We start from the raw sequence: 436,743 nt of genomic DNA on the forward strand, positions 1-436,743 counted from the left end.
GCAGGTCGTTGAGGCGAATATCTTGCAGCGGTATCCCATTGATCAGGATGCGACCCGAAGTTGGGTCATTAAGGCGATTGAAGAGCTTGATGAAAGTGCTTTTACCGACGCCCGAAGAACCGACCAGGGCAATGAGTCTGTTTTTTTGAAGGTGCAAATTGAGGTTCTTAAGAATGGGTTCACCTTGAGAGTACTTGAAGCCAACTTGCTCGAACTCGATGGCGGTTGTGGAGTGTTCCATTGAGTTCTGGGCTGTAGAAATCTCAAGAGTCCCATCAACCTCAGGGAAGTTCTTTTGTTCTTCAAAAAGTTCTTGAATGCGTTCAAGGCTGGCAGAGGCTTTTCCATAGCGGGAAATAAAGTTCGCGATTTCCCCCACAGGACGATTGAGGGCTTCAAGGTAGCTAACAAAGGCAAAGAGGGTGCCCAAGGTCAGGTTGCCTTCCAGAATGGCATAACCACCCAAGAGCAAAACCAAGGCACGTATAACGTGGCGGGATCCAGAAAATGTTCCGTTCAAAAGAGCGCCAAAGAATTTGCTTTTCAGAAACGATTTGTTGATCTCGTTTTGACCATGCTTGAGTCTGGAAATGGCGTCGCCTTCGCCGCGAAGGGATTTGATAAGCGACATCGCCGAAAGAGTTTGCATGGTCTCATGTTCAAATTTGTTGGTTTTCGATCGATAGTCTTTCTCGTGCAGTTTGATTCTATTCGAGATGATCGTGATGGAGATATAGAATGCTGGAATCAACAGCAACATCAACAATGCAAAGCGGGTGTTGATAATGAACATGGATGCCACAGCAAAGATCAAGCTTGGAAGTGAGCGGAAAAGAACTACGAAGCTGGATGAGACAAAGAGCTCTAAGTTTTGGGTGTCGCCAGATATTCTTCCTAGCAAGTCGACTTTGCGTTTTCCTTCGAGATAAGAAAACTGGCGAGTGACGAGCTCATTGAGTAAATTCAAACGAACGCTGGTGACCAAGCGGGAGACGCTGAAGTTGGTGAAGCGTTCATCTAGAAATTCCAAACCGGTCATGCCAATGCCGATGATGAGGCTGGCTAGAACGGCGAGGTTTAGGATGTTCGCCCGTGAGATTTCGAAGCTGAAGAATTTGATCAGTTCACTGGGATGTACATTCGCAGTCAGAGCATGATCTAGAGCAAAGCGAATCGGCAGTGGGAAGAGCACGAGAAACAGCGATTGAGCGAATAAAACAAGGCAGCAAAGGGCTATCAGCCCCTTTTGTCGTTCAAGCTCATTTCTTAAAAATCGGTATTGCGATCGCATCAGAAGAGGCACTATACTCTTCGCATAGGGAAGTGCCCAGCAAGGGGTGAGGCTTTGGGAAAAATTTCAGGAGTTTCCGTATGATCGACATTGTTCTCATTCGCCATGCTCCGACTGCTTGGAACGAACAAGGTCTCTATCAGGGGCGAACCGATATCCCGCTATCTGAAGCTGGAATTAAGCAATTTGAGGGCTTTGAACAGAGCGAAAAATGGAAAAATTACAGGATTTTTTCAAGCCCTTTGGTTCGTGCGACCCAGACAGCGAACCTATTGTTTCCTAAGGCTAATCTAGAAATTGATTCACGTCTTATCGAGATGGATTTCGGCTCTTTGGAGGGGACTTCGATAGAAGCTCGCAAGGAGAATGAAGACTATGCTCCTCCGTCCTACGGTTGGAGGGGGTGGGACTCGGGGCCTTCTTCTGCTGAAACCTATGCTCAAGTAGCGACTCGATTTCTGAGTTGGGTTGAGGAGGCGGCACTGCTCCAGAAAAACGTGGTAGCGATCACCCACAAAGGTGTGATTTTGGCGGCGATGGGGCTTGCTTATCAATGGGATATGAAATCCAAAAGACCGTTCAAGATTAAGAAAGATGCTTATCAGGTTCTGACTTACTCCAAAGAGTTTGGTTTGAAAGTTCGCCTGGAAAATCAGTCTCTGTCTTAAAGTTAGATTTCTTCTTTTTATTCAATTCAAATATATTTTTCTGAATGCGCGTGGCTCGCAGAAGTGTAGCTCGTTGTGATTTATTTTACATTGAGCCATATCTATTGGGACCACATTTTACAGAGTGAAAAAGTCACTTTTTGAAAAGTAAAAATGTATTCCTGCATTTTGAAAACTCTTTGGTAGAGCTTGGGTATTTGAAAAAATATGCTCGCCCCCCATGAGCAATATCGCTCAAAAAAAACACCAGGAGGATTTATGAAAATGTTTTTATCAGCCATCGTTTTGAGTTTGGCCTTCACCAGCACAATGGCCCACGCATTGGAAGGAAGCGCTGTCATTAATAGAGATGGAACAATTGGAATTATGCAGGTTGGTGGTGATTGTCCACCGCAACCAACAAGTGAAGATATGAAGACAATGAGTACCTGCAACCCTGGAACAAATGAATGTCCTGCGAACTATGAAGAACAGGCGAAATATTGCTGGGGCGGGTGGAGTCGTGGTTTCTACCACTGCGGAACTATTTGCAGAGCTCCCATCGAGCATGAAGGAAATGGTGGTAAGCGCGATGGGGGAGGTCATCGTGGTGGTCACGATGGACATGAAGATCACGGTCGTGATTAGGTCGTAAATGATATTTAAATAAATTGAAAATGACCTCTCCCAGTGAGAGGTCATTTTATTTTAACGAGTTCGCTTGCCTCTTCTGGATTTGCTGTCTTCAAACTCACTCGGACGTGCCTGACTGGGATTGCGGCGTGGAGATTCAAAATCCTCCTCTTCGTCAAAGAGGTCGTTTTCATGACTGACCAATTGGTCTTCTTTCTTTGAAATCTTTTTTCGACTTTTGCTGGGCGATGCTTTTCGGGTGCGCATTATTCACTCCTTCTTGGGCTGTCTTGAGTATGTGAACAAAAGGGGATGGGTTCAATTATCTATGAGTGGATTTGAGTAGAGACAGTCCTGGGTTTTGCGTGGCCGCATAAGTGAAGTCGATCGTGGTGGTGCTTAGGAGCTTCTGGGTGGATTTGTGACAAAATAATTTTAACAAAAGTAAATAAACCTGTTTTAATCCACGATTTTGTTAGATATGTTTCCCTCTCGATAAGCTTTTAAGGGGGGATTTATGCGTATTTTGTTAGCGCTATTTGTGACAGTGTTTGGTCTTTCAGCGGGTGCGGATGGGGGTTCTTCGAAGAGAGTTTTGTTGCAACCCCTCAGCCCGTCCACTTTGTCAGCGGGAAAATTGAGTTATTCGTTTCAGTTGTTCGATGATGAAAATAAAAAGAATATTCTCGAACAGGATTTGACAGAGTCGCACACTAAAAAGCTGCACTTCATTGTCTATGATGCCGCACTGAAAGAGTTCAGCCATGTTCACCCTGAATTTGATGGTCAAAAATGGAATACGGAGCTCGTTCTTCCTGTGAATGGGAACTACTTCTTGTGGGCTCAGGGGAAGTTGGAAGACGGAACTGACTTTTCGTCTTTAACGCAAGCTCAGGTTGTTGGCGGGGCTGAAGCCTGGCCGATTACATCTGTTGGGGATTTCCGGAAAGGCACGGATCGCGAGACAACCGTGGAGATTTCCAGCTCTAAGCTAAGAGCTGGAAAGATGGCTATGTTAAACTATAAAGTCACTCGCGAGGACGGACTTTCTCCTGTCATCACTCCTTATTTAGGTGCGAATGCTCACGTGATTGCGGTTTCTCCGGATGGTGATGAAATGGTGCATGTGCATCCGATGGATGGCAGCTCGCCTGACATGGGAATGTTACACACGACGTTCCCAGTTCCGGGTGATTACCGTATTTGGATTCAGTTAATTGATCGTAATGAGATCAAGACCATTCCTTTGTCGGTGACTGTTGTCAAATAGCCGAAGCTGACTTCTGAAGGCTTTGGCTGATTTTCTTGAGCTTCCCGCGAGTTGTGCTTTTAATATCTTTATGATCTTAAAATTTGCCTCAGCGACGATTCAGAAAATTGCATTTGGATTTGCTGGCTTCATTGCACTTTATGCTCTTCTTGGCTTTTTCGTTGTTCCCTATGTTGTGAAACAGGAAGCGGTAAAGACTGTCGAGTCCAAGTTCGGAGTGAAGCCCGAAATAAAAAAGATTTCATTCAATCCCTTTATCTTTGAGTTGACGGTAGAGGGATTTGAGATGCCTGCAGCGGTTGGAACAGACAGTTCGCAGAGTCGTCTTAAGTTCGATCTGTTTTCCCTCAATATGTCGATCTTTCCTTTGTTGAAAAAGGAAATTCATTTAAGTTCTGTGATTCTAAAAAATGCTCAATTGCAATTCATTATACTAAGCAACGGAACAACGAACTGGGTTGTTAAAGAAGATAAAAACAAAAAGCCCGAAGCACCTTTCGACTGGATTTTAAATTTTGAGCATATTCAAATTGAAAAAAGTGGTCTGGATTTTATTGATCGCACCCACGTGAGTCCTTTGGAGCTGCCATTGGGACCTATCAGTTTGCAGGCGTCTAATATCAGCACCTCACTTGGTGCCAACACGGACCTTAATAGTTTGCTTATCTCTGTAGGGGACAAGGGGCATGTAAAGATCAATGGATCCCTTCGCATGAAGCCCTTTTCAGCGGCCGTCCATCTGGATGTCGCTGAGTTTCCGTTGGACTTCGTCACTGCTTACCTTTCTGACAAAACTCTTTTGAGTCTAAAAAAGGGCAATATCGATATTTTGGGAAATGTGAAATATGAAAAAGGGAATGTTCTTTTTGAAGGCAGCTCGCAGGTTAACGATTTGAGCCTTGAGGAAAAAGGGTGATGAGCTTCCCGTGGTGAGCTGGGAGAAGATGCAAATTAAGGAAATTAAGTTTCAAACTGTTCCAATGAGCCTTCGGGTGCAGGAGGTGAATCTTCTCAAACCTCGCACTGAAATTGTTCTGCGAAAAGATGGAACTCTGAATTTTAAAGACTTCATGCGATCCTCAAGGGCCGCCTCCGGCTCACCTCCGTCTTCGGGGGGAGCGCCCAAGTCTGAAGAGGGGGCTTCTTCCTCTTTTGACTATCTTGTGAATAAAGTGACTATTTCAGATGGTTTATTGGACTATACGGATCAACAGATTAGGCCTCGGTTTTCATCTCATATTCACGGCCTGGAAGGGCAGATAGGACCTGTATCAGTCAACCTGATGGATAAGATGAACGTGACCCTGGCGGGCTTGGTTGAAGCCTATGGAAAGTTTGAAGGAAAGGGCTATTTCATTCCCGGAATCAAAACACCCAGTTTGAATCTTGATATGAGGTTTCATAATATCGAACTCACCACATTCACGCCCTATTCTGGCAAGTTTGCTGGTTATGAAATTAGTAAAGGAAAACTTTTTTTAGATATCAATTACACTTTGGTGAATAATCAAATCAAAGGGAAGAATCAGGTTTTGCTTGATCAATTTACTCTCGGGAACAAGATCGAGAGTGAAAATTCGACACACTGGCCGGTGAAGCTTGCGCTGGCGCTGATGAAAGATCGAAATGGACAAATTAAATTTAAATTGCCTGTTGAGGGAGATGTTCATTCGCCTTCATTCTCTTGGGGGAATCTTATTTGGACTGCGATAAAGAATATGGTCATTAATATTGTCGCAGCTCCGTTTGATTTTATCGCAAGTCTTGTAGGAGGAGGTCCCGAGTTGCAGACGTTATTGTTTGAACCAGGTACGAGTTCCCTGCAGCAGGGTGAAACGGAGAAGTTTCAGAAGATTGCGAGGATATTGGAAGAGCGTCCTGGATTGGCTATGGAGATCAAGGGCCAGTATCAAGATTTGGACGCTGAAGTTCTGCAGCATAACAACATCAATAGAAATCTTGAGCCATTTTTGAAAAAAAATAAAGGAGATCGTCCGGCCGCCTTGCGTGCGATGGCTCAATCAATTTTTAAGAAAGAGGACTTCAACAATCTTGTCACCACTTATCAGGCTGCTCATGGTGTGGATGAAATCGGTTTGGCGCAAGAGCTCGAGAATAAACTCGCAGCAACCGTTGTTGTTTCGGACGATGAGTTGAAGGCCTTGGCGCTCTCTCGAGGAAAAGTTGTCATGGCGGGTCTTTCAGTGCAGAAGGTTAATTTGGAGCGATTGTATTTGTTAGCAGGAACCCGTGCTGAAAAAGGCAAGCCCTCGCAAGTTTTGCTGAATCTGAAAGAAAGATAATGAAAAGTCGTGTTGTCCCTTTAAGGCCAGTTTGAATTGACACGAAGAGCGTTGAACTTCGGCAGGTTTGGCAGGTACTGATTGCAGCTGTTCAGTTTTAAGCTCACTCTTGCGAATAAGAAACCTTATAGTCTAAAGGAGTTTTCTTATGAAACTAAAAGCAATTCTTTCTGTGATTCTGGTGAGCGGTCTTTATTCTTCAGCTCAGGCGGCATGTGGCGATGAATCAAGCCGTTCTTTTATGGGCGATGAAGCCATCACCCTGACATATATTTTAAAAAACTCAACGATTGCTGTGAAATCAACCTCCGGAAATACCACAACCTGGTCTCTGGCGAAGCTTGTGTGCAGGCAGACCAACCGTGGTGTTATGCCTGACTTGATGCCCGTCTATAATTGTTCAACGCCTTCGGGGATCGGGCCCATCACGGCAAAGTCTTTGTTTGATGCGATGTCAGAGTTAGGTGTTATGCCTGATGGAAGTGCGGGCCACGTTAATGAGCAGGCTAAAACAATTAAATGCAAAGTGAATAAAGATGGTTCCGGAGGAACGGCGATCAATCCACGCTGTACTTTGATTGCCGCCTGGGGTGATGAGTGCGGTTAAAATCCTAGAGTGCCCGAGGGTCATGTGTGTTTGCAAAAGGGGTCCCTTTAGTCTCGAAAGTTGCATGGTTTGTGGTTTTGAAGTGGCCCTCGGTCCGTTTCTTAAGCTTGGAGAATTTGCTATGCTTGAGTGAGGAGGTGGTTATGTCTCGCCATCATAAAAATCGAGGATTTAGTCAGACGAGCAAGAAATACGACGGTGAATTAAAGGCACTCCATCAACAAGTTCGCAGCAAACAAATCGATCACTCTGCAGAGACCCATGGAAGTGAAGAAGAGGCCTCTGAAAACAAAGATGCAAAGCATTCAAGCTCCGGCTTTAAAAAAGGAAAATAGATTTCTATAATATTGTCGATGACACATTAAGGTGGTGATGGTCCAATACTGTGGCAAACCAGTTGCAATGCAATTTCAATCCAATTGCAAGGTGAGGAGCAGTATGCATAAAGGCCGTCTAGAAGCTTTTAGTGATGGTGTTTTGGCCATCATCATTACTATTATGGTGTTGGAATTGAAAGTCCCGCATACGGAAGATATCTCGGGTTTGGTTCCTCTAATCCCGGTATTTATTAGTTATCTCATTAGTTTTGTTTTTATCGGCATCTACTGGAATAACCACCATCATCTTTTACATTCAGTCCAGAAGGTCAATGGTTCAATACTTTGGGCAAATATGCATTTGCTCTTTTGGCTTTCTTTGATTCCATTTACTACGGCCTGGATGGGGGAGAATCATTTTCCCACATGGCCGGTGGCGCTTTATGGCGTGAACTTGATGTTCAGTGGGATTGCCTACTTTATTCTGACGAGATGTTTGATTGCTTATCACGGTCCCAAATCAGATCTGGCAATTGCCATCGAAGGGGATTTCAAGGGAAAGATTTCTGTCGTTCTTTATAGTATTGCTATTGGCATGGCTTTCGTAAATTCGTGGGTTTCCTATGCGATCTATTTTGCAGTCGCGATCATGTGGTTGGTGCCGGATCGTCGAATTGAAAGAGTTCTTGAAAACCACGAGAAATCTAAAGGCTAGGAAGAGACAATGAGAATCAGGCAGGTAGGGTTTTCTTCAAGATTGAAGGCCCATAGAAAAATACTAACGTTGGAAACTTTGAAGTTCATTGCGGAGTTTCGTAAAGACGGCGATGCGCGGCTTGCAGCTTTTCGTTCTGGGGTTCCTGAAAACTATGCTTCCAAACAAGGTCAATGGCTGAAGAAGCATCCCATTGTGCTGGCTTCTCATGAAGCGGAGCTGGATGAACGGGAGCTTTTAAAGCTTCACAAAGCTATTGCCGAGATTGACCGGCAAATGGAGATTTGCAAAGAACTGTTGGGGCTGGAAGATTTCTAGCTGGCTGTATCCTAGTAATGAGGCGGCTTTTCGCCTGCGGGTCCAATTTCTTCGCCCGTTACATTGCCTTCACGGATGCGTTTTACCAAAGATGACAGAATCGCTTCTAATTGGTCTATCTTTTTCTGCTGCTGATACATGACCTGATGAAGCTCTTCTAAAAGAACCTCTTGTTGAAGTATTTTCGTTTCAATATCAATAAAGCGTTTTTCCATATTTTCCGTTTTCCGCAGAAGATTTGTGAGGCAGCATTTATTCCCATTTTTGTCAGGAATTGTAAATACTAATTATAGTTATCTTTGCCTGAAGATAAGTTCTTCATTCATAATTTTAGTCAATTCCCCGGATGGAGGAGCTGATGTGGAAATTTGGCCTATTTCTTTTAGTGCTCGGTTTTTCATTCGCCACTCGGGCGAAAGCTGAAGGTGACCAGGCATTCACTAAGCCTCTCTTTTTTTTGGTAGATGATTCCCAGGTGCGAATTCAAAATCCTGTCGTGCAGTATGATCTGGAAACTGATCATGGCAACTCACTCATGCTGGGGCCTCTGCAGTTCACCAATGAGTCTCTAAAAGTGCAAATTGAGGAGGATATCTTAAGAGTCTCCTGGGACACCCGTTTCGTCGCAGAAGGCGAGTTGTCGATAGTAGACACCTCCGGGAAAGTGCTGTGGCGGGTGAGAGCTAACAGAAATAGTTCTGGCGAAGGTTTGTGGAAGTTCCAGGGCTGGAGAGGTGACCAGGGCCCACGTTGGAAGAGTGGTGATCATTTGCGGTTTTGTTTGAGGGCAGATTTTCCTAAGGGATTTTCATCGATATGCACTCAGGGCTATGGCGTTGAAGTTTCAGAGGCGAAGCTTCGTCCGGAATATCTCAAGGGCGCTGTCGTTCCCCGGGTGATAGTTTTGAACGAAGAAAAAATGAACCTGAAGGGAGCTGTCGAAGTCACCACAGAAAAGCCAATACATTTTTTGGCGACAATCAAATCCGGCGCAACCTATGAGTTTTTATCTGAAGTGCAAAGGTTGGATTTAAAGGATATTATCGAAAGTGAGAAGAAGGATTTTGTCTCTATAAAGGGGCGCGGGGCTATTCCTTTAGATAAGGAAGCCAAGGTCATTCCAGGCATTGAATACGGGGCGGTTACGAAGGCTCTGGGGTTTGAGCGTACTATTGCAGAGCCTAAACCATTATGGCAGGTGGATCTTCCGATTAGAGATGCGAGGCTGCCCGTGCCAGGCACGGCGGGGGGAGTGTTTGTTTATCCTTTGGAAATTCAATCTTATCCACGCTCTAAAGATCGTTTATTTATTCATCGCGACTCTTTAAGCGGGACTTATCGGGACAAGGATAAGATCTTGGTGAAGGTGTCCAAGGACATCCAAGTGCCAAATCTGAAGGCGGTTGATGTAACAAATCACTCAATCCTGAGGCAGTGGCAATTTTCAGCGGGCAACAGATTTGAAGAAAATTATCCAGAGCTGCTCGTTCAGGATGGTCAACAAAGTCATAAAGCCTATCTTGAAGTCTACCGTGGGGCTCCTGGTGAAATCAGTTTGCGATTGAGTGGAATTAACTCCTCAGAAGGCGAGAGTTCATTGGTGGGAGAGGCGCATTTGTCCTATTGGTTTAATGATCTATTGGATTGGCAGAACTATTGGTTTTCAAAGCAAAGATGGGGTGTTTCCGCCAAGTACTTTGTGGCTCTATCAAAGCTGGCCGTGGAGGTTGGAGGTGGTCCGACCCAGCAAGTTGATTTGACGTCCTTGCAGTTGGATATGCGCTATCGTTTTTCACCAGGGTTATGGGAGCGAGACGAAACTGTCGGTGCGATTTTGGCCTATGAGGGATTGATGCTCGGTGATGCCAAAGTTAAAAAAGCAGGGGCGGGGCTTTTTTGGGCTCGTTCAATGCCACGGGCGATTGATGGGTTGTTGAACAAAATTTCTTTTCTGAATCATCCGAAGTTTGTCGACATGGAGTACATTCAGTTTTTTAACGCTTTGGATTCGGGGACTTCGGTAGGTTCAGATTTTGTAGTGAATTTTCATGGCAAAGTTATGTGGGCACCCGAGTTGTTTGGTGAGGCTGGATTCGGAATTAAAAGTTACTCTTTCACCAATGCGAATGGATCGGGAGCCTCCCTGGATACTTTCTATTTAACTTTAGGTATGGGGTATAACTTCTAGTGAACTAACATTCTATTACAGCTTTCGGCGGTCTTGCGACAGATCTCTGCGCCTTCGACCATGATCGCGTCGTTTTTGGAGAGGGCATCGCAGTCCGCGGCACAGGCCGTACTAACTTCAGCAGAAAGACGGCAGAGGTCATGATAGAATTCTGAATCTAAAGTCATCAGTTTTGCGTTGGTTTCACAAATGATCGAACAGACGTGCAGAATATTGATATGCTCCGACGTGGCATGTTCCCCTCCAACATCCAGGCAGTGGGGAATTAATTGGAGACAGAGACGTGAGCATTCCGTGCAGTTGTCGATACAGTCCTGGAGAATCGAATTCGCTTGTTCTAACTGATTGTCGCCTTGCCCAGGGGATAGTTTATCTTCAGACATTACGCCCTCCCGATAAGATACCTTTTAAGGGTAAAAGGGCTGTTAATAAGTGCAAGCTTTCGGGTTTTGTTTTGTGGAGACTCATTAGAGGTGGACAATTGCGGTGGACAAAGGGAATCTTTGTGCATTAGGTATGTGTAAATCAGCATATAAAGGACTTCTATGAATCAGGAAGAAAATCAGCCGCCCGTAGAAATTCAAAAAGACAACTTAAGCGCTGAGGCTCTTGAAGGAATTATTGAGTCTTATATTTTGCGGGAAGGAACGGACTATGGCGTTCAAGAGGTTTCTTTCGATAAAAAGAAAGAACAGATTGCTCGTCAAATTGATAAAAAAGAAATCCGCATTGTCTTTGATTTTAATACCGAGTCAGTCACATTGATGACCAGCTATGAATGGTTGAAGTTAAATAAAAAATCCTAAAATGTCCGCATGAATTTCCGGGTCTGGGTTTGTTGGAAAAATTAGAAATCTGATAATCAACATGGTAGCTTCGAAGTACCAATATGCCTCTAAAAATAAATACAGTCCTTATTGATGAAACCGTTGTTCTGACTTTGCAGGGAAGTCTGAATGAATACTCTTCAGAACTCCAGGAAATTGAAGTTCACGCATCCTTTGATCTGAGTTTGGATTTAAGATATTTAACCGCCATCAACTCCATTGGAATCCGTAACTTTCAAAAATGGATTAATAAGATACAATCTAAAAGGATCATTTTCCTTCGTTGTCCCAGAAGCTTTGTTCATCAACTGAACCTGGTTCATGGCTTTTTACCCGAGAGATCTGAAATCAGAAGCTTTTATGTGACCTACTATTCCGAAGCCACTGGGGCGGAAGTTGAGAAGCTTTTCATTCGTGGTATCGACTATGATGTGATCGATGGGCAGTTTATGCTGAATGCAACTGAAGTACGTGATGCCTATGGGAATTTGATGGAGCTTGATGATATCAAGGGACAGTACTTCAAGTTTTTAAGTTATTATAAATAAGGGAGTCAGCGGACTCCCTTATTTAATATTTCACATTTCTAGCTGAGAAAAATGTCTGATTTCAACTGAGATAATATCTTGAACACAGTCGTAGCTGACCATATATCGAGAGGGATAGTACCCACTCTTGGCAACTTTATTTGGCATAGGAACATCGGCGTCAACTGAACCATGATTAAGCAGGAATTCCCTTGTGATCATGGGTTCTACGAAATTAACCTGTCCATTGTAGAAGCCATAAATGAAAGTTGAAGTGAACGGCTGTCCGTGAAATTCAGGGGAGCGAGTGTCAAACCAGTGCCATCCCATCATAGGAACGCCTGCCGGAGTTGGAGCGTAATATTGAGGTAGATAGTCAGGGGCTGGTTGTTTCATGCAAGGAGCCTCGTCGTCACCGGTACAAGTGATTTTCATGCGATCCTCATTCGACATCATATAGAAGTGAAAATCGAAATGAGGGGCGCCGTAAATTTCCTGAGGTTCGTGTCCATGGGGGTTCCAATTGAGTAGAACATGTTCGTAAGGAGGCAGTTTGTAAGCTTCGGGCAGTGAAAGAACATAGGCGTATTCGTGCTCTGTGTCTGGAAGTCCGTCAAGAGCCCCGCCGGTAAGAGAAACTCCCAAAGACACGGGTTTTTTGTCCCGATCGACTTCGATATAGGTGCGGAAAAGACCTTTGCCGACGGCAACGCCGCTTCCCCAGTACCGTGTGTTTGCGTAAGTAAGAGCGCTAAATAAACTGAGCCCAATAACAAGTGCGAAAAACTTCATGAATCTCTCCTTGTGTAAATATCTCCGTGGGGAGATATGCTGACGATTTCTTTTGATCACTAGAATCGCGTAAATAGACAAGGATGCAAAAATAATTGAGAGGATATTGGAAATTACAAATTCTTAGTTCTGAAACTTGTTGAAGGGCGATCGTTTAGCTGAGGATGCCGACCTGAACGAGGTGAGGTGATAGCAGTCTGACAATTTCTTGCGGGTTGATCTCGACAAGGAAGCCTCTTTTTCCCCCATTGATATAGATTTTTTGTAGATCTAAAATTGTTTTTTCCATGTAAACCGGCATCTTCTTTTTGGTTCCAAAAGGAGAAGTGCCGCCGACTTGATAGCCGGAGTGGCGATCTGCAACATCAGGTTTGCAGGGAGAAACGGTTTTTACTCCAATGTCTCTTGCCAGCTGCTTGGTGGAAACTTGCATATCTCCATGCATAAGTATGATCAAGGGCTCTTTGTTCTCATTCTCCATAATCAGAGTTTTCACGACGGCATGTTCTGGAACACCCAATTCACGCGACGAGACGGAAGTGCCACCTTTTTCTTCATACTTAAAAAGATGAGGCGTGAAGGTGACTTTTTGATCTAGCAATTGGCGGATAGCCAGTGTCATTGGGTACTTTTCATTGTCAGTCATGGAGTTCTTTTCCTGGTTCAATATATGTTTTTTCAGAGTCTTCCTTCAAGACCTGTGCAAGCTGTTGCATTCCTTGGCGAGAAACGTCGAGGAATACTTTCTGGTCGAAGCGAACTTTGAATTGCTCCTGAAGCATCAACTCGTCATGCAGTCGGAAGCGTTCAATCATTTTTTCCGCTCTTGCTTTGGGTATTCCAAGATCAATCAAAAGGTCTTGAGTCAGGCTTAAGCTGGAGTCTAAAGTCTCGCGACGAATGTGTTCAATTCCCAAGTCCATCAATTCAAAGACATGCTGACGGTTTCGGGCCCTGGCATAGACTTTCAGGTGAGGATACTCTTGGCGAACTGTTGTGGCGATTTGTGTCGCAACAGTCATGTCGTCCACCGCAATAATAAAATATTTTGCGCGGGCGGCTCCCGCTGATTGCAGCAGCTCTTTGCGGGAGGCATCTCCGTAATAGACCTGGTGACTAAAACGGCGCAGCAGTTCAATCTGCTCCGGGTCGTGGTCGATCGCTGTGAAGCCGATGTCTTGAGTTCTAAGAATACGTCCGAAGATTTGTCCAAAGCGACCAAATCCTGCAATGATAACAGGATTGTCGGCTTGGAAACGGTCATAGTTTTTCTCGCCAGGTGTGACCAAGCGACGTTGCTGGAAACGATCGTTAATCAAAATAATAAAAGGGCTGAGGATCATCGAAAGGGTGATGATCAAGGTCAGGATCTGCGTGCCCTCCAAAGAGAGGACTTTTGCGGTTTGCCCAACGCCAAGAATCACAAACGCGAATTCCCCGCCTTGAACCAGATAAACTGAAAGATTCTGTGAGGCATCTGCTTTCAGCTTCATGAAGCGCCCTACACCGTAGATGAGCAATCCCTTGATGCCCATGTAGAGAATCGTAAGGCAAACAATCAGGAGTGGCTTTTCCAGTATCAGTAAAAGATTGACCGACATGCCGACGGAAATAAAGAAGAGCCCCATAAGTAGTCCCTTGAAGGGTTCAAGGTCTGCTTCCAGTTCGTGGCGGTATTCTGATTCAGAAAGAAAGACTCCAGCTAAGAAGGCCCCGAGAGCCATCGACAGACCCGCTCTTTCCATGAGGTAAGCGACGCCAATGACAATGAGCAAGGTGACGCCAGTGAAAAGTTCCCGACTGCGCAGGGTAGCGACCTGTCTGAGGAAAGGCCCTAGGAGGGTTCGGCTAAAAATGGCAAAACCAGTGAAAGTAAAAAGAAAGGCGCCCCAATTCACATGCGGCATGCCGTCGATAATTTGCGGATTCAATGAAAGACTTGGGATGATCGCCAGAGCAGGGATGGCCGCCACGTCCTGCATGAGGAGTATGGCAAAGGAAGAACGACCGAATTCAGTGTTCAAAACTTTTCGTTCGCTCAAAGACTGCAAAGAAAAAGCCGTTGAAGAAAGGGAAAGTGCAAAACCCACAACCCAGCTGGCGGGCCAAGACAACCCGAAGAAATTCGCCAAAGCTGCAAAAGCCAAGGTACAGAAGATGATCTGTAGCCCGCCAAAGCCCAATAGTGTCTTCTTCAGGGCCCATATTTTTTTGGGCTGCAATTCAAGGCCGATAAGAAATAAAAGAAAGACGACGCCAAATTCAGATAGATTTTGAGTGTAAGTGTAGTCGGTGATGAGCCCGCTCAGTTGAGGGCCAATCAAAATTCCTGCTGTCAGATATCCTAAGATGCTTCCTAGGCCCATTCGTTGAAATGCCCAAACAAGAACAACGGAGGAACCTAGGAATAAAATAACGTGAAGCAGGTGAGTGTGAGCCATGACATAGCCTAGCAAGAGGGGTTATGAGTGGCAAAGCGTTTGTGTGAGGCAGATCAACCTACAGGCCGACTTCCTTGAATGAGTTATTGATGACCGAGCATTCCATTGGAGACAACTGGTGAAGACATTCTCCAATCACTTCCCGGGCGTAATCCTGGAACTGTGAGTTCTCAGTGAGTCTTTCTGTCATCACAACATAAAATATCGGTGATGCTTTTGCCCAACCCAATTGTTGAACTATCAAAGCCGTTGCGCGGTTAGGAATTCCTGAAAGAGCATGAACTCCGCAGTTGTCATTTTTCATTGTGGGTCTGCAATCCTGTCCCAGGTCCGCAGGAATCTGCGACATATGCGCAGGTTGTGAGCTGAGGCCTCTTTCTGGGTGAAGCATGTCTCTGAGGGCAACAACAGGGTAGCCGCGTTTATTGGAAGCCGCTGCTTTGAGGTCGTCGGAAATAATCGTCTCTCCAATAAGGAAGTCATCAGCCCCGCGCCCTGTTCTAACTTGAACCATTTGACCGAAGAAGTCCGCCAAATGCTCATTCAAAGCACCACTTTGTCCCTCGTATTTAAGTTTGGAAGAGAATTGAACCACGGCGTGAGTGTATTCATGAGCGATTACGTCCACTGCGCCCGTGAACTTTTTAAGTCCATCGCTTTCGCCGCCCCCGAACAGAAACTTCTTTCCATCCCAGGCTGCATTTTGCTTGAGACCAAAAAGGTCAATCAGGTTTCCACCCAAGCGAACCACGGCTTCAACATTGCTGCCGCGTCCGTCGAAGGAATCGCGACCGAAGGTGTTCTTATAGAAGTCACGAGTGAGGGTGATGTTTTCATTCGCACGTTTCGCTTCGTCGCTGATAAAAAGTCTTTTCCAGATGGCTCCAACTCTTTGCCCATTGGTAAGGACTCTGACGCCCTTGTTATCACCGATACCTGCGAGGGGGTTTAGTCCTGCATCGTAGATGATGACATCCCCAGCTTTGGCAGAGATTGAAACAAAAATGAGACCAGCAGCTAACAAACGTGAAAATTTCATGATCACCTCGAATGAAGACGGGTTCTAGCATAAATGTGAGAAAATCCACTAGTGAGGGGAACTAACATTGATCTTTTTACCAAAGTGTCTAGTTCGTGGCCAGAAGAGCATTAGAGAAGCTCTTGGGGAGTGACCTATTACTGATCGGGCCATGAAAGAATCTCCAGGCAGTCGAAAAGTTGTTTCGATTGGCGGTGGAAACACCTATGGTGGACGCGTTCGTGTTTATACAAATGACTAAGGAGAATCCATGAAAAGTCTAAAGTATTTGCTCTTGTCCTCATTGGTGCTGGCAGCATGTTCTGATAAGTCAGCGAACCAGGTTGGAGTTGTTGATACACAATCCAATTCAAGTATTATTGGTGGATCGGAAGTTAAAGCAGGCGACCGCGAAATGGTTTCTACTGTGGGGCTATACGATAAAGCTGGCAAATTCCTTTGCACAGGAACTCTGATCAGCGGAAATTTGGTTTTAACAGCCGCTCATTGCATCGGTGAAGATCCAACCCAAATGGTCGTAATCTTCAAAGATAAATTTAGCAATGCAAAACCTGAAGATATGCGCCCCGTTATCGCAGCGAAACGTCACGATAAGTATCAGCCAGAACAAAGACTTAATACCGCTGACATCGCAGTGGTACGTTTTAATCCGGGTGCAGGAATTCCTGCGGGATATAACACGGCAAAAGTACTTCGTGATTTCTCTTTGTTATCTCCTGGAGCAAAAATTATCGCTGTAGGTTATGGCTTGAACTGGTCATGGGTCATCACAAAAGGTGCCGGAACATTAAGAACAGTTGAATTGGAAGTTGAAAATCCAGCGTTCTCTGAAACTGAAATCTCTCTTCAACAATCGTTGAAAAAGGGAATTTGCAGTGGAGACTCTGGTGGCCCTGGTTATATAGATATTGGTGGGCAACTTTATGTTTGGGGAGTTGTTAGCAGAGGCGCTGCTTTGAACATTCCTTTGACTCCAAAGTGCGCAATGACGTCTATCTACACTAGAGTGGATGTTTATGCTCCGTTCATTATTGATGCCGCGAAAGCATTGAACGCTCTTAACTAATTATTGTCAGATCAGTCTTCAAAGCTCTGCTGTCTTTGGCACTTCTAAAGGCCAAATGATCTAAGCAGAGCTTTTTTTATTTCTTTGTCTTCCCGCAAGCTATTGCCTGTCTTCCATCACGTTTGTTCACGCCGATATCTTGATTCCTGCGAATCATTTACGATGATCGTACTATGCGCATCTCAGACGTCTCTATTAAAAATGCCGTCTTTTCATGGATGCTGTTTGCAGCATTTATAATCTTTGGATTTATCTCTTTTATGCGAATGGGTGTCAGTCAGTTGCCCGACGTGGACTTTCCGGTTGTGAATGTCAGTTTGACTTTGCAGGGGGCCGCTCCAGAAATTATGGAGACCAGCGTTGTCGACCCTGTTGAAGATGCATTGTCATCTGTCGAAGGGGTGGAGCGAATTACCTCAGTCAGTAAGACGGGAATTGCGAATATTACGATTGAGTTTGAGTTGAATCGGAATATTGATTCGGCATTGCAAGAGGTTCAGACCAAGGTGGCGCAAGCTCAGAAATTGATGCCGACGAACGTGGATCCACCGGTGATTACCAAGATCAATCCTGACGATCAGCCGATTATTTGGCTCGCGTTGACTTATGAAAAAAATGACCCGTACTTTATGATGAGCTATGCGAAAGACTACCTGAAGGATCGCTTCACGATAGTGCCAGGGGTGGGCGATATTGTTTTAGGTGGTTACACAGATCCAGCCATGCGCATTTGGCTCAATTCCAAAAAGCTTTTACGAAATAATATTTCTGTCACGGATGTTTTGAGTTCCATTAATTCTCAGCATGCAGAAATTCCCGGTGGATTTATTCAAAACCCCTTGAAGTCGTTCAATGTTCGCACTCTTGGGGAGTTTACCAGTAGTTCTGGTTTTGATGAATTGGTTATTAACAAACGCGCTGGACAGGTGATTCAGGATCCTTTCAATGTGGTGAAACTTAAAAATTTGGGCTACGCCAAAGAAGGATTGTCGGAAGTCTATCGGATTTCCCGATTTGATGGAGTTCAGGCTTTGGGATTGGGTATTAAAAAGCAACTGGGGTCTAATGCCGTGGCGGTCGCCACGGCTGTAAAAAATAAGATCGCAGAAATTCAAGGAGCTCTTCCCCCAGGCATGAAGCTTCATATTAACTTTGATTCCACTCGATATATTGAACAAGCGATTGAGGAAATGATTAAGCACCTAGCCTTGGCGGTGCTTTTGACTTCTTTGGTGTGTTGGGTGTTTTTGGGAAGTTGGACGGCGACGTTGAATGTGTTGCTGGCAATTCCAACGTCGATAATGGGGGCCTTTATTGGTCTCTACTTTGCGGGCTTTACATTAAATACCTTTACATTGTTGGGCTTAACCTTGGCGATCGGTATCGTTGTCGATGATGCCATCATGGTTTTAGAAAACATATTTAGGTACAATGAGCGGGGGCTTCGGCCCATTGACTCTGCCATTATTGGCGCTCGCGAAATCACCTTTGCCGCCCTCGCGGCCAGTGTCGCAATCATTGCGATCTTTTTACCCGTGGCCTTCATGAAAGGTGTGATTGGAAAGTTCTTTCTTCAATATGGCGTGACGATCTCGCTAGCGGTCTTGCTGTCACTCATTGAGTCGCTGACAATCACTCCCATGCGCTGTTCCAGTTTTGTTCATCAAGGTGCGCGAACCACGCGAATAGGCAAAGCCTTTGAAATGGGGATGGAAAAATGGCGGGAGTTTTATGCGAAATCCTTGGATTGGACGTTGACCCATCGTTGGACCGTCTTAGTGGGCTCTGTGATTTTTGTGGGTACTTCTTTTTTTTCAGTGGGCTTCCTAAATAAAGAAATGACCCCCGTTCAAGATCAAGGTCTTTTCATTCTGCGCCTTTCTGTCCCAGTCGGCTCCTCCTTAGCCTATACCGACACCAAAGCCAAAGAGATTGAAAAATGGCTGCGTACTCGTTCTGAACTGAGTCATCTCTATGTTGCGGTGGGAGGTCTTGGCTCGGGGGGAGGGAGTGATTCGAATACGGGGATGATGTTTGTAACTTTGAAAGATCGCGGATCTCGGGGCGTTGATCCCAAGCTTGGCCGAGAACTATCTCAGCAAGAGTTTATGGGGGTGGCTCGCAAAGAGCTTTCTAAGATTCCCGATGTGCAAGTCTATATGATGGATCTGTCAACGCGTGGATTTTCCACCGGGAAAGGTTATCCCATTGAATTCACCTTGCAAGGTCCTGAGTGGGACAAGCTCGCAGAGCTGAATAATAAAATGAAAGATGATATGGTTAAATCAGGATTGATGGTCGATGTCGACTCGGACTATCTGGAAGGGATGCCAGAGGTCCAAGTGGTGCCGGCCCGCGAGCAAGCGGCTTTGCGTGGAATCAGTGTGGATGCCATCGGTAATACCGTGCAAGCGATGATTGGAGGAGTAAAGAACGGCCAATATACGAAGAACGGGCATCGTTATGACATTTATGTTCAGTTAGAAAAGCGAGAGGATCCCAGAGAAGAGTTTAATGATCTCTTGGTGGCCAACGATCGTAATAATTTGATTCCCTTGCAAAAGGTGACTCAATTAAATACCAAACTCAGTCTTCAGCAAATTTCCCGTGTGAATCGGCAAAGAGCGATCACGATTTACGGCAATTTGGCGCCCGGAGCTTCTCAGCAAAAAGCGTTGGATTTTATTGCTGAAAAAGGCAAGTTGTTACCACCCACTTACTTTGTAGAGCAATCAGGAGCCGCCAAAACATTTAAAGAATCCTTCAACAGTCTGCTGTTCGCTTTGGCGATGGGTATTATTATTGCCTATATGGTTCTGGCCAGTCAGTTCAACTCGTTCTTGGATCCGCTGACTGTCCTAATGGCCCTGCCATTTAGTTTTAGCGGCGCATTTTTTGGTCTCATATTGATGGGACAGACGATCAATATGTACTCGATGATCGGTCTTTTATTGTTGATGGGGATTGTTAAAAAGAATTCAATCTTACTGATTGATTTCACCAATGCGGTTCGTGATCGTCGTGAGTCGGCGACCGCCATTGAAGCCTTGAAGGAAGCCTGTCCCGTTCGGTTGCGGCCGATTGTAATGACTTCGGTTGCGACCATCGCGGCGGCGATCCCCTCTGCCTTGGCTCGTGGTGCCGGATCTGAAACCTTTAAGCCCATGGCTATTACATTGATCGGCGGCGTCTTGGTTTCGACACTACTGACTCTGTATGCGGTTCCTGTCACTTATTCACTGGTCGATCGATTTAGAAAACGGGACGTGCGGAAGCATGATGTTGCGGAAGCCTTTGATCGAGTCGGTGATGCCACTTCGCTCACCTTTAATGAAGAGCCCGATGTTTCGCCATCGGAGCCTGTTTCTTCGGAAGTTGCCGCCGCCGAAAAAGAGTTTTTAAACGATGAAGTCCCTGAGCAGCGACATAAAAGAAAATTTTCTGATCTATTCCACTGAGGCATTTACCAGAAGAATGCGGTAAACGGAACAGTGGAGCTATGTCTTTCACCCACCTGGCTACCATGTCAGATCAAATCCCTTTAACACTGAAAATACGAAAACATTTTTAACAGTTTCTAAACAGGAGAAGATCATGAAAAGGATTTTAGTTGTTCTCGTTCTCACAATGACAGGTGTGTTTGCACAAGCAAATGACGACATGACGACTCAGGGTAAATTGAGTTGGACTTGTGGCCTGGCTTTCAAAGGTTCGTCCATGGGCGTAAAAGTGATTGTTGGTAAATTCACGACCGAATCTGTGGGGACATTGAAGTGTATAGACCTTGAAGGCAATCATTTCCAACGCGATGTCAAAGTGACAATGGATTCTCACTTTATTGGCCCGGTGGTGGGGTTGGGGTACTTTAAGTTCGCCGGTCTATCTTCAGAGATCAGTTTGTTTAATTGCAGCCCAGAAGTTTTGTTTGGCAACTACCTAGTGGCACAGGGACAGGGTGCGATTATTGGTGGCGCGGGAACCTTCGCAGCCGTGCGAGTAAAACCACCTGAAATTGCTGTGAATATCGCATTGAAGCTTGTTAAGGGTTTGGGCGTGCAGGTCGGTATTGAAAGAATGAAAATTTCTCCGCTTTAGAAGATGAAAAATCGCCGGCTATCAACGCTGCCAACGCTGTTGATAGCTGAGCGTCACTGTTTTGGATAGGCTCGAGTTTTCCGGGCTGCCAAAAAGTGTTTGATCGGAATACGAAGCGGTGAGTGTGGATTCCATACTCAGCATATAGTTGGCTACAAAAGACCAGGTCATATTTTTTTGTAAATAGCCAGTGGATGTCTGCGCTCCTTTAATTTCTATGGCGTCTTCATTCAGCATGGAGAGGCTATTTCCCAAACGCAAAGCACCCTTACTCCAGCCAAATCCCAATGTGGCGCTATGACCCCAGCCTGGTATCGCTTCAATATCGCCTCCGGCGGAAGCACTGGTAAACTGGCGAGCAAAGGATTTGTGAAGCTCTGCGCTGGCGTGTGCATCCCAGGCGTTGAATGTTTTTGTGAAGACCAGCCCGCTTCCAGCCGTGAAGAAACCGCGCCCCCGGGAATCGGTGGCGAAGTTGTTGCTGGCGTCATAAATGGACGGAGATGTGGGCAAAGTTAGCTGCAGGAAGCCCCAGCCTTTGGGTTTCCACTTGGAATAACCAAGCTCAGGCAAAAATTCGTAACCGAGTCCCGTGGAGATGTCGCCAAGCCCCGTGCTGCTTTCTGCTTCCACTTTGCGATAGATGACGGGAATTGAAAACCCAGCTTGCAATGAATCAGAAATCAAGGTGGCACCTTCAATTTTAAAGGTCTCACTTTGGTTCTGATCCTTTCGGCGCATCCATTTCCCATTTGGTAGAACGTCATCGGTGACTTGCCCATGGCTGAGCGAGGTGGTTACTTGGGCTTTGTCATCGCCTAGAATAAGTGCAGGGAAGGCGAAGCCTCCGCCACAGCAACTCGCAGCGAATGACGTCGATGTGACCAATAAAAGAAAACCGGATAGGAAGAAGTTGATCATAGAGTGAGCTTTACAGTGGCTTGGTCAAAAATCGTCGTTGTGTCTTTGATGTAGAATCGAATTTCCCAGTCTCCCGGCATAATAAAAAAGACTTTATTGATTCTAAAAACACCCTCTTCAATTTTTTCGATTTTGACCGGGGAAGAACCATGTCCCATGGAAGGCATCCACAAAACAGCGGAAAGTGTTTGAGAAGGATTTTTCAGGGGGAGTGAGAGCTTCACGATGAATTCTGATTCGGCAGGAGATTGAGGGCCTTTGGTCCATTCGAGTTGAGCACAATTTTGGCTATTGGCGAATATAAAATCACAGTTGCTGGATTGCTCTGGTGAGTCTTGCTTGGTATTTTGCTGCGGATCGAGATAGTCCGGGCGTGCGCAGGCGACAAGCAATAGGGTGATGGTGACGAAAAAGATTTTCATGAATTATTCCTCACGCTGGATAAAGCAACCCAAAGCTCGGCCTTCTTTGATTCTGGGAGTTTTGCCATTCTGAATGTCGTCCAAGACTTCTTTAAGAAACTGCCTTTTTGAGGAAGGGCCGACATGGCTGTCTGTGACTCCTCCTTGATAAAGAATTTCACCTTTCGAGTTCAAAACAAAGGCATGGGGTGTTTTGAGTGCACCTAAATGATTAGCCCAAGTGCTTTTGTTATCTTGAAGAATTGGAAAATTTAAATGCGCACTTTCAAAATGAACGGACGAGTCTTTGATGCTTTCGTCTGCATTGGAATGGATGCCAACAAAAGAAAATTCTTTAAATTCAGTGGATAGTTTATTTAACAGGTCTTCGTGACTGGCAGAGCAGGGGCATTTGGCTGATAGAAAAACCAAGACTGTGCCTTTATTGGAACTTGCGACATCTACTTTAAGGGACTTGTTATTTACCAGATCCAAGCCTTCAAGATGAGTAAGAGGTGGCGTAGCAAAACTAAAGCTTTGCAACAAAAGACAACTGACGAAAATAAATGCACTTTTCATAAGCATTTTACTAGCACGGCGAAGCATCTCTGCCCACGCCACAAATAGTTGCTCCTTGCGACGCGCAGCGCTTCATTCTGAGTGGATCCTGCATTGCCGCGAGGGCCAGGCTTCGCTAAAATTTCAGCATGTTTAGACAACTTAAAGATTATTTCATCCGTTTTAGACAATATAAGCGCAGTGGCCTGATTCACAGTGATTTGGATGTTCTTCTGAATTCTGCAGCAACGCAAAGAAGTTTGGAAGACAAGCTGCAATGGCTGGTGAAGCTTTTGCAGTGGGTTCGTTATGAAGGCAATATAGATGCTCATATTGAAAAAGAGGCGGGCAAAGTCCCTGCTGCGCGCCTGCGCTATCTTTTGATGATCTTGGATCGAAATCCAACTTGGAAAGTTGAGACCGCAAAAATACTGCGTGCTGTGATTAAGAATGTCGGCGGTATTGAACTCTATACAGAGACCGGTTTGCCTCGAGAAGTGGGAGTGATCGGCGAAGTGTGGGATCGTCTTATTATGAAGATGTTGCCGACGCCACCCTTGGATCATGAATTGGGTTACCTTTTCTGGGCTCTTTTCCCAGACGCGAAGGATCCACTTTGGTTGGCCTCTATTGATCATCAGACGTTTGATAAATTGGTGGATCTTTTTAACTATGAAGTTGCTGCAGTTGAGGGGGATTGGAATCGGCTGCATACCGATTTGGAAGATGCCTTGGCCTACTTGGTGATTCAAGTTCGCGCGATAGGTCTTTCGCCGGCCTTCAGACATCGCTTGGATAAAGCGAACTTTCGCGATTCAGCTTTCTTTGCCCTGGTGCGGGGACTCGAGGAATTTCATATTGCCTATCAGGAAAATGACCGCCAGGTTTTCTTGGAAAAAGCTTCCCGCTTTCGTTTGTTGATATGGGAATGCCGTCGTGAATTGGCGCAGGTTCATAAACATTTGGATGAGTTTGGTGTCAGCATCAATCTGGTATTTCAAATCGCTCGGATTCAGGCCTATTTGAAACGGGTCGACAGTCTTGTTGAAATTCTCATCACAGAGAAATTGGATGCGAAGAAGGTGACTCAGTTCCTTGCAACCTTGGTTGAGGAAAATCAGGAGCTTCGTAGCGTGAAGTCATTGATCTCTCAGAATGTCAGTTTGCTTGCCCGAAAGGTTGTTGAGCGGGCGGCGGAGACTGGGGAGCACTATATCACTCGCACTCGCGAAGAATATCGCAAGATGGTGAGTGCCGCCGCTGGCGGTGGTGCGATTACGGCGATCACAGTTTATTTAAAGACCGGCATTCTGGCTTTGGGGCTTTCTGGTTTTATGGAAGGTGTTTTTTCTTCAGTGAATTATGCTTTGAGTTTCTGCGTGATTCATTTGGCGGGTTTTACTTTGGGAACCAAGCAGCCCGCAATGACGGCACCTGCTTTGGCGGCAAAGATGCAGGATGTGGGAACTCCCGAAGGGATGGAAAGTCTTGTTGATGAAATTGCTCATTTAATCCGGTCGCAAGTCGCGGCAATATCGGGCAACGTATTGATGGTTGTTCCTGTGACTTTATTTATTGATGCTGCTTTCTTTTTTACCCTTGGAAAACACGTTATGTCCTTCGAAACAGCTCACCATGCCTTTGAGGCTGTCGACGTCCTGGGGCCGGCGGCGCTTTATGCGGCTTTCACGGGGATTCTATTATGGCTTTCAAGCTTGGCTGCGGGATGGGGAGATAATTGGTTTGCTCTTTATTCCCTGCGAAAGACATTGGCGCGCAGTCCAACTTTAAGAACAGTATTTGGAAAAATGAATGCCCGCCGTATCGCGGTCTTTTTCGAGAAGAACATATCAGGTCTTTTAGGGAATATCGTTTTGGGTGTGATGCTGGGGATGACTCCACAGATCTTGCGCTTTGTTGGAATTTCCTTGGATGTACGTCACGTCACATTGTCATCGGGTTCCATGGGGGCCGCGATCTCAGTGATGGGTGTGCAGTATATGAAGACGGCAGAGTTCTGGCGAGCCATGATTGGAATCCTTAGTGTGGGGGTTCTGAACGTCTCAGTCAGTTTTGGGATGGCCTTGTGGGTGGCTATTCGTGCTCGTGGCATTAAGACGCCTCAACGTCGTGCCATTCGAAAAGCTGTCTTTAAAAGATTGATTCAACATCCTTTGAGCTTCTTGCTTCCGGTAGGAACGACAGTGGCAAAATCTTCTACTGAGGGGCACGGTCACTAATGAAAGAACTATCTGTTGTGATCCCGGCGTATAATGAAGAGAGTCGACTTCCTCAGACTTTGGAAGTCTTACGCAAGCTTTGCAATGAGCAGGCTTTACAATGGCAGCTTCGTGAAGTTCTGGTGAGTGACGATGGTTCTTTGGATGGCACAGCGGCCTTCGTAAATAATTTTGCCAAGAGTTGGCCTTTGTTGAAGCTTGTGAATCTTCCGCAAAATCAAGGCAAAGGGGCTGCAGTTCGCTTGGGAATGCAGCAGGCACAGTCTGAGTGGATTTTGATTGCTGATGCAGACATGGCCACGCCTTGGGAGGAGATGAATAAGTTTGCGCAGATTTGTGAAGGTTTTGATTTGGTTATGGGATCTCGCGCGCTGGCCCAAAGTGAAATCACCGTGCGCCAACACTGGATTCGTCAAAGCATGGGAAAGACTTTTAATAAGATATTAAAGAGTTTGGTGAATCTTCCTTATCAAGACACTCAATGCGGTTTTAAACTCGTGCGCAATGATGCAAGTTTCAGAAAAGATATTCTGACGAAGTTGAGTGTGGATCGCTTCGCATGGGACGTGGAATTGATTCTACAAATGCAGAAAAACAAAAAACGCATCTTAGAATCTCCCATTCGTTGGAGTCATCAAGAAGCCTCTCGCGTGCGTATGTTTAGAGATAGCTTAGAGATGTTTTTCACCGTGGTGAAATTGCGCCTCCGTCTGAAATAGTCATTTCAGTATTCCTCGGTCGCTGTGAAATTTTAATTAAGATCCCTTAGAGTTGGGTTAATTGCGTTCGCAATGCGTTATTTGCAATGAATTAATTTTAAGCAGATGTATTGGGTCAAAAGCATAGCATCTATAAGCATATGTTATAGTAAGCCCTGAACTGGTTCTATTTTTGAACTGGGGTTCCAAATTGGAACCGAGATTAAATGTCAGACTTTTTAAGATTTTTTTGGGAAAAATTATTTTTAGGTGGTTCCAAAAGAGTACTTGATAAAAGATTCAAGGTGAAATGAACTCCCTCTTCATAAGGACTCCTATAGGCTGGAGTCCACGGAATTAGGGGGGACCTAATAATGAAACTTAATGTGTTTTCACTTATCCTGTCAGTGTTGCTTGCTACGTCGGCTCAAGCTAGCCAACGTGTGATCGTGATCATGAAAGATCAACAATCCTTTAAAGCTGCTCATATGGCATTTAGAACAAACGGTGCATATGCTTTGAAGGGCTCTGGCATCAAATCTTCTTTGGCTACTGTTGATGGTCAAGTTGAAGCGTCTTTAGAAAACCTCAACACATTGATCGTTAACGCGAAAAATGATTCTGAGATTTCTAAATTGCAAGCTGATCCGTCAGTTGCATACGTAGAAAAAGAAGTTTTCCACGAAGCTCCACGTCCAGTTGCTGGATGGTTGGCAGCTCCGGCTCCTACAACTCCAAAACAAGTTCCAGGAGCTAAAACTCCATGGGGTATCTTGGCTGTTAAAGCTCCACAAGCGTGGGCAGTTTCTAAGCAAGGTGCTGGCGCACGTGTACTAGTTCTAGACACTGGTATCGATGCAAACCATCCTTCTTTGAAAGCTAACTACGAGCAAGGTAAAGACTTCACAGGCGCAAGCTCTGGTGCTGATGTAACTGACCTTGTTGGTCACGGTTCACACTGCTCTGGTACTATCGCTGGTGTGATGGATTCTTCAGGCTTCACAGGTGTTGCTCCAAAAGCAAAAATCTTGATGGGTCGTGTTTGTGCTGAAAACGGTTGCTCAAACGTAGCTATCGCTTCTGGTATCAACTGGGGTATTTCTCAAAAAGTTGATGTGATCTCTATGTCTTTGGGTGGCGCTTGGTCGACTCCTGCAGAAAGAGATGCAGTTGCTAAAGCTGATAAAGCGGGTGTGACTGTAGTTGCTGCTTCTGGTAACGACGGTTCAAATAAAGTTTCTTACCCTGCAGCTCTTCCATCTGTTATCGCAGTGGGTGCAGTTGACAACAACTTGAAAAAAGCTGACTTCTCTCAATACGGTAAAGAGCTTGCAATCGTAGCTCCTGGTGTTGATGTTATCTCGACTGTTCCACAAGGTACTGGTCGTGAGTCTTCTGTAACTTTGTTTGTTGGTCAAAAATCTGCAAAGGTTAACTCTGCAACTTTCCAAGGCGCTCGCGAAGTTTTGAATGGCGAAACGAACGTATTGGTTGATTGCGGTCTTGGTAAACCTGAAGACTTCACTGGTAAAGATGTTAAAGGCAAATATGCTTTGATCTCTCGCGGTGAAATCGCATTCGGAGACAAAATCAAGAATGCTATTGCAGCAGGTGCAACTGGCGCTGTGATCTACAACAATGCTCCTGGTTTGCTTCAAGGTTCTTTGACTGCTGATGGTTCAACTCTTCCAGCTGCAGTGTTCATGATCGAGCAAACTGTTGGTCAACAATTGGTTGCTGCTTTGAAGGCTAAAACACCTGTTAAAGCAACTGTACAAACTGTTGCAACTGACTACGCTTCTTTCCAAGGTACTTCTATGGCGACTCCGCACGTAGCTGGTGTTGTGGCTTTGATCAAAGCAACAAACAAAACACTAACTGGCGCGCAAGTTAAAGAAATCTTGAAAAAGACTGCAACTGCTTTGGGTCCAAACTCTAACAATGAGTACGGCGCAGGTATGGTTAATGCTGAAGCTGCAGTAAATGCTGCTGCTCAAGTAAAATAATCATAAGCAAAATTAGATATGATTTTTAAAAAGGCTCCCATTCGGGGGCCTTTTTTCGTTTAAAGGCATTGTTTGCTTTCTTAACATCTCCTAGTCGTAACTTGAAAATCAATCTCTCCTGAAATGAACTTTTGGTTCGAGGATCTCAACGGTTGAGATCTTTTTGAACTGCCACGGAATTGGGGAGATACAAATGAAACTAACCATGTTTTCGGTATTTTTGTCCGTAATACTTTCATCAGCGGCCTTTGCTGAGCAGAGAGTGATTGTAGTGATGAAAGACGCAAAGTCCTTTCACGCAGCGAATCTGGCTTACAAAAACAAAGATCTCACTCTTTGGAAAAGTGTGAGAATGGATGAAGAAGCTCTTAAAGGCGTCGAGCACAGTCTGGAAAATCTAAAAACCTTTATTGTGATGGCCAAGGACCAAGCAGAGATCGCAAGATTGAAAGCCAATCCGGCAGTCGCGATTGTCGAAGAAGAGGTGTTTCATCCTTTGCCGCAGCCGATGCAAGGTTTCTTAGGACGTCCAATGCCTTCAGTAACATTGCCGGGGGCCAAAACTCCGTGGGGTATAATGGCGGTGAAGGCGCCAGCGGCTTGGGATAAATCCAAGTCTGGGGAGGGTGCCCGGGTCTTGGTTCTAGATACAGGGATTGATAAGGATCATCCGGCAATCAAGGCGAACTTTGAGCGTGGACAGGATTTTACAGGTCGTAGCACGGGGAGTGATTTCTCAGATGTTGTGGGACATGGAACTCATGTGTCGGGAACTGTTGCAGGGGTTCTTAATGAAGAGACTGGTTTCACAGGCGTGGCCCCGAAAGCAAAACTTCTGATGGGCCGAGTGTGCTCTAATCTTGGCTGCTCGAGTTCTGCCATCGTTCAAGGGATCAACTGGGGTATTTCACAAAAAGTGGATGTGATCTCAATGTCTCTGGGTGGCGCGTGGTCGACACCTGCGGAAAGAGACGCTGTGAACAAAGCAGATGGTGCTGGTTTGAGTATTGTTGCGGCTTCGGGTAACGATGGCTCAGGAAAAGTTTCCTTCCCTGCGGCTTTGTCTACGGTTGTAGCCGTCGGAGCAGTTAGCGAAGATCTTGTAAGAGCGGACTTCTCGCAATATGGTCCAGAGCTTGCGGTTGTTGCTCCAGGAGTTGAGGTTCTTTCATCAGTTCCGCGTGGTACGGGTCGTGATGCCGAAACTTCCATAGATACGGGTGCTAGCAATGACAAGGTAAAGTCGACGTCTTTCCAGGGAGCTCGTGAAGTTTTCACGCCAGAGACGAAAGAGTTGGTGGCGGCAGGTCTTGGGAAGCCAGAAGATTTCAAAAACATCGACGTTAAAGGAAAGTACGCTTTGGTCTCTCGCGGGGAGATTTTCTTTGCCGATAAAGCCAAGAACGCGGCGGCCGCGGGAGCCTTGGGAATCATTATTTACAATAATGCTCCAGGTTTAATTCAAGGTGCATTGACGGCAGACGGCTCGACCTTGCCGGTAGTGGCATTTATGATTGAGCAAACTGTCGGGCAAAATGTGCTGTCTATGCTAGGGGCTGGTAAGGTTGTTAAAGCAACCGTACGCACAATTGCAACAGACTATACGGAATTCCAAGGAACTTCGATGGCGACTCCGCACGTAGCTGGTGTTGTGGCTTTAATGAAAGCAGCAAATCCAAGACTTAAGGGCGCTCAAGTCAAAGCGATTCTTAAGCAATCAGCGACTCCAATGGCACCGAATGATAAAAACCAATATGGTGCAGGATTGGTGAATGCAGAAGCAGCTGTAAACGCAGCCATGCAGGCACGCTAGTACTAATTCAGGGCCTCGGTGTTGATGCATCGGGGACCTTGATCCGTGACGAGGCACAAGGATTTTGGAAGGTGCACTCCAAAGGGGTGCACCAATTCAAAGCCATTGTCATCAGGATGGCGAAGATACCAGCAGGTTGGAACCAGCGCCATCGCTGCATTAAGGCTGCGATGTTTGAGGTTTGATAGATCTTCTGACGGGCCATTTTTTCTATTGGTGTTTGACGAGACCAACTCGAGTCCATGAGATTTTAATCGGTAGACTGAAACCTGGGTCTCTACCTGGGATTCCTCTCCAGATAAGATCGTCTGGATTGTTTTTTGGTGTTGAGCCACATCTAAAATATATGAAATTTGAAGGTCGCTGTTGGATTGCAGGTGATGGGACTTCAAATGGGTTGCGATGAGCTTTATGTCGCGATCTGAGAGGTTTTGTGATTCGCCTGTTATCTTAACGTTGCAGTACTCTTGCTTCTCATATTTTACCAAGGCCTCAATTTCGTCCTTCTTTTTTAGGATATCCTCAATTTCGTTCGCAACCGCGGCCACGCTGATCAGGGAGCTGGCAAATGTTATGAGTAAAGCTTTTAAGAGGTTGCGATTTTTCATTGGGGACCTTTTAAAGAAAGTGGCCTGATAATCCTTCAAATAGCCTCATTGCAAATCGGAGACTCGCTGATGTTTCATTTAATTGCATATAAGGAAGCTGGAGTGTCTAAAAAAACAACGCCGGAGCGCAGAATGGCGAGAGTGCGAGGGTCGCTTTTTGTTTGCTCCTGAGGCTGGTTATTAACATACTTTTTATATGCAACATCTTCCTACGGCTATTACAGATCTCGCGCTCATTTTAGGTACTGCAGGCTTCGTCACCCTTTTGTTTAAAAAACTGAAGCAGCCCATTGTTTTGGGCTATCTTGTGGCCGGCTTTTTGGTGGGGCCTAAGACTTCTATGTTCCCGTCGATCTCGGGTTCTGAGGGTGTGCAGCTTTGGGCTGATATCGGTGTGATCTTTCTTCTTTTCGCTTTGGGCTTGGAGTTCAGTTTTAAGAAACTTCTTCGGGTTGGTGGTGCCTCCAGTATTGCGGCCTTATTTGAAGTGACCTGCATGATCTTGTTTGGGTTTTTCACGGGAAAACTTCTGGGCTGGAGTTTCATGGACAGTTTGTTTTTGGGAGGGATTCTTAGTATCTCTTCCACCTCGATTGTCGTGCGAACTTTGGAGGAGTTAGGTTTCAAGAATCGTCGCTTTGTCGGCGTACTTTTCGGGATCCTGGTCATTGAAGATTTGGTGGCGGTTTTGTTGTTGGTTCTATTAACCACTGTCGCTGTGACTCGCAATTTCGCGGGCATGGAAATGCTGTATTCCAGTTTGAAGTTGGCCTTCTTCCTGAGTCTGTGGTTCGTGACGGGAATCTTTTTGTTGCCGAGTTTTCTTAAAAGAGTCCAAAAACTTCTAAATGAAGAAACTATTTTGGTTGTGGCGGTGGGGCTTTGTCTATTGATGGTGGTCTTTGCCAACAACGTCGGATTTTCATCGGCATTGGGGGCCTTCATCACAGGATCGGTTTTGGCGGAAACAATTGAAGGTGAGCGTATTCACCATCTGATTACGCCACTGAAGAATCTATTTTCAGCCGTATTTTTTATTTCGGTAGGCATGTTGATTGATCCGGTGGTTTTGCAAGAGCACTGGCAATTGATTTTGCTTCTGTCAGCCGTCGTGATCATTGGCAAGACTTTTGCCGTGACAGCAGGGGCCGTGTTGTCAGGTCAGACTTTGAAGTCGTCGTTACAAACCGGAATGAGTATTGCGCAAATCGGTGAGTTTTCTTTTATTATTGCTACCGTGGGGATGAGTTTGAAGGTCGTGAGTGCTCAGCTTTATCCTTTAGCTGTTGCGGTGTGTGTGGTGACGGCTTTTACCACGCCATATATGATTCAGGCTTCAGGCATGGTCTATCGAATGCTTGAAAAGATTTTGCCAGCTCCTGTTATTGCCACTTTAGATCGCTACAGTGTAATTTCTTTTTCTCTTGCTTCGAATAAAGAATATCGAGAGCAAGTGAGAGCTTATGTTTTGAAAATCTTCCTGAACTCCGTGATTGTTATTGCCGTATTTCTATTAATGTCCCGAGTGGTTTTGCCATTCATGCTGGAAAGACAAATGGAAGAGGGATCTGCGAAATTCCTCACCTTGTCTTTGACCTTGATAGCGAGTGCCCCGTTCTTGTGGGCCTTGGCCTTTGGTAGGACCAAACATTTCGATGCTCTGTTGGCAGAACAAGGTAAAGGCAATCACAATTATGTTTTTTTGATCTCGCGGATTATGATCGCAGTCGGCTTGATAGCGGCGATGGTTGCGCAGTTTGTACCTGGCTTGTGGGCCTTGGGAATTACAATTTGGATGGTCGTTGTTGTTGGCTATGTTTTCGCGACGAAACTTAAGGAAATCTATCAGTGGTTTGAGAATCGCTTTCTTTCTAATCTGACGGATGACGTTCAGAAGGTTCACGCCAAAAAGCACAGCCATACACTGGCACCGTGGGATGGTCATATCACGGAGTTTGCAATTCCTTCAGAGGCTCCTTATGTTGGTCAGCCCCTGCATGAACTGGGCGTGCGTGAAAAATTTGGGGTCACAATCGCTTTGATTGAGCGGGGACGAAAGCGTATTGCAGCACCAAAGGGACGTGAAAGCCTGATGCCTCATGATAAGGTTTTTGTAATCGGAACCGATGAGCAGCTTATGCGCTTTAAAGCCTTTGTAGATTCGGAAGAAGTGGTCAGCAGCTTACAGGTTCAGGAGACTCCGGAATATAGTTTGGAGCAATATTTGGTGCGTGAGAACTCGGTCTTTGTTGAGAAGTCGATCCGGGAGTGTGGTTTGCGTGAAAAAACCCAAGGACTTGTGGTTGGACTGGAGCGCGAAGGTCGGCGTATTTTAAATCCCGATGCGGTGGAAGTTCTAAAAACCGGTGATTTGTTGTGGATTGTCGGCGATCGAAATAAAATCTTAGAATTGAAATAACTAGAGTTGAGAATGCTCAACTCTAGAGCTTCCAGCGAATCATATTTTTAATGATTTCCAGCTTTTGCGACGTGTAGGGCGGGTAGATCATTCCCAATAGCTTTGCGCCCCAACTTTGTCGCAATATTCCTTTCGCGTGCGAAAAAGTGCGGAACCCATGAATTCCATGACAGTTGCCCATGCCGCTGTCGCCGACTCCGCCAAAAGGTAGATAGCCATTCGCCAGATGAATAACAGAGTCATTAATAACCAAACCTCCGGATGAAGTTTCTCGGGTCAGTTGTTCGATGTTCATTTCACTGTGAGAGTAGATGTAGAGCGCGAGTGGCTTGGGGCGTTCATTGATAAAGTGAATAACTTCAGAAAAATCTTTGTATTTCATAATTGGTAAGATAGGACCGAAGATCTCTTCTTGCATCAGGCGGCTGTGCACATCGACGTTATCGATCACAGTCGGTGCGAGGAAATTTGCAGTGACATCAATATCGCCGCCATAAAGAATTTGGCCCTCATTAGCCAGGGAGTCTTCGAGCATCTCTTTCAGGCGCGTGGTGTGCTTGTTGGAAATGATTCGAGCGAAGTCTTTGTTGGCTTTTCGCGCCTCAGGAGTTTTTCCGTAAATTCGGTTTAAATTTTCTCTGAGTGCGGCAATGAACTGGCTATACACTGATTCTTGGACAAAAAGATAATCAGGTGCCACGCAGGTTTGTCCTGCGTTTAGGAATTTCGCCCAAATGATTTTTGTCGCAGCAAGATTCAGATCGGCAGTGATGTCGACAATGGTCGGAGACTTTCCACCGAGTTCCAGGGTGACGCTGCTCAGATTTTTAGCGGCAGCCTCCATGACAATTTTTCCCACGGTCGTGCTGCCAGTAAAGAAGATATGATCAAAAGGCAGTTTCAAAAGTGCCTGTGTGTTTTCCACGCCGCCTTCGACGACGGTGATATGTTCTTCGGCGAAAGTCGCTTTGATTAAGCGAGCTAAAAGAGCACTCGTGTGGGAGGCTAATTCAGAGGGTTTTAGAACCACCGTGTTGCCAGCGGCAATAGCAGAGATCATTGGCCCCAAGGTTAAGAACAACGGGTAGTTCCAAGGTGCGATAATCAAGCAAACGCCGCGTGGTTCATAGTGAATAAAGTTTTGTGTGCCTTTTAAAAAAAGCGGTGCGGAGACTTTTTCAGCCGTCATCCACTGACGAAGTTGCTTTTGCGCATGTCGAATTTCAATCAACAACGGATAGATTTCACTCGTTAAAGTTTCCATCTCAGGTTTGGCGAAATCGTTCTTAAGAGCTTCGACAAAGTCCTTTTGGTGTGCATCAATCATCAGCTCTAAATTCTTAAGATGTTCCAAGCGAATTTCCACAGGATCTTTGCGAAGCTGCAGACTGAAATGTTTTTGATGAAGATAGAGCTGTTCAAACATAGCTCTATGTTAGAGGAGGCATTAGTTGAAGCAATAGATTTTTTAATTGCTGTAAGGCAAAGGGGACATTATCCGCGTTTTCGCTGGGCCAGGGCTCTAAGAAGTATTTCGGCCCCCAAGTCGTTGTTCATAAGTTCTGGGTGGAATTGAAGCAACAAACCACGGCCGTTTTTGAATTCAGTGGCTTCGGTGACACCATCTGGTGCGCGGGCGGCGATTTCTAAAAGGCCTCCCTCACGGTAAACGACAGACTGATGATGGATGGAGTTAACAATCAATTGCCCGTCAGCAGGGGTGATGGATTTTAGAATATTGTGTTGCGTGTTTTGAATCTCAATAGGGTGCCAGTCGTTAGCATGAGCTACGGTGTTACCAACCTGATGTGGAAGGTCTTGGATTAATTCATACCCTAAAGCCACAGAAGCGATCTGTGATCCGCGGCAAATACCCAACAGAAATCCATTCTCTTGCTCGACGTAGGAGCGAATCAAAGAGGCTTCAAATTGATCTCTGCCGGGAATGACTTTGCGGCAATGCTCATTGATCTGCTTGTACAGCGAAGGATCGACGTCATCTCCTCCCATGGCAACCATGAAGGGAAAGTGCTTTGAAATCAGAGCGAAGAGTTCTTTGGTTTCCTCGCAAGTCAGGCCCAGATTGACATTGATGGGAAGAATAAAGCTGCGCTCTTTGGCTACGGAGAACACTTTTTGAAATCCCAAAACTCGCGGTGAGTGCAGGGAGTAATCGTAGGGAAGGTTGGCGATCATGAGAACGCGTGGTTCCCATGAAGCTTCTTCCAGAAGGCTAAAACCACGCAGAGGAAGTTGCGGCAATTTGTTTTCAAATAAATTCATCATGCAGGCATTTTTCGACAGTTCAGTCAGGTAGCGGAAAGCAGCCTGTTCCGGAGTCTCGTCATGGCGAACGGGAAGCACCATCGGAGCCAGCGTGGCTCCAGAATCCCATTCGTAAAGTCGAAGAGTCTGCGTAGTAGACATAGTTGATGAACTTATCGGAAATCCGTAGTGATTCATAATGGCATTCAATTGTGGCAGAAGTGGAAACTGGAGGGAGGTCTAGAAGCATCGCGGCAGATGGCTTCGGGGCGGTTTTTGGACAAAAAAATGGGGGAGCTCATCGCTCCCCCGGATCGTATAGAGGGGAACCACCAAACCCTCTTGCGACCACCAAAAATATATTTAAAAGCTACTTTTTGTTTCGAATCGCCACTCTTGTGGGCTGGCGACCTACCGTCATCCACAAGGAGTACAGTACGACTCCAGAGTAAAAGAGGCAGAACATTGCTACATCATGTAATTCAATCATACGCGTCCTCCAATCTTGGCAATCTCGTTTTGTTCTCCTTAAGTCGGCCTTCCTTGGCCTCGAAAACTTGAAGTGCCATCCTAGCGTCCTCTTGTTTTCGTCTTAAGAGCATCCATGCTCTTATTGGTATGACTGGGAAGGTGTCCGCAGGGGTTAAAAATATTTTGCTAAATTTGTGGGCAGATATGGTCTAGGTTTGAAAACAGTGCTGCATTGCAACCTATTGACTCTAAGGGGCTAAAATGATTAATTAGTTCTTCCCTCTATCAGAATTTCTTATAGGTGCGCGCGAGTGGTGGAATGGTAGACACGTACGTTTGAGGGGCGTATGCGCAAGCGTGGGGGTTCAAGTCCCCCCTCGCGCACCAAATTAGAAATATAAAAAGCTGACCTTGGAGTCGGCTTTTTTTATGTCCGAAATCTGCAGTCACTGAACGTCGCAACTGATCGACAAACTCAAATTATAATGGGATGCGGGTCTTCTATTTTCCCGAATTGAGACACTCATTTTTATGGTTCAGTGTTTGCAATCATACAACTTGAAAAGAAAATTAGGAAAAAAGGAAGGTCAAAATGAGGACTACGAGTGCGACTGTAAAACAAATATTGGCACTTCTTATTAGCTCACTCCCAATTGCCGGTTTTGCGCAATTTACTTCCACAGAGCTTCCAGATTCAATGCGATCCATGGTGATTCCTTCCTTGCCACTTCTTTGCTCGCTAGATCATTTAAATCCTTCCGCGTATCAAAATGAGTTGGCCAAAATTGCTTCAACTCCAGGCGTTGCAAGTAAACCACAATGCAATGGTGATGAGTGGAAAACGGTATGCTCCCTGACCTTCACTAATAAAACTGCAGTAAAACTTGTTTTCGCGACGGATGAAAATCGTGGCGATAGTTACCGCGCAATCAAAATTATGGATCAAGCAAGAAGTGAAATATTCAGCGCTATAAATGCTTATCACTTCATATACGAAGGTTACTTTTCAACAGACTGTAAGAAATTAACACGTTCGAAATATTTCACTTTAGATCGGTTGGGGAATCGCGAAAAGATTCGAAGCTATGAAAATGGGGCGGTCAGCGATTTTCCCATTAATGTGCCTGTTAAAAAGTTGGAAGAAATATATAGTCCAAACACGCTATTGAGACTGCAGCAACAGTACAAGAATTCAACTCGTCCTGTCTATGTGGGAGTTATGGGTGGTGGCGTAGATTACAATCACCCGGCTGTCGCTTTCAACATTGATCGCAATCCTGAGATTGGATGGGATGTTATTTTCTCGAATAATCTTCCCTTTGAAGTAGGCTTTGAGGTGATGCATGGATTCTTCAGAGATCCCCACGAAACGACGGTCTCCGCAATTATTGCGCAAGACAATCCTCAATTAAGAATTATTCCATTGAAAACATCCGGAGACCTCTCTGGAAACGGAAATATTCGTCTTATTGATTACGCTCAAAAACGTGGAGTCAAAGTGGTGAACATGAGTTTTGTTTATCAGCTTGAGCTATGGGATAAGGGTGACCTGAAGCCTGCAATCGATTCCCACAAAAATATACTCTTTGTTACCGGCGCTGGGAATATGGGCAAAGATTTAAGCGCACTTGATACTAGAAATTTTCCGGCAGCATACAAAGCAGACAATGTCTTGACTGTTGGAGCCATCGATAAAGCTGGAGATGTCGCAGACTACTCCAACTACGGTTCATTGGTAGATGTCTTAGCCCCTGGTGATGCAATAAATATCTCGTCGGAGGAAGAGCATAAAAATAAACCGGTCCAGGGAACCTCCTACGCTGCGCCGAGAGTTGCCAAGTTAGCGGCGAAAATATTCTCGATACGCCCGGATCTAAGCCCGCTTCAGGTACGTGAAATAATTTGTTCAACTGCAGAGATGAAGAGCTATCTGCGAGACAAAGTGCGGTTCGGAGTAATTAATGAGCAAAGGGCTCTGCAGATGGCGGCGCAGCATTAATCACGCTTGGACGTGTGTCGCATCGTAGCGAAAACTGCAATAGATCTTTGAGAGCATAAATGCTCTCAAAGTTTTGTCTTTACTCTCAATTATGTTTGCGCGGTAATAATTTGGATGAGCACTAACACTCCAAAGAAACCACAGCTTAAAGATTATCTCGATGTTTCTCACTATCTTAAAGATCTTTATGGTTATCGCAAAGCCACTGAAGATGGATTTTCTTATGAGTCTTGGGCCCAAGAGGTGGGCTTTCAGCATCGTTCGTTCTTACGTCAGGTAGTGATCGGCCGGCGTGCCTTGACTGATGCCACCGCCAAGCAACTGGGTGAGCGTCTTTTCTTCACCAAGCCCGAGCAGGAACATTTCCAAACTCTGGCACGCTATTCAAAGTGTCGTACCAAACAAGAGCGCGATGTTTACGGGCAGCGCTTGATGCAGATTTTGAAGGACAACTACTATCAAACAGAGGTGGAAGTCTCAGAAGATTTCCTGGGATCTCCGATGGTTCCGCGGTTGCAGGTTCTGCTTAGCCTGGGTGATAAATCCCGCTCTATTAAAGACCTTTCTCAAGCCCTTCAGGCAGACCCTCTGGAAATTGAAAAGGGCTTGCTGGTTTTGCTTCGTCTGAATTTAGTGGAGCTTGATGGTGACAACTATAAGGCCACAGTGAATAGCTTTAAGGTTCCTGCGGAGTTGGGCAGTGAAGTTCTTTTGGATTATCATAAAAAGATTCTGCAAGATGCGATCGCAGCACGAAACCTGCCCCACGATCAACGCAGGTATAAAAGCTTATTGATGGCTATGTCCCCCGAAGAGTTTGAACAATTCTTGAATAACATGAATGCGTTCGCCAAAGAACAACTGCAGAAATTCGACAATCCCAGCGTTGAGGGGCGTCGCCTTTTCCAAGTGAACTTGAACCTATTTTCAGTCAGCACTGAACTCACTTAACTTAAGTGCATCTTGAGAGCAGGCCTGCTCTCAAGATGTTGAAAAGTCTCCTTTTTTTACTCTTTGCCCAATTTTTCGTCAGTCATCTATCCATTCGAATTTGTTAAGTAGCTGGAATCACGAGAAGCGCGTGGCTGGCATTGCCCTTGCTTTGGTACTCAATCAAATTATTAAAAACTTGAGGCCTCCGCTTCGGCGCGCTCCGCAAGTTCACATATACCAAGAGGTAAATATGAAAAAGCTTTTCGTTGGACTCCTTGCATTCGCGATGTTGTCATCTGCTCACGCTGCAAAAACTTCCGGCACGGGCCAGATCGGTTCTGGCAACGTAAACATTAGTAAAGAAGACTTCCTTGATAGCTATATCGTGGGCAAACTTGCTATTGAAGGACCATATTATGCGGTTGAATTCAAAGTGAATGCCGCTGGCGATCGTATCGTTTTCAGAAATGGCAATATGGATGAAGTTAGCCCAAATGAAGACTGCGTAGGTAATGGTATTTCTATCAAGAAAAACATCATGAGCCTTGCCGTTGCGTGCAAAAGCATGGGTGGCGCAACACTGAACTTTGATATTAATGTTGAAGGCCTGACAAAAGAAGCTTTAGCAAAAGGCGCGAAAGTAATGGTTCGCAGTGAAGCAACTCAAGGCCAATGGGTTCCATTCAATATCATCCAAAGAAAGAAATCTTTCTTTTAATAAAACAAAAAGAAATACTCTCGAGAAAAGCCTGAGCCTCCAAGCTCAGGCTTTTTTATTTATTGTTCAACAGATTCTGAAGATCTTCAGGGATGGGCATTGGTTGGAATAAGCCTGCGTTAGATAAGCCGGTATTGCCCTTCGGTGCTTTCCTTAAAATTGAACCTGGTGCTGCAAGTAAAAGGCGTGGGATTTGGCCGATCATTTCTTTTGCGTTTAAGGTCTTAATGCCGAAGATAAACATCCAGGTGTGAACACGCAGATGTGGGCCTGCGTAAAACTGACCCAACACGTGCGCACGCGCTAAATGATGCCAAGTAAGGGTCGGATCAGAATCGCTCATTGCGTCTTTCGCCTTTTGAAGTTCAAACTCAAAGCTATTTCGAAGTTTAGGTGACATGCTTAAAGTGTTTCAATTTTCTTGAACGGTGTAAAGAGATACCTAATGCTGGCAAGGAGTCTACTTAATCCGAAGAGCTCGGAGGACGCCCTCTTTGTCGGCAAGAATCCACAGGTCTTTAAAAAAGACCACGTTAGAAAAAGTTCCTTTCCAAGGGGCATTTTCTTTAGTTGTGGGTTTCCAAGTAAAAAGCAGATTTTGATTTTGCCGTGAGTAGATGTAAAGGCCCTCTATTCCTGGAAGAATCAAACGATCTTGAGAATCTAAGACCACAGAAGCATAGCTTTCATTTCGAGTTGGAACAGAGATGGTCCAGTCTAAAGATTTGGTGTGCAAGTTGAACTGATAGATCTTTCCATAAAGATCAGAAACTATCAGGTGGTCTCCTGTTACAGTCGGCTGGCTGATTAGCGCACCAGTGGTGTTGAAGGCAAAGTATTCCTGGCCGGTTTGGCGGTCATAGCAAGTTAACTGCCCATAATGAGTGTTCTTGTAGACATCGCCAACACCGAAGCAGATTTTGTCTTTCCAAAATGCAGGAATGCCCCATGAAGATGTTGGTAAATATTTTTCCCATACAATCGCGCCGGTTTGAATATTCAGGGAAAAAACTTTGGTGGCGGTTTCGGCATAACCCATCTCGAGTCCCGTTCCGACATAAACTCTTTCAGAGTCTGCAAGAGGATGAGAATCCACATGACCTACAGGGGCTTGCCATATCTTTTCCATGGTCACGGGATCAATCGCATAAAGGCCGTCTTTCCCGGCCGGAGCCAAAAGAACGGCGCGATCTGCAATGTGTGCAACAACTGCGGATCTTTCGATATGTCCTTGAGTTTGAAATGCTTTAAGAAAGGCTCCACTTTTTAGATCGAAAGAGTACAGGCGAGCATGGTGGGTGTCGTGTACGCCCTCTCCGGCATAGATCTTCTGTTGCCAGAATGTCGGAGAGGTCATGACAGGTTTGCCAATTTCGAATTTTCTTATAACTTTTCCATTTTCCAAATCAACTTCTATCAGGCGACCATTTTGAGTGCCTGCAAAAAGAGAATTCCCTGTGACTTGTGGAGATGCAAAAATCAATTCTTTTAGATTATTTTCCCAAACAAGATCCACAGACGAAATTGTCGCGCTAGCAACTTTTGGTGAAGTCTCTGTTAATGAATTGGTTGGGGTAAGCGTGTTTTCATATTGAAGATTTGTAGTCCGAGCCGGCGAGTTCTGAAAATGAACCCACCACAACGGATAAGGTCCCGCCAGGACATATTTCCCTGCGCTGATTGCGCCATAGACCAGAAGATTACTCAGGAGCGCCAGCAGTAGTACTTTTGGTTTCATCAGAACTTCAAAGATTCTTTTAGGTCCTTCGGCTTTAAGTTGTATACCAAACAAGGCCGCAACCCAGGTTGCAACACTTGTCAGGATCATCCCGACCACGGTTAATGGTAAAACCACCGTTGGGATGATCGCCAGCTTAATGGGCTCGTTTAATGAGGCCGTGATTTCCATCAACCCAAACACGTTCACCTTCTTTAAAAATAGAATTTAAGGCGCGAACTTCGCCCACTGCGGGAAGACCCATTTCGCGAGCGACAATAGCACAATGAGATAGCACGCCACCGCGTGAAACAACAACAGCTTTCGCTCTTGCGAACAGTGGAGTCCATCCAGGATCTGTTGCTTCTGCAATCAAGACATAATTGTCAGGCCAGCTATCTAAGTCTTCGCCTTCGGGATTGTCGACAAAGTGAACGATGCCACTGCTGACTCCTGGAGACAAAGAAACTCCTGTTATAACAGAATTGTCTTTCTTTGGCGGAGTTTGGTTGAGTACCTCTTGGAGCTCTTGCAAAGAGAACATCATCGGCAGGTCTACGGACTTCATGACCTGTGCTTCTTCTTTTCTTTTCTGAATGATCGAATGAAAAGATTTTTTATCTTGCTGTCGCTCTAAAGACAACAGTTCGTCCAGACTAAGCCAGAAGACTTCGTCATTGCTGAATCCTGTTTCATTTCCAATAGAAGAAGCCAGCCAGCGAATTTGTGCATAGGGCTTCATCAGCGCCATCTTGATCTCTTCGCGAATCTGCATCAACTTTTGGAGTTCCTGCCATTCATGCAGAAAAACGGGTCGACGCAATGTGGAGATTTCTCCAAGGATTTCCTTTTGAAGATCTTCGGCTGAAGTTTTAGAGTGGCTTGCCTGCTGTTTGCTTGTGTGCTTAGGACGACTTGTTTCCAGCCAGCGAGGATTGGCAAGATCAAGTTCACCGGGGCCTCGATGGCCATATTGAGATAGAAACATTTGCCATTGGCTTTCATTGTTTTGAATCGCAGACAGGTCATTGTGCATTTTGTTGGCGATAGTTTCCAGCCCACGGCCTGTCAGCAAGTAGATTGTTTCAGCAGCTTTTTCTTTACCCAAATCTTTGGTCAATAGAGCCAGAAGGCCTTGGGTAGTCGATTCGATCAAAAGCGTAAGTAGGAATGTGCTTTGTAAGTAGTTTTGAGAAAAGGCCTGAGTCAACTTTCGCAATTCACGTTTTTTGCCTTCAAGATCAATACTCTGACATTGTTTAAAAAGAAAAACAGGGTCGATATTATAACTCGGGATATTTTTTGCGGCAGCCAAACCCCTCTTGGCAAGCTCGCTGCGATTCGTCTGAATGGTCCAGGCAACCCGAATCATTTGCGCAATTCCCAAAGGTGCTCGCAACAAAACGGCAGGGGTGAGTTTTCTCCAACAGAATTCCAGGTGAGGACGGGGAAAGAACATCAGCTTATAAGGCGAGGTTCCAAAGTAGATGGGCTCCAGTGATTTAAGATTTAGATAAAGGCGACCATAGACTTTTTCGAGAAGGCTGAAGTGCGATTCATTTTTACCAAAGCCCTCGTAGCCCAAGGATTTGAGAGCCAGATCGAAAGAGTGATCTTTCTCAAAGGCACTGCGCCAGATGTCGTAGGAGAGTTCGCTGGGGATGCCGGTCCACTCTGCAAAGGTATGGCCGTCCCAGGCGCTGTCGGCAGGATAGCTTTTAGTGACTTTTTGCCATTCATTGCTGAGAACTTCTTTTCGCGATGTCGAAGTCCCCTTGGCCGTGATCGGACGAGATTGTAAAATCCAAAATTGTCCCTCTTGATCGATGGCCCATTCAATATCAGCTAAATAGCCAAAGGCCTTTTCAATTTCTTGTCCCCAATGCACGACAGTCTCGAGGTATTCTTTTTTCCAATTGTGGGGAGTGTCAGGAGTCATCTCTTGAGAGAATCGATAAGGGGTCACTTGACCTGAAACTAACTGCTCGCCTTGTCCCTCGACCATCTCAACCAGCCAGGATGAATTCTCAGATCGCGGATCTTGAGAAAAATAGACTCCAGAGAACTGCGAGTTGATCATGCGCTGAATAAGAACATGCATGGGAATCTGAGGTTGCTGAAAGTGTTCGGCGTAGGATTGGCTGGGAACTCTGTGGACAGCTTCGAAGCAGGTACTGACGGCGTTAGAAAGATCTTCCGGAGTCTTCACGTTGAGGATCGTAATGAATTGTCCCGCATAACTGACTTCGGTGCCATCCTCACCCGAAGCGGAGCTGCGCACAGCAACGGGAAAAGAACCTTGATCTTTCCACCAGTTGAATAATTCAGACATGTCTTTGAGATCAGTGGGTTGTTGAAAAAGAACCGCTCCTGGGGGAACAGGAAAGTTCTTCTGTGCAAGTATAGCCAGCGCCGAGGCTTTTCCTCCCATAAGAGCTAGCTCTTGGGGGAGGGCTTTTTTCAGTTCTTGAAATAATGGAGCTGCCTCGGTGACTGTCATAAAATCAAATACCTGCTTGCGCTGCTAAGTCGATGGATCTTTGCAAAACTGGATTTACCAGAAACTCACTTAGGATCCATTTTGCAGAGTGGTCATCTTTTAAAAGTTGGGACAAAAGAAGTAGCATATCTTCGCTGGTCACGATTCCCGCCACTTCGCTCTTGTCTGTAATCAAAAAGGCAGAGAGTTTATTGTCAATCATTGACTTAACTACCGTGCGCACTGGGGTGCTGATGTCAAAACAGCGCACAGGGGAACTCATGAGTGAATAAATGGGCGTCGTGGAGTGGGGAGCTTTTAAAAGATCACGGTCGGAAATAATGCCGACGATATAATCCGTGGTATCTTCTATGACTGGCAGATGGCGAATCCATTCTGAGTTCATAACACTGTAGGCTTCTGCCGCAGTGGCGTTTTTACTGATAGTAATTAAGCTATGGGTCATGTTGTTTTTGAGTTCAGGTTTCATGGTGTCTCCTGGTTATTAGATTTGGTCCAAACATAAGTCAGCTCTTCTTCTCCCAGTGGTAGATCCATATAAAGAGCTTCATTGCTGATTCGAACAGGTGTTGTGGATACTTGTCCTAAAAGCATGTCTGAGTCCTGGGAGCAGCTTGGAGAGTTCTCTGGATTCACCCAGACAACAGTTTGTTTGAGAATTTTTCCGTCATATTCATACTGAGCTTTGCGCTCGCAGAAACCGGATTCATGCTTACGTGAATAGTGAAGGGTGTTGATCTGTGGGCTTTCAAAATGAAGAGTCATCACCAGATCGGGGTTGGGTTTGGGCATTGGGGATCCATTGTAAATTAAGCTGCTGAAAAACCAGAGTCCTATGATCAGCGAGTTCATTGTGGGAATCCTCGTTTGTTAAGAATGGCTTGGGCGCGAGTCAGTTCTTCGGATGTAAGATATTCTTGAAGTGCATTTCGGCATTCTGTATTGAAGTCGGTAAATTGGCTGACGGGATTGAGATGGCTGAGGGTTTTAAGAGCGACCATGCGTATTTTTACTTCGCCGATGTTTTGGCTCAGCTCCCAAAGAAGTCCGCTGAAGATCAAGCTGTCTCCATAAAGTAAGCCGCTTTGCTCAGACCACTTCTTGGTATTTTCAACAGAACGTTTAAAGGGACCTTGAAGGTAAGATGATTCACCCAAGTAAGGGCGGCCGAGCAGCTGCGCCGTAAAGAAATCCGCGAAGGCTTCATTCAGTGAGCCGCCTTGTCCCTCGTGGGGAAGATGCGCCAAAGTGTCAACCACGGCGTGGAACACTTCATGGGAGACAATGCTGGGATCCTGGGGAATTCTGCCATAGACCACATCATCACCAGCACCCAGACGAATTTTTCCGTCATAGTAAAAAGCGGCATTGGTTTTTTGAGGTGCACCGACATGGATCTGAATATCAAGAGGTATAGAAATTTCTATTTTTAGTACGTCACGAATCCAATCCAAGGTTTTGCCGACATAGTAATAGACTTGAATTTGATCAAACCGAGGGTCTTCAGGATTGAAGCGCAGAGTTTTTTCGTTTTCAGCAAAGGGTGTAGAGATGAGTGATGTGATCAAATACAAAGGATTTGAAAGAGCTGGCTTGAAGCTCAGATTTTTTATGGAGACTTCTTTCAGTTCGCTGAATTTTGGTCCGCGGGGGAAAATAACCGCAGCTCCATCGAAAAGATTTGTGCCGGCAGTTTTAACGGATAAGACTTTCAGGTCTTTGTCAAATTTAAGAATATAAGGCGTTCCATCTTGTGCAAAGAATAGAAGACGCCACATGATTTGATTGTGCTCGTCAATGACCGGCTCCAAAGTCTTGAGGTCAGCCTTGGTGACATTGATAAATTGATTGAGAATCTTTTTATGAAGAGCTTCGCTGACTTTATAGTCTTGATGGTTCAAATGGTTAAGTTTTTCCGCCTTACTATTGTAGTTGGAATGCACGGACTGAAGTTGTCCGTCGACGGAACTGATTTTTTTGACAAAGGTGTTTTCCATCCTGATGCCTGAGTGCACCTGAGGGCTGAACTCAATGCGTTCATTCAAGACGGATATGCTTTTTGGGATAGGGGTGTCGATCTCGTTGAGGAAACGTAATTGACGAATATCATCTCCGGCATGCCATGAAATGCTTTCATGATGCTGATTATCTGAACAAGAAATCAATGCTAATGCAAAAAGACAGAGACTGATAGATTTCATAAGTAGACCTGTCGAAGGAAAAAAAGGAAAGGGGCGCACGGAAGAGGTGCACCCCTTTGGGGAAAAGACTATTCAACATCCATCAATTTTTCGATGTAAGTTCCATCGCCATTCAAGAAACGCAAAGTGTGTTTGCCGGCGCTGAATTTTCCAAGTTGAACTTCTTTCTGGAAGGGAATGAGAACCATGATGCACATGCCTTGGTTGACCGCAGCGATGGATTTGATTTCATGAGTGAAGGCGTCTTTATTAGTGACGTCTGCGCGACTCCATTTGTAGCAGCCATTTGGGAAGATGCCATTGACGACTACAAAGACATCAGAGCCTGAGTCGAAGCCGCCGGGAACATAAACATTGTTGATACCGATTTGAACTTCTTTGCTAGAGCCTGGAGCTTGTTCCGCGAAAACTGGAAGTGCGAAAAGAAGTGCTGCAATAGTTGAAACTACAAATGCTTTCATGAGATCTCTCCTTAATTAACTGCATCCATCGATGGCTGCAGGGTGGTGTTGCAATTAGGGAGAGCAAGGACGGTGCCAACTGTTTTTAGAGGAAAAATTGAATTTTAAATAAAGATTCGAGACAATCTGTCTCGAATCTTTGCGCAAACCGAGTCGTTTTGTCCTCGACGCTTCAAGTTATGATTCTTGTTCTTCAGACTCTGACGGACTCTTTTCCCATCCGTATTCAATTTCTTTTCTGTAAAGAGTGCGTCTATTTATTCCTAGAATATGGGCCGCCTTTTCTTTTTTGCCGCCCACCTTATTAAGGATGAAGTGAATATAGCGTTTTTCGAAATCTTCCAGGGTAGGCAGATGTTCAGACGCTTGAGCAAAAAGGCTTTCGCTGGAATTAGCTTCTCCGTCTGGCAGGTCACTCTTGTCAATGACTGTGTCTTTACAAAGGACGACCGCGCGTTCGATGACATTTTCTAGTTCGCGAATATTTCCATCCCAGTTCAGATTCAACAGTTGTGCAATAGCAGCGGGGGTGAATCCTGAAATATGCCGTCCATTCTGTGCATTATATTTATCCAGAAAGAAGTTAGCTAAAAGCGGGATGTCTTCACGGCGATGACGAAGTGGTGGCAGGGTGAGCGGAATGACGCTGAGTCTGTAATAGAGGTCTTCACGGAAGCGACCGTCGCGAATGGCCGTCTTCAAATCTTTATGGGTTGCGACCACAATGCGCACGTCCACCGGCTTGTCGACATTATCTCCAACGGCGCGCACGCGGCGCTCTTGAATGACGCGCAGTAATTTTGATTGTAGGGATAGATCCATGTCACCAATTTCATCCAGAAAGATGGTGCCCCCTTCGGCCTCTTCAAAAAGACCTTTTTTGCGCTGATGAGCGCCGGTGAAAGATCCTTTGGCATGTCCAAAAAGTTCAGACTCCAGAAGTGAGTCGGGAATGGCGGTGCAGTTGATGGCAATAAACGCCTTGTCAGCGCGGGAGCTCAGTTTGTGTAGGGCTCTGGCCACGAGTTCTTTCCCGGTTCCACTGTCGCCGTGTATGAAGACGTTGGCATTTGAGGGGGCTATGCGCTGGATGAGATCAAAGATGTTCTGCATCGCTGAACTTTTGCCAATAATTCCAGCAAAAGAATGCTGGGTTCTTAGTTCATTCTTAAGAACGAGATTATGGCGTTGAATATTTCTAAAGTGCAGGGCCTTTTCAACATAAACCAACAGCTCATTGAGCTTCAAAGGTTTCGTTAGAAAATGGAAGGCTCCTTTGCGGGTTGCTTCAATAGCGGTTTCGATAGATCCAAAGGCTGTTACTAAAATAATGGGCAGGGTTGGGTGAAGTTTGAGGGCCTCTTGAATAAAGGTCATCCCATCCATTTGTGGCATTTTAAGGTCAGTGATGACCAGGGAGATTTCTTCGGAGAGATTTTGCAGGGCCTCCACCGGGGATGCATAAACAACGGATTCGTAGTTCTGAGCCTTCAGAAAATCCGAAAGCATGGCCCCCATAGCGGGTTCATCGTCGATGATCATTATTTTATTCATACGTCCTCACTATAATCTTGCATTCGGTCCCTGTGCGAATAACAAATAAACCGCATGAATGCAATGCAAGATGCCGATTCTTATCTTCTGAAAATTCGCCACGCACTGGACGCAAGTGCCATTGTTGCAATTACCGATCCTCAGGGAAATATTATTGAGGTCAATGATAAGTTTTGTGAGATCTCTAAATATGCCCGAGAAGATCTGCTGGGTCAAAATCACCGCATCATCAACTCTGCCACGCATCCCAAAGAGTTCTTTCGCAATATGTGGAAAACAATTCTGGCCGGCAATAAGTGGGAGGGCGAGATCTGCAATAGAGCCAAAGATGGCAGCAGTTATTGGGTTCATACCCACATTATTCCATTTAAAGATGATAAAGGCTTGATCAAGGAATTTGTTTCGATCCGTTACGACATTACCAGCAGAAAAAGAGCTGAGCAAAACTTGAGCTCTTTGCTGGATTCGCACCTCGATGGTCTGTTGATTTATGATCTGAGTGGGAATATCTGCTGGAATAACAGTACTGCGCAACAAATGTTCCCTGATGTTGGTGAATTTGTTGGTCTGTCTGTTGAGTCGTTGTTGGGGCCTGAATTTGGTATCTTTCAAGTCGGAGAAGGTCGCATCACGAAGGGGTATGGGGACAATGCAAAAAGCTTCGAGCTGATTGCAAAAAACTACAACTTTCAATCTCGGGCCGCCTACCTGGTTAGCCTGCGCGATGTGACTGAAAAAACTCGTTCAGAGGCGCGAATGATTCAGCAGGAGCGATTGGCCAGCATTGGTGTGATGGCCTCGGGCCTGGCTCATGAAATTGGAACCCCACTGGGGGTCATTCGGGGGCGCGCGGAAATAATCTCTTTAACCCCCGGGGTTGTGGATTCAGCCAAAGTGGGCGCTGAAATTATCATGCAACAAATTGATCGGGTTTCTTATTTGGTGAAGAGTCTTTTAAAATTGGCTCGCGGCGAAGAGAGCACGGCTCTTCAAGATGTGCATCTGGTTTCGTTGTTTTCGGAGATCAATGATTTCATCCACCATGAATTGGAAAAACAAAATATTCTGATGGATTTGAATGTCGAAGAATCTTATGAAATTAAGGCGGTTTATACGTCCTTGTTTCAAGTGTTCTTAAATCTTTTAGTGAATGCCACTCACGCCATTCAAGAGAAGAGGAAAAGACTGCAGAGTCCCTCCATCCCTGGTTTAATCACGGTGACGGCAATAAAGAACGATAGTTTTTTGGTTGTGCGGATTTCTGACAACGGCTGTGGCATGAATGATGATCAAATGAAGAAACTCTTTACGCCTTTCTTTACGACAAAAGAGATTGGTCAGGGAACAGGTTTGGGGTTGGCGACCTCGTATAAGCTTTTGCAGTCCTGGGGTGGATTCCTGAGTGTGTCTTCATCTGAAGAGACAGGATCTAACTTCGAAGTTCATCTGCCTCTGGGGTAGCGGCTACGGACTTTGTGACATTTTGTCACGGCAGGGGGACGGTTCGTCCCGAAAAAGTGCTCGAAATTCCAAAAACCGTTGGCACTGGAGTTGCTGTGTCTTTTGTAACGCTGTCGCTGAGTCGACACCGCATTTATAAAAAATGGAGACAATATGAAATCCGTTCCAACTATCGAAAAATATATGACAACTGCACCTCATACAATTGGCTCTGAGCAAAGTCTGGCTAAAGCTGAGAAAATGATGGCGGATCTGCGTATTAGACATTTACCAGTTTTGAATGCAGGCAAATTGGTGGGAATTCTTTCAGATCGTGATGTGAAACTTGTTGAAAGCTTTAAGGATGTAAATCCAGAAGAAGTGAAGATTTCTGAAGCTTTCACTCCCGATGTTTATATGGTTTCACCAAAAGCCCCTTTGGGGGAAGTTTGTGCTGAAATGGCCTTGCATAAATATGGATCCGTCTTGGTGGTGGATAATCACAAGCTGGTCGGGATCTTCACTTGGGTCGATGCGCTTGAGGCCTTCAATGAGCTCTTGGATACGCGTCTAAAGCAATAATCATGTAGTTCATTTCGCGAGCCCCTCTCCAGAAGCCCTAAAACCCCAATGATGCATGGCGCATTGGGTCTGGATGGGGGGTTGAAATAGGTGCATCTTAGGCTAAAACCTGATAGTTTTTAGCCACCTATGACAAACGCAAACAACTCTCGCCCAACAACTAATACACCACCTTATTCAGCCGTAAAACCTGACGTCCAACTTGCGAAACAAGAAGAGACGATTCTTGAGTTTTGGGATAAAGAAAAGATTTTCCAACAGTCTTTGGATCCAAAAGGGAAAAAGACTTACAGCTTCTACGACGGACCTCCGTTCGCAACAGGCTTGCCACACTATGGGCACTTGCTTGCTGGTGTTTTGAAAGACGTCGTTCCTCGTTATTGGACGATGAAGGGCTACACAGTGCCTCGTCGCTTCGGTTGGGACTGTCATGGTCTTCCAGTTGAGTACGAAATCAACAAAGCCAATAAAATCGAAAGTCGTAAAGACATTCTGAAAATGGGCGTGGCAAATTACAACAACGCCTGCCGTTCCATCGTAAAACGTTATTCTGAAGAGTGGAAGATCACAGTCCGCAGAGTGGGTCGTTGGGTGGATATGGAAAATCCATATTTCACTATGGACGTCAGCTTCATGCAAAGCGTGTGGTGGGTGTTCCAAGAGATGTTTAAAAAAGGTTTGATCTATGAGGGTTATAAAGTTGTTCCTTACTCTGTAGGGATCTCAACGCCGCTTTCAAACTTTGAAGCCAATTTGAATTATAAAATGGTGCAGGACCCTGCTTTGACAGTGATGTTCAAAGTGGCTAACCAGGCTGACACCTACTTGCTTGCTTGGACGACGACTCCTTGGACTCTTCCTTCAAATCTTGCCTTGGCGGTAGGACTTGAAATTGACTACGTGAAGGTCAAAGAGAAATCATCAGGTCGTACTTTGATTCTTGCACAGGCTTTGCTCGCGGGAACTTTCAAAGATCCGGATAATGAAGTTGAAGTTCTGGGTATGATGAAAGGGAAAGAGCTGGTCGATTTGACTTATGCTCCGCTTTTCCCTTACTTCGGGGATCGCGCTGAAAAAGGGGCTTTCCGTGTGATCGCTTCAGATCACGTCACGACGGACAGCGGTACTGGTATCGTTCATATGGCTCCGGCATTCGGGGAAGAAGACTACTATGCCTGTGCGAAGGCGGGAATTCCTATTGTGAATCCTGTCGACGACGACGGGATGTTCACCGCTGAGGTGCCGGACTATCAAGGCAAGCGCGTGAAGGAAGCGGATAAGGACATCATTGCGGATCTTAAGAAGCGCGGTCATATCTTGAAACAAGATACGATCCAGCATAGCTATCCGTTCTGCTATCGTTCAGACACGCCTCTCATCTACCGTGCGGTTTCAAGCTGGTTCGTGGCAGTTGAAAAAATCAAAGAAAACTTGATCGCTAATAATAAAACGACGGCGTGGGTGCCAGACCACTTGCGTGACGGCCGCTTCGGAAACTGGCTGGAAAATGCCAGAGACTGGGCGATCTCCCGCAATCGTTTCTGGGGAACTCCATTGCCAATCTGGAGAAACGCGGAAGGCGAAGTCATCTGCGTGGGTTCACGCGATGAGCTTGAAAAGCTTTCGGGTCAGAAGATCGACGATCTTCATATTGAATTCGTCGACAATGTGACGATTCCGTCGCCAACTGGTAAATCAGATTTGAAACGCGTTGAGGGAGTTCTTGATTGCTGGTTTGAATCAGGATCTATGCCTTATGCTCAGTGGGGCTATCCCAACACGAATGTTGAAGATTTCAAAAAAGCTTTCCCTGCAGACTTCATCGCTGAAGGTTTGGATCAAACTCGTGGTTGGTTCTATACTTTGTCCGTCATCGGAACGGCTTTGTTTAATCAAGCTCCATTCAAGAACGTCGTTGTGAATGGTCTTGTGTTGGCTGAAGACGGTCGTAAGATGTCTAAGAGCTTGCGCAACTATCCAGATCCTATGGAAGTATTGAATCAGCATGGTGCAGATGCATTGCGCTTGTACTTGATTGACTCTCCGGTTGTGAAAGCTCAGGAATTGAAATTCTCTGAAAAAGGCGTTTACGATATCGTTCGTAAGATCCTTCTTCGTTGGTGGAATTCTTATTCCTTCTTTGCGAACTATGCGAACATCGATGGCTTCGTGCCTAAGGGTGATGCCAAGAAGTCTCCAAACATCCTGGATCAATGGGTGCTTTCTCGTTTGAATGGTTTGATTGCAAATACGCACAAAGAGATGGACGCTTACCGTTTGTACAACGTGGTTCCGCATCTTTTGCAGTTTATTGAAGATCTAACAAACACCTACATCCGTTTCAACCGCAGTCATTTCTGGCAAGAGGGCATGCCTGAAGAGAAACGTTATGCTTATGAAACTCTTCACGAGGTTCTGACGACGCTTTCTCGTTTGATGGCGCCGTTTGCTCCGTTCATGTCGGAAGTGACTTACAAAAATCTTTCGCAAGTCTTGCCAAATAAGAAAGACAGCGTTCACTTGGAAAGCTTCCCTGAAGCTGATCTGACAATGCTTCGTCCTGATTTGGAAGAAGCTGTGAAGGCGATGGATGCTCTAGTGACCTTGGGACGTAATCACCGTGAGAAGATTTCTGTGAAAGCGAAGATCCCTCTTCGCGAGATCAAAATCATTCACAGAAGTCCTCAAGTGCTTGAGACCCTCAAGAAGTTTGAACCTTACTTTATTGATGAATTGAACTTCCGCACAGTGAAATACGATGCCAATGAAGACCAGTACGTGCAAATCACGGCCAAGGCGAACTTCCCTGTCTTGGGTAAACGCCTTGGACCTAAGATGAAGGCGGTTGGCGCTGGTATCCAAAAATTGTCTTTGGAAAGCTTGTTGAAGCTTGAAAAGGGCGAAACAGTTTTGGTGGAAGGTGAAGAGATTCAACTTTCAGACGTTGAAATCCGTCGTGGTCCAAAAGGTGACAATGCGAACATTTCGACTCATCAAATTGTTTCGATCGAAGTGGATCCAACTGTGACTCCAGAGCAAGAGCGTGAAGGTCTGGCTCGTGAGATCATGCGTAAGATTCAAGTGGCTCGTAAAACAGCGGACTTCCAAATGGATGATAAGATCACTTTGGAAATCGCCTGCGACGGGGCGCTTCTTGAAGCTTTGAATGCTCACAAAGAGATGATCGTTTCTGAAACTTTGACGAAGAATTTGAATGTTTTAGCTTTGTCGGCTGAGCCAACAGGTAAGCACACAGAGATTTCGGATATCGACGGCAATGTGATCAAAATCGGTGTTGTGGCACTTCCTCGCGTCTAATGATGGAAAAACGCGCCCAGAAGGCCCACAAGGCCCCAAAGAATAGCGACGTTTTTGAATTTGAAGCCATCGGGCATGTGAGATCTCCGTTCAAAGATAAGTTCGGAATCCCACGTCAGCCCGGTCTGGTTTCCCAGGCCAAGGGAGTGATTAAAATTCACTCCGACCCTGATTTGAAAACCGCCCTGCGCAGTCTTGAAGAGTTCAGTCATCTGTGGATTGTTTTTGTTTTTCACGAGCACGGCGGCCGAAATTGGAAACCGAGCATTCGGCCTCCACGTTTAGGGGGTGCTCGCAAAGTCGGTGTTCTGGCTTCGCGCTCTCCACATCGTCCCAATCCTATTGGTTTGTCGGCGGTCACTCTTGAAAAAGTGGATTTTGATGCTGTCGGGGGCCCTGAGATTCACGTCGGTGGTCTGGATCTTCTCGATGGCACTCCAGTCTTGGACATTAAGCCTTATATTCCCTATGCTGACTCGATTCCGGAGGCGAACGCAGGTTGGGCTTCAGAGCCAATCGCACGCACTCCCGTGAAGTTTAGCGAAGAGGCAGAAGCGGAAATTCTGAAGCGGGATCCTTCTGGCGAAAAAAATCTTCGTGCATTGATTATTGAGGTTCTTGAGCTTGATCCCAGACCCGCATTTAAAAAACGCCAGGCTCCAACGACGGATCCTTCTACATGGGGCACTCGCTATGGATTCGATCTTCTTGGCAGCGATGTGAAATACGAAATCCGTGAAGGCCATTTCTTGGTCTACACACTTCTCTAGAAAATCTGTGATCCTGCATCTTGTTGTGGGTTATCATTTCAAAGTTATTAAAACCAAGTCATAAAGCGGCCCATTCTTCCCGAAACAATGTGACTGCCTTCGCCTGCAGAGTAACTTAAAGGAAGTTGCATCGAGGGAGGGGATTATGAATGGGATTGTCGGATTCATACTTCTGCTGTTTTCAAGTTCTGCCATTGCCGCGGCAACATCTTCAGATTGGCGAGTCACAAAGCTTACTTGGACAGAACAAGATGAAATAAAATTCGGAGAATTCGTTGCAAGCATTGGCCAGGCCATTGAAAAACGCAAATGTGGCCGTGTCGATAAGTGTCTGGCATCGACGGCGAATCCCTATCGAGCGTCCGATCCTCCTGAATTAAAACCCACTGCGGACTGCGCTGATTTTCCTTATTATTTAAGATCCTATTTCGCCTGGAAAAATGGTTTGCCCATGTCTTACGAAAGTATGGTCACGGCAAGACCTGTTCCAGGCAATAAAGGCGATTTGCGTTACACCACGTATGGAAATATGGTTATCGCAAGATTCGATTTGCTGGCCAGTTTGAGCTCTATATCGGAAGAGTGGCTGGCTTCAAGTTATCCCAATGCAGTGAATTTTCTAAATGACAATTTGAAAAAGCTAACTTGGTCCGCGAATTTCCGGATGATTGGAACTGAAGATGGAAATCTTTTTACGGATTTTTATCCGGTGAAAATCAGTCGCGAAAGTATTCGCCCTGGGACCGTCATGTATGACCCGAATGGGCACGTAACTATCATCTATAAAATCGGGGATGACGGTCGCGTTTACTATATTGATGGCCACCCTGATAACACAGTCAGCGCGGGAATGTTCAATTCGAAATTTATGCGCAGTATTCCGGAGCAGGGTGCAGGCTTTAAAAATTTTCGACCTCTTTCTCTCGTGGGTGCAACTAAGGACTCGGAAGGGGTCTATGTTGGTGGACAAATAGTAGGTGCAAAGAATGCTTCACTTCCACTCTTTGGAACCGAACAGTTTTATGGAACGCAGCCGGATCCCGGTGGCAATTGGAGCAAGGGGAAGTTTATCTTCCGCGGAAAATCCGTTTCCTACTATGACTATGTCCGCTTAAGAATGGCGAAGGGAGAGCTGCGTTTGGATCCGATTCTGGATATGCAGCAAGATGTCGCCGATATTTGTGAAAGCCTTAAGGACCGTGTGATCGCCGTCGATACCGCGATTCAGGTTGGTGTCCAGAATAAAGAACATCCCGAGCGCCTGCCTGAAAATATTTATGGAACCATGGGAGAGTGGGAGGACTACTCCAGTCCAGCGCGGGATGCTCGCCTGAAAGTGACATTTATGGAGTTGTTAAATCAATCTAAGAACTACATTGCCCGTCACAAAGCAGGTGATTCAACGATTGTGTATAAGGGGAAAAACCTTCCCAAAGATTTGCTAGCAGCCTATGAGCGTGGCGCGAAATCCTGCGAGTTATCTTACACCACGACGAATGGTCTGATTGTAAAAATGAATTTGGAAGACGTTCGGCGTAGACTGTTTGATTTAAGCTTTGATCCCTATCACTGTGTCGAACTTCGCTGGGGAGCAACAGATGAGAAGGAACTCTCCTCTTGTCATGATGATCAGACAAAACGTGAATGGTATACCCGGGAAAAGTGGATTCGCTATCAGTGGGAGCGTCAGTTTGAGCTTCGAATGGACTATTCTTTGGAAGAGCTAACGGGGCCCTTGCCGGGGACAGGTATTGCCGCGCCCCCGGATGTGGATCTTGAAAGATTCCTAAGATCGCAAATGTGATACTTAGTGATTCAGATCCAAAGTTCCGTGCTCACTTTTTTTCGATACGTGGCTCTTCGTGAGGTGAGCGAATTCAAGAATTCGCGAAAAAGGGGAAGTGTGCTCGTCCCAGTATTCGGCTTTCTCAACGTTGATTTTTAAGAGTTGAATGTTTGGATCCAGGGGGCCCTGCGGGAACCAATCTTGATAAGAGCGGCTCCAAATTTCGTTGACCTTGTCTTTATCATCTACAAGCTCTGCGAACCCAGTGACGGAAATATATTTTCCGGTCGAAGAGGCATACGAAACATTGGTGCGATTTTCTTGCGCAATGTCTGTGATCTTTTGCGACTGTTTGGAAATCAAAAACCAAAGGTCGCCATCAAAGTCCACCTCTTGAGTGAGTAGTGGAGAGCTGTGCAGTTTTTTATCGCTACCGATGGTCGTCAGCATAGCTATCTTTACATGTTTAATAAGTTCACCGAGTTTTTGCACGTTCGGATCTGAGCTATGTTGAGATTTGATTTCCATGCGGACTCCCTTTTTTAAAGAAATCGTTACCGGTCTGCTTTAAGAGGGCAACTTGTCCTTTGGCAGCCCCATGTCCTGGGCTGACTCTTAACAAGGGATCAGCGTTTTCTTTGAAGATAAGAATATTTTCTTTAAAAATTATTTTTCGTTCCATCGCCTAGGATACATCTGAGAAAGCATCGTCGGAGTTCATCATGAAATTGTATATTCCATTCTTTGTCCTTTTGGTCTTTGTCGCAATCTACAGCAATTTCTATTAGGTGCGAACTTACCCTGAGGGGGTTCCTCCTGTTGAAATGCATCAAAAGGGTTGCGCGTAGCCCCGCAATTGGACTAAAAGCTCCCTTATGAAAGTTTCAGATTTGGATTTCCAATATCCCGAAGAATTGATTGCGACCTCTCCTCAAAGGCCCTCACGCGTGATGTGGGTGAAAGAAAATGGCGAACCCGAAGAGATTACGCTCAAAGGTCTCATGGATAAGATTCCGGCGGGTGATATTTTAGTTGTTAACAATACCCAGGTTTTAAAACGCCGAGTTTTCGCGGGCGATGTGGAAATCCTCTTTTTGAAACAGATCAATGCGACGGATTGGGAAGTTCTGTTTCCCTCAAAAAAATATAAACTGGGTGAGGATTTGCAGCTTCCTTTGGGCGTTAAAATGACTCTCATTCAGAAAGGACGTCCTCAGACAGTTCGCTTGAGTGAATCTGTTCAAGAAGATTACTTTCAAAAAGTCGCTGAGCTGCCTTTGCCTCCCTATATCCAAAAGGCTCGGAATGCCCGTCACACTGTAGAAGCCGATGAATCTTGGTATCAAACGGCCTGGGCCAAAACACCGGGAAGTTTTGCGGCACCCACGGCCAGTTTGCATTTTTCACACGCAGATATGGCAGCACTTAAAGAAAAGGGTGTTGATATTTGTGAGGTCACTTTACATGTCGGCCTGGGCACTTTCCTGCCAATCACGGCAGATGATTTGAATGACCATGATATGCACGAAGAGTATGTTGAGATCTCCTCAGAAACCTGGCAGAAAATTCTCAAAGCGAAGAGTGAGGGCCGAAATATTTGGTCCCTGGGAACGACCTCCACACGCTCTTTGGAGAGTGCGGCCGGGGGGCTGTTGTCGGGTTCCGCGACGGAGGGGTTCCGAGGTTTTACCAAGCTTTTAATTCAGCCTGGATATCGCTTTAAAATCGTCAATCGCCTCTTAACAAACTTCCATCAGCCTCAGTCGACTTTATTGGCTTTGGTGGCTGCATTTTCTTCTCTGGAAACAGTAAAAGCTTGCTACTTATGGGCGATTGAGAGAAAGTTCCGGCTCTTTTCTTACGGAGACCTGACGTGCTGGACGGAAAACACCAAATGACATCTGATGCTAAATCTGAAACCCAATCTGACATGTCAGTCGGAACGACTGCCAATATGAAACTGGGTGAGTTTAAGGTTCATAAAACTGAAGGCAATGCGCGTCGCGCGACTTTGATGACCGCTCACGGACCTGTTCAAACCCCGGTATTTATGGCGGTGGGAACGAAAGCTACAGTAAAGGCCATGACTCCTGAAGAACTAAAGGATTGCGGCACTCAAGTTGTTTTGGGTAACACCTATCATTTGCATCTTCGTCCTGGCGAAAAAACCATCAAAAAGATGGGTGGACTTCACAAGTTCATGAATTGGCATGGCCCGATCCTGACGGATTCTGGTGGTTTCCAAGTATTCTCTTTATCGAACCTTCGTAAGATGAGTGAAGAGGGTGTTGAGTTCCGTTCCCACCTTGATGGCGCGAAATATTTTATCTCTCCAGAAAAGAGCATGGAGATCCAAATGGATCTTGGCTCTGACATCATCATGGCGTTCGATGAGTGTTTGCAGTACCCAGCCACAGACGCTGAAATTGAAAAGTCGATGGCTCTGACTTACCGTTGGTTGCTTCGATCTAAGGCGGCCATGACTCGCAAGGAAAGCTTGCTGTTTGGTATCGTTCAAGGTGGTTTGAGTCTTGAGCATCGCTTGAAAAGTCTGGAACAGGTCACTTCGGTGGATCTTCCTGGGTACGCTTTAGGCGGCTTCAGCGTAGGTGAGCCTATTCACTTGATGCATGAGTTGCTTCCAAATGTAGCACCTAAAATGCCAGCACATAAGCCGCGCTATTTGATGGGTGTGGGAACTCCGACAGATTTAATTATCGCAATAGATGCAGGCATTGATATGTTTGACTGCGTCATTCCTACGCGTGTGGCCCGCAACGGGACGATCTATACTTGGCAGGGCAAAGTGAGCATCAAGCGTACAGAGTACCGTGAAGACGACTCTGCGCTCGATCCAGAATGTGATTGCTATACATGTAAGAACTATTCTAAGGCTTATCTGCGCCATCTCTTCTTGAGTGGTGAAATTTTAGGCTCTCGTTTGAACACGATTCACAACATTCATTTTTATATGAAGTTGATGGAAAAAGCCCGTGAGGCGATCGCAGAAGGTCGTTGGGCGCAGTTCCGTGACGACTGTTTAACGCGTTTCGTAAAGAAGTCGAAGTAGACTAAACTATTGATTCTTCCCGATAATAATGCTGAATTTTAGCGTTATCTTGTTCGGCTATGCCGGCAAAGCATTCCACGGAGGACTCAATGTTATTAGGACTACTTGTATCGACAGCACACGCACAAACCGCAGCTCCGGCTGGTGGACAACCATCAGCTTTTGAGATGTTTGTTCCATTCATCTTTATCTTCGTTATTTTCTATTTCCTTATCATTCGCCCACAATCAAAAAGACAAAAAGAACACCAAAAGTTCTTGGCGGAAATCAAACGTGGCGACGAAGTGATCACGACTTCAGGTATTTTGGGTCGTATTGAAGGCATCACGGATCAATTCGTGACTGTTGAGATCGCTGATGGTGTTAAAGTTAAAATGCTTCGTACTCAAATCGCTACAACTCAGAAATCAGCAACAGAGGAAAAGAAATAATGGACGGACTTCGTTGGAGAACAATTGGCGCGGCCGCAGGTATTGTGTTGGCCCTTGTATGGGTTATGCCAAATATCGTGAGTTTTTCAGAAAATTCATGGTGGCCTTCTAAGCAAAAACTGAACTACGGACTAGATATCCAAGGTGGCTTGCACCTGGTTATGGGCGTTGACGTAGACGGCGTTGTTAAAGAAAGCACAACACGCATGGTGGCTTCTATCAAAGCTGACCTGGCAAAAGATCAAGTTGAAGGCGCTGATGTAAAAACAGACAAGCCTGAAGCTGGTGAAGTGATCATCACTGTTGCTAATGCGGAAGCGAAAAAGAAAGCAGAAAAAGTTTTGTCAGAGAAATACCCAACGACTCTTCAAGTTGTAGGTTCTACTGATAATTCAGTAACGGCTCGTTACTTCGACGCTTATTTGACTGAATACAAAAATCGCGTCATTCAGCAAGCGATCGAAACAATCCGTAACCGTATCGATGAGTTCGGTGTTGCGGAACCTTCTATCTCTCAGCAGGGTTCAAACCGTATCCTTGTTCAATTGCCGGGTATGGCTGACGCTGAAAAAGCGAAACAGTTGATCAATACCACTGCAAAATTGGACTTTATGATCGTTTCAACTGAAAAAACTCAACAAGAGTTGCAAGCTTTGATCGCTGATGCGGAAAAAGCAGGTAACTACAAAATGGCCGGAATGAAATATTCTGACTATGTAAATAAGTTGAATGCTGACCTTAAAGGAAAGCTTCCGGAAAAAACTGTTTTGTATTTTGAGAAAGCTCCGAACGCAGCTTCTATGGAGGCGGGCGCAATTCCTTTCTTGCTAAGAACTGATACAGATTTGACGGGTGGAGCTTTGGATGACGCCTTTGTTGGTTACGACCAATACGGTGGTCCTCAGGTTTCTTTGCACTTCAATACTGCAGGCGCTACCAAATTTGCGGATCTTACGGGTAACAACGTAGGTAAGCAGATGGCGATCGTTCTGGATAAAATCGTAAAATCAGCTCCAAGCGTGCGTGATCGTATTGCTGGTGGACAAGCCGTGATCACATTGGGTGGCGGTCGTGACCGTAACGGCATGATGGATGAGGCTAAAATGATTTCAACGGCTCTTCGTGCGGGTGCATTGCCTGCAACATTGGAGCAGTTGGAAGAAAGACGTGTGGGACCAACTTTGGGTGCTGACTCTATCGCGAAAGCGAAAATGGGTGCCTATATTGGTGCGGCGTTGATCATCCTTTTCATGTTGATCTACTACAAAGGTATGGGCGCTATCGCGAACGTTTCATTGATCATCAATATCACGGGTGTTTTTGCTTTGTTGACTTCATTTGGTGCAACTTTGACCTTGCCTGGTATCGCGGCGATCGCTTTGACGGTTGGTTTTGCGGTCGATGCGAACGTTCTGATCAATGAACGTATCAAGGAAGAGCTGGCAATGGGACATAGCTTGAAAGTGGCAATCAAAGAAGGATACCACAGAGCGATGTCAGCGATTATCGATGGTAACGTAACGACAGCGGCAACAGCTGTGGTTCTTTTGTACTTCGGTACGGGCCCAGTGCGTGGTTTCGCGGTGAACTTGTTGATCGGTATCGCAACAACATTGTTTGCGAACGTGTTCGTATCAAAAGTTATCGTAGACCAATTGATGGTTAAATTTAACGTTAAGAAGTTGTCTATTTAATATGGGTGCACAAATGACTAACAAAAAAACTGTGACAGAATCATCTGGTAAATACGACTTCGTAGGTAAAGTAGGCATCTTCGCAGGGATCTCTATTCTTCTTGTCGTGGCCTCTTTGGCGTTCCTTGCGGTTCGCGGTATCAGCTACGGTATCGACTTCAAGGGTGGTACTGAATTCCAAGTAAGATTCGATAAAGGTGTTTCAATTGATCAAGTTCGTAGTTCTGTTGATGAATTGAAATTGGGTGAAGTGGGCGTTCAATCTTTCGGTGAAGGCGCCAACGAATTCATCATTCGTTTCCAGGGTAAGCAGGGTGCTACTGATAAAGAAACGAACGACATCTTGAATACGGATATCTCAAAAATTAAAGACGTTATCACGACTCAATTTGCTTCTCACAATCCTGAGATCCGCAGAGTTGATACCGTGGGACCTCAAGTTGGTGCGGAGTTGAAGCGTAATGGATTGTTGGCAGTGTTCTATTGCTTGCTTGTGATCTTGATCTACGTGGCAATTCGTTTCGACTTTAAATACGCTCCAGGCGCTGTTTTCTGTTTGTTCCATGATGCGGTGATCACTTTGGCGATCTTCGTCTTGGTAGGCAAAGAAGTGAATGTTCCTATTTTGGCGGCGATTCTGACTTTGATCGGTTACTCTCTGAACGATACCATCGTTGTGTTTGACCGTATTCGTGAGACAGACTCTCATTACCATGACAAGGGCTACGGATTCATTATCAACAAAGCGATCAATGATATGCTTCACCGTACTTTGATTACTTCTGGTACAGTGTTCACATCAGCTTTGTGCTTGTTCTTGTTCTCTGGTGGTACTGTTGCGGATATCGCTTTTGCGATTTGTATCGGTATCGTATTCGGAACTTACTCGTCAATTTACGTAGCGGCGCCGATCGTGCTTCTGATGGATAAATTGACTTCAAAAAAAGTGGCTGCTTAAGCTGCTTTTAAACATTGATTCCCCACTTGGGGGAATGTACCGGAGTATTCGTGAATCCATTATGGAAACTGCGTGAAGCAGAAGCAGTAAGTATGGTTGGGGTGGCAACACCTCCACCAGTTGAGGGGCAGCAATGGCCCCCGCTTATTGGTAAGCTTCTCGCAGCTCGTGGATTCACTGAATCTCAGCAAGTCGATAAGCTTCTTTTTCCAAAGCTCGCTGATTTGAAAGATCCTCTTGAACTCAAGGGGATGTCTCAAGCTCTTGAGCGCCTGGGCCAAGCCTATCTCAATAAAGAAAAAATCTGCATCTATGCTGACTTTGACCTTGATGGAACTTCGGGTCTAGCGCTGTTGAAAACAGGAATGCTGGCTTTGGGTTTTCCGGAAGTTCAGCATTATCAGCCGAAGCGTTTGTCTGAAGGTTACGGCTTTCATGCGGCAGTGGTTGAAGAATTAAAAGCTCAAGGCGTTAGTGTTATTATCACGGTCGATGTGGGTATCACGGCTCATGCTGCTGTCGACAAGGCTCGTGAGTTGGGTATTGATGTGATCTTAACGGATCATCATTTGCCTGCTGAATCTATTCCCAATGCTTATGTCGTTGTAAATCCCAATCAAGGAACTTGCGAATCTGCTTTAGGTTATTTATGCGGAGCCGGTGTTGCCTTCTATTTGCTTCGTGGGCTTAAAAGATACTTTCAGGATCATCCACAACTACCTAAAAACAATTGGGATTTAAAAGAGGTTCTGGATTACTTCACGATTGGCACTTTGACCGATATGGTGCCTTTGGTTGATGACAACCGAGTGTTAGTTAAGCATGGCTTGGTGAAGTTGGCAGAGACCAAAAGAGCCGGACTTCGAGCTTTACTTGAAGAGTTAGATCTGACTGGTCGACCTCTAACAAGCCAAGATGTGGCGATTCGATTCGCTCCTAAATTGAATGCCTTGTCTCGTATGGAGTCGGGTATTCTTCCTGTTGATATTTTCCTTTTAGATGATCCAGCCTTGGCTCGCGATATGGTTCGCACTGTGATGAAGAACAATTCAACACGTGTGCAGCTTCAAGGCGATGCTGAAATAGAAGCTCAAGAAAAACTTAAAGACTGGCCTCATAAGGACTTTGTTTTTGTAGCGTCCAAGAGTTTCCACCGTGGTGTGGTTGGTTTGATTGCAACTAAGTTGACCCAAGTTTTCAACAAGCCGGCCTTTGTGGGTTCGTTGGGAGATGACGGAATGATCGTGGGAAGTGCCAGACTTCCACAAGGCCAGGAAGCTTGTCTGGTTCAGGCGATGGGATCTGCGGCTGAGCTTATGAGTCGCTTTGGTGGTCACTCGGCGGCAGCTGGTTTTGAAATTGCTGAAACCAAAGTTCCGATGTTTATCGATAAGTTAGCGGAACATTTTGAAGAGCTTCGTGAAAAACCGAAGCCTTTGGAAGTGTACTACGATATTGAAGCAAAACTTCCTGAAGTGAGCTCTGGACTAATGAAGTGGTATGACTTTGTCGGTCCTTTCGGGGCGGGCTTTACAGTTCCGCTTCTTCATTTTAGCAATATCGAAATTCTTTCTAAGCGTGAGCTCAAAGGTGGTCATCTTCGTTTGAAGCTGGCGGATCCCGAAACTCATGTGTCGATGGAAGCATTGTTATTTACTCCGACTCCTCGGCAGATTGAAACTCTTCAAGCGGTGCCGGGATTCTATAATATCTTGGGTGAGCTTCAGTGGAATTACTTTGCTGGGCAAAAAACCATTCAAATTCTTATTCGTGATCTGAAGGCTGCGACATGAGAAAATCAAAAAAAGTAGTGGCTCTTCTATCTTCGGGTCTGGACTCGACGGTCAACGTATTTGAAGCGATCAAACATCACCATGAAGTGGTCTTGGCTTTGACTTTCAATTATGGCCAAAGAGCGGCAGTAAAAGAAATCGAACACTCGGCTAAAATTGCTAAGCATCTGGGGATTCCCCACAAGGTCATGGACGTGACCTGGTTTAAGGATTTCAATAAGTCTTCTTTGATTGTCGAAGATCAAGCGGTGCCGACAGGCAAAGATGTGGAAATCGATAATCTTCAAAAATCCGGAGAAACTGCAAAATCGGTCTGGGTTCCTAATCGAAATGGTATTTTTATTAATATCGCCGCGGCCTATGCTGAGGCTTTGGGAGCGGATGCTGTTATCCCTGGATTTAACGCTGAAGAGGCGGCCACCTTTCCGGATAACTCCCGGGAGTTCTTGGAGCAAGCGACAAAGTCTCTTTGGTATTCAACTGCAAATCATGTGACTGTGGGCTGTTATACGGCTCACTTAAATAAGCCTGACATTGTTCGTTTGGGGCAGGGCCTGAAGGTTCCTTGGGAATTGATTTGGCCATGTTATTTCTCTGGCGAAAAATGGTGCGGGGAGTGTGAGTCTTGTCAAAGAGCGAAGCGCGCGTTTGCTTCGGCAAGCATTAATGTTGGCCATCTCTTTAAGGGGTAATCGTGGAATCACTTTTTATTGAAAAGAAATTTGCCTATGACGGCAGTCAGCTTCGCTCTTTGTTTGCCTATCTTGAGCATGGCGTTCTGGGCCCTTCGATCATCTCTTGGCAGGGTGCTTGTGATATTCCGTTTACGCATATGGTGGACGGTGAAGACCTGTTGGCGAAAGCGGTGATTGAAAGCGATGAGATGCTTCATTTTATCATTGAAATTTTCGATCGTGATCTTTTCGCAGGGGTTGCTTTGCAAAGAATGTTTGCTTCGATTGCGCGCGATTATTTGCAAAAACATGCCGCGGCCGTTTTAAATGGTCAGTCCTTGATGCGTGAAGGTGATGATATTTATTGGAATGATCGCAAGCTCAGTATCAGTATTGCGACCAAGTCCCCAGTCTCTGTGATGGTTCATTTTGCCATGAACGTGACCAATGAGGGCACTCCGGTAAAAACGCTCAGTTTATCAGACCTAAAGCTAAATCCTGCAAAAGTGGCCGAAGACCTCATGCATCTATTCAAAACAGAATACCAAGACATCCTCATTGCCACCCAAAAAGTCCGCCCCGTAAACTAGTACCCCGATCCCTCGGAGGTACGCCGAACCCACCAAAGGTGGGTTTGGGTACGCCGTACCTTTTTGAGGCTCGGCGTGTCGATTCCATTTTAGTGATGAGCGCTGTGATCTACAGGTTCTTCATCTGAGTTTTTCTCAAAGGGCTTTAGTGGAATGTTGTATACGGCCTCGTTGCCCACCGCTTTTTCGCGGATAGCCTTAATGACCAGTTGTCCTTTTGAAGGAAGCTTTTTGCTAGGGGCGCAGTGGAAGTGGTCTCTGCCCATGACTGAGCATTGATAGGGGATTTGTTCTTTCTTTGTTTTAAATACAGCACTGATCGAAGAGTCCTTGATCGTGGGATTCTTAAATTGCATATCTAGCAAAAAGATATGAGCACCTTGATTTGAATCTATTTCCAATTCGGTATGGAAGGCTCCTGGCATTTTGATATGGCCGCCATGAGGTCCCGGCTTTTCCTCGCCATGTGCAACAGCTTTTACGGATGTCAGAAGTAAAAGAACAGATAAAAGATGTCTTAGTTTCATAGGCACTCCTGGGCGATACGCTTGTTCAATATTAGGAAAGCTCTATTGGGTTTGTGACAAATAAAGAAAAAATATACTTCTTGGGGGGAGATTATTTTTTGGAGTATATCCATAAATGAGGTGTTGTATGGAGAATGTCTTGGTAGTGCAAAGTGAAGCGCAAAATACGGATCTTCAGCTTATTGGAATGTCTTGTGTGAATTGTGCAGCTAAAATTGAGAAGACCTTAAATGCACTGCCGGATGTGAAGGCCCGTGTGAACTTTGCGACGGAACAAGCGCATGTTGAGTTTCCATCAACTTACACCCCGGAAGGGCTGGTCAAGATCATTCAGGATCTGGGCTATCAGGCTTTTGAGATCAATTCTGAAGTCGACACCCAGGCTGTTAAAGAAAAAGCTCAGGAAGAATATCGCAAAGACCTTCGTCATTTTATCATTTCCGTACTCTTGACAGCTCCATTTATGGTGGAAATGATCGCGATGTTTACAAGCAGTCATCACGAGATCATGCCGCGTTGGTTGCAGTTGATGCTAGCAACTCCTGTTCAGTTCTGGATTGGATGGCGTTTCTATCGTGGTTCTTATTTTGCCTTGCGTGCAAAAAGCGCCAACATGGACGTTCTTATCGCGTTGGGAACCAGCATGGCTTATCTGCTAAGCGCGGTTGTAACTTTGATGAATTGGCATGATCAACACGTTTACTTTGAGGCCAGCACCGCGGTTATTACCTTGATTCTGCTGGGCAAGCTGATGGAGTCGCGAGCAAAGGGAAAGACCTCTGAGGCTGTAGAAAGTTTGATTAAGCTTCAGCCGAAAAAAGCCTTTGTTGAAAGAGATAATCAAATTATCGAAGTTCAAATCGAAGATCTGCAGCTGGGTGATGTTGTCATTGTTAAAAACGGAGAGGTCATTCCTGTTGATGGAAAAGTCGTCGCCGGCTCGTCGACAGTCGATGAGTCCATGCTGACGGGCGAGAGTTTGCCAGTTGCTAAGCGTGAAGATGATCATGTTTATGCGGCCACCTTGAATCAAGATGGTTCGTTAAAAGTTAAAGCCACTAGCGTAGGGAGTCGTACTCAACTCGCACAAATCATTAAAATAGTCACTGCGGCTCAAGGTTCGAAAGCGCCGATTCAAAGATTGGCGGATCGCATTTCGGGAATCTTTGTGCCAGTGGTGTTGGGTATTAGTTTGCTGACCTTCTTCTTGACCTGGTTCTTGACCGGAGACCTGCAAGCGTCATTTGTGTCTGCGGTCTCTGTTTTGGTAATCGCATGTCCTTGTGCTTTGGGTTTGGCAACTCCAACGGCTGTGGTCGTGGGGATTGGTAAGGGCGCTCAAGCGGGTATTCTGTTTCGCGATGCCAAGGCTTTGGAGTTGGCAGAAAAGATTGATGTCTTGGTCTTGGATAAGACAGGCACCATCACCGAGGGTAAGCCTGTTGTAACCAGCATTCACGCAAGCCAAGGACACTCGCAGGAAGAGATCCTGCAAATCGCGGCGAGCCTTGAAGATGGCTCTTCTCATCCCCTGGCACATGCCATAGTCGAGGAAGCGAAAAAACGCAGTTTGCGTTCATTGGCAGTTCAAGATTTTAAATCCGTGATGGGGTTGGGTGTTGAAGGCCTGGTGAATTCAATTCACTATAAAATTGGCAAAGGTGATTGGAGTGCCAGTGGTGCTTTCCTTGAGAAAGACCTTCTTGCTAAGCTTGAAAGCAGTGGCAATAGCGTGATGGTATTGGCCAGTGCTGAACGTGTGCTGGGGTATATTGCTGTTGCAGACCGCATTCGTGAGAGTTCTAAAAAGGCCATTTCTGATATTCAAAGCAAGGGCATTAAAGTCATGATGCTGACCGGAGACAATGAGGGAACCGCCCGTGAAATAGCCAAACAAGCCGGAATTCAGGAGTTTAAACACGGAGTAAAGCCCGTCGACAAGGCGAATATCATTGTGACGTTGAAGCGTAAGAAGCAAAGGGTTGCGATGGTGGGCGACGGCATCAACGACGCTCCGGCATTGGCAATGGCCGACGTGAGCTTTTCGATGTCATCAGGAACTGATATCGCTATTGAAACTGCAGACGTTACTTTAATGAAGAATGATTTGCAGTCAGTGGCTCATGCCATTTCACTGTCGCAAATAACTTTAAAGAAGATTCGCCAAAATCTTTTCTTCGCATTTATTTATAACATTTTGGGGATCCCATTGGCCGCTTTCGGTCTTTTGAATCCAGTTATCGCCGGAGCCGCAATGGCTATGAGCTCCGTCTCCGTCGTCAGCAATTCCCTTTTGTTGAAACGAAAGAAAGTGGATTAAGCGGGTGCCCAGGTCCCACCGAAGGTGATGACGCAGGTACGGCGTACCTTTTTGAGGCTCACGGCGTCGGGAATTACTCTTTTTCCTTTTGTTTAATGAAGGCTTCTCGCAGCCAGAGTCGGATGTGTTTGAGGTAGTGGTCTTTCATGCCAAAGAAGATGAAGTGGTTGTAGAAGAATTCTTGGCCGCCTGTATCTTCTTCGTGGAAATTAACTGTGCCGATGATTTCCGGGATTTCATTTTCCTCGGGGCGCCACAAGATGAATTCGCGGAAGGCCCCTGTGCTGATGGCGCGATAGTATTTCATAACCAAGCCGGCTTCAGAAATCTGGGTGATTTCGACAGGATTGGCAACTTTAAGGATTGCATTTTCCTTGAGGGACGCGATCGTAACTGGGGCTTTGTTTGCCAAGCCACTATGTTCGTTGACGAGTTTCTTTGTGATATAACCCTTATCCAAAGGCGTGAAAAAGATGTCTTTGGTCCAAGTCGAAAGTTCGCGAACTTCCTCAAGAGGAACTTTCTTTTTAGAAATTAAAAACAGCGGTGGCAGCTTGAAAGTTTGATTTGCCCGTTTTGTGCGATCTTCCAAGCCTTTGCAAATTTGTTCCCAGCGCTTTTGTTTCTCGATTTCAAAGATCTCGTAATTGGCGAAAACAAAGTCAAAGCTTGTCGGTAAGTGTTGGCGATGCTGGGTGTCTTTGTCGTCCAAATCGGAAGCTAACTGGGCAAAGCTATTATAGACGAACACTTCGCTGTTGGAAAATCGATCACTCAAGTAAATCTTAAGGTCCAAGGCGATAGAGGTCTCTTCGTCTAGAATGAGGATACGTGCTGGGGCGCTGTGAGTATTTTGGAAGCCTTCGTTTTTGTGCTCCGTCGCCTGCAGGATATGTTTTCGCACTTGGCTGATTTGTTGGTTGTCGGCCGCAAAGAAATGGAAATCACAAAGATACTCTTTTTCAGAGAGTTGCTTGCAAGATTTACAAAAGGCATGAACTGATTTTTTGTTTTCAGTTTTAAATGCCTCGGCGTAATACTTGGTTAAAGCACCAATTTCGATTTCATGATTATTGATTGTGGTGAAGCCAACTTCTGTCAGTGAGTTTGTGGAAACTTCTTTCAGCATTTCGATTGTCGAATTGATCTTGATCGAAGTTACAGTTGCTGAACTGCCAATGGCCTGGTGTCCAAGCAACGCAAACTCGAGATCCTGTTTAAGAATCAATTTGTCAAAAGGCTTGAAGATAACATTGTTAATGATGCGGTCTTCGGCAAGCTTGATATCAAAATTAGGGCTGTCGAAGGCAGTTAAAATCAATGCGGTGGGCTCTTGCTCTGAGCACATTTTCTTCCGTAAGAAGAAGTCGCGGGCCCGACGAATAAGCCCCATATTTTGGGTGCCAAGAAACTCATTTTTAGCGATGACCAGCTTCAGTTCATGAGTATTCGTGGGTTCAATAGGATCTAAATTGTCTAAGGAGTGTCTTTGTCCGCCATCGGCTAAAGACTTGGGGCCCTCATGGACCGCGATCTTTAGCCATTCGTGAAAATCAGAAAGGTTGGTGAAAAAGCGAATATGAAGCTTCGGATCTATCATTTTGAGGGTCTCAAAAAGATCCTTCTGGATACGCACGTCATCTTCGAGGACGTAAATGAACTTCATGTAACCATTCTATCTTGAATTGAGACCTAAAGGAAAGGGAAGATATCTTTAAGGTGTTCTAAAGATGAAATAAACCGCGCCGACCAGGCACAATCCTGCCCAAAGGAAATCTAGCTTCAAGGATTGTTTCATATAGAGAACCGAAAACCCCGCGAAGACCACCATCGTGATGACTTCTTGGATGATTTTAAGCTGAGGAAGGGTGTATTGGCCGTAGCCGATGCGGTTTGCGGGAACCTGTAGAGCGTACTCAAAGAAAGCAATCCCCCAACTTATAAGGACAGCCACCCACAGCGCTGACTCGCGCAAGCTTTTAAGATGACCATACCATGCAAAGGTCATGAAGATATTAGAAAGAAAAAGCAAAGCAATGGGCGTCCAGGACGCGTTCATCATACGGAGCTCCTTTGATTGTAAGCGTGATTCACCAGCAAGCTCGCGATACGGCGATATTCACTTAAAAGATCCAAGTGGATAGAGCTGGTGTTGATGGAGGTCGCTAGGCCGCGATTAAGACGACTGATGTGATTCTCACGCAAAGAGATTTCTAGTTTTGCCAGGTCGCGCTTCAATTGAATAGCAGCGTCGCACAGCTCACGATTCTGGTAAGAATTGACTGCCATGGCGGCCACTTTCACCACTTGTTCGTGCATAGAGCGGATCTCTGACCAGCCCTCATCAGAAAACTCCAGCTTCAGCGCATTCTTTTTGATCGCCAAAGCCAGGATGTTGATATCAATCGCGTCAGCAGCTCGCTCGAGATCGCTTAGAAACATAATCATATTCATCACATTTTGATGAACCACTGTGGTGGATTTGTTCGCATGATCCAGAAGGAACATTTTGGTTTCACGGTAAAGGAAGTCGACTTTGTTATCGCGGTCTTTGATGGAATCAAAATCTTTAGGGTCGTTGGTTTCAAATAAACGGATGGAGTCTTTGATCATGCCAATAACGATGTCGGCAGTGCGCATGATTTCACGATTGGCATACGATACTGCCAATGCGGAGCTTTGATAGTTATCCATATTCACAAATTCAGTGCCAAACTCTTCAGAGGCGGCTTTCGGGAACATCTTCTCAATCAAGGCGGCGCCTTTGTTGATAAATGGATAGAATATGATCGCAGAGAGAATGTTGAAAATTAAATGCGCGTTCGCAATGGAACGGGCTGTTGTTGTATCAAAACTCATGAGGAAGTCGATAAACAGCTGTGTGAACGGATAGAAGATCACGACACTGATGGTTTTATAGAAGAAATGGGCCCAGGCAACCTGACGGCCGATGTAGTTTCCGCCGGCGGCAGCAATGAGCGCCACCGAAGTTGTTCCAATGTTGGCGCCGTAAACCCAGATCATGGCATCATAGAATGAGATCGCTTTAACCGCAGCCAAGCTCATGGCAAGACCAATCGTGATAGCGCTGCTTTGTACGATGGCGCAGAAGACGATGGAAATTAAGAGTGAATAGCCGGGATTGTCGCGGACGCTTTGGAAGAACTCCGTCAGCATCGGATTCTCTGCAAAGTGATTGGAGGCCACAGAGACAAACTTTAAGCCCAAGAAGAGCAAGGCAAAGCCCATGAAGGCGACAGAGATATTTTTGAAGATCGTTTTCTTTGCTTTAAAGTAGAAAGCGAAGGCAATGGCAAACACTGGCAGTGCATACTGCGCAAGATCGAAAGAAATCAATTGAACAGTGAGGGTTGTACCGATCGCTGTACCGATGATAACGCCCATTACTTGGCGGAGATTGACAACGCGGGCTGATCCAAGACCTACAAGCATCGACGTCACCGCGCCAGAGCTTTGCATTAAGGTCGTCAAAACCACACCCGTAAGGATGGCTAGAAATTTACTTTGGGAAAGGCGATTTAAAAGATTCGTGATCTTTCCGGCCATGATTTTTTCTAATGATGAGCTGGCAAGTCCCATACCATAGAGGAAAAGTGCAACCCCACTGATGAGGATTATGAAAAACGAATTCTGTGTATCTATCATGACGTCATGTCCTTGGTGCCTGGCTCTTTAATCAAGAGCGAATCAAAGAAGAATCATAACAATTCTGAATTCGATATCAAGTCTAAATGAATCATGCGCGAGGGCGAATCCATGAAAACAATCCTTTTAAAAGAGCAGAAAGCGCTGTGTAATATGAGCCTTACAGGAGTTTCAAATGAAGCAATCCTCAGAGCCCGTCTTAGTCGTGGCTGCTCTGATTCAAAGAGATTTTGATCCCGAAAAGAAAATTCTTATTGTGCGCAGGGGCCCCGGACAGAGCGGCGCTGGTTTTTGGGAATTTCCTGGAGGAAAAGTTGAAATAGGTGAAGATCCTAAATTGGCTTTGGTGCGCGAGATTGATGAGGAGTTGGGATTAAAAATTCGCGTGGGAGACCTTTTGGGGGAGCAGGATTTTGCCTATCCCTCAAAGGTCATTCGACTTAGAGTCTATTGGGTCTTGAGCTCTCATGATGACTTGGAGCTGCGCGAGCATGATGCCTTGAAATGGTGTTCCCCTCACGAAATTGTTGTGGAAGAACTGTCCGCAGCAGATCGCCCCTTTGTCGAATTAATCAAATTAAGGTAATAGGTAGCTGCGTTCCTCAGAAGTGGGAAGACGACAGAAATCTCTTTGGCCAAACCAGCTATAGCGATTTTTTGCGACAACTTTATAAAGAATATCACGAAGGGGGCCTGGAATAATCCACGCTATAGCGGCCAACTTGTAGGCACCACCTAGGCCCGTAAGAATTTTCAGAATAGCGGCAGAGCGATAATAGAGCTTTCCAGACTCATAATAGATCACGGTATCTAAGTTCGTTCGATCTTGAAGAGGAAGCACTTCCTCGGCTGTAGAGCCTTGAAGGGGGGCGAAGAGATAGGAATGGTTTGTGTCTCGCGTGATAATGGCGTCCACAAACCCGTTACAAAGGTGACAGATACCATCAAAAAAGACTACATTTCTCATTTTTACGTCTACCTTTTCCATAGCTATCTCAGCTTACAATCTTTATAATAGAGTATCAAGGTGAGGAGTCCAGCAGTATGGAAGTCTTTCTTTTTCCTCTAGTTAACGTGACCTTATTCCCCAGGACTATAAAGCCCTTGAATATCTTTGAGCCTCGCTATCTTGCGATGATGAAAGAGGCTGCTGCGACCAAAACTCCCATAGCTCTTGGCTATATCGAAGATCCTTCCAAAGTCACTCCAGTGAATGCCGGGGAACCAGTATCCTTCGTCAGAGAGATTGCAGGCTACGGTTATGTGCAAATCATTGAAGAGCGGGTTAACGGAACTCTTTTGGTCTTTTTGCAGGGGCAAGGCAAGTTACGACTGGGCAAAGTTATCGACAGTGGGACGCCTTATATAGTTTGCGAGTCGTCCATTATTCCAGAGAAAACGATCTTAGAAGCCCCACAAAAATCAAAATTAAATTCTTTGCAGAAAATTTTGACCAGATGGATTCATACACATATTTCAGATCCACAGCAGCAGGACACTTTTATGCGAAACCTTGTTCATCCCGAAGAGGTTGTGGGGGCGTTCGCATCTTATCTCGTTCGTGATTACGATCTCCAGCAGATGGTGCTGGAGTTTAATGATATTAATGAGAAAGTTCTATTCTTGCACAGACTAATGGAGTCTAACGAGCTGACAGTTTAGAAGCTCTGACAAAGAAAACCCATTGAAGTAAAATCACCCAAATAGTGTGTGCCAGCGTAAGATGCCCGATTTTCATCCAAGTTGGGGCATGTAAAAGCAGGGTCGCCATTCCGAAAAGAATTCCTACAATCAAAAGTAAACTCATCTGTAGTGACTTCTTTTGCAGTAGGGCGTTGTCGGATATTTGCGCCTTCATCCAGAAGAAGAATGCCAAAGAGCCAGCACCGATAACTGCTAACAAAGGATGGAGTCCTCGCAGGCGCACAAGGAAGTGTGATTGGGTTGAGAAGTCCGCCAAAAAGCCATCATATAGATTTTCAGTCGGGAACAGCGAATTAGACAAGGAAGCCCAGGCCCCGGTGATTCCTAATAGAACAATCACCCATGGAAGATATTTATATTTTCTATCTTGGCTGGACGGAGCGGGGAGGTCTGCATGCAGAGTTGCCCCCGCATAAGTCAAAGCCACTGCTCCAGTGAGCATAAATGAATTCATCTGGTGCAGAGCCATGACGAAGGCACGATAAGGCGTGTCGTTGGTGGTGACCAGTTTAAATAGAACCAGCTTTGCGCCGAGCAAGGCTTCAGTGATCATAAAAATCAAAGTGGCAAGTGCAGCTTTGCGTGCGAAGTGACCGACAGGGTAAAGCTTTCGTGCCGCCCACCAAAAGTAGATAACCACAAATCCGTAAATGCCCGACATGAGGCGATGTGCATACTCAACCCAAGTTTTTCCTCTCTGTGCTTCGGGGATGAGTTGTCCATGGCATAGTGGCCAGGTGTCGCCGCAGCCATCGCCAGAGTGTGAAATGCGAACCCACGCCCCCCAAAGAATCACGAGAAGGGTGTAAATTAGAAGGCTAAATGCAAATTTCTTGTATCCAGATTTTGTCATAGCACTTATCGGGTTATCATGGGCCCTAAAATGGGTCAATCAGGGGTGCCAGTTATTGACAGAAAAGCCTTAGCAATGTCTTACTGAGTTATGTCTGAAAAACACGCAAATCACCACCATTCGCATAGTCATTCCCATTCTCACAGCCATCATCATTCCCATGGTGCTGTCATTGGGCGGATGAGATTCGCATTTGTTCTCAATCTAAGTTTTGCGATCATTGAGTTGGTTGGCGGAATTATGACCAATAGCGTGGCTATTTTGAGTGACGCACTTCATGATTTTGGAGATGCCTTGGCCATGGTGATTGCGATCACCATGGAGAAACTATCACATCGAAGCAGTGATCAGCATTTCTCTTACGGCTATCGTCGATTCTCCACGCTCGGAGCGATCATCACTGGTGTGATCTTGATTTTGGGCTCAGTTTTTATTTTGATCGAAGCGGCACCGCGCCTGATTCATCCGCAGCAACCCCAGGCGGATGGGATGTTGGCATTGGCTTTTCTTGGAGTTGCTGTGAATGGTTATGCGGCATTTCGAGTTTCCAAGGGGACTTCTTTGAATGAAAGAATGCTGATGTGGCATATGATTGAAGACGTCGCAGGCTGGGTGCTAGTGTTGATCGGCGCCATTGTGATGAAGTTCTTCGATGTTCCCCAGGTCGATGCAGGGTTGGCCATCGCTCTCTCTTTGTGGATTTTGTACAATGTTTTTAGAAACCTGAAGGACGCGATGAGAGTGTTCTTGATGGCGACACCGGCTGGGGCTTCTGTGGATGAAGTGAGTGCCGAGATTAAGAAGTTAGATCAGGTAGAAGATGTTCATCATGCTCACTTGTGGTCTTTGGATGGCGAAAATCATGTATTGAGTGCACATGTTGTGCTGAATAGTGAGGCTCGCATCGAAGACATGCAAAATGTGAAATTAAAGATTAAGGATCTTGTTAAAAAGTACGGAATTATCGAGGCCACAATTGAAACCGAAATCACGGGAACAAGTTGTCTCGATCCGGAACATAAATAGAATATCGATGTCCCTCTTTGAGAGGGCTCTCGTCTCTCTCTGAGAAAGAGAACTAAAATAAGTTAATTCATCATTTTAACCCAGTAAAAACACTCGGTTTTCCGAAAGTTTTTGTCTAATTCTGCCGATATATTCTGCATTAGGAGACGAGGCATTTATGAGAACCACTTCTGTACGTATGGGTAGTAATCGCGGAAACGTGATGCTGCAAGTATTGGCGGCTACAGCTGCCATGAGTATCTCGTTTTACTTCTTAACGAATTATGTAATTGGCCAGAAGAAGCAAATTTCGAAAACTGTGAATGCTGTGAATTTGCGTTTCGCACTCAACAGTACAATGGACTATGTAATTTTCGGTGTTCGGCAAAAGTATTGTTTTTCTGATGACGGCCTGTTGATGGACGATAAAGCAAAGTGTGATCTGACCAATACCGGAAGCGTTGAACGTTTGATTATGTCGCCAAGCCAGGCGAATTATATCCGTATGATGAAATCACAAAACAATATCGATTTCGGTGTTGGTGTAGATTACAACAATCTTCCTTTAAATGAAATCACCCGCAAGTTAGAGGTTAATAAACTTTCAGCAGCCCATCCATTGATTGGGGTCATGCAGAAGTTGGCAACAGTTAAAGACGAGATCACTGGTGAGGTCATTCCGGTCGGCGGTGTTAAAGTTGTTTTGACTAGAGATAACAGCCCTTATCTTCCTGTTGCTGGTCGCGAAGTTTACATCAAAATTTCCTTGGCCTTGGTAGACAAGAGTGGTCAGGTTATTAAGTTAGCTGATAGACCATTGGTTTTGAATTCATCATTATCTATTTATCCAAGGGAAGTGGGATCGTTTGCTTTATTGGTAGCAAATGATTTGCATCTCAACTTGGACGGTGATTCGGCGCCCACACTTGCTGGTGATGTGAATTTACATCAATTTGCCAATCGCAAAGAGGTGCAAGGGCCAGGATTGGTATTTTTAAGCCCCGTCTTCGTTAATCGCGATATTTATTTGCCAGCGTTGACAGAAGATAAAACGGCAACGGCAGATAGCTCAAAATACGCTGCGGTTACTTTCGCTGACCGTGTGGTTATGGGTAATGGTTGGTTGCGCACAACCGGTGATAAAATGTATGCGCCAAGAACCTCAGGTAATTTACAGGACAGATACTGGGCTGATTCAACTAGCTTTGGTGGTTTCCTTAAAGGAATTGAGAATGATGGTGGTCTAGATAAAGGCCTTATGGTATTTGCTCATGTCGCTGGCGCTGCTGGGCTGAGTCCTGCGGATACTGAGAAAGCCAAAGAGTGTGCGAAGATGGCAACTCTAGATTCCGATATCACTCAAACTCTAGAGACGCAGCTCGGGGCGAGTCTTCGTGGTGGCTACGACCCAACTCAGCCGGATGAAATTCCCTATAAGTTGTACTTTTCGAGTTGGAATACATTCAATGCCCAAAATATTGCTCAAGGGCCCTCTGATACAAGCAGTTGGGATAATGGATATGTTAGCTATAATGGAAGTGATTCCGGTCCAGTTATGAAGGTTTCATTTACGCTTGGCAACAGATCCATTGAGTTGGATATGCCATTTGGCTCTGAAGTGACCTTGCGCCCTAAGATTGGATCTTCAGCGACCGAAAGTTCTTTGTTGTCAGCAAAGAAATCTGCGGCCAACACTCTGAGTACAGCACAAACTGCCTATGATGATGTAACCGCTCAAGAAGCGAGTCTTAAAAAGAAGTTGGCTGACAAACAGCTAGCTTTAGCAGATGAGATGGCGAAGCCATTGGCATCATCACCATCGCCATCGCCATCACCATCACCGTCACCGTCACCGTCACCATCACCATCACCATCACCATCACCATCACCAGAACCAACGCCAACGCCAACGCCAACGCCAACGCCGTCACCGAGTCCTGTTGAATATCGCGATGAAGCATTGGTAACTCAGCTTCAGAAAGACATCACTTCATTGAATTCTCAGTTGACAGCCTTGGGAGTTACCGCGAAGAAAACTACTTTGGATAGTGCTCAAGCGGCATACGACGTAGCAAATGGAAAATACACTGATTATATGAATGCAGTCAGTGTTAGACCTGAGATGACTATTTCTGTTGATTCTTCCCGTCGTAATAAGGCGCAAATTAATTTTTCAGTAAAAAATGCAGATCACTTTGTTAACGAATTGGGAAAACCGTCCGCTCCAGTAGTGGGTGTTTTAGCATATGACTATAGCTATTATAAAGGGCAGCCAATTTACTCAACTCCAAATGCGAATCTTCAGGGGTATTTAAATTTTACAATGAGTGCTGACAAAAAATCATTGGTGCCTCCAACAAGTATGTCGGCGACGGCAGCAAATACCTCTACGACAAGTTTGAAAGAGGATGATCCAAATGGCGCTGCAGATACCCTTTTGGATGATTGTGAAAAGTATCGTAGTGCGGCGACAAGCCAGTCTTTTGGTGGAGCAAGTTGGAATGTAGACTATTCGGCGACAACTCGTTATTCATGGAACTTTGCTGCAGACGGCGCGACAATTGGTAGTGATCCTGCCATTAATTCAACGATTGTCCTAGATGGTACGAATTCTCCGGCCCCTTATTCTGCGCCGAATTGGCCAAAGTTTAATGTTTATTCGATTGCGAAGGCATGTCAAATCACGGCAACAGCTAAAATTGTGACGGGATTTTTTGCATGCGATACTTTAACAATTGATGCGCGATCTACACCTTTGCGAATTATTGGTACTTTTATCGTCGGAAAACTTTTCATCGCTAAAGAAGCCTATAAGGCCGGAATCACTTGGAGCACTATTTACTATCCGCAGGCGACAAAAGAACTTCGAGATATTGGGATATTGCATCCTTCTCCGGGATCAAGTTGTGATATCAAATCAACAACTTCTCCGGTTTGGCATCCGATTCCCTCCGTGCAAGAGTTATCAAACCGCATGACGTGCAATGCAATTAGCTTGCGTGCAAAAGCCGATCCGTTTCAGTGGACATCGGTGGATCCTGACTGCGGCTTGCCAGCTGTCTCTGGCACAACTCCACAAACAAACACAACTTGTAAACGAAGGTTAGTACGTTTTTATGTTGTCGAGCAGGGCAGAGAGGGAGGCTTATGAGAACCTTTATGAAGATAAGCCAGAATCAAAAAGGGCAAACCATCATCGAGAGTCTCGTGGGGCTGGGTTTGATCGCGATTGTTGGTTTTGCATTTACGGGTGGTATGGTGGCATTACGCAATACCACTAAAAGCGCTGTGAATTTATCCGCCACAGAAAGGCAGATAAATGATATCGCCGAGAATATTAAATCGGGAGTTGAAAACTATCAAGTAAACTATAATTACGATCAAATGGGTTCCATGAAAAATGCCAATGAGGCCCTTCAAGTCGAGAGTCTTCCGATGGCCTGGGATAATGATAAAGTTTTGCCACGTGAACAGTGTCCAAATTGTGCCGGAAGTTATGGATATATTATTCAGCCGCTAGAAATATATCGTGGTCTTTATCAAGTGACTTTGCGTATGACCCATAAAGATTGGATCTCAAAGGGTGAACCTTTTAGAGATTACACATTCGTTGTGAGTACAAAATGAAAAATCTTAATATGATCGTAAAGGTAAATAATAGAGGTTTCACGGCCATAGAAGTTATGGTGGGCATTGGCTTAATGGCCCTTGTCACCGCTGCTATTGTTTCAACTCAGGTTGTGGTTTCCAAAGATCAAAATGATCTAAGAGTTAAATTAGATCAGGAAATAGATCAGTCACTTGCTGAGAGAATAATATTTTCTGATTTCAACGGGATCGAGCCATCATATAATAATATCCGCATCAAAGATGATAATGGTCTTAGTTTTTTTGACTACTATCCAGATGTTCCGGCAAATATGATAAATGGAAGTTTGCAAAGAACTGTGACTGTCAAAGGGAACACTCCGGTTTTAGAAGTATCAGTCGTTTCTCAAGATCTTTCTTTGGGATCGACTATGAATTATGATCCAACAGCAGCGTATGACATTGGACCAGCTCCCACGGATTTTAATATTGCTGCAAGTCTGAATTTTAAATCTTTAAATAAAAACAATTGGATCACGTCACCTCAACTTGGGAATCGTCCGGGCTTTTGGAGTGACGGTGTGACACTAATGTTGGACACGCCCGCAAAGCTTCGTCCTGTAGTTAATGGAAAAATGGATATGTCCATTCCACCCCGAAGTCCGATTTTTGTGGGGTATGTTCAGGGAAGCGCTTTGGTCTCTTTGGGGGGGACTGATGTGGGAAGTATGTTTAATCTTACTAATCCAGAGACCTTGGCTCCTATTGGATCCGCAGATGAGTTTTTACGGAATGCGCCGTCGATAGGTGGAGGGCAAACACTCATTCGTCTCAAAGCAATTAAGGTTATTAAATACTATCTTGAGCCGCAAAAGAGTGTTGAGGCGGATTGTCAAGAGGCGGGTTCGAGTAATAAGTACTATCATTCAAATCTTTATAAAATTGTCTATCGCAACGGAAAGTACTCAGGCTCTCAGATGTTGGCTGATAAAGTTTGTAGCTTCGTGATGCATCGGGATTCGATTTTGAAGCGTTTGATTTATTTTAAAATTAATAAAGTTAAAGATACTTTGAAAGAAAATACAGCGGGGCTGTAGGGAATTGAACAGGGGGAATTATGGGGCGTCTTTTTTATCATGGACCCAGTGTGCTGGCTGTCTGGCTGTCTAGCAGTTTAGTATTTGCGCAAGTGAAGAACTATCCAATGTCCGTCAACTCTGCAGTGGCAGGAGAAGGGGCGACTGCGGCACCGGCTTCGGGTATGGTAACGCGTTCTGGCAGCAATAAAATTTCTTTAAAGATCAATAACTCATGCTTCCCAACGAATCTTCGTGGGGTGGCAAATCCAATTGCACCAAGCTCCATTGTCACAGCGAACTTGGTGGTTCATATCGGTAATTCAGATTATATATTTAAAGCAAGTTATCCAGCAGACTTGGTGACAAAAACAGGTATGGCTGATGGTAACATCGCCCCTCTTCCTGCGGATAAATTTTCCGTATCTCCAGGGGGCGGTAGCGCAGCGATTTATGGAAATTCGGTGATTGTGAATAGCGGTATTCCTGCGACTATGAGTGTGGACTCGTCCGGTAGCGTTAATGTGTCGGCGCCTGGGGATATATATCTCAAAACAGTGTCTTTCGAGCAGACAGTGACGACTTGTGGCGGTCCACCAGTATATGGTGCTTATGGCCATTCAGCTCATACCGCGACTTATGATTGTGGAAGTTTTATGGGTAAGAACGGGACCTTGACCGCTTCTATCGGTGGGCTTTCTGTTTCTTCAGATAAAACAAACTTAGAAATCAATGTTTCGTTCCCCGGTCAAACTGGATTCTGTGGCGGCTATTGGTCACCATTGATGGTGTTTTTTGATGATACAAGACCAACGTTTACAAACGTCAGTGATTTCCCGATGTATCCAGGAGCAAAGACAAGTTGGCCCGAGGCGAACTCTCCTGGATGGTTTTTGGCTATTGACGATGGATCGGGTAAGATCACCAAGAAAGAGCAACTCTTTGGAGACAAAGAAGGTGGTCCTGCGAATGGATTCGAAGCTTTGAAGGAATTAGATTCTAACAAAGACGGTGTTATAGATAAAAAAGATAAGGAATTTAAGAAGCTGGTGTTATGGAGAGATGCAAATGGTGATGGCGTATCTCAGAAGGAAGAAATTGTGAAGATGTCTTCAAAGATAATTAAGATATCTTTGAAATATAACAATGACATTCTAAGACCTCTTGGATCTTATGCTCAAGAGCGCCAGCGTTCAAAGTTTTGGTATAAAGATGCCAAAGGTAAAACTAAAAAAGGTGATATCATTGATATTTGGCTGTCACCGGCGCAGCCGTTGACCGTCACGCAGAAGTAGTCTACTTCTGCGCCTTTAAAAGATCCTGAATTCCCTTTTCTAAAACCTGTGGTTTCTTATCGTCAAACCCACGATACAGAATCACAGGTTTTAACTTTTTATCGAAGACAAACAACGTGGGCAGTGCCACCACTTGAAAGTCCTTGGCCATTTGTTTTTCCTTATCGAAGAATACCGGGAATGAGATGGGATGAGCCTTTAAAAAAGCATCTCGCTCTTTCAAATCATCGTCCTCGTTAATTCCGATAAAAACCACACCTTGGTTTTTATATTTTTCATAAAGCTTGTTGTAGTGAGGCAGGGCCTCTTTGCAGGGCTCGCACCAAGAGGCCCAGAAGTCCACGATCACAACTTTTCCTTTAAGGTCAACAAAGGTCAGGCTGTTTTTCGAAAGAGGTTCTGCTGTGATGGCCTTGAATTCAACTTTCGGAGGATTCGAGGCCGCAAAAGAAGTAGATGAACAAAGTAACAGGCAAAAAACAAAACGTAACATAAGGCCTCTAGATTCTTTCTAAGTACTTCAGCAAGACATCGCGACCGCGAATCTTCGCTTTAAGAACTGAAAGGAAGATAAACACACCGCCAGTTTTGCGATCCAGAAAGAGCATTTCACGGGGCGGAGTGCGCCATTGAAATTGTCGAATCATCTGAAAGACTTTGCGCGAAAGTCTTTGTGGCAGGTCGGTATTTTTCCAGTCGTAATTTCCGTTGGAGTCTATCTGCTGATAGATATTGCGTGCATCATTGGCTTCAATGAAGGGCTCAACGCTTTCAAAACAGAAGTCCTCAAAGAGTTTGCGAAGCTCGTCGTTGTCCTGATTTTCGATAAACTTCAAATCCATTGCCGCCCGGGTGAATTGTTCGCGATCATTGTAAAGGGCACCCTTGATCATGCGGCGATAGGGATTGAGGAAAACTTCGGGATAAGTGCGAGTTGCGCCAAAATCAAAAAGGACCAATTGATCATGTCCCTGGGGATCGATGCGAATGCGATAGTTTCCGCTGTGCGGGTCTGTTTGCACAACACCCCATTCGAAAACTTCCTTGAAGTAAAGATCCAGGAAGTTCAGCGCAAGTTTATTGCGTCGTTCTGCTGCCAGACTTTGAATAAGCGGGTCATCCACGCGCAATCCGCGTTCAAAAGAGGTCGCAAGAATTTTAGGACCTGAGAATTCACGGTAAACTTTAGGAACTATAAAGCGCGAATCTCCGTGAAGGCGATTGTAGTAGTCTTCGGTCAGATTGGCTTCGAGTTCGTAATCGGTCTCCTGAACGAGCATTTCGCGAACTTCCTCAAACACCGGATCCATATTCAAATCCTTAGGAAGAAGCTTCATCGTGCTCAACAGTGTGCGAATGGCCTTCAAATCGCTATCAATCGCTTTGTCGACATTGGGATATTGTATTTTTAAGACGATGCTTTCGCCGGTTGCCTTAATGCGCGCGCGGTGAACTTGTCCCATGGAAGCACAGGCCAGGGCTTCCTTCTCAATCTCTAAAAGATCGAGTTTTTCCTGGGAGAGATTCTTTTTTAAAGTCGGCTCAATAGCGGCCCAGGTCAGGGGAGGCGAGTCGGATTGCAGGGACTTTAACAGTTCATTGGCTTCTCGTGGCAAAAAATGTTCGCCATACATAGACAGCATTTGGCCAGCCTTCATCAGACTGCCTTTCAGTTCGCCCAATTCAGAACTGATTAAGGACGCCTGATTGAGGAGAAGCTGTTTCCAGGTGGCCTCTTTGTCTTCTTTGCTTTTAAGTACGGAAGTGACCCCGTGCTGAGCGACAGAGGCGCCTGTTTGTATTGTCAGCTTCGCAATCGAAAGACTGCGTGAGAATACCGAAGACTTGATCCTATCGAGACTTTTAGGAGGGCTTTGTTTTTTAACAGACTTTTTGTCGTCCATAAGAGATAAGTTACCTTAAGTTTAGGCAATGTTATAATACTAAGGTACTCGCCCTTGGGGCGTTCTGCAACTGGACTTCGAAGATGACAAAGTTAACTCTGTTTTGGTTTCGCCGTGATTTGCGTCTTGAGGATAACGCAGGGCTTTTTCATGCCTTGAAAGAGAACTCAAACGTTCTGCCGTTATTTATATTTGATACAGATATTTTGAATAAGTTAGAAGATCGTTCTGACGCACGTGTGACCTTCATCTATGAAACCGTTTCAGACCTCAAGAATCAGCTGCAAAAGAGGAAATCGGACCTGCTGGTGCGGCACGGTCAGCCTTTGGAGATCTTTAAAGATCTGTTTCAGAAATTTGATATTGATGCCATTTACACCAATCATGACTATGAGCCCTCGGCGCGATCTCGAGACGAGAAAATCGCTAAATTTGCAAAGACCCAAGGGGCACAGTTTAAAAGTTTCAAAGATCAGACTCTTTTTGAAAAAGAAGAAATTCTAACGGGGATGCGCAAGCCTTACACGGTTTACACGCCTTATAAGAATAAGGTGCTGGAAAATCTTTCGCCATTTTATTTGAAGTCCTATCCCAATGATCTCTATGAGGGATCTTACGCAAAGGTTGCGAAACCGGAAAAAATGATCAGCCTCAAAGAGTTGGGATTTGAGAAGTCAGTTCTTGAGTTTCCGTCTTTGAATCTTTCGACCAAAATGCTGAAGAGTTATGAAGAGACCAGGAACTTTCCAGCGCTTGAGGGGGGAACTTCGCATCTGGGATTGCATCTTCGCTTCGGCACGGTCAGTGTGCGTGAATTGGCGAGGGAAGGGCAGAAGTATTCCGATGTGTGGCTGAGTGAGTTGATTTGGCGAGATTTCTTTATGCAGATCCTGTGGCATTTTCCTCAGGTTGAAAACACCAGTTTCCGTCCTGAGTATGATAAAATCGCATGGCGAAATTCCACTAAAGATTTTGAGCGGTGGGCAAACGGCATGACCGGCTATCCTATTGTTGATGCGGGGATGCGAGAACTCAATGCGACGGGTTATATGCATAATCGGGTTCGCATGGTGGTTGCGAGCTTTTTATGTAAGCATTTGTTGATTCACTGGTATGAGGGCGAGCGGTACTTTGCCAAGAAATTATTAGATTTTGATTTGTCCGCAAATAATGGGAATTGGCAATGGGCTGCTGGATCTGGTTGTGATGCGGCTCCTTACTTCCGAATTTTCAATCCCACGACTCAGGCTGAAAAATTTGATCCTGAAAACAAGTATATCGATAAATGGGTGCCAGAGCTTCATACCAGCAAATATCCTCAACCCATGATTGATCATGCTGAGGCCCGCGGAAGATGTTTGCAGGCCTTCACAAAAGTTTTAAAAAAGTAATTTAAATACCGCTGGAATAGTTGAGATAAAACAATTGAGGAGATTGCTATGAATATCCTAATCACGGGTGCGACAGGACTTATTGGTAAAGAACTTGGTAAGGCTTTGGCTGAGAAAGGTCATAAGATTTTCGCGGTGACCAGGGATGAAAGGAAAGCGCGCAGTCTCCTTCCATTTCCCTGCGAAATCATTCCAGGTGACTTGATGAAAGGCGCTTTCAAAGATGATCGAATGCAGTCGATAGAGGCTGTGATCAATCTTATGGGTGAGCCGGTCGTGGGTTTGCGCTGGTCCTCAGATTTAAAAAAGAAAATTTACGACTCTCGCGTCTTGGGCACTAAGCATCTTGTTGAGTCACTTCCTCGCACCGTGAAGACCTTTGTCGCAGGTTCAGCCATTGGTATCTACGGAGATTGTGGAGACGAGATTTGCGAAGAAGGTCGTGGATCAGGCAAGGATTTTCTGGCGGCCCTCACGGTGGATTGGGAGAAAGAGGCTGCGAAGGCTCCGGGCAGGATAACCTTCATTCGCACTGGTGTAGTGCTGTCAAGTCATGGCGGTGCGATGGAACAAATGCTCTTCCCATTTAAAGCTGGTGTCGGCGGGATCTTGGGTGATGGCAAGCAATGGATGAGTTGGATACATATCAATGACATCGTTGGACTGTTTCTGTTTGCTTTGGAGAATTCTCAAGTTCACGGGCCTATCAATGGTGTTGCGCCGAATCCAGTCACCAATAAGGAGTTCTCAAAAACATTGGCGGAAAGCTTAGGAAGACCACTTGGGCTTCCAGTGCCAAAGGTCGCAATTAAAGCCATGTACGGAGAGGCGGCAGACACCATCGTCTGCTCTATTCGTGGCAGCGCGAAGAAGTCAGAAAGTTTGGGATATCAGTTTCAATACAAGGAGCTGAAGCACGCTTTGGATGAGATCTGCGCGCCATTCAAGGCCGGGGAAGAAATCTTCTACGCCGAACAATTTGTCTCTATTCCGCCAGAGGAGTTATTTACCTTTTTTAGAGAACCGCAAAATCTTGAGCAAATCACTCCTCCAAGCTTGAAGTTCGAGATTCAAGCCGTGTCAACGCCGCAGATTCAAGAGGGAACTTTGATTGACTATAATTTGAAAATTCACGGCGTTCCTGCAAAGTGGAAAACGGAAATTAATGAGTGGCATCCCCCTTATAAGTTTGTCGACAATCAGCTGAAGGGGCCATATAGCCTGTGGCACCATACTCATGAATTTCGCCCATTCTGTGGTGGTACCTTGATGGTGGATCGCGTGCGCTATCGTTTGCCCATGGGATATCTGGGTTGGCTTGTCGCGGGTGCTTTTGTTAAAAAGGACGTCACGCAGATCTTTAAATTTCGCAAAGAGTTCATTGCGAAAATGAACCTACATGAGAAAGAGATTCAGAGTTAATCACTGCTTATTGCGCAGTTCTCGCAAATAGGTGAACTGCTCAAGGGAGTGAGCCAGTAAGAATGGATTGACCTTGGTCTCGATGGCCAGTTTCAACGGGACAGAGGGCATGTTGATGCCGCGAAGATTGAGAAGTTGATTTTCATACATTTCAAGATCTTCGTCGTCCCCGGTGATGGGTGAGTCGTCGAGGCTGCTGAGCATTTTACAGAATTGCAGATTCATTTCTGTGTATTCATGAGTGCAGTAGATCAAAGTTTCGGGTGGAAGATTTTTAATGCGTTGAAGGCTGTTATACATTTGTTCATAAGTTCCTTCGAACAATCGACCGCAACCCAGGCCAAAAAGAACGTCGCCGGAAAAGAGCCATTTTAAATCATCATTCCAAAAAGCCACATGACCCAGGGTGTGCCCAGGCAGCTCCATCACTGAAAAATGCATAGAGCCCAGATCTATTTCGTCTCCCTCTTGCACCCAAAATTGACCATCAGGAATTTGCGATTTGTTTTTCATGGGGGCGAAGACGGGTGCTGGGTATTTTTCAATCAAGGGGCGAACCCCCGCGATATGATCCTTATGGTGGTGAGTGATCAAAACCCCCTTCAGAGTGAGGCCGTGCTCATTCAGGTAGGTCATAACTTTGCTGGCCTCGCCGGGATCAATAACCACCGCCTCCTGAGTATCGTCATCAATCAGAAGGAAGACATAGTTATCTTCGAAGATAGGTAGAAGTTCTACCCGAGGCCGAGTGGTGTTCATGCATTTCCTCTATATGTTCAATGATAGCACGAGCGACATTGACTGGAGTGTATTTTTCTATTCCTTCAAGACCCGGACAGGGGTTTGCTTCCAGGATCAAACTGCCTTTGTGTGTTCGCAATAGATCAACGCCGGCGATATCCATCTTTAAGGCGGCCGTCGTTTTTAAAACCAATTCTTCTTCGGTGGGCGAGAGGGTGCACACTTCACCCACAGCGCCTAAAGATAAATTGCTGCGAAAGTCGTGAGTCGATTTTCTTTTCATGGATGCAACAATCTTATCTCCCACGACGAAAGCGCGGATGTCTTCACCAAAAGATTCAGGAAAGGCCTCCTGAATCAGAAATTCCTCATTCATCGAGTTCACAAGCTGCTCAAGCTCTTCAGGAGTTTGAGCCAAAAACACGCCTTCGCCTTTGCTGGCTTCCAGTTTTTTTAGAATGCAGGGATAGCCTTTTTTCCAAAGAGCCCAAAGAGATTTGTCTCGTTCTGAGACAAATTCCGAGTATGGAGTTGGGATTTGATTTTCAAGAAACTCAACATAGGAGCGCCATTTGTTGCGAGCTTTCCTGTAGGCCTCCAAATCATTGATAATCACCCCTCCACGCGACGAGAGGCTTTCCAGGGTGAGGCAAGCTTCAGGAAACTGAAAGCTGCCCAAACGCGGAATAAGAACGTCAAAGTCTGCGAAGCATTTCGAAGCAGGCCAGGCCGGATCCCAGAGTAAACACGTATGTCCGCGAGATTGAATCTCCTCGACCAAGCGACGGGTGCTGTAGATCTCAAATTTTCGACTCAAAATGAGTACGTTCATCGCAGTTTATTTCTCGTCTTCTTTCTGGTCTTGGTAGTAAAGGGAATGTGATTTAGAATTCTAGCCTATATGGTGATTAAAGTCGAACTTGAGGGACGGGATTTTTTGCAGGTGGAGTGTGAAGGTGAGAATCTTCAAACTCCAGGTCGCGTGTTAAAAGTGGATATGAAGGGCTGTACCGAATTTATGGAAATGATGCAAAAAATGAAACGCCATTTTGGCGCGGACCTGTCTAAATGGCCCCTACCAGAGTCGAACGATCACTCCAGCATGCTTTTGCGTGAAATGATTTTGAAATTGCGTGGTGAGTGGAAGTTTCCTTATGAAGAGGCTGAAGTTTGTCATTGTCGGACTGTTGCAACTCACACTGTGGATCAAGCTGTGATTGCAGGGGCTCATACTCCTGAGGTTGTGACACGCCAAACTTCCGCAAGCACGGCTTGTGGAACCTGTCGTCCTGAGGTGCAGAAAATTATCGATTATCGTCTTGGTAAGACCCCGGGCAAAGTATCAGCCTGATTTTTTATCGCTGTCTTTAGGTCCTGCTTTTCCAGTTAAATCTTCAGTGAGTTTTTCTGGGAAGCGGCCGGTCTGGAGATAGTGATCTAGTAAGGGGCCAAGTTTTCGCCGGCAAGTGCCGCCACAAGGACCCACACCCGCAGAAGTTATATCAAAAATCTCATTCAAGGTGCGGGCGCCGTCTAAGATGGCTTTTTCAATGGTCTCCCGAGAGACATTGTTACAACGGCATACAATTTCGGACTTCTTCTTTTGGCCCATGAATTGATGTTACGCCGTACCTTTTTGGAGTGCAATGCGTCGAGTGATGACGCAGAGCGATTAGTCCAGGACCCTTCGCAAGTTGATAAAGCGGGGGGAATCCGGTAAAAGAATTGTCCTTCTAACAGTGGAGTTAAACATGGCCGGTCAAAATGATATCCTTCCTATGACAGTTCGCGGAAAAGCGCTGCTTGATGCAGAGCTTAAGAAGCTTTTGTTGGAGGATAGACCGTCTGTTATTTTAGCGATCGAAGAAGCTCGCGCACACGGTGATATCTCTGAGAATGCTGAGTATGAAGCCGCTAAAGAGCGTCAAGGCATGATTGAAGGTCGTATTGCTGAGATTCAAGGCAAATTGGCTGGAGCTGAGGTTATCGACGTGGCCGCAATTAAAGCGGACCGTGTTGTCTTTGGTGCACATGTTACAGCTGTGGATACAGATACTGAAGAGAAAGTGACCTATCAAATTGTTGGCGTTGATGAAGCTGACGTGAAAAAAGGTATGATCTCTATTCTTTCTCCTTTGGCTCGCGCTATGATCGGTAAAAAGGTCGGCGACACAGTTACTGTGATGAGTCCTAAAGGCGACAAAGAGTTCGAAATCCTAGCATTCGAATATAAGTAAACTTCCCTGGGAAATTATAAATAATTTTCCTTCCGGTCCATAGCTTTCACAGTCACAATAAGCTATGGATCGTCGACGAAACTCTGATAAAAATCTAGTCACTGAACAACCCGGTATGCGAGTTCTTGTTATCGGGTTGGCTGTTTCATTTTTCCTGGGCTATATCGCCAAATCAATGTTGTCGCCAGCGCGAGTCGCTGCGCGAATTGAAAAAGCCGCCAGTCATATTCATAAAGACGTCAAAGTTACTTTCGATAGCGCACAAGTCAGTTTGAGCAATGGCATCTTGCCGCGCTTTTCGGTGGTAATCACCAAGGTTCAACTCGAATCCACCGAAGCCTGCTGGATGTCGCCTCTGCTTGAGATCGATGAATTGCGTTTACCGATTTCTTTCTGGGGAGTGCTCACAGGAACCTCGCTGATTAAGAAAGTTGAAACTGACAATGTCGTTCTGACTTTGCGTGGAAATCTAAAAGATTGTGAAAAGAAAACAGAAGTTGCCAAACAGGAAGTGGCGACGACCACTTCGCCGTTGGTAAGTCTTTCGCCGAATGAACAGGCGCAAAAGTATAAAAATGCAGTGAGCGAGCTCACGATTCAGAATTTCAAGATACTTCTCAATGAGTATCCGCAATATCCATCGGAGTTTTTGGATTTTGCCATTAAAGTAAAATCGTTTGAACCCAAAGTGATTGAAGTCACCGCGAAAACACATTTATTACGTGATGAGCAGTATGGCGACTATCTTTCTCATGCGAATCTTTTCATCGAGTATAAAGAATCACCGGAGCCGCAAGTACAAGCGCATTTCTTTGGGAACTGGCGTGAAGGGCACTACAGTATGATTGGCAATTACACGATTGCCGATCATTTGTTGAACGTAGAGACAGATTTAAAGCATATCCCGCTCAGTCAGGTTTTGTCTTTGATGCAAACCTACAATCTGGCGTCCAAAGAGCTGAATGGAAAACAAGTTTGGATCTCAGCAAATGGTCGCATGACGGCGGATGTTCGAAAAATCAAGGAAGCTCCTGTTGAAGTGAAGAACTTCCGCGTGGAAGGTGATCTGGGGGAAATGTCTTCAGAGCAAATCACGTTTACCAGTCTGGAGCCCCTTCGCTACAAGCCTATCGGCATTGATGTCAAACGCATGCACGTAGGAAGATTGTTGAATTTCCTCAATCGACAACAAAGTCATAAAATTCTTGGCGATCTGGGAAGTTTTTCTGGACGTGCGGAAATTCGCTCAGAGAAATCCATTCGCCTGACGGGTGAACATACAGGGCTGGAGTTTATTTTCTCGAATAAGGGGCAAAGAGAACTGCAGGTGATTGATCGCATGTTGGGGGATATCAATCTCGAGGGAGATTATTGGACTTTCCAAGTTAAGCGGGTGGAGCCACGTGGTGGGAACTTCTTGGGAGCTGTAACTCTGAAGGCTGATCGTGATTTCAAAGAAGTCGACCTTAAGGCTCATATTGATGAAATGACTCTCGCTCCTCAGGTTCAAAAACTAATGACTAACGGCGGAGAAATTGGGATTGCGAGCTTGAATGCCGATGCCAAAATTTCTGATGGAAACTTAGCTTATTTGAAAGGCCTTTTGCGCATTGAAAAGATGAGTGTTGAAGGCATGGATTTCGGCAAGACTCGTGGGGAGTTCGACTTCCTTCATAATCAAATCACCTTGGCAACCAAGATTCAGTCTTTAAGCGTGCACTTGGAATCACCGGGAGCTGATTTGTTTCAGCAAATCACACAACCCGAATGGTGGAATGATCAAAAACTGGAGATGCAGGAGTTGAGTGGTCAGTTTCAGTTCAAAGATCTGAAGCGTCTACAATGGAAGAACTTCCAGGCGAAGCTGGGTAAAGACAGGCATTTGTCTGTGGATGGTTCCTGGGACGAGCAAGGTCAGCTAAAAGGGGCACTGCAAGTTCGAGATGGAAAACTCGCCAAAAAGTTTTTGCTTGAAGGAACTCGTGAAGAGCCCGTATTTACATCGGAAACACTGCCCGCCAAGCGCATGAGGAAATAATGATCATTCTTCTTGGTGTTGTTGCCTCTATCTTATTTTTTGCCGTCTATCGCCACTTCACATGGCGCGCGCAAGTATGGCCGACAGGAGCCATGGCTCCCGTAAAATATCAAGGTCACCGTGGTTACTGGAAGGCTGGAGTCCAAGAAAATACTCTGGCCTCTTTCAAGGCGGCGAAAGAGCGTGGCTTGGAGATGGTTGAAATGGATGTGCGCTTGTCCAAAGATCAGGTGGTGGTGGTATTCCATGACGATGATCTCAAGCGTTTGGCTCATCAACAAAAGGCCGTGTCGGAAATGACAGCCGATGAGTTGGCCCGTGCCGCTCAGGTGTGCACTCTTGAAGATGTTCTTATCAGTAAAGAGATCCCTCAGTTATTGAATATCGAATTGAAAACAAACCGCGTGCGTGACGGAGTTTTGGAAGAAGCGGTCGCAAAAGTTGTTCGTAAGCACCAAGCTGAAAAGCGCATTCTCTTCTCAAGTTTCAATCCTCTTTGCATTTACAGGCTGGGGAGGATTTTGCCAGAGGTGCCGCGTGCACTTTTAGCCAGTAAAGAAAATGATCCGACTAATAAGTTTTATCTGAAGCACATGTGGTTTGCGCCCTATATCGGCGCAAATCTTCTGCATTTGGATTATAAGTATGTTTCTTTGTCGGATTTGGCAAAATGGAAGAAACGGGGAGTGCCCGTCGCTTTTTGGACTGTGAATGATGCGCAAAAAGCCCGAGAGCTTTTAGATCATGGTGCGGTTAGTATTATCACCGACACACTTATTGGATAAAAAAAAGCCTTCATAAGTAGTCACTCATGAAGGCTTTGAAATTTAAAAGCAATTTTCAGTCCGCTCAAAAAAATCAGCTAAGCTGATTTTTGATTAAGAGTTGTGCGTCTCAGTGTGTTTTTGAGTCGTAGTTTGTTGCTGTTGTTGTTGTTGATGAGACACTTGCTGACGGTCGTCCTTAATGTCTTTTGCATCAACGTCAATTTCGTTCAAACCTTGTTTGAAGCCACGAATAGCTTTACCCAAAGATTGGCCTAATTGAGGCAAACGGCTTGGTCCGAAGAAGATCAAGAAGATCAAAGCAAGAAGTAGAAGATGCGTTACGCTAAACTCACCCATGGGTTCCTCCCAGTAAAAATCAGTAACTTAAACAGTTTACACGTTTTAAGCCGGTCTGAGAGGAAAATCAACGCTTGTCTGGCTGTTTCCTACTTATTCTGTTGGCATATCAATAATTTCGACCTGATCTGCGTCAGAAGCCTCTTTTTCGAGGGAATCTGCACTTTTACCCATACCTTGATCGGATCCTACTGCAACCACAGCAGCTCCTTCTGAGACAGTTTGTACCGGGGTTGCGTCAATATGGTGGGTTGTTTTAGCGGGCAATTGCTTCGCAAGACCTCGTACAGGCTGAGTGCTTTGGGCCTCTGCAATCGTGGGAGCTTTAGAAGCTTTTTTAGAAGAGGCTTGTCCGCCACCCATTTTTTTAAGCTCCTTGTCATACTTAGATTTTAAAGCAGACAATTCCTTTTGGTAGTTAGAGCGGATCTCTTCAACATGTGCGCTGCGAGCTTCTGTGACGCAAGAAGAGTAGGTTGATGCAGCGATTTCCTTGGCCTTAGCACGGCAAGTGAGTTCATACGAAGTCTGCGGGAATGCATTCGCCGTAAAGAAAATCATCGCAAAAAATGAGAATACTGTTTTCATAAAACACCCCATTGGTCTGTTTCAACTGACCTTCTATTAACAATATTTATGCCGGGTGATCTCCATTATACGAGGGGGTGAGGGGGGCGAGACTTTCTTTTTTTCATGGGCGTACAGGCAATTGTCAGCAAACACCGAGGATTCTCTTAGACGGAAAACACAGGCAAAGAACATAGGTTTCTTCTCAAATGTGAGTGCTAATATAAGGGCTATGACGGGGAACCATTGGAGATACTTTATGCGATTGTTGCCTCTGTGGATATTTGCCATTTCAGTTCTCATTTTGACTTCCTCAGTGGAAGTGACTGCAAAAGCACTGTCCGTAATGGTGGCGGAGCATGCGAATGTGGAGGCAGGTGTCGCTGAACCGGCACAAATTTTATGGGCGGTCCCCAATTGGCCACCGTTCTTCACAAGAGATAGGAAAGCTCCGGGTGTTTCCAATCAAATGCTGCAACTTCTGCAAAGTCAAATGATCGACTATCACCATGAGAATCTTGAGATCAATACGCCGAAATTGGTGGAGCTTTGGCAGCAGGGAAGAAATATATGCAGCAGCAATATTCTTTTTAATGGGGAGCGCGAGAAGTATGGCTATTTTTCGCCGTTGTGGGTCTATCCTCCTTTGCATGTAATTGTCAGAGAGGAGAGTCTGGCCTCATTCACCAAAGGTGCAAAGGCCATTAACGTTTTTGAATTGATTAAGAACTCTCACTTCAAAGGTATTCTGATCAAGGGGCGATCTTATGGTCCTCCGGTGGATGAAATCATCCCAAAGTTGTCTGAAAATGCATTCATCAATTTGATTTCACCTCTGGGAAACTGGAATGACTATTTAAATATGATATCGAACAATAGAGCCGACTATACGATTGATTATCCAAAAGTGGTGAAGTTGTTTAACGAAACGCATGCGGGTAATAAGCGGTTGGCGGCGATTCCGATCAGTGGTTATGAGAAGCCGTTTATCGTGCATGTTGCCTGTACGAAGAATCCTTGGGGAAGAGCAGTCATAAAAGAGCTGGATAGAAAGATTCAAACACTCGCCAAAGAAAAATCTTATCGGGATTTGCAGGAAAAACTTTTTGCCAATGAGCCTTCAGTTGTTCAGCAAAAAGATATAGATCAATTCATTTTGAAGCGAGCCAAGGGCCCCTGGTTCTGGGGCCCGATGGATTAAAAAACCAAGCGAGCTTCGACTCCGGTCAAGAAGTAATTGTACTTGGAAAAATCGTCTTTTTTCAAAATTGTCGTATAAGCCAATACGGGAACTATTTCAAAGCCTGGAGTCATTTCATAGCGCAAGCTGAAGGTGCCTCTGATAAGTTCATTGCCAGTTAATGTTGTGCCCACCATTCCAGAATCAGAAGTGAAAGTGGATGTGAAAGATCTCGCATAATCCAATGATACATTGGGATGATAGATATTTTGAATTTCTCCGTATGCTGAAAATTGATACGAACTGCCACCAGTTATCTTTCCAGAGTAAGTCTTTCCAGATGAAGTGACTTCGCCATCTCCATTTTGGTTCGCGGAGTAAAGGCCAAGAAAGCCGACGTTAAAAGTTGAAAAGGCGGATGTCATGCCAAGACTTCCGATGAAAGCCATTTGTCCTGTAGAGGTGTTGGACTCATTGTTGTCCCAATTTCGACGTGATTTCTCAGGGGGAATTTTAAGTCCTCCTCGAATAAAAAGAGTGGGTGTGCCGACTTCAAAATTTCCTTTGTATCCGAAGAACACATCCTCCATGCCATAGCTCTTTGCGTTTAGAGATGTCGTTGAATCTTTATAGTCTTGATTTAAGGAAGAATAAGATATTTCACCACCGAGCGAGTGGTTTTCGGTAAGACCGTAATAGTAAGTGACAGGAATTGAAGGTCCGGTGGCATCGGTTTTGCCTCCTGATTTGGTCTCCGCGTTGACACTTCGGTAGCCAACCCCAAGTCTGAAGTCGCTTTGTCCTTCATGCGGTGTCAGTGTTTGGTAGGTTGTTGTCATAGTAAAACCATAAACGGGGGCCAATACTAATAGTGTAATCACAAGTTTCATATGATGAAAACTCCTTCGTGTTTACATCTATTGTTGGCAAAAGATGTTCTGAATGGAAGTGAAAATACAGATGCAAAAAATAAAAAAACCGCAGACTTTAGCTGCGGTTTTTTACTGGTTTTTGATTTTGCTGAAAATTGAAACTGATTAACGGCGCATTGATTTCGGATCAATCGCGTCTTGAAGACCGTCACCCAAATAATTGAAGCTGACAGTCGTGATAAGAATCATAATACCTGGTAAGATCGCAAGGAACGGAGCTTGATAAATCAGCTCTTGCGCGTTGTTAAGCATATTTCCCCAGCTTGGAGTTGGTGGCATAATACCCAGGCCCAAGAAGCTCAATGCGGCTTCGAACAAAATAGATTCACCCACGCCTAAAGTAATAGACACCAACATCGGTGCAATCACGTTCGGGAACATATGGCGAACAATGATAGTTCTGTCTTTGGCACCCAAAGTGCGAGCGGCCAATACGAATTCACGCTCACGCAAAGACAAGATACTGCCACGGACCAACAAAGCGACGGTCATCCATGAGAACAAGCAGAGGATGATGACCATTTTAACAATACTTTCATTGGAGGTACTGACCAGGGCTTTAAGCCAAGGGATCTTTGATAGATCAATCGCCGCAATGACGATCAATACAGGAATCATCGGCAATGAAAGAAGACCATCGGTCACGCGCATTAAGAGGGCGTCGATAAAGCCGCCATAGAAACCCGCGATACTTCCGATCAATAGACCAACCAAAGCAGACGCAATCGCGACCAGGATACCAACACCCATTGATACGCGAGTTCCATAAACCAGGCGGATGAAAACATCGCGGCCCAATTCGTCTGTGCCGAAGAGGTGATAGGTATCAAAGCTCTTAAATAAAGATCCCAGTTCTTTGGCCTCTGGCGTGTCCAGGGCTTTTAATCCCGCAATAGCCTCAGGGATGTCTTTGTTTGCAAGGTCAAAGAGCGCATCCGTTGGATTTGCAGATTGAACAATGCCTTTTTCGATCAGCAGAGTTTGCAACTTCGCCGCAGAATCTGGGTGAGCTGCAATGAAGCGTTCCACTTCAGTTTCGCGCACGTCCGGACCGGCTTGCGCATGAGTCATCGGAGCCAAATAGCGATTTGCCACGTTCTGTGCATCGGGATCCAGGGCGGTAATGCTTTGGATCTGATTTGCAAAGATCGAAACCAGTAAAAGGAAAGAGATCACGAAGGCACTGACCACTGCGGGTTTATGATCCAGAAATTGATTCAGGACCATCTTCCACATGGGTTGGGCTTTTTCGAGATCAGCTCTGTCTTTATCAGACAATTGATGAGGCAATGTAATATCAGTCATAGTCATTTCGTTTCCTGACACGAGCACACCTATTTGTAAGCGATTCGAGGGTCGGCGAAGCCATATGAAATATCTGCGATCAAGTTCATAAGAAGAACCATCGCCACAGAGATCACAAATGAAATCATCGCTACGTTATAGTCATTACCAATAATAGAGTCGTAAACAAGTTTGCCCACACCTTGATAAGCAAAAACCGTCTCGGTCAATAAAGCACCAGAGAACAAGCTTGAAATGCTCACAGCAAGAATGGTGATCAATGGTATCAAAGCATTTCTAAAGCCATGCTGCCAGATCACAGTGTGGTTTGAGAGTCCTTTGGCGCGAGCAGTACGAATGAAATCATTGCGCATAGCTTCGGCCATGGAAGAACGAGTAAAACGAGAGAATCGACCGATCTGTTGGATCGACAAAGAAAGAACTGGCAAAACCAGATATTTCGAACGATCCAGAATATCAGCCCAGAAGCCCATTTCGCCTGCGCCTATAGTTTGTGTTCCACCTGCAGGGAAAAGAGGAATCTTAACTGCAAAAGCGATAATCAAAACGATAGCGAGCCAGAAGGAGGGAATAGAAATCCCACCAAAGGAGAGAAGGCTGACAAAGGTATCGAGTCGACTTCCTGGTTTGAGTGCAGAAAGAACGCCCAAAGGAACGGCGATAAGAATAGAAAGAGCCAAAGAGATAAATGAGAGCAGGAACGTATTCCATAGACGTGGGCCCATGAGTTCTTCCACGGGCACACGGTAAGTTCTGCTGTAACCAAGGTCACCAGTCAGAATGGAGCCCATCCAGCTGCCATAACGTTTGTAGATCGGTTGATCTAGTCCGTATAGTGCTTTCAGACGAGCCACGTCTTCTGCAGTGATCTTAGGGTTTGAGGCCACCATCATGTCTACCGGATCACCCGGCATTAAGCTCATTAAATAGAAGACCACGAAGGATAGTACAACTATCACAGCGAGGGTTTGTAAAATACGACGAGCAATAAATGTAGTCACAGGTAGGGTCCTCCGGTCGGCTGTTGAAAAAGGCTCATCTGACTGCGTTGTCGGGAGTTGTCCTCGCTCCGACGTACTGGAAGTACGCCTGCGCTGCGGGAACTCCCTCCGCCTTGCATATGAACCTTTTTGAACAGCCTTGGGTCTATGGTTCTTTTTTCTGGCTGGTTGGCTTTCGCCAACTCCGCCGTTTCTCCGGCTGCGCCGGAGTTTACAAACTAGTTTAGGTTCCAGTCTTCTACGTTGTTTGTTTCGTAGAATTGGTGACCAGTCATTTTGTAGTTTTTCAAGTTTTTCGGAGTCACTGAAATATCTGAACGATAGTAAAGTGGCAATACCGGAACTTCGTCAGTGTAGTATTTCAAAGTTGTTCCAACCAATTCAGCACGCTTCTTTGGATTGAATTCCAAATCCAAAGCATCAAGTGCCTTGTCTACGTTTGGATTGCTCCAGCCCATGAAGTTTTGGCCAGACCAGCTGTTTTTTGCAGTCGGAATTGCTTTAGATGAAATTGTTGAGCGTGGGCTGTTTTCCGGAGAAGAAACCCAAGCAAACAAGGCCAAACCACCGAATTTACGGTGAGTCATTGTGTCGCCGAAGAATACACGTGCTGGCTCATTCTTGATAAGAACTTCAATACCCGCTTGTTTCCATTGGTTTTGCAAATAAACCTGAACAAGCTCACGAGTTTTGTTTCCCGCAGTTGTTTGGAACACCAAAGACAAACGTTTGCCATCTTTAGAACGGTAGCCATCAGCTCCCAATTTCCAACCAGCTTCGTCCAACAGTTTTCCAGCATTACGTTTAGAGTAAGGATAGAACGTTACGAATTTTGGATCTTTTGTGAACCAAGCATCTTTAGGGGAAACGTTATGGATAGCGACTTCTTGCTTGCCTTCGAAAAGAGCTTTTACAAGGTCTTCGCGATTGATTGAAAGAACCAAAGCTTTACGAACGCGAACGTCTTTCAAGATTGGGTTGTCCAAGTTCAAATCGATATGTTCGTAAGTCACAGATGGAACGAAGAACACATTGTATGGCAAGTTTTCAGCTTTTGCTTTTTTGTCAAATGCTAGGGCTTGGTCGAAATCCAAACCTAGAACGGAAATCATGTCGATTGTTCCAGAACGAAGATTCGCTTCCATTGTTCCTGTATTAGGAATCAACTTAACGATGATCTTTTGGATGTTAGGCTGTTTGCCATAGAAGTACTTGTTCGGAGTGAAGGCAACGTGTGAACCCAATTTCACTTCTGAAATAACATAAGGTCCGTTGTAAAGACCTGGGTTTGTAGCATTGCGAACATAGTTTGAATTCTTCTCGTAGCCTTCTTTTTGGCTGCCGTATTTATCAAAAATTGGCTTTTCCAAATGAGTCGGAAGAGGGAAGAATTGAGCTAGTTGGTAGAAGTCCCATTTTGCTTTGTCATAAGTGAAAACACATTTTTTAGGATTTTTAGGGTCGATTTCGATCTTTTCAACCTGAGTCCATTGCTCTTTTTCGCCAACAGTGACAGTTGGAGAAGTCGCTATATCACGAGATGTGATGAAGTCTTGGCAGACAACTGGCTTGCCGTCGCCCCATTTTGCGGCGTCGATGATTTCCCAGTTAGCTACGATGTGCTTTTTGCCGCCGATATCGACGATTTTTGCAGTGCCCTTTTCAAGAGAAGGGATTTCTTTAGCCAATTGCGGAACCCATTTTCCTTCAGCAGTCATAACGACCAAAGAACGACCTACCAAGCGATACATGTATGCTGAAGCAGACATAGACATGATCAATGGGTTCATCGTTTCGAACTCTTGAGAGATACCGATTTTTAGTTCGGCGTTTGTCGGTGCAGCAACAGCCTGAGTACCGAAACCCAGAGCAGTGACAGCGAGCAAACCTTTCGCAAAATTTTTCAACATCATATTCTCCTTAGGTCTACACTCCGGATCTCCGGAGTCTGGTCTACACTCCGGCTTGGCCGGAGTATTTTAAAAGTTAAAATTATTCAGCCTTGCCTGCTCGCACTCCAGCTTCGCTGGAGTATGTTGGAGCTGCGGTTAGCCAGCAAGCCTTCTGGTGTGAAGCCGTTCCCTCAAGCACCGGAGTCTTCTGTACGCAGATGTCCATTTTGTATGGGCAACGAGTATGGAAAGAGCAGCCTGATGGAGGATTGATCGGGCTTGGCACTTCGCCGCCCAATGATTTCTTCATTTTCTTTTTGCCGTGGCCCACGCGAGGAATCGCTTGGATCAATGCCTGCGTGTAGGGATGCTGAGGATTTGCAAACAGTTCATCACGGCTGGCAATCTCAACAATTTTACCCAAGTACATGACTGCAACACGGTCGCAAACGTGTTCAATCACTGAAAGATCATGGGATATAAAAACATATGTTAATTTGAGCTTCTGTTGAAGGTCTTCCAGAAGATTCAGGATTTGCGCCTGAATAGATACGTCCAAGGCACTGACAGGCTCGTCGCAAATAATCAGTTCAGGGTTTAAAGCGATTGCACGGGCAATACTGATACGTTGACGTTGTCCACCCGAAAATTCATGCGGGTAGCGATTGACGGCAGATTTGCGAAGTCCCACGAGTTCGATCAACTCCAAAACGCGTTGAGTGCGCTCTTCCGGGGTGCCCACATTATGGATGTCCATCGGTTGACCGATGACTTGACCTACGGTCATACGTGGATCGAGGGAAGCATAAGGATCTTGGAAGATCATCTGCATGTTTTTTCTTTTTTTGCGAAGAGCTTCGCCTTTAAGTTTTAAAAAGTTCTGCCCTTCAAATGTGATTTCGCCAGAGGTCGGCTCATAGAGGCGAATCAAAGTTCTGCCCAATGTCGATTTTCCGCAGCCGGATTCTCCGACCAGACCCAAAGTTTCACCTTTGCGGACGGTTAAAGTGACATCATCAACAGCTTTAACACTGGCAACTTCGCGCAAGAAAAGACCTTTCTTGATCGGGAAGTGTTTCTTAATATTTTTTGCTTCAAGAATGATTTCGCTCATCTCATTTAACTCGCTTATAAAGGATTGAAGCAAGCCACTTTGTGGCCAGGTTTAACTTCAAGAAGTTGAGGTTTAATAGCAGGACATTCACTCACAGCGCGTGGGCAGCGGTTTACAAACGGGCAGCCTTTCGGCAGTTCGTGGGGAGCGGGAACGCTTCCTTCAATTGTGGTCAGGCGTTGTGTGCGCTCACCAAATTTAGGACGAGATGCGATCAATGCAGCTGTGTAAGGATGATGAGGGTTCAAGAAAAGCTCTTGAGTCTCCGCCTGCTCGCAAGTCTGGCCGCCGTACATCACCATGACATTGTCAGAGATTTCTGAGATCACACCCAAGTCATGGGTAATGAACTGAACAGTCATATTGAATTTTTCTTGCAGGCCTTGAATCAATTCCAAAATTTGCGCCTGGATTGTAACGTCCAAAGCTGTTGTCGGTTCGTCAGCGATCAAAAATGTGGGATCGCAAGAAAGGGCCATGGCGATCATTGCTCTTTGTCTCATACCACCCGAAAGTTGGTGCGGATAAGACGAGTAGCGTTCTTCAGGGGAAGGAATGCCCACCAGGCGAAGCATTTCAATGGCGCGATCTTTTGATTCTTTTTGCGAGCATTTTTTATGCTTCATGATCTGCTCATCCATCTGAAAACCGATGGTCAAAACAGGGTTCAAAGCCGTCATGGGCTCTTGAAAGATCATTGCCATTTCGCCGCCGCGAACTTCTTCCATTTGGTCTTCTGACAATTTTAAGATGTCGCGACCATTGAGAAGTACCTGTCCACCGGTCACTTGTCCCGGAGATTGAATCAAGCGCATGAGTGAATAAGAGGTTACGGATTTGCCACAACCTGATTCGCCCACGATACCCAAAGTTTTACCCTTAGGGATTTCGAAGCTGATATTGTTAACCGCTTTGAACGGTCCTGCCTTCGTAGTGAAGGTCGTTTCAAGATTTTTTACTTCAACGAGATTTTGTGCCACTTAATTAATCCCTGCTATCTTGCTTTGTCTGTCTGCACTCTGGCTACGCCAGGGTAGTTTCTGCACTCCAGCTCTGCCGGAGTAAGTTCTTCACTCCAACAACGTTGGAGTGTTGTTAAAGAAAACGACGAGTTTCGAGTTCTTCAACGATGGAAAGAGCCCCTTTTTTTACGGCTTTTCCGATGATTCCACTTAATTTGTCGCCAAAGCTTTCGTGTTGTTCAAATTTCACTTTGATAATTTGGTGTTTATCGGCAAGAGCCATCAGGTAATCGTCGCTGGTGCGAATCTCATCAACCAGGCCTTTTGTGATTGCCTGCTCACCATACCAGTATTCTCCAGTGGCTACTTCCTGAAGATTCATCTGAGGACGAAATTTCTGAACGAAAGACTTGAAGAGAATATGAGTCTCTTCTAATTGTTGTTGGAATTTCTCTTCACCTTTGCTGGTGATTTCACCCAACAAGCTGACCGTGCGCTTGAATTCGCCCGCCGTGTACTCTTTTACGTCTACATCGTGCTTTTTCAAAATTCTATGGAAGTTAGGAACTTGTGCAACAACACCAATGGAGCCGACGATGGCGAAAGGGGCAGAAAGGATTTTGTTTGCAGTCACAGACATCAAATAACCACCACTGGCTGCCACTTTATCCACGCAAACTGTTAAAGGAATGCCTTTGTCGCGAATACGCAAGAGTTGAGAAGCCGCCAATCCGTAGCCATGAACCACGCCACCCGGGCTTTCAATGCGCACAACAACTTCATCTTCAGGTTTCGCAGATGTTAAGACGGCCGTGACTTCTTCGCGCAAGTTTTCAACTGCTGAAGCTTTAACGTCACCTTCAAAGTCGATCACGAAGATTTTCTTTTCGTGAGTGCGGGACTTGTCAGCGCTCTCTTTCTTCTCTTGTTTGAGTTGTTTTTTAAGATCTTTGCGCTCGGTTTTGCTCATAGTATGAGCTTTAAGAAGATTCTGGAAGTTCTTGTATTTCTTATGCAAGAGCTCCACTTCAATTTCATTTTTATGGCCAGCAGCCTTGGCAGCAACCATTGCGATCACCAGAATCACGGCGATGATGGCAAAAAGGATGAGGAAGGTTTGTGCTGCGAAAACTCCGATGCTCTGCAATGCGTCCATGGTACTCCTTGGGGAAACAAAGAATTAAGCTATTAAGGAATTGGCCAAAGGTCGAGCATCTTTTTTGTTTGTTCAAAAAAAATCGGCGAGCCTGTTAGACTGGTCGTCAGATGCATCTTTCTAGAAAACTCATCTTTCTTTTATTGCTCTCGACATTCTCCCGCGAAGGCTTCGCGGCTGGAGCGGAAGAGACGCGCCTGCTTGGTTTCGCTGAGCATCAAAACAACGGAAAGCAGTTTGATAAAGCAAGGGCTCAAGGGGAGCGTGGCTACCTTGAGGAGTCTGAGCAATGGGAAAACCAACGCCAGCGTGAATTGGCAGACTATAAAAAGTCGAAAAAATCTAAAGAGATGGATGATGATGGGCCCGAATTTAAAGCCGATGCCCTCGCCAAAAAGCAGTTTGACGTTGAATATCAGCAGACCCGCAAAGAATTTATAGAAAAGAAATCCCAGGAAGAAAAGTTGTCGCGTGCTGACAAAAAACTTCCCACGGAAGCTCAGGAGTTAGGTTTGGATATGGAGCGGCCACGCTACGAGTATCGCAAGCGTGCTGCCTTTGGTGGGAAACCTAAATTTGGAAGTGCTGCAGCAGCAGCCGGTGGGTCTTCTTATGGAGGAGGTTCTGGAGGTAGTAGTTTCCCGCCGCCACCAACATTTGACGACTTCAGCGGAGGAGGCGGAGGTTATGTTCCTGCGCCTAATTTGCCAGAAGATTTCGGAGATGTTCCGCCGCCGCCACCACCACCACCGCCAGGATTTGGTGAGGACACATTTGGGGGAGGCTATGGAACTGATTTTGCGCCACCACCACCGCCGCCACCACCATTTGGTGAAGATAGCGGTGATTTCTAGCTAGTCCCTACGTTTTCATAAGATCGTCAGTGGAGAGGCCGGAGTATTGTTTTACTCCGCGCATCAGATACCAGAAGATTCCCATAAGAAAAATCATCGAAGGAACCATGATGATGGCCATCGACCAAGTGGTCATTTTTGCGATCTGCTCATTCAAAATGACGGATTGAGCTTCGGTGGTCAGGTTTGAATCAATGTTCAGGAAAATCTTCCGAGCTAAAACAAAATTGCAAACGGCACTGAATACGAATGACAAAGAAAGCCACATCGTCGCCTTTCTTAGGTGATCGTGGAACTCTTGTTGTTTTCCATTTTCTTTTAGCTTCTCTTCTAAAAGATCTACTTTCATCACTCCCGGATTTAGGAAAATCGCTTCAATGAAGGGTTTCTTTGTGAAGGCAGAGCCTAGAACGAACAATCCCACCAAAGTTGGGAAGGCCGCTTCTTTGACTGCAAACCAAAATCCATGAATGCCCATAAGGGCCAAGCCGCCAGTCAGTGCGACGTTCAGAAGACCTAGAGCGGAAAGCGCATTGACCTTTTTTCGTTTCGCCAAATCATAGGCGCCATAAGCCAATGGAAACGCCAACGCCAAGAGGAGGGCGGCCAAAGGGCCGATGAATTTTGTGAGCTTATTAAGGATAAGAACCGGCAAGATGATATTAAAGATGAGATTGAGCCAGCTATTTTCGGGTTTGGTTTCTTGTTTAGTAGACATGCCTAGCATCCTTGTTGGCTTCCTGATAAAATGCAACTCTTTAGGAGTGAATATGCCTGAATTACCCGAAGTGGAAGTGGTGCGACAGGGGCTTGAAAAGATATTAGAGCATCATCCCAAGCTCGAAAAAGTTGAGCTGAAAAGATCTGATTTGCGCGGCCCCATTCCTGCTAAGAAATTAAGCACTCTTGTTGGCCAAAAGGTTTTGTCCGTGGAAAGGCGGGCAAAGTACTTATTAATATGGACGCCCAAAGGAGCGATGCTGTCGCATTTAGGTATGACCGGCACCTGGCGTGTGGCGCCTCCTGGTGATGAGCGTCTTCACGATCATATATATTTGCATTTTTCTGGCAGCTTGAGGTTGGCTTATCGGGATCCTCGGCGATTTGGTTGTTTTGATTTCGTCAGTGATCCTGCATCGCATCCAAAACTTGTTGAGCTCGGTCCGGAGCCTTTAGGGTCTGACTTTACGGGGGAGTCTCTTTGGCAGAGTTTGCGTGGCAAAAGTGTCGCCTTAAAAGTTGCGATCATGGATCAGAAAGTGGTTGTCGGAGTTGGCAATATCTACGCGAGTGAAGCGTTGTTTGCGGCGGGGATTAAGCCCTCATTGCCAGCCTCAAAACTTTCACGTGATAGAGCGGACATTCTGGTTAGAGAGATTCGAAGAATTCTCAAAGAGTCGATTGAAAAAGGTGGATCTTCTATCAGCGATTTCGCTCAAGCTTCGGGGGAAAGTGGCTACTTTCAGAATACTTTTAAAGTTTACGATCGGGACGGCGAAGCCTGTGTGTCTTGCGGGACACACCTTCGCGCGAAAGTGATGGGTGGTCGGAACACCTTCTGGTGTAGCCATTGTCAAAAATAATTTTTTAAAAATTATTTGCTAAGATTGCAAAAATTTGTGTAACTTAGCCATTAGTCGAGTTTAAAAACAAAAAATGTGCATTCGGAATTACTTCGAGTGTGCAAATTAATTATACGAAGGGACAACAACAATGAAAGCTATCGTAATCGCAGCTTTGCTAGCACTTTCTTTCACAACTGGTTTCACTTGCTCTAAAAACCAACCTGCTGAAACTACTCCAGCAGCTACTGAAGCTACTCCAGCAGCAACTGCTGAAGCAACTCCAGCAATGACTCCTGCAGAAGGTACTGCAGCTCCAGCTCCAACTGAAGCAGCTCCTGCAGCTACTCCAGCAGCTCCAGCTGGCGAAACTAAGTAATTTCTTAAAGGCGCCCACTAGATAGATGTCTAGGCGGACGTCTAAGAAGTAACTTTGGTTACCAAAAGCCCTCTTCGGAGGGCTTTTTTTTTGTCCAAAATTCACCGCAAAGTCTATAACCAATCCTTGCTCTCCAATTGAAGTCCTATTTGCTAGCTTTGTTTGCAGCCAATCAAGTTTCATTCTGAACAAAAGTATTGAAATTGATGAAAGTTCTCCTCACATAATTCGAATTTCATTGGGGCCCTTAAGCTCCCGTATTTCCTAGGCTTCTTGATAAGGCCGCTTGCGCATCCTCATATTAAAAGGTCTAATTATTGTGCTATCAATAAAAGGAGAAACATCGTGGACTCTATCAGCTCGTTATACGGGTATTTTTTAGAGAGTTGTACGTGGGCATGGGTTCTTGCCTCCGTGGTGCTCTTGTTGTTTGTCGGCTTCTTCGGAAGTCCTCTTATCGTTTGGACGATTGCACTTGCTGTGATCATGGCGGGCTTTGGTGCTCCGGTATGGTTGTGGGCTGTGTTCGCGGTCCTTGCGGTCATCTTCAACATTGCTCCGATTCGCGCGGCGCTCGTGACTTCTGGAGTCTTCGGGATTTTCAAAAAATTTGAATTTCTTCCGAAAATTTCGGACACCGAGAAAGCGGCTCTGGACGCGGGTGTGGTGTGGGTAGAGAAAGATTTATTCTCTGGAAAACCCAACTTCGCAAACTTGATGAAAGAGTCTTACCCAGATTTGACAGCAGAAGAAAAAGCTTTCATGAACGGCCCGGTCAACACACTGTGTGCGATGATCGATCACTGGGAAATCTACAAAACAAAAGAAATTCCTCCTGCGATTTGGGACTACATCAAGAAAGAAAAATTCTTGGGTATGATCGTTCCTAAAGAGTACGGTGGTCTTGGATTCTCTGCTCTTTGCCACTCTGAAGTGATTATGAAAATCTCTTCTCGCTCGTTGGCAGTAGCAATCCAGGTGATGGTTCCAAATTCATTGGGTCCTGCAGAATTGCTGGCTCACTACGGAACAGACGCACAGAAGAAGCATTGGTTGCCTCGTTTGGCTGATGGCTTGGAAATTCCATGCTTCGGTTTGACAGAGCCAAATGCGGGTTCTGATGCGGGTGCGATCACATCTACGGGTGTTTTGTTCAAAGGCCCAGATGGAAAAATTCAAATTAAATTGAACTGGAATAAACGTTGGATCACTCTTGCAGCGATCTCTTCTGTTATCGGTTTGGCGTTCCGCTTGCGTGACCCAGAAAATCTTTTGGGTAAAGGTGAGGATCTTGGTATCACTTGCGGTTTGATCCCTTCAAATACTCCGGGTGTTGTTTTGGGTCGTCGTCATGATCCTTTGAATACTCCGTTCTACAACTGTCCGACTCAAGGTAAAGACGTTATCGTCAATGCTGAAGATGCTATCGTTGGCGGTCTCGCTGGCGCTGGTAAGGGCTGGATGATGTTGATGGAATGTCTGGCTGCGGGTCGCGGTATTTCATTGCCGGCACAAGCAACAGGCGGAACTAAATTGGCAATGCGTGTAACTTCTGCGCATTCCGTTGTTCGTCGTCAATTCGGTGTTTCAATCGGTAAGTTTGAAGGTGTTGAAGAGCCTCTGGCTCGTATCGGTGCTTCGACTTATGCTTTGGAAGCGATGAGAAAATACTGCTTGGGAGCTTTGGATAAAGGCATCAAACCAGGCGTTATCACGGCGATGCAAAAATACTATACGACTGAAATGGGTCGTAAAGTGATTATCGATGCTATGGATATCATGGGCGGCGCGGGCATCTCATTGGGTCCCCGTAACGTGCTTGCTGAAATCTATATTGCAACTCCAATTGGTATCACAGTTGAAGGTGCGAACATCATGACTCGTACTTTGATCATCTTTGGTCAAGGTGCTCTTCGTGCGCATCCATTTGCTTACTCTGAAGTTAAAGCATATGAAGCGAATGATTTGAAGGCCTTCGATAGAGCGTTCTTCGGTCATATCGGGCATATCGTACGCAATACTTGCCGCGCGATCTTGTTGTCTTGCTCTCGTGGTTACTTGGCAGCGACTCCAGACTGTCATCCGCAAATGAAAGTTTACTTCCGTCGTATGTCTTGGACTTCTGCGACTTTCGCATTGTTGTCTGACGTGGCGATGGGCGTTCTTGGTGGCTCTTTGAAAATGAAAGAGAAAATCACAGGACGTTTCGCAGATATCTTGGCTCACATGTATATCGCAACAGCGATCCTTCGTCGTTTCGAAGCGGAAGGCCGTAAGGAAGAAGATCTTCCATTCGTGCACTACAACTTGAAGCTTTGCATGGCTGAAATCCAAAAAGGTTTCGACGGCATCTTTGATAACTTGAAGATCCCTGGTCTTCGTTGGTTCTTCAAAGGATGGATCGGCGCTTGGTCACGTATCAACTCTATTGGCTCACAAGCTTCTGATGGTTGGACTCATGCGATCGCATCAGCAATGATGAAAGATGGCGAGTTACGCAATCGTTTGACTGATGGCATTTACTTGCCAACAGATCGCACGCAAGCGGTAGGTCGTTTGGATTACGCATTCTCTGTGGTTTTGAAAGCTGAAGCTGCAGAAAAGAAAATCAAAAAAGCCATCCGCGACGGCGCTCTTCCGAAGAAGAAAACAAACTTGTTGTTTGACGATGCTCGCAGCAAAAACATCATCACTGAAGAGGAATTCAAGCTCCTCCAAGAAGCCGATGCTGTCCGCTACGACGCCATCCTGGTAGACGACTTCAACGAAGAACAATACCACGCCAACAAAGTAATCAAATAACTACACACACACACACACACACTCCGGCTTCGCCGAAGTACGAATCACAAAAAACCCCGGCACCCCCGGGGTTTTTTCTTAAAGGGTGCCTGCCGTTTTCTCGGAAAAGGTGCCTGCCATCTTTTTGGGTCTACACTGCGTTAAAAGAAGGGGAATCTTCTATCTGTTGAGAAGTTTTTCAGGCTTGTGAAATCGTGTTTTAAGAATAAGAAATCGTTATTGATTCAATCACCTACGGGCGGCGACGAGATTTGCTCGCGAGTAGTTTTTTAACATAGCCATCATCGTCCTCGTCGAAAACATCACCTATGATTTCCTCGAAAATGTTCTCCATGGTGAGAAGTCCAACGATCTGCGCGCGGTCATAAATCACTGCCAGATGCGATTTCTCTTCCTGCATTTTTAGAAGAATTCGAAATAGAGGTTCGAAAGATTTGAACTTCAAGCAGGGACGGATGAGGGATTGCCATTCGTTGTCTTTATACTTGCGTGCGACAAAGAACTCTTTGCTGTTAATAAGACCGATGACATTTTCATCCTCAAGGACTGGAATGCGGGTGTGGCCTGAATTCACAATTATCGTTTCAACGTCCTCTATGAGATCCGTTTTGCGAACAAAGATGACCTCGCTCCAGGGTAACATAACATCTCGAGCGAGCATTTTATCGGCGCTGACCAGGTTGATCAGGTATTGCTTGGTCTGATGGGGGAGGTCTTCGATTTCAAGATCATGTTCGTGTCGTTGCTCGGTTGTGTTTGTCAGGCTGAATATTTTTAAAATCAAATTCGTCGACTTTTCCAAAATCCAAACGGCTGGGGATAAGAGCTTTTCTCCCAGAAAAAGTGCGCGTGCCGACCAAAGGGAAATGGCCAAAGAGTTTCTCAAGGCCAATGTTTTAGGAACAAGCTCGCCAACCACAACGCTTAAATAAGAGATCGGAAGCACAACCAAGGCGATAGATAAGGCTTCAGCCGTTTGTTCCTTAAGCGCGAATTGATTCATGAGAGTTGGTGTTAGAGCTTCCTCGGCTCCAGCGCCACCTACTGCGGCCGCAATGGCGCCGACCAGTGTGATGCCGATTTGTATGACGCTCAAAGTGCGTTCAGGATTTTCTTTAAGTAACAGAAGAATCTTCGCGCGTTTGTCTTTGGATGAAATAGTTTTTAGCTGCATTTTTCGTACAGTCACAAAGGCCATCTCAGCACCTGATAAAAGCATGTTGATGAAAAGGCAAAGTATGACAATCAGTAGCTCGGTCACGAGAGCTCCTTCGGGGAGTTTTTAATCTGAAAATGAATAAAGAGGTGAGTTAAGAAGCAAGTTAAGAAAATTAGGTAAGGGTCGGGATCCATTGGGCTTACCATATCAATTCATGTGGGGATATTCAAAGACTCCTCAATATTTTTATGGAGTTTTGCTTTTGTCTACTAAGTGCTCTTAACTTTAGTTAGGTAAAGACGCTAAGGGGATAAAACATTTGGATTTTGCTAAGTTTGAAATTCGGGCTTCGGATTGTGGATGAGAGATTCGAATTGACGCGCTGTAGACCCAAAAAAGAAGCAGGCACCTTTGGAGTTGGGGGTCTTTGCTGGTGCCAAAGACCCCTCAAGCTTAGCGTTCCTAGTTGCCTAGATTGAACGCAAAATAAAATTAAATGAACGCATCATGGAGCTGAAAGCTTGGCGCTTGTTGATGAAGCCCAAGTATGAAAAGTTGCGCACAAGGGGCAGATCCAATTCTTCTTCACTGTGTCCTGTGTAGATCACCACTGGGATTGGTTTGCGAAGTTTGTGGACTTTGCGCTCGGTAAGAAGTCTGTCCATAAGTAATAAAGTATCGCGACCACCCATTTGTGGCATTTGCCAATCCAACACCACCAAGTCGTACTGCTTGTTTACTAGTAAAGGAATGGCGTCTTGACCATCGAAAGCCATCGTCACATCGCATTTGTAGTGATCAAGAATGTGCGACATTAGTTTTACTGAGTCCAAGCTATCATCGATCACTAGAACACGCGGTGTGTGCTGCTTTTCGAGAGATGTCTGAGACGAAGTTTCAAGTACCATATCGATTCTCCTATCAATTCACTTCCTAATTTGAACCGATGTAGTTGTGAGAATCTTCTAAAAGAGCTTGTATGAGGGGATTTTAATAAAAGGTCTGTGGGAACACAGAAAGAACTCGCGTATTACGCGAGTTCTTTGCGAGTTTGTTCAGTAACAATCGTTTCGCGCACGACAACGACCTTAATTTGTCCTGGGTAGTTGCACTCTTCTTCGATGCGCGCCGCAATTTTCTTAGAAAGATCCAGAGCGTGAGTGTCATCGATCTTTTTGCCATTCACAAGAACGCGGCATTCGCGTCCACCGCTAAGAACAAAGCAATCTGTCACACCTTGGAAGCTGCGAGCGATATCTTGAAGTTCAGAAACTTTCTGATTGTAGGACTCAATTGTCGAGCGACGTGCACCAGGGCGAGCCCCAGAAATTGCATCGGCCGCAATGACGATGAAAGCATGATCCGTTGATGGTTGTTCATCAAAGTGATGGGCTTTCACGGCGTGAACCACGTCAGGTGCTTCACCGCGTGCCGCGATAAAATCAGCTCCGATAACAGCATGGCCGCCTTCCATAACATGGTCCATGGATTTACCAATGTCGTGGAGCATGCCCACGCGACGAGCCTTCTTAATGTCAATACCAAGCTCCGAAGCCAGAAGTCCGGCCAACCAGCCAACCTCGCCACAGTGGAAATATTGATTTTGCGTGAAGGAATAACGATAGCGCAAAGAACCCATCATCTGACGAATTTCCGCATTCAAGCCTTCAAGCTTCAACTCTTTTGCTAAAGAGTCGCCATCATGCTTGATGTTTTTCGTTAATTCTTTTCTCTGATTTTCAGCGATCTTCTTGATGAAGTCTGGCGTGATGCTTTTCTTCTCTTTAAAGATTCGCTCCAAAGTACGGCGAGTGAGTTCGCGGCGAACAGGGTCAAATCCGGCAACGCCAACCATATCCAAACCCTCTTCGACAATAATGTCACATCCGCAGGCTTCTTGAAGTGCCTTGATATTGTTTCCAGCAGGATCGCAGAATAACTTGCGCGCATGACTGTCTGGGAAGTTCACGGCACCAATGCCGCGTTCTGCACAATAAGGGCGTGCGAAGCGATCGATGATCAAGCCAAGAATTTTCTTGGCGCGAGTTTCGGCGTGCTCCTTGGCGTCTTCCTCGTGCTCTTGCGCAAGGCGGGCAGCACGGCGCTGAGCTTCGTCTTCCATCATGGCTTTGAGTTCGGATTTAAAATCTTCAGCTGAAGTGTTTAACTTCGCGGTGAGTTTTTCGATGAACTCTTTGTTCAATGCTTTTTGGGCATCTTTTACTTTGTTCAGTTCGGTTTCTTGGCCTTTTAAGGCTTGCTCTTGAGTTTTAACATCGGCTTCGCGTTCTTGAAGTTTCTTTTTCTCTTCCTGAACAATTTGATCAGCCTTGGCTTTGTTCTCGTTGGCAACCTCTTGCAAGTCTTCAATGCGACCTTCGGTTTTCAGCATTTCTGGTTCAACCTTGGTCCACATTTCCATTTCAATTTCTTGAATGCGCTCTTTCTCTTCAAGTAACTTGAGCTCGATAGCCTCTTTGGCTTCTCCAACAATTTCTTGAGCTTCTTCACGAGCAAGGCGAAGAGTGCGCGCATTTTGCAACTTGTGTAAGGCCAAGCCCAATCCACCACCGGCGATAATTCCAACTAGGGCTATAGCAATCACTACTAACATAAATACTCCTAACCCTTAAAGTTTACCCGGGCTTGGCCTGCAACGCAAATTTTCCGACTGTTTACTTCCGGCGTTATCAGAGGTATTCTTGCTTCCGAGGTATTGGTAACGCACAGGGAGGAATCTATGGCTCAAAAAACGAGTCACATCACATGTCAGACGAAATGGGCTGGAGGAATGGCTTTTGAGGCTCACTTTGGCGATCATAAGTTCACCATGGATTCCAAGTCTGATTTTGGTGGTAAAGACCTAGGTCCCTCTCCAAAGGAAGTGCTCCTCAGTAGCATTTGCGCCTGCTCGGGGATGGATGTTGCGTCCATATTGCAGAAAATGCGAGTCGATTTGCAGTCCTGCGACATTAATGCGCAGACTGAGACGACAGAAGGATACCCTTCAATTTTTAAACAGGTTCGAGTTCAGTATCACGTCGCAAGTTCTAATGCGAAAGAGGAACAAGTGATGAAGGCCGTTGTGCTTTCTATGACCAAGTATTGTGGGGTCACCGCGATGGTCGCGCCGACCTCTCCCGTGGTTTATGAAGTGTTTCTTAATGCTGAGAAAATTGGTGAAGGGATTGCAGACTTTACTGCTGCAAAACAAGACTAAATGGAAGTGATAATTCCTTTTCATGAATTGAATTTCTCTTACGCGAGATCACGAGGTCCCGGCGGGCAGAATGTGAACAAGACAAATTCTGCGGCGATTTTGCGCTGGAATTTGCAAACCACTCAGGCCTTTTCTGAAGACGTGAAACAACGCCTTTTGCATAAGCTCGCGGCGCAGTTGACCGCGGAAGGTGATATTTTGATTCGCAGTGAGGAAGAACGCGATCAGGATCAAAATCGCTCAAATTGCATTCGTAAGTTACAGGCCTTGTTAAAAAAGGCCCTCTTTGTTCCGAAAAGGCGGGTGGCAACCAAGCCTACACGCAGCTCGGTTCGTAAACGTCTGGATTCAAAAAAACAAGCTTCAGAGATCAAAAGCAATCGCAGAAAAATCAACTACGACTAGCAAGAAGAAGCCGCTTCCCTAGTGCGAGAGATCGGGAACAGGAGCGTCCCTGTCCACGGCTTCAATTTTTCGAGAAAGAAAAATCGCCAGGATCGTGAACGCGATCGCAATATAGCCCACGTATTCAAAGTTTTCTAATCTTCCACCTACTTTTTGACTCACGATAATTCCAGCAATATAGCTGGCAAGAGCAGAAGAGAGTTGTTGAGCACAGCTGACGATGCTCATGAAGGCTCCACGACTTTGTGAGTGAGCTGTACCTGAAACCAAAGCTGTCGCGGGAATCATTCTTCCGCCTGAAACCACAAAGAAAACAGAAGTGATTGTCAGGGCAATCCAGAGCGGGCTGAGGCCTAAATGGGTGATAAGAAAGATGGGAATGATAGTGATCCCGGCGCCCCACTTAAACACGACATGTTTTCCGTGGCGATCGGCCAAGCGACCGATGAGGGGAGATGTGAAGATCGTGAAGAGTCCGCCGATCATATAAATAAGCGGCAGTTGTGCCTCAGTCATACCGGCATTGGCGACCATAGAGGGCGAAAGAAAGGGAATTATTGCAAAGTGACCGAAAATTACGGCAGACATAAAAACCAAAGCTCTGCGTTGATTGGGATTTCGCAGAATTTCCACCAGCGAGTGATAAATTGGCATTTTGGTTTTTGAGTGGTCAAGATGCTCTCGCATTGAAGGCATAAAGAACCAAATCATCGCGCAAACCAACAGTGAAGCGATCCCTAAAAACATAAAGGGAGCATGCCAGGTGTATTGATTGGCAAGGAAAAGGCTGAAAGGAACTCCGAAGATAGAGGCCATTGAAAACGCGGTCATGATAATGCCCATCGCGCTGCCGCGTCGCTCATATGAAATCGCGTCACTCACGATCGACAAAACTAAAGAACTTAATACACCACCGAACACTCCCGTCAGACCTCGAGAGAGTAAAAGGAGTTCGTAAGTGGGAGAAAGGGCGCAAGCGACGGTGCCCAGACCGAATCCTGTGAAAAAGAAAAGAAGGTTTAACTTGCGATCAAACTTATCGACAAAAAATGAAGCTAAAAAACCACTGATGCCCGCGCAAAAAGTGTACGATGACACGAGGAGTCCGAACTGGTGGGTGCTGATATGGAAGAGTCTCATCAATTGGGGGCCGAGCGGCATCATAATCATGAAGTCCACAATGGAACTAAACTGAATGGCGGCGAGCATCGCAAGAAGGAGTTTCTCTTTTTTCGAAAACATGGCGGGTCCTTTTAGTTGACGAGACTTTAAAAGCTAACCCATAATTCCCATATATGGCAGCAATAACAAAATTTCTTAAAATTCTGGTAGTCTTCGTCATTCTCGGTGTCATTGCCTGGGCCGTGATTGAAAATTACAGTGTTATTTTCTCAAAATCGATCAAAGGTGAAATTACGGCGGTTGAGCGTGTGGAGCTTCCGGTGGCATTGATCGCTCGTGCAGGAGGCGACATAAACGAGAAAGTCTTCTCTTTTGCGATCGGTATTAAAGATCTAAAAACGGGGGAGATCTACACAGCTTCTTCTGAAGATCGTCAATGGGCGGTTGCGCAAAAGGGGCAGTGCGCGGAAGCTGTTTTTCTGCCATACCCACCATGGAAGTTTACAAAAAGAGACACTTTCTTTGGAGCTCGTTTAGTTCGCCTGTTTGAATGCCCTCCTAAGTAAAATCTCGCAGGCTAGATAAGGTATCGCAAAATGTACGAATTGCTGTTATTGGCAACGGCCGTGGGGGCTGGGTTTCTTGGCTCCCTTTTAGGTTTGGGCGGCGGAATCATAGTCGTTCCAGTTCTGACTTTAGTTTTTCACGTCGATATTCGGTATGCCATTGCTGCAAGTCTGATTTCGATCGTAGCAACTTCTTCTGGTGCAGCGGCAAGTTATCTTAAAGATTCTCTTACAAACCTTCGACTGGCTGTCTTTCTTGAAATTGGCACGGTTTCCGGGGCGATTGTTGGTTTTCTTATTGCCTCGTATATCAAGGCTCAATTCCTCTATCTTCTGTTTGGCTTTCTTCTTTTGTTTTCGGCGCTCATGATGTTGCGAAAGCGCGAAGAGCACATGTCACATCATAATCATCCTTGGGCAGAGAAGATGAAGCTCGATGGTTCCTATCCGGATGGCAAAGGAGGATGGATTGACTACAAAGTCGAGAATGTTCCTTTGGGTTTATTTGCCATGTTTGGTGCTGGTGTCCTTTCGGCTTTGCTAGGTATTGGCAGTGGTATCTTTAAAGTGTTGGCGATGGACGGCGCGATGAAGCTGCCTATCAAAGTTTCTTCTGCGACTTCAAACTTTATGATCGGCGTGACGGCTTCCGCAAGTGCGGGTGCTTATTTGCTAAAAGGTGATGTTCGCCCAGAAATTGCCGCACCGGTGGCCGTTGGAATTATCATTGGTTCCTTCATTGGTGCGAAGGTGATGGTTAGAATGCCGGCATCACGTATCCGTCAGATCTTTGTCCTCGTTCTTTCTATCGTTTCAATTCAAATGATTATGAAAGGACTCAAGTAATGAGAACAGATCCTGCTCAAGAAGCCCTTCATAAGTTAGAACTCACGATCAGTCATCTTTTGCGAATCGGAGTTCTGTTGGCGGGAATGTTTCTGCTTATTGGCTGGTTGTGGCTTTGGTTTGCTAACGGAAGTTTGCTTGGCAGCTTCACGGTTTACGAATCGAAATCTTTGTTCGAGACGATTCATTGGGCTCTTTTGACGAATGACCGTCCGATGGTCATTTCTATTTTGGGATTGATCTTGTTAGTGTGTCTTCCCGTTGTCAGGGTGTTTCTGACGGGTGTTCTTTTTGTGAAACAGAAAGACTTCAGATTGGCGATTATGGCCTTTCTGGTATTCGTGGCTCTGGTGGCTAGTTTTGTCTTAGGAATTGATCTGTAGGCGCCAATTCGGAAAAAAAGAAGGCAGGCGCCGTGAAAAAGAGGGAATTCGGAGACTGAGAACATCTCGAGGGATTTTTCACGAGCGACCTGTCTATAAGAATATTAAACACCTCTCGGTGCAAATTGTCAAAATGGGCTGGGCTGAGTGAAAAATGCTAGTCCTTCTCTAGGCGAGGGTCCTAAGATATTCCTATGAACATGAAAAATCTCAAATTCACAGCCTTTATTAATTTGTACGGTCTCGTAAAAATACCTCTGGTTCTTTTCTGCTCTCCGCGAGTGGTGGAGATGACTGACAAGAAATTCATTTTGAAGATTCCATTGAGCTTCCGCACCAAGAATCATCTGAACTCGATGTACTTTGGAGCTTTGGGTATTGGTGCTGAATTGTCGTTGGTCGCACCAGCGGTGGCCGCGATAGCTGAAAGCAAACAGAAGATCGACTTTGTATTTAAAGATTTTCAGGCAAGTTTTTTAAAGCGCGCTGATGGTGATGTACATTTTATCTGTGAAGAGATCGAGCATGTCTTGGCAGTTATCAATGAAGCCAAGACAAATCCAGATCGCGTTGAAAGAAAAATGAAAGGCTATGCTGTTGTGCCTTCAAAGAATCCAACAGAGCCCGTAATGACTTACGAGCTCACTTTGTCGGTAAGAAATCGGTCACTCAAGCCCAAGGCCTGAGAGATGTTTCACGCTTTCATCGTATTCTGAAATAAGTTTCTTATAAATTTCCTGGACAGTCAGAATCTCTTCAACCAGACCCACTGACTGTCCCGCAGTCCACACTGTTTTCCACGTCGGCTTCATGGCCGCCTCTTCCAAAGACTTCATGCCCATCAGATGAATCAACGGTACCATGTATTTTTTGGTGAGTTTATTTTCTTTCAACACTTTGAAGGCCCAAGGTAAATCGGTTCCCAATTTTTGCACATAAGGTGTGTTGATCACCGCGGCCGGCGTTCCTGAAACTCTCGTCGTCATAACGATATCCTCAGGTGTCGAGCTGATGATTGCATTCTTATAGGCTTCATCGACTTGTGCCTCTTTGCTGGCGATAAAGCGTGTGCCTATGCTAACGCCGGAAGCTCCTAAGGCAAGGCAGGCAGCGATCATTGAACCATGCGAAATACCTCCCGCAGCAATGATGGGAATTTGCATTCGAGTTTTAAGCCAAGGAATTAAAACCAAGGGGGAGATTGGGCCTGCGTGTCCGCCAGCTCCAGCGCCTACGGCAATAACGCCGTCAGCTCCCAGATCTTGAACTTTCAAAGCATGATCTAGATTCGTTACATCGCAAAAAACTTTCGCACCATTTTTATGCGCTTCTTTAATCACGTCTTTCGGACTGCCCAGAGAAGTGATGAATAGATCAACTCCATGATCCAAGGCAACTTTGAGATCGTCATTCTGGCGGGTATTGCTTTTGTTGACGATGATATTTACACCAATGGGCTTCTTAGTTTGGCTTTTGATTTTTTTTAAGGCTTCAGCATACTTTTCAATAGGGCGATAGTTCAGCGCTGGGAAAGTGCCGATTCCGCCGGCTTCGCTTGCTTGTGAGACAAGTTCCTCGTTGCTCACCAAAAACATCGGGGCAGCAATGATTGGAAAATCTATATTCATCATTTCCGTAAAGGGAGTATTAATTTTTTTCAACATACTTTCGTACCTCAATCCTTTGAGAGTGATAAATTCCAGAATGACCCGAGCATAAATAACTCATAACACAAGCTAGTGCCGCATAGATTCCTGGAGTTGTGCCAAAAAGCTCAAGGGCCATAATTGTACAAGCAAGGGGTGTATTTGCGGCCCCGGCAAAGACCGCAACAAATCCCATTCCAGCCAGCAGGGTGAACGGCAGGGGTAGCAACCAAGCTAAGGCATTGCCTAAAGTGGCGCCAATAAAAAACAAAGGTGTGACCTCTCCACCTTTGAAGCCAGCGCTCAAAGTAATAACGGTGAAGATAAGTTTGAGAATAAAGTCATAAGGAGGAAGAGGTTGTTGGAAGGACTCCAGAAGCACGGGGATCCCAAGACCCAGATAGCGATTAGTTTGCAGAATGCTCGCGAGGACGATGACTAAAATGCCTCCCATGAAAGCCTGCAGATAGGGGGAGCTTAGGATGTTGTTCCAAATTTTTGTCGCCCGATGACTGCTCCAGGAAAAAAGAAAAGCGCAAAGTCCAAACAAAATGCCAGCAACAAGGGCCCAGAGGATATTTACTGCGGTTAGTGGCGGCACCTGCGATATGGAATAGTGAGTGTGTGAAATTCCCCAGGCTAAGCAAATGCGATCTGCAACAATGGCGGCGACAAAGCACGGAAGCAGTGCTGAGTAGCGCATTCTTCCTATTGCTAAAACTTCTAAGCCAAATATGGCGCCAGCCAAAGGGGTGCCAAATACGGAAGAGAATCCAGCGGAGATTCCCGCCATGAGTAGGAGTTTGCGATCTTCAGAATCTAATTTAAATACTTTCGTAAGCTGATCCGCAAGGCTTCCGCCCATTTGCACGGCAGTTCCTTCACGCCCTGCAGAACCTCCGAATAGATGAGTGGCCAAGGTGCCGAGCAAAACCAGTGGTACCATTCTTAGTGGAACAACAGATTTGGGATTGTGAATCTCATCGATCAGTAAGTTACTTCCCGCAGAGGTATTCTTTCCGAATTTGGTGTAAAGAAAGACAATGGCCATTCCGGCGACGGGCAAAAGAAATAAAAGCCAAGAGTGTTCTAGGCGAAAATGAGTAACGAAATCCAAAGCCCAAAGAAATCCCGCCGAAGCTGAGCCAGCCAAAACGCCAACGACGCTAGCGATAAGCAGCCACTTTAAGATCTCAGGAAAAATACGAATTTGTTCGGGGGTTCGTTTTACTAATGCAGAAAAAATAAAACCCTCCATCGCATCTCAAGGTTTTGTTGATTCCCTTAAGGATACGAGGAGGGTTGGAGGAGGCAAGTAGTTTTTTACGGTTGCAGGTAGCGACTGATTAAAGTGTAGACTTCTTTTTTAACTGCATTTTCTCTTTCAGGAGTTTGTGGTCCCAAAAGGCTCAATTGCAGGATGTTGTTAAAAGAGCTCACGATAAACAAAGCAACCATGTCGCGATCACGCGTTGGAAGCTGTGGCATATGGGCGAGTACGGCCTTTTGATAGTGTTCGAAGAACACTCGGCGTGTTTCCCAGTAGTCCAGCATGCCTTGGACGCCTTGAAGAGCGGTTCTTAAAGGACGATTGTCATGGAATCTTGAGAATCCAATGTCAATGAAGGCGTGAACTTTCGAGTCAAGATCCGTTGCTTGAAGCTTTCCTAGTTGTTCTTCAATGTAAACCAGGTCTTTTTGCAAAAGATCATCAATCACTGCAGCGACGATGGCTTCTTTGTTTGCAAAGAACTGATAGAGAGAGCCGATGCTCACTCCAGCCATTTCAGCAATCTTATCAGTCGTGATTGCATGGTAAGGTTCTTGAACCAATAAACGTGCACAAGACTCAACAATACTTGCCACTGTCTCTTTCGATCTCTTTTGGACCGGAATTTTTAGCATGTATTTCTTTTCAGGATTTGTGTGAGTAGCGGGAGCTGCGCCCATAGGGTCCTCCTTTTTGAGGTTTCAGTAAGTTAGCTCGTGTTCATATTCTCTCCATGAGGATTAATATTCAATACTGGATGGTAAAGTACTAAAATACGATACCAATAGTGGCCCCTGGTGCGAGTTTTCAAATTATTTTAACAACCCACATGAACTATAGTCTTATTCCGAAACATAATTACGTTTTTAGTCTAGTATTGCAGGATTGAAATCAAAGAGTGGTTTATTTGCTGAAAAAGGAAGCATAAATGCTGGTATTTTTCCGTTTATAGCAAAATTTTGAAGAACTACTCTTGAGCTTTTCTCTCGAGATTTTTTCGAAAAACCACTTCCAGCGGGCTTTTTAACGAGATCCTTACCATCCAAAGTTGTTGCGTGCATTGCGATGCGCAAGGTGAAAAGAGGCTGTGCTACTCACATTTTAAAATATGCGAAAAAGATGAACTTTATGATCTGGATCATCGTAGTTTGCGATGTTTCTTTATAGAGTGTTTAAAGGAGGTCACCGTGGCCATGGAAGAATTAAGCAAAGTTGGAGTCTGTATTAAGGATCAGGAACAAAGAGTTCTTTATCAAAATAATCTTTCTTTGCAGATCTGTGGCGAGCAGTCTGGGCAAATTTGTGGCAAAGTCTGCAAGAAGCTCTATGGTGAGATGAAAGAGTGCTCGGCAATATCTCAGGGTATGAAGCTTTTTAAGAGCACTGAGATCGATGGTTCGAAAGTGGATGCTGTGATCGTCAACGATGGCGAACGTATTTCAACTTTCTTCTATCCCCTCAATGAAGAGCAGGATCAGGCACTCAAGCAAGAAGCTTATTTTGCAGAGCGAGGACTTACGAAGAGCGAAATTCGCATCATGCAAATGGTGATGCAGGGAATGATTAATTCTGAGATTGCTGAAAAGTTATTTATTTCAAAGGCGACTCTGAAAACGCATTTGAATAACGCCTATAAGAAACTTCCGCCTTCCATGCGACCTTCCCAGTTGAGATCTTTGGAAGCGGGCTCTAAGACTTCCGTGCGCTAGATCTAATTAAGGTGCTGGAGAATCGGCGAACCGATCTTCTTGATGATCATAAAAATGTCTCGTGAGAACATACACGGGACAGTGAGCGGCGCGAACGATGTTGCGAGTGTAGCTGCCTAAAATCGCGGCGCTCATAGGGCCACTCTGCGCTTCCATAATTATGAGGTCGATACCGTCGCGGTCGACACTCTCCAAAATCAACTTATCAATTGCTTGAAAACTGGTATCTACTCTGAAGCTGGCCGGCACTCCTTCTTTGAGCGCCCAATCCATCCAGCGATGGGCTCTTTGTGTTTGATGTTCAACTTGATGCTCTAAAATTTGATCCAAAGTGAGCATTTTGCCTTTGTAGTTATAAACTTTTGGACGTGTATCAAGATCAAACAGACTTTCGATGGGACGGGCGACGGCATGGAAGAGAGTGATTTCAGCTTGAAACATTTTTGCGAATTCTAAAACGTGTCGAAAATTATCCTTTGAATGATCGCCAAATTCCGTCGGAAATAAAATGTTCTTAATGGCTGTAGTGTGAGTGCATTGGGCGCCCACGACATAAACAGGGACTTCGGATTGCAATAGGAGACTTTCTGCGAAGCTCCCTAGGATAAAGCGTTGGAACCCCTGGCGCCCGTGGCTGCCGACAACAATCATGTCAGCTTTGGTGCGTAAAGCATAATCAGAGAGCACCTCGGCGGCGCCAGAGTGCGATTGTGAGGCGTGGGGGATTACATGGGGTTCTTGTAGAAAGGGCAGGTTGTAGTCCTCCAGAACCTCTCTAAAGAGCGATTCCGCCGTGCGGGAGTGATCTGTGACCCAGGTTGGTACTTCATAGGTGGGAAGGACAATTTCATTTTCCCTAAGAAGATAGAGAGGCTCAATTTCTGCGCGAGTTCTTTCGAAAAGATTGGACAGGGTCTCTGCCATCTTCTGATTTAGCTCCTTATTGTCTTCAAAGGCATCCATCGCCCAAATGATTCTCATAAGTCCTCCCGCAATCTTATTTCGCCTGAGGCTTTGAATACGAGCAAGTGGTGTCGAAGAGGCCTGTGAGGATACAGAAGCTCAGATCTAGTTCGTTACTAGATGGTCAATCAAAATCGAGGCTGATGTAGATTGGCAGGAAAGAATTGGAATAGAGGTTCTTCGGCGGCAGAAATCACCGCCGAAGAATATCAAAAAGGGCAAACTAAGTTGCGGGGTCTGCGAGAGGAGCTGATTGAGCGTTGCCTTGTTTTTTGGCTTCCTCTTGCTCCATTTTCAAGATGTACTTCTTGGTCGCTTCAGGAAGTTCATTCCACATTCTCAATGAAAGAATAAGTCCCGCGATCGCGAACGGAATCAAGAAGATTGGCCAGTACTGCCAGCTTTTAGCTGAAAGATAACCAATGGCCAAAGATTGAATGCCGCTTCCCAAGTAAACGCATCCATCAACGATACCAGATGCAGTTGCCGTCATCTTTTTACCGCCGAAGTCAGCAGCTGCTGTTCCAGACATCAAAGAATGCACGCCGATTACCGCCAGAGTCATAAGAACGGCAACAGATCCAACAATCGTTGGGTTTCTCAAAAGGAAGAAGGACATCACTAAAAGAAGAATAACCATAACCATATTGTTAATGGCTGCAGGAGGTCCACGACGAGATTGGAAGACGCGGTCAGAGATCATGCCGGCCAAGAAACCACCAAGAATGCCCGTCAAGCAAAGCAAAAGGCCCCAGTTCTTTGTGAAGAACTCAGTTCCCGCATAGTAAACAGGATCTTTGTCTTTCATCTCATGTGCAAATACTAGATACCATTGCATGATGCCGTTACGAAGAACGCCGGAAGTAAAGTCAACCAAGGCGATCGTGTACATGATCGGGCTTGAGAAAACTTTCTTAAGAACCAACTTCATTGTGATTTTAACGTTTTCATCATCACCTGAAGAGGCGTCAGCAGTATCGAAGTCGCCGAAATTGGCCTCTTTAGGAGAGTCCTTTAGAAGAACCATGTCGATCAATGCCCAGCAGATCAGTAGGAAAGAAGGAATAAAGAAAACCAACCATGTCGCATTCGTTGTCAAAGTGTCGATTGCGAAAAGATGTTGGATTGTTCTTGTGAACCAAGAAGTGTCAGTAGGGTGAAGCTTGGAGGCCTCGACAATCGCCTGTCCCCAGTCAAAAGCAAAGTAGACCCCAAAAGAGATCAACGTTCCGAAGATAGCTCCGAAGACCCCGCGTTCACGAACGTGGAACCAGTAAGCCTTGACCTTGATGATTGATACCGCTCCGTAGCTCTGGAAGAACATGTTCAGGGCGAAAAGAATAGAGAAGAGCACAACCATGTTCGTTTTTAAACGACCCATTAGGTAGAGATAGGTTGCCCCACCCATACAAAGATTCATGATCGCGGCCCCTAAGGTCGCGATGATGATGCCCTTTTTTCCGCCAATCTTGTCGACGATAGGGCCATTAAGAAGGAAAGAAAGACCGTAAGTGATGGTTCCGGCAGCGAAGATCAAACCAAATTGTTCCTTGGTCATCATATCGCCCATGGCATTTTTGGCTACGTTGAGATTGTAGCGACCCATATAGAGGAAGGCGTAACTCATGCCTAGGGGGAACCAGTTAACAAAGCGGCGAATCATAAACTTGCGTGAGTGATTCAAAGGATTGTTAACGAAGTACAAGATAATTACTGCGACGAGACATAGGCTCACTAGGAACATTGCCATGGGGGGGCGCCTCCGTATTCACTTCGATTTTGCCGAAGTAAAGTTTGCACTCGATTTTGTCGAGTTTTGGAAATTTAAAATTTCGCCGTGAACGTAAAGGATAAATAAAGAATTTGCAATGCGGGAAGCGGCGAAAACCTTCAATTACCTTTAGGATTTCGTCAAGATCCTCGAGGAAAGGGTATAAATTCGGCGCATCACGATATTCATAAAGCACCTATTATTCACAACTGATAAAGGGGGCATAATTTACACAAGCTGCCATAAGCAAAACTTATGGAAACTACAATTATTATCTGTTTGTGCTTATAGGTCCAGGGCGATATGTTTTGTATCAGAAGGAGACATGAAGTTGTTTCCTCAGTAACTAAAACGTTACAGCCCTCGGTACCGCTCCTTGACCACCTCTCATTTTGAGAGTGCCCGGTCCCCAAAAATGCCGTGATCACGGCTCACAAAGCCCCACCTTAACGCCCACCTAAAAAGCCGCACCGAGGCTTGCGCGCCTGCGACGCTTCTTTTAATGTTGTGGGATGTCATTTAAATATTCTCCACTCTACGAAAAGCAAAAAGATACAACTCAATACAAAAAAATCTCATCCGATTATGTGCGCGTTGAGAAAATGGGCGATAAAGAAGTTCTGATTGTCGAACCAGAAGCTTTGGAGCTTTTGGCGCAAGAGGCACTGAGCGATGTTTCGCATTTATTGCGTCCGGCTCACTTGGAAAAATTGGAAAGAATTCTTCAGGATCCTGAAGCCTCGCCGAATGATCGGTTTGTCGCCCTGGACTTAATTAAGAATGCCATTATTGCCGCCCAAATGGAGTTTCCTTCGTGTCAGGATACGGGGACCGCAATTGTTGTCGGCAAAAAAGGTGAACGCGTATTCACCGGCGCGGATGATAAAGAGTTTCTTTCCAAGGGTATCTTTAATACCTACCTAAAAAGAAATTTGCGCTTCTCGCAAATGGCACCAGTGTCTTTCTTTGAAGAGAAAAATACTGGAACAAATCTACCAGCCCAAATCGATTTATACTCAGAACAAGGTGATGAATATCATTTCTTGTTTCTAGCTAAGGGCGGCGGCAGTGCCAATAAGTCTTATCTGCATCAGAAAACCAAAGCGGTTTTGAATCCTGAGGGCTTTGAAAAATTCGTTCGCGAAACTTTGAATTCCTTGGGAACTGCGGCGTGTCCTCCTTATCATCTGGCTCTTTGCGTGGGTGGCACTTCGGCGGAGGAGACTTTAAAAATCGTCAAGTATGCCTCCGCAGGATATCTGGATGGATTGCCGACTTCAGGCAGCGATGCGGGACGCGCTTATCGTGATTTGGAAATGGAAAAGAAAGTCGAGCAATGGGCTCGTGAAACAGGCATCGGCGCGCAGTTCGGTGGTAAGTACTTTGTGCATGATGTGCGCGTGATTCGTTTGCCTCGCCATGGCGCAAGTTGTCCAATTGGAGTGGGTGTAAGCTGTTCTGCGGATCGCAATATCAAAGGGAAAATCACACGCGATGGTATTCTCCTGGAGCAATTAGAACTTCACCCTGAACAATATCTTCCAAACCATTTAAAGGATGCCTCGGCAGAAGCTATTTCAATCGATTTAAATAAACCGATCCAGGAAAATTTAAAAATCCTGTCTGAACAAAAGGTGGCAACAAGAGTCATGTTAAACGGTCCAATGATCGTTGCGCGCGATATTGCTCATGCCAAGCTGAAAGAAAAAGTCGATCGTGGTGAAGGTGTGCCGGAGTATTTTAAAAACTATGCCGTCTATTATGCGGGACCGGCAAAAACTCCAAAAGGTTATGCCTCTGGATCATTTGGTCCGACAACCAGTGAACGTATGGATCCCTATGTTGGCACATTCCAATCCTTGGGTGGTTCGATGATCATGTTGGGTAAAGGAAACCGCTCCCCACAAGTGACTGAAGCTTGTAAGCAGTATGGAGGTTTCTACCTGGGTTCTATCGGTGGACCTGCTGCGCGTTTGGGTAAAGAGTGCATCACGAAGGTGGAGGTGCTTGATTTCCCCGAACTTGGAATGGAATCAGTCTGGAAAATTGAGGTGAAAGACTTCCCGGCCTTCATCATTGTAGACGATAAGGGCAATGACTTCTTTAAGTCAGTCATTCGCAAGCTGTAGTTACAAAATCAAAAAATGATAGTGAAAAAAAAAGGCAGGATTTAAATCCTGCCTTTTCTATTTAAAGTGTCTGGAATTTATTAATCTTTTACTTCACATTGCATTCTGCAGCTTGAGCGGCATGTTACATAAGCACTTGTGTTTGGTGGAATATATGAAGGCGTACAGTATGTGTTGCAACTTGCAGTATACGTTAGTGGTGAACCCGAGTTGAGGTAGCATCTGTTTTGCGCTTCTTGAGTGGCGTTGCGCTCGGCACGGTCTTTCAGTGTTCTTGGGCAGAAATAGTCGTCCGAACGGCAGTAGCCAGAATCAGTTCCGCTGCTATCGACATAGACAATGCGCATGGCTTCCATATCGTCTTGGGCAAATGATTGTAAACTTAGAAAAATCAAACTAAGAGACAGTAACAAAATCCTTTTCATAGTGAACTCCTTTTTATTTTTGTTTCAATTCAGAAAGTAATAACGGTGTCATTCGCGCAAAAACATTCATGATGACAGGGCCGATCAGAAGTCCTGGTAGTCCCATCATGATGATAGCGCCCACGACGCAGGTAAAACCAATCACTGGTGAGATATCCAGATCTTTGCCACCCACCATGATCGGTTTCAAAACGTTGTCGATCGTTCCGCCAACAATTGAGAAGGCAACCATACCGATTCCGGAGCCAGTTCGGCCACCAATAAAAGCAAGTATTGCCAAAACAAAGCCCACAGGGGCTGCGCCAATAACAGGGATGAAAGACAATACAAAGGTTATGGGAGTGACAATCCAGAAATCTCCTTCATTAAAAATAAGACTGCCAAGTCCAATGATGGTCGCCTGGATAACACCTATTACGAAAGTTGAAAACAGAGTCGTGGAGCAGCTGACCTTCAGGACGGCAATAAATTTTTTAGTGAGAGGCTCGTCGATGGGGCTGTACTTGATGACGAATTCCTTAAGCTTTCCTGCTTGAGAAAGCAAAACGACCACGAATAGCAAAAACACAAAGGTATTAAAGATCACAGAAGGGGCGGAGCTGAGGAAGTTGCTCGAAGCCTCAAAAACAAAAACACCAATTTTATGAAGTAAGTTGTCAAGAGTGTCGCGAACAGGGGAGGCCATGTCGACACCGGTAAAATCAGAGAATTTTTGTACCAAACCTACCGCGAAGTTCTTCAATGCGGTCACTTGTTCTGAGACATGTCCAGAACTAAGGTGATCCGGCACTTTGACCACATTCACAATGCGGTAGGTTGCCAGGCAAATCGGGATCCAGAAGGTTGCAAGGCCAGTGAGCATCACGAGTGTGATTATCGCCCAGCGAGGCAATTTTCTTTTTGCGGCCTGACGGTTGATGAAATCATTCAAGGCGAGGGCGAAAATTCCAGCCAGTATAAAGGGAAGCAGGAAGGGGAAATTGATATAAAAGAAAACGGCAAAGAGTGCGAACAGCACAATGCCGATAACCCAATGTGATTTATTTCTTAGTGCTTCTACCATGATCTAAATGAACGCATGTTTTTTGTGGTGAAGCAAGTGTGAACGCAGCTTGATTTCTTTCTGAAAAGAAGATTTTCTAATCCTGTTTATATTTTTCTTTTTTTGGGGGGATGTTTGATGTCTAACTACACTCTAATTACCGGTGCCAGCAGCGGTATAGGTTATGAATTTGCAAAAATCTTCGCCAAGAATGGGTGCAATCTGGTGCTGTCAGCGCGTTCCAAGCTCATCTTGGAAGATTTGGCCGCAGAGCTTGTTAAGCTTCATGGTGTGAAAGTTCATGTTTTAGAGGCGGATCTTAGCAATCCAGAAGAATGTAGAAGACTTGAAGCCTTTTGTCAGAACAATGAAATTTTTGTTGAGAATTTAATTAACAATGCGGGTGTCGGTGACAACGAGGCTTTTGTGGATTCCGATTGGAAAAAACAAGAACACATGATTCGTTTGAATATTGAGTCTCTGGTCAAACTCACTCATATGTTTCTTCCAAAAATGGTTGAAAGAAAATCAGGCGGAATTTTAAATGTGGCTTCGACGGCAGCATTTCAGCCTGGTCCCTTTATGGCGGTCTATTATGCCACGAAGGCATTTGTATTGAGTTTTTCAGAAGCTTTGAATGAAGAATTGAAGGACACGGGTGTTCATGTCACAAGTCTTTGTCCCGGACCTACGCGTTCTGGGTTTCAGGAGGCCGCTAAAATGGACAAGGCTGTTCTTTTTAAGTTGCTTAATATTCCTGATGCAAAGGTCGTTGCGGAATATGGGTATCATGCCTTTAAAAATAAAAAAGCGGTGGCCATCCATGGCTTCATGAATAAGATCATGGTGCAGTCATTGCGCATTTCACCGCGAATCTTGATTCTTAAGATTGTTCGCTTTCTGCAAAAGAAATAAATTCCGCGCCGACTTTTTCTGTTGTTTTAATATTTTGTCGGCGCAGAATTTCCACTCGTGTTAAGCGCGTATTTTAGACAGTCTTTCTTTAATTTGATGAGACGAAATGAAGCCCCAGTTCTTGGGTTTGTTCTTCCTTATTCCATTTGGACCAGCGAACTTGGCCCTGAATGGTGATGAATTCTCCTTCTTTGTTTTGATATGAAAGGTTTACGAAATCCTTCGGTTCGTAGTACTTGGCTGCTATTTTTACGCAGGAGCCATGTTGGGACAGGTTTTCGAAGTTACCAGGAAGCATGGGCTTGAATCCTTTCGATATGCTGTTCATTCCACCACTTGGAAGTGTTGAAGGACTTAAGAGGCCTTTGACATCGTGGGGTTCTCGTCGGTCTTGGCGCAATTTGATGCGTTTCCCTTCAAGGGCGCGGTGGATATTTTCGATCAGGCTATTTTCTTCGGTTTTCCAAAGCACGATGAAATCCTCATTGTGCTTGAGCTTCAGTTTCATATTTCCTGAAAGTTCATTGACGACAAAAATTATTTGCATATGTGGATGTGTTTTTTGGAAGTGTGTATACAGATCATAGTGGCGCATTTCTATGAACGGCAGATAAGCGACGACCACCATGACTTCTTTATTTTGGTTTGCGAGCTCGCGGATGTTGTAAGCATTTTCGATGATTTGCACATCGAGGTCTTTTTCCTTTTTGAAAGTTTTTGGAACAATAGAAATACCCGTTAGAATGACTTGCGTCTTCATCATGAATCCCCCTGTTTGAATGTCGTTGTGTGATTTAAGGTAAAAGCAAAGAGAGGGCCAATTCCAGATTGATTCAGATCGACGCAAAGTCATTCCGAGTTGAAATACCTAGACAGCTGTCTAATGAAAATTAACAGCTGGTTATTTCTAACATCTAAATTTGAGACAGGCTAAAATCTTGAAAAGAGAGGCTAATCTACAACTCTTTGGCCTTGACCCCAAAAAGCGGCGGATTCGACCAATCCCCCAAGAACAGAATGGAAGTGAGATTGAGTTTGTAGGCGTTCTTTGCCAAAGCGCTTTTCCAACTCACCTTGAATAAAGGGAACCTTCGCAGTTCCGCCAGTGAGGCAGACTAAATCCACTTGCTCAGGAGTGATATTGGCTGATTCAAGGCAGCGGTCCAATGCTTCAAAGATTTTACTGCGTGTGTCTTCGGCCCATTGAATAAATTGTGAGCTCGTGAAGTCTTCTTTGGTTTCAATATCTGGATAGTCAAAATGGAAGGTGGCCGTTTCGTTGGCGGAAAGGGCTCGTTTGGTTTTTTCAATGCTTTCGAAAAATGGAAAGATCTGTTGATCTTCCAAAAGAATAAACAGTCGATCTATAGAATCTTTGTCTTTACCGGTTAAAGAGCATTTGCGCACTTCGCGAATAAACTCATAGGTGTCTCGTTCTTTGAGATGCACAATATGAGCTGGATGATTGAGTTTTTGGGTGATCGCTGGCGGCATCGTTAATACATTGCTACTCATTGGGAGGCGGTAGCGTGACTTAGCTCCGAAGTGTTCATTCAACTTGTGACTCATGAAAACACTGTCCAAAGCGTCCCCAGCAAGTGGGCAGCCATCAATTGCCAGGACATCTTTTTTATCAAAGCCGTCGGGACGAAGTTTAATTAAAGTAAAGTCGGAGGTTCCTCCGCCAAAGTCGCCGATAAGGACAATTTTTTCTTTTTCAATTTGTCGACGATAGTCGAAAGCCGCCGCCAAGGGTTCTGGGACGAATTGCACTTCTTTGAAGCCGGCCCATTGTGCGGCTTTTTCCATGCGGTGTAGTGCAAAGCCGTCCGCGACTGGATCCATGGAGTATCTTGCCGGTCGGCCGATCACGGCGCGATCGACAGTGGTGCCTAAGCATTTTTCAGCCCGCTTTTTGAGTTCCAGAAGAAAAATGCCCACCAGATTCTCTAAAGTCAGAATGCGATTGTCTAAAATGGTGCCCAGATAGTTTTGATTGGGTAGATGCGACTTGAAGGATCGGAAGAGACGTCCTTCCATATCTTGCTCAATGTATTGATCAATCGCTTCAGCTCCGTAATAGCAAAGATCTGCATGGGGAAAGTAAAGCAAGGTTCTCATCATTGAAGGATCTGCGGCTTTGGGATCCAAAGGTAAAGCCGGTAAAGCTTTACCTTGATGAAAGGCGCCCACAAGTGAGTTGCTGGTTCCGAAGTCGATGGCAAGAATTGAGTCTGACATAGAACTCAATGCTGTCACAGAACAGGAAGGATAGCAATCGGACTCTAGGTTCATGTTGTCCCTGAGTTCTATTTGCAGTATCATGCCTGATCTAACATGTCTGATGGTGGGGGTACTTTCGTGGACAAGCAGAAACTCATTAATCACATTCGACAGCAACTTATGAATGACTTGGCGATTCTGAAGGAAGCGGCTCGTGTGACAGCAGAAGCTGCTACCCATGAGGAAAGTAAGCCTGAAAACGAGTATGACACTCGCGGACTGGAAGCTTCTTATCTGGCAGGGGCTCAGTCAAAACGAATTGTTGATACTGAGGAACTCTTGGTTCTTTATAAGCATCTTGAACCTAAAAGCTTCGGTCCGCAGGATCCGATTTCAGCAACGGCGTTGGTCGAGGTGGATCTCAATGATAAGGTGTTCTTTCTGTTCATATTACCCAAGGGGGGTGGTTTGAATATTGAGTTCGAAGGTCAGCGATTGCAGACTATTACGCCAAATAGTCCTTTGGGAGAGGCTCTGTTGGGTTTGAAAGCAGGGCAGGTTGCTTTGGTCGAAAGAGGCAATCAGGTTCTCGAGTATGAGATTCTCTCTGTTCAGTAAATTCAAAAGAGCTGACTATCTAAGTCAGCTCTTTTTTTATCCGATCAGCCGATTACTATATTTCTATCTATTGGCATTTGTAGCTTAAAGTATATTTTCCCGCCGGAAGACTGTTTTGGAAAACAATCTTCAATCCTTGAATTTCATAAGCGTCTGTATAGTTCGAACCATCTTTTAAAACCAGAACAGCTGATTGGGTGCTGCCAATAGGTGCGCATTCCAAATCCAAAGTCTTCGTCATCTGTTGAACGCTTTGGCCGATACCAGAAAGCTGTGCTCCGTAATCACTGGCGCAAACGCTACCGATGATAGAGCCACCCACTGTTCCAAAACCCAAAAGACGTGAGAGCGCATCATAAGTCGGACCATAGGCTTCTCGACCCGCACTCAAGCAGGCAGAATCATTGGGTCTGACAATGATGGAGTTGAAATTAAATCTCTTATTTGGCCAGTTGGATTTTACAAAGTCGATCAAGTTCTGGGGCTTGTTTTTGGCTCCAGTTGCAGATTCATTGGCGTCACTAATAAGAATCACAGAGAAAGCAGCATCAGGTCTGAACAAGGCCTTTTGATTTACTTCTCCGGCAAGGGCTCTTTCGATAACACGGTAAGTGGCGTAAATACCTTGCTCGCTGGCTGAACCAACTTCAGGGCGTTGTACCGTATTGCTCAGAGCTGTCTGTGCATTCGCAAGCCCCATGGCTGGAGTGATCACATATTGATTTGTAAAGCCAGTCAGTGGAAGTAAGCGACCGTCGCCGACGGTTTTGCTTGAGGGATCTGTGGTCGTGACGGCAATACGGTAATCAAGATTTTTTACCTGGTCCATCAATGAGCTCACGCGTTTTGCCATATTTTTTTGAACGTCTTGCATGGACGGAGAGTTGTCGACCACAACCAAGATGTCCACTTTGTTATCTGCGGTGACTGATTTGTTCTGGGTGATTTCACGGTAAGGGCTTGAGATCGTAAAGCTCAAGTTCGCTGAAGCAGATTGATTGAGATTGTCAGTCGCAGTGACGACAACTTTGTGAGTGCCGGATGAAAGATTGGAAGTCGCAATAGAGCCTGAATTGCCTGCGCAACTAACAGCTTGTCCATCAAGGCTGCATGAAACGGCTTTAACTCCTGAACCAGCATCTGTCGCGGCATAGTTGAAGATATTGTTGGTGGCAGTGAGGTAAGTGTTGCCAGCTGCCGCGACCAAAGAAATCTGTGGTGGCAGGTTGTCGTGTTTGATGCTTGCAGAGGCGCAAATAGTTAAGCTGCCATCGTAGTCACGAAACTGAACACTGACGGCATTGACGCCGTTAGCTTTTCCAAGTGTCCAATTTTTGGTCGCAGCAACGGGTTCCCATGTACCGCAAGAACAATCCGGAGTGTTGCTGATCTTCATGGATCTCACGAACTGGCGATCTAAAGAAAGGTTCACCTGCATGCTATTAGTTAACACACCACCATTGTTGATCGAGATTGTTCCCGCATCCAATATTCCTGCTACCGCTGTTCCGCAGTTGACATCAGGGGACCCCGTTGAGTCTCCAGATGTTGGAGGAGGTGTTGGAGAAGGAGTTGGTGATGGTGTTGGGCTCGGTGTCGGACTTGGAGTCGGCACCGGACTTGGTGTGGGAGATGGTGAAGGTGATGGTTGAACAGTGCCACCGCCTTGTGAAGTATTGCTTCCACCATCTGTAGTGCCTGAGGAAGATCCAGAGTCTGGAGTCAATTTGCATGCAACGATGCTTTGTGAGATCACCAGAGCAATTATAAATTTTGAAAGTAATTGGTTGGTCATAACCTTCCTCTTCGGTTTGTGGCCTTTGAATGATCCTATCTTGTTGGCTGGACAAATCACAATACAGGGACAGGTCCATATTTTTGGATGAACAGAATTTAGACAGTTTGGCTCGAGGAGGTTTTTGAAATGTGCAAAGATATTTTTCAGATTGAATCTTGAAGAGCTTTTAATTCGCTAATGGGAAAAGCCCTGGACTAAAAATAAATTCTCAAAATTAGTCAGCAGGACGTCTAGGCTGAAAAAAAAGCTGCCCTTGCAGTCAGGGCAGGACTTTTAAATCAACTAGTTTTTAAATCCGTCAGTCAGGGCGATGTCGCGGGTAATTCCGCCAAAGGGGCCACAGTAAACAGAATCCTCGAGCCAGGAAATTTCCGCAGGCACATCATCTTTGAAAATAGTTTTTGCCCAGAAACGATTGACGCTGTCCCAATTGTAACCGCGCCCCTTAAGATGATCTTTTGCATCAAACGGAGCAGCCGTTGCCACTACTTGAGTCATCAATCTCTTTGCATTATTTGCTAGTTCGAAGAAATAAGGTTTGTTAGTAGCGGGATCCGTTTGGCTCAAAAGGTAAAGCAAGGCATCCGCATCATTCAGTGCACGGTGTGAATCAGTGAAGAAGCCGTGATAGATATTCAAGAGTTCCAGCTTAGAACTAAAATATCCTTTCACATTCCAATCAATTTGTTTCAACGAACAGGCCCAGATTTTCTCGGTAGAAGGTTTTGATTTTTTATCAATAAATGGTCGGTCAAAGCGAGCATTGTGAGCGATGACAACGGCACTCTCGTGAATCAATGAATTGACCATTTCCCAATCAATCTTTTGGCCAGCCACCATTTCATCGGTGATGCCGGTTAAAGCGACGATCTCTTTTGGCAACTCTCGTTCTGGATCCTGGAAAGAGGAATAGGACTTGCCCAGCTTTAGAATCTCGCCTGTGTTTTTATTGAAAAGAAACTGACGAAGCCCCAACTCAATGATGACATCTTCGTTCTGATTGAGGCCTGTGGTTTCGACATCCAGGACGGCACCAACGCGAATAATATCAACGTTGCTTTTAATCCATTCAGAAGTGGCATACGGAGGAAACGGCATTTGACAATCTTCAAGGCGACGCAAAGTCACAGTTTTGCCGTCTTCTGATTTTCCAATCCAACGAAATGCCATATTAAGAGCTCCTTCTGTCTGTACGCCCAATTTATGACTACTTTGGAAGTTTCTCCAGAAAATTTGATTTCGAATGAAGTGTGTCAAAATCAGTACCTTTCAGAAATTTCGAGGAGTAGTCTGAGTTCATGGGTAAAATGAGTGGTTTTTGGGCTCAGCTAGGGCGATTTGAGAAAAATAAAATGGAACCTTGGTTGGGGTTTCGTGCGGCCCTCGGGATGGCTTTGTCTGTTGGTATTGGTTTCTTGGTTGGTTCACCTAAAATTGGGCTTTCGATCGCGATTGGCGCCCTGAATGTTTGTTTTTCTGATCGTTCGGATGCGTATTTAGATCGCGCCAAAAGAATGCTAACGGCTTCTGTACTGTCGGCGGTGGCGGTTTTTATTTCGGTTCTATCCGCCCATGATTCCACATTGATGTTTATCTTCCTCACTGTCGGGGCTTTTTTTGCCGGAATGTTAGTGGTAGTTGATGCGATCGCTGCCGACTTGGGCGTGATGGGGTTGGCCACGTTCTTGATTTTTTCAGTACAGCCTTTGAGTCCTGAAGCCGCTTTGTATTTAAGTCTTTATGCATTCCTTGGAGGCATCTTGCAGTCCATTGTCAGCGTGGGATTGTGGCCTCTTCGAAGATACAAACCCGAATGTCGGGCCTTGAGTAATCTATTTCAGGATTTGGCATTTCTTACGGTTTCAACGGGGCAGGCGAAGGACACTCCGATGGGAAGCTTACAGACTATTGAAACTCAGAATGCCTTGGTTGCCTTGGCCGGTGATGATCGAACAGAAGCGCGTCGCTATCGTTCTTTGTTAAGCCAAGCCGAGCGTCTGCGCATTACAATCCTGTCTTTAATTCGTCTTAAAAAGCGTTTACAGCGTGAAAATCCCCAGCACTTGAGCATTGAATCTGTGGCCAGAATTCTTGAAACGACAGCGCAGATCCTGCGAGCGGTCTCAGAGGTTGTCGTGAGTGGGCAGCCCTTAGGCGTTGGACCGAAGCTATTGGCTCAGGTTGATGATTCTTCTCAAGCAGTGAAGCTGCAAAGACTGGATTCCGAAACTCCTTTTATGACGGCCGTCTTGAATGATTTGGTCTATCAGTTGGAAGGCCTGGGAGGTCAGCTTCGTGCCACAGTCGATTTGTCATTGAAGACCACACAAGTGGGTATTGAAAAGGCGGAACGTCTTGAAGCCTCACGGCCTTTAAAGATGCGCTTTCGAGGAACATTGGCAACTTTGCGCGCGAATATGACCTTTCAATCGCCGGGCTTTCGCCATGCCATTCGTCTTACGGTGTGCATCGTCATCGGGGAGCTTGTCAGTCACAGTTTGCATTTGAGTCGAGCTTATTGGGTGCCAATGACGATCGCCATCGTGCTGAAACCAGACTATGCCTCCACCTTCAGTCGTGGGTTGCTAAGGATGGCTGGCACTCTGGTTGGTTTGGTCCTGGCAACTGTGTTGTTTCATATTCTACCAGATAATCCCTGGGTGAGTGTTTCGTTGATTGTGTTTTTTTCTTTTTTGATTCGCTGGATTGGTCCGACAAATTATGGAATTTTTGCGATGAGCATGGCCGCCCTTGTTGTCCTCTTAATCGCTCTGACTGGTGTTGCCCCCAAAGATGTCATCTGGGCTCGTGGGATTAATACTTTCTTAGGAGGAGTTATTGCCCTGGTCGTGTATTGGCTCTGGCCAACTTCAGAAAAACTTCAATTGAGTGAAGTGGTGGCGCGCATGTTGGAAACTTATCATGAATATTTTAAAGCCATTGCATCCTCGGTGCGAAAGAAGTCAGTTCGGTCGGATGCAGAGATGGATAGTCTCAGGCAAAAGGCGCGAGTGGCGCGATTCAACTTTCAGGCGGCCTCGGGGCGCATCTCTTTAGAAAGAGGTGTCACTTTTGAAGATTTAAAAATCATCAGCGCCGTTACCGTAGCCTCAAATAGATTTGCCCATGCTATGATGGCCGTGGAGGCAGGATCATCCCTGCAATTCTCTGAAGACCAACTCAGAGCCTTCGATGTCTTCGCGGAAAGTGTTGAAGAGAGTTTAACTCTTCTCTGTGAGGCTTTGCGCGGGCGTGAGGTCCTGCGCAATCAGTTTCCTGATGTGCGTGGTGCCTATGTTCAGTTCGCAGAAACTCAGAAAAAAGCCAGTGAGCAATATGCCATACTCTTTGAAGAGACGGATCGTATGACAAACAGTCTTGTGACTCTCACTGAGCAGGTTTTAAAAAGACTTTTCAATAAAAGATTTCAAAGTTCCAACGAAGTGAAAACGGTCGAGCCCTAAAAGACTGAAAAAATTGTCGTCAGATTTAGAGTGACGCCCGACCAGGTTAAATGCTGCGGATAAAATGTCAAAAAGGGATTGATGTAGATATCTCGTTGGTAGGCATAGCCCAGGCCTAATTTTTGGTTGATGGATTTATTTAATAAGGCAAATTGGTCGCTGCGGCCCCGTGGATTCCAAAGTGAAATATTGGATGAGAACACAAAGCTCAGTTTGTCTGAAAAATTGTATTTCAAATTAGGGTTGAATTCAAAACTATAGCGAGCTGCTTTCCCATCCGCAGTTTGGTATTCGCGGTTGTAGAGGAAGTAACCCACGGCCATATCAGTGCCAATGGAAAATCCGCTCGGGCCCAGGTCATAGACCAGCGAGTGATTGTCTAAAAGCATTCCGTATTGTCCCACTTTGGTGAAATCAGGGACGGTTCTAAGTACAAACCCCGGGGAGTTCTTCATTTGAATTCCGGCGATGCGACTTGAGTAGTCGTAGGTTAGCGACGGATTGCTCAAGTCAGTTCTTTCTGCTCCATGAAAAGGATGAATTGATTTAAGCCCGGTGGAAATGCCCACTGTGCTTTTTGAGTTGATGCGATAGCGGGCGCCTATGGAACCCCCTAAAGAAGTTTGAAAACTTCCAATGCTGCCATCTGGATTTGGCTGATCTTTTTCAGAAAGATCGGTCAATGTCGGTCCATTGTAGGTGAAGTTGAATTTCAGACTGTATCGGGATAGGGAGCCTGCATCTGCTTTTAGTTTTGCGTCTGTAATCTCTGTATTTTCTTGGAAGGTCTTGTTCTTGATTTCGTCACTCAGAACGGATCTATTGGCTATGTTCTCAGTTCCAGAAACATGGGACGAAGATGTCTGCGCTTGGGCGCAAACCGAGAAAATCAACGAAGAGCAAAGTAAAAATTTATTCATACATTAAACCTTCGTCCTTTAAGAGCAATACCTTGGATGCAAATCGTTTTGTTTGATCCCGATTGTGCGTAATCATAACGAGGCTATGATTTTTTTGTTGTGTCCATTCGTCTAAAAAAGCTTCCAGCAGCTCCGTCTTCTGTGAATCCAGGGAGGAGCTAGGTTCATCGAGGAAAAGTACCTGAGGGTCGAACTGCAGACTGCGGATCAGGTGAATCAATTGACCTTCACCGCCTGAAAGTGTTGTCGCATTTTTTTGAAGGATATCTGGTGGAAGCCCCAGCTTTTTCAAAAATTTCTGAATTCTATCAGCTTTATAGATTTTCTCGCTGTTGTTCTTAAAACTGAAAGGCCAGCGCAGGTTTTCTTCAACGGTTCCCGGAATAAAGAAAGCTCTTTGATGAAGATATTGAGTTTTTAATGAGCTGCTTTCAAGAAGTTTGACTGAAGATTTGTTTTGCAGTGTTGCGCGCACGGATTCCAAATCTAAAAGTCTCATGGACTTTAGCAGACGACTCTTTCCGGTTCCAGAAGGTCCGCTGAGTACGAGTTTTTCATGCTGCTCTAAGGGGAAGCTCCAAGGTTGTTCCTGGGAGGTTAACCACGAAGGCATAAAGAAAAAATGGTTCAGGCCAAGGGCCACCAAAGTTCCAACCATCGCGGTCAGTAAGATTAGAAACATAACCAGGATTTGAAAGCGGGCCGCAGTGACGGGATCGACGCCGCCGATTAGCTGACCGGCCATCACACCCGGCAAACTCACGATTCCTACGATGGTCATTCCATTCAGATTGGGAGTAAGGGCGTTACGCAAAAGATCACGGTAAAGACGCTGACAAGCTTCAAAGGAATTTGCACCCAGAGCTTTGAAAGTTTCAATTTCTAAAATATTCTCGGCACGCACTCTTTCTAGTCCGACGAAGGCCAATGAAATGGCAGACAGGGCATTGCCCATGAGTACGCCCATAAAGGGTATAAAGAAAATCGACTGTTGCAGAGCTTGCGCGCGGAAGAACACCTCCAAGGCAATAAAACCTAAAGGCCAAACACTGGCAAGAAGTGCAACAAGTGCTGCAACATAATATTTCAAGTTCTTTTGTTTTAAACGAGAAGTGACTGCCTGTGCTGCGACCAGGGTCATAACTAAAAGAATGAGTAGATTGACGACAAGGGATTCGCTTTTAAAAACCCACCTTAGGATATAGCCAACTCCGATGAGTTGTAGAGTGGTGCGCAGCGACGCTATGAAGAAGTCTTTTTTCAGATCAAGCTTAAGAAGTTTTGAGATGGCCATGGCAACAAGAACCAAAACGAAAGCCATGGCGATCTGTAGATTTCCAAAGTCCTGAGCGTACAAAGAGTTGGCGGAATTCATGAGTCACCAAAAATAGTTTGCAACTGAATAGATTTGGAACCTTTAAAATAAATCAGATCAAATTCAAGGCGTTGATTTTGAATCCTACGAGCATCCGCAGCTGATTGAAAATGTTGTAGCTGGTCTGAAGAAAACCCCAAGCTTTTCAATTCCTGATGAATCCAATTAGCTTCAGTTCCAACAGTTGCTACGGCAACACGCGCAGATAAGCCAAAGAGATCTTTAATTTGATGAGCAACTTTACGATGCTCTGCTTCGGCAGATTCTCCCAGCTCAAGCATCGATCCTAAAACCAACAGCAGGCGCTTTTCGTTTGAAAGTTTCTTCAGCCGTTGAAGGCCTTCGGCATAACTTTCAGGGCTGGCGTTGAAAGCGTCATCAATGGCCGTCACTCGGTCCCACTGGAAGAGCTGAAAACGGCGAGGAACTCCGTCAAATTTTTGCAGACCATCTTGTATTGCAGATAAAGGCGCGCCCATGGATTTGGCGACAGCGACAGATGCTGCAACATTGAGTGCTTTTGCTGCCCCCTGAAAAGGGCAGTCAAGTTTCACGGTGTCGTCCATGATCCGCAACGTAATTTGCTCAGTGGTCTCGTCTAAAATCCGGATTGAGCTTTGTTTGGAGTAACCAAAGGAAAGAACATTCTTTCCAGTTTGCATGGCATATTCAAGAATTAAAAGGTTGTCAGAAGGAACGACCAAGGATTTAGCGGATTCAGAATTGAGGCAGGAGATTTTTTCGTTCCAAAGATTTTCTTTGCAGCCAAACTCTCCAACATGTGCGCTTCCGATATTTAACAACGCAACCACGGAAGGTTGTAAATAACTGAGCGGAATGGCGAAGTCGTTCACGCGCCGTGCACCCATTTCGAAACTGGCGCATTGGCAATCAGAAGGCAGACGTAAAATCTGCGTTGCTAAGGCAATTTTAGTATTTTGATTGTCCGGGCTGATAAAATATTTTTGAGGATGCCAGGATTTTAAAATCGCACCCACAAGTTCTTTCACGCTGGTCTTGCCAGCGCTTCCCGCAATGACTGCAATCTGAGGATTGATTTGGGCTCGCTTTTCACGAGCCAAAGAAAACAGATAATCACGAAGATTGGGAACCGCAAAGTTCGAAGTTTTCAGTAAGGATGAATCAAAAGAGTCGCGCTGACCTTGTTCGTAGGTAAAGCCCACCGCTCCTCGAGAGAGTGCCTCTGCAATCAAAGCGTGCTGATTTATCTCTTTGATGGTCATCGGAAGAAACCAATCTCCCGATTTCACCTTTGATAGGTCAGTTTGAATTGAAGAGCAAGGAGGCTTGTTCATTATTAAACTCGGAACTGACTGCGAGACTTCAGAACGTCTTTCAATGACTTGGTCTGTTGAAACATTTCAATCATATCGTCCGCCGGAGTCTTTCCAGTCAAAACACGCTTTTTGAAAACCTCAAGTGCTTTGGCATCATAGCCCCATTCTTTAAGAACAGCGGGGGCCCGCTCAAGCAATTCAGTTGCGCGCGCAGACATATCTTCAGCTTGCAAGCCATGACGAGCCACTTGGCCTAGATCATAGATGCGAGTCTGCTTGGTGGCGCGCCCTTGAAGTCCTTCATCCAAGACCAAGGCAAGGAAAGATAGAAATTGCGCTTCAATTTCTTCAACAGAATTCGGCATATCGAACACTTTGAATTCATAGCGATTTTTTTCAGTTGGGTGAAACTCAATCGGAGGTGCGATATAGCTGCGTTTGTGCATGCGGAAGCTTTTTCCAAAACCTTCACGCAATTCCCAAGGGGCGCCATCACAGAATGGAGATGCCACGCTCAGGGCTGACAACGCTGGTCCATAGTAGTTGATCTTAGCTTCAAGTTCTTCTTCGTTGACCATCGCCGCGAGAGTTTCTGGCAGGCTCACGTTAATATCCGGACCAAAGGTCGTCATAACTTCCATAGACCACTGCCAGTAATCATGGCGACGTTTGTTTTGGGGGCCGGAAAATTTTGAATGTATAGGGTGATGTGAAAGACAGACCAGATCGTATCCGTGTTCATTCATTGCTGTCTTGAGGCGATGAAACAATGTGGTGTGAACTTGCAAGACATGTTCAAGGCTGTCACAGACCGGAGTCCGAATCTCAACTCCCTTTGGTAAAATTTCTTTTGCTCCCACATCCATATCTGGAAGATGGTAACCTTCGACCACGAAAGGCATTAATTTTGTTTGCGGAGGCTCGAGGTCCAATCCATCGCACGAAGGAATTCCATCCAAAGGAACGGTCTCGAAGATGTCGTTCAAAAGTTCAAAAGTCAGATCATGATGCCACAATGGAGTGAAGTCGTCTTTTTTTACGACGAGATATTCTGATTCAAGACCAAAGCGAAATCCCTTGGCAAAATTCTTTTTTTCTTCACTAGAGAATTGAGTAAAGTTCATGGGGTTGATCCTTGGCTAAGTTTCTTTTTTCTTTTATTAAAATATGGTTGAGTAAATATTGCGATTCCTGACGCCAACAGGAAGAAGACGCCAAGAGCGCTAGGCAGAAAGACACCATATCTTACGAAGGGACCAAAATAAGCTCCCTCATGGAGTGAAGTAAGAAAAGAGGCCCTGCGTATTCCCGTTCCCGTTACCTGGCCGGTGGCTCCGTCGATTTGAATTTCCCATTGGGTGTTCTTCGCGCGCAGGCGGATATTTCCAGTAGCAGGTCGGATATCTATTTGTGAAACATCCTTCCAGCTTTTAATTTTGGCTTCAGGGATACTTTGAGCAGCGGTTAGAATTTGTTCAAAAGAAACACTCAAGCCTGTTTTGATGGGCGCGTACTCGGGCTGAACCCAAGAATTAAAGCCACGAGTCGCCAGCAAAATACCCGTCGTGAGTGTGATCACGAAGGGAAGAGCTATTGCGACAGATATCCAGCGGTGCCATTTGCGAAAAGATCGAATCATAGGGCGACAGATATACTCGATTGGGTTCTTTTCTAAAAGAGAACCCTGTCTAATGAGAAATAATGAAAATCAAGTGAATGCGAGAGGCTCTAAATCTGTTTCTTTGCATCTGAGGTCGATTGGAGGGGAGTGCGTCGATAAAACTTTGTTCATTTAACCGGGCGGGCATGATTGAATAAAAGTCGGAGGAACGGTGTCGAGAGCAGTGAAGAGAGTTTTTCAGAAATTAGTTCAATTTATCTGCACAAAAGATAAGTCGCCTGTTTTTGAAATCTATACTGACGGAAGCTGGAAAGCCGGTCGAGGTGCTTGGGCTTATGTTCAAGTTAAGAATGGTCAAATAACCAAAGAGGATTCGGGCCCAGCAAGAAAGACCAATTGCACGCGGATGGAGTTTCAAGCGGCCATAGAGGCTCTGCGTTCTTTGCCGTTAGGAACCAAGGCCACTCTTTATTCAGACTCACGTATCTTGGTTGATACCATGACTCTGTGGTTGTCGGATTGGAAGCAAAACGGGTGGCTTAAGAAAACCGGTCAAGAGATCCCAAGCGTTGATCAAATCAAAATACTGGATTCTTTAAACGAACAGCACTCTATTTCTTGGCGGTGGGTGCGCGCGCACGCGGGCGTTGTCTTTAACGAGCGATGTGATCAGCTCTGTATTCAGGCTAGAACTCAGGCTAAGCAATCACCTTGACGTTTGCGTTCGCGACTCAATGGATCCTTGCCCGAGCGTGCATAGGAATCTTTCACGTAGTCCAGTTGTCGTTCGACCATCTTATCAAAGACTTGAAGTAAATTATCATGGCAGCGAGAAGCAGTGTTAAAGCCGCTGACTGAACCGAGTAATTCGATGCTCTGGTGTATTGCTTCAATAGTTGAGAAACAATGTGTATTGGGCTGTCTGCGCACGCGAAAGTTTGAAGGTTTTGCAGGGGAAAAGCAAATTTTAGGCAAGGCTTTGATATTCGCACTTTTGCGGACCATCTTTTTTGCCGTGGCCCAGGTACCATCAATGACGAAGATGCGCAGTTTTCTTCCGACGGGAAAAAGCTCGGCTTTTTCTGTTTCGGTCATTGGGGTCAAATCCTTTGAATCCGCTCCTGGATAAAGAATCACAGAATGAAAATCAGGGTCCGCAATCAATGCATTCACTTGCGCATTGTTGGAGTAATCTTCGCCCGAAATCATGTGAGAATTTTCCAAACACAAAGAGGACATTCTTCCAGTGGCAATGCGGCGGCGAACTTCGATGGGGTGAATCAGAATTACAAACTCCATCCCGGGATCAAATCTCTGGATGGAGGGGCAATAGCAACCCACGTCTGGCTGCAGGCAATGGGCACACATCACTCTGGTGGTGCTTTGTTTGGCCGCGAGGCTCAGACGTGCTTGTAGGTAAGTTTGCAGATTCACGAGGCTCCTGAGGGGTTAATTACGCAAGAGCTTTTTCAATGGCCTTAGTCAGGATTTCATCATGGGGATTCATGTCTGGCGCAAAACGGCCCACCACTTTTCCATCGCGACCAATCAAGAATTTTTCAAAGTTCCAAAGAACATCGGATGGATTTGTGCGGAACTCACCATATTCGTTCAATGTCTTTTCGAAATGACTGTCTGGATTTTTAGTCGTGTGAGGAATTGTTTGGGTTAGATAGTTGTACAGCGGATGCTGTCCTTCGCCCTTCACGACAACTTTGGAAAACATCGGGAATTTGATGCCGAAATTCATCGTGCAAAAGTCTTTGATCTCGTCGTTAGAACCGGGTTCTTGCCCGGCGAATTCATTTGCTGGAAAGCCAAGAATTTCAAGACCGTTGTTTTTATATTTCTCGTAGAGACTTGCAAGATCAGTGTATTGAGGAGTGAGTCCGCATTTTGAAGCAGTATTCACAATAAGAAGGACTTTGCCTTTGTATTGCTCAAGTTGAACGGGCTTGCCGCTGATATCTGCTACTTTGAAATCGTGAACATTGCCTGACATAGGAACCTCTCTAGGGTGGTTAGGATTTATACCCTAGAGCATAGCGATATTGCGACGAGTAATGGAAGTCTAATCGTCTTCAATGATCTTTCTGTTTTTTCTTTTCATGAATCACCGAGGAGCGCCCGGCACCAATGTCTGTGAGGGCTCCGGTCGGTGAGCCCTCAATATCTTCTTTGGTCATGGAAACGGCACGACCTTTTCTGTCAGAGTACCCCGACATCTTTGCATCGTGCAGGCTGGTTTCACCGTAGTCGATCTGCTCGTCGCGAGGGTCAAAGTCAGGCGGATGTTTGTGTGTGGAGGAGCGTTGCGGTTGTGCTGTGATTTCGCCTGCGGGTTTGATCTTGCTGCTAGGTTTCCCTATCTGTTCTTTCTTCATAGAGGCCTCCTAAAAATGAGAACCAGAACCGCTGCTATCAGTTTAACCCAAGGGTGAATGGGAGCGCATGTTGTATCTGCTCACAGCATCAAGACAAGAGTCTGGCTGTTGAAAGTTATTATTCATTTTGCGCATATTCGAATTCTATTTATGCGTCTTTTAGAGGGAGGGTGGATTTGCTATTATGAGTCTATCGAAGCAATAACAAATTAAGGAGGCTTCTATGATGCAGTTTTTCTCTTCTCTTAAAGTAAGAATTTTCCACAACACAACAGTTCAAAGAGATTCGGAACAGAACTCAGCGCTACTGGCTTGCTTAGCAAATATAAACTAAATAGCTTTATCTAACAAATGTACAGTACGCTCCAGAATTGGTTCTTAAAAAACCGAATCAGATTTTAGAATGCTTGTTCCCGCAATAACTTCCTGTTAGTTTTATAAATCTTCGGGAGTAACAGCATGGGCGAAAAGTTAAGTAAGCTAGCAAGTTTTCTAAAAGAAGGCCGCCTTAAAGCGGGTCTCTCTCAAAAAGAAGTTTCTGAATATCTTAAATACGACACACCACAATTTGTATCTAACTGGGAGCGCGGAATTGCCGCTCCACCCATTTCTATTCTTAAAAAGCTAGCGGATCTATATAAGATCTCTTCAGAGAAATTGTTCGAAGTGGTTTTGGCCGAAGAGATCCGTCTTACTGAAGAAAATCTTCGCAAAAAATTTAAAATGTCCAAGGCTTAGTCTGCTGAGTTAAGAGGGAGCTGCTCCCTCTTACAGTTTTTTCGTCATTTCGACCTGTTGAGGTTTGAATCCCATCTTAATATTAAATTCGATCATGTCCTGGTTGCTATAGAAGACTCCCGTGATCATCATCACAGCGCCATTCTTCTTCGCCCATTGTTCGCCCAAACGCTTGAGCTCCTTGCCTATGCCTTGTTCGCGGTGGTCGCCAGAAACCCACAGGGAATGAATATGTGCGACTTTCTCGCCCTGTCTGTCGGAAAGAGCCACCCAGTGCATTCCGATGATTTCACCTTCAGCGGTTTTAGCAAAGAGCATTAAGAGATCCTTGTTCTCGGCAGAGTTTCGAAGGAACTTACACCAGTTTTGAATTCTTTCTTCTGTGACCCGATAAGTGGGATCCCAGTTCAGGGGTGCACTTTCGTGAATTTGTGCGGCTCGATATATTTCACTGGGTTTCTGAAAGTTTAAAGTGCTGTAAGTGATGTTTTGCATGGGCGCACTTTACAAGAGCCACTGCTGATAGCAACGGAAAAGGCACTTTGACTCTATCAGGGGCGGGCAGTTAGGATGCGATTGTGAAAATTGCATACACTAAAGACGAAATTAAAGTTACCGGCCGCGCGATGAAGAGTCTTATTCCAGATCTTCTGTTTAGTTTGATTTTTATTACTATGGGAGGTCTGGCGATCGACGTCGTTCCTGAGTATAAGATCTTAGCTGGCTTTCTGATGATATTTTTCTTTTTCGCCTTTGCGCGAAGTTTGTTTCATCACTTCTCATCTTCGATCACGATCACCTCAAGCACCTTTGAGCTTCGTCACTTTGGAAGAGTCTTTAAGGCGCAAGGGGAGCCTGTCAGAGTCATTTTCCCTTATATCCGACCGAAAGATTATGATTTTGGCGTGAGCGCATGTTTTGTGATCGGGGAGAATCGTGGGTGGACCTCTTTTGCGAACGTAGATGATTTCGTTAAGTTCATCCAGCAAGCTCAAGACTTGTATGAAAACATAGAGATCGAAGACGCCACAGCGAATATGTAAGATTGCTGCCACTATATGAGGCAAGTTGCTGATCTTGCTTGTAAAGCTCGCATGATACAAGGTGGCATAAAAAGAGAATCCGAAAATAAACAGAAGGAAAGGTTGACCCCACCCCCTTACTTCTATACAACTGAATCCTCTGAACAAACTCTGTCGCGGGGTGGAGCAGTCTGGTAGCTCGTCGGGCTCATAACCCGAAGGTCGTAGGTTCAAATCCTGCCCCCGCAACCAATTTTCTCGACGGATTTGTTAAAGAATATCAAAGGGTTATCGCTGAAAGGCAATAACCCTTTTTTCATTCTAAAACCATCAAAATTCGGAAAAGGGTCCACAAAGGGTCCACCAACTATCGAACAAATACGAGCTCAAACGAAATGAAAAAGATTATCTTGCACAAGAGATGTCATGATCTTCAGGGTTAACTACTAACTTGAGATCAGCATATTTTTCTGCAGGAATAATCTGAAATTCCTTTGATACTTTTTCGACCGCATCGCTGAGCAGGTGTGAGTAGTTCATTGTTGTTTGAATATTTGCATGCCCGGCAATTTCTTTAACTGTTTTGATATCAACTTTTTTAGAAATCAAAAGAGTGATCGCCGTATGGCGCAGGTCATGGAAGCGAATTGTCTTTCCGCCCCAGGCCCTGATATCTTGTTTAAATCTTCGGGCGATGAAATTTTCATGACAAATGGGGAGCCCAGTTTCGGTAGAAAAAACTAAGTCATCCATGGCAATCGTATTACTCATACACCAAACCTTCAGTTCTTCGCGAAGGTGATCGTTGCAGGGGACATCTCGACCTTTGCCACTTTTAGTTTGTGCGAGCTCCTGAGAAACTCGATTAAACTGACGGCAAACTGAGATAATTCCACGGGTCGAATTAATATCGCAGCGCTTTAAGCCCCATATTTCACCAGCACGCATGCCGGTATTGATGGCGAGTAGGTAGACGATAAAGATCCAGCGATCCTTTGTGTGTCGAGGGTACTTTTGGTCGATATGCCGAAGAAAGTGCCTGGCTTCACCTTCAGTTAAAAACTTCATTTCAAGAAAAGTTTTCTTCATTTTGGTAAAGCCTTGAGCTGGATGAAAGGGAATTCTTCTGTGTTTCACGGAATGATTCAAAACTGCCATTAAGATTTCTGTCTTCCTATTGCAGGTTGAGGGAGCCAGGCCCTTTTTGAATTCAGCTTGTTGGTACTTAGAGAGAAACTCCGGAGTCATCTTTTCGATCGGCAAATTTGGAAAAACTTTGATAAAGGATGAAACAACTTCTTTCGCCTTAACTTTGTGGCCGGGGGAGAACTTTGAATCTGCATCCTCGAGCCAGTAAGTGGATTCACTATTAAATGTGCGATCTTTAAAGGTGATGCTTGGGAAGGGGTTCTCAGCTAATTCTTGTTTCTTTTTCTCAAATTCCAATAGAAACTTTTCGGCGTCGATTTTTCGATCAAAAATCTTTTTTAGTCGCTTGGATCCGCGTCCGTTTTCATAGACACGAACTTCCCAGCGAACTTCGCCGTTTTTAGTTGTAATTCTTTTTGCTGACATGAAGTCTCCTTAATTCGCTACGGGCAATAAATTCCGTTTTGCGAAAAAATCCACTTTCTTAAAATGTCAGTTCGGATAAATAGTCTTCGATTTAACTTCACAAAGAGTTCGCGCGGAACGCCTCGGAGTGCGCCTCTATATTTCCAATCATAAATGGTTTTAATAGAGATGCCGAGAAGTTCGCAAACTTCATTGGGAGTTAATAGTGCTTTTAGGTTTTCAAAGAGCGAAAAGCGTTCGGATTCAGCTCCAGGAGCTGGGTTCATGGTCATGGTAATACCTCTGTATTTTTAAGCAAATAGTTTGTAATTAAGGGTGGAAATCGACGGAGTGCGCGATTTCACTATCGTAAAAGGGTTTCTCCGCGAAGAAGTTTGCCGATGAATTGATCTAGGGTGATCTTTCCATTTAGCTTTTGATAATCTTCGTGGGCAATATTCAGTCGGTCTTTTTCGGACAGCGACCTTTCTTGAAGGGCTGTTAAGTGTTCAGGCAGAATGAGTGAGAGCCCAAGGGAGATGATCTCATGATCCCGAATTTTCTTGCCATGGGTTTTCTTGTTGGCCCGATCACTTAATTGTTGAAGTAGTTTCCCAGTTTCCGGATCGAGTTTCTTCAAAAGGGATTTCTTCTTCGCTGGGGCAGTCTTTTTGGTTTCTTTGAGCTCTTTCGAGTCTTTAATTGCAGAATTGTCGGCCGGTATGGTTTCAGCATTTTTCACGTATCCTCCTAGTGGTTGTGAATAATTTCTGCTGAACCTTTAAGCAATGCGTTGGCCAATTTAAAATCAGTCTAAATCGATGAACACCGAAAGTGCGGACGAAAGAGCGGCCAATGCACGGATGTAAGATACCGTTCGTAATTGTCCGATGTATCCGAAAAAGCCAACTCAGAAGCGCCAGCCGGTGAATCCGTCCAGGCACCCGGTTTGCGGGTGTACTATTTCCGGACCCACTCCCAAGTTCCTAAGTAAATCCAAACCTCTGGCTCCCGTCCGGTCTGCTGGCTGCTGTAAACCACCCACTCCCTACGAGATTGGGTGGTTTACAGCAGCCAGCAGACCAGACGGTATCGCAGTAGGGGAACAATATAAACTTGGGAGTGGGTCCGAAATTTCATTTTCTATTTTTATTCAGAAATGGGGAGGGTTGGGTGGGGATGCAATTAGAAATAAAGGATTTACTTTCAGTAAATCCAAAAACAACAAAATCTCGAGCAGTTATTTTATCTGATCGAGATTTAACAATATTAGAATTTCTCTTAGATATGAAATTCGCATCGCTCAAAGATATCTTTGAGCGATTTTTTTCAGTCACCCTTCAGGGTGAGCCCGCGAGAAGCAACGAGTGGGCAATTAGACGCCTTCAGCAGTTGGAGAAGGCACAGTTAGTTAAGTCTGTTCATTCCTTTTCAGAAAGAAGGCGTTATTTTATAGCGACTTTAAAGGCATATAGGGCTGTTACGGACCGTAAGCCTATGGGTTTTGTTTCGAAACCTTTGCAGACGATTGATTTGAAAACCTTCTTGCATGACAAGATGGTTTTAGAGTCGAGAATTATACTTGAGAATCAGAGAGCGGCGACTTGCTGGGTCTCTGATAGGAAGCTTCGAAGCAGTGCAGAGTTGGCTGGAGGGCTTTCGAAGAAGTATATTCCTGATGGTATTTATACCGAAGACAATATCAAAACCGCGATTGAGATTGAAATCGCGGTTAAATCCAAAGTGAGATATCAAGACAAGATCAAAAAGTACGTGCAATTAATGCGTTCACAGGATGTGAAACATAAGACTTTTGATCGTGTGCTTTTCGTCTGCGCAAAAGACAATATCTTCGAATTTCTTTCGAAGGAGACAAAGATTTACGGGGATCTTTTTGAAGTAAATCATTTTAATGACTTCTTCAAAATAGATTATCCGTAGTCCGCATCATTCGGCCACGGTCGAATATTCATCCCTTTCTATTTGGTTTCTAAGAGTGCTCTGTACCTTGCATCTTAAGGCAGTCAACTAAAACCAAAAACACACTCTTTCAGAGTGAGAAAAGGACAATTTAAGTGACAAAAACATATGCATTTCCAAAGCGTGAACCACAACTGCCGCTAGAGAAGTTGTTATCAATGAACGAATTGGAAATCACAAAGTACGTTTTGGAAATGCGCTATCTGACGCTCGGACAAATCATCACAAGGTTTTATGATGAGGGAAGAGTGGAGGAGAGTGTTCGTAAGCTTTTGAATTTGCAAATTCTAAAGTGTAAGGACGAAACATTGAATGAGCAGTCCTTGTTTTTAGCTACTCTGAAAGGATTTGAATTGGTACAGGCGGAGTGGAAGGATAAGAAAATTCCGCAGGTCACTAAGTCAGTAATGCCAGGTAGACTGAATCATGATTTGCTGCTCAATGATCTACGTATCCGATTTGAACAGTTGAATTACTTAAAGCAATGGGCTTCAGAGCAATCATTAAAAGAGGTGCCTTTGTTTTTGAGAGAGTTTCAAAACATGCCGGATGCTTGTTGTAAGAAGAAAAACGATAAGAGTTATTTCTTAGAGTTAGAAGTAGCAATGAAGAATGCAAAGGCATACCGAGATCGTATCGAGACATACCTGAAAGTCTTGCAGCATCCAGATATGAAGGGCGCAGGGATTGAAGGAGTCATTTTCTTTTGTACTGATGACAAAGTTGTAGAAGTCATCAAAAAGCAAATCCCTAAGGAAGCTAAAGGGATTTCAGTGATGCCTTATTATAAGTACTTTGCAAATAAGGACGAAGAACCAAGATCGGTTACGGTGCATTAATATGTTAAATTTAGAAATTCTAAAGCGAGACCTTAGTTCCCTCCTAGGGTTTAGCCCTAAAGAGCCCAATATTCAAATTGGTAGGATAGCGGGCTCTTTCTTTCAAAATGAAAAACTCACTGACAGTGAACTCAATCACCATGTCCATATTGTGGGGGCTAGCGGTTTTGGTAAGACCGTTTTGCTTACAAAAATCATGAAAAGCAGACTTACCCGCGGGCAGGGGTTGCTTTGGATAGATCTAAAAGGCGATGTCGACACGATTCAGGAGATGATCAAAACGGTAAAGGAAAGTGGCCGAGGGAAGGATCTTAAGATCTTTTCAATTTCTCATCCAGAGCTTACGGGGTCATATAACTTACTGCAAAATGGGGATGCGACGGAATTAAGAGATAAACTTATGGGGAGCTTTGAGTGGAGTAATGAGTTTTATAAGGATCAGGCAGCAAGCTATTTGCTAAAACTGTTCATGGGACTTACTTGGCTCAGAGAACATCAGCAATACAGGTTTGATTTAGCTACAGTTCTAGAATCCATTACGAACCCAGAATTTGTGGAGGAATTGTGCTTAAAGATTCCAGAAAGCGCGCTGCAAATTAAAAGACTGATGGAGGATTTGTATTCCTACATCAATAACAAAACAAGCTATGAGAACCTTTCGGGGTTACGGGCGCATTTAGAAAGTTTAGTGCTTTCAAATTTCGGTAAGTTCCTGAAGGAATCTCCAGACGGGATTAACCTATTTCAAGCCGTAAAAAACCAACAGGTGGCTTTTATCTTTTTGGATTCAAGAAGGTATAAGGCAACAGCTAAGGCGATTGGTAGACTTATCGTTCAAGATATCATTGCGACTTCAGCGAGGATTGATGCGGAGATTCCAAAATCTAAGCGGAAACCCTTTGTTTGTTTTATTGACGAGTTTGCAGATTTAGCGACGCCGGATTTTATTAGCTTCCCCGATAGGGCTAGAAGTTCAAAAATGTCCTTGGTTCTATCGCACCAGGAAATTGCCGATCTTAAAGCGGTGGATGAGAACTTTGCTACAAGGCTTACTGCGAATATGGCAACGCTGTACGCCTTTTTGCAATCAAACCCAGATAGTGCGGAGGCGATTGCAAGTAGAGGAGGGACGAAGTCGGTGTTGAGGGCGACGGAAAAGACCAAGAGGATGTTATTTTGGGATGTGCCGACGGGGGAAAAGTCTTTACGACAGACGGAAGAATTTAACATTCATCCAAACACCATCAAGTCGCTCGGGGTGGGGGAGTGTGTGGTTATTAAGAAATATCCTAGAGCCGTGGCCTATAAAGTCCGCGTCAACCCCGAGGTTTAGGTCGGTGAAAAGGGGTCATCTGACTGCGTTGGCGAGAACCTTCCTTCACTGCGACATACTGACCAGTATGCCTCGCTTCGAAAGAACCTCTTCGCCTTGCATCTGGTCCCTTTTGACCAACCTTGGATGTGGATGCCTAAAAATTAAAAGTTAACCTATCGAAAAAAAAGTAATCCTGTCTGAAATGACGGGGTTGAATGTCATTGAACCCGATCTACATATGGTCATGCTCAAGGCCTTGAGTATGATCATATCGCCAACAACCTTTTGTATTGGAAGTCTGAGATTAAATAAACGGGTTCTGGCTTTTAAGCATTTGGTTTTATTCAAACTAAGCAATATGTTTTTCCAGGAAACCTAAATGTTGAAGGGTGCCTTTTTTGCATTCCGGACCTTTGTCAATGAACAGTCTAGAATTCTTTAGCCAAGAGTACGCATTATTCTGTGAGAATGTATAATTTTAATTGATGGCATTACTTCCAGCATATCGACCCCTAGTTTTATTTATTTTATTGTTTTCTTTCAGCGGTACTGCTTTCTGTATCACAGAAAGTGATTGCGCGCCTGTACGTTTGGATCAGAATGGCGGCCCTTTCCAAACACTTCCGATTTACAATCAAACTGATAATGTGGGAACAGATACAGGTATGTGTTATGCAATCTCTGCCTCACAGCTTATTGATGCGAAAAGAATGAAACTGGGCAAGTTCGATGGCAAACTTACATCTCCAGCTTCCTTAGCATTGAATTGGGTCAACCATTTTCTGTCTCCAGAAGAATTAGCAAATAATAGGCAAAATAGAGAAACCTTTAGAAAACCAATTAAAGAAAATCTTATTGAAGGTAAAGGTATCGCAAGCACACTCTATGGAAATTTTGGAAAATTGACTCCGGCTATTGAAGCAAGCCGTAATAAGCATGTATGCGACGAAACGTGGCTTAAAAAGCAATCAATTATCTCAAGCGAAAATCATGACAAAATGTTTTCTCAAATATTTTCGCTCATCGACGAACAGTTCGAAGCTGAATCTAATATAGATCGTGTATACAAAAAGATTTTATCGATAAACTCTCAAGCCAACTCAACGGGATGCGCCGATTCGAAAGGCAACTTAAACCAAATCCAAGATATTCTTGAAGCGATAAAAAAGGCTACTGAACATATTAAGCCTGAACGACAAGCCAAGGCTTTCATTGATCGAATTTGTAAAGATCATTCAGTCTATGTTGATGTTCCAGAACCAAAAGAGCTAATCTGTTTTCAGAAAAAGTGTAAAGATGAACAAGAAAGATCTCTTAACGATCTAATTAGCTCTCCTGATTTTGCCGGAGTGGGAATGCACTATGATCCAAATATTTTGTTTAAAGAGAATGGTCCGATTGGTGGATCTCATGTGTCTGTGATTATTGGTCGCAGATATGACAACGAAGCCGGGAGATGTATGGTTTTAATTCGAGATACTTATGGTTCTGACTGCAAAGCTCCTAGACTAAATATGAAATACAAAAATTGCGAAAATGGCCAACACTGGATACCCATTGAAGATGTCGTTAACTCAAGTGTATCGTTAACGTATTTTGAATAATACCCCTGGTCTTGTGATCAAAGCCTGCGCGGAAATGTGCAGGCTTTTTAATTTTTAAAAGACTCTTCGCATCTGAACCTTTCTTATCCCCCATGGGAGTCAATCAAAACAGTTTTAACATATATCGTAAAAAGAAATCCTGTCTGAAATGACGGGGTTGAGTGTCGGCTCACCCGCACTACACCGGCATAGCATGGATGCTATCTCCGGCGCGCAAGCCCGCAGGGTTGAGGACAGGAGTCCGAGACATCTAAAGCACGGTAGCTGGTTCAACTGTCGCACTGATTCAGGCTCCTGCCTTCATCCCTGCGGGCTATGCTCCGGGGTAGCATCCTGCTACGCCGGTCCTCAGCTACCGCTGCTATCGCCAACAACTTTTTCATAGTCCTAGCTGGTTCAGCTGCTGCACTCCGCAGGCGGGGCCGCATTGTATTAGAAGTCTGGGGTCAAATATATGCGTTCTGAGTTAAAAACATTCCATTGATGAACTGAAGCGATACTGTGGTACCATCCAGCAATGAGTAAAAAAATCCAAATACAAGACGAACTGGCCAGGCTTTTCGCTGACTCCCATTTTAAGTATCGAAAAATAAATCCGACGCCTCGTTTGCGTAAAAGTTTAGAGCAAGGTTTTGTAAATGGTCATTTCGCCCCTTTTACCGCTAAGGGCGGAGGACTTTTTTTGCGAAGAAGTAAAAAGCAGCAGCTTGTGGCGGCCGTTCTAATAACCACAGTGCCTGTAGAGTTTCAGTCAAAAATTTTCGAGCGAAAATTCATGATTCTTTCAATGCCAGGAGACAGCAGCTCCCTAAAATGGGCTAAATCTGTCTTAGAAGAAAATGAAAGTCTTTTGGGAAAACGATGTTCTGGAAAACTTGAGTACTGGCAAAAAGATCTAATTCCTTGGTTCGAAAGTAAAGGAATCGGAATACGCTCAGTTCTGCTTCACGGTGATATTGATAAATCATTGAGGCTTTTACGAGCACACTACGGAAAAACTTTGCGGGAATCTTTCGAAAAGGCGGGTTTACATATCTTACCTGCCCGCTCGATCAAAGATATCGATAGCTACATTCGGTTGATCAAATCAGAATTCACCAAGAATCCGCAATTTGGCGCAACAGTAAAGAATCCAAAATTTCTAAAATTTGTAAAAATGGATCAAAGAAATAATATGAAGAATGGCAATCCGCCATTGCTCGTTTATCGAGGTAAAACACTTTGCGGCGGATTGGATCTGATCGAAGTCCCAGCCGGATTAGATGGAAAGAAACGGGCTGCTTTCGGTATAAATCTCAATTCGAAAATGCAAGGCAAAGGCCTTTCTCGAGCTCTTTATGAAAGAATTCTATTAGAACTTCAAAAAAGAGGATTCAAAACATACTATGGGAACACCGGACAACCTGGAGTCATGCGCATGGGAAAAATCATGGGCCGCTGGGTTGGTGGCTACACTCTTGATCGTGGCGTCGCTAGGCCGTTTCCTAAAGATCATTTTAAATTATGGCTTTAAATCCCTAGTAATATAATCTAAGCCTGCGCAGAAATGTGCAGGATTTTTAGTTTGGGATGAATTCCAGTCCTCAACATATCTTCCACACTTCAAACTCCACACACACACTTGCGGGATTCGGACAAGCTTACTTCGTAAGCTTGTCTATTTGTTGGAATCCAATTGGCATGCCTTGCAGAAAAGCCAGTCCGAAGGCGTTTAGCTGGTTCAGCTCGCGCACTCCTCAGCTACTGCTGGGTTTAGCTGGTTCAGCTACAGCACTCCTCAGTTACTGCTGGTTTTAGCTGGTTCAGCTTGCGCACTCCGCGGGCGGGGCCGCAGGTTCAGCTTGCGCACTACACGGTCAAGCCGCAGGTTCAACTTCGTCCCGTTGGGACTGCGTTCTCCCGGCTTCCCGCCGTTGAAATACATATTTTAAAGGGGTTTTCAGTGCAAATCCATAACTTGACAGACTTAACCAAATTGGTTAATAATGAGGAGTCCCAGTGATCAAGGTTGTCCGTCTTAGTAAGAAGGCGCAGCGAAACTTACTTCAAGTTCCGAATTACATTAAGAATAATGTATTGTTGTGGATTCAATCGATCGAAGAGCTTGGGTTGGAAGAAGTTCGTAAAATCCCAGGGTTTCATGACGAGCCATTAAAGGGAAATCGATTGGGACAGAGATCCATTCGTCTTAATCGTTCTTATAGAGCAATTTATATTGTCCAGAGCAACGGTGATGTTGAACTTGTTGAAGTCATAGAGGTGAATAAACATGCGTACTAAGAAAAAAAGCGATGCAGTTAAATTTTTAGAGAGCATTTCAGATGGTCCTCTAACATTGGGATCGGTTTTGAATTCACTTCGTCTGGCTGAAGATATGACTCAAGCGCAAATGGCAAAAAAGCTGAGAATCTCAACTGCTCATCTTTCGCAAATCGAAAAGGGGCATAAATTTTTGAGTCCGGAAAGAGCGCAAGCGTTTGCAAAGAAACTAGGGCATTCGCCAGTTATGTTTGTGAAATACAGCCTTCAGGATCAATTAACGAGAGCGAAGCTTCCATATAAAATTGTTTTGGAAGCTTCTTAGCCTCCTCGTGGGAGGTTGATGAAAAACGGCCATCTCCTTTGTTGTCAGTCATTCGACTGTCCTCGACGTATTATAAATACGCCTGTGGGAATCGAATGCCTTTCGCCGCGGAGCTAACCATTTTTGATCAACCAATTGCAATGGAAAAAAAAAAGGGGGGGCGGGAACCCCGATGTCCTTCGGACATGAAAGACGGGGATTCGTCTGCGAAGTTCTTTGGTGAATTTAGAGGTGAAGTCTTTTATGAGTCGAGAAGGTGGGTTGGTGAATGAGATTTATTTTGATGGTATGGATTTTAAGGCACAAATATTTTCAACTGATTTACTTACCAGTGGCAGAGCTTTCTCATAACCGTCGATATCGCTCTGTGGAATATTGGCATTTATATAGAGAAGATTGAGGTTTTCTATTATATAAGTGTCGTCATGCTTGCGTGTGACGACCACATTGGCACCATTGTAGCGTCCGTTCTGACGTACTTTGTAGTAGGTGTGAAAATATTCTTTTGGACAGTCTGGCCAGCAGCGAAAGGTTTTTCTTTCCTGACCAATGTATTCAACTTCAGGGACAGCTTGAACTGCGCGCTTGATGCACTCTTGATTAGTCATTAGAGACTCGAAAGGAATTTCGCTGCGAATGATTCGAGCGCGATCGCAGCCGGACGCTATTAAAAGTAAAAAGATAAGAGCATTATTTAATCTCAACATCTTGTAATTAGAAAACAGAATAATGTTTGTGTATAGCTAATATTTAGTTAAAGTAAGGTCGTGATTGGATGGTAAATGACCTCAAAAACTAACAAACAAATTGCAACTACAATCGGTGTCTTCGGCCTTGCCATTTTTATAGCAATTCTATGGTGGAATCTGTATGGCGTTAAATACGTCGAGAAGGCAAAAGAGTCCGAACTTCGCACGATTATGGCATCTGTGGTGACCGCTGAGCGAGCCTATTTCGAAGAATACAAGAAATTCTCTTCGGATCTAAAAGCCATTGGTTATTCTGCAGAAGGAAATCTAAGATCGACAATTTATCTAAAGCCAGAAGATATTCCTGTAGGTTTGAGGGAAGAGCTATCAGAATCGGACATTCCATTCGTTCGCGATGATGATTATCAGATACTGGGAGTCTTAAAAGATAATCACAGAATTTCCTTCTGGACTCAGCGAAAGGGTGATGAGCCCAAAAAGGTAAAAAGTGTTCAACCTCATTAAACCCATAGAAGTGCGCTGTAGGAATTGCCAACATGTTGGCGTTTCAAAAATTAACAACAGCTATCGAACTGTTTGTGTTTTACTATTGGTAGTAGCGATTCTTGGAATGACATTACCCCAGTTGAATTTCGGATTAACAGTGAGCAGGAAAGTCTGGGTATTGGAAACAATTTGGTTTCTGCCATTAGTGGCTACTTTTGCCGCATTTTTTTCTCCAAATGCGCATAGTTGCGAAAAATGCGGGTCCACTTTTTTAAGGGAAGTGTAGTGTTGGTTGAGAGGATATATGATTAAGGTAAAAGATTTCTTTATCCGGTTTTCGTATTTGATTTTCGCTGTGATTATTCTCTGCGTGGGATTTTCCTATGGCGCCTTTCGGAAGCATTATATAGAGACTGCCAGTCGAGCCACAGGGCTGATCGTGGAAGTGAATCATCCCGGACGGAGTTGCTACCAAACTTATGAGTTTGCATATGGTGATAAGAAATATGTCGGGACAAGTAAGTGTGGTGCGTTTGCCAAGGTAGGCGATTCGGTAGAGATACTTTATCGGTTAAATGGCGACGAGATACAAGACTATCAGGTTAAGGAAGATTCAAACCCTTGGGATGTATTTTATCTGAGTCTTGTCGTCGCCGTTGTTGTAATTCTTTTTCAATGGATGGTCTTGATAAAGAAGAAAACTGGCGGTTAGTGGTTTTTTTGAGTTACTTCAGCTCCACACTGTGGGCGTGGCCCAACTTCAGTTTCGCACTTGCTTCACTCTGTAAGCGTAGCGGAGTTGCTTCAGCTTTTCGACCCCAGGTCTGTCAGCTCTGCGAGTTACTTCAGTTTCGCACTGATAGTGCTTCACTCTGTAAGCGTAGCTTTCACAGTATAAATATTCCTGGCGGCCATTACGGTTTCTGTTGAGGTAATGGGCCTGATATCTTCAAGCTCCCAAGAATAATAGCCCGGAACCCATTTGGTCGCACAAGCTGCCAACATATCGCCCGCCATGAATGGTCTAACGTTTTTGATTTTAACGAGCGCTACGGGCTTGCCGTGAGGATCTGTGATGCCGTCTTCACGTAAGTAGTGATAATTCTCAACGATCAAGAGGTCGCCTTTAAAGCCTTCTGGAGGTTTCCAGGAACGGACTTCGATGGTTTTGGAGCCGTCTGCGATGCGGGTGCCATTTGGGTAAACTATAGACAAAGCATTGTAGGTAGTAGAAGTGGCCATGGCATCGTCCTTAACATAGAAAAGCCCATCCGAAACCGGATGAGCATGCCTCCAGGCACTTCTAGAATCTATGATTTCTAGAAGTTGAAATCAAGATTCGACTGCTGAAAAGGCCGCATCTGACTGCGTTGGAGTGAACCTTTCTTCGCTGCGACATACCGGTAAGTATGCCTCACTTTAAAAGAACCCCTCCGCCTTGCATCTGCAGCCTTTTGATCAGTCCCAAAATCGATATGAATCAAAGAAATTTAACCCATCGTAAACAATCCTGAAGGTTTGAGCCGATGGGGTTGAGTGTCGGCTCACCCGAACTACATATGCTCATCCTCAAGGCCTTGAGGATGAGTATATCGCCAAACGGGTTTGTCCTCTTTCTTAATGAGCGGTAGTTGGTTCAACTGTCGTTCTCCGCGGGCGCGGCCGCAGGTTCAACTGTCGTTCCCACTTGGCGGGCTTGTAATAAACAGGAAATATTTACTTTTGGGATAGATTCCTCTGCCGCCCTCAGGCTCCTGGGTATAAAAGAAAAAATAAATTATAGTTTACTTCAAATTAGGGTGTTTGTGATGGATCTGAAGTTCGGTCGCCTATTGGTTTTAATTGGTGTGTCTCTCACTGCAAGTTTTTCTTATGCTGATTTTACGGCAATTGGGGTGCTTGATGAGGCTCGAGCACAGCAGGCTAAGAGCGAGCAATGTAGTGACCCTGCAAATGTGTGCCGAACAATTCCAAAGCTGGTACAAACAGGTAGTAGTGCAAGTTGTGTTGTGGCTGGCGTTGACAATATTAAAGAAACATCGAGTGACTTCCCGGGCCAACAGTCATTTATGTTTGAATACTCCAATTCTTGCTCATCATCTGTTGAGGCTAAGATTCGTTTTGGAGGCTCTTGGAGTCCTTCGGTTATTTTGCCTAAAGGACAGCATGTGTGGATAGGGATCGAATTCGATTCCTATGCCGATATGCCAATCGAAGTCAGTCTAAGCGGCAGTGGGGCTCAAACTCCATCTCCTCAGCCAAATCCAACGCCAGCTCCAACTCCGAATAAGCCGGGATCTATCCCTGTAACCTCCGACCGTCCTGGCCAGTGCAAGCCTGGGGTTGGGAGTTCAAATATTCCTGGTCACTCGGTCATCAACCTGGAAAGGCAATCCGTTTCAGAATCAATTCCAGTAGTGGGAGCAAGTTTTTATCTCAATTACTCAAGTGATAGATTCAAGAAGGGTAGTAACTTTAACTCAAAATTTGGATCCATCGGGGGCTGGAGTTTGTCCATTCAACACTATCTCGATGTTAAGAATAAAGTTATCTACTTCGGAGACGGTAGGATAAGGAAGTTGTTTGGTGATGAGTTATACTATTTTGAAAAAGAGAACCTTTATGCGGTCGATAATTTAAGATTTTATCCAGATGGAAGGATCGCGAAAATCTGGCAATTGAAGCCCGATCGAATGGTTTGGTTTTTTCAATATGAGAGAGACTATCTTGCAAAAGTCACAACTGATACTAAGCAAGTTTATACCTTTTCGAAATTTGGTATAGTGACTCCGTTTGGGCAAAAAACAACTTTTGAATTTGATCAGAAGGGGAGCCTAAGTAAAGTCACCAACCCAAATAATGAGTCTTATTTGCTGGCCTCCGACTCAATCGGTCGATTGGTAAGTTTTCAAAAGCCTAGCGGATTAAAGACCTTAGTTACCTATGATGAAGAGGGGAATCTACAAAAAGATCAGGGGCCGATAAACACATTGGTTTTAAGTTCCCATATCGATGCGGAAAAGAATGCAATTTATATTGCGGCCTCAAGTAGTAGTAACAAGCTTCTAGGTGGAGTGAGAATCGAAAACAATGAGCAGCTATCTACCGTAGTTCATAAGAACGATTTTGGATCGTTCTCCTCATCTTTTTATTCTGGCGTTTCCAGTGATTCTACTGTTTCTGGCTATGTGGATATTTACAATGGAACCTATACGTCAAAGTATGAACATTTAAGACAGAAAGCGTTCAGTGATCGGACAAAAGTACAATTTGAGGTTAAGGGAACTAATTTTAAATCAACGTCGGAAACTTATATCAAAGAAGAGTTTGATAAAAGATTTACCAAAACAACACTTACTTATCTGCAGAATAATGACAAGCAACCATATAAGCTAGTTGAAGAAGAATCACCTACAACAGTGACACTTACATCTCCACTTCTTCGTACTATGAAAACCAATGGTAGTTCGATGGAAAAGAACCTAACCATACAGATTGGTGATCTGTTGCCGACTGGCTTTTCATATGATTCTCTTGCTCGTGTCACTGCAATCAAACAAGGTGATCGTCAGCAAACTTTTGCATATGACAGTTTTGGAAACCTAGCTTCTGTTTTAGATCCCTTAGGAAGAAAAACCTCTTTCGAGTATGACAAAGCGAATCGCCCGGTAAAGCAGATTCTTGCCGGCGGAAATGCAATTGAATTCGCATACGATCTTGATGGAAACCTAAAAAGCATCAAACCTCCTGGAAAACCAAATCATAGTTTTGTGACGGGTCTGACGGGATTGGTCGAAGGCTATCTACCTCCAAGCATTCAGTCAAAAGTGACGGGTTCAACTGTTTATTCGTATGACCAAGATAAAAAGCTAACAAAGATCAGTCGTCCAGATGGTAAGAATGTTGAATTTGTTTATGCTGCGGATAGTTTCTTAGTGAATGCTGTCACTACGCCTGATGGTAATTATCAAATTAAATATGCTCCGATTAAAGATGGAAAATCTGATTTACCTGGAGAGTTAACGGCTCCTGACGGTACCAAGATGTCTTTTAACTATGTTTGGATGCTTCCAACTTCCATCAATACAACCGGAGATGTAAATAGCACAGTTGGATATTCCTATAATACTGATTTGAGTTTGGGGACTATTTCTGTAGCAGGTGCTGATGGGAAAGCCGTAGTTTCAAATGCAGTCGCCTATGATTTAGATGGTCTACTCACTGGCGTTGGCGGTTTGGCAATGACCCGCAATAACGTTGGAGCGGTGTCAGCGACGACATTGGGTAAGATTGTCGAGGGAATTGGGTTTAATACTTACGGTGAACAGATCTCCTCAGGCTTTACGATTGATAAGAAGCCAATTTTTGGGATGAGCTATAACCGCGATAAAGTTGGCCGTATCGCAGCTTCGCAAGATGTTACAGGTACAACGAAGATTGTTTCAACTTATGAGTATGACGCTCAAGGAAGACTATCTAAAGTTACTAAAGGTTCTGATGCTCGTACTTATACTTACGATGCCAATGGAAACCGTTTAAGTTTCACGAGTGGTTCTAAGTCATATACAGGTATTTATGACGAGCAGGATCGCTTGTTGTCATATGGGGACTCAAAGTTTGAGTATAATGACAATGGTGATCTTCAGACTCGTACGGATGTGAATCCGGAGACAAAAGAGACGAAGATGACTTCATATACATACGACGTTTTCGGAAATCTCCGTAAGGTCGTTCTGCCAGATGGAAGACTGATTGAGTACGTAATCGACGGACAGAATCGCCGTATTGGGAAAAAGATTAACGGGAAAGTCGTTCAAGCTTTCATCTATCAGTCACAATATCAAATTGCGGCTGAGATGGATGGCTCAGGGAAAATTGTAAAGTCGTTTGTCTATGCGTCTAAAGTGAATGTGCCGGACTATGTAAACTATAATGGAAAACAATTCCGAGTCATTTCCGACCAAGTAGGTACTCCAAAAATGATTGTGGATAGTGCAAATGGTCAGGTAGTTGAAAGCTTCAACTACGATGAATTTGGTGTTTCTCTAGACGGTAAAACGAGCGCGATTATTCCGTTTGGGTTTGCTGGCGGTCTCTACGATGGTGATACCGGACTTGTGCGCTTCGGAGTCAGAGATTATAGCCCGGTTGTTGGTAGATGGACTAACAAGGATCCAATTGGCTTTAATGGTGGACAAGGTAATTTATATGTCTATAGCGAAAACGATCCAGTAAATCTAATAGATCCATCAGGAAAGTTTTGGACAGTTGCTATCGGTGCGGTTATCGGCGGTATCTCTGGATATTATACGACTGGTGGAAGTGCTAGTGGTATTGCAATAGGTGTTATCTCAGGAGCATTGTCGGGGACTGGAATTGGAAGTGGGTCTTTAGCAAGTGCTGGCATTTCAGCGGTTGCTAATATCGCAACTCAGGTTGCGGGCGGAACTTCGATTTGGGATATAAATAAAGAATCTGTTTTGATGTCAGCAGCTTCTGGTTTTGCGGGTGCTTTAATAGGCAATACGGTTAATTTAGCGTTGCCTGGAAGTAAGTTTACTGAGAAAATTTTGGCACCGGCGATTGGTGGTGCGTTTGGTGCCGGAGCAGATGCTGCTTTGACCAATGATTTTGCTTTAGGAAAAACTTGTCCATAGGGAATTTAAATGAATGATGGTGTTTCATCGGGCTTGATGTTTTTGGCTGCTGGCTTATTTCTTTGCTGGTGGTTTTTCAGAGTACTAAAGCGAGATTTTAAAAAAAAAGAATTAGCCGGGCGAAATGTGATGATGGGATTAGCATTTCTTAGCGGAGTGATTTTATCTGCTATTGGTATCGCTTATATCGTACATTTCTCTTAAAAATTCTTTTGATTTGGTCCTCATTACTGGAGGACCAATACTTATTACTACTTCAGTTCCACGCCTTCAGCGTTCCACTCTGTGGGCTTCCGCCCGGATTATGTAAATTACAACGGTAAGCAATTTAGAATCATTTCAGATCAAGTTGGTACGCCAAAAATGATCGTGGATAGTTCAAACGGTCAGGTAGTTGAAAGTTTCAATTACGATGAGTTTGGTGTCTCGTTAGATGGTAAAACGAGCGCAATTATTCCTTTCGGGTTTGCCGGGGGGCTTAGTGATTCCGACACAGGGCTAGTGCGCTTTGGGGCAAGAGATTATAGTCCAATTGTAGGAAGATGGACTAACAAAGATCCAAGTGGTTTCAGCGGAAGGATGTCTAATTTGTATGGATATGCCAGTTTCGACCCAGTAAATTTCATTGACTACAATGGGAGAGATCCACTTGAGGCTGTTGTTGCTGGAGCAATTGCCGGAGTAATTATCGGTGGTATTTCGTCTGGAGTTACGACCTGGATGCAAAATGGTAGTTTTGGGGAGATAATGAAATCGGCAGCGAACGGAGCTGTGGGTGGTGCAGTTGGTGGTGCAATGTTCGCACTAGCTGCGGAAGGTAATGTACTGGCAGGAATTGGCTCGGTCATGGCTGGGGTTACATCTTCTTTATTATATGGTGTAGGCGATTTAGGTAATGCTTCCAAAGATTTTTTTAAAGGGTTAGTATATGTAAACAACTCAAAAAATCGCGAGCAACAGCTTTTAGACTGTGCCGATGGAAAGCAATAATGAATTTTGAAAATAAGACGAATCCATTTTTAAGAATCGTTGCGCCTCTTGGATTTATTCTTGGGATCTTGGGATTACTTTTTTTCGGTGTTTTGTCTTTTCAAGCATATTCTCGAGGAGAATTTGTATTGAACAAAGATGTGATTATTGTCTTCGGTTTTTTTAGTATTGGAACAGTCTTTTTAGTTTTTTTTTGTAAGCGCGAACTAAATTGGTTTCGCAAAAAATAAATATTAGATTGGATTGACTCGGGCTCCTGCCCTCGTCCCTTCGGGCTTCGCGCCGGGATAGCTTCCTGCTACGCCGGTTGCAGGCGGTTTGTACGACGCGGATATAGGACTTCTTCGTTTTGGAGCGAGAGACTATAGCCCGATTGTGGGGCGTTGGACGAACAAGGATCCGATTGGGTTTAATGGTGGTCGGGGAAATCTGTATGCCTATGCATATGGTGACCCGGTCAATTTTATTGATCCAACAGGACACTTTGGTATTTTCGGTGCCATAGTTGGTGCTGGACTTGGCGCCGCGGGTGGAGCTATTGGTGCCGCACTTGTTCCAGGGGCAACCCGAGCCGATATTATCTCTGGGGCAGTTACAAACGGAATGACAGGCGCCGCAATTGGCTCAGGTGCGAGTTTGGGTGCTATATTTCTGACCAATGTGATGACCCAACTTACATTTACTGGGAAGATTGACCTCGGACAGAGTTTGCTTAGCATTGCAACCGCCGCATATTCTAGGGCGGCAGTCGGACAGTTGGGGCAAATGTTCGGTGGTGCGATTCAAAAAATAGAACAGGCAATTGACGGCGCTGTTGGTACTTCGTTAGTTCCTCTTGACGCAGCAACGGGTTACGTTCAAGGATGTGGTAATGGTAGTGCAGCGGGGAATCGTTGAGTAAGATTAAATTTAATAGTGATCTATATAGAAAATTAAGTATCGCAGGTGGAATTTTACTATTTCTTATCTGGGTAGGAATAACTGTTTACGTGCTATCTATTCCACCGTCAAAACCAGTGCTCCCACATGAGGATCTTCGTGTGGGGCTTTTTCTAGGCGTCGTCTTCGGTATTCCAACTTTAGGAATGGTTTTCTATAGTCTATATCTCAACTTTGAAATTGAAATAGGGCAAGAATTGAAGATTAAAAATACAGGTCTATTTGGTAAAATAGATCGAAGTATTTTATTTTCAGATGTATCGGAGCTATCTCTCAATGCCATTGATAGTTTAAAAATCGGCTTAAAATCTGGTGAGCTAATAACGATTCCAAAGTATATTGTCATTCAAAAGCAATCTTTGAGTGCAGATCAATTATCAGCGTATGAGAAGTTGGATTCAAAAAACAACATGCGTAATATTGTTTTTCTCAAGGTCTTAATTTCCAATAGGATGAAGATTAATTCTTAATGTTTAAATCAAAACGCGGTTGGGTCGGCATTTAGTTTGGCTCCGCAAAACTGGAATTGGGCAGGTATCAACACTGACTTCGGTCAAGCGTGTGACTAAAAGTGGAAAATGACTAAAATCGAAATCATCGGAAGCGTAGTTTTTATTTTAATTGGGATCATTGGTTTGAAACCGATGATCTATAATTTCAAACAGGCTTATAACAATCAAATTCCAAGTATCTCAGAAGCAAGAAGAATTGCCTTGATGTTTTATTTCGGCTTGGGGATCGTTTTATGTCCGCTCATTTGTGGGTTGCTTCTTTATTTAATGTATATCCGCCTCATTTAAATCCAAGGGAGATTGATGAAAAGTCGTCATTTGCTTTGTTGTAAGTCGACTTCCTTCTCTGCGACCTACTGACCAGTAGGCCTCGCTTCGAAAGTCACCTTCCGTCGCGCAACTGACGGCTTTTGATCATTCCTTGAGTAAATACCAAATCAAATAAATCCTTCTATCGTAAACATTCCTCGTCCGATTGGGCAACGAAGTCAGTCCATGAGCCCGATCTACATATCTCCTAGCTCAGGAAGTGAGATAGGGGATATCGGCAACCATTTTCCTTGCATGTCTTTGCCTGTTAACTACAATTGGTTTATGAGTGAAAATAATAGACCATTTGGTGACAGATGGATGTTTTTGATTCCAATTGGCCTCAGCTTTCCGCTTTACGACTATTTCACGAAGGGGTGTTTTAGGATACCTCGAACGACTGAAATTTGTGGAGATCAGGCAACTTTGGCAATTGTTGTAGTATGCGCTTTTTGGCTTTCATTTCCAGCATTGTACTTATACCGACGATTTAAAGGTAAATCTAGAACATGAAAAGAATCGTCGAAACTCCTGAAGAATTTAAAACTGAAGGCCTAGATCTAAAGAGTACGATTTTCTACCTACTATTTAGTGTGGTGATTTTTGGGGTTGGCATCGCTCTCTGGAATATCAAGAAACAAAATCTAAATTTCTACGTTTCAAAGGGGCTCTGCGTCTTGCTGTTTGTGGTAGGCATTGGTTTCTTCGGAGAAGTTCTCTCAAAGTACTTGTTTCTCCGGTTTCATATGGATTCCCGTGATATTGAAATCAAATGCCTGCTTTGGACTTGGAGGTCTAATGGAGAGCCCGTTCGTATTAGTATTACCAAGAATCCTTTCTTTGGATCGCTTGTGAAAATCTATTTTAGTAAAGGTTCTTTTGAAATCCCTATCTATTTTGATAGGGATGTAGAGAGTTTTGTGGGAGCTATTAAAGCCAGATATAAAGGTGGGATTAGCCTAGAAAAGAGAACCATGAGGAGAGGTATTTTTACAACTGAGTCTATCGAAGAAATTCCACGGTTAGATTCATGACCAGAGCCATCAGTGAACACTTAAAAGCCTCGATCACAGCTACCATTGTTGCCTTATCAATTTTTATTGCTGGCTGTTCTACAGCGCCTTTAACAAAAACGGCTCGCTATCCTGATGCCTGTAGGATTGGAATCAACGAGGCTAGTATTCAAGGCGGAGCTTATTGGCTTTTCGGGACACTTTCCCAGCAAGGACTTTGTGCTCCATTGCCTGAGCTTAGCGTTGAACTTGGATTTTACTATTGGACTAAAAAAGATACTATTGCCTTTGATCTCGATGTTGATCATGGACTGAATGGATCGCCTGCAGGCCTATTGTATAATCTTGCACTGGTTTCTGGTTGCCGTGAAGAAGGTGTGGATTTATTTATCGTTCGACTTCATGAAAATAAGATTGGGATATTTGGGCCGGAAAAAGAGAACTGGCCGAGGACGGTGATGTTGAAGATTGAGGATATGATTGAGAGTGACCCAGAACTCGTTAAACTCTGTCGGTAGGAGGGGAGTGATGAAAAGCCGCCATCTGCTTTGTTGTTAGTCGACTTCCTTCGTTGCGACCTACTGACCAGTAGGCCTCACTTCAAAAGCAACCCTCTGTCGCGCATCTGACGACTTTTGATCTCTCCGGGAAAGCGATTCAAATTTCCAAAAAAAAAGCCATCGTAAACCTGCGAAACAGGTCTGAGTGCGCCACGAAGTGTGTGCTCGAACCCGAACTACATATGGTCTAACTCAAGGCATTGAGTTAGACCATATCGTCAACCATTTATAACTTGATTTTACTTAACATTTCCATTCTTTGCTTCTGAAATTCAATTTCGCGCGCATTTGCGGCTTTCTGGTTCGCTATTTCCTGTTTCCTTAAAGACTCAATATGTGCTTTATAAATTCCGTTTGTGCTTTCAATATATCTTTTTAAATCAGGAAGAATCCGTTCTACTTGGGTTATCTCGCAGGGAAAATTGCAAATGTTCGCTCTGAATGCGGCTGCTTGGGGCGGATGATTTAATACATATGAATAGCTACCTTGACCAAACAATCGCTCCCATAAGTTGGACGGCGTCTGGTTTAGTGTGCAGACCAAACTTCTACCGTTATGATCAATGGTTACTATTTTTATTGGATTTGCAATAAGTGGATCATCTGAGACGTCTGATTCAGCAACCACTTCTTTAGAAAGAACATTTAACTTTTGTTGTATTAGCGAAGCTTTACCGAGTGCCTCGATTTCTTGTTTAATTAAAGAGATATTCTGATATCTGAAATTCGGATCCTGGTGAATCATTTTTTCGACGATTTTATCGAGGTATTTTAGTTCTGGAACAATACCACCTATACTTTTAAATCCAGTGCCATGTGGAACTTCACCAGTGAAGATCTCATTGGTAATCAGCCCTAAGGCATAAATATCAGCCCTGTGGTCGACGATCCCACCTTTGTATCTTTGTTCCGGTGCCGCATATTGGAAATTTGCTAAGCGATCCTGTTGTTGTGTTTCAACGGCGGTAAGGAGATCTTGTTCTTCAAAATGCGCAATTCCGAAGTCGGTGACAACTAGTTTTTGCTGAATTCTATCGACGAGAATATTTTCAGGTTTAAGATCTCTATGAAAGCAACCGGTTAAGTGTGCAGCTTCAACGGCATCAAGCATCTGGGTGATGAATCTAAATCCCTCAGTTCCTCTAAGAGTTTTCATGTACTCGCGGAACGTCTTTGGATAAAGAGGCATGACATAGAAGAGAGACTTTATTCCATCTGTGGTATGCACACCATGATCAAGAATTTGGATAATTCCAGGGTGTAGATTCTTTTGACAAAAACCGATCTCATTTTTGAAGCGCTTCGATTTAATTGTGCTTTGATTTGGTTTTAAAACTTTAACGGCTACTTTTTGTCCATCGCTGGATTGTGCTGAAAATACTGTTCCAGAGCCACCATTTCCAATTACTTTGTCGAGAGTGTATTCATCAAAAGTGGTTGATAAAACAGAGCCTTTGCCGGGAGTTTTAATTGGTGATGGTATTTTGTTTTCTGTTTTCATTATTTCTCTATTTCGAGATTCCTCGGCGTACATTTGAATTTGCTTTAATGATTGAAGAACTTTTGTGAGTTTGGTCTTGTCGCTAACCGATACGCTAGAGACTAATATTTCATCTGCAAGTAGACGTTTTGCTTCATATTGTAAGCCAGAGTCTTCGATTGAATTGACGAATGTTTCAAGTTTCCTAAACCAAGCAAGTGTATTGGTAGATCGGGAAATAGGATCTTGTAGGGTGCGAATTTCTTCGCCGTTATCAATAAGGATTAAAAGTTCAGAAAACATTTTATTTTTTCACAATCTTTGCGGGTTTCATTTTGGTGAAACAATCAAAACTCTTCCAGTCTTTGATCGGCACAATAGGATATTTAGAAAAATTAGTTTTCTCAGTATCATTGATTTGGGGGAGGACTTCTTTTTTAAGTTCTGTGAGTTTGATCTCGCGCTCTGCCATCACATCGCCCTTGTCGGTTTGATTGTAAATGAATGCCAGCATCTTCTTTGGCGGAGTCTCATCTAAGACGATCTTAAAGAATTGATTTGGAATCGGTAGGCCGCTCTTAAGAGTTTTCAGGTTTTTCCCTAGAATTGGTCCTGTGATGACTTTCACTTCTTCCTCACCGCAAGCCCATTTTCTCACCTGATCTTCCAGTTTGAGCCATGCATCGCGGTTCAGATTTGGTTTCTGCGGCGCCATATTCGACATCACAAAGGTCTCATCCTGCGCCTCTTGGTTAAAGCCAAAGTCTTTCGAATTCGCCAAATGTCCTTGATCGTAGCCGGTCTTTAGATATTCGCTGGGCTTAACTATTAGCTCTTTGTAGTCGGCAAGCAGAGGGTCTGCTTTGAACTTGTTAGAGCGAGTGGCATTCGCGGAGTTTTTTAGTTGGGTGGCAGTGAGGGAGTAGGTGACGTGGCGGGCGAGGCGGGTGGGGCGGTCGTAGGTTACCACGAAGTACTTATGATCGAGGATTAGCACAGAAGGAGGAGATTTCGCCAGAGGGGCGAGGCCAACCGTATCTGAAGGGAGAGAGAGCTCTTGCTTGGGAGGAGAAGTTTGGCAAGAGATGATCAGCGTCGACAGGGCAACTAACAAAATGTACTTCATGGTGTCTCCTTGATGGGGTTGATGAAAAGAAGCAATCTGCTTCGTTGTCGGCACTTCGACTGTCCTCGACGTATTCTTAAATACGCCTGTGGGAATCAAAGTGCCTCCGCCTCGCATCTCACTTCTTTTGAACAACCCTGGATGGGTGGGGCTTTGTAAATTCCTAAATGAAAAACTCCAAAACCTATCGTAAACCGTATCTGTCTGAGCTGGCCTAGTTCACGTCAGCGAACCCGTCCTACATATGCCATAGCTCTAGCGAGCTATGGCATATCGTCGACCATTTGGTAAATCATTGCTATTATAATGTTGTTTCCGCAGTGGCAGGTTCTGGTTTCACAGCAATTGTTGTTGCAGTGTGCGGAGTCAACTTGTCAGGCTCCCAGCTATCTAGTGCAAGACGTTTAAATCCAGAGACTCCTTCTTGATAGATGCGTGCTGCATGAACTTTGTCAGTAATCAACTTTTCTGGATTCAAGAATACAAAGTTTCGGTTCGTATAGAATTGGTTAGGTACGGCTTCGATTAGCACCTCACCTGATTGAATCCTAATATAAGTTGATTCCTTCAATAGACCTTCTGCAATTTTAGGCATTGGATAGTAACCAATAGGTGAGGAGACAATGATAGGTACAGTGAACCTTGTACTGCTTGTCGTCACCATCATTTCCACAGTACCACCTGTGTGAATGTCGCCAGTTAGAATTGTATAGTTGGTACCTTTAGCCGCCTTGGTGGACATAGCGGTCAAGAGTTCGGTGAAGAACGGCAGGCCACTATCTGATGTCAAACCATCCTCGAGATCATCTTCGCTTTCGGCGATAAAGGAGATCAGCTCCCCAAGTTTCGGGTGAATCTTAGAAAACCAATTTTGAACGCTTTTAAGTTTGCAGAGCTTTGCAAGTCCCGTAAGTGCACCTTCCAATTCCCTAGAGCTGCGTGCAGGAACAACAGGAATTAAAAGCATGACATTCTTGTGTGGAAGCGCCTGAATGGCTTCAAAAACTGCAGCCTTATGATCGTTCTCCATGAGTTTCTTTTTCATGGAATTCTTTTCGGTTCGTAAGTCCAGAACGACGAGTGCCGAGTTTCCGAGATCGAGGATACAGCTGTATCCGGATCCCGATTTCTTGATAAGCGGACTTGGATTTCTTGATGCCTGAAATGCTTCAAACACTTCAATCAAAATCGGTGCATAGTTTAAGTACTTTTTCTCAAACTCATTGCCTACAAAAAGTCTACCACCTGCGCCGTCGGTAATATCATGGTCGTCAAGCATTGCAATAGACGGAATTTGCGCCATGAGTTTTCTGTATGATAGGTCGGACGTCTGTTCGAATGCGCGTTTGATAGCTGCCATCTTTACTTGAAGTCGGAGTTCTGGAGTAACTTCGCCCTTAAGTTTATCAATGAATTCTTTTTCAGTCGCATCTTGATAGTACTGGTCGCCACCAAGGATTAAAAGTTTTGGCTTTTCTGTAGCTGTAATAGCAGTATTATGGAGTCTGCGCCACATCTCCCATTTAAGGGTAGGTTTCTTAAATTCATCAACTCCATTGCAACTCACGAGGACAACTTCAGAAGATGAAGACAGAGTCTTCCAATACGTGAATTTCAAATCGTCATTGGCAAGGCCGCCACCAAGATCAAGAATCTGATTGTTGGCTTCGAAGTTGTAAGTGTATTCTACATCAACAAGTAGGTTTTCAAATTCAAAGATGAAGTTGCGAACCTCTTTGTCCTTAAATCCTGTAGTTTTCGAAGCGACCTTAATTCCATTTTGAAAGAGGTTGCAAGTCGCGGTGGCGAAGTTGGTGTGATAGGGCGCTAGAAGTACGATCTTCTGCGTTCCATTTTCTCCGCGTCCTAAAAACGCGTGGATAAAATTGATGGTCTTGCCGTCCTGGGTCATGTGTGCTCCTTGGCAAAAAAATCCTTTTGCCTTTTTAGAGCTGCCTCCAGTACGCTTTCTTTTACAACAAAGAAAAAGCAACTAAGAGTAAACAGCTCAAGTTAATTTTTTTGGCTCTCGTGTCTGTTAGCGCAGTCGCGAGAGCGTCTTCGACTCTGTATCATAACAAATCAGAGTATTTTTCAGTATCAATTTGTCAGAAATCTTCAGATTTTTTTATTTCTGTGGATATGTCTTGCCGTGTTATCTGCGCATGTCTTTATTTTTCTGGCTGAATTCAAATGAGTGCTTCACAGAAGGTTGTATTGCCGCAGTTTGTCGAGTTTTATTGAATGCTTAACATTTGGGCGAAGCATTTATGGGATTCTCTATGGATCAATTTTTTATGCAAATAGTGAGTCGAAGGGGAGGGGATTTTTGGAGTTGAAGTCGTCATAGATTTTAACGTGAGAATGTTGCTTAAGAGTTATGTAAGGAACTTCAAAAAAACTTCCTCTACTATCTTAACTTCCTGAGTCCCCGAATAAGATTCCATTTTTGGTCGTGTCTTTTGAATCCTGAAATTGGCATCAAACTTTTTATATGTCCGTGATTTGTGGATATACGAGATACAGTCTTCGAATAGGCAAGACCATCCTTTATACTTCCATTTTTGGGTTCTTGCGACTTGCTTTAGGCTGCGAATTTTTGGAAAAAAGTGAACGTGATGCGTTCCCTTGACGGAAGAAATGACATTGATAATTAGATTGTTAACATCCTTTGTATTTCTGATTGTTGGGTGGGCCCACAAATAAAGCCACAAATAGTTGTTATTTGAAGATTTCAGAAGAACGACTTTAAAGAGATTCTTTCTGTAAATTACATAATATCGTTTCATAGTTATTTTTTAATCCATCGAGCTTTGCCAACCAGCGGATTTGTCGGTGAAGTTAATGGATCCATATAAAGATAAGAACCCTCAATTGTAGTTCCATGGCCATCTATCACCATAAAAAATGAAGCAAATCGCCTTCGAAGGGGATTTTTAGACTCAACATAAGTTCCAATAAGATATGCTTCTTTAACGAGACTGCCGGTACCATCAATCGTACAATCTCCTGTATGATTAGTTAGTTTGAACTCAAATTTTTGCAAGAAGGGGTGAAACTTAATTTCTAATCTGCCCCAAGTTATATATTTCTGCTGAGTTTGATCATAGTCAAAAGCCTCATATGTTCCTGCGGCCATTATTTTGAATCTAAACTTATATATGGTGACTAGAGCTACTACAGTTAGGACTGCCCATACTGCGCTACTAACTAAGTTGATCACAATTGCCAAAAGATTGGAATCTATTGGGCCTAGGGATTTTGGGTCATAGTGAAGAACCGTAAAACAAAACGAAGCTAAACGGAAAAAGAAGTATCCCGAAAGGGCCATAAAAAATATTGTTTGCCATGTCCAATACAATTTTTTAAACATCAATTTCTCCCGGTTTCTCTTCGGCATCTCTGAATATGTTTTAACTAATAGTGTGTTTATAATTGAGACTTGTTACATAAGTGTTGGTGAAATTATTTTGATTAAACTTAAGTCTGTGTATGGCCGTATGCTTAAGTTCTTCGGAGTGAGGTTTGTGATGTCTGATACGGTGGTTTGGGGTTTAGCAGGTATAATAATTTCGATCCTTCTAGCTTTTCTCGGTGCTAAAAGGTTAACGATTGGTGGAAAGAAAATTGTTAATAAAGGCAAAGTTGATGGCGATATTTTTATCGGAATAAAGAATAAAGAAGAGTAGGAATTCAATGTTTGATAAGAAGAGTATTGAGATCGCATCAAATGCCCAGATCTTGGGTGATGTTTTTATTGGTGAAAAAAGAACAGAAATTTCTATAACAGTTAATGCTGTAGAATCGTTGGATCAGCTTATCGATGTGTTAAAGAATACTGATGGTATTGATGGAGTTACTTCAGTTTTCGATAAAGTTCTGAAAGACCCTGAGTTGAGGAAAGTTCTTCATTCTTCATTAGCCAGAGAGTTTGGGAAAGATCTAAAGGCAAGTATTGATCTACTCGTAACTGATCTAAATTCGTTTGGTCTAGATGGGTTAGACCTAACGAAATTAAATTCTCTCCTTGCTGAAGCGCGTGATAGGAACGATTTAGAAAGTACAATTTATATTTTAATGTATGTTCTTCAGTTCGTTCAAAACACACCGGGTATAGAAAGTTTGTATAAGGATTATGCTGAGGAAATTATTGGGTCATCTTCTAAGACTGCAAATGGTTTGGCGGCTAAGGCTGTGGCATATTCCTTTCGAGCAAAACAAAAATTTTATGCATTTAACTCTCATAGAAACATCAACTATATTTCATTCAAAGGGATTAAAGATTGTTCTGGCGAGTATTCAGTAGGGGCTTTGAAAGTTATTACTAGTGAGTTATTGGAGCTAAGACTTTCATATTATGAAGATATTCTTACTGCTGTAGCAATGTCAGTTGCATCTGGCTCCAGAGAAGCGTTTTTGCTAGTTTTCAATACATTTCTTTTTACCTTCGAGATGGACGCGACTTTTTTAAAAGTTACAGGGGAAGTCAGTTTTAAGGCAATTAAGGAAGATATTGAGAAGATTTACGATGATTTTGAATCTATGTTGAATGATTGGAATCTTTTAGGGGTAGAACTAGCAGATTTAAATAATAATAAAGCAACCTTTTATCTTTTGATTGAGGAATTTGAAGCCGGTAAAAAATTTGCCAGCGTTGCTATGGACCTGTATCTGGAAAACGGTAGAGCGTTTTCTGCCAAGATGGCGAAGCAAACTCTCGATGAAGCTGGTAAGAAAAAATCGTTTGAAGTTGAATTGGAAGAATCACCAATTGAAGCAAGTATTGAGGAATTTGTTAAATTTGCTGAAGATAATGCGAGGCGAATGTTGAGGATGAAAGGCATTGATTTAGATTCCGACATTAAGTTAAAAAAAGATTTTGAAAGGGCATTAAAAAATATGCAGCCTTCAATTGCGTATAAACACTGCGAATACATTATTGTCAGTGCAGTCAATACGCCGAAGATTGGGGAGGAGCTTGGTTTGGTATCCATGGGTGAGATGTTGGTTACATGTCGAAAAAAAGATGTCCAAACACGTGCAGCTGACATTGAAGATGCTTTTAACCAAATGAGATGTTTTTGTTGTTTGGGATGCCGAGATCATCGGCCACGGGCTAAAGACTGGGTATATACGCCTCAATTTGAGATAGAGCTATTTAGCGGCCTGGATGCAAAATCTAAGAAATGACTTACATATAATTTACATATCTGTTGACAGCGCCTTTTTTTGGCCCTATTTTTGTTTTTAAGGGGCGCGGATGCGCACAGAGTGGAAGGCCGCAGGGCCTGGGAACTGAAGTAACTCCCGAAGTGAGCTGGTGAGTCCTGCAGGGAATCGCTGGTCGCGAATTTCGGGTGAATTAAACAAGTGGACACAAATTTACAGTGCTTTGACTGTGGCGTTTTGCCGTGGAGGGATTTCTATGTCTTTAACTAAAGAGTTTTTTGATCATGACGTTTATCTGCCGGAAGAACCAACTAACCAATTAGAGTTGGTTGGGTTGCTTGACGTCCTGGCAGGCCCGCTGTTGAGTTCTACTGATGCTGGTGATGTTAGCGAGAAGGCGACGCCTATCAGTCCGTTAAAGGCTGATTCCGTTGTTCGGTTTTTCCCACTAACTTAGTTTCGAGTTCTAACATGCATTATTTTATTTTTGTGGAGAATCTCCCGGCGGAGTTTCGCGGGCAGGTTTTGCGCGTGCTCATTCCCGATACTTTGAAGCATCTTAAGCTTCATCTGGCCGACATTGCTTCTAATGAAGAGGATGTCGTGATGAAACTAATTAGCTGTATTCAAAGGTATCGTAATACTACCTTGTCGGTATGGAATGAGCTTGGCGAATGTCTTGATGATAGGTTTTTCTAGGGATTGATTATGATTAAAATCGGAGTGGCTCAAATTGCAAATACGACAAGTGTTGAACGGAATTTCACTGCGGTTAAGCGCATGCTTGCGCGGTTTGAGAATAAAGAGGTTGATGTTGTTCTTTTTCCTGAATGTGCGCTTTCTGGCTTTTCGGCTCGCATGAAGGAGTGCACCGAGAGTGTTGTTAGGCCTTATCTGGAGGAGATCCATAATTGGAGCTTTCAAACGGGTATTCACGTGGTTTTGCCCACGGCGATTGTCCAAGAAGGCCAGGTATTCAATTCGGGTTTTTGGATTTCGCCGAGGAATAAGACTCAGTTCTATAAGTTGGGACTTACTGATTCTGAAAAGAAGTTCTTTTCCGTTCCGGAGGAATCAACGCCTAAAGTATTCTCTGTCAAAGGCTATTCATTCGGAGTTCTTATTTGCATGGAAGCACAGCTTCAGCCTTGGAGTTATTTTGCCAGGGAAGAAGTGGATGCGATTTTATGGCCTGGATATTGGGGTTGGACAGCCACGTGCCAGTGGGCGGCGAATAATGAGGAGAAAGAAAACCTTGTTCATCGGAATGTGAAAGAGTGGCAGAAGCCCTTGATTCAATCGAATTTTGCATTCAATGATCTTGAAGGACATTCCGGTGCGGGTCCCGAGGGTTTGAGCTTTGTGGTAAATTCTAAGAATGAGCTGATCCATAGAGGCCGTCATCTGTTAGAAGAAGGTTTTATTGTTCAGCTCAGTAAACTGAATGGTCAAACTGAAATAGTCAGTTGTTCTGAATCTGTATTTAGTTAGTTTTGTTATTTGTATCTATTTATCCTGGAGCAGGATTTGCTCTTGAAATGAGTTTGCCAGTGGAACCGTTCCGCTGCTTTGAACTTCTCATCGAACATGCGAAGAAGACGGAAATGCCTGCGGCTTTCCGTTTAGAAGTCATTCGACAACTTGAATACTTTAAAGCGCAATCGCTTTGTGATCTGGATCGAAGAGATCCGCCACTTACCTTGCGTGAAAACTGGCGCATCGTAAAAGGGCAGACTAGGGGCTTGAAATTTCTAGAGAGCTATAAAGCCGATGAGCATTTCTGGCGAATCGTGCAGGCCTTTGTTTATGAGGTTGAACCTTGTTCGGTCATTATTCCTCGCCCTGAGAAGCCGCCGAGACCTGCTTCTAAGTGCGATAACTGGAAGCCTTTTGATTTCTTTAATCATCTGATCAATCAGCTGGATTCTAGAGTGCAGTTCTCGGAAGAGGAAAAGTATATGATTCTTCATGGGTTGTATTTTCTTCGAGCGGAATCGGAGAGGGCGCCGGGATTGCGAGATGAGGTGAGGATGCGGCAGGTTTGGGCGCGCGTTCACAGATACTTGGAGCGCGTGGGGTTGATGGCGGAATTTAAGGAAGAGGAGAAGCTTAAATCTGCCATCAGATACTTCATTGACCGCGCTCTTTAGGTGGGGTGATGAAAAGCAGCCATCTGCTGCGTTGAAGAACCTTCTCCTTCACTTTGACGTACTACTTGTACGCCTGCGATCAGTCGAAGAACCTCCGCCTTGCATCTGTCTACTTTTGATCATCCTCGATAATTTGGAAAATGGAAAAGTTCAGAGAATTGGTGCGAGTGAAAAATTAGTCGCACCGACCAGTGAAAATTCTTGGTTTCTCTTCGCAAACTAAATCATTGCTGGTGGTATTTAATTTTTTAGTGCAGTCGTCGTAGCTGTACAGTTTTCTATATCGTTCGCAGGTTTGAATCGTTGAAAATCTAGCGTCTAGCACGCATCCATTTCCATCGGCCTCGCACACATAAAATTTGTATTTCGGCTGATATAGAAAATAGACAATGAAAGATAGGCCGAGAGCAATAGTTGCTAATAGTAGAGTCTTATATTTCATAATAACTAATTAGAGGAATGCATCGATTATCTGTCAAGAACAATGCGCCTGCAGGATGTAGAGTTTGAAGTGAAGTGCCGTGTCTTCAGCACTTCTTTGACCGAAGTTTGATTGTGTAACAATAAACAGATCTAAATTGAGATTTTTGAATGTGTATATACGATATCGTTTAGAACAATAGCAGAATTCCGATTAGAGGTTTGGTGGAGGTATCCCTTGAATCTTCTTTCTAAGTTTTTTGCATTTTGCGGAGTCATAATCTTCGGAATGGGCTCTCTCGTCTCTTTTGTCTGGATGTTTAAGGAAGGTTTCGTCGGTGGACTCATCTGGTTGATTATCTGTTTAGGTTTTACTGGATACTGCCTAAATGTATTAAAAGCCAAAGTGCAGAATGTGTCCCCAAATGTTCCGTATGAGCCGCTTGGTTTTAAAAATGAAAATGACAAAAAGTTTGAGAAACTGGCCGACTACTATATTAAAGACTCAATGAGATATATTCTGTCTAACGTGACTGCGAACAACTTCGCAACGTCAGTTTCTAAGATAGAAAAAGTATATGAAAATTGTGAAAAGTGCGGTGTAAGTTATCCGACAAGCCATATGAAGGAGAATGTTTCTGAAATCAAAGAAAGATTCGCTGCTGAAGTCAAAAAGGCTGAATTGAAAGAGCAACAAGCTCGTATTAAGGAGCAAATCCGTGAAGAGCAGCGGGCTGAGAAGGAAAAAGAGGTTGTTCTCAAACGACTTGAAAATGAACAAAAGTCTATTGAAAGAGCTTTGGAGATTGCTTTAAAAAACACCAATGATGCTCACTCAGCTGAGATCGAAAAGCTCAAAGCTGAGTTGGTGGAAGCTCAGGCGAAAACAGAGCGTACAAAATCTCAAGCTCAGCTTACTAAGTCGGGAAATGTCTATGTGATCTCCAATATTGGTTCATTCGGTGAGCATATCTATAAGGTTGGTATGACCAGAAGGCTTGAGCCTTATGATCGGGTAGATGAGCTTGGTGATGCTTCTGTTCCATTCCCTTTTGACGTTCATATGATGATTCCTTGTGACGATGCTCCAGCTCTAGAGTCAGTGCTGCATGATGCATTAGAGTCTCATCGATTAAATAAAGTAAATTTAAGAAAGGAATTCTTCAAAGTTGAACTTTCTAAAATTAGCGAACTGGTAGAAAAGCATCACGCGAAGGTTGAGTGCTTGGAAATTCCGGATGCAATTGAATACAGAGAAACCGTTCTCGTTTCTAAAAAAGATGGTAGTGCTGCTTAGATAATGATTTTGCTTTAGAGGAATATTGTGGAAGTAAAGCTTAGTAAAGGTGTCGATGATTTAATGCCCGAGGCTCTTAAGAACCGCTTTGGTGACCCCATTCTTGGGACATATAGTGTTTCTTTCATTATATATAACTGGAGAATATTCGTTCTACTTTTGTCCGATAAAAATGTTGATCAGAAAATTGGTGATATTGGGCGTCTGTTGCACCCATCATTTGCATGGGGGAGTCCGGTATATGAGTTCATTTTTCCGAATATATGGACTTTTATTTGTCATCCTTTTGTAACGCCATTGATTTTTGCGGCATGGATTTTATTTGGAATGCCATACTATTTTAGACGCTTGTATCAATGGCTTTTAAAAAGAAAGGTTTTGGCAACTAATGATCGGTATTCTGAGGAAACGAAACTTAGCCCAATTGCGAAAAAGATTTCTGATCTTGAGGAAAGGCTTAATAAAGAATTGCAACGGAATGGCGAGTATATTGTTTCTACAAATAACCAACAAGATCTGCTTGATAGATTGAAGCAACAGGTAGCTTCCTTAGAAAAACAAAAATCAGAGTATGATCAGACTGTAGCTGCTTTGAGAAGTGAGCTATCAGAGAACTTGAAATTCAACAAAGAATTAATTAAAGACCTAAAGTCAATAGGTGATGGTGAGGCAGATGAAGGTGAAAAAGATCCAGTTTCGAAAATCGTTGATTTGTTTCGTAAGCAGCCAGATCTGGCAGAGTCTTTTGTTGAGATAACTGATCAAATAATTAGTAGTAATATTCGTACTTCTTCTGCGTTTGCATCTTCCCGAGCTAAGAGTATCGCGAGCTCTGCAAAATTAGGACTTATAGAGAAGAATGAACGGTTTAGTAGGTGGGAAATAACCAAACTCGGTAACGAAGTTCTAAAGGTATTAAGTTTTGCAAATTCAAAATAGCGAGGCAGTCGGTTGATCAAAAGTAGGGAAGATTAAGGCGGAGGTTCGAGGTCACGACTGAGGCGTATGTGTCTATACGTCGTGGGAGTGGACTCGTGCTGACAACGAAGAGGTTACCTGCTTTTCATCAACCGAAAAAGGGGACTGGTTAAAGGAGAATAAAACCAGCCCCCTCCGGTAGAAAACACGTGAATGATTTAATTTACTAGTCCCCGCAAACCTCCCATCAATCTTTATTTCATTTTTTATCTTGAGAATCCCAACTATCAAATCGAGCAAAAGGGCGAGTATACGAGGCGAAGGCTTTGAGGCTGTGACCAAGGCGTACGAGTCAGTACGTTGCGGGATCAGATCAAAGTCTTTTACGAAGTAGGTTCGCCCTTTTCATCGATTACCGAAGGCTTGTGATTCGCTTGGTTCTAGCCTTCGGATGAATTTTCAATTCGTTTGTGTAGTCGACCTTTGGTCTCACCAAAGCCCTCTCTGCATAAACTTCGCGCTCGTTGCCTTTTTGTTCGTCTTGGCCTTCAGAGCTTTCAACCTTCGTCATTACGTCATACTGTTTAACTGCGTAGCTGATGATGACCTCGCCGTTTCTGATGGCGTCTACTCTAAAAACCAAAACACCTCTTGCTACTGTTGTGTTTAAAATCACCGAGTAGGTGTGATTCACTTGAAGAAGTACAGCTTTGCTGAAGTTGTGAGTTCTACCTGTGATCAGGTCCGGAACAATGGCGTTCTTAAGAGTGATATTCTCCAGATTTGTGTCGCCGATATCTGCTAAGAACGAAAGATTTGGTCCTTGATATCCAGACTGCATCACCACGAAGTCAGTTTTATTTGTCGTAAGAACCAACTCCGGATCGTTTCCCTTATAAGCGTAGCTAGACAAATACAAACGGAAGTTCTTTGTCTGATCTTCGTCTCTTGATCCTGAAAGGGCGACGGTCTTGATTGTGTTGAGGGTGGGTAGGTTTTCGGCGGCCTTTACGGAAATAGTCAATAAAGAGGCCATTAAAAAAGAGATTGTGATTGGGAGTTTCATATAGAGGTCCTTGTCTGTGGGATGTGGTCGTCCCGGTTAAAGTTCGTGACGGACCCATAGAGCAGGAGTGGTGCCGGGCTGGAGGGCGGTTATATTGGAGATGGGGGTGTTTGGGCGGGGAATTTATCGGATTTAGGACTTTATTCTCAGACCAGAGACCGCCCGGCACAAGGATGGTGAAAAGGGCTCATTTGCTTCGTTGTCGGCTCGAGTCCTCTCCCGCAACGTACTACTCGTACGCCTTGGTCGTGAACTCAAAACTCCGCCTCGCACCTGAATCCTTTTGATCATCCTGGGGAATGTGCAGTGATAAATACAGCTCATCGTAAACTCCGAAAAGGTTTGAGGGCACGGCCAAGCCTGTGTGGTCGAACCCGCTCTACATAAGAACATATTCAAGGCATTGAGTATGATCTTATCGCCAAACATGATTTCCCCGTTCTGTAGTCCGAGGTAGACAATCCTTTATTTACAACACAATATAATCTTAAATGAGTTTCGCCAAAGGATTTTGAGCTAGTCACGGGATTTCTGAATGATTAAAGTATCGCCGAAAATATTGGCCTCTTCTTACTTAGTATACCTGTTTCGGCGGTTTCGATATTGTGGTGGCTGGTCGGCAATTACATGGCTAAAGGCATATAGCGTAACCATCGCGTTGGCTTTTTTAACTGCGAAGGTTAGTCCATCGAGTATTGGGGTGGGACTTTCTCAAGTTGTACTTAATGCTCTTCTTTTTGGTTCGTTGTTTTTTGTGACCATATTTTTAGTGGGTGGAATTACGCTTTATCTTTTTCTCTGGAATACTTCTTGGCAATATGGCGATAAAGCGGTTCTAGTGAAAAGCATTTTTGGTTCAAAGGAATATCAATATTCTCAAATTAAGAAGACTACATTAGAGTCTCGTTATATGGCCATTTTAACAATTGAACTGCCGGATGCTACGTTTCACCGCACAACACACTGGTTTGGACGAGATCGTACTGATTGGAATGAGTTTGTGAATTTCTTGTCTCGGCAAAATGGAGAGGTTCGAGAAAATATTTTTGTTTCCTACTTCAGAGGATTTAAACAGTTTGAAAAAAAGCTTTCAGCAGATGAAGCCTATTCGTTCTTTGAGGATGGCTTTCCAAAGATTGGGTTTTAGTCGTCGGATGCACGATACCGCCTTGGCGATCCCCATTTTGTATTCAAGAAATTGATTGATTGTGGACACACTTTGCTGGTTCAATATCTTTACTGGGTTTTGATGTTTTGCTTTTGAGAGGTGTTCTTTGGCTTCCAAGAAAATGTTTCGGGATTATATTCGTGATGCGCGCATCTCCTCTGGTCTCTCTCAAGGCGATGTTGCTTCTAAACTTGGCTATTCCACTCCGCAGTTCATTAGTAATTGGGAGCGTGGGGTTAGTATGCCGCCGATTGATAGTTTGAAGACGATTGCGAAGATGTACCAAATTTCCCCCGAAGAACTATTCGAAACGATGGAAGCTGAGATCGTTAAAGATCTTAAACTAAGCCTACACAAAAAGTTTAAAACGGCTTAGTCAGCGGGAGCTGATAAAGCTCCATCTGCTTCGTTGTCGAGAACCTTCCTTCACTGCGACCTACTGACCAGTAGGCCTCGCTTCGAAAGAACCTCTCCGCCTCTCATCTGAAGCTTTCTTAGCCCCCTTGGTGTGTAGTCGCTAATCAAATTCAATATCGTAAACAATCCTAAAAGTCTGAACGGATGCCGCAGGCTTATCCGTACACCCGATCTACATATGATCTAGCTCAAAGCCTTGAGGTAGATCATATCGCCAACCGTTTGTTCTCTTTTTCTTGGCTATAGACAATCCTTTATTTACCCCTCAATATTATCTCATGAGGTGGATTAAGTTAAGGGGTTCAGGTCATAGCCACTCCTGGAGGGTCAATTCAAATGAACAATGGTGGAAGAGTTATAAAGGGATTAATATGTCCTCTATGAGTAAATTTGCGATTATTTTATGTGCTATGATCAGCCTTGCCTATCCGGATGTTTTTGCCACGAAATGCCTTAAGGCTCAGACGATGGAAGAGTTAAAGAACGATTTTCCAGTTGTTATTCGCGGAAAAGTATCAAAGAGAGTAAAGATTAATGAAAGCTCATTTGCTCTGAAGATAACAGTACAAAAGCTCCTTAAAGGTATATTGAAACAGAAAGAGGTAAATGCTGTTGAGGTTCATTACGGAAGGGGTTTTTGGAGAACTTATGAAGTTGGCAATGAATATACTTTCCCGATTGATACAGAAGGTAAAAGCGGTACTTATGAAGTAGTTGTGCCTGGCGATGGATGTCCTGCCTTGCCTGCAAATTAAGTTTTAAAAAACTTGGTAAAGTTTCCATCAAAAGAAACAAATTGAGACTTCTGCTAAACAGGCCCGGTGGGCCTGTTTTTTTATTTGAGCGCGAACTGCTCAATCCTGGGATATCGCTTCATAATCTTCGAATCCTCCATTTGGCGGAGGTCCAGTCTCTTTAAGTAACTTGTTCTGTGGGAATACATAGAATAGTGTTTATATTGATGATTGCGAATATCTTCTTTGTCATTCTTGGAATCTTCAGCGCTTCTCATGCTGAGCCCAACTTCAACCGTGAGCCGCTAATGCTCAACATTGGGGATTCTTTCTGTCGGGGTGACTTTGAGCAATTTGATCGGTACATTAAAGACGTTCCTCCTGACAATCCTTTCTATTTGCAATATCAGCTCGCGGGCTTAAATACTCCAAATGGTCTTGCTCTAGTCACTCGGCGGATGCAAGAGTCCCCAAAAGATCTCAGTCAAATTTCAAATCTGGATCGATTGCTCTTTGGGGTGGCGATGACACAATTTGAAAATCCAGATAAATCGAGGATAAGGCAGTTTTTGGATTTTAAATCAAATAACCGCATCCTAGAGATTTATCGCCAAGAGATCCTGGGCCTCATTGATTCTGATGCTGGGAAGAGTTTGGCGATCTCAATTGATGCTTTCGCGGCACTGCCATATCTGGACAGTGGCATTCTTAAAAGTATCTATAATCTAGGAATTAGATATAAAGACCGAGAGAGAATCTTAGGTCAGTTTTCACAGTTCGTCGATAAATTCCCTGACAACTCCTCTGAGAAATATGTTCTTATGGCTTACCGTGAGCTTGTTCCATTAAATCAGAAAGACAAATTAGCTTACTATGAATACTCAAAGAAAGCTTTTGAGCTTTGTAAGTATGATTCAGAAATAGCAATCTTACATATTGGAAGTCTCATATCCCAAAACAAGTTGGGTGAAGCTGAAATGGTGCTCAGAGAGCAAATAAAGATTCGTCCAAATTATAGCGCTTATTTTGACTATTACCTAGGAAAGATTCTTTTAGAGAAAGGTTCCAAGGCAGAAGCTTTGAGTTTTCTTAATGAAGCCAATCGCAAACGGGGAATGCTGGCCAGCGACTATCAATCTAAACTTGATGATCTCATCTCAAAGGCAAATGGTTTTAACTGGTTCTATCCAGCAATTGCTCTGGTTCTTATTGTGGCAGGTGGGGTCGTGATTAGTCTCCGAAGAAGGAAGATCGAATGACCAGAATCCTACTTAAATTTGCTAGTGCCTATCAGTGGTTGGCTTTATGATGTTGGCTTTGACTCCAGACTTACCGACTGGGGGGCTGTTTGAGGGCTTAACTTTTAAGGAATCTTTTGCCGTTACTTCTTCAGTAAGCGCGATTGTAAAAGGGTCTGCGAAGGACGGAAGCTTTTTGAACAACTTCTATGATTTTTATATCAATGATTACGGGATGAGTTTAGGATTTGCCGCAGCTGGAACAGTGCTTCCAAATGCGATACCAGAGGTGTATGATTATGTGAAATATCCAATATATGCAATTGGAGCTGCGAGTTGGTATAGTGGTTATCAGAACGTAAACTGTGACCCTAAAACTGGTGGTGATCCTAGGAGTGCTGAGTGCAGAAAATAGTAGCGATTGTTATGATGATTGTTGTAGGTGGTTGTGTATCGATTCCAAAAGAGTCTGTATTAAAGCCGACTAGCAATCCCACGAAATATTGTGTCGCCGTAGATTTTGATCGGCTTCGCGAGGGGCCTGTGTCTAGGGAAATTGAACCGCTGCCAATGGATCCGACTTTGGTGGCGATGTATCGCAAAGGCTTGCGAAAATTTGGAATTGAAACTGAATGCTCAAATCCTTCAGACTCTTTTAGGTTCACCTACATAGTTAAAGGCGGTGCTAAGATACCGTCTTTTGAAATGGTGATGTACATGGTTTCAATTGTCACCCTTGGGATAGTGCCAGCGAAAGCAGACATGATTGTGGATATGACATACCACCACGAACGAGCCGGTAGAAATGTTGGTTCCGTGAACTACCTGGTTCCAGTTACGCAGTGGATGTCAATTTTTACGATCCCAAAAGAGATTTCGCAAAACAAGGAAGCCAGAGAAGTTTATGATATAAGCAACTACTGGGATAGTATCATCGTCGCCAAGACAGCGAGTGCTATTCTTGGTGAGTTGGAGATTGAATCAACGCAGAGTCGGCGTGATGCGCATTAAGGAAGTGGAAGAATTTCTTTGATATTCTTTCATTCACGCATCCTGAACTCGGACCCGATCGCTTCGTGATCTTCGAATCTTCCGCATGGCGGAGGTCCAGTCTCTTTAAGTAACTTGTTCTGTGGGAATACATAGAATAGTGTTTATATATGAAGGAAAGCGTAAAACCTGGAGAGGTCATTTTAAGTGTTACGTTTGTTGTGATCGCTTGCTGGCAGATTATTGAATACGCCACGACAGATTGTTTTACTGCCTTCGCTGAGCTTCCAATGGTTTGTGTTCAAAATAGACCATACGTTTTGGTTCTACTTATTGCCGTTGAGCTCCTATATCCAATTCTAATTTTGCGGAAGAAGTTTCAATGACCAGAATCCTACTTAAGTTTGCTAGTGCCTATCAGTGGTTGGCTTTGGTGGTGTTGGTCTTGTCACACCTAACTTTCAATGTGATGAAGATAAGCTTTGGGGCAACAATATTCTTCTCAGACGTTGCTGTAGGCGTTTTAAACTTTGTTATGAATCTGGCTCTCGCTCAGTTCTATTGGAAAGCTCAGATGAGCTTGGCAGGGCTTCAAGGTGCTAACTCACAGAACCGTAAGTTAAAATTCTGGGGGTTGCTGTCGATTTTCTCTGTGGGGCTAAATCAGTTCGGAGAAGTTGTTATGAAGGTCAAGAAAAGACCTTCAATTGAATCAATGAATACTGGTGCCCTAGATGTACTGTCTCAAGTGCTTTTATTTGCAAATAGTTTGAAGCCGATTTTATACAAAATCATCTACATTTCCGGTTCGACAGCGAACTTGTTTTTTATATTACTGCTGTACTCTGTGTTCGTCGTTAAGAATCAAGATGGAGTCGTTGTCGATGAAAATTAAGAAAATGGTATTCTTACTAGTGCTTTCTTCTGTTGTTCCGGCAGCGTACCTTTTTGATTATTACACTCAAGGATGTGTCTATAGCTTTGGTTCGGGGAGCGTTCGGACCTGTGGGGCTGAAGCTAAGAGCTTGGTGCTTTCGAGCTTTGCTGTATTTGGTTTGTTGGTGTTGGGCTTTCTGGTTGTTCTGTTTTTTGGTAAACGGAGAGTAAAGTGAAGAAACTTAAGCAAACCGTTTTTCTTAGTTTTATCGTGTGGCTAATTACATTCATTGATTATTTGGATGATGGATGTATTGATTGGCCGGGTGCCGCCAATGTGTGTGGTGGTCAGGCGAGTTTGGTTTTTTATTTGGTATCAGGTGTTTTTATCGGCATTCCTTTTTGTTTGATGTTGGTGAAATACTTAAGGTGATGATTGTTTTTAGTAAATAGCAATATCTGCACGGGATGTAGGTTTTGAAGAACAAAAAAACTCTTTTTAGTTGAAAACTTGAAGATAGAGCCTGACGAAGTGCATGTGTCTATTTTTTCCAACAGAGGTCGATAGTGGAAAATGAGAGTGCTCGCGGATATGCGCCAATTGGAACTAAAGGTGGCTTATATATTTATAAGTTTAACTTTGTGAAATGGGATCAAATTCAAAGTGCAAAGAAGCTCTCATTTTTTGGCCTTCCGTATTTGATTTTGCGACTTAGTGTTCGACGCCCACCGTTTTGGATAAAAACCTGGTGGGTGCCGATGTGCCTAGGTGATCTTTCCTCATCGGTTATCAAGTACTGTCCGAATGGCAATCCACTTCGCGGTCAATTTGAAGGCGAGGGTACTCGAGTATCTTTTATTGAAGGAGTTTGGCTATACCTGCAAGCAACTCTTATCATAGGAATTATGCTGTACTTAATTTCCATTATCTAAGTTTTATATGAATTTATGGACTCGTGAGGAGTCTTTGTTAAGTTATAAATAGTAATATATTTGATGGAGTTTGAACGTTGTTAAACTTTCTTATGGCTCTAGTGGCACTCTTAGTAGGCTATTTGTCTTTACGGACTTATAATATTTATGAGTGTTTGGAATATAAGCATATGGTGGTTTGTGGACCTCCAGCTAAAGTAGCCCTTGGAGTCGTCTTAGTTGCTTCTTTCGCAATAGCAATTCTTCTTATTCTTACTCAGCTTAAAATTATTAAGTTTCCAGAGGGCCCAGACGTAACCGACTTTCAGAAGAAAATAGAAGAGCGAGTAAATAACCTAACAAAGAAACATAATCTTTCTATCGACGATAGGTGGCGTAAGTACAGATATCATTTTTTATTCCTTAAATTGGATGGCTGCTCGATCTGGATATTTGATAACGGAAACATAGATTTTGAATGTGATTCGGAAAAGCAAAAAATTATAGCTGAAAAGTTTGAGTCTGAGCAAGCGTTAGCAGATTACTTTCAAACAGTCTTGGAAAACTATCTTAATAGGAAAGCAAAGGAATCATAATGCATATTGTCCCTGGAAGTAGTTTTGAAAGGCGCGATGAAAGAAATTAACAAGGTTGAAAAATCGGGGCTTGAAGAGGCGGTCTATGGGCCGATTCTGTTTGGGTGTTTTTGGTAGGCTGTATTGGCTATTGCATCAGTCAGTCCGATGATAACTGCATGGTTTATTTCGGGAGAGGTTTTAAGACCGTTTGCGGATCTGAGCGCAATGATGCCTATCCTTCGCTTGCGATTGTGGGTGTTATGGCTGGTGGATTTTTAATCATTGGTCTTCGAAATCTTAAGAAGAAGCTAAAAGCGGAAGCAGATGAGAAGTAGCAAATACCTCGAGGGTAAATGAATGAAAAAAAATCTAATTATAATTTTGATTTTAACTGTAGGTACTGTTGCGGTGATTCGCATTTACGTTAACAAACAGAAAAACGACCAACTTATGGCTGAGGCACACCAGGCTTTGGAAAATGGTCGATATGTCGATGCATTTGAGATGTACAATGAGATAAGTAAGAAGGGCGTAGATGCTGCTCACTATTGGTTGGCATATATGTATGTTTTAGGACTTGGCACTAGTGAAAATAGAAATTTGGCAATGGAAGAACTAAAACAAATTAAACATTTACCCACTGATCGATCTTGTTTGGTGGGAAATAACTTAATTGCATTGAATATTGCTGGATTAGTGAGGGATATTGCTCGTGTCGCTAGTACAGAGACTGTGGATTGGTGGAAGCAGGAGGCGAGAAGGAACGGATTCGATGATCAAAAATGTTCAAAATATTACGAAGATTAGTGTATTTTTTCAGATCATAAATAAGTAGATACCGACCCATCTGAATCGTTCGTTATAGTTCAGATAGTTAAAGTTCAATTGAATTAATCATTGCGTTTATTCGGTTTAGCTGAAGAATATCCGATTTTCGAATATTTTAGGTAAGAAACTTTGGTAGGATGAATGCCTGTTTTTTGCTTCTCCCGGTTTTAGGGAGGAGCGATGGCTCTTAAAGTTTTTATTCTTGTTATTTCTATTTTGTTTGTGGCTTGTTCGGAGGAGCTTAGTAAAAGGGCTGAAGAGGCTAAGGCTCTGGAGAGTTTGCCGCCTAAGGTGACTATTCAGAGTTCGGCTTTGGCTGAGGCTGTGAAGGTGGTGATCACGGGGGCTGATCCGGAAAAGTATACGGTGCAGTTTTCTTGGCCTCATCTTGAGAAGGATAAAATACTTCGTATTCGCCTTGGAACCGTCCTACAGGAAATTCTTTCAAGCCAAACATTCTTTACTCATACGGTGGGGCACAATCAGATTCTCAATTATTCCTTCGATATTTTAGATTCCAATCGGAAGCCGGAAATGACATTCCGAAAGACGGTCATTATTCCTTATGACTTTGTTGTTCGCGAGGGTACTGGCGTACTTTTATATAATACAAAGATTGAAGCTAATCGCGTCTTCTTAAGCGATAAAATTCCACTCACCACCAACGGCACAACCTTAGATATTGCCGCCAATGAACTTCATGCTGCCAATGGCAGCATCCAAACTTTCCCTGAAAGTATTAAAATCAAAAACTCTCAAGGGTTTGAAGAGGAACTTCCTCCAACAGCGCCTGATGGGGTGAATGGAAGATCTGGCGGGGCTATTTCAATTAGTGCAAAGAAACTCTACGGCAGATTGCATGTCTACATGCGCGGAGAAAAGGGCGGACGAGGACTTAAAGGTGATCCCAAGCCGCAGGCCTCGGCTGGCGTTCCAGCAGAAAGTGCGAAGCCTGAGTGTTTGAAGGACTCGCCCGTTAGATTTTCACTCTCTCAATGCTCTTGCCCAAGTGATCTAAGACCCGGAGGTCAGGGCGCTGACGGTGAAAAAGGGAATCCCGGAAGGCAAGGAATGAGTGGCGGAGATTCCGGAAGTGTCCGAATCATGATCCAAGAGTACATCCCGAGCGAGGGGATTGACTCGATTTTACCGACAGATGGCGTTGGCATTGTCGATGTTGTTCAATTGCCGGGCGTGGGTGGAGATGGTGGTTTCGGTGGTGATGGGCAGGCCGGCGGCGCAGGAGGGCCTGGCCGTAACATCGCCGGGAGGTTGGAGTGTAGGGGGGATGGGGGAATGTCAGGCAAGGATGGACCTGTGGGCGATGCTGGAGGGGCGGGTCACCCGGGGGTGCTCGGCATGAAATGCGTCTATATTGGTTCAGAGAACCAAAACGACTGCTCGCAGGGTGACGGGCGATGAAAAGGATCCATCTTCTTCGTTGGCAGAACCTGTCTTTCTCTCCAACGTACTATTCGTACGCCTTCGTGGCAGACAGAACCCGCCGCCTTGAATCTGAATCCTTTTGATCACCCATGATTTTTGAAACTAGCAGAAAGAAACAGTATTGAACCCATTTTATCAAGCCAGGACTCGGGTAGTGAAGGTCGAATCTCTTAAGATTTTGATCAACCCCGGGCACGGGCAGAGTGAAACTCAAGTAAATCCTCAAACATCGGAAAACTCCTCGTTTGAGTGGATCGTAGTGCATCCACGAACCCGTGCTTCATATGCGCTTTCTCGCGGAGTGAGGAAGAGTATATCGCCAACCGCTTTTCCCAAGTGTTGGGTCTAAGAGTATTTGGGTGCAGTTTTGGGTGTTAAGGGTATTTCCTTGGTGACCGAGCCTTGTTCGAAATTTATATTTGAGAAATGGAACTTGAAGATCCGCTCTCGTGGCTTGCTCCGTTACCACTTCGAATTGCCTTTGGACTTTGTGTATTGTCTCTGTACGCATATATAGATTGGCGAAAAAACGGGAAGAACGCGACACGTTTCAAAGAATATTCATTTGTCATTCTTGTTTCAATGCTTACGGTCTTATTCGCGATCCTGCATGATTTCATAACCGTGACAATTTCCAAAGACTATTTCGTTATCGGCAAAGGGCTTGATGAATCGCGCCTTTATTCGCAAACAGCTTGGCTAGCAATTCGTGCTGCCTATGGGCCTGGTCTACTAATAGGTGCGGTCTATGTTTTTCTAAATAATCCTTCAAGAAATCTTCCGCAACTTAGCTATCGGCAATTGCTTTCAAATTTGCGATGGCCACTTTACTTCGCAATAGGGATGGCAATTGTTTTCGGCATTCTTGGCTATTTGGACGTCTTAATTAGAAAATCAGATTTTCAAAATGTGGTTTCAAATCCCGATCTATTTTTAGCAGTCTGGGGAATACATTGGGGAACTTATGTAGGTGGAGGCATTGGGTTTGTCTTTGGCGGCTTCCGCATTCGCTCTGCCAGACGGCGAAATGTTTAATCAAAGGTGCGGAAGATAAATCACTAGGTTTTAATTTGAAGGAACATCATGAAGGCACTGAATAAAAGTTCAGTGCCTTTTTCCTTTTGTGTGAAACTTAGTTGGTTTGACGGAGCAATACGGAGAGAAATTTCGATTGAGTGTGGTCAGATGATCAGTGCGATCTTGATTGAATTGTTAATTGAAAACATTTGGCTTTGGACATTGAGAAATATCTGTGCTGAACTTCCTTGATCGAGGTGATCATGAAGACCATTGGAATCATAGTTATATTTTTCTTCAACATCAGTTTAGCCGCTGCAGCCATAACTGGAGAATTCACTGTGCAACAAATGCCAGGCTGCACGCACCAATTGAATGCGTCAGCTCCAATGGCCGAAGACTTCACCTATACGGGCGTCTCCATTCAAACAAATGTTCCAAATAGTATCCACATCACTCTGAACCCAAACTCAAGCCCTTTTAAGCCACAAATATATATTTGCGATTCGCAAGAACATAAGGGCGATGGTGTTAATACTGGTGATACCTATTTAGCAAGCTGTAGCGATGATTCAATCCATATTCGTAGAGTATTTCACCAGCTCAAATATTCGTTGATTGCAAATTATAGACAGACTTCTCTCGGATTAACCTACACTGAAACATTCGATGGCGACCAATTCACTCGCACATGCGAGTTTATATCTGTTCATTAATCCCTAGGTTTTAAGCAAGATACGAATCATAAAGGCGCTGAATAAAAGTTCAGTGCCTTTTTCTTTTTGTGCGAAGCTTTGTTGGTTTGACGGAGCAATGCGGAGAGAAATTTCGATTGAGTGTGGTCAGATGATCAGTGCGATCTTGATTGAATTGTTAATCGATAATATTTCTTTCCTTTAAAAAAAATGAAAGTCTTATCGAATACGTGGAAATATACGGGAGATACGCCATGAAGAAGACAATTTTTCTATCGCTTCTATGTTTATTATCGAGTAGTGCATTCGCTAACGAACAACCAGTCATCGCACAACTACACCCAGCTGTGGTTGATGGTGCACCTATGTTTAGTACATTCTGGAGTGAAAAAAACAAGGTAGGATTCATTCAAATGGGCCTAGCTTGGAGTGTTTTCGATCCTACCGTACATGGCCATGGTTTTAAATTTGCCAATGAGATTGTAACTTCAGTTAACCCGGTCCTGTCCGTTGGTTGCCAAATTAAGAATGTTAAAGGTACTTTCAATTATATTGGGGGAGCTAACGGACCCAACAATCCTCTCGTCATTAATTTGGCTGGAAATTGTGCTGGCGATATCGCAGAATTTGAAAATAATCAAATTCACTTGAGCTTCAAAAATGTATCATCACTTGATGGATTAATGTATGCGCCTGAACTTGATGTGGTAATTAGTCACTAGAAGCCTCAGGTTTTTTGATCTTCAAACACTAGGTTATGTTTATAAATTACTTTGAATGGAGAATTTTATGAGAATTTTGGGAGTTATCTTAGTTTTGGTTTCATCATACGCAAATGCTGGAACTGATGTAGTAGGAGTTTGGTCTTCTCAAACTGGCACTCTTTGTGAATCTTCTGGTGAAACTATTGAGCGTTGGGAGTCTTTAAGTTTCAAAAGCGAAACTGAATATACACAAACCTTCTCCTTTGGATTCACAGGTAGTATATGCCAAAGTTCATTCAGCGGACAATATACCTATACTCAAAACGAGATTACATTTGGAGCATCTGCTGGTTACACAGGATGTAACGGAAAAACTGAAAGTATGAATGTTAGCCAGCGTAAAGCTGTGTTTTCATTAGCCGGTGACAGTTTAATTATTACGATCCCAAGTGAGAATTGTGGCAACTTGAAAACTACTTACAAGAAAGTTCAATAGCCGTTTAGAATTAAAAATAAGATCATCAAACCAGGATTTAAGTTGAATGCAAATCATAAAGGCGCTGAATAGATTGTTCAGTGCCTTTTTCTTTTTGTGGGTCCGATGCAATGATGGATTTTCCGGACGTCTTTCTCTTTCAATTCTTATCTGTCGCTGGAATACAATTCGCTACTCCCAATTTTATGGAAAGTTTTAAAATTGGCTTATATCCCTCATTAGTTATCCCAAGGTTGATAAAAAGAGCACGGACGGCTGGCGGAGTTACTTCAGCTTTCAAGCCTCCGGCTTTGCAGCACTGTTCGCGATTTACGGTAGTTACTTCAGTTTTCGCACGAGGAACCGCTGCTGCAACACTGTGCCTTGCGGCCGGTTGTGCGACGACGACTTCTGGCAAGGTCTATCAGAATATGGTGCTCGGGGGGGCGGCTGGAGTTGCTTATGGGTCGTCGCAGTCTGACTATAAAGGAACACAAGCTGCTTTGTATGGATCGCTAGGGGCGGCTATTGCGGCGGCTACTACGATCTATTTTGAAGATCCCGATAAGACTGAAATCAAACTCCGAAATGAAGTGAATACTCTGAAAGCTAAGCTTGATCACATTAGTGAGCCGAAGCTTGTGGGATCAGTGCCGGCCACCTTCGGCGCGAGAATTCCGGTAAAGTATCGTCAGCTTGTTCAACCCGGAGAGTGGAAAGTCTATGAAACAGATACTTGGGTAGAGGAGTCCGAAAACAGACTTATTCATCAAGATAAAATTATGGAACTAATACCCCCGGTTTTGATACCAGGAGGAACGTAATTAGGCCTACGATGCTGTTGAGTTCTATGCAGATTCTGGCTCAAAAAGCTTGTCGAGGTCTATGAAGCCTTGTCTTCCAAGTTGTCCATATCTAATTGTTGAAAGTTCTTCTTCCAGCTCATTTGATTTATCAATGAGACATTCCGCAGTTACTGCGGGTGGTTCAGTGGTGATTGATTGAAAGTCAACTCCAACTCTAGTTACACGATTTATTAATGGTGGGTGTGAATCAAAGGGATGCATTTGATCTTCATCATTCACTAATATTCTAACGTCTTCCGAATTCACAGTGCTAAATAGATTTCTTAATGCCAAGGGAATATTAGAGAGAACTCGTTTTTCTTCAGCAAGACTCTTGATCTTGTCATGGATTGGTGACCAGAATGCTCCAATAGCGACGCTTTTAATTAGTGCGCTGGCAAAAATTCGATTGCTAGTTAAGTTAACCGCTAAGTCATCAGCAGACTCTTCTCTAGTTCTATTGTGGTGAGCGTGTGAAGATCTAAAGCAAAGGTTGAAAAATGAAACCATGATCGTGGTGGGCAAAGCCGCAATATACCCAACGTTGTTGTTGATGTTCTGGCCGGCCGATTCCAAAAGGCTTTGTGTATTTTCAAGGCGCTTGAAAATAGGACTGTAGTGGATAGAAAACAGAGTATCCAGGCCTTTAAAATGGCCAAATTCATGGAGTAATATAGATTTAAATTCGTCCAAGGATAGGGATTTGACTATTGATGCTGAAATGAAGAGGCTTCTTCCTTTGCATAAACCATCCAAAGTATTCACGCTGCATTCAGTGACGAAGAAGTTTGGCTCAAGGCCGATTAGAATGTTATTAGGAGGTTGGACTCCAGCTTCAATAGCTATTTTGCGTACCTCCTCCCATAGTTTTGGCTGCTCTGAAGGAAACATCCTTTTTGCCACTACAGTTAGGGTTGAGCTTCGGATTAAACCCAATGAGTTTTTGCAAATTTGAAAAACCAAATATGCGGCACCGAGTGCGAGAATTCCTGTGAGTTTAGGTAGATAGTATCCAATAAAATATGATGGGATAAAGTATGAAGCAGAGACTAAAATTGCAGCATTTGCAATTACGGATCCGCAAACTAGGAATGTAAAAGCGAATATTCCGAACTTAAAACTTAGTAGATGCAGCATTCGGCTAAACTTTGTAGCCCAGCCCATGACTGCAAATAACAAGAGGGTAATGAACAAGGTTCCAGAAACTATAATGCACGCGATTTCGAAATTTTCCAAGTCATTGTCAAGAGTGCAAACTTGCTGTAGAGCCTGTCCAAGTTCAGAATTGTTTAAAGTCGAAACTTTGGGGCAGAGACTAGTTAACTCTAAGTCGTAATCATTAAGTTCAGATTGGGTTACGCCTGACTTTTCAAGAAGCGTTGTTAAGCTTTTTTTTGTCTTCGTCGCACTGTATGACTTCATTGCTGCTGAACCCATGAGTCCCAAGATAGGGATGGTGCTGCAAATAAGAAAGGTAACAATAAATCTTTTAAACAAGTATTTGGTCATAAAACATATATCGGTTTATCCATATTTTTCTTTAAGAGATCATGTCTTTAAACTGGGATGCTTTTCGAAACTCGGACATGGATTTGCTTTTAGTTGATTTATAAGTGCGCATGTATTTGGTACAGAAGTCACTGGAGTGAGGTCATTTATATATGAAGCTATCCTTGTGTCTTATAATAGGAATTATTTGTTTGATCTTTGTTGAACCTGTGCTTGCTCGGGATCTTGTGGATGCGGCGGCTTCGGCGCAGGCGTCGTTTACGCGCATTGGGATTGCGGCGATTAGTATCGGCATCACTATCGGAGGAATTTTATTCGCCATAGGAATGGGGATGTGGGGACGCCTTGTTTTGGTGAGTGGGTTTATTGGGGCATTGGCTATATTAGGTGGGCCAGCAGCGATTTCACTAGTAGCAAGATTCTTCGGCGTCGGCTTGTGAGGTCGATGAAAAGCGGTCGTCTCCTTTGTTGTCAGCACTCCGACTGTCCTCGACGGGCCGGACGGCCACAGAGTGGAAAGCCGGAGGCTTGCAACTGAAGTAGCTGGTTCAACTACGTTCTCCTCGGCTCCCGCCGCAATACGCCTGCGGGAATCGGAGCGCCTCCGCCGCGGATACAACCGCTTTTGATCAACCTGCGTAAATAAGGGCAGGAGAAAATAAAGGGCTTTTGATCATCCTCGGGTATTTGTGGGAAAGAATAAAATAAACCTATAGTAAAAAATCCGGAAAGGTCTGAGGACGCGTCGAAGACTGTGGACGAACCCGAGTTTCATGTCCTTTTATTCGCGGAGTGAGGAAGAGGGCATCGCCAACAGTTTTGTCCTCGTTGTCATGTTGTCAGTACGTTTATGAGCATTTAGGGTTCTAAAAGCATTACTTTGTTGCTCGCGCGAAAGAATTTTGTGAAACTTAAATGATGAGCGATATACATACAGGTTCGTGCCAATGTAAAAATGTTTATTACGAAATCAATGGTAGCTTCGAGTCCTTCTATCTATGCCACTGCTCGTATTGCCAGAAAGATTCGGGTTCTGCTCATTCGGCCAATTTATTTTCGACAGCAGCTGCGCTTAAGTGGATAACCGGGCAAGATAAAGTTAAAACTTTTAATATCCCCTCTACTAGACATGTAAAAAGTTTTTGCGTTGAATGCGGATCTGCTTTGCCGAACCTACAGATGGAGGGAAAACTCTTAGTGGTTCCGGCAGGAAGCCTTGATTCAAAAATTTCTTTAAAACCCAATGCACATATCTTTTGCGCTAGCCGTGCTAACTGGGACGTTGATTTAGAAACCGTGAAGAAATTTGAAAATTTTCCGTCGTAGTTTCTGATATAAAATACTGGATTTCGTTGCAGCAAATTGTTTAAATAGCTCTGACTTAAAAGCAGCGTTTCCTTAACAGTATCGCCAACAGTTTTTCCTCGGAATCAGGTAGTAAGTGCATTTATTGACGTTTTGGAGTCTAAAAGTATTAGACTTCTGACTTATTTTCGGTATTTTCCATCTTGGAGTTTGATCAGCCCACCGCTGGTCATCTCAGTAATAAGCAGTCCTGGATCTGGATAAATTTCTGCGAGCAAGTCCTTCAGCTCCAACTGAGTGTAAGACTTGTTCGTGGCAAGACTTTCAGAGACGCGAGTGAGAACCCATTCGCGTTTCATTTTTTGTGAAGGAATTTTGATCAGTTTTCCGTACTTGAAGAAAGACTTTAGAACTTTATCTTTATATTGCTCTTCGACCTTGTCTTGCTCTTTGAGTTTTACCCCAGCTTCAAGTACCAACTCTTTGAGTGTCATTTCTGCAAAGTCAGAGACCGCAGAATAAATCGTATAGTATTGATCTTTCTTAGATGAAACCAGTCCCGCTTCCACCAACTTTTTTAAGTGAAACGATACAGTGGAAGGGGCGAGTTTTAGGCGCTCAGAGATTACTTCAATATAGGCATCTCTTTCCAACAAAAGTCGAAAGATATTGATGCGTGATTCATCCGAGAGCGCTTTGAGAATATTGAGACTTTGCATTAGTGAGTGCGAGCTCCATGAAGACTACGACGAACGTGATCTAAAAAGGCAATTTGAATTTTGCCAATTTCAACTTCATTCGTGACATCATGTTTAAAGCTAGTCACAAGTTTTTGAGTAAAGTCCAATTCCATTTTCTCAAGCAAGTTCTTCAAGGCAAAATACGCGCGATCCTCTTGGGGATGATCTTCAACTTCGGCAAGAGCGGGGAAGTTGACGCCACTTCTTACAGCATCAGCGTACTTGTCAGCCATTGTAAGATAGATATTTGAAAGCGAATCGATAATTTTTCCTTCCACCGTGGAATCCAATTTTCCGCGAGAGAAAGACTTCATGTCAGTCTGAACCTTTTTGATGCGTTCTTTAAAAACATCCTTATTAAACATAACAACCTCTTTGTGTGATTCGATAAGTATCGAAATAAAGATTGGTTGTCAATGGGTATAATTCGACACTTATCGAATTAGTTTTACAGCCCCTTGAAAAGAAATTGGCTCCCTATGGCATGCGGCGAGGTATATATTTGTCCTCAATCCGAGCACAAATATATACCTCTTAGCTCTTATTCGAGTTCACGGTTTCTGAAATTGAGATCAACTGAAAAGCGCCTCTTTTGTACTTGTTTTTAAACTAGCAAATGCTCAGAAACACGGTGACTAATAATCACCGCGTTTTTTTTATGATTGGAGCTGCTTCAGTTTCCGCAATGTTCCGCATGGCGGGTGTCTGGTGGTCAGTGCGTTTATGGTCAATTTAGAGCCTAAAAACATTGGGTTATTGACAACATAGCAAGCTGGTGCAAGCATCCCGCAAAATTATGAAAGGGAATCAAAGTGAAGTCATTATTAGTACTGAGCTTATTATTTTTCGCAGTTTCCGCGAATGCATCACCCACAAACAACTTCTTCGCAAAGTGCTCCTTAAATTTACGTCTAAAAAACACCGATGCACTTGAGCTTCGCTATAACGGCCTTAATCACATCAAGGTGAATATGATTAAGATCGATGATTTCAGATATGAATTAAATTTTGAAGTTCCTCTTGATGCTGATGAGACCGGAGTGAGCTTTCGTATCATCCAAAATCAGAAGGCGGTCTTATGGATGAGCTCCAAGCCAGCACCTTATCTTGATGCTCCTGTATTCAATAACGGCACAGAGAATGTTTGGACAATATATTCAGAAATTTCATCAATCGAGGGAGACACTTTTTATACTTACTCTCCTGTAACAACTGCAGATATCGCAAATTCGTTACCAGCTGCATTTAAGTTACCTAGTGCAGGTGTAAATTATGCTACATTGGCTTGCTATCACGATTAAAAGCACTTGTTTTTAAACCAATAAACATTCAGAAGCGCGGTGACTAATAATCACCGCGTTTTTTTATGATTCGATCTGCTTCAGTTTCCGCAATGTTCCGCATGGCGGGTATCTGGTGGTCAGTGCGTTTATGGTCAATTTGGAGTCTAAAAGCATTGGATTTAGAGTCGAGCAGGTCTTGGGTACGACTATTGCACAAGGAAATAGTATGTTGAAAAGAAACCTTCAATCTCAGAAATACATCGCTGGGGTGTCAATAGTATTGGCACTTATATGCCCATCTTGGGCCTATGCTATTAATGAGATTTCTGCAAGGGACATACTCTCAAAAGAATTTCTCACTGAGACCGACACGCGTACTGTTGGCGAAGGCCTTGCAAACTATATTTTTAATGCAAATGATAAAGGAAGTACAGCTGGCGAGGTTGAGTATGATTTCCTCAAAAAATCAGAACTCTTGATTATTTTCAGATCTGAACACCTTGAGCCTATTCTTCGGGAAGGTTTTCTTAATATCCATGATACCCAAGTTTCAAGTTTAGGTTATCCATTATTTCTTGAAGAACTTCCAAGACAGAGAGCCAAACATGAAGATGCTTTGCTTGGATTGAAGATTGAACGAAGTTATAAGTTAAAACCTGGAAATCCCATTAATAAAATCAGGCCTAAGTATGCATTACTTCAGCTTACAGATTCCGTAGAACTTGGAAAATGGCAAACTTCGGGTTCGATGTATGGGGATATAATAGCAGTGCTAAAACCAGAGACGAAACGTCGGGCAACTTGGACTTATGCCGATACTCTCGCCAATAAAAAGCTGCGACCAAGTTCATTTAATCGAAAATCTATTCAACCGCAAACATCTGGTAGCAATCAGTGCTACTTGGAAGCCCAAATTTGGGGAGAATTGGACATTAAAGATGTTTCTCATTTTCTAGTGGATGCCGCCACTATGAGTAACCAAACGCTCGAGCTTCTAAAGTCGACAGGACTTCCAATCTATCAACGAACTCGTGTGGTAGAGTACAATAGAACGATGTTTAAAAAAGACCGTTTATTACACCCTGGTGACGCGACTAAAATTGCATCGTTGCAAAACCAACTCAGAGAATCTTGGAAGGGTTTGAAAAATAGATTGAATCTACGATGCGAAAAGGTTTTCAACTAGCTGAACAAAACCACTTGTTTGTGAAATATTAAAAAACCTAAATAGCGCTGACTAATAATCAGTGCTATTTTTTTTGTCCGAATTCTGAAGGTGCAAAACTTAATATCTTCTTTATGGCCTTGCATGAAATTCGCTAAAGCCTCTGTTTGGAGGTTTTATGAAAGTACATAGTGCAAGGTTCTTAACGATCGGCGTAGCAGGATGCTACCCCGAAGTGACAACCCGAAGGGGAGAGGGCAGGAGCCCGATCCAGCTAAAGCGAGTTGAGGTGGCGTATGAAGGTGCATAGTGCACGCCTCCTCAACGAGCGAACCGGCTGGTTCGGCCTTTCAGTTTTGGATTTAGCGATTGTAGGTTATTCGCTCATTTTTTCCGATTCGATTCTTCGACCATTTGGTTTTGAGCTTGGGGCCTTTCTGATTGCGGGGGGCGTCTTTCTAGTTCTGTTGAATATTCGTCTTCGAAGTCGTCCGAAAACTATTAGGGACTTTCTGCGATTTAAGTTTTCTCCTTCACTTCTAAATCCCCAGATTGATCAAAAGGTGGCGGGTGCGCGGCGCAGGGCTTTTTCCGAAACGGAGTCGTATGTACAAATACGTCAAAGTGAAGGAGAAAGCCCTGCAACAAAGCAGACGCCATCTTTTCATCACACGAGCACTCGATGATTCCAATTCTATCGGAGATAAAAACTTATAAAGAGCTCATCATTTGGAAAACAACTGATGGAATCATCGGGTGCGGCTTCGATCTGGTCAGTTGTGATCCCGAGTTGGATGATGTTGCTTCATTTCAAAAGAGGTTGAATCAGGCGCTAAGGCAGCTCGATCCAAGTATCGTTTGTCGATTGGAGCTGTCGTCGGAGGAGTCCTATGATTTGGATAAAGCTTATCCGAGGGCGCTGGCTTTGAATGAGTTGGGTTTTGTTCGAAATCGATTGCGCCTTTATTTGGATGTGGTTCCTGGGTTTCGGCTTTTTAGGAAAAGCCGGGGGATGGACCCGTTTGAGGTTTTGCATGCGGCCTATTTGAATCTCAAAGGCTTTGGTATCGAGGCGGTAGGCCTCAGCAAGAATGAAATCGTTACGCTGTTTGATCGCGGGTCCAGTGATTGGGTGCTGTCCGGTCGGTCTATCGAAACGGGAACGGAAAGTATCGGCGTGGTCCGGCTAAAGAAACAGCCGGATTCTGAATTCGATTGGGCCGATTTCATGGAAGTCGTTGAAGAGTTGCCAAGGCCTTTTAGCTTAAGCACTTCGTTTGCTAGACTGTCGGAGGCGTCAGCCAAGATCTTGCTTGAGAAGAAGCTCAAGCAGCTTGAGGGGGCGAAAGATGTGGGTTCAAGCGTTCAGCGCGAAAGCGCTTTGCTTGCGTTGAAGGAAAACTTTAAGTCTGGGGTGCAGTTCTTTGAAATGGAAGTCCTAGTTACTTTAAAAAGACCTAGCCCTGAAACTTTAAGTGCTTCTTTAAGAGAAGCTCAATCAACATTGTCGCTCTTCTCCGAAGCTCAGATTGAAACTTTCGGGGTTCTGCCGAGCTTTGTAGCTTCGCTTCCCGGGAGTCGGCAACACGTAGTTCTCGTGGAGAATGAGGCAGCACTTCTCAATCAGTTGCCGATGTATTCATGTTCTACTTTAAGTTCAGTAAACCCAGCGAGATCGCTTAGTTTGCTTCGGTCGAACAACTCACTCTTCCATTTTGATCTATTTGATCCTCAGTTCAATGCATTTAATTCAATTATCGTTGGACCTAGTGGTCGGGGGAAGTCGGTCTTGGCGGGGATGCTTTCGACGGCTTTACTTAACGACAATAATGTCCATGTCATCAAAATCGACGTGGGTGGTTCGCACTCAAAAGAGTGCGAACTTCTCGGAGGACAAGAGTTTTCATTGAGTTTAGATAAGAGCTCCGGATTGAACCCTCTCTCGGTGATCGCGTTACATAATCGCGCGTCAGCGAGCAGTGTTGGAGGGGCGGTAGTCACGGAAACTGAAGCAGCATCCGACAACGACAAGTTGGCCATCGTATCCAAATTCCTCATGGTCTTGATTCAAGAGCAGGGGGAGGTCACTTTAAGTAAAGACCTTCGATCTCAAGTTGAGGAGTGCGTAAGGGCTTATATTGATTTAAAACCCGAAGCTCCGTGTCTTCAGGATTTCTACGACAAGATATCTAATTTCCCGCGCCGAAATCTTTTAAGGCGCTGGGTACGTGGTGGACTCTATGAGAGGGCGTTCGCCGCGGATGCGGGGAGAATGAACGACCACCGGGAGGGAATTGAACCAGCGGAGTTGCTTCAGTTTCGCGCCGACGGCGCTTCGCTCTGCTCCCATCCGGGCCTTCAGCTTCCGACCTCTGGAACTCCACACTGCGCGCGTTTGCGGTATTTTAACTTCTCTCAAGTATTTCAGGCAAGTGACCCGGAGTTCGCGGTCGCGGGCTTTGCCGCACTTTTAGCGGAACTCAATTCTCAAGTCTTGATTCAAGACGAAAGAAGAATAGTTCTAATGCTCGATGAAGTTCCATTCTTTATTAAGTATTGCTTTGAGCTGATTAAGTTTACGGCGGCTAATATGCGGAAATATGGCCATGCGGTGGTTTGTATCTCGCAATTGCTGGGGGATCTTATCGTAAATGGAGATAGAGGGATTATTGAAAACAGCCCACAGCGTTTTCTATTCGCCGTAGATGGCGACACGAAGGAGTTTCAGGAGGCAACCGGGTTGCAGGAGCACCACATGGATGTGGTGAACGGACTTCAGAGTATTCCTGGCGTTAAATCCGAAGTATTTTTCAAGACTGATGCGGGAGGAGTGAAGTTGGTGAGCAAGATCACTCGACAGGAGTATTGGGAAAAAACCTCATCGAAAACCGATAAGGAGAAAATGGCACAGCTTTTAAGGGCGGTGCCGGGGTTGACGATGAGGGAGGCGATCTACTGTCTTTCTATAGAAAAGTAAGCGTCATTTATCAAGCGGTATCAACCGGAAGGCCAGAGCTGATTATCCAATAAATACAGGGGTGTAAATATTTTGGGCACTGGACGATCTCTCACATAGGGCTTAAGTGAATAGGCATCGTTTTTTATAAGGTACGAATCTTGTAAAGTAGATCGCGCATAACAAATGGTCTAATTATTTTGGAGCTTCTATGACGGTCTCATTTAAATTGTTTGCATTGTTTCTATCAACTTCGATTATCGCCGGTTGTAATGTGGCGAAGGTTCCAGACGTTAAGGTTCCTGATGTTAAACTAGACGCCGACACCGAGAAACTTCTTAGTTCTATGTATACATGTGATAAGAAAGATTCAGAACTGGATCTTTCGAGATTTGATCAAAGAGATGCTTTGATTGTTAGAGATAAAATTGAAAGCAAACAGCTTGTGTTTGTTGATTGCAAAGGTAATAAAACTGCATTTGGCATGGCGCCTACTCGCAAGTTAAATCAGTTCATTACAGTTGAAGCTCCTTCTGAATTGAAGGAAAAAGTTAACTTCGTTCAAATCGAGAATTCAAGAACTTGTTCGGTTCAAAAAGTCGATGCAAAGGATGATAGTCTTCTTGAAGAACAAATCATTGAAGTTTCTGGTCAAGATCCAATTAAATTGCCAGGTCCAACCTCTACAGCTTTGGGTATCTCTGGAAAAATGAAGATTCTCTTATCTGACGATACGATGAAGTTTGCTTCATTGTATCTAAATGTTCATGACAATAATAATACACTTAAGATTAGTTACTATGGCAAATGTCTAAAATACAGAGACGTGAAGAACGAAAAGCTGGGTGAATCATACAACTGCTTAGAAGCTGATCTTCTTGGTGAAACGCAAATGTTGGTTTCAGTTAAAATTGAACGTCCCGAGGTTGCTGGGACTGTAGAACGAAACACCTGCACTAAGTAAATTTCTCGGACGGTGTTGTAGAACAAGGTTCGGACATCAATTAAGAACAAATCAAATTTAAAGTTAGAATGGAAAGTGCTTCCGATGAAAGTCGGAGGCATTTTTTATTTTGAGCACACTCAAGGCTGAAAGTTGTTTAGATATTAGGACATATTTATGTCTATTTCCCAGCCGCTGGTGGCGGCTCTGCATTTGTTCGACCGCGAGTCTAACCATTTCATTGTCGGGATCAAAGGGTCTTGCCTTTGACCCAACTACTTTGGCGAGCGGTCTCACTGGTGCCTTCGGCACCATAGACGAAACTATTGGGGTAGGCTTCGCCTTGTCTGACTTACTGGGGGAGTTGGATGTATCTCCGGAGAGTGAGGAGGAGGTGCGGAAGGCGGTTGGAGAGTTGGAGAAACTTAATTCGCGGGTGGGGGAGGTGAATGCCAACTCGCGCGAGGTGCATCAACTGCTTCAAGCTGACCTTTCCCGCGCTAAATCCCTACAGGAAAAACTTCGTGCTATTAAGACTATGATTGCGGCCTCTAAACGGATTGCCGAAGTCATGGGCTTTCGGCCCAAGGCGGGGTCGTACGCGGCACAGGTGCAGCAACTAAAAATCAACTCCATGATCCTCGATGAACTCCAAGCCATCCGCCGCCAGATGTTTCTCTCTTCGCTCGAAGAGCGTCAGAACAAAGCCCGAAGGTCTATTCTGCTTGAAAGCATTGTTGAGCAAGAGAGAGAGAAAAGCTTAACGCCTTCGGGCTTGCGTGGGGTGCTGTGAGCCCAATGGACAATCTACTCCTTGAGGAGAGCCTTAAACTGTTCACGCAGACTTCTGTGATTGTGTCTTCCTTTGTGGGAGTTGTCTTTATAATGCGAACAGTGTTTTTGTCTGCGACCATTTCAGGGGCGCATGAATATTCAGCTCTGTTTAAAGATGTCATAACTTTCTTTGGTTTGATCGCGCTTTTTCCTATGCTGATCAAACTTCTGCTTGGATCAGTGGCAATTCTATCCGCTAAGATCTCCTACACTCAAATCGATGGCGTGCAAAGTACACTTGAGAAGTTTCTAAAAGAGCTTAACGGCGATTCGGTGATCTTTGAAGTTCTAGGAAAGATCGGCGACATCGCCATTCAAATCTTCGTGCAAAGCATTTACTCAGTGCTGATTGCAGTATTGCTGGCCGTTGCGCCAGTGTTTATATTTACGAGCACTATCTTAAAACTCTCAAACGGCATTCAAGCCTACTTTCAAAGTCTACTCGCTATGGCTCTCTGGCCGGTCTTGTGGAATCTCCTAGGAGTTTTGGGAAAGGCTCTATGGCCCCATTTCCAGGAGTCCCCAATTCGGACGGTGATATTCTGGGGAGTGATTCAACTGTTACAACTCCTGTCACCCATCTTTTGCATAGTATTGTTCCGCAGTATGAGCTCGACCGGCGTAATTAGCGCCGCCGTTAAAGCCGTAGGAATGGGATTATGATCAAGTTACTCTATAAATCCAAACTCTTAAGAGAAAGCATTCTCTATTGGCTGTCTTTCATTGCATTGTTGTTGTGGGCCGTAACGGCAACTGCATGGGCAGTGCTCAAGAGTGACAAAACAGTTCTCATTGGTATTGATGAGGCTGGGACGAGAATAATCACTACTAGTAGTGACCGCTTAGTTCAATCAGAACTGAAGGCATTTCTTAAATACTTCTTTGAAATGTACTATAGCTACAATGAGCTCAACTTCAACGAGCGTATGAGTCTTTCCACTGATCTATTTAGTAATGACCTGTGGGCATTACAGCGGGATAAAATTGCTCAGCTAGGAGTAAATCTAAAGAAAACACCGCTCTCTCAAAGTGCTGAGATTCAGTCCATAGATAGAATAGACAATTCTAAAATCGAAGCAATCTTGCTGTTAACGATTCGCTCGAGAATGAGTGAGCAGAAAGTAAGGCTAAAGGTCATTCTTTCTTATAGGAGATCAGAAAGAACTGAGAAAAACCCTTGGGGTTATGAAGTGGATGAACTGTCAGATGCGACTCTCTAGCGCTTATAAAATGACTGGGGCTTTTGTTGCTCGGTCGAGCCGCTTGTGCGAAATACTCTTAGTATTCCTCCGCGCAACTCTCCCTCGCGTCGCGGCCTCAGCCATTTTCTTGCTCGCTATGGGATTGGGGAATGATTCAAGCGCAGGACAAAAAGAAATCAAAAGAATTTCATCTATCAGCAAGGATTTAAGTCAGGTGAAGAAGATCTATCTTCATGCAGGTTTGGTGAGCACGGTGGAGTTTAAGCAAGCGGTCATTGGAGTGAAGGTGGGGAATACTGATAGCATTAAGGCAGAAATATCACCAAGTAATCCTAAAGAAGTGACGTTGAGGCTTAAACATCAGAATGCAGAGCCGACCAATATGATCGTAAGAGTCGATAGACACGTCTATGTGTTCGACTTAATTCCGAGTAAAACGAGCCACCAGGACTACGTCCTGATCAGGGGTAGTTTTGGATTTCCACAATCCGAAACTGCCAAGGAACGTTCCAAGATAAGCGCGGGACTGAATGCCAGCGAAGCGCACGACAGAGGAGTTATAATTCAGTCCCGCGCTCCGAAATCAAAATTAATAGAATCAGTAAAATTAGGAGACGAATAATGGGTATCATAATTTTTCTGATTTCAATTTCCTTTGCTCGAGAGAGTTTATTTCGCGCTACACCGCGCACAGAGGTGAGTGTGCCATCAGCACGCGGAAATGAAGTAGCTCAAAAGCCAGTACCGAAGCAGCCACCGCGAAAGGCAGTATCTACTTCGGTGAGAGGTAATTTAGATAAGGAGATCCTTGTGATCTCCAAATATAAAGTAGAAGACTCTGCCGAAATCACCCCCAAAGAGCGAGTAGGCCTGAAATTTAAGGGCCTAAGAGTAGGCGAGGTGCTAAGCGCTGAGATCACGGAAGAAGTGACAGTCTATCCAGACAGCAAGACGCCCGTCAGAGCTACGGTTTCGAGTGGCAAACTCAAAGGCGCCATCCTAGTAGGCGAAGCGACCTTGGAGAAAAACTCTAAAAAAGTTCTTATCAACTTTAAACAAATCCGCCAAAACAAGGGCGAAGACCTCTATCAACTCGCCGGGTATTCGCTCATAGAAGGCGAATATCACAGCAATGAAAAGAAATTCTTCATAGCAGAATTCTTAAGTGCGGCAGCTGCAGGTATCGCCGATGCCAGTATCAACAGGTCGCAAAATGTCTTGGGCAATTATGTGGAAGAGCCGAGCTTAGATACCACAGGGAAGAAGGCGTTGGGGGCGGCACTTAATAAGAGTGCCGAACGGTTGGCGGAGAAGCAACGAAGTGCGCCGGAGTTTACGGTGGTTGGTGAGGTGACGGGGATCTCAATCCTAATCACCGACCAACCAAGCACTCTTTGAGGTCGATGAAAATGGGTCATCTGCTTTGTTGTCGGCGCTTCGGCTATCCTCGACGTATTATCAAATACGCCTCTGGGAACCAAAGCACCTCCGCCGCGCACCTAACCTATTTTGATCAACCGGGACTACAGTTATCTCAAATTGAGACGTCGATAGTTTGATCCCGGGAAGCAATATTCGTCACAGTACTAAACATTTGAAGCTAAATCTAAATCTAGTTTAGTTGGAGTGGTGTGCGCTTTGCAGTTGATATAAAAGTGCAGACCAAGGAGCTGATAATGTATCAAATTCCATTTTACCTGCTGATGCTAGCGATAAGATTTCCCTATATATCTCTACCAGTCTGCGGAATTTTATTGGGAGCATCTTACTTTTTTAAGTTGAATACAATTGAACTGGTATTTGTAGGGGGAATTTCCCTTGGAGTGTATGTTGGAGCATTTGTATTTTTCGGATCTATAGTTAGATATTGCAATCGACGATTTTCTAAGATTTCGGGATTTTGTGTGGTGTTTGGAGCATTCGTGGGTTCCTTATTTTTCTCTTCACTTTTTATTGATAAATGGAGGAGCGAGCTATCACCTGAAGCGCGTCAAACTGCGGCAGAAGACCTGTATCTGCAAAAATATATTCCATCAGCAAAAATAAAACGCATTGTTGAATCGACTGGTATGACTGAATACTCAAAAAGGGTGTTCTTTCTTGCGGATCCAATGCTTGTTAAGGATCGCATTCAACTGAATGCGTTTTGCGGCAGTGATACCCAAGGGCAAATGACATTGGGTTGTTATGATAAGCGTTCTGGGCGAATATTTATATTAGATGTTAACGATGAGCGGTTGTTTGGGTTAACTGAGTCTGTTGCTGCTCATGAGCTTTTACATGCTGTGTACTCAAAATATAAAACGGAAGAAATATTAGAAATAAAGCACCTGCTTGATCAGGTTGCGAGAGGAGGTGCATCTGAAGAGGTTAGTCGACGCATTAGTTTGTATGGCGACCAGAGTGTGCGCGATCGAACCAGTGAATTGCATTCTATCATTGGAACTGAAATTTCATCATTGCCAATAGAACTTGAAGAATATTATTCGAAATACTTTGTAATGAGAAAGCAGATTGTTCAATTGTCTCGGCATTCTGAAGAAGAATTTGAATGGAGAAAGAAATTTATTAGATCTTATAGTGATAAAATGAAAAAAGTCAAAGTTGAGATTGTACGAACGCAGGCGGAAATTGAAAATTGCACCGACACGATTTCAAGTTTGAATAAGCAGATGCTTAAGCTTAAGGCCAACGGAGAAATAGAGGAATATAATCGCCTAGTACCAACTATTAATACCAAAATTGGTAAACTTGCTGGACTTCAGAAGGCTATGAAAAAGCTAGTGCAGAAATATAATATCTTTGTAAATGATAGCAATATCATTGTAGGCGAAACTCAAGAGATGAATGAAGCTATCGATTCTGGTGGTCAATCTGCATCTTTGTGATTCGAGTATCTTTCAATGGTAAGAGAAGAGGAAGTCGGTGTGGTTGGTGAGGTTATCAGTATACATGATGTAGCCGCCGCGGTTGTAGCGGCTGACTTGGAAGATGAGTTCTGAATTCCCATCATTGTCATAGTCGCCAGCGTCTACTAGGGTCATACCTGAATCTAAGTATTCAATATTCCCATTTCGTTTAATCAAATACCAGGCTCTTGAATATGCTACTTCAGGTGGGCCATCACAGTTGTAAGGGCCAAGATCCAAACCTACGACTTTTAGATCGTTGGTATTCTTATAAGCCTTAACGATCTTTAGATCTTTATCTGTGTATTTCCAGTCCTTGTAAGGGCTGCTAGGATCTTCGCAATTCTTTACGTCTGGGAAGTTCTTTCGAAACTGCTTTCGAACGTCTACCTCTAACTCTTTCGTGAGCTTCGCTGGTTTCCATTTCTCAGGATCATTATTGAATTTGCCAGTCGTAAGAACAAGTGGAAGATAGACCCTTTGGTCTGTCCAGGTACTAAATTCGTCTGAGAGCTTTCCAATTGAAGGAGTTTTATCAACGGGGCTTGTGATCTTTTGTAAACCAATTCGCGAAATTGAAGTGGCAGTCTTATCATCATTATCAGTTGTGACTTCACCGATGTTCTTCCCATCAAAGGTTACAGTCCAAGTGGTCTTTTTAAAAGCCTGATTGTCAGTAGTCCATTTTCCATTTTTTTTATAAAAGACCGCTCTCACGGTTCTAATCTCTTTAGACTCCTCCCCAGGTGAAGCTGGAGTTTTGGAATACTCAAGAATTCCAATTTTTGCGCTATTTTCAGCAAGAGCAGAAATTACAAATAGAATTGAGAAAGTAAAAAGAGACAAAGCCAAATTAGTCATACCTTAATGTTAGACAAGGTAATTTGACATGACAAGATATTGTTTATAGGTGAGCATTTTGGGATGCGGAATGATGGGAATGAACCGAAGGAATCTAGATTAACTTATGCTGCGATTGTGGTCTTAGTGGCTTTGCTTTTGCCGTTAGGGCAGTGGCTAAAGTCGGAAATATGGTCTTCGGAAGTCGCTTCAAAATTGGATCAAGACAAGGAACTTAGAAAAGCCAAGGTCACAGCGAATTTCAAAGAAGGTGACTTAGTATCTGTGGCAGATCTTCTGGTATTCCATAAAGAGCTGGTTGGGAAGAGAGTCAGAGTTAGAGGGGATCTACAAAAGGTGGATCTGACTCAAACATATCTGTCAGATCTGCCATGTGGTCGAAAATTTACAAATGACATTCACGTGATAGAACAATCCGGAACTCCCGGATTTGGATTAAAAGGCCTCGTTGAGATCGAAGGCAACCTAGAAGGCCTCTCAGTACTTGTTCCCAAATCAATAAAGCAAATCAATAAACTCGACCCCAAAGACTGCGAATAGAATGAAGATTTCTTTATTGGAGAAAATCAGCAGATAAACGAATCAGGACTGAGTAAGTAATGTCTTTTAGATTTCAAATATTTACTTTCGGAGCTTTAACTCTAATTGGCCTCGGTTCAATTGCTATTGGTGTATTTAGAACGAGAAAGTCTGCTCAAGGAGCTAAGGTATATTTGACTATAGGTGTATTTGCACTTTTGGGTGGAGCTTATTTTTTCGTAAATCCTCCGGGAATCCACGAAGGACCCGGTCCAATGGAGCGCTGTATTTCAGAATTCAGTAAAGCTGTGGCGAATTCAAAACTTTTCGCTGGCGATTTAAAAGAAAAAACGGCTTGTTTAAATGACTCGGTCAGTGAATTTAAGAACGAAGATCTTTTAGTTGATAATATTATCGACGTGGCGGTGGCTAATCAAAGTAAAGTCGATGAAGACTTCCAATACCTGGTGGGCACCGTATTTATCTCCTCAACAGAAAGCTTTGCTAAGAAACTCAAAGTACAAAAGCCAGCTGACCAAAAGTACCTTTGTAATATAGTAACCAATACAATCCCTGATCATCCAATTCCTGGTGACGACCCTAGGGTTTTAATTCTCGAGTCTCTTTGCAAATTAAGTGATGAGTAATAGGTAGTAGGGGCACTGTTCACTACCATGCCGGTGAGATTTGTTACATAGTTCTTTGGGCATAGGATTCCTGTTTGATATGTTTCCCGTGTGGGCTACTTCAGCTTGCAAGCCTTTGGCTCTTTAGGACTGTCGCCGCGGGCGTTTCTGCAGGTGCGGTTGGAGTAGTCCCAGCAGCCGCCGTTGTCTTGGCAGCGGTCGATGAGATAGTAGTCGCGGCTAAATCCGTGGCTTGCGAAAATAAATAACTCATGACCAACTAGCGGTACTGATACTAAAGTAATAATCCCAGCAATACCGATAAATATCTTGTTTCTCATCTAAGTAGTATCGGGAAAGTGATCCCACCTCTCAATGCCAAACCGATCTGTAAAATTAAATTGTCAGCTCGTGACGACAAGTGTTTTCAAAATATAAAAAACAATCTCCACCCTCCGGCGAAGTTGCTATTTCAGTTTTAAATTGAAGTGCAATCTAATCTTTTTGATGTAGTTGGCTCTAGGTTTCTTGGAACTAAATTTATTGTGGGAGGTATAATGACAGTCGGGCATTTTTAGGCAAAAAATCAATTTTCAAAAGTTGCAGATGGCAAATTCAAGGCTAACTTTTGAAATTTAAAAAATAGATATTTGCGCTTTTTCATAGCGTTTGACGCTATTTAGGAAGTTAGCTTTTGAAAGGGTTAGGCAATTTGAAATGTGAGGAAGTAGGGGCGACGAGGGTCCACGGAGGGTCCACGAGCTCTCGAAAAGCACCGAAATTGATCGAAAAATTCCGAACTGAAATTTCAAGTAAGTGTACGTTATTGTTGGTAAATACTAATAAAACTAAGATGTTACAAATTTGCCTGTTGCGTGCTCATAACCCGAAGGTCGTAGGTTCAAATCCTGCCCCCGCAACCAATTTTCTTAAAATTTTCTAAAACAGAAAAGTTCGAATTAAAAGGCCAACTCAAACAAGTTGGCCTTTTTTATTTTTAACTTCACTTGCGGCGCCGGTGGCGCATTGCATTTCAGACTCACAGTTGTCTAATGTAAACAATGACTGCCCCCGTTAGTGATTTAGAGCCGGTTCAAAGCGCATTCCTGATCTCACGAGGTCGTATTCCTACTAAAAATGAAGTTCATCCGTTTTTGCGCGAAATTTCAAGTATTGGTAACGTTACGACTTCCTAAATAAGCTTCGAGCTTATCAAACATTTCGGTCCATCCTTGAATGCAGTCTTTTTTCATTTCAGCCGGAATTCCTTCTTGAGTAAACAGGATACGACTCTTCTTTTCGTCTACTGAATCAAATTCGAAAGTGATATAACCAAGTTCCGGCCAGTCTCCGGGCATCTGTGCTTCTTGAGCTGAAATAGCTCGCCCATTTTTATCGGCGAACTGATCTGTCAAGACGATACGTTCATTTTCAATGATTTCTTCAAACAGACCAGTCATTCCATCTCCGCCACCCTGATTAGAGCCCTTCATATTAATGAAGTATTTCCCGCCCTTACGAAAATCTATATCGACTCGGTCAGCATAAAGCCCTTTGGGCCACCACCAAGCTTTAAGAGCATCAGAAGTTTTGAATGCCTTAAAAAGTTGATCGACGGGCACATTGAAAGAGTGTTCCATTTCAATCAAGGGAGATTGAGATGTAGAATTTTTGTGAACTGTTGAATGAGTGCTTTTTTCCGTCGATGTTTGCATGGAAACTCCTTCTGTAAAATTAGGATGGTAGTACAAAATATCAGACTGTAAATGATCGAGTTAGTGTATATATACAACTACGAAGGGGCTAAGGTAGGAACCTGAGATAGCCCGCGCTACATATACCCTACCTCATGGAATGGGGAAGGGGATATCGGCACCAGTTTTTTCCCTGGTGTTAAGTTTGCCAGCACGTTTGTAGACGTTGTTGGGATTAAAAGCATTAGAATTGTGGACTAACTGCCTGTCGTGATATAGTAGCTCTTCATGGAACACACTGATTCAGTAAAAAAAATGTGGCTGAAGTATCACGAGGCACTTGGAGTTCCAGCTCCATTCGAAATCGTAGCCGACTTTTTTTCGGATAACGACAAGGAAGCGACCGAACTTTCTATCCTCGTAGATCAAGGTATCAAACGTGCCACGGCATCCGCTCTTTGGGCTTTTGAAAAAACTGGAACTCAAATTCCCGTAGTTGGCGGAATTTTTTTAGTCGTTGATGGACGGGGTGAAGCGGTTTGCATCGTGAAAACGACAAAGGTGTCTATTATCTCCTTCAATGAAATTAGCGAAGAAAATGCCTTTAGAGAAGGAGAGGGTGATCGCACTCTCGAATATTGGCGTCGAGTTCACGTCGAGTATTATAAAAGACAGTTTGCGCCATTGAATCTCAACTTCGAAGAATCGATGCCTATAGTATTCGAGGAATTCGAAAAGATTTTTCCCTAAGCGATCAAAAACTAAGACAATCTATTCGTGATTTTCTAGCGAAGAACTAAAAGGCCCGCTTTTTTGACCATTCAGAACTTTCTTCGTTACTTCATAGGCGTCGTCACCCTCTGACACTTTTATTTCTGGTTTAAGACCAATTCTTTCTATGAAACGATGGTCATAATATTCGCTATACTGGGTCGGAATACTAACTTTGATTTTACTATTGGGTAAAACCACCATTCCTGCATTTGAAAAATGAAAGGTTCCATTGGTGTTTTCACCAACTTTTGTTACATATTTGTTCCATTCAAAAGCTGCGATCGTAAATTCACAACTTGAGCTACAGGCGCGATCCATTAGAATGTAAATCGGCTTTTTGAAACCGGTAACAGGATCCGATCTTTTTCCGCCGCCCTTATCGGTGCGAATATACTCTGGTGGTAGCTGACCACTTAAAGCCAAGTTGTATTGCTCTTTAGTATTATCGAGGCCATTCTCAAGATATGGTGGGATTTGCAATTTTTGTATTTTCTTATTGATTATTTGAACCTTATTTTTAGTGACAGCTAAAGCCAAGGTTTCTGCGGTTTGACTACGATACTGCTTAGAAATCGGATGCTCAAAGGGATGACCAAATAATAATTGTGCTAGCTCCATCCCCTTGGTGTCGTCGCCCCCGATATTACCTCTAAGATCTATGACAATCGCATCTGCATTCTTTTTCAATGCAGATGCTGAAGGAATAAATCCCGTCCATTCTTCGCTTTGTCTGTCAGGAAATTCGGTAATCGAAATGTATAGGACTTTTTTCTTGCCGACGCGGTCAATTCTAGTTTCCCAGAATTTATTAGGATCTTTAATGTTATTTGCGCCAACATGCCCAACATCTAATTGCTTTTGCTCGCTACGCTTCTTGCTGACGTTACCCATGTAATAGGCCGCCATATGATTGTCAGGAATTATAAAAAGAGATTCATCAATGCGGTCATGAAATTCAGCCATCGTCGCCTGTTTAGAAATATCTTTCAAAGCCGTGATCGCTTTAGAAAAAGAATCGCCAGGGACGTACTTGCGACCGCCATATCCATTTGAGAGAGCAAAAATAAGAAAATCAATATCTTCAGCAGCTTGATTTGCAGATAATTTTTCAGCGAAATTCAATGATACCTGATCTGAAATAATAAGATCATCAGAAGTCCATTTTTTCGGTTTCGTCTGGCATGAGCAAAGAACAAAAATGGTGATCAAAACGAATTTGAATTTTAAACAATTACTCGACATGGAACTAGCTTCACATCATGAAATTCGCTGGTCATCATTTTAGGCTTTCTATAGACTTAAGACTTACTCCGCGCATCGAAACCAAATGGTTTGCGGCCTAGCCTCGTTCCTCCATGAAGGCTTCAAAATCTTTAAAGAGATCTTTTGAAGACTCAACCTGCATAATTACTAAATCAACGTTTTGCGCTAGCTTTCGGATCAGCGAGTCAGGTGGCAAGGAACGCTGATCGGTGATCAAGAAAAAGCGGTAACCAAAGATACAAGATTCAATGGCATTGAGATTTTTGATGCGAACTCGTTGCGGAGCTGACAAGGTAGCCACATATTCGGGTTGATAGGCAGCCCAAAATTGATAGTCGTTTTCTTCAAGAAAGCGGCCGTTGTAATCCTGGGCTAGGCGCTCAAAACTGCCGCCCAATAAGTCCTCATCCTGTGAGGCCAAGATCAAATGCTGCTTAAGTGCTAAACCCACCATGAAATATAACAATGCCGCGCGGGCAATCTTGTGATGGTGTTCAGCGCCATAGAAAGTTTCGTAGTAATCAGGTTCAGTGGTTTTCTTCAAAAATTTTCGATCTTTAAAAAACTCGATGGTGAAGGCTGCGTTGCGTTCAAAGCGCTTTTGACAAACTTCACAAAGCATTAGCGTCGGATTTTGGGGTGCTGCCATCCAAACGGGAAATAAATGTTCAGAATGAAGTGACGCTTTTTTAGAACAAAGAGGGCAGGTTTGCATTTTTAAAAAAATAGCACAGGGCTTTAGCGCTGCCAAGCAAGTGATGGCTCTGCTTCTACCAGCCCCGCCAGGCCTATGGCTTTGTAGCCACCATTGGGGCCACACTATCTTCACGTGCACCGCTTAATGCTACCAGTTTCGTACGTATATAGTTCTTCGCAGACCTCATTCTTCATGGTAGTTTTCCAACCTCCAAACCACACTTTATTCTAAGTGGTTTGACAAAAATTGAGGTCCTATGAAAATGAATTTAGCTGCATTTGTTTCGATTTTCTTTGTTCTTATCACAACAGCCAAAGCGGATTATCCAACGGCACTTCGGCAAGCTAAGATCACCGTTTTAATCAAAAAATCTATTTTTAAACCGACCGAAAGTGGGATTCCCGCATTTGACGTCAGTGACGTTTGTACAAAGGAAAGCCTGATTAATGTCTATCAAGATGTTTTGTCGATCACCCCAGAGGATCTTTCGTTGGTAAGATGCGATGGCGAGCTACAAGGTCAAAAGGTATCGGTTGTAGCCGGCGGAGCCGTGCTCCTTTATCAAGACACAAGCTTAGACCGGACGTTGAAATCTGTCACTTTGGCTTTAAGCTGGGGTCCAGCTTATTATGAAACTCCAATGCTCACACACTCTGCATCCTCAGATCCTTGGCTGAGTTACCAAGCTGTGCTCTCTCCGGTCTCTGTAGGAAAAATAGTCGACAATGTTCCACAGCCACCAGAACCCTCTGAATACTTTTCTGCCATAGTGATGATTCAAGATCAGAGTCGATAGATTTAAAGAGGCGAGGCGGTGAAGGTGTTTAATTCATAAAAATGAGCCTGCCTCCAGGCAATTCTCAACGCTATGATTTTCAATAAATGAAATCAGGCGTGGAGTGGTGAAAAGCGGCAAACTGCGTCTTTGGCAGGTCTCTCCTTGCTCTGGCGCAGGCTCATGCCTCTGTCCCTTAAGGCTGTCGCTCAAAAATACCGTCATGGCATTTTCTCTAACGTAGCCTATGCATACGCCTCCGTGGCAGGAAAGACCCTTCTTCTCGATAATTTAGGTCCATTGTTTTCTAATTAATATAATCTAAAGCCGCGTTGAGTACTATCAGCGCGGCTTTTTTCTTTCCGAAGGATGTTTTCGGAAAATGCTATTTGTGATTCTTGTAGAACACGCACCGTTTCTGACGGTGGCGTAAGTTTTCGGGTTCAATTTTGTTTTGGAGAGAGTTGAAACAGGTAATAAAATATTAGCAGCAGGGCGAAGATAAATTGAACTGAATTTCCGCATTACGAATGCTTGAAATCTTTATTAAAACAGAAAACTAACAATACAAAGAAGAGTGAGTTGATTTAGAAGAGTCCAACCAAAAACGGCAATCGCCAGAAGGAGATACTATGAAAACTTTAGTGTTCATTTCCCTTGTCGCATTCTCAAACATGTCTTTCGCTGCTGAGTTAAATTTAAGCGAGACCCAAGTAAATGCTTTGGAAAACATCGTGAAAGCAAACTTGGGTGAAGAGAGAGCTATGGAGGGGGCTGGCTATTGTGAAGAAATTGAAAACAATCAAGTCCAATGCTCTTGGTACATCGAAGGTACAGGAAGAACACCTGATACCATGAATGGTGTTTTCGAAGTGATTGATGGAGAGTTTAAGCTAGTAGAGGCCTTCGAAGAGTACGGTTGCTAGTCCGATCTTATTTTAAAATTCTTTAATAATTAGTGAGAAGCCAGAAGTCGTAAAGCTTCTGGCTGTTTAATTATCGTTCCGGGAATCATTTTCTAAGGTCCCGGGCCAGAGATGTAATGTTGGTATTCTTTATTCTTGGATGCGCAACCACTGACGGTTTTTAGAGTTGCGCGCTTCATTTATGATTTGATAGAGATTTGCGTCAACTTTAGATCGAGATGCTTTAACTTTCCCAGCTCTGATTCGTTCAATTTCGGCGATAAGATTCTTATAAAGTAGATTGGAAAAAATGTTTTACTGAACCTGGGCCGTAAGTTCTATTTCGAGGTCAGACTAATATTTGGGCCTCGCCATTCGAGATGATTCTTTGTCAGCTTGAGTGGCTTGGTCCCCAGGGCTTTCGTGAGTTTTTCGTTGGTCCGAATTACAAACACCCTGAGGCGATCAAAGTGACTTAGTGAATAGGACTCTTCATAAAAAGCGATGCAGAATTGTTCAACTTCAAATTGAGGGTTTGAAGTTAGAAGCTCTAACATTTTATAAATATTTGTTTTGATCTCTACTTCCTGTCCAGCATAGAAAAGCTTTGTGCGTGATAGACTTAAAGAGTTGATTTCTTGATTGGTCTGTAAAAATCTATTGTGGATCAATGTCCGGTCTTCCTGAGGAAGAGATAGCGCCTTAAAAGAAATAATTCTTTGAGCTTCTGTTTTTATTTTCGGATCAGGGGAGATGTGTGCAATTAAATCCAGTAGTCTAATTTGATTAAATAAATAGATCTTATTTTGCATGAAATGAAATAGTTCGAAAATATTTTCAGACGATGGGTCTGCGTGTTGATGTTTTGTAGCCATTTCGAAAATGAATCTTTCAAAATGATCTGCTTCCTCAAGGTTTTCTTGGCCCTTATTTACCAAGGACTGCTCGATGGGTAGATTGAATCTGAGGCACTCTGCAAGATAGTCTGCAACGATGAGTCTCTCATCGGATACATTCTGTTTGTTTTCGAGGGCTCGAAGCATTCTATGCTTTGCGAAGTTGTGTCCAAAGAGCGACAGCTCTGCCAACATTAGGGAATGTTGCAGTTCTGTGATGAGATTTTCATTTTCTGTTTTTGCATGAACTAAAGTTTCATAAACTAACGACAAAGTTTCGTCAGGTGCTATATAGGATTTCAACCTGAGGATCTGGCAAAGGGATCTGATTTTAGTGTCACGATCGATGCCTGGCAGTTCGCTTGCTTTTTGGTAGTAAAATAGGCTTTTGCTCAAATAGGCTTTCTCTTCATACATTTTGCCCAGAAAGATCAGTGTACAGGCTTTGGATCTTTCGGAAAGTGAAGATTCTGCTTTGCTATACTCTTGTTCAAGTCGTTTGAGGGTGAAATCTGCATCATCGATTCGTCCCATGAGATAGTAAGTTGCTACCATATCTGAAAGCAAGCCGACATGAGGTCCATAGTTTTCAATGGCCTCGACAAAAACATCCAGGCCATCTAGGTATTGCCCCTTTTCCACGAGCGTCCAGGCCTGGCTGTGCATTTCCATTCGCTTTGCGGCATTACTCATGGATGAACCTCAGTTCTCTCGAATGATGGTTTTAAGTTATTTAGGGTTGCTTCTTTAATATCGTTTTTGGGAATCTTAATGTTTGGCTTTGGTTGCATTAAGGGAGCTTGATCCAAGTTCCACTGGGCTGGTAAATTTCTGTCGTTGATCAGGATTGAAGACTGTTGTTCTTTCGCCCAACCACCGCCAATGCGAGGTCTTGGGCCGGATGTAAAGAATTGGCCATGAGGTCCGAGTGCTGGTTTTGAGAGCAATTCGAGAAGTGAATACCTGCGGGAAGAAACGTTGAAAGAGGCCCCAGAGGTTTCCATACGTTTAACAAGTTGATGAGCTTCCTGTTCGTTTAGATATAAGGATGAGAACAACGACATTCGTTCATCATATTTTTCGATAAGATAATTAAACGGTAAAATAAACGATTGAAGTGGAAGCAATGAATCTGAAACAAGCAAAGCGGCCTTAGCGTATTCATTTTGCTGGAGAAGGGTGATCAAAGGATAGCTTTCTAGTTTCATCGTGGCCTGTAGCCCAAAGATCTCAGAAACAACCTGCGCTTCAAATTGCACGCCTCGGATGGAAGCAAAAGTCATTCTCAAAAGCGGATACCCCAAAGCATCTATTGCTGTGGAGTAGCTTTCTTTTGAAGAGGATTTGATTTTAAAAAAGTCAAAAATATCGGCAGTGTTGTTTCCGCCCAGGAATAGAAATGAATCATAAGAAATATAGAGTTCGTGAAAAATTCGGGCGTAAAACTCTTCTCGACTTGTTTTCCCATCGACAAAGATGATTGAGTTGTTGAAAGTTCCCGTCCAACTTTGAAAAGGCGTGGGATTTTCGGAGACGGCAATATGCCAGGTTTTTGAGGCTTTATGTGGCCTTTCTAAATTTCCAAGACGGGGATTTTCCTGACGACAGTTTTCAGAGATCTGTTTGGAAATGTCTGCCGAAACTCCAAATGAGATTTTGACTAATTCGGCTGTTGATCCACCAAGGCTGCAAAGTGAATTCTTATAGCTGCTCGTAAACATTTGGAGCACGGCCTCGTCTATAAGGCGTTGCGAACGACTGTTTTCCGCTACCTTGTAAACCATGGTGCTGGGTCCAAAGATATTATCAATGAGAAGAAATCGTTCATCCGTGATCGGAGTGATAGTGGAGGCGTCGATCCCATTCAGATCTCCGAAGACTCGGTCCCAATGAAGATCCTCAGCTAATGCCCAGGGCGATCCTAATATTAAATATATCAGTACAGATAAAAACAACTTCATAAGCCTTCTTTCATCAAGAGCTATGCCGCTTGGAGTCTGCTACTTTTATTCTGAAAAGGCTGTTTTGGGGGCAGAGCTTAATTTGCTAGACGGCTGTCAAACTTTTAGACAGCTTTTGTTCTTCCTTGTTCGTGGATTCTAAAAATGGCCTCTGATAGTTTGCGTTCAGGAAACAATAATTCAAATTAGGAGAATAGGTTTATGAAAAAATTAATTCTTGGTTTAGCTCTGCTCTTGGTGACGACCTCTGCTTCGGCTTCGGTCATGATGATCATTCAGTATACTGATAGCTTTAAGCTGACCTTTGAGCGCGGTGATGACGGTGATTTCTATTTAAAAGAAGGTGTTATCAAAAGATCAGGCACGGTAATTTTGAACAACATTGGAAGTCGTGATCTGTCTCAAGAATTTCATGTTGGTTATAATGATTATAAAATGAGTATATCCTTGGCAAATAATGAGCTTGTGTATGAACAAGACAATAGCGTCAGTGTGTCTAGTCTAAATCCAACGAATCAAAAAGGTGTTTTTGTTGTAAAAGCGCAGGATTTCACTGGTTACAAAAAAGGCGTTGGCGAATCTACCTATGGCAACGCGGATGCAAGAATTTCGCATTCTGATCTGAAATGCACGGTCTTGAAGAATCGTATTTTGTGCTTCGGATCGAGAGAAGCGTACTCTCAAGCTGATTAGGAGCTGTGCCTTCACACATCAAGTATTAGAAGGTTGAAGTCGAGGTGCATATATTCGAGGATTTTGTTCAGGAGGATGTATGCATTTTTTAACTAAGATTTCCATACCCAATGAGGCCGGCAATAAGTTTATAAGTAGCAAAGATTTTAACCAGAAGATGGACGGTTTAATCTCGAACCTTAAACCGGAGGCGACATATTTCTGCGTGGAAAACGGAGTCAGGACGATCTTTGCCTTCGTCAATATTGAAAACAGTTATGAAATACCAGCAAAGGCAGAACCTTTTTGGTTGGCTATGAGCGCGAATGTTGAATTCATTCCAGCTATGAATGCCCAGGATTTTTCAAAGGCCGCTGCTGGTATTAAACAAAGCGTAGAAAAATACGCCCATCCTTAGTCTGTAAGATCGAGTCACTGTTAGTTGACTCTGGATATTCCGCCATTCAGTAATGGCGGATATTCTTAACTACAGCGGAGGAAGATTTTATGAAAAATCAAAGACGCTATAAAAGAAGCGAATCAAAGAAAGCTGCTCAACGGGGGCTCGTGAGTGGCCGTAAACCTAAAAAAGCCAGTTTAAAACTCGGGGCGCATCATTTTCATGAAACTAAGAAATCAAGCAAAGTGAAACACTAGAGATAATATAAATATGTATTTAACCAGTTGATTGCCTAATCGGTTTTCCAGAGGGTAGATCGTCGTCTTTCTGAAATCCAAAAATTAATAGAAACATGAGAAATGATGTTCGGAAAATTCGTGGGGGCAATGGACTGCTCCCACAGATTTGTCGAACGCAGTAAATTGATAATTGTACGTCAGGTTTTTCAACATGTATGAAAAACTGAACGTGAAAAAGCCGTGGGTTCTTTTTGAGCTGGTGCCTGGTTTGCAGTAAAGACCTCATAGACTCAGGGAGGTTGTTATGAACTGCACAAGAGATTTCAAAAAATCCATACTAGTCTGTCTAGGTATTCTTTTTTTGAACACGCATACCGTGGCCGCGCCCTCGGCGCCTTATGCGCTTGGTGAGCAAAAAACAATTGTTCTGATGGTCAACTTTCAGGACAACGCAAGTCAGCCCATGTCCCTCGCTCAAGCCAATGATGTTGTATTTGTAAATGCGAACAACTTTTTTAAAGAAAATTCTTTTGGAAAAACGTGGCTGACCGGCAGTGTTTTTGGCTGGTACACGTTGCCCTTGTCACAGGTGAATTGCAGTGTGAATAATATTGCCGCGTACGCGCAGCAGGCGGCGACCGCAGCGGGTGTGGATCTTTCTCAATACAATCGCTATGTCTATATCGTACCTTACAGTGACACCTGTCATCCCGCGGTTGGAGCTACAGGAGGCCAGAAGTCCAGCCTGTGGCTGAGCACTAGCACCTTAAATCTTGGATATTTTACTCATGAAATGGGTCATAATCTGGGCTTGTTGCATTCATACAACCTTGATTGTGGAGCGACGATCTTAGGTAGCAACTGTACTCGCAACGCCTACGGAGACTATTTCGATACAATGGGTGGCCCTAATGCTCGTCACTACAATGCCTATCAAAAAGAGCGGCTTGGTTGGCTGAACTACAACAATACTCCGCCCATTATGACAATCACAAGCTCAGGCACCTATACAATTGAAGCTTACGAAACCAACACCATGGGTAACAAAGCCTTAAAAATCTTAAAAAGTGTTGATCCTGTCTCTGGTGGAAAAACCTACTATTATGTGGAGCTTCGTCAGGGGATTGGTTTTGATGCAAGCATTGCGACTTATGCACCAGCCATTGTAAATGGGGTTTTAATCCATATGGGGAAAGAAGATAATCCGGACAGTAGTGATCTTTTAGATATGACTCCTGGGTCTGCCGCGGATTTTAATGATTGGCAAGATGCGGCTCTCGCAGTGGGTAGGACCTATACCGACTCAGCGGCCGGAATTTCAATCAACCTGGTGTCTTTGCAAAATGGTATTGCGACAGTGGATGTTTCTATTGGAAGCACAATTCCTTGTATTCGCGCCAATCCGACAGTCATCATGTCGCCATCCACAAGTGCTGCGGTGAAGCCGGGTACTTTGGTAGCATACACTGTGAGTGTTAAGAATAACGACAGCACCGGTTGTGCCGCTTCGATTTTAAATTTGGAGGGAAGTGTGCCGAGTGGTTGGATTTCAAATCTTTCAAGTGCGTCTTTAAATCTTAGCCCTGGAACCACAGCGTCTAGCATTCTGAGTGTAACATCGAGTTCGACGGCGGCGGCAGGACTTTACAATGTGTCTGCTAAGGCTGTGAATAGTGGAGCGAACTTATATAGTGCGATGGCCTCAGCCAGTTATTCTGTGGCTTCGGTGAGTATACTCAGTGCGGCGGTGAAGACCGATAAGTCGGTCTATCTTAAGAGCAGTACAGTGATTGTGACTTCTACGGTGATGTCAGGAGGAGTTTCGGTTGCTGGTGCCTTGGTTAGTGTGTCAATCACGAAGCCCAATGGAAGCATCTCTTCATTATCGGCTGTGACGGATTCTCAAGGGCAGGCGATCGTGACATTGCAGATTCCCAAAAACAAAATGGCAGTTGGATCTTACCGGGTGAACATAAGCGCCGTGAGTGGGGCTCAATCCGCAAGTGCTTCGACTAGCTTCATAGCGCAATGAGATTGGATTATAGTATGAAGAAAAAAACCGCTGGGAGAATTCTCTTAGCGGTTTTTTGGAATATGAAGATCTTCATATTCCCATTCAGATTCCCTGCCTTTCGCCAAGTTTCTTGGCGATCAAAGGAACTTCGACAAAATAAAAAAGTCTAGACAGCGTGAAATCCGCTAGGGATAGCACGTTCATTGCTATACTCCTTTTCAATATCGAGCTTTTAAGCTGAAAGAGTCATTCAATGAAATTAACAAAATTATTTTTCGTTGCTGGATCCCTCGCACTTTTAACTTCCTGTTCGCAAGGTCTATTTAATTCCAGCTGGGAGAGCAGTCTGCCTGGAACTTCTTCCGCAACAGATACCAACTCATCACAGAGTCTGACGAATCCTTATGCTGACCAAGCCTTAGGCATTTTGCAGACAAATTGTTCCTCCTGTCATGGTTCCACGGGTGGATCTGGGAATGTTTATGGTTTAACGGATATTTCGCATATGGTTTCTGCGGGACTGATTGTGCCGGGAAGCCCAAGTCAGTCATTGATTTACAATGAGATTGTCAGTAATTCGATGCCACCGGGAAGTCCGTTGACTAGCTCTGAAAAGCAGGTGATTCAGCAATGGATCGCAAGTGGAAGTGTAAGCACTCCAACACCATCACCGAATCCGACTCCTGCGCCGGCGCCTTCTCCAACGCCTACGCCACGTCCATCACCGGTCCCAACGCCAGCGCCAACTCCGGTTCCAACCCCTGCGCCTTCGCCAACACCAACTCCCGTTCCCACACCAGCTCCAACGCCAGTACCCGCTCCGGCACCGTCCAACCCCAATGCGACCTATTCGTATATCAGTAAAAACATCCTGCAGGTTCATTGCACAAGTTGCCACAGCAGCAGCTTCAAAACTTACAGCGGTACGATGGGATATGTTTCAGCGGGAAAACCAGGATCGAGTTCATTGTACACCGCCACCAATTCAGGCAGCATGCCTCGCGGTTCAAGCAAGTTAAGCAGTGCTTCCATTCAGGCGATCAAGGATTGGATTACGGCTGGGGCGAAAAATAATTAAAAAAAAGGGAGGCTGTGAAAAGCCTCCCGATTCACTTTAACGTTTGCTGATAGTTTCAGCTTCGCCTTTGGCATTGATCTGAACGACTTTAGTTTTAGTCACTTGAATCGTTGGCAGCTTTTCCGGCTGCACGCCTTGGGCCTTCAGTTTTTCAACTTCAAAGGGCACAATCTGCTTCGCGCCTTTTTTGCCGGGGTGAAGTTTCCATTGGTGAGCGCAGTTTTTAGAGCAAGTATCTTGCTTGAATTCAAGTTTCGCACAATCCACGCAGATCAATTCTTCAGAGTCGCAGCGTTTACAGTCGATTTTGATTTCAGAAGGCTGACCGCAGTGTGGGCACAGTCCATATTTCGTCGATGGCTGAAGGTTTTGATCCAAAGCCACGCGATGATCGAATACGAAGCATTCTCCTTCGTACTGATCGTTCGGATACTCATTGAGATAATTGATGATGCCGCCATCCAATTGATAAACATTGTCATAGCCTTGCTTTTGCAATTCCAGAATTCCTTTTTCACAACGAATTCCGCCCGTGCAGAAGATGAGCATTTTCTTATCTTTGGAAATCCCTTGAGACTCGATGTATTGAGGGAAATCGGTGAACTTTTCGATATTAGGATTCAAAGCGCCCTTAAAGGTTCCCACTTTATACTCGTACCAGTTGCGAGTATCGATCATCACATAGTCCTTTTCTTCCTTCATGACGCGATTCCATTCAGAAGGTGAGAGGTGATGATTGATGCCTTCCGGTGGAGTCATTTCAGGAACGCCCGCGGTAACAATCTCTTCACGGATTTTTACTTTAAAGCGTCTGAAAGGAGCTTTTTCAGAATAAGAGTCTTTAAAAAATTGTTGAGGCTGATTGAAATGATCGCGAATGAACTGTTTCCAGGCCTCGAAAGAAGCTTCGGATTCAGCGGACACTGTGGCGTTAAAGCCTTCATGACCGATAATTATGAGACCTTTGACGTTGAGCTCTTCAGCTTTATTTTCGAGATCTTTTTGGGTTTGCTCTGGGTTTGGGAGAGTCAAAAACTTATAGAAAGTTGTAACATAATGCTTCGTCGCATTTGTATTGGCCATATCAGCACCTCAGTTGTCCCAGAGCTGCGTTTTACGAAACAACAGCTCGCATCCGGCTCCAAACCAGTGGGAGTTGAAATTATATTTAACCCCAGCAGGGCCAGGGTGAAAATTGCATATGACTCTGGAATAGCCAGAGATCAGTGAGGCTCGTTATAAGGGGCCTCGTTAAAAACCGCAACAAAGAAAGCGACAGTCAGCGTTAAATCCACCCTGAAAGGGTAAAAACTTGCAGGTCCCGCGCTGGGCGGATTAAATACGGTTTTTACAGTCAATCTAAGGACTTATCATGCTGGCAACTCCGCAAATTCAAAAAGAAATCCAAAGACGTCGCACCTTCGCGATCATCTCGCATCCCGATGCTGGTAAAACCACGCTGACCGAAAAACTTCTTTATCATGGCGGTGTGATCCACGAAACGGGTGAGGTTAAAGGAAAGTCTGGAACCAAAGCCGTCACTTCGGACTGGATGGAGCTTGAAAGACAAAAAGGGATCTCTATCACGTCTTCTGTGATGACCTTTGATTACGATGGTCTTCGCGTTAACTTGCTGGATACTCCGGGCCATAAAGACTTCTCAGAGGATACTTACCGTGTCTTGATGGCGGTGGACTCTGCGGCGATGCTGATCGACGTAGCGAAGGGCGTGGAAGAGCGTACCAAAAAACTTTATGAAGTTTGCCGCCTTCGTAAAATTCCTATTTTCACCTTCGTCAATAAGCTCGATAGAGAAGGTAAAGACCCGCTGACTTTGATTGATGAAGTTGAAAAAACTTTGAACATGCAATGTTACCCGGTGACTTGGCCTTTGGGTATTGGTCAGCGTTTCCGCGGTATTTACAATCGTTTGACAAAGGAAATCTGGATCTACGATCAGCGTCGTGAGGAAGTGGAAGACTATAAAATCATTCCTTTCGAAAAAGGCAAAGACGACGCGATCTTGTATGACTACCTTGATAAAGAATCCGCCGACCAAGTCATCGAAGAGCTGGATTTGATCGAAGGCGCCTTGCCGCCATTTGATGTGAATGAATTCTTGAATGGTCAAATTTCACCAGTGACTTTTGGTTCTGCGAAGCAAAATTTCGGGGTGGACACTTTCCTTCAATTCTTTACAAAGTATGCTCCGGGCCCTCAGCCTCGCCATACCAAGGATGACAAAGAGATTGATCCTTTGGATGCTAAATTCACGGGTTTTGTTTTTAAAATCCAGGCGAATATGGATCGTCGCCACCGTGACCGTATTGCCTTTATTCGCATTTGTTCTGGAAAGTTTGAGCGCGGTATGAAGGTGCAGCATTCACGTTTGGAACGTGAGCTTCGTCTGTCTTACTCATCTCAATTCGTCGCGGCCGATAAGGAAACCGTCGATGAAGCCTACGCTGGGGATATCGTCGGCGTTGGTGACACTGGAAACTTCGCTATCGGGGACTGCGTTTCGACATCGGGTAAAGTTCAGTTCGAAGATATTCCTAAATTTGCGCCGGAGCTTTTCGGCAGACTTTCTGTGCGCGATGCTTTGAAACGTCAAAAGATGCAAGAGGCTTTGCAACATTTGTCTGAGGAAGGCGCAATTCAATTGTTTATTGAACCCCATGTTGGCGCGCAAGATCCTATCATCGGTGCGGTCGGTGAACTTCAATTCGAAGTTTTGATGCATCGTTTGAAGGATGAATACAATCTTGAAGTGAAACTCAACCGCTTGCCTTACAGTGTGGCTCGTTGGCCACGCACAGCCGATGGTAAGCCTGTGACTGAGCTTAAAGGTGGCGCGAATATGTTCCGCGACTTGATCGATAATCCTGTGGTTTTGGTGAATCAAGAGTGGGATTTGAACTGGTTGAAGCGTGAAAATCCAGATGTGGAATTCCAAACAAGTATTTCAAGAGCGAGATAATGTCAGACCTTCTCAGTCCACTGAAAATTAATAGTCTTCGCAAGACCTATAAAGGCGGCCAACAGGCCGTCAAAGGGGTTTCTTTCGACGTTAAGCCTGGAGAAATCTTTGGACTTCTCGGGCCAAATGGCGCAGGCAAGACGACGATTATCTCAACGATTACAACTCTCGAGCAGCCGTCTAGCGGAACTGTTGAGGTGTTTGGGAAAGATGTTTCACAACATCCAAACTTCACCAAAAAGCAATTGGGAGTGGTTCATCAAGAAGTTATTAATTCCGGCTTCTTTGATGTGGAAGAGATTTTGAATTTCCAATCTGGATATTACGGAATTCGCAAAAACAAAGAGCGCATAGACTTTCTGTTACATAAGCTTTCCTTGTATGAGCATCGCCGTAAAAAGGTAAAACAGCTTTCCGGCGGGATGAAAAGACGCTTGATGATTGCAAAAGCTTTGGTGCATACACCGAAGCTGCTTTTGCTCGATGAACCGACGGCAGGTGTGGATATTGGATTACGTGAAACTCTGTGGCAGTTCGTCCGTGAATTGCGTGCAGAAGGCATGTCGATCTTGCTCACAACTCATTATTTGCAGGAAGCGGAAGAGCTTTGTGATCGTATTGCGATTATCAATCTGGGTAATTTGGAAACTGTGGGTGAGACAAAGGCTTTGGTTCAGCAGTACACGCAAAAGAAGATTCGTCTGACTTTGACTGAGAAATTCCCGATCAAAACTTCCTATGTCTTTTTCCAGGAAGGTTCTGACTATTCTTTCTTGGTTCCACCGGGAAAACCTATGGGCGAGTTCCTCAATGAACTACAGATTCCATTAAGCCTTATTGCCGATGTCAAAATTGAAGAGGGAAATCTGGAAGAGGCCTTTATGAAGGTGCTCCGAGCTCCCAATCAGTCTTCGGCGGTAAGTGGAGGAGCTAAGTAATGTTTGCCTTCTGGACTCTTTTTAGACGTGAGATCGCTCGTTTTCTGAAGGTGATCGTTCAAACTGTAATTACACCCTTTATTTCGTCATTCCTTTACCTTTTGATTTTCGGGGTGTCGTTGGGAAGAAAAATGCCAAGTCATCAAGGTGTTGAGTACCTGGCTTTCTTAATTCCGGGTTTGATGATGATGGGCTTAATGAATAATGCCTTTCAAAATTCTTCATCTTCTATCGTGTCATCGAAGTTTTCAGGAGACTTGGAAGACCTGCGAGTAGCACCGCTTTCCAATCAGCAAATCATTTGGGCGATGGGCCTGGGTGCATTGGTTCGCGGCTCCTTGGTGTCAGTCATCACTTTTACGGTGGGCTCGCTATTCTGTTACTATCAATCGGGCTCCATTCTGCAGATTTCCCATCCTTTGTTTGTATTTTATTTTATCGTCATGGGTGGGTTGATTTTCGGTCTGCTTGGAATTTCTGTTGCCTTCTGGGCGACCAGCTTCGATCAGCTCTCCGCTTTTTCGGCTTTCATTCTTTTGCCTTTGACCTACCTGGGTGGTGTGTTTCTTTCTATCGAGAACCTTCATCCCATTTGGCAGATGATTTCGAAAATGAATCCACTCTTATATTTGATCAACGGCTTAAGATACGGCGTGGTGGGGGTTAGCGATGTTCCTATGGAGCTGGCAATTCCGGTGTCTCTGGTTGGATTTGTCTTCTTCTATGGGCTGGCATTTTTCAGTTTGAAAAAGGGCTCTTTCCAACGTTGGTAAAAGGTTGTTTCATGCGTTTGATCGCTATCTTGATGGCAAGTTTTGTGTTGAATGGCTGTGCTTTCTTTAAAGAACGCTACGCTCAAAAGCCAGATGTCTCTTTGCAAGAGGTTCACTTTCAAGATCCGCAGTTTTTATCAGCGACGCTGGTTTTCGTTCTGCTTGTGAAGAACCCCAATAAAATCGATCTTAATGTCAGTGAGATCACCTATGAGATTCAACTTGATGGCCAGTCCTTCGCCAAAGCCAAGATTGATAAAAAGATAACGATTGCCGCTGAAAGTTCTAACAAAGTGGCTATTCCATTGCGTGTGGAATATCTAAAGGTTTTTCATGGCATGAAAGAGATTCTGTCAGGAAAAGACCTCAGCTACCTCATTGTGGGGGAGGCGAAAGTTTCGGGTTTCTCAGTTCCCTTCAAAGAGGAGGGGCGGGTGAGTTTAAAGGATTTTGAAAAGTAGTTTTTAGTTTTTCAGCAAACAGTTACCTCATTTGGAGTGACTGTTGGCATTTCTGACTGTCTCAAATACCATTCAAACCTCTCGGCCCTTACTCTCGATCAAAGGGGGCTGTGGAGTGAAATCACATTTCTCAAGACGATCCTTTCTTAAATCCAGTTTTGGAGTCGGAATACTAGGACTTCTTCGTTCGCAAAGGTCTCAAGCCGAACCAAAGACCCGCAGGGTTGATCTGCAGATGGATTACTCCCCTCTCGCCAACTCATTTGTAGAATTAAAAAGCTCCTATGAGGTTTTGATTATTGGCTCAGGCTATGGAGGTGCCGTAATGGGTGCACGCCTCAGTCGCAATCGTGAAGTTGCAATTTTAGAGCGAGGGCGCGAGTGGACTCCCGGTGAATATCCTGAAACTTTGCAGGAAATGAAAGAGCATATTTATTGTGAAAGTCATCCTCTGGGGCTTTTTGCTTATCACACTCACAGGGAAATAGATGTTCTGAGTGGCAGTGGGCTTGGAGGAACGTCCCTCATAAACGCAGGGGTTGTCATTCCTCCTGATCGGGATCTGTTTCAAAAGACCGGTTGGCCGGAAGAAATTTCGCGTGAAGCGTCGAGGGGAGATTTCGAGAAATACTATCAAAAAGTCGGGAAGATGCTTAATGCTCAAGCCTACAATCCTCGCACGATGAATATCGCAAAAGCTGAAAATCTGCGCCAAAGCGCCGAGGCTCTTAAGAGTCGTTTTAGCTGGGCAAAGATCGCTGTGAATCTTCACGGTCCCCATGTGAATCCAGCGGGCGATAAGCAACCCCGCTGTCATATGTGCGGCAATTGCGTCACTGGCTGTAATACGGGCGCTAAAAATACTTTGAATATGAACTATTTGCCTTTAGCAAAACGAAACGGCGCCAAGATCTTTACTCAAATGGCCGTCAGTCATGTTGAGAGGCTTTCCAATGGGAACTATCTTGTCCGAGGAACTTATATTTCTGAATCTGGTAAGAAAGAGTTTCGGATCGAGGCGCGCAATGTGATTGTTTCCGCCGGAACGATGGGGTCGACGCAGATTTTACTTCGCTCTCAAAAACTTGGTAATTTAAAATTCTCTTCTCAACTGGGTAAACATTTTTCTGGAAACGGGGATCTGCTGGGTGTGGGGTTTAATGGAGTGACCCCAACAAATATGGTCGGTAATAGCTCCGCAAAGATCTATCGCCCTGAAATGTTGGCGGGGCCCACAATACTGGGTATCGCCGATTATCGTGCGAGTAAAAATATTTTTGAAAGATTCTTGATTGAGGAAGGTGATATTCCCGGTGCTTTGGTGAATCTGCTTCGTCGTCTGACATCTCTGATCCCATTTCAAAAAACACCAACGAAAATCTATCGGGCATGGTTAGATTTTATCGATAGCAAAGATATCGAGAAGGGGGCCTTGAATTATTCCATGATCTATTTCGGAATGGGACATGACAAAGCCAATGGAAAAATTGTTTTGGATAGTCAAAACAGAGCCGTGGTCAGTTGGCCAGGTGTGATGGCTGATCCTATTTTTTCCCGCGTGACTCAAAAGATTAAACAACATGTCGCATGGAATGGCAGTACTTACGTAAAAAACCCACGCTCGACTTTGTTGATGGGGGATAATCTCATCACGGTCCACCCCCTCGGTGGTTGCGCCATGGGGTCCTCGGTTGATAGCGGAGTGGTGAATCATCTGGGACAGGTGTATGGGATCGGCGGCGCTCTGCAGGAGGGGTTGTTTGTGATGGACGGCTCCGTGATCCCGACGGCTATTGGTGTAAATCCTCTTCTGACTATTTCCACTTTGGCAGAGAGATCCGCAGAGAGAATTTCTTTGCGTTAATATTAAAACAAAAGGAGTTTTACAATGTCAGGTTTCAGCAAGGTATTTGTATTGGCAATAGGCATGGTCTGTTCGTCATCTTTTGCATCGATCAAGTCGAACAGTTCCACCGAAAAATACTGCGGAAAACTGCGTAGTGATTTTAAATACATTTATGATGAAAGTTCCGAGGATGCACAAAAATCCAGAGTCGAACTCTGTCTTGATATTGTCGACCATGGAGTACAATGTGGTGTTTCTTCAGATCCCTTATTGATGTCCTCGTTGAACGTCCTTCTTTCTCAAAAAGTTTCTGAAATCTGCATGAAATTTGATGATTCAACAAATCCCAGAACCATAGTGGGAGTCGAGGGTCGTTAAACTCTGGCCTGAAAAGTCATTATTGAGGTGAGTAAATTGCTAAAAAACTTAGATGGACTGTGGTCTGTTAATCTTTTGTGGAGGCGCGTGCTTTTGACGCTCCTCGACGCCACGAGTTAAGTCCCAATCTTTGTCATTCTCTCAGGGATAGGTTAATAAATCCTGTCTATACTCCGGCGAAGTCGGAGCAGCTCGGGAGTTTCACAATGTTTGAAAACTTATCAGATAAAATCATGACAAGCCTCAAGAAGGTTCGTGGTCAAAGTAAGATCAGCGAAGCCAATATTGAAGAGGTTATCAAAGAGATTCGCTTAAGCTTGCTTGAAGCGGACGTGAACTTCAAAGTCGTCAAAAACTTCATCGACAAAGTAAAAGCGAAAGCTCTGGGAGCGGAAGTTCTTGCGAACATCAATCCCGGCCAGCAATTCGTTAAAATTGTGCATGACGAACTCGTACAAACTTTGGGCGGTGGTGCCGTTGATATCAATGTGCGCGAAAATCCCAGCGTGTTGTTCTTGGTGGGCTTGCAAGGGGCGGGTAAGACGACTTCCGCGGCAAAATTAGCTCTGTATATCCGTCAGAAGCTTGGTAAAAAACCAGGACTTGTTCCTGCGGATATCTATCGTCCGGCAGCGATTGATCAACTTCAAGTTCTTGGAAAGCAAAACAATATTCCGACATTCCCAACTCCATTGGGAATGAAGCCTGAAGAAATTTTGGAAAAATCAAAACAATGGGCCCGCGACAATATGGTCGACGTGGTTATTGTGGATACAGCGGGTCGTTTGCAAATCGATGACGAACTGATGGGGGAGCTTGGACGTCTGAAAGAGATCTGGACTCCGCAGGAAATTCTTCTTGTTGCCGATGCGATGCTCGGTCAGCAATCCGTCAATGTGGCTGAGGGCTTCCATAAGCGTTTATCGCTGACGGGCTTGGTTCTGACGAAGGTGGACGGTGATGCTCGTGGCGGTGCTGCGCTCTCAATCCGCGAAGTCACAGGCATTCCTATTAAGTTCTTGGGTGTGGGTGAAAAAGTAACGGCTCTTGAGGTTTTCCATCCAGACCGTTTGGCTGGACGTATCCTCGATATGGGTGACGTCTTGTCTTTGGTTGAGAAGGCTCAGGAAGTGATCGATGAAAAATCGGCTCGTGACTCTGCAAAGAAGCTCATGAAGAACGAATTCACTCTGGAAGACTTCTTGACGCAAATCCAGCAGCTTAAGAAAATGGGCGGGTTTGAATCTATCTTGAAGTTTTTACCTGGTATGGGAGAGATCTCCAAGCAGCTCAAAAACATGACCCCTCCGGATGCGGAAATGAAGAAGATTGAAGCGATCATTCACTCTATGACGATCCAAGAACGTCAGAATCATAAGATTTTGAACGCCTCGCGTCGTCAAAGAATTGCAAAAGGTAGCGGCACTCAAGTTCAGGACGTTAACAAGCTTATTAAGCAGTTTGAAGACGCAAAGAAGATGATGGGCGGCCTTATGAAGATGGGAATGGGTCGAGGTGGGATGAAGCTCCCATTTTAAGACACGATATTTAGCTTGATATTTAATTGAGACCACAGTACACACTTGGTCTTACTGTTTTGAACAAGAGGTTTAGAAATGGCAGTTGTAATTCGTTTGGCTCGTATGGGCGCTAAGCATGAACCTAAATACCGCATCACTGTTGCGGATTCTCGTCGTTATGTGACTGGTAAATTCCTTGATATTCTTGGAACTTACATTCCATCTCCAAAAGGCAACGACAAGAAAGTTGAAATTGATCTAGCTAAAGTTGAAGAGTGGATCAAAAAAGGTGCTCAACCTACTGATCGTGTAAAACACGTTATCAAGTTGGCCCAGGCCAAATAATCGGCTAAATAAATAGATTGGCATCCGGGCTATATTCGATAGAATATAGTTTATAGCGAGTTTGTCTCACTATAATTCGAAAAGATGCCTTTTTATGGGGGTAATATGGATAGCTTGAAAGACCTCGTTGAATTCATGGCAAAGTCACTTGTCGACAAGCCTGAAAAAGTTGAAGTGGATGAAATTCCAGGTCAACAAACCACTTTGCTTGCGCTTAAGGTTGATAAAGAAGACCTAGGCAAGGTAATTGGTAAACAAGGTAAAACTGCAGCAGCAATGAGAACAATCATTCGTGCGGCAGGAACAAAACTCAATAAACGTTATCACCTAGATATCGTTGAGTAGGCTTATACTGGCTTAGTCAGTGTTCGTTTATCGAGTAAGTAATACTTAAAGCAAAATTTAGATTCTCATAAAAGGGGTTGTGTAATAACAACCCCTTTTACTTTTATGCCAACACTGTTGGCGAGCTGCAGCTGCTGACTCCGTCAGAGCGCACGTTACTCCGGCCTTGCCGGAGTGTAGACCAGCTACTCCGGCGAAGCCGGAGGGCAGACAGTACTCTAGCAAAGCTAGAGTGTAGACAGGATAGTTATGAAAATGATCGGTAAAGTTAGAGAAGCTCACGGACTTAAAGGTGACCTTTATGTTCTTATTTTTTCCGGAGACATCTCTTGGGCAAAACGCCTTAAAAAATTCTCTCTTCAACTTAAAGGCTCTGATGAGTCTCAAGAGTTTACTGTAGAGCGCGTAAAGCCTTTTAAAAAAGGTATTATCGTTAAAGCGGCTGAAGTGGCAGATCGTACAGCGGCTGAAGCTTTAGAGCATTTTGAGTTTTCTATTGAAGAAGATCTTTTGACCTCTAAACCAGGCGAAACGATCTATCTTTCTGAAATCAAAAACTTCAAATTAAAAGATCCAGAACAAAATATTCTTGGTGAAATCGTGGATTTCTCAAGCAATGGCGCTCAAGACCTTTTGGTTGTTGATATCAAAGGTAAAAAAGTTGAAGTGCCGTTCGTTGATGCTTTCATCAAAAAAATCGATTTCAAACATCAATCTGTAGTTATGGATCTTCCTGAAGGCTTGCTCGATATCGAGAACGCTTAATGCTACAAATTGATGTGATCACGCTTTTTCCTGAGATGATAGAGAACGCCGCCAGTTTCGGCGTTCTTGGTCAGGCCTTAAAAAGTGATCTCCTCAAAGTTTTCTCGCACACTCCTCGTGAATTTGCACAAGATCGCCATCGCACCGTCGATGATCGTCCTTTCGGAGGCGGCGACGGCATGATCATGCTCGCAGAGCCCCTCGAAAAAACCATTCAAAAAGTGCAACATAAGAATTCAAAGGTCATCTACATGTCTCCGCAGGGCGAAGTGTTGAGTGATATGAAAGCCCGGGCTTTGGCAAAAGAAGAGCATCTGGTGATTATCTGCGGCCGCTACGGCGGTATTGATCAGCGAATCATCAACAACTATGTCGATGAAGAGATCTCTATCGGCGACTATGTTTTGTCAGGTGGGGAGCTAGGGGCTTTGGTGGTGATTGACGCAGTTTCTCGTATGGTGCCAGGAGTGCTGGGGCATAGTGAAAGCGCAAATCAAGACAGCTTCTCTGAGGGGCTTTTGGAGCAACCGAATTTCACAAGGCCTCGTCAGTATTTAGGGGCGGAAGTTCCGGAAGTTCTTTTGGGCGGAAATCATAAGCTGATGGCGGACTGGAAGAAAAAGGTTTCGGCTTTGGTGACCCTGGTGAAGCGCCCTGATTTATTTCAAGCATACCTTGAAGAAGAAAACCTAAAATATCGTTCCCTGAAAAAGAAAAAAACAGAAGCCCCACTTAAGGAGCTTCAAAAATTTTGGAATAATTTATCTCTTCAAGATCGTAAAGTGTTGGGTCTGGAAGAGCTTAGCGAGGAAGATTTCAATGGCTGAAGAGGCAATCTATGTCCCGCGTTTAGCGATAGGCCTAGTTCATTACCCGGTCCGCGACCGTCAAAACAAGACAGTGGCAACCAATGTCACTAATTTCGACATTCATGATATTGCGAGAGCCGCTCAAGTGTACGGGGTGGAAAGATATTACATCATCCATCCCATGCAGGATCAGTTGATGTTCGTGGAAAGGGTCTTAGATCACTGGAGAACCGGGCAAGGGGCGAAGTACAATCCTAAGAGAAAAACCGCGCTAGGGCCCGTACACACCTCTGAGAGCGTTGAAAAGGCCATAGCGGATTGGAATGTCCCTGGCGCCCTGATTATTTCGACTTCAGCAAAGGACGAGGGCTTAAAAAAGTATACTTTTGCTGAGCTGCGCCATGAAATGCATGTAGAAAAAAGACCAGTATTTATGCTATTTGGTACTGGCAACGGAATGACAGAGGACCTCTTAAAATCCTGTTCAGGGACTTTGGAGAGTATTCGGGGAGCACCACCTCAGGATTACCGCCATCTTTCAGTGAGATCGGCAGTAAGTATCTGTCTTGACCGCGTGATGGGTCCATGGTAGACCCTTGTTTTACTTTTGGTGAAAATTCGATTGGCATAAGGGACTAAGCAATGGCTAAAGCTGCAAAAAAAACTACGACTGTTAAAAAAGAAGTTAAAGAAACTAATCTTGTTCGTCGCGTGAGCATTAAACCTGCTAACACAAACATTCAATCTTTCGACTCTGGCGATACAGTAAACGTATTCGTTAAAGTAAAAGAAGGCGAAAAAGAACGCGTTCAGCTTTACAAAGGTATCGTAACTAAGATCCAAGGATCTGGCGCAGCGAAATCTTTCACAGTTCGCAAAATGTCTGCAGGTGTAGGCGTTGAAAGAACTTTCCCGTTCAACTCACCAGCTCTTGATAAAGTTGAACTAGTAAACGTAGGTAAAGTACGTCGTTCTAAACTTTATTTCTTGCGTAAACTTTCTGGTAAAGCTGCTAAAATCGAATCTGAATTGGTAGCTCAAACTAAAGCTTAGTTCTCTAAATTCATAATATGAATTTCCAAAGACCTGGTTCTTGCGAATCAGGTCTTTTTGTTTTTGTGCGACGTGTGAAGCAAAGGTGTCTGATGTTTTTATGGCGCCTTTTGTAAAATCAGAATAAGATTCCGCTTCAACTTGAGGCGAAAATACGAATGGCATCTACAAAAAATCCGGCAAAAACATCTCAGAAGAAAATTTCCGTAAAGACCGCTACTAAAAGCGCTAAGTCAGCTTCAAGCAAGGCTGCGAAGGTTCCGAAAAAGAAAGCAGCACTGGAGCTTCCTAAAATTATGTGGCGTGAGTTTTCTCCCTCCCCAATTATTGGAGTTGATGAAGTCGGACGCGGTTGTCTTGCGGGGCCGGTCTATGCGGCGGCTGTTATTTTTAAATCAGATGAGCTGATTGATCTGGTCACGGACTCTAAGCTGATATCCGAAGAACGTCGTGAGGAATTGGCGGAACTAATTTGTAAAGCGCACCACGTGGGTATCGGTCATGCAACAGTTGAGGAAATTGATGAACTCAATATTCTTCAAGCTTCCTTGCTCGCTATGAAGCGAGCGATCGAAGCCTTGGGAGTAAAGGGTGGCCATGTTCTTGTTGATGGAAATCAAAAGATTCCAAATCTTCAAGGTTATGAGCAAACCACAATCATCAAAGGGGATTTGCGAGCAGCACCTATTTCAGCGGCATCTATTGTTGCTAAGGTGACCCGTGATCGCTTGATGAAAGAGTTGGGAGTGCAATATCCTGTCTATGGTTTCGAAGCGCACAAAGGGTACTCAACGCCCATCCATAAGAACTCCATCGCAGAACACGGTCCCTGCATCGTGCATCGCAAGTCCTTCGCCGGAGTTAAAGAACACCTCGGCTAAAATGTATTGGGCCCACTTTCGTGGGCTCGAATCTGAAAAAGCAGTCATTCACTTCTATTCCAAGAAAAAATTTAAACTACTAAAGCAAAGGTTGAAAACGCCTTTTGCGGAAATTGATTTGTTGTTTCGCTCCCCTGAAGGACATCTTTTGATGGTGGAGGTGAAATCAGCCAATCAATCTTGTTTCTATTCTGCACGGATTTCAAAACGACAAATGCAGCGCCTGGGTCGAGCGGCAAGCTTTCTTGCGGCTCGTTTTAACTGTTTGGTTGAGTATCACTGGGCTTTTGTTGATCAGAACTACAGTGTGACAGTAGTCGAAGATGTTTCTCTTTGACGGGAAGCTAGAATCCGAATTGATCCAAGGCTTCAGGTTGAAGCGGTGGTTTTGGATTTCCATCGAAGGTGAATTCAAAATTCAATCGAGTGTTCGTCTCACCACCGGTCACTTGATCTTGAATGAGCGTCACGAGCCAGCAGTCTCCAGGTGGTTTGAATTGTGCGATATAGGCCCATGACTTAACGGGCTTACCGAATTTGGCAGCTTGCCAGTTGGAATCATACACAATCTGTCCCATTAGGTTGATATAAGGGGAAACGAAACCTGCTGCGAAAGTATAGTCTTCGGTGCGGCTTGACTGGACAACGGATTGGCCTGGAGTGATCTTATACTGCTGAGTTAAGCCAACCTGTCCAAATTGCCCCATGTCATTCATGACTCGAACACGAGAAGAAATATTCGTCACGCCCTGGTAGGGGAAGTAATCGAAAATAGAATACGTCTGGAAGTTCTTGAGTCGTACATCAAGAATGGTCATAAGGTCTGACCAAGGCTCACGTGTGCTATTGCTGCGATCTTGTTGAGAGACGTCGTAGGATTGTAGCAACTTTAAAGAGGCAATTTGTTGATACTCGGGACGATCTCCCACCCATTCTTTTCGGGTGATTTTATTGGTGAGTCCGAAGGTGACAAGATTGCGATCGTAGATTCTATCTTGATAGTCGAATTGCAATCCATAGGGACTTGTTAAGTCCCCGTCACTGATGCCATCTCGAGAGGAGTAAGGGGCTTCATTTAATGGACCTGTACCGAAGAAGGGGTGATCCTTCTGCTGAATCCAAGGTGTGTTTGTATAGACAACCTCAGGAATCACCTCATGCTTGTAGCGAGTGGATTTTGGAGTAATGAGGTCACCATAAATGCCACTGAAAATCATTCGAGATGTGATAGAGGTGCGCAAATAACGACGAACGTAGCTTTGTTCCTCGCCGACATTGAAATTATAATGTGTCTCACGGTAATTTAAAATGGGGACGATGTCGAAGCCGTCGCTGATTTGGAATGGGTAATAAAGCGCAGGTCGGAAATCAAGGCGTTGGCCTGTACGAATTAAGTCAATACTTGAATCATAAGAGCCGTCATAGGTGCGATGGCACGAAGGATTGTCGGACCAGTTCGGAAGATTACAGTCATTTTTTACGTACTTCGTCTTTCCATCGGCGGTGTAGGCCATGTCATCATAGGAATTTCCAGCTCTTGAGAAATTCACATAATTCAAATCCCAAAAATAGATGAAATTTGTTTCGCCGATATTTTTCTGTGTCGATGAATAACGAAGTTCAGGGGCGCGATGAACGGCGTCGTCATTGTTGGCCCGAGGATCTGATTGGAGCATGTTTACATAATAAGAAGCATCGATGCTGGCGTGGGTGTCTTTGGTGTTCTTAGTGACGGAAATTCGATTTTCCATCGCAGAGTCACCATAGTTATCCGTTTCGAAGGGGAAGTCCTTCGGGTATTGGAGATCGCTGGCAAGATTGACTTGCGCGCGGGCCACAACATCATCAGGCATCGCATAGTAGTGTTGATAACGGACGAACCATCGTTCCAAAGGAGCGCCGACAGCGCTTCCGGATCTAAAGGCATTGAGGCGTGGGTCTTCGCCAAAGGCTTTGTCGTTTAAGACAGCAGTATTTAAAGTTCCGCTGCTTTCATCGTTGAGCATATAGCGATACTCGAGCATTCCCTTGAGACCCCTGCGCTCATAGTTCTTTGCGGTGATGGTCGCATCGCTGCTTCTTGAGATGGCCCAGAAGTAAGGTTGCATGAGGGTGAATCCCCCAGTGTCAGATTGCTCAAAGCCTGGAGTTAAAAGTCCTGATTGTCGATCGCTCTTGAGGGGGACCACTAAGTAGGGGAACCAGAAAACGGGGACATCGCTAATTCTTAAAATTGCGTTTTTGATATAAGCGTAACCGCCCATCTCAGCGCGCACACTGGTTCCGGAAAAACTCCAGGTCGAGGGGCAGTTGGTGCAGGCCGTGTAGTCAGCGGAGGACACCAGAAATTCAGAATCTCCGATTTTTTCCAGACGATCGCCACTGAAACGGACCAAGCCAGATTGAACGAAACCATTGTAGATAATTCCTGTATTGGTCTCGTAGTCTAAGAATATCTGATCACCCTTGATCGAGGTTTTAGTATCGACGATTTCGACATTGCCGAAAAGTTCTGCGCGTTTTGTGCGCAGAAGCACACGGGCTTTGTCGGCCTTAATGTGTTGACCTTGATAGACGATTTGGATGTTGCCGCTCATCTCAATGGTCTCATTGACCGAGTCGCGGAACATTTCGTCAGCATTCATCAGGATGCCTTGAATTTTGGCCGCAGGCTGTTGTTCCTGCGCATAGGTTAACGATGTCGCGAGCGACAGCAATGAGAATAAGAATAGAACCTTGATGAACCAGCGTTGAAGCACCGAGATAGTCTAGGGACGCACAAGTCGTTTGTCGAGGTGGAAATAGCCTTTTTTTAACGACAATTCTGGCCTCCGAAATCGACGGGTTTTAGCCGTTAAGATATGGCACGTCATTTTTATCTTAAGAAGAGGTCTTTCATGGAAGTTAGAATCTTGCTCGACGGCGATGTCGCTGTTGTATCTTTGAGCGGTCGCATTGAAATTGAAAAAGCGCAATCCTTCAAAACAGCCTGCCTACAGAACTTCAAAAACAAAAAAATTGTCTTTTGCATGAAGAACCTCAATTTTGTAGGCTCGTCAGGCATTCAGTCTTTCTTTGGAATTCTCAATGACCTTAATGCTGCAAATAAAATGAACGCGAAAATCGCGGGTTTGAACCCGGATTTCCAGCGTCTTTTCAGTTTTACAGAATGTTCTAATTTGGAAGTCCACGAAAGCGTGGAAGGGGCCTTGCAGAGTTTTGTCTAAGAGCGGTGCGAAAAAAAAAGCTCCAGTGATGCTGGAGCTTGACGCAAGTTAGCTGTCTTTACGTAATTCATTTAATTTCTGACTTAACTCAAGGTTTAGTCTCTCTAAAGCAGAGATGGCGACCTTGAGTTTTTCATTTTCCTCGTTCTTCGCTGTCCACATATAACGAAGGCTCTCGAGCTGCTCAATATATTGGCGATTGTCCCGCTCAAGCTTTTGAATAGTCTCTTGATCTTCGACCACGCGAATTTGCAGATCAGCATGTTCAACGCCTAGTTTTTGATTCTGGCGAGTGAGTTCACTTTGACGTTCCTGCAGGCGCTGGATGTCTTTGTCCAGAGCTTGCTTCATGTCCTCTTTTCTTCTTCTTAAAGTCACCAATTCGTTTTCAAGTGCATCTTGGCGTTCAAGTGATGCATTAAGTTTCATAGTCTTCACTTCAAGCTCTTCCTGGGCTTGATGAAGTACTTGAAGTTCTTTGCTCATGCTTTGAATTTGTTCTTCATAGAAGGAAATCATCTCTTGAGCCTTCTTTTCGGAGGCTTCAATTTGATAACGGGAGTTTTTCGTCACTTCGATGATTTGATGGCGGATGTCGCGCAGCAGTGCTTCTTTGTGAGCGTGGCTGCTTTCAAGTTCCTGAAGTTTCAAATCTTGCGTGCGAGAGTACTCTTTGAGTTGCGTGATATAAGGTTTGACCTGAGTTTTGATGCGCTCATGGTATTTTTCATGGCGTACCAGATCGGCGGTCATATTTTGCACTTTTTCCTGAAGCGCGCGCAATTTTTCCGCTTGGATTTCTTTTTCTCGTTCGATTTGGTCGAACTTTTGTTTCCAAAGGTTGTCTTTTTCTTTCCAAACCAGGATTTGATCCGTGATTGACGACTGAGCAAGGCGAGTCTTGTTGGTCTCTTCGCTCATTCTTTGGTTTTCAGTTTCTAATAGGGATAGACGGCGCAATGAAACTTTCAATCGAGCCATAAGATCTTCGTTCTGTGAAATAAGATTTTCCACAGTTGAAGATTTCAAGATTTCCTTTGGCAAATGACTGAGGTCGGCTCTTTTTGGGAGCTCGTCTGGCAATGGGATATTGCCCACAGGCTGATGAGCCTGAGTCAGATGTTCTTTTTCAAAATCAAGATGTCCTAATTTCGCGCTTTGGAATGATTCGGTGTCCATAGCCCTCCTCCATGAAGTCTAGGTCGCCAGCCAGATCTAAGCATCTCAGGACGAGACGTTGGTCGTCAAACCTTCGCCTTGAAAGCTAGACTTTGGGCTTATGGTTTTCTGGCAAATATACGATATTTAACTAAAACCAGGCTTTTGCCGACAAGTCCTGGGTATGGCATTACCAGCTTTAAAAGACGTCGTTGCGGTGACAGAAGAAAATAAAAAGAAGGAAGAGTCTGCATTCTTTGATGTTGGAGTGGATCGTTCTGACATGGGAAGGCCGGAATCTTTACGTTATAATATTCTGACCTGGGTTCTGAGTGAACGCTATGACAAGGCCATTGAGGAGCTGAAAGACTTTCTGGAGAAGCCTTCTGAATATCCAAATTTCCAGGATAAAGTGACACGATATATTCATCACTCAATTGATTTGATTTATGCGATCAAGGCAAAGAGAAGTTTCCCCGGCATCAACTCTTTAACTCGCGCCAAACAACAGGAGCTGCGTGAGAAGTTTAAAGAGCACTATAAAGAACTGCAGTATATCCTTAAGGTTGTTGAGAAAATTCAGGGCGATCTAAGGGTGCAGGATGTCCGCTCAACTATATATGTAGTCAGGGCTCTGTGGTTGGCGACTTTAGGAGTGATTGTCCTGGCGTTCTGGCTGGATATTGTGAATGGCCTGATGAAGACGAGTGTCATTGTTTTTGATGATGGCTATGGGAAGCTTGCTAATTGGCTTGCGGAGAAGATCGGTCTCTAGGTATTGAATTTTAGATGTAAAGAATAAAAAAAAGGCATTCCGACTTGGAATGCCTTTTTTGTTTTTACGGATCTGCGATCTTGCAGGAGAGCTGTTACTTCTTCAAAGACTTGTAAGCAGCATCAAGGACAGGCAAAAGTTGTCCGCCATTGAGCACTCGGCCGTTAACAAAGACAGTGGGTGTTCCTTGGATTTGAGCAGCGGCACCCTCGTTGGCCATTTTAATAACCATGGCTTTCACCTCAGGTCCTTCAACGCACTTTTTCAGGTCCTCTTTAGTGATTCCAATAACCGGAGAAACAGCTTCAAGATTTTTCTCTAAGTTTTGCGCTTGAATGATGTCCATTTGGTTGTCGAAGAAATAGTTGTGAGCTTTCCATCCAGATTTATTGATTTGCTCCGCGCACATCACTGCGATAGCCAGGCCGCAAGAAATCCCGTCGCCGCCACCTTTGATGGCGTCATTGCAGGTTCCATCAAGAGGGAATGGCTTGAAGATCAATTTAACATCGGGGTGGCTGTTTGTGAAAGCATGCAGGCTGGGAACCGCATGTTTACAGTGCGGGCATCTGAAGTCAGCGAATTCAACGATTGTCATGATTGGTTCGCTGTTGCCGGCTTGCAAAGAAAGTCCTGTTGTTAGGTCGAAATTTTGCTGAGGCGATGATTGCCAGTAGATGACTTTGTCATTAGCGATTTTTTCAATATCACTCAAACCGTGGCTTTCGAGATACATAAGATTTGCCAAAAAGGCAATGACAGGGACAGCGATGAAGTAGCCAAGGGCCCAGCGGTCCGTTACGAAAAGATCCTTGATGTCGTCACTGATATTTCTGAGGTTGACCTTCTCCGCCCCAAGCCAGGTTGTTACGAAGCCAACGATAGAAAGGAAGTAAGCTGTAATACAGAAGATGCAGAGGTTCTTCATCGCTGTTAGGGAGATAGTCCCCATAACCACGGAGGCAATAACCGTCAATGCAGATAAGATGAATGCGTAACGAGATGTCTTCGCGCGATCTTGGGTGAGATTGTAGCGAGTGAGACCCAGGAAGCAAAGAAGGATCAGGTTCGTTGCTACGCCCCAAAGAGCGATGGGAAGCCCCAGGAAAGATGAAAATCGGCTGGCTGTGACAGCGTCGCAGTTTAGAACTTCATTGATATTGCAGACAGAGCCACCTTCGCCGAGGCCAAATTTCACTTGGTAAAAGTGCTGTGTAAGATAGATGTGGATGCCGATGGCGACAAGAGTGGATAGAAGAGCGAGAAGTAGAAATTTGTTTTTGTTGCCTGTGTTTGTCATGCCCTCCATTCAAACTTAGTTTGTCGCTTGAAATCAATATAATTTATGTGAAAATAAATCGACCTCAGCTTGATGCGAGCCCCAAGGGGCCAGGCAAGACTGCTGGGATCTCGGCGGAGTCGAGAGTTGGATAGCCAAGGATGACAGTTTGACTGATTTAGAAAAGTGGATTCGGATTCGCAAAGATCTGTACTTGCAAATGCAAAAGCAGGTTCATCATCGCCTCGGAGAGAATACTCCTGAGTTGATGCGTTATCATAAGGTCTATGACCAAGAGTTTTCTAAAAAATGGCAGGCTGCAACCAAGGAAGACCTGTGGGCGCAGGCGGCTCAGTCTCAGGTTGTGTTGATGGGGGATTTCCATGCCCTTCATCAGTCACAAAAAGCCCAAGCGCGGGTCCTGCGAGGGCTTCCAAAGGGACGAAAAATCATTTTGGCGGTTGAGTTTTTTGAGGCTGCAGATCAAGAGCGAATCGATAAGTATCTGTCGGGCAAGATCACTGAAAAAGAGTTTCTAAAAGGGGTTCAGTGGCAAAGTCGTTGGGGCTTCCCGTGGGAACACTATCGACCGCTTTTGCGTTGGGCTCAGAAAAATAAAATCGCAGTTCATGGAATTAACAAGAGTTATAAAAAGCGCAATGCAACCACTTTAAAATCCCGGGATGTTTTCGCCGGGAAAAAAATATCGGAGTTGGTGCGCGCCAATCCAGAGGCTCTTGTTTTTGTGATCTATGGTGATCTGCATCTAGCCAGCTCCCATATTCCCGAGGAAATAATCAAATGCTTGGGACGGCCTTTTGCGAAAAAGATTTTACGCATTTTCCAAAATGCTGAAAAAATCTATTTTCAGCTCCTAAAACAGGAATTGGAAGCCACGACAGACGTGGTTCGTTTGTCGCAGAACACCTTTTGTCTGATGAGTGTTCCTCCCTGGGTGAAGTGGCAGAACTACCTCATGTACTTGGAACAGACATATGACCAGGGCCTTTACTTTGATGAGGATGATGACGACGACGATGATCAGTTGGATTACACAGACCATGTGGGGCGTTATGTCCAGATCATCTCTGAGGAGTTGGGGCAGCCTGTTTCGGTGGCTGGATTGTCGGTCTACACGGCGAGGGATTCAGCTTTCTGGGTGCAGGTTCGCGAGAAGTGTGATGCAAAAACAGTAAAATGGGTTGAAGCCATGATTGCCGACGAGGTCTCGTTTTATTTGCCAGAGATCCAAGGGGCTTATTTGGCGCGGGCTTCGGTGAATCACGCCGCTTCGCTGGCAATGCAGTTTGTGCATGCGCAGCTCAGTGGATATAAGGGAATGTTCACCGAGCTGCCGAAGGACTTTTTAAGGTTGATTTGGATTGAAGCAGTTTCTTACTTCGGGTCAAAGATTATCAATCATAAGAGAAAGACGGACACCATCGCGGATATCAAATCAAGTTTGAGCGCAAAAGGGCCATCTGATTTAGGTAAGGAATCTTTGCAGTTGTCTCTTGCGCAAAAGATGCATGAATTGATGGTTATTACAGGGGTGCCGCGGCATCGTTTGCAAGCGCAGCCACGCAAAAAATGGAGCTATGTTATGGCCTCACGTCTTTTAGGCGGGATGATGGGGGAGAGGCTTTATGCGGGCTATCATGAAAATCTGGTGAGCACGAAAAACATTTTAAGCTTCTTGAAAAAACCTTTGAGTAATGAAAACTTTGAAGTGGCCTACTATGGAATCTTGGAAGTGATTGAATCTCTTCCAGCTCCGTTTTTGAGTAAGAAAGAAAAGCTATGAATAACAAATGGTATTGTCATGTGAACTTAAAACCACAAGGTCCATTCTCTTTGGAGGAAGTTCGTGCCAAGGTTCATAAGGGTGAGGTTGGTCCGCAGGATTTAATTTGTGATGAGACAAGCACATGGAAACCGGCTATGGAGTGGGGGATTTTTGAGTTTCAACTTTTCCCTGCGTCTCAAGGTTTTATTCAAGGGACTGAAATTGCAGATAATGTGCGCGAATGGGTGCTGTTGGTGGAACAGGCTGTGGGAGTTAAACCTTTACAGGAGGGGCCATTCACGGTGAGTGAGTTGCGTGAATCGTTGATAAATGGAAATGTTTCTCCATATCAATATGTTTGGAAAACAGGATTGAGTGGATGGTGTCAACTCAAGGATCGGCCTGAGTTTTCGATGGTGATTAGTTCAGAGCGTCTTTCAGATCCTTCCCTGGCTTAAAGCGAGGGATATGGGCGCTGGGGATCTTTACTGTTTCGCCGGTTTTAGGGTTGCGGCCCTGGCGAGATTTTCTAGTGGTTTTTGAGAATGTGCCAAAACCCACAAGTTTAACTTCATCGCCCTTTTTTAGTGCTTCTTGAATGGTTTTGAGTGTCGCATCCAAAATCTGTTCAGACTGAGATTTTGTGGACTTTGTTTTTTCAGCGACAATTTCAATCAGTTGAGCTTTGTTCATTCAGAGAGTCCTTCAAGGGTCATATGCTTCAGCGAGGCTGAAGAAATTGCCGGAAAATGAAATTAAAATTTGCCCTAAAAATGGTCAAGTTAAATAAGATGAAATAGTCTGTTAGTCTTGGAAAATGATGGGAGCGGTCATGATGAATTTAATTTGGGCACTTATGTTTTCTTTGTCTTTTGCGCAGGAAAAATCTTCTGCTGTGCTCTATGACTTGAAATCCAATCAATCTAAAAAACTCTATACACTGAGTATTGAAGCGACATCCATCGACGGTGGAACGCGTTTGCAGACAACTTACCGGGATCTTGAGGGAAAAATTATCGCGCAAGAAAAGGGATTTTCAATCGGAGATGATCTTAAAGAATACACCGTTGAGCGACCACAAACGAACGAAAAAGGTCACATTGAAGTTCGCGATGGACGGGTTTATTTTGAGTATGAAGGGCCAGGCGGTAAAACGAAAAAAGACGACGAAAAGGTGAAGGGCAAAGTCTTATGTGTTGCCAACTTTACCGCTTTTGTTCGGCAAAACTGGGACTCTTTGGTGGCGGGAAAGGCCATCCCTGTGCGCTATGCAGTTTGGGATCGTCGTGAAACAGTTGGATTCACTTTGGAGAAGATGGGCGAGTCAGATCATAGTGGTAAAAAATGGCTGGAGATTCGAATGAAGCCGACAAGTTTTGTTATTGCGGCCATCGTGGATCCGATCCATCTTTGGTATTCGGTGGAAGGTAAAAACTTGATGCTGATGAAGGGGCGCGTGCTGCCTAAGATCCAGGGATCGAGTCATTCAGATCAGTGGAAAGACCTCGACGCAGAAACTGTCTACACTAAAGACTAGTTCAAATTCTCAGAATAAGACAGTCTCAATATTTATCGATTTTATCCGATAAGTGAGGCATGAAAAACCAAAATTCATTATTTGTTGTTTTCTGCCTCTGTCTGACTGTGGGTCTGTTGGGTGTCTACAGTGTTTTTATTGGCTATTTCAATGGTCATCAAGAATATGAAATGCGCCTCTCTGCGCTTCGTAAGCAAGTCGACAGTGAGAAATTCAACAATTCACTTTTAAGCTATCAGCTGAAGGATTTTCAGCAAACGGTGGCTCAGGTTTTACCTGACAATAAAAAACTTCAAGCGAAGTATGAACTCAAGAATTTAGCTTCGTCAGTACGCGCTCCTGCCAGTGATGAGTCTATTGATCTCTCTCCAGTTCTATTTGAAAAAGGTAAGAAATACTTTAACTCCCAAAGCTACGACAAAGCGATTCGCTCATTTTCCGATTTAGTGGAAAAATACCCGCTTTCGAATCACCACGTTGAGGCTCGCTTTTTTATCGCCGAAAGTTACTTCTTAAAGAAGGACTTTAAGAGCTGTCTGCAAGAGATCGACACTATGGTGTCACAGTATCCTGATAATGATCTGACGGGTTTCATTCTTTTACGAATGGGGCAAATCAGTGAAATTAACAATCAGACTGAAGAGGCCTCAGAGGTTTATCAGGCAGTCCAGAAGAACTTCAAGAATGACAAGTTAAAGCAACAAGCCCGCAAACTTGCGCAAAGTGTTGAGTTCAAATGAAGAAGTGGCTTAAGTTTTTAACCTTTTTGCTGGCATTTCAAATGGAGGTTCGAGTTCGAGCTTCCGGAGATGTTTTGCAGCAGCCTTCCGCGTGTATGAAGTCCAAAGAGACTTGTGCAATACATGTAACCGGCCCAGCCTTTCATATGATGAAGGATGACTTTGGAATTCATGCCAGAGAAAATTCAACTTTGATGCGATTATCAGCCGGCCAATGGCGCTTGTTGAAGGGGATTTTGTGGGTTGAAAAATCCACGGGGGTTGAGTTTGAAACTCCCTATGCCAATGTGAAAGCTTCGCAAGGGCAGTATTGGTTGATTGAAAAAGGTTCCCAAGTAGTGATTCGAAATATTGATGCGGATCTTCAGGTGGTTCTGCGTGATGGAAAGAAACTTGAGGTGCCTGCTGGCTTTGAATTCTGGGTTTCTGGGATCAATTCGAAGGGACAGTCTGAGTACGGAATGATTCGTCCTATTGATATGAAAGAGCATTTGCCGTTGTGGAATGCATTGTATTCTGGAAGCAAAGATAATTTTGTTAAAGAAGTGCAGAAACTAAAAGAGAATTGGGGCGATCTGACTGAAAAGAGCGCCTTCATTTACCAGGCAGCAACGGAACGCAAATTGGCTTCTGTCGCTGAATCGAAGCGTCAAGAAGAGGAAAAAAGCCGCCAACAGGCCGCTGAACGTCAAAAGTTGAAGAGTATCTATTTCCAAAGAACCTTTGAGCGCTAGATTTAAGTCCTGATTTTTGCAAATCAACAGAGGAAGTCCGAGGTTCAATCCAGAGCTCATGTTAACCTGAGGTCTGGGAGGATAGGATGTCTTCTATTTCATCATCAGATCGTACACGTCAGGACGACAAAGTTCGTCAAACTCGCGAAGAGTATGAAAATCGCGAAGCAGAAAATGCCAAACGTCGCAATGCGGAAGTAAAGCGTTTGGAGGGGCGTCATCACGAAGAAATCAAGAATATCACTGATGAGTATGAAAATCGTATTGCGGAGCTTAAAGATCGCAATCGGGAGACATTGACGGATCGAGATTTCAATAACAATCGCAAGATTGATGAAGTTCGTCAGACCTATCGTGAGTCTCTGCGCAATAAAATGGAAGAAGCTTATAATGATCGTGAACAGCAAAAAGCTTCTTATGAAGGCACATTAGCCAAGCAAAAACAAATTGGTGAGTCGCAGAAAGAAAATCTTGTTGGTCAAATGACTGAGGAGTCGGCCAAGAGCAGTGAAAAATTCTCAAATGCGATCTCCGAAAATCGCGCCAAAGCCCAAGAGACTATCAAAGACAATGCGCGCAGATTGAATGATGCTCATGAGAAAGAAAAAACGGCGATTCGACAGGGGAATGAAGATGTCATGGCGTCGAAGCAACGTTCTGCAAATGAAATGCGTAAGTCTTACGAATCCCGTTTGAAGAATAGTGAGAGACAGCGCGAGGCCGATAACTCTCGTTGGTCGCAAAAGTTGGCAGATACAGTCGTTAATGACCGCGAAGAATATTCTGACAATTTGAATATGAAGCAGATGATGATGGATGAAGAGCGTGGCGCGATTCGTGACAAGTTCGATAATGCGCTTGCCAAGAAAACTGCTGCGATTGATGAGCAAAACGAATCATTCCGCGACTCAGTCAATGGGCGTCTGAACAGTCAGGTTCGTTCCCGTGATAGTCAAATTCAGAGATTGAATAGTAAATTGAATAATGAAATGACCAAAAATGAACGGCTTCGTGGCATTGAAAAGAAGAACTTGGTCAATGCCTATGAAAAACGCCTTGATTTGGTCGAAGATCAGCGTGAAGACGCCATTGTCCGCATGAAGGAACTAAATGACGGCCGTGTTGATGCGATCAATGAAAAGACTCAGAAGCTTCTTCAATCCGCCGATCGTGAAAATAAGTCCAATGCGAATTTGACGAATGCGCGCAATCATCAGGAGCGTGAGTTGTTAAATCAGCGACATTCGGACCAGGTGGCGCAAATTTCCAACACCGCTGAAAGTCGCGTACAAAAGATTGTGGATTTGACGAATAAAAATGAGAAAAATCTTGGAAAGTACTATGCGGATTCATTAGAGCAAATGGCTGATAACTATTCGGAGCGAATGGATGGTCAGCGCGAGCGAGCAACGAATGATCAGGTTGCTTTGAATAAAGTTATGACAGAACGCTTCCGTGGTATGGAGGCTTCATTTAATACGAAGCTCGAGAATACAGTTAAAAACTATGAAAATAAAATCAACCAGCTTAAGGAAAATCAAGAGCGGGAGTTGAAGCGTATTGAGGGCATGTATGCCCAGCGTTTGGATGAACGGGATAAATCGGGTAAAATGGAAAAACAATCCGTTGAGATGAAATATGAAGCCAAGATGGCTCAGCTCAACGAGTCGCATCAAGATCAGCTTGATAGAATGAATAGACGTCACCAGGAGGATATGCAAAACTTATCTACAAAGATGAGTTCATACTCTAGGAAGGCGTAGTTCAAATGTTAGCAGATCGAAGAGCGAAAATTGTGGCCACGATTGGGCCAGCTACTCGTGATGAGAAAAACCTAGAAAAAGCAATTAAGGCGGGCATGAACGTGGCTCGCCTTAACTTTTCCCACGGGAGTCATGAGGACCACTTGAAAGTGGTTCACTCTCTCAGAAAATTATCTAAAGAGCTCAGAGCTCCGGTTGCGATCCTTCAGGATCTTCAGGGACCGAAAATTCGTGTTGGAAAATTTGAAAATGGCTCTATTGAGATCAAGCCTGGGGAAAAGTTGGTTGTTACAACTGCCGCAGTGCTTGGTAAGCCTGGATTGGTGCCCTCAGACTTTAAGGAATTACCGCTGGCTTGTGTGCCAGGGACTAAAATTCTTTTAGATGATGGTTTGATGGAACTTAAGGTTCTAGCTGTCCGTGGCGAAGAACTTGATGTGGAAGTTATTTATGGTGGAATTCTAAAAGACCGTAAAGGTATGAATCTTCCTGGGGTTAATCTTCCCGTGGAATGCATGACTGAAAAAGATCTTACAGATTTGGAATTCGGGATCGTGAACAAAGTGGATTATATCGCTTTGAGCTTTGTGCGACATGCACGTGATATTCGCAAGCTTCGCGAAATTATAGAGTCCCGCGGTTCCTCAGCTAAAATTATTGCGAAGATTGAAATGATCGAGGCTATCGAGAACCTTGAAGAAATCTGCCGCCTCAGTGATGCGGTCATGGTGGCGCGTGGAGATTTGGCTGTTGAAGTTGGACAAAGCCGATTGCCGGGCTTCCAGAAACGTATTATCTCAGTTTGCAATCAACTGGGGCGTCCGGTTATTACGGCGACTCAAATGCTGGATAGTATGGTTGAGAATCCTCGCCCAACCCGTGCAGAAATTACTGACGTGGCAAATGCCGTGTTGGATGGAACTGATGCCTTGATGCTCTCTGCGGAGTCTGCGAGCGGAAAATATCCATTTAAATGTATTCGCACGATGCATGAGATTATTTGCGAAGTCGAAACCAATGAAGAGAAATACTATAAATTGTCATTGGAAAATGAGTTCTTGAGTGCGCCAGCGGCTATTGCGGCGAGTGCCTCTTTGAGTGCTTTGAAGCTGAACGCAACCGCAATCATCTGTCTGACAACTTCAGGCAAAACGGCGAATATCATTTCAGGCTTCCGTCCGAAAGCTCGAGTTATCTCGGTGACTCAGCATATGGATGTTTTGAATGCGATGGAATTGAACTGGGGTGTGCAAACACATGTCATCAAGCCTTATAAGTCTATGGAAGACATCTTGGTGCAAGTTGACCAACTTCTTGTGACTCATGGTTTGGCGAAAACAGGGGATCGTGTGATTCTTACCTTGGGGCAGCCTATTGCTCAGGGTGCGAAGACCAATTCAATCTATGTACATACGGTGGGTGGAGAATCCTATTCGAAACTTCCTGATGATCAGTTGCCGTTGCGTTGCCAGCAAGATCCAGAGATATACTAGTTAATATATTTAAATGAAGCCCGGTTTAACACCGGGTTTTTTTATAGGGGAATCCCATATTTCTGGGTGATCCGGAGTTTAATATTGTGGTAGCTAACAGGCTTTGTGAAATATCCTGTCGCTCCGAGAGTCATGGATTTTTTAATATAATCCATGTTGTCGTAGGCACTCATCATAAAAACTTCTACATTGGGATGAGTTTTCTTTATTTTTTCAAGCAGATCAAAGCCGGAAATTTCCGGCATGTTGATGTCGGTAATAACCAGATATTGTCCCTTTTCAGGCGACTCATCCAAGTAAGTTAAACATTTCTGAGCATTTTCAAAGAAATGAAAGTCAATGGAGCCGTCGCGAATTGCAGTCTGGAAATTCAATTCGCTAATGAGTCCAACGTCTTGTTCATCATCCACAATGATAAGTTTGAGGTTGGGGGTTACTGTCATGGTTGTTCCTCTAAGCCTGGCACCAAAGGGAGGGTGATGTTTACCTCTGTAAAAATCCCCTCGCGACTGCTAATACTGATGTCGCCAAAATTTTTTGTGAGTGTGGATTTGGCAATTGATAGCCCCAGGCCGGTTCCTTCGCCAGGTGGTTTGGTTGTATAAAACTCACGAAATAAATTGAGAAGATGTTTTTCTGAGATACCAGTGCCGTTGTCTCGGATGACAGCGTCGATGGACTGGTCTGATGTTGTTAAGTTCACCGAAAGCTCCGGTTTAAAGGAATCCTTGGGGGAATGATTCAGTTTTTTTCGAAGAGCGTAAAGAGAGTTATCGAAAATATTTATAAAAGCTCGTTCGATGCTCGATGGGTTGATCACCCTCACTTTAATATGAGGGAGGATGTTTTTCTGAAGGGTCAGCTTTGACTTGAAATTCAAGTCACTGAGAGATCTGATGCACATATCGAGCGAATGGTTGATGAGCTCAGAGAGATCAATAATTTCGGGTTCAGATTCAGTGTCTTGCCGAGCTTGTTTGAGCATGGAAGTTATGATGGAGTTGGCGCGTTCGCCATGCTCATGGATCATATGAGACAGTTCTCGAAGGTGGTTGGGGTTTAGTTCGTTTTCTTCAAGTTCTTCAAGGATTTCAGCCGAGTTTATAATGACGTTGAGTGGATTTTTTAGTTCGTGAGCGATTCCAAATGTAATTCGCCCGATGGTGGCTAATTTTTCTTGAGAGATCATTTGTTGTTGTGTTCGTTGTAGGTTTTTAAAAGCCATTCTGAGCTCATTGGTCCGCTCTTGAACTTGTTGCTCGAGTTTTTCATTGATTCTTTGTAGGGAGTCTTCGAAGGCGATTCGGCGATATTCGGTGCCGATTCGAGCCGCAAAGAATTCAGTGACAGCGGTCATGGTTTCAGTGTTTTCAATTTCACGATCATCCATGATCACGAGCAAACCAATCAGGCTGCCGTCGGTATGTAAGAAAGGTGCGCCAATATAGGATTCAATTTTCAGATCTGTGAGCATTTGGTCTTTGGGAAAGATCTTTGCGACATCTTTGACGTAGCAGCTAGCTCTGGTTCCACAGATAACGTTGACGCAGGGGGTGCCGTTAAGCTCGTATATGACATTGTCTGTGAAGTGGTCTTCCGCCCACATGAAATCTGTTTGAATTTTTGTGCGCTCTGGTTCAATGGCATGGCCGACCATGACGTATTTAACATTAAGTTCTTGAGCAATATGTTGAACCAGCTCACGAATGTAGTCTTCACCGTACAGGAGCTGATCGACCTTACTAAGATTGCGCAGGGCTTTGACAATATGATAGCTCTCTCTGTCCATGAGGACTCCTTTGTGCTTATCATAACATTTGCTGGCGGGTTGCAGTGAAGTTGAGCCGTAATCCTGTCAAAGTACAAAAAGAAAAGCGCCCTTCGGGCGCTTTAGAGGAAGTTCAATTTCTATCTTAATTTCTTCTTTAAATTATTTACGAGGGACCAGTTGCGCGCCAGTGGCTCTACGTAGGGGAGTTCCACCAGGATATAGACGCCTTGTTCGTCCATAATCTTCTCAGTGAGATATTTTTTCTCAACTAAGGGATTGACGTCATCGACCTTGATTAAGTTTCCCGTTTCCTTCATGGAGTCGTTTTGAACGTCGTTAAGATTTACTTTATATAGGCCTTTTCTGTCTGGTTCGGCCTTCTTCGCAAATTGCAAAATGCCGCTAAGGATTTTTACCTCAGAATCGCTCATTTCAGGCAAGCGGTCTTTTTCCTGCTTGAAAAGCCAATCATTATACCAGTCCACAAAACTGAAGAGTTCCTGCGGCTTGAGATTGGTAATTTTTTGTGAGCCATCGCCACGATCTTCTTGCTCTAAATAACCCAATTCAGTCAGAACATTCACCATGCTCTGCATTTTGTTGGTCGCTTCCTGGAAGATTTGAATGGTGTAGTTGCGCAGTAATACGGAAGAAATGCTGACCGCGTTGTTATCTTCAGTTTTTCCATACTTGTTGCAAACGAGATTGAGAATGGAGAGGTATTTGTTTGTGATATGAGGTGGAAATCTTTCTTCGTTTGGATTGGAGTTTTCAAGAATTTTAATTTTCTTGTTAGCTTCGCGAAGATTCTCATTGAGGTTCTTCATGATCGCGCGAACCCAAACAGGCAGCTCATTCATTTGTTTGTTTAAAGAATCATAGGGGAGTGAGATGACTTCAGTCTCTTTCAGCGCTTTGACATTTGCGCTGCGAGGTTTTTTATCAAACAAGGCCATTTCTCCAACCATGGAGCCGGCTTGTATTTCGGCGAGAACGACTTCGGAATTCCCTTTGGTTTTAGTGACAGCAAGGGTGCCCGATTTCACGATATACATCGCATCTGGCGCATCACCTTCGCGGAATAAGTAACTGTCTTTTGCGATTTTTTTTGCTTCTGCCACAAGGATCCTCTCATTAACTGATCCTTGATTATCCTCGGAAAGAAAGAGAGGTGCAATGCGACTTGATGGGGGTTCTGGACTTTTGAATAGCCCCAGCAGCTAATTGCTCCTGGGGCTGATGAGGTGTCTTAAAATTAGAAAGTCATGGCTTTGCAGTCAGGGGCAATTTTCATTTTGCCTTCTGTGGCTGCGAGAACCTTTTCCGGAGTCAGATCTGGGGCGTATTCTTTAAGAACGAAGCCTTCAGGAGTGATCTCAATCACCCCAAAATCACTGACGATCTTTTTGATACATTTGATTCCAGTTAATGGCAGCGTGCACTTTGTGCGAAGTTTGGAATTTCCCTCTTTATCGGTATGTTGCATCGCCACGATAACATTGCGAGCCCCAGCGACAAGATCCATGGCTCCGCCCATGCCTTTGACCATTTTGCCGGGAACCATCCAGTTTGCGATAGAGCCTTGCTCGTCAACTTCCATAGCGCCCAAAACAGTCAAATCAACATGACCGCCGCGAATCATCGCAAAGCTGTCTGCGCTTGAAAAGAAGCTGGCGCCAGGAGCTGCCGTGACAGTTTGTTTTCCGGCGTTGATCAAATCAGGATCAACAGCGGATTCTTTTGGGAAGGGTCCCATGCCCAAAAGTCCGTTTTCACTCTGTAACATAACCGTCTTATTGCTCGGAATGTAGTTTGCTACCAAGGTTGGAATGCCAATGCCGAGGTTTACGCAGTAACCATCTTCAACTTCTTGGGCAATTCTTTGCGCAATTTGTTCTCTAGTTAATGGCATAAGTTACCCCTTGCTCACGGTACGTTGTTCGATGCGTTTTTGATAGTTGGTGCCTTGGAAAATGCGTTGTACGTACACTCCCGGCGTATGGATTTGATCCGGATCCAATTCCCCAATTTCAACCAATTCTTCAACTTCAACCACAGTGATTTTGCCAGCAGTTGCGGCCATCGGATTGAAATTACGAGCTGTTTTTCTAAAAATGAGGTTCCCGAATTTGTCGCCTTTCCAGGCTTTGACCAAAGCAAAGTCACCGACGATGCCGCGTTCAAGAACATAGTCGCGACCATCGAAGTTTTTGATTTCTTTTCCTTCAGCAACCAAAGTTCCCACGCCTGTTGGTGTGTAGAATCCGGCGATCCCCGCGCCACCAGCGCGAATGCGCTCAGCGAGAGTTCCTTGTGGGCAGAATTCCAATTGCAACTCGCCGCTCATGTAGAGCTTTTCAAAAAGAGCATTTTCGCCGACATAAGAAGAAACCATCTTTTTGATCTGACGCTTTTGGAGAAGCAATCCCAAGCCAAAATCATCAACGCCGGCGTTATTTGAAACGCAGGTCAGATCTTTTACGCCCATTTCATGCAAGGCTGCGATGGAGTTTTCAGGGATGCCACAAAGTCCAAATCCGCCAACGATCAAAGTCATTCCGTCTTTAACGTCGGTCAGAGCAGACATCGCGTCTTTAAATACTTTCTTACTCATTTTAACTACCTCAACACACCTTGGGGCGCGAGCACCCAAGGTTGCAAAAAAAGAAAATACCTGGAGAAATTTGAACTACGCTTTTTCTATAATTAATGCGACAGCTTCGCCGCCACCAATACACAAAGTCGCTAGACCATAGCGCTTGTTGTGAGTGTGGAGGGCGTGAACCAAAGTTGTAAGAATACGTGCACCAGAGGCTCCAATCGGATGTCCGATAGCAATCGCGCCACCGTGAACGTTGACTTTAGCTGCTGGGATTTCCAGCTCTTTCATCGCCACTTGAGTCACGACTGCGAAAGCTTCATTGATCTCCCAAAGATCAATATCACCAATTTTCAAGTTGGCTTTAGCCAAAGCTTTTTTGATCGCGCCCACAGGGGCTGTCGTGAAGTATTTAGGTTCGTGTGCGAAAGTTCCATGTGCTACGATTTTCGCAAGCGGTTTCAATCCACGCTTTGTTGCTTCGCTTTCAGACATCAAGACGTGAGCCGCGCCACCATCATTGATTTTTGATGCGTTCGCAGCAGTGATGGTTCCAGCTTTATCAAAAGCAGGCTTCAAGCCAGGGATTTTGTCGAAGTTCGTATTGAACGGCTCTTCGTCTTTATCCACAGTCACTGCGCCTTTGCGGCCTTCAACCACAACAGGAACGATTTCGTTTTTGAATACGCCATCAGCCCACGCTTTTTGCGCTTTTTTGTATGAATCAACGGCAAAAGCATCTTGTGATTCTCTTGTGAAATTGTGCTCTTTTACGCAGATCTCTGCAGCATTTCCCATATGGAAATTGTTGTACGGATCCCAAAGACCGTCTTTGATCATTGAGTCTGTCATTTGCGTTGGTCCCATACGGTAGCCAGAACGAGAGTTCTCAAGTAAATGCGGCGCCAGAGTCATGTTCTCTTGTCCGCCAGCCACTGCAACTTTGGTGTTACCAAGGGCGATGTTGTCGGCTGCAAGCATCACAGCTTTAAGGCCTGATCCGCAAACTTTATTGATAGTTAAACAAGGAGTGTTGTTGCCGAGTCCGGCGAAAAGAGCTGCTTGACGAGCGGGAGCTTGTCCAACACCTGCAGTCAGGACCTCGCCCATGATCACTTCATCAACTTCATTCGGAGAAACATTGGCGCGGTTCAAAGCTTCCTTGATCGCTGCCGCACCGAGCTTTGGTGCAGGTACAGATCCAAATCCACCTTGGAAAGAAGCCACTGGGGTTCTAACGCTGCTGACAATTACTACATTTTCCATCTATTCACCTCTTATGTTGAAAATCGTAAAAAGATTTACTTAAATAGAGTCTGAGTCAAGTCGCCGCGTGAAAAATGCGGCATACCTACTCCGGCAGTGCTGGAGTGAATCAGGAGACAACGCATGCCAGCGATCAGCCTTGTTTTAGTAAAGCTTTTACTTCAGCCTCTTTTCGCGGCGTCATTTGCTGTGCCGGTGCAGGAGGGGGATCGTTTGATCCTCAAAGGACTTGAAGCGCAGGTGCAGTTGGTCGTTATTCCTGGCAGCAATGCATTGAAGGTGTCGGGCGTCGAAGAAACATCTGGAGAGGGCGCTTATGTCGTTTCCAAGAAAGACAATATCATTGAAGTGCGTATGAATGAATACGATGGCAAGAAGGCCTGGATGAATATCCTGCCGAAAGCGAACTCGCAAATGAGAAAAATTGAAATTTCAGGCGCGGCGGTTCCCACAGAGATTCAGTTACGAGGAGGCTCCGTTGTTGCTCAAAAATGGAGCAAAGATCTGAAGGTGAGTATCACTCAAGGGCGTGTTTCATCACTCAATGGGGTTGGCTCTTTGCAGATCTATGTGCAAAAGGGGGATGTGAATGTTCAGGACCACACGGGAAGAGTCAATGCAGATGCCTATGCTGGCAGCATGACGCTTAAAAACATTCAAGGCGACGTCGATGCTTCGTTATTTACAGGTCCTCTTTTGGTTGAAAAAGTGCGCGGCTTCAGCTCGTTGGCCAGTCAGATTGGACCCGCAAAAGTTGTTCAAGGAACAGGCACATTGCAGTTTGAAAATGGCAAAGGTGGCTTGAATATCCAGGGCTTTCAGGGGCGCGTGGATGGACAAAACCAAGAAGGCAGTGTGACTGTACAGATGACCTTGGATTCGGAAATTGACATCAAATCCAAAGCAGGTCGCGTGCAAGTTCAAGCGCCAGCGGCTTCGGGAGCAAGCGTCAATCTCTTCACTGTAGAGGGGGATATTTTCGTTCCCAATGAGCTGCGCGTAAATAAATTGAGCTCCGAAAAAAGTGTTCGGGGGCGTTTGCGCGGTGAGGGTCAGCGCGGAAGTATTTTTGTGCGCAGTCAAGATGGCGCAATAATCGTGAAATGAGTTGACACATTTTCTTAAATGCTTCAGAGCTTGTAGATTACTTCTGAAAGTAACTAGGTAGTATTATGGCAAAAATCGTAAAAAAGAAGACGGCGTCAAAACCAGCAGCGAAAGCTGCGGCCAGTAAACCTGTAAAAAAAGCTCCAGCAAAAGCGGCTGTTAAGCCAGCTCCTGCTAAGAAAGCGGCACCTAAAACTGTCGTGAAGAAAAAGGTTGAAAAGGCACCTGTAAAGGCTGCTCCTAAAAAACCGGAGTTGAAAAAGAAGGTTGAACCTAAAGTTGAAGCGAAAGCCAAAGTTGCTGCTAAGGTTGAGCCGAAAGCTTTGCCAAAGGCGGAAGCAAAGGCGTCTGCGAAAGCGGCCCCTGCAAAACCTGCAAAAGAAGTAAAAGCAGAAGCTCCTAAAGAGACTGCTAAAAAAGTTGAGAAGAAAGCTATTCCTACTCCAGTTGTTGTGGAAAAAGCGGCGTCTAAAAAAGATGTGAAAGCACCTAAAAAGGGCAAAGGTCCAAAAGGCAAAGAGAAGGACGAGACGGATCTTGACGATGATTTTATCGCCGATGATGACATGATGGGTGATGAAATTGGTGAGTACGAAGACGAACTCAAAGCTGTCGAAGAGTCCGAAGAGGAAATCGAAGTTATTGAGGAGTGGACAGGCGAAGAAAAAGCCAAAGTCGACGAAGAAGTCTTCCTGACTGATGCTGAAGGCAACCGTTACTGCCGCGCTCGTGATTGCGATCAGATCGCTGCTGTTGATGTTTACTGCCGTTATCACTATTTGATGTTCTGGAAGAAAATCCAAGTACGTAAGAAGATCCTTATCGATGGCAAGCTTGAGCGCTACATCGAGGAGCTGACTTCTCGCTATCCTGATAAGTTCCTGGAGATGATCCGTCGCGATTTGCGCACGGAAAAAGACTTCTTGGCTGCAATTCAAGAGTTGGAGTTGGACGAATCCACTAACGAGAACGAGTTTGAAGAGGATAACAGTGCCTTTATCGAAGAAGTTCGCGGTATGGGCGAAGGCAGCGGCAACGGTGTTGAGGATGACGAATACTAGGGAAAAACCTAGGAAATACGTGGGTTTACAATTGTTAACCCACGAAAATCATATAAATATCGAGTATTTAAGGCCTGCGTCAAAGATTCAGGCCTTTTTTATTTTTATTGCAACGAAGAAATTAGGCTGTTAGCACTAACCGCACGAACGCAAATATATGTCGGAGATACGGTCCGACGTTTCTACCCGTCGCCTTAAATGACGGTCTATTTGGAGATAGAATGAAGCAATTAATTGCTCTTGTCCTGATTACTCTGGTTTCTCTTTCGTCTCACGCTGGTGGCAACTTTCCGCAAGGACCAGATGCTACTCTGACTCCTGGCGCACTTTGCGACCGCCCAAGTTCACACCGTTATCCAGAAGGTATCAACTACTGCGAACGCAATGTTGATTCTTCAACTAAAAAAGACATCTTCGTTCAGTACGATCAAATTGGATACCGCACGCGTTCAATGAACCGTATGGATTTCAAAATCGATCATTACATCCCATTGTGCATGGGTGGTGCTAACGCTGAAGAGAACTTGTGGCCACAACACAAAAGCATCTACGCAATCACGGATCCTTTGGAGCCACTTCTTTGCAATAAAATGGCTGAAGGTAAGCTTCTTCAAAAAGACGCTATCCGTTTGATCAAGCAAGGTAAGGCTCACTTGGATCAAATCCCTGCAATCATGCAGCAAGTAGAAGCTCTTTAATCTACAGAAAATGCCAGGCAAGTTCCTCCGTATAAGGAATTTGCAATCAGCAGCTTAGATTCTCATCCGCGCATTACTTCCTTAAATAAAATAAAGAATAATCTCGTGAGGGGTAAAGCCCACGTCTGATAAAGGCGTGGGTTTTTTATTTGCACCTGTTAATAAAACGCAGCGTGTGAAGCAAAAGGTGCCAGGCACCTTTTGCTTTGTGCGAAGAGTTGTCCTGTACATTGATTGCATAAAAAAACGCTCCGAGAGTTCTTCCCAGAGGGAGTTCGTCGGAGCGTTCTGTGAAAACTTCAAATCGAAAAAACGAGAACTAGAAAGTTTGAGTTTGAACTTGAACTGGGACTTGTTGTTGAGATTGCGCTGTTGGATTAACAACGCTGAAGTTAGTCGCTTCGATACGTTGCATGCGAGTGCGTTCTTCCTGAAGACGAGATTCTTCAAGTTTTTCAAGAATCTTTAATTCAGTTTCTTTTTCCAATTGAACGCGTTCATTTCTGATGTAGTCAGCTTGGGCGTGAGTTCTAAGAGTTTGAGTCTGAGGTTGTCCCAATGATTGAGCTTGAGCAGAAACTGCAGCCAATAAAACAAGTGCGAAAGAAAAAACGATATTTTTCATAGTTGGTGCCCCTTTTAAGTCAGCTCTGACAAGACGGAGCTGTGTGCGGACATAGCTACTGCAGAAAGAGGCAGAGAGTATACAAGAATGCTGTGCGTCGAAACGAAAAAGTGCCCGTAAAAGATACAGGCACTTTAAGGACCTAATGAAGCTTCTTTTTGGATTTTCCACCGAACATGCGAGGACCTGTATCCTCGTCTTCATCTTCCTCGGCGTCTTCCGGAAGCTCCAAGGGTTCATCTTCGTCAGAACGAGGGGGTGAAAGCTCTTCCTTGATTTCGGCGACGGCCAAGGCATCTTCGCTGTCCTCGTCCTCTAGAACCATGGAGTCTTCCGTGATTCCCAGAAGCTTGTTGGCTTCAGCTTCTAAAGAGGAATTCTCTGTCGAGTACTTCAAGTAGAGTTTCTTTCCTTGAAATGGAAACTCTGTCCAAGTGTAAGGGAAATCCACGATGCCTTCGTTGTCGAAATATTCCAACATCATGCTGGCTGCCGCATCTACGCAGTTATGAATGCGCGTAAGGACATCCTGTTCGTTCTGAGAATAGTTCATAGAAACTTCGAAGTTAGCTTGGGCTAAGCGGCCACTTTGATGGTAGCCAACGCGCAGCGCAATCTCTTCTGAATAGATTCTGCCTTCGATAACTAGCTCAGCATCATCTAGAAATTGGGCAAAGTTCTCTTTGAACACCGCTTCAATTTGATCTGAGTATTCCTTCGGGAAATTTGTCCACTTTTTCGAGCTTTTGAGTCTTGGATTCATAGGTGGGTTCCTCCCGCGAACTTTGACATTTTTAAGACCGTTGTCTATAACTCACGATCTTTGAAGACACAAGAGGTAAGACCGTGCCCCAGACACCAGACAATTCCGAAACAACGACATCGCCCGTTCTAAATCATGATTTAGGGCAAGGTCGTGGTGTATGGATCTCCACTTACGGTTGCCAAATGAACGTTAACGACACGGAACGTATGTATTCCTTGTTGGAGATGCAAAACTTTGTTCCTGTCGACGAGCCTGAAAAAGCGGACTTGATCATCATCAACTCTTGCAGTGTGCGTGAAAAAGCCGTGCATAAAACAATGTCTGAGGTTGGAACCTTTAGAAAGTTAAAGGATAAAAATCCAGAACTTCGTATCGGCGTTGGCGGCTGCGTAGGGCAGCAGGAAAAAGAAAATCTCATCAAGTCGCAGCCAATGATTGATTTCGTATTCGGAACTGATCAGATCGACAATTTGCCGAGCCTGGTGGCGCAGACCTATGAAAAGCGCGGCAAGCATGTCAGTGCAAAATTTGAACATCGTGCCCCTTATCATATCGAAACGATGGTGCGTAATCCGGGTGTTTCTACATTCGTGAATATCACCAAGGGCTGCGATAATTTCTGTACCTTCTGTGTGGTTCCTTACACTCGTGGCCGTGAAAAATCTCGACCGGTCCAGCACATTATCACGGACATTCGTCACTTGGTAAAACGAGGGGTCAAAGAAGTCACTTTGGTTGGCCAGAATGTAAATTCTTATGCCGATGAAAATGTTGATTTTTCTGATTTGATGGCGAAAGTTGCAAAAGAAACAGATATCGAAAGAATCCGTTTTACGACATCTCATCCGAAGGACTTTGATCAAAAGTTGGCGGACACGATTGCTCAGCACAGCGATAAGATCATGGAATACATTCATTTGCCATTCCAGAGTGGCAATACTCGCATTCTGGATCGCATGAATCGTATTTATACGCGTGAAGAGTATTTCGCAAAAATTGAAATGCTCAAGAAGACCATTCCTAATGTGGTGTTTTCAACAGACATCATCGTCGGATTCCCAGGGGAAACCGAGGAAGAGTTTTTGGATACGGTGAGCATGGTTGAGCAAGTGCGTTTTGAGAACATCTTCGCGTTTGTGTACTCGCCTCGTCCGTTTACAAAAGCGGCGAAGTACGAAGATCAAGTTCCTGAAGAGATTAAGAGCGAGCGTTTGAATCGTCTTTTCGATATTCACGAAAAAATGGCATTTGAAATTGTTAAACGTTACGAGGGGCAAACTCTCAAAGTCTTGGTCGAGCACGCAGATCGCGAGCAAGGAAAAGCAAAGGGACGTAGCACTGCAAACAAGCTGGTGCATTTCTTGGGATCTGAGGATCTTGTCGGTAAAACCGTCGATGTTCGAATTACCAAGGCATTTCCGTCAGCCCTTAGAGGGGAATTGGTTCAATAATGAAAGATCTTTTGGATTTCGATAATTTTAAAGCTCAGATCATTTTTGCAAATGAATCCCAAGATGAAGAAATGTTTCATCAGGACGATCTTGTTCGTTTGTTTCCTTATGGTCTTTCAGTCACGACGGATGCGGCTCGTCCGATGTTGCTTCTAAAAGATGAAGGTCACCAACACACTCTGCCGGTTGCACTGAGTCCTATCGAAGCAGGGGTGGCGTTGTCGCAATCCAACAAGACAACGGTCCCTTCGACGCCGCATAAGTTTAGCGAGATCCTGATGCGGTCTTTGAATATTGAAATTAAACAAGCTGTGTTCGTAGAGATTCGTGGTGCAAATCAATACATCCGTCTTTATCTGAGCGGTCATGCTGGAATGGATTCTGTTAAGCTTCGCGCTGACGAAGCGATGTCTTTGTGTCTGCATTTGAATGTTCCGATTTATGCGACTAAAAACTATATCGGTCGTTCTCGCGTGATGAGTGCCGAAGTGGAAGGCAATGGACAGCGCTTGCAGCATATGAGTTTCATGGCTGAGAAGACGGGCTATCTTAACTGATCTGCTGGCACTCCGACTTCGTCGGAGTAGGTGAAGCGACATTATCAAGTGTTAACTGCCAAATGCGGGCTAAGGTAAAAAACTCTTTAAATATGCCGTGATGCAAATTGAATTCGGGAATCATGCTTGAAACAATAAAGCATGATTCATTTGCCATCTCTCATCTCTGATCTTGGTTTTATTCTACTTATTGGTGCCTTGGTGACTCTTCTGTTTAAGAAGCTTAAGCAGCCATTGGTTCTTGGTTACTTGATTGCAGGTTTCTTGGTAAGTCCGCATGTGCCCTGGTTGCCGACCGTGCAGGACAAAGAAAGCATCAGTGTTTGGTCCGAGATCGGCGTCATCTTTCTTCTTTTCAGTTTGGGTTTGGAGTTCAGTTTTAAAAAGCTTGTAAAGGTCGGCGGTTCTGCGGGCTTTACGGCTGTATTTGAAGTCCTCTTCATGGTGGGGTTGGGTTATCTTGTGGGCCGTTTGATCGGCTGGAACTCAATCGACAGTCTATTTATGGGTGGCATACTTTCCGTGTCATCGACGACGATCATCGTGCGTGCATTTCAAGAGCTGGGGATGAAAGGCAGTAAATTCGTTGAGTTGGTTTTTGGAATTCTGGTGGTCGAAGATGTTGTGGCGGTCCTGTTGTTGGTCCTGCTGCCATCCCTGGTTTCCAGTGAGGGTTTTTCGGTGACCTCGCTGTTGGGAGTGACCACAAGAATGGTCTTCCTGATTTTGCTTTGGTTTATTTTGGGAATCTTTCTTTTGCCTGCATTTTTGCGAAAGATTCGTGATTTGCTGGACGAAGAAACAACCTTGGTCGTTGCCATTGGCCTTTGTCTTGTCATGGTGATTATTGCAACTTCGGCGGGATTCTCGCCGGCACTTGGAGCTTTCGTTATGGGTTCCTTACTGGCGGAAACACCGGAAGGTCATCATATAGAAAAGCTCTTTAATCCCATTAAGAATCTTTTTGCGGCAATTTTCTTCGTTTCTGTTGGCATGATGATTGATCCCAAGGTGATTGTCGATCACTGGGGCTTGGTGGCACTTTTCACTGCGGTCACTATTTTTGGGAAATTCATTAGCACTTATTTGGGAGCTTTGATTTCGGGGCAGTCGCGCAAAACTTCGGTGCAGGCCGGAATGAGTTTGGCGCAAATTGGTGAGTTCTCTTTCATTATTGCTTCATTGGGTGTCACACTCAAAGTGACCAGTGACTTCCTTTATCCTTTGGCGGTAGCCGCTTCTGCTGTAACAACTTTTACAACACCTTACATGATTAAGTCTTCAGATGTGGTGTATCGTTGGTCTGAAAAATACGTTCCCGAGCGCATCCGGATGGTGCTGGATAGCTATAATAGCTCGGTGAAAAAGCAAAGTGGACAGGGTGTTGGTGGCCTGGTTCTGTCGCATTACGGAGTGAAGATCCTGCTCAATGCGGTCATTATCGTGGCGGTGATTTTCTCGGTGAAGAAATTTGTATTAGTGAAAATGGAAGATCACTTCTCCTCCAGTCCTTATGCGGGGGCTGTGGCTTTTTTAGTCTGTTTGCTGCTGTCGATTCCATTCTTTTGGGGACTGGTGCAAGGGCGGCCTGATAATGCTCGCCCGGAAGAGCTTCATCGCCTGAAGGGACTTTTGCCCGGAATTACTTTGGGGCGTGTGATTCTGGCGGTCTTGCTGTTGTCGGTGATGGTGGGACAGTTTATCTCGCTTCCAATTGCTTCGGGTGTTTTGGCGTTTATGGTGGTGGTCGCGGTTTTATTAACCGTCCGATATGGCGAAGCTCTGTATGCATTTTTTGAAAAAAGATTCTTAAGCAATCTGACTGAAAAAGAAAAAGCGGAACTGAAACCTCAAGATTTTGATCCGCAGCTTTTGCCATGGAATGCATCGGTTGAAATTTTTGATCTGGGTGTTGAGACGGAAGGTTTGATCGGAAAAAGTTTGCGTGAACTTTCATTTAAGGAAAATTGGGGTGTAACAATTGCTTCCGTGATTCGCGGTGATCGTCAGACGTTTGCTCCGGGCGGCGATTTTGTTTTGTGGCCCTATGATCGCATCGTTTGTTTTGGCAGCGAGGAAGAACTTAAGGAGCTGCATAAAAAGATCGTCAAGGATCAGCAGGAAAATCGTTGGACTCGGGGAGTTCCTGGGAAATACAGTTTGAGCTCCTTTGAAGTTTTTCCTGAACACTTGTTTGATGGAAAATCCATAGCTGAAAGTCGATTGCGCGAAGAACGCAATGTCCTGGTGGTCGGCGTGGAGCGGGGAGCTGAGAAGATACTAGGGCCTTCTTCGTCCTTTGTGCTTCGCAGAGGGGATTTAGTCTGGGTGGTTTCGGAATAGCCAAAGCTGGATTAAGATCCAGCGAGGGTGCTTTGATTTTTGCTGTCGGAAAAATCTCTAAATGTTAGTCTTGGTTGAATGTTTTTAATTTGAAGGAAGATTTCATGAGTGTTTTTGTAAAAGCCCGCGGTGTGACCCCAGTCGTAAATGAAAAGACTTTTATTGCGGATAATGCGCGCATCATTGGAGATGTTGAAATCGGCGAGGGTTCATCCGTTTGGTACAACGTCACTATTCGAGGTGACGTTATGCCTATTCGCATTGGTAAAGAAGTGAATGTTCAAGATGGCACCGTGATTCATGGAACTTATCAGAAATTCGGCACAACTCTGCATGATCGTGTGACTATTGGGCATCTTGTGATGCTTCATGGGTGCGAAGTCGGCAAAGCAACTTTGGTTGGAATGGGTTCTATCCTTATGGATGGAGTCAAGGTCGGGGAGCATTGTCTGATTGGTGCGGGTTCTTTGTTGGTTGAAGGCACTGTTATTCCTCCTCGTAGCTTGGTCGTGGGGCGTCCAGCTCAAGTGAAGCGCGCCTTAACCGATGCGGAAGTTGAATTGCTGGAGAAATCCGCAGACAACTATCTTCTCTATCAAACTTGGTATTAACTACCTTGCAAACTTGGTATTAAGTAACTGGTCTAAACCAATTTCTGACAGACTTGTGGTTGATCTCTGAGGGGATTCCCCTCAGAATTATACAAAACCACATAGATCTGGCAGGAGTTGGCAGTATGGAACAAAACTCTAAATCGGGCATTCCTTTCGCCCTGACCTTTGACGATATTCTTCTTCTTCCGCAATATTCTGAAATCACGCCCACCGAAGTGGCACCGCGATCTTTGTTTGCACGAAATAAGTTTTTATACACGCCGATTATCTCTGCGGCGATGGATACGGTGACGGAGAATCGCATTGCCCGGGTGATGGCGCAATTTGGTGGTCTGGGAATCATTCATAAAAATCTTGATATCGAAAAACAGGCTCTCGAAGTAGAGAAAGTTAAAAAATATGAAAGTGGGATGATCATGGATCCGCTCACTTTAAGTCCTCAGCACATGGTGCAGGATGCAGTTGATTTGATGGAAAGGTTTTCGATCAGCGGTGTGCCTATCACAGTGGATGGAACTTTGGTGGGAATTTTGACCAATCGTGATTTGCGTTTTGAGGAAAATTTCGATCAACCCATCAGCAATTTGATGACCAAAGAAAGTTTGGTCACTGCGAAAATGGGAACAACTTTAGATGAAGCAAAAAAGATTTTGCAGAAACATCGCATCGAAAAACTTCCGGTGGTTGATGATAAGGGCAAACTCAAAGGCTTGATCACGATCAAGGATATCGAGAAAGCAAAGAATTATCCTCATGCGACCAAAGATGAGCACGGTCGCTTGTTTGTGGGTGCGGCTTTGGGAGTTGGGGCGGACGGTAAGGACCGCGCTGAAGCTTTAATTTCAGCGAAAGTCGACGTGCTTTGTATCGATACCGCTCATGGTCATTCGAAAAACGTCATCGATATGGTTAAGTACATTTCCCAAAAATATCAGGATGTGATGATTGTGGCGGGGAATGTGGTCACCGCTGATGGTGCAACAGCTTTGTTTGATGCCGGCGCTGATGTTGTGAAAGTTGGTGTCGGGCCAGGAAGTATTTGTACCACTCGAGTGGTCGCAGGTGTTGGTATGCCGCAGATTTCTGCGGTGATGGAGTGTGCAAAAGTTGCCAAAGCTCGAGGTAAAACAATTATTGCCGATGGCGGAATTAAGTTCTCGGGTGATATTACGAAAGCTTTGGCGTTGGGTGCTAACTCCGTGATGATCGGAAATTTGTTGGCGGGCGCTGAAGAAGCTCCCGGAGAAACAATTCTTTTCCAGGGGCGCAGTTACAAAGTTTATCGCGGCATGGGGAGCATGGGTGCCATGTCTCGTGGTTCAAAAGATCGTTATGGTCAAATGGATGTTGAAGATAACGATAAACTTGTTCCAGAAGGTATTGAGGGCAAGGTCGCTTACAAGGGACCTGCTTCCGGGATCATTCATCAGCTTATTGGCGGCTTAAAGTCCGGCATGGGTTATTTGGGTGCAAAAAATATTGATGAGCTTCAAGTGAAAGCTAAGTTTGTACAGATCAGCGCTCAAGGTTTGCGTGAATCCCATGTGCATGACGTGAGTATCACCAAAGAAGCTCCGAACTACCGAATTGAGAGTTAAGATGCGCGGGTTTATTATTTTAGATTTTGGTTCACAGTTCACACAACTTATTGCTCGTCGCTTGCGTGAGTTGGGTTTTTATTCAGAAATTCATTCTTATAAATATTCTGCTGAAGAGATTCGTAAAAAGAATCCTTACGGAATTATTTTGAGCGGCGGTCCCAATTCAGTCTACGAAGAAGGTTCCCCGCAAAGAGACATCAAAGAGCTGCGTAACATAAGTCCTCTTTTGGGCGTTTGTTATGGCATGCAGTTACTCAGTCATCAATTGGGTGGCAAAGTCACCAAAGCTCAGCATCGTGAATACGGCCTTAATTATGTAACATGGACTTCGGTCTTAAAGGATGTTCCGAAAAAGCAAAAGGTTTGGATGAGTCATGGAGATGTTGTTGAAACTGCTCCAGAGGGCTTTGAGATCATCGCAAATTCAGATGGGAATCATCCCGCAGCAATGCGCTCTGAAAATGTGTTGGCGGTGCAATTTCATCCCGAGGTGGCGCATACTGAACATGGTTTGGATTTACTCAGGTATTTTGCGCAAGAGATGTGTCATGCTCCGGCGGATTGGGATGCTCCTCATATCAAAGATCATTTGATGGAGGAAGTTCGCAAGCAGGTCGGTGAAACAGATCATGTCTTGGTGGGCTTAAGCGGCGGTGTCGATTCGACAGTTGTGGCCACCCTGCTTACGAAAGCTCTGGGCGCAGAGCGTGTGCATTGTGTGTTTGTAGACAATGGACTTCTGCGCAAGAATGAATTTGAGAATGTTCTTGAAAGCTATAAAGGGCTTGGCCTTAACGTCAAGGGTGTTGATGCTTCCAGGGAGTTCCTTTCGGAGCTGAAGGGAAAAACTGATCCTGAGGAAAAAAGAAAAACTATTGGTCGCGTTTTTATCGAAGTCTTTGATAAAAGTTATGACAAGAAATTACCTATAAAATGGTTGGCACAAGGAACCTTGTATCCCGATGTGATTGAGAGTGTCTCATCGATCGGTGGTAGTGTTACCATAAAGTCCCATCATAATGTCGGCGGATTGCCGGAAAAAATGCATTTGGGCCTTGTTGAGCCGGTTCGTGAACTTTTTAAAGATGAAGTTCGTGCTTTGGGGGCGCAACTGGGATTACCCCATGCGATGTTGTGGCGTCACCCGTTCCCGGGGCCAGGCTTGGCAATTCGTGTACTTGGTGAAGTGACTGAGGAAAGGCTGCGTATTCTGAAGGACTGTGATGATGTGTATATATCCGAACTTCGCAGGCATGGTCTGTATGAGAAAATCTGGCAAGCTTTCTGTGTTTTGTTGCCGGTCAAAACCGTGGGCGTGCAAGGTGATTCGCGAACTTATGATCACGTGCTGGCTTTGCGTGCCGTGACTTCCAGTGATGGGATGACAGCGGATTGGTATCCATTCGAGTTTCAGTTTTTACGCGATGTTTCGAATTTGATTACCAATAAAGTCAAAGGCGTGAACCGTGTGGTTTATGACGTGACTAGTAAGCCTCCTGGAACCATTGAGTGGGAATAGCTGATTTTTTCAGCTATTCACCCCACAACACGCCTCATCATTTTACAATAAGTGATCAACAAAAAAACACTCATGAATTATAACTTTTGTGAGGGGGTTTTGTGTCTGATGAAGTAAAAAAGCTAGTCGACGGTTTTCATAAATTTAGAACTAAGTACTTTGTTAAAGATACTGAACTTTATGAGCACCTGAATACCGAAGGTCAGTCTCCTAAAACTCTCGTTGTCGGTTGCAGCGATTCACGTGTGGATCCCGCTCTTTTGATGCAGGCGAAGCCCGGCGATATCTTTGTGATCAGAAATGTGGCCAACCTCGTGCCTCCTTATGAAAAAGGCGGCGGATTTCACGGGGTCAGTTCTGCTATTGAGTTTGCAGTCAATGGCCTGAAGGTTGAAAGCATTATTGTTCTCGGGCACGAGCAATGCGGCGGTATTAATGCTCTATTGACCGGAGATTACAATAATCATTCAGACAGCTTCATTTCGTCATGGATGAAAATTGCGATTGAAGCAAAGTATGAAGTTCTTCGTGAGATGCCCAGTGCTCCCCTGAAAGACCAACTGAATTCCTGCGCAAAGAAATCTGTTTTGATTTCCATGGAAAATCTAATGAGCTTCCCTTTTATTCAAGCCAGAATGAAAGATCAAACCTTGAAAATCTATGGTTGGTTTTTTGAGCTTGATGGTGGACGCATGCTGGAGTTCGATTACGAACAAAGAAAGTTCGTAGAAATCTAAATCATCTTATAAACATGTAATTTGTTTTTCGTCGCTCAGGATATCTTCGCGTGATTTTCTCAACTATACCAGAGGAAATCACGAAGGAGATATCTGTGTCATTTAATCATAAAACCCTTCTAGTGGGTGCTCTGTTATTGTCTTTGACGGCGGTCGCTGCCGAGACGATTTATTATCAAACTTCAGGTCTATCTAACTTCAAATATTATACGAATTCAGATGGACAGAAGATCGCTGAAAAGACCATACAGAATTACGATGTTGTGCACAGTTATGGTGATCCGGGCCAACTTTATTTGGTTGATTCACAACTCAATCGCCAAGAGTACATCAATGTTGATGGAGTCAGCGGAAGTTTAAAATGGAAAGTTCGTTCCGGGGCTGATTTTGGCAATGTTTTGTATGAAAAGTCTGAAGTGGCAACAGATTATGGATTCAGTGATTTGGGGCCTTTAATGCTCACAGCCTTGGATGGATGTTGTGCTTCGGTTTCGGGATATCGACTTTACGATGTGCCAACAGGTAAGTTGATTATTTCATTTAACGATTTTACGGATTCTGAAGTGGTTCGTCATCCGTTCACTTTGGATATTCCAAACTCCAAATTAGGCTATCGCTTTATTGGTGTGATCAGTGGCGACAGTACAAGGGATCTTGATTTCGTACCACCGGAGTCTGGTTATACCAATACGCTGTTGCTGAAGTACGCGTCTCGCGCAGCCTTCCTCCAAAGAATACAGGTTGATATGCAAGTGGCAGATGGTTATGCCCCCAGCATTTTGGAGGCGAAACTCGAGGCAGACCCCACAGTCGTAAATAGTGATAAAATTGAATTTCGGGATGGTATAGCCTCTATGTGGAATATTGATGGCGCCGCAAGTCCAAGTGCCATTGAGGGAGTCCAACTTCGTATTGTTGTCAATGGTGGAGAGGACGACAAAGTGATCATTATTCCAGTCGTAAATGACCGTTTAAATTTAGAGAAGGCTCAGATTCCGTCGGGAGTGAAAATTCACACTCTTTAAGTGTAGTTTTGTAGACAACGCAGGGCTTCCAAATTGAATAAAGCGGATGGCTAAGATATGAATTTGTCATGTCTTTTGTACATCTTCACGTTCACTCAGAATACTCTCTTTTGGAAGCGGCTTGCCGTGTAAAGGCCATTGCAAAAAAAGCGGCGGCGATGCAGATGCCCGCAGTCGCTTTGACTGACAATGGCAACATGTTTGGTGCTGTTGAATTTTACTTTGCCTGTAAAGATGCGGGCGTAAAGCCTCTCATCGGTCTTGATGCCTACATGGCGCCAGGGTCCCGCCATGAAAAAAAACAGGACCGCGATCAGGTCGCAGCGGGGCCTCGTCGTTTGGTGTTACTGGCGCAGAACACGACCGGATATCAAAATCTTTGCAAGTTATCGACTATCGGTTACCAAGAGGGCTTCTATTGGAAGCCTCGTATCGACTATGAGGTTCTTAAAGAATACAGTTCAGATTTGATCTGTCTGACCGGTGGTTTGCGTGGTGAAGTCGCAGATGCCTTTTTGCGTGAAGGTCCCGAAGCTGCATTAAATAAAATACGTCAGCTGAAAGAAATTTTTGGCGATCGTTTGTATTTGGAAATTTGCCGTACCGGTGTGCCGGAGTGGGATCGTATTAATCCCTTCTTGTTGGAAGCTTCCAAGTCCTTGGATGTTCCTGTTGTCGCAAGTAATGACGTTCATTACATGACTCAAGATGATCAGATTGCGCAGGAAGTTCTAATCTGTATCGGCACGAATAAAACTTTGAGTGATGAATCCCGCTTTAGATTGGGAACTGATGAGTTCTATTTTAAGAAGCCGGAGCAAATGATCGAGTTGTTTGCGGATATCCCTGAGGCGATTGCAAACACTCTGGTCATTGCGGATCGTTGTGATGTTAAATTTAAAATCAAAGATGATAAAGGAAAGCCAATTTATCATTTGCCAACATTCCCGACGGAAAATGGTGAGACGCTGACAGATGCGATCGCCAGAAAAGCCAAAGAAGGCTTGTTGGTGCGTTTTGAAGAAGCGCAATTGCGCGGCGAAACCGTTCCGGAAGAAAAGAAGCCAGAGTACTTTGATCGATTGAGTTTCGAATTGGGTATTATTGATCGCATGGGCTTTAACGGTTATTTTTTGATCGTCCAAGACTTCATTGGATGGGCTAAGGATAATGATATTCCTGTGGGTCCGGGGCGGGGATCTGGTGCCGGTTCTTTGGTTGCCTACTCTTTAAGAATTACGGATCTGGATCCGATTCCAAACTTCCTGCTGTTTGAGCGTTTCTTGAATCCAGAACGTATCTCCATGCCCGACTTCGATATCGACTTCTGTCAAGATCGTCGTCAGGAAGTGATTCGCTATGTAACGCAAAAGTACGGGCAGGAATCAGTTTCGCAAATCATCACTTACGGTAAGCTTCAAACCCGGGCCGCGTTGAAAGACGTGGGGCGCGTTCTTGGTATGTTGTTTGCGGAAGTCGACGCCGTAACAAAACTCATTCCGGACAAGTTGGGCGTGTCTCTAAAAGAATCTTTGGAGATGGAACCCCGACTGACTGAAATGATGGAGATGAACCCCACTGTCGCAACATTGATCGACCTTGCACAAAGAGTGGAAGGTATGGTTCGAAATGCGGGTATCCATGCTGCCGGCGTTATTATCGGTGATGGTCAACTCGTGAAGCATGCGCCTTTGTATAAAGGTGCGGACGGCGAGCAAGTCGTTCAATATGATATGAAGCATGCCGAGAAAATCGGTTTGATTAAGTTCGACTTCCTGGGGTTGAAGACGCTGACTCATATCAATATCGCGTTGAAATTGATTAAGAAAAATCGCGGTAAAGTCATTACGACCAAAATGATTCCCATGAACGATGTGGCCACCTTTGAGATGATGTCTCGTGGGGATACGGCCGGAGTGTTCCAGTTCGAGGGTGAGGGCATCACCGATGCCACTCGTAAAATTCGTCCTTCCAGTTTCGCCGATATCACTGCGATCACCTCTTTGTATCGTCCGGGTCCGATGGCGAATATTCCAGAGTTTACGGATCGTAAGCATGGGAAGTCTCCGGTGGAGTATCTTTTGGAAGATACCAAGGAAGTGTTGTCAGAGACTTACGGGATCATGGTTTACCAAGAGCAGGTTATGGGTATTGCATCTCGCATTGCCGGATACTCTCTGGGTGAAGCCGACATGCTTCGTCGTGCGATGGGTAAGAAAATTAAAGAGGAGATGGATCAACACCGTGAACGCTTCATGAAGGGAGCGGTGGAAAAAGGTCATGACAAAGCCAAATCTTCGGATTTGTTTGATCTCATGTATAAGTTTGCCGACTACGGTTTCAATAAATCCCATGCCGCCGCTTATTCTGTCGTCACCTTGCAGACCGCTTGGTTAAAGTGTCATTACCCTGCTGAATTCTTTGCCGCCTTGCTCAGCACCGAGTTGTCGGATACCGAGAAAATCGTTAAGTACTCGAAAGATGCGGGTGCAAAGCGTGGTCTGACTGTTAAACCGCCGCATGTGAATTTTTCGGACTATCTGTTTGATGCTCATGGCGACGAGATTTACTTTGGTTTGGGCGGTATTAAAGGTGTGGGTCAGAATGCCGTTGAGGCCATTGTTGAGGCTCGCAATAGTTTGCCTGACAAAAAGTTCTCTTCATTGGATGAGTTCTTTAACACCATCGATCTTCGTCGTGTGAATAAGAAAGTGATCGAGTGTTTGATTAAAGCCGGTGCCTTTGAGGGCTTTGGTGCGCATCGTGCTCAGATCATGGGGGGCTATCAAAAGTTCCTGGATCGGGCGCAAGGATTGCAAAAAGATCGCGAGTTGGGACAGTCGTCATTGTTTGACCTTGGACCTTCTGCTGAAACGATTGTGAAGCTGGAAGACTGTAAGCCATGGACTCGTACGGCTGCCTTGGCTTATGAAAAAGAAGTTTTGGGTTTCTATCTAAGTGACCATCCCTTAAAGGGCTTTGATACTTTATCTGAGATCTGGACAACCTGTAAGGTGATTGATCTTCCAAAACAAATGCCTCCTCCGGGCTCCCCAGAGGCTGAAGCCATGAAGGCTGCCAAAAAGGATTGGAAGAACCGTGACGCTGCAAAGAAGCGCGTTTTGGTTGCGGGATTGATCACGGATTTACGTGAGCTGATTACGAAAAAGGGAACCCGCATGGCCTTTGGTAAGATCGAGGATCTCACGGGGGCGGTGGAGTTGGTTATCTTCCCGGATGCTTTCTCCAAGAATGAGATGCAGCTTCGTGATGAACGACCGGTTTTGATCGGTGGTGGCCTCGAGGTTGAAGAAGGTGTTGCGAAAATCATGGTCGATTCCGTGGCGCCGATGGAAGATATTCTTAAGAAAACCAAGCGCATGGTCTTTAGGCTGGATAAGGTGCCTCATGAAGACTATCATCGTCTTCAGGCTCTCATGAAGGATCATCCCGGTCCCACGGCTGTCAGTATAGAAATTGATGTGCCAGAAGTGAGTCGTCGTGTGATGATGGATATTGTTGAGGGTTCAGGCGTGAGCGTGAATAATGAATTCTTTGAAGGGGTTCATTCTCTCTTTGGGCGTACGGACTTTATTGAATTGAGGAGTTAAAAGAATGCGTTGGACATCTAGAGTGGCAGCATTGGTTTTACAGCTATTTTTGATTTTGATTGCAGGAACGACGGCCCTGGCTCAGCAAGCAGAACTCTTGGAGAGAACATTTTCAGGAGTTTCCAAAGAAGTCACTCCTCAAGCCGCGAAGACGGATATTCAAAATCAAGCGTCTCAAAAAATCTCTGAAGAAGTGATTCGCGAGCTCATAGGTGAAGAGCGCTTCACTAAAAATAAAACGTTGATTCAAAATAAAGTGATTAAAAATTCCGCTCGCTATATTCCATTTTCCAAGCCCTCAAGTCTGACTCAAGAGGGTGAGGAATTTAAAATGGCTGTGGCCATGAAGGTTTCATTGAGGGATTTGAAGCAGATGCTTCAAGAAAACTCCCTTCTGAATGAAAATGACACAGTGCCAGTGGTGTTGCCGGTGATCAGTCTGGTGGACCGAGTGCAGGGCCGCAGCTATCGCTGGTGGCAGCCCTTGGATAAAAATCCTCAAGGATTCTTGTTTAAAGAAGGTCGTGCCGTTGAAGAGGCACTTCGTAATTCTTTCCAGCTTAAAAATTTCTATGTGATTAAGCCTTTGGAGTCTGGCTTGGGTGCCAGTGTTCCAAGCAACTTTCAAAACGAAAAGATCACCGGTGAAGATGCGCAGTTCTTTGCTCATTACTTCAATGCTCCAGTGATCATTGACGGTCAGGTCCTGATGAGTAAGGAAGAAAAAGGCAGCAATTACAGCATTGAGATTCGCCTGACGGCCACTCAAGTTAGCAATGCTCGCCCGATTGCCGATGTATCTCGTCGTTTCACAACAGAGGCAGGACCCTTCGAAACTTCGGTGGATAAAAAGCTGCGTGAAGTATTGGAAAGCACCTCTAACGACCTTGCATCTCAGGTTTTTGAGGCTTGGCAACGTGGTTCCTTGGGGACTTCTGTGATTCGTGTCACGATTCAAGGAAATCATGCACTTCCAGTTATGGAAGGCTTGAAAGAAAAAATTCGTTCGCAAATTACGCAAGTGAAGAATATTCGCGAGCGTGTCGTCAGCTCTGAGAGCACTAGCTATGAAGTGGACACGTCAGTGACTGCGGCGGAGCTGGTACAAAAGATGGAAGCATTGGATTTTAACGGCAAGAAGCTGTCTAAGGTTTCCGAAGAGCGCGACGAAGTTGTTTTGAAATTGGGACAATAGGGAGGTTGTTGTGAAGGCAGTTGTTAATTATCTGGTGACCATCGCATTCGCAGGTATGGTGTCTGGTGGCTTGCTTGGCTGTGTGACAACGGATCGCTCAGGTCCCTCCATGCGTCGTGAAATTAAAGATGAAAATCAAGTTGCCCGTAAAGATGACTCTGCTCCTCGCAAGCGCCTGATGGTTCTGCCTTTTCTGGATACTTCGGACAAGCGTCCTCAAGAGTTTCGTGATAGAGCCCGTACCGCTTTCATTCAAGACCTGAATCGCTCAGGTGATGTTATTGCTATCGACAGCCGTGAGCTGAATTTGGATCTGACCAAGATGATGGAAGGTGGGCAATACAAACTTTCTGAGGTTTCCAAAGCCGCCAAAGCTTTGGGTGTGAATGCGGTTCTGGAAGGTAAGATCAACGACATTCGCATTAAGAGAAAGTCTGACAATGTGGGTGTGGTTCGTCATTTGACTTCTGTTTTTGAAGTTGTGGCGCAGGTTCGCGTCGTGACAGCTAGAACGGGAAATGAAGTTTTCAACACTGTGAAAACAGTCACTTTGGAAGAGCAAGGTGTGCGTGTCGCAGAACGTGTTGAGACTGATAAATATCTGCAAAACAATCCAGAGATGGTCGAAGTTTTGGTGAAGGATGCCTTCTTGGATTTTACTCCCCAGGTTTTGGGCTCTTTAGAGAAGATCTCTTGGGAGGGGCGTATTGCCGCGATTAACGGCGATCGTCTTTACTTGAATGTTGGAAAGATTTCGGGCCTTCAGATGGGCGATCTTTTGAAAGTCATGGAAGACGGTGATGACGTTTATGATCCAGAAAGTGGATCTCATATCGGTCGCGTTCCGGGACGCCTCAAAGGGACATTGGAAGTGATTAGTTATTTCGGCAATGATGGATCAATTGCGATCATTCACTCAGGTTCTGGATTTAAAGAGAATGACAGGATTGAACTCTATTAGTTATTGCTGCGGAGCAAAACAAAAAATGATTTATAAACATTAACATCTAGAAAGCTCAACAAACCAATTTGCTTACCAGGACTAAATCGATAGACTTAACAAGTGATTCGATCACTGATTATCTCTATTTTATTTTTAAGCAGTGCTGCTGAGGCGAAGACCTGGAAAGTTGCTGTTCTTTATTGGAGCATGCGAATCGAAGGCCAGGTCTTGATGCGCAAAGGCCTTGAAGAAGAGGCCCATAAATTCAATTCCACCAGCAGCATTAATAACGGCGACCAGGTTGAGCTGATTCCCTTTGTCGCTGGCGAAGGCCGTGAAGGAATCATCAAGCAGATTGAGCAATTCACCCAAGCCAATAAAAAAAATCCGGATGCAATTATAATTCAGCCCACAGACAATGCAGCTCTTGCAGAGGGCCTGCAGGCTGCAAATCGGTTGAAAATTCCAGTAGTGGCTTACGACCAGTATATTGTCGGAGGCAATCTTGCGGCCTTCGTTACCAGCAATAACTACGGGGGTGGGGTTGATGGGGCAAATTACATCGACTCTATATTTCCCAAAAAGAAAAGTCTTCGCATCGTGGTTTTTGAATACCCTCAGGTATCGTCGACCACCGAACGCGTAGATGGGTTCTTTGATGGTCTGCGAGCGAAGCAGCGGCCCTTTGTGGTTTTAGAGCGCTATCAGGCTGTGGAGCCTGTGTCTGGAAAAAACGCCGCTCTAAAGTTTCTTAAAGATTATCCCAAAAAAGGCAGCGTGGATGTGGTCTTCACTGTGAATGATGGTGGTGGTCTGTCTGTGGTGAAGGAAATTTTAGCCAAGAAACGCAATGAGATTAAACATGCCACTTTTGATGGAGATCCTTTATCCGTTGAAAATATTCGCGAAGGCAAACTGACGGTCATTGATTCGGCTCAGTATTGTGCTGAATTAGGTCGTCGGGCCTTCCGCGAGATGATCAAAGTCGTCAAGGGTGGCAGTGCGGGAATTAAAGTGCGCGTGCCAACCTTTCCGGTCACCCCAGAGAGCATTAAAAACTATACGGGATGGATGGGTGTACCCGTCGATGAGCCCAAGGCAATAGTGCGGTCTGAAAAAAGCAAGAACACCGGGAATTTGATTTTTAGAGTGGGAGCGACACCTCTGTGCCCTTATGTCTGTGAAAAATCACCAGGAGTTTGGACGGGATACCTCTTTGAGATTCTGGGTGAGATCGCAAAGAAACAAGGTCTGGATTTGCGCTTGGAGAGTATTCCTAATTCGCGTCTAGTGACAGCTTTGCAAACACATAAAGTCGACTATATTATCGCCCCTCAATATCTGGTTCGATATATTTCGGATATAAAAATTGTCGGACCAGAGTTAGGCGTTAATTTTACTGGAGCCATACTTCCTAAAGAGTCTCAGATAGGTCTCATTGATACCGTGTCGTTGAAAAAGCTTAAGGTGGTATATTCTGACTTCGGATATCAAGGTGATCGTACGGCGCTGGGAACTATTTTAGAGCGGGCCAATCGTTTGACCGGTGTTGATGTGGCTGACCGAATGAAAAAGATGATGATGGATGGAAGAGCTGAAATTGCTTTAGGAGATTTCAATGTCATCCGCAATTCTTTTGATAGCAACAAGGAGACCAAGCTAAAGCTTGTTCCTACATCACTGACGGGTTTTAGTTTTTTCGTTATGGCAGGCTCACCCAAAAGTCCTCAAGTGGATTTTTTAGGAAATCGATTGAGCGAATGGTTTGAGGCTTCTCGAACAAACGGTCATTTGAGTGAAGTCTTGAATAAGTACAATCTGTCTGACTGGCAGATTCTGGATCGCAATTAATATTGTCGTGGATTTAAATATGTATCAGGAAAATTGGTGGTCTGTACAAGACTCGAACTTGTGACCTCTCCCATGTCAAGGGAACGCGCTACCAACTGCGCTAACAGACCAATCTGAAGGAATAATCTAACCGAGCCTGTGAGTCTGTGCAAGCGACAGTGATTGTCTCGATGACGCAATGTTTCACTCTAGAGTTTAAGGTTTTTAAAATCCCACAATTCTTGATCCATCATTTGGCTCGGCTTGACGTTGGACATGGCAGTTTGAATAGAGGCGTAAATGTTAGGGATCTCTTTTTCGAGATCGCGGACTAACTTCTTTACGCGGACACGCTTTAAGCCGTCTTGGGAACCGCAAAGATTGCAAGGAATGATTGGGAATCCCCACTCTGCAGCCAAATCTTCAATGTCTCTCTCTGAAACATAAGTCAGAGGTCTGACGACGATATTTCGCCCATCATCTGATTTTAGTTTTGGAGGCATGGTCGCCGTGGTACCGACATAGAAAAGATTGAGTAAAGCCGTATGCACAACGTCGTCACGGTGATGTCCTAGCATCATTTTGTTGAATCCATTGGCGTGTGCGAAATCGTAAAGAATAGCGCGACGAAGGCGAGAGCAGAGAGAACAATAAGTGGCTCCCTCTGGCACTTTTTCCTTCACAATTGAATAAGTGTCTTTTTCCAAAACATTGAGTTTTACGCCCAGGCTTTCAATCCAGTTTTTGAAAGCCGTCGCATCAAAGCCGGGTTGCTTTTGATCAAGAATCGCTGCCTCTAAGGTAAACTTTCGTTCTGAACGCTTTTGAATTTCCGTTAGAAGAGCCAATAGAACACTGGAGTCTTTGCCTCCTGAAACGCAGACCATTAGCTTGTCGCCGTCCTCAATCATATTGAAGTCGTTCAAGGCTTGGACGATTTGCTTACGAATTTTGATCGCTAAAGGACTCTCAAAGTTTACTGCTGTCATGGCCGTGGGTTTTATCCGAAAGCTCAATGACTTGTCGAGCTAATTTAATTCCCGCAGCACGTAAAGACTCAATGCCTCTGACATAAACTTTGTCGCCAATAGAGAACTGCGATCCGAAGTGGTCGATAAAATAAAGAATCTTCAATTCAACCCAATTTTCCGTCGAATCGCTCACGTAGGCCCAAGGAGTGGGAATGCCGCGAATCTCGCCAATACCGGCAACAGTTTGCTCGAGGATTTGCTTGGCCAGCTCAATGTTTTCTCCATAGGCAAGGCGAAAGATCTGTCGACGTAAAATAGGGTGATCCGGTGGCGAGTAATTTGAGATTTGCGCATTCGCCATGAAGCGATTCGGCAAAGTAATGATCTCATCTGAGAAGCCCACCAGGGTTACAGATCGCCAAGTCATCTCACGGACCTGTCCTGTGGTTTTTTGAATGCCGCTCACGATTTCAAGCCAGTCGCCCATTTCAAAATTTCGATCCACCTGCAATGAGATTCCCGCAAACAGATTTCCCAAAGTGTCTTGCAGCGCCAAACCCAGAATGACCGAGGCCGCTGCCGATGTCGCTAAGAGAGGGCCAATTTCTAATCCAAAGATATGAGAAATTCCCCAGAACAGCAAAACGATGGATAGCAATAAAGAGAAGATATTCACAAGAAGCAAAGGCACGCCGTGCTTCATGGAGCCCAGGAAAAGATATTGTAAGACAATCAGGCGTGAGGTTTTAACAAAGACAATATTTCCCCAGATAAAGGTGAAAATTGCAATGTAAGGGGTGAAGCGGGTGACTCTGCCAATTTGCGCTTCAGAACTTTGCAGGAAGATAAATAAAACAAAAAGAAAACTTAAAATCACAAAGTGACGAAGCAAAACACTGAAGTGATTGCGGATGCTTTTGTGACGCTCTTCGCTGACTTCCTTCAGGAAAAACTTGTAAAAAACCCAGGCAATCAAAATTAAACATCCTAGCAGGATGTAAGGTTCTATTTCCAGGAGCCCGTAGAGTGCTTGAATTTTGATGAACTTATCCGCCATGATCGTTTTCCCTCTAGAGTCCCTAGTATAATGACTAAGTTTTGGTCTAGTCGAGTATAAAAAATTGCGAGGCCTATAATTTGCTCTCTGAAACCTGCCGATAGAAGAGGCATGAGAAAGCAATATATCTATCTAAGCATTTTTGGAATGATGACAGCCTGTGCACCGCAATTCAATCCCGCCGTTGAAGAGATTGCTTCGAATACCGCGCAGGATATCGCGTGTAAAAACCAAAATCTCGAAACCAAGCTCTGGGATGGTTTGAAATCCTATTTGATCGAACAAAAGCAAATTCCAACGGCCAGCGAAATGAAAAGCGCGATGCATGGTCAGATTGAGAAACTAGCAGCTGACAATGCTCAATTGAGTTCTGCCGACGTAGCGAAGTTAAATGGCGATTTAGATGCCCTGGTTGACTCTTTGTTGACGGAAGCCCCACAAGGTGAACGAGTCGAGTCTCCAGAACAGCTTTTGGGTCTGCTTTCAGCAATTGACGTTGGTGATCGCTCGACTGTATTTAGATCTTATATGCAAGATCGGGTGCGTGGTAATTTCACGGCTCTTTCCAAAACAATTCAATCTTATGATTTGAACTGCAATACAAGTGCTGGAACTGGATCGGGCGCGGACTCAAATATTGCAACGAGTACTCCGTCAGGATCGGGTTCGCTCGATGCGGTGGCGCCTCAGGCGCCCAATGAGGTAATGCCGCAAGCGCCTAACTATGACTATGAATACCAAAAACAACAGGCTTTGGCAGCGGGTGTCTCTTTGGCGGCCTTTGGCGGTCGTTGGGCTATTGCAACAGCTTATCAGAGCTGTCAAAGCATGGAGATGAGCCCCTTGAATGCTCAGACTCCAGAAATACAAGGTATCAAAATTATCGGTAAACATTCTGATGGAGTGGGAAATAAGCGAACAATCGCAAGTTTACCGAGCGTACAGGCGACCCATCCTTATTTGAAGGGGGTCAGTTCGTATGGTCAATCCTGTGTCAACGTCCGTCAGAATCCTTTGATTTACGATTATGGCGGTAAGCCTTATGCAACCACAGCCGCAACTTCGCCGATCGATCTTCATAAAAACAACGGTGATGGAACCAGCGTTCTTGGTATCGACTGTTCAGGTTTTGTTTTCACGGCCATGGCAACTGCTGGTTTGAAAATGAAGTCAGGTCGTGCTTTAAAAGCTTCAGATTCTTGGGCTTGGGGCTCAACCTCCTACGTTGAACCGCAAAATAATGGTCTGACTTGTTTGTCTAAGATCTCCGTATCTCCGACTTCAACCATGAAAGCCGGAGATATTGTGGCCGTCCAGGGGCATGTGATCTTGATTGATAAAGTGGGTGCAGATCCATTTGGTATTGCAGGGGCAAAAACAGAAAAAGATTGTGCTGCTTTGACGGCAAAAGGTTTTGATTTCATCGTCGCGCAAAGTTCACCCAGTGCGGGAGCCGTGGGTATCAACCGCTATGAGGCCAGAGACTATCTTCCAACCTCTGCGAAAATGAATGCCGGCTTGCAAAAATACGCTTACTACACTTGCTTGGCGAAAGTGAACAACAAGACCTACACTCCAAATCTTGGAACTCTTTCTGTGGTTCGCCACAAGGGAACTGCGGATTGCATCGCACCTCGCGTGACCTTGGCTCACGAAAGCTGCATCCAGGGCTGTTCTTCAGGGACTTTTTCGAACTAGAAATGTCATGAGCTTACATCTGTCATGGATGTGGGCTCCAAAAACCTCTGTCGAACAATCAGACAGAGTGCCGGAAAGAGTCTTCGCTAAAGCCACAAGCTATTTGTATTTTCGAATACACGGCTAATCAGCATTCCAAAAAAACATCCAAAAAATATAATCGCTAGATCCTCGAGAAAAAGAGGGGAGTGTGCTATAACTCCCCCTATGAAAAAGCTCATTTCTTTGCTCATTCCATTCGTGTTGTCGGGCCTTGCCTCTTCAGTCTCTTTTGCTGCGGAAACTCGTTACTGTGATGATATGGCTCGAGTGAATAACTTTCCCCACTTGAGCTCGGATCAGTTTGCAAGACATCTTGAAGCCAAAGGCTCTGTGGATCGCATTCTGGTTTCCAAAGCTCGCAGAGAATTATATTTGTTAAAAGACGATGTGGTTTTAAAAACCTATCATGTCGCTTTTGGAATGGACCCACTGGGTGGACATAAGCAATTTGAAGGTGACAGTAAAACACCAGAAGGTATTTATACCATTGATGGAAAGAATCCCAACAGTGCTTACTATTTGAGTTTACATGTTTCTTATCCGAATGCAGCGGATGTGGCCTTTGCAAAATCCCGGGGGCGATCGCCAGGTGGCAATATCATGATACATGGCTTTCCGGTGATCCCAGCTAAGCACATCCAGGTTCAACAAATTCATCCGCTTGATTGGACCGCCGGTTGTATTGCGGTGACAGATAAAGAGATCAATGAGATTTACTCGTTGGTAAAAGAAAAAACGACCATTGAAATCTGCAAGTATCGCGACAATTAATGAATTCTGCGAAGGACCTAAACAAACCTCGCTAACTAAAGTCCAGAAGTCTTTAAGTATGATCGTCAGAAGGCCCCCTTTCATTTAGCATGATTTGGGGGTCTCATGCAGAAAACAGAGCTTAAAAAGCCGACCGGCGTGTATGTATTAGCCGTGTTATTTCTTATCGCCCCAATTGGCAATCTTCTTCTAAGTTTCGCCGGCAGTGGGATTAAAAACTTCAGTCAGCCTTCTTTGATCTACGCCTTTCTTCAAGGGGTTTCTCCGCTCGATTGGTTTTGGCTCAGTCTTCTGGTTGTGACCGGAATTCTTCTGCTGCGCCCTCATAAGACTTCGTGGACGATGGCGATTGTCACTTTGCTATTGGTCCTTGGAATCAATATTTACAGAGCGGTGACCGGAGGCTTGGGGGAAGTTCAATATGCCCACTGGCAGATTCTTTTTTCCAGTATGGCGACATGTGCGGTTCTCATCATGTCTTTCTATTTTAGATTTCCCTATTTGGACCGCCGTACGCGTTGGTTTATTCCAGCAGCCCAACGTTATGATGTAAGAACACCCATCGAGGTGGTTGCTCAGGATATCTTTAGTGGTGTGACGGAATCGGTTTCAATCTCAGGGGCGCGAGTGCGCCTGCAAAGGGACATGGGGCCGATCATTAAACAGATTCGCTATGTCGATGTGATCTTCCCGGAAATCAAGAATGTGAAGATCAAGACTCAAGTCGTGGAATACGACGACAATATCCTTCGTTTGAAATTTAAAGAGCTTAGAGGCAAAGAATTGAACTATTTGAGGGATTGGCTCAGGTCTCAAGATGAGACAAATGCCGATAATCCCGGTTAAGTCTGGGTTTCTCTTAAGTATTTCTATACTGTACCGAAAAGACTCAAAAGTATGAGGTCGTTATTATGAGATGGAAGTTTAAACCAGTTCCTGCCATTAAAACTCTTGCTGCCACATTGTCTATGTGGACGATGTGTATTGCACCGGTCGCACAAGGCGCGGAAGCTGCACGCAACAAGCAACTCATCAATCAATATCTCAAGGAATCAGGATTGACGACGCAGAAGATGACCATCGGTCAATTCTGGGGAAAAGTACGTCATATCTATCCTTCTGTATTGCAAAAGCAATTGGATCCTTGGATGTCGATTCATAAAAATGAACCGATGCCATCCATTGAGGCGAGCAGCTTCAAAGATGCTGACAACAACGAGCAAGTTCGTATCGTGTTGAAGGCGGGAGCTGAAACAGGAACTTTGACTTTCACCGGTGATGACGAAAAACCATTGAAGGTTAACGGGGTGACTTTAAGCCGTGCGGAACTTGCTGATTACAACAAGTTTGAGCAACTGGCAGCTAAGATTGGCAATCAGGATCCAATGCTTAAGAAGTCACTCAAAGAGGGTGCAAAGAATTCATCTGCAAAATCTTCTAAATCTGTTGTGACTGAAAAGCGTTTCCTAAAAGGTAAAGACATTGCCAAGCTTCCTTTGCGTCAGCAAATGGATTACTTCCTTAAAATGAGAACAGCAGTTCAAGCTGCGGATCGCGTTTTGGAAGTTAACAAAGGCAGTAAAGGTGCTTCATTTGATTACAGCACTTCAGACTCCGCAGTGGCTTCTTTGTGGCAAATTCTTTTGGGTGCCAATGCGGTAGCCAAAGTTGAGCAAGCTTGTATCGCCTCTGGTTGGGTTGCAAGTTATTATCAAGGTTCATGTGCTCGCCCTGAACAAGGTCAAGCAAGTTTGTTGCGTCAGGTGGAAGAACTTCCATTTAGCGCGACGGTAAAATCCAAAGTAACAAGTTGTGCAAAAGGTGGCGGTCTTCCATGTAATCCGCTGCTCTTTGGTTTCAGCGACAATTCTGGAAGCCCGATTTGTATTACTTCAAATTTAGCTTCAGCTACAAAGCAATGTAACGAAAAAGTTCCACTTCCTCAGGATAGAGAAAGAATTATTCAATCTATCGTAGCGGCTCGTGGTAACGATGGAAGTCTTTGTAAAGTAAAAGATGACAACACGGTATCTCAGGTTTGTGCTGATAAATTGGAAAAGTACACAGATAATCTTCAAGCCCATTACTTGAATGCAGCTCAGTTCTGTACAAAAGGTGGCGTTTCTAGTATCGAATCACGCGCTGAGTGGGAACGCAAAGCACGTACGGATATTAAGAAAGACCAAAAAGAAGCTTGTGATAATTTGAAAGACAGATTCTTCGATTTGAAAGTTGAAGTTTCAGGTCCAGCAACACCAGCGCAACCATGTTCTGTCAGAATTCCTGGTTCGCATGAAGGTGATGGTGGCACATGTCTTTGTGAAGACGGCAAACCGCCACGTCCACCAGCTCCAAAACCAACTTCAGGTGGTAAAGCTGGCAAGGCACTTCCTCCGCCTCCAGTTCCTGGTGAATCAGGCGCAGTGGCAGCTCCTCAGGAAAGTGATGGACAGTTGGTTTGTGAACCTGTCGTAATTGGCGATAGCGGTGATGTGACAAATACAGATCTGCCTCCTGGTAAAACTGTGAAAGAAGACACTTGTGGTTTCCTATGTAAATACAAAGGTATCTTGATCGCAGTGGGTGTTGGCTTGGTTGGTTTGGGATTGTTCTGGTGGTTGACTAAAAAGAAAACCAAAAAGAGCACTCCTGTATACACACCACCAGCTCCACCACCATTGCCAGATCCTACGGTGTCACCAACAACAGTTCCGACTGTGGACCCGGTTCCTCAGAACCCATGTCCTGCACCTAACACAGTGATTAATGGTGTCTGTACGGCTCCGATCTTTGTTCCGCCAGATCCTCCAGTAGTGACACCTCCATCCACTGAAGGTGGCACAGGAACAGGGCCTACAGGCGGAGCGATTCGCTAGGTTGTAAATAAAGAATGTTTGAAATTAATAAAGACAAACAAAAGATCATACCGCAGAGGGCTCCCCATAACAGGGAAGCCCCTCTGCCTTTAAAGAACCCGGTGGTTCGTCGTCGTAAACCGACCCGTCAACCCACAGATTCCAAGCTCAATGAAATTTTTAAAAACAATAAAATGCAGTTCGATCAGAACACCGGCTTTCATGGGGGCCCCTCTGCGCGTCGCAAAGGTTACCGTTTGGCTTTGTGGTCCTGGTTGGCTTCGACTATTGATGCTTTGATTTTAGTTGCTGCCAGCTGTGTATTTCTTTTGGTTTTCTCGCTGATTGTTAAAAGTTCGATGGGTGGAATTCTTGCGGGTATCACTCAAGGGCAGCATCGATTGTTGTTGTTTGCGGAAGTCTATGCGATGTCATCTTGGATCTATATGATCTCGATTCGCAGTCTGATGGGGTCGTCGATTGGTGAGTGGGCTTGTGACTTGCGCTTGGGTCAACCTCATGAACGCTTGCAGGCCAATTACGTGTTGCGCGTGTTTTTACGCAGCACTTTGATTGTTCTTACAGGTGTGATCACCATGCCAATTTTATCTTTGGTGTTCGGCAAAGATATAGCGGGCGTATGCTCAGGGCTGCGTCTTTTTTCTCTCAAGTAAAGTCAGAACTTCATAGTGCGTGCTTTGTGGAAATTGATCCAGAATCACGCATTCTTTCATTTCATAACCATAGTTTTTCAACTTCACCAAATCCACCGCCATGGATTCTGGAAAGCAGGACATGTAAATAAAAAACGAAGGTCTTTGTTCGGGTTTAAGTTCCTCCAGAGGATTCAGGAAGCTCATCAGGCCTGAGCGAGGTGGGTTGGCTAAAATGCCATCAAACTCAGAGAAGTCTTTCAAAATCTTTTTTTGAAAATCTCCCCGATGGATTGTTAGTTTCTGCGCATGTGCTTTTAAAGAGCCCGGCAGCATTGCCACGGATTTCTCCAAACCTTCCAAAGATAAGGCATCAATTTCACAAGCTACTAATGACGAAGCGGAAGCCAGCGCAGGTAAGGTTAAGTTACCAATCCCTGAACCAAATTCAATCACCCGAGCCTTCGGGTATCGCCCCACCCACGAGGAAATCGTTTGGCCAATAAGCTCATTCGCCTTGTGACTGGGTTGTGTAAAGCTGGCGACATGACAGTAAAGTGAAACGGCATCTCCGTTCATCCACGTGTTAAACCAAACATTCAATTCGGGATCTTTAAGTTTAAACTCAGAACCATTCCAGAAAGGCACTTTGCGGCGCTGGCCGATCTCAACGAAGGCTGTTTTTTGCAGTCGTTGCAGAAGGGATTTTTCATCAAGAATTTTTTTAATATCCACGTTCGCAAAATCCAACCACACGCCGCGCTCGCCGTGGGGGCCGACTCTTAAGCGGACGGAGCCCTTTTCCACGGGCCAGTTGTAAGTTCTGAATTCTGCGAGCCATTCCTGCAGGGCCGGCGATAGTTGGGCGCAAATATCAATATCAACAATATCGTGGGCGTCCTTGGCGTAAAGTCCCAAGCGGCCCCCTTGTAAGCTGAAATCCAGGCGATCTCGCAAATAAGCCGGTCCCGCTGTTAAAACTTCGACTCCCGGAGTAGAAAGGTTTTTCCTGCTGAGAAGGTCTGAAAGTTCGTTTTTTTTAAGATCTAACTGTTCCGAATAGGTTAGGTGCAGGTATTGGCAACCATTACAGCTATTCTGGTAGGGACAGGGGATCTTAATGGATGGATTAAATGATCGGCTTTGCATAAAAATAAGGCTTTTGAGTCTTGCTCCAGAAGGTCGGCTGTTATATCACCTTCATATTAGCAGGAGTTTGAAACAATGATGAGAGTTTTATTGCTTACTTTGGTTATCGGTCTTTCCTCTGGTACGGCTATGGCCCTGAATAATAACCCATGGATGAGAACCTGCCGCATTGATCAGGGCATCTTTTGGATCCTGAAAGGCGCTCAACAACAAGAGTATGTAATGTGCTTCTTTGATAATGCCACCATCGGGGCTGAGGAATTCTTTAAATTCAAATCAAACTATGGAGAGTCTTTGGCTATCCAGGCATACAAATACCGAGGCTTCTCTTCTGGTGCAGCGAATATTTGTGAAAATGCCGGAGCTAAGCATGTTCAAGGATCTGGCTATAACGGCAAAACTTTTGATATTTGCAAATTTAACGATGGATCGATGATTGATGCCACCAGTTTGTGGGCAGGGCCTGGGTCCCCAGAAACTGCGAAGCTGGACTCCGCTCTTTCTTCAACCTACTAGCTTCTTATTTCTTCTTGGCGTGCTCGCCCTCCTGCAGGGTGAGTATGCAGGAGCTGGCGTCCTTCGTGACGCCGTCTTCAAAGTGTAAATCACGCTTCGTGTATCCCAAAGTCACATGGGGAAAGAATGACTCTGCGTTAAAATCCTGAGCTTTCCCCCCGCGGGAAACATAGAGCTCTTGAATAGCCTTTCTGATTTCAAAAAGTCGATCCGAATGGATCACGACAAAATAAGTCTTCTGTTCAGCCCCATCAATTTTGCTGCTTCCTTTGCCTACACAGACTTTTTGATAAGGACTGTCTTGGATATTCATTTTCTCAGCAAGTGCGTGGATTTCTCTGATGGAAACCTTTTTGCTTAGAACCTTATCGTACTCGGGAGGCGTCACTACTGTGATATGGGCCTCGCCGCGATTGATCAGTTTGAGGTGCTCTTTGGTTTCAAGGCTTTCGCGAATCTTTTCAAACTCTGGATAAGGCAGATTCATGGCAAGATAGGACTTAAAGGCTCCTTTTTCCTCATGCTTCACAAAAGGGACTTGATCAGTATTGGCAATTCCACGTCTCTGGGAGGCTGGGATCTCAAGAGCAGTCAGGCCGGTTTGTTTTTGAGTGGCGCAGGAAGTCAGTAAACTCATTGATAGAGTGGTAAAGAAAACCACTTGAAACGCTCTCATTCAAAACCCCCGTTTTGTTGACATAGGTCCGTCCTCCTTTTAGCGTACACAGACTATGAAAAAAGTGAAAGTCCTTCTTACAGTTCCAGTTCTTTTGGTAGCTCTTTCGGGAGCCGTGTTCTCTTTAAGCTCATGCAAATCCAAAGACGCAAAATCGACTTCTTTGGCTCCGGCAGCAGCTCCAGAGGCAGCATCTCAGTTTGGGAATGAACCGAACACTTTAATTTCTGCAGCCCACCAGATTACATTTGTGGGGCAAAAATCAGGAGAAGGCTACTTCAGTCCTGATGGAAAGAACATGATCTTTCAAAGCGAAAGAGAGCCCGGCAATCCCTTTTACCAAATGTTCGTAATGAACCTCACCAGTGGCGAGACGACCCGGGTTTCGCCTGGTCACGGCAAGACAACTTGCGGCTGGATTCATCCTTCCATGAAAAAAGTGATGTATTCATCGACTCACTTGGATCCGGAAACAAAAAAGAAAACTGAAGCAGAGTTTGAAAATCGCAAGAAGGCGGTCAAGGCTCGTTACTCTTGGAGTTTCGACGACAGCTATGACATCTTTGAGTCTGATCTTAAAGGTGGCCATATCAAGCGTCTGACGAAAGAAAAAGGCTACGATGCAGAGGGTTCTTACTCTCCGGATGGTCAGTGGATTGCCTTTGCCTCAAACCGTGCGGGTTATACTGAAAAACTCGAGGGTGAGGATAAGAAGTACTTCGATCAAGATCCTTCTTATATGATGGATATCTATATCATGAAGGCTGATGGGACCCAGGTAAAGCGCCTGACGGATTCCAAAGGCTATGATGGAGGTCCCTTCTTCAGTGCTGATGGGAAAAAAATCACTTGGCGTCGTTTTGCTCCCAACGGGGCAACGGCTGAAATCTATACGATGAATGTCGATGGTTCGAACCAAAAGCCGGTGACTCATTTAAAATCAATGTCTTGGGCGCCGTTCTTTCATCCTTCGGGAGATTACATTATCTTTGGGTCCAGTGTTTTGGGCTATTCCAACTTTGAACTGTTCATTGTGGATAGTGAAGGCAAGCATGCACCTGTGCGCGTGACCTTTATGGATGATTTTGATGGTCTTCCTGTATTCACGCCGGATGGCAATCACTTGTCCTGGACTCATCGAAATACCAAGGGTGATTCGCAAATCATGATGTCTAATTGGGATGATGTTCAGGCTCGCAAGCTGTTGGGGTTGCCAGCAGCTGACCCCATGGGGAATGGAGCTCTTTCTGCGAATATCACGGTCGATGATGCTAAAAAGTGGGTTTACTATTTAGCGTCGGAAGAATTGGGCGGTCGTGCCACAGGCAGTGCTCAAGAAAAGATTTATACTGAAAAGTTCGCGCAGGCCTTTAAGTCTTGGGGTCTTGTTGGCGGTGCTCAGGATGGCAGCTTCTTTGAGACCTTCGAATTCACTTCAGGTGTGAACCTGGGAGTTAAGAATTCACTTGAAGTTGTGGGCTCTTTTAAAAAGAAGTACACGGTTTCTAAGGATTTCGAACCTCTGTCATTCTCTCGTGTAGGTAATTTTAGAGAAGCGCCGATTGTTTTTGCAGGATATGGAATCAAGGCTCCGGCCAGCGATAAAGAAGCCGCTTATGATTCTTATAAAGGTCTGGATGTAAAAGGCAAATGGGTCATGGTCCTGACCGATCTCCCAGCAGAGATTTCTACGCAAAGACGCCAGTACTTGAATCTTTACTCCCGATTGCAACATAAGTTAACGGTCGCAAAAAATGAAGGCGCGATTGGCTTGGTCTTGGTTAATGGCCCATTAAGCGGTCTTCCTGAAAAGTTTGGCAAAGTGAAGTACGAAGGCTCTTTGTCAGATGGAAGTCTTGCAGTTGTGCGTCTGTCGACAAATGCGGCGATGGAAATGATCAAATACGCATGGAAAGATCTGTCGGTGATCCAGCGCAATTTGGATAAGGGTGAGATGGTGGAGGGATTTACGATTCCTTCTACTTATATGACTGCCAATATTGATCTTCAATTCGAGAAAGCAAAGGGTGTCAATGTTGTCGCCAAGTTGCCTGTTCGCGGTGCGAAGTCTTCCATTTTGGTAGGGGCACATGGGGATCATTTGGGGCATGGTGAGTTTGGCAATACTTTGGCCAAAGGAGCTGAGCTTGGAAAATCTCATGTCGGTGCTGATGATAATGCTTCCGGCGTTGCAGGAGTTATGGAGACAGCCCAATACTATGCAAACCTCAATAAGACTTCCCCTGAAAAGTTAAAGAAGAACCTTTACTTTGCTATTTGGTCTGGTGAGGAGCTCGGCGATCTGGGATCAAGCAATTTTGCGAAATCTCTAAAAAAGAATCACACGATGGAAGCTTACTTTAACATGGATATGATCGGTCGCCTCAGGGATCGTCTGTTTGTGCAAGGTCTAGGTTCAGGGGATAAATGGGCGGGGATTGCGGAAAAAATTTCTGTGAAAGTAAATACTCCGCTGGTTGTTCAAGAGGACCCTTATCTGCCAACAGACTCAATGGCCTTGTACCTGGTGAACATTCCAACCGTGAATCTATTCACGGGTTCGCATGTGGATTATCACACCCCAAGAGACACTGCTGAATTGATCAATTATGAAGGTATTGTGAAAACCTTAGAAGTTCTGCAGGGTTTTATCGACACACTTCAAGTTGCGCCTGCGAACTTCGTGAAATATCAAAAGGTCGGAAGCTCTCAAAACAAACTCGAAGGCCGCACCTTCCGCGTCTACTTGGGGACAATCCCAGACTACTCCCAAGAAGGAGTGAAGGGTGTTAAGATCTCAGGTGTTTCAAAGGACAGCCCTTCTGAAAAAGCAGGTCTTAAAGAAAACGATATCATCACGGAATTCGATAACACCAAGATCGAAAACCTTTATGATTACGTTTATACACTGCAAAGTGTGAAACCAAACAAAGAGACCACAATCAAGGTCCTAAGAAACGGATCTCCGATCGAACTTAAGATCACTCCGAAGCTTAAAGAGTAGGACAAGGTTCGCCTCATTAGACCACTCCCCTTCTGAATATTTGAAGCGGGGAGTGCTCGATGGATAAGAAGAGTGCTTGGAAGTGGTCTATTAAAAAGAAAAAGCCAGGAGGTGATCCTGGCTTTTTTAGTTTTAGAGCATGAAGAGATTCGACAGTCTTTAAATTAAAGAGCTGGGAATTTCAGTTTAGGGCATTTCGTTTTCAAGAAAGCCATTAGACCTTTGTCAGAATATCTGAAGGCAACGTCACCGTCAGCGCTATACTTAAAGAGATCACCGTTTTTAACCTTACAAGTAAGTCCCGCTTCATCTGTGAAAGTTGAAGAACCCGCAGCGCTTTGAGTTGGGGCTCTACCAAGAGTAAAGCCGGCATCAAGCATAAGGCCTTTAAACTTAGAAATATCTACGCCACCTTTGTTTGTGTTGATAACTTCATGGGCTACTTTAACTGTTGCTTTGTCGATGCCTGTAATTTGTGCATCTTCATAATCAAAGAAGAACTTGCTGCCGCTGACGTCCGTCACTTCCAAACGACGAGTTTCATCGTTCCAATTAAATGAAGGCTGTGTTGCCGGACGTGGGAAGAAGAAGAATTCACGTGCGCCAGTAAATTCACTTTCAGGACCCTTGCCGAATGAATTGAAGACCATGAAGTTACCATCGCTGGCAAAAAGATAATCGCGATAGATCAATCCGCCTTCTTTGAAGTTATGAACTGAAACAAAACAGTTCGCGTTATTGCTGGAAGCGATCTGTTGTACCTGGATGCTGCCGCGTCTTTCAACTCTATCGGGACATTGTTGCTGTTCGGCGAAAGAAGACATCGGGACTGACACTGAAAGGGACAATAATAAAAAGGACCAAATAAGTTTCATAAGTACCTCGTGAGCACTAGCAGAAATCAATTAGAAACATAAGTACAGCGGGGGAGCAGGGCGGCACGAAAAATAACCAAATCTGGACTCGATAGTCCCTAACCTTTCGTGATTGTATATGAGTCTCAATCTGTAGTGAGGGACTCAAAGCATGTCCTCTTTTGCCGAAGAATTCAAAAAATATCAAAAACAAGAACGACTGCTGACCGGCGGAATCGTATTGGTTTCCGTTTTAGCGCCGGTCTCATTCACGTGGCTCTTGGATCATAAGGTCAGCTGGGCCATTTCAGGTTTGGCAGCATTAGCCTGTCTTGCTACAGCCTCATGGCTTCATTATGTTCGCACTCAGGTCGCACAAAAGCTTCTTGGCAAATATGAAAAGTTGGATGTTGGAGCGGTGTTGGCTAAAAAGATCTCGCCAATCATGCCACATCGCTTTGTGATCACCAATCGTGGCTACAATCACTATTATCTAAAATGCCTGAAAACGGGTGAGCAAGTTCTTGTGTCTAAGGACAGAGTTCGCGAAGATTTCGATATTGCAAATTGATTTTCACTGAACCTCGCGGGAGCCTTGATCAACAGGAGGTTCCCGATGAAACATATCACGTCAGTGATCGCACTTCTTTTGGTGTTGGTTTCATCTGCGGTTTTTGCGGAAGCCAATCGGGATCTCTCTCAGCAAACAGAACATAATAATTCAGGCTATCAATCGGACTACTACTGCGGAACTGAAACTCAATTGGGCATCAGTTTTAATTACTGCATCCGCAATGTGGATCGGACCAAAAATAAAGACATAGTCTACTTTTTTCACGGACTGATGGGTGACGAACAGAGCTGGTTCACGCAAAAGTTTGGCACAGGTATGGTCGAAAGAAAGTGGCATTTTCGAGGCTACGATCCTACGGTAATAACGATCTCCTTTGGTGAAGTTTGGCTCTTAGTTAATAATCATCGGTTTCCACTTTTACCCTATTTTAAAGACATCATTGTTCCTTTATTAGAGAAGAAAGTCGGTGGGCTAGGTAAGGGGAGGAGAATGTTGATTGGTCAATCCATGGGGGGATTGAACGCGCTTGAAGCCGCTCTTCAGCTTCCTAACCTCTTTTCTAAAGTGGCCCTGTTATGTCCTGCCATCACAACTGTTGGCCCCTTTGCCTCTCAAGACGAAATCGATGCTTATATTCAAAGAACTGGTGCCAACCCTAAAAATGTGAAGTTGATGCTCAGTATTTCAAAAAAGGTTTTCATAAACCAAAATGACTGGGACAAGCACGATCCTTTGAAGCTGGTATCAAGATATCATGGTCGCAAGCCAGAGTTTTATAACTCTATAGGCATGCAGGATGACTTTGGATTCCAAGAAGGTGCTGAAAAGTTTAGTAAGCTTGCTGCAAAATATGGTTTTAAATCCCAATGGGTCCCACTGCAAGGGGGTCATTGTAACTTCGATCGCAGAACGACCGCGAATTTCATCATGGAGGGCTATAAAAATGACTGATATCGAGCCACTGAAACCCTATAATCCTGAACTCAAGCCAAAAGGTTCTGATGTCGATCAAGATGCCTATCGTGAGGAAATCCGAGTCCTCATTGAAAAGGTCATTCGCTTCCTGGTAGATGAAGCTGACAGTGTCACAGTGACAACTTATGTTGGCCCGAAGACAACGGTTTATCGCGTGAATTGCGCTAAAGACAACCTGGGTCAGGTGATCGGCGCACAAGGAAAGACAATCATGGGGCTTCGCGCGGTTGTGCATGCAATGACAGCGCGTAATGGAATTCGCTCGATTGTCGAGATCCCAGTTTAATAAATTTATAAAAAAGGCATCTAAATGCTGCGGCCGGATCATGTTGAATTCTCATGACTGGCCCATTTCTTTGGTGTCTGCTAACAGACATGAGCGATAAGTTTAAGATCCTGGCGATTTCAGGCAGCACCAGAAAAAGCTCCTCCAATTTGAATCTCATCAAAGCAATTGCTGAGCTCAGTTCTGAGTTATTTGCGGTCAACCTTTTCGACGGACTGACAGATCTTCCTCATTTCAATCCGGATTTAGACGGCGAAAATGCTCCGGAGCAAATCATCAAATTTCGTCAACTCCTTAAAGATGCCGATGGTGTCTTAATCTGCACTCCTGAATATGCGATTGGTGTTCCTGGAACTTTGAAAAATGCCATCGATTGGACGGTTTCATCCATGGAGTTTTCGCAGAAACCTGTGGCTCTTATAACGGCATCAACTTCTGGAGAAAAAGCGCATGCTTCGCTGCTGGGAACCCTTTTGATTATTGAGTCGAAAATGACCGAAGAAAGTCAGCTGGTTATTTCGGGGATTAAGTCGAAGGTGAGCGATAGCGGTCAGATCACTGACCAAGAAACTCTGGCGCAAGTTCAGAGGCTCATTGATGCTCTAGGAAAAATGGTGCGGGGAGAAGCAGTTAAGATGCTTCCTCCTCCATCATTGAAATGCTAATGGCTTAGGTTCACAGGTTCCAGCATAAATTGTTTTTGAACACTGGATGTTCTAAATTCCTCAGTTGTGGGTAGCATTCATATTGATTGCGCTGCGAACTGAGAGACCCTCTAAATATCTGATTATTGAATTTCAAGTTGATACAACTTTAGTCATGGTCTCGCATAATGCGATCTTTTTTAAATAAAATTTAATCGAATCTGCAATACTCATTAAGTCCATAGAAGGAGAGCTTATGAAGAGTTCTATATCAGCAATGCTGATCTCCGCCATTATAGGTGGGACTTTAAGCACGGTCGCTTATGCTCAAGATAAAACAGATTCTCAACTTCCAGATGTGATAATCACGGATGAGCAAGCCCGCAATATCGCCGCTATCGATGGACACGAATTGCCAAACACTTCGACCTTTTCCTCAGGTGCTTCCAAGAATTGGAAAGTCCAAGTTCTCAATGAAATCTATATGAATGAGGGGGAGTATCGAGATCGATCTTCCAATTCAAAAGTAACATCCTACACGGAACCAAAATTTTCCTACAAGGTGACTCCGAATTCATATTTGGAAGTCGCTGTTCCTTTTGATGTGAACTCAATTCCTGACAAAACTGAACGTGCCGACAATGTTCAGCAAGAAGTTAAAAATGGCAAAGCCTTCAACGGAACGAGACTTTCTAATTTGTGGTTTGGAGCAACTCATACCGGAGGAAAAATATTTGCCTCGGATGATATCGTTACTTGGCTTCGTTATTATCTCCCAACTTCGGAAGTTGCCCAGGAATTAAAACAAGATGGCATGCTTCGCCTTGATGTCCAGGTTCCTTGGACGGTAGGGAAGTGGAATTTTCTCTACCTTTTAAATCCACGTCTTTATTTGAGTCATGATGAAACAACGAATCGCCAAGCTAGATTGAGTTTTAGACAATATGGACTGGTGACTTATGGATTTACGAATGCTTTTTCCATGTATACGTCTTATGGACATAAGCTGAATTCAAACTCAGATAACTTTCTGTACAACCAACAAGTGATTCATGCGTTTGAATCCGGTGCCTCTTATGTTTTCAATCCCAATGTTAATGTCACTTTTTACGTAACAGACGAGTTTGTTGAAGGATCTGAAACTATCCAATTATTTACGCCGAATAAAAACAATATGACTTTAGCGACGGTCTTGAGTTTTTAAGATCATCAAGCGCTATCGATCAAATTAATGAAAATCTACACGCGGAAAGCGGGATATAAAATCTTCTGATAAGTTATATTATGTAACAGATAGTGTGGGGTTCTTTTAGAGTGGGCTCAATTATATAGGCTTTAAAGCATATATGAACCCATTGAGATCGTCTTGAGGGTTTAAACTCCGCCAACCAAAGTCTTTCGAAGCATCTGAATCACACTTTTACATGTGAAATGAACTCCGTCGTTCCAATAGCTTGGAGATCCATTATCTTCAGGAATTCCGTTAAAGTAATTCTTAACTTCGATCCCTGGACCTTGAAGTTTCTGAATGTTTTGAATCCATTTGATATGAGCCTCGTAAATACCTGGATATTCCGTTTCAAGTCGCTTCATAAACACCGGATGATATGGCGGAATCACAATTAAAACCGCGATATTTCGTGCCTGAAGATCCTTAATGGTAGCTTCGAAGCGTTTTAAGGCCTCAGTATTTTGTGGTGGCTTGATCGAACCATTCACATAGGCCTGATAAAGCAGGTCGATTTCATTCTTTAAGGATTCCGGGGTTTCTTTGCCTTTAAAATCAGGCTGATCGCAGGCCGAATAATCCACCTGACTGCCCTCACCTTGACCTAGACTTGAGGCGGGTGAGTGTTTGAGGGCGGCAAAAGAAGCCTCTGTGGTATTGTGATCAATCAACTTCTGAATCTCTTGAAGTTTTACCGCAAAACCTTCGTTGGCTATCATATCGGCTGCATATTTTCTTAAGACTTGGGTGTTCTTAATTTTAGCGTCCGCATTTGAAGTGATAAGTTCAAAATAATCCGCGTACCAAATAACCTTTTTAAGCTTGGTTTTTTCCAGTGCCAAATTTAGGAAGGCTTTTTTAGTGATAACTTCAGCGCCGGAGGCTGATAAATTCAAGGTTTTTAGACCGCTTACGGATTGAATCCATAGAGGCGAAGTTGTTTCACCACGAGATGATCCTAAAAGAACTTGTTCCGCATCGGGATTCTTTACGATCATTTGCGCCACCTGATAATAGCGATTTACCGAGGATTTATTAACGTCGATTTCTTTGCAGTAATAACAAAGAGGGTCCACAGAGTAATTAAATCCAGCAATCAATCCCACAAACACGATGATGGCTGAAGCTCCCAAAAGGAGTGTTTTTTTTGAATTCATAATCAACACCTCCTAAAATTGGAAATACAAAAACGGCGATTCTTCGCCCATATAAGTTAAGCAAATCACAAACAGGAAAGCCAAAATAAGTGCATTTCGGAAGCTGGGTTTAAACTTAAATTCCCAAGTATTCTTCGCCAGGAAACCAGCTAAAATAGCGACTCCCAAAGCTACAAAGAATCTATCCTTATGTTTCAGAGCGATATGATACAAAGTCCAAGTGCGATCTGAATTCAGCATGAAAGCTTTTTGCAGCCAAATCGATGCAATATGAAAATTAGGCGATCTGAAGAAAACCCAGCCAATGTTGATTAAAACAAAAGTCCAAATCCAGCTCAGGTATTTGCCACGAACAACACTCCAGCCGCGATCCTTAAAAAAGCGTTCGATCGCCAGCGCAAATCCATGGAAAAGACCCCAAACAACGTAAGTCCAATTCGCTCCATGCCATAAGCCCCCGACCGCCATTGTGATCAAAAGGTTCTTATAAGTGTTAAGCTTCCCCGTCTTGTTTCCGCCCAAAGAAATATACAGATAATCTCTCAGCCAAGCGGACAAACTGATGTGCCAACGTTGCCAGAACTCTGTGATAGAGAGAGATTTATATGGGGAATTAAAGTTTTGTGGGAATTGAATATTCATCATCAAACCCAGGCCCACAGCCATATCTGAATATCCGCTAAAATCGAAATACAATTGGAAGGTGTATCCCAGCATAGCCAAAAGAGCTTCCAGGTTTGAAGCTGCCGGCATATTGTGAATCAATGGATCCACGGCTGCCGCAATAAGATCCGCAATCATCATTTTCTTGGCCAGGCCGAAGATAAAGAAATAACAACCGCGCCAGAAGTTATCAGGTTGAAACACATAAGTTGATTCTGATTCCAACTGCGGAACGATCTTATTATGACGAACCAAGGGGCCAGAAATTTGATGCGGGAACAACGTCACATAGCCGGCAAAAGACAAAAGATTTGCGTGGGCATCTGATGTCCTACGATAAACGTCGATCACATAACACATGGATTGGAAGGTGTAGAACGAGATACCAATCGGAAGAATCAAATTCAAAGAGGGAAGTGCTGCGTCCCCTACTCCCAACAAACGAACTAGACCGTTCGCGGAATCGACGAAGAAATTATAGTATTTGAAGAAACCCAAAATAGAAAGATTGGCGATCACTGAAGTCAGCAAAAGACCTTTTCGTTGCGCTTGAGTTTTCGAGTTATATATAGCCTTGGCGATATAGAAATCTAGAATCACCGTGAAAAACAAAAGAAACACATAGGTCGTGCTCCAGTAGCAATAGAACGCGACGCTCGAAAAGAACAAGAACCACTGCTGCAGAAGCTTTTTCTTGAGAAAATAATATCCCAACAACGTAATTGGTAAAAATACGAATAGAAAAATATAAGAGTTAAATAGCATGCCTAAGAAATATATTAGGACACCAAGGGAGTCTACAATTTAGCCTTCGGCCATAGACAATGACACGGCCAGCAAGCCAGCATTTATTTCGGCAGATTTTGATCAAGACTTCCCATCATTTCAATCACACCTTTGCAGGTAAAATGAACGCCATCCACCCAGAATTTGGATGATTGATCATCATGGGGAATTCCCTCAAAAAAGTTAACCACTCGTACTCCGGGACCCTTTATTTGCCCCAGCCAACTGATCCATTCCATATGATTGGTATAGATATCCGGATGCTCCACTTTTAGGCGCGCAATGAATTGAGGATGGTATGGCAAAATAACGATCTCAAGCTCAACGTGTTGATTTTGTAGTTTCGCCACCAGATTTTTGAAAGCTTCTTTTGCTTCATTAGCAGGAGGCTTGTTAATAATCCCTCGAACATAACGATCATATAGGATGTCTATTTCATTGCTCAAGCCCCGCCGACTTACTTGGGAAGTAAAACCTGGCTTTGCACAGTCAGTGTAATCCAGCTCGGAGCCCTCTCCCAAATCAGAAGAAGGAGGTAAATGATATCTAGATGCACGGAACGAGGCCCTGATTGTATCCCAGTCGATCAAAGATTTTAATATTTCAGAGCTTTGGTCAAAAGTTGAGCTTGAAAAGATATCCTGAATATAAGGACGTAGAGCTTTTGTTTTGTAAACATCCCCGTCAACAAAGGTCTTTGTTAGCTCAAAGTAATCTGCATACCAAATTACCTTTTTGATCTGTGCATGCTTGAGGGCGAAATCAATGAAGGATGTCTTAGTCACAATTCCAGCTGCAGGATAGGAAAGATTTAAAGTTTTAAGACCGCTCACTTGTTGGAGCCAATGTGGCGACGTGGATTCACCACGCGAAGAACCTAAGATTATTTGTTCAGCATCAGGATTTCTTAAAATAATTTGCGCAATTTGATAACGCCTATTTCGAGTTTTCTGATTTGCATCAATCTCTTTGCATAGAAAGCAATAGGGATCTACCGCCAAATTAAGTCCGACGATGGCGGCTAAAAAGAGAGCAATCAGGGAGCTTAAAATAAGAAGTGATTTTTTTGAACTCATGAGATTCTGGTAAAATAGCTTGCGTCCATTTCAGATGTCTATCAATAAGGAAAGCTAGGCTGTGTCATTGACAACCTAGCTTATAAAAAGACTAGAAAATTTTAGAGCAGAATGGCGCATTCACAGATTGCTGAGAAAGCTCTCTAAAGAAAGTCAGACCATCTTTTTTAAATCTTTCTTTGAATGGAGCAGAACTTTCAAAAACGCCCCAGCCACTAAAATCTGTACCGGTCTTTGCGCTGATTTGAGCGATGAACTCTTTCACGCGAGTGCTTCCATCTTTACCCTCTTTGAAGTTGTTGAAGTCACCCTCATGATAAGCCACAACCTCATCCGGGAAGATTATCAAAGGAGCCAATAGTTCAATCTCATTAGCATACATCGACACGACATTAGGTACCATTCGGCGAGAATCCACGCGAACAGCCAACAAACCACCATTTGGAACGGTCACTTGTTCACCTTTAATCGTCTTAGTGACATCACTCCCTAGGAAGCGCATTGCCACAAATGGATTATAAGTAAATGACAAGAAGCTGGAAGCTTTCGGGTCGCGAGCATGAGCCGTCATTTGGTCAGTGATTTTAATAGCCATAGCCTTGTCACCAAAAACTTTTTGACCTTCATCTCCATTCTTTTCACGATTTGTCGTTAAAGAACGCAGGCGACGAGTGTAACTGCCTTGATTTTTAGTCAAGACCGTCGACATAAAGGCGAATTTCTCTTCCCCGCCTTTGATTGTTTCCATTCTTTGGATCTTATCTGTTTTATAGTCAAGACCACGGAAAGCAACCGTGGTTTTAGAAAGATCTGGATGCTCAATCGCTTCTAACCAAGTTTTCCAGGCTTTGTATTCTGTAGGCTCCATGATTTGCCAAGGCAAGTAAGCCTCAAGCATATCGCGAACACCTTTGCGATCGTTCTTCAACATCAAATCATTAAGCTTCAACTCCATAGCTTCAAGCTTGTCCAAGGAGCCCGTTTCAGATCTCCATTTATCCAAGGCCTTTTGTTGTTGGCGAGCGAATTTTTCCGCTTTTTGATTGAGTTCTGTCACTTGTTTTTCAATATTCACGATATCTGCAGAAATTTGTCCTTCCCCATTAGGAAGAGCCGTCGGCGAACCATTTCTTAATGTTTGAAGAGCCTGTTGAGGGACATTCGACTGCATGATGGCCATCTCGATATTCTTCATGCGCGCCTGAGAAACAAGACTCCCCTCAGTCGCATTGAAATAACCTTCAGTCCATGAGTGCGGAGAATCGAACAATTTACCTAGAGCAGAAGATTTGGCGTAGTCACCAGGGATCGAATTCATAGAGACTTGAGCAAGATGAGTTAATGTCATCAATACAGAAATATCTTTAACAAGAAGCTCTGGATTCTTTAAAGCCGTATCATCAACCTGCACGGTAAGAACCAAATCTTTATCCGTATACTGCGGAATAATACGACTGTGGTGTTCGTTATTCACATTGGTGACTTTAACAATTTTTACCTGTGCAGCTCCGCGAAGCTTGCCGATATCATCTGTAGCAGAATTGGCGTTTACATAGTAATTGTTAATAGTATCCTGAATTTTCATAAGAGACTTCCAAGTCGTCTCTTCAACGGACTCAACGACTCCGGCATCGACCTGAACGGCCGCTGCGGCGTTCGCAGTAGCGGTCTGAGCAGTATGAGTTGCAGCTTGAGCGTTAGACTTCGACGTTGATGTCGTCTGCTGAGTTGGCGCAGCACTCTTTTTGAGAATCGCTGAAACCATCGCTTTGGCTGCATCTAAGATGCCGGCATGAGCCATATTGCCTTGCATAGTCACAGCAAGAACAACTGCCAAACATGGAATAGTTCTTTTTACAACATTACGGCTTCGCATCTCATACCTCCAGTAGTCTCAGTAATTTCACGGAAGCGTACGCCGCCGTTTTTGTCGATCTCTTTAGTTAGGCCCAATTTCTTTAGAATCTTGTTTTCATAGTGCGCAGCCAACACGCGTTTACTGCCGGCATTGAAGCGAAGAGCTCCGCGAGACTTTTCAGCATCAAAGTCTACAACTTCAATCTGTAAGTCCTTGCCCATCGTTTGCTTAATTTGCGCAAGCTCTTTGGCATACACAGATTCAGCATCCGCAGCCGTCATAGTGCCGATCATCAATTTAAGCGATAAAGCTTTCTTCGCATTCCAGGTGCCATTCATGAACTCGTCAGAGCCGACAATGGCAAAGTTAACTTGCTTGATCTTCTGAGCTAACAAATCCGTGGCGCCAGAGAACTTTTCAAGCTTATCCATCAAAAGCTGGCGATCAAAAGCTGGCTCCGCTTTAATCAAGGCTTCCAATTCCGCATCCGTTGACAAGCCTTTGCGCAAAGCCAATTGAGTCAATTGAGCTTTCGAAGTGATATCGCGAGAAGGCCTTAGAACGTCGATTTTATAATACATTCTTTGCACTGCCAACTCAGCCGAGATCATGTCCATATTGCCTACCGGAGCTTTGATTCCGCTTTGCATGAACAAGCTCTCAAGAAGCTTCATTTGACCATTTTTTCTTTTTCCAGAATCACTTGCAGCAACTGCCAGGGATTCATGTTCAGAGCCGACCACATCAGACACCAATAAATAAGGCTGGAAGCTTACACGTGGGCCAAGATTTTCTTTGAGGTAACCAGTTTCAAGCTCCACAAGATCAATCTTGTTGCTCCATTTGTTGAACCAAGTTTTTGTCTCATCAAATGGCGAGGTCACTTGTCCCAAAGTCATACCGGTTTTTACAAAGTCTTTTCCGTAAGTCGGTGCTTCAAGATCAAACAATTTGCCAGCTTGAGTATAAGTTTTAGAAGGAGAAACCACATCCCCGACTTTCAAACCTTTACCTACTAGACCACCCGCTGTTCCGATATAAACGACTTTTTCATGTCCAGAGTTGCGAAGAGCGCGCGCGACTGGCACCACTTCATCTCCCCACATATTTGAGATAAATCTCCAGCGAACGATTTTGCCGTCTTTGGTTTCTAGTAGGACATCGGAAATGTCATGGCTCGGTTGTTCCGAAGTATAGACTTCATAGTTTCCAGCCAGTGGATTCGTTACTTTTTCGAACTCAGACTTCACAACAGAAGCCTTGGTTGTCACAGAGAAGTAAGAACCTGATTCTTTAACTGTCTGAGCCAGTTTTGAGATCTGTGTTTTGTCGGCAACAACTTCAGATCTAAGATCTGGCTGCATTTGTGCCATCATTCCAGCCATTGTAATAACATTCGAGATGGCAGACTTCTGTCCGATCACGACGACATCGGCTTTAGGTACTGTTTTAAATAGCTCTAAAAGACGCGCCTCTTGATCGCGATGAACTTGATTGGCATTACCATAGACGCGAACGAAATCGTTCTTTAAAGGCACCTTAGAGTCGTATTTCAGGATTCTAAGCTGTGCGATCAAGTGTTTTACGCGGTCATCACCTGAAATGCGGGTGATAGCATAAGAATACTCATTCGTACGTGGGTCATGAACGAGGTACATTTTATTGTAATTGGCAGCACGGGTTTTGATTTCCGCGATCACTTCACGGTCTTCTTGAGAAATTCTTTGGCGGAAATCACGCTCAGTTCCCATATGGAACTCAATGGATTTACCGGAAACGGCCGCATCCCAGAACAACGCACGAGTCGTTTTTTCTGAAATATATCTTTCAGAGTCCAGTAAGATCGCTTTACCATCAACATTGGGAATAGAACGTTTCGCAAAAGAAACCTTATGAGAACTGATATCTGAAATCGAAGCCTCTTTTTTCAAAGCAATTTCATCAGCCTTAAAGCCTTCCATTAGTTTTTTTCGGAAGAAGTTGTAGTTCCACTCAATATCTTTAAGCGTGAGATTTTTAAATTCAGGGAATTTCTTATGTAACATGGAGAGAATAAGCTCATTCCACTTGTCAGTGTTATTGAGATCTTGCATAACATAGTTCTGAGCCGCGTACTCTTCAGGGCGAATTTGACGAATAGCTTCCGCCGCTTTTGCTTGATTGTGCTCCATCAAATAGTCAGCCAGACCATCAGAATAGAAGTCCAAACGATCTACAGAAAGCATATAGTTCAACTTCGTCAGTTGATCCTTATGTGCTGCAGTTAGTTCAGCATGAGCGTAGGGAACTCCTCCCCCGCCGGTGGTAATCAGGAACGCAATAAGTAGAGTATAGATCTTACGCATAGCAAACACCTCACGTGCTTACCATGCAAATTTAAGGACCAAGTCTAAGTATCTAGAAAGACGGACTTTCTCATTCTGGGAAAGCCCTTTATGCGTGATTTGTTACCCTGGTGTTAACCAAGGCGACGTCTCAGAAAGAGACGTGATCTGGACTCGTTATTCTGCGGTCCATTCTTTAAAGCCAAGTTTCAAAGCAGCTTCCAGATCTTTGCGATCAATCTCATAGACATTGCTATTACCTGTCGGAGTTCCGCAAAGCTGAATGCGCATCATTCCATCGTTTTTGTTTTCGCTAGAATAGACTTTGATAGATTTGAGACCTTTTTGCATTTCAGCGAGGTCGATCTTTTTGCCCTGGCCACACTGAAGAGAACCGTCAGCTTTATAGACCTTCACTTTGTCTGTAGAAGAGCTTTTTTCCACCATAACTCCACCCGCGGCAGCTTTATTTTCCGGTTTCTGCGCCCCACAATTAGCATGAGAGCAAGCACCCAAAACAAAACCCATTGAAAGCATCAAAAGAACAAACTTCATCATCTACTCCTGAAAGTAATCTTTTTTCACCCAAGCAGCATCAATTGCGTAAAGATTTGCCTCGCCTGAAATGAAATACACACGATTGTTTTTCTCATCAACCTGAGGAGCAGACAGAATCCCACGTCCAGGTTCCATCTCACCCAAGACTTTTCCAGTATTTAGATCTAAAAACTGAAGCCGTCCCTGAGACTCCCCAAAGGCAATAATGCCTTTAAAGATTTTCACCTGCGTCGGAATGCCGTCTTTCACTTTGTAAGACCACAGCTTTTCGCCATTCGCCTTTTGCAAAGCCAGAACTTCACCGCCAGTTGTCGGATAGAAAAGTTTGTCGCCTGAAATGCTGACGCCGCTGTATCCACCGCCATCAACTCTCCAAACAACCTCGCCTTTTTCCGCAGAAACACAGTAAAGCTTGTCGTCATAACCAGCGATATAGATCTGATCACCATCAATAACCGGAGTGGCATCGATATCACGGAAGCGCTTATTACGATTCAACTGAAGCTCCCAGACCACATTGCCGCTTTTCGCATTCAATGCAACCAGTGACCCATCTGAGAAACCTACATAAAGAATCCCATTACGAAGTGCCGCTTTGCTGCCACCACGAATGGAGAATTGTGAAGTGTCCTGGCGTGAATACAACCAAAGTTGCTTTCCAGTTGCCGCATCCAAAGCATAGAAAACATTGCTTCCGGACAGGAAATAAACCACGCCTTCATCAAGCAATGGCTCAGAAAGATTCTCGATCTTAGTTGGGAAGGTCCATTGCACACGACCTGTGCTGGCCTCTATAGAGTAGAAGTTTCCATCACTCGCACCAAAGAACAAACGATCACGAATAAGAGCAGCACTTGGTTCAACACCATTTACAACTGGAAGACGCCACTTTAGATCACCCGTCTCGCGTTCATAAGCCGCTATACCGTCAACGCCATTACCTTGGATCACTAAATTGCCTACAAGAATTGGCGTCATGCGATTGATTTTGCGGAACCCCAGATTGTCTTTTTCAGTCGTCGAACGCACCCAAGCCGTCTTAACTTCAAAAGTTCTTTTGTTATTGCGAGAACTCCACGACTCTCCAAGATTGCTCATGGTCGAGTTTAAAGTGGAGCACCCCATCAACATCAAAGACATAATAACCGCAGAGGAGTAAAGACTTTGAATTTTCATCCGTTCCTTCTTCTTGGAATCACAACTAAAACACACCAGAACCGCGAGAGGACTTCTCTACTCCTGCGCAGCAGGAGCGTAAACCGGCCTAAAGGCTTTTCTTCGCCTTCAAAAGACGTAGATACTTAGAGGCTTCACGAACTGCAGCGACATCAGTAGGTTGTTCCGCGTTCTCTTTTTTAGCTACTTCTGTGTAAAGCTGTTCAGCTTTTGCAGCGTCATTCAAAGACTCATAGCAAAGACCCATACGAAGTTTCGCTTCATCATGAGCAAATTGGAAATTCTTTGCAGCAGTGATTTTTTGCCAAGTATCAACGGCAGATTTGCAGTCATTTTTATCAGCAAAGGCATTACCCATTTGCATGTAAACCAAAGCGCTGGTCGCCTCTGATTTATTCAAAGCTTTTTCAACTTTTTGCAAAGTCGCAAGAGCTTCATCAGTTTTTTTGTATTCCATATAGATATTGCTCAAGTTCAAAGCGGCCATTCTTGCTGCTGTCGTGCTTGGCGCTTCATTGATCAAGGCTTCAAAACCAGGAATCACAGTTCCATAGTCTTTTTGCAAGTCGCCAGAAGCTTTCTTTGCGGGATCAAAAGCCGGAGCTGTTTTTTTGTCCTTAGCTTGACCTGCCATCACTTCCGCACGAGCTGCTTCTTCAAAGCCACGACGTTTTTCGTTATAAACTTTTTCAACCGCGAAGTACTTCTCTTGAGTTGCTGTTTCTTTTTTATCAGAAAGATATCCAGCGATAGAAATCCCTGTACCCACTACGATAAAAGCAGCAACCACAGTAATAACAATTTTAGAGTGTGTCGTAGTCCAGACAAAACCTTCACGCAAAGTTTTGGTAACTTGATCTGGTGACTTCAAAGCGTCTTTAGAGATTTTCGTGCTCAAGATAATTCCTCGCTGTTAATAAATACTTAGAAGGAATAATTGTTCTGCAGTTTAAGGACCTTAGTCAAGCAAAGCCACCCCCAATAACAGATCGTTACGCGGCGAGTGAAGCAAAAGGTGCCTGGCACCTTTTGCGGTAAAAAAAGGCTCGTTCTGCGTTAGCAGCTACGAGCCTTTTGATATTTAACTCACGGGGGAGCTAAATTGCGAACTAGCGGTTATAGACTTCTCTCAAAGTTGTGAATGAACGAGAAGATTTACCTGGGTGACGTTGTTTGAGGCGACCAATAGTTTTGATACGCTCTTCAGCCAGACGATCCGCCGCAGTGTGGGTTCCGATATTGTCACGTTTTGCAATTTCGTAAACCTTTAAGATATTGTCATAAACACGCTTCGTTTTCTCAAACGCGCGGTCTGGAGAGTAACCTTCAAGCTCAACGAATACGTTCATCAAACCACCGGCATTGATAACGTAGTCTGGAGCGTACAAGATGCCCAATTCGCGCAATTGATCGCCATGACGAGCCTCTGCAAGAACGTTATTCGCGCCACCAGCGATGACTTTGGTTTTGAACTTCGTGATAGTTTGATCGTTAACAATCGCACCCAAAGCGCACGGAGCCAAGATATCGCAATCTGTGAAAAGGATTTCTTCAGAGCTTACTGCTTTCGCGCCATAAGTTTCTGCCACTTTTTTAGTGCGAGCCATGTCGATATCAGCAACTGTCATCTCAGCGCCTTCAGCTTGAAGGTATTTCGCCAAATTTGAACCCACGTTACCAAGACCTTGAATAGCGATTCTCATGCCTTTCAAAGAATCCGTACCGAATTTCTCTTTGGCAGAAGCTTTAATACCCATCAAAACGCCATGCGCCGTGTATGGAGATGGATCGCCTGAACCACCGAAATCCTTAGGGATACCAGTCACCCAAGGAGTCTCCATGTAGATATGCTCCATGTCTTGAACGTTCGTTCCAACGTCTTCAGCAGTGATGTATTTACCATTCAAAGAGTTTACGAACTGACCAAAAGCTCTGAATAGACCTTCTGATTTTTGAGTTTTTGGGTCACCGATGATAACCGCTTTACCGCCACCCAAGTTCAAACCTGAAGCCGCAGCTTTATAAGTCATACCTTTAGAAAGACGAAGAACGTCCACCAAAGCTTCATCTTCATTTTTGTAGTTCCACATGCGTGTTCCACCAAGAGCTGGACCTAGCGCCGTGTTGTGGATTGCGATGATAGCTTTTAAACCAACATTCGGATCATTACAGAATACAACTTGTTCATGATCACCATGCTTAGAGATGACTTCAAAAGTTCCCAAAGTAGACTCCTTCATAGATGGGGTCAGAATAGAAGGCCCCATCTTGATTATTGAAACTGATTTACGTTTGCGAAGGCGATCATGGGATGATTTGAGTAAAAAGACTAGCACTTACGCCTAGCGGTAATGCTGCACTCCGACGACGGGTCGGAGTGCTTAAAAAATAACTACATTTTATCAGGAGCAGGCATTCCTAATACAGACATACCTTGTTTTAGGGTAGCGCCGACCGCAGCAGCCAACGCCAGACGCGCCTCTCGAGTGGCTTCATCTTTTTCCATTCCGATAGGACACTCATGATAGAAAACGTTAAACTTCTTCGCCAACTCATAGAGATAAGTGCAGATTGCGGCAGGTTTAAAGTTTTCAGAGGCTTGTGCTACTGACGTATTGAAGCCAAACATCGCCTGCATCAATTGTCTTTCACTTGCATGCGACAACTGACTCCAATCAACTTTATCAGTGGTGCGCGGGAACTTTCTGCCAAGACTTGCAATACGTGCGTGAGAGTATTGAATGAATGGACCCGACTCGCCGTCTAGTTTCAGCCATTCATTCATATCAAAGACGATCTTCTTGTTCGTATCCATACGAAGCATGCCATAGAAAATAGCACCTTTGGCAACCTGCCCCGCAACTGTCTCAATTTCCTCTTTAGACCATTCGTTTTCATAACGACTTAAATAAGTCGCTTTTACATGGCCTTCCATACTGTGTACGAGTGAACTCAAAGGAATGATATTTCCCTTACGAGAGCTCATCGCGCCATCAGGCAATTCGACATAATTATATTGAAGATGGAAGCAATTTTTAGCCTGCTCGAAACCAAGAATTTCCAGAACACGGAAAACTTGCTTGAAATGCAACGCCTGGCGCATGTCGACAACATAAACTGATTTCTCAATTTTTCTGTCTTCGAATTTATGCTTCGCTAAAAGCAAATCTTTAGTCGCATAAAGTCCGGTTCCATCGCTTTTCAAAAGCATACAGAAACCCAGATTCTCAGACTCCAAATTCATACCGATAGCGCCATTGGATTTTTCAAGCTTACCCTGAGCATAAAGGTCTTTCACCCAAGATGCAGAAGGTGTATCCATGTCCGACTCAAAATACCACTCGTCGAATTCAACGTTGGCCCATTTATAAACACTCTTCATCAAAGCGATGGACCACTCACGAGTCTCTTTCCAAAGGTCATAGTAAGGACCATTGCCAGACTCGAGCTGCTTTAGAATCTCGGTCAATTCGGCGCGATTGATCTCTTCCTGCGGGGTCCCGTTTTGGTCCTCGAGAAGAAGATTGGCTTTTGAATACATACGCCCCAACCACTCACCCTTTTCCTTTGCAGGAACCGGCTCGTGGTTGTGTTTTTTCATATACCAAAGGCACTTCGCGACGTGAGTCCCCATATCGCCAGGAAAGGTAGAAGAGATAATTTCGCGGCCCGAATAGCGAAGCATGCGCACGAGGGCATCACCCAGACAAAGGTTTCGCATATGCCCCACATGCAACTCTTTATGAGTGTTGGGTTGCGAATACTCGATCATTGTTTTTGGAGACTTCTCAAGAATTTGTTTCTTAAAGAATGAACCATCCAGAATCGGCGCCACAACTTTTTCACCCAAAGCCTGTGGAGAGAACGTCAGGTTTAGATAAGGACCTGCAGCTTGAGCCTTTACCAATTCAGAATCGGTCACAATATTTTGCGCAATTTCAGCGGAAATTTGTGGAGGGCCTTTTTTAAGGGCTTTTGCGAGCGTAAAACACCCAAATGCCAGATCACCCATTTCAGAGTTCGGTGGTTCAACCAAGGCTTTATAGATTTCGTCTTCCGTTAAAGACTGGCCCATTTTAGTGATGGCAGCAGCGATTTTTTGAGTGGCTAAAAGCCTTACGACGTCGTGTTTAATCATGCAAATTTCCAAACCATGAGCACAGCGGCCCAGACAATACTTAAAGAAAGGATGACTATACTCATCTTCTTATGAAAATTCAGGTCTTTTTTGAGCTTAAAGATCTCCTGCTGAAGTGAGTTCTGCAGCTCAGCCCGATCCGCAGAGATAAGATCCAATTTTTCCTGCAAATTTCGATGTTCCTGCTGTCTTTCCGACCGCTCCTGATCCAACTCCTGCAAAGCTTTTTGATGCAGCACCTGAGGGCTTTGATTAATGAAATAATGGGGAGTTAAACCCGGGATTTTTTCCTGCAAAGCCGAAAACCACTGCAAAGCACGCCAAATATGGGGTGGAGCTTCATCTCCTTGCTTCACCCAGCGGGTCCAAGCTGAGGGATCGACCATTAAAAGTTGGGCCATTTTTCTTTGTGAAAGCCCCAAACCAAGGCGAACAGACTCCAAATCCCCCGTTTGACGGCGGATAACTGCAACTTGAGCTTCATAATGCATCCTTAAAGAGGTCTTTGAACGGGGAGACTCCTCCCCTTCTTGAAAGCTCTCGTTTGATGGGCCTATTTCAGCAACCTCTTCAAACCCCTGATCCATACCCTGGACTTCCATTTCCATCATCAACCCCCTCTAGACCATTGCATTTCACAATATTAGTATTGTTTTACACATTGTTTTGCGTTGTGAAATACAGATATACTTTAAAAGGTGCAGATCAAGAGTCAAGCTAAGTCATTGAAACCACGGAAGAATCCTTCCTGGGATACCCCGGATACCCCTTTTTCAAATTTACCTAAAGCTTATAGTTATAAGCTTTAGTATTAAGTTATTGGTATTATTGATGTTTTTATATGTGGTGTTTGCGGTATATCCATGTAGCGCAACGCATCATAAATAGACGCAGAGCGTATAACAATATCTTGTTTATATATCAACACTTTGGATGCAGTGAGTCACGCAATACCCCTTGTCAAACCCACCCAGACTTTTGAATGATGAATTATGGCTACGGCATCTCGATACTCACTGAATAAAAACAAATATCTTCTCGCACCCGAAACAGAACGTTTGCGAAAAATTCTCACAGATTTCCAGGATAAGGATCCACGCAATTGTTTGATGTTTTGGGTGGCTTTAAGAACCGGCGCCCGGGCTCAGGAAATTCTCAATATTCAAAGGTCGGATTTGAACCCCTACGATGAAAGTGTTTTTATCCGGGGAATAAAGGGCTCGAACGATCGGGAAATTCCTCTTCATTCTGATATCTTCAATCGGCTTCATCGATTTGCCGAAAAAGAAGGGGGAACCAAGGTTTTCCCCATCTCTTACAATAGACTCTATCAAGTTTGGGAAATGTATCGCCCCGTTCCAAAGAAGTTCCACTCCTTAAGGCATACATTTGCGATTGAATTGTATCAAAAGACGAAGGATTTAAGATTGGTCCAGGTGGCGTTGGGACATCGAAATATCACCAACACCATGGTTTATGCGGATTACGTTTATTCGCAGCAGGAACTTCGCAAACTTATACTTTAAAACTATTCATCAGAAAGATGGATTTCGTTCGCCAAACGATCGAATTGCTTCTTTTGTGATGGAGCGAAGTTTTGCTTCTCTTTGCTGAATGCTAAGAGTTCTTTTTTAGTAGGGGCATTATAAGAGCCACCTTTATTTTCAACGATAACGATGCGCTCACGAGCTTTTTCGCGAGCTTCGCCAACAGTGGTTTTTACCGTGGAATGAAGCTGACCTTGTTCTTTCATATTGTCAGAGATCATCGAGTTGAAATCGGCAACTTTTGCGAAACCCATTGCTGGAATCATTGCGATCACTGTTACTAAAAGTTGCTTTTTCATAATTCACTCCTTGGTAATACCTAGATACAAAGCAAGGGGAGTGCCAAGAGAAATCCAGCCTCTCCCCTTTTTAAATGCAGATGACAGTCCTTTCGTGGCGATAGTTTTAGCAGGTGTCGAACTAATGGTTATCAGTTCTTGTCTTGAAACACTTTTAATCCTAATGTCTCAATATGATAAAAACACTCTTCCCTACCTTCGTTTATTACGCGCCATTGAAGGCGGCTGGCCAAAAACCAACTTTGTCTCAAATGAATAAAGAGTTGAAACAGGAAGCTAAAACCTATTCGCGAATTGATGAAGAGGGGCAGCTTTGGTCCTTAAAAAACTACCCCGGTGGATACACATCTTATGGATCGATCGCGCAACTTCACCAAGCTTCGACAACATTTGAATTGCTTGAAAAAGAGATCAACAAACATGTTCGCAAATTTGTTAAACATCTCGAAATGGATATCGATCCCAAAGAACTTAAAATGAGCTCTTGCTGGATTAATATCATGCCGGCAGGGGTTCATCACAGCATGCATATCCACCCGCTCTCAGTTATCAGCGGGACTTACTATGTGCAGACTCCGAAGGGCAGCTCGGCAATTAAATTTGAAGATCCGCGCATGGCAAGCTTCATGGCAACACCACCTCGCAAAGCCAACGCCAAAGAGGCAAACCAAAGATTCATCTCTTTACAGCCAGCCGAAGGCCATCTCGTGCTCTTTGAAAGCTGGCTTCGTCATGAAGTCCCAGGGAATCAGTTCGACAAGGCTGCAGGTGGCGATACTGATAAAGAACGCATCAGCATCAGTTTCAACTACGACTGGGTGTAAAGATGCCGGAAACAACTGCGGCAGCTGCAAGTATTCAAATTAAGGACCTGACGAAGGATTTTGCGAAAAGCACCGCAGGCCCCGTCATTCTTGACATGAATGTGCAAATTGCTGCGGGTTCTTTCGTTTCTTTAGTTGGTGCATCTGGATCAGGCAAGTCGACCTTACTGCGTCTGATTGCAGGTCTCGAGAAGCCCACGTCAGGTTCGGTACAGACTAACACTGAACAAATTGGTTTTGTTTTTCAAGATGCGAATTTACTTCCTTGGAAAACAGCCCTGGAAAATGTTTATTTGCCCTTTGAACTCCTGCCTGACTTGGGTCTAAAAAAAGAAGAAATGAAAAACAAAGCTCTCAAGGCTTTGGAAAAGGTAAAACTTCAAGAGGCGGCCCATTTATTCCCCCATGAACTTTCCGGCGGAATGAAAATGCGTGTCGCAATTGCCAGGGCTTTAGTGACCCAACCCCGACTTCTTTTGCTCGATGAACCTTTCGCGGCTCTTGATGAAATTACGCGCTCTGAATTGCAACTGCAGTTGCGAGACCTGTGGAAGTCAGAAAAAATGACAGTGATTTTTGTGACCCACTCATTAGTAGAAGCCAGTTTTCTTGCTGAACGAGTTATTATGTTAAAGGGAACGGGGGCTAAAATTTCTTCTGATAAAGTTTTGGACCTTCCCGGCGACAGAACGGACTCACTACGCACCTCAGAAACCTTTAACAAGGTCGTCAGAGAACTTTCAGAAAGACTTCGAGCATGAAGCACAACCTGAAGACCAGCAACTTGTCAAAAAGCCTTCCAGCACTCGTGGCGTTCATAATTTTTACGGCCCTTTTAGAAGTCTTAGTGAAAAGCGGCGGGATCCAAGAAACCCTGATTCCGGCTCCCTCCCAAGTATTAAAAACAATTGCTGAACTTCATCCTGATTTTCAGACCGCTTTCATAGAGACACTCAAGAACACTCTTTGTGGTCTGGCCTTGAGTATTTTAATCGGCGGACTGACTGCTTTTGTATTTTCAATGTCCAACCTTTTAAAAAGAGCTATTCTGCCATTTGCTGTATTTTTCCAGACGGTGCCTATCATCGCCATTGCCCCCTTATTAGTGATTTACTTTGGCTTTGGAGCCCCGACCGTTATTGCATCCAGCTTTATCGTGTCGATCTTTCCAATTATCGCAAGCACGTTATCAGGTTTGGAAAGTGCCTCTTCCGCGCAGAAAGATCTGTTTAAAATTTACCATGCCAGCCCTTGGCAAACTTTGGTAAAGCTCAAGCTTCCCAATGCGTACTCTCATATTCTCTCGGGCCTGAAGATAGCCATCGGTTTATCCATCATTGGTAGTATCGCTGGTGAATTTGTAGCTGGTGGAGGCTTAGGAGCGATGATCGACGCCGCCAGAACTCAACAACGGGTTGATATCGTCTTTGCGTCTTTGTTATTACTTTCAATCCTCGGTCTACTTTTAATCGGCGCCTTAAATATCACACACCGAATAGTCACAAGTCGCAGACCTTTTTCTCAAGGTGAAATATGAAAAATGTAATTCTGGTCTTTGTCTTATTATGTTCCACACAGATTTTCGCAGCACAAACTGTCAGCTTGGCATTGAATTGGAAAGCAGAACCAGAATTCGGCGGATTTTACGCGGCGGAATTGGAAGGATATTTTGCTCAACAAGGTCTCAAGGTGGATATCATTCAAGGTGGCTCAGGCACACCCACAGTACAAATGCTGGCCAATAAAAAGGTAGATTTCGCTATCGTCAGTGCTGATGAGATTATTCTTTCGCAGGATCGCAACTCTAAGAATAAGGTAAAAGCCTTGTATGCAGTTTATCAAACTGCTCCTTATATCGTTATGTCACACAAAGAGCGTGGCTTTAAAAATCTAAAAGAAGTATTCACTTCAGACGGCGTCCTTTCAATGCAGTCTGGTCTTCCCTATTTTCAGTTCTTAGTTAAGAAGTTTGGAAAACCCAAGGTTAAAGTCGTTCCTTACTTGGGCGGCGTTGCTAACTTCATCAACGACAAAAACTTTTCTCAACAGGGCTTTCTAACCACGGAACCTCTCAGCGCTGAAAAGTCCGGGGCGAAGGTGCAGACCTTCATGATTGCAGACGAAGGTTTCAATCCCTATCTGGTCGTTTTAGCCACAACGGAAGACACACTTAAAAACAAACCTGATCTGGTCAAAAAAGTTCTTAAAGCTGTTGATCAAGGCTGGAAAAATTATCTTTCCGCCCCCGATAAAGCCAACCACTATATGGCCACGCTTAATAAAAGCCTCAATCTTGAGACTTTTAAATCTGCAGCAGAAATTCAAAAACCTTTGATCGTCGTGAAAGATGTAAAACTGGGATCCATGATGGAATCACGCTGGGACACGCTCGCATCTCAATTAAAAGACTTAGGTTTGATTAAAATTACTCCTAAAGCCACTGATCTCTTTGAAACTGTGAACTACTAATGGCTCAAACAACAACGCTCTATCGGTTCCGCATTGATCTTTCCGACGTGGACCGTGGAGTCTACGACCTCCTTGACTTCCGGGTTGCCATGCACCCTTCCGAATCAATGCAGTACCTTCTGACAAGAGTGATTGCTTTTGCATTGAACTCTCAGCAAGACCTTGAGTTTTCGCCTGCAGGCTTGGGAGATCCTGAAGTTCCCGCAATGCGCGTTGAGGTCCTTGGGAGTGGTCGAATCTCCTTGTGGATTGAGATAGGCAACCCCAGCCCTAAAAAACTTCACAAGGCAGCGAAGGCCGCTCAAACCGTCAAAGTTTATACTTATAAAGATGCCAATCTTATTTTGCGTGAGTGTGCTGGCGAAAATATTCACCAGGCCGAGAAAATTGCAATTCACGCACTCGATTATAAATTCCTCGACAAAATCGCCGAGGGAATTCAGCGCGATAACAAATGGAGCCTCTTGCATCACGACAACTCCATCACTATCAGCTGGGGAGAACAGAGCGAGACCTCAAACATTAAGACTCTTTCGCTGTCTCCTAATTAACGCCAACATCAATTGCTTTTAGAATTTCTAATTTAAATCAAACTATACATCCATCAATTGTCATATGAGGAATTGCTCGAATATGCGTTCCCATATTTCCTCAACATCCACCCCCTGTTCAAAAAAACTCATAAGCTTGATATTGTTTAATGCCTCCTCCAGGATGCTCAAAAGTTAAATCTCAATTCACATTTAAACATGGAGAAACTTGAATGATCTGGTTAAAAAAACTAGAGTTAAAGGTGAAAATTTTATGGACAGTGGCCGTAGCGTGCATCATGTGCGCGGCCGTTGCATTAGGAACAGCGATTCACTTCAACGAAGTGGAGTTTCGCAAAGGATTAATAACTAAATCCAGGACAATACATTCCAGGCTGGATGCTGCCGCAAAATTCGTCGCCAATCAGGGTGGACTCCAGCCGATGATTGAACTGTACACCAAAAAATACAAATCCTCCCTTGAACTTACAGAAGAAGACAAATCTATCATCCTTCAACAAGTGCCTATCTATGCCGCCATGAAAATCGGGATGGAAGATTCCGAAGCTCAACACTATAATTTTCGCGTCTTTTCAAATGAGCCCCGCAAAAAAGAGAATGCCGCCACATTCGAAGAAATGAAGATCTTTAAACAGTTCGAGGCAGACGTAAATCTACAAGAATATGTGGAAGACAATGGCCATAAGGTCACGGTGTATAGACCCGTCCGCCTTAAGAAATCCTTTGGCTGCTTTGCTTGTCATGGAGATCCAGCGACTAGTCCTTGGGGAAATGGAAGAGATATTCTTGGATACAGGATGGAGGATTGGAAGGATGGAAAATTGCATGGCGTTTTTGCAATTTCGAATGATATCGCAGAAACCCACAAGGCGGCGACAAGTGACGGAGGTCTCTCACCCACCACTTATTTAGGTCTCTTCATTTTTGCCGGCGGCCTTGGCGCTCTTTTACTTGCCGCATTCGTTATGAATGGTCCCATTGCAGTCCTCCAAAGAACGACAAAGGTTTTGGGTAAATCGGGCGAACAGCTAACGAGCACCGCCAATCAAATCGCTGAGTCTTCACAAACTCTTTCACAAGCGGCCGCGACACAGGCTTCCTCTTTGGAAGAGACTGTAGCAACTATGGAAGAGTTGACTTCAATGGTTAAGGTTAATAGCGATAGCGCCACCAAGGCAGCTGCTTTAGCGGTCTCAACCCGCGACATTGCAACCAAAGGTGAGCAAGAAATTAAAATACTTATTGAATCTATCAACAGCATTTCCGCTGACTCAAAAAAAATTGCTGAAATCACGAATGTTATCGATGACATCGCCTTTCAAACAAATCTTCTTGCGCTCAATGCTGCCGTGGAAGCGGCCCGCGCTGGAGAGCAAGGAAAAGGATTTGCAGTTGTCGCCGAGGCTGTGCGCAGCCTTGCCCAAAGAAGCGCAGAAGCCGCTAAGGACATTGCCTCTTTGATTAATGGTAGCGTTGCCAAAATTAGGAACGGAAGTTCTCAAGCCGAACGAAGCGGCACAGTGTTGGGAGAAATTGTAAAATCCGTGAAAGAAGTCGCTGATCTAAATAATGAAATAGCAACGGCCAGCGCTGAGCAAAGAAATGGAATCAATCAAATCGGCAAGGCGATGAACAGTTTGGACGAAGTGACACAAAAAAATGCAGCTTCCGCGGAACAGTCATCTGCTGCTGCTATGGAACTTTCCTCTCAGTCCCATAGCTTAGCACAAAGCGTACTCTTAATTGAAGAAGTGGTCTTTGGAACAAATACCAACCCGCAAAACGCAGAGAAAATCCAAAAAACAGTTGCCTTAGAGACATTTTAGCTGCGGCAATCGCCTATGATTAATGATGAAGGGGCGACTTCTTAGATCGCCCCCTCAGTGGAAATCATCAAAATCTAAACTGATCACACCACACAGGTCGATCAGTTTACTCAAAATCCTGAGAGGTTGCCAATGCCACTTCTTCCGCTGGCCTGTTTGTCAAAGGAAGCTGCTGCCGCCAATTTATTTTCTTCTCGTCCAGTTCGTTTAGCAGAACCTTGTCGACTTGACGCCAGTGAAGCGGGAGCGTCACCTTTAGCTCCTTGTACAATTTTCTGAAGCTCCTCGACAAGTTCAGACAAAGCATTCGCCTGATGAGACATCTCCTCCGATGAGGCGGCCACCTCTTCTGAGGACGCGGCGTTTGCTTGAGTTGCCTGATCCAGCTGGTTCATCGCCTTTGATATCTGCTCCAGACCACTGGCTTGCTCTTGGCTTCCGGCTGCGATCTCACCATTAAGATCTGCAACCTTCTTTACCGCATTAAGAATGTCTTTAAGAACGGCACTGCTTTCATGTGCGACCTTCGAGCCGTTCTCACTCTTGCTGACGTTCTCGGTAATAAGCGTAGAAATGTCTTTTGCAGCGAGCGCACTTCTTTGCGCCAGACCACGAACGGCCTCAGCCACAACCGCGAATCCCTTCCCTTGCTCTCCAGCGCGGGCCGCTTCCACGGCGGCATTGAGCGCCAACAAATTCGTTTGAAAGGCAATATCGTCAATAACATTGATAATCTCTTCAATCTTTTTGGAGCCATTGGCAATATCCGTCATCGAATCAATAAGCTTTGAAATTGATATCTCTCCTTTTTCCGCAGACTCTCTCGATCTTTGCGAAAGCACATTGGCTTCTTGTGCATTCCCTGTATTTAATTTGACCATGCTGGATAGTTCTTCCAGTGAAGCCACCGTTTCCTCCAGAGATGCTGCCGCTTCCGTAGAACCCGCTGAAAGCTGCACACTGGCCGCTGCCAATTGCGCACCTCCAGATGACGTTTGCTCCGCAGCTCCAAGAACGGCCTCACTAATTCGATTGAGCGATCGCGCCAATGTATTCGCAAAAATGAATCCGCAAACCAACGCAAAAACAATTCCACCGACAACGATAGACAGAGTGAAGACGCTCGCCTGTTCAGAGATTTCCTGAGCTGAAGCCGCCTTGCTTTGCATTACACTTTGATGGAAGCGAATCAGTTCATTGACTGCGGCTGTATACGCGATTGCTTTTTCATTGCAGTCCTTAAGAAGCACTCTATTCATCTTCTCTTTGTCAGAAATAGATCCTGACAGATATAAGGAAATTGCGTTCTCAGATGTTTTCCTAAAGTCCAACCACGCCCCACGAACTTTGTCGTAGAGCTCCTTTTGACCAGGAACGAAATTCAGATTTACATAAGCTGCGTCGTTTTTTTCGTATTGAGCCATTGTTTCTTGAGCGACTCGAACTGCATCTTCCCCTTCGCTGGGTGTCGCACCAGGAATAGCCAATGTCGTAATATAAATACGCACTCTTCTGTAGTCTATGAGCATCTGATTGGCATGGTTGATTTTGGGAGCAACTTTAGACACAACAAATCCATACTCTTCTCCAACTTTTTTAAGAGATAAGAGTCCCGTAACACCTACGACAACAATAACAGACGAAAGAAGACCACAAAGTAAGAGCAACTTGGTTTTCAAATTAAGCTTCGACATCATGAAAGTACCTCGTTTTGTAAGATGAAGCATGGGAACCAAAGAGAGTATCGATCACTTTTATGGATTAATTAATTTGTTTGTTCGGCTTGTCTCAACTTAAAGCGCAGTCACTGACTTAAATATCATTAAGCGACGGGAAAAATATTTTTTATGAATAGAGATATTTGGAGGCAAAGCACTTTTGTGAAATGCACCACCACGGTGGAGAAAAGAAGTAGACGAGGTCATTCATAGAAGCGTTGATCGCAATTGTTTTGAAAATAAAACTATACCGCGCCCTATATTTAATTAATAAGGCTGCGGTATATTAATAACATTCTCCATCAAACAGTTAGATGGTCAGAGACTCGCTTCTCGATCTACCATTTTTTTAGTTTGCAGATTGTAGATGTCGAAAGCCTGCTCTTGAGGTGGTGTCGCAAAACCACCTTTCACTCCCTGCGTGAAACGAGGTGTGAGAGTTTCATCGCGAAACTTTTCCCAGCTCTCTTTGGAGTCATGAATTGCAATAACAGTCCAACCGCCCTTAGATGCGCCTGCCGCATGGTATACTTGCCCCTTAGGCAAAGTGCTGCGGTTAGGATGTACTGCAGCCAGTGTCGCCTCGTACTGCTCTTTAGTGCCGTTTGGAAAAAAATGTACTACGCCATATGCCATAAGAATCTCCTCTAAAGAATTTTAGAAAAGCGTAGGCCAGGCTTAAATCGAGAGCAAAAGATTGAATATTGAAATGGCAATATACACCATCTAAGAACATTTCGCTTTAGTTTCAAAAAGCACAGAGAATAACCGGTCAAAAAAAAGAAGACACTGCTGTGGTGTCTTCTTTTTTTACCTTCAACACATCAGACCTTAGAAGCCTGCGCGCAAAAAGTTCTCACGAGCGGCTTCTTTAGATCGGTGAATAAAGCGACGTTCCACTTTGCCGACGAAGGTTTTAATAACTTCGGCAACTTCTTCAGGCTGTTCGATCACAAGAGCATAACCTGCATGGTGAATTGTCCTGAGTTCAGCACCAGGAATTGCTTTTGCTACTTTTCTGGTAGCTTCCAGACTTTCTGCGGAATCTTCATCCCCACAAAGAATCAAAACATCACATCGAATTCGACCTAGTTCTTTACTTAAATCTTTACGATGAAAGATTTGTCGAACCTGATCGATTTCTTCGGATTTCATTTTCGCGAGATGATTCATCCATTTTTCTCGACGCATCACTTGAACGGGATCTTTCGTGCTTCGGAAGGTGGAGCCAAACCACATTTCAGTGAAGTCTTTCAACCCCGCCCTCATGCCTTGGGCTTTCACCTTATCAACCATCGCATCATTTCGTTTTATAACGTCTTCAGGATCGGATTGATAGTTTGGACCCGCAAGAGTACAGCTACGAAGTAAATCAGAACGAGAAACTGCAAGCTGCAATCCCACATCAGCACCCAAACAGTTACCAAAGAAGTGGCAAGGAGCAATTTCAAGTTTCTCAATCAAACTTGCGACATCTTTAGCACTGCTTTCAATGCTGGGACTGACTGTACCCGCTGTTTTTCCAGAACCGCGATGATCGTAACAAATCACTCTGTAGTCTTCTGAAAGCATCCTTACAATGGGTTCAAAAACAGAGCTGTCTGTATAGAGCAAGGGGCTGAGCACGATGGCCGGAGCGTCTTTCGGCCCATGGTCTTCATAATAGAGCTGAGCTCCATTTACCTTAAGAGTAGCCATAAATGCCTCCTTGGGACACCTCAAGTTTACGTCCTCCCCATCCCATGGGGCGAAGACCAAGCCCTTTTTTCGACATAAGTTAGCAAGGGTCTTGACCTGCCGCTCCATATCTTATACAACTGGCTGCCTGTCTACACTCCGCCATCACTGGAGTGAGTCGATTCGGAGTTATCTATGAAAATCAATCTTGCAGACATCCCAGAGGAAGGCCGTTCTTACATTTGGAACAGCCAAACTGGCGAAGTTAATAATGTTCTTTCTGATCTTATTGGTAAGACTCAGTACCAAACTGAGTTCTTTATCAAACCCCTGACTACCAAAGACTTCCAGTTGAGCGGAACCATCAAAACCACACTCCCTGAGCAATGTTCACGTTGTGGTATCGATTTCGCCTTCCCAGTAAACGAGAAGTTCAAAGAAATTCTAATTCCCAAACAAGACCAACCCCGTGGCGGCCATTACTCAAAGGTCAATCATGTCAGTGACTTACCCGCTGAGAGCGCTGATTCTGTCGAATACGAAGGAACTCACTTTGATATGGGCGAATTCCTCCACGAAGTGGTAGCTCTTGCCGCGCCTTTTAATCCGGCAGGCCCTGAGAATGAAAATGGCGACTGCTCAATTTGCGAAATTCCTCTGAAAGGACGCACTTTTAGCTATGACGAAGTGATGCCGGAAGAAAAACCGCAAAACCCGTTTGCCGCTCTAAAGAACATAAAGATCAATTAAATTCTTGATTTTTATTGTGGTTTAGATAGATTACCGATCTTCTAATTAAATTATTTGAACTTTAAAAGAGGTTAGAAATGCCAACTCCTAAGAAGAAAACATCTCGCTCAAAACGTGATATGCGCCGTTCACACGATGGTTTGTCTGCTCCAGCAGTAGCTGTAGACAAAAAAACTGGCGAGCTAGTTCGTCCACACCGCGCAACTAAAGGTGCTGACGGAGCTTTGTACTACAAAGGCAAACAAATCAGCGCAGCTAAATAATTTAAGACAGGTTGATTTCCATGGCAGGACTATATCGATCTCGTGTCGCAGGCATAGGCTCTTATCTACCAGAGAAGGTTCTTACGAACCAAGATCTCGAGAAAATGGTAGAGACCAACGATCAATGGATCGTTGAGCGCACAGGGATCGAACGTCGCCATATCGCAGCTGAGGGTGAAACCACATCGGATCTTTGCCTTCATGCTTCTCAAAGAGCTCTTAAAGACGCCAATTTAAATCCTGAAGACATTGATATGATCATCGTCGGTACTGTTACAGGTGACCGTCAGATGCCTTCTACAGCCTGCTACCTACAAAGTAAGCTGGGCGCTCGCAATGTGATGGCTTTCGACTTGAATGCCGCCTGCTCTGGATTTGTTTATGGTGTTTCGATAGCCGATCAATTCATTCGCACAGGAATGTATAAAAATATTCTCGTGGTCGGCGCGGAAGTCCTTCATCGCTTCGTAAATTATAAAGATCGTGAAACTTGTATTCTCTTTGGTGATGGCGCTGGTGCTTGGGTTGTTTCCCGCGCTGAGGCCAACGATCCTAACATTATTGCAAGCACACACTTGCATGCCGATGGTGATCTTGCTGAATTGCTAACTCTGCCTGGCGGAGGCGCTATTATGCCTCAGTCACAGGAAGTTCTCGATAACAACCTTCAATATGTTCAAATGAAAGGTCGCGAGATCTTTAAAAACGCGGTTCGCACAATGGCTCTTTGTTGCAAAGAAGCTTTGGCGCAAAATAACGTTACACCTGAACAAATTGATTGGATTATTCCTCATCAAGCCAACAAACGCATCATTGAAGCTGTGGCTGATCAATTCGATTTCCCAATGGAGCGCGTGATTGTTTATCTTCAGGAAACTGGAAATACATCATCAGCTTCTATTCCTTTGGCCTTTGATTGGGCCGTTCAAAATGGAAAAATAAAAAGAGGTCAAAACATCTTGCTCACAGCATTTGGAGCGGGTCTGACTTCTGGTTCTATTCTATTGAGGTACTGACACATGTTTACTCTTGTATTCCCAGGACAAGGCAGCCAGCAAACTGGCATGGGCCGTTTTTTGTTTGAAAACTTCAAGATCGCTCAGGAAACTTTCGAGGAAGGCTCTGAAGCGTTGAAACAAGATATGAAGCAACTTTGCTTCGAGGGCTCTGAAGCAGATCTTGCTTTAACTGAAAACACTCAACCTGCGCTGCTCTTGGTTTCAACTGCAACGCAAAGAGTTCTTCGCAATGAATTCAATGTCAAAGTTCAATCAGCAGCAGGACATTCGATCGGCGAATACGCCGCCCTGGTTGCCGCGGGCGTGATCCGTTTTGATCAGGCGATGCAAGCAGTTCGGACTCGCGGACAAGCGATGCAGTCAGCGGTTCCTGTGGGTCAAGGTGGCATGGTTGCGGTTCTTGGACTGGAGCCAGATCAAGTTGAAACTCTTTGCCAATATGTTGTTAAAAACTCTGGCTTTGGCCCCCTTTCTGCGGCGAATTTCAATTCTCCAGGACAAATCGTAATCAGTGGTTCTATGAAAGCTATCAACTGGCTCAAGGACAACTTCAAACCGGAGAATATCTGGGCCGAAGCTCCAAAGCGCGCAAAGTTGATTCCCTTGTCGGTCTCAGCACCCTTCCATTGTGAAATGATGAAACCTGCTGAAGAGACAATGCGTGTTGTGCTGACAGGCATGGAGTTCAATCCGTCTGCATTCCCTATCGTTCAAAACTTCCATGCAAAATTCGAAAATGATGGCGCCGTTCTTCGCGAAAATCTAATTCGCCAAGTCTCTGCACCGGTTCGTTGGACGCAAAGTATGGAAACACTCAAGGCCGCTGGACACTCGCAAATCATCGAGTGTGGCGCAGGCAAAGTGATTCAAGGTCTTCTTAAAAAGATCGACGGCGAATTCTTCAAAGTTATGACCACTTCGAGCCTCGAAGATATTAAAACTATTGAGGAATTTTTGAAAGCTTCGAGTCATTAAATTTTCTTGAGCTTTATTCAGAGTTCGGTCACAGTGTGCTGGAAACGGCACACTTAGTTTACTCCGGCGAAGCTGGAGTGTAGATAGATTACTCCGACGAAGTCGGAGTGCAGACCAGTCCAAAGGATTATGTAAATGAGTCAAAACTCACTTCAAGGAAAGAAAATCGTAGTCACCGGCGGAAGCCGCGGCATCGGTGCTTCCATCGTGAAACTTCTAGCTGACGAAGGCGCACAAGTTGCGTTTACATATTCATCTCGCGAAGAATCTGCCCAACAAGTTGCGCACACTCTTAAAGGAGAAGGCCATTTCTATATCAAGATGGACGTCTCTAACGAACAGTCCGTCAACGAAGCTGTTGAGCATATTCTTGAGAAATGGCCAGAGATCGACGGCGTTGTGAACAATGCTGGCATCACTAAAGATCAACTTCTTATGCGCATGAAAGCCGAAGACTTTGATTCCGTTGTTTCTACAAATCTTCGCGGCACCTTCTTGGTCACAAAAGCCTTTACTAAAGGCATGATGAAGGCGCGCAAAGGTTCTATCGTAAATATCACTTCTGTTATTGGACAAACTGGAAACGCAGGTCAGGCAAACTACGCAGCTTCTAAAGCTGGTACCGTGGCATTTGCTAAATCTGTTGCTTTGGAACTGGGCTCTCGCAATGTTCGCGTGAACAATGTGGCTCCTGGCTATATCGCAACAGAAATGACTGATGTTTTATCAGAAGATGTTAAAGCAAAAATCTTGGCCAAAGTTCCACTTGGAAAAATTGGTGAAGGTACTGACGTTGCTCAGGCTGTGAGATTCTTACTGAGTGATGAATCAAAATACATCACAGGTCAGACTCTGAGCGTGAACGGCGGAATGTTTATGGAGTAGTAGCACCTTGGTGCTGTGAAGTATCTCACCCCATGTGAGATGAAATAGCGCAGCTCTAGAGCGACGGAGCAGTCCTTCGCCACTGAGTTGCGATTGATTGAGATATTAGATTTGGTTTTAAATTAAAAGTCTGCTGTAGCTTTAGCGAAGGCAGAAGGAATGAATGTACCTAGGAGGATTAAATGGCATTGCATCCAAAAGTAAAAGACATCATCGTTGAACAACTTGGCGTAGATCCAGAGAAAGTTAAGCCTGAAGCTTCTTTCATCGACGATCTTGGTGCTGATAGCCTTGATATCGTTGAACTAGTAATGGCAATGGAAGAAGAGTTCGATCTTGAAATCCCTGATGAAGATGCTGAAAAGCTTAAAACAGTTCAAGACGTAGCTTCTTACCTTGAGAAAAAAGGCAAAGCGTAGTTTTTTATGAACTCCCGATTTGAACGTCCATCCAAAGCACAAAGAAGAGTTGTTGTAACCGGCGTTGGCGCTGTTACTCCCCTTGGCAACACCATTGAGGATAGCTGGGCTGCTGCCATTCGTGGTCAATCTGGCATCGCCAAAATTACGAAATTCGATACAACAGGCTTCGACGTGACTTTTGCCGGTGAAGTGAAAGGGTTCCAACCCGACCTCTACATCGAGAAAAAAGAACAAAAGAAGATGGACGAATTCATTCACTTCTCTATCGCCGCTTCAAAAATGGCGATGGAGATGGCAAAGCTTAATCTCAGCGATGAGACTAAGGAAACCACGGGAGTTATTATCGGCGTGGGTATCGGTGGTCTTCAGACTATCGATGACACTTCGATCAAACTAAAAGAAAAAGGACCGGGTCGTATCAGCCCGTTCTTTATTCCAAGTGTGATCACAAACTTGGCTGCCGGTCAGGTTTCAATTGCTCTTGGCCTTAAAGGTCCTAATTACTCTGTCACTTCTGCTTGTGCTTCTGGCGTTCACTCTATTGGTGATGCTGTTCGCTACATTCGTGATGGCGTGGCGGACGTAATGCTTGCAGGTGGCGCTGAAAGCACAGTGTGCGGTCTTGCCATTGGCGGTTTCGCAGCGATGCGAGCACTTTCAACTCGCAATGATGCCCCTGAAAAAGCCAGCCGTCCTTGGGATAAAGACCGTGATGGTTTTGTTCTTGGTGAAGGCGCTGCCGTTCTAGTTATTGAATCTCTAGAGCATGCAGTAAAACGTGGTGCAAATATCCTTTGCGAAATCACAGGCTACGGCGTTTCTTCTGATGCCTACCATATGACATCTCCGGCTCCTGAAGGCGCTGGTGGTTATGCGGCGATGGCGATGGCCGTAAAGGATGCAGGAATTCAACCTGCTGATATCAATTACGTGAATGCTCACGGCACATCAACTCCTGTTGGTGACGGCCTTGAGTCTTTTGCAATCAAAAAGCTTATGGGCGATCATGCGAAGAAAGTCTGGGTCTCCAGCACTAAATCCATGACTGGTCATGCTTTAGGTGCCGCGGGTGCCATCGAATCTGCCTTCTGTGTGATGGCAATTCGTGACCAAATCGCTCCACCAACGATCAATCTTGAAAATCCAAGCGAAGACTGCGATCTCGATTATGTCCCACACAAAGCTCGTGAAGGAAAATTGAATCACGTCTTGAACAACAGCTTCGGTTTCGGCGGAACAAACGCTTGTTTGATCTTCTCGAAATACACTGAGAAATAAAACAGAGTAGTTATATGAATATTTTTGTCGGCTGCGATCATGCGGGTTTGGATTTAAAACTTAAAGTGATGGCAGCACTTCCAGATTTTAACTGGAAAGATCAGGGTACTTTTAACGGAGACTCCGTAGACTATCCTGATTTTGCCGACAAAGTTTGCAAAGAATTAGTTCAAGTAGAACTTCAAAACCAAAAGACAAATGTTCAAGATTCACTTCAAGGTCCTGCGATGGGCATTTTGATTTGTGGATCCGGACAAGGCATGGCAATCAGAGCCAATCGTTATCCTCAGGTGCGCGCAGCTCTTTGCTGGAATGAAGATATCGCTCGCCTTTCCCGCGAACATAATAATGCCAATATCTTAGTTTTAAGCGCTCGTTTCACATCTCCAGATCTAGCTGTGAAAATGATTAAAGAATTCTTCAAGACCTCTTTCGAAGGCGGCCGCCACCAAGGTCGTGTTCAAAAACTCTCAGCCGACACTGGTTGTTGAGACTTTTAAATTCCAGACATTCAAGCGATACTTTTAGAGTTGCTACAAGCAACCCTTAACAGCTAAGAGGTAAATCTTATGCATTCAACGTCACAATCAATGAACCAAGCCTTAGCACAAGTCGATCCTGAAGTTTCCGCAGCGATTGAAAAAGAATCTGAACGTCAACAGTTCGGATTAGAAATGATTGCTTCCGAAAACTACACATCCAAAGCGGTGATGGAAGCTCAAGGTTCAATTTTGACAAATAAGTACGCTGAAGGTTACCCAGGAAAACGCTATTACGGCGGCTGCGTGAATGTCGACACCGTTGAAACACTAGCGATTGAAAGAGCTAAAAAACTTTTCGGCATGAAGTTCGCGAATGTTCAACCACACTCCGGCTCTCAAGCCAATATGGGTGTTTATCTCGCAGCCTGCAAAGCGGGCGATACAATTCTGGGAATGGATTTATCTCACGGTGGACATTTGACTCATGGATCGCCAGTTAATTTCAGCGGCATGCTTTTCAAAGCTGCATCTTATAAATTGGACGCCGAAACAGGTCGCATTAATTACGACACCATTCGCGCGGTAGCTAAAGAAACAAATCCTAAATTAATTATAGCAGGCTATAGTGCTTATCCACGTACTTTGGATTTCGCTAAATTCAAAGAAATTGCAGATGAAGTTGGCGCACAATTGCTTGTCGACATGGCTCACTTCGCAGGACTTGTTGCAACTGGCCACCACCCATCCCCTGCTGAATACGCTGATTATGTAACGACAACGACTCACAAAACTTTGCGCGGTCCTCGCGGCGGAATGATCCTGACGAATTCAGAAGAAAAGGCCAAAGTCATGAACTCAAGAATCTTCCCGGGAATCCAGGGTGGACCACTTGAGCACGTGATCGCAGGGAAAGCTGTGGCCTTCGGCGAAGCTTTGAAACCAGAATTCAAAACCTACAGCGGCCAAGTGATCGCAAACGCCAAAGCACTCGCAGAAGAAATGCTCAATCAAGGTTTTAAGCTTGTTACGGGCGGTACCGACAATCACTTGATTCTTGTGGATCTAAGCGACCGAGAAATCACTGGTAAACTAGCTGAAAACTCTCTGGATGAAGCGGGTATCACAGTAAATAAGAACACTGTACCCAACGAAAAACGCTCTCCATTCGTAACCAGCGGTGTGCGCATCGGCACCCCGGCCCTTACAACAAGAGGCATGGGAACCAGCGAAATGAAACAAATCGCAAAATGGATTGCCCAAGTTCTGAACAATCCCGAAGACACCGCCAACAAAAGCAAAGTGCACGAGGAAGTAAAACAACTCTGCAAACAGTTTCCAATCTACTAATCCAAACCATCCACACTCCGGCCGGACCGGAGTGTGCTGCAATAAACTCGACCTACAGACTCAAAACCCGCACCCCTAGCGCATTCTGAGACAATCCCCACCCACTCAATCATTCCAATTCGCTATACCGTAAGTACGAATCCAAAGCATATTTTCCTCTAAACCGAGTTCCACAGCCGGCCGATAAGTAACGCATAAAAAACAAGCAAACATCCGGCGAGGACTGTCCGAGAGTTTAGAGGAAAATATGCTTTGGATTCGCGCCCTTATGAGCTATAGTGAACCAATGACACCAGGATGGACTCAACTAGTTAAGACAGCAGGATGCATGTTAATTACAGGATCACTCATATCCTGTTCCAGTTTCAATTCCCCTCTTTCCAATGGGAACTACCAAACAGCAGCAAGCCATGAAAAGAAGGCCGTATCTGTAAGAACAGCCGCTTCTGATCAACCAATGACGATCATTCAAGATATGACATTTGATTGGCCGGTCGATAGCGCCCGCATGACTCGTGGTTTTTTACCCAACAAGCGCAAGCCTCATTTGGGTATCGATTTGGCAGCTCCAAAAGGAACGCCTATCTTAGCCGCTCAGGAAGGCACTGTGATCTACGCAGGTCGTGAGTTCCGTGGCTATGGAAAGATGGTTCTGATTGAGTCTGGCGAGGGCTGGGCGACTCTTTATGCGCACTTCGACAAGATCTTGGTTTCTGAAGGACAAAAAGTTCGCAAAGGCGAAGTCGTTGGAGCTATGGGCCGTACGGGCCGCGCTACCGGCGTGCATTTGCATTTTGAAATCCGTCACAACCGTGGACCAATCGATCCTCTTCCTTTGTTACCTCACGTAGCCACTGCTCGAAACTAAAAGTGGACAAAAGCGGACCTTCTTTATTATTATAAAAAGGAAGGTCGCGCAGAGCCGCCTTTTCCGCCAAAGACCAGATCACTCTGCCTTTTCAATTATGAAATAGAAAAAACTCTTTTGACTATCCCGCGGAAGACAGTCGACAAGGAGTTTTCATGTCCACAAGTCCGTCACGTAAAACAATGAGCAGAATTGACGAGCTCAAGATCAGAGCGAAAAAGCTGCAAAAATCCCTGAGCGCCAACAATAAAGAAATCAAACTTAAAGAGGCCCTCAATAAGATTGCATCCTTAAATGGGTTTACCAACTGGCGAGACCTCAAACACAAACTTGAGGAGACAGAGCTTTTCTTAAATCGCGCCACCGGTCCCAGCACTTTGCATTGGTACAGCACGCAGGAAGAGGCCCGTTACTTCGTCAAAACTCACGGCGGGTATATCATCCCATACCAAACAGATTTTTTTGCTGGTGATGATGATTACCTGGCTTCGCTGGGTATTGATAAGAATGATGCTGATTTGAAATTAGTTGGTCAAGATTGGTCCGAGCCAAACGATGCGGAAGCATTCAAGAGATTGCAAAACAAGATCAGGGCTTTTCGCGACCAGAAGTAGTCGCTTTCGCCAGAAGTGGAAATAAAAAAAGGCTGCCTTTGAGGGCAGCCTTTTTGAATTCGTTCGTCTATTAAAGACTGGCGATGAATTAGAACAAGTTGATGTTCGTAGAAAGAGCTACGTTTGTTCTGTCAGCGCGGATGTCTTTAGGAGTGAACTGAACGTTCGGGTAAAGGTAGATATCACGAGTGATAGAAATACCTACACCTACTGATTGGTATGGTTCACGTTGTTTCAAATCTTGTGGATTGTTGTATTCGTTTTTGTAGTGAACGAATTGGAAGTAACCGAAAACAGTACGTAGAGAGTACTTGTCGCTGATTGAGTATTCCGCGAATGGGAACAAACCTACACCGTAGTCATCGCGCATGATAGCGCCTGATTGAAGGTATGGAGTGTATTCAGCTTTTGCATCACCATTGTAGAATGTGTAATCCAAAGAAACGTTCACACCACCAGAGAAGTTTGAGTTACCGAAATCAGCCAAGAAAGTTTGGCTCAATGACAAGTTACCGAAAGATTTCAAGTCAGCAGAGTCTGAATCTGTGAAATGAGAGTAAGTTGCACCAGAAACTTGTTGCATGCCCATAGCTTTGTAACCACGGCTCCAGTCCAAGTATGGAGTAGAGATTTGGTAACGAGATACAGTTTCGCCTTCACTTTGTTTACGTGGATCGATAACTGGTTTCGCTAGGTTACCATGAAGTGGATCCATGATTGTGATACCAGTACCGAAGCTCAAGTTGTCTTTTTCAGTTACACGGTAGTTAACACCAACGTTACCGTTGATAACTGCCAATGACTCAACAGACGCACCAGCGCGGTAGTTAGGACGAATAGCATCGAATGGTTTTTCAACAGATCCACCGTTGAAACCGAAGTCAGATTTGAAAGACCAACGGGATTTAGAACCCAATTGAGCACGAAGACGTGCATTTGTGATTTCGTCATCGATGTCTTTTACTTGTTCGTCCTTTTTTTGAACGTCAGTAACTTTAACTGATGAAGAGTTAGTAGTTTGTGATGTCTCTTTTTTTTCTTCTGCATGAGCAAAAGAAGAAACCAAGGACCCCGCCAAAATCAGTGATACTAGAACTTGTTTTTTCACTGTTTTTCCCTTTCGTGTATGTTTAACCTTAATGGTTTTAATTATGTTTCTTTTCAAAAACCTTAATTCAATATTCAAAATCTCTGATTTGCCGACCTTAGTTGTTAAATACCAAGGTCAAAACCAGCGCCCCTAAATGGTCCCAAAATGGATCCACTGGGCTATAAAGCAAGTAAGGTGCCAGAACTTTAGTCCCGTTTCAACACCATTTCTTAACGAAATCCTAAATTATCCCGCAACTTACCAATTTGTAGTGCTTAAAACAAAGGCAATGCGTTGCTTAAATTTTAAGCCATTGAGATGTCCTCAAGTTCAGATTGAAGATATTTCAAATCCCTCTGCAACCCTACATATTGAGAGCTTCCAAGGGGATCCGCATAATGTTTTGAGGAGGCTTTATGGCAAATCAAAACGTCCCCACTTACCACACCACCGCACCGCAACCGAAAATCCATGAAGAACGAGATTTTTTGCATGATGTGGGCGTTTCGTTGAATGCCGCACTGTTTATCATTGATCGATTGATCGAGGAAATTAAAGAAGAGGAAGGTCGCCTGGAAATAGATGTCGAAACAGAAAAGCTCTTCCATCATCTCGCGACCTATTTGGCAAAGATTGATCGTCTCGTGAAGGATCGCAGAACACACCTGTCGGAAATATTGGATGAAGAGATGCGACATGAAAAAATCCGGGAAAAACAGAAAACAGCTACGCAATAAGAGAGCCTAAAAAAGAAGGGGGCCAGCGGCCCCCTTATGCAGAGTTTCTTCCTTCAATGGAACCAATAATCATAACAACGATTATTGTACCCTGCTCACAAGAAGATCATCGCTCCATTCCCCGTCCCGCACAATAAGGAGTTTGACAATGTCAGCCCGGACGCCAATCTCAAGTCTTATGCTTTCAGGTGGCGGTGCTCGAGCCGCCTACCAGGCTGGAGTCCTTTCTGCCATAGGGGAAATCTGTACAGAACTCCGAATCGCACATCCATTTCATATATACACCGGTGTGAGCGCTGGAGCTTTGAATGCATGTCTCTTAACATCACAAGAGGGAACATTCTCAGAAGGATGCAAAAAACTAATCGACCTCTGGAGCACCATAAAAAGTGAAGATGTTTATATTAGCAATCCCTGGTCACTAACTTACGAAGGTCTGCATTGGATTGCTGATCTTTCGTTAGGAGGAATGAAGAAAGCAACGCCGGGAAAATCTCTTATCAACACAGCTCCTCTGAAGGAGATGATTGAAAAAAATTGTGCTTTTGAAAACATCCACAAAAAAATCAAACAAGGAGACATCCTGGGAGTCGGTGTGACCGCTCTGGATTATTTCAATGCCAGCTCCGTCACCTTCATGCAAGCACACACACAACTTCCATCCTGGGAACGTGTGCGCAGAAGAAGCGAGGCCGTGGAAATCAATGCCGATCATCTAATGGCCTCCGCCGCCATTCCCCTGATCTTCCCACCGATTAACATCGACAATAAATACTATGGAGACGGCAGCATTCGCAACCTCAGTCCTTGCGCCCCAGCGATCTATATGGGGGCTGATAAAATCCTGGCTATCGGTGTTCGCTGCCATCAAGACGTCTGCTTCACACAAAAAGCAGAGTCCACATTAGAACCGCCAAACACGGCGCGAATTCTAAGCGTCATGCTCAATGCAGTCATGATTGATGGAATTGAATTAGATATAGAACGTATCGAACGCATTAATAAAGGTATGCAGAATATTCTGGAATCTGAAAGAGAGAAGCTTTCCATACGCCCCATTCAAACTCTATGGATTTCACCCTCACGGGATCTTTCAACTATTGCCGCCAATCGCTCCACAGACTTGCCTCGCATGATTCGCTATCTACTCAGAGGATTGGGATCTTTGGAAGAAGCCGGTGAAATCACCAGTTTCTTGCTTTTCGACACCACCTTCTGCAAGAAACTTATTGAACTCGGTTTCAACGATGGCATGAGACAAAAAGATAAAATCAAAAAATTTCTGACTGATTAAATTTCAATCTGAATACCAACTTCAATAACCTGATTTGGCGGAATGCGGAAGAAAGCCGTAGGTCTTTGGGCATTTTTCGACATCACTGCAAACAGACGTTCACGCCAATGCGGCATTCCCGGCTCTCCTGGTTTTGGCGCTCCAGGCACTGCAATGATGGTTTCCCGACCCAACACAAAAGTTGTGTCACTCACGTTGAAGTTAATGTCCCGCTGACGGCAGGCCTCAAGAATGTGCTTCATCTTCGGAGTTTCCATAAAACCGTAGTAAGCCAGGATACGATAGAAGTTTGGAATTACTTCCTGAATAGATACACGATCCTTCTTACTCACGAATGGAACCTCGCGAGTTTGAATCGTCAATATAGCCACACGCTGATGCAAAACACGGTTGTGCTTTAGATTATGCAATAATGGAACCGGAACCCCCCAAGGGTCCCCCGCCATGTAAATCGCTGTACCAGGAACACGCAAAGGTGGTTCACGCAAAATCTTTTGGCAGAAATCTTCCACAGGCATTGAACGTTCTTTCAAACGACGGAAGAGCACTTGACGACCTTTTTGCCATGTCGTCATCAAAAGATAAATCACCGCACCAATCATCAAAGCAACCCAACCACCATGTGGAATCTTGTGGATGTTTGCACCAAAGAAGGCCAAATCCATCACCAAGAAAGCACCAAAAATGCTGGCCGCTTTCATAAAGCTCCAATTCCATTTTTGTCTGGCAACTTCGTAGGCCAGAATTGTCGTGATAATCATGGTGCCTGTCACTGCAATACCGTAGGCAGCAGCGAGGTTGCTTGAAGTTTTAAATGTCAAAACAAGCCAGATAACGCCTACAAAAAGAGACCAGTTCACTGCCGGAACATAAATCTGTCCGATTTCCTGACTTGAAGTGTGAATGATCGAAATACGAGGACAGAAGCCGAGTTGAATCGCCTGACGAGTGATCGAGAAGACACCCGTAATCAAAGCTTGAGAGGCAATGACAGTCGCCAAAGTTGAAAGAACAACCATTGGCAAAATGGCCCACTTAGGCGCCAATAAATAGAACGGATTTGAAATGGCCTCAGGAGTGCTTAGCAGCAAGGCACCTTGACCAAAATAGTTCAAAACCAAGGCTGGCAGGGCTACAAAAAACCAGGCCAAACGAATCGGGCGTTTACCAAAGTGCCCCATGTCAGCGTAAAGCGCTTCACCACCGGTAACAACTAGGAACACGGACCCCAGCACCAAGAAGCCATGAAGCCCATTCGCGTAGAAAAATTCCAAGGCATGATTAGGCATCAAGGCTTCAAAAATATGCGGGTTCAACATAATGCCGTTGATCCCCAAAACCGCCAAAGTACCAAACCAGATCAACAAAATAGGCCCAAAGATCACACCAATGCGACCGGTTCCATATTTTTGCATGAGGAACAAAGCATTCATCACAAAGATGGTAATAGGAATGATGAACGGCTCAAACTGCGGGGTTAAAATTGTCAGACCTTCCATCGCAGAAAGAACTGAAATCGCAGGCGTGATCACACCATCACCATAAAGGAGAGCCGCCCCGAATAAACCTAAGATGGTCATGATCCAACGACGATGAGTCATGTCCTTCGTGTGCTGACTGCGCACGGCCAAAGCCATCAAGGAAAGAATTCCACCCTCACCTTTATTATCTGCGCGCATGACGAAGGCCATGTACTTCACGCAGATCACAATAATAAGTGTCCAGAAAATCAGAGACAAAATGCCGATGACATTTTCAGGAGACGCCGGGATACCATACTCGCCGAAACATTCCCGCAAAGAGTAAAGTGGACTGGTTCCGATATCACCAAAAACAACACCGAGTGCGCCCAATGAGAGCATTAACAAATTCTTATTCGTACTATGACCAGCTGCTTTTTCGATGACTAGACTCCGTGAAATGCGCGCGTAAGACTTAAGTTTAGGAAAACTCCCAGTGATTGTCAGCTTTCGTCCTCAAAGTATGACGCAGCCATCCAATGGGACTGCACATTACAGCAAGTTCAGTTGCAATTCTTTTCAGCAATGCGAGACAATTTATAGGTATATTGATGTCCCAAGCACTCAGCAAGATCTGAGCGAGCTTGAGACCAGGAGTGTAAACTTATGCGTTCCGCTTTTTTTCATTCGAAGTGGTTATTGGCAACCCTCATACTCGCCGGTTTGGTTTATTTTGAGGGTCGCCTGAGTTCAAGAACAACGGTCACTGACAACCGAAGCCCCAGCGCCGCAGAGGAAGCTACGCCTTCTTCTTCAACTCGATAACCGAATTGGCATCCAGCTTCGCCGAAGACAGGGCCTTCGTGAACTTTCCAAAGTTTTTCGCTTGCTGCAGAAGCAAGGCCTTGATCGCCTCGTCCTGAACTTCACCATCCGCATTAATGACTTTGTGTGAAGCCATAATAAAGACTCTTTCTGGAAACATAAAGGCATTACGGTAAGAGAAGATTTGCTGCAAATGTTCCACCGGACGCAAGCCTCCAAACATTCCCGCACTCAGACCCACAAAACACACAGGTCTGTATTCGAAAGACTCTGGAAATCTCCAGTGATCGATAAAGTACTTTAAAACACCTGGAAGAGATCCGTTATATTCGGGACAAACCATAATCAAACCATCACTTTGTGCAATCTTGTCCAAGTAAGGTCTAATGCCGGGTTCATCTTTTCCATAGTGTGGTCCCGTGTGAAGATGTTCTTTCACCTCTAACAGATCAATGATCTCTACGTCTTCGCCGAGGCTTTTATAGATTCCTTGGATGTATTTTGAGAGTTTGAGCGTGCTTGATCCCGGACGATCCGTTCCCGCGATGATGTATTTCATTTGGTAATTCTCCTAGACAAAGTCCATAAAATTTCGATCTAATGAACTATAGTTAACACCTCAGGAGCTCTTTTGTGAACTTAAAGATCTGGTTTATTCTGAACGAAGGACAAGTGACGGGTCCTTTTAATCCCGAAGAGATTGAATCCAAGATCGCAAATCTGAGCGGTCAGCCACAAATTTGGGGGCGTGGCCATGCGGAATGGATGACTCCCGGAAAATGGCGTCAGTTCATTAAAGAGTTCCACCCCCTTAAAAATGAAACTGACAGTCAGCAACTTTGGAAGATCCGCATCGACGGAATTGAAAAGTCCCCGATGAAGTATTCAGACCTCATCACTCTTCTTAAGAGCATCAAGGATTTCTCAACAGTTGATCTCAGCTTCGCCGACTCCGGATGGAAAGAGATCTTTAGCTTTCAGAAAATCGTCGATGACCTTGAAATCAGCCGCAGATCTCACCCTCGGGTTCCGATCGTTGGCACTATTGTTTGCGAAAGCGAACAAGGTGAATTCTCTTGCCGTGTGATTTCCATCAGCGAAGGCGGTTTGGGCATCAATGATGCTCAGAAATTGAAAATCGGCGAACGCTTCAATGGAACTCTCAACAGTCCGAATCTTTACGTAACAATCAATTCCATTTGCGAAGTCGTTTACGTGGGAGCCGATGGTTACGCGGGAGTTCGTTTTGTCGGGCTTACAGAGGAATTCAAAAGCTCTATCATTGAGTATGTTAACAAGTTCGCAACGGTTTAACTTTCAAAGAAAGCTGCCAAAAGTCAGCAGGACCTGATCCTGCTTTTAAGGTTAGGATGGGCGATGAATTTTGCCCGGCTTTCCAGAGCTCTTCTTTCTTTTCTTTTGCTGCTAGCCATCCCCAGCAGAGTCCTCTGCGCGGAGAAACACATTCAATCTGAGTGGACATTTGGGGTTGATACTCAACTTGAAGAAATCTATTTTCCTGAAGACTATGGCCAGGATACGAATAAAAGCTTATTTAAATTAGAGCTCGACCCGACGGCAAAATGGAAATATGGGGAGCACTGGCGCTTTAATCTGCGCCCCATTTTCATAGCCAACCCTGACAACAAATCAGAGCGCGAAAAATACTACTTCGATCCCTCCGAAACTTATTTTAAGTTTCAAAAGAATGTTTTAAGTATTCAGGTGGGCTTCAATCTTGTCACTTGGGGTGTCACCGACGGCTACAACCCCGTGGACATCGTCAACTCGAGACAGATTTTCGATCCCCTGAAAACAAAGAAACAAGGCGCCCTGTCTTTGATCATTTCAGAATCGCTTTCATGGTTTGACTATGATTTCACCTATATTCCCAAGGCGCGGGAATCCATCTTGCCGGGGGAGCAAAGTCGTTGGTTGCCACGGGAAGTCTTCGTCCCTCAAGTTCCCGATAACAATTTAGTCCTCATTCTGCCTGACAATCTTCGCTATACCTATGGAAGCAATGAGACCCTCAACAGCGCTCTGGATAACAACTTCGCCCTGAGACTGCAAAAAAGCATTTCGATTTTCGATTTTAGCCTCAGTGGCTTTGACGGCCAGGCTCTCTACCCTATTATCGAACCTCAAGTCACAGGAAACATCATTCAGGTTTCACCGAAGACCGTGGTTCAAGTAAATCCAGACGTGGTATTGAACACAAAAAGCTATCGTGTGCAACAAGGCGGATTTTCACTGGTCAGTCACCAATGGGATTTTCTATTTAAATACGAAACAAGTTACTCGCAGCCCCACGGTGACTACGTCAATCTTCCCGGCTGGATTCATGAAAACGTTTTGGGTCTGGAAAAGACCTTCAATTTTTCCGATGGAACCTTTATTGGCATTCTTCAGTACTCCTTCTTGAACACTGAAAAAGAAAATGACTCCAACATCTCATTGACCGAAATTTACCGCAGAGCATGGATGGCCGGTGGAAGAATTTCCTGGAAAGAAGTTTGGACCGCCTCTTTACTGGGGCTTTACGACAGTGTTCATTACAGCCATTTCGAAGAGATCTCGATCGGCAGAAGGCTCTTTGATACGTGGACCCTGAATCTAACGGCAGACTTCATCAGTGGCAGCAGTGAAAACCCTCTGGGTCTTTACAATAAAAATGACTCCTACCGATTGTCTTTAAGTCGCTCCTTTTGATTTGCAAAACAATCTCAAGGACAACTTAAAGACAACAAAACATACTACGGAGCAAGCTGCAAAAGAAGATCTGAGTTAGACAGGCTTTGCGCTTTCTTAATTTTTAATGTCAACCCTTCCATGACCGGAATACTTGGCAAAGCAACAGTCATTGTTTTCCCGGCAATTGCGCCTAAAATACGACTCTGAATTGTTGAAGCCCCAAATCGCTTGGAAGGACCATACTTATTCACATAAGAAGAATCCCATTGATACTGCAAATTCAGACTGGTATTTGCAAAGGCCACCTTAAGAGTGCTGTCACTCACTGCCAAATTCACTTTGCTATTAAATGGAATCACAAAGTTCATGAAAGGAATATACTTCCCACTCTGTGGAGCCTGCATTCTGGAAAGCAAATTCATATTCAATTGATACTGCAACCCTTGCCCCGCAATTTTGGGATCCTTATTTGAATAGATATCAAATAAGAATTTGCTGGATTTAGAGTAGTTCATAAGTTCTGGCCAAACGAAAAACTGGACAAAACGAGAATTCATGATCGTAGAAAAACCCGGCAAATTTGACGAATACAGACTATGCACCCATGAGTTTGCGGAGTAAGCCTGCCCCATCACTTCCTTCACAAAATCTGCAGGCAAGCGAATCACCGCTTGGGCACTATTAGGAATATTCGCCAACCCTTCAGACAAGAGCAATTTCTTGATCCCCTCTTGGAAAGAGCGAGTAAACTCCAAATTCAAACGTCCTTTCGCGATCATTTGCTCTTTGTTCGAATCATCAAAACTATCGACAATCATATTCATTTTGATATCAGAACGGGAACTCACGAGTTCGCGCCACTTGGAAAGATCCAAACTATAGTTGGCAAAGTAGTTCTTTACATAAGAAACAAGCTGTTCCTTGCGAGGATTCACAAAGCTATTTGAATCAGCAGAAATCTTTTGTATCTGCTGATTCACGAGATCAGCAAAACCTTCCACCCCGGTACAGGAAAAATCTTGAGCCTGCCAGGCGTCTGCTTGCCAGCGTAAATCCACGTCTTGCACTTCCGCCGCAATTTGATGACCACCCACGGCAGGTTTTAATGAAATACCAAAAGCACCCATCCCTGGGCGCATATTTAACACCACATTTTTACACTGAGCCTGAATTCGAAAATGCCCCGTTATACCGCCCACTGTTTGCTCGACTATTTGATCGACAGAAATCTCTGAAATCACCATTTGCGCCTGCAAATCACTGGACTGCAAAACAAGATTTGCCTGGTCCTGCCCCAAGCCGGGCTTAGAAAGCTGGGTCTGAAGTGCCAGTGAAAGTCCATTGAGATGAACCTTGATCCCTTGCTGAGCCTCTACCACTTGATCTGAAAACTTCCAGTTTGCCTTAAACTTCTCATTTGCGAGACTTTTCCATTTTTCTTCAATGAGATTCTGTTGAAACTGCTTAGGCAGAATCAACTCAAACTCCGACTCAATCACCGAAGACGAATGAGCACACGGGGCCAGAAAGAACGCAGCCAGGAACACCGGACAGACCGAGAAAATATTTTTCAAAGCATTTTGTTTTTTAATCATGGGATTAAGTTACGGTGATTCAAGAAAAATCTAAAGAAAGTTTTTCGACGAGGTTCGAAAGAAGACAATAAGAAGACCATCATCCTTAAGCATTCTCCATGTTCGGATGTATCCTCATTTTTCATTCTAGAAAAAGGTCTGACATTGAAAACACTTTATACTTTTTCCAAAACTTTCAGGAATGTCTGAATTACTATAGAACTTTCCGGCACTCACGACATTCCAACTTGTTTTGAACATAAACTTGTCGTTTTTCAGCAGATTTCAGCGAGCGTAGACTCTTGCCGATAGCAAGCCGTGACACTATTTCGAGAATAGGATTTTGCAAATGAAAAGACTGCCCCATCAGTTATCAATAAAGACAGTTGCGATTTCTTCTTTGGTGCTGGTGATCTTACTGACAATCCTAAGTCTTTTCGCTTTGCCAAAACTACAAACTCAATACAGCCTTAAGCAGTTTCTTCCCAAGGATAATTTGCTTCTTAAAGAAGATGAAAAGGTCCGCCAGGCCTTTCAGCTTTCCGAAGCGCAACCCTTTGTGATTACCGCACAAATTCAAGATGCCTCTTCCGACTGGTTTGAAACGACCAAAATAGAAAGCTTGCAGCGACTGACAGATCTTTTGGCTAACTATCCTGGAGTGAAGGGAACTCTCAGTCTGGCAACTGTTCAAGGAGCCATCAATAGCGATGCAGGCTTGAGTGTGGGGCCACTTCTGAAAAGTCTTCCGGTGGAGAAATGGAGGAGTGAAAGCCTCTCCAATCCCCTCATCTCCCCGACCTTAATTTCAAAAGATGGTAAAACGGCTTCGGTGATCATCAACATTAAGGTTCTCAATACTCACGAAATGACAGCGCTTCGTCAAAATCTCGAAGTCACGGCCGCGGCAGCGGTACCATTCGCTCACATTCAAATTGGCGGAACTCCCGCGGTGCAAACCGATGTCGGAGTCCTTTTGCAAACGGAAATCCGCAACTTCGTAGTCCTGGGCTTTGTCGCCTGCTTCGTGGTTCTTGCCCTTATCTTTGGAAATTGGTCTCCGTTGATTATCTCTTTCATCATTATCGTCTGCGCGAACATTCTGGTGTTGGCAATCATGGCCTTGGCCGGCTATCCATTTTCCATTCTCTCAAGCACCATTCCAATCCTGACCACTGTGGATGTCGTCTCCCTTTGCATCCACACGCTCTTGCGATATACGGAGGAAAAGAAGCATCAGCCGCATTTAACTCACGAACAGTTGTCCTTAAATACTCTTAAAGCAATCATCAAACCCAATCTGATTGCATCCACCACAACAATGATTGGTTTTTTAAGTCTGTTGACAACAAACGTTCCATTAATTCGCGACTACGGCTGGACGGCAGCACTCTCCATAGCTGTCGGCTGGATCGTCACAACTGTTTTGTTGCTGCCATTGATGCTTTATCTTCCAGGATCCCAGGCTCGTGAGTGGGCTTGGAGCAAGGCCCGCTGGGGGTTATACCTATTCCGCCGTAGCGGCCTGTGGACCGTTGGAATTGTGATTATTTGCCTGGGCCTGGCTTTAAAAGGACAAAGCTTGTCGTGGTCGGCTCGTCTTTTTGATGATCTCCCACAAAATCATCAGGTCCGATTATCCACGGAAACAATTGATAAAGAGCTCGGCGGCATGATCCCCGTAGATATCGAAGTGAAAGGACCTCAAGAAGCCTGGAATGATCCAAAGCTCGTTAACAGTCTCGATGGACTTCTCGCAGATATTCGTCAAACCCCTGGAGTGGGTAGCGTTGTTGGATTGCCGGACTTAATTGCCGCGGCAAACCTGCATCATTCGCGATTACCCGCCAGCCGCAACTCAACCGCCGAGATTTTCTTTCTTTACTCACTTTCAAATGAAAGTCCTTTAAAAAACTTTCTTAGTGCTGACAGTTCTTCCACCAGAATCTCAATTCGCACTCAGGATCTTCCGGGAAATGAACTACATCAGTTAGTTCAAAATCTACGCTCTAAAACGGAAAAATCCTTCCCCGATATGAACGTAAAAGTCACAGGCATGGGTTCCACCATTCATCACCTCAATAATGATTTATCTCATGAATTGATCTTTGGATTCTGGCAATCCATGGCTGCTATCGTTATCGTACTCATGTTTGTTTTTAAATCTTTGCGCTGGGCTTTGGTCGCCTGCATTCCAAATCTGGTCCCACCCGCAACTCTTTTGGGCTTCCTGGCGGTTTCTGAAACTCCCATCAAACCTAGTGTGGCCATTATTTTCTCAATCGCACTGGGCCTGGCATTTAACAACACAGTGTATCTCCTGGAAAGATTGCGTACCTTGCAGAAAAACACCAAAAGCCGCCATTTGAATATTGAAAAAGCTCTTTGGCTTGAGGGCAATCCTTGTTTGATATCCAGTTTAACCTTGCTCTCGGGTTTTTCTGTTTTTATGGCCTCTTATTTTGCTATGAATCGTATTTTTGGATTCTATATGCTGCTTTCTATGTTGGCTGGCCTTGTGGGAGATTTGATTCTTCTACCAACTATGTTGAAAAGTTGTCCTTGGCTATTGACCCCCGTAAAATGGAAGAAGGAGAAAATTATGGCTATTACCAGTTCTCTCATTCTTGCTTTCCTTATTTTCAGCGCTCCAAAATTCGCCCAAGCTCAACCTCCCACACCAGAGGAGATTGGCAAAGAGATGAATACGCGAATCAAAACTCGCGATGAGGAATTTACGGCGCAGATGAAAATCATCGAGGCTGATGGCTCCAGCAAAGATCGAGAAATGAAGATTTGGCGTTTGAGTCCCTCCAAAAAAGAGCACTCTCTTATGGTCCGCATGCTAAAACCCGCCGACTTAAAGGGCACGACATTGCTGGCAACATTGAAAGACAACAAGGAAGACAAGTGGATCTATCTTCCCTCAACCAAGCAAACACGGCGGTTAACCGGAGAAAGCAGCAAAGGTGGCATCCTGGGTTCTGAATTGAGTGCTGAGGATTTTGATTTCAACAGGGACCAATCCGCGAACACCACCATGCAAAAAGAACTGGATATCAAGGGGCGAAAGTATTTTGTTCTATCCAGCGATGTAAACAATAGCTCAGCAAACTACTCAAAAGTGGTGAGCTTCATTGCGGCCTCCGAATTTCTTCCAATCAAGGCGGAATGCTACGACAAGCAGGGCAAGCTTCTTAAAATCCTTGAATTCAATGAGTATAAGAAAATATCCGGAAACAAATGGCGTGCGGAAAAAATTAAAATCCGCAATGTTCAGAACAAACGTGGAACTGATATTGTGCTCTCGGATATCAAGCTGAACCAAAATCTGAAAAGTTCAAAGTTTACGGCGAAGGCTCTGACTGACGATTGAACATTATCTTTTCAAAATGACCGTCGTTTTTCATCTTAGTTAATGTTTTAGAGAAGATATCAGCATATTTACGGCCTTCTTCGCTGTCCTGGAACGCATAATACACCTCTTGAACAGACAGGGGTTTTCCCGCTTGATATCCGACATCTCGCACGCCGCTCAATTCAAGGGCCTTCAAGCCTGAACGCTCTTCAACAACAAAAGCCTCAATCAACCCCTGCCCAAGCTTTCGCATATTCGCAATATCGTCTTCCGCAAACTCAAAGCGGATTTTTTTGTTATCCATCAGCTCTTTGGCATAGGGATAGCGAAAAGTCAGACCGACTTTTTTACCTTCGAGGTCAGAAATTTTAGAAAGCACTTTTCCTTTTTTGTAGAAAACAAAATCCGCTTTCTGGTAGAAAGCCAAAGTCCGCGAAGTTTTTCGTGGCATATAAACATCTAAACCCGGGAAAAAACCATCTGCGCGGCCACTGCTAAACGCCAATAAACTTTTCCCGGTGGGAATAACGTCTATAGCAATTTTGATATTATTTCTTTTTGCGATCTCATTGGTGAGATCAATGAAGATGCCCTTTTTGTCGCCCTCAACCATCAGTGGAATTGGAAAGGTCGTCAAACGCAGTGTCTTTGCAAACGTGACCGTCGCCGTAGTGGACCCCAAGATGACACAAACAAAAATGTTCCGGAAATAGGCCATAACTAATTAAAAATTTATTTACGCAATTAATCAAGCACTATTGCAATCGTGAAAGTTACATTTTTGAGAAGTTTCTCAAACCCAAGGTCGAAGTTCTTTTTCCACAAAACCCCTCTCTCACGATCACCTCAAAGCCATGATTCCGAAGAGCCGTACGAAAGCTTGCTCGGCAAGCATATGTCGACATCACACTTTGCTCGGCCACTCCGTAACTTAACAACTTCTCAAGAAATGCCTCTTCCCAAAGGTTGGGAGTGGTTTTAGAACTAAAAGCATCATAAAGCAGGCAGTGATATTTTGACTCCAGGACCACATCCAAACTTAAAGCCCCGCGCAAATCTTCTAATTTCTTAAAGTGATTTTTCAAGAAGGCTTTCATCTGTTCAGCCTTCAAATCTGTGTCCGCAAGAATGAACGTTAAGACTTGATCGTAAGTCTTTTGAACTTCAGGATGAAGTTTTTCGGAGTCATGCAACCAAGCGAAGAAGAACTCCCGCAATTCAGGAACGCTTTCATAGCTAGTGATCAACCCGACATCCGCCGAATTCTTTCCCGCCAACAGGGCTTCCCGCGCAAGCGTGAGTTCAATATAGCCAAGTCCTAAGCCCACAACTAAAAAATGAGGCTTCGTAACTTTCAATAAAACGTCCCTCATGGGCAGGCCATAAATCAGATTTGTTTCGGCGCACGCTCCACCAGAGTGATGCATAGATTCACCCCGAAACTTCGTCGGATCGACTGATTCCAGAAGGCGCAAAGTAGGGCTGCCATCCATTGTTGCTTCGATTTCAAAGCCAATATCTTGCCAAGACTTCATTTCATTGACTTCCTGCAGAAGAAAAACGTATTAATGCCTTATGGAAAAAGGCTGGTTAGGACTTCCCTATCACACAATAAGCGAGCACTACAATCAACTCTTTGGTGAGAAGGTCTACAAGATCCCTGTCACCGTGGTGGATGATTGCCCTAACCGTCGCGGCTTAAAGGGCATGCAGACCTGTGTGTTTTGCGATGTCTGGGGATCTGCGGCCAATGCCGAATCGCTCTCTATGGAGCTGCGGGCACAGATTGAAAAGTATCACGGCCATATTGCACAAAAATATAAAGCCAAAGCTTTTTTAATCTATTTTCAGGCCTACACAAATACCTTCACCAAGGTTTCAGCTCTTCGCCACAATTTCGACGTGGCTCTGTCTTATCCCTGGGTCAAAGGATTTACCGTTGGAACACGCCCCGATTGCCTCTCTAAATCGGTATTTGATCTTTGGAATGAATACCATGAGAAGTCCTTTGTCTGTGTCGAAATGGGCGTCCAAAGCTTCTTCAATGATCAACTTGAGTTCATGCGCCGTGGTCATACTGCTGAGGCCTCTATTGAGGCGATTCATAAGATTGCCGACAATACCAAAGTGGATCTGGGCATCCATTTGATCTTCGGAAATCCAGGCGAAACAGATGAAACCATCGTGAAGACTGCAGAGATCGTCAACACTCTGCCCATCACGAATATCAAACTTCACAACATGCACGTTCTGAAGAACACTCCACTGGAAGAAATGTATCATAAGGGAGAATTCACACCGATAGATCGAGAGACTTACGCTCGTCGGGTCGAACTCTTCCTGCAACATGTTTCACCACGCTTTGCCATGCATCGCTTGGCTGCTTATTCATCACGGTGGGATGAACTAGTTGCTCCAGAGTGGACGAAAAACAAAATGGGCACTCACCAATTCATCATTGATCAACTGCGCGCGAAAGGTTCCTATCAATCGCAGTTTTTTAAAGCAGAATCAGTCGTAGAACTTGAAGAACAAAAGTTTTTGGCGAAGAAAGCCGTCTTCACTCCATCTTCATTGGTCTGATTTGCGTCCAATTAAAGTTCACCACAAAATTACAGATGCTTACTTTCTGAACAATTTAAGATTCTGTAAGATCAGTACAGGTGAATTTCACTTCAAAAGCCCCAAAACAGTGAGTTCACGCCTAGACTAAGGTGTTGTCGAAGGGAAATAACACTCCTTTGCACTCTTTTTTTGCACGACAGATAAGTCAACAACACCTCTAAAGCTGCTTAATTGATGAGCAACGTCACAAAAAAGTTGGCGTTAAGTGAAAAAATATTCTTGCAACTTATCCGAAAGAATTACACAGTTGGAATTGAGATCGATACCCGCCTTATGGACAAGGCACCTGTGAACAACCCCTAGATATAGGGGTCAACGAGGGAGGTTCGAAAACCCGTCAAAGGTCTAAATCAGCACGTTACTCAACCTGCGATGAAGATTTCAACGGAACTAGGCTGAAGGCTAGGTTTAAAAACCAAAGACGACAGCCAAGGACATTAGCTAAGGATTAGCTGCTCAGTCTCACCAATCATTAAATTTTATATTGAACCATGATCTGAATTTCTACGAGGGGTAAAAGTTCGGAGCAGGGATTTTTTTGCCCAAACGGAACGGGGCAGAGGGGATACATCATGTTGGAAACAACAGCTCACATTATGAGAGTTAAAAAAAGAGATGGCACACTTGAGCCGGTTGACGTCACTAAGATCGTTGAGCGCGTTACAAGAAATTGCCAAAACCTCACCCAAGTGGATCCACTTCGTGTAGCTACAAAAGCTATCAGTGGTCTTTACGATGGTGCAACGACTAATGAATTGGATAATCTTTGTATCCAAACAGCTTCTTTGTTGATCGGCGAAGATCCAGAATACTCTCGTCTGGCTGCCCGCCTTCTTTCTGTCTATGTAGATGAAGAAGTTCGTTCACAAAAAATCCAGTCTTTCGCAGACTCAGTAGCTCATGGTTACGCTGCGGGATTGCTTTCTGAAGCGACTTTCAAATTCGTAGAAGCCAACAAAGCAGCTCTTTGCGCAGCGATCGAGCCTTACCGCACGGATCGCTTTGAGTACTTCGGTCTTAGAACTGTTTATGATCGCTACCTTTTGAAAAACCCAACTTCACGCCAAGTGTTTGAGACTCCTCAATACTTCTTCATGCGCGTGGCTTGCGGTTTGGCACAAAATGTTGAGGAAGCGGTTGAATTCTATCGTTTGATTTCTTCTCACGATTACATGGCTTCAACTCCGACATTGTTCAACTCTGGAACACTTCGTCCACAAATGTCTTCTTGCTATCTTTTGGATTCTCCAACTGATGACTTGGAAGGCATCTATAAGAAGTACATGGACATCGCTTTGCTTTCTAAATTCGCAGGCGGTATTGGCGTAGCTTACTCTCGCATCCGTTCACGTGGTTCTTTGATCAAAGGAACAAACGGTCACTCTAACGGTATCATCCCTTGGTTGAAAACTATGGACTCTTCTGTGTCTGCAGTAAATCAAGGTGGTAAACGTAAAGGTGCAGCCTGCGTGTATCTTGAAACATGGCATGCGGATATCGAAGAGTTCCTGGAACTTCGCGATAACACAGGCGATGAAGCAAAACGCACTCACAACTTGAACTTGGCAAACTGGGTTCCAGATTTGTTCATGAAGCGCGTTGAAGCTGACGGCATGTGGTCTCTTTTCGACCCACGCGTTGTGCCTCATTTCGTAGACACTTACGGTCCAGAATTCGAAGCGGCTTTTGAAGCAGCTGAAGCGAAAAAACTTTATGTGAAACAAATCAAAGCTCGCGACCTTTACTCTCGCATGATGAAAACTCTTGCGCAAACTGGTAACGGCTGGATGACTTTCAAAGACGCTTCTAACATGAAGGCAAATCAAACTGGCGAAGCTGGCAATGTGATTCACTTGTCTAATCTTTGCACAGAGATCCTTGAAGTGACTTCAAACAGCGAAACAGCTGTGTGCAACTTGGGTTCTGTGAACTTGGGTCGCCACATTGAAAACGGTCAATTCAACTTCGAAAAGCTTGCGAAAACAGTTCGCGCAGCCGTGAAGTACTTGGACCGCGTTGTTGACATCAACTTCTACCCTATTCAAACAGCTCAGGACTCTAACCATAAATGGCGTCCAGTTGGTTTGGGCGTGATGGGTCTTCAGGATGCTTTCTTCCAATTGAAACTTCCTTTTGACTCTGCAGCAGCTCGTGATTTGTCTGCAAGAATCCAAGAAGAAATCTATTACAACGCGCTTGTAACTTCTTGTGAATTGGCTGAAAAACACGGTGCCCACGGTGCTTTCGAACAAACAAAAGCAGCCAAAGGTCTTTTGCAATACGATCTTTGGAATGTAACACCATCAAACCCTGCACGCTTCGAGCAATTGAAAGCGCAAATCAAAAAGCATGGTTTGAGAAACTCTTTGTTGATCGCTATCGCGCCGACTGCAACTATCGCTTCTATCGTAGGTTGCTACGAAGCGATCGAGCCGCAAGTTTCTAACTTGTTCAAACGCGAAACACTTTCTGGTGAGTTCGTTCAGATCAATAAGTACTTGGTGCAAGATCTTAAAGCGATGGGCTTGTGGAATGAAGATCTTCGTAATGAGATCAAACTTCACGACGGTTCTATCGATGAAATCGCTATGATTCCTCCGCAAATTAAGGAATTGTACCGCACTGTTTGGGAAGTTCCGATGAAGTCATTGATTGATATGGCTGCAGATCGCGGAGCTTACATTGACCAAGCTCAATCTTTGAACTTGTTCATGGAAAGCCCAACGATCGGTAAAGTATCTTCAATGTACATGTACGCTTGGAAAAAAGGCGTGAAAACGACTTACTACTTGCGTTCTCGTCCAGCGACAAAAATCGCAAAAACGACAGTGAAGTCAGGTTCTAACGGTTACGCTGATATGAATACAAATACAGCAGCGAACTCTATGGATGCGGCACCTACAGCAGTAGCTGCTCCAGCGGAAGAACCTAAAAAGACTTATACAGATGCAGAAGTAATTGCTTGTTCTTTGGAAAATCCAGAGGCTTGCGAAGCTTGCCAATAATCCTCCTTCGCCAAGGCTGCGGCGGGACAAGTCCCCCCGTAGCTTTGTAAGATTGCTGGATGTTTTTTTGTTTCTTTGAATATTTATCTGCGCTGCCTGAATACTTTGCAGCCAGTCGCGCTGTAGCTTTAGCGAAGGCGGAAGGAGAACTTTTTATGATTTTAGATCCTGGTTTTGACTTAACTTTGCGTCCGATGAAATACCCTGTTTTTTTCGAAATGTATAAAAACGGGATCAAGAACACATGGACTGTGGAAGAAGTTGATTTCTCTACTGACCTTGTCGATCTTCATTCTAAATTGAATGACTCTGAAAAGCATTTGATCCGCCGTTTGGTGGCTTTCTTTGCAACTGGTGACTCTATTGTTGGGAACAACCTTGTATTGAACCTTTACAAGCACATCAACTCGCCAGAAGGCCGCATGTACTTGTCTCGTCAGCTTTATGAAGAGGCTTTGCACGTTCAATTCTATCTAACTCTTTTGGATAACTACATTCCAAATCCAGACGAAAGAGCGGAAGCTTTCCGCGCGATTGAAACAATTCCTTCTATCAAAAAGAAAGCAGATTTCTGTTTCAAATGGATGGATTCAATCAACGAACTAGACACTTTGAAAACTAAAGAAGACCGTCGTCGCTTCTTGATGAACTTGATCTGCTTCGCAACTTGCGTTGAAGGTTTGTTCTTCTATGCAGCTTTCGCTTACGTTTACTTCTTGCGTTCTAAAGGTTTGCTCACAGGTCTTGCTAGCGGTACAAACTGGGTATTCCGTGACGAATCCATGCACATGGCTTTTGCTTTGGAAGCGATCAAAACAGCTCGCAAAGAAGAACCAGATCTTTTCAATTCTCAAATGGAAGATATGGTTGTGCAGATGCTTGAAGACGCTATCGAGTGCGAAATGGAATTTGCGAACGACGTACTTCAATTGGGTCTTGCCGGATTGTCTGCTAAAGACATGAGACAATATCTTGAATATTGCGCTGACCAACGCCTTGAAAGCTTGAACATTGCTCCACGCTACAACGTAAAAAATCCGTTTGGCTTCATGGAACTTCAAGACATGCAAGAACTTGCTAACTTCTTCGAAAGACGTGTTTCTGCTTACCAAATGGGCGTGAGCGGTGCGGTTGCCTTCGACGAGGCCTTCTAGTTGCGTCGTTCTAGTTTTCTTTGGCTTTTATTTTTTGTAATATGCATCGGGGTGGGCTTCCTTCACGGATTCCTGCCCCAAGGCATTTCTAGGGACTACATAATTCGTCCAACCAAAGTTCGCATTCTAACCACAGACGAACTTTTATTCCCTAAAGAACTACGTACCCTGATTGAAGATGAACTTCATGTAAAACTTGAAGTAACTCTAACTCGTGACTGGAACGTACTTTTGGCCAAAACAGTGGCCACCCCATCAGAAGATATCATTTTTCTTCCTTCTTACTGGGCAACAACTCTACGCCAGCAGAATCTACTCAGCAACATGGCTCTTAATAAAGAGAGTGAACTCCAACAAAGAGTCGCACCCGACTTTATTGACACTTCTGTTGCCACCAAAAAGACATTCGATTTTCTGCCCTTCTATTGGATTAAAACGGGCATTCTTTCTTCCAAACACAAAAGCTTTACTGAGTTCTTAAAAGACAAGACGGAAAGCACTTTATTTCTGCTTGCCGATGAAGATTTGATTCTAAAACATTTTCAAATCTGGAACGAACAAGGCCTGGGCAGCTTGGTTGCTCAAAAGAAGATTCTCACTCTACAATTAGACCAGATCCTTAAAACCAACCGCAAAGGTGTTATGGAAGTTCCTTTGAACGAGATCAATCCCGATCTGGAGATTTCGAACCAACTCAGCGCTTTGATTGTCTGGGGGGCTGTGATCCCAATGAATTCTGACAAAAAGGACCTTGCTCAAGAAATCTTAAATGTCCTCACCACCCCTCTTTTGCAAGAGAAAGTACTTGTTCAAACACCATTCAACAGCACCCTGACGCAGGTATCTGACCAGGCTTTGCCGGTACAAAGAAGAGCTTCTTATATTCGTGATTTGCAACTGAAAGACACACTCTTGATCGACAAGAAAGACGTCGATGCGAAGAGCAAGCTCAAGAATGAATTCAATTTAGTTTTGTAAGAAACTACGGCTTGGTCACACTGAAATAGCGAACAGCATTGGCCTGATTAAGGGTCGTTTTGTTTGAAGAATCCAATACGGGCAACTGAATCTTCAAATCATTAGTTCCCGTCGCTAAAGATCCGGGACTGATGATGATCGCAAAACGCCCATCTCGGCATTTTGGATTGTAAGAACCTGTTTTTAAATCCATCGCCGCAACGGCCGCACCGACAGAGTTAAAGACCTGAACGTTATTATCTGGATAAGTAGATGTGTAACAACTGCCGGTCACTTCCACAGAACTGGTACTGGTCGGCATCACCAAACTACTGGAATCCACAGCTATAAAAACCTCTGTAGAAAGAGGATCCTTATTCACCGTGTGACTGGACGAATCGTTTTCCTGATCAGTTAAAAGGGAATTGTCTGCAACATTGGAACAACCGACTATGCTTGAAAAAGCCATCGCCAATGACGCCAAAAGTGCCATGTTAGATAAAACGGACTTCATAATTCCCCCACTCAGTTTAGGATAAATGAGGGAATCGACGAACAAAATTAGTTTTTACTGAGGTCCAGCTTTGAGACAACTTTTTGTTCCAAAATGAGAGGATCCACAAACAAAAAATAGGTCGACATCATGGTCATCGCAAAAGGTCCCAGACCCATAAAGATAGCAATCCCTGAATGGAAGAATACTCCCACAATCAGCCACAGGTAGCGGGTCTTTTTCCACGCCACCATCACCGGGAAATACACTTCAAAAATCACCGTAGAATAGGCCAACAAAGGAATGATCCAAGGTATATTTCTTAAGAAGTCAAAATTCATCGTGGTCATCTGCGGATTGGCCATCACACTCCACAACGCGGTACCATCCCACCAGCTCATACCTTTGAGCTTCTCGGCCCCTGTATAAGCATAAAGAACACCGATCTGAACCTGCATCATGCGCATCATCACTGAGCTAATGATATCACCATCTTTGAAGACTCTTTTTTTCCGGAACAGATTCAGAATACTGAGTCGCTCACAAGACTGAGTGAAAGACATATAGAAAAGGAACAAGGCTGCAATGATATCCGCACCAAAATTCACGGCGTAATTTCGCTGAATAAAGGCCGCATCCAAAATCCACGCCAGCCACATAATCCAGCGTCCACCAATTCCCAAGGTCAGAAGACCCAACAGAACAACCAACAAAACATGGGCCACACCCATCATCGAGTCCGGCCAGAATCCCCACAGGAACAACGGACGATATAGATCACCCATAACTTCCAAGGCGCGAGCACGGGGAATCCAACTAGCATCAGTATAATACTCAAGATTCGCCAGGCGAATCACGTACAGATAAAACATCGTCCCGCACAAAGCGATACGCATGAAAGCCAGGCCCAAAAGATTTTGTGGAGCAAACCAAAAACGCTCCCAATGAGACCAACCCTGCGACACCAGATTCTTAATCATAACGTCACCTCATCTTGAGTCTCAGAGCACGAAACGGTTTCACGAACATATTGCAGCTCTTGGGAAAGATCCTTCACACCTTCATTCTTGAAGGTAACCACTTGATCCAAAACAGGAACCGTCTCAATCACATGTTCCATATCTACAGAAGTTGCTCCCGGGTATTTACGACACAACCAAGGCCCCATAAAGACTTTCAGCCTTTTTGGATCGATCACCATAAAGCGCATCACATAGAGCTCACGCTTTTTAAAAATAGATTTCACTGCCTGATTTTTCTCTGGAGGGAAATAGCCTTCAACAGCTTCCTTCGTAGGATTGCCTTCAGCATCTGTGTAATTGATAAGATAACGGATATACATGACATGCGCCGGATCTGGAGAAAAGAAGTTCCAGCTAGCATTGAGTCCGACTGTATTTGCGTAGGGTGTGACAAATCTGGAACTGACGCGCCCAAAATAGGCTCCTATATTGGGCATCACCAGCATCGTAAAGATATTGTATACAATCCAAAGGCTTAAAGTTGCCTTAAATAGAAGACTTACCTTCTTCTTCATCGATATCGTCCGCTTCTCCTAAGAAAGGAAGTTCGTCATCCGAATCCTCTTCCTCGCCGTCTGCGAACAATTGATCATCGGAAGCCAAGTGCATGTCTTCATCATTGTCGAAAGCTTCAATAGCATCCGTCAATTCATTTTCTTCACTGTCTTCCTCAAGGGCTTGGTCACCGGCTACATCTCCACCGTCGTCTGAAGCTTCCATTGATTCTTCATTGGAATTCTCACCAGACTCATTTCCTGAAGACTTATTCATGAAAGCGGCTCTTTTCGCAGCCATCTCACCTTCTTTAATAGCGACCAAAGTCGTTCCTGCAGCGATGGCCTCATCGAATTTCTTCAACCAGTTTTCATCGCGAGTTGATACCGGCTCGCCCATAGCCAAAGCTTCACGGATATTTTGCGCACGTTCAAGATCGCGTTTCTCAGCCTGACGACGCTTTTCTTCAGCAAAGAAATCAGAAGAAGTTGAGATCTCTTCCAATTGTTCCTGAATCTTCATCAACTCATCTTCACCAGAAGAGTAGCTGACGGATCCGGTATTTTCTGACAATGAGTCTGTAATAGATGACAGAGTTGGTTTTTCTTCAGCTTGTTGTTCGTCAATACCTTCAGGCAATAACTCATCAATCTGAGAAAGAGTTGGAAGTTCTTTAAGACTGCGCAAACCGAAGATCTCAAGGAATTTCTTAGTTGTTCCGTATTGCATTGGGCGACCAGGAAGCTCTGATTTACCTTCAAAGGTAACCAGATTCTTTTCCATCAAAGCGCGCAACAAGTGACCAGATTCAACGCCGCGGATTTCATCCACTTCGGCCTTAACAGTTGGCTGCTTGTAGGCAACGATAGAAAGAACTTCCAAAGCAGGACCAGACAATTTGAACTGGCGCGTTTTTAAAGTGCGCTTCAAGAACTCCATATTGTCAATTTTAGTGCGAAGTTGGTAACCACCTGGAACTTCTTCCAAAGTAACGCCACGACGACCGCCAGCGTATTCCACCGCCAATTGATCAAGGGCTCTGCGGATTTTATCTCCGCGAATATTTGTACCTTTGAAAAGTAGTTTCAAAGAAGCCAGACTCACTGGACGGTCACTGGCGAAAAGAACTGACTCCACGATACTTTCAAGACGCTCTTCCTCGACGAATTCAACTTCTTCGATCTCCGCAGAGTCAAAACCGTCCAGCTCAGTTCCTTCAAGCGAAACATCATCAGCTTCCGAAGCCTCAAGTTCTTCAACTTCGTCTTCAGAAACTTCCGGCAAGAAACCCTCAGTCTCTTCTTCCTCAGAAAGGAACACAGAGGCATCAGATTCAATACCATCAAGCTCATGCGATAACTCTTCAGAAGAATCTGGATTTTCATCCATCTCAGAGATTTCGGCATCTACTTCAGCAGTAGCCACCATAACGTTTGATTCTTCGAATGTCGTTTCTTCGTGATTGCTAACTTCTGCTTTAACGTTCTTTTTTCTAGCCATCTTATACTTCCGTCACGTCGTCTTTAAACATTTCAGTTTCTGCTGCAAGAATCTCATCATCTGTTGCCATATCATCAACACCCAGATCACCAACAAGACTGTTGCCATCGGCCAAGCCTTCAACAAACTCAGTTCCTTCAGCCAATTCAGCACCCAATTCCATTTGGAGTGGCAACTCATCATTTTGAGCCGCAGCTTGAGCTGCCATCTGAGCTTCTTCCGCCTCTTCGGCTTCAGCAAGGGCCAAAGCTTCAGCGACTTCATTCTTCTTCGCATCCGTCATCATTTTTTCAGCGATCTGATCTGCGCCCATAGAGTCATACTCTTCAACGCGAGAAAGAACGTCGGTCTCAATTGTCTTCTTAGGATCCACCCAGATATCGCCGTAAGCTTCAGATTGATAAAGCCCCACGAAACCCATTTTTCCAAGCTCAAGCAAGGACAGGAATGTAATCAAAGCCTGGCGAGCACGATCTTCTGTCGCAGTCACCAGCTCCATCAAAGTCACTTTCTTACCAATGATCAAACGATCTTTGATATCCAAAATACGACTTGAGATGGACTGCGCTTTCGCCGCCACCTGGTGGACCTTCTTTTTAACAGCGCGAAGCGCTTTTCTATAAGATGAGATCAAAGAGAACAAAGCGTTCTCCTCTAAAACAATTTCATCTTCCTTTGGAGTCAAAGACTCGCGAGTTCCACGCAACCACACGTCACGACCAACCAAAGGGCGATCATAAAGCAATTTTGAAGCTTCTTGGTATTTTTGATATTCCAGAAGTTTTTGAACCAACTCTTTACGTGGATCTTCTTGTTCAACAACTTCACCGTTCTCGTCATACTGAGGAAGAAGCATACGAGACTTGATTTGAATCAAAGTGGCTGCCATAGCGACAAACTCGCCAGCAACTTCCAGATCCAACTCTTTCATCAATTTGATGTATTCGAAGTATTGTTTGGTGATCTCATGGACTTTGATATCCATGATGTCCATCTCTTCCTTACGGATGAGATACAAAAGAAGTCCCAAAGGTCCTTCGAATTTTGGTAGCTGTACATTAATACTCATGAATAGGTCCCTCTGGTCACTTTTCTGGCCACTTCATACTCGACCGCACTATATCCAAAGTCTTTTGTGCTTCCTTGCGTGCCTTGGCGCATCCAGCGGCGATGATTGAATCAAGCTGAGTTGGATTATTCAACAACTCTTTTTTCTTTTCTCGTGGCCCTGCTGAGATTTTCTCAAGGTTTTGCGATAAGCGTGCTTTGCAGTCCCCGCAACCAATTCCTGCGGAGCGGCATCCCGCTTCAACCCACTGCAAATCCTCTGCTGTGGAGTAAAGTTTATGATAACCATACACTGAACATTTCGACGGTTCCCCGACATCTTCCCTGCGCACACGCGCGGGATCGGTGACCATCAAGTTGACCTTTTTCTTCAGGTCTTTTTCCGAATCTTCCGTCAAATACAAAGTATTTCCGTAAGACTTCGACATCTTTCTTCCATCCAAACCAGTGACCAACGGGATTTCCGTCAGCATCGGATTCATTTCAGGAAGTTTTGCTTTATAGAGATGATTAAAACGACGAACGATTTCACGAGAAATTTCCAAGTGCGAAACCTGATCGGCTCCGACCGGAACTTTTTGCGCGCGATAGATCGCAATATCCGCAGCTTGCAAAACCGGATAAGCAAAACGCCCGAGATTGTGGGTGTCGGTTGCTTTCATTTCCTCAACAGCATCTTTCCAGGTGTTCACACGTTCCAACCACCCCATCGGAGTGATGTTCGCGAAAATCATAAAAAGCTCTATGTGTTCTGGAATCTGGCTTTGCACAAAGAGAGTGCATTTCTCAGGATCCACGCCCCAGGCAATGAACTCAGCAATCATCTCACGAGTCCAGGGTGCAATTTCCTTCGGTGATTTATAGGCAGTGGTCATCCCATGCCAGTCCATCGCACCAAAGAAACACTCGTACTCATCCTGCAGCTGCACCCAATTTTGAAGCGCACCAAAGTAATGACCAATATGAAGACGGCCGGTGACACGCATGCCCGACATGACTCTTGGTTTTCTCACTGGTTGTGTTGGGGCTTGAGGAGCTGCCTGAGTTACATCACTCATACGCCAAAGCCGCCCAGCGCGAAAGTCACGAGATGGTTATAGCTCCAGAATACTGGGATTGCGAGAATGCGCAAAGTTCCAGTCAAAACCAAAGCCATCAAAATCATGCTTGTGATATGTTCATTCTGTTCAAGCTTGTAATTCATTTGCGCAGGCAAGAAGCGCGCAAGAACTTTTCCGCCGTCCAATGGATGAAGCGGAATCATATTAAAGACAGCCAAGAACAAATTCGTAACAATGAAAGCCTTTAGAATCTCAATCAGACCGCTCGCATAAGTGGCAGTTAGGAAATACTTCGCCACCACTGCAATCAATACAGATCCTACGATCGCCAAGAAAATATTAGAAAGAGGGCCGGCTAAGGCGATCCAGAACATATCTACTTTGGGATTTTTCAAATTGCGTGAATTCACCGGAACTGGTTTTGCCCAACCGAAGAAGATCGGTGTCGCCAAAACAATCGACATGATTGGAAGAATCAAAGTTCCAAGCATATCCATGTGCGCCAGAGGGTTCATCGTTAGACGTCCCATCATTTCCGCAGTATTATCGCCACGCAAACGCGCCACCCATCCGTGCGCGAACTCGTGAAAGCACAGCGCAAAAAGGAAGGGGATAAAATAAATGCCAATCTTGGCGCCGATTTCGATAAAATCCATATTCATATCACTCTCATTCTTTAGAAGCTTAAAATCATACCTAGACTCTTGTCTAGCATGACGAATCACTTGCACATTTAAAGTGCAGCCAGTGTAACACAGCTTGTTAAGAGAAAGTCTCTTGTCCTTCTCTGCCACAACCAGCTCTTGAAATAAGGGAATGATGTGAGTATGGTCTTCGCACTGAATACTATGACTTAAGGAGAGACCATGTCTGACGTAACAAACGCACGTCCTGCACTCACAATGCTATCAGAGGACGAAGTTGCATTCCGCGATGCTGTTCGCGCCTTCGCTGAATCTGAAATCAAACCTCATGTGACACATATGGACGAAAAGGCAGAAATGAGCCCTGAGATCCTTAAAAAGCTCTTTGAAATGGGCTTGATGGGTATCGAAACGCCAGAAAAATTTGGCGGCGCAGGTTCAACTTTCACAATGGCTTGCTTGGCTGTTGAAGAAATTGGTCGCGTAGACGGTTCTGTTTCAGTACTTGTCGACGTTCAAAACACTTTGACGACAAATGCTTTCCTAAAATGGGGAACTGAAGCTCAACAATCTAAATACTTGAGCAAAATGGCCACTGAATGGGTTGGCGCTTATGCCTTGTCTGAATCTTCTTCTGGTTCTGATGCTTTCGCATTGAAATTGAAAGCTGAAGATAAAGGTGACAAATGGGTTTTGAACGGTTCAAAACTTTGGATCACTAACGGTAAAGAAGCTAACGTGTTTATCGTGTTCGCAAATATCGATCACGCTAAAGGCTACAAAGGCATCACTGCTTTCATCGTAGAAAAAGGCTTCCCAGGATTTAAAGTAGGTAAAAAAGAAGACAAACTTGGTATCCGCGCGTCTTCAACAACTGAATTGTTGTTCGAAAACTGCGAAGTTCCAAAAGAAAATGTTCTTGGCGAAGTTGGCAAAGGCTACAAGATCGCTATCGAAACTTTAAATGAAGGTCGTATCGGTATCGGTGCGCAAATGGTTGGTATCGCACAAGGCGCTTACGAAGCAGCTTTGGGTTATGTTAAAGGCCGTGAGCAATTCGGCAAACCAATCGCCCACTACCAAGGCGTTCAATTCCAGTTGGCAGAAATGCGCACTGAACTTGAAGCCGCTCGTTTGATGGTTTACAACGCCGCTCGCTTGAAAGATGCCGGCCAGGATTTCATCGAATCAGCAGCTATGGCAAAACTTTATGCTTCTCGCGCGGCAGAGAAAATCACTTCTAAAGCAATTGATTTGTTCGGCGGCAACGGATTCACAAAAGAATATCCAGTTGAAAAGTTCTGGAGAGATGCAAAAATTGGTCAGATCTACGAAGGTACGACAAATATGCAACTTCAAACTATCGCAAAAATGGAACTAGACAAGTAGTCCCCTACTGGACTTCGGCGGAATCTCATATCACTATGTTGGTATGAGATTCCTTCCGGCATTACTAGTTAGTTTTATTTTCTCGTATGCACACGGCATTGATGCATCAATGCCCAAATCGGTAAGCATTGATACTTCAATGCCGGTTAGTTCACCTTCTGTCTTCAGACTTCATCTTTCAAACGAGCCCTCAAGCTTAGACCCGAATAAACAGAAGACCTCCGCCTCCAGCTACCTTCTTGGCAATCTCTTTCGTAATTTCTTTACCTTTGACGATCAAAAAGGTCTGCTTCCAGATCTTGGAGAAAGTTGTACGCGCGCGAAGGATAAATCCCTCACTTGCAAAATAAAAAAAGATCAACAATGGAGCGATGGCAGCCCCATTACCTCCGAAGACTTTATTCGCACTTACAAAAAGATTCTAAATCCCAAAACAGCGGCTCCCCGCGCGGACTTTCTTTTTAAGATCAAAAATGCGCTTGAAATCTATAAAGGCGAAAAAGATCCCGGCACCTTGGGGATTTCAGCTCCAGATCGTTGGACTTTGAAATTTGAATTCTCGGAACCAGATCCTGATTTTGAATACAACCTCGCAAGTTTTATTTTGGCTCCTACGAAGGACAATCTCGAAGTTGCCTCTGGTTCAGTTTCTGGTTCAGTTTTTGGCCTCATTGTGTCTGGCCCCTACAAACTGAAAGAATGGAAAAAGGGTCAACGCCTGATCCTGGAACCAAATTTGAAATATCAAATGGGACATCCCAAGCGCCCTCAAGTTGAGTTTCTATTTATCGAAGAAGACACCGTGGCATTGCAGCTCTATGAAAAAAACGAGCTGCAATTCCTACGCAGACTGCCGACTCTGTTTATTCCCAACTACAAAGACCGCAAAGATTTCTACTGGATTCCGGTCACGCGATTTGACTATATTGGTTTCGGCCCAGAGCTCGCAGATCAAGAAGATCTCCGCAAAGCCTTCATTTATTCTCTGAATTATGAGGAGCTTCAAAAGATTTTTTCATCCAAAGGACGCCCTGGCTGTGCGGGTCTTCCTGACTCTTGGTTCCCAAGCAAAGCTCCGTGCTTTAACTATGATCTAAAAAAAGTCCCTGCCGTTAAAAGCTCGAAAACTTATACATTAATGTTTTCAGCCCTTGGCGGAGAAGATCACAAGCGTGCGACCGAATGGATGCAAGATCAATGGTCTAAGAATGCTCACCTAAAAACCAATCTTCAGGTCAAAGAGAACAAAATCTATTTGGCTGAGTTGCAAAATAAAACTCCAGCCCTCTTTCGCAAAGGGGTCGCTCCTGATCGTCCCACTTGTTTGGCGGCCCTGGAAACCTTCGGCCCTTTAAGCGCAGAAAACTACCTTCGCTTAAATTCACCGGAGTACAAAAAAATCCTAGACTCATTAGGGAAGTCCAGTAAACCCGTGGAACAGAAAAAACTCTGCCTCGAGGGCGTTGAATACCTTATGAACCATCACCTTCTCATCCCTATGGGGGCGATTCATTTCTCGATTTTGGCCAAAAAGGAATTTACTGGTTGGAAGCTGAATCAAATGAATCAGCTGGACTTGTCTCAACTCCATTCAGGCCCTTAAACTAGAAACCTATGACACTACCATCTCAGTCCGTCGATATTCACAAAGACCAACTTATTTTCAGTGAGGGGGATGCAGGCGATTGCGCTTACATCATCGAAAAAGGTCGAGTGTTGGTTTTCATCACAAAAGACAAAGAAGAAATTCCTCTTTCTATTTTGGGCGAAGGTGAGTTTTTTGGCGAGATGTCGTTGATTGATAATCAGAATCGCTCTGCCTCTGTCAGAGCCCTGGAAGATGTCACTTTAGGCATCGTCACAAAACAACAACTCTTAGAGCGCATTTCAACTGCCGATACCGTTGTTCAACTTTTGATGCGGGTTCTTTTGAAGCGTCTTCGTCGCAATAATATGCACAGTCGCGGCATCAGCCGCATTGGCGAGTTGCAACTGGAAAACACCGGGATTGGTGACGACAAAACTCAATCAGCTCTGGATCAGATCAAACTTGAAAATCAAATTTTCCTGGCATTTCAGAACAAAGAATTCGAACTTTTCTATCAGCCCATTATTGAACTAAAATCTCGCAAGATCGTCGGTGCCGAAGCTTTGCTTCGCTGGAAAAGCCCCACGCAAGGGTTGATCTCTCCCAATGTCTTTATCGACGTCATTGAGAACTCTTCAATGGTCATTCCGATTGGCCACTGGATTATCAACCAGGCTTTAAAAGATCTAAAGACCATTCGCGATCATTTGATTGCTAACAAAAAAGACAAAGTCGCTGATGAATTCATGATGAGCATCAACATCTCAGGTCGTCAATTCACTCACACTGACTTCGTCAACAACCTGGAAGATCTTCGCGAAAAGCATGATCTGCCCACCAAGAATATCAAACTTGAAATGACTGAGCGAATTATGATGGATGGAGCGATCGCCCTTGATGCTCTTCATCAATGCCGCGCACAAGGCTACGCTATCTCTATTGATGACTTCGGAACTGGTTTTTCGAGCTTGCAGTACTTAACACAGATGCCGATCAGCTTCTTAAAAGTAGATCGTTCATTCGTGATGAAAGTATTAAGCGATCCCAAATCACGTGCCGTCGTGAGCTCTATCATCCATTTGGCCCACGCCATGGACATTGAGATTATCGCCGAAGGAATTGAGACCAACGAGGAATCTATCGTTCTAGAGACTCTGGGCGCACGTTATGGCCAGGGCTATCTCTTCTCAAAACCAGTCGAATTTTCAAGCTTTATGAAAATGCTTTAAGCAAAAACAGCAAAAGGTGCCTGGCACCTTTTGCTTCACTCGCGGCGTCACGATCATAGGAATATGCGCTGACAACTTAAGGTGTTCGTTTTTTTGAATTCTCTCTTGATGACCTGCTCAAAAGATGGATGGAAATTAAGACTCTTTAACTTCTTTTTTAGAATATCAAAAGACGATCCCACCAGATAAGTTTGAAACGCTGTCTCCATAACCGGAGACCACTCCTGAGGACGGCTCCCTGGAACTTTCTTGGATCTCATTTTTTGAAGATTTTCTAAATCAAAAATCCACGCGGCGTCTTTCTGCGACAATAAAGTCTCATCCTTAAATCCCAGCTTCTTACGGAGTTCAAAATCCACGCGTGCTCCATCTAAATCGCGATAGAAGATCCTTCCCGTAAATTTTCCACTTTGATCTATTTCCAACAGAGTATTTTGCTGATGCATTTCAAGAGCAACACCATGCTGAGCCCCTTTAATAAAGGCCTCCAGCAAAGAAGGAAGTATTTCCTGCAGCACCAGATGTTCAGCACTCACCCCACGAAGAGCGGCCTCCTTCTCCAAAAGCGATCCATCCGAATGCTTGGCCACATAAGACAAAAGAGGCACCAGAGTGTTTGAGCCCTTCACCAAAGTTGCGGGAATTTCACGCACGATGAAGCCAAAGGGGCTATTAGGGGTTTTGTCATAAAACGCCAGCGGCTCAGGCAGAAAATGAAATCCTGAAGCCTGCGACAGAAGATCGTTGATGGCGGTCGCCCGGGACATTTGCAGGGGATAAACCGTGCGAATCGCCCCGTTAATTTTTTGTGGCAATGAGACTTTCACCATCAAATCATCGACAAAAAAAGTTCTGGGCGAAGTTGTTGGTCGTGCTGAAACTTCCTTAAGAGTCCCTTGCGAAATCAACTCTTTGAATAGTTCTGTGGCCTTGGGGTGAATGTAGAATTTTATCTTTCCATCAGCCGTCTTCAATTTTTCAAAAATTTCAGGCTTTAAAGATTTCGCAGAAATAAAGTCCACTTTTCCCGGGTCGATCTCCAAAACATAAAGCGTCTCAGTTTGATACGAACTCAATTCAGCCTTCGAAGGAAGCTGATGATAGATACTGGAATTCAACTGTAAATCATTGCGCTCAACTTCCCATTTTTGCCAACGCTCCAGGTCCGCATAAGCCTGAGAAAGAAATAGGAATGAGATGAGCCCGAAAAATAACTTCATACGCTTGATCTAGCAAATTGTTCGCCGTCAGAAAGGCGGCAAAAATAGCCGCCTCATTTTGAGATTCATCAAAGGAACACGAATTTTAATTCAGTCAACTAAAGTCCATAAGACCATCGCCGATAAGTTCTTTGTCTTAAGACTATTAACCAGCTTAAGAGTCAACTTGGGGGTTCCTATATGGCTGACAAAAAGTTTGAAAAACAGATTCCAAATAATGTTGTTTCTCTAGAGTCTTCAAAATGCTGCGGCGAAGGCTGCAAAAAGAAATCAGAAAAAGCCGGCTTTTGCGCCGAGCATTTCGACTGGTTTAAAGCGGGCTTGATTACAAAAGAAGGTATGAAAGCACCTGATTTTGATAAGAAGCATTATTACTATGTTGCCTCTAAAAAGGCTGCTTAATCGTTCCTATTTATCGATTTCTACCGTTAAGCTTTAATCTCCGTTAAAGCTAAAAAAGCCAGGTTTCCCACCTGGCTTTTTACTTTTTTAGAGGCCTATCTCCACCTAGAAAACATGTCCATAGAAGGCCACAAATATCGCCACTCCAAAAATGAAGTACTTAACCCCGACCGTTAAAGCCTCACGCATCGCCATAGAAGCCTCCTCTTAACTTCTCTTCGGGCCAGACCTCTGCTAACATAAGTCCAATTCGAATCACCTCAATCTAAGTCCTAGGAGATTTCAGCGTGAAAAAAGCCGCTCTCATTACAGGAGCCAGCAGCGGAATCGGAGCTGCCACTGCCATTGAATTCGCAAAGAATGGTTATTTCGTTTACTTGATGGGAAGAAATAAAGAACGCCTTCAAGAAGTGGCTCTTAAATGCCGCAGCGGCGCCTCTATCATGTCTTGCGACATGACTGACACTAACGCCTTGGATAAGCGTCTGAACGAAATGCTCACCACAAAAATCCATCGTATCGAAGTTGTTGTTAACAATGCGGGTATCTTTGATCGACATAGCACCGAAGAAGGCACCGACGACATCTGGCAAAAAGAGTTCGAAGTGAACTTACTGGGACCGGTTCGTATCACTCGCGCCTTCTTTCCCTACTTCAAATCTCAGGGTGGCGGACAGATCGTCAATGTTTCTTCAACCTTAGGCCTGAGACCTCAAGGGCCGACCTCGGCTTATTCCGCGGTGAAGGCCGCCATGGTGAACTGGACTGCCAGTCTTGCTATGGAAGGTGGGCCTTTTAAAATTCGCGCAAATTGTGTCTGCCCTGGAATCGTCGACACCCCGATTCATGGATTTCATTCATTAGATACCGAGAAAAAAAACGAAGCCCTGGAGGGAATGAAGAACCTTCAACCCCTGGGACGAATTGGAACTCCTGATGATATCGCCAAAGCGATCTACTTCTTGGGTTCAGACAATTCCAGCTGGATCACCGGCGCCATTCTGCCGGTTGATGGTGGAATCAATCTGTTATGATCCTCACCTTAAAGCAAAGCTTTAGCAGCGCTCATCTCTACAATCAGCTTCTTTGGACACCAGAGGAAAACCTCAAGCATTTTGGTAGATGTTACACGGAGCATGGGCACGGCCATAACTATACACTTGAAGTAGGCTTTAAAACCTCCACAACAGATCTTCAAGTAAAGCATGAAGAATATCAGACTCTACTGAAGAACTTATGTAACAGACTTGATCATGAACACTTGAATTTTGTAATCCCAGAGTTTAAAACTCAAATCCCCACAACTGAAAATATCGCTCTTTATTTCCTCAATAAACTTAAAGAGACACTTTCAGAAAAAGACCTGAGTCATATCCGACTTTATGAGATGGATGACCTTTGGACGGAGATCCGCCTATGAGCGAAGAAAAAGTACGACTTTCAAAATTGATGGCCGAAAGAGGCATTTGCTCTCGTCGCGAAGCTGACGACTATATTTCTCGCGGATTGGTCCTGGTCAATGGAGAAAAAATCAACCAGCTCGGAACCAAAGTCAGCCCCGATGTAAAGATCACTTTGGAAGCCCAGGCTTTGAAGCAGCAAAAGCGCCTGGCAACAATCATCCTCAATAAACCAGTGGGTTATGTTTCTGCACAACCAGAACCACAATACACTCCGGCAATTCGCCTTATCACACCGGAGAACCAATTTGGGGAATCAAAAACTCGCCTCACCCCTGATCTTCTCCGCGGGATCGCCGTGGCTGGACGACTGGATATCGACTCTCAGGGCCTTTTGCTATTCACTCAAGATGGCCGTATCGCTAAAAAAATCATCGGCGAAGAGACCAAACTTGAGAAAGAATATCTGGTCCGCGTGGAAGGGCGCCTTCCTCAGGATAAACTTGAACTTTTACGCCATGGCCTCTCTTTAGACGGAAAACCATTGAAGACAGCTCAAGTTGACTGGCTCAATGAAGACCAGCTTCGTTTCATCCTCAAAGAGGGAAAGAAACGTCAAATCCGTCGTATGTGTGAGGCTGTAGGCCTAAGAGTTACAGGACTTAAACGCGTGCGCATCGGCAACCTTAGATTAGGCAAACTTCCGGAAGGCAAATGGCGCTTCCTCGAAGACGATGAGAGCCTTGACTAGAATAAAACTGACCAAACTTAATACACCCATCCTGTATTAAGTTTCCGTCGTGTCAGGGAAGCTTGTGTTTCTATTGAGTGATCGTTAAAAGATACACATGCGCTTCCTCTGGATTTTCTTATTTTTCACCCTCACCTTTAATATTGCTCAGGCAAAATGTGTTGCAAGCGCAAATTCCTGCGAGTTTTACCGTTGCATGGAACAAGAAAAATCCTGCGGTTCCAAGGGCTACTGGAAAGAATTCGGGTATCCTTACTGCACCAAATTTCTTATCAACCAAAACAAGTTTTCTCCACGACTGCAGCGCTGGCTCACCGATGTTCGAGAGTGTCTGCAAGTTCGAGTGAGCGAGTCCACTCAACAGGCAAGCTGCTCCCAGACCTATCGAGCGGCGATGGACAGCCATGTCTCTTGCTATGTTGATACTGGATTTTGCGAACTAAATATGGCTGAGCGTTTTAAGATTTACTGGAGTCTTAAAGGCGCTCTTCGCCATCAAATCACCTGGAAAGAAGCGCGCTTGCTTAGACATGCTTGCAACGAAAAGCTCGATTAACTACGGAATAGCCACCACCTCTTGACCGGTCATCGCCTCGTCCATCAACGAACTGTAGTAATGCATAATCAAGCTTCCATAACCTAAAGTTGTAATAAGCTTTTGTATCAAAGAGGACGAAACTGCCGGACAACCCCAACTCAAGCCAAGACGTCCATATTTTTGCCCCGTCAGGGGGTCTATGGAGTTGATAAACTCATCGCCGACATACCACGCACCGTGCAGAACAATATCCCGGTTATAAGCTTGATCATTGGAGCCTTGAAGACCATACATTCTTAAAGTCCTGCCATAGCGCCCTGAATAGGTCTCACCCGTGAGATAGATCCCCAAAGAAGTCTGCTTTGAATCTTTCAGATTACTGAATTTCGAAGCAAAATTGCTCTTACCGCTCCCCACTCCATGTGAAGAATAAAATCGCGTCACAGCCCCTGTTGTGAGATTGATTAAAAAAAATCGAAATACCGTCGAAGGCTCCCCATAGTCAATAATCACAACCTGCTGAGGTTCGTTCAAGGTCACCAATTTACTTGAGCGAATTCGTTTGGACTCCTCACACGGAGTCACACTCGCCGGATCCGCCCCCACGCAAGTATAAATATCCTGGATAAAGCTGCGCCCTTTGAAGTCATCCATGAATTTTAATAGTCGGCTCAGGGCATCTTCTGGAACGCCTTGTGAAATGATTTTCTGGATAATGACAGGCGAAGGAGATGCCGAAGCATTCAAAGAAATCAGACTAAGAAGAGCCATAGATAAAAATTTGCTTAACACAGGACCTCCAAATCCATCGGGGCCATCATAATTTTTGTATAGAGGTTTTCATTCCGAATGTGAATACTACCCACAGAAAACCCACAAAAAACACCTCTTAGACGGCAAGAGTGTGAAGTCACAAGTCAGCACTTTACATGCAATCTACAGTGCCAAAGTTTTAGTCAGTGACGACCTTAAAAAGCTTTTTATCAAACTGACCGCGCCATAATCAAAATGGCTTCGCAACAAGGACGCATTTTTCGGGTCCGCACCTTGCAGTCTTTTAAAAGAATGGGAACTCTCTTAAAACGTCTCTCGCAAATTTTAATCCTGACTGGCTTCTTCATAAGCTCGTTTGCGAGCGCCAAAACGTTTTGCAGCATGACCCTCAATTCATCCGATGAAATTGAAACCTTTCGAAAAAGCCTGAACGGCCAGGGATTCGACTTCGTGGAACTTGTTCCACAATCCAAAGATCCTTTGTGGTTTAAGAAAGCCTGCGACAGTGGAATTCAATGTGATGTGCTTTTGATCTCAGGTCATTTCGGAGGTCTCTTCTTTGGCGAAGGCACATCGACAACAATAGGCATTGCTGAAATGGAACAGGCTAGTTGCCGCAATACCTGCGCTGGCATTCTGAAAAACCCCAAAGAAGTCTTTCTGATGGGTTGCAATACTTTGGCTACCCAAAGCAAAGATCACCGCACTATTGATCAGTACTTGAATGTCTTAATTAACGACGGAATACCGTTGGACTTTGCTGAACAAGTGGCAGCTTCCCGCTACAGCCAGCAGGGCTTTAGCTTAGAAAAGCGTTTTTCTGCCATCTTCAACAACTCTAACAAACTCTATGGCTTCCACAGCACAGGCCCCCTGGGCGCGTCTGCTGCTCCTCGACTGCGTCAGTACTTAAAGCAAGCGGGCTCGTATGGGGCTCACCTTGACAGCTTATCGACAGCTCCTAACAGCATTCTGAGCACACAATTTAAGGACACAAACTTTCGTGAAACGATCCCAACTAAAACCCTGGATACAAATTCACGTGAACTCTTCTGCGCATTAAGAAGCGAAGATTCAAGTCTGCAGTCAAAAGCCCTTCGTCAGATTGTTGAAGAGAAAAAAGTCATTTCGTTTTTTGACTCCATCGCAAATCAAGTCTCTGAACTTCAAGAAAACATCTATAATCTTTTAGACGCTCCCACAAAAGAGTCACTCAAACTAACACTGGCAAAGATAGCGAATAGCAATAAAGATCTGGTAACAATACAGCACGAGGTTCTTAAGGTTTCGAATTCAGTGGGCTTACTCGATAGTCCCACCAAACTAAAAAAAGTGGCCGCTCTTTTAGAACAGGCCTACAGCCAAAATCTCACTTATGCCAAAGTCAGTCAGATCTGCGGCATCCTCAAGCAAGAACCTGATTTGCAAAACTTGAGCGTTGAAAAAATTCGAAACCTATCAAAGGTTTCACCCTACTTTATACTGACCTTAGCCTGTTATCCGAAATTGGAGAACTCTACAAAGTACTTCTTGTTCGAAAAGATTTACTACCCCGATCAACTGTTCGAAAGAACTTTGGCCTTACAAATTCTTAAGCCGCACTGGACTCAAGATGATATCTCGTGGATATCATCAGCCTTGAGCTCCAACGATCACTCTCTGCGCACACGCATTTACTTGAGTGCAAGAAAGCTTCTCTTCCCTTACCGCACAAGCATTCTTAGCGCTCCAGGTCTAGCTTCTTGTATCCTGCAAAGTGAGAATCAAGGCGGCACTCAAGAAGGTACCAACTGGGGTTGTTTAACCGATAACAACAGCGAATTAACAGTCGATGTCTGTGACCATTTCGCCAGCCTCAACCCGGATCCCGAAAATGCGGATGATATGCGCTGGTATTGCTGGAGCAAAACCAAAGAACGCCTGCTGAATCAAAGACCCGAATGTTACGCCTTAGCCAATACGATGGGCATATTGGGGAACCAAATGAAGCAAATCTGGAACTGTGGCCATCGCTAAGGCGCGATAACAAAGCATGGCTCACCTCTTGCTCTACTCTATCGCATGAGCCTCAAACAAAGTTTATTGAACTTTAGAGCCCTGAAGAGACACTCCACGTCTCTTCTTGTCTATTCTCTAGTCAGGAGCCGCCGATGAAAAAGTATATAGCGTTACTTGCCGGTTTAATGATTTCAATGACCTTGGAAGCCAAGGTTTTGGTGATTTCTGATATCGATGACACCTTAAAAGTATCCCATGTTCTCTCAAAGAAAGGGGCGGCATCCTCCTTTGTGGATGAATCCAGTCGCTTCGTAGGAATGTCTGAAATATTTCAAATGTTAGACCTTCAACATGAAGACATTGAGTTTCACTATGTCAGCCTGGCCCCTAAGTTCCTCATGGAAGGACAGCATTTAGACTTCCTGGAAGAAAATGGCTTCCCAATCACAGAGCTTCACATGAACCCTGGAATGAAGCAGGATCCAGATTTAAAACAAAAGGCCATACGCAAAGTCTTGAGAGAGAAAAATCCAGAACTGGTCATCTACTTTGGTGACAACGGACAATTCGACACTGTTGTCTACGATCAGATGAGCAAAGAGTTTCCACAAATTCCAGCCATCAGCTATATCCGCGAAGCTTATTCGAAGTTGAACCTTTCCAAACATCCGACAAAGCCAGGGCAGATCGGTTTTGTGACAAGCGTTGAGGTCGTGATTGATTTAATTTCTAAAGGTCTGCTTCCGCAGAAAGCTTACGGCCCTATTGAAAATATCGTCTACAAACGCATGAAGCGCGATGACCGCCATGAAATGCTGGGCGCCATGGTATTCCCGTGGTGGCAAGATTGCCGTGATTTCAAATGGGTCTGGAATATCGCGAATCCATCGGCAAAATTGCAGGCTATTGAGGCTACGATTGCCGAGAAGTGCCGATAGAATATGACAACCTCAGTCCACTCAACGAAACTACGACTGGGGCTGAGGTTGTTTAAAACTCGGATAGGGATTTAAGAAATCCAAGCGAAGATCTTCGTAGTACTTGATCTCTTCCTCAGTAAAACCAGCCTTGGAACGCAGAACCCGATTGATCGGCTCAATACGCTTTGGCAAACGAATACGAAGCGCATCCATTCGAGCTGGAAAGTCTTCGCTCGAATCAATCTTTTGAATCTTACAAATTTCCCGGTACCAACGCGAACCAAAGTCCACATGACCAATCTCTTCAAAATTGATTTGCTTCACGATCTTTTGGATAGTCTCTTTGCCTGAGGTGGCTTCCAGACGGCGAATCAAGGTGTCGCCGGCATCTAGACCACTGCCCTCCAAATAACGATGCACGATCAGGATACGATCCAACAGAGTATCCTCGGGGGCTACCGCCCTCCACAAAGCGGAATGAACAGGCCAGTCGCCCCATTTGAAACCCAAAGCATGGATAGCCTCAAGACACATGCGTAAATGTTGGGCCTCCGAGATGGTCACCGCCGCGAGTTCCTCTTTAAACCCCTGAGGGGCCTCTGGATACTCAACCAGTGTTCGCACCCCTAGCTCCATGGCCTGAAGTTCAATGCTAGCCAAATCGTGGAGCATGCGGGCCTGGCCTTCGGGGGTGGAGAAACCCTTCTTGGGCGGATGAAGCTTTGGATGCAATAAGTCAATATCCCGGGCTGGGTCCAGAGGGGCCGCATAGGCAGACTTCAGCTTGAAGGCTTCCTCACAGGACTCCTCAATGCGTTCAATTTTTTCCCAGACGTCGGTAATTTCAAAAGCAAACATGGCCTGTTTTTACATGCAGCTCCCGCGCTTGCCAAATATTAACTGATTTGATTGTATAGAGAGCATGGGAAAATCATGGAAAACAGCAGGTAAAGTAGAGAAAGCCCAACAAAAGGGTCAAATATTCACAAAACTCGCGCGTGAGATTCAAGTTGCCGCGAAAGCTGGAGGCCCTGACCCCGCTGCCAACGCCCGTCTAAGATTGGCCATTGATGCGGCTAAAAAAGTCTCTTGCCCGAATGACACCATTGATCGCGCCATCAAAAAAGGTGCGGGCCTTTTGGACGACGGGAAAATCATCGAAGAGTTGATGTATGAAGGTTACGGACCTCATGGCGTCGGCGTTATCGTTGAGTGCCAAACAGACAATAAACACAGAACAGCTCCAGAAATGCGCCACGCTTTCAAATCTCATGAAGGCAATATGGGTGAATCTGGTTCGGTTGCATGGATGTTTGAACGCGTAGGTCTTTTGGAAGGTACGAAGCCAGGAACTTTCGATCCAGACGAAGAGGCGATTGAAGCTGGCGCCAACGAAGTCTCAAAAGGCGAAGACAACACTTATGAGTTCTTCACTGGTGCGGAAGATTTGGATGCCGTTCGCGATGCTTTGGTAAAACGCGGCTGGAAAATTGAAACATCTGAATTGTCTTATAAGGCAAAAAACATCACCGAGCTTTCTGATGAACAGAAGAAAGATGTCGAAGAGTTTTTGAACTATCTGGACGATATGGACGACACTCACAGAGTGCACGCGACTATCTAGTCAGTTTCTGCGGAAACTATCTAGTCAGTTTCTAAAAACATTTAACTAAAACAAAAGGGCTTCTTACGAAGCCCTTTTTTATTTTTAAAAAATCTATTTCTTTGCGTGTTCTGTGTGCTCAGCTTTTTTAGCTTTGCAGGCAGATACCACATCCGCACTTACATTCACCCCAGCTACCGACTGACCGGCCATCACTGGTTGCATACAGTCTTTATAAAGACCTTTCTTTTCTTTGTGCTCACCCTTTACAAATCCCGCTGATTCACAAGCCGATTTGATCTCTTTGCAAGGATGCTCACCCTTTTGAGCGAAAGCATTTACAGAACCAAAAACGATCATTGCAGCAATAAGACTCTTCATAAAACCCCCTACATTGTTTTGTAACTACAGGTTACCTGAGGGGGATTAAAGTCCGATGAGTTTGAAATTAATCTTTATTAATAAGAAGATTACAGCGGCCCAAAAAGAGACAACCTTAGCCTTTTGATTTTAATAGGTAATCAAAAGCCATTGCGTAATTTTTGATTTGTTTCAACATAGCATGCAAGCCATTCGCCCGACTTGGCGAAAGATTCCCCTCAAAACCCAGAGCTTTCAAAAACTCCGGAGGCGTCGCTAGAATATCAGAGGGAGACGAGCCCGAATAGACATACAACAAAAGAGCCACTAAGCCCTTCACGATCAAAGCGTCACTATCCCCCTGCAACTGGATCTGACCCTTGTCGCTCAAAGCCGCATGCAACCACACCTGGGACTGACAACCCTTAACCATGTTCTGTTCTGTTTTAAATTCTTGAGGCATATCCGCTAAAGCTTTGCCCATCTCGATGATTTTTTTATAGCGATCTTCCCACTGCGTGTAGGCTGAAAAATCTGCGATGACTTTGTTTTGGCGTTCCTGGATGGTCAACATATTCATTTACACTTTCAGCGCTAAAGGCAATTGCGGAATCATCTCAAACAAGTCCTCTTCCAAAGATTGACCTGTTTCACCGAGCATTTCGTGGAAGGATTTTTTATCCAAATTAGCAACAATCTCAAAGGATTTTTTATAAAAACCCTCCTGATCTTCATAATACCCGTTCCACAGTTCTCGCGCCTTGCTTTCCGTCATAAACCAGGACTTTTTCTCAGCGGCAGTGCCTTCAAAGCGATTGTGATAATCAAGTAAAGTCATAACCTGTCGAGGAGAGAAATCCAGCATCACCAATGCTTCTTCCAGCAATGCGAGTTCTACGTACCAAAGATAATTGCTCAATTTTTCCCAAAATTGCTCACCTTTTTTACCGTATGAACTTTTACAGAAAAAAGTGGTGCAAACCACACCGCGATTTCTCCACACGTTGCAGTTTTGATTTTCTTTATTGAAGTAAGGACAGAGCCAATCTTCGCGCTGACCAAACTCATGCTCTTCCCGATTATTAAAAGGAACTTGATACGCCACAGGTGCCACCAAACCAATTGGCAGAGCGTACTCTCTGCGTGCGATCTTGCCTCTGAATATTTCATGGGCCTTGGTGGATGACTGTTCGTTGAAAATCGCGCCCACCATAAAATTGGGAAGGAAAGGATGAAAGGTGCAGCATTTCAAATCTTCACGATAATGAATCTTGCCCGTTTCGCGAGGTCTCGCCATCGCGCAAGTATCGCAAGTGGCTTTTTTCTCTTCCGGAGAGAAATCCAAGATTTCTCTCGGCAACAGGTTTCCGTAAATATGGGGAAGTTGATATTTTAAGTTCATTATTTTTGGCAGCGCTCTTCAAGTCTTTGTTTTAATTCGGGGAGGTTCGGATATACACCGACATCATCCCATTTCCAAACAAAGTCATTACAGCGCATAAACTTTGGAAAAGCCACTGTGCCAACGTCATAGTCTTTCTTCTGTTTCAGAATGGCACTCGCAATATTTTCTGCCGTCCAGACAACTGATTCTTCCGCCAGCAACCCAGCCTTCTTCAGCTCGAAAGAAACCTCAACCGGCGTTACAAACCCCACCTGATCCGCGAAAGGAATTACACCTGCGTCCTCAGAGTCTTTGCTTGAATAGACCAGACGGATGAACTGATAGAAGCGCACACCTTTCGTTTCGTATTCGCTTTTGATTTGCTCATAAACCTCGGCGTCTTTTTCGCCGTTATCACCAAAGAAAATCACCTTGTCAGGATTTTCGCTGTTCATGATGGAACGAATCGTAATGAGTTTATGAGTCTCCATACTGAGATTTGTGCGAGGAATGTAAACGCCCGCGGGAAATTTTCCATTACGCAGAAACTGTTCGTGGGTTCCCTGCATCCACCAAGACGGGGCTCTGGAAACATAGTAAACGGAAAGATCCGGATTGTCTTTTTTGATCAAAGTAAACAACTCCGCCATCCCAAGAAAACGACTTTTATCATCAAAGGAATACGAAGCGGCACTGCTGAGGTCTAAAACATTTGCGAGCTTCAGCGTATCATCGACATCGCTCACCAATAGAGTCTTAGCCTGTCCAACAGAAAGAAATAGAAAGACGAGCGCAAGAATGGAAATACTTCTCATAAAACCCTCCGAGGGAAGGTTCTATAACTAGAGTCCTTGCTCGTCAAAGCGAATACTGAATTGATTTGGGGTCACTTTGACCTCCAGAGTGCCTTCTGCATTCTGGAAGACTTCGCCACTGCTCGGAAAGAACTGGGCGGCCAGCTTTTGCGCCATTTCCCCCTCAACTCTCAATGAAGCCGTTTTTAGCCCCAACTGGGCGCTCTTGGAGGGATGTATTAAAAGCATGCAAGTATAGCCACCACTGGTGCGATTGGCGCAGATAAAGTCCAAAAACTTAAAGGGAGTTTGCAAAGTTTTTCCGGGCCCTAAAATAGAATCCTGAACCGGGACATTCATCGCCTCAAACAACTTCTGCGGCAGCTCGTCGGTAGAGCCGTCATATCCTTGGGCTGCGATATTGATCATAAATTGCTGCCCCAGAAATCGCCCCTGAGTACGAGCCTGAGACAGACTGCCACTTGTCATAATTAGGATTGCCAGAGCTATTCTTTTCATGGAGTTGAGCCTAACAGGGGCGTCCATTAATTCAACAGGGGCGTTACACTTTCTGTCTTCTGTCAGCCTCATAACGGGACTGTTTTTATGGCTCACTTTGAGATGGAATTGCCTAGTTATATTAGATACTTGCGACGCTAAAGGCCTGGCATGTTGCCCACAATCTGGCCCGCGCTTTGCTCTCTTGTAAAGGTAACAGACAGAAACCTTTCAAAGGGGGACCTATGAAAACATTTATCGCCATCGCAATCTTCGCTTTCTCTTGCAGCTCATTCGCTTGGACTTCACATGATCCGGCAGCTAAAGAATATTCTTTCAAGTTCCGCATGGCTGGCCAAACTTTGGAGCTCAAACAAAATGCAGGAAGTTATGAAGAAGCATATGAGAGAGCGGCTCAACAATGTTTTAACTTCTTTAAAGGTCCTGGCAAAGTTTCTGAAAACCGCGGTCTTGATATTATCGACGTCTGCGCAAATCCTCGCTCATAATCTGCTGACACCCCAGCTTCGCTGGTAAAATGACTTGAAGCATAAGTTCCACTGAAAGCCCCTTCCCCCGAGGGGCTTTTTGTTTTAATCTAGTGCGGAAACATTACTTCGACGAAGTCGGAGTGTGTCCAGTAAAGGTGGTTTTAATGGGAATTCTAAAATCCATTGGTGAGTTTTTAGTTGGTAAAGATCCAGATATCTTCGATGAAAAGGGAAATGTTTCCCACAAACTTCCAAAGAAAAAATGGGAAGCTTGGCACAATCGCACTAAGACAGATCCACAAAATAACTGGAGAAACCACACTGGAATCTCTGGTGCGAATAAAAAGAAAACCAATTAGTCCCTTGCTCTAGCACAACTAGAGCGTTCACAGATAACTCTGATCAACCTCAGAGTACGACGAAAAAACCCACTGCCAGCAGTGGGTTTTTTGCTTAATACGATTGAAGAATTTATGTCATCCTCACTTTCTACAAATTCACCGTCTACAAACTCCAAGCAACTCTCCCCGACAACTGTTTGGATCATGGCCATTGCCACTGGGCTCAGCGTCGCGAATCTTTACTACAACCAACCTCTCCTGGCAGATCTTCAAGCCAGCTTTGGTATCACCGTTAAAGAAGTCGGTATCATTCCAACTCTGACCCAAGTGGGCTACGCCTTGGGAATGCTCTTTCTAGTTCCCTTGGGGGATATGTTTGAAAAACGCAAACTGATCGTCATCACATCCCTTTTGGTGACGATAGCCTTATTGATCGCAGCGACAGCACAAAGTCTGCTCACGATGGCCATTGCCAGCCTTCTCATTGGTCTCATGACCATGACTCCTCAGCTGATTCTTCCTTTTGCCGCCCACCTCGCAGAAGCGAAAACACGCGGTAAAGTCATTGGCATCATCATGGCGGGGCTCCTTATCGGAATCTTACTCTCCCGAACCTTGAGTGGATTTGTTGGCTCCATCTTTGGCTGGAGAGCGGTGTTCTATTTTGCCAGCGCGCTCATGATGGTTCTTGCTGCAGGTCTTTATTTCATCCTACCCTCCAGCGAGGTTTCATTCTCTGGATCTTATGGAAAACTTTTAAAATCCATTTGGACGATCGTGAAAGAGGAACCCACTCTTCGCCAATCCTCCCTTATCGGTGCGATGATTTTTGGTATCTTTAGTTCGATCTGGGCCACTTTGATATTTGTTCTTTCCGCACCTCATTTCGGTTACGGAGCGAAGGAAGTGGGATTGTTCGGGCTTCTCGGAGCAGCCGGAGCCGCAGCCGCTCCTTTAATGGGAAGAGTCTCTGACAAAAAAGGACCGCGCTATGGTCTTGGCTTAGGATTGGTCGTAATAGCATTTTCTGTTTTGATTCTCTTTTTCTCCGGAAAAAGCATGTTGGGTTTGATTTTAGGAATCTTTATTATGGATTTCGGACTGCAAGCGGCCCACGTCTCAAACCAAACACGCATCTTTGCTTTACGCGAAGATGCACGCAGCCGCATCAACACAGTCTATATGTTCACTTACTTCATGGGCGGGGCGATGGGCTCACTCTTGGGATCTTTCGCCTGGAATACGGGTGAATGGACGGGTGTTTCTATTTTGTGCGCAATTCTTTCAGCACTCAGTCTGTTTACTTTTTGGCTGGGAAGAAAAACAGCTTAAATCCCTGCCGACTTAAGCTTCGATTTTGAAGGTGTCCCTTAGAGACTGAATCAAAAGGGACGCCTCTTCCTGTTTTCTATCCTGAGCTTTTACAAAGAAGATATCATCCACTTGGCGTCCCCAAGTATGAACTCGCGCGGACTTAATACTCACGCCAGCATCACTTAAAGACTTGGCTGCCACCGCCAGCAATCCTGATTGATCGGGACCTTTAAAGCTAATCACCCATTCTTTTTCGTCAGCGCTCACAAGCTGAATTGAATCAAACCTCACTGTTGGAAGCACAGTTGAAACTGCCGTTGGAACTGTTTTTTGATTCTTCAGTTGGGAACTTTTTAAAATCTGCGATAGCTGTTGCAGATTTTTTTGTGTCGTTACCTGAAACCAGTCATAAACACCCACCTTGGGAAGAGTATGAATAGAGGCATGACGAACCCCTAAGCCCAAGGAATATAATTGCGCCACATAATCTGCCAGGATGCCCTTGCGATCATAACGATCATGGAAGCGAATCCAAATCTCCCCTTTGCGAGTTTTTAAAATCTTCGGAGCCAGGCTTTCTGAGCTTTGCTCAGCCGCCTTAAGATCTTCCACCAAATCCTTCATCGAAAGACTTTCCACTAAAACGGCTCCCAGCTCTTCATAAATTTCTTCCGAGATCTGCAGATGCTTCTTCTTTTTCAAAGAATAGAAATCGAAATAACCCTGGGCTTTCTTGGAGCTTAGACTTTCTACCAAGTCTTTCAAAAGCTTTGCTTTCCATTCATTCCAAGCTTCAGGATTCGTCGCACGAATATCAATGGCTGTAAACAAAGCCAGACGATACAAACGCGCCGACTCGACACCTTTGTCTTTGAGATCCTGCCAGACTTTGGGGTCCTTCATGTTTTTTCGAAAAGCTGCTTGAGAAAGTTCCAGATGGTTCTTCACCATCCAGGAAACATCGTCAGTAAACGCTTTGGAAAAACCAAAGGCTTTGAAATCGCGCTCAACAATCAAGGTCCCGGCCTCAGAATGCTCCGAAGCTTCCAAACCTTTTGCGAGATCATGATACAGGCAAGACCAGGAAAGGACTTTCCAATCATATGCCGTCAGATGCCCATGCAAAAATTTAAGTGGGCCCAACTCTTTTGGTTTGGAGTAAAGACGCTTGGCTTCGCGGCAAGCCTGCATAATATGGGAATCCGCCGTAAAGCGATGATATTGGTCATGCTGAACATAGCCAACCAAACGAGAAATTTCCGGGACTAATTTATCAATCAAACGGGATCGGAAAACACTCACCAGAACTTCATCAGAAGTCTTAACTGAAAGAACGTCTTCCAATAGTTTTCCGCGACTTCGCGCGGTCTTTTTGATTTGTGCATCAGAATAGAAATCATCCAAATGTTCACGGACTTTTTTCTGAACCAAAACACTGGAATTCTTATGTAACTCTTCGTAAAGATCTTCCGATTTTTTAAATTCAGTTCGCTCGATCTTTTTTAATTTCTCTTCAGAACTTTCCGCAACTTCAACAATCCAATCAGAAAAGAAATGCACCCGTGAAAGACCACGCTGCAGTCCACGCATGAAGTCCTTGTGAGTTTTAAAACCCATCCATTTTGCAAGTTCAAATTGTGTGGAGCTTGAAAGAATATCACCGTGTCCCTCCAGATGAAGCTTCTGGCGAAGGCACAACAGGTAGTTGCGATAGTAGTTCAAAACATTCAAGGCATGCCCAGGATTCACAAACTTTTCAGCGAATAGTTCATAGATCTGCAAACCTTGCTCAAGATCCCGCAAGCCCCCTGGGCCATACTTAATATTTGGTTCCAGATAGTTGGTGATAGAATCAAAACGCTTTTCGCGATTCTTGCGTTCCTCTTGAACTGCTTTCAAAAGTACTCTGCGAAAATGTTTCTTTTTCGCCCAGATTAATTTTTGCTGTTCAAAAAGTTTTTTCGCCCCCTCTGGGGTCAAGGGGCGAGCCTTTAGCAAGGCCAAGATATCAAAGGCTTCGACATTCTCAGTCCAGTCGTCAGGATTCTTTGGCATGCGATAACGCAGCTTCAGACCAGACTCTTGAACTTGATCGACAAAGATTTTTACCTTTTCTTCAGCGCCACAAAATAAAACATCGATATCTGATTTAGGACTGAGCTCTCCACGCGCCCAGGAGCCCAGCATAATGGGATGGGCTTCCCGCCATCCAGGAATAGCCTGCAGACGCTCCTCAAGCTTCACACCCAACCAATGCGAAAAGCTTTCCGACGAAAAGCAGAACACCTGACGAACATCTCCATCAGGTGTCATCAGCGGCGGAGTTAATATCTCAGCCGCTTGAGAAAATTGTTCTGTGGTCAGAAAAGACTTATGAGCCATCGCATCTCCGTAATATAAGGATGCTTTAACTTAAGAACAGATTCAAGCTCTAGCGATGTTCGCCATGAGTGGGTGGACGACGAGGATAAATTCCATCCGGACGCAAAGCGAAGTGCAGGAAGCTGGGATTAGACTCTTTGTATTCCTTCAAGTCCAACTCGCGCAACTGATTGACAGCGGCTCTTAATTGCCCGTTCGTCATAGGTCTTTTGAATTTTGCAATATAAGCAAGATCTTGCTTATCAAGGCGCTCCAATAGAGATTGCCCTACTTGATTTAACACCAACATCACTCCCAGCGTTTTCTTTGGCAACGCAGGATCCAGATCCGGAGAGCCCGTGAGCTTTTTCACCAGCGGCCATAAACGAGTCGTTCGCGTCGGCAAGATGATATTCTTGGCAATAAATGACTTCGGAGTATCGTGAAACTTATATCCCATTTCATCCATCCAACGAACCATCTCAGACAAAATAGCATCCTTGTGGCGAGAATCGCGAAGTAAACGATAGTCGCGCCAATCCAAAACAAGTTCAAAGCGCGGATCCACTTCCAAATCGTCAGGGGTGATCAAACTGCCATTTTTCAAATTCAATTTATCTAAAAAGTCTTTGCTGTTCATTTTCAGATTTGCCGGTTGAGCCGGAGTCAATACCGCCCCATTCGAGGCTTTGTCATAGGCCGAACGAGCCACCTCAACACAGGACATCTTCGAATAGTCTTTAAAGTTCATAAAATAATCATAGGGAACGCGCGCTTTGGCACTTTCCATCGCAAAGCCCGCGGCCTTTTCACCTAACACCCGGTCTTTAGGGCGAAGAACCAAAAGACGTGCATTTTCATTTTTAAGGGCAAAATCCATTTGGTATTTATCAACGCCGACACCAATGTATGATTCAATGGTATTTAATTTTTTCGTCATCGGCTCTTGACTTACAAAAACCACATGGCTGAATTGAGATTTATTGTCACTGATTTGAGAGATGATCGCACTGAAGAATGAAACTCCGCGCGCCAGCATCAAGTCCCCAGAGTAAAACTGAAACTTTTCGTCATCCACATCGGGGCGTACGCTGTAAGGCGCATAGGCTTTGCGATCATAAATAGGTATCGCCTGTTTTTGAAACTCTAACTTGGAGGGGTCCAAGGCTTGCGCTTTATAGGCAAACTCCCCCAAATAGTCGTCTTGATCATGCATGCGGTGAAACAATTCGCGAACTTGCAACTGACATTGCGGACTGACTTCAGAAAGGCGCGCATGAAGTTGCAAGCGCATTTGCCATAAAGCTGAAATCAAATTGGCGGCCTCTTTTTGTAACTCTTCATTGCTATACAAGTTGAAATCCAATGACTCCACTTTGCTGGCAATGGCTGAATAGACGGGACCGCAATTTGAGGGAGTGAAAGAGCTACTGCGAACAAAACCGGTATATTCCGAAAGGGATTTTCCGAAATCAACCAGGCTTGGTACTTGAACGGAAGCCACTTCGCGTGATGTCTTACTCACGCAACTTGCAAGAATCAAAAAGATTATGGCCGCGACTGCATTAGACTTCATAAAAAACCCTCCGAGATAAACCGAAATACATCGAGTACTATTCGGATTCGGAGGGCTTTAAATACACTAGACCAAGAGCCTGTTGTTGAGCTCCTTAGCCCAATCAAACTCTTAAATAAATTTTATGATACAGAGTTTGAAACGATTTCTTTCCATTTGGCAATCTGGTTCATCGCCTCGAGTGGACTCATTTGCATCAAAGGATACTTCTGAACCTCGTCCATCAAACTCTTCAAAGTCTCTTCGCGACGAAGAGTTTCTGGATCCACAGACGGCACGGGCGCTGCCATTTCTTCGTAAACCGGGATTGATGACAATTGATCCAACAAAGACAACTGACTGCTTGCTTGAACTCTTTTGGATTCAATTTCACGCAGCAAACCTTTTGCCCGCTTCGTCACTGTCGCTGGCAAACCTGCCAATTCCGCAACCTGCACACCGTAAGACTTCAGGGCCGGTCCTTTCACCAAAGTATGAAGGAATCGGATTTCGCCATTTCGTTCCGCCACAGTCATGTGGGCGTTGGTAATTTGCGAGAAGCTTTGATCCAAAGAAGTCAGTTCATGGTAATGAGTCGCAAAGAAGGTCAATGCTTTCACATCACTCAAAAGGTGCTCAAGAATAGATTGTGCCAGGCACATACCATCAAAAGTACTCGTGCCGCGCCCCACTTCATCCAGAATCACCAAAGAGTCCTTCGTGGCATTCTTCAACATGGCTGATGTCTCAATCATCTCAACCATGAAAGTAGAAAGACCTTCGGACAACTGATCGCTAGCACCGATACGCGTGAAGATAGAATCAAACAATGGCAAATGCGCTTCATCACAGGGAACGAAACTGCCCATTTGTGCCATGATCGACATCAAAGCGACTTGTCTCATCAAAGTCGACTTACCGGCCATGTTCGGCCCCGTCAGAAGCAAGCAAGAATGAGGACGCAGTTCGATATCATTTGCAACAAACTGAGATTTCACAGTTTGTTCCACCACGGGATGACGGCTGGCCTTTAACTTCAAGGAGCCATCATTCGTAAACTGAGGACGTACATATTTTTCTTCAAGACTTAACCAGGCAAGACTTGAGATCACATCCACTTCGCTGCACTCATGCGCCAAGGTCAAAAGTGCCGGGCATTGCGCGAGGATTTCTTTTCTCAAAGCTTCAAAGAATTCAAATTCAAGATCTGCACGTTTGGTATTCGCGCTCAGTACTTTTCTTTCAAGCTCCACCAACTCATCCGTGCAGTATCTCTCTGCGTTCGTCAAAGTCTGCTTGCGCTGATAGTTCGCCGGCGCCTTGTCTTTATGAGTATTGGTGATTTCGATATAATAACCAAAAACATTGTTATACCGAATCTTCAGGCTTGAGATGCCTGTCTTTTCTTTCTCTTCAGCCTCCATGCGCGCGACCATGGCTTGAGCATTGGTTGATAACTCAATCAACTCATCCAATTCAGAAGAAACTCCGGTACGGATCAAGTAGCCTTGTTTGGTCGCAAGAGGCGGGTCTTCCACCAAGGTGCGTTCAATTTTGTAGGCCAGATTGCGAAGAGGTTCAAAGTTCGCCGTGCCTCCTGATGTATGCAAAAGCACTTCCAGCGCACTGATCCCTGCATGCACACTGCCCGCTAATGCCAACAGATCTCGCCCATTGCATTGAGGCTGAGAAATCTTACCGAGGCGGCGTTCAATATCCCCCATCTGCCCCAATATCTGACGAACCCGTTTCAACTCAAGGACGTGACTTCTCCAGAATTCGACAGATGACAGACGATTTTCAATCGCCTTTGGATCGCGCAACGGAAAGCTCAACCATTGACGAAGCAAGCGACTGCCCGCTGAGGTCTGCGTGCGATTAATGGCATGGAACAAACTGCCAAGTCCTTCGCCTTTATAAGTGGAAAAAATCTCAAGGTGTCGAAGAGTTGTGCTTGATACATCAAGACGATGTTCAAGATCTCTTTCAACGAAAGGTGACAATGTCGCCAAAGCCTCTTCACCAGAAAGAGCCGTCACATAACTCAAAAGCCTTGCCGCTGTCTGGGGCGCCCCATTTTTCAAAAGGTCATGGGCAGAATCCTTCAGCTCCTCATGATGGGAAACCAGAAGATTTTGCAAACCACCCAAGAGGGCTTCATCTGCTTGTGCAATGACGATCTCTGCAACCGGAAGTATCTGAAGGAACCGCAGAAGATCTTGAGTTTTCTTAGACTTAAAGAAGAATGCTTCACCAGTGGTTGAATCCAGGAAACTGATGGATTCAGAATCAACACTCACCAAGTAGTGGGCTTTGGTCCCATCCAGAGTATCCGAATCATAAACCATTCCCGGAGTCAGAACGCGCGTCACCCCGCGCTTCACGATTCCTTTAGCAAGTTTCGGATCTTCAAGCTGATCACAAATCGCAATCTTAAAGCCATGAGATAGCAGCTTGTTAATAGGCCCCGCAATCGAGTGATGTGGCATCCCGCACATCGGGGTTTCATCTTGTGATTTTTTATTTCGTTGCGTAAGAGCGATCCCTAAAACCGGGGCCGCTTTGACCGCATCATCAAAGAACATTTCAAAGAAATCCCCCATTCTAAAAAGAAGGATTTTATCTTGATGAACGGACTTAATGTCCCAGTATTGCTTCATGAGAGGAGTGAGATTCGACATAGGCAAAAAACCTATCGAAGCCCACCCAAAGTTTCAAGACGAACAGGAGGTACGCCGTACCTTTTTGAGGCTCACCGCATTAGAGCGGGAGCCCGCTTGAGAAAATAGCCAAAAACCAGATCAATGACGCAGTGCGCTTCTTACTCAAGGGCTTTCATGAGTTTTGTATAAATGCCGTCGAATCCGCCGTTGCTCATGATGAGAATGACGTCGCCTGTTTTTGCACGAGACTTAAGAGCTTCGACGATATGATCGGCAGAATCAAAGGCTCCCGCAGTGACACCGGATTTTTGCAGATCCGCGACCAGCTCTTCACTGGAGAATCTGTCTTCGCTGTCGATCTTCGATTGATCGAAGGCTTTGGCCAAAAGAACCTCGTGAGAGCCCTTAAACGCCTCCACGTAATCTTTTTGGAAGACTTTACGGCGAGACGTCGCACTTCTTGGTTCAAACACAGAGAAGACTTTTCTGCTTGGATATTTCTTCTGAATTCCCTTAACGGTTTCACGCACAGCTGTTGGATGATGCGCGAAATCTTCAATCACCAGAATGCCATTCGGCTCGCCCAAAATTTCCTGACGTCGTTTGACGCCTTCAAAAGACTCCATCGCGATTTGAATTCTGTTTTCCGAAAATCCAAGAATTTTCGACATTGCAATCACGGCTGTCGCATTAAGAATATTATAATCCCCGGTGATTTGCATCGAGTATGGTCCTAGGATCTCACCTTTATGATGAACCTCAAAACCCACGCCTTTTTCATTCTGGAAAAGAACTTTCGCGCGGAAATCCGCCTCCGCTTTAAAGCCATAGGTGAATGAGTTTTTGCACTTAGCAAGTTTGCGCAACTCCAGGACATTCGCATCTTCCGCACAAGCCAACAAAGTTCCATTTTCAGGAATCAAAGTCATCAAACGCGCAAAAGAATCTTTTACAGCTTGAAGGTCTTTATAAATATCTGCGTGATCGAACTCCACAGAAGTCAGAATCACATGTTTCGGCTTGTAATGAATGAACTTCGGTACTTTATCAAAGAAAGCCGTATCGTATTCATCACCCTCAATAATAAAATAATTTCCCTCTGGATTTTTAAATGACTGAGAGAAATTCTTAGGAATACCACCGATCAAGAATCCCGGTTTCACTCCCGCATTTTCAGCAACCCAGGACATCATCGATGTCGTGGTTGTTTTTCCATGAGTTCCTGAGATCACAACACTTTCGCGATCTGCGATAATCAACTCACCCATCGCTTTCGGCAAAGACGTATAGGGAATTCCCAACTTCATCAACTCTTGCGCCTCTTCGTTGCTCTTAGAGATGACGTTCCCTACGATAACAAAGTCCGGTTGAGGATGAAGATTTTCGGCCTTGTAGCCTTTTTGAATTGTGATTCCCAGACTTTCAAGCTGAGTCGACATCGGAGGATACGGATTCATATCACTGCCCGTGATCTTAAATCCGCGATCTTTCAATAAGCCCGCCATAGAGGCCATCGCCGTTCCGCAAATACCCATCAAGTGAATATGACAACCAGGTTTTAAATCCATTTCAAACACCAGACCTTCTGTAATTTTCTACAATCCAATTATGTATTTCAGGGCGCAGTTTTGAAAAGGCTTTATTTTCAGATCCGTACAAAACGCGATTCGAGAGAACAATAACGCTCATATCCATCTTAGGATCGTACCACATCGAGGTTCCAGTGAATCCCGTGTGTCCGATAGAATCTAAAGAGAAATAGGCTCCGCAGCTTGCGGATCCCGGCGTCGGCATCATATAACCCATCGCCCAGTCACCTTTTCCCTCTGGCAAAGCACGCTTTGCAAACAACTGAGCCGTTTTCTGACGAATGGAATAGCGAGCAATCCCCATCAATTGCGAACGCAAATGCAGTGAATACCAGCCCACGTCATCGATACTGCCGAAAAGTCCAGCATGAGTCGAAACGCCTCCCATAGACCAGCAATTCAAGTCATGAACTTCGCCTTGTACCAATTTCTTACGAACAGGGCACTCCTCCGTCGGAGCAAACAAAGATGATTTGATTGAAGTCTGGTTGTCCGGATGGAACTCCAGCGTGGTTCCCAGATAGAACTTGTTTTTAATGTCCGTCCAAACATCCAAGATGGGCTTATCAAAGAGTTTCTCAAGCACATAACTCAAAACAATAAATCCCACGTCAGAATAAATAGCAGTCTCTTGCTTTTCCAATTTCAAATTCTGCAGAATCCCACGAAGCTGCTCGCGACGTTGATCGCGCGGCAATGCCATGTTGAGTTCCTGATAAAATGGCATCCACCAGGCAAGACCTGAGCTGTGAGTTAAGAGCTCTGTCAATTTTGTTTCTTTATGAGCAAACCAAGGAAGAAGATCCGAAACTTTTGTCTCAAAATTCCATTTCCCCAACTCAAAGGCATACATCATCGCCTGCTGAGTAAAAATGATCTTCGTCAAACTCGCCAAATCATAATAGGCATAGGTGTTGCCGACTGCGATATCACAGATGATTTTACCACCTTGATAAGCACGAACCATGACTCCTGGGGTTGTATCACGAATACGATCTTCAAGCTGAGTGATGAGATTTTTCTCAAGAACTGAGTATTTCATTAGGCTTTTCCCCCTGTCTGTATAGTGAGGTGCGCTTTTCCGCCTTCAAGCTGAAGGACGCACGAAGTATTGAAAGGCACCGGTCTTTGCACTGAAGCATGACCCGCTTCCAACCCTTTAAAGAGTGGAATATCCAGATCCTGAGCCCAGCGTTTAAACACTAAATCAAAATTATTTTTACCAGTTGATGGCTCTTCTCCACCAATAAAGTCACCCAGGATAATGCCCTGGCATTTCTTTAGAACTCCCCCTTGACGGAATTGTTCCAGCATCCGATCGATGCGATACCCACGCTCACCCAAATCTTCAATAAACAACAAAGACTTGTCAGCGTTAATCTGCCAAGGCGTTCCCATGGAAGATTGAAGAACCGTGAGGTTTCCACCGACTATTTTGGATTTTAAGCTTTTGATTTTCTTAGCCGAGTCATTCAAAGGTTTCAGTTTTTTAAACTCAACCGCCTTCTCCTGACCGAAAAGAATTCTATGCAGCTCTTTTTCATGTTTCGGAGAAACAAGTTTTCTGCCCAAACGATCCAAAAGGGGCGCATGCAAAGTGGGCCATCCCCATTCTTGAATCAAAAAAGTATGAATAGAGGTGATATCGCTAATACCAATAAGCAACTTCGGCTCTTTTGGTTTCTTTAGTTTCGCCAACATTGGAAGAAGACGATTGCTGCCGTAGCCCCCACGCAAACACCAGATCGTTCGGGAATCTTTCGATTCAATGGCGGCTTTTAAAAATGAAAAGCGCTGCTCATCTTCATTGGCATGCAAGAAGTGCGGTTTTACCAACCCCTTCGGAATACGTGGAACCAACTTCCACTTAACCAAAAAATCATGCGCACCATCGATTTCATGAGGCTGCGACGGGTAGCCAGGAGCCACCACATCAACGATGTCATTTTCCTGCAAGAACTTCCAATGTTCCACTACTTCACTCGTTTCAAAATATCTTTAATAGTTTTTTTGTGCTTTTTACCAGTGAAGATCTCTTCAATCTCTTTTGGCTTCAAAAGGGCCCGAACATCATCGTCACCCATTAACTTGTCTTTCAAGTTTTCTCCAAAACCCAAAGAATGACAAAGCCGCTGAACCAAAGAGTAAGCATCTTCACGACGCATCCCTTTTGCCACCAAGGCCAGCAAAACATGAGAACTGAACAACTGACCTTGAGAGCTATCGATATTATCCATCATGCGTTTTTTATTCACATCCAGACCATCGAGCAAAATACTCATACGGGTCACGGCATAGTCTGCAACAATAAAGGCATCCGGGAAAATCACACGCTCAACAGAAGAATGTGAAATATCCCGTTCATGCCACAAAGCCACATCTTCAAGAGCTGCCACTGCATAGCCACGAAGCAACCGCGAAAGACCGGTGATATTTTCAGCGCTGATAGGATTTTTTTTATGAGGCATTGCCGAAGAGCCTTTTTGGCCCTTGGTAAACCCTTCAGTCACTTCACCCACGTCACTTCGTTGCAGATGACGAAGCTCAATAGCTAAACGTTCCAATCCAGTTCCAAGCATAGCCAGCGCCGTCATCATTTCCGCATGACGATCCCGAGGAATCACTTGGGTCGCAATCAGTTCAGGCTTCAACTTCAATTTTTTTGCAACCATCAACTCGACTTTTGGAGATTGACTTGAGTAAGTCCCAACAGCCCCACTCAATTTACAGATGGCCATATTATCAAGAGCATCTTTCACGCGTTTTTTATTACGACGAACCTCCGTCAGGAAACCCGCCATTTTAAAACCAAATGTCGTCGGCTCTGCAAACATGCCATGAGTGCGTCCGGCACACATAGTCTCTGCATGCTTGGTCACCAAACTTTTCAAAGATCTTTCAAGATTCAAAATTGAAAGCATCAAGACTTGTCCGGCTTCACGAACCTGCAAACTGAAGGCAGTGTCCAAAACATCCGATGAAGTCATTCCGAAGTGAACATATTTTCCATGTGGACCAATATTCTCCGCCAGGTTACTGACAAAGGCGATCACATCGTGTTTGGTTTCTTTTTCAATTTCAGAAATTCGTTTTACATTAAAGCGAGCTTTCTGCGTGATGGTTTTTGCCGCGACCTTAGGAATAAGACCCAGTTGAGCCTGCACCTGAGCGACAGTCACCTCAACTTCCATCATCTTGCCAAACTTATGATCCATATCCCAAAGAAGTCCCATCTCTGGGCGAGTGTATCTTTCGATCACGGAGTTTGATCCTTTCTTTCTTTGCTTCGTTGCATACGATCTTTCTGTTCTTTCAACAGCTTCTCTTTCCACCATGCAACGATACGTTCCTGAATACCTTCACTGCGAGCAAAGCTTGCACTCCAAGCATAATGAGACCATTCTTCCGGCCCATCGAGATGAAGGTTGCTGAAAGAAACCTTCCCACGACGCGTTTTCTGTTTCTCTGAAAAGACCGGATAGCGAGGGGCTCCGAGCTGAGCGTAAGTATAGTAATATTCCTGTGGGAAACTTAAAATCTGAACTTCCGCCAAAGACATACGGCGAGCCAAGTGATCATTCATGCGCACACTGCGCGTAGTGAGATACTCTTTATTGAATCTTTGTACTGTAGGAATTCGCATCCACACATCAAATTGATCTTCCAAAGAAGTGCGCTGCAAGACCATCATATTCTCATGAGTCCATGGAGAATACAGATCGTCGACCACCACCGTGTGCAGTGGAAGACTGTCACGTTCAAAGCATTGCTTCAGGCCAGCACGATAACGAACCCAACACCACTCGGACTCAAGTGGTCCCTCAGAGAAGAAGTACTTTCCTAAACGTTCATTTAAAAAATAGCTCTCTTCGCTCGAAAGCATCCACACAATTTGCTCAAGGCGAAACAAGCCCTGCTTCTCTCCCGAGATTTCCAAACCGGTCACAGATTTACCGGCACCGAAAGATGCATCCACAATTTGTTGTGGCTCGAGAACTTCAACACCTTTTGTGCGAAGCCATTCCAACGATCTTTCAAAACCCGCACGAGTCGCCTGACGTACGAAGAACGAAGACAAGATGGGAAGACACTCCCCTTCATTCGCACCTCGTGCATTCGGCATATAAGTCGTTCCCGCCCATTGATGTGCGAAATGCAAAAGCCAGCTTTGATCAAAATTAAAATCAGAGAGGTTTCTATAAAGCACTTTTGCATTCTTATCTAACACCGATGAGTACAAAAGATCTTTCACTTGGGAAGCCAAAGGGAGATTGTCGATCTTAAACTTTGTCAGCGGCCCCTTAAACTCGACCGGCCCCTCAGGAAGCCACAGAGAAAATCCATTCGGCACTTCCTCGAAAGCATCCTCAGAGTACAAGCGATCCACTTGTGATTCAGAAATTCTTTCGTTCCGAAAAAAACCAAAGGGGCCTTCGATATCCTCTTTTGGCCAAACTCCAAGTTTGGATGAAACATCCACCAAGGTGGTTTTGATACCTTCTTGTGCAAGAGCCGCGGCCAACCAGTGGCCTCTTCCAAATGCTGAAACTATGATGATGGGATTTCCCAACTCCATGCTTGTTTGAACTCCTGCAAAAAGATAATGAATTTTAGACCTAAATACTCCTAATGATTAGAAAATCAGGAACCCTCAAAGTCAAAGGTGCGCACTGCAGCGAAACCCTTTGGGGGACTTTTTCTTGAGGAAAAGCGCAGATGACTCTAGACTCAGCCGCCTGGAGGCTCCTATGCGTCTTTTCGTCTCTCTTTTTATGCTCCTACTGGGCCTGACGGCTTCCGCTGAAAGCACAACATCTGCTCAGAATTTTTTCGAACTTTCTGCGACTGACATCTCTGGAAAGAAGGTCAATTTCTCAACCTACCGAGGCAAAGTGGTTTTAGTGGTCAATACCGCATCTCAATGCGGCTTCACTCCGCAACTCAAAGAACTCGAAGCAATGTACAAAAAATACGCAAATCGCGGATTCATCGTGCTGGCTTTCCCTTCAAATGATTTCAAACAGGAAAAAGGCGACAACACCGCAGTCAAAGGCTTCGCGGAAAAAGAGTACGGCGTGACTTTTCCATTTTTCGATAAAGCCCCGGTCACTGGCGCAGACAAACAACCGGTCTATCAGTTTCTGACTGAAAAGAAACCAGGACTTCTGCTGAAAGACGTCAGCTGGAACTTCGAAAAATTTCTAGTAAATCGCAAAGGGGAAGTCATCGAAAGATGGAGTTCGATCACCAAGCCCTCATCAGAAAAAGTCGTGGAGTCTGTCGAAAAAGCCCTCGGCGAACCTCTCTAAGAGGACCTCAAACCGCAATCTTGTTTCAACTTGAGACACTCCAAAAAGTCTAGCCCTATTCTGGCACTTTTCTTTGAAGTTTTCCCCTCTTTCATTCGATAATAATAAGAGGGGGAAATTGTGAAAACCACGGGGATTATTCTTCATTCCGGCCTTCTGGCATTTTTGATCGGGATTAGCTTTGCTTTGCCTTCGACGGCACAGGCACAATTATTGACCCCATCTTCTTCAGACCAGAAACATTATTTAATCGCGCAATCTGAGCCCGACGAGGCTTACGATCCATTTTCTGACTACAGTGAGTTCGACGAGGATTCTGACGAAGAAGCCGACGTGAATTTCTTCCGCAATGGTCGCTTTCTAACTGTAGGCATCGCGGCGGGATATCGTGGCTTTACCGGCAACTTCGCAGATCAATATTCGGCTGCTCCTGATTTTGGATTGTATCTGACTTACTTCTTCGATCTTCGCCTGGCAATGTCTTTGGGTTTCCAAACAGGCGATCACAACGTGAAGTTCACTGCCAACGACAAGGCTGTCACCTATTCAGGAAATGTCTCGATCACATCCATTAACTTTGACTTAAAGTACTACATGAACACTCAAAATGTGACTCGCGGCCTTGCCGATCTGAATCCATATATCTTGGGTGGTCTTGGACAATTCTACCGAACTTATACCTTGTCAGGTCTTGATGGCTACAGCCGTGACTCTACCATGGGGTTTGATATCGGAGCCGGCCTGGAGATCCCTTTGATGCGCAAGAAAGCCTTTTTGGGCATTCAAGGCACCTATCACTATGTGAATTTCTCTGATGAAAACAAGACCCGCGTTTCAAATGGCGGTGGCACAGATGTTCTGGATAAGCCACTCTCTGGCGATATGTATGATGTGCTCTTCATCCTTGGGATGAATTTCTAAAAAGAATAAAATAGACCCTACTCCGGTGAAGCCGGAGTGCCAGCAAGCTAAATTTAAAGACCATCCGGAAGGATGGTCTTTTTCGTTTTAGAATAAGCTCAAGACTTGTAGAACAAACCCCAGTCCAATAATTGCCGGAGCAACCCACTTCAAAACAAAGATCCAATGCGGATACATGGAGTAGCTAACGAACTTATCCTTATCGATGAAACTGACTTCTTTTTCTTTCTCGGAAGTTCCCTTATAGAAAGCCAACAAAATCGCCAACGCCACCAAAGGCAAGAACCAGTTGATTAAAAGAGAATCCAACGACTCAATCAAAGATCGCCCACCCACACGGACGGCTTTAAGAACAGAACTGGACAGCGCAGGGAGTATCGCCAACAACAGGGCCACAAGCCCCGAATACCAAGTGGCGCGCACCCGTCCGATATTTTTCTTGGTATCAACAAAATTGGAAACAACAACTTCCAGCAAACCAATACTGGCATTCAACGCCGCCATGTAAAGACAGACAAAGAAGGCCAAACCAAATAAGGTCCCGCCGTGAATCCCTAATAAATACCGCGGCAAAACTTCAAACATCAATGCCGGGTCCGTCAGAGGCACATTGGAAGCCTGAAAGGCCACTGGAAAGATCATCATGACCGCCACCAGGGAAATCAAGCTGTCGACCAAGGCCACGCGGAAACCCGCAGTCGGAACATGGTCTTCATCACGCATATAAGAGCCGTAAGTCACCATCGTTCCGAAACCCAAAGACAAAGTGAAGAACACATGCCCCAAAGCATGATTCAAAGAAGACATCGTCAATTTTGAGAAATCTGGATAGAAAAGAAACCGCACCACTTCAGGAGTTGAAGGCAAAGAAAAAGACTTCACCAAAAGCACAATCACCAGAGCCGCAAACAAAGGCATCATATAACTGATCCAACGCTCGAGACCTTCCTGAACACCTTTTACAACCACCACAACGGTGATCAAGATGTGAGCGCTGGCAAGCATAAGCTGCAACCAGCCATTACCCATCAACGCTGCCAAATTTGTTTTACTGGAAGCACTTTCGTAATCAGAAAATAAAGAGACAAAAAATTGGGTCATAAAATGCAAAACCCAACCACTAATCACGGCATAGTAAGAAAAAACAACGATGGTCAGAATTACCGCCAGACGCCCAGCCCATTTAAATCCCGTATTGGATTTCTGCGCCATCTGCTGAGTCGCCACCATCACCGACTTCCGTGTATTCTTGCCTAGCATCAACTCAGCAATCAACATCGGAGCCCCAATAGCCAATGCCATAAAAACATAGAGGAGGATAAAAGCTCCTCCTCCATTTTCACCCACGACATAAGGGAATCGCCAAAGATTTCCAAGACCACAGGCAGAGCCAATGGCCAAAAGATAAAATCCAAAGCGTGTTCGCCAAGCGCCGCGTTTTGCTGCCACTACTCGCCACCCTTACGTGACTTCATACAGAAGATACGAATTGGCAGACCGTGAAGGTCCCAACGTTCCTTGATGTTTTTCACCAGGAATCTTCGGTAAGAATTCGTCACTCCATCAGGATGATTCGCAAACGCAATAAACGCAGGCGGCTTCTGATAAGTTTGAGTCACATAATAGAACTTCACATTGTTAGTTCCATAAACTGGTGCCGGAGCTTTACGAATAGTCTCAAAGAAGAAGTCATTCAACTCAGACGTTGGAACACGGAAGTTAATCTGATCTGTCACCTTTTCGATGGTTTCAAACAAATCCTCGATACCATTTCCAGTTTTAGCACTTGTGAAAACCACATGAACGTCTTTAAAGAAATGGAATACGCGCTCTACTTGTTCACGGAAGGTCTTGCGATACTCAGGAACCTCTTTATTACCAAGGTCTGATTTATTCGCAACAACGATCACGCCTTTATGATCTTCCAGAATAGACTGCATGATACGCGCATCTTGATCTGTGGGACCGATCGTACCATCAACCATAAGCAAAACGATATCAGAACGTCGAAGGGCCTCGTGGGATTTAAACGCAGAAATGATCTCAAGATCCTCTTCACGCTTCGCAGATTTACGCAAACCTGCTGTATCCACCAAGGTGTATTTTCTGCCGTTATAAACAAACGGGGAATCCACAGAGTCAATGGTCGTACCAGCAACATCAGAAACCAGCATGCGGTTGACACCCAAAAGCAGGTTGCAGATAGAACTCTTACCAACGTTAGGTTTACCAACGATCGTAATGTTCATACCTTCCTTAACAGTGCCCGGATTTTCAGGAATATTTTTAGTGATCCATTCAATGATATCACCGACGCCACGGCGTTGTTCAAATGACGCCGAAACGATATCCACACCAAACTCATAGAAGTCCGCTTTCGCGATTTCTTCCTCTTGCGCCTTATCAACTTTATTGATCACCAGCAAGAATGGTTTTCCCGCCTGTTTGGCAACACGGATGATATCGCGATCTTCTGGAACCAGTCCCACACGACCATCCATAACGGCAACGATCAAGTCCACAGAGTGCAAGAACTCAGTCACTTGCTCTTTGATAAGCTTAGAGAACAAGTCTCCAGCTTCTGTGATACCACCGGTATCAATCAGGTCAAATTGCTTGCCCCAGATATCAACAGGCTCAATGATAATATCGCGAGTCACTCCAGCCTGGTCTTTAACCACAGCTTTACGAGTCTCAGTAACAATATTAAACAGTGTCGATTTTCCTACGTTGGGACGACCGATAATCGCCACCTTCGAGGCAAAATCAGTCTTCGGATTCAACGACATAACCCAACTCCTTCATCATTCTCTTATTGCCAAACCATTCTGGTTTCGCAGTTACATTTAGATCTAAAAACACTTTTTCATCCATCAGCTTTTCAAGCTCTTTACGAGCGTCCATGCCGATTTTTTTAATTACGCTGGCACCTTTACCAATAACGATAGGCTTATGGCTTTCGCGAGAGACGATAATCTCTGCGTAGATTTTTGGTAAAGCGGCGTTTTCATCAAATTTTATGATACGCACAGCAATGTTGTATGGAAGTTCATGATGAAGGTTTTCAAAACACTTTTCACGAATGATCTCAGCGGCCATTTCACGAACATTTTCGTTCGTGAACAGTTCCGTATCATACAAAGGTGCTGGTGAGGCTGGCATCAACTCCAGAAACTCAATCAACATGGCTTCACGCTCTTCAGCATCGCCCGCATAAGCCGTTGCAGAAATCGACATCGACTTGCCACCACGATCTTCGATCATCTTACGAAGAATCATCACACGGTGAGCTTTTTCCTCTATGTCAGTCTTGGTGATCACACCGATCCAGGGTTTTCCGCTTTTAGACACAAGATCCAAAACCTTTTCAGCGTCCTCTGGTTTTTGTTCATCCACCGGGATGATCGCAAGCAAAGCATCTGAGCTATTGATAACGTCATGGGCTTCTTGCGCCAGGAATCCATTAAGACCTGAATCAGACTTGATCAAACCTGGGGCATCAACGAAAACCACTTGGCCCTTGTCTGTACTCCAAATACCCAAAATACGACGGCGAGTTGTCTGCGGTTTCGCAGAAACGATCGACACCTTTTCATCAACAAGAAAGTTCATCAAGGTGCTCTTCCCTGCGTTCGGTTGCCCGATCAATCCTAAAAATCCAGCTTTGTAACTCATATCTGTGTCTCCTTAAACTTGTTCTCGAGGGCGCATTTTGCCGCAAATTGTTCGGCGTTTTTCTTACTTCGTCCCCGCCCCTGGGCCCAGACCTCTTCTTTTACTTTTACACACACCAAAAATTCTCTGTCATGTGGAGGTCCTTCTTCCGCGAGAACTTCATACTTCGGCGTTTCTTTCATCGCCTTCTGCACCAACTCTTGCAGACGCGTTTTATAATCTCTTTCAAAATCTTCCTGACCGCAGACTTTTTCACACAAAGGCAAAAACTCTCTGCGGATAAAATCTTTGGCCACTTCAAATCCGCCATCCAGGTAAACAGCGCCCACAATCGCTTCCAAAGAAGAAGCCAGTAGACGCGGCTTCAAGGCTCCACCCGTTTGCGCTTCACCTTTACCCAACTGCAGAAGCTTATTCAGCTCCATCTCCCGCGCCAATTCGAAAAGAACTTCTTCATTCACGATACTGGCGCGCTTTTTAGACAGACCGCCCTCAGTGTCCGCCGGGAACTTCTCGTACAAAAACTCCCCGACCACTAAATCCAAAACCGCATCACCCAAAAACTCCAGTTTCTCGTTATGCTCGATGGAATTTTTCAACTCATTTGCATAACTCTTGTGGGTCAATGCTCTTGCCAAAATGGCGTTGTTTTTAAATCTATATTTAAGTCTCTTCTCTAACTCTGTCATGTGAGCACCTCATCAGCCAAAATTTCGCCAATCAGATGGCCTTCCATATGGGCCTTGTTAGAGTGATCATATCCCGTGATCTGGACATCCACTTCCTGACCTGCCCAATGATCAACGAAACTTTCCGCTCCGGCGATACTGACTGGCCAGTAGTCATGACTCAAACCCTGTCCGCCTTTGGCAGCGTTCTTCAACACCAGAACCTTTTTGATGGTCCCAATTTGAAGTTTGGCCTGTTCTTCGTAACGAGCAATGCTGAGCTCGCGAAGTTTTGCTGCACGCTCTGCTCGCACGTGAGGATAAACAGAAACTTCCATTGCTGCCGCCCGCGTGCCACTGCGCTCGCTATAAGGGAAGACATGCAGCTTCGTCCATGGAAGAGCTTTTAGAGTCTCATAAGTGTCTTGGAATTGCTCTTCAGTTTCCGTCGGGAATCCAGTGATAACATCCATCCCGACGAAAGAATTGGGAACGCGCTCTGAAATCGCAATCAGGGACTTTTTAACGTCTTCCTGAGTGTATTTGCGCTTCATATGGAAAAGGACATCCGTATTGGCACTTTGAATGCTCATATGGAAATGCGGGCAAAGACGAGGATCCTTATAAAGATCCAAGAGTCTTTCGGAAACTTCAACTGGCTCCAAAGAAGACAACCTAAATCGAGGCATTTTCGTGCGCGCGAGAAGATTTTCAATCAAATCTTCCATCACCATTTTCTTGCCGTTGATTTCATCTTCGTAGTCACCAATATGAACACCCGTAAGGACGACTTCGCGAGAACCGTCGGCATAAAGATCATTAATACGCTGAACCAAGTCAGCAATTGCAATACTGCGACTCTTGCCGCGGGCATAAGGAATAATGCAGTAAGTGCAGAAGCTGTTGCAGCCGTCTTGAATTTTTAAGAAAGTGCGAGTGTGGTGTTTCTCAACTCCGCCACCCATTTCCAAATCTTCTTTTTTGAAGATATTCGATTTAAATACTTTTTCAGTCAGCTCCCCGCGGAAATGTTTATTCAACAAATCTGGCAAAGAACCTTTATGGGAATTCGCAACAATAAGATCTGCGCCGGGAAGGTTTGAGAAAGAACCTGTATCAACTTGAGCAGCACAACCGGTCACCACGATCGTACAGAAAGGATCTTTCACTTTCAGGCGGCGGATATAGCGAACAGCTTCTTTGGTGGCTTCAGCCGTCACTGCGCAGGTATTGAGAACGTGAATGCGTGCATCCTTATCACCCCTAACAACGGGAGCAAAACCATTCGCATTCAGATTCTTTTGGATGAGGCCGGCATCGTAAGTATTCACCTTACAACCAAAAGTATGAACCTGATATTTGGTGTTAGTTACAGCCACACCTTTGGTGTGAGTTACAGTGTGATCCATCCGCCCCCCACAAGTTCACGTTCGCGATAGAAGACGGCTGCTTGACCAGGAGTCACCGCTCTTTGAGGCTCTGTGAATTTCAGCTTAAAGCCGGTGTCTGTTTTAAAGACCTGAGCTTGAGAGCCTTTGTGCTGATAACGAATTTTAACATTCATCACTTCGCCATCTTGAATTGCACTCAATAGTTTTGGATCCACGACATCCACTTCGCTGGCGAACAGATACTGCTCATCACCCACCCAAACGGTGTTGTCGGCCGCATCGATTTTAATTACGAAGAGCTTTTCATGATGATCCATACCCAACCCCTTACTTTGACCGTAAGTGTAGTTATGAATACCTTCATGCTTCGCCATCACTTCGCCGGAAGGATAGCGCTTCAAAAGACCTTTCTTGGAATCCAAAACAGTCTTGGAAACCTGGCCTTTGATAAAATTTTGATAACCTTGGTTACCCACAAAGCAAATACCTTGCGAGTCTTTTTTACGAGCTGTCACCAAACCCATTTTTTCAGAGTACTCACGCACCTGGGGTTTCTTCATGTCACCAATCGGGAACAAAAGTTTAGGCACCAATTCAGGATCAATAGTAAATAAGAAATAAGTCTGATCTTTCCAGTCATCGGTCGACGTATGGATAGATGATTTACCAGCAGCATCCGTTACGATCTTCGCGTAGTGACCGGTTGCCAGGTAATCGCACTCAAGCTCTTTCATCTTTCTAACAAGATGATCAAATTTTAAATAGGTGTTGCAGTTTACACAAGGGAGCGGAGTCTGCCCCTCAAGGTAAGCTTTCAAGAAAGGATCGATAACTGCCTGGCGGAACTTTGCCTCACAGTTCAATACGTAAAACGGAATCCCCAAACGATCCGCCACCGCCCGAGCATCATCAACGTCGATACTTGAACAGCAGGTGCCATTACCTTCCTCGATATCACAAGAGGTGTAATCCCAGACTTGCATCGTGGCACCAATAACTTCATACCCCTGTTCGACCAAGAGCGCAGCCGCGGCAGAACTGTCCACGCCTCCGCTCATAGCAACAAGGACTCTTCCTTTAGACATGCAAAGAATCTCCTTCGTCATCTTTTAATGACCGCAACCGTGCGACCACTGCTTTTAAAGTTTCAACAAAACTATCAACTTGCTCGAGTGTCGTGTCCCAGCCCAGACTTACACGCAAACTGTTTTGCGCTTCATCACGAGTCAAACCCATCGCCAACAACACCGGACTGGGCTCCGGATTTCCACTGGAGCATGCCGCCCCTGTACTGACGGCGTATCCCTTGATATCCATCGACATCAACATGGTCTCCCCGTCGACTCCCAACAAAACCAATGAACTTGTGTTTGGCAAACGAGGGCTCTCCCCCGCTGTCACAGTGACATCAGCGATTTCACTCACAAGACGCTTTTCCATATGATCGCGAAGTGCGCGAACTGTGCGCGCTTTGTCTTCAATCATCGAAACGCGTTTAGCAACTACGCCCAAACAACCAATACCCATGGTGTTTTCAGTTCCACCACGGCGATGGCGCTCTTGCGCTCCTCCGTGAATTAACGGACTGAAGTTCGAGCCTTTTCGAGAATATAAAAATCCGCTGCCTTTAATCGAATAAAATTTATGACCCGAGAAAGATGCGAAATCGACACCCAACTCATGCAGATTCACAGGGACTTTTCCGAAAGCCTGCACGGCATCTGTATGAAAGAGCGCACCTTTCGCATGTGCCATCTCTGCCATTTGTTTGATCGGAAAAAGAGTTCCAGTTTCATTATTTGCGAACATCACAGAAACCAAGGCCGTTTCTTCAGTCAGATGCTCTTCATAGAATTTTAAATCAATCTCCCCTTTGCGATTCACAGGAATCACATCCACGCGAACACCCAAGGATTTCATATGCATCATGGTTTTGAACACGGCAGGATGTTCCACCGCCGAGCACATATAATGCGTGCGACGACGTTGTTCTGCGGGAAGAAACTGTGCTGATTGATTGTGTTCGAAAACGCCTTTGATCACTGTGTTGTTCGCTTCACTGCCACCGACTGTGAAGATGATTTCCAAAGAACTTGCACCCACTGCATCTGCAACAGCTTTGCGGGCATCTCTGATAATGTTTTTTGGTTGTCGGCCGGCCCAGTGAATAGAACTGGCATTGCCCCACGCTTCCGCAAACTCAGGAAGAGCTGCGAGAACTTCTTTGCACACAGGAGTCGTGGCATTGTGGTCAAAATAGGTGTGAGTGTTTGCGTGGGCCTTGGTCTGAATCATAAGTTGGCGCACCCTAGCATATTTCTTAAATGTTTGAAACCTCTAAGAGTTTTAGGAGTTTTCAGGGTGTTCACTGCGTTAGCAAAGCTGCAAAAAATACAAGCATTATGTAACACTAATAACCCCGAATCCCCTTAAAACTCCTTCTTTTTAAGGCCTTTTCCTAGACCCAGACTCAGGTTTTCAGGGCAAAAGCCGATAGGACAAGGGATGAGTCAACACGCTTGGTTTGAACATTTTAAAGAGAAACTACAAGGACTTACGGGTGCTTTTGAACAAAGCGGCACCTTCATGAGCCTTCTTGGTTTCGCCCTTAAAGAGAAGCACCTCAGTTCTGAGGACTATCTCAAATGGGCTATGACTCATTATCGCCTTCCTTTCCTTCAGGCGAAATTTTTTACAGAAACCCCTCCTTCTCCAGAGATGTTTAACAAGTGGGCGACTCATTATCCATGGTCTGTGGAGTGTTTGCCCGTTGCTGAGTGGGATGGTTCTTTGATCGTAGCCTGCATTCAACCGCCGCAGGATTTTCCTTCTTTTCCGCAAAGCATTCTGGTTCTCGCCTCTTTGGAGTGCATGGAGCAGACTTGGAAAAAGTATCATCCAGAGCTTGCGAAACCTGTTGTTGCTGTAGCGGCAACTCCAGCTGCTGAGGAAGTCCCTGAGGGAATCGATCTTTCTGTTGTGACTCCAGGAAAGAAATCCAGCGACTCATTCTCATTTGATGATCTCAATGTGAATGAAGAGGTTGCAGAGGTTATTGTTTCCGATGAAGAAAAAGAATCTCCACTGGAAGGTCTTTTTGAAGGCCTCACCGTTACTAAACTTGAAGCTTTGACTCCTCCAAGCACCACAGGACTTATTAAAACAGATTCTGTTGTTGTTGAAGTTGCGGCAGACACCAAAGTTCCAACTTCAACACTGACCTCCATTCCGACTGCTGGTTCACCGCTCGTGACTCTAAAATCCACCGAAGCGGCAACTACTATTGCGCCAATGCCTGTTGCAGCAACTCCTAAACCGGACATTCCTGCTCCTCCGCAAAAAACGGAACCGGTCGTTGCGGCCTCAGCAACAACACCTCCTCCGCCTATTGAAGACAGCTTCAGCAATAAGCCTATTCCTTTGGTTCCAAGACCTGCAGGAGTTGCTAAACCCACTTTAAACCCAGTGGCCAATGGAACTTTCTCATTGGATAAACTCAAAAAGAAAAACACGACGCTTTTGACGGAACGTGTGAAAACAACTTTGAGTGAGATGAAAACGCACTTTGAAAAATCCATGATTTTGACTCTTGATGATTTGGAAACTCAAGCCACTGCATTTGCATGGGATGAGAACTTCAAAGGAATGAAGGACACCTCTGTTCGCGTTCCATTGAAAACTCCGAGTATCTTCAATATCGTTGCCGCGACTTCCAAACCTTTCCACGGTTATGTGTCTTTAAATGAAATCAATGAGAAATTCTTTGAAGATTGGAACCAAGGCCGCATTCCTGATCATGTCACGATCGCGCCTATTCTTATCAATGATAAGCTTGTTGGCATGCTGGTCGGCTTTGCTGAAAAAGCCGCTTACAACAGAACCTCTTTGAATCTTGTAGAAAAGCTCTCTACAGAATTCGTCAAAGGCCTGCAGGCCGCGTAATCAAGACTCTTTGAATTTATTTGCTTACAATAACTGAACTGTGATACTTCGCTCGCCCTCTGTGGAGGTCTTTTGAAGCCTCACCTCCAGGCGCTGCCAATTCAACGGCAGGTAGTCATAATCAAGACGCTGTGCCCACTCAATAATGACCAAACCTTGCTTCTCCGCAAACAGATCCCAAAAGCCAGAACTCTCAAGATCATCGTCATCCTTTAGCCGATAGAGGTCCAGGTGATCCATGGATTTACCTTGAGCATTTTCATAACGAAGGTGAATCGCGAATGATGGAGATTGGACATCTTTCATTCCTAAAATCTCGGCAATCATCTGCGTGGATGTTGTTTTCCCAGCACCCACATCCCCACTCAAAAGCAAAATACAACGATCACTGATATGAGGAAGGAACTCTTGCCAAAAAGCTTTAAGTTCAGCCTCACTATGAATGAGATGTTTTGAATTCAGAATGGTCGACATCAACTACCTTCACCAAAAATTATGCGGCGAGTGAAGCAAAAGGTGCCAGGCACCTTTTGCGGAAACTATTTTAGGATTTTACGCATTTTTCTTACAGATTCTTCCATGCCGTGCTCAAGAGCGTAACAAACCAACGAGTGGCCAATATTAACTTCTTGAAGGTGTGGAAGTTTGTTAATTAATTTTGAGTGTTCGTAATCGAGGCCGTGTCCTGCGTGAACATTCAAGCCCAGATAGTGAGCCCATTCAGCAGCGTCACAAAGACGTTTCCACTCTTTTTGTTTTGCCGCACCTTTTAGCAAAACCCATTTTCCCGTGTGAAATTCAACGGCATCCGCGCCAATCTCATAAGATGCTTCAACTTGTTCCGTGGAAGGCTCAATAAACATGGAAATTTCAATGCCGATACGTTGAAGCTTTTCAACCATCGGAAACATTTTCTTAAAGCCTTTCTTCACATCAAGGCCGCCCTCTGTTGTCAGCTCTGCTCTTTTCTCTGGAACAAAGCAAACCCAGTCCGGACGATATTTCTTTGCATAGGAAACCATTTGCGATGTCGCCGCCATTTCAAGATTCAGCATCACCGGGCAGGACTTAGAAAGCACTTTAAGATCTTCCAACTGAATATGACGACGGTCTTCGCGAAGATGAATAGTGATTTGCTCAGCGCCGCCCTTGACAGACTTCTTCATCATATCCAACAAATTAGGATAAGCAGTTGTCCCACCACGAACCTGACGAAGCGTTGCTACGTGATCGACATTTACACCCAAACGAATTTTATGTTTCATTAATAACTCCAAAAATTAAAGCTGCTTCCGAGGAAAGCAGCTCAAAATAATCAACGCAATGAGCCTCAAAAAGGTACGGCGTACCTTCGGGTTAATTGAGTTCTTTTTCCAGGAAAGAGGCGATTTCTTCGGCGAAGTGGCTGATTTGTGTTTTATCAGGGCCCTCGACGAGAACGCGGATTACGGGTTCTGTGCCAGAGAATCGTACAAAGACGCGGCCGTTGCCAGCGAGTCTTTTTTCGATGTCCTTGACTAGATTGTTGTAACCACCGATTTCATTTAGATCCATGCGACGTTTTACCCGCAAATTGATTAGAACTTGTGGCATGTCTTCAAAGACATGATTGAGTTCGCTCATCTTCTTTTCAGTTTGTTTTACCACCGCAAGAACACTCAATGCGGCGATGATCGCATCACCAGTCGTGGTATGCTCCAAGAAGATGATATGACCTGATTGCTCACCACCGAGGTTGTAACCGTTCTTACGCATTTCTTCGACGACGTACTTGTCACCGACATCTGTTTTCACAAGCTTAATGCCAGCTTCGTTCATGCGCTTTTCAAGACCGAAATTCGACATTTGCGTTGCCACAAGAGTGTTCTTTTTAAGAAGACCACGCTCTTTCATATGCAAAGCGCAGATGGCAAGAATACGGTCACCGTTTACGATCTCCCCTTTTTCGTCGACCATGATCACGCGATCCGCGTCACCATCAAGACTGATACCCACGTCAGCACGGTATTGAACCACTGCCTCGGCAAGTTTCTGAGGATATAAGGCGCCGACTTTATCGTTGATATTGATCCCATTAGGTTCATCACCCAATTGAATCACTTCCGCACCAAGTTCTTCGAAGACTGACGGAGCCACTTTGTAGGCCGCGCCATTCGCTGTATCCAAAACAATTCGCATTCCATCCAGAGTGTATTCCAGAGGGAACGTGCTTTTCACATAAACGATATAACGACCCTGAGAGTCGTCGATACGCTTTGTGCGCCCGATTTCTTTGCTTGGAGGAAGAAGCGCCGTCAGGTCCTCTTCAAGAACCAAACGTTCGATTTCACTTTCCATTTCTGCAGAGATTTTAAAACCATCGGGCCCGAAAACTTTAATGCCGTTATCATGGAAAGGATTGTGAGACGCTGAGATAACGATACCCGCAGCAGAACGCATCGTGCGAGTCAGATAACCAATACCAGGAGTTGGAAGTGGTCCCACAAGCTGCACATGAATACCCATGGAATTCAAACCGCTCGCCAAAGCCTGTTCAATCATATATCCGGAAAGACGAGTGTCTTTTCCGATAACCACTCTCCGGGCCAAATTTGATTTATGGGATTGTTTTTGCAAAAGATAACCGATGGCTTGCCCAACTTTAACAACCATATCCGGTGTCATAGGCCATTGATTCGCAGTTCCGCGAATACCATCCGTTCCAAACAGCTTTGTTTTCTTTTCCACTTTAATGACCTTTTTGTTCGTCATGCTTTTGATCCTTTTTACCTACGACTTCGACTTGAATCTGATTCGGGCGAATACCTAAGATCTTCACACCCAGAGGAACCTCAATCTTATTCAAAGGAATATCGACATAAACAACGCCTTCGCCTCTTTGTGAAATATCAAGACTGATCGTCTGAGACAAAGAGCTATCCATAAATTTCTTCAAGGCCGCACGTGGACCTGAAACTTTTACCTTAATGTGGTCTGTTGTCTGCGCCACCACCTGAGAGTTTGGTGCGGTCAAAAGTTCGATATCGACATTTTTACTAAGAACGAAATCCCTACGACCCAAAATTGTGAGCCAAAGGATGAGCGATATGAATAAAGCGACAACCTTGTAACTAAAATTTTCGGTGACAGCGTCGGACCAATGGCGCTTCATGAAATCTCTCCTTGCTGAGAGAAGGCTTTATACTTAAGACCGAAGGTCTCATAAAGAGCTTTACGAATATCCCCTAGTTCAACGTTGGGACTCAAATGGCCACCTTGAACAATACCGATCGATTTGTTTTCTTCAGACACAACAAATACCAAGGCATCGGTTTCTTCCGTCAAGCCGATCGCAGCTCTGTGGCGGGTTCCCAGATTTTTATCCAAAGCCGGATTTTTACTCAATGGCAGAAAGCATCCGGCTGAATGAATTTTACCGTTGCGAATCAACACCGCTCCATCATGCATTGGACTTTCCGGATGGAAAATCGAAGCTAATAATTCAGATGAAACTTTTGACTCCATCTCAGTGCCAAACTCGATGTGATAATCAATAACGATTTCGCGCTCAACCACAACCAGAGCCCCAAAGCCCTTCTGTGCTGTCGCGATAATACCCTTGGCAATCTCTTCGATCACTTGGGTTTCCTGGATTGTCGAGGCGTCTGTGAAGAAAGGGTTGCTTCCAATGTGCGCAAGAGCCCTGCGGATCTCGGCCTGGAACAAGACAACGACGATAACAAATAAATTTGAGAAGAACTTCTCAAGAATCCAATTGAAGGTGAAAAGCTCCAACCAGATACTTAAAATATAACCAATCGCCAGAACACCCAGCCCAGAGAGCATTTGGATGGTTCCAGTGCGCTTGATTAGAACCAGAATGCGATAAACCACCATCCATACCAAGAGCATGTCGATGGCGTCCTGCACGCGAAGGTGCTGCACGATAAATATCAGATTGTCTAAAAACTGTTGCAACATCTGAGGGTGCCTTCACTGTCTTTCGCTAAAATGCCACTATCCTAAAATTTCAGGATAGTGGCCTATTATAATCAATCTATTCAACCTACTTCGAACTAAACAGTCACAGGTCCTGAGTTTCCTACAGGATCGTTACCATCTTTTTTCTCTCTTGCAGCTGCGATCGCATTGAAGCTTTCGCGTCTGTTGTTGCGATACTTTTCAATTTCTGAAACCGCAGCTCCATTGATAAGCATATCAACTTCGTGGCCGTCGATTGTTTCATACTCAAGAAGAGCAAGGGCCAAAGATTCCAAAGCTGTTTTGTGATCAGTCAAAATCTGGACAGCCTGAGCGTATCCAGTGTTGATGATTTTCGATACTTCCGCATCGATCTCTTCAGCTTTAGACTCTGAGTATTCTTTATGACCTGAATGACCATATTGCATACCCAAGAATGGCTCGCTGCCGCTTTTTTCAAAAGCCAAAGGCCCCAGCTTACTCATACCCCATTCACACACCATACGGCGCGCAATGCTGGTAGCACGTTCAATGTCATTGCCGGCACCTGTCGTGATATCTTTAAAGACCACTTCTTCAGCCGCGCGACCACCGAACAAGAATACGATCATGTTTTCCGCTGTCGTTTTAGACAATGAAACACTTTCTTTTTCAGGCAATGTTTGCGTCACACCCAGTGCCATACCTCGAGGGATAATAGTCACTTTGTGGATTGGATCCAAACCAGAAAGTTTTCTATTCACCAGGGTATGACCAGCTTCATGGTAGGCAGTCACTTTTTTATCTTCATCAGAAATAACCATCGAGCGGCGTTCAGCGCCCATAGTTACTTTGTCTTTTGCTTTTTCAAAGTCTTCTGCTTCAAGATATTTTTTATCTGTGCGAGCTGCCACTAGAGCCGCTTCATTCACAAGATTCTCAAGGTCCGCACCAGAGAAACCTGGCGTACCGCGGGCAATCTTAGAAACATCAACATCGGGTCCAAGTGGAGTCTTGCGAGTATGCACACCCAAGATTTGCTCACGGCCTTTAAGATCCGGTTTATTCACGATCACACGTCGGTCGAAACGACCTGGACGCAACAATGCTGGATCCAAAACGTCTGGACGATTGGTTGCGGCGATCATAATCACGCCCTCAGAAGATTCAAAACCATCCATCTCCACCAACAACTGATTCAGAGTTTGCTCACGCTCATCGTGACCACCACCCATACCAGCGCCACGATGGCGACCTACAGCATCGATCTCATCGATGAAGATCAAACATGGAGCATTCTTTTTACCTTGCTCGAACAAGTCACGAACACGGCTCGCGCCCACACCCACGAACATCTCTACGAAGTCAGAGCCTGAGATTGTAAAGAACGGCACACCCGCCTCACCCGCAACTGCGCGAGCAAGCAAAGTTTTACCGGTACCAGGAGAACCCACCAAAAGAACGCCTTTTGGAATACGACCACCCAGTTTTGTATATTTTTTTGGATCTTTCAAAAAGCTGACGATCTCTTGCAAGTCTTCTTTCGCCTCATCCACACCAGCCACTTCTTTGAAAGTGACGCGGTTTTTATGCTCCGTCAAAAGACGGGCACGGGATTTACCGAAGGACATTGCTTTACCACCACCGGCTTGAATTTGGCGCATGATGAACAAGAACATCGCGACAATTAAAATTAATGGCAACCAATTCACGATCAATGATTGGAAGAAGCCACCGTTGTCAGCACGCTCATAGTTTGGCGTGATACCATGCTGTTCAAGGAATTTGAAACCCTCGTCTTGCACATTACCAATGATCGAGAAGTGAGTCCCACTGTATTTCTTATCGAATTCGGGTTTCATCTCCCCGACGATCTCACTTGAATCTTGGCGGAAAGTCACCGTAGCCACTTCGTTGGCTTTTACAGCTTCCGTGAATTTTGAATAGTTAAAATCACCAATCATCTTGGTGTGCTTACTCTCATAGGCCTGAAACAAGAATACAGCCATAATGACGAGGAAGAACCAAAGTGCTAGCGTTTTTTGAGTTGAGCGCATCGCGATTCCTTTCACTTACGTAGGTCTAAGTACCCCTCAGAGGGTAGCATAATTATCGGAGTGAATGAAAGGCATTAATCCCAGAAATAGGGACAGAATTCAGAGGAACTTACTCCAACTTCGTCGGAGCGCATACAACCTCTCAAATCAGGACTGGACCTTAATTTGCTCTGCGTTAATTAACCATTCACAACCGCTGACCTTGAATGTGATCACTTTTTGCGACTTGTCCAGACGCTTCTGAATTTCTTCTAGCTGAGACTGCGAAAAATCTTTCTTCCCGAGGGAAAACAAGTACTGCGCCAACAATCTTCTTTGTTCAAAAGGACTCAAAGTTAGATAAAAGGCACGAGAAAGCCCCTGTGACTTATAAGACTCATTTTGACTCAGCAAATCACCCCAAGCCTGTATGCCCTGAAAGCTAATTTCTTCAGCAATCGTCTCGAGAGAGCGCGCCAAAGAAACCAAAGCGCCCTTCTGACGCTTCTCTAAGGATTTTAGCCACTCTTCTCGCAGCCAATTGCGAAGCGGGTCCAGAGACACGTTTGTCGGGTCCTCAAGACTGCGAATCTTTTCCTCTCGCAGATACTTCTTCAATTCTTTTTTGTTAACTTCAAGAAAGGGCCTAAAGACCTTATCTTTATAAGCGAGCATTGCTTGAAACCCCTGAGCCCCTGTTCCACGAATAAGACGCAGGAGTCGAGTTTCCAACAGGTCATCCCGATGGTGCCCTGTTGCCAAAACTTGAAAGTCCTCCTCCATCATCAAGCGCTGCAATGCCTCATATCGAAGCTCACGATATTGCGCTTCTGATTTGGCAAGTTCTGAACTTTTAAGAGCGTGAAACTTAACGCCCAATTTACTACAAAGCTTTTCGCAGAAAATCTGCGCCTCTTTTCGATACTCTGTGTTTGAGTCCTCACCATGATGAAAATAACAAGCAGCTAGTAATTCTTTTTTATGAACTTTGGAAAGAACTCTTAGCAATGCCGTCGAATCAACTCCGCCGGAAAGTGCCACAAGAATCTTTTTATTCTGCAATGAGTACTGCCGAATTTGCTTCCAAACCTGATGATCCAGATCTTGCTTCGCCTTACTTTGTCTTTCATTGGACGATTTCATTTTGTCTGAAACACTCACTGAGGTCCTCCAACGGCCACCGTTTTAATATTCACAAATTCAGTAATGCCGAAGTGACCCAATTCCCGACCATATCCAGAATCTTTCACTCCGCCAAAGGGAATACGCGGATCTGATTTTACAAAATCATTCACCACCACAAAACCGGCCTCGAGTTCTTTTTCAATAAGCTCTTTGCCTTTGTGAGTATTGCGAGTAAACACTCCGCCCCCCAAACCATAAGGCGAAGAATTCGCAACCTCAACCGCCTCTTTGCTATCTTTCACCACAATGACCGAAGCCACCGGGCCAAATACTTCTTCACGATGAAGCTCCGGATTGTTTTTCTCAAAAACCACGAGAGTGGCCGGATAATACGCGCCAACACCCTGCGGAGCAGAGCCACCCAAAACAACTTTGCCACCCCAATTTTTCAACTTTTCAACTTGCATGATAATTTGCTCTTGAAACTTCTTGGCTGCCAACGGTGCGAGTTCAAATTGCTTCATCTCATTGCCAAGATGACTGATAAATTCTTTGGCCACTTTTTCCACCACAATAAATCGTTTCCCCGCCACGCAACTTTGTCCGCAGTTTTGCAGTCGTGTTTTTGCACAGGCCTTCGCAGCCCATTCGACATCAGCATCCTCCAAAACCAAGTAAGCATCACTGCCACCCAACTCCAGAACAACTTTCTTCAAATTCCGGGCTGCCGCTGTCGCCACTGATTTTCCACCCGGGGTGCTTCCAGTAAATGTCACACCTCGCACCAGGGGATGAGCAATGACTTTCTCTGCCACTTCATGATCCACCTGACAATTGCGCAGAACTTTAACATCCGGAGTCAGCTCATCAAAAATGCGCCCGATAATTTCAGCCGTTCCCGCAGTAAGATCCGCGTGCTTAAGAACGATCACATTTCCCGACATCAAGGTCGGCGCCGCAAAACGAATCGCCTGCCACAGAGGGAAATTCCACGGCATAATACTAAAAACCACACCCAGTGGTTGAAAGCTGACTTCGGCCTCTGCATAGGGTGATGCAGATTTCTGATTGGCCAACATCCCCGCCGCCTCTTTGGCATAGTAGTCACAAGTGACCGCGCATTTTTCAACTTCAGCCTTACCTTCTTCGATGAGCTTCCCCATCTCCAGATTCATCTGTTTGGCGATTTCAGTTTTATGAAGACGCAAGGAGGTTGCTAGTTGCGAAATGACTTTCGCCCGCTCTGCAAAAGAGTATTTGCGCCAAACTAAAAAATCTTTGTGCGCAGATAAAATGGCCTGTTCAGTTTTTTCCCAAGAAAGATGTTCATGGGTTTTTAATACTTCGCCCGTGGCAGGATTTACTGTGGTAAAGGAGCTCATCGTCACCTCCTTCACCCAGTCAAACACAGAATATTTTTAAAGAGAACTAAAGACTTGGTAAAACGAAACAGTGGTGCCCATAAGAAAAACCCCGGTCATGGAGCCCCATGCAAGAACTTTATAGAACTTGCCAAGCTGCATAGCGCCTCGAGCATAAGGTCGCTCCGTGGCAAAGAGTGGAATGGGTGTCACCACAGTTTTGATGAACTGACGGCAGCACAGACAAAACAACAAGATTGAGATAACACTAAGAATTGAATTTTCCATACTCAACTCTTCGGCCAACTGACGTCTCAACTTGAGATAGTCAAAGGTCCAGTAAAATGAACAGGGAAACTAAGCTGGATCAGAGGAGGATTTATCCTCTGGTTTGCTTTCTGGATGTTTTTTGATGATATCAATTTCTGCAGTGATCTTAAACTTATGGGTCTCTGCAAACTTTGAAAACTCTTTCACAAAATCAATTTTATCGATGATGCCAACAATCTCTTTACCCACACGCTGAGTGATTTCATCTTTGGATTTATTAGCACTTTGAATCAGTAAATTATAAGCCTCTTTAGGAAGCTTGAGTTCAGAAAGATAAGCGCGCAGACTTTCCTCGGTCATGAATGCCGCACTGACGCCCGCGGTGAATACCTTTTTCACCGTATCGCCTAAAAGACCCTTGATATCACCAGGGTCTTTCCCATCCTCTTTCTTTGAACCAGAATCAGACGCCATAAACCTGCTTCACTCTTTTGTGGTAGGCACTCATCATATTGGGAAGATTCACACTCACCAAAGCATTTGCGATGGGACCGGGAACAAACATACTGAAGGTAGCTTCAACAGAATAAGTCGCACGTGTTTTGCCAGCCTCTGGTTCAAGCTTCCAAGAGCCGATGGAGGTCTTAAACATGTCCCCAGAGGCAAACTCCCAAGTGATTCCTGACGACGGAGTCTCTGTCATCCACAAACTGTATTTGAACGACTTAATGACAGCCACACTGTATTCAACAAGTTTACGATGACCTTCGGTTTTTAAAACTTTGCATTGCTTAACTTCAGAAAGAAATTCTGGATACTTTTCGTAATCCGCAATGATTTTATAGAATTGTTCAGGGGTGCAATTGAATACTTCGGTGGTAGATGCTTTTGCCATAGTGACTCAAGTTTGACCATTTGCTTGTTATGAGTCAACGAACAGCTAGACCTTACAATAATTATGTTTCAAACGCCACGTGTGGAAAAACAGCCCCTTTTGCTGACTCTAAAGACTTCACTCTAGTTATAATGGATTAGCCGGAACACCTGAACAATACCTTAACCCCTTGAAGGTCCTATGATTCCTGCCAACTTTAGAAAAATACTGCTTTTTGTTCTTCTTCAATTTTTAGTCTTTTCAATCAACGCGGAAGAAAAAATAAACTTCTACACGGAAAAAGGAACCGGAGCCTATCTGGATGAAAAAAATCATTTAACTGGCTACGCCGTTGAAGTCGTTCGCGAAATGATTCGAAGAGCTGCTACCAAGGATGAGATAGAGCTTGTCCCTTGGGCCAGGGGTTATGAGACTGTTCTCACCAAACCCAACACAGCCATTTTCTCCATGATCCGCAATAAAGAGCGCGAACATCTTTTTAAATGGGTCGGGCCTCTGAATCCAACAAAATTTGTATTTATTGCCCGAAAAGATTCACATTATAAATTCAAATCAGTGGACGACGCGAAGACTGTTAGGAAAATTGGTTGCTATCAGGGCGATGCCAGAGAAAAGCTGCTCATTGAAAAAGGATTTTCTAATTTGGAATGTATCGCCAAGGAAGTTCCAAATCAGAACAATCTTAAAAAACTAAAATTCACTCGTATCGACTTATGGATTACCAGTCGAGATGATCTACTGGATACCTGTAAAGAATTAAAATTTGACCCGAATGAATTTGAGGAAGTTCTGCTTCTGGAAGTTGTCTACACCAATATTGGTTTTCACATCAGCACATCAGACAGTGTCATCAAAAAATGGCAGAGTACACTCGACCAAATGAAGAGAGATGGCACCTACGTTAAGATTATGAAGCAATTTAACGTAGATAAATATATGTGGGCTCTTTAAGTCTTATTTCCTTTAAAAAGAGCTTCCGCGGCCGCCCGAAGGGCTGCAGCTTTATCAATGCCGCCAGATCCACCTTTACGCGGAGTAAAGAAATCGCAGAAGTTGGCGCGATCTTTTTCACGCACAACATCCGCATTCGTCTCACGACATTCATTATAAACTTTAGGATCGTAAAACTCACAGTTCTTACAAACATGCACATCCGCGCGGCACTGCGGACATTCATCCCGTCGCCCCACAATCCCGTTCACTGGAATTTCTTTGCTGCAGTTAAAACATATGAGTTTTGATTCCATATTATTCCTTACTCCGGCAGAGCCGGAGTGTAGACCAGACCGGCAGAGCCGGAGTGTAAGCCAGACTACTTCTTCGGTTTACGGTGTAAATCGTGATGAGCTTCAATAGTACGAATCGTACCCGTTGCTGATCTCATTACCAAAGAATGGCTTTTCGCTTTTCCATCAGGAAGGAAACGAATGCCTTTAAGTAAAGCACCATCTGTCACGCCAGTTGCGATAAACATCACAGAACCTGACGCCAATTCATCAATGGTAAACTTCTTATCAAGGTCACTCAAGCCCATGCGAGTTGCGCGAGATCTTTCCTCATCATTGCGGAATTTCAAACGCCCCTGGAAGTCACCACCCAAACATTGCATGGCTGCTGCAGAGATCACACCTTCTGGTGCGCCACCAATACCCATCAACAAATCCACGCCCGAATCAGGCCAAGCAGCCGCAACTGCAGCCGAAACGTCACCGTCATCAATCAAGTTGATGCGAGCGCCCGTCTTACGAGCTTCCGCGATCAAATCCGCATGACGAGGGCGATTCAAAATCACAACCGTCAGGTCTTTCACTTCTTTATCCAAAGCCGCCGCAACTGCTTTGATATTTTCTGTTGCTGATTTGTCGATATCAATTTTTCCGCGAGCACCAGGGCCGCAGGCAATTTTATCCATGTAGGTATCAGGCGCATGCAAGAACTTGCCGTGCTCTGCAACAGCGATCACAGAAATCGCACCCACTCCACCCGTCGCACAGATTGTCGTTCCTTCAAGAGGATCCAGGGCGATATCCAAAGACGGAGCATCATCACCCTTTTGACCCACTTTTTCACCGATATACAGCATAGGAGCTTCATCACGCTCTCCCTCGCCGATAACAACAGTGCCATCCATGCGAACGCCATCAAAAGCTCTTCTCATGGCATCCACTGCTGCAGCATCCGCTGCCTTTTCATCTCCACGACCCATCCAACGTGCTGAGGCCAAAGCCGCTGCTTCCGTTACGCGTACAAATTCTAAAGCCAGGTTTCTGTCCATTGTTCACTCTCCGTCGCTGTTTTGATCTCAGCAGATAGTCTTAGTAATTTTAAATCCAACCCCAGCGGAACATGCACTGTTTTGCAAACAGAACACACTTCACCGTTTCTTCCGCGCAAGCGATATTGAAAGATCAGACGATTTCCCTCTGACCTTGCCTGCACTTCAATCTCAAGCTCATCACCAAAAAAAGTCGGTTTGATGTGTTTTACCTGAGTTTCATAAACCGCAAAATGACTCGCCGAACCCGGCTTCTGATAGTCGATCAGCCCCTTTTGATGAGCCCAAGCCACACGCGCTTCTTCGTAAAAACGCAAATAGTTGCTGTGATGGACAATCCCCATCAGATCGGTTTCGTAGAACTGCACTTTGTGACGATGAATAAACATTGATTATTTCTAGACTAAATTGTTAGGGTTAGTCCAGCGCGCTGTTAAGAAAATGAAGTCAGGGCGTTTAATTCTGCAGTACTTTTGGAGCATAGTGACCAACATGGCGACGATCACAGAGTGGCAAAGAAATCTTCCGACGAGAATCACCATGAGTCGCATCTTTATGGTGCCTCTAATTGTAGCAGCTATGTGGCCCAACACCTTAACTTGGAATATTGTCGCGGCAGTTTTGTTTATGGCCGCCTCCAGCACCGACTATTTTGATGGGTACTACGCTCGCAAATACAAAGCGGTCAGTAATTTCGGTAAATTCATGGATCCCATTGCTGATAAAATTCTCGTCACCAGCGTCCTGGCAATGCTTTTGGCCTTGGGGAAGATCGACGCTTGGATGGTTATTATTATTTTGGCGCGCGACAATTTCATTGGCGGCATCCGCTCCGTTGCCGCGGCAGATCAAATTATCATTGATGCCAAACCAGCAGGAAAATGGAAGACCGCCATGCAAATGATTGCGATCCCCATTGTAATAATTGGAAATATGGAGCCTTACTTGCCGTATTTGGACAAAATTGGATACGGAGTCTTGTGGGTGAGCGTCATTTTGAGTATAACCAGCGGTATTGAATACTACTTAGGTTTCTTAAAGAACCGCAAATCTGCGTAAGGTTGATATGCTTTTGCACCTTTCTCCTAGTAATTGGTTTTTCATCTTCTTGGCGTTGCTCCTTAGCAGCTATTTGAAGATCGCGTCTGCAAAGACGCAAAAGCCCGTATTCTTTGCGACAGCTTCACACGGAGTTGTCTCTCGCCTTCTTTCTTCTTCACGCTAAAACAAAGCTCCTCACTATTAACCTGTGATCTTCAACAGGCAGCATGAATTTTCGTCCGCGACTCCAAATCCTTGTGCCATTCTTTTCTATGCACAAAAACCGAGCACGGAGATTTTTATGTCCCTCAAATCAGCATTTGCTGCACTTCTAATATTCTCAACAACACACGCCCTCGCCTACCCATCTGTGGGCGATAAAGTCACCTGGTCCGGAGAGGTTCAACGTGTCGATGGCACCTCGTACAGCATCCAAATCACCAAGGAAGTGATCGAGCACGACAAGAAGGACAACAAATGGAAAGTCAAAGTCGACGCTATCATGGGGGCCGAGAAAACCTCTGACATTTTTGAGAGCAACGAGCTGTACTCCCCCTCTCAATACAAAAATCTGCTCGCCGGCTGCACTTCCAAGGGGGGAACGATCGAAGATCTCAAACTCAGCATTGGAACCTATAAGACCTGCAAACTTACAACGACCTCAGAAGACGGGACTTTGGTGGAAAAATGGTGGGGCGACATTCCATTTGGGGTCATAAGCAAGACTACGAAAGACTCAGGACAAGTTGCCAAGCAAAATCCAGCCCTTAAATCGATCCTTGTTGGCCTATAAACAAACCTATTAGATCTGACGTCCATTGGCTTTCATTTAAAGTATTTAATTCAGTGCTCATATTTTTTTCCTTTCCTCCAGTGAGGCAATTAGGCTACAACTGAGGTTCCAAAATCAGTCTGCATAGAGATTTCGAGCATAGTGCTCATTTCCTCTTCAGCGGCTCCCTGTGCCTTAGGAGGTTATAATGGGTAAGAAAATCTACGTTGGAAATCTTTCATACAATGTTGGCGATCAAGAGCTTGGCGAAGTATTCGCTCAGTTCGGAAACGTTGAATCAGCACGTATCGTTATCGATCGTGATTCAGGTAGAAGCAAAGGCTTCGCGTTCGTAGAAATGGCTACTGACGATGAAGCTAAAGTAGCTATCGAAAAATTGAATGGTACTGACCTTGCTGGTCGTAACATGAACGTTTCTGAAGCAAAACCAATGGCTCCACGTGAAGGTGGCGGTCGTGGTGGCTTCGGTGGCGGTGGAAATCGTGGCGGCGGCTTCGGCGGTGGAAATCGCGGTGGCGGTTCTGGCGGCGGACGTCCTCGTTACTAGTTTCTGTCTTTCATAGATATGAAATTCCAAAAGGGATCTGAGAAATCAGATCCCTTTTTTTTAGGGAATCTGAGAATCAGATTCCTTTCTTTTTGCCTCTCATCCATCCTTGAGTTGAAATATCCCCAACAGGGAGATGTCATCTGATGGAAGCAACCGAAGCGAACGTTTGGAAGAAGTGTACTATCTGTAAAAAACCGATCAATTTCGGTTCTCGCTATTATGTCTGTAGCGTTTCCACCTGCAATGGCGATCGCACGGGCTATGTCTTCTGCAGCGTCTCTTGTTTCGATGCTCACCTTCCAGGGGCTCGCCATCGTGATGCGGGGGCAATCGAGAAGATGGCACCCAAAAGCGCTGAAGCTCCTTCGCGCATTTTAGTGAAACCAACCCCTAGCGCAACAACCACTTCAAAGCCGATGGCACCGCAGGCTCCACAGGAAGTGCTAATCATCGCTTCCCGACTTAAAGAATTCATTCAGGCGCGTTCTGAGTTCAATACATCCGCTTCCGTGATGGACGTACTTTCTGATCATATCCGAATTGTTTGCGACCGAGCTATTGACAACGCTCGCGCAGATGGCCGAAAGACTGTCTTGGACCGCGATTTTGATTTTCTAAAAAAAGGATAGAACTTCAAACTGCTCCCGCTGATCCAGTTTTAGAGGGAGCAAGGCAGCTATTTTACCACCTGCCAGTCTTTAACTTTCTCATTGAAGAATCCGCTTTCGCGATAAGCTTTTCGAATCGTTCCTTTAGCGATCAAGATCTTCACTCCTCTATCGAAGGCCTTGATAACCTTCTCCGACGCAGGGAGCTTCTTACTAAAGGCCCACACCCGGCCGCCTTGAAGATTGATCTTATAACCTGGAATTGGGATGAGTTCGAATCCTTCGTCTTTAAAACTCAAATCCACGCTCGGTCGAAACGCAGACAGCACAACATCAGCCCGACCAAACCCCACCATACGAATCATTAATTCCCACTGCATGGAATCCAAGATATTTACAAATCCCGCAGCGCGCAGAGCTTCGTGATCACTTTTCCAAATCTTGCTGGTCACAACCTTGAGATTCTTAATCTCGTTGATCTTCATTTTTTTAAAACTCTCGACATTTTTCCTGGTCCCGTAAAGTCCTGCAACAAAATCACCAGGCTGCACCGTCGACGGAGACAACCACAAATCCTTATCATCACGAACATCATAGTCCCAAACCGTGCTTCCCGTAGCCATTGCAGATCCATGCTTGATCTCAATAAAACTGCGCGAATAGCTAGGTGACCCGGTAAACTCAACATGGCCCTCGAAGCCCCCCGCCGCGAGCGCTTGTTGAAACAAAATCATTTCAACAACATCTCGACGCGAGCCTTCTCCGCCAAAGGACTCAGTCTTTAAAGGATCTTTGTTTCCGATATACTGTTTATAACTGGCCAATACATCTTGCGAAACGACGACTTTAATCATCGCGGCTTGTGTTGCCTCTGAAAACACACAAAGAAATATAAAAGCAAAATACAGGAATTTCATGAATCTTTACTTTCGAACAAGCCCTATGGAAATTCAATGATCATTCAAGTAAGACTTCAGAAACCGAGTACATAACTTTAACTTTACTTGCCAACACCCCGCTTTCTCAGAAGCGCTCTCTTTGATCACTCTCCTTGGGGCAGAAGTCGATTAAAAGCGCAATATTGGACAAGCCAAACTTGCGTTTTTAAGTCATACTTCCAGCTATGGCAAAGAATCAGAAAATAATCCTCAGTCACTTTCATCGCTCGCAAATTGGGCGCGCGCAAAGATTTATGCGTTTGCATTTTTCCGACGACCTCGCTCTAAAGAAAATCGCCAAAGAGGCTGGCTCATCCTCTTTTCATTTCGGTCGTTTATTTCAAGCTTACACGGGGGAAACAACTTTTGCCTTTCTTCGTCGAGTCAGACTTTCTCTGGCACTCCGTATGCTTCAAGAAGATGCCTTGGTCACTGTGACTGAGGTGGCTTTAAGCGTGGGTTATGAGACGCCTTCGGCCTTTAACAAGGTCTTTAAAAAATGTCTCCAAATGAGTCCGGGTGAATTTCGCAATCTTGGAAAAGCGAAGCAGGATGAGGTTCTTTACAATCTCAACAACACTCACTCATCAAAGGAGATTGCAATGAACTTGAATCTTAAACCAGACTTTCTCACTCGCCCCGCCTGCCACTTTATTTCCGTCAGACACTCCGGCCCCTTTGTCGAAGTGGCGATGCCTGCCTGGAATGAGCTGTTTCCACTGCTGGGCGATAAATTCGTCAGACCCCAAGTTCAAGAGTATTTGGGCTTGAGCATTATGGACCCAACCTCTAAAGATGAATCCTCCATGACCTATGACGCTGGGGTTGTTCTTGATAAGGAACCACAAACTTTACCCAATAGCCTTCACTACCAAAAAATCCCATCGGGCCGCTATGCCCGCTTTATCCTGACGGGCCCCTATCACCATGTATGGCCAGCCTTTGAAAAGATTTTTCAAACCCTCGGTGAAAGTAAAATTAAACTGCGTGCGGGCGCCTGTATTGAAAACTACGTGAACGATCCCAACGTAACACCCGAACAGGATTTAATTACTGAGCTATTGATTCCTGTTGAATAGAATTTAGCGCCTTCTTGAGTTGTTCATTGAGAAGGCGCCTTTTATAGAGTCCAGTCTCTTGATCACCCAGTCTATAATGCTTTTTATTTTTTCTGCCTCCGCATAAACTGTCCTTCGTATGCACTTCAACAAGTCTCTTTTCAAATTCGCATTCGAATCCGTTTTACTGCTGTTGGTATTTTCTGCGATTCTTTTTATTATTGGTTTTATATTGAATTTACTTTCTCGCAAAAGTCGCGAAGTGGTCACATCGGCCACAAACCCCAAGACATTTTTGTATCTGTTTTTCCCAGGCATTATGATTCACGAGCTGAGCCATATGGTGGCGGCCCTGGTTTTCCTGCATAAGATCGAAAGATTTAAACTGATCGATTTCGCCGCAAAGAATGGATCGCACGGGCACGTGATCACCAGTCGCAGGAATGTCTGGAATTTGCTCTATGTGCCGCAGCTTTGGCAGTCCATGGGCAGCCTCTTTATTGGCATTGCTCCGCTGGTTGTTGGCCCCTTGGCGATGCTTATTTGGTTTAAATACTTCGTCCCCGGGGGACGAAGCTTTTTACTTCACCCCAGCCTCCAGAGCTTGCCAATGATGTCCCTGCATCTGGGTATTTGGCTCTATGTGGCCTTCGCGACACTTTCGAATATTGAGTTGAGCGACGCCGACCTGAGTGAAGCTTGGAAGGGGTTTGGATTCGTATTGCTGTTTGTCTTCGTTCTTGCCCTGGCTTCTGGACAATTTCACCCCACCCTCATCACCAGCGGCTTACTTCATAAATATTGGTCGATGATGGGGGTTGGAGCTTTGCGACTAAAAATTTTAAGCCATTTATGAATATTGAGGATGGCCATTTGCCTATTGCTTAGGCGAAACAATCTCAGGATTCGACGCTTTGGGGGATTGTTGAGTCTTCTGCCCCCAAATATAGCCTACAAAGTAAGCAAGACAGCCTATAAGAGCGAAAATCATCCATTTTTTAATGCGTCCTACCACTAAAGCTTTCATTTTTTTAGTTTTAACCGTTGACAAGAATGGCTGGCAACATTAATTTGGGTCTCTCTCGTGATGCGGGAGTAGCTCAGTTGATAGAGCGATGCCTTGCCAAGGCATAGGTCGCGGGTTTGAGCCCCGTCTCCCGCTCCAAATTTCTTTTTGGAGTTTCGCATCAGAATAATCGATAAAAATAAAATATAAAGCACCTAACAGCGACTGCTGCTTTTGCTAATTCTATTTTACCCTCACTGCGAATGAAATCCGTACCGAAAACATCGGCCTCCTGAGACAATCATTACACTATGAAAAAGGCGCTGAATCTGATTTCTAATATTCTTCTGGCGGCGATGGTGATTTTCCTTATCACAACCCGCCTGCCTGGAATGATCGAACACTATCGTCAAGAAGGAGCGACCGCTCCTGATTTTACGATATCCTTGCTGCAAGGTAAGTCCTTTACTCTGAATGAGAACAAAGAACCTTTAGTGATCGTCTTTTGGGCCACTTGGTGCGGGCCCTGCGAAGTTGAACTCTCTCGCCTTAACAACCTTATTATAGAAAAGAAAATCAAAGCAGAGTCGGTCCTCACCATCTCTAGCCTTGAGGATCCCACGCTTGTGCAAAAAACAGTATCCCATCGCCAATATCAATTCGCGGTGGGCTTGGATCCATCTGGAAAAGTGGCTAAGGATTACAAAGTTGCCGGCACTCCAACCCTGGTTTTTGTCGACCGAGAGAAAAAGATCAAGTGGCTCAGCACTGGTTTAAGTCCCACGCTTGAACTGCGAGTAACGCAATTTTTAAAAAAATAAAAATAATGGCAACTCTGGACATTGATTGAAAGCCAAGTCGTCAAAGCGAAGACTTAGCTTTCAACGACCTCTTCAGTTACAAACTCGACCTGCTGACCTTTGGCGATCATCTCTTTAACCGCACACTTTTGAATTTCTGCCATGACAAATTCTTTGTCTTCTTGCTTCCAGCCCGTTGGGAATTGAACCTCGGTCACCCATTTGGTGATCATGCTGGGATTGGTCTTATCCAGATAGGGCTTCCCAGAGATCTTTATCCCCAAAGCGGAAAGATCTTTTTTCTTACAAGCCTTCAACGCATACACACCTGCGCATCCTGCTAGCGCCGCGTAGGTGGCTTCTAGCGGATTTTCTTTACTTCCGTCAGTTGCATAGTGAAAAGTAAACTTTCTGGACTTCACTTCAATATTTATCAGATCATTTATTTCTAAATTATACATACAGAGATCTTGCCACAAACTCGGCGTTATCAATTATGACTTGGAACATAGTCTTCTAAAAAAAACAGTCAACCCCTGGGGTGGATTTTTAGAAATTCAAGACATAAGCCTCTTACCTTTTTTTGAGCATCTCCAATCGAGGCTGGATAAGACGCCTTTGATCTTCCTTGCTGAGCCAGCGATCCACACCCTTTTCAATCTCAGCCAGCACCATAGGTTTTTCTAAAACCTTATTCACATCGGCGATAACCTTCTTGCCCCATTCATTCTTTGGACAGGCTACCACCACCTCCACAAAGGAGCTGTTATCGGTAAGCGGAACATAGACCACTTTATCTTTATTTTTCAAAAGTTCGTTGTAATAGACCGCTTCGAACGGATATCCCAAGGTGTATTGAATGCGATCGTTCTGCAGCATTTGATGAACTCTTAAGCTGGTGGCAATGGGAACAAATTTGGGATTTTTTTGATAGTCATTTTTAAAGAGAATCGGATCAATGCCTTCCCCATAAAGGCGTCCCACTCCCAGTTTCCACTCTGGTTTTTTATCTAAAAACTTTTGTAAAGCATAAGGCTGCAAACCGACAATCTCCTTCAAATGACTTTCTTTGATCAAGACCCCGTTTGTGGGAATCACAAATACCGGCTTCGAAAAATAAAACAACTTTCGCCACTCCGGAGTATCCAACCAGCCCGCATTGCAAATTGGAGATTGGTTTTCCGCCTCTTTAAGCACTCGCAAGACTGTTCCCTCGATTTTTTTATGCTCATACTGGGGCATATATTTTTGAACCTGTACTTCGACGACATCAAGCAGGCCTTGTCCGCGATAAGGCCCCGCAAAAATGAAAATCGGCGGGTCATCCCAGCGAATCCAAGTGATCTGCGACGACTCTTTCACTTGGGCACTAGCCATTCCCGAAAAATGAAGTGAGCACAAGAACACGAGAAACAGAAAAAGCAAACGGTACATTCTTCAAAGCCTATCACTGGGAGTAAGGATTCACGAGCAGTTCCTCAATCGGCAAACAATTTATCTTAACCATAAACACTTACATGTTGATCATAAAGACATTGTTTGGAATGAATAGATCCATGAAATGGCAAATGCTGATTATCGTAAGCGCTCTCTTCACTGTGATGGTTTTGCCATTTGTGGGTTATGAACTCTATCGATATGCCTCAGCAGGATTTAATAAGGACTATATTTCAATTTACAATTGCTCAGAACGATATGGCTGCTGGGACTATACAGATCGAATCTGTCGCGTGAACAATTCTCACCCTCGAAAACAGTGTGAGAAAATTGAAACAATAAATCCATCCAAATAAGTTTTTATCCTGTCTGACAACATCCAAGAACACCATCTGCTGTAAATTTGTATTATCGCCAGATTCACTGAGGAGAGTTGGCAGAACAATCCCCAAAGTTCATCCTTGAATGAGCCTGCTAAATTCAAAGGGGGACTTGTGAGATCTAACATCTGGAAAGGTTCGATTAGCTTTGGCCTTTTAAATATACCTGTCACCTTGCAGACTGCCGATCAGGAAAAAGAAATTCATTTTTCCATGCTTGATAAGAAAGACCTCTCAAGAATCAACTACAAGAAATTCAATGCCCAAACCGGAAAGGAAGTTCCCTACGATCGCATCGTAAAAGGATTTGAATATGAAAAAGGTCATTATGTTATCGTCAACGACACCGACTTCCGGAAGGCCAACCCTAAAGCCACTCAAACCATCGACATTGAAGACTTTGTTCTTTTGTCTGATGTAGATCCACTCCTCTTCGAACGACCCTATTATTTGGCTCCGCAAAAAGGAGCCGAAAAGGGATACTACCTTTTGCGCGAGGCTTTAAAGAGATCCAAAAAGGTCGCCATTGCCAAGATCGTCATCCGCGTGAAACAACATCTCGTGATGCTGATGCCCCGTGAGGATTATATCGTTTTGGAAATCCTTCGTTTTGCCCACCAAGTTAAAGAGACTTCTGAAGTTGATTACCTCAAAGAGGCCAACAAAAAGGTTTCTTTTACTCCCCGTGAATTGAAAATGGCCGAAGAACTGATCGAAGGAATGACTGCGAAGTGGAACCCTGAAAAATACAAAGATACTTATTACCAGGATATGATGAAACTCATCAAACAGAAGGTTCGCCAAGGGCAAGGCCATATCGTCGAAGAGGTCCAAAAAGAACCACGCATCGAATCCACCAGCAATATTATTGATTTGATGCCTTTACTCAAAAAAAGCCTCGCCGCCAGCAAACCGAAAACAGTCAAAAAGAAAACCGCTTCACGAGCCCATGCCTAAGGAGAGCTGAATGCCTTTGCATGAGTACCAACAAAAAAGAAATTTTAAAAAAACATCAGAGCCCAAGGGAACCAAAAGGAAATCCAAAGAACACGCTTTGATGTTCGTCATTCAAGAACATCACGCTTCTCACCTCCACTATGATCTGCGCTTGGAGTGGGAAGGTGTTCTAAAAAGCTGGGCCATCCCCAAAGGCCCCAGTCTTGATCCAAATACAAAACGACTGGCCGTGGAAGTGGAGGATCATCCTCTCTCATACGGCAGTTTCGAAGGTGTGATTCCAGAAAATCAATATGGAGCAGGAGAAGTTATCATCTGGGACACGGGAACCTGGATTCCCACCACCGATCCCGCCGTGGGATTCAAGAAAGGCCATCTACAATTTGATCTCAAAGGCAAAAAATTGAAAGGCCGATGGGATCTGATACGCACACACTTTGCGGGACGCAAAAACCAGTGGTTGCTTATCAAACAAAAGGATGACTTCGTTAAACCTGAAACTTCGCCTCCAAAAAAGAAATCTTCAAAAAAATCAGAAAAGATCCCCGTCTCTTCTACAAGAACCGGACACTCTAAAAATTCCAAATTAAAAGCATCCCAATTCATCTCCCCAGAGTTGGCTCAACTGGCCAACATCCCTCCTCTGGGGGACAATTGGATTCACGAAATAAAGTTTGATGGTTACCGCATGCAGGCTCATATCAACAGAGGAAAAGCGGTTCTTTTAACGCGGACCGGGCTTGACTGGAGCAACAGGTTTCCATCACTCATCGAATCCCTGAAAAGTTTATCCGTCGATGAAGCCGTCCTTGATGGCGAAGTGGTTTGGCTGGACAGCACGGGGCGAAGCGACTTTCAACTTCTGCAGAATGCCTTAAAGAGCCAACAAACTGCTCCGCTCATTTATTATGCTTTCGATCTGCTTTCATATTCAACTCAAGACACCCGCGATCTTGAATTGAGCGAGAGAAAAAAACGCCTAAAGATGATCTTAAAGAAGGCTGCCAAGAATATTCGCTACAGCGAAGAACTCAGAGGCTCAGGGCAAGAGCTGCTTAAGATCGCCTGCCAACACAAGCTGGAAGGAATCGTCTCGAAAAATATTGAAAGCACTTATGTCTCGAATCGCAATCCAAATTGGATCAAGACAAAATGCACTCATCAACAAGAATTCGTAATAGGCGGCTACACCAAGGGCTCAGGGGCTCGCAGCTCCTTGGGCGCGTTACTACTGGGCGTTTACAAAAAAAATCAACTTCACTATGTGGGTAAAGTCGGAACCGGATTCACTCAGAAATCCCTGCTCGAGGTCTTAAAAACCCTCGCCCCTCTGGAACAACGCAAATCTCCCTTTCAAAAAAAATCACCCCATGAGCATCGCGTGCACTGGCTCAAACCCCTTTGGAGTGCTGAAATTATTTTTGCCAACTGGACCCATGACGGACACTTGCGCGCCCCGGTTTTTAATGGTCTGCGCGAAGATAAACCCACAAAAGAGATCACGGTGGAAGAGCCACTCTCCGCAAAAGAACTGGAATCCGTGACTATCACCAATCCCGACAAAATTCTTTTCCCGAAAGAAAAAATCACCAAGTTAGAGGTTGCCAATTACTATCACAAAATATCTAAAGAAATACTGCCCTACCTTCGCAATCGTCCTCTTTCGCTTTTGCGTTGCCCCGAAGGGGTCCTGAAAAGTTGTTTTTTCCAAAAGCACATTCCTACCCCACTCCCAGCCACCCTGCGGGAAATCCCCATCGCCGAAAAATCCGGAGTGAAAAATTACATTGGCCTGCAGAATCCACTGGGCTTGACCACGCTGGTGCAAATGGGAGCATTTGAAATTCATTGTTGGAACTCTGTTGCAGAGAGCGTTGAAAATCCCGACCAGATTGTTATCGACTTCGACCCTGGGCCCCATGTGCCATGGCACCAGGTTGTTGAGGCGGCCTTTGATCTAAAAAAGATGCTTGAGCAACTGAAAATCAAAAGCTTCGTAAAATTAAGCGGAGGCAAGGGACTGCACGTGCATATTCCCGTCAGGCCCGTCTACTCTTGGGAGCAAATCAAAGCTTTCTCTGCAGCCCTAGCCAAGGAACTGGAAATCTCTCGACCAGATCGCTATATCTTTAAAATGACCAAAAATCTTCGCGCTAAAAAAATATTTATTGATTACTTTCGAAACACGCGCGGAGCCACTGCTGTAGCGCCTTATTCTCTGCGCGCGCGGCCTCAGAGTGCGGTCGCCATGCCCCTGGAGTGGTCGCAACTAAAAAAAACAACCAGCGCCGATGAGTTCTCATTAACAAGAGCTCTGGCCTATTTAGCAAAACGAAAAAAAGATCCTTGGTCAGAATTCCAGAACAGCCATCAACGGATTAAAATTTTAGATGACAGTCTTAAATTAGGGAGCAAAAGCTTCCGGAGGAAGATCGACACTGCGAGCACCCGAACCAGGTAGCTTATCCGCCAAGACTTCGACCTTTTCAATCGTGGGTTCCTTCAAGAACAAATCCGGAGCCTTCTTCATGAGAGCTTCTGCAACCTTTCCCACCAAGTGAGCTTGCCGCCCGGACTCATCAGGAAAGGCATCAAAAATACCAAAGACCAAGGGACTTAAACGAATAGCAAACCAGGCGGTCGTATTGAGTTCTTCCTCCACCAAGGGTAATGCCCCCTTTAAAAAATCCTCCACCTCTTTTTCTTTTCCAGGCTTCGCTTCCATTCGAACTAACAACGCGGCTTTAACCATCTGATTCTCCTTTGTACCAATTCAGTACATACGAGGATTTTGCGACTGCCAACTGAACCGAGATGGTTTTGTAAATTCTCAGACTGACGCAAAAGCCGACTCAGAACTAAACACGCTCATAAAAAACTCAATAAACTTTAATTTTTTTACCAAAGACCCTTCTTAAGTCTGGAAAAACACCGATGAGTGTTTTGCTCAACAAAGAACAAGAGCTTAACTTTGCTCCGACGAACTCGGAGTGCAGACAAGACAACATAGGAGTGCGTATGTTAAAGAAATCAGCAAAGACAGTAATGGCAGCATGTTTCCTTGCAGTAGCGGGACTTTCAGGTTGCGCACACTTCAGTAGCAGTGAGCCGCAAGCTTATTATCCACATAAATCGGTGGATCCAAGAACACCTTCTTCTTATGAAGAACCTTCCAGAGAGTGGCGCTACGATATGCGCTCTCAAAGATTTGATGTACCAGGGAAACCTTACGTACAATAATCTGCCCGCTTTTTAAAAATAGAACTAACCATAATTAAACAAAAGCCCGTCATCATGATGGGCTTTTGTTTTTTTGAAATTCGTCTAACTCCGATTCATTTCCCTGGACGTAGACAAATTAAAAAGAACTTCCCCCTTCTCATATTTTGAGAAGTCTTGCGATTTCAACCACTTCGAAAAATATAGAACCACCTCATATGGTCTTAACGTTGCTTAACTAAGACTGCGGGGGGCCCTATGCCACAAAAAAGAAATCACCATGTCTTCAATGCTTTTATAATTGCTACAACTCTCTCTGTATTCCTGGTCCTGTCGATGGGTTGCTCAAAATCCAGCCAATTTCCTACAACTAATACCAGTACTGGCTCAGACAACCAAAGCTCAGGCTCAACTGCGCCCACAGACCCTGGAAGCACCACCACTCCGGGGACCGACACACCTGGCACGACAGAGCCCACTCCACCAGTGAGCAGCTATAAGATGACAGCTCTGGCCTGGGAAACCTCAACCAAACCCGAACGCACAAAGTGGTCTCTTTATTTACAGGATATTCTACTTAACAAATGGAACAGTCTTTTAGCCGGTGCTGATGATATTGAAACCTTCTGTCCCAAATATTATAAACTAGACAACGATCAACGTGCGAATGCCTGGGCGGCGCTTTTTGTGGGCGTTGCTAAATTTGAAAGTGGTTACGATCCCACCATGCGCTTTCACGAGTCGACCATGGGCACGGACGGCATTACTGGACAACCCGTCTATTCTGAAGGTTTGTTGCAACTTTCTTATCAGGATATTCAAGGCTATCCCTTCTGCGATTTTGATTGGAACAAGGATAAAAACCTCAGCGTTAAAGATCCTAAAAAAGACGTTCTAGATCCTTATAAGAATCTTTACTGTGGCGTCGGCATCATGGCGAAAATCATCTCTAGAAAAGGACAGATCACCGTCAGCTCCGGGGCCTATTGGTCAACCCTTCGCAGTGGTGGACGATACCAACATATCTCTGAAATTGCGGCAATTGTTAAAAAGCTTCCATTCTGCAATTAACTTTGTCTGCAAGCGAAGCAAGGACTCGGCTTTCAATTCTTCTTAAAGCCGAGTTTTAAATCTCCGCCAACTTACAAAGATTGCCATCACTGCCATCGCAGCCAAAATAGAAGTATTGAACAGTAGCAACCGAGAATCTCCACCTTTAAGCGTTATGTTTCGCAAGATTTCAATAAAATACGTCAGCGGATTCAGATACGAAACCAAACGCAAAGCCCAAGGCATGTTCTCAATGGGAAACACCAAACCGGAAAGCAACATGGCGGGAAATAAAAATAGAAAGCCGCCCATCATCGACTGCTGTTGATTCTTTGCCAAAGTCGAAATCAAAAGACCAATGGCCACCGTACAAAAAACGAAGACGCCTGAGGAAAACATCAACCACCAAATACTTCCCCGCAAAGGTAGTTCAAATACAAAAACTGCCACGGCCATAATCAATGGAATATTACTCATACCCAACAACACAAAAGGTACCGTTTTTCCCAATAGCACTTCCTCGGGCAATATCGGCGCTGAAATTAAAGTCTCGAAAGTTCCAATCTCTTTTTCTTTGGCAATGGACATGCTCGTCAAAAGAATTGTAATCAGGCACACCAGCATACTCATCACGCCGGGAATCAAAAAATAGGCGGAACGCATCGCTGGATTGTACAGTACCCGTACATCGAACTGCAGTGGCGAACTGCGAGGCGCCTGGCTTTGAGTCACAGCCATGAAATAGCGCTCAATGCTCTGCCCCCGCGTCACATTGATGGCATTCACCAAGAGCTGCACCTGCCCCCGCCCTTGCCCGATAGCCTTATCCAAGCCGCCTGGCGGAGCAATCATCACTGCATCCGCCTCATCTCTTTGCATTTGTTCAAACGGATCTGAAGAACTGACTTTGGCCGGAATAAACCAACCCGAAGCAAGGCAATCACGATAGATGGTCTGAAGCATGGAATCGCTAGGCGCTCCCACAACACTCAAACGAATATTTTTGGCCTCCGTCGACAAGGCCACCCCAAAAATAGTCAACTCAACACAAGGGGCCAGAAACAGCAGAATTCTCATTCGCGGATCTCGCAGGGTCTGCAAAAACTCTTTCTTGATAAACCCCAACAGAGTTCTCATGGTTCCACGTCCTTTTTAAATTTTTTTGTGGCAAGTAAAATCATCACCATGAGCAGAATGCACATCACCAAAAGAGACGGTAGCACATCAAAGAAACTGGCCCCCTGCAGGAACAGCTTTCGACTGATTGAGATAAACCACCTTGCAGGCAGTAACATGGTCAGATAGTAAAAGAAACTGGGCATATGTTCGGTGGGAAAAATAAAACCTGACAACAACAAGGTCGGAAGCAAACCCGTCAACATAGAAAACTGCATGCTCAATTGTTGCTTGCGGGTGATTACGGAAATCAATAATCCTTGAGCAAGATAAGTACTTAAGAAAATTAAACAGGCAAACAGATAGATTAGAAAATTTCCACGAAACGGCACTTCAAAAACTATTTGCGACATCATGAACACAAACAAAGCCGCAACCAGCCCCATCACACAGTATGGCAAGAGCTTTCCCAAAATAATCTCGATCGGACGAATCGGGGTTCCCAGTAAAAGCTCCATTGAACCATTTTCCCATTCGCGGGCAACAGTTAAGGCCGTCAATAAAATCGACAGCACCGCAATCACCACCGCCGCCAAACCCGGAACCACAAACCAGCGACTGTTCAGCTCTGAATTATAAAGAAACCGACTTTTCACATCAACGACAGGTCGCGCCGCCTGAGCACCAAACTCCTTTTTTAAAGCCATCACCTGCAAACCACCGAGGTAACCGAGAATGGATCCAGCTGAAGAATTATCCGTGCCATCGACCAAAATCTGCACAGAACTTTGCCTGAACAAAGTCAGCTCACGCGCGTAAGTGGGCGGAATGATCAATGCCGCCTGCGCTGCCCCCTCATCGACCAATTGTAACGCCTGAGCGGGACCAAAAACATATTTGGGAATAAAATATTTCGAACTGGAAAATGTCTGAATCAAATCTCGAGAGTTGGTGGTTTTACTTCCATCAAAGATTGCGATGGGTATCTTATCCAAATTAAATTCGATCGCGAGCCCAAAGAAAAGCACCATCACAACGGGCATCCCCAAAGCCATGGTCAATGTAAATGGGTCTCTCACGATATGAAAAACTTCTTTCTTCGCGACAGCCAAGATGGAGGACCTGATCATTCACTCCCCCCTTCCACCACGGCAATGAAGACATCTTCCAAATGAACTTCCTGTGGCTTCTTTTTAGGGAAACTATTTTTCTTTAAGTTTTCCGGACTGTCTAATGCGATCAACTCCCCGGCTCTCATCAAGGCAATGCGATTGCAGCGTTCCGCTTCGTCCATATAGTGTGTGGTCACAAAAACTGTTTTACCAGCCGCTGCGAGCTGCTGAATGAGTTCCCAAAATCTTTGCCGGTAAGCTGGACTGACACCCGCTGTGGGTTCATCCAAAAACACCACCTCCGGATCATGCAATAAAGATGCAACCAGGCTCACCTGTTGCTTCACTCCACCCGGAAGATCACGAACCATCAAACTGCGTGATTGATTGAAGTGGATAAAGCTCAACAGCATTTCTTTTTGATTTTGAAACTGCCCCTTTTCAAGTTTCCGCAATGAGGCTGTGAAAGCCAAATTCTCATCCACGGTCATATCGTCATACAAAGTGAACTTCTGAGACATATAACCCACTTTTTGCTTTACAGCGAAGGGCTCCTCCTGAACATTCACCCCACCGACAAAGGCCGCACCTTCAGTTGGCAGAATCAATCCGCACAAAACCCGGATTGTGGTGGTCTTGCCTGCTCCATTCGCGCCGAGAAAGCCAAAGATATCGCCGCGTTCAACAGCAAAGGACAAATTCCTTACTGCGTAGAAGTCACCGTACTTTACAGAAAGGTCTTTTACCTCCACCGAGATCATAACTTTTCCGCTTCAAGCGAAGAATCATAACGCAAAAACACCTCATCGAAGTTTCGGCATTTTTGTGCTTTAAGGATTTCCAAAGGGGATCCTTCCATCAGACTCTGTCCATCGAAAAGCAAGTGAACGTTTTCACATTTCAAAGCCTCGTCCATATAGGATGTTGTAACAAGAATGGTGATGCCCTCTTCTTTAAGTTGATTAAGAAGCTCCCAGAAATCCCTCCGGCTTAAAGGATCCACACCGTTCGTCGGCTCATCCAAAAGCATGAGCTTGGGCGCCGCCAACATGGCACACATCAAGCCCAATTTCTTATACATCCCCCCCGACAACTGCGAGGCGACGCGATCCTTGAATTCTTCAAGACGAGTGATCTCCAGCAAACGGGCGCGACGCTCTTGATATTCCTGATCAGACAATCGGTAGAGCGTTCGGAAAAACTCCAGATGCTCATGAATGCTCAGGTCACCATAAAGACTTTGCGTCTGCGGCATATAGGCGCAGCGAGTTCGCACCTCCGAAAAGGAAATCAGCAAATCATCTTGATAGTACTCAACCTTTCCTTGATCGGGCGACAACAACCCCATCAGATGCCTAAGTAAAGTGGTTTTACCAGCCCCCTCCGGCCCGATGATTCCGTGAAGCTGATTCGCTGAAAAATCCATGGTGAGCCCCTTCAAGGCCTGCACCTTCTTCATCTTTTTGTGAAGGTCCTGCACGCGTAAAGAAATTGCCGGCATAACTCATCCTCCACCCTTCCACTCCAAGGTCATTCCAGGTTTTAACACCTCTTCAGGATTGGCGAATCGAACCTTCACCGCAAAAACCAAACGGGTTCGCTCATCACGGGTCTGAACATTCTTAGGGGTGAATTCCGCTTCAGGATTAATAAATTCCACCACACCCTCGAAAGCTTTATTGTCCACCTCATGCAGTCGAGCCTGTGTTTTTTGCCCGACTTTAATTTTTGCGATTTCATCATGCGGAATATAGAAATAGGCATACACGGAACTCAGATCGCCAATCGTAAAAAGCTTCGCTCCAGGATTGACCATCTCGCCAATCTCAAAATACTTGGTCAGCACTGTGCCTTTTAACGGTGAAAATATGTCACACCATCCGGTGCGAACCTGAAGGTCGTCTTTCTTATTTGCGGCCTGATCATAAGCTTCCGCAGATATATTCCCGCTTCTAAAAAGACTGCGGGCCCGGTCATAGTTAATCTTTGCAAGACTGTAGGATACTTTTAAATCTTCACAGGAAAGCTTCACCAGCTTTTGCCCCTGGGTGACGATCTGCCCCTCCATAATCGGCATTTCATCAATGACCGCGGCCACCCGGGCAGGGACATCCACTTTCGTCACCTCGATAGTTCCTGCATAGAAAAATTCTGAACGAAAGAAAAACACCTTCACCAGGAAGGCCACGACAAGAAGGATTAACACCAAGGCTAGAGGAAGAAGCTTTTTCTTGGACATTCTAAAACGCTACTCGTGGAATCCGCTTTAGAAAATAAAAAAGCCAGTGTCTTCCAACACTGGCCTTCACTCCGACTTTGTCGGCGTCTATTTTTTTGCTCCGGATTACTTAGGAGCGAACCAGCAAAGTGGGCGGAAGCCAACAGCATCGCGTGGTGTGTAGCAAGAAGCTACTTTGTAATCTGTATCGCTAGGAACTTCAGTTTCTCTTACTTGGCAAAGTGCGCCAGCAAGGTAAGTATCCAAACGGCATTGAGTCGCTGGATGCGCATCGTTCGTGCGTTTAACTACAGATTTATCTGGAGTATTGTATTTTGGTGGTTTTGAATCGCCGCTAAGATCCATGAACAAGTTAGCAACTTGTTGACCGGCTTCAGAGATTCTCAAGCAGATCAATTGATCCTGCAAATTAGAGAATTGAGATTCGCAACCAGCTTTCGCCGTTGGATCAATTGTCAAACCTGCAACGATAGCTGCGTTGTCATCTTCAGCGAAGAAGCGACGAAGACATTTTGAAGTTGCGAAATAGTCAGATCCGCCTTCATTTGTTGCCCAAGTGCTGTACCAGCCAGCAGATTTAGGTGCACCACCATTATGATGACCCAACTCATGACACACAACCAAAGCCATACCTTCAACGCCGATAGCTTTATGACGAGCCAAACCGCCGTACATATTTAGGATGCGCGTGTTGCCAGATTTTTGTGCAGATGCGTTCACTGTACCATCTGACCACAAACGGTTGATTTTAAGTTTGTCGCCGAAACCTTCAACATCTCTTGTGAAGATTTTTTCTACACGATCCATAACTTGGTTGAATTGATCCTGAGAAATACCTCCAGTTGTGTACAAACCTTCTGGAATATACATGCTGTTTTCCGGTACGAAACCGTGGCAAAGCTCTTGAACCTGCTGTGACTTAAATGTGAAGCCAAGAGTTGCTACCAATGCAACACCCGACAATGCACGAATCATCGTTGATTTTGTCATGACTTTTCCCCTCCTTGAGTCTAGACGTTGCAAAATCGAACCACGTCGCGCGTACATTTACAAACAGAAACATGAGCTCATGTCACACCGCACCTTGAGCCAGTCTGGTTTATTATCCCACCGTAAAGAACCAGCACAAACATCCCGAAGAGAACCTTTCATAAGACTTCGACCTCGAAAGGACGCTTGATGAACTCTTTAAAATCCTGGATTCATGGCTTGCGTGGAAAACTTCTTCTATCAGCTTTTCTTCCCGTATTTGCTTTCGCCACAATCACAGTGATTGCGATGCGCGGACTTGATGAGATCGGCACCCAACTTTCAGGTGCCTATTCAGATGTAATTCCCAATATGGAAGCTCTCGGACAAATGGGCATGCAAAGAGCTCGGGTCGGTTATTTTATCTGGGCTTCTCTCAGTTTGCATGACGACGCCAAAGGCCGCGCCTCTTTTATTAGTAAGGCAGAAGACGCATTCAAAGACTTTAAAAAAGGTCAGGACATGTATGAGAAGCAAAGTTTTGAACCCGAAGAAGCCAAGAACTATGCAAAGGTAAAAGAGCACAAAGAAGAGTTCTACCAGCTCACCGAAAGCATTATTGCCGACCTCAAGAAAAACCTTCCTGAGTCTGATGCAAAAATCAAAACCCTCATGAATGGGGGCCATTGGCATATTTTAGCAACAGATGTGCAAACCATGATGGCTGCGAACATCAAGCTATACTCAGCGATGAATGAAGCCAACAACAAGAAACAAGAAGCGGACCGCAAAACGATTTCTCAATTGCTGGTTCTAATCTCTGCCTTCTGTTGTTTTGCTTTATTTGGAATTCTTATGTGGATCGCCTATCGTGTTTCAAACTCAGTTGGAAGCATTGCGTCTCATCTTGCGGAGGTGGGAACACAGGTCTCTGGGGCCATCTCTCAGCTGACCTCTGCTGGTCAAACATTGTCTCAGGCTTCCACGGAGTCTGCTGCATCCTTAGAGGAAACAGTCGCCTCCCTGGAGGAAATGTCTTCGATGGTAAAAATGAACTCCGACAATGCCAAACAAGCGGCGGCACTTTCGGTATCCTCCCGCGATGCCGCGGAAGAAGGACAACGTGAAATTCAGACTCTGATTGCCTCAATGCACGACATTTCCAAGTCTTCCAAGAAGATCGAAGAGATTATTAGTGTTATTGATGACATCGCCTTCCAAACCAATCTTCTCGCACTGAATGCCTCGGTTGAGGCCGCTCGCGCCGGCGAACAAGGAAAAGGTTTCGCGGTGGTTGCTGAGGCCGTTCGCGCCTTGGCACAACGTTCCGCAGTTGCCGCAAAAGACATCAATGTTTTGATCAAAGAAAGCGTCAACCAGGTTGAAAGAGGCTCTGACGTCGCCGATCGCTCTGGTGAGACCTTAAACAATATCGTCAATTCTGTGAAAAAGGTTTCAGACTTGAACAATGAAATCTCCGCAGCGAGTTCTGAACAAACGACTGGTATTCAGCAGATTAGCAAGGCTATGAACCAACTTGACCAAAGCACTCAAGCCAACGCGGCTTCGTCTGAAGAAATTGCGGCCTCTTCTGAGGAAATTTCAGCACAAACACAGCAAATGCAAAATCTGACTGTGAACCTCAACAGAGTCATCCTTGGAGGTGCAGCAGAAATGGAAGCTCAGCGCCATACAAAAACAACCCCGGCTCCTGCCAAGGTTGTCCCATTTAAACCAAGAACTGCCACAAGGTCCGTGGGCAAAAAGCCACATTCAGCCGCCGCCACAATTCCATTTGACGATGACTCGCGCCAAGAAGGTCTCCATAGAAAAGTGGGTACAACGGATGGCTTTTAATCCGTTGCTCCCCTAGTTCCCTTGTAATAGACTGGAGGGCATGAAAATTCCATTTAATGTCCCTCCTCGCAGCAAGAACGAAGAAAAGTATATTGGCCAGGCCATTGGCTTCAAAAAACTCAGTGGCGAAGGCATCTTCAATAAAAAATGCGCAGAGTGGTTTAAAAATCATCTTCAATGTGAAATGGCCGTTATCACTCCTTCATGCACCTCCGCTTTAGAGATGGCCATGGTTTTGGCTGACATCGGTCCTGGAGATGAAGTGATTCTTCCATCATTTACTTTCACTTCAACGGCCAATGTCATCGCTCTTTATGGTGCAACTCCTGTTTTCGTCGACGTTGATCCTCAAACGATGAACATCGACGTTGCTGCCATGGAAAAAGCTCTCACGCCTAAAACCAAAGTTGTCATGCCGGTACACTATGCGGGTGTGGGATGTGAGATGGACAAGATCATGGCTCTTTCTGAAAAGCACAACTTCATCGTGGTCGCCGATGCGGCTCAAGCCATCTTCGCCTCTTACAAGGGCAAACCCCTTGGGGCTTGGGGACATATGGCGGCTTACAGCTTCCATGAGACTAAAAATATCGTCTGCGGTGAAGGTGGCGCTCTGATCATCAACGATCCCCGCTTCGTCGCCCGCGCTGAAATAGTCCGCGACAAGGGCACCAACCGTCAGCAGTTCCTCAATGGCCAAGTGGACAAATACACCTGGCAGGACAAAGGCTCTTCGTACTTGCAGTCGGAACTGGCGGCGGCCTTCTTGTTATCACAACTTGAAGAGGGTGAACAAATCACCGCTCACCGACTGGCACATTGGAATCAGTATCATCAGGGTTTTGCCGACCTGGAAAAAGCGGGCAAGCTGACTCGCATGACAGTTCCTGCAGAGTCGCAAGCCAATGCACATATTTATTATATCCTTTTGAATTCAGCGGAAGAACGCGCAGCTTTGTGGTCGGACCTTAAAGAGCATGGAATTCAATCGACGACTCACTATGTTCCATTACACTCAGCTCCTGCGGGAGTGCGCTTCGGCCGCGTGGCGGGCTCTATGAAAGTCACTGACGATCAAGCCAATCGCTTATTGCGCATGCCTATGTATGCAGATCTTACACCAGACGACGTGAACACTGTTCTTAATACCGTTCGTCAATTCTTCGCGAGGAAATCATGAAAGGTATTATCTTAGCCGGGGGCGCAGGCTCTCGCCTTTACCCAATGACACGAGTCATGACCAAACAACTTCAATCGGTCTATGACAAGCCTATGATCTACTACCCGCTCAGCATTTTAATGCTTGGCGGGATTAAAGATATTCTTTTGATCACCACCCCTGACGACCAGCCTTTGTTTAAGAAACTTTTGGGTGATGGTTCGCAATTTGGCATTAAGTTATCTTATGTGATCCAAGAAAAACCCACGGGACTGCCTGACGCTTTCGTCCTGGGCGAAAAGTTTATCGGCGACGACAACGTCTGCTTGATCCTGGGCGATAATATGTTTTATGGCGATCTGGATTTCCTTCGTTTGGCAATCAAAGAACAAGAAGAGAAAAAGAACGGACTCCATGGTCGCGTCTTCGCTTATTACGTGGCCGATCCTACAGCTTACGGAGTTGTGGAATTCGACAAGGGTACAAAAAAAGTAAAGTCCATCGAAGAAAAACCCAAACAACCAAAATCAAACTACGCAGTGCCAGGTCTTTACCTTTTCGACAATACCGTTGCAGCCCGCGCGAAAGCGGTAAAACCTTCTGCCCGTGGTGAAACTGAAATCGTTGATTTGATCCTTTCCTATCATAACGAAGGAAAATTGGGCGTTGAGATGATGTATCGTGGCCTGGCTTGGCTCGACACTGGAACTCCGCGTTCACTTCTGGATGCTGCAGCTTTCATTGGCGCCATCGAAGAGCGCCAAGGCTTGAAAGTGGCTTGTCTTGAAGAAATCGCTTTCCGCATGAAGTTTATCACTCTCGAACAGCTGCAAAAAATCACTTCAGAACTTCCGAAGTGCTCTTACCGCAGTTACCTAGAGAAAATCATCACTGAAGAAACTATTTAGAGGCCCCATGAAACAATCCGTGAAACAAACTGTCTTACTCACCGGCTGCGCTGGCTTTATCGGTTCAAATTTCATCAAAACCATCACTTGCAGAGCTGATGTCGCTGACAAATTCGATTTCGTAATTGTCGATGCCTTAACTTATGCCGGCCGCCTAGAGAACATTCAAAAAGAACTCGACAGCAACAAACACCTTAGTTTTGTTCACGCCGACATTCGTGATTCTCAAAAAATGCATGAATTGTTTAAAAAACATAACTTTGCGGGCGTAATGAACTTCGCGGCGGAATCACACGTCGATCGCTCTATCGAAAGTCCAAATATTTTTGTTGAAACCAATGTTCTGGGAACTTTGAATCTTCTTAAAGAAAGTCTGGCTTTGTTTGAGAAAAATCCAAACTTCCGCTACCTCCAGGTCAGCACAGACGAAGTCTATGGAACTTTGCAAATGGAAGATCCGGCCTTCACGGAAAGCACTCCGATTGCGCCGAACAGTCCTTATAGCGCTTCCAAAGCCAGTGCGGATTTATTAGTTCGTTCTTTCTTTGAGACCTTTAAATTGCCAACTGTGATCACTCGTTGCTCGAACAACTACGGCCCTTTGCAGGTTGAAGAGAAATTCATTCCATTGATGATCAAACGCGCGCTTGCCAACGAAAAACTTCCGATCTATGGCACGGGCATGAACATCCGCGACTGGATTTATGTCGACGACCACAATGAAGGCGTCTGGAAAGCCTTCACATCTGGAAAAGCGGGCGAAGTTTACAACTTCGGCGGCAACTCCGAGAGACAAAATCTCGACGTCGCAAAAATGATCCTTAAACATCTCGGCAAACCAGAATCTCTTTTGAACTTCGTCCAGGATCGCAAAGGTCACGACTTCCGTTATGCGATCGACTACAGCAAAGCTCAAAAAGAATTGAACTGGAACCCGACTGTTAAATTTGAAGAGCAAGGTCTTCTTCGCACCATTGAATACTATAGAAATCTATGGGCGAAGTAAGAGTTCTTCACTGCATTCATTCTTTGTCTTGGGGTGGACTTGAAATCTATACTTGCGAGCTGATTCAAAAGCTTGCAAGTACTGGCATCAAACAAGTGGTTCTTTGTTCCGCTCACAGTCGTGTCGCTGAAGAGTTAAAAAAAGCCCATATCGAAATCCTTCCTTTTCCTGAAAAGAAGCTTTCGAAACTTGCGACTGCAAGGATCATTCGTCGCATAATTACCAAGCACAAGATCACTTTATTGCATTCACACACCCGCCTGGATATGTGGGCCTGCGCTTTGGCGATTTGGAACAATCGCAAGATTAAGCATATTTACAATCTCTATATGAATGCGACTCCTAAAAAGGATTTCGTTCACAAGTGGTTGTTCTCTAAAGTCGATGCCCTTTGCAGCTCCTCTGAAACGATTCTGAATGACGTCAAAAAGAACTTCCCGATCGCACCCAGCAAGCTTCATTTGATTCGCTACGGGCGCAATGTTGAACTTTTCAAACCTTATCCCAAGGAACGGGAAGGACTGCGTGGACTTTACCAAGCAGCTCCCGATCAAATCGTCATTGGAACTCTTTGCCGTATTGATCCAGGCAAAGGAGTGAAAGAACTGGTTCAAGCCCTAGAGAGCCTTTCTGACTCAGAGCTCAAAAGAATTCAGTTATGGATTATTGGTGATCCCACGATTGCTGGAAAAGATGAGCAAGGACAACCGATCTTTGCCGAACCTTCCCGCGTGCTCTTAGAGTGGATTCAAGAACAGCAACGCAATCCGCGCTATAGAAACCATCTTGTGCGCATCCCTTTTCAAAAGGACTACATCCCCTACATTGAAGCCCTGGATGTCTTTGCACTTGCCTCTTACAACGAGACTTATTCATTGAGTGTTTTAGATGCCATGATGATGGCAAAACCAGTAATTGGAACCAATGCCGGCGGAACCCCGGAACAAGTGGGAGAAAATGAGCGTGGCGTTTTAGCACAGCCGCAATCCCCGTCTTCACTGACAGAGGCTTTCCGTTACTATTTAAACAATCCTGGAGCTATCAAAGTTCAAGGCTTGAAAGCCCGTCAGTGGTCTGTACAAAATCATGAATGGAAAGAAACTCTGGAAAAGTTCCTAGCGCTCTATTCCCGTTTGAAATAACAAAAAAGGCCCTTCTGCCCGCCGATCTGCTGCGACTCGTGGGGCTATATGGTTAGTTTCTATACAGGTGCGATACGATCTCGTATGATTTTTCTATGACTGTTGATAATTTTAAATTACTCACCGCCAGATTAGAGCTAAGGCCGCATCGATTTGACGACGTCGATTTTATGATGGAGTTGAATTTAGATCCTGAAGTCACTCGCTATGTCCCTGACGGACCGTTCGAACACGTAAGTAAAGCCAGGGGATTAATTGAAAGCCTAAGAGCGCAGTTCGCAGAGCGAAAAATCGGACGATTTCTGGTTATTGAAAAGGCAACGGGAAAAAAACTTGGTTGGTGCGGGCTCAAGTGGATCGAAGAAACTAAAGAGATAGATTTAGGCTATCGCTTCTTGAGATCAAGCTGGGGCAAAGGCTTCGCATTTGAAGCGGCCCAAGCGTGTCTTAGTTATGGCTTCAACGCTCTAAATTTTGAAAAAATTACGGCCCAGATAATGCCGACCAATACGGCTTCGATAGCTCTTGCAAAAAAACTCAGAATGAAAGAAGCGTCTCGAGTGATAGAAGACGATGTTGAATTTATCGTTTTCGAAATTCAGTCTTCTAAAGTTCGCACTCTCTAAATTTCGATAAACAACCGGGATCGCGTTCAAGAAATCGTTTCCGGCTGGAATTTGAAATACTTCGGATAAGAATATATAATAATGATTCCCCGCCAGGACGGTGGGGAAAAACTTGCTCATGGATGACAGAATGTCGCAAAACCGCCTCTGCCTTTTGAACTCTTAGCTTCGAAAACAACAAAGCCTGCACATTCCTGCACAGGCTTTGGATTGAAAACAAGGAA

The 436,743-nt window shown here is 44.6% G+C and carries 431 protein-coding genes, 4 tRNA genes and 1 riboswitch (1 of these 436 running past the window's edge); of the genes, 252 read left to right on the forward strand and 183 right to left on the reverse strand.

Annotated features, from left to right (window positions below; all coding sequences use genetic code 11):
• Positions 1-1,291: the 5' portion of an ABC transporter ATP-binding protein gene (locus NWE73_RS07905; protein WP_277577762.1), read on the reverse strand. It extends 512 nt beyond the left edge of the window; 1,291 of the gene's 1,803 nt are visible here — the first part of the coding sequence; the start codon lies at positions 1,289-1,291; its stop codon lies off the left edge, out of view.
• A gap of 80 nt (positions 1,292-1,371) precedes the next feature.
• Here NWE73_RS07905 and NWE73_RS07910 point away from each other — a divergent pair, with 80 nt between their 5' ends.
• A complete protein-coding gene (locus tag NWE73_RS07910) occupies positions 1,372-1,959 on the forward strand; it encodes a histidine phosphatase family protein (RefSeq protein ID WP_277577763.1) in 588 nt (195 codons plus the stop codon).
• Positions 1,960-2,217: 258 nt separating this feature from the next.
• Positions 2,218-2,586 (forward strand): hypothetical protein, encoded by a 369-nt coding sequence (locus NWE73_RS07915; protein WP_277577764.1) that lies wholly within the window; start codon positions 2,218-2,220, stop codon positions 2,584-2,586.
• A gap of 60 nt (positions 2,587-2,646) precedes the next feature.
• Here NWE73_RS07915 and NWE73_RS07920 read toward each other — a convergent pair whose 3' ends face one another.
• Positions 2,647-2,838: a hypothetical protein gene (locus NWE73_RS07920; protein WP_277577765.1), complete on the reverse strand. Its 192-nt coding sequence runs from the start codon at positions 2,836-2,838 to the stop codon at positions 2,647-2,649.
• A 250-nt stretch (positions 2,839-3,088) separates the two neighbouring features.
• Between NWE73_RS07920 and NWE73_RS07925 the strand changes: the two genes are divergently transcribed.
• From NWE73_RS07925 to NWE73_RS07955, 7 genes are all read left to right on the forward strand, one after another.
• Positions 3,089-3,841: an HMG-box domain-containing protein gene (locus NWE73_RS07925; protein ID WP_277577766.1), complete on the forward strand. Its 753-nt coding sequence runs from the start codon at positions 3,089-3,091 to the stop codon at positions 3,839-3,841.
• A gap of 70 nt (positions 3,842-3,911) precedes the next feature.
• Positions 3,912-4,757, forward strand: coding sequence for a DUF748 domain-containing protein (locus NWE73_RS07930; protein WP_277577767.1), 846 nt, complete (start codon positions 3,912-3,914; stop codon positions 4,755-4,757).
• A 28-nt stretch (positions 4,758-4,785) separates the two neighbouring features.
• Complete coding sequence (locus NWE73_RS07935; RefSeq protein WP_277577768.1) at positions 4,786-6,144, forward strand: DUF748 domain-containing protein; 1,359 nt, start codon at positions 4,786-4,788, stop codon at positions 6,142-6,144.
• Positions 6,145-6,292: 148 nt separating this feature from the next.
• Positions 6,293-6,751, forward strand: coding sequence for a hypothetical protein (locus NWE73_RS07940; RefSeq protein WP_277577769.1), 459 nt, complete (start codon positions 6,293-6,295; stop codon positions 6,749-6,751).
• A gap of 143 nt (positions 6,752-6,894) precedes the next feature.
• Entirely contained in the window at positions 6,895-7,086 is a 192-nt protein-coding gene (locus NWE73_RS07945) for a hypothetical protein (RefSeq protein WP_277577770.1), read from the forward strand.
• A gap of 103 nt (positions 7,087-7,189) precedes the next feature.
• Positions 7,190-7,783 (forward strand): TMEM175 family protein, encoded by a 594-nt coding sequence (locus NWE73_RS07950; protein WP_277577771.1) that lies wholly within the window; start codon positions 7,190-7,192, stop codon positions 7,781-7,783.
• A gap of 9 nt (positions 7,784-7,792) precedes the next feature.
• Positions 7,793-8,101, forward strand: a complete 309-nt coding sequence (locus NWE73_RS07955) for a hypothetical protein (RefSeq protein ID WP_277577772.1) — start codon at positions 7,793-7,795, stop codon at positions 8,099-8,101.
• A gap of 11 nt (positions 8,102-8,112) precedes the next feature.
• Here NWE73_RS07955 and NWE73_RS07960 read toward each other — a convergent pair whose 3' ends face one another.
• The gene (locus NWE73_RS07960) at positions 8,113-8,316 is read right to left on the reverse strand and encodes a SlyX family protein (protein WP_277577773.1); all 204 of its coding nucleotides are present in this window, start codon (positions 8,314-8,316) and stop codon (positions 8,113-8,115) included.
• 143 nt (positions 8,317-8,459) lie between these two features.
• On the opposite strand from NWE73_RS07960, the gene NWE73_RS07965 reads away from it, so the two are divergent.
• On the forward strand, positions 8,460-10,289 hold the full coding sequence (locus NWE73_RS07965) for a hypothetical protein (RefSeq protein ID WP_277577774.1): 1,830 nt from the start codon (positions 8,460-8,462) through the stop codon (positions 10,287-10,289).
• Here the strand turns inward: NWE73_RS07965 and NWE73_RS07970 are convergent.
• Complete coding sequence (locus tag NWE73_RS07970) at positions 10,286-10,672, reverse strand: four-helix bundle copper-binding protein (protein WP_277577775.1); 387 nt, start codon at positions 10,670-10,672, stop codon at positions 10,286-10,288. The genes NWE73_RS07965 and NWE73_RS07970 overlap by 4 nt on opposite strands.
• A gap of 162 nt (positions 10,673-10,834) precedes the next feature.
• Here NWE73_RS07970 and NWE73_RS07975 point away from each other — a divergent pair, with 162 nt between their 5' ends.
• Together NWE73_RS07975 and NWE73_RS07980 are read left to right on the forward strand one after the other, a co-directional pair.
• Positions 10,835-11,095, forward strand: a complete 261-nt coding sequence (locus NWE73_RS07975) for a YheU family protein (RefSeq protein ID WP_277577776.1) — start codon at positions 10,835-10,837, stop codon at positions 11,093-11,095.
• Positions 11,096-11,178: 83 nt separating this feature from the next.
• Entirely contained in the window at positions 11,179-11,664 is a 486-nt protein-coding gene (locus tag NWE73_RS07980; protein WP_277577777.1) for a hypothetical protein, read from the forward strand.
• 30 nt (positions 11,665-11,694) lie between these two features.
• On the opposite strand, the gene NWE73_RS07985 is transcribed toward NWE73_RS07980, so the two are convergent.
• From NWE73_RS07985 to NWE73_RS08000, 4 genes are all read right to left on the reverse strand, one after another.
• On the reverse strand, positions 11,695-12,435 hold the full coding sequence (locus NWE73_RS07985; RefSeq protein ID WP_277577778.1) for a DUF5602 domain-containing protein: 741 nt from the start codon (positions 12,433-12,435) through the stop codon (positions 11,695-11,697).
• Between the two features lie 154 nt (positions 12,436-12,589).
• Positions 12,590-13,081: a Cys-tRNA(Pro) deacylase gene (gene ybaK / locus NWE73_RS07990; RefSeq protein WP_277577779.1), complete on the reverse strand. Its 492-nt coding sequence runs from the start codon at positions 13,079-13,081 to the stop codon at positions 12,590-12,592.
• Positions 13,074-14,876 carry a monovalent cation:proton antiporter-2 (CPA2) family protein gene (locus NWE73_RS07995; RefSeq protein ID WP_277577780.1) on the reverse strand — a complete coding sequence of 601 codons (1,803 nt, stop codon included), beginning with the start codon at positions 14,874-14,876 and terminating at the stop codon, positions 13,074-13,076. The genes ybaK and NWE73_RS07995 overlap by 8 nt, the downstream gene beginning before the upstream one ends.
• Before the next feature lie 58 nt (positions 14,877-14,934).
• The gene (locus tag NWE73_RS08000; RefSeq protein ID WP_277577781.1) at positions 14,935-15,915 is read right to left on the reverse strand and encodes a M4 family metallopeptidase; all 981 of its coding nucleotides are present in this window, start codon (positions 15,913-15,915) and stop codon (positions 14,935-14,937) included.
• A 250-nt stretch (positions 15,916-16,165) separates the two neighbouring features.
• Here NWE73_RS08000 and NWE73_RS08005 point away from each other — a divergent pair, with 250 nt between their 5' ends.
• The 3 genes from NWE73_RS08005 (at position 16,166) to NWE73_RS08015 (ending at position 21,076) form a co-directional block, all read left to right on the forward strand.
• Positions 16,166-16,981, forward strand: a complete 816-nt coding sequence (locus NWE73_RS08005; RefSeq protein ID WP_277577782.1) for a S1 family peptidase — start codon at positions 16,166-16,168, stop codon at positions 16,979-16,981.
• A gap of 173 nt (positions 16,982-17,154) precedes the next feature.
• Positions 17,155-20,439: an efflux RND transporter permease subunit gene (locus NWE73_RS08010; RefSeq protein ID WP_277577783.1), complete on the forward strand. Its 3,285-nt coding sequence runs from the start codon at positions 17,155-17,157 to the stop codon at positions 20,437-20,439.
• A gap of 136 nt (positions 20,440-20,575) precedes the next feature.
• Positions 20,576-21,076 carry a hypothetical protein gene (locus tag NWE73_RS08015; RefSeq protein WP_277577784.1) on the forward strand — a complete coding sequence of 167 codons (501 nt, stop codon included), beginning with the start codon at positions 20,576-20,578 and terminating at the stop codon, positions 21,074-21,076.
• 21 nt (positions 21,077-21,097) lie between these two features.
• Here NWE73_RS08015 and NWE73_RS08020 read toward each other — a convergent pair whose 3' ends face one another.
• Genes NWE73_RS08020 through NWE73_RS08030 form a run of 3 tightly spaced genes read right to left on the reverse strand, consistent with a single transcriptional unit; the run spans position 21,098 to position 22,977 of the window.
• The gene (locus tag NWE73_RS08020; protein WP_277577785.1) at positions 21,098-21,997 is read right to left on the reverse strand and encodes a serine protease spb1; all 900 of its coding nucleotides are present in this window, start codon (positions 21,995-21,997) and stop codon (positions 21,098-21,100) included.
• Entirely contained in the window at positions 21,994-22,419 is a 426-nt protein-coding gene (locus tag NWE73_RS08025; protein WP_277577786.1) for a FixH family protein, read from the reverse strand. Before NWE73_RS08025 ends, NWE73_RS08020 begins: the two co-directional genes overlap by 4 nt.
• A gap of 3 nt (positions 22,420-22,422) precedes the next feature.
• Positions 22,423-22,977 carry a DUF6436 domain-containing protein gene (locus NWE73_RS08030; protein ID WP_277577787.1) on the reverse strand — a complete coding sequence of 185 codons (555 nt, stop codon included), beginning with the start codon at positions 22,975-22,977 and terminating at the stop codon, positions 22,423-22,425.
• Between the two features lie 128 nt (positions 22,978-23,105).
• Here NWE73_RS08030 and NWE73_RS08035 point away from each other — a divergent pair, with 128 nt between their 5' ends.
• The 4 genes from NWE73_RS08035 (at position 23,106) to NWE73_RS08050 (ending at position 29,713) form a co-directional block, all read left to right on the forward strand.
• Positions 23,106-25,196 (forward strand): site-specific recombinase, encoded by a 2,091-nt coding sequence (locus tag NWE73_RS08035; protein WP_277577788.1) that lies wholly within the window; start codon positions 23,106-23,108, stop codon positions 25,194-25,196.
• Positions 25,196-25,915 carry a dolichyl-phosphate beta-glucosyltransferase gene (locus NWE73_RS08040; RefSeq protein ID WP_277577789.1) on the forward strand — a complete coding sequence of 240 codons (720 nt, stop codon included), beginning with the start codon at positions 25,196-25,198 and terminating at the stop codon, positions 25,913-25,915. The genes NWE73_RS08035 and NWE73_RS08040 overlap by 1 nt, the downstream gene beginning before the upstream one ends.
• 353 nt (positions 25,916-26,268) lie before the next feature.
• On the forward strand, positions 26,269-27,900 hold the full coding sequence (locus tag NWE73_RS08045) for a S8 family serine peptidase (RefSeq protein ID WP_277577790.1): 1,632 nt from the start codon (positions 26,269-26,271) through the stop codon (positions 27,898-27,900).
• A gap of 193 nt (positions 27,901-28,093) precedes the next feature.
• On the forward strand, positions 28,094-29,713 hold the full coding sequence (locus NWE73_RS08050; protein ID WP_277577791.1) for a S8 family serine peptidase: 1,620 nt from the start codon (positions 28,094-28,096) through the stop codon (positions 29,711-29,713).
• 2 nt (positions 29,714-29,715) lie between these two features.
• On the opposite strand, the gene NWE73_RS08055 is transcribed toward NWE73_RS08050, so the two are convergent.
• Positions 29,716-30,321: a hypothetical protein gene (locus tag NWE73_RS08055; protein ID WP_277577792.1), complete on the reverse strand. Its 606-nt coding sequence runs from the start codon at positions 30,319-30,321 to the stop codon at positions 29,716-29,718.
• A 196-nt stretch (positions 30,322-30,517) separates the two neighbouring features.
• Between NWE73_RS08055 and NWE73_RS08060 the strand changes: the two genes are divergently transcribed.
• The gene (locus NWE73_RS08060) at positions 30,518-32,740 is read left to right on the forward strand and encodes a cation:proton antiporter domain-containing protein (protein ID WP_277577793.1); all 2,223 of its coding nucleotides are present in this window, start codon (positions 30,518-30,520) and stop codon (positions 32,738-32,740) included.
• A 22-nt stretch (positions 32,741-32,762) separates the two neighbouring features.
• Here the strand turns inward: NWE73_RS08060 and NWE73_RS08065 are convergent, their stop codons facing one another.
• Positions 32,763-34,166: an aldehyde dehydrogenase family protein gene (locus NWE73_RS08065; RefSeq protein ID WP_277577794.1), complete on the reverse strand. Its 1,404-nt coding sequence runs from the start codon at positions 34,164-34,166 to the stop codon at positions 32,763-32,765.
• A 68-nt stretch (positions 34,167-34,234) separates the two neighbouring features.
• Entirely contained in the window at positions 34,235-35,167 is a 933-nt protein-coding gene (locus NWE73_RS08070) for a gamma-glutamyl-gamma-aminobutyrate hydrolase family protein (RefSeq protein WP_277577795.1), read from the reverse strand.
• A gap of 614 nt (positions 35,168-35,781) precedes the next feature.
• Here NWE73_RS08070 and NWE73_RS08075 point away from each other — a divergent pair.
• The 4 genes from NWE73_RS08075 to NWE73_RS08090 all read left to right on the forward strand — a co-directional run bounded on the left by NWE73_RS08075 (position 35,782) and on the right by NWE73_RS08090 (position 39,126).
• Positions 35,782-35,863, forward strand: a tRNA-Leu gene (locus tag NWE73_RS08075).
• A 238-nt stretch (positions 35,864-36,101) separates the two neighbouring features.
• Positions 36,102-37,475 carry a S8 family peptidase gene (locus NWE73_RS08080; RefSeq protein WP_277577796.1) on the forward strand — a complete coding sequence of 458 codons (1,374 nt, stop codon included), beginning with the start codon at positions 36,102-36,104 and terminating at the stop codon, positions 37,473-37,475.
• Between the two features lie 114 nt (positions 37,476-37,589).
• Positions 37,590-38,426, forward strand: a complete 837-nt coding sequence (locus tag NWE73_RS08085; protein WP_277577797.1) for a TIGR02147 family protein — start codon at positions 37,590-37,592, stop codon at positions 38,424-38,426.
• 232 nt (positions 38,427-38,658) lie between these two features.
• Positions 38,659-39,126, forward strand: a complete 468-nt coding sequence (locus NWE73_RS08090; protein ID WP_277577798.1) for a hypothetical protein — start codon at positions 38,659-38,661, stop codon at positions 39,124-39,126.
• Positions 39,127-39,181: 55 nt separating this feature from the next.
• Here the strand turns inward: NWE73_RS08090 and NWE73_RS08095 are convergent, their stop codons facing one another.
• The 8 genes from NWE73_RS08095 to NWE73_RS08130 all read right to left on the reverse strand — a co-directional run bounded on the left by NWE73_RS08095 (position 39,182) and on the right by NWE73_RS08130 (position 47,559).
• Positions 39,182-39,526 carry a DUF3703 domain-containing protein gene (locus NWE73_RS08095; RefSeq protein ID WP_277577799.1) on the reverse strand — a complete coding sequence of 115 codons (345 nt, stop codon included), beginning with the start codon at positions 39,524-39,526 and terminating at the stop codon, positions 39,182-39,184.
• Positions 39,527-39,586: 60 nt separating this feature from the next.
• The gene (locus NWE73_RS08100; RefSeq protein ID WP_277577800.1) at positions 39,587-41,047 is read right to left on the reverse strand and encodes a PQQ-binding-like beta-propeller repeat protein; all 1,461 of its coding nucleotides are present in this window, start codon (positions 41,045-41,047) and stop codon (positions 39,587-39,589) included.
• The gene (locus NWE73_RS08105) at positions 41,001-43,343 is read right to left on the reverse strand and encodes a PEP/pyruvate-binding domain-containing protein (RefSeq protein ID WP_277577801.1); all 2,343 of its coding nucleotides are present in this window, start codon (positions 43,341-43,343) and stop codon (positions 41,001-41,003) included. Before NWE73_RS08105 ends, NWE73_RS08100 begins: the two co-directional genes overlap by 47 nt.
• Before the next feature lie 4 nt (positions 43,344-43,347).
• Positions 43,348-43,812 carry a CBS domain-containing protein gene (locus NWE73_RS08110; RefSeq protein WP_277577802.1) on the reverse strand — a complete coding sequence of 155 codons (465 nt, stop codon included), beginning with the start codon at positions 43,810-43,812 and terminating at the stop codon, positions 43,348-43,350.
• Positions 43,809-44,135, reverse strand: a complete 327-nt coding sequence (locus NWE73_RS08115) for a hypothetical protein (RefSeq protein ID WP_277577803.1) — start codon at positions 44,133-44,135, stop codon at positions 43,809-43,811. The genes NWE73_RS08110 and NWE73_RS08115 overlap by 4 nt, the downstream gene beginning before the upstream one ends.
• Positions 44,136-44,191: 56 nt before the next feature.
• Positions 44,192-45,544 carry a gluzincin family metallopeptidase gene (locus tag NWE73_RS08120; RefSeq protein ID WP_277577804.1) on the reverse strand — a complete coding sequence of 451 codons (1,353 nt, stop codon included), beginning with the start codon at positions 45,542-45,544 and terminating at the stop codon, positions 44,192-44,194.
• A gap of 68 nt (positions 45,545-45,612) precedes the next feature.
• Positions 45,613-46,005, reverse strand: a complete 393-nt coding sequence (locus NWE73_RS08125; RefSeq protein ID WP_277577805.1) for a hypothetical protein — start codon at positions 46,003-46,005, stop codon at positions 45,613-45,615.
• A gap of 177 nt (positions 46,006-46,182) precedes the next feature.
• Entirely contained in the window at positions 46,183-47,559 is a 1,377-nt protein-coding gene (locus NWE73_RS08130; protein WP_277577806.1) for a sigma-54-dependent transcriptional regulator, read from the reverse strand.
• A 54-nt stretch (positions 47,560-47,613) separates the two neighbouring features.
• Between NWE73_RS08130 and NWE73_RS08135 the strand changes: the two genes are divergently transcribed.
• The 5 genes from NWE73_RS08135 to NWE73_RS08155 all read left to right on the forward strand — a co-directional run bounded on the left by NWE73_RS08135 (position 47,614) and on the right by NWE73_RS08155 (position 55,473).
• Positions 47,614-49,020: a PAS domain-containing sensor histidine kinase gene (locus NWE73_RS08135; protein WP_277577807.1), complete on the forward strand. Its 1,407-nt coding sequence runs from the start codon at positions 47,614-47,616 to the stop codon at positions 49,018-49,020.
• 153 nt (positions 49,021-49,173) lie between these two features.
• Positions 49,174-49,581: a CBS domain-containing protein gene (locus NWE73_RS08140; protein WP_277577808.1), complete on the forward strand. Its 408-nt coding sequence runs from the start codon at positions 49,174-49,176 to the stop codon at positions 49,579-49,581.
• Between the two features lie 129 nt (positions 49,582-49,710).
• Positions 49,711-52,899, forward strand: coding sequence for an isoleucine--tRNA ligase (gene ileS / locus NWE73_RS08145; protein WP_277577809.1), 3,189 nt, complete (start codon positions 49,711-49,713; stop codon positions 52,897-52,899).
• Positions 52,899-53,669, forward strand: coding sequence for a tRNA (N6-threonylcarbamoyladenosine(37)-N6)-methyltransferase TrmO (gene tsaA / locus NWE73_RS08150; protein ID WP_277577810.1), 771 nt, complete (start codon positions 52,899-52,901; stop codon positions 53,667-53,669). Before ileS ends, tsaA begins: the two co-directional genes overlap by 1 nt.
• 145 nt (positions 53,670-53,814) lie before the next feature.
• Entirely contained in the window at positions 53,815-55,473 is a 1,659-nt protein-coding gene (locus NWE73_RS08155; protein ID WP_277577811.1) for a hypothetical protein, read from the forward strand.
• A gap of 3 nt (positions 55,474-55,476) precedes the next feature.
• On the opposite strand, the gene NWE73_RS08160 is transcribed toward NWE73_RS08155, so the two are convergent.
• Positions 55,477-55,983, reverse strand: a complete 507-nt coding sequence (locus NWE73_RS08160; protein WP_277577812.1) for a pyridoxamine 5'-phosphate oxidase family protein — start codon at positions 55,981-55,983, stop codon at positions 55,477-55,479.
• Between the two features lie 347 nt (positions 55,984-56,330).
• Between NWE73_RS08160 and queA the strand changes: the two genes are divergently transcribed.
• From queA to NWE73_RS08200, 8 genes are all read left to right on the forward strand, one after another.
• Positions 56,331-57,353, forward strand: a complete 1,023-nt coding sequence (gene queA / locus NWE73_RS08165) for a tRNA preQ1(34) S-adenosylmethionine ribosyltransferase-isomerase QueA (RefSeq protein ID WP_277577813.1) — start codon at positions 56,331-56,333, stop codon at positions 57,351-57,353.
• 32 nt (positions 57,354-57,385) lie between these two features.
• Positions 57,386-58,525: a tRNA guanosine(34) transglycosylase Tgt gene (tgt, locus tag NWE73_RS08170; protein WP_407652946.1), complete on the forward strand. Its 1,140-nt coding sequence runs from the start codon at positions 57,386-57,388 to the stop codon at positions 58,523-58,525.
• Between the two features lie 89 nt (positions 58,526-58,614).
• Entirely contained in the window at positions 58,615-58,956 is a 342-nt protein-coding gene (gene yajC / locus NWE73_RS08175) for a preprotein translocase subunit YajC (RefSeq protein ID WP_277577815.1), read from the forward strand.
• A complete protein-coding gene (secD, locus tag NWE73_RS08180) occupies positions 58,956-60,650 on the forward strand; it encodes a protein translocase subunit SecD (RefSeq protein WP_277577816.1) in 1,695 nt (564 codons plus the stop codon). The genes yajC and secD overlap by 1 nt, the downstream gene beginning before the upstream one ends.
• A gap of 13 nt (positions 60,651-60,663) precedes the next feature.
• Positions 60,664-61,608: a protein translocase subunit SecF gene (secF, locus tag NWE73_RS08185; protein ID WP_277577817.1), complete on the forward strand. Its 945-nt coding sequence runs from the start codon at positions 60,664-60,666 to the stop codon at positions 61,606-61,608.
• A gap of 50 nt (positions 61,609-61,658) precedes the next feature.
• Positions 61,659-63,401 (forward strand): single-stranded-DNA-specific exonuclease RecJ, encoded by a 1,743-nt coding sequence (recJ, locus tag NWE73_RS08190; protein ID WP_277577818.1) that lies wholly within the window; start codon positions 61,659-61,661, stop codon positions 63,399-63,401.
• Positions 63,398-64,093, forward strand: coding sequence for a 7-cyano-7-deazaguanine synthase QueC (gene queC, locus NWE73_RS08195; protein ID WP_277577819.1), 696 nt, complete (start codon positions 63,398-63,400; stop codon positions 64,091-64,093). The genes recJ and queC overlap by 4 nt, the downstream gene beginning before the upstream one ends.
• Before the next feature lie 2 nt (positions 64,094-64,095).
• On the forward strand, positions 64,096-64,665 hold the full coding sequence (locus NWE73_RS08200) for a DUF366 family protein (RefSeq protein WP_277577820.1): 570 nt from the start codon (positions 64,096-64,098) through the stop codon (positions 64,663-64,665).
• A gap of 89 nt (positions 64,666-64,754) precedes the next feature.
• On the opposite strand, the gene NWE73_RS08205 is transcribed toward NWE73_RS08200, so the two are convergent.
• Positions 64,755-65,192 (reverse strand): hypothetical protein, encoded by a 438-nt coding sequence (locus tag NWE73_RS08205; protein ID WP_277577821.1) that lies wholly within the window; start codon positions 65,190-65,192, stop codon positions 64,755-64,757.
• A 127-nt stretch (positions 65,193-65,319) separates the two neighbouring features.
• Between NWE73_RS08205 and NWE73_RS08210 the strand changes: the two genes are divergently transcribed.
• Positions 65,320-67,512, forward strand: a complete 2,193-nt coding sequence (locus NWE73_RS08210) for a heavy metal translocating P-type ATPase (RefSeq protein ID WP_277577822.1) — start codon at positions 65,320-65,322, stop codon at positions 67,510-67,512.
• 73 nt (positions 67,513-67,585) lie between these two features.
• Here NWE73_RS08210 and NWE73_RS08215 read toward each other — a convergent pair whose 3' ends face one another.
• From NWE73_RS08215 to NWE73_RS08225, 3 genes are read right to left on the reverse strand one after another with little or no spacing between them, the layout of a single operon-like run.
• Complete coding sequence (locus NWE73_RS08215) at positions 67,586-69,178, reverse strand: hypothetical protein (RefSeq protein ID WP_277577823.1); 1,593 nt, start codon at positions 69,176-69,178, stop codon at positions 67,586-67,588.
• Between the two features lie 48 nt (positions 69,179-69,226).
• Positions 69,227-69,574, reverse strand: a complete 348-nt coding sequence (locus NWE73_RS08220; protein WP_277577824.1) for a DMT family protein — start codon at positions 69,572-69,574, stop codon at positions 69,227-69,229.
• Positions 69,571-71,178 (reverse strand): Na/Pi cotransporter family protein, encoded by a 1,608-nt coding sequence (locus NWE73_RS08225; protein ID WP_277577825.1) that lies wholly within the window; start codon positions 71,176-71,178, stop codon positions 69,571-69,573. The genes NWE73_RS08220 and NWE73_RS08225 overlap by 4 nt, the downstream gene beginning before the upstream one ends.
• A gap of 175 nt (positions 71,179-71,353) precedes the next feature.
• On the opposite strand from NWE73_RS08225, the gene NWE73_RS08230 reads away from it, so the two are divergent.
• Positions 71,354-71,764: a (deoxy)nucleoside triphosphate pyrophosphohydrolase gene (locus tag NWE73_RS08230; protein ID WP_277577826.1), complete on the forward strand. Its 411-nt coding sequence runs from the start codon at positions 71,354-71,356 to the stop codon at positions 71,762-71,764.
• Here the strand turns inward: NWE73_RS08230 and NWE73_RS08235 are convergent.
• Positions 71,756-72,166, reverse strand: a complete 411-nt coding sequence (locus tag NWE73_RS08235) for a thiol-disulfide oxidoreductase DCC family protein (RefSeq protein ID WP_277577827.1) — start codon at positions 72,164-72,166, stop codon at positions 71,756-71,758. The genes NWE73_RS08230 and NWE73_RS08235 overlap by 9 nt on opposite strands.
• A 56-nt stretch (positions 72,167-72,222) precedes the next feature.
• Here NWE73_RS08235 and NWE73_RS08240 point away from each other — a divergent pair, with 56 nt between their 5' ends.
• Complete coding sequence (locus NWE73_RS08240) at positions 72,223-72,840, forward strand: LON peptidase substrate-binding domain-containing protein (protein WP_277577828.1); 618 nt, start codon at positions 72,223-72,225, stop codon at positions 72,838-72,840.
• On the opposite strand, the gene NWE73_RS08245 is transcribed toward NWE73_RS08240, so the two are convergent.
• Entirely contained in the window at positions 72,821-73,735 is a 915-nt protein-coding gene (locus NWE73_RS08245; protein ID WP_277577829.1) for a COX15/CtaA family protein, read from the reverse strand. The two genes, NWE73_RS08240 and NWE73_RS08245, sit on opposite strands and share 20 nt — an antisense overlap.
• Positions 73,736-73,915: 180 nt before the next feature.
• Here NWE73_RS08245 and NWE73_RS08250 point away from each other — a divergent pair, with 180 nt between their 5' ends.
• From NWE73_RS08250 to NWE73_RS08270, 5 genes are all read left to right on the forward strand, one after another.
• Positions 73,916-74,761 carry a cation diffusion facilitator family transporter gene (locus NWE73_RS08250; protein WP_277577830.1) on the forward strand — a complete coding sequence of 282 codons (846 nt, stop codon included), beginning with the start codon at positions 73,916-73,918 and terminating at the stop codon, positions 74,759-74,761.
• A 157-nt stretch (positions 74,762-74,918) separates the two neighbouring features.
• Positions 74,919-77,891, forward strand: coding sequence for a hypothetical protein (locus NWE73_RS08255; RefSeq protein ID WP_277577831.1), 2,973 nt, complete (start codon positions 74,919-74,921; stop codon positions 77,889-77,891).
• A gap of 8 nt (positions 77,892-77,899) precedes the next feature.
• Complete coding sequence (locus tag NWE73_RS08260; protein WP_277577832.1) at positions 77,900-78,367, forward strand: type II secretion system protein; 468 nt, start codon at positions 77,900-77,902, stop codon at positions 78,365-78,367.
• Positions 78,364-79,425 (forward strand): prepilin-type N-terminal cleavage/methylation domain-containing protein, encoded by a 1,062-nt coding sequence (locus NWE73_RS08265; protein ID WP_277577833.1) that lies wholly within the window; start codon positions 78,364-78,366, stop codon positions 79,423-79,425. Before NWE73_RS08260 ends, NWE73_RS08265 begins: the two co-directional genes overlap by 4 nt.
• 20 nt (positions 79,426-79,445) lie before the next feature.
• Positions 79,446-80,699 (forward strand): EF-hand domain-containing protein, encoded by a 1,254-nt coding sequence (locus NWE73_RS08270; protein ID WP_277577834.1) that lies wholly within the window; start codon positions 79,446-79,448, stop codon positions 80,697-80,699.
• Position 80,700: 1 nt separating this feature from the next.
• Here NWE73_RS08270 and NWE73_RS08275 read toward each other — a convergent pair whose 3' ends face one another.
• Complete coding sequence (locus NWE73_RS08275) at positions 80,701-81,192, reverse strand: TlpA disulfide reductase family protein (RefSeq protein ID WP_277577835.1); 492 nt, start codon at positions 81,190-81,192, stop codon at positions 80,701-80,703.
• Positions 81,193-81,199: 7 nt separating this feature from the next.
• Entirely contained in the window at positions 81,200-82,603 is a 1,404-nt protein-coding gene (locus NWE73_RS08280; protein ID WP_277577836.1) for an ABC1 kinase family protein, read from the reverse strand.
• Positions 82,604-82,686: 83 nt separating this feature from the next.
• Here NWE73_RS08280 and NWE73_RS08285 point away from each other — a divergent pair, with 83 nt between their 5' ends.
• On the forward strand, positions 82,687-83,994 hold the full coding sequence (locus tag NWE73_RS08285; protein WP_277577837.1) for a cryptochrome/photolyase family protein: 1,308 nt from the start codon (positions 82,687-82,689) through the stop codon (positions 83,992-83,994).
• A gap of 48 nt (positions 83,995-84,042) precedes the next feature.
• Positions 84,043-85,416: a TIGR01777 family oxidoreductase gene (locus tag NWE73_RS08290; RefSeq protein WP_277577838.1), complete on the forward strand. Its 1,374-nt coding sequence runs from the start codon at positions 84,043-84,045 to the stop codon at positions 85,414-85,416.
• Here the strand turns inward: NWE73_RS08290 and gloB are convergent, their stop codons facing one another.
• Positions 85,417-86,175: a hydroxyacylglutathione hydrolase gene (gene gloB, locus NWE73_RS08295; protein ID WP_277577839.1), complete on the reverse strand. Its 759-nt coding sequence runs from the start codon at positions 86,173-86,175 to the stop codon at positions 85,417-85,419.
• Entirely contained in the window at positions 86,126-86,989 is an 864-nt protein-coding gene (locus NWE73_RS08300) for an ATP-grasp domain-containing protein (protein WP_277577840.1), read from the reverse strand. Before NWE73_RS08300 ends, gloB begins: the two co-directional genes overlap by 50 nt.
• 69 nt (positions 86,990-87,058) lie before the next feature.
• Here NWE73_RS08300 and NWE73_RS08305 point away from each other — a divergent pair, with 69 nt between their 5' ends.
• Positions 87,059-87,508 (forward strand): (2Fe-2S)-binding protein, encoded by a 450-nt coding sequence (locus NWE73_RS08305; protein WP_277577841.1) that lies wholly within the window; start codon positions 87,059-87,061, stop codon positions 87,506-87,508.
• Here the strand turns inward: NWE73_RS08305 and NWE73_RS08310 are convergent.
• The gene (locus NWE73_RS08310) at positions 87,500-87,769 is read right to left on the reverse strand and encodes a (2Fe-2S)-binding protein (RefSeq protein ID WP_277577842.1); all 270 of its coding nucleotides are present in this window, start codon (positions 87,767-87,769) and stop codon (positions 87,500-87,502) included. The two genes, NWE73_RS08305 and NWE73_RS08310, sit on opposite strands and share 9 nt — an antisense overlap.
• 139 nt (positions 87,770-87,908) lie before the next feature.
• Here NWE73_RS08310 and greA point away from each other — a divergent pair, with 139 nt between their 5' ends.
• The 3 genes from greA (at position 87,909) to NWE73_RS08325 (ending at position 91,217) form a co-directional block, all read left to right on the forward strand.
• The gene (gene greA / locus NWE73_RS08315) at positions 87,909-88,394 is read left to right on the forward strand and encodes a transcription elongation factor GreA (RefSeq protein WP_277577843.1); all 486 of its coding nucleotides are present in this window, start codon (positions 87,909-87,911) and stop codon (positions 88,392-88,394) included.
• Positions 88,395-88,458: 64 nt separating this feature from the next.
• Positions 88,459-90,432 (forward strand): AsmA family protein, encoded by a 1,974-nt coding sequence (locus tag NWE73_RS08320; protein ID WP_277577844.1) that lies wholly within the window; start codon positions 88,459-88,461, stop codon positions 90,430-90,432.
• Positions 90,432-91,217 (forward strand): glycerophosphodiester phosphodiesterase, encoded by a 786-nt coding sequence (locus NWE73_RS08325; RefSeq protein ID WP_277577845.1) that lies wholly within the window; start codon positions 90,432-90,434, stop codon positions 91,215-91,217. The genes NWE73_RS08320 and NWE73_RS08325 overlap by 1 nt, the downstream gene beginning before the upstream one ends.
• A 93-nt stretch (positions 91,218-91,310) precedes the next feature.
• On the opposite strand, the gene tatA is transcribed toward NWE73_RS08325, so the two are convergent.
• Both tatA and NWE73_RS08335 read right to left on the reverse strand, forming a co-directional pair.
• Positions 91,311-91,556 (reverse strand): twin-arginine translocase TatA/TatE family subunit, encoded by a 246-nt coding sequence (gene tatA, locus NWE73_RS08330; protein WP_277577846.1) that lies wholly within the window; start codon positions 91,554-91,556, stop codon positions 91,311-91,313.
• A gap of 93 nt (positions 91,557-91,649) precedes the next feature.
• Positions 91,650-92,144, reverse strand: a complete 495-nt coding sequence (locus NWE73_RS08335; protein ID WP_277577847.1) for a hypothetical protein — start codon at positions 92,142-92,144, stop codon at positions 91,650-91,652.
• 238 nt (positions 92,145-92,382) lie between these two features.
• Here NWE73_RS08335 and NWE73_RS08340 point away from each other — a divergent pair, with 238 nt between their 5' ends.
• A complete protein-coding gene (locus NWE73_RS08340) occupies positions 92,383-93,324 on the forward strand; it encodes a TIGR02285 family protein (protein ID WP_277577848.1) in 942 nt (313 codons plus the stop codon).
• Here the strand turns inward: NWE73_RS08340 and NWE73_RS08345 are convergent.
• The gene (locus tag NWE73_RS08345; protein ID WP_277577849.1) at positions 93,321-94,193 is read right to left on the reverse strand and encodes a hypothetical protein; all 873 of its coding nucleotides are present in this window, start codon (positions 94,191-94,193) and stop codon (positions 93,321-93,323) included. The genes NWE73_RS08340 and NWE73_RS08345 overlap by 4 nt on opposite strands.
• Between NWE73_RS08345 and NWE73_RS08350 the strand changes: the two genes are divergently transcribed.
• Positions 94,194-94,334 (forward strand): hypothetical protein, encoded by a 141-nt coding sequence (locus NWE73_RS08350; RefSeq protein ID WP_277577850.1) that lies wholly within the window; start codon positions 94,194-94,196, stop codon positions 94,332-94,334.
• A gap of 6 nt (positions 94,335-94,340) precedes the next feature.
• On the opposite strand, the gene NWE73_RS08355 is transcribed toward NWE73_RS08350, so the two are convergent.
• The 6 genes from NWE73_RS08355 to sohB all read right to left on the reverse strand — a co-directional run bounded on the left by NWE73_RS08355 (position 94,341) and on the right by sohB (position 101,665).
• Positions 94,341-95,546, reverse strand: coding sequence for an ABC transporter permease (locus NWE73_RS08355; RefSeq protein WP_277577851.1), 1,206 nt, complete (start codon positions 95,544-95,546; stop codon positions 94,341-94,343).
• 23 nt (positions 95,547-95,569) lie between these two features.
• On the reverse strand, positions 95,570-96,541 hold the full coding sequence (locus NWE73_RS08360) for an ABC transporter permease (protein WP_277577852.1): 972 nt from the start codon (positions 96,539-96,541) through the stop codon (positions 95,570-95,572).
• Between the two features lie 218 nt (positions 96,542-96,759).
• Positions 96,760-98,451 (reverse strand): peptide ABC transporter substrate-binding protein, encoded by a 1,692-nt coding sequence (locus NWE73_RS08365; protein ID WP_277577853.1) that lies wholly within the window; start codon positions 98,449-98,451, stop codon positions 96,760-96,762.
• Positions 98,452-98,533: 82 nt separating this feature from the next.
• On the reverse strand, positions 98,534-99,547 hold the full coding sequence (locus NWE73_RS08370) for an ABC transporter ATP-binding protein (protein WP_277577854.1): 1,014 nt from the start codon (positions 99,545-99,547) through the stop codon (positions 98,534-98,536).
• A gap of 14 nt (positions 99,548-99,561) precedes the next feature.
• Entirely contained in the window at positions 99,562-100,527 is a 966-nt protein-coding gene (locus tag NWE73_RS08375) for an ABC transporter ATP-binding protein (protein WP_277577855.1), read from the reverse strand.
• Between the two features lie 115 nt (positions 100,528-100,642).
• Positions 100,643-101,665, reverse strand: coding sequence for a protease SohB (gene sohB / locus NWE73_RS08380; RefSeq protein ID WP_277577856.1), 1,023 nt, complete (start codon positions 101,663-101,665; stop codon positions 100,643-100,645).
• Between the two features lie 110 nt (positions 101,666-101,775).
• Between sohB and NWE73_RS08385 the strand changes: the two genes are divergently transcribed.
• Entirely contained in the window at positions 101,776-102,519 is a 744-nt protein-coding gene (locus NWE73_RS08385; RefSeq protein WP_277577857.1) for a hypothetical protein, read from the forward strand.
• 7 nt (positions 102,520-102,526) lie between these two features.
• Here NWE73_RS08385 and NWE73_RS08390 read toward each other — a convergent pair whose 3' ends face one another.
• On the reverse strand, positions 102,527-103,237 hold the full coding sequence (locus NWE73_RS08390) for a VC0807 family protein (RefSeq protein WP_277577858.1): 711 nt from the start codon (positions 103,235-103,237) through the stop codon (positions 102,527-102,529).
• A gap of 52 nt (positions 103,238-103,289) precedes the next feature.
• Here NWE73_RS08390 and mutM point away from each other — a divergent pair, with 52 nt between their 5' ends.
• The 3 genes from mutM to NWE73_RS08405 all read left to right on the forward strand — a co-directional run bounded on the left by mutM (position 103,290) and on the right by NWE73_RS08405 (position 107,262).
• The gene (gene mutM / locus NWE73_RS08395) at positions 103,290-104,102 is read left to right on the forward strand and encodes a bifunctional DNA-formamidopyrimidine glycosylase/DNA-(apurinic or apyrimidinic site) lyase (RefSeq protein WP_277577859.1); all 813 of its coding nucleotides are present in this window, start codon (positions 103,290-103,292) and stop codon (positions 104,100-104,102) included.
• A gap of 130 nt (positions 104,103-104,232) precedes the next feature.
• Positions 104,233-104,460: an acylneuraminate cytidylyltransferase gene (locus NWE73_RS08400; RefSeq protein ID WP_277577860.1), complete on the forward strand. Its 228-nt coding sequence runs from the start codon at positions 104,233-104,235 to the stop codon at positions 104,458-104,460.
• Between the two features lie 345 nt (positions 104,461-104,805).
• Positions 104,806-107,262, forward strand: a complete 2,457-nt coding sequence (locus NWE73_RS08405) for an acyl-CoA dehydrogenase (RefSeq protein WP_277577861.1) — start codon at positions 104,806-104,808, stop codon at positions 107,260-107,262.
• A gap of 232 nt (positions 107,263-107,494) precedes the next feature.
• Here the strand turns inward: NWE73_RS08405 and NWE73_RS08410 are convergent, their stop codons facing one another.
• The 3 genes from NWE73_RS08410 to NWE73_RS08420 form a co-directional block, all read right to left on the reverse strand.
• The gene (locus NWE73_RS08410; protein WP_277577862.1) at positions 107,495-108,523 is read right to left on the reverse strand and encodes a hemolysin family protein; all 1,029 of its coding nucleotides are present in this window, start codon (positions 108,521-108,523) and stop codon (positions 107,495-107,497) included.
• A 368-nt stretch (positions 108,524-108,891) separates the two neighbouring features.
• Complete coding sequence (locus tag NWE73_RS08415) at positions 108,892-109,329, reverse strand: response regulator (protein ID WP_277577863.1); 438 nt, start codon at positions 109,327-109,329, stop codon at positions 108,892-108,894.
• 122 nt (positions 109,330-109,451) lie between these two features.
• On the reverse strand, positions 109,452-111,035 hold the full coding sequence (locus tag NWE73_RS08420; protein ID WP_277577864.1) for an Rnase Y domain-containing protein: 1,584 nt from the start codon (positions 111,033-111,035) through the stop codon (positions 109,452-109,454).
• 126 nt (positions 111,036-111,161) lie between these two features.
• Between NWE73_RS08420 and NWE73_RS08425 the strand changes: the two genes are divergently transcribed.
• The gene (locus tag NWE73_RS08425) at positions 111,162-111,641 is read left to right on the forward strand and encodes an OsmC family protein (RefSeq protein WP_277577865.1); all 480 of its coding nucleotides are present in this window, start codon (positions 111,162-111,164) and stop codon (positions 111,639-111,641) included.
• A complete protein-coding gene (gene arfB / locus NWE73_RS08430) occupies positions 111,642-112,046 on the forward strand; it encodes an alternative ribosome rescue aminoacyl-tRNA hydrolase ArfB (protein WP_277577866.1) in 405 nt (134 codons plus the stop codon).
• Positions 112,047-112,064: 18 nt separating this feature from the next.
• Here arfB and NWE73_RS08435 read toward each other — a convergent pair whose 3' ends face one another.
• A complete protein-coding gene (locus NWE73_RS08435; protein ID WP_277577867.1) occupies positions 112,065-113,288 on the reverse strand; it encodes an MFS transporter in 1,224 nt (407 codons plus the stop codon).
• Between the two features lie 53 nt (positions 113,289-113,341).
• On the opposite strand from NWE73_RS08435, the gene NWE73_RS08440 reads away from it, so the two are divergent.
• The 4 genes from NWE73_RS08440 (at position 113,342) to NWE73_RS08455 (ending at position 115,649) form a co-directional block, all read left to right on the forward strand.
• Positions 113,342-113,734: a hypothetical protein gene (locus tag NWE73_RS08440; RefSeq protein WP_277577868.1), complete on the forward strand. Its 393-nt coding sequence runs from the start codon at positions 113,342-113,344 to the stop codon at positions 113,732-113,734.
• A gap of 30 nt (positions 113,735-113,764) precedes the next feature.
• A complete protein-coding gene (locus NWE73_RS08445) occupies positions 113,765-114,580 on the forward strand; it encodes a sulfite exporter TauE/SafE family protein (RefSeq protein WP_277577869.1) in 816 nt (271 codons plus the stop codon).
• On the forward strand, positions 114,580-114,963 hold the full coding sequence (locus NWE73_RS08450; protein ID WP_277577870.1) for a DUF1634 domain-containing protein: 384 nt from the start codon (positions 114,580-114,582) through the stop codon (positions 114,961-114,963). Before NWE73_RS08445 ends, NWE73_RS08450 begins: the two co-directional genes overlap by 1 nt.
• Positions 114,964-115,163: 200 nt before the next feature.
• Entirely contained in the window at positions 115,164-115,649 is a 486-nt protein-coding gene (locus NWE73_RS08455; protein WP_277577871.1) for a hotdog family protein, read from the forward strand.
• On the opposite strand, the gene NWE73_RS08460 is transcribed toward NWE73_RS08455, so the two are convergent.
• The 4 genes from NWE73_RS08460 to NWE73_RS08475 all read right to left on the reverse strand — a co-directional run bounded on the left by NWE73_RS08460 (position 115,629) and on the right by NWE73_RS08475 (position 118,940).
• A complete protein-coding gene (locus NWE73_RS08460) occupies positions 115,629-116,627 on the reverse strand; it encodes an NAD(P)H-dependent flavin oxidoreductase (protein WP_277577872.1) in 999 nt (332 codons plus the stop codon). The genes NWE73_RS08455 and NWE73_RS08460 overlap by 21 nt on opposite strands.
• The gene (locus NWE73_RS08465) at positions 116,611-117,867 is read right to left on the reverse strand and encodes a voltage-gated chloride channel family protein (RefSeq protein WP_277577873.1); all 1,257 of its coding nucleotides are present in this window, start codon (positions 117,865-117,867) and stop codon (positions 116,611-116,613) included. Before NWE73_RS08465 ends, NWE73_RS08460 begins: the two co-directional genes overlap by 17 nt.
• Before the next feature lie 65 nt (positions 117,868-117,932).
• Positions 117,933-118,559 carry a TetR/AcrR family transcriptional regulator gene (locus NWE73_RS08470; RefSeq protein ID WP_277577874.1) on the reverse strand — a complete coding sequence of 209 codons (627 nt, stop codon included), beginning with the start codon at positions 118,557-118,559 and terminating at the stop codon, positions 117,933-117,935.
• 186 nt (positions 118,560-118,745) lie between these two features.
• Complete coding sequence (locus tag NWE73_RS08475; RefSeq protein ID WP_277577875.1) at positions 118,746-118,940, reverse strand: hypothetical protein; 195 nt, start codon at positions 118,938-118,940, stop codon at positions 118,746-118,748.
• Positions 118,941-119,072: 132 nt separating this feature from the next.
• Here NWE73_RS08475 and NWE73_RS08480 point away from each other — a divergent pair, with 132 nt between their 5' ends.
• On the forward strand, positions 119,073-119,588 hold the full coding sequence (locus tag NWE73_RS08480) for a helix-turn-helix transcriptional regulator (protein ID WP_277577876.1): 516 nt from the start codon (positions 119,073-119,075) through the stop codon (positions 119,586-119,588).
• A gap of 6 nt (positions 119,589-119,594) precedes the next feature.
• Here the strand turns inward: NWE73_RS08480 and NWE73_RS08485 are convergent, their stop codons facing one another.
• Positions 119,595-120,569 (reverse strand): universal stress protein, encoded by a 975-nt coding sequence (locus NWE73_RS08485; RefSeq protein ID WP_277577877.1) that lies wholly within the window; start codon positions 120,567-120,569, stop codon positions 119,595-119,597.
• Positions 120,570-120,774: 205 nt separating this feature from the next.
• Positions 120,775-122,301, reverse strand: a complete 1,527-nt coding sequence (locus NWE73_RS08490) for an MFS transporter (protein WP_277577878.1) — start codon at positions 122,299-122,301, stop codon at positions 120,775-120,777.
• 533 nt (positions 122,302-122,834) lie between these two features.
• Here NWE73_RS08490 and NWE73_RS08495 point away from each other — a divergent pair.
• Positions 122,835-124,451 (forward strand): fumarate hydratase, encoded by a 1,617-nt coding sequence (locus NWE73_RS08495; RefSeq protein ID WP_277577879.1) that lies wholly within the window; start codon positions 122,835-122,837, stop codon positions 124,449-124,451.
• 80 nt (positions 124,452-124,531) lie between these two features.
• Here the strand turns inward: NWE73_RS08495 and NWE73_RS08500 are convergent, their stop codons facing one another.
• Both NWE73_RS08500 and NWE73_RS08505 read right to left on the reverse strand, forming a co-directional pair.
• Entirely contained in the window at positions 124,532-124,876 is a 345-nt protein-coding gene (locus tag NWE73_RS08500; RefSeq protein WP_277577880.1) for a hypothetical protein, read from the reverse strand.
• Between the two features lie 13 nt (positions 124,877-124,889).
• Positions 124,890-125,939, reverse strand: coding sequence for an AI-2E family transporter (locus NWE73_RS08505; protein ID WP_277577881.1), 1,050 nt, complete (start codon positions 125,937-125,939; stop codon positions 124,890-124,892).
• 117 nt (positions 125,940-126,056) lie between these two features.
• On the opposite strand from NWE73_RS08505, the gene NWE73_RS08510 reads away from it, so the two are divergent.
• Positions 126,057-126,833, forward strand: a complete 777-nt coding sequence (locus tag NWE73_RS08510) for an SDR family NAD(P)-dependent oxidoreductase (protein ID WP_277577882.1) — start codon at positions 126,057-126,059, stop codon at positions 126,831-126,833.
• 88 nt (positions 126,834-126,921) lie between these two features.
• Here NWE73_RS08510 and NWE73_RS08515 read toward each other — a convergent pair whose 3' ends face one another.
• Together NWE73_RS08515 and NWE73_RS08520 are read right to left on the reverse strand one after the other, a co-directional pair.
• Positions 126,922-127,596, reverse strand: coding sequence for a PilZ domain-containing protein (locus NWE73_RS08515; protein WP_277577883.1), 675 nt, complete (start codon positions 127,594-127,596; stop codon positions 126,922-126,924).
• 188 nt (positions 127,597-127,784) lie between these two features.
• Positions 127,785-129,074, reverse strand: coding sequence for an Hsp70 family protein (locus tag NWE73_RS08520; RefSeq protein WP_277577884.1), 1,290 nt, complete (start codon positions 129,072-129,074; stop codon positions 127,785-127,787).
• Between the two features lie 120 nt (positions 129,075-129,194).
• Between NWE73_RS08520 and NWE73_RS08525 the strand changes: the two genes are divergently transcribed.
• Positions 129,195-129,674: a GreA/GreB family elongation factor gene (locus tag NWE73_RS08525; RefSeq protein WP_277577885.1), complete on the forward strand. Its 480-nt coding sequence runs from the start codon at positions 129,195-129,197 to the stop codon at positions 129,672-129,674.
• Between the two features lie 67 nt (positions 129,675-129,741).
• Here NWE73_RS08525 and NWE73_RS08530 read toward each other — a convergent pair whose 3' ends face one another.
• Entirely contained in the window at positions 129,742-131,469 is a 1,728-nt protein-coding gene (locus NWE73_RS08530) for a vWA domain-containing protein (protein ID WP_277577886.1), read from the reverse strand.
• A 285-nt stretch (positions 131,470-131,754) separates the two neighbouring features.
• Positions 131,755-132,642 (reverse strand): 3'-5' exonuclease, encoded by an 888-nt coding sequence (locus tag NWE73_RS08535; RefSeq protein WP_277577887.1) that lies wholly within the window; start codon positions 132,640-132,642, stop codon positions 131,755-131,757.
• Between the two features lie 128 nt (positions 132,643-132,770).
• Between NWE73_RS08535 and NWE73_RS08540 the strand changes: the two genes are divergently transcribed.
• Positions 132,771-134,936 (forward strand): FUSC family protein, encoded by a 2,166-nt coding sequence (locus NWE73_RS08540; RefSeq protein ID WP_277577888.1) that lies wholly within the window; start codon positions 132,771-132,773, stop codon positions 134,934-134,936.
• Here the strand turns inward: NWE73_RS08540 and NWE73_RS08545 are convergent.
• Genes NWE73_RS08545 through NWE73_RS08565 form a run of 5 tightly spaced genes read right to left on the reverse strand, consistent with a single transcriptional unit; the run spans position 134,933 to position 140,168 of the window.
• Positions 134,933-135,856, reverse strand: coding sequence for a hypothetical protein (locus tag NWE73_RS08545; protein WP_277577889.1), 924 nt, complete (start codon positions 135,854-135,856; stop codon positions 134,933-134,935). The genes NWE73_RS08540 and NWE73_RS08545 overlap by 4 nt on opposite strands.
• The gene (locus tag NWE73_RS08550; protein ID WP_277577890.1) at positions 135,849-137,231 is read right to left on the reverse strand and encodes an ABC transporter permease; all 1,383 of its coding nucleotides are present in this window, start codon (positions 137,229-137,231) and stop codon (positions 135,849-135,851) included. The genes NWE73_RS08545 and NWE73_RS08550 overlap by 8 nt, the downstream gene beginning before the upstream one ends.
• Positions 137,228-138,502, reverse strand: coding sequence for a Mur ligase family protein (locus tag NWE73_RS08555; protein ID WP_277577891.1), 1,275 nt, complete (start codon positions 138,500-138,502; stop codon positions 137,228-137,230). The genes NWE73_RS08550 and NWE73_RS08555 overlap by 4 nt, the downstream gene beginning before the upstream one ends.
• Before the next feature lie 47 nt (positions 138,503-138,549).
• Positions 138,550-139,653 (reverse strand): glutamate-cysteine ligase family protein, encoded by a 1,104-nt coding sequence (locus tag NWE73_RS08560; protein WP_277577892.1) that lies wholly within the window; start codon positions 139,651-139,653, stop codon positions 138,550-138,552.
• The gene (locus NWE73_RS08565) at positions 139,650-140,168 is read right to left on the reverse strand and encodes a PepSY-associated TM helix domain-containing protein (protein ID WP_277577893.1); all 519 of its coding nucleotides are present in this window, start codon (positions 140,166-140,168) and stop codon (positions 139,650-139,652) included. Before NWE73_RS08565 ends, NWE73_RS08560 begins: the two co-directional genes overlap by 4 nt.
• Positions 140,169-140,361: 193 nt before the next feature.
• On the opposite strand from NWE73_RS08565, the gene NWE73_RS08570 reads away from it, so the two are divergent.
• On the forward strand, positions 140,362-140,865 hold the full coding sequence (locus NWE73_RS08570; RefSeq protein ID WP_277577894.1) for a ribonuclease H family protein: 504 nt from the start codon (positions 140,362-140,364) through the stop codon (positions 140,863-140,865).
• Here the strand turns inward: NWE73_RS08570 and NWE73_RS08575 are convergent.
• The 3 genes from NWE73_RS08575 to NWE73_RS08585 form a co-directional block, all read right to left on the reverse strand.
• Positions 140,844-141,584, reverse strand: coding sequence for a tRNA-uridine aminocarboxypropyltransferase (locus NWE73_RS08575; RefSeq protein ID WP_277577895.1), 741 nt, complete (start codon positions 141,582-141,584; stop codon positions 140,844-140,846). The two genes, NWE73_RS08570 and NWE73_RS08575, sit on opposite strands and share 22 nt — an antisense overlap.
• A 19-nt stretch (positions 141,585-141,603) precedes the next feature.
• Positions 141,604-142,152, reverse strand: coding sequence for a glutathione peroxidase (locus tag NWE73_RS08580; protein ID WP_277577896.1), 549 nt, complete (start codon positions 142,150-142,152; stop codon positions 141,604-141,606).
• Between the two features lie 79 nt (positions 142,153-142,231).
• Positions 142,232-142,534, reverse strand: a complete 303-nt coding sequence (locus tag NWE73_RS08585; RefSeq protein WP_277577897.1) for a hypothetical protein — start codon at positions 142,532-142,534, stop codon at positions 142,232-142,234.
• Between the two features lie 459 nt (positions 142,535-142,993).
• Here NWE73_RS08585 and NWE73_RS08590 point away from each other — a divergent pair, with 459 nt between their 5' ends.
• Positions 142,994-143,272: a helix-turn-helix domain-containing protein gene (locus NWE73_RS08590; RefSeq protein WP_277577898.1), complete on the forward strand. Its 279-nt coding sequence runs from the start codon at positions 142,994-142,996 to the stop codon at positions 143,270-143,272.
• Positions 143,273-143,302: 30 nt separating this feature from the next.
• On the opposite strand, the gene NWE73_RS08595 is transcribed toward NWE73_RS08590, so the two are convergent.
• Positions 143,303-143,767: a GNAT family N-acetyltransferase gene (locus NWE73_RS08595; RefSeq protein ID WP_277577899.1), complete on the reverse strand. Its 465-nt coding sequence runs from the start codon at positions 143,765-143,767 to the stop codon at positions 143,303-143,305.
• Between the two features lie 83 nt (positions 143,768-143,850).
• Here NWE73_RS08595 and NWE73_RS08600 point away from each other — a divergent pair, with 83 nt between their 5' ends.
• Positions 143,851-144,315 carry a hypothetical protein gene (locus NWE73_RS08600; protein ID WP_277577900.1) on the forward strand — a complete coding sequence of 155 codons (465 nt, stop codon included), beginning with the start codon at positions 143,851-143,853 and terminating at the stop codon, positions 144,313-144,315.
• Positions 144,316-144,469: 154 nt separating this feature from the next.
• A tRNA-Met gene (locus tag NWE73_RS08605) sits at positions 144,470-144,546 on the forward strand.
• 153 nt (positions 144,547-144,699) lie between these two features.
• On the opposite strand, the gene NWE73_RS08610 is transcribed toward NWE73_RS08605, so the two are convergent.
• The 3 genes from NWE73_RS08610 to NWE73_RS08615 form a co-directional block, all read right to left on the reverse strand.
• Positions 144,700-145,869, reverse strand: coding sequence for a tyrosine-type recombinase/integrase (locus tag NWE73_RS08610; RefSeq protein ID WP_277577901.1), 1,170 nt, complete (start codon positions 145,867-145,869; stop codon positions 144,700-144,702).
• Between the two features lie 17 nt (positions 145,870-145,886).
• The gene (locus NWE73_RS18110; protein ID WP_407652939.1) at positions 145,887-146,141 is read right to left on the reverse strand and encodes a helix-turn-helix domain-containing protein; all 255 of its coding nucleotides are present in this window, start codon (positions 146,139-146,141) and stop codon (positions 145,887-145,889) included.
• A 71-nt stretch (positions 146,142-146,212) separates the two neighbouring features.
• Entirely contained in the window at positions 146,213-146,590 is a 378-nt protein-coding gene (locus NWE73_RS08615) for a hypothetical protein (protein ID WP_277577902.1), read from the reverse strand.
• Between the two features lie 431 nt (positions 146,591-147,021).
• Between NWE73_RS08615 and NWE73_RS08620 the strand changes: the two genes are divergently transcribed.
• The 7 genes from NWE73_RS08620 (at position 147,022) to NWE73_RS08650 (ending at position 154,170) form a co-directional block, all read left to right on the forward strand.
• Complete coding sequence (locus tag NWE73_RS08620) at positions 147,022-147,789, forward strand: hypothetical protein (RefSeq protein WP_277577903.1); 768 nt, start codon at positions 147,022-147,024, stop codon at positions 147,787-147,789.
• A 134-nt stretch (positions 147,790-147,923) separates the two neighbouring features.
• Positions 147,924-148,667 (forward strand): replication-relaxation family protein, encoded by a 744-nt coding sequence (locus NWE73_RS08625; protein WP_277577904.1) that lies wholly within the window; start codon positions 147,924-147,926, stop codon positions 148,665-148,667.
• A gap of 1 nt (position 148,668) precedes the next feature.
• A complete protein-coding gene (locus NWE73_RS08630; RefSeq protein ID WP_277577905.1) occupies positions 148,669-150,000 on the forward strand; it encodes a type IV secretory system conjugative DNA transfer family protein in 1,332 nt (443 codons plus the stop codon).
• A 467-nt stretch (positions 150,001-150,467) separates the two neighbouring features.
• Complete coding sequence (locus NWE73_RS08635; RefSeq protein WP_277577906.1) at positions 150,468-151,586, forward strand: C1 family peptidase; 1,119 nt, start codon at positions 150,468-150,470, stop codon at positions 151,584-151,586.
• Positions 151,587-152,268: 682 nt separating this feature from the next.
• Entirely contained in the window at positions 152,269-153,099 is an 831-nt protein-coding gene (locus NWE73_RS08640) for a hypothetical protein (RefSeq protein ID WP_277577907.1), read from the forward strand.
• A 485-nt stretch (positions 153,100-153,584) separates the two neighbouring features.
• Complete coding sequence (locus NWE73_RS08645) at positions 153,585-153,866, forward strand: type II toxin-antitoxin system mRNA interferase toxin, RelE/StbE family (RefSeq protein ID WP_277577908.1); 282 nt, start codon at positions 153,585-153,587, stop codon at positions 153,864-153,866.
• The gene (locus NWE73_RS08650) at positions 153,856-154,170 is read left to right on the forward strand and encodes a helix-turn-helix domain-containing protein (RefSeq protein WP_277577909.1); all 315 of its coding nucleotides are present in this window, start codon (positions 153,856-153,858) and stop codon (positions 154,168-154,170) included. The genes NWE73_RS08645 and NWE73_RS08650 overlap by 11 nt, the downstream gene beginning before the upstream one ends.
• 275 nt (positions 154,171-154,445) lie before the next feature.
• Here the strand turns inward: NWE73_RS08650 and NWE73_RS08655 are convergent, their stop codons facing one another.
• The gene (locus NWE73_RS08655) at positions 154,446-154,778 is read right to left on the reverse strand and encodes a hypothetical protein (RefSeq protein WP_277577910.1); all 333 of its coding nucleotides are present in this window, start codon (positions 154,776-154,778) and stop codon (positions 154,446-154,448) included.
• A 174-nt stretch (positions 154,779-154,952) separates the two neighbouring features.
• Here NWE73_RS08655 and NWE73_RS08660 point away from each other — a divergent pair, with 174 nt between their 5' ends.
• Positions 154,953-155,384 (forward strand): hypothetical protein, encoded by a 432-nt coding sequence (locus tag NWE73_RS08660; protein ID WP_277577911.1) that lies wholly within the window; start codon positions 154,953-154,955, stop codon positions 155,382-155,384.
• Between the two features lie 286 nt (positions 155,385-155,670).
• On the forward strand, positions 155,671-156,078 hold the full coding sequence (locus NWE73_RS08665) for a hypothetical protein (protein WP_277577912.1): 408 nt from the start codon (positions 155,671-155,673) through the stop codon (positions 156,076-156,078).
• 155 nt (positions 156,079-156,233) lie between these two features.
• On the opposite strand, the gene NWE73_RS08670 is transcribed toward NWE73_RS08665, so the two are convergent.
• A complete protein-coding gene (locus NWE73_RS08670; protein WP_277577913.1) occupies positions 156,234-156,608 on the reverse strand; it encodes an ASCH domain-containing protein in 375 nt (124 codons plus the stop codon).
• Between the two features lie 389 nt (positions 156,609-156,997).
• Here NWE73_RS08670 and NWE73_RS08675 point away from each other — a divergent pair, with 389 nt between their 5' ends.
• The 8 genes from NWE73_RS08675 (at position 156,998) to NWE73_RS08710 (ending at position 165,304) form a co-directional block, all read left to right on the forward strand.
• Positions 156,998-161,023, forward strand: a complete 4,026-nt coding sequence (locus NWE73_RS08675; RefSeq protein ID WP_277577914.1) for an RHS repeat domain-containing protein — start codon at positions 156,998-157,000, stop codon at positions 161,021-161,023.
• A gap of 9 nt (positions 161,024-161,032) precedes the next feature.
• Positions 161,033-161,227 (forward strand): hypothetical protein, encoded by a 195-nt coding sequence (locus NWE73_RS08680; RefSeq protein WP_277577915.1) that lies wholly within the window; start codon positions 161,033-161,035, stop codon positions 161,225-161,227.
• A gap of 81 nt (positions 161,228-161,308) precedes the next feature.
• Positions 161,309-162,013, forward strand: a complete 705-nt coding sequence (locus NWE73_RS08685; RefSeq protein WP_277577916.1) for an RHS repeat domain-containing protein — start codon at positions 161,309-161,311, stop codon at positions 162,011-162,013.
• Between the two features lie 318 nt (positions 162,014-162,331).
• The gene (locus NWE73_RS08690) at positions 162,332-162,910 is read left to right on the forward strand and encodes an RHS repeat-associated core domain-containing protein (protein WP_277577917.1); all 579 of its coding nucleotides are present in this window, start codon (positions 162,332-162,334) and stop codon (positions 162,908-162,910) included.
• On the forward strand, positions 162,907-163,422 hold the full coding sequence (locus NWE73_RS08695; RefSeq protein ID WP_277577918.1) for a hypothetical protein: 516 nt from the start codon (positions 162,907-162,909) through the stop codon (positions 163,420-163,422). The genes NWE73_RS08690 and NWE73_RS08695 overlap by 4 nt, the downstream gene beginning before the upstream one ends.
• Positions 163,423-163,530: 108 nt before the next feature.
• Positions 163,531-163,752: a hypothetical protein gene (locus NWE73_RS08700; protein WP_277577919.1), complete on the forward strand. Its 222-nt coding sequence runs from the start codon at positions 163,531-163,533 to the stop codon at positions 163,750-163,752.
• Positions 163,753-164,282: 530 nt separating this feature from the next.
• Complete coding sequence (locus NWE73_RS08705; protein WP_277577920.1) at positions 164,283-164,807, forward strand: hypothetical protein; 525 nt, start codon at positions 164,283-164,285, stop codon at positions 164,805-164,807.
• Positions 164,804-165,304 (forward strand): hypothetical protein, encoded by a 501-nt coding sequence (locus tag NWE73_RS08710; protein ID WP_277577921.1) that lies wholly within the window; start codon positions 164,804-164,806, stop codon positions 165,302-165,304. The genes NWE73_RS08705 and NWE73_RS08710 overlap by 4 nt, the downstream gene beginning before the upstream one ends.
• A gap of 268 nt (positions 165,305-165,572) precedes the next feature.
• Here NWE73_RS08710 and NWE73_RS08715 read toward each other — a convergent pair whose 3' ends face one another.
• The 4 genes from NWE73_RS08715 to NWE73_RS08730 all read right to left on the reverse strand — a co-directional run bounded on the left by NWE73_RS08715 (position 165,573) and on the right by NWE73_RS08730 (position 171,325).
• Entirely contained in the window at positions 165,573-167,129 is a 1,557-nt protein-coding gene (locus NWE73_RS08715; protein ID WP_277577922.1) for a serine/threonine-protein kinase, read from the reverse strand.
• A gap of 1 nt (position 167,130) precedes the next feature.
• On the reverse strand, positions 167,131-167,952 hold the full coding sequence (locus NWE73_RS08720) for a DNA/RNA non-specific endonuclease (RefSeq protein ID WP_277577923.1): 822 nt from the start codon (positions 167,950-167,952) through the stop codon (positions 167,131-167,133).
• 301 nt (positions 167,953-168,253) lie between these two features.
• Positions 168,254-169,864 (reverse strand): metallophosphoesterase family protein, encoded by a 1,611-nt coding sequence (locus tag NWE73_RS08725; protein ID WP_277577924.1) that lies wholly within the window; start codon positions 169,862-169,864, stop codon positions 168,254-168,256.
• An 879-nt stretch (positions 169,865-170,743) separates the two neighbouring features.
• Complete coding sequence (locus NWE73_RS08730) at positions 170,744-171,325, reverse strand: hypothetical protein (protein WP_277577925.1); 582 nt, start codon at positions 171,323-171,325, stop codon at positions 170,744-170,746.
• Between the two features lie 157 nt (positions 171,326-171,482).
• On the opposite strand from NWE73_RS08730, the gene NWE73_RS08735 reads away from it, so the two are divergent.
• The 7 genes from NWE73_RS08735 to NWE73_RS08765 all read left to right on the forward strand — a co-directional run bounded on the left by NWE73_RS08735 (position 171,483) and on the right by NWE73_RS08765 (position 177,927).
• Complete coding sequence (locus tag NWE73_RS08735; protein WP_277577926.1) at positions 171,483-171,641, forward strand: hypothetical protein; 159 nt, start codon at positions 171,483-171,485, stop codon at positions 171,639-171,641.
• A gap of 7 nt (positions 171,642-171,648) precedes the next feature.
• On the forward strand, positions 171,649-173,142 hold the full coding sequence (locus tag NWE73_RS08740) for a hypothetical protein (RefSeq protein ID WP_277577927.1): 1,494 nt from the start codon (positions 171,649-171,651) through the stop codon (positions 173,140-173,142).
• Positions 173,143-173,377: 235 nt separating this feature from the next.
• The gene (locus NWE73_RS08745) at positions 173,378-173,578 is read left to right on the forward strand and encodes a hypothetical protein (RefSeq protein WP_277577928.1); all 201 of its coding nucleotides are present in this window, start codon (positions 173,378-173,380) and stop codon (positions 173,576-173,578) included.
• 251 nt (positions 173,579-173,829) lie between these two features.
• On the forward strand, positions 173,830-174,612 hold the full coding sequence (locus tag NWE73_RS08750) for a carbon-nitrogen hydrolase family protein (protein WP_277577929.1): 783 nt from the start codon (positions 173,830-173,832) through the stop codon (positions 174,610-174,612).
• Positions 174,613-174,659: 47 nt separating this feature from the next.
• Positions 174,660-175,271: a hypothetical protein gene (locus NWE73_RS08755; RefSeq protein ID WP_277577930.1), complete on the forward strand. Its 612-nt coding sequence runs from the start codon at positions 174,660-174,662 to the stop codon at positions 175,269-175,271.
• Between the two features lie 736 nt (positions 175,272-176,007).
• Positions 176,008-176,988: a GIY-YIG nuclease family protein gene (locus tag NWE73_RS08760; protein WP_277577931.1), complete on the forward strand. Its 981-nt coding sequence runs from the start codon at positions 176,008-176,010 to the stop codon at positions 176,986-176,988.
• A gap of 27 nt (positions 176,989-177,015) precedes the next feature.
• On the forward strand, positions 177,016-177,927 hold the full coding sequence (locus NWE73_RS08765; protein ID WP_277577932.1) for a kinetochore Spc7 family protein: 912 nt from the start codon (positions 177,016-177,018) through the stop codon (positions 177,925-177,927).
• Between the two features lie 391 nt (positions 177,928-178,318).
• On the opposite strand, the gene NWE73_RS08770 is transcribed toward NWE73_RS08765, so the two are convergent.
• Positions 178,319-178,972 (reverse strand): hypothetical protein, encoded by a 654-nt coding sequence (locus tag NWE73_RS08770; protein ID WP_277577933.1) that lies wholly within the window; start codon positions 178,970-178,972, stop codon positions 178,319-178,321.
• Between the two features lie 535 nt (positions 178,973-179,507).
• On the opposite strand from NWE73_RS08770, the gene NWE73_RS08775 reads away from it, so the two are divergent.
• The 19 genes from NWE73_RS08775 (at position 179,508) to NWE73_RS08865 (ending at position 191,874) form a co-directional block, all read left to right on the forward strand.
• Entirely contained in the window at positions 179,508-180,119 is a 612-nt protein-coding gene (locus NWE73_RS08775; protein WP_277577934.1) for a hypothetical protein, read from the forward strand.
• Positions 180,120-180,246: 127 nt separating this feature from the next.
• Positions 180,247-180,516 carry a helix-turn-helix domain-containing protein gene (locus tag NWE73_RS08780; protein WP_277577935.1) on the forward strand — a complete coding sequence of 90 codons (270 nt, stop codon included), beginning with the start codon at positions 180,247-180,249 and terminating at the stop codon, positions 180,514-180,516.
• A 421-nt stretch (positions 180,517-180,937) separates the two neighbouring features.
• Positions 180,938-181,312 carry a hypothetical protein gene (locus NWE73_RS08785; protein WP_277577936.1) on the forward strand — a complete coding sequence of 125 codons (375 nt, stop codon included), beginning with the start codon at positions 180,938-180,940 and terminating at the stop codon, positions 181,310-181,312.
• A 194-nt stretch (positions 181,313-181,506) separates the two neighbouring features.
• A complete protein-coding gene (locus tag NWE73_RS08790; RefSeq protein ID WP_277577937.1) occupies positions 181,507-182,550 on the forward strand; it encodes a tetratricopeptide repeat protein in 1,044 nt (347 codons plus the stop codon).
• A gap of 34 nt (positions 182,551-182,584) precedes the next feature.
• Positions 182,585-182,944 carry a hypothetical protein gene (locus NWE73_RS08795; RefSeq protein ID WP_277577938.1) on the forward strand — a complete coding sequence of 120 codons (360 nt, stop codon included), beginning with the start codon at positions 182,585-182,587 and terminating at the stop codon, positions 182,942-182,944.
• Complete coding sequence (locus NWE73_RS08800; RefSeq protein WP_277577939.1) at positions 182,932-183,540, forward strand: hypothetical protein; 609 nt, start codon at positions 182,932-182,934, stop codon at positions 183,538-183,540. The genes NWE73_RS08795 and NWE73_RS08800 overlap by 13 nt, the downstream gene beginning before the upstream one ends.
• 361 nt (positions 183,541-183,901) lie before the next feature.
• Positions 183,902-184,414: a hypothetical protein gene (locus NWE73_RS08805; protein ID WP_277577940.1), complete on the forward strand. Its 513-nt coding sequence runs from the start codon at positions 183,902-183,904 to the stop codon at positions 184,412-184,414.
• Positions 184,404-184,631: a hypothetical protein gene (locus tag NWE73_RS08810; protein WP_277577941.1), complete on the forward strand. Its 228-nt coding sequence runs from the start codon at positions 184,404-184,406 to the stop codon at positions 184,629-184,631. Before NWE73_RS08805 ends, NWE73_RS08810 begins: the two co-directional genes overlap by 11 nt.
• A complete protein-coding gene (locus tag NWE73_RS08815) occupies positions 184,628-184,828 on the forward strand; it encodes a hypothetical protein (RefSeq protein WP_277577942.1) in 201 nt (66 codons plus the stop codon). The genes NWE73_RS08810 and NWE73_RS08815 overlap by 4 nt, the downstream gene beginning before the upstream one ends.
• Before the next feature lie 134 nt (positions 184,829-184,962).
• Positions 184,963-185,328 (forward strand): hypothetical protein, encoded by a 366-nt coding sequence (locus NWE73_RS08820; RefSeq protein WP_277577943.1) that lies wholly within the window; start codon positions 184,963-184,965, stop codon positions 185,326-185,328.
• A 92-nt stretch (positions 185,329-185,420) separates the two neighbouring features.
• Positions 185,421-185,903, forward strand: a complete 483-nt coding sequence (locus tag NWE73_RS08825) for a hypothetical protein (RefSeq protein WP_277577944.1) — start codon at positions 185,421-185,423, stop codon at positions 185,901-185,903.
• Positions 185,904-186,061: 158 nt separating this feature from the next.
• A complete protein-coding gene (locus tag NWE73_RS08830; protein ID WP_277577945.1) occupies positions 186,062-186,220 on the forward strand; it encodes a hypothetical protein in 159 nt (52 codons plus the stop codon).
• 22 nt (positions 186,221-186,242) lie between these two features.
• The gene (locus NWE73_RS08835; RefSeq protein WP_277577946.1) at positions 186,243-186,692 is read left to right on the forward strand and encodes an SEL1-like repeat protein; all 450 of its coding nucleotides are present in this window, start codon (positions 186,243-186,245) and stop codon (positions 186,690-186,692) included.
• A 201-nt stretch (positions 186,693-186,893) separates the two neighbouring features.
• Complete coding sequence (locus NWE73_RS08840; RefSeq protein ID WP_277577947.1) at positions 186,894-188,135, forward strand: collagen-like domain-containing protein; 1,242 nt, start codon at positions 186,894-186,896, stop codon at positions 188,133-188,135.
• Positions 188,136-188,585: 450 nt separating this feature from the next.
• On the forward strand, positions 188,586-189,194 hold the full coding sequence (locus NWE73_RS08845; protein ID WP_277577948.1) for a hypothetical protein: 609 nt from the start codon (positions 188,586-188,588) through the stop codon (positions 189,192-189,194).
• Positions 189,195-189,439: 245 nt separating this feature from the next.
• Positions 189,440-189,892 (forward strand): hypothetical protein, encoded by a 453-nt coding sequence (locus tag NWE73_RS08850; protein ID WP_277577949.1) that lies wholly within the window; start codon positions 189,440-189,442, stop codon positions 189,890-189,892.
• A gap of 233 nt (positions 189,893-190,125) precedes the next feature.
• Entirely contained in the window at positions 190,126-190,593 is a 468-nt protein-coding gene (locus tag NWE73_RS08855) for a hypothetical protein (protein ID WP_277577950.1), read from the forward strand.
• Positions 190,594-190,660: 67 nt separating this feature from the next.
• Positions 190,661-191,071, forward strand: a complete 411-nt coding sequence (locus NWE73_RS08860) for a hypothetical protein (protein ID WP_277577951.1) — start codon at positions 190,661-190,663, stop codon at positions 191,069-191,071.
• 185 nt (positions 191,072-191,256) lie between these two features.
• Positions 191,257-191,874: a hypothetical protein gene (locus NWE73_RS08865; RefSeq protein WP_277577952.1), complete on the forward strand. Its 618-nt coding sequence runs from the start codon at positions 191,257-191,259 to the stop codon at positions 191,872-191,874.
• Between the two features lie 24 nt (positions 191,875-191,898).
• Here the strand turns inward: NWE73_RS08865 and NWE73_RS08870 are convergent, their stop codons facing one another.
• Positions 191,899-193,332, reverse strand: coding sequence for a M48 family metallopeptidase (locus NWE73_RS08870; RefSeq protein WP_277577953.1), 1,434 nt, complete (start codon positions 193,330-193,332; stop codon positions 191,899-191,901).
• Positions 193,333-193,556: 224 nt separating this feature from the next.
• On the opposite strand from NWE73_RS08870, the gene NWE73_RS08875 reads away from it, so the two are divergent.
• Together NWE73_RS08875 and NWE73_RS08880 are read left to right on the forward strand one after the other, a co-directional pair.
• Complete coding sequence (locus NWE73_RS08875) at positions 193,557-193,844, forward strand: hypothetical protein (protein WP_277577954.1); 288 nt, start codon at positions 193,557-193,559, stop codon at positions 193,842-193,844.
• Positions 193,845-194,322: 478 nt separating this feature from the next.
• Positions 194,323-194,730 carry a GFA family protein gene (locus NWE73_RS08880; RefSeq protein ID WP_277577955.1) on the forward strand — a complete coding sequence of 136 codons (408 nt, stop codon included), beginning with the start codon at positions 194,323-194,325 and terminating at the stop codon, positions 194,728-194,730.
• Between the two features lie 161 nt (positions 194,731-194,891).
• On the opposite strand, the gene NWE73_RS08885 is transcribed toward NWE73_RS08880, so the two are convergent.
• Together NWE73_RS08885 and NWE73_RS08890 are read right to left on the reverse strand one after the other, a co-directional pair.
• Complete coding sequence (locus NWE73_RS08885) at positions 194,892-195,428, reverse strand: metalloregulator ArsR/SmtB family transcription factor (RefSeq protein ID WP_277577956.1); 537 nt, start codon at positions 195,426-195,428, stop codon at positions 194,892-194,894.
• Positions 195,428-195,814, reverse strand: a complete 387-nt coding sequence (locus NWE73_RS08890; RefSeq protein ID WP_277577957.1) for a hypothetical protein — start codon at positions 195,812-195,814, stop codon at positions 195,428-195,430. Before NWE73_RS08890 ends, NWE73_RS08885 begins: the two co-directional genes overlap by 1 nt.
• A gap of 447 nt (positions 195,815-196,261) precedes the next feature.
• On the opposite strand from NWE73_RS08890, the gene NWE73_RS08895 reads away from it, so the two are divergent.
• From NWE73_RS08895 to NWE73_RS08940, 10 genes are all read left to right on the forward strand, one after another.
• Positions 196,262-196,750: a hypothetical protein gene (locus tag NWE73_RS08895; RefSeq protein WP_277577958.1), complete on the forward strand. Its 489-nt coding sequence runs from the start codon at positions 196,262-196,264 to the stop codon at positions 196,748-196,750.
• Positions 196,751-196,958: 208 nt separating this feature from the next.
• Positions 196,959-197,918 (forward strand): hypothetical protein, encoded by a 960-nt coding sequence (locus NWE73_RS08900; RefSeq protein WP_277577959.1) that lies wholly within the window; start codon positions 196,959-196,961, stop codon positions 197,916-197,918.
• A 661-nt stretch (positions 197,919-198,579) separates the two neighbouring features.
• Complete coding sequence (locus NWE73_RS08905; protein ID WP_277577960.1) at positions 198,580-200,874, forward strand: TraG/VirB4 family ATPase; 2,295 nt, start codon at positions 198,580-198,582, stop codon at positions 200,872-200,874.
• Between the two features lie 190 nt (positions 200,875-201,064).
• Entirely contained in the window at positions 201,065-201,817 is a 753-nt protein-coding gene (locus tag NWE73_RS08910; RefSeq protein ID WP_277577961.1) for a hypothetical protein, read from the forward strand.
• 109 nt (positions 201,818-201,926) lie between these two features.
• Positions 201,927-202,589 carry a hypothetical protein gene (locus NWE73_RS08915; RefSeq protein ID WP_277577962.1) on the forward strand — a complete coding sequence of 221 codons (663 nt, stop codon included), beginning with the start codon at positions 201,927-201,929 and terminating at the stop codon, positions 202,587-202,589.
• A gap of 92 nt (positions 202,590-202,681) precedes the next feature.
• Complete coding sequence (locus NWE73_RS08920; protein ID WP_277577963.1) at positions 202,682-203,293, forward strand: hypothetical protein; 612 nt, start codon at positions 202,682-202,684, stop codon at positions 203,291-203,293.
• Entirely contained in the window at positions 203,290-203,850 is a 561-nt protein-coding gene (locus NWE73_RS08925; protein ID WP_277577964.1) for a VirB8/TrbF family protein, read from the forward strand. The genes NWE73_RS08920 and NWE73_RS08925 overlap by 4 nt, the downstream gene beginning before the upstream one ends.
• On the forward strand, positions 203,816-204,454 hold the full coding sequence (locus NWE73_RS08930) for a hypothetical protein (protein WP_277577965.1): 639 nt from the start codon (positions 203,816-203,818) through the stop codon (positions 204,452-204,454). Before NWE73_RS08925 ends, NWE73_RS08930 begins: the two co-directional genes overlap by 35 nt.
• Positions 204,454-205,230, forward strand: coding sequence for a hypothetical protein (locus NWE73_RS08935; RefSeq protein ID WP_277577966.1), 777 nt, complete (start codon positions 204,454-204,456; stop codon positions 205,228-205,230). The genes NWE73_RS08930 and NWE73_RS08935 overlap by 1 nt, the downstream gene beginning before the upstream one ends.
• Positions 205,231-205,508: 278 nt before the next feature.
• Positions 205,509-206,720, forward strand: a complete 1,212-nt coding sequence (locus NWE73_RS08940; protein WP_277577967.1) for a hypothetical protein — start codon at positions 205,509-205,511, stop codon at positions 206,718-206,720.
• A gap of 12 nt (positions 206,721-206,732) precedes the next feature.
• Here the strand turns inward: NWE73_RS08940 and NWE73_RS08945 are convergent, their stop codons facing one another.
• A complete protein-coding gene (locus tag NWE73_RS08945; protein WP_277577968.1) occupies positions 206,733-207,602 on the reverse strand; it encodes a hypothetical protein in 870 nt (289 codons plus the stop codon).
• 63 nt (positions 207,603-207,665) lie between these two features.
• On the opposite strand from NWE73_RS08945, the gene NWE73_RS08950 reads away from it, so the two are divergent.
• Both NWE73_RS08950 and NWE73_RS08955 read left to right on the forward strand, forming a co-directional pair.
• The gene (locus tag NWE73_RS08950; RefSeq protein WP_277577969.1) at positions 207,666-208,142 is read left to right on the forward strand and encodes a hypothetical protein; all 477 of its coding nucleotides are present in this window, start codon (positions 207,666-207,668) and stop codon (positions 208,140-208,142) included.
• 59 nt (positions 208,143-208,201) lie between these two features.
• Positions 208,202-208,768 carry a hypothetical protein gene (locus tag NWE73_RS08955; protein WP_277577970.1) on the forward strand — a complete coding sequence of 189 codons (567 nt, stop codon included), beginning with the start codon at positions 208,202-208,204 and terminating at the stop codon, positions 208,766-208,768.
• Between the two features lie 95 nt (positions 208,769-208,863).
• Here NWE73_RS08955 and NWE73_RS08960 read toward each other — a convergent pair whose 3' ends face one another.
• A complete protein-coding gene (locus tag NWE73_RS08960) occupies positions 208,864-209,088 on the reverse strand; it encodes a hypothetical protein (protein ID WP_277577971.1) in 225 nt (74 codons plus the stop codon).
• A gap of 825 nt (positions 209,089-209,913) precedes the next feature.
• On the reverse strand, positions 209,914-210,462 hold the full coding sequence (locus NWE73_RS08965) for an SRPBCC family protein (protein WP_277577972.1): 549 nt from the start codon (positions 210,460-210,462) through the stop codon (positions 209,914-209,916).
• A 267-nt stretch (positions 210,463-210,729) separates the two neighbouring features.
• Here NWE73_RS08965 and NWE73_RS08970 point away from each other — a divergent pair, with 267 nt between their 5' ends.
• On the forward strand, positions 210,730-211,191 hold the full coding sequence (locus tag NWE73_RS08970; RefSeq protein WP_277577973.1) for an ASCH domain-containing protein: 462 nt from the start codon (positions 210,730-210,732) through the stop codon (positions 211,189-211,191).
• 21 nt (positions 211,192-211,212) lie between these two features.
• On the opposite strand, the gene NWE73_RS08975 is transcribed toward NWE73_RS08970, so the two are convergent.
• Positions 211,213-212,424: a S41 family peptidase gene (locus NWE73_RS08975; protein WP_277577974.1), complete on the reverse strand. Its 1,212-nt coding sequence runs from the start codon at positions 212,422-212,424 to the stop codon at positions 211,213-211,215.
• Between the two features lie 130 nt (positions 212,425-212,554).
• Positions 212,555-213,127, reverse strand: a complete 573-nt coding sequence (locus tag NWE73_RS08980; protein WP_277577975.1) for a hypothetical protein — start codon at positions 213,125-213,127, stop codon at positions 212,555-212,557.
• A 304-nt stretch (positions 213,128-213,431) separates the two neighbouring features.
• On the opposite strand from NWE73_RS08980, the gene NWE73_RS08985 reads away from it, so the two are divergent.
• Together NWE73_RS08985 and NWE73_RS08990 are read left to right on the forward strand one after the other, a co-directional pair.
• Positions 213,432-213,971, forward strand: coding sequence for a hypothetical protein (locus NWE73_RS08985; RefSeq protein WP_277577976.1), 540 nt, complete (start codon positions 213,432-213,434; stop codon positions 213,969-213,971).
• 611 nt (positions 213,972-214,582) lie between these two features.
• On the forward strand, positions 214,583-214,876 hold the full coding sequence (locus tag NWE73_RS08990; protein WP_277577977.1) for a hypothetical protein: 294 nt from the start codon (positions 214,583-214,585) through the stop codon (positions 214,874-214,876).
• Positions 214,877-215,193: 317 nt separating this feature from the next.
• Here the strand turns inward: NWE73_RS08990 and NWE73_RS08995 are convergent, their stop codons facing one another.
• A complete protein-coding gene (locus NWE73_RS08995; RefSeq protein WP_277577978.1) occupies positions 215,194-216,168 on the reverse strand; it encodes a hypothetical protein in 975 nt (324 codons plus the stop codon).
• A gap of 272 nt (positions 216,169-216,440) precedes the next feature.
• On the reverse strand, positions 216,441-217,712 hold the full coding sequence (locus NWE73_RS09000) for a hypothetical protein (RefSeq protein WP_277577979.1): 1,272 nt from the start codon (positions 217,710-217,712) through the stop codon (positions 216,441-216,443).
• 201 nt (positions 217,713-217,913) lie between these two features.
• On the opposite strand from NWE73_RS09000, the gene NWE73_RS09005 reads away from it, so the two are divergent.
• The 5 genes from NWE73_RS09005 (at position 217,914) to NWE73_RS09025 (ending at position 222,115) form a co-directional block, all read left to right on the forward strand.
• The gene (locus NWE73_RS09005) at positions 217,914-218,405 is read left to right on the forward strand and encodes a hypothetical protein (RefSeq protein WP_277577980.1); all 492 of its coding nucleotides are present in this window, start codon (positions 217,914-217,916) and stop codon (positions 218,403-218,405) included.
• 79 nt (positions 218,406-218,484) lie between these two features.
• Entirely contained in the window at positions 218,485-218,802 is a 318-nt protein-coding gene (locus NWE73_RS09010) for a hypothetical protein (RefSeq protein ID WP_277577981.1), read from the forward strand.
• 89 nt (positions 218,803-218,891) lie between these two features.
• Positions 218,892-219,041: a hypothetical protein gene (locus NWE73_RS09015; protein ID WP_277577982.1), complete on the forward strand. Its 150-nt coding sequence runs from the start codon at positions 218,892-218,894 to the stop codon at positions 219,039-219,041.
• Between the two features lie 286 nt (positions 219,042-219,327).
• A complete protein-coding gene (locus tag NWE73_RS09020; protein WP_277577983.1) occupies positions 219,328-221,055 on the forward strand; it encodes an NEW3 domain-containing protein in 1,728 nt (575 codons plus the stop codon).
• A gap of 235 nt (positions 221,056-221,290) precedes the next feature.
• On the forward strand, positions 221,291-222,115 hold the full coding sequence (locus NWE73_RS09025) for a hypothetical protein (protein WP_277577984.1): 825 nt from the start codon (positions 221,291-221,293) through the stop codon (positions 222,113-222,115).
• Positions 222,116-222,151: 36 nt separating this feature from the next.
• On the opposite strand, the gene trhO is transcribed toward NWE73_RS09025, so the two are convergent.
• Positions 222,152-223,198: an oxygen-dependent tRNA uridine(34) hydroxylase TrhO gene (trhO, locus tag NWE73_RS09030; RefSeq protein WP_277577985.1), complete on the reverse strand. Its 1,047-nt coding sequence runs from the start codon at positions 223,196-223,198 to the stop codon at positions 222,152-222,154.
• A 289-nt stretch (positions 223,199-223,487) separates the two neighbouring features.
• Between trhO and NWE73_RS09035 the strand changes: the two genes are divergently transcribed.
• The 15 genes from NWE73_RS09035 (at position 223,488) to NWE73_RS09105 (ending at position 235,546) form a co-directional block, all read left to right on the forward strand.
• Positions 223,488-225,095, forward strand: a complete 1,608-nt coding sequence (locus tag NWE73_RS09035) for a peptide chain release factor 3 (protein ID WP_277577986.1) — start codon at positions 223,488-223,490, stop codon at positions 225,093-225,095.
• Positions 225,095-226,033 (forward strand): ABC transporter ATP-binding protein, encoded by a 939-nt coding sequence (locus NWE73_RS09040; protein ID WP_277577987.1) that lies wholly within the window; start codon positions 225,095-225,097, stop codon positions 226,031-226,033. The genes NWE73_RS09035 and NWE73_RS09040 overlap by 1 nt, the downstream gene beginning before the upstream one ends.
• Positions 226,033-226,806, forward strand: coding sequence for an ABC transporter permease (locus NWE73_RS09045; RefSeq protein WP_277577988.1), 774 nt, complete (start codon positions 226,033-226,035; stop codon positions 226,804-226,806). The genes NWE73_RS09040 and NWE73_RS09045 overlap by 1 nt, the downstream gene beginning before the upstream one ends.
• An 11-nt stretch (positions 226,807-226,817) precedes the next feature.
• Positions 226,818-227,267, forward strand: a complete 450-nt coding sequence (locus NWE73_RS09050) for an LEA type 2 family protein (RefSeq protein WP_277577989.1) — start codon at positions 226,818-226,820, stop codon at positions 227,265-227,267.
• A gap of 115 nt (positions 227,268-227,382) precedes the next feature.
• Positions 227,383-229,131 carry a GMC family oxidoreductase N-terminal domain-containing protein gene (locus NWE73_RS09055; protein WP_277577990.1) on the forward strand — a complete coding sequence of 583 codons (1,749 nt, stop codon included), beginning with the start codon at positions 227,383-227,385 and terminating at the stop codon, positions 229,129-229,131.
• Between the two features lie 24 nt (positions 229,132-229,155).
• On the forward strand, positions 229,156-229,491 hold the full coding sequence (locus NWE73_RS09060; RefSeq protein WP_277577991.1) for a hypothetical protein: 336 nt from the start codon (positions 229,156-229,158) through the stop codon (positions 229,489-229,491).
• 206 nt (positions 229,492-229,697) lie between these two features.
• Positions 229,698-231,029: a signal recognition particle protein gene (gene ffh, locus NWE73_RS09065; protein WP_277577992.1), complete on the forward strand. Its 1,332-nt coding sequence runs from the start codon at positions 229,698-229,700 to the stop codon at positions 231,027-231,029.
• 78 nt (positions 231,030-231,107) lie between these two features.
• Complete coding sequence (gene rpsP, locus NWE73_RS09070) at positions 231,108-231,356, forward strand: 30S ribosomal protein S16 (RefSeq protein ID WP_277577993.1); 249 nt, start codon at positions 231,108-231,110, stop codon at positions 231,354-231,356.
• Between the two features lie 105 nt (positions 231,357-231,461).
• Complete coding sequence (locus tag NWE73_RS09075) at positions 231,462-231,701, forward strand: KH domain-containing protein (RefSeq protein WP_041875527.1); 240 nt, start codon at positions 231,462-231,464, stop codon at positions 231,699-231,701.
• 249 nt (positions 231,702-231,950) lie between these two features.
• Entirely contained in the window at positions 231,951-232,466 is a 516-nt protein-coding gene (gene rimM / locus NWE73_RS09080) for a ribosome maturation factor RimM (protein WP_277577994.1), read from the forward strand.
• Positions 232,466-233,293 carry a tRNA (guanosine(37)-N1)-methyltransferase TrmD gene (gene trmD, locus NWE73_RS09085; RefSeq protein ID WP_277577995.1) on the forward strand — a complete coding sequence of 276 codons (828 nt, stop codon included), beginning with the start codon at positions 232,466-232,468 and terminating at the stop codon, positions 233,291-233,293. The genes rimM and trmD overlap by 1 nt, the downstream gene beginning before the upstream one ends.
• The gene (locus NWE73_RS09090) at positions 233,286-233,867 is read left to right on the forward strand and encodes an RNA methyltransferase (RefSeq protein WP_277577996.1); all 582 of its coding nucleotides are present in this window, start codon (positions 233,286-233,288) and stop codon (positions 233,865-233,867) included. The genes trmD and NWE73_RS09090 overlap by 8 nt, the downstream gene beginning before the upstream one ends.
• A 50-nt stretch (positions 233,868-233,917) precedes the next feature.
• Positions 233,918-234,328: a 50S ribosomal protein L19 gene (rplS, locus tag NWE73_RS09095; protein WP_277577997.1), complete on the forward strand. Its 411-nt coding sequence runs from the start codon at positions 233,918-233,920 to the stop codon at positions 234,326-234,328.
• Between the two features lie 296 nt (positions 234,329-234,624).
• Entirely contained in the window at positions 234,625-235,209 is a 585-nt protein-coding gene (locus NWE73_RS09100; RefSeq protein ID WP_407652947.1) for a ribonuclease HII, read from the forward strand.
• Between the two features lies 1 nt (position 235,210).
• Positions 235,211-235,546 (forward strand): YraN family protein, encoded by a 336-nt coding sequence (locus NWE73_RS09105; RefSeq protein WP_277577999.1) that lies wholly within the window; start codon positions 235,211-235,213, stop codon positions 235,544-235,546.
• A 7-nt stretch (positions 235,547-235,553) separates the two neighbouring features.
• Here NWE73_RS09105 and NWE73_RS09110 read toward each other — a convergent pair whose 3' ends face one another.
• On the reverse strand, positions 235,554-237,968 hold the full coding sequence (locus NWE73_RS09110) for an LPS-assembly protein LptD (protein WP_277578000.1): 2,415 nt from the start codon (positions 237,966-237,968) through the stop codon (positions 235,554-235,556).
• A gap of 138 nt (positions 237,969-238,106) precedes the next feature.
• Here NWE73_RS09110 and NWE73_RS09115 point away from each other — a divergent pair, with 138 nt between their 5' ends.
• Positions 238,107-238,436 (forward strand): STAS domain-containing protein, encoded by a 330-nt coding sequence (locus NWE73_RS09115; RefSeq protein WP_277578001.1) that lies wholly within the window; start codon positions 238,107-238,109, stop codon positions 238,434-238,436.
• A gap of 48 nt (positions 238,437-238,484) precedes the next feature.
• Here the strand turns inward: NWE73_RS09115 and NWE73_RS09120 are convergent, their stop codons facing one another.
• Entirely contained in the window at positions 238,485-239,615 is a 1,131-nt protein-coding gene (locus NWE73_RS09120) for a coiled-coil domain-containing protein (RefSeq protein WP_277578002.1), read from the reverse strand.
• A 163-nt stretch (positions 239,616-239,778) separates the two neighbouring features.
• On the opposite strand from NWE73_RS09120, the gene NWE73_RS09125 reads away from it, so the two are divergent.
• A complete protein-coding gene (locus NWE73_RS09125; RefSeq protein WP_277578003.1) occupies positions 239,779-240,369 on the forward strand; it encodes a hypothetical protein in 591 nt (196 codons plus the stop codon).
• A gap of 94 nt (positions 240,370-240,463) precedes the next feature.
• Here NWE73_RS09125 and NWE73_RS09130 read toward each other — a convergent pair whose 3' ends face one another.
• Positions 240,464-241,669: a vitamin K epoxide reductase/DsbA family protein gene (locus tag NWE73_RS09130; RefSeq protein WP_277578004.1), complete on the reverse strand. Its 1,206-nt coding sequence runs from the start codon at positions 241,667-241,669 to the stop codon at positions 240,464-240,466.
• A gap of 148 nt (positions 241,670-241,817) precedes the next feature.
• Between NWE73_RS09130 and NWE73_RS09135 the strand changes: the two genes are divergently transcribed.
• The gene (locus NWE73_RS09135) at positions 241,818-243,452 is read left to right on the forward strand and encodes a ChaN family lipoprotein (RefSeq protein WP_277578005.1); all 1,635 of its coding nucleotides are present in this window, start codon (positions 241,818-241,820) and stop codon (positions 243,450-243,452) included.
• A complete protein-coding gene (locus NWE73_RS09140; RefSeq protein WP_277578006.1) occupies positions 243,449-243,892 on the forward strand; it encodes a DUF4339 domain-containing protein in 444 nt (147 codons plus the stop codon). Before NWE73_RS09135 ends, NWE73_RS09140 begins: the two co-directional genes overlap by 4 nt.
• Here the strand turns inward: NWE73_RS09140 and NWE73_RS09145 are convergent.
• Positions 243,855-244,127 (reverse strand): HU family DNA-binding protein, encoded by a 273-nt coding sequence (locus NWE73_RS09145; protein WP_277578007.1) that lies wholly within the window; start codon positions 244,125-244,127, stop codon positions 243,855-243,857. The two genes, NWE73_RS09140 and NWE73_RS09145, sit on opposite strands and share 38 nt — an antisense overlap.
• Positions 244,128-244,266: 139 nt before the next feature.
• Here NWE73_RS09145 and NWE73_RS09150 point away from each other — a divergent pair, with 139 nt between their 5' ends.
• The 5 genes from NWE73_RS09150 (at position 244,267) to pyk (ending at position 249,701) form a co-directional block, all read left to right on the forward strand.
• Complete coding sequence (locus tag NWE73_RS09150; protein WP_277578008.1) at positions 244,267-244,971, forward strand: hypothetical protein; 705 nt, start codon at positions 244,267-244,269, stop codon at positions 244,969-244,971.
• Between the two features lie 59 nt (positions 244,972-245,030).
• Positions 245,031-245,711, forward strand: a complete 681-nt coding sequence (locus NWE73_RS09155) for a tetratricopeptide repeat protein (protein WP_277578009.1) — start codon at positions 245,031-245,033, stop codon at positions 245,709-245,711.
• Positions 245,708-246,445: a hypothetical protein gene (locus NWE73_RS09160; protein ID WP_277578010.1), complete on the forward strand. Its 738-nt coding sequence runs from the start codon at positions 245,708-245,710 to the stop codon at positions 246,443-246,445. The genes NWE73_RS09155 and NWE73_RS09160 overlap by 4 nt, the downstream gene beginning before the upstream one ends.
• 86 nt (positions 246,446-246,531) lie before the next feature.
• Positions 246,532-248,208, forward strand: a complete 1,677-nt coding sequence (locus NWE73_RS09165) for a coiled-coil domain-containing protein (RefSeq protein WP_277578011.1) — start codon at positions 246,532-246,534, stop codon at positions 248,206-248,208.
• A gap of 5 nt (positions 248,209-248,213) precedes the next feature.
• On the forward strand, positions 248,214-249,701 hold the full coding sequence (gene pyk, locus NWE73_RS09170) for a pyruvate kinase (protein ID WP_277578012.1): 1,488 nt from the start codon (positions 248,214-248,216) through the stop codon (positions 249,699-249,701).
• 41 nt (positions 249,702-249,742) lie between these two features.
• Here pyk and NWE73_RS09175 read toward each other — a convergent pair whose 3' ends face one another.
• The 6 genes from NWE73_RS09175 to NWE73_RS09200 all read right to left on the reverse strand — a co-directional run bounded on the left by NWE73_RS09175 (position 249,743) and on the right by NWE73_RS09200 (position 255,337).
• Entirely contained in the window at positions 249,743-250,144 is a 402-nt protein-coding gene (locus NWE73_RS09175; RefSeq protein ID WP_277578013.1) for a response regulator, read from the reverse strand.
• Positions 250,141-251,490 (reverse strand): sensor histidine kinase, encoded by a 1,350-nt coding sequence (locus NWE73_RS09180; RefSeq protein WP_277578014.1) that lies wholly within the window; start codon positions 251,488-251,490, stop codon positions 250,141-250,143. Before NWE73_RS09180 ends, NWE73_RS09175 begins: the two co-directional genes overlap by 4 nt.
• Positions 251,491-251,609: 119 nt before the next feature.
• Entirely contained in the window at positions 251,610-252,593 is a 984-nt protein-coding gene (locus NWE73_RS09185) for a Crp/Fnr family transcriptional regulator (RefSeq protein WP_277578015.1), read from the reverse strand.
• A 134-nt stretch (positions 252,594-252,727) separates the two neighbouring features.
• The gene (locus NWE73_RS09190) at positions 252,728-253,384 is read right to left on the reverse strand and encodes a CoA transferase subunit B (RefSeq protein ID WP_277578016.1); all 657 of its coding nucleotides are present in this window, start codon (positions 253,382-253,384) and stop codon (positions 252,728-252,730) included.
• A gap of 3 nt (positions 253,385-253,387) precedes the next feature.
• Positions 253,388-254,086 carry a CoA transferase subunit A gene (locus NWE73_RS09195; protein WP_277578017.1) on the reverse strand — a complete coding sequence of 233 codons (699 nt, stop codon included), beginning with the start codon at positions 254,084-254,086 and terminating at the stop codon, positions 253,388-253,390.
• Between the two features lie 75 nt (positions 254,087-254,161).
• The gene (locus NWE73_RS09200) at positions 254,162-255,337 is read right to left on the reverse strand and encodes a thiolase family protein (RefSeq protein ID WP_277578018.1); all 1,176 of its coding nucleotides are present in this window, start codon (positions 255,335-255,337) and stop codon (positions 254,162-254,164) included.
• A gap of 123 nt (positions 255,338-255,460) precedes the next feature.
• Here NWE73_RS09200 and NWE73_RS09205 point away from each other — a divergent pair, with 123 nt between their 5' ends.
• From NWE73_RS09205 to NWE73_RS09215, 3 genes are all read left to right on the forward strand, one after another.
• Positions 255,461-256,444 carry a DUF4097 family beta strand repeat-containing protein gene (locus NWE73_RS09205; RefSeq protein WP_277578019.1) on the forward strand — a complete coding sequence of 328 codons (984 nt, stop codon included), beginning with the start codon at positions 255,461-255,463 and terminating at the stop codon, positions 256,442-256,444.
• Between the two features lie 65 nt (positions 256,445-256,509).
• Positions 256,510-257,505, forward strand: a complete 996-nt coding sequence (locus NWE73_RS09210; protein WP_277578020.1) for a hypothetical protein — start codon at positions 256,510-256,512, stop codon at positions 257,503-257,505.
• A 131-nt stretch (positions 257,506-257,636) separates the two neighbouring features.
• A riboswitch (purine riboswitch) is annotated at positions 257,637-257,734 on the forward strand.
• Entirely contained in the window at positions 257,727-258,203 is a 477-nt protein-coding gene (locus tag NWE73_RS09215) for a hypothetical protein (protein WP_277578021.1), read from the forward strand. It overlaps the preceding riboswitch by 8 nt.
• A 319-nt stretch (positions 258,204-258,522) precedes the next feature.
• On the opposite strand, the gene NWE73_RS09220 is transcribed toward NWE73_RS09215, so the two are convergent.
• A complete protein-coding gene (locus NWE73_RS09220) occupies positions 258,523-258,828 on the reverse strand; it encodes a hypothetical protein (RefSeq protein ID WP_277578022.1) in 306 nt (101 codons plus the stop codon).
• A 142-nt stretch (positions 258,829-258,970) separates the two neighbouring features.
• Complete coding sequence (locus NWE73_RS09225; RefSeq protein ID WP_277578023.1) at positions 258,971-259,591, reverse strand: hypothetical protein; 621 nt, start codon at positions 259,589-259,591, stop codon at positions 258,971-258,973.
• A gap of 83 nt (positions 259,592-259,674) precedes the next feature.
• Between NWE73_RS09225 and miaB the strand changes: the two genes are divergently transcribed.
• From miaB to NWE73_RS09285, 12 genes are all read left to right on the forward strand, one after another.
• Positions 259,675-261,045, forward strand: a complete 1,371-nt coding sequence (gene miaB / locus NWE73_RS09230) for a tRNA (N6-isopentenyl adenosine(37)-C2)-methylthiotransferase MiaB (protein ID WP_277578024.1) — start codon at positions 259,675-259,677, stop codon at positions 261,043-261,045.
• Positions 261,045-261,602 carry a bifunctional nuclease family protein gene (locus NWE73_RS09235; protein WP_277578025.1) on the forward strand — a complete coding sequence of 186 codons (558 nt, stop codon included), beginning with the start codon at positions 261,045-261,047 and terminating at the stop codon, positions 261,600-261,602. Before miaB ends, NWE73_RS09235 begins: the two co-directional genes overlap by 1 nt.
• 141 nt (positions 261,603-261,743) lie before the next feature.
• Positions 261,744-263,945, forward strand: a complete 2,202-nt coding sequence (locus NWE73_RS09240) for a cation:proton antiporter (protein ID WP_277578026.1) — start codon at positions 261,744-261,746, stop codon at positions 263,943-263,945.
• A gap of 104 nt (positions 263,946-264,049) precedes the next feature.
• A complete protein-coding gene (locus NWE73_RS09245; protein ID WP_277578027.1) occupies positions 264,050-264,556 on the forward strand; it encodes a gamma carbonic anhydrase family protein in 507 nt (168 codons plus the stop codon).
• Between the two features lie 125 nt (positions 264,557-264,681).
• Complete coding sequence (gene guaB, locus NWE73_RS09250) at positions 264,682-266,157, forward strand: IMP dehydrogenase (RefSeq protein WP_277578028.1); 1,476 nt, start codon at positions 264,682-264,684, stop codon at positions 266,155-266,157.
• Position 266,158: 1 nt separating this feature from the next.
• The gene (gene guaA / locus NWE73_RS09255) at positions 266,159-267,679 is read left to right on the forward strand and encodes a glutamine-hydrolyzing GMP synthase (RefSeq protein WP_277578029.1); all 1,521 of its coding nucleotides are present in this window, start codon (positions 266,159-266,161) and stop codon (positions 267,677-267,679) included.
• A gap of 101 nt (positions 267,680-267,780) precedes the next feature.
• On the forward strand, positions 267,781-268,416 hold the full coding sequence (locus NWE73_RS09260) for a carbonic anhydrase (RefSeq protein WP_277578030.1): 636 nt from the start codon (positions 267,781-267,783) through the stop codon (positions 268,414-268,416).
• 95 nt (positions 268,417-268,511) lie between these two features.
• Positions 268,512-269,441, forward strand: a complete 930-nt coding sequence (locus NWE73_RS09265) for a hypothetical protein (RefSeq protein ID WP_277578031.1) — start codon at positions 268,512-268,514, stop codon at positions 269,439-269,441.
• A gap of 68 nt (positions 269,442-269,509) precedes the next feature.
• A complete protein-coding gene (dnaE, locus tag NWE73_RS09270; RefSeq protein ID WP_277578032.1) occupies positions 269,510-273,052 on the forward strand; it encodes a DNA polymerase III subunit alpha in 3,543 nt (1,180 codons plus the stop codon).
• A 4-nt stretch (positions 273,053-273,056) separates the two neighbouring features.
• Entirely contained in the window at positions 273,057-274,247 is a 1,191-nt protein-coding gene (locus tag NWE73_RS09275) for a hypothetical protein (RefSeq protein WP_277578033.1), read from the forward strand.
• Between the two features lie 10 nt (positions 274,248-274,257).
• Positions 274,258-275,208 carry a hypothetical protein gene (locus NWE73_RS09280; RefSeq protein WP_277578034.1) on the forward strand — a complete coding sequence of 317 codons (951 nt, stop codon included), beginning with the start codon at positions 274,258-274,260 and terminating at the stop codon, positions 275,206-275,208.
• Positions 275,209-275,310: 102 nt separating this feature from the next.
• Entirely contained in the window at positions 275,311-277,041 is a 1,731-nt protein-coding gene (locus tag NWE73_RS09285; RefSeq protein ID WP_277578035.1) for a substrate-binding domain-containing protein, read from the forward strand.
• Positions 277,042-277,075: 34 nt separating this feature from the next.
• Here the strand turns inward: NWE73_RS09285 and NWE73_RS09290 are convergent.
• From NWE73_RS09290 to NWE73_RS09300, 3 genes are all read right to left on the reverse strand, one after another.
• Positions 277,076-277,151 (reverse strand) — tRNA-Val (locus NWE73_RS09290).
• 78 nt (positions 277,152-277,229) lie between these two features.
• Complete coding sequence (gene ttcA / locus NWE73_RS09295; RefSeq protein ID WP_277578036.1) at positions 277,230-278,009, reverse strand: tRNA 2-thiocytidine(32) synthetase TtcA; 780 nt, start codon at positions 278,007-278,009, stop codon at positions 277,230-277,232.
• Positions 277,990-279,048 carry a mechanosensitive ion channel family protein gene (locus NWE73_RS09300; RefSeq protein ID WP_277578037.1) on the reverse strand — a complete coding sequence of 353 codons (1,059 nt, stop codon included), beginning with the start codon at positions 279,046-279,048 and terminating at the stop codon, positions 277,990-277,992. The genes ttcA and NWE73_RS09300 overlap by 20 nt, the downstream gene beginning before the upstream one ends.
• A gap of 111 nt (positions 279,049-279,159) precedes the next feature.
• Here NWE73_RS09300 and NWE73_RS09305 point away from each other — a divergent pair, with 111 nt between their 5' ends.
• The 5 genes from NWE73_RS09305 to NWE73_RS09325 all read left to right on the forward strand — a co-directional run bounded on the left by NWE73_RS09305 (position 279,160) and on the right by NWE73_RS09325 (position 285,088).
• Complete coding sequence (locus NWE73_RS09305; protein ID WP_277578038.1) at positions 279,160-280,746, forward strand: hypothetical protein; 1,587 nt, start codon at positions 279,160-279,162, stop codon at positions 280,744-280,746.
• 207 nt (positions 280,747-280,953) lie between these two features.
• A complete protein-coding gene (locus tag NWE73_RS09310; RefSeq protein WP_277578039.1) occupies positions 280,954-281,559 on the forward strand; it encodes a L,D-transpeptidase family protein in 606 nt (201 codons plus the stop codon).
• Between the two features lie 105 nt (positions 281,560-281,664).
• Positions 281,665-282,405, forward strand: a complete 741-nt coding sequence (locus tag NWE73_RS09315; protein ID WP_277578040.1) for a PilZ domain-containing protein — start codon at positions 281,665-281,667, stop codon at positions 282,403-282,405.
• A 65-nt stretch (positions 282,406-282,470) separates the two neighbouring features.
• Positions 282,471-284,435: a hypothetical protein gene (locus NWE73_RS09320; RefSeq protein ID WP_277578041.1), complete on the forward strand. Its 1,965-nt coding sequence runs from the start codon at positions 282,471-282,473 to the stop codon at positions 284,433-284,435.
• 14 nt (positions 284,436-284,449) lie between these two features.
• On the forward strand, positions 284,450-285,088 hold the full coding sequence (locus NWE73_RS09325; RefSeq protein WP_277578042.1) for an RDD family protein: 639 nt from the start codon (positions 284,450-284,452) through the stop codon (positions 285,086-285,088).
• Here the strand turns inward: NWE73_RS09325 and NWE73_RS09330 are convergent.
• Positions 285,059-286,216 (reverse strand): class I SAM-dependent RNA methyltransferase, encoded by a 1,158-nt coding sequence (locus tag NWE73_RS09330; RefSeq protein WP_277578043.1) that lies wholly within the window; start codon positions 286,214-286,216, stop codon positions 285,059-285,061. The two genes, NWE73_RS09325 and NWE73_RS09330, sit on opposite strands and share 30 nt — an antisense overlap.
• Positions 286,217-286,291: 75 nt before the next feature.
• Between NWE73_RS09330 and NWE73_RS09335 the strand changes: the two genes are divergently transcribed.
• A complete protein-coding gene (locus NWE73_RS09335) occupies positions 286,292-286,732 on the forward strand; it encodes a DUF333 domain-containing protein (RefSeq protein WP_277578044.1) in 441 nt (146 codons plus the stop codon).
• 4 nt (positions 286,733-286,736) lie between these two features.
• Here the strand turns inward: NWE73_RS09335 and NWE73_RS09340 are convergent, their stop codons facing one another.
• Positions 286,737-287,408, reverse strand: coding sequence for a 2'-5' RNA ligase family protein (locus NWE73_RS09340; RefSeq protein ID WP_277578045.1), 672 nt, complete (start codon positions 287,406-287,408; stop codon positions 286,737-286,739).
• A gap of 55 nt (positions 287,409-287,463) precedes the next feature.
• Here NWE73_RS09340 and NWE73_RS09345 point away from each other — a divergent pair, with 55 nt between their 5' ends.
• Entirely contained in the window at positions 287,464-290,412 is a 2,949-nt protein-coding gene (locus NWE73_RS09345) for a M28 family peptidase (RefSeq protein ID WP_277578046.1), read from the forward strand.
• A gap of 164 nt (positions 290,413-290,576) precedes the next feature.
• Here the strand turns inward: NWE73_RS09345 and NWE73_RS09350 are convergent, their stop codons facing one another.
• Complete coding sequence (locus NWE73_RS09350) at positions 290,577-291,287, reverse strand: hypothetical protein (protein WP_277578047.1); 711 nt, start codon at positions 291,285-291,287, stop codon at positions 290,577-290,579.
• Between the two features lie 151 nt (positions 291,288-291,438).
• Here NWE73_RS09350 and NWE73_RS09355 point away from each other — a divergent pair, with 151 nt between their 5' ends.
• From NWE73_RS09355 to NWE73_RS09375, 5 genes are all read left to right on the forward strand, one after another.
• Complete coding sequence (locus tag NWE73_RS09355; protein ID WP_277578048.1) at positions 291,439-291,837, forward strand: hypothetical protein; 399 nt, start codon at positions 291,439-291,441, stop codon at positions 291,835-291,837.
• A gap of 45 nt (positions 291,838-291,882) precedes the next feature.
• A complete protein-coding gene (locus NWE73_RS09360) occupies positions 291,883-292,791 on the forward strand; it encodes an alpha/beta hydrolase-fold protein (RefSeq protein ID WP_277578049.1) in 909 nt (302 codons plus the stop codon).
• On the forward strand, positions 292,784-293,101 hold the full coding sequence (locus NWE73_RS09365; RefSeq protein WP_277578050.1) for a KH domain-containing protein: 318 nt from the start codon (positions 292,784-292,786) through the stop codon (positions 293,099-293,101). The genes NWE73_RS09360 and NWE73_RS09365 overlap by 8 nt, the downstream gene beginning before the upstream one ends.
• 89 nt (positions 293,102-293,190) lie before the next feature.
• The gene (locus NWE73_RS09370) at positions 293,191-293,766 is read left to right on the forward strand and encodes an NADPH-dependent FMN reductase (RefSeq protein ID WP_277578051.1); all 576 of its coding nucleotides are present in this window, start codon (positions 293,191-293,193) and stop codon (positions 293,764-293,766) included.
• Between the two features lie 235 nt (positions 293,767-294,001).
• Complete coding sequence (locus NWE73_RS09375) at positions 294,002-294,949, forward strand: hypothetical protein (RefSeq protein ID WP_277578052.1); 948 nt, start codon at positions 294,002-294,004, stop codon at positions 294,947-294,949.
• A 170-nt stretch (positions 294,950-295,119) separates the two neighbouring features.
• Here the strand turns inward: NWE73_RS09375 and NWE73_RS09380 are convergent, their stop codons facing one another.
• From NWE73_RS09380 to NWE73_RS09430, 11 genes are all read right to left on the reverse strand, one after another.
• Positions 295,120-296,130, reverse strand: a complete 1,011-nt coding sequence (locus NWE73_RS09380) for a hypothetical protein (RefSeq protein WP_277578053.1) — start codon at positions 296,128-296,130, stop codon at positions 295,120-295,122.
• A gap of 12 nt (positions 296,131-296,142) precedes the next feature.
• Positions 296,143-297,558, reverse strand: coding sequence for an MBOAT family O-acyltransferase (locus NWE73_RS09385; RefSeq protein ID WP_277578054.1), 1,416 nt, complete (start codon positions 297,556-297,558; stop codon positions 296,143-296,145).
• Positions 297,559-297,641: 83 nt separating this feature from the next.
• Positions 297,642-298,655 (reverse strand): hypothetical protein, encoded by a 1,014-nt coding sequence (locus tag NWE73_RS09390; RefSeq protein ID WP_277578055.1) that lies wholly within the window; start codon positions 298,653-298,655, stop codon positions 297,642-297,644.
• 91 nt (positions 298,656-298,746) lie between these two features.
• Positions 298,747-300,531, reverse strand: coding sequence for a hypothetical protein (locus tag NWE73_RS09395; protein WP_277578056.1), 1,785 nt, complete (start codon positions 300,529-300,531; stop codon positions 298,747-298,749).
• Positions 300,510-302,858, reverse strand: a complete 2,349-nt coding sequence (locus NWE73_RS09400) for a hypothetical protein (RefSeq protein WP_277578057.1) — start codon at positions 302,856-302,858, stop codon at positions 300,510-300,512. Before NWE73_RS09400 ends, NWE73_RS09395 begins: the two co-directional genes overlap by 22 nt.
• Before the next feature lie 156 nt (positions 302,859-303,014).
• The gene (locus tag NWE73_RS09405) at positions 303,015-303,392 is read right to left on the reverse strand and encodes a hypothetical protein (protein ID WP_277578058.1); all 378 of its coding nucleotides are present in this window, start codon (positions 303,390-303,392) and stop codon (positions 303,015-303,017) included.
• 3 nt (positions 303,393-303,395) lie between these two features.
• A complete protein-coding gene (locus NWE73_RS09410; RefSeq protein WP_277578059.1) occupies positions 303,396-304,571 on the reverse strand; it encodes an outer membrane protein assembly factor BamB family protein in 1,176 nt (391 codons plus the stop codon).
• A gap of 88 nt (positions 304,572-304,659) precedes the next feature.
• Positions 304,660-305,469 carry a tetratricopeptide repeat protein gene (locus NWE73_RS09415; RefSeq protein WP_277578060.1) on the reverse strand — a complete coding sequence of 270 codons (810 nt, stop codon included), beginning with the start codon at positions 305,467-305,469 and terminating at the stop codon, positions 304,660-304,662.
• A gap of 211 nt (positions 305,470-305,680) precedes the next feature.
• Positions 305,681-306,811 (reverse strand): Glu/Leu/Phe/Val family dehydrogenase, encoded by a 1,131-nt coding sequence (locus NWE73_RS09420; RefSeq protein WP_277578061.1) that lies wholly within the window; start codon positions 306,809-306,811, stop codon positions 305,681-305,683.
• A gap of 152 nt (positions 306,812-306,963) precedes the next feature.
• Positions 306,964-308,709, reverse strand: coding sequence for an arginine--tRNA ligase (argS, locus tag NWE73_RS09425; protein WP_277578062.1), 1,746 nt, complete (start codon positions 308,707-308,709; stop codon positions 306,964-306,966).
• A complete protein-coding gene (locus NWE73_RS09430) occupies positions 308,706-309,317 on the reverse strand; it encodes a hypothetical protein (protein ID WP_277578063.1) in 612 nt (203 codons plus the stop codon). Before NWE73_RS09430 ends, argS begins: the two co-directional genes overlap by 4 nt.
• Positions 309,318-309,701: 384 nt before the next feature.
• Between NWE73_RS09430 and NWE73_RS09435 the strand changes: the two genes are divergently transcribed.
• A complete protein-coding gene (locus tag NWE73_RS09435) occupies positions 309,702-310,235 on the forward strand; it encodes a tyrosine-type recombinase/integrase (protein WP_277578064.1) in 534 nt (177 codons plus the stop codon).
• Between the two features lie 2 nt (positions 310,236-310,237).
• On the opposite strand, the gene NWE73_RS09440 is transcribed toward NWE73_RS09435, so the two are convergent.
• Positions 310,238-310,555, reverse strand: a complete 318-nt coding sequence (locus tag NWE73_RS09440) for a hypothetical protein (protein WP_277578065.1) — start codon at positions 310,553-310,555, stop codon at positions 310,238-310,240.
• Positions 310,556-310,728: 173 nt separating this feature from the next.
• Between NWE73_RS09440 and NWE73_RS09445 the strand changes: the two genes are divergently transcribed.
• The 6 genes from NWE73_RS09445 to NWE73_RS09470 all read left to right on the forward strand — a co-directional run bounded on the left by NWE73_RS09445 (position 310,729) and on the right by NWE73_RS09470 (position 316,225).
• On the forward strand, positions 310,729-311,379 hold the full coding sequence (locus NWE73_RS09445) for a TIGR02466 family protein (protein WP_277578066.1): 651 nt from the start codon (positions 310,729-310,731) through the stop codon (positions 311,377-311,379).
• A gap of 2 nt (positions 311,380-311,381) precedes the next feature.
• Entirely contained in the window at positions 311,382-312,140 is a 759-nt protein-coding gene (locus NWE73_RS09450; RefSeq protein ID WP_277578067.1) for an ABC transporter ATP-binding protein, read from the forward strand.
• Complete coding sequence (locus tag NWE73_RS09455) at positions 312,137-312,916, forward strand: ABC transporter permease (RefSeq protein ID WP_277578068.1); 780 nt, start codon at positions 312,137-312,139, stop codon at positions 312,914-312,916. The genes NWE73_RS09450 and NWE73_RS09455 overlap by 4 nt, the downstream gene beginning before the upstream one ends.
• Entirely contained in the window at positions 312,913-313,848 is a 936-nt protein-coding gene (locus NWE73_RS09460) for an ABC transporter substrate-binding protein (RefSeq protein ID WP_277578069.1), read from the forward strand. Before NWE73_RS09455 ends, NWE73_RS09460 begins: the two co-directional genes overlap by 4 nt.
• Positions 313,848-314,399: a YaeQ family protein gene (locus NWE73_RS09465; RefSeq protein WP_277578070.1), complete on the forward strand. Its 552-nt coding sequence runs from the start codon at positions 313,848-313,850 to the stop codon at positions 314,397-314,399. Before NWE73_RS09460 ends, NWE73_RS09465 begins: the two co-directional genes overlap by 1 nt.
• 212 nt (positions 314,400-314,611) lie before the next feature.
• Complete coding sequence (locus NWE73_RS09470) at positions 314,612-316,225, forward strand: methyl-accepting chemotaxis protein (RefSeq protein WP_277578071.1); 1,614 nt, start codon at positions 314,612-314,614, stop codon at positions 316,223-316,225.
• Positions 316,226-316,335: 110 nt separating this feature from the next.
• Here the strand turns inward: NWE73_RS09470 and NWE73_RS09475 are convergent, their stop codons facing one another.
• The 3 genes from NWE73_RS09475 to NWE73_RS09485 all read right to left on the reverse strand — a co-directional run bounded on the left by NWE73_RS09475 (position 316,336) and on the right by NWE73_RS09485 (position 319,641).
• Positions 316,336-317,952 (reverse strand): methyl-accepting chemotaxis protein, encoded by a 1,617-nt coding sequence (locus tag NWE73_RS09475; protein WP_277578072.1) that lies wholly within the window; start codon positions 317,950-317,952, stop codon positions 316,336-316,338.
• Positions 317,953-318,261: 309 nt separating this feature from the next.
• Positions 318,262-318,579, reverse strand: a complete 318-nt coding sequence (locus tag NWE73_RS09480) for a hypothetical protein (protein WP_277578073.1) — start codon at positions 318,577-318,579, stop codon at positions 318,262-318,264.
• A 195-nt stretch (positions 318,580-318,774) separates the two neighbouring features.
• Entirely contained in the window at positions 318,775-319,641 is an 867-nt protein-coding gene (locus tag NWE73_RS09485) for an alpha/beta fold hydrolase (RefSeq protein ID WP_277578074.1), read from the reverse strand.
• A gap of 174 nt (positions 319,642-319,815) precedes the next feature.
• On the opposite strand from NWE73_RS09485, the gene NWE73_RS09490 reads away from it, so the two are divergent.
• From NWE73_RS09490 to NWE73_RS09540, 11 genes are all read left to right on the forward strand, one after another.
• Positions 319,816-320,370 (forward strand): DUF177 domain-containing protein, encoded by a 555-nt coding sequence (locus NWE73_RS09490; RefSeq protein ID WP_277578075.1) that lies wholly within the window; start codon positions 319,816-319,818, stop codon positions 320,368-320,370.
• Positions 320,371-320,447: 77 nt separating this feature from the next.
• Entirely contained in the window at positions 320,448-320,633 is a 186-nt protein-coding gene (rpmF, locus tag NWE73_RS09495; protein WP_277578076.1) for a 50S ribosomal protein L32, read from the forward strand.
• Positions 320,634-320,653: 20 nt separating this feature from the next.
• Positions 320,654-321,649, forward strand: a complete 996-nt coding sequence (locus tag NWE73_RS09500) for a beta-ketoacyl-ACP synthase III (protein ID WP_277578077.1) — start codon at positions 320,654-320,656, stop codon at positions 321,647-321,649.
• Between the two features lie 3 nt (positions 321,650-321,652).
• On the forward strand, positions 321,653-322,627 hold the full coding sequence (fabD, locus tag NWE73_RS09505; RefSeq protein ID WP_277578078.1) for an ACP S-malonyltransferase: 975 nt from the start codon (positions 321,653-321,655) through the stop codon (positions 322,625-322,627).
• Positions 322,628-322,762: 135 nt separating this feature from the next.
• Positions 322,763-323,512 carry a 3-oxoacyl-[acyl-carrier-protein] reductase gene (gene fabG, locus NWE73_RS09510; RefSeq protein WP_277578079.1) on the forward strand — a complete coding sequence of 250 codons (750 nt, stop codon included), beginning with the start codon at positions 322,763-322,765 and terminating at the stop codon, positions 323,510-323,512.
• Between the two features lie 182 nt (positions 323,513-323,694).
• A complete protein-coding gene (gene acpP / locus NWE73_RS09515) occupies positions 323,695-323,931 on the forward strand; it encodes an acyl carrier protein (protein ID WP_088614628.1) in 237 nt (78 codons plus the stop codon).
• A 6-nt stretch (positions 323,932-323,937) separates the two neighbouring features.
• Positions 323,938-325,212: a beta-ketoacyl-ACP synthase II gene (gene fabF, locus NWE73_RS09520; RefSeq protein WP_277578080.1), complete on the forward strand. Its 1,275-nt coding sequence runs from the start codon at positions 323,938-323,940 to the stop codon at positions 325,210-325,212.
• A gap of 14 nt (positions 325,213-325,226) precedes the next feature.
• Positions 325,227-325,703, forward strand: a complete 477-nt coding sequence (locus tag NWE73_RS09525) for an RpiB/LacA/LacB family sugar-phosphate isomerase (RefSeq protein WP_277578081.1) — start codon at positions 325,227-325,229, stop codon at positions 325,701-325,703.
• 78 nt (positions 325,704-325,781) lie between these two features.
• A complete protein-coding gene (gene glyA / locus NWE73_RS09530) occupies positions 325,782-327,041 on the forward strand; it encodes a serine hydroxymethyltransferase (RefSeq protein WP_277578082.1) in 1,260 nt (419 codons plus the stop codon).
• 247 nt (positions 327,042-327,288) lie between these two features.
• Positions 327,289-327,909 (forward strand): M23 family metallopeptidase, encoded by a 621-nt coding sequence (locus tag NWE73_RS09535; protein ID WP_277578083.1) that lies wholly within the window; start codon positions 327,289-327,291, stop codon positions 327,907-327,909.
• Positions 327,910-328,064: 155 nt separating this feature from the next.
• Positions 328,065-328,523 carry a glyoxalase superfamily protein gene (locus NWE73_RS09540; RefSeq protein WP_277578084.1) on the forward strand — a complete coding sequence of 153 codons (459 nt, stop codon included), beginning with the start codon at positions 328,065-328,067 and terminating at the stop codon, positions 328,521-328,523.
• Positions 328,524-328,611: 88 nt separating this feature from the next.
• Here the strand turns inward: NWE73_RS09540 and NWE73_RS09545 are convergent, their stop codons facing one another.
• Entirely contained in the window at positions 328,612-329,631 is a 1,020-nt protein-coding gene (locus NWE73_RS09545) for a hypothetical protein (RefSeq protein WP_277578085.1), read from the reverse strand.
• A gap of 398 nt (positions 329,632-330,029) precedes the next feature.
• Between NWE73_RS09545 and NWE73_RS09550 the strand changes: the two genes are divergently transcribed.
• A complete protein-coding gene (locus NWE73_RS09550) occupies positions 330,030-330,350 on the forward strand; it encodes a hypothetical protein (RefSeq protein WP_277578086.1) in 321 nt (106 codons plus the stop codon).
• A gap of 148 nt (positions 330,351-330,498) precedes the next feature.
• Positions 330,499-331,644, forward strand: coding sequence for a patatin-like phospholipase family protein (locus tag NWE73_RS09555; protein ID WP_277578087.1), 1,146 nt, complete (start codon positions 330,499-330,501; stop codon positions 331,642-331,644).
• Here NWE73_RS09555 and NWE73_RS09560 read toward each other — a convergent pair.
• Positions 331,641-333,506, reverse strand: coding sequence for a potassium transporter Kup (locus NWE73_RS09560; RefSeq protein ID WP_277578088.1), 1,866 nt, complete (start codon positions 333,504-333,506; stop codon positions 331,641-331,643). The genes NWE73_RS09555 and NWE73_RS09560 overlap by 4 nt on opposite strands.
• Positions 333,507-333,903: 397 nt before the next feature.
• Positions 333,904-334,488 (reverse strand): NADPH-dependent FMN reductase, encoded by a 585-nt coding sequence (locus NWE73_RS09565; protein ID WP_277578089.1) that lies wholly within the window; start codon positions 334,486-334,488, stop codon positions 333,904-333,906.
• 74 nt (positions 334,489-334,562) lie between these two features.
• Here NWE73_RS09565 and NWE73_RS09570 point away from each other — a divergent pair, with 74 nt between their 5' ends.
• Both NWE73_RS09570 and NWE73_RS09575 read left to right on the forward strand, forming a co-directional pair.
• Complete coding sequence (locus NWE73_RS09570) at positions 334,563-335,243, forward strand: PilZ domain-containing protein (RefSeq protein ID WP_277578090.1); 681 nt, start codon at positions 334,563-334,565, stop codon at positions 335,241-335,243.
• A 63-nt stretch (positions 335,244-335,306) separates the two neighbouring features.
• Positions 335,307-336,641: a hypothetical protein gene (locus NWE73_RS09575; protein WP_277578091.1), complete on the forward strand. Its 1,335-nt coding sequence runs from the start codon at positions 335,307-335,309 to the stop codon at positions 336,639-336,641.
• A 44-nt stretch (positions 336,642-336,685) separates the two neighbouring features.
• Here NWE73_RS09575 and NWE73_RS09580 read toward each other — a convergent pair whose 3' ends face one another.
• The gene (locus tag NWE73_RS09580) at positions 336,686-338,218 is read right to left on the reverse strand and encodes a hypothetical protein (RefSeq protein WP_277578092.1); all 1,533 of its coding nucleotides are present in this window, start codon (positions 338,216-338,218) and stop codon (positions 336,686-336,688) included.
• A gap of 328 nt (positions 338,219-338,546) precedes the next feature.
• On the opposite strand from NWE73_RS09580, the gene NWE73_RS09585 reads away from it, so the two are divergent.
• Complete coding sequence (locus tag NWE73_RS09585) at positions 338,547-341,573, forward strand: outer membrane lipoprotein-sorting protein (protein WP_277578093.1); 3,027 nt, start codon at positions 338,547-338,549, stop codon at positions 341,571-341,573.
• Here NWE73_RS09585 and NWE73_RS09590 read toward each other — a convergent pair.
• Both NWE73_RS09590 and NWE73_RS09595 read right to left on the reverse strand, forming a co-directional pair.
• Positions 341,545-342,192: a substrate-binding periplasmic protein gene (locus NWE73_RS09590; protein WP_277578094.1), complete on the reverse strand. Its 648-nt coding sequence runs from the start codon at positions 342,190-342,192 to the stop codon at positions 341,545-341,547. The genes NWE73_RS09585 and NWE73_RS09590 overlap by 29 nt on opposite strands.
• Positions 342,193-342,328: 136 nt before the next feature.
• On the reverse strand, positions 342,329-343,090 hold the full coding sequence (locus NWE73_RS09595; protein ID WP_277578095.1) for an MnmC family methyltransferase: 762 nt from the start codon (positions 343,088-343,090) through the stop codon (positions 342,329-342,331).
• Positions 343,091-343,130: 40 nt separating this feature from the next.
• Here NWE73_RS09595 and NWE73_RS09600 point away from each other — a divergent pair, with 40 nt between their 5' ends.
• From NWE73_RS09600 to NWE73_RS09615, 4 genes are all read left to right on the forward strand, one after another.
• Positions 343,131-344,138, forward strand: coding sequence for a TIGR01212 family radical SAM protein (locus NWE73_RS09600; protein ID WP_277578096.1), 1,008 nt, complete (start codon positions 343,131-343,133; stop codon positions 344,136-344,138).
• 614 nt (positions 344,139-344,752) lie between these two features.
• Entirely contained in the window at positions 344,753-347,185 is a 2,433-nt protein-coding gene (locus NWE73_RS09605; protein WP_277578097.1) for a ribonucleoside-diphosphate reductase subunit alpha, read from the forward strand.
• Positions 347,186-347,340: 155 nt separating this feature from the next.
• Entirely contained in the window at positions 347,341-348,339 is a 999-nt protein-coding gene (locus tag NWE73_RS09610) for a ribonucleotide-diphosphate reductase subunit beta (protein ID WP_277578098.1), read from the forward strand.
• A gap of 51 nt (positions 348,340-348,390) precedes the next feature.
• The gene (locus tag NWE73_RS09615; RefSeq protein ID WP_277578099.1) at positions 348,391-349,317 is read left to right on the forward strand and encodes a hypothetical protein; all 927 of its coding nucleotides are present in this window, start codon (positions 348,391-348,393) and stop codon (positions 349,315-349,317) included.
• Between the two features lie 4 nt (positions 349,318-349,321).
• Here NWE73_RS09615 and NWE73_RS09620 read toward each other — a convergent pair whose 3' ends face one another.
• From NWE73_RS09620 to NWE73_RS09650, 7 genes are read right to left on the reverse strand one after another with little or no spacing between them, the layout of a single operon-like run.
• Positions 349,322-349,810, reverse strand: coding sequence for a hypothetical protein (locus tag NWE73_RS09620; protein ID WP_277578100.1), 489 nt, complete (start codon positions 349,808-349,810; stop codon positions 349,322-349,324).
• Between the two features lie 47 nt (positions 349,811-349,857).
• Complete coding sequence (locus NWE73_RS09625; protein ID WP_277578101.1) at positions 349,858-350,769, reverse strand: HTTM domain-containing protein; 912 nt, start codon at positions 350,767-350,769, stop codon at positions 349,858-349,860.
• The gene (locus NWE73_RS09630) at positions 350,766-351,326 is read right to left on the reverse strand and encodes a hypothetical protein (RefSeq protein ID WP_277578102.1); all 561 of its coding nucleotides are present in this window, start codon (positions 351,324-351,326) and stop codon (positions 350,766-350,768) included. Before NWE73_RS09630 ends, NWE73_RS09625 begins: the two co-directional genes overlap by 4 nt.
• Positions 351,298-352,806 carry an SMC-Scp complex subunit ScpB gene (gene scpB / locus NWE73_RS09635; protein ID WP_277578103.1) on the reverse strand — a complete coding sequence of 503 codons (1,509 nt, stop codon included), beginning with the start codon at positions 352,804-352,806 and terminating at the stop codon, positions 351,298-351,300. The genes NWE73_RS09630 and scpB overlap by 29 nt, the downstream gene beginning before the upstream one ends.
• 1 nt (position 352,807) lies before the next feature.
• On the reverse strand, positions 352,808-353,875 hold the full coding sequence (locus tag NWE73_RS09640) for a segregation and condensation protein A (protein WP_277578104.1): 1,068 nt from the start codon (positions 353,873-353,875) through the stop codon (positions 352,808-352,810).
• A gap of 16 nt (positions 353,876-353,891) precedes the next feature.
• Positions 353,892-354,932, reverse strand: a complete 1,041-nt coding sequence (trpS, locus tag NWE73_RS09645) for a tryptophan--tRNA ligase (RefSeq protein WP_277578105.1) — start codon at positions 354,930-354,932, stop codon at positions 353,892-353,894.
• Positions 354,929-355,597, reverse strand: a complete 669-nt coding sequence (locus tag NWE73_RS09650) for a site-2 protease family protein (protein ID WP_277578106.1) — start codon at positions 355,595-355,597, stop codon at positions 354,929-354,931. The genes trpS and NWE73_RS09650 overlap by 4 nt, the downstream gene beginning before the upstream one ends.
• Positions 355,598-355,801: 204 nt before the next feature.
• Here NWE73_RS09650 and NWE73_RS09655 point away from each other — a divergent pair, with 204 nt between their 5' ends.
• The 3 genes from NWE73_RS09655 (at position 355,802) to NWE73_RS09665 (ending at position 359,785) form a co-directional block, all read left to right on the forward strand.
• Positions 355,802-356,968: an acyl-CoA dehydrogenase gene (locus NWE73_RS09655; RefSeq protein WP_277578107.1), complete on the forward strand. Its 1,167-nt coding sequence runs from the start codon at positions 355,802-355,804 to the stop codon at positions 356,966-356,968.
• Between the two features lie 109 nt (positions 356,969-357,077).
• Entirely contained in the window at positions 357,078-358,571 is a 1,494-nt protein-coding gene (locus tag NWE73_RS09660; RefSeq protein WP_277578108.1) for a peptide ABC transporter substrate-binding protein, read from the forward strand.
• An 11-nt stretch (positions 358,572-358,582) separates the two neighbouring features.
• Positions 358,583-359,785, forward strand: coding sequence for an EAL domain-containing protein (locus NWE73_RS09665; protein ID WP_277578109.1), 1,203 nt, complete (start codon positions 358,583-358,585; stop codon positions 359,783-359,785).
• Between the two features lie 53 nt (positions 359,786-359,838).
• On the opposite strand, the gene NWE73_RS09670 is transcribed toward NWE73_RS09665, so the two are convergent.
• A complete protein-coding gene (locus tag NWE73_RS09670) occupies positions 359,839-361,005 on the reverse strand; it encodes an IucA/IucC family protein (RefSeq protein WP_277578110.1) in 1,167 nt (388 codons plus the stop codon).
• A gap of 180 nt (positions 361,006-361,185) precedes the next feature.
• Here NWE73_RS09670 and NWE73_RS09675 point away from each other — a divergent pair, with 180 nt between their 5' ends.
• The 5 genes from NWE73_RS09675 (at position 361,186) to NWE73_RS09695 (ending at position 364,114) form a co-directional block, all read left to right on the forward strand.
• Complete coding sequence (locus NWE73_RS09675) at positions 361,186-361,407, forward strand: hypothetical protein (RefSeq protein ID WP_277578111.1); 222 nt, start codon at positions 361,186-361,188, stop codon at positions 361,405-361,407.
• Positions 361,408-361,694: 287 nt separating this feature from the next.
• Positions 361,695-362,441 carry an SDR family NAD(P)-dependent oxidoreductase gene (locus NWE73_RS09680; RefSeq protein WP_277578112.1) on the forward strand — a complete coding sequence of 249 codons (747 nt, stop codon included), beginning with the start codon at positions 361,695-361,697 and terminating at the stop codon, positions 362,439-362,441.
• Positions 362,438-362,827, forward strand: a complete 390-nt coding sequence (locus NWE73_RS09685; protein WP_277578113.1) for a 6-carboxytetrahydropterin synthase — start codon at positions 362,438-362,440, stop codon at positions 362,825-362,827. Before NWE73_RS09680 ends, NWE73_RS09685 begins: the two co-directional genes overlap by 4 nt.
• Positions 362,824-363,558, forward strand: a complete 735-nt coding sequence (locus NWE73_RS09690; protein ID WP_277578114.1) for a pseudouridine synthase — start codon at positions 362,824-362,826, stop codon at positions 363,556-363,558. The genes NWE73_RS09685 and NWE73_RS09690 overlap by 4 nt, the downstream gene beginning before the upstream one ends.
• A 196-nt stretch (positions 363,559-363,754) precedes the next feature.
• Positions 363,755-364,114, forward strand: a complete 360-nt coding sequence (locus tag NWE73_RS09695; protein ID WP_277578115.1) for a hypothetical protein — start codon at positions 363,755-363,757, stop codon at positions 364,112-364,114.
• Here NWE73_RS09695 and NWE73_RS09700 read toward each other — a convergent pair whose 3' ends face one another.
• On the reverse strand, positions 364,115-364,888 hold the full coding sequence (locus NWE73_RS09700) for a murein L,D-transpeptidase catalytic domain family protein (RefSeq protein WP_277578116.1): 774 nt from the start codon (positions 364,886-364,888) through the stop codon (positions 364,115-364,117).
• 363 nt (positions 364,889-365,251) lie between these two features.
• Here NWE73_RS09700 and NWE73_RS09705 point away from each other — a divergent pair, with 363 nt between their 5' ends.
• Both NWE73_RS09705 and NWE73_RS09710 read left to right on the forward strand, forming a co-directional pair.
• Positions 365,252-366,886: a hypothetical protein gene (locus tag NWE73_RS09705; RefSeq protein ID WP_277578117.1), complete on the forward strand. Its 1,635-nt coding sequence runs from the start codon at positions 365,252-365,254 to the stop codon at positions 366,884-366,886.
• Between the two features lie 134 nt (positions 366,887-367,020).
• Complete coding sequence (locus NWE73_RS09710) at positions 367,021-367,806, forward strand: phosphatase domain-containing protein (protein ID WP_277578118.1); 786 nt, start codon at positions 367,021-367,023, stop codon at positions 367,804-367,806.
• Positions 367,807-367,836: 30 nt separating this feature from the next.
• Here NWE73_RS09710 and NWE73_RS09715 read toward each other — a convergent pair whose 3' ends face one another.
• The gene (locus NWE73_RS09715) at positions 367,837-368,646 is read right to left on the reverse strand and encodes a DUF455 family protein (protein ID WP_277578119.1); all 810 of its coding nucleotides are present in this window, start codon (positions 368,644-368,646) and stop codon (positions 367,837-367,839) included.
• Positions 368,647-368,710: 64 nt separating this feature from the next.
• Here NWE73_RS09715 and NWE73_RS09720 point away from each other — a divergent pair, with 64 nt between their 5' ends.
• A complete protein-coding gene (locus NWE73_RS09720; RefSeq protein ID WP_277578120.1) occupies positions 368,711-369,412 on the forward strand; it encodes a YebC/PmpR family DNA-binding transcriptional regulator in 702 nt (233 codons plus the stop codon).
• Between the two features lie 93 nt (positions 369,413-369,505).
• Here NWE73_RS09720 and NWE73_RS09725 read toward each other — a convergent pair whose 3' ends face one another.
• The 5 genes from NWE73_RS09725 to NWE73_RS09745 all read right to left on the reverse strand — a co-directional run bounded on the left by NWE73_RS09725 (position 369,506) and on the right by NWE73_RS09745 (position 372,448).
• A complete protein-coding gene (locus NWE73_RS09725; protein WP_277578121.1) occupies positions 369,506-369,772 on the reverse strand; it encodes a hypothetical protein in 267 nt (88 codons plus the stop codon).
• Between the two features lie 115 nt (positions 369,773-369,887).
• On the reverse strand, positions 369,888-370,322 hold the full coding sequence (locus NWE73_RS09730; protein ID WP_407652948.1) for a SufE family protein: 435 nt from the start codon (positions 370,320-370,322) through the stop codon (positions 369,888-369,890).
• Between the two features lie 9 nt (positions 370,323-370,331).
• Positions 370,332-371,153 carry a hypothetical protein gene (locus NWE73_RS09735; protein WP_277578123.1) on the reverse strand — a complete coding sequence of 274 codons (822 nt, stop codon included), beginning with the start codon at positions 371,151-371,153 and terminating at the stop codon, positions 370,332-370,334.
• Entirely contained in the window at positions 371,153-371,950 is a 798-nt protein-coding gene (locus tag NWE73_RS09740) for a phosphatase domain-containing protein (RefSeq protein WP_277578124.1), read from the reverse strand. Before NWE73_RS09740 ends, NWE73_RS09735 begins: the two co-directional genes overlap by 1 nt.
• Positions 371,951-371,977: 27 nt before the next feature.
• Entirely contained in the window at positions 371,978-372,448 is a 471-nt protein-coding gene (locus NWE73_RS09745; protein ID WP_277578125.1) for a hypothetical protein, read from the reverse strand.
• A 224-nt stretch (positions 372,449-372,672) separates the two neighbouring features.
• On the opposite strand from NWE73_RS09745, the gene NWE73_RS09750 reads away from it, so the two are divergent.
• The 3 genes from NWE73_RS09750 to NWE73_RS09760 all read left to right on the forward strand — a co-directional run bounded on the left by NWE73_RS09750 (position 372,673) and on the right by NWE73_RS09760 (position 374,591).
• Positions 372,673-372,936: a hypothetical protein gene (locus NWE73_RS09750; RefSeq protein ID WP_277578126.1), complete on the forward strand. Its 264-nt coding sequence runs from the start codon at positions 372,673-372,675 to the stop codon at positions 372,934-372,936.
• 146 nt (positions 372,937-373,082) lie between these two features.
• On the forward strand, positions 373,083-373,277 hold the full coding sequence (locus tag NWE73_RS09755) for a hypothetical protein (protein WP_277578127.1): 195 nt from the start codon (positions 373,083-373,085) through the stop codon (positions 373,275-373,277).
• A gap of 114 nt (positions 373,278-373,391) precedes the next feature.
• Complete coding sequence (locus NWE73_RS09760; protein ID WP_277578128.1) at positions 373,392-374,591, forward strand: MFS transporter; 1,200 nt, start codon at positions 373,392-373,394, stop codon at positions 374,589-374,591.
• A 12-nt stretch (positions 374,592-374,603) separates the two neighbouring features.
• Here the strand turns inward: NWE73_RS09760 and NWE73_RS09765 are convergent, their stop codons facing one another.
• From NWE73_RS09765 to NWE73_RS09800, 8 genes are all read right to left on the reverse strand, one after another.
• On the reverse strand, positions 374,604-376,955 hold the full coding sequence (locus NWE73_RS09765) for a [protein-PII] uridylyltransferase family protein (protein WP_277578129.1): 2,352 nt from the start codon (positions 376,953-376,955) through the stop codon (positions 374,604-374,606).
• Between the two features lie 49 nt (positions 376,956-377,004).
• Positions 377,005-378,510 (reverse strand): hypothetical protein, encoded by a 1,506-nt coding sequence (locus NWE73_RS09770; RefSeq protein WP_277578130.1) that lies wholly within the window; start codon positions 378,508-378,510, stop codon positions 377,005-377,007.
• Between the two features lie 122 nt (positions 378,511-378,632).
• Entirely contained in the window at positions 378,633-381,170 is a 2,538-nt protein-coding gene (mutS, locus tag NWE73_RS09775; protein ID WP_277578131.1) for a DNA mismatch repair protein MutS, read from the reverse strand.
• A gap of 140 nt (positions 381,171-381,310) precedes the next feature.
• Positions 381,311-382,720, reverse strand: coding sequence for a UDP-N-acetylmuramate:L-alanyl-gamma-D-glutamyl-meso-diaminopimelate ligase (gene mpl, locus NWE73_RS09780; RefSeq protein WP_277578132.1), 1,410 nt, complete (start codon positions 382,718-382,720; stop codon positions 381,311-381,313).
• Position 382,721: 1 nt separating this feature from the next.
• Positions 382,722-383,783: a serine hydrolase domain-containing protein gene (locus tag NWE73_RS09785; RefSeq protein ID WP_277578133.1), complete on the reverse strand. Its 1,062-nt coding sequence runs from the start codon at positions 383,781-383,783 to the stop codon at positions 382,722-382,724.
• Entirely contained in the window at positions 383,783-384,715 is a 933-nt protein-coding gene (locus NWE73_RS09790) for a S66 peptidase family protein (protein ID WP_277578134.1), read from the reverse strand. The genes NWE73_RS09785 and NWE73_RS09790 overlap by 1 nt, the downstream gene beginning before the upstream one ends.
• Positions 384,715-386,001 carry an adenylosuccinate lyase gene (purB, locus tag NWE73_RS09795; protein WP_456062077.1) on the reverse strand — a complete coding sequence of 429 codons (1,287 nt, stop codon included), beginning with the start codon at positions 385,999-386,001 and terminating at the stop codon, positions 384,715-384,717. Before purB ends, NWE73_RS09790 begins: the two co-directional genes overlap by 1 nt.
• A complete protein-coding gene (locus tag NWE73_RS09800) occupies positions 385,998-387,317 on the reverse strand; it encodes a hypothetical protein (RefSeq protein ID WP_277578136.1) in 1,320 nt (439 codons plus the stop codon). The genes purB and NWE73_RS09800 overlap by 4 nt, the downstream gene beginning before the upstream one ends.
• A gap of 196 nt (positions 387,318-387,513) precedes the next feature.
• Between NWE73_RS09800 and NWE73_RS09805 the strand changes: the two genes are divergently transcribed.
• Entirely contained in the window at positions 387,514-388,050 is a 537-nt protein-coding gene (locus NWE73_RS09805; protein WP_407652949.1) for a glutathione peroxidase, read from the forward strand.
• A gap of 120 nt (positions 388,051-388,170) precedes the next feature.
• Positions 388,171-388,971, forward strand: a complete 801-nt coding sequence (locus NWE73_RS09810) for a porin family protein (RefSeq protein WP_277578138.1) — start codon at positions 388,171-388,173, stop codon at positions 388,969-388,971.
• An 87-nt stretch (positions 388,972-389,058) separates the two neighbouring features.
• Here NWE73_RS09810 and NWE73_RS09815 read toward each other — a convergent pair whose 3' ends face one another.
• From NWE73_RS09815 to NWE73_RS09845, 7 genes are read right to left on the reverse strand one after another with little or no spacing between them, the layout of a single operon-like run.
• Positions 389,059-390,420 (reverse strand): sodium-dependent transporter, encoded by a 1,362-nt coding sequence (locus NWE73_RS09815; RefSeq protein ID WP_277578139.1) that lies wholly within the window; start codon positions 390,418-390,420, stop codon positions 389,059-389,061.
• Positions 390,420-391,760: a ribosome biogenesis GTPase Der gene (der, locus tag NWE73_RS09820; protein ID WP_277578140.1), complete on the reverse strand. Its 1,341-nt coding sequence runs from the start codon at positions 391,758-391,760 to the stop codon at positions 390,420-390,422. Before der ends, NWE73_RS09815 begins: the two co-directional genes overlap by 1 nt.
• Complete coding sequence (era, locus tag NWE73_RS09825) at positions 391,738-392,646, reverse strand: GTPase Era (RefSeq protein ID WP_277578141.1); 909 nt, start codon at positions 392,644-392,646, stop codon at positions 391,738-391,740. The genes der and era overlap by 23 nt, the downstream gene beginning before the upstream one ends.
• The gene (gene rnc, locus NWE73_RS09830) at positions 392,643-393,335 is read right to left on the reverse strand and encodes a ribonuclease III (RefSeq protein ID WP_277578142.1); all 693 of its coding nucleotides are present in this window, start codon (positions 393,333-393,335) and stop codon (positions 392,643-392,645) included. Before rnc ends, era begins: the two co-directional genes overlap by 4 nt.
• On the reverse strand, positions 393,332-394,723 hold the full coding sequence (gene mtaB, locus NWE73_RS09835; RefSeq protein WP_277578143.1) for a tRNA (N(6)-L-threonylcarbamoyladenosine(37)-C(2))-methylthiotransferase MtaB: 1,392 nt from the start codon (positions 394,721-394,723) through the stop codon (positions 393,332-393,334). Before mtaB ends, rnc begins: the two co-directional genes overlap by 4 nt.
• Positions 394,708-395,790 carry a tRNA 2-thiouridine(34) synthase MnmA gene (gene mnmA / locus NWE73_RS09840; protein WP_277578144.1) on the reverse strand — a complete coding sequence of 361 codons (1,083 nt, stop codon included), beginning with the start codon at positions 395,788-395,790 and terminating at the stop codon, positions 394,708-394,710. Before mnmA ends, mtaB begins: the two co-directional genes overlap by 16 nt.
• A complete protein-coding gene (locus NWE73_RS09845; protein WP_277578145.1) occupies positions 395,783-397,000 on the reverse strand; it encodes a cysteine desulfurase family protein in 1,218 nt (405 codons plus the stop codon). The genes mnmA and NWE73_RS09845 overlap by 8 nt, the downstream gene beginning before the upstream one ends.
• Positions 397,001-397,210: 210 nt before the next feature.
• Between NWE73_RS09845 and NWE73_RS09850 the strand changes: the two genes are divergently transcribed.
• Positions 397,211-398,647 (forward strand): dihydrolipoyllysine-residue succinyltransferase component of 2-oxoglutarate dehydrogenase complex, encoded by a 1,437-nt coding sequence (locus NWE73_RS09850; RefSeq protein ID WP_277578146.1) that lies wholly within the window; start codon positions 397,211-397,213, stop codon positions 398,645-398,647.
• Between the two features lie 24 nt (positions 398,648-398,671).
• Here NWE73_RS09850 and tsaE read toward each other — a convergent pair whose 3' ends face one another.
• The 11 genes from tsaE to NWE73_RS09905 all read right to left on the reverse strand — a co-directional run bounded on the left by tsaE (position 398,672) and on the right by NWE73_RS09905 (position 408,273).
• Positions 398,672-399,121 carry a tRNA (adenosine(37)-N6)-threonylcarbamoyltransferase complex ATPase subunit type 1 TsaE gene (tsaE, locus tag NWE73_RS09855; RefSeq protein ID WP_277578147.1) on the reverse strand — a complete coding sequence of 150 codons (450 nt, stop codon included), beginning with the start codon at positions 399,119-399,121 and terminating at the stop codon, positions 398,672-398,674.
• 65 nt (positions 399,122-399,186) lie between these two features.
• Positions 399,187-399,912, reverse strand: coding sequence for a pyridoxine 5'-phosphate synthase (locus NWE73_RS09860; RefSeq protein WP_277578148.1), 726 nt, complete (start codon positions 399,910-399,912; stop codon positions 399,187-399,189).
• Positions 399,913-400,003: 91 nt separating this feature from the next.
• The gene (glmM, locus tag NWE73_RS09865) at positions 400,004-401,374 is read right to left on the reverse strand and encodes a phosphoglucosamine mutase (RefSeq protein WP_277578190.1); all 1,371 of its coding nucleotides are present in this window, start codon (positions 401,372-401,374) and stop codon (positions 400,004-400,006) included.
• A gap of 1 nt (position 401,375) precedes the next feature.
• Complete coding sequence (locus NWE73_RS09870; RefSeq protein ID WP_277578149.1) at positions 401,376-401,798, reverse strand: YbbR-like domain-containing protein; 423 nt, start codon at positions 401,796-401,798, stop codon at positions 401,376-401,378.
• Positions 401,795-402,607, reverse strand: coding sequence for a diadenylate cyclase CdaA (gene cdaA, locus NWE73_RS09875; protein WP_277578150.1), 813 nt, complete (start codon positions 402,605-402,607; stop codon positions 401,795-401,797). The genes NWE73_RS09870 and cdaA overlap by 4 nt, the downstream gene beginning before the upstream one ends.
• Positions 402,608-402,702: 95 nt before the next feature.
• Complete coding sequence (ftsH, locus tag NWE73_RS09880; protein ID WP_277578151.1) at positions 402,703-404,643, reverse strand: ATP-dependent zinc metalloprotease FtsH; 1,941 nt, start codon at positions 404,641-404,643, stop codon at positions 402,703-402,705.
• 147 nt (positions 404,644-404,790) lie between these two features.
• Positions 404,791-405,783: a tRNA lysidine(34) synthetase TilS gene (tilS, locus tag NWE73_RS09885; RefSeq protein WP_277578152.1), complete on the reverse strand. Its 993-nt coding sequence runs from the start codon at positions 405,781-405,783 to the stop codon at positions 404,791-404,793.
• The gene (locus tag NWE73_RS09890) at positions 405,780-407,156 is read right to left on the reverse strand and encodes an aldehyde dehydrogenase family protein (protein ID WP_328517227.1); all 1,377 of its coding nucleotides are present in this window, start codon (positions 407,154-407,156) and stop codon (positions 405,780-405,782) included. The genes tilS and NWE73_RS09890 overlap by 4 nt, the downstream gene beginning before the upstream one ends.
• A 9-nt stretch (positions 407,157-407,165) precedes the next feature.
• The gene (locus NWE73_RS09895) at positions 407,166-407,396 is read right to left on the reverse strand and encodes a hypothetical protein (RefSeq protein ID WP_277578153.1); all 231 of its coding nucleotides are present in this window, start codon (positions 407,394-407,396) and stop codon (positions 407,166-407,168) included.
• Positions 407,397-407,465: 69 nt separating this feature from the next.
• A complete protein-coding gene (locus tag NWE73_RS09900; protein WP_277578154.1) occupies positions 407,466-407,852 on the reverse strand; it encodes a hypothetical protein in 387 nt (128 codons plus the stop codon).
• A complete protein-coding gene (locus NWE73_RS09905; protein ID WP_277578155.1) occupies positions 407,842-408,273 on the reverse strand; it encodes a type II toxin-antitoxin system RatA family toxin in 432 nt (143 codons plus the stop codon). Before NWE73_RS09905 ends, NWE73_RS09900 begins: the two co-directional genes overlap by 11 nt.
• Before the next feature lie 180 nt (positions 408,274-408,453).
• On the opposite strand from NWE73_RS09905, the gene NWE73_RS09910 reads away from it, so the two are divergent.
• A complete protein-coding gene (locus tag NWE73_RS09910; protein ID WP_277578156.1) occupies positions 408,454-409,224 on the forward strand; it encodes a substrate-binding periplasmic protein in 771 nt (256 codons plus the stop codon).
• Here NWE73_RS09910 and NWE73_RS09915 read toward each other — a convergent pair.
• The 3 genes from NWE73_RS09915 to NWE73_RS09925 form a co-directional block, all read right to left on the reverse strand.
• The gene (locus NWE73_RS09915; RefSeq protein WP_277578157.1) at positions 409,221-409,520 is read right to left on the reverse strand and encodes a hypothetical protein; all 300 of its coding nucleotides are present in this window, start codon (positions 409,518-409,520) and stop codon (positions 409,221-409,223) included. The two genes, NWE73_RS09910 and NWE73_RS09915, sit on opposite strands and share 4 nt — an antisense overlap.
• 65 nt (positions 409,521-409,585) lie before the next feature.
• The gene (glpX, locus tag NWE73_RS09920; RefSeq protein ID WP_277578158.1) at positions 409,586-410,548 is read right to left on the reverse strand and encodes a class II fructose-bisphosphatase; all 963 of its coding nucleotides are present in this window, start codon (positions 410,546-410,548) and stop codon (positions 409,586-409,588) included.
• Positions 410,527-410,937, reverse strand: a complete 411-nt coding sequence (locus tag NWE73_RS09925) for an acyl-CoA thioesterase (protein WP_277578159.1) — start codon at positions 410,935-410,937, stop codon at positions 410,527-410,529. The genes glpX and NWE73_RS09925 overlap by 22 nt, the downstream gene beginning before the upstream one ends.
• Positions 410,938-411,040: 103 nt before the next feature.
• Here NWE73_RS09925 and pgsA point away from each other — a divergent pair, with 103 nt between their 5' ends.
• The 4 genes from pgsA (at position 411,041) to NWE73_RS09945 (ending at position 413,561) form a co-directional block, all read left to right on the forward strand.
• Entirely contained in the window at positions 411,041-411,607 is a 567-nt protein-coding gene (pgsA, locus tag NWE73_RS09930) for a CDP-diacylglycerol--glycerol-3-phosphate 3-phosphatidyltransferase (protein WP_277578160.1), read from the forward strand.
• 283 nt (positions 411,608-411,890) lie between these two features.
• Positions 411,891-412,382 carry a hypothetical protein gene (locus tag NWE73_RS09935; protein ID WP_277578161.1) on the forward strand — a complete coding sequence of 164 codons (492 nt, stop codon included), beginning with the start codon at positions 411,891-411,893 and terminating at the stop codon, positions 412,380-412,382.
• Positions 412,383-412,569: 187 nt separating this feature from the next.
• Entirely contained in the window at positions 412,570-412,929 is a 360-nt protein-coding gene (locus NWE73_RS09940; RefSeq protein WP_277578162.1) for an RNA recognition motif domain-containing protein, read from the forward strand.
• Positions 412,930-413,075: 146 nt separating this feature from the next.
• Positions 413,076-413,561 (forward strand): hypothetical protein, encoded by a 486-nt coding sequence (locus NWE73_RS09945; RefSeq protein WP_277578163.1) that lies wholly within the window; start codon positions 413,076-413,078, stop codon positions 413,559-413,561.
• 47 nt (positions 413,562-413,608) lie between these two features.
• Here NWE73_RS09945 and NWE73_RS09950 read toward each other — a convergent pair whose 3' ends face one another.
• Positions 413,609-414,457, reverse strand: coding sequence for a hypothetical protein (locus NWE73_RS09950; protein ID WP_277578164.1), 849 nt, complete (start codon positions 414,455-414,457; stop codon positions 413,609-413,611).
• Between the two features lie 206 nt (positions 414,458-414,663).
• Between NWE73_RS09950 and NWE73_RS09955 the strand changes: the two genes are divergently transcribed.
• From NWE73_RS09955 to NWE73_RS09970, 4 genes are all read left to right on the forward strand, one after another.
• On the forward strand, positions 414,664-415,557 hold the full coding sequence (locus NWE73_RS09955; protein WP_277578165.1) for an AraC family transcriptional regulator: 894 nt from the start codon (positions 414,664-414,666) through the stop codon (positions 415,555-415,557).
• Between the two features lie 118 nt (positions 415,558-415,675).
• Complete coding sequence (locus NWE73_RS09960) at positions 415,676-416,392, forward strand: hypothetical protein (protein ID WP_277578166.1); 717 nt, start codon at positions 415,676-415,678, stop codon at positions 416,390-416,392.
• Positions 416,393-416,625: 233 nt separating this feature from the next.
• A tRNA-Gly gene (locus tag NWE73_RS09965) sits at positions 416,626-416,701 on the forward strand.
• A 152-nt stretch (positions 416,702-416,853) separates the two neighbouring features.
• Positions 416,854-417,363, forward strand: coding sequence for a TlpA family protein disulfide reductase (locus NWE73_RS09970; RefSeq protein ID WP_277578167.1), 510 nt, complete (start codon positions 416,854-416,856; stop codon positions 417,361-417,363).
• 53 nt (positions 417,364-417,416) lie between these two features.
• Here the strand turns inward: NWE73_RS09970 and NWE73_RS09975 are convergent, their stop codons facing one another.
• Positions 417,417-417,764, reverse strand: a complete 348-nt coding sequence (locus NWE73_RS09975) for an OsmC family protein (protein ID WP_277578168.1) — start codon at positions 417,762-417,764, stop codon at positions 417,417-417,419.
• A gap of 151 nt (positions 417,765-417,915) precedes the next feature.
• A complete protein-coding gene (locus NWE73_RS09980; RefSeq protein WP_277578169.1) occupies positions 417,916-418,776 on the reverse strand; it encodes a TIGR02285 family protein in 861 nt (286 codons plus the stop codon).
• Between the two features lie 83 nt (positions 418,777-418,859).
• On the opposite strand from NWE73_RS09980, the gene NWE73_RS09985 reads away from it, so the two are divergent.
• From NWE73_RS09985 to ligD, 3 genes are all read left to right on the forward strand, one after another.
• A complete protein-coding gene (locus tag NWE73_RS09985) occupies positions 418,860-419,135 on the forward strand; it encodes a hypothetical protein (protein ID WP_277578170.1) in 276 nt (91 codons plus the stop codon).
• Positions 419,136-419,273: 138 nt separating this feature from the next.
• Positions 419,274-420,116, forward strand: a complete 843-nt coding sequence (ku, locus tag NWE73_RS09990) for a non-homologous end joining protein Ku (RefSeq protein WP_277578171.1) — start codon at positions 419,274-419,276, stop codon at positions 420,114-420,116.
• Positions 420,117-420,126: 10 nt separating this feature from the next.
• Entirely contained in the window at positions 420,127-422,577 is a 2,451-nt protein-coding gene (ligD, locus tag NWE73_RS09995; RefSeq protein WP_277578172.1) for a DNA ligase D, read from the forward strand.
• On the opposite strand, the gene NWE73_RS10000 is transcribed toward ligD, so the two are convergent.
• Entirely contained in the window at positions 422,521-422,868 is a 348-nt protein-coding gene (locus tag NWE73_RS10000) for a putative quinol monooxygenase (RefSeq protein ID WP_277578173.1), read from the reverse strand. The two genes, ligD and NWE73_RS10000, sit on opposite strands and share 57 nt — an antisense overlap.
• A gap of 266 nt (positions 422,869-423,134) precedes the next feature.
• On the opposite strand from NWE73_RS10000, the gene NWE73_RS10005 reads away from it, so the two are divergent.
• Together NWE73_RS10005 and NWE73_RS10010 are read left to right on the forward strand one after the other, a co-directional pair.
• Positions 423,135-423,356 (forward strand): hypothetical protein, encoded by a 222-nt coding sequence (locus tag NWE73_RS10005; RefSeq protein WP_277578174.1) that lies wholly within the window; start codon positions 423,135-423,137, stop codon positions 423,354-423,356.
• Positions 423,357-423,593: 237 nt separating this feature from the next.
• The gene (locus NWE73_RS10010; RefSeq protein ID WP_277578175.1) at positions 423,594-424,406 is read left to right on the forward strand and encodes a hypothetical protein; all 813 of its coding nucleotides are present in this window, start codon (positions 423,594-423,596) and stop codon (positions 424,404-424,406) included.
• A gap of 42 nt (positions 424,407-424,448) precedes the next feature.
• Here NWE73_RS10010 and NWE73_RS10015 read toward each other — a convergent pair whose 3' ends face one another.
• From NWE73_RS10015 to NWE73_RS10040, 6 genes are all read right to left on the reverse strand, one after another.
• The gene (locus tag NWE73_RS10015; protein ID WP_277578176.1) at positions 424,449-425,522 is read right to left on the reverse strand and encodes an ABC transporter permease; all 1,074 of its coding nucleotides are present in this window, start codon (positions 425,520-425,522) and stop codon (positions 424,449-424,451) included.
• On the reverse strand, positions 425,519-426,631 hold the full coding sequence (locus NWE73_RS10020) for an ABC transporter permease (RefSeq protein ID WP_277578177.1): 1,113 nt from the start codon (positions 426,629-426,631) through the stop codon (positions 425,519-425,521). The genes NWE73_RS10015 and NWE73_RS10020 overlap by 4 nt, the downstream gene beginning before the upstream one ends.
• Entirely contained in the window at positions 426,628-427,374 is a 747-nt protein-coding gene (locus NWE73_RS10025; protein ID WP_277578178.1) for an ABC transporter ATP-binding protein, read from the reverse strand. The genes NWE73_RS10020 and NWE73_RS10025 overlap by 4 nt, the downstream gene beginning before the upstream one ends.
• The gene (locus NWE73_RS10030; protein WP_277578179.1) at positions 427,371-428,114 is read right to left on the reverse strand and encodes an ABC transporter ATP-binding protein; all 744 of its coding nucleotides are present in this window, start codon (positions 428,112-428,114) and stop codon (positions 427,371-427,373) included. The genes NWE73_RS10025 and NWE73_RS10030 overlap by 4 nt, the downstream gene beginning before the upstream one ends.
• A gap of 3 nt (positions 428,115-428,117) precedes the next feature.
• Positions 428,118-428,852 (reverse strand): efflux RND transporter periplasmic adaptor subunit, encoded by a 735-nt coding sequence (locus NWE73_RS10035; protein ID WP_277578180.1) that lies wholly within the window; start codon positions 428,850-428,852, stop codon positions 428,118-428,120.
• A gap of 105 nt (positions 428,853-428,957) precedes the next feature.
• A complete protein-coding gene (locus tag NWE73_RS10040) occupies positions 428,958-429,842 on the reverse strand; it encodes a hypothetical protein (protein ID WP_277578181.1) in 885 nt (294 codons plus the stop codon).
• Between the two features lie 189 nt (positions 429,843-430,031).
• Here NWE73_RS10040 and NWE73_RS10045 point away from each other — a divergent pair, with 189 nt between their 5' ends.
• From NWE73_RS10045 to NWE73_RS10070, 6 genes are all read left to right on the forward strand, one after another.
• On the forward strand, positions 430,032-431,678 hold the full coding sequence (locus NWE73_RS10045; protein ID WP_277578182.1) for a methyl-accepting chemotaxis protein: 1,647 nt from the start codon (positions 430,032-430,034) through the stop codon (positions 431,676-431,678).
• 40 nt (positions 431,679-431,718) lie between these two features.
• A complete protein-coding gene (gene rffA, locus NWE73_RS10050; protein ID WP_277578183.1) occupies positions 431,719-432,858 on the forward strand; it encodes a dTDP-4-amino-4,6-dideoxygalactose transaminase in 1,140 nt (379 codons plus the stop codon).
• Complete coding sequence (gene rfbA / locus NWE73_RS10055; protein WP_277578184.1) at positions 432,855-433,745, forward strand: glucose-1-phosphate thymidylyltransferase RfbA; 891 nt, start codon at positions 432,855-432,857, stop codon at positions 433,743-433,745. The genes rffA and rfbA overlap by 4 nt, the downstream gene beginning before the upstream one ends.
• A gap of 7 nt (positions 433,746-433,752) precedes the next feature.
• Positions 433,753-434,751, forward strand: a complete 999-nt coding sequence (gene rfbB / locus NWE73_RS10060; protein ID WP_277578185.1) for a dTDP-glucose 4,6-dehydratase — start codon at positions 433,753-433,755, stop codon at positions 434,749-434,751.
• Positions 434,739-435,893 (forward strand): glycosyltransferase family 4 protein, encoded by a 1,155-nt coding sequence (locus tag NWE73_RS10065; protein ID WP_277578186.1) that lies wholly within the window; start codon positions 434,739-434,741, stop codon positions 435,891-435,893. The genes rfbB and NWE73_RS10065 overlap by 13 nt, the downstream gene beginning before the upstream one ends.
• Positions 435,894-435,988: 95 nt before the next feature.
• Positions 435,989-436,519, forward strand: a complete 531-nt coding sequence (locus NWE73_RS10070) for a GNAT family N-acetyltransferase (RefSeq protein ID WP_277578187.1) — start codon at positions 435,989-435,991, stop codon at positions 436,517-436,519.
• Positions 436,520-436,743 lie beyond the last annotated feature (224 nt).

Origin of the sequence: Bdellovibrio svalbardensis, from assembly GCF_029531655.1 — a bacterium.
Lineage (GTDB): Bacteria > Bdellovibrionota > Bdellovibrionia > Bdellovibrionales > Bdellovibrionaceae > Bdellovibrio > Bdellovibrio svalbardensis.

Excerpts from the sequence above, each read along its gene's own strand:
- NWE73_RS07910 (WP_277577763.1), top strand. The coding sequence starts at position 1,372 with ATGATCGACATTGTTCTCATTCGCCATGCTCCGACTGCTTGGAACGAA.
- NWE73_RS07915 (WP_277577764.1), top strand. The coding sequence starts at position 2,218 with ATGAAAATGTTTTTATCAGCCATCGTTTTGAGTTTGGCCTTCACCAGC.
- NWE73_RS07920 (WP_277577765.1), bottom strand. The coding sequence starts at position 2,838 with ATGCGCACCCGAAAAGCATCGCCCAGCAAAAGTCGAAAAAAGATTTCA.
- NWE73_RS07925 (WP_277577766.1), top strand. The coding sequence starts at position 3,089 with ATGCGTATTTTGTTAGCGCTATTTGTGACAGTGTTTGGTCTTTCAGCG.
- NWE73_RS07930 (WP_277577767.1), top strand. The coding sequence starts at position 3,912 with ATGATCTTAAAATTTGCCTCAGCGACGATTCAGAAAATTGCATTTGGA.
- NWE73_RS07935 (WP_277577768.1), top strand. The coding sequence starts at position 4,786 with ATGCAAATTAAGGAAATTAAGTTTCAAACTGTTCCAATGAGCCTTCGG.
- NWE73_RS07940 (WP_277577769.1), top strand. The coding sequence starts at position 6,293 with ATGAAACTAAAAGCAATTCTTTCTGTGATTCTGGTGAGCGGTCTTTAT.
- NWE73_RS07945 (WP_277577770.1), top strand. The coding sequence starts at position 6,895 with ATGTCTCGCCATCATAAAAATCGAGGATTTAGTCAGACGAGCAAGAAA.
- NWE73_RS07950 (WP_277577771.1), top strand. The coding sequence starts at position 7,190 with ATGCATAAAGGCCGTCTAGAAGCTTTTAGTGATGGTGTTTTGGCCATC.
- NWE73_RS07955 (WP_277577772.1), top strand. The coding sequence starts at position 7,793 with ATGAGAATCAGGCAGGTAGGGTTTTCTTCAAGATTGAAGGCCCATAGA.
- NWE73_RS07960 (WP_277577773.1), bottom strand. The coding sequence starts at position 8,316 with ATGGAAAAACGCTTTATTGATATTGAAACGAAAATACTTCAACAAGAG.
- NWE73_RS07965 (WP_277577774.1), top strand. The coding sequence starts at position 8,460 with ATGTGGAAATTTGGCCTATTTCTTTTAGTGCTCGGTTTTTCATTCGCC.
- NWE73_RS07970 (WP_277577775.1), bottom strand. The coding sequence starts at position 10,672 with ATGTCTGAAGATAAACTATCCCCTGGGCAAGGCGACAATCAGTTAGAA.
- NWE73_RS07975 (WP_277577776.1), top strand. The coding sequence starts at position 10,835 with ATGAATCAGGAAGAAAATCAGCCGCCCGTAGAAATTCAAAAAGACAAC.
- NWE73_RS07980 (WP_277577777.1), top strand. The coding sequence starts at position 11,179 with ATGCCTCTAAAAATAAATACAGTCCTTATTGATGAAACCGTTGTTCTG.
- NWE73_RS07985 (WP_277577778.1), bottom strand. The coding sequence starts at position 12,435 with ATGAAGTTTTTCGCACTTGTTATTGGGCTCAGTTTATTTAGCGCTCTT.
- ybaK (WP_277577779.1), bottom strand. The coding sequence starts at position 13,081 with ATGACTGACAATGAAAAGTACCCAATGACACTGGCTATCCGCCAATTG.
- NWE73_RS07995 (WP_277577780.1), bottom strand. The coding sequence starts at position 14,876 with ATGGCTCACACTCACCTGCTTCACGTTATTTTATTCCTAGGTTCCTCC.
- NWE73_RS08000 (WP_277577781.1), bottom strand. The coding sequence starts at position 15,915 with ATGAAATTTTCACGTTTGTTAGCTGCTGGTCTCATTTTTGTTTCAATC.
- NWE73_RS08005 (WP_277577782.1), top strand. The coding sequence starts at position 16,166 with ATGAAAAGTCTAAAGTATTTGCTCTTGTCCTCATTGGTGCTGGCAGCA.
- NWE73_RS08010 (WP_277577783.1), top strand. The coding sequence starts at position 17,155 with ATGCGCATCTCAGACGTCTCTATTAAAAATGCCGTCTTTTCATGGATG.
- NWE73_RS08015 (WP_277577784.1), top strand. The coding sequence starts at position 20,576 with ATGAAAAGGATTTTAGTTGTTCTCGTTCTCACAATGACAGGTGTGTTT.
- NWE73_RS08020 (WP_277577785.1), bottom strand. The coding sequence starts at position 21,997 with ATGATCAACTTCTTCCTATCCGGTTTTCTTTTATTGGTCACATCGACG.
- NWE73_RS08025 (WP_277577786.1), bottom strand. The coding sequence starts at position 22,419 with ATGAAAATCTTTTTCGTCACCATCACCCTATTGCTTGTCGCCTGCGCA.
- NWE73_RS08030 (WP_277577787.1), bottom strand. The coding sequence starts at position 22,977 with ATGAAAAGTGCATTTATTTTCGTCAGTTGTCTTTTGTTGCAAAGCTTT.
- NWE73_RS08035 (WP_277577788.1), top strand. The coding sequence starts at position 23,106 with ATGTTTAGACAACTTAAAGATTATTTCATCCGTTTTAGACAATATAAG.
- NWE73_RS08040 (WP_277577789.1), top strand. The coding sequence starts at position 25,196 with ATGAAAGAACTATCTGTTGTGATCCCGGCGTATAATGAAGAGAGTCGA.
- NWE73_RS08045 (WP_277577790.1), top strand. The coding sequence starts at position 26,269 with ATGAAACTTAATGTGTTTTCACTTATCCTGTCAGTGTTGCTTGCTACG.
- NWE73_RS08050 (WP_277577791.1), top strand. The coding sequence starts at position 28,094 with ATGAAACTAACCATGTTTTCGGTATTTTTGTCCGTAATACTTTCATCA.
- NWE73_RS08055 (WP_277577792.1), bottom strand. The coding sequence starts at position 30,321 with ATGAAAAATCGCAACCTCTTAAAAGCTTTACTCATAACATTTGCCAGC.
- NWE73_RS08060 (WP_277577793.1), top strand. The coding sequence starts at position 30,518 with ATGCAACATCTTCCTACGGCTATTACAGATCTCGCGCTCATTTTAGGT.
- NWE73_RS08065 (WP_277577794.1), bottom strand. The coding sequence starts at position 34,166 with ATGTTTGAACAGCTCTATCTTCATCAAAAACATTTCAGTCTGCAGCTT.
- NWE73_RS08070 (WP_277577795.1), bottom strand. The coding sequence starts at position 35,167 with ATGTCTACTACGCAGACTCTTCGACTTTACGAATGGGATTCTGGAGCC.
- NWE73_RS08085 (WP_277577797.1), top strand. The coding sequence starts at position 37,590 with ATGAGCACTAACACTCCAAAGAAACCACAGCTTAAAGATTATCTCGAT.
- NWE73_RS08090 (WP_277577798.1), top strand. The coding sequence starts at position 38,659 with ATGAAAAAGCTTTTCGTTGGACTCCTTGCATTCGCGATGTTGTCATCT.
- NWE73_RS08095 (WP_277577799.1), bottom strand. The coding sequence starts at position 39,526 with ATGTCACCTAAACTTCGAAATAGCTTTGAGTTTGAACTTCAAAAGGCG.
- NWE73_RS08105 (WP_277577801.1), bottom strand. The coding sequence starts at position 43,343 with ATGACAGTCACCGAGGCAGCTCCATTATTTCAAGAACTGAAAAAAGCC.
- NWE73_RS08110 (WP_277577802.1), bottom strand. The coding sequence starts at position 43,812 with ATGAAACCTGAACTCAAAAACAACATGACCCATAGCTTAATTACTATC.
- NWE73_RS08115 (WP_277577803.1), bottom strand. The coding sequence starts at position 44,135 with ATGCCCAAACCCAACCCCGATCTGGTGATGACTCTTCATTTTGAAAGC.
- NWE73_RS08120 (WP_277577804.1), bottom strand. The coding sequence starts at position 45,544 with ATGAAATCTATCAGTCTCTGTCTTTTTGCATTAGCATTGATTTCTTGT.
- NWE73_RS08125 (WP_277577805.1), bottom strand. The coding sequence starts at position 46,005 with ATGAAAGCATTTGTAGTTTCAACTATTGCAGCACTTCTTTTCGCACTT.
- NWE73_RS08130 (WP_277577806.1), bottom strand. The coding sequence starts at position 47,559 with ATGAATAAAATAATGATCATCGACGATGAACCCGCTATGGGGGCCATG.
- NWE73_RS08135 (WP_277577807.1), top strand. The coding sequence starts at position 47,614 with ATGAATGCAATGCAAGATGCCGATTCTTATCTTCTGAAAATTCGCCAC.
- NWE73_RS08140 (WP_277577808.1), top strand. The coding sequence starts at position 49,174 with ATGAAATCCGTTCCAACTATCGAAAAATATATGACAACTGCACCTCAT.
- ileS (WP_277577809.1), top strand. The coding sequence starts at position 49,711 with ATGACAAACGCAAACAACTCTCGCCCAACAACTAATACACCACCTTAT.
- tsaA (WP_277577810.1), top strand. The coding sequence starts at position 52,899 with ATGATGGAAAAACGCGCCCAGAAGGCCCACAAGGCCCCAAAGAATAGC.
- NWE73_RS08155 (WP_277577811.1), top strand. The coding sequence starts at position 53,815 with ATGAATGGGATTGTCGGATTCATACTTCTGCTGTTTTCAAGTTCTGCC.
- NWE73_RS08160 (WP_277577812.1), bottom strand. The coding sequence starts at position 55,983 with ATGGAAATCAAATCTCAACATAGCTCAGATCCGAACGTGCAAAAACTC.
- queA (WP_277577813.1), top strand. The coding sequence starts at position 56,331 with ATGAAAGTTTCAGATTTGGATTTCCAATATCCCGAAGAATTGATTGCG.
- tgt (WP_407652946.1), top strand. The coding sequence starts at position 57,386 with ATGTCAGTCGGAACGACTGCCAATATGAAACTGGGTGAGTTTAAGGTT.
- yajC (WP_277577815.1), top strand. The coding sequence starts at position 58,615 with ATGTTATTAGGACTACTTGTATCGACAGCACACGCACAAACCGCAGCT.
- secD (WP_277577816.1), top strand. The coding sequence starts at position 58,956 with ATGGACGGACTTCGTTGGAGAACAATTGGCGCGGCCGCAGGTATTGTG.
- secF (WP_277577817.1), top strand. The coding sequence starts at position 60,664 with ATGACTAACAAAAAAACTGTGACAGAATCATCTGGTAAATACGACTTC.
- queC (WP_277577819.1), top strand. The coding sequence starts at position 63,398 with ATGAGAAAATCAAAAAAAGTAGTGGCTCTTCTATCTTCGGGTCTGGAC.
- NWE73_RS08205 (WP_277577821.1), bottom strand. The coding sequence starts at position 65,192 with ATGAAACTAAGACATCTTTTATCTGTTCTTTTACTTCTGACATCCGTA.
- NWE73_RS08210 (WP_277577822.1), top strand. The coding sequence starts at position 65,320 with ATGGAGAATGTCTTGGTAGTGCAAAGTGAAGCGCAAAATACGGATCTT.
- NWE73_RS08215 (WP_277577823.1), bottom strand. The coding sequence starts at position 69,178 with ATGAAGTTCATTTACGTCCTCGAAGATGACGTGCGTATCCAGAAGGAT.
- NWE73_RS08220 (WP_277577824.1), bottom strand. The coding sequence starts at position 69,574 with ATGATGAACGCGTCCTGGACGCCCATTGCTTTGCTTTTTCTTTCTAAT.
- NWE73_RS08225 (WP_277577825.1), bottom strand. The coding sequence starts at position 71,178 with ATGATAGATACACAGAATTCGTTTTTCATAATCCTCATCAGTGGGGTT.
- NWE73_RS08230 (WP_277577826.1), top strand. The coding sequence starts at position 71,354 with ATGAAGCAATCCTCAGAGCCCGTCTTAGTCGTGGCTGCTCTGATTCAA.
- NWE73_RS08235 (WP_277577827.1), bottom strand. The coding sequence starts at position 72,166 with ATGGAAAAGGTAGACGTAAAAATGAGAAATGTAGTCTTTTTTGATGGT.
- NWE73_RS08240 (WP_277577828.1), top strand. The coding sequence starts at position 72,223 with ATGGAAGTCTTTCTTTTTCCTCTAGTTAACGTGACCTTATTCCCCAGG.
- NWE73_RS08245 (WP_277577829.1), bottom strand. The coding sequence starts at position 73,735 with ATGACAAAATCTGGATACAAGAAATTTGCATTTAGCCTTCTAATTTAC.
- NWE73_RS08250 (WP_277577830.1), top strand. The coding sequence starts at position 73,916 with ATGAGATTCGCATTTGTTCTCAATCTAAGTTTTGCGATCATTGAGTTG.
- NWE73_RS08255 (WP_277577831.1), top strand. The coding sequence starts at position 74,919 with ATGAGAACCACTTCTGTACGTATGGGTAGTAATCGCGGAAACGTGATG.
- NWE73_RS08260 (WP_277577832.1), top strand. The coding sequence starts at position 77,900 with ATGAAGATAAGCCAGAATCAAAAAGGGCAAACCATCATCGAGAGTCTC.
- NWE73_RS08265 (WP_277577833.1), top strand. The coding sequence starts at position 78,364 with ATGAAAAATCTTAATATGATCGTAAAGGTAAATAATAGAGGTTTCACG.
- NWE73_RS08270 (WP_277577834.1), top strand. The coding sequence starts at position 79,446 with ATGGGGCGTCTTTTTTATCATGGACCCAGTGTGCTGGCTGTCTGGCTG.
- NWE73_RS08275 (WP_277577835.1), bottom strand. The coding sequence starts at position 81,192 with ATGTTACGTTTTGTTTTTTGCCTGTTACTTTGTTCATCTACTTCTTTT.
- NWE73_RS08280 (WP_277577836.1), bottom strand. The coding sequence starts at position 82,603 with ATGGACGACAAAAAGTCTGTTAAAAAACAAAGCCCTCCTAAAAGTCTC.
- NWE73_RS08285 (WP_277577837.1), top strand. The coding sequence starts at position 82,687 with ATGACAAAGTTAACTCTGTTTTGGTTTCGCCGTGATTTGCGTCTTGAG.
- NWE73_RS08290 (WP_277577838.1), top strand. The coding sequence starts at position 84,043 with ATGAATATCCTAATCACGGGTGCGACAGGACTTATTGGTAAAGAACTT.
- gloB (WP_277577839.1), bottom strand. The coding sequence starts at position 86,175 with ATGAACACCACTCGGCCTCGGGTAGAACTTCTACCTATCTTCGAAGAT.
- NWE73_RS08300 (WP_277577840.1), bottom strand. The coding sequence starts at position 86,989 with ATGAACGTACTCATTTTGAGTCGAAAATTTGAGATCTACAGCACCCGT.
- NWE73_RS08305 (WP_277577841.1), top strand. The coding sequence starts at position 87,059 with ATGGTGATTAAAGTCGAACTTGAGGGACGGGATTTTTTGCAGGTGGAG.
- NWE73_RS08310 (WP_277577842.1), bottom strand. The coding sequence starts at position 87,769 with ATGGGCCAAAAGAAGAAGTCCGAAATTGTATGCCGTTGTAACAATGTC.
- greA (WP_277577843.1), top strand. The coding sequence starts at position 87,909 with ATGGCCGGTCAAAATGATATCCTTCCTATGACAGTTCGCGGAAAAGCG.
- NWE73_RS08320 (WP_277577844.1), top strand. The coding sequence starts at position 88,459 with ATGGATCGTCGACGAAACTCTGATAAAAATCTAGTCACTGAACAACCC.
- NWE73_RS08325 (WP_277577845.1), top strand. The coding sequence starts at position 90,432 with ATGATCATTCTTCTTGGTGTTGTTGCCTCTATCTTATTTTTTGCCGTC.
- tatA (WP_277577846.1), bottom strand. The coding sequence starts at position 91,556 with ATGGGTGAGTTTAGCGTAACGCATCTTCTACTTCTTGCTTTGATCTTC.
- NWE73_RS08335 (WP_277577847.1), bottom strand. The coding sequence starts at position 92,144 with ATGAAAACAGTATTCTCATTTTTTGCGATGATTTTCTTTACGGCGAAT.
- NWE73_RS08340 (WP_277577848.1), top strand. The coding sequence starts at position 92,383 with ATGCGATTGTTGCCTCTGTGGATATTTGCCATTTCAGTTCTCATTTTG.
- NWE73_RS08345 (WP_277577849.1), bottom strand. The coding sequence starts at position 94,193 with ATGAAACTTGTGATTACACTATTAGTATTGGCCCCCGTTTATGGTTTT.
- NWE73_RS08350 (WP_277577850.1), top strand. The coding sequence starts at position 94,194 with ATGATGAAAACTCCTTCGTGTTTACATCTATTGTTGGCAAAAGATGTT.
- NWE73_RS08355 (WP_277577851.1), bottom strand. The coding sequence starts at position 95,546 with ATGACTATGACTGATATTACATTGCCTCATCAATTGTCTGATAAAGAC.
- NWE73_RS08365 (WP_277577853.1), bottom strand. The coding sequence starts at position 98,451 with ATGTTGAAAAATTTTGCGAAAGGTTTGCTCGCTGTCACTGCTCTGGGT.
- NWE73_RS08370 (WP_277577854.1), bottom strand. The coding sequence starts at position 99,547 with ATGAGCGAAATCATTCTTGAAGCAAAAAATATTAAGAAACACTTCCCG.
- sohB (WP_277577856.1), bottom strand. The coding sequence starts at position 101,665 with ATGGACGCATTGCAGAGCATCGGAGTTTTCGCAGCACAAACCTTCCTC.
- NWE73_RS08385 (WP_277577857.1), top strand. The coding sequence starts at position 101,776 with ATGCATCTTTCTAGAAAACTCATCTTTCTTTTATTGCTCTCGACATTC.
- NWE73_RS08390 (WP_277577858.1), bottom strand. The coding sequence starts at position 103,237 with ATGTCTACTAAACAAGAAACCAAACCCGAAAATAGCTGGCTCAATCTC.
- mutM (WP_277577859.1), top strand. The coding sequence starts at position 103,290 with ATGCCTGAATTACCCGAAGTGGAAGTGGTGCGACAGGGGCTTGAAAAG.
- NWE73_RS08400 (WP_277577860.1), top strand. The coding sequence starts at position 104,233 with ATGAAAGCTATCGTAATCGCAGCTTTGCTAGCACTTTCTTTCACAACT.
- NWE73_RS08415 (WP_277577863.1), bottom strand. The coding sequence starts at position 109,329 with ATGGTACTTGAAACTTCGTCTCAGACATCTCTCGAAAAGCAGCACACA.
- NWE73_RS08420 (WP_277577864.1), bottom strand. The coding sequence starts at position 111,035 with ATGTTAGTAGTGATTGCTATAGCCCTAGTTGGAATTATCGCCGGTGGT.
- NWE73_RS08425 (WP_277577865.1), top strand. The coding sequence starts at position 111,162 with ATGGCTCAAAAAACGAGTCACATCACATGTCAGACGAAATGGGCTGGA.
- arfB (WP_277577866.1), top strand. The coding sequence starts at position 111,642 with ATGGAAGTGATAATTCCTTTTCATGAATTGAATTTCTCTTACGCGAGA.
- NWE73_RS08435 (WP_277577867.1), bottom strand. The coding sequence starts at position 113,288 with ATGTTTTCGAAAAAAGAGAAACTCCTTCTTGCGATGCTCGCCGCCATT.
- NWE73_RS08440 (WP_277577868.1), top strand. The coding sequence starts at position 113,342 with ATGGCAGCAATAACAAAATTTCTTAAAATTCTGGTAGTCTTCGTCATT.
- NWE73_RS08445 (WP_277577869.1), top strand. The coding sequence starts at position 113,765 with ATGTACGAATTGCTGTTATTGGCAACGGCCGTGGGGGCTGGGTTTCTT.
- NWE73_RS08450 (WP_277577870.1), top strand. The coding sequence starts at position 114,580 with ATGAGAACAGATCCTGCTCAAGAAGCCCTTCATAAGTTAGAACTCACG.
- NWE73_RS08455 (WP_277577871.1), top strand. The coding sequence starts at position 115,164 with ATGAAAAATCTCAAATTCACAGCCTTTATTAATTTGTACGGTCTCGTA.
- NWE73_RS08460 (WP_277577872.1), bottom strand. The coding sequence starts at position 116,627 with ATGTTGAAAAAAATTAATACTCCCTTTACGGAAATGATGAATATAGAT.
- NWE73_RS08465 (WP_277577873.1), bottom strand. The coding sequence starts at position 117,867 with ATGGAGGGTTTTATTTTTTCTGCATTAGTAAAACGAACCCCCGAACAA.
- NWE73_RS08470 (WP_277577874.1), bottom strand. The coding sequence starts at position 118,559 with ATGGGCGCAGCTCCCGCTACTCACACAAATCCTGAAAAGAAATACATG.
- NWE73_RS08475 (WP_277577875.1), bottom strand. The coding sequence starts at position 118,940 with ATGCACGCAACAACTTTGGATGGTAAGGATCTCGTTAAAAAGCCCGCT.
- NWE73_RS08480 (WP_277577876.1), top strand. The coding sequence starts at position 119,073 with ATGGAAGAATTAAGCAAAGTTGGAGTCTGTATTAAGGATCAGGAACAA.
- NWE73_RS08485 (WP_277577877.1), bottom strand. The coding sequence starts at position 120,569 with ATGAGAATCATTTGGGCGATGGATGCCTTTGAAGACAATAAGGAGCTA.
- NWE73_RS08490 (WP_277577878.1), bottom strand. The coding sequence starts at position 122,301 with ATGGCAATGTTCCTAGTGAGCCTATGTCTCGTCGCAGTAATTATCTTG.
- NWE73_RS08495 (WP_277577879.1), top strand. The coding sequence starts at position 122,835 with ATGTCATTTAAATATTCTCCACTCTACGAAAAGCAAAAAGATACAACT.
- NWE73_RS08500 (WP_277577880.1), bottom strand. The coding sequence starts at position 124,876 with ATGAAAAGGATTTTGTTACTGTCTCTTAGTTTGATTTTTCTAAGTTTA.
- NWE73_RS08505 (WP_277577881.1), bottom strand. The coding sequence starts at position 125,939 with ATGGTAGAAGCACTAAGAAATAAATCACATTGGGTTATCGGCATTGTG.
- NWE73_RS08510 (WP_277577882.1), top strand. The coding sequence starts at position 126,057 with ATGTCTAACTACACTCTAATTACCGGTGCCAGCAGCGGTATAGGTTAT.
- NWE73_RS08515 (WP_277577883.1), bottom strand. The coding sequence starts at position 127,596 with ATGATGAAGACGCAAGTCATTCTAACGGGTATTTCTATTGTTCCAAAA.
- NWE73_RS08520 (WP_277577884.1), bottom strand. The coding sequence starts at position 129,074 with ATGTCAGACTCAATTCTTGCCATCGACTTCGGAACCAGCAACTCACTT.
- NWE73_RS08530 (WP_277577886.1), bottom strand. The coding sequence starts at position 131,469 with ATGACCAACCAATTACTTTCAAAATTTATAATTGCTCTGGTGATCTCA.
- NWE73_RS08535 (WP_277577887.1), bottom strand. The coding sequence starts at position 132,642 with ATGGCATTTCGTTGGATTGGAAAATCAGAAGACGGCAAAACTGTGACT.
- NWE73_RS08540 (WP_277577888.1), top strand. The coding sequence starts at position 132,771 with ATGGGTAAAATGAGTGGTTTTTGGGCTCAGCTAGGGCGATTTGAGAAA.
- NWE73_RS08545 (WP_277577889.1), bottom strand. The coding sequence starts at position 135,856 with ATGAATAAATTTTTACTTTGCTCTTCGTTGATTTTCTCGGTTTGCGCC.
- NWE73_RS08550 (WP_277577890.1), bottom strand. The coding sequence starts at position 137,231 with ATGAATTCCGCCAACTCTTTGTACGCTCAGGACTTTGGAAATCTACAG.
- NWE73_RS08560 (WP_277577892.1), bottom strand. The coding sequence starts at position 139,653 with ATGAACTTTACTCAATTCTCTAGTGAAGAAAAAAAGAATTTTGCCAAG.
- NWE73_RS08565 (WP_277577893.1), bottom strand. The coding sequence starts at position 140,168 with ATGATTCGATCTTTTCGCAAATGGCACCGCTGGATATCTGTCGCAATA.
- NWE73_RS08580 (WP_277577896.1), bottom strand. The coding sequence starts at position 142,152 with ATGTCAGGCAATGTTCACGATTTCAAAGTAGCAGATATCAGCGGCAAG.
- NWE73_RS08585 (WP_277577897.1), bottom strand. The coding sequence starts at position 142,534 with ATGAAGAAAGAACAGATAGGGAAACCTAGCAGCAAGATCAAACCCGCA.
- NWE73_RS08590 (WP_277577898.1), top strand. The coding sequence starts at position 142,994 with ATGGGCGAAAAGTTAAGTAAGCTAGCAAGTTTTCTAAAAGAAGGCCGC.
- NWE73_RS08595 (WP_277577899.1), bottom strand. The coding sequence starts at position 143,767 with ATGCAAAACATCACTTACAGCACTTTAAACTTTCAGAAACCCAGTGAA.
- NWE73_RS08610 (WP_277577901.1), bottom strand. The coding sequence starts at position 145,869 with ATGTCAGCAAAAAGAATTACAACTAAAAACGGCGAAGTTCGCTGGGAA.
- NWE73_RS18110 (WP_407652939.1), bottom strand. The coding sequence starts at position 146,141 with ATGACCATGAACCCAGCTCCTGGAGCTGAATCCGAACGCTTTTCGCTC.
- NWE73_RS08630 (WP_277577905.1), top strand. The coding sequence starts at position 148,669 with ATGTTAAATTTAGAAATTCTAAAGCGAGACCTTAGTTCCCTCCTAGGG.
- NWE73_RS08635 (WP_277577906.1), top strand. The coding sequence starts at position 150,468 with ATGGCATTACTTCCAGCATATCGACCCCTAGTTTTATTTATTTTATTG.
- NWE73_RS08650 (WP_277577909.1), top strand. The coding sequence starts at position 153,856 with ATGCGTACTAAGAAAAAAAGCGATGCAGTTAAATTTTTAGAGAGCATT.
- NWE73_RS08655 (WP_277577910.1), bottom strand. The coding sequence starts at position 154,778 with ATGACTAATCAAGAGTGCATCAAGCGCGCAGTTCAAGCTGTCCCTGAA.
- NWE73_RS08660 (WP_277577911.1), top strand. The coding sequence starts at position 154,953 with ATGACCTCAAAAACTAACAAACAAATTGCAACTACAATCGGTGTCTTC.
- NWE73_RS08665 (WP_277577912.1), top strand. The coding sequence starts at position 155,671 with ATGATTAAGGTAAAAGATTTCTTTATCCGGTTTTCGTATTTGATTTTC.
- NWE73_RS08670 (WP_277577913.1), bottom strand. The coding sequence starts at position 156,608 with ATGGCCACTTCTACTACCTACAATGCTTTGTCTATAGTTTACCCAAAT.
- NWE73_RS08680 (WP_277577915.1), top strand. The coding sequence starts at position 161,033 with ATGAATGATGGTGTTTCATCGGGCTTGATGTTTTTGGCTGCTGGCTTA.
- NWE73_RS08700 (WP_277577919.1), top strand. The coding sequence starts at position 163,531 with ATGACTAAAATCGAAATCATCGGAAGCGTAGTTTTTATTTTAATTGGG.
- NWE73_RS08705 (WP_277577920.1), top strand. The coding sequence starts at position 164,283 with ATGAAAAGAATCGTCGAAACTCCTGAAGAATTTAAAACTGAAGGCCTA.
- NWE73_RS08710 (WP_277577921.1), top strand. The coding sequence starts at position 164,804 with ATGACCAGAGCCATCAGTGAACACTTAAAAGCCTCGATCACAGCTACC.
- NWE73_RS08715 (WP_277577922.1), bottom strand. The coding sequence starts at position 167,129 with ATGTTTTCTGAACTTTTAATCCTTATTGATAACGGCGAAGAAATTCGC.
- NWE73_RS08720 (WP_277577923.1), bottom strand. The coding sequence starts at position 167,952 with ATGAAGTACATTTTGTTAGTTGCCCTGTCGACGCTGATCATCTCTTGC.
- NWE73_RS08725 (WP_277577924.1), bottom strand. The coding sequence starts at position 169,864 with ATGACCCAGGACGGCAAGACCATCAATTTTATCCACGCGTTTTTAGGA.
- NWE73_RS08730 (WP_277577925.1), bottom strand. The coding sequence starts at position 171,325 with ATGTTTAAAAAATTGTATTGGACATGGCAAACAATATTTTTTATGGCC.
- NWE73_RS08735 (WP_277577926.1), top strand. The coding sequence starts at position 171,483 with ATGTCTGATACGGTGGTTTGGGGTTTAGCAGGTATAATAATTTCGATC.
- NWE73_RS08740 (WP_277577927.1), top strand. The coding sequence starts at position 171,649 with ATGTTTGATAAGAAGAGTATTGAGATCGCATCAAATGCCCAGATCTTG.
- NWE73_RS08745 (WP_277577928.1), top strand. The coding sequence starts at position 173,378 with ATGTCTTTAACTAAAGAGTTTTTTGATCATGACGTTTATCTGCCGGAA.
- NWE73_RS08750 (WP_277577929.1), top strand. The coding sequence starts at position 173,830 with ATGATTAAAATCGGAGTGGCTCAAATTGCAAATACGACAAGTGTTGAA.
- NWE73_RS08755 (WP_277577930.1), top strand. The coding sequence starts at position 174,660 with ATGAGTTTGCCAGTGGAACCGTTCCGCTGCTTTGAACTTCTCATCGAA.
- NWE73_RS08760 (WP_277577931.1), top strand. The coding sequence starts at position 176,008 with ATGTTTAAGGAAGGTTTCGTCGGTGGACTCATCTGGTTGATTATCTGT.
- NWE73_RS08770 (WP_277577933.1), bottom strand. The coding sequence starts at position 178,972 with ATGAAACTCCCAATCACAATCTCTTTTTTAATGGCCTCTTTATTGACT.
- NWE73_RS08775 (WP_277577934.1), top strand. The coding sequence starts at position 179,508 with ATGATTAAAGTATCGCCGAAAATATTGGCCTCTTCTTACTTAGTATAC.
- NWE73_RS08785 (WP_277577936.1), top strand. The coding sequence starts at position 180,938 with ATGAGTAAATTTGCGATTATTTTATGTGCTATGATCAGCCTTGCCTAT.
- NWE73_RS08805 (WP_277577940.1), top strand. The coding sequence starts at position 183,902 with ATGACCAGAATCCTACTTAAGTTTGCTAGTGCCTATCAGTGGTTGGCT.
- NWE73_RS08810 (WP_277577941.1), top strand. The coding sequence starts at position 184,404 with ATGAAAATTAAGAAAATGGTATTCTTACTAGTGCTTTCTTCTGTTGTT.
- NWE73_RS08825 (WP_277577944.1), top strand. The coding sequence starts at position 185,421 with ATGGCTCTAGTGGCACTCTTAGTAGGCTATTTGTCTTTACGGACTTAT.
- NWE73_RS08830 (WP_277577945.1), top strand. The coding sequence starts at position 186,062 with ATGGTTTATTTCGGGAGAGGTTTTAAGACCGTTTGCGGATCTGAGCGC.
- NWE73_RS08835 (WP_277577946.1), top strand. The coding sequence starts at position 186,243 with ATGAAAAAAAATCTAATTATAATTTTGATTTTAACTGTAGGTACTGTT.
- NWE73_RS08840 (WP_277577947.1), top strand. The coding sequence starts at position 186,894 with ATGGCTCTTAAAGTTTTTATTCTTGTTATTTCTATTTTGTTTGTGGCT.
- NWE73_RS08845 (WP_277577948.1), top strand. The coding sequence starts at position 188,586 with ATGGAACTTGAAGATCCGCTCTCGTGGCTTGCTCCGTTACCACTTCGA.
- NWE73_RS08850 (WP_277577949.1), top strand. The coding sequence starts at position 189,440 with ATGAAGACCATTGGAATCATAGTTATATTTTTCTTCAACATCAGTTTA.
- NWE73_RS08855 (WP_277577950.1), top strand. The coding sequence starts at position 190,126 with ATGAAGAAGACAATTTTTCTATCGCTTCTATGTTTATTATCGAGTAGT.
- NWE73_RS08860 (WP_277577951.1), top strand. The coding sequence starts at position 190,661 with ATGAGAATTTTGGGAGTTATCTTAGTTTTGGTTTCATCATACGCAAAT.
- NWE73_RS08865 (WP_277577952.1), top strand. The coding sequence starts at position 191,257 with ATGGAAAGTTTTAAAATTGGCTTATATCCCTCATTAGTTATCCCAAGG.
- NWE73_RS08870 (WP_277577953.1), bottom strand. The coding sequence starts at position 193,332 with ATGGGTTCAGCAGCAATGAAGTCATACAGTGCGACGAAGACAAAAAAA.
- NWE73_RS08875 (WP_277577954.1), top strand. The coding sequence starts at position 193,557 with ATGAAGCTATCCTTGTGTCTTATAATAGGAATTATTTGTTTGATCTTT.
- NWE73_RS08880 (WP_277577955.1), top strand. The coding sequence starts at position 194,323 with ATGAGCGATATACATACAGGTTCGTGCCAATGTAAAAATGTTTATTAC.
- NWE73_RS08885 (WP_277577956.1), bottom strand. The coding sequence starts at position 195,428 with ATGCAAAGTCTCAATATTCTCAAAGCGCTCTCGGATGAATCACGCATC.
- NWE73_RS08890 (WP_277577957.1), bottom strand. The coding sequence starts at position 195,814 with ATGTTTAATAAGGATGTTTTTAAAGAACGCATCAAAAAGGTTCAGACT.
- NWE73_RS08900 (WP_277577959.1), top strand. The coding sequence starts at position 196,959 with ATGTTGAAAAGAAACCTTCAATCTCAGAAATACATCGCTGGGGTGTCA.
- NWE73_RS08905 (WP_277577960.1), top strand. The coding sequence starts at position 198,580 with ATGATTCCAATTCTATCGGAGATAAAAACTTATAAAGAGCTCATCATT.
- NWE73_RS08910 (WP_277577961.1), top strand. The coding sequence starts at position 201,065 with ATGACGGTCTCATTTAAATTGTTTGCATTGTTTCTATCAACTTCGATT.
- NWE73_RS08920 (WP_277577963.1), top strand. The coding sequence starts at position 202,682 with ATGCGAACAGTGTTTTTGTCTGCGACCATTTCAGGGGCGCATGAATAT.
- NWE73_RS08925 (WP_277577964.1), top strand. The coding sequence starts at position 203,290 with ATGATCAAGTTACTCTATAAATCCAAACTCTTAAGAGAAAGCATTCTC.
- NWE73_RS08930 (WP_277577965.1), top strand. The coding sequence starts at position 203,816 with ATGAAGTGGATGAACTGTCAGATGCGACTCTCTAGCGCTTATAAAATG.
- NWE73_RS08935 (WP_277577966.1), top strand. The coding sequence starts at position 204,454 with ATGGGTATCATAATTTTTCTGATTTCAATTTCCTTTGCTCGAGAGAGT.
- NWE73_RS08940 (WP_277577967.1), top strand. The coding sequence starts at position 205,509 with ATGTATCAAATTCCATTTTACCTGCTGATGCTAGCGATAAGATTTCCC.
- NWE73_RS08945 (WP_277577968.1), bottom strand. The coding sequence starts at position 207,602 with ATGACTAATTTGGCTTTGTCTCTTTTTACTTTCTCAATTCTATTTGTA.
- NWE73_RS08950 (WP_277577969.1), top strand. The coding sequence starts at position 207,666 with ATGCGGAATGATGGGAATGAACCGAAGGAATCTAGATTAACTTATGCT.
- NWE73_RS08955 (WP_277577970.1), top strand. The coding sequence starts at position 208,202 with ATGTCTTTTAGATTTCAAATATTTACTTTCGGAGCTTTAACTCTAATT.
- NWE73_RS08960 (WP_277577971.1), bottom strand. The coding sequence starts at position 209,088 with ATGAGAAACAAGATATTTATCGGTATTGCTGGGATTATTACTTTAGTA.
- NWE73_RS08965 (WP_277577972.1), bottom strand. The coding sequence starts at position 210,462 with ATGCAAACATCGACGGAAAAAAGCACTCATTCAACAGTTCACAAAAAT.
- NWE73_RS08970 (WP_277577973.1), top strand. The coding sequence starts at position 210,730 with ATGGAACACACTGATTCAGTAAAAAAAATGTGGCTGAAGTATCACGAG.
- NWE73_RS08980 (WP_277577975.1), bottom strand. The coding sequence starts at position 213,127 with ATGGCAGCACCCCAAAATCCGACGCTAATGCTTTGTGAAGTTTGTCAA.
- NWE73_RS08985 (WP_277577976.1), top strand. The coding sequence starts at position 213,432 with ATGAAAATGAATTTAGCTGCATTTGTTTCGATTTTCTTTGTTCTTATC.
- NWE73_RS08990 (WP_277577977.1), top strand. The coding sequence starts at position 214,583 with ATGAAAACTTTAGTGTTCATTTCCCTTGTCGCATTCTCAAACATGTCT.
- NWE73_RS08995 (WP_277577978.1), bottom strand. The coding sequence starts at position 216,168 with ATGTATGAAGAGAAAGCCTATTTGAGCAAAAGCCTATTTTACTACCAA.
- NWE73_RS09000 (WP_277577979.1), bottom strand. The coding sequence starts at position 217,712 with ATGAAGTTGTTTTTATCTGTACTGATATATTTAATATTAGGATCGCCC.
- NWE73_RS09005 (WP_277577980.1), top strand. The coding sequence starts at position 217,914 with ATGAAAAAATTAATTCTTGGTTTAGCTCTGCTCTTGGTGACGACCTCT.
- NWE73_RS09010 (WP_277577981.1), top strand. The coding sequence starts at position 218,485 with ATGCATTTTTTAACTAAGATTTCCATACCCAATGAGGCCGGCAATAAG.
- NWE73_RS09015 (WP_277577982.1), top strand. The coding sequence starts at position 218,892 with ATGAAAAATCAAAGACGCTATAAAAGAAGCGAATCAAAGAAAGCTGCT.
- NWE73_RS09020 (WP_277577983.1), top strand. The coding sequence starts at position 219,328 with ATGAACTGCACAAGAGATTTCAAAAAATCCATACTAGTCTGTCTAGGT.
- NWE73_RS09025 (WP_277577984.1), top strand. The coding sequence starts at position 221,291 with ATGAAATTAACAAAATTATTTTTCGTTGCTGGATCCCTCGCACTTTTA.
- trhO (WP_277577985.1), bottom strand. The coding sequence starts at position 223,198 with ATGGCCAATACAAATGCGACGAAGCATTATGTTACAACTTTCTATAAG.
- NWE73_RS09035 (WP_277577986.1), top strand. The coding sequence starts at position 223,488 with ATGCTGGCAACTCCGCAAATTCAAAAAGAAATCCAAAGACGTCGCACC.
- NWE73_RS09040 (WP_277577987.1), top strand. The coding sequence starts at position 225,095 with ATGTCAGACCTTCTCAGTCCACTGAAAATTAATAGTCTTCGCAAGACC.
- NWE73_RS09045 (WP_277577988.1), top strand. The coding sequence starts at position 226,033 with ATGTTTGCCTTCTGGACTCTTTTTAGACGTGAGATCGCTCGTTTTCTG.
- NWE73_RS09050 (WP_277577989.1), top strand. The coding sequence starts at position 226,818 with ATGCGTTTGATCGCTATCTTGATGGCAAGTTTTGTGTTGAATGGCTGT.
- NWE73_RS09060 (WP_277577991.1), top strand. The coding sequence starts at position 229,156 with ATGTCAGGTTTCAGCAAGGTATTTGTATTGGCAATAGGCATGGTCTGT.
- ffh (WP_277577992.1), top strand. The coding sequence starts at position 229,698 with ATGTTTGAAAACTTATCAGATAAAATCATGACAAGCCTCAAGAAGGTT.
- rpsP (WP_277577993.1), top strand. The coding sequence starts at position 231,108 with ATGGCAGTTGTAATTCGTTTGGCTCGTATGGGCGCTAAGCATGAACCT.
- NWE73_RS09075 (WP_041875527.1), top strand. The coding sequence starts at position 231,462 with ATGGATAGCTTGAAAGACCTCGTTGAATTCATGGCAAAGTCACTTGTC.
- rimM (WP_277577994.1), top strand. The coding sequence starts at position 231,951 with ATGAAAATGATCGGTAAAGTTAGAGAAGCTCACGGACTTAAAGGTGAC.
- trmD (WP_277577995.1), top strand. The coding sequence starts at position 232,466 with ATGCTACAAATTGATGTGATCACGCTTTTTCCTGAGATGATAGAGAAC.
- NWE73_RS09090 (WP_277577996.1), top strand. The coding sequence starts at position 233,286 with ATGGCTGAAGAGGCAATCTATGTCCCGCGTTTAGCGATAGGCCTAGTT.
- rplS (WP_277577997.1), top strand. The coding sequence starts at position 233,918 with ATGGCTAAAGCTGCAAAAAAAACTACGACTGTTAAAAAAGAAGTTAAA.
- NWE73_RS09100 (WP_407652947.1), top strand. The coding sequence starts at position 234,625 with ATGTGGCGTGAGTTTTCTCCCTCCCCAATTATTGGAGTTGATGAAGTC.
- NWE73_RS09105 (WP_277577999.1), top strand. The coding sequence starts at position 235,211 with ATGTATTGGGCCCACTTTCGTGGGCTCGAATCTGAAAAAGCAGTCATT.
- NWE73_RS09115 (WP_277578001.1), top strand. The coding sequence starts at position 238,107 with ATGGAAGTTAGAATCTTGCTCGACGGCGATGTCGCTGTTGTATCTTTG.
- NWE73_RS09120 (WP_277578002.1), bottom strand. The coding sequence starts at position 239,615 with ATGGACACCGAATCATTCCAAAGCGCGAAATTAGGACATCTTGATTTT.
- NWE73_RS09125 (WP_277578003.1), top strand. The coding sequence starts at position 239,779 with ATGGCATTACCAGCTTTAAAAGACGTCGTTGCGGTGACAGAAGAAAAT.
- NWE73_RS09130 (WP_277578004.1), bottom strand. The coding sequence starts at position 241,669 with ATGACAAACACAGGCAACAAAAACAAATTTCTACTTCTCGCTCTTCTA.
- NWE73_RS09140 (WP_277578006.1), top strand. The coding sequence starts at position 243,449 with ATGAATAACAAATGGTATTGTCATGTGAACTTAAAACCACAAGGTCCA.
- NWE73_RS09145 (WP_277578007.1), bottom strand. The coding sequence starts at position 244,127 with ATGAACAAAGCTCAACTGATTGAAATTGTCGCTGAAAAAACAAAGTCC.
- NWE73_RS09150 (WP_277578008.1), top strand. The coding sequence starts at position 244,267 with ATGATGAATTTAATTTGGGCACTTATGTTTTCTTTGTCTTTTGCGCAG.
- NWE73_RS09155 (WP_277578009.1), top strand. The coding sequence starts at position 245,031 with ATGAAAAACCAAAATTCATTATTTGTTGTTTTCTGCCTCTGTCTGACT.
- NWE73_RS09160 (WP_277578010.1), top strand. The coding sequence starts at position 245,708 with ATGAAGAAGTGGCTTAAGTTTTTAACCTTTTTGCTGGCATTTCAAATG.
- NWE73_RS09165 (WP_277578011.1), top strand. The coding sequence starts at position 246,532 with ATGTCTTCTATTTCATCATCAGATCGTACACGTCAGGACGACAAAGTT.
- pyk (WP_277578012.1), top strand. The coding sequence starts at position 248,214 with ATGTTAGCAGATCGAAGAGCGAAAATTGTGGCCACGATTGGGCCAGCT.
- NWE73_RS09175 (WP_277578013.1), bottom strand. The coding sequence starts at position 250,144 with ATGACAGTAACCCCCAACCTCAAACTTATCATTGTGGATGATGAACAA.
- NWE73_RS09180 (WP_277578014.1), bottom strand. The coding sequence starts at position 251,490 with ATGGACAGAGAGAGCTATCATATTGTCAAAGCCCTGCGCAATCTTAGT.
- NWE73_RS09190 (WP_277578016.1), bottom strand. The coding sequence starts at position 253,384 with ATGCCATTAACTAGAGAACAAATTGCGCAAAGAATTGCCCAAGAAGTT.
- NWE73_RS09195 (WP_277578017.1), bottom strand. The coding sequence starts at position 254,086 with ATGAGTAAGAAAGTATTTAAAGACGCGATGTCTGCTCTGACCGACGTT.
- NWE73_RS09200 (WP_277578018.1), bottom strand. The coding sequence starts at position 255,337 with ATGGAAAATGTAGTAATTGTCAGCAGCGTTAGAACCCCAGTGGCTTCT.
- NWE73_RS09205 (WP_277578019.1), top strand. The coding sequence starts at position 255,461 with ATGCCAGCGATCAGCCTTGTTTTAGTAAAGCTTTTACTTCAGCCTCTT.
- NWE73_RS09210 (WP_277578020.1), top strand. The coding sequence starts at position 256,510 with ATGGCAAAAATCGTAAAAAAGAAGACGGCGTCAAAACCAGCAGCGAAA.
- NWE73_RS09215 (WP_277578021.1), top strand. The coding sequence starts at position 257,727 with ATGAAGCAATTAATTGCTCTTGTCCTGATTACTCTGGTTTCTCTTTCG.
- NWE73_RS09220 (WP_277578022.1), bottom strand. The coding sequence starts at position 258,828 with ATGAAAAATATCGTTTTTTCTTTCGCACTTGTTTTATTGGCTGCAGTT.
- NWE73_RS09225 (WP_277578023.1), bottom strand. The coding sequence starts at position 259,591 with ATGAATCCAAGACTCAAAAGCTCGAAAAAGTGGACAAATTTCCCGAAG.
- NWE73_RS09235 (WP_277578025.1), top strand. The coding sequence starts at position 261,045 with ATGAAAGATCTTTTGGATTTCGATAATTTTAAAGCTCAGATCATTTTT.
- NWE73_RS09240 (WP_277578026.1), top strand. The coding sequence starts at position 261,744 with ATGATTCATTTGCCATCTCTCATCTCTGATCTTGGTTTTATTCTACTT.
- NWE73_RS09245 (WP_277578027.1), top strand. The coding sequence starts at position 264,050 with ATGAGTGTTTTTGTAAAAGCCCGCGGTGTGACCCCAGTCGTAAATGAA.
- guaB (WP_277578028.1), top strand. The coding sequence starts at position 264,682 with ATGGAACAAAACTCTAAATCGGGCATTCCTTTCGCCCTGACCTTTGAC.
- guaA (WP_277578029.1), top strand. The coding sequence starts at position 266,159 with ATGCGCGGGTTTATTATTTTAGATTTTGGTTCACAGTTCACACAACTT.
- dnaE (WP_277578032.1), top strand. The coding sequence starts at position 269,510 with ATGTCTTTTGTACATCTTCACGTTCACTCAGAATACTCTCTTTTGGAA.
- NWE73_RS09275 (WP_277578033.1), top strand. The coding sequence starts at position 273,057 with ATGCGTTGGACATCTAGAGTGGCAGCATTGGTTTTACAGCTATTTTTG.
- ttcA (WP_277578036.1), bottom strand. The coding sequence starts at position 278,009 with ATGACAGCAGTAAACTTTGAGAGTCCTTTAGCGATCAAAATTCGTAAG.
- NWE73_RS09300 (WP_277578037.1), bottom strand. The coding sequence starts at position 279,048 with ATGGCGGATAAGTTCATCAAAATTCAAGCACTCTACGGGCTCCTGGAA.
- NWE73_RS09305 (WP_277578038.1), top strand. The coding sequence starts at position 279,160 with ATGAGAAAGCAATATATCTATCTAAGCATTTTTGGAATGATGACAGCC.
- NWE73_RS09310 (WP_277578039.1), top strand. The coding sequence starts at position 280,954 with ATGAAAAAGCTCATTTCTTTGCTCATTCCATTCGTGTTGTCGGGCCTT.
- NWE73_RS09315 (WP_277578040.1), top strand. The coding sequence starts at position 281,665 with ATGCAGAAAACAGAGCTTAAAAAGCCGACCGGCGTGTATGTATTAGCC.
- NWE73_RS09320 (WP_277578041.1), top strand. The coding sequence starts at position 282,471 with ATGAGATGGAAGTTTAAACCAGTTCCTGCCATTAAAACTCTTGCTGCC.
- NWE73_RS09325 (WP_277578042.1), top strand. The coding sequence starts at position 284,450 with ATGTTTGAAATTAATAAAGACAAACAAAAGATCATACCGCAGAGGGCT.
- NWE73_RS09330 (WP_277578043.1), bottom strand. The coding sequence starts at position 286,216 with ATGCAAAGCCGATCATTTAATCCATCCATTAAGATCCCCTGTCCCTAC.
- NWE73_RS09335 (WP_277578044.1), top strand. The coding sequence starts at position 286,292 with ATGATGAGAGTTTTATTGCTTACTTTGGTTATCGGTCTTTCCTCTGGT.
- NWE73_RS09340 (WP_277578045.1), bottom strand. The coding sequence starts at position 287,408 with ATGAGAGCGTTTCAAGTGGTTTTCTTTACCACTCTATCAATGAGTTTA.
- NWE73_RS09345 (WP_277578046.1), top strand. The coding sequence starts at position 287,464 with ATGAAAAAAGTGAAAGTCCTTCTTACAGTTCCAGTTCTTTTGGTAGCT.
- NWE73_RS09350 (WP_277578047.1), bottom strand. The coding sequence starts at position 291,287 with ATGAAACTTATTTGGTCCTTTTTATTATTGTCCCTTTCAGTGTCAGTC.
- NWE73_RS09355 (WP_277578048.1), top strand. The coding sequence starts at position 291,439 with ATGTCCTCTTTTGCCGAAGAATTCAAAAAATATCAAAAACAAGAACGA.
- NWE73_RS09360 (WP_277578049.1), top strand. The coding sequence starts at position 291,883 with ATGAAACATATCACGTCAGTGATCGCACTTCTTTTGGTGTTGGTTTCA.
- NWE73_RS09365 (WP_277578050.1), top strand. The coding sequence starts at position 292,784 with ATGACTGATATCGAGCCACTGAAACCCTATAATCCTGAACTCAAGCCA.
- NWE73_RS09370 (WP_277578051.1), top strand. The coding sequence starts at position 293,191 with ATGAGCGATAAGTTTAAGATCCTGGCGATTTCAGGCAGCACCAGAAAA.
- NWE73_RS09375 (WP_277578052.1), top strand. The coding sequence starts at position 294,002 with ATGAAGAGTTCTATATCAGCAATGCTGATCTCCGCCATTATAGGTGGG.
- NWE73_RS09380 (WP_277578053.1), bottom strand. The coding sequence starts at position 296,130 with ATGAATTCAAAAAAAACACTCCTTTTGGGAGCTTCAGCCATCATCGTG.
- NWE73_RS09385 (WP_277578054.1), bottom strand. The coding sequence starts at position 297,558 with ATGCTATTTAACTCTTATATTTTTCTATTCGTATTTTTACCAATTACG.
- NWE73_RS09390 (WP_277578055.1), bottom strand. The coding sequence starts at position 298,655 with ATGAGTTCAAAAAAATCACTTCTTATTTTAAGCTCCCTGATTGCTCTC.
- NWE73_RS09395 (WP_277578056.1), bottom strand. The coding sequence starts at position 300,531 with ATGCGAAGCCGTAATGTTGTAAAAAGAACTATTCCATGTTTGGCAGTT.
- NWE73_RS09400 (WP_277578057.1), bottom strand. The coding sequence starts at position 302,858 with ATGCGTAAGATCTATACTCTACTTATTGCGTTCCTGATTACCACCGGC.
- NWE73_RS09405 (WP_277578058.1), bottom strand. The coding sequence starts at position 303,392 with ATGAAGTTTGTTCTTTTGATGCTTTCAATGGGTTTTGTTTTGGGTGCT.
- NWE73_RS09410 (WP_277578059.1), bottom strand. The coding sequence starts at position 304,571 with ATGAAAATTCAAAGTCTTTACTCCTCTGCGGTTATTATGTCTTTGATG.
- NWE73_RS09420 (WP_277578061.1), bottom strand. The coding sequence starts at position 306,811 with ATGAAGGAGTCTACTTTGGGAACTTTTGAAGTCATCTCTAAGCATGGT.
- argS (WP_277578062.1), bottom strand. The coding sequence starts at position 308,709 with ATGATTAAACACGACGTCGTAAGGCTTTTAGCCACTCAAAAAATCGCT.
- NWE73_RS09430 (WP_277578063.1), bottom strand. The coding sequence starts at position 309,317 with ATGGAAATGGAAGTCCAGGGTATGGATCAGGGGTTTGAAGAGGTTGCT.
- NWE73_RS09435 (WP_277578064.1), top strand. The coding sequence starts at position 309,702 with ATGGCTACGGCATCTCGATACTCACTGAATAAAAACAAATATCTTCTC.
- NWE73_RS09440 (WP_277578065.1), bottom strand. The coding sequence starts at position 310,555 with ATGAAAAAGCAACTTTTAGTAACAGTGATCGCAATGATTCCAGCAATG.
- NWE73_RS09445 (WP_277578066.1), top strand. The coding sequence starts at position 310,729 with ATGATAAAAACACTCTTCCCTACCTTCGTTTATTACGCGCCATTGAAG.
- NWE73_RS09450 (WP_277578067.1), top strand. The coding sequence starts at position 311,382 with ATGCCGGAAACAACTGCGGCAGCTGCAAGTATTCAAATTAAGGACCTG.
- NWE73_RS09455 (WP_277578068.1), top strand. The coding sequence starts at position 312,137 with ATGAAGCACAACCTGAAGACCAGCAACTTGTCAAAAAGCCTTCCAGCA.
- NWE73_RS09460 (WP_277578069.1), top strand. The coding sequence starts at position 312,913 with ATGAAAAATGTAATTCTGGTCTTTGTCTTATTATGTTCCACACAGATT.
- NWE73_RS09465 (WP_277578070.1), top strand. The coding sequence starts at position 313,848 with ATGGCTCAAACAACAACGCTCTATCGGTTCCGCATTGATCTTTCCGAC.
- NWE73_RS09470 (WP_277578071.1), top strand. The coding sequence starts at position 314,612 with ATGATCTGGTTAAAAAAACTAGAGTTAAAGGTGAAAATTTTATGGACA.
- NWE73_RS09475 (WP_277578072.1), bottom strand. The coding sequence starts at position 317,952 with ATGCTTCATCTTACAAAACGAGGTACTTTCATGATGTCGAAGCTTAAT.
- NWE73_RS09480 (WP_277578073.1), bottom strand. The coding sequence starts at position 318,579 with ATGGCATATGGCGTAGTACATTTTTTTCCAAACGGCACTAAAGAGCAG.
- NWE73_RS09485 (WP_277578074.1), bottom strand. The coding sequence starts at position 319,641 with ATGGCTACTCTTAAGGTAAATGGAGCTCAGCTCTATTATGAAGACCAT.
- NWE73_RS09490 (WP_277578075.1), top strand. The coding sequence starts at position 319,816 with ATGAAAATCAATCTTGCAGACATCCCAGAGGAAGGCCGTTCTTACATT.
- rpmF (WP_277578076.1), top strand. The coding sequence starts at position 320,448 with ATGCCAACTCCTAAGAAGAAAACATCTCGCTCAAAACGTGATATGCGC.
- NWE73_RS09500 (WP_277578077.1), top strand. The coding sequence starts at position 320,654 with ATGGCAGGACTATATCGATCTCGTGTCGCAGGCATAGGCTCTTATCTA.
- fabD (WP_277578078.1), top strand. The coding sequence starts at position 321,653 with ATGTTTACTCTTGTATTCCCAGGACAAGGCAGCCAGCAAACTGGCATG.
- fabG (WP_277578079.1), top strand. The coding sequence starts at position 322,763 with ATGAGTCAAAACTCACTTCAAGGAAAGAAAATCGTAGTCACCGGCGGA.
- acpP (WP_088614628.1), top strand. The coding sequence starts at position 323,695 with ATGGCATTGCATCCAAAAGTAAAAGACATCATCGTTGAACAACTTGGC.
- fabF (WP_277578080.1), top strand. The coding sequence starts at position 323,938 with ATGAACTCCCGATTTGAACGTCCATCCAAAGCACAAAGAAGAGTTGTT.
- NWE73_RS09525 (WP_277578081.1), top strand. The coding sequence starts at position 325,227 with ATGAATATTTTTGTCGGCTGCGATCATGCGGGTTTGGATTTAAAACTT.
- glyA (WP_277578082.1), top strand. The coding sequence starts at position 325,782 with ATGCATTCAACGTCACAATCAATGAACCAAGCCTTAGCACAAGTCGAT.
- NWE73_RS09535 (WP_277578083.1), top strand. The coding sequence starts at position 327,289 with ATGCTTTGGATTCGCGCCCTTATGAGCTATAGTGAACCAATGACACCA.
- NWE73_RS09540 (WP_277578084.1), top strand. The coding sequence starts at position 328,065 with ATGTCCACAAGTCCGTCACGTAAAACAATGAGCAGAATTGACGAGCTC.
- NWE73_RS09550 (WP_277578086.1), top strand. The coding sequence starts at position 330,030 with ATGGCAAATCAAAACGTCCCCACTTACCACACCACCGCACCGCAACCG.
- NWE73_RS09555 (WP_277578087.1), top strand. The coding sequence starts at position 330,499 with ATGTCAGCCCGGACGCCAATCTCAAGTCTTATGCTTTCAGGTGGCGGT.
- NWE73_RS09560 (WP_277578088.1), bottom strand. The coding sequence starts at position 333,506 with ATGCTCTCATTGGGCGCACTCGGTGTTGTTTTTGGTGATATCGGAACC.
- NWE73_RS09565 (WP_277578089.1), bottom strand. The coding sequence starts at position 334,488 with ATGAAATACATCATCGCGGGAACGGATCGTCCGGGATCAAGCACGCTC.
- NWE73_RS09575 (WP_277578091.1), top strand. The coding sequence starts at position 335,307 with ATGAATTTTGCCCGGCTTTCCAGAGCTCTTCTTTCTTTTCTTTTGCTG.
- NWE73_RS09580 (WP_277578092.1), bottom strand. The coding sequence starts at position 338,218 with ATGATTAAAAAACAAAATGCTTTGAAAAATATTTTCTCGGTCTGTCCG.
- NWE73_RS09585 (WP_277578093.1), top strand. The coding sequence starts at position 338,547 with ATGAAAAGACTGCCCCATCAGTTATCAATAAAGACAGTTGCGATTTCT.
- NWE73_RS09595 (WP_277578095.1), bottom strand. The coding sequence starts at position 343,090 with ATGAAGTCTTGGCAAGATATTGGCTTTGAAATCGAAGCAACAATGGAT.
- NWE73_RS09600 (WP_277578096.1), top strand. The coding sequence starts at position 343,131 with ATGGAAAAAGGCTGGTTAGGACTTCCCTATCACACAATAAGCGAGCAC.
- NWE73_RS09605 (WP_277578097.1), top strand. The coding sequence starts at position 344,753 with ATGTTGGAAACAACAGCTCACATTATGAGAGTTAAAAAAAGAGATGGC.
- NWE73_RS09610 (WP_277578098.1), top strand. The coding sequence starts at position 347,341 with ATGATTTTAGATCCTGGTTTTGACTTAACTTTGCGTCCGATGAAATAC.
- NWE73_RS09620 (WP_277578100.1), bottom strand. The coding sequence starts at position 349,810 with ATGAAGTCCGTTTTATCTAACATGGCACTTTTGGCGTCATTGGCGATG.
- NWE73_RS09625 (WP_277578101.1), bottom strand. The coding sequence starts at position 350,769 with ATGATTAAGAATCTGGTGTCGCAGGGTTGGTCTCATTGGGAGCGTTTT.
- NWE73_RS09630 (WP_277578102.1), bottom strand. The coding sequence starts at position 351,326 with ATGAAGAAGAAGGTAAGTCTTCTATTTAAGGCAACTTTAAGCCTTTGG.
- scpB (WP_277578103.1), bottom strand. The coding sequence starts at position 352,806 with ATGGCTAGAAAAAAGAACGTTAAAGCAGAAGTTAGCAATCACGAAGAA.
- NWE73_RS09640 (WP_277578104.1), bottom strand. The coding sequence starts at position 353,875 with ATGAGTATTAATGTACAGCTACCAAAATTCGAAGGACCTTTGGGACTT.
- trpS (WP_277578105.1), bottom strand. The coding sequence starts at position 354,932 with ATGAGTGATGTAACTCAGGCAGCTCCTCAAGCCCCAACACAACCAGTG.
- NWE73_RS09650 (WP_277578106.1), bottom strand. The coding sequence starts at position 355,597 with ATGAATATGGATTTTATCGAAATCGGCGCCAAGATTGGCATTTATTTT.
- NWE73_RS09655 (WP_277578107.1), top strand. The coding sequence starts at position 355,802 with ATGTCTGACGTAACAAACGCACGTCCTGCACTCACAATGCTATCAGAG.
- NWE73_RS09660 (WP_277578108.1), top strand. The coding sequence starts at position 357,078 with ATGCCCAAATCGGTAAGCATTGATACTTCAATGCCGGTTAGTTCACCT.
- NWE73_RS09665 (WP_277578109.1), top strand. The coding sequence starts at position 358,583 with ATGACACTACCATCTCAGTCCGTCGATATTCACAAAGACCAACTTATT.
- NWE73_RS09670 (WP_277578110.1), bottom strand. The coding sequence starts at position 361,005 with ATGAAGTTATTTTTCGGGCTCATCTCATTCCTATTTCTTTCTCAGGCT.
- NWE73_RS09675 (WP_277578111.1), top strand. The coding sequence starts at position 361,186 with ATGGCTGACAAAAAGTTTGAAAAACAGATTCCAAATAATGTTGTTTCT.
- NWE73_RS09685 (WP_277578113.1), top strand. The coding sequence starts at position 362,438 with ATGATCCTCACCTTAAAGCAAAGCTTTAGCAGCGCTCATCTCTACAAT.
- NWE73_RS09690 (WP_277578114.1), top strand. The coding sequence starts at position 362,824 with ATGAGCGAAGAAAAAGTACGACTTTCAAAATTGATGGCCGAAAGAGGC.
- NWE73_RS09695 (WP_277578115.1), top strand. The coding sequence starts at position 363,755 with ATGGAACAAGAAAAATCCTGCGGTTCCAAGGGCTACTGGAAAGAATTC.
- NWE73_RS09705 (WP_277578117.1), top strand. The coding sequence starts at position 365,252 with ATGACCCTCAATTCATCCGATGAAATTGAAACCTTTCGAAAAAGCCTG.
- NWE73_RS09710 (WP_277578118.1), top strand. The coding sequence starts at position 367,021 with ATGAAAAAGTATATAGCGTTACTTGCCGGTTTAATGATTTCAATGACC.
- NWE73_RS09715 (WP_277578119.1), bottom strand. The coding sequence starts at position 368,646 with ATGTTTGCTTTTGAAATTACCGACGTCTGGGAAAAAATTGAACGCATT.
- NWE73_RS09720 (WP_277578120.1), top strand. The coding sequence starts at position 368,711 with ATGGGAAAATCATGGAAAACAGCAGGTAAAGTAGAGAAAGCCCAACAA.
- NWE73_RS09725 (WP_277578121.1), bottom strand. The coding sequence starts at position 369,772 with ATGAAGAGTCTTATTGCTGCAATGATCGTTTTTGGTTCTGTAAATGCT.
- NWE73_RS09735 (WP_277578123.1), bottom strand. The coding sequence starts at position 371,153 with ATGAACTTAAAATATCAACTTCCCCATATTTACGGAAACCTGTTGCCG.
- NWE73_RS09740 (WP_277578124.1), bottom strand. The coding sequence starts at position 371,950 with ATGAGAAGTATTTCCATTCTTGCGCTCGTCTTTCTATTTCTTTCTGTT.
- NWE73_RS09745 (WP_277578125.1), bottom strand. The coding sequence starts at position 372,448 with ATGAAAAGAATAGCTCTGGCAATCCTAATTATGACAAGTGGCAGTCTG.
- NWE73_RS09750 (WP_277578126.1), top strand. The coding sequence starts at position 372,673 with ATGAAAACATTTATCGCCATCGCAATCTTCGCTTTCTCTTGCAGCTCA.
- NWE73_RS09755 (WP_277578127.1), top strand. The coding sequence starts at position 373,083 with ATGGGAATTCTAAAATCCATTGGTGAGTTTTTAGTTGGTAAAGATCCA.
- NWE73_RS09760 (WP_277578128.1), top strand. The coding sequence starts at position 373,392 with ATGTCATCCTCACTTTCTACAAATTCACCGTCTACAAACTCCAAGCAA.
- NWE73_RS09765 (WP_277578129.1), bottom strand. The coding sequence starts at position 376,955 with ATGGCTCATAAGTCTTTTCTGACCACAGAACAATTTTCTCAAGCGGCT.
- NWE73_RS09770 (WP_277578130.1), bottom strand. The coding sequence starts at position 378,510 with ATGAAGTCTAATGCAGTCGCGGCCATAATCTTTTTGATTCTTGCAAGT.
- mutS (WP_277578131.1), bottom strand. The coding sequence starts at position 381,170 with ATGTCGAATCTCACTCCTCTCATGAAGCAATACTGGGACATTAAGTCC.
- mpl (WP_277578132.1), bottom strand. The coding sequence starts at position 382,720 with ATGGATTTAAAACCTGGTTGTCATATTCACTTGATGGGTATTTGCGGA.
- NWE73_RS09785 (WP_277578133.1), bottom strand. The coding sequence starts at position 383,783 with ATGAAATACTCAGTTCTTGAGAAAAATCTCATCACTCAGCTTGAAGAT.
- NWE73_RS09800 (WP_277578136.1), bottom strand. The coding sequence starts at position 387,317 with ATGGAGTTGGGAAATCCCATCATCATAGTTTCAGCATTTGGAAGAGGC.
- NWE73_RS09805 (WP_407652949.1), top strand. The coding sequence starts at position 387,514 with ATGCTCCTACTGGGCCTGACGGCTTCCGCTGAAAGCACAACATCTGCT.
- der (WP_277578140.1), bottom strand. The coding sequence starts at position 391,760 with ATGTCGTTGAATCCGAAGACTGATTTTGCCTCGAAGGTGGCGATTATC.
- era (WP_277578141.1), bottom strand. The coding sequence starts at position 392,646 with ATGAGTTACAAAGCTGGATTTTTAGGATTGATCGGGCAACCGAACGCA.
- rnc (WP_277578142.1), bottom strand. The coding sequence starts at position 393,335 with ATGACAGAGTTAGAGAAGAGACTTAAATATAGATTTAAAAACAACGCC.
- mtaB (WP_277578143.1), bottom strand. The coding sequence starts at position 394,723 with ATGGATCACACTGTAACTCACACCAAAGGTGTGGCTGTAACTAACACC.
- mnmA (WP_277578144.1), bottom strand. The coding sequence starts at position 395,790 with ATGTCTAAAGGAAGAGTCCTTGTTGCTATGAGCGGAGGCGTGGACAGT.
- NWE73_RS09845 (WP_277578145.1), bottom strand. The coding sequence starts at position 397,000 with ATGATTCAGACCAAGGCCCACGCAAACACTCACACCTATTTTGACCAC.
- NWE73_RS09850 (WP_277578146.1), top strand. The coding sequence starts at position 397,211 with ATGAGTCAACACGCTTGGTTTGAACATTTTAAAGAGAAACTACAAGGA.
- tsaE (WP_277578147.1), bottom strand. The coding sequence starts at position 399,121 with ATGTCGACCATTCTGAATTCAAAACATCTCATTCATAGTGAGGCTGAA.
- NWE73_RS09860 (WP_277578148.1), bottom strand. The coding sequence starts at position 399,912 with ATGAAACATAAAATTCGTTTGGGTGTAAATGTCGATCACGTAGCAACG.
- NWE73_RS09870 (WP_277578149.1), bottom strand. The coding sequence starts at position 401,798 with ATGAAGCGCCATTGGTCCGACGCTGTCACCGAAAATTTTAGTTACAAG.
- cdaA (WP_277578150.1), bottom strand. The coding sequence starts at position 402,607 with ATGTTGCAACAGTTTTTAGACAATCTGATATTTATCGTGCAGCACCTT.
- ftsH (WP_277578151.1), bottom strand. The coding sequence starts at position 404,643 with ATGCGCTCAACTCAAAAAACGCTAGCACTTTGGTTCTTCCTCGTCATT.
- NWE73_RS09895 (WP_277578153.1), bottom strand. The coding sequence starts at position 407,396 with ATGGAAAATTCAATTCTTAGTGTTATCTCAATCTTGTTGTTTTGTCTG.
- NWE73_RS09900 (WP_277578154.1), bottom strand. The coding sequence starts at position 407,852 with ATGGCGTCTGATTCTGGTTCAAAGAAAGAGGATGGGAAAGACCCTGGT.
- NWE73_RS09905 (WP_277578155.1), bottom strand. The coding sequence starts at position 408,273 with ATGGCAAAAGCATCTACCACCGAAGTATTCAATTGCACCCCTGAACAA.
- NWE73_RS09910 (WP_277578156.1), top strand. The coding sequence starts at position 408,454 with ATGATTCCTGCCAACTTTAGAAAAATACTGCTTTTTGTTCTTCTTCAA.
- NWE73_RS09915 (WP_277578157.1), bottom strand. The coding sequence starts at position 409,520 with ATGGAATCAAAACTCATATGTTTTAACTGCAGCAAAGAAATTCCAGTG.
- glpX (WP_277578158.1), bottom strand. The coding sequence starts at position 410,548 with ATGGACAGAAACCTGGCTTTAGAATTTGTACGCGTAACGGAAGCAGCG.
- NWE73_RS09925 (WP_277578159.1), bottom strand. The coding sequence starts at position 410,937 with ATGTTTATTCATCGTCACAAAGTGCAGTTCTACGAAACCGATCTGATG.
- pgsA (WP_277578160.1), top strand. The coding sequence starts at position 411,041 with ATGGCGACGATCACAGAGTGGCAAAGAAATCTTCCGACGAGAATCACC.
- NWE73_RS09935 (WP_277578161.1), top strand. The coding sequence starts at position 411,891 with ATGTCCCTCAAATCAGCATTTGCTGCACTTCTAATATTCTCAACAACA.
- NWE73_RS09940 (WP_277578162.1), top strand. The coding sequence starts at position 412,570 with ATGGGTAAGAAAATCTACGTTGGAAATCTTTCATACAATGTTGGCGAT.
- NWE73_RS09945 (WP_277578163.1), top strand. The coding sequence starts at position 413,076 with ATGGAAGCAACCGAAGCGAACGTTTGGAAGAAGTGTACTATCTGTAAA.
- NWE73_RS09950 (WP_277578164.1), bottom strand. The coding sequence starts at position 414,457 with ATGAAATTCCTGTATTTTGCTTTTATATTTCTTTGTGTGTTTTCAGAG.
- NWE73_RS09955 (WP_277578165.1), top strand. The coding sequence starts at position 414,664 with ATGGCAAAGAATCAGAAAATAATCCTCAGTCACTTTCATCGCTCGCAA.
- NWE73_RS09960 (WP_277578166.1), top strand. The coding sequence starts at position 415,676 with ATGCACTTCAACAAGTCTCTTTTCAAATTCGCATTCGAATCCGTTTTA.
- NWE73_RS09970 (WP_277578167.1), top strand. The coding sequence starts at position 416,854 with ATGAAAAAGGCGCTGAATCTGATTTCTAATATTCTTCTGGCGGCGATG.
- NWE73_RS09980 (WP_277578169.1), bottom strand. The coding sequence starts at position 418,776 with ATGTACCGTTTGCTTTTTCTGTTTCTCGTGTTCTTGTGCTCACTTCAT.
- NWE73_RS09985 (WP_277578170.1), top strand. The coding sequence starts at position 418,860 with ATGTTGATCATAAAGACATTGTTTGGAATGAATAGATCCATGAAATGG.
- ligD (WP_277578172.1), top strand. The coding sequence starts at position 420,127 with ATGCCTTTGCATGAGTACCAACAAAAAAGAAATTTTAAAAAAACATCA.
- NWE73_RS10000 (WP_277578173.1), bottom strand. The coding sequence starts at position 422,868 with ATGGTTAAAGCCGCGTTGTTAGTTCGAATGGAAGCGAAGCCTGGAAAA.
- NWE73_RS10005 (WP_277578174.1), top strand. The coding sequence starts at position 423,135 with ATGTTAAAGAAATCAGCAAAGACAGTAATGGCAGCATGTTTCCTTGCA.
- NWE73_RS10010 (WP_277578175.1), top strand. The coding sequence starts at position 423,594 with ATGCCACAAAAAAGAAATCACCATGTCTTCAATGCTTTTATAATTGCT.
- NWE73_RS10015 (WP_277578176.1), bottom strand. The coding sequence starts at position 425,522 with ATGAGAACTCTGTTGGGGTTTATCAAGAAAGAGTTTTTGCAGACCCTG.
- NWE73_RS10020 (WP_277578177.1), bottom strand. The coding sequence starts at position 426,631 with ATGATCAGGTCCTCCATCTTGGCTGTCGCGAAGAAAGAAGTTTTTCAT.
- NWE73_RS10025 (WP_277578178.1), bottom strand. The coding sequence starts at position 427,374 with ATGATCTCGGTGGAGGTAAAAGACCTTTCTGTAAAGTACGGTGACTTC.
- NWE73_RS10030 (WP_277578179.1), bottom strand. The coding sequence starts at position 428,114 with ATGCCGGCAATTTCTTTACGCGTGCAGGACCTTCACAAAAAGATGAAG.
- NWE73_RS10035 (WP_277578180.1), bottom strand. The coding sequence starts at position 428,852 with ATGTCCAAGAAAAAGCTTCTTCCTCTAGCCTTGGTGTTAATCCTTCTT.
- NWE73_RS10040 (WP_277578181.1), bottom strand. The coding sequence starts at position 429,842 with ATGACAAAATCAACGATGATTCGTGCATTGTCGGGTGTTGCATTGGTA.
- NWE73_RS10045 (WP_277578182.1), top strand. The coding sequence starts at position 430,032 with ATGAACTCTTTAAAATCCTGGATTCATGGCTTGCGTGGAAAACTTCTT.
- rffA (WP_277578183.1), top strand. The coding sequence starts at position 431,719 with ATGAAAATTCCATTTAATGTCCCTCCTCGCAGCAAGAACGAAGAAAAG.
- rfbA (WP_277578184.1), top strand. The coding sequence starts at position 432,855 with ATGAAAGGTATTATCTTAGCCGGGGGCGCAGGCTCTCGCCTTTACCCA.
- rfbB (WP_277578185.1), top strand. The coding sequence starts at position 433,753 with ATGAAACAATCCGTGAAACAAACTGTCTTACTCACCGGCTGCGCTGGC.
- NWE73_RS10065 (WP_277578186.1), top strand. The coding sequence starts at position 434,739 with ATGGGCGAAGTAAGAGTTCTTCACTGCATTCATTCTTTGTCTTGGGGT.
- NWE73_RS10070 (WP_277578187.1), top strand. The coding sequence starts at position 435,989 with ATGACTGTTGATAATTTTAAATTACTCACCGCCAGATTAGAGCTAAGG.